General features: G+C 73.3%; 404 protein-coding genes, 3 tRNA genes and 5 pseudogenes (1 of these 412 cut by a window edge). 219 read left to right on the plus strand and 193 right to left on the minus strand.

The window, feature by feature from the left end; translation table 11 throughout:
* From HWY08_RS05980 to HWY08_RS05995, 4 genes are all read right to left on the minus strand, one after another.
* The coding region (locus HWY08_RS05980; RefSeq protein ID WP_176063962.1) for a DUF222 domain-containing protein at positions 1-540 on the minus strand (540 nt) is incomplete at its 3' end.
* A 209-nt stretch (positions 541-749) separates the two neighbouring features.
* Positions 750-1190, minus strand: a complete 441-nt coding sequence (locus HWY08_RS05985) for a SixA phosphatase family protein (protein WP_176063963.1) — start codon at positions 1188-1190, stop codon at positions 750-752.
* Entirely contained in the window at positions 1187-4228 is a 3042-nt protein-coding gene (gene treY / locus HWY08_RS05990) for a malto-oligosyltrehalose synthase (protein WP_176063964.1), read from the minus strand. Before treY ends, HWY08_RS05985 begins: the two co-directional genes overlap by 4 nt.
* 3 nt (positions 4229-4231) lie before the next feature.
* Positions 4232-5788, minus strand: a complete 1557-nt coding sequence (locus HWY08_RS05995; RefSeq protein WP_176063965.1) for a 4-alpha-glucanotransferase — start codon at positions 5786-5788, stop codon at positions 4232-4234.
* Positions 5789-5840: 52 nt separating this feature from the next.
* Here HWY08_RS05995 and gluQRS point away from each other — a divergent pair, with 52 nt between their 5' ends.
* The 6 genes from gluQRS (at position 5841) to HWY08_RS06020 (ending at position 10262) form a co-directional block, all read left to right on the plus strand.
* Positions 5841-6827: a tRNA glutamyl-Q(34) synthetase GluQRS gene (gluQRS, locus tag HWY08_RS06000; RefSeq protein WP_176063966.1), complete on the plus strand. Its 987-nt coding sequence runs from the start codon at positions 5841-5843 to the stop codon at positions 6825-6827.
* 564 nt (positions 6828-7391) lie between these two features.
* Positions 7392-7841, plus strand: coding sequence for a DUF222 domain-containing protein (locus tag HWY08_RS22120; RefSeq protein ID WP_308469066.1), 450 nt, complete (start codon positions 7392-7394; stop codon positions 7839-7841).
* Between the two features lie 80 nt (positions 7842-7921).
* Positions 7922-8392 carry an HNH endonuclease gene (locus HWY08_RS22125; RefSeq protein WP_308469067.1) on the plus strand — a complete coding sequence of 157 codons (471 nt, stop codon included), beginning with the start codon at positions 7922-7924 and terminating at the stop codon, positions 8390-8392.
* Between the two features lie 191 nt (positions 8393-8583).
* Entirely contained in the window at positions 8584-9153 is a 570-nt protein-coding gene (miaE, locus tag HWY08_RS06010; RefSeq protein WP_176063967.1) for a tRNA isopentenyl-2-thiomethyl-A-37 hydroxylase MiaE, read from the plus strand.
* 195 nt (positions 9154-9348) lie between these two features.
* Positions 9349-9657 (plus strand): hypothetical protein, encoded by a 309-nt coding sequence (locus HWY08_RS06015; protein WP_176063968.1) that lies wholly within the window; start codon positions 9349-9351, stop codon positions 9655-9657.
* A gap of 296 nt (positions 9658-9953) precedes the next feature.
* Positions 9954-10262 (plus strand): hypothetical protein, encoded by a 309-nt coding sequence (locus HWY08_RS06020; protein WP_176063969.1) that lies wholly within the window; start codon positions 9954-9956, stop codon positions 10260-10262.
* Positions 10263-10381: 119 nt separating this feature from the next.
* On the opposite strand, the gene HWY08_RS06025 is transcribed toward HWY08_RS06020, so the two are convergent.
* The 3 genes from HWY08_RS06025 to HWY08_RS06035 all read right to left on the minus strand — a co-directional run bounded on the left by HWY08_RS06025 (position 10382) and on the right by HWY08_RS06035 (position 14518).
* Positions 10382-11494, minus strand: coding sequence for an arginase family protein (locus HWY08_RS06025; protein ID WP_176063970.1), 1113 nt, complete (start codon positions 11492-11494; stop codon positions 10382-10384).
* A 9-nt stretch (positions 11495-11503) separates the two neighbouring features.
* Positions 11504-13096: a leucyl aminopeptidase gene (locus tag HWY08_RS06030; RefSeq protein WP_176063971.1), complete on the minus strand. Its 1593-nt coding sequence runs from the start codon at positions 13094-13096 to the stop codon at positions 11504-11506.
* Positions 13097-13171: 75 nt separating this feature from the next.
* Positions 13172-14518 carry a hypothetical protein gene (locus HWY08_RS06035; RefSeq protein WP_176063972.1) on the minus strand — a complete coding sequence of 449 codons (1347 nt, stop codon included), beginning with the start codon at positions 14516-14518 and terminating at the stop codon, positions 13172-13174.
* Between the two features lie 155 nt (positions 14519-14673).
* On the opposite strand from HWY08_RS06035, the gene HWY08_RS06040 reads away from it, so the two are divergent.
* Together HWY08_RS06040 and HWY08_RS06045 are read left to right on the plus strand one after the other, a co-directional pair.
* Complete coding sequence (locus tag HWY08_RS06040; protein ID WP_176063973.1) at positions 14674-15462, plus strand: metallophosphoesterase family protein; 789 nt, start codon at positions 14674-14676, stop codon at positions 15460-15462.
* 114 nt (positions 15463-15576) lie between these two features.
* Positions 15577-16779, plus strand: coding sequence for a glycosyltransferase (locus HWY08_RS06045; RefSeq protein WP_176063974.1), 1203 nt, complete (start codon positions 15577-15579; stop codon positions 16777-16779).
* Between the two features lie 31 nt (positions 16780-16810).
* Here HWY08_RS06045 and HWY08_RS06050 read toward each other — a convergent pair whose 3' ends face one another.
* Complete coding sequence (locus tag HWY08_RS06050) at positions 16811-18583, minus strand: serine/threonine-protein kinase (protein ID WP_176063975.1); 1773 nt, start codon at positions 18581-18583, stop codon at positions 16811-16813.
* A 168-nt stretch (positions 18584-18751) separates the two neighbouring features.
* Between HWY08_RS06050 and HWY08_RS06055 the strand changes: the two genes are divergently transcribed.
* Positions 18752-19972, plus strand: a complete 1221-nt coding sequence (locus HWY08_RS06055) for a glycosyltransferase family 4 protein (RefSeq protein ID WP_235969490.1) — start codon at positions 18752-18754, stop codon at positions 19970-19972.
* A gap of 155 nt (positions 19973-20127) precedes the next feature.
* Positions 20128-20535, plus strand: coding sequence for a hypothetical protein (locus tag HWY08_RS06060; protein WP_176063976.1), 408 nt, complete (start codon positions 20128-20130; stop codon positions 20533-20535).
* Between the two features lie 5 nt (positions 20536-20540).
* On the opposite strand, the gene HWY08_RS06065 is transcribed toward HWY08_RS06060, so the two are convergent.
* The 5 genes from HWY08_RS06065 to HWY08_RS06085 are packed head-to-tail and all read right to left on the minus strand — an operon-like array spanning position 20541 to position 24138.
* Positions 20541-21632: an ABC transporter ATP-binding protein gene (locus HWY08_RS06065; protein WP_176063977.1), complete on the minus strand. Its 1092-nt coding sequence runs from the start codon at positions 21630-21632 to the stop codon at positions 20541-20543.
* Positions 21629-22297 carry a molybdate ABC transporter permease subunit gene (gene modB / locus HWY08_RS06070; RefSeq protein ID WP_176063978.1) on the minus strand — a complete coding sequence of 223 codons (669 nt, stop codon included), beginning with the start codon at positions 22295-22297 and terminating at the stop codon, positions 21629-21631. Before modB ends, HWY08_RS06065 begins: the two co-directional genes overlap by 4 nt.
* A gap of 2 nt (positions 22298-22299) precedes the next feature.
* Positions 22300-23061, minus strand: coding sequence for a molybdate ABC transporter substrate-binding protein (gene modA / locus HWY08_RS06075; protein ID WP_235969491.1), 762 nt, complete (start codon positions 23059-23061; stop codon positions 22300-22302).
* A 16-nt stretch (positions 23062-23077) separates the two neighbouring features.
* Positions 23078-23767 (minus strand): LrgB family protein, encoded by a 690-nt coding sequence (locus tag HWY08_RS06080; RefSeq protein WP_176063979.1) that lies wholly within the window; start codon positions 23765-23767, stop codon positions 23078-23080.
* Positions 23764-24138, minus strand: coding sequence for a CidA/LrgA family protein (locus HWY08_RS06085; protein ID WP_176063980.1), 375 nt, complete (start codon positions 24136-24138; stop codon positions 23764-23766). Before HWY08_RS06085 ends, HWY08_RS06080 begins: the two co-directional genes overlap by 4 nt.
* A gap of 83 nt (positions 24139-24221) precedes the next feature.
* Between HWY08_RS06085 and HWY08_RS06090 the strand changes: the two genes are divergently transcribed.
* On the plus strand, positions 24222-25142 hold the full coding sequence (locus tag HWY08_RS06090) for a LysR substrate-binding domain-containing protein (RefSeq protein ID WP_176063981.1): 921 nt from the start codon (positions 24222-24224) through the stop codon (positions 25140-25142).
* 9 nt (positions 25143-25151) lie between these two features.
* Positions 25152-26627: an MFS transporter gene (locus HWY08_RS06095; protein ID WP_176063982.1), complete on the plus strand. Its 1476-nt coding sequence runs from the start codon at positions 25152-25154 to the stop codon at positions 26625-26627.
* Positions 26628-26667: 40 nt separating this feature from the next.
* On the opposite strand, the gene HWY08_RS06100 is transcribed toward HWY08_RS06095, so the two are convergent.
* The 4 genes from HWY08_RS06100 to HWY08_RS06115 all read right to left on the minus strand — a co-directional run bounded on the left by HWY08_RS06100 (position 26668) and on the right by HWY08_RS06115 (position 29143).
* A complete protein-coding gene (locus HWY08_RS06100; protein WP_176063983.1) occupies positions 26668-27132 on the minus strand; it encodes a Rieske (2Fe-2S) protein in 465 nt (154 codons plus the stop codon).
* Positions 27129-27674, minus strand: coding sequence for a YceI family protein (locus HWY08_RS06105; protein ID WP_176063984.1), 546 nt, complete (start codon positions 27672-27674; stop codon positions 27129-27131). Before HWY08_RS06105 ends, HWY08_RS06100 begins: the two co-directional genes overlap by 4 nt.
* 8 nt (positions 27675-27682) lie before the next feature.
* On the minus strand, positions 27683-28351 hold the full coding sequence (locus tag HWY08_RS06110; protein WP_176063985.1) for a hypothetical protein: 669 nt from the start codon (positions 28349-28351) through the stop codon (positions 27683-27685).
* A gap of 99 nt (positions 28352-28450) precedes the next feature.
* Positions 28451-29143, minus strand: coding sequence for an RNA polymerase sigma factor (locus HWY08_RS06115; RefSeq protein ID WP_176063986.1), 693 nt, complete (start codon positions 29141-29143; stop codon positions 28451-28453).
* Between the two features lie 115 nt (positions 29144-29258).
* Between HWY08_RS06115 and HWY08_RS06120 the strand changes: the two genes are divergently transcribed.
* From HWY08_RS06120 to HWY08_RS06155, 8 genes are all read left to right on the plus strand, one after another.
* Positions 29259-29684: a DoxX family membrane protein gene (locus tag HWY08_RS06120; protein WP_235969492.1), complete on the plus strand. Its 426-nt coding sequence runs from the start codon at positions 29259-29261 to the stop codon at positions 29682-29684.
* 205 nt (positions 29685-29889) lie between these two features.
* The gene (locus HWY08_RS06125; RefSeq protein ID WP_176063988.1) at positions 29890-30393 is read left to right on the plus strand and encodes an RNA polymerase sigma factor; all 504 of its coding nucleotides are present in this window, start codon (positions 29890-29892) and stop codon (positions 30391-30393) included.
* Positions 30390-31121, plus strand: a complete 732-nt coding sequence (locus tag HWY08_RS06130; protein WP_176063989.1) for a DUF4384 domain-containing protein — start codon at positions 30390-30392, stop codon at positions 31119-31121. Before HWY08_RS06125 ends, HWY08_RS06130 begins: the two co-directional genes overlap by 4 nt.
* Entirely contained in the window at positions 31118-32635 is a 1518-nt protein-coding gene (locus HWY08_RS06135; protein WP_176063990.1) for a caspase family protein, read from the plus strand. Before HWY08_RS06130 ends, HWY08_RS06135 begins: the two co-directional genes overlap by 4 nt.
* Before the next feature lie 9 nt (positions 32636-32644).
* Positions 32645-34036 carry an RCC1 domain-containing protein gene (locus HWY08_RS06140; RefSeq protein ID WP_176063991.1) on the plus strand — a complete coding sequence of 464 codons (1392 nt, stop codon included), beginning with the start codon at positions 32645-32647 and terminating at the stop codon, positions 34034-34036.
* Positions 34037-34225: 189 nt separating this feature from the next.
* Positions 34226-35950, plus strand: a complete 1725-nt coding sequence (locus tag HWY08_RS06145) for an acyl-CoA carboxylase subunit beta (RefSeq protein WP_176063992.1) — start codon at positions 34226-34228, stop codon at positions 35948-35950.
* A 52-nt stretch (positions 35951-36002) separates the two neighbouring features.
* Entirely contained in the window at positions 36003-38978 is a 2976-nt protein-coding gene (locus HWY08_RS06150; protein WP_176063993.1) for an ATP-binding protein, read from the plus strand.
* Positions 38979-39085: 107 nt separating this feature from the next.
* On the plus strand, positions 39086-41017 hold the full coding sequence (locus HWY08_RS06155; RefSeq protein WP_235969493.1) for an L-lactate MFS transporter: 1932 nt from the start codon (positions 39086-39088) through the stop codon (positions 41015-41017).
* Between the two features lie 16 nt (positions 41018-41033).
* On the opposite strand, the gene HWY08_RS06160 is transcribed toward HWY08_RS06155, so the two are convergent.
* On the minus strand, positions 41034-41414 hold the full coding sequence (locus HWY08_RS06160) for a response regulator (protein WP_176063994.1): 381 nt from the start codon (positions 41412-41414) through the stop codon (positions 41034-41036).
* 177 nt (positions 41415-41591) lie between these two features.
* On the opposite strand from HWY08_RS06160, the gene HWY08_RS06165 reads away from it, so the two are divergent.
* From HWY08_RS06165 to HWY08_RS06190, 6 genes are all read left to right on the plus strand, one after another.
* A complete protein-coding gene (locus HWY08_RS06165) occupies positions 41592-42023 on the plus strand; it encodes an acyl-CoA thioesterase (protein ID WP_176063995.1) in 432 nt (143 codons plus the stop codon).
* A 115-nt stretch (positions 42024-42138) separates the two neighbouring features.
* On the plus strand, positions 42139-43290 hold the full coding sequence (locus HWY08_RS06170) for an ABC transporter substrate-binding protein (RefSeq protein ID WP_176063996.1): 1152 nt from the start codon (positions 42139-42141) through the stop codon (positions 43288-43290).
* Between the two features lie 80 nt (positions 43291-43370).
* Positions 43371-44264: a branched-chain amino acid ABC transporter permease gene (locus HWY08_RS06175; RefSeq protein ID WP_176063997.1), complete on the plus strand. Its 894-nt coding sequence runs from the start codon at positions 43371-43373 to the stop codon at positions 44262-44264.
* Between the two features lie 7 nt (positions 44265-44271).
* Complete coding sequence (locus HWY08_RS06180; protein ID WP_176063998.1) at positions 44272-45336, plus strand: branched-chain amino acid ABC transporter permease; 1065 nt, start codon at positions 44272-44274, stop codon at positions 45334-45336.
* On the plus strand, positions 45323-46084 hold the full coding sequence (locus HWY08_RS06185) for an ABC transporter ATP-binding protein (protein WP_176063999.1): 762 nt from the start codon (positions 45323-45325) through the stop codon (positions 46082-46084). Before HWY08_RS06180 ends, HWY08_RS06185 begins: the two co-directional genes overlap by 14 nt.
* Positions 46084-46803, plus strand: a complete 720-nt coding sequence (locus HWY08_RS06190) for an ABC transporter ATP-binding protein (protein WP_176064000.1) — start codon at positions 46084-46086, stop codon at positions 46801-46803. The genes HWY08_RS06185 and HWY08_RS06190 overlap by 1 nt, the downstream gene beginning before the upstream one ends.
* Before the next feature lie 16 nt (positions 46804-46819).
* Here HWY08_RS06190 and HWY08_RS06195 read toward each other — a convergent pair whose 3' ends face one another.
* Together HWY08_RS06195 and HWY08_RS06200 are read right to left on the minus strand one after the other, a co-directional pair.
* The gene (locus HWY08_RS06195) at positions 46820-47989 is read right to left on the minus strand and encodes an ABC transporter substrate-binding protein (RefSeq protein ID WP_176064001.1); all 1170 of its coding nucleotides are present in this window, start codon (positions 47987-47989) and stop codon (positions 46820-46822) included.
* Between the two features lie 195 nt (positions 47990-48184).
* Positions 48185-48388: a cold-shock protein gene (locus HWY08_RS06200; protein WP_176064002.1), complete on the minus strand. Its 204-nt coding sequence runs from the start codon at positions 48386-48388 to the stop codon at positions 48185-48187.
* 330 nt (positions 48389-48718) lie between these two features.
* Here HWY08_RS06200 and HWY08_RS06205 point away from each other — a divergent pair, with 330 nt between their 5' ends.
* From HWY08_RS06205 to HWY08_RS06220, 4 genes are all read left to right on the plus strand, one after another.
* Entirely contained in the window at positions 48719-49717 is a 999-nt protein-coding gene (locus HWY08_RS06205; RefSeq protein WP_176064003.1) for a hypothetical protein, read from the plus strand.
* Complete coding sequence (locus HWY08_RS06210; protein ID WP_176064004.1) at positions 49714-49932, plus strand: hypothetical protein; 219 nt, start codon at positions 49714-49716, stop codon at positions 49930-49932. The genes HWY08_RS06205 and HWY08_RS06210 overlap by 4 nt, the downstream gene beginning before the upstream one ends.
* Before the next feature lie 67 nt (positions 49933-49999).
* A complete protein-coding gene (locus HWY08_RS06215; RefSeq protein ID WP_176064005.1) occupies positions 50000-51118 on the plus strand; it encodes a fatty acid desaturase family protein in 1119 nt (372 codons plus the stop codon).
* An 81-nt stretch (positions 51119-51199) separates the two neighbouring features.
* The gene (locus HWY08_RS06220; protein ID WP_176064006.1) at positions 51200-51394 is read left to right on the plus strand and encodes a hypothetical protein; all 195 of its coding nucleotides are present in this window, start codon (positions 51200-51202) and stop codon (positions 51392-51394) included.
* 40 nt (positions 51395-51434) lie between these two features.
* On the opposite strand, the pseudogene HWY08_RS21805 reads toward HWY08_RS06220, so the two are convergent.
* Together HWY08_RS21805 and HWY08_RS06230 are read right to left on the minus strand one after the other, a co-directional pair.
* Positions 51435-51668, minus strand: a pseudogene (locus HWY08_RS21805) (GIY-YIG nuclease family protein); the annotation flags it as partial.
* 28 nt (positions 51669-51696) lie between these two features.
* Positions 51697-52107 carry an OsmC family protein gene (locus HWY08_RS06230; RefSeq protein WP_176064007.1) on the minus strand — a complete coding sequence of 137 codons (411 nt, stop codon included), beginning with the start codon at positions 52105-52107 and terminating at the stop codon, positions 51697-51699.
* Positions 52108-52161: 54 nt separating this feature from the next.
* Here HWY08_RS06230 and HWY08_RS06235 point away from each other — a divergent pair, with 54 nt between their 5' ends.
* Complete coding sequence (locus HWY08_RS06235) at positions 52162-52794, plus strand: HDIG domain-containing metalloprotein (RefSeq protein WP_176064008.1); 633 nt, start codon at positions 52162-52164, stop codon at positions 52792-52794.
* A 16-nt stretch (positions 52795-52810) separates the two neighbouring features.
* Here the strand turns inward: HWY08_RS06235 and HWY08_RS06240 are convergent, their stop codons facing one another.
* The gene (locus HWY08_RS06240) at positions 52811-53470 is read right to left on the minus strand and encodes a DJ-1/PfpI family protein (protein ID WP_176064009.1); all 660 of its coding nucleotides are present in this window, start codon (positions 53468-53470) and stop codon (positions 52811-52813) included.
* Positions 53471-53577: 107 nt separating this feature from the next.
* On the opposite strand from HWY08_RS06240, the gene HWY08_RS06245 reads away from it, so the two are divergent.
* From HWY08_RS06245 to ettA, 4 genes are all read left to right on the plus strand, one after another.
* Positions 53578-54465: an ATP-binding protein gene (locus HWY08_RS06245; RefSeq protein WP_176064010.1), complete on the plus strand. Its 888-nt coding sequence runs from the start codon at positions 53578-53580 to the stop codon at positions 54463-54465.
* Positions 54466-54585: 120 nt separating this feature from the next.
* Complete coding sequence (locus tag HWY08_RS06250) at positions 54586-55914, plus strand: hypothetical protein (protein ID WP_176064011.1); 1329 nt, start codon at positions 54586-54588, stop codon at positions 55912-55914.
* Between the two features lie 67 nt (positions 55915-55981).
* Complete coding sequence (locus HWY08_RS06255; RefSeq protein WP_176064012.1) at positions 55982-56356, plus strand: cupin domain-containing protein; 375 nt, start codon at positions 55982-55984, stop codon at positions 56354-56356.
* A gap of 147 nt (positions 56357-56503) precedes the next feature.
* Positions 56504-58168: an energy-dependent translational throttle protein EttA gene (gene ettA / locus HWY08_RS06260; RefSeq protein ID WP_176064013.1), complete on the plus strand. Its 1665-nt coding sequence runs from the start codon at positions 56504-56506 to the stop codon at positions 58166-58168.
* A gap of 42 nt (positions 58169-58210) precedes the next feature.
* On the opposite strand, the gene HWY08_RS06265 is transcribed toward ettA, so the two are convergent.
* Complete coding sequence (locus HWY08_RS06265) at positions 58211-60511, minus strand: aldolase/citrate lyase/malate synthase family protein (RefSeq protein ID WP_176064014.1); 2301 nt, start codon at positions 60509-60511, stop codon at positions 58211-58213.
* A 79-nt stretch (positions 60512-60590) separates the two neighbouring features.
* Positions 60591-61394, minus strand: coding sequence for a hypothetical protein (locus HWY08_RS06270; RefSeq protein WP_235969494.1), 804 nt, complete (start codon positions 61392-61394; stop codon positions 60591-60593).
* Positions 61395-61780: 386 nt separating this feature from the next.
* Here HWY08_RS06270 and HWY08_RS06275 point away from each other — a divergent pair, with 386 nt between their 5' ends.
* From HWY08_RS06275 to HWY08_RS06325, 11 genes are all read left to right on the plus strand, one after another.
* Positions 61781-64285, plus strand: coding sequence for a multiheme c-type cytochrome (locus tag HWY08_RS06275; RefSeq protein WP_176064015.1), 2505 nt, complete (start codon positions 61781-61783; stop codon positions 64283-64285).
* Complete coding sequence (locus tag HWY08_RS06280; RefSeq protein WP_176064016.1) at positions 64282-65475, plus strand: ethylbenzene dehydrogenase-related protein; 1194 nt, start codon at positions 64282-64284, stop codon at positions 65473-65475. The genes HWY08_RS06275 and HWY08_RS06280 overlap by 4 nt, the downstream gene beginning before the upstream one ends.
* A complete protein-coding gene (locus HWY08_RS06285) occupies positions 65472-65903 on the plus strand; it encodes a hypothetical protein (protein ID WP_176064017.1) in 432 nt (143 codons plus the stop codon). The genes HWY08_RS06280 and HWY08_RS06285 overlap by 4 nt, the downstream gene beginning before the upstream one ends.
* Positions 65896-67038: a hypothetical protein gene (locus tag HWY08_RS06290; protein WP_176064018.1), complete on the plus strand. Its 1143-nt coding sequence runs from the start codon at positions 65896-65898 to the stop codon at positions 67036-67038. The genes HWY08_RS06285 and HWY08_RS06290 overlap by 8 nt, the downstream gene beginning before the upstream one ends.
* On the plus strand, positions 67038-67382 hold the full coding sequence (locus tag HWY08_RS06295) for a hypothetical protein (RefSeq protein ID WP_176064019.1): 345 nt from the start codon (positions 67038-67040) through the stop codon (positions 67380-67382). The genes HWY08_RS06290 and HWY08_RS06295 overlap by 1 nt, the downstream gene beginning before the upstream one ends.
* Before the next feature lie 13 nt (positions 67383-67395).
* Positions 67396-69288, plus strand: coding sequence for a PP2C family protein-serine/threonine phosphatase (locus HWY08_RS06300; RefSeq protein ID WP_235969495.1), 1893 nt, complete (start codon positions 67396-67398; stop codon positions 69286-69288).
* Positions 69275-69802, plus strand: coding sequence for an ATP-binding protein (locus HWY08_RS06305; protein ID WP_176064020.1), 528 nt, complete (start codon positions 69275-69277; stop codon positions 69800-69802). The genes HWY08_RS06300 and HWY08_RS06305 overlap by 14 nt, the downstream gene beginning before the upstream one ends.
* Positions 69795-70202 (plus strand): STAS domain-containing protein, encoded by a 408-nt coding sequence (locus tag HWY08_RS06310; protein ID WP_176064021.1) that lies wholly within the window; start codon positions 69795-69797, stop codon positions 70200-70202. Before HWY08_RS06305 ends, HWY08_RS06310 begins: the two co-directional genes overlap by 8 nt.
* On the plus strand, positions 70199-70444 hold the full coding sequence (locus HWY08_RS06315; protein ID WP_176064022.1) for a hypothetical protein: 246 nt from the start codon (positions 70199-70201) through the stop codon (positions 70442-70444). The genes HWY08_RS06310 and HWY08_RS06315 overlap by 4 nt, the downstream gene beginning before the upstream one ends.
* Positions 70445-70501: 57 nt before the next feature.
* Positions 70502-71668: an NAD(P)/FAD-dependent oxidoreductase gene (locus tag HWY08_RS06320; RefSeq protein WP_176064023.1), complete on the plus strand. Its 1167-nt coding sequence runs from the start codon at positions 70502-70504 to the stop codon at positions 71666-71668.
* 191 nt (positions 71669-71859) lie between these two features.
* Positions 71860-72273: a hypothetical protein gene (locus tag HWY08_RS06325; protein WP_176064024.1), complete on the plus strand. Its 414-nt coding sequence runs from the start codon at positions 71860-71862 to the stop codon at positions 72271-72273.
* An 81-nt stretch (positions 72274-72354) separates the two neighbouring features.
* On the opposite strand, the gene HWY08_RS06330 is transcribed toward HWY08_RS06325, so the two are convergent.
* Positions 72355-73068 carry a translation initiation factor 2 gene (locus HWY08_RS06330; protein WP_235969530.1) on the minus strand — a complete coding sequence of 238 codons (714 nt, stop codon included), beginning with the start codon at positions 73066-73068 and terminating at the stop codon, positions 72355-72357.
* A gap of 316 nt (positions 73069-73384) precedes the next feature.
* On the opposite strand from HWY08_RS06330, the gene HWY08_RS06335 reads away from it, so the two are divergent.
* The 3 genes from HWY08_RS06335 to HWY08_RS06345 are packed head-to-tail and all read left to right on the plus strand — an operon-like array spanning position 73385 to position 76643.
* Positions 73385-74278, plus strand: a complete 894-nt coding sequence (locus tag HWY08_RS06335) for a hydrogenase small subunit (RefSeq protein ID WP_176064025.1) — start codon at positions 73385-73387, stop codon at positions 74276-74278.
* A gap of 20 nt (positions 74279-74298) precedes the next feature.
* Positions 74299-75744 carry a nickel-dependent hydrogenase large subunit gene (locus HWY08_RS06340; protein ID WP_176064026.1) on the plus strand — a complete coding sequence of 482 codons (1446 nt, stop codon included), beginning with the start codon at positions 74299-74301 and terminating at the stop codon, positions 75742-75744.
* Between the two features lie 38 nt (positions 75745-75782).
* Complete coding sequence (locus HWY08_RS06345) at positions 75783-76643, plus strand: C-GCAxxG-C-C family protein (protein ID WP_176064027.1); 861 nt, start codon at positions 75783-75785, stop codon at positions 76641-76643.
* Between the two features lie 179 nt (positions 76644-76822).
* Here the strand turns inward: HWY08_RS06345 and HWY08_RS06350 are convergent, their stop codons facing one another.
* Genes HWY08_RS06350 through HWY08_RS06365 form a run of 4 tightly spaced genes read right to left on the minus strand, consistent with a single transcriptional unit; the run spans position 76823 to position 79665 of the window.
* Positions 76823-77023 carry a hypothetical protein gene (locus HWY08_RS06350; protein WP_176064028.1) on the minus strand — a complete coding sequence of 67 codons (201 nt, stop codon included), beginning with the start codon at positions 77021-77023 and terminating at the stop codon, positions 76823-76825.
* 3 nt (positions 77024-77026) lie between these two features.
* Positions 77027-78229 carry a cache domain-containing protein gene (locus tag HWY08_RS06355; protein WP_176064029.1) on the minus strand — a complete coding sequence of 401 codons (1203 nt, stop codon included), beginning with the start codon at positions 78227-78229 and terminating at the stop codon, positions 77027-77029.
* Between the two features lie 52 nt (positions 78230-78281).
* Complete coding sequence (locus HWY08_RS21810; protein ID WP_176064030.1) at positions 78282-78893, minus strand: roadblock/LC7 domain-containing protein; 612 nt, start codon at positions 78891-78893, stop codon at positions 78282-78284.
* 34 nt (positions 78894-78927) lie between these two features.
* Entirely contained in the window at positions 78928-79665 is a 738-nt protein-coding gene (locus HWY08_RS06365; protein WP_176064031.1) for a DUF4388 domain-containing protein, read from the minus strand.
* Between the two features lie 361 nt (positions 79666-80026).
* Here HWY08_RS06365 and HWY08_RS06370 point away from each other — a divergent pair, with 361 nt between their 5' ends.
* The 5 genes from HWY08_RS06370 to HWY08_RS06390 are packed head-to-tail and all read left to right on the plus strand — an operon-like array spanning position 80027 to position 83305.
* Positions 80027-80254, plus strand: coding sequence for a sulfurtransferase TusA family protein (locus HWY08_RS06370; RefSeq protein WP_176064032.1), 228 nt, complete (start codon positions 80027-80029; stop codon positions 80252-80254).
* Positions 80254-80859 (plus strand): YeeE/YedE thiosulfate transporter family protein, encoded by a 606-nt coding sequence (locus HWY08_RS06375; RefSeq protein WP_176064033.1) that lies wholly within the window; start codon positions 80254-80256, stop codon positions 80857-80859. The genes HWY08_RS06370 and HWY08_RS06375 overlap by 1 nt, the downstream gene beginning before the upstream one ends.
* A gap of 11 nt (positions 80860-80870) precedes the next feature.
* Positions 80871-81584: a YeeE/YedE thiosulfate transporter family protein gene (locus HWY08_RS06380; RefSeq protein ID WP_176064034.1), complete on the plus strand. Its 714-nt coding sequence runs from the start codon at positions 80871-80873 to the stop codon at positions 81582-81584.
* An 18-nt stretch (positions 81585-81602) separates the two neighbouring features.
* Complete coding sequence (locus HWY08_RS06385; RefSeq protein WP_176064035.1) at positions 81603-82610, plus strand: NAD(P)/FAD-dependent oxidoreductase; 1008 nt, start codon at positions 81603-81605, stop codon at positions 82608-82610.
* The gene (locus HWY08_RS06390; protein WP_176064036.1) at positions 82604-83305 is read left to right on the plus strand and encodes a hypothetical protein; all 702 of its coding nucleotides are present in this window, start codon (positions 82604-82606) and stop codon (positions 83303-83305) included. Before HWY08_RS06385 ends, HWY08_RS06390 begins: the two co-directional genes overlap by 7 nt.
* A 24-nt stretch (positions 83306-83329) precedes the next feature.
* On the opposite strand, the gene HWY08_RS06395 is transcribed toward HWY08_RS06390, so the two are convergent.
* The 3 genes from HWY08_RS06395 to HWY08_RS06405 form a co-directional block, all read right to left on the minus strand.
* Complete coding sequence (locus HWY08_RS06395; protein ID WP_176064037.1) at positions 83330-83986, minus strand: alpha-ketoglutarate-dependent dioxygenase AlkB; 657 nt, start codon at positions 83984-83986, stop codon at positions 83330-83332.
* Positions 83987-84053: 67 nt separating this feature from the next.
* A complete protein-coding gene (locus HWY08_RS06400) occupies positions 84054-85574 on the minus strand; it encodes a type IV pilus twitching motility protein PilT (RefSeq protein ID WP_176064038.1) in 1521 nt (506 codons plus the stop codon).
* A gap of 1 nt (position 85575) precedes the next feature.
* Positions 85576-86058 carry a hypothetical protein gene (locus tag HWY08_RS06405; RefSeq protein WP_176064039.1) on the minus strand — a complete coding sequence of 161 codons (483 nt, stop codon included), beginning with the start codon at positions 86056-86058 and terminating at the stop codon, positions 85576-85578.
* Between the two features lie 170 nt (positions 86059-86228).
* Here HWY08_RS06405 and HWY08_RS06410 point away from each other — a divergent pair, with 170 nt between their 5' ends.
* Both HWY08_RS06410 and HWY08_RS06415 read left to right on the plus strand, forming a co-directional pair.
* A complete protein-coding gene (locus tag HWY08_RS06410) occupies positions 86229-87236 on the plus strand; it encodes a lactate/malate family dehydrogenase (protein ID WP_209005127.1) in 1008 nt (335 codons plus the stop codon).
* Between the two features lie 32 nt (positions 87237-87268).
* Positions 87269-87928 (plus strand): tetratricopeptide repeat protein, encoded by a 660-nt coding sequence (locus tag HWY08_RS06415; RefSeq protein WP_176064040.1) that lies wholly within the window; start codon positions 87269-87271, stop codon positions 87926-87928.
* Between the two features lie 11 nt (positions 87929-87939).
* Here HWY08_RS06415 and HWY08_RS06420 read toward each other — a convergent pair whose 3' ends face one another.
* On the minus strand, positions 87940-89178 hold the full coding sequence (locus HWY08_RS06420) for a zinc ribbon domain-containing protein (protein ID WP_176064041.1): 1239 nt from the start codon (positions 89176-89178) through the stop codon (positions 87940-87942).
* A gap of 66 nt (positions 89179-89244) precedes the next feature.
* A complete protein-coding gene (locus HWY08_RS06425) occupies positions 89245-91110 on the minus strand; it encodes a mechanosensitive ion channel family protein (protein ID WP_176064042.1) in 1866 nt (621 codons plus the stop codon).
* Positions 91111-91331: 221 nt separating this feature from the next.
* On the opposite strand from HWY08_RS06425, the gene HWY08_RS06430 reads away from it, so the two are divergent.
* Positions 91332-91805, plus strand: a complete 474-nt coding sequence (locus tag HWY08_RS06430) for a periplasmic heavy metal sensor (RefSeq protein WP_176064043.1) — start codon at positions 91332-91334, stop codon at positions 91803-91805.
* A 53-nt stretch (positions 91806-91858) separates the two neighbouring features.
* Here HWY08_RS06430 and HWY08_RS06435 read toward each other — a convergent pair whose 3' ends face one another.
* Complete coding sequence (locus HWY08_RS06435) at positions 91859-92620, minus strand: Mut7-C RNAse domain-containing protein (RefSeq protein ID WP_176064044.1); 762 nt, start codon at positions 92618-92620, stop codon at positions 91859-91861.
* On the minus strand, positions 92620-92874 hold the full coding sequence (locus HWY08_RS06440) for a CBS domain-containing protein (RefSeq protein WP_176064045.1): 255 nt from the start codon (positions 92872-92874) through the stop codon (positions 92620-92622). The genes HWY08_RS06435 and HWY08_RS06440 overlap by 1 nt, the downstream gene beginning before the upstream one ends.
* A 489-nt stretch (positions 92875-93363) precedes the next feature.
* On the opposite strand from HWY08_RS06440, the gene HWY08_RS06445 reads away from it, so the two are divergent.
* Both HWY08_RS06445 and HWY08_RS06450 read left to right on the plus strand, forming a co-directional pair.
* On the plus strand, positions 93364-93576 hold the full coding sequence (locus HWY08_RS06445) for a hypothetical protein (protein WP_176064046.1): 213 nt from the start codon (positions 93364-93366) through the stop codon (positions 93574-93576).
* Between the two features lie 45 nt (positions 93577-93621).
* Positions 93622-94263, plus strand: coding sequence for a pyridoxamine 5'-phosphate oxidase family protein (locus HWY08_RS06450; RefSeq protein WP_176064047.1), 642 nt, complete (start codon positions 93622-93624; stop codon positions 94261-94263).
* Here the strand turns inward: HWY08_RS06450 and HWY08_RS06455 are convergent.
* Positions 94223-95341: a metallophosphoesterase family protein gene (locus tag HWY08_RS06455; RefSeq protein WP_176064048.1), complete on the minus strand. Its 1119-nt coding sequence runs from the start codon at positions 95339-95341 to the stop codon at positions 94223-94225. The two genes, HWY08_RS06450 and HWY08_RS06455, sit on opposite strands and share 41 nt — an antisense overlap.
* A gap of 168 nt (positions 95342-95509) precedes the next feature.
* Here HWY08_RS06455 and HWY08_RS06460 point away from each other — a divergent pair, with 168 nt between their 5' ends.
* Positions 95510-96202: a hypothetical protein gene (locus HWY08_RS06460; protein ID WP_176064049.1), complete on the plus strand. Its 693-nt coding sequence runs from the start codon at positions 95510-95512 to the stop codon at positions 96200-96202.
* A gap of 21 nt (positions 96203-96223) precedes the next feature.
* On the opposite strand, the gene HWY08_RS06465 is transcribed toward HWY08_RS06460, so the two are convergent.
* From HWY08_RS06465 to HWY08_RS06475, 3 genes are all read right to left on the minus strand, one after another.
* Positions 96224-97552 carry an NTP/NDP exchange transporter gene (locus HWY08_RS06465; RefSeq protein WP_235969496.1) on the minus strand — a complete coding sequence of 443 codons (1329 nt, stop codon included), beginning with the start codon at positions 97550-97552 and terminating at the stop codon, positions 96224-96226.
* The gene (locus HWY08_RS06470) at positions 97549-98601 is read right to left on the minus strand and encodes an NADP-dependent oxidoreductase (RefSeq protein ID WP_176064050.1); all 1053 of its coding nucleotides are present in this window, start codon (positions 98599-98601) and stop codon (positions 97549-97551) included. Before HWY08_RS06470 ends, HWY08_RS06465 begins: the two co-directional genes overlap by 4 nt.
* Positions 98602-98740: 139 nt before the next feature.
* On the minus strand, positions 98741-100129 hold the full coding sequence (locus tag HWY08_RS06475) for a sigma-54 interaction domain-containing protein (protein ID WP_176064051.1): 1389 nt from the start codon (positions 100127-100129) through the stop codon (positions 98741-98743).
* A gap of 141 nt (positions 100130-100270) precedes the next feature.
* On the opposite strand from HWY08_RS06475, the gene HWY08_RS06480 reads away from it, so the two are divergent.
* Genes HWY08_RS06480 through HWY08_RS06495 form a run of 4 tightly spaced genes read left to right on the plus strand, consistent with a single transcriptional unit; the run spans position 100271 to position 105205 of the window.
* Positions 100271-102535 carry a 2-oxoacid:acceptor oxidoreductase family protein gene (locus HWY08_RS06480; protein ID WP_176064052.1) on the plus strand — a complete coding sequence of 755 codons (2265 nt, stop codon included), beginning with the start codon at positions 100271-100273 and terminating at the stop codon, positions 102533-102535.
* Between the two features lie 2 nt (positions 102536-102537).
* A complete protein-coding gene (locus HWY08_RS06485) occupies positions 102538-103701 on the plus strand; it encodes a pyruvate ferredoxin oxidoreductase (protein ID WP_176064053.1) in 1164 nt (387 codons plus the stop codon).
* Positions 103698-104624, plus strand: coding sequence for a thiamine pyrophosphate-dependent enzyme (locus tag HWY08_RS06490; protein ID WP_176064054.1), 927 nt, complete (start codon positions 103698-103700; stop codon positions 104622-104624). Before HWY08_RS06485 ends, HWY08_RS06490 begins: the two co-directional genes overlap by 4 nt.
* Positions 104625-104641: 17 nt before the next feature.
* Positions 104642-105205, plus strand: a complete 564-nt coding sequence (locus HWY08_RS06495; RefSeq protein WP_176064055.1) for a helix-turn-helix domain-containing protein — start codon at positions 104642-104644, stop codon at positions 105203-105205.
* Between the two features lie 25 nt (positions 105206-105230).
* On the opposite strand, the gene HWY08_RS06500 is transcribed toward HWY08_RS06495, so the two are convergent.
* Positions 105231-105926 carry a YkgJ family cysteine cluster protein gene (locus HWY08_RS06500; protein ID WP_176064056.1) on the minus strand — a complete coding sequence of 232 codons (696 nt, stop codon included), beginning with the start codon at positions 105924-105926 and terminating at the stop codon, positions 105231-105233.
* 153 nt (positions 105927-106079) lie between these two features.
* On the opposite strand from HWY08_RS06500, the gene HWY08_RS06505 reads away from it, so the two are divergent.
* Positions 106080-106856 carry a VOC family protein gene (locus HWY08_RS06505; RefSeq protein WP_176064057.1) on the plus strand — a complete coding sequence of 259 codons (777 nt, stop codon included), beginning with the start codon at positions 106080-106082 and terminating at the stop codon, positions 106854-106856.
* 189 nt (positions 106857-107045) lie between these two features.
* Positions 107046-107708, plus strand: a complete 663-nt coding sequence (locus HWY08_RS06510; protein ID WP_176064058.1) for a hypothetical protein — start codon at positions 107046-107048, stop codon at positions 107706-107708.
* A gap of 51 nt (positions 107709-107759) precedes the next feature.
* Here the strand turns inward: HWY08_RS06510 and HWY08_RS06515 are convergent, their stop codons facing one another.
* Positions 107760-109208, minus strand: a complete 1449-nt coding sequence (locus HWY08_RS06515) for a glucoamylase family protein (protein WP_176064059.1) — start codon at positions 109206-109208, stop codon at positions 107760-107762.
* Between the two features lie 234 nt (positions 109209-109442).
* Here HWY08_RS06515 and HWY08_RS06520 point away from each other — a divergent pair, with 234 nt between their 5' ends.
* The 5 genes from HWY08_RS06520 (at position 109443) to HWY08_RS06540 (ending at position 118219) form a co-directional block, all read left to right on the plus strand.
* Complete coding sequence (locus HWY08_RS06520; protein WP_255499560.1) at positions 109443-111098, plus strand: OpgD/OpgG family glucan biosynthesis protein; 1656 nt, start codon at positions 109443-109445, stop codon at positions 111096-111098.
* Positions 111083-113338, plus strand: a complete 2256-nt coding sequence (gene mdoH / locus HWY08_RS06525; protein ID WP_263858065.1) for a glucans biosynthesis glucosyltransferase MdoH — start codon at positions 111083-111085, stop codon at positions 113336-113338. Before HWY08_RS06520 ends, mdoH begins: the two co-directional genes overlap by 16 nt.
* Before the next feature lie 81 nt (positions 113339-113419).
* Positions 113420-115165 carry a transporter substrate-binding domain-containing protein gene (locus HWY08_RS06530; protein ID WP_235969497.1) on the plus strand — a complete coding sequence of 582 codons (1746 nt, stop codon included), beginning with the start codon at positions 113420-113422 and terminating at the stop codon, positions 115163-115165.
* Positions 115162-116586, plus strand: coding sequence for a sigma-54-dependent transcriptional regulator (locus tag HWY08_RS06535; RefSeq protein ID WP_176064062.1), 1425 nt, complete (start codon positions 115162-115164; stop codon positions 116584-116586). The genes HWY08_RS06530 and HWY08_RS06535 overlap by 4 nt, the downstream gene beginning before the upstream one ends.
* 319 nt (positions 116587-116905) lie before the next feature.
* Positions 116906-118219, plus strand: a complete 1314-nt coding sequence (locus tag HWY08_RS06540; RefSeq protein ID WP_176064063.1) for a dicarboxylate/amino acid:cation symporter — start codon at positions 116906-116908, stop codon at positions 118217-118219.
* A gap of 116 nt (positions 118220-118335) precedes the next feature.
* Here the strand turns inward: HWY08_RS06540 and HWY08_RS06545 are convergent, their stop codons facing one another.
* From HWY08_RS06545 to HWY08_RS06570, 6 genes are all read right to left on the minus strand, one after another.
* Positions 118336-120846, minus strand: coding sequence for a peptidase U32 family protein (locus tag HWY08_RS06545; protein WP_176064064.1), 2511 nt, complete (start codon positions 120844-120846; stop codon positions 118336-118338).
* A gap of 80 nt (positions 120847-120926) precedes the next feature.
* Complete coding sequence (locus HWY08_RS06550) at positions 120927-122477, minus strand: HPr family phosphocarrier protein (protein WP_176064065.1); 1551 nt, start codon at positions 122475-122477, stop codon at positions 120927-120929.
* Positions 122474-123445 carry an NADPH:quinone reductase gene (locus HWY08_RS06555; RefSeq protein WP_176064066.1) on the minus strand — a complete coding sequence of 324 codons (972 nt, stop codon included), beginning with the start codon at positions 123443-123445 and terminating at the stop codon, positions 122474-122476. The genes HWY08_RS06550 and HWY08_RS06555 overlap by 4 nt, the downstream gene beginning before the upstream one ends.
* Positions 123446-123611: 166 nt before the next feature.
* On the minus strand, positions 123612-124658 hold the full coding sequence (locus HWY08_RS21815; RefSeq protein WP_176064067.1) for a J domain-containing protein: 1047 nt from the start codon (positions 124656-124658) through the stop codon (positions 123612-123614).
* 98 nt (positions 124659-124756) lie between these two features.
* On the minus strand, positions 124757-125539 hold the full coding sequence (locus HWY08_RS06565) for an aldo/keto reductase (protein ID WP_176064068.1): 783 nt from the start codon (positions 125537-125539) through the stop codon (positions 124757-124759).
* A 135-nt stretch (positions 125540-125674) separates the two neighbouring features.
* Positions 125675-127594, minus strand: coding sequence for a hypothetical protein (locus tag HWY08_RS06570; protein ID WP_176064069.1), 1920 nt, complete (start codon positions 127592-127594; stop codon positions 125675-125677).
* Between the two features lie 296 nt (positions 127595-127890).
* Here HWY08_RS06570 and HWY08_RS06575 point away from each other — a divergent pair, with 296 nt between their 5' ends.
* On the plus strand, positions 127891-129801 hold the full coding sequence (locus HWY08_RS06575; RefSeq protein ID WP_176064070.1) for a hypothetical protein: 1911 nt from the start codon (positions 127891-127893) through the stop codon (positions 129799-129801).
* Positions 129802-129858: 57 nt separating this feature from the next.
* On the opposite strand, the gene HWY08_RS06580 is transcribed toward HWY08_RS06575, so the two are convergent.
* Genes HWY08_RS06580 through HWY08_RS06590 form a run of 3 tightly spaced genes read right to left on the minus strand, consistent with a single transcriptional unit; the run spans position 129859 to position 131435 of the window.
* Complete coding sequence (locus HWY08_RS06580) at positions 129859-130251, minus strand: type II toxin-antitoxin system VapC family toxin (RefSeq protein WP_176064071.1); 393 nt, start codon at positions 130249-130251, stop codon at positions 129859-129861.
* Complete coding sequence (locus HWY08_RS06585) at positions 130248-130478, minus strand: FitA-like ribbon-helix-helix domain-containing protein (RefSeq protein WP_176064072.1); 231 nt, start codon at positions 130476-130478, stop codon at positions 130248-130250. Before HWY08_RS06585 ends, HWY08_RS06580 begins: the two co-directional genes overlap by 4 nt.
* 60 nt (positions 130479-130538) lie before the next feature.
* Positions 130539-131435, minus strand: a complete 897-nt coding sequence (locus HWY08_RS06590; protein WP_176064073.1) for a DMT family transporter — start codon at positions 131433-131435, stop codon at positions 130539-130541.
* A gap of 85 nt (positions 131436-131520) precedes the next feature.
* On the opposite strand from HWY08_RS06590, the gene HWY08_RS06595 reads away from it, so the two are divergent.
* Complete coding sequence (locus HWY08_RS06595; RefSeq protein WP_176064074.1) at positions 131521-132168, plus strand: dihydrofolate reductase family protein; 648 nt, start codon at positions 131521-131523, stop codon at positions 132166-132168.
* Positions 132169-132186: 18 nt separating this feature from the next.
* On the opposite strand, the gene HWY08_RS21820 is transcribed toward HWY08_RS06595, so the two are convergent.
* Positions 132187-133023 carry an SEC-C metal-binding domain-containing protein gene (locus tag HWY08_RS21820; protein WP_235969498.1) on the minus strand — a complete coding sequence of 279 codons (837 nt, stop codon included), beginning with the start codon at positions 133021-133023 and terminating at the stop codon, positions 132187-132189.
* 200 nt (positions 133024-133223) lie between these two features.
* Positions 133224-133772, minus strand: coding sequence for a dihydrofolate reductase family protein (locus HWY08_RS06605; RefSeq protein ID WP_176064075.1), 549 nt, complete (start codon positions 133770-133772; stop codon positions 133224-133226).
* 186 nt (positions 133773-133958) lie between these two features.
* On the opposite strand from HWY08_RS06605, the gene HWY08_RS06610 reads away from it, so the two are divergent.
* On the plus strand, positions 133959-135836 hold the full coding sequence (locus tag HWY08_RS06610; protein WP_176064076.1) for an alpha-amylase family glycosyl hydrolase: 1878 nt from the start codon (positions 133959-133961) through the stop codon (positions 135834-135836).
* A 200-nt stretch (positions 135837-136036) separates the two neighbouring features.
* Positions 136037-136660: a hypothetical protein gene (locus HWY08_RS06615; RefSeq protein WP_176064077.1), complete on the plus strand. Its 624-nt coding sequence runs from the start codon at positions 136037-136039 to the stop codon at positions 136658-136660.
* A 25-nt stretch (positions 136661-136685) separates the two neighbouring features.
* On the opposite strand, the gene HWY08_RS06620 is transcribed toward HWY08_RS06615, so the two are convergent.
* From HWY08_RS06620 to HWY08_RS06655, 8 genes are all read right to left on the minus strand, one after another.
* Positions 136686-138215, minus strand: a complete 1530-nt coding sequence (locus HWY08_RS06620; RefSeq protein ID WP_176064078.1) for a sensor histidine kinase — start codon at positions 138213-138215, stop codon at positions 136686-136688.
* Between the two features lie 221 nt (positions 138216-138436).
* Positions 138437-141805, minus strand: coding sequence for a patatin-like phospholipase family protein (locus tag HWY08_RS06625; RefSeq protein ID WP_308469068.1), 3369 nt, complete (start codon positions 141803-141805; stop codon positions 138437-138439).
* The gene (locus HWY08_RS06630; protein WP_176064080.1) at positions 141712-142374 is read right to left on the minus strand and encodes a hypothetical protein; all 663 of its coding nucleotides are present in this window, start codon (positions 142372-142374) and stop codon (positions 141712-141714) included. The genes HWY08_RS06625 and HWY08_RS06630 overlap by 94 nt, the downstream gene beginning before the upstream one ends.
* Positions 142361-146020 (minus strand): efflux RND transporter permease subunit, encoded by a 3660-nt coding sequence (locus tag HWY08_RS06635; RefSeq protein ID WP_176064081.1) that lies wholly within the window; start codon positions 146018-146020, stop codon positions 142361-142363. Before HWY08_RS06635 ends, HWY08_RS06630 begins: the two co-directional genes overlap by 14 nt.
* Positions 146017-147141 (minus strand): efflux RND transporter periplasmic adaptor subunit, encoded by a 1125-nt coding sequence (locus HWY08_RS06640; RefSeq protein WP_176064082.1) that lies wholly within the window; start codon positions 147139-147141, stop codon positions 146017-146019. The genes HWY08_RS06635 and HWY08_RS06640 overlap by 4 nt, the downstream gene beginning before the upstream one ends.
* Positions 147128-148438, minus strand: coding sequence for a TolC family protein (locus HWY08_RS06645; RefSeq protein WP_176064083.1), 1311 nt, complete (start codon positions 148436-148438; stop codon positions 147128-147130). Before HWY08_RS06645 ends, HWY08_RS06640 begins: the two co-directional genes overlap by 14 nt.
* A gap of 296 nt (positions 148439-148734) precedes the next feature.
* Positions 148735-150078: a sigma-54-dependent transcriptional regulator gene (locus tag HWY08_RS06650; protein WP_176064084.1), complete on the minus strand. Its 1344-nt coding sequence runs from the start codon at positions 150076-150078 to the stop codon at positions 148735-148737.
* Entirely contained in the window at positions 150053-151252 is a 1200-nt protein-coding gene (locus HWY08_RS06655) for a two-component system sensor histidine kinase NtrB (protein ID WP_235969499.1), read from the minus strand. The genes HWY08_RS06650 and HWY08_RS06655 overlap by 26 nt, the downstream gene beginning before the upstream one ends.
* Before the next feature lie 365 nt (positions 151253-151617).
* Here HWY08_RS06655 and HWY08_RS06660 point away from each other — a divergent pair, with 365 nt between their 5' ends.
* Together HWY08_RS06660 and HWY08_RS06665 are read left to right on the plus strand one after the other, a co-directional pair.
* Positions 151618-152007 carry a response regulator gene (locus tag HWY08_RS06660; protein ID WP_176064085.1) on the plus strand — a complete coding sequence of 130 codons (390 nt, stop codon included), beginning with the start codon at positions 151618-151620 and terminating at the stop codon, positions 152005-152007.
* Positions 151977-152843 carry a hypothetical protein gene (locus tag HWY08_RS06665; RefSeq protein ID WP_176064086.1) on the plus strand — a complete coding sequence of 289 codons (867 nt, stop codon included), beginning with the start codon at positions 151977-151979 and terminating at the stop codon, positions 152841-152843. The genes HWY08_RS06660 and HWY08_RS06665 overlap by 31 nt, the downstream gene beginning before the upstream one ends.
* A 78-nt stretch (positions 152844-152921) precedes the next feature.
* Here HWY08_RS06665 and HWY08_RS06670 read toward each other — a convergent pair whose 3' ends face one another.
* A complete protein-coding gene (locus HWY08_RS06670) occupies positions 152922-153353 on the minus strand; it encodes a response regulator (protein WP_176064087.1) in 432 nt (143 codons plus the stop codon).
* Between the two features lie 367 nt (positions 153354-153720).
* On the opposite strand from HWY08_RS06670, the gene ppk2 reads away from it, so the two are divergent.
* Entirely contained in the window at positions 153721-154542 is an 822-nt protein-coding gene (ppk2, locus tag HWY08_RS06675) for a polyphosphate kinase 2 (protein ID WP_176064088.1), read from the plus strand.
* 58 nt (positions 154543-154600) lie between these two features.
* Here the strand turns inward: ppk2 and HWY08_RS06680 are convergent, their stop codons facing one another.
* The 4 genes from HWY08_RS06680 to HWY08_RS06695 form a co-directional block, all read right to left on the minus strand.
* A complete protein-coding gene (locus HWY08_RS06680; protein WP_176064089.1) occupies positions 154601-157171 on the minus strand; it encodes a BamA/TamA family outer membrane protein in 2571 nt (856 codons plus the stop codon).
* Between the two features lie 34 nt (positions 157172-157205).
* On the minus strand, positions 157206-158222 hold the full coding sequence (locus HWY08_RS06685; RefSeq protein WP_176064090.1) for a metallophosphoesterase: 1017 nt from the start codon (positions 158220-158222) through the stop codon (positions 157206-157208).
* The gene (locus HWY08_RS06690) at positions 158219-159418 is read right to left on the minus strand and encodes a Pycsar system effector family protein (RefSeq protein ID WP_176064091.1); all 1200 of its coding nucleotides are present in this window, start codon (positions 159416-159418) and stop codon (positions 158219-158221) included. The genes HWY08_RS06685 and HWY08_RS06690 overlap by 4 nt, the downstream gene beginning before the upstream one ends.
* Before the next feature lie 200 nt (positions 159419-159618).
* Entirely contained in the window at positions 159619-160449 is an 831-nt protein-coding gene (locus HWY08_RS06695) for a phosphatase PAP2 family protein (protein WP_176064092.1), read from the minus strand.
* Between the two features lie 51 nt (positions 160450-160500).
* Between HWY08_RS06695 and HWY08_RS06700 the strand changes: the two genes are divergently transcribed.
* Positions 160501-162402, plus strand: coding sequence for an ATP-dependent nuclease (locus HWY08_RS06700; RefSeq protein ID WP_176064093.1), 1902 nt, complete (start codon positions 160501-160503; stop codon positions 162400-162402).
* 37 nt (positions 162403-162439) lie between these two features.
* On the opposite strand, the gene HWY08_RS06705 is transcribed toward HWY08_RS06700, so the two are convergent.
* The gene (locus HWY08_RS06705) at positions 162440-163363 is read right to left on the minus strand and encodes a hypothetical protein (RefSeq protein ID WP_209005129.1); all 924 of its coding nucleotides are present in this window, start codon (positions 163361-163363) and stop codon (positions 162440-162442) included.
* A gap of 83 nt (positions 163364-163446) precedes the next feature.
* Between HWY08_RS06705 and ppnP the strand changes: the two genes are divergently transcribed.
* Together ppnP and HWY08_RS06715 are read left to right on the plus strand one after the other, a co-directional pair.
* Positions 163447-163728, plus strand: coding sequence for a pyrimidine/purine nucleoside phosphorylase (gene ppnP / locus HWY08_RS06710; RefSeq protein ID WP_176064094.1), 282 nt, complete (start codon positions 163447-163449; stop codon positions 163726-163728).
* A gap of 201 nt (positions 163729-163929) precedes the next feature.
* A complete protein-coding gene (locus HWY08_RS06715) occupies positions 163930-164463 on the plus strand; it encodes an O-acetyl-ADP-ribose deacetylase (RefSeq protein WP_176064095.1) in 534 nt (177 codons plus the stop codon).
* A gap of 123 nt (positions 164464-164586) precedes the next feature.
* Here the strand turns inward: HWY08_RS06715 and HWY08_RS06720 are convergent, their stop codons facing one another.
* Positions 164587-164919 carry a DUF2779 domain-containing protein gene (locus tag HWY08_RS06720; protein WP_176064096.1) on the minus strand — a complete coding sequence of 111 codons (333 nt, stop codon included), beginning with the start codon at positions 164917-164919 and terminating at the stop codon, positions 164587-164589.
* 467 nt (positions 164920-165386) lie between these two features.
* Here HWY08_RS06720 and HWY08_RS22015 point away from each other — a divergent pair, with 467 nt between their 5' ends.
* Complete coding sequence (locus tag HWY08_RS22015) at positions 165387-165521, plus strand: hypothetical protein (protein ID WP_255499570.1); 135 nt, start codon at positions 165387-165389, stop codon at positions 165519-165521.
* 268 nt (positions 165522-165789) lie between these two features.
* Here HWY08_RS22015 and HWY08_RS06725 read toward each other — a convergent pair whose 3' ends face one another.
* The gene (locus tag HWY08_RS06725) at positions 165790-166509 is read right to left on the minus strand and encodes a hypothetical protein (protein ID WP_176064097.1); all 720 of its coding nucleotides are present in this window, start codon (positions 166507-166509) and stop codon (positions 165790-165792) included.
* 169 nt (positions 166510-166678) lie between these two features.
* Between HWY08_RS06725 and HWY08_RS06730 the strand changes: the two genes are divergently transcribed.
* The 3 genes from HWY08_RS06730 (at position 166679) to HWY08_RS06740 (ending at position 169472) form a co-directional block, all read left to right on the plus strand.
* On the plus strand, positions 166679-167251 hold the full coding sequence (locus HWY08_RS06730; RefSeq protein ID WP_176064098.1) for a TetR/AcrR family transcriptional regulator: 573 nt from the start codon (positions 166679-166681) through the stop codon (positions 167249-167251).
* Between the two features lie 53 nt (positions 167252-167304).
* Positions 167305-168219, plus strand: coding sequence for an oxidoreductase (locus HWY08_RS06735; RefSeq protein ID WP_176064099.1), 915 nt, complete (start codon positions 167305-167307; stop codon positions 168217-168219).
* Between the two features lie 71 nt (positions 168220-168290).
* Positions 168291-169472: an MBL fold metallo-hydrolase gene (locus tag HWY08_RS06740; protein WP_176064100.1), complete on the plus strand. Its 1182-nt coding sequence runs from the start codon at positions 168291-168293 to the stop codon at positions 169470-169472.
* 2 nt (positions 169473-169474) lie between these two features.
* Here the strand turns inward: HWY08_RS06740 and HWY08_RS06745 are convergent, their stop codons facing one another.
* Positions 169475-169939, minus strand: coding sequence for a DUF8821 family protein (locus HWY08_RS06745; RefSeq protein WP_176064101.1), 465 nt, complete (start codon positions 169937-169939; stop codon positions 169475-169477).
* A 152-nt stretch (positions 169940-170091) separates the two neighbouring features.
* Here HWY08_RS06745 and HWY08_RS06750 point away from each other — a divergent pair, with 152 nt between their 5' ends.
* From HWY08_RS06750 to HWY08_RS06775, 6 genes are all read left to right on the plus strand, one after another.
* A complete protein-coding gene (locus tag HWY08_RS06750) occupies positions 170092-171600 on the plus strand; it encodes an RNB domain-containing ribonuclease (protein WP_176064102.1) in 1509 nt (502 codons plus the stop codon).
* A gap of 11 nt (positions 171601-171611) precedes the next feature.
* Positions 171612-172427 carry an LOG family protein gene (locus tag HWY08_RS06755; RefSeq protein WP_176064103.1) on the plus strand — a complete coding sequence of 272 codons (816 nt, stop codon included), beginning with the start codon at positions 171612-171614 and terminating at the stop codon, positions 172425-172427.
* 252 nt (positions 172428-172679) lie between these two features.
* The gene (locus HWY08_RS22020; RefSeq protein ID WP_176064104.1) at positions 172680-172889 is read left to right on the plus strand and encodes a helix-turn-helix domain-containing protein; all 210 of its coding nucleotides are present in this window, start codon (positions 172680-172682) and stop codon (positions 172887-172889) included.
* An 88-nt stretch (positions 172890-172977) separates the two neighbouring features.
* Entirely contained in the window at positions 172978-173469 is a 492-nt protein-coding gene (locus HWY08_RS06765; RefSeq protein WP_176064105.1) for a hypothetical protein, read from the plus strand.
* 71 nt (positions 173470-173540) lie between these two features.
* The gene (locus HWY08_RS06770) at positions 173541-174170 is read left to right on the plus strand and encodes a hypothetical protein (RefSeq protein ID WP_176064106.1); all 630 of its coding nucleotides are present in this window, start codon (positions 173541-173543) and stop codon (positions 174168-174170) included.
* Positions 174171-174410: 240 nt separating this feature from the next.
* Complete coding sequence (locus HWY08_RS06775) at positions 174411-175277, plus strand: phage exclusion protein Lit family protein (protein ID WP_176064107.1); 867 nt, start codon at positions 174411-174413, stop codon at positions 175275-175277.
* A gap of 143 nt (positions 175278-175420) precedes the next feature.
* Here HWY08_RS06775 and HWY08_RS06780 read toward each other — a convergent pair whose 3' ends face one another.
* Both HWY08_RS06780 and HWY08_RS06785 read right to left on the minus strand, forming a co-directional pair.
* Positions 175421-175609, minus strand: coding sequence for a hypothetical protein (locus HWY08_RS06780; protein ID WP_176064108.1), 189 nt, complete (start codon positions 175607-175609; stop codon positions 175421-175423).
* A 38-nt stretch (positions 175610-175647) separates the two neighbouring features.
* A complete protein-coding gene (locus HWY08_RS06785; protein ID WP_176064109.1) occupies positions 175648-176142 on the minus strand; it encodes an HNH endonuclease in 495 nt (164 codons plus the stop codon).
* Between the two features lie 79 nt (positions 176143-176221).
* Between HWY08_RS06785 and HWY08_RS06790 the strand changes: the two genes are divergently transcribed.
* Positions 176222-176824, plus strand: coding sequence for a hypothetical protein (locus HWY08_RS06790; protein WP_176064110.1), 603 nt, complete (start codon positions 176222-176224; stop codon positions 176822-176824).
* Here the strand turns inward: HWY08_RS06790 and HWY08_RS06795 are convergent.
* Complete coding sequence (locus tag HWY08_RS06795; protein WP_176064111.1) at positions 176821-177219, minus strand: hypothetical protein; 399 nt, start codon at positions 177217-177219, stop codon at positions 176821-176823. The genes HWY08_RS06790 and HWY08_RS06795 overlap by 4 nt on opposite strands.
* A 316-nt stretch (positions 177220-177535) precedes the next feature.
* On the opposite strand from HWY08_RS06795, the gene HWY08_RS06800 reads away from it, so the two are divergent.
* The gene (locus HWY08_RS06800) at positions 177536-178387 is read left to right on the plus strand and encodes a HamA C-terminal domain-containing protein (RefSeq protein WP_176064112.1); all 852 of its coding nucleotides are present in this window, start codon (positions 177536-177538) and stop codon (positions 178385-178387) included.
* A gap of 14 nt (positions 178388-178401) precedes the next feature.
* Entirely contained in the window at positions 178402-180930 is a 2529-nt protein-coding gene (locus HWY08_RS06805) for a DEAD/DEAH box helicase (protein WP_176064113.1), read from the plus strand.
* A gap of 313 nt (positions 180931-181243) precedes the next feature.
* Here the strand turns inward: HWY08_RS06805 and HWY08_RS06810 are convergent, their stop codons facing one another.
* The 5 genes from HWY08_RS06810 to HWY08_RS06830 form a co-directional block, all read right to left on the minus strand.
* Positions 181244-182026 carry a hypothetical protein gene (locus HWY08_RS06810; protein WP_176064114.1) on the minus strand — a complete coding sequence of 261 codons (783 nt, stop codon included), beginning with the start codon at positions 182024-182026 and terminating at the stop codon, positions 181244-181246.
* A gap of 167 nt (positions 182027-182193) precedes the next feature.
* Entirely contained in the window at positions 182194-182748 is a 555-nt protein-coding gene (locus HWY08_RS06815) for a hypothetical protein (protein ID WP_176064115.1), read from the minus strand.
* 331 nt (positions 182749-183079) lie between these two features.
* Positions 183080-183808 carry a GIY-YIG domain-containing protein gene (locus tag HWY08_RS06820; RefSeq protein ID WP_176064116.1) on the minus strand — a complete coding sequence of 243 codons (729 nt, stop codon included), beginning with the start codon at positions 183806-183808 and terminating at the stop codon, positions 183080-183082.
* Positions 183805-184284, minus strand: coding sequence for a DUF6884 domain-containing protein (locus tag HWY08_RS22165; protein WP_176064117.1), 480 nt, complete (start codon positions 184282-184284; stop codon positions 183805-183807). The genes HWY08_RS06820 and HWY08_RS22165 overlap by 4 nt, the downstream gene beginning before the upstream one ends.
* Before the next feature lie 829 nt (positions 184285-185113).
* Complete coding sequence (locus HWY08_RS06830) at positions 185114-185509, minus strand: DUF6979 family protein (protein WP_176064118.1); 396 nt, start codon at positions 185507-185509, stop codon at positions 185114-185116.
* Positions 185510-185875: 366 nt separating this feature from the next.
* On the opposite strand from HWY08_RS06830, the gene HWY08_RS06835 reads away from it, so the two are divergent.
* The 3 genes from HWY08_RS06835 to HWY08_RS06845 all read left to right on the plus strand — a co-directional run bounded on the left by HWY08_RS06835 (position 185876) and on the right by HWY08_RS06845 (position 188789).
* A complete protein-coding gene (locus tag HWY08_RS06835; RefSeq protein ID WP_235969528.1) occupies positions 185876-186640 on the plus strand; it encodes an Nmad3 family putative nucleotide modification protein in 765 nt (254 codons plus the stop codon).
* Positions 186637-187347, plus strand: coding sequence for an Nmad2 family putative nucleotide modification protein (locus HWY08_RS06840; protein WP_176064120.1), 711 nt, complete (start codon positions 186637-186639; stop codon positions 187345-187347). Before HWY08_RS06835 ends, HWY08_RS06840 begins: the two co-directional genes overlap by 4 nt.
* Before the next feature lie 266 nt (positions 187348-187613).
* Complete coding sequence (locus HWY08_RS06845; RefSeq protein ID WP_176064121.1) at positions 187614-188789, plus strand: sensor histidine kinase; 1176 nt, start codon at positions 187614-187616, stop codon at positions 188787-188789.
* 514 nt (positions 188790-189303) lie between these two features.
* Here HWY08_RS06845 and HWY08_RS06850 read toward each other — a convergent pair.
* Positions 189304-189678: pseudogene (locus HWY08_RS06850) on the minus strand (IS66 family transposase); the annotation flags it as partial.
* A gap of 15 nt (positions 189679-189693) precedes the next feature.
* Positions 189694-190020 (minus strand): DUF8220 family protein, encoded by a 327-nt coding sequence (locus HWY08_RS06855; protein WP_176064122.1) that lies wholly within the window; start codon positions 190018-190020, stop codon positions 189694-189696.
* 156 nt (positions 190021-190176) lie between these two features.
* Between HWY08_RS06855 and HWY08_RS06860 the strand changes: the two genes are divergently transcribed.
* Positions 190177-191175, plus strand: a complete 999-nt coding sequence (locus HWY08_RS06860; protein WP_176064123.1) for an IS630 family transposase — start codon at positions 190177-190179, stop codon at positions 191173-191175.
* Between the two features lie 78 nt (positions 191176-191253).
* Here the strand turns inward: HWY08_RS06860 and HWY08_RS06865 are convergent, their stop codons facing one another.
* The 4 genes and pseudogenes from HWY08_RS06865 to tnpA form a co-directional block, all read right to left on the minus strand.
* A complete protein-coding gene (locus tag HWY08_RS06865; RefSeq protein ID WP_176064124.1) occupies positions 191254-192546 on the minus strand; it encodes an IS4 family transposase in 1293 nt (430 codons plus the stop codon).
* 137 nt (positions 192547-192683) lie between these two features.
* A pseudogene (gene tnpC / locus HWY08_RS06870) lies at positions 192684-193856 on the minus strand (IS66 family transposase); the annotation flags it as partial.
* A gap of 14 nt (positions 193857-193870) precedes the next feature.
* A complete protein-coding gene (gene tnpB, locus HWY08_RS06875; RefSeq protein ID WP_176064125.1) occupies positions 193871-194272 on the minus strand; it encodes an IS66 family insertion sequence element accessory protein TnpB in 402 nt (133 codons plus the stop codon).
* A 6-nt stretch (positions 194273-194278) separates the two neighbouring features.
* Positions 194279-194662, minus strand: a complete 384-nt coding sequence (gene tnpA, locus HWY08_RS06880; protein ID WP_176064126.1) for an IS66 family insertion sequence element accessory protein TnpA — start codon at positions 194660-194662, stop codon at positions 194279-194281.
* Between the two features lie 450 nt (positions 194663-195112).
* Between tnpA and HWY08_RS06885 the strand changes: the two genes are divergently transcribed.
* The 4 genes from HWY08_RS06885 (at position 195113) to HWY08_RS06900 (ending at position 198533) form a co-directional block, all read left to right on the plus strand.
* Positions 195113-195451 (plus strand): hypothetical protein, encoded by a 339-nt coding sequence (locus tag HWY08_RS06885; RefSeq protein ID WP_176064127.1) that lies wholly within the window; start codon positions 195113-195115, stop codon positions 195449-195451.
* Between the two features lie 11 nt (positions 195452-195462).
* Positions 195463-196197 carry a P-loop NTPase family protein gene (locus HWY08_RS06890; protein ID WP_209005131.1) on the plus strand — a complete coding sequence of 245 codons (735 nt, stop codon included), beginning with the start codon at positions 195463-195465 and terminating at the stop codon, positions 196195-196197.
* Positions 196198-196202: 5 nt separating this feature from the next.
* The gene (traM, locus tag HWY08_RS06895) at positions 196203-196622 is read left to right on the plus strand and encodes a conjugal transfer transcriptional regulator TraM (protein WP_176064128.1); all 420 of its coding nucleotides are present in this window, start codon (positions 196203-196205) and stop codon (positions 196620-196622) included.
* Between the two features lie 687 nt (positions 196623-197309).
* Entirely contained in the window at positions 197310-198533 is a 1224-nt protein-coding gene (locus tag HWY08_RS06900) for a hypothetical protein (protein WP_176064129.1), read from the plus strand.
* A gap of 304 nt (positions 198534-198837) precedes the next feature.
* Here HWY08_RS06900 and HWY08_RS06905 read toward each other — a convergent pair whose 3' ends face one another.
* The 8 genes from HWY08_RS06905 to HWY08_RS06940 form a co-directional block, all read right to left on the minus strand.
* Complete coding sequence (locus tag HWY08_RS06905) at positions 198838-199191, minus strand: hypothetical protein (RefSeq protein WP_176064130.1); 354 nt, start codon at positions 199189-199191, stop codon at positions 198838-198840.
* Positions 199192-200054: 863 nt separating this feature from the next.
* Complete coding sequence (locus HWY08_RS06910) at positions 200055-200552, minus strand: hypothetical protein (protein WP_176064131.1); 498 nt, start codon at positions 200550-200552, stop codon at positions 200055-200057.
* Positions 200553-200554: 2 nt separating this feature from the next.
* Positions 200555-200725 (minus strand): hypothetical protein, encoded by a 171-nt coding sequence (locus tag HWY08_RS06915; protein ID WP_176064132.1) that lies wholly within the window; start codon positions 200723-200725, stop codon positions 200555-200557.
* A 237-nt stretch (positions 200726-200962) separates the two neighbouring features.
* The gene (locus HWY08_RS06920; protein WP_176064133.1) at positions 200963-202255 is read right to left on the minus strand and encodes a vWA domain-containing protein; all 1293 of its coding nucleotides are present in this window, start codon (positions 202253-202255) and stop codon (positions 200963-200965) included.
* Entirely contained in the window at positions 202255-203421 is a 1167-nt protein-coding gene (locus tag HWY08_RS06925) for an AAA family ATPase (RefSeq protein ID WP_176064134.1), read from the minus strand. The genes HWY08_RS06920 and HWY08_RS06925 overlap by 1 nt, the downstream gene beginning before the upstream one ends.
* Before the next feature lie 18 nt (positions 203422-203439).
* Positions 203440-204258, minus strand: coding sequence for a DUF6744 family protein (locus HWY08_RS06930; protein ID WP_235969501.1), 819 nt, complete (start codon positions 204256-204258; stop codon positions 203440-203442).
* Positions 204259-204404: 146 nt separating this feature from the next.
* Positions 204405-205076 (minus strand): RadC family protein, encoded by a 672-nt coding sequence (gene radC / locus HWY08_RS06935; protein ID WP_176064136.1) that lies wholly within the window; start codon positions 205074-205076, stop codon positions 204405-204407.
* A gap of 163 nt (positions 205077-205239) precedes the next feature.
* On the minus strand, positions 205240-207255 hold the full coding sequence (locus HWY08_RS06940; RefSeq protein WP_176064137.1) for a ParB/RepB/Spo0J family partition protein: 2016 nt from the start codon (positions 207253-207255) through the stop codon (positions 205240-205242).
* Between HWY08_RS06940 and HWY08_RS06945 the strand changes: the two genes are divergently transcribed.
* Complete coding sequence (locus tag HWY08_RS06945; RefSeq protein WP_255499579.1) at positions 207254-207649, plus strand: Spy/CpxP family protein refolding chaperone; 396 nt, start codon at positions 207254-207256, stop codon at positions 207647-207649. The genes HWY08_RS06940 and HWY08_RS06945 overlap by 2 nt on opposite strands.
* 46 nt (positions 207650-207695) lie before the next feature.
* Here the strand turns inward: HWY08_RS06945 and HWY08_RS06950 are convergent, their stop codons facing one another.
* Positions 207696-207884 carry a hypothetical protein gene (locus HWY08_RS06950; protein ID WP_176064139.1) on the minus strand — a complete coding sequence of 63 codons (189 nt, stop codon included), beginning with the start codon at positions 207882-207884 and terminating at the stop codon, positions 207696-207698.
* A 500-nt stretch (positions 207885-208384) separates the two neighbouring features.
* Between HWY08_RS06950 and HWY08_RS06955 the strand changes: the two genes are divergently transcribed.
* The 8 genes from HWY08_RS06955 to HWY08_RS06990 all read left to right on the plus strand — a co-directional run bounded on the left by HWY08_RS06955 (position 208385) and on the right by HWY08_RS06990 (position 216381).
* A complete protein-coding gene (locus HWY08_RS06955; protein WP_176064140.1) occupies positions 208385-209203 on the plus strand; it encodes a DNA adenine methylase in 819 nt (272 codons plus the stop codon).
* The gene (locus HWY08_RS06960; RefSeq protein WP_176064141.1) at positions 209200-209736 is read left to right on the plus strand and encodes a hypothetical protein; all 537 of its coding nucleotides are present in this window, start codon (positions 209200-209202) and stop codon (positions 209734-209736) included. Before HWY08_RS06955 ends, HWY08_RS06960 begins: the two co-directional genes overlap by 4 nt.
* 62 nt (positions 209737-209798) lie before the next feature.
* Entirely contained in the window at positions 209799-211829 is a 2031-nt protein-coding gene (locus HWY08_RS06965; protein WP_176064142.1) for a DEAD/DEAH box helicase family protein, read from the plus strand.
* Positions 211807-212010: a hypothetical protein gene (locus HWY08_RS06970; RefSeq protein WP_176064143.1), complete on the plus strand. Its 204-nt coding sequence runs from the start codon at positions 211807-211809 to the stop codon at positions 212008-212010. Before HWY08_RS06965 ends, HWY08_RS06970 begins: the two co-directional genes overlap by 23 nt.
* The gene (locus HWY08_RS06975) at positions 212010-213944 is read left to right on the plus strand and encodes an AAA family ATPase (protein WP_176064144.1); all 1935 of its coding nucleotides are present in this window, start codon (positions 212010-212012) and stop codon (positions 213942-213944) included. The genes HWY08_RS06970 and HWY08_RS06975 overlap by 1 nt, the downstream gene beginning before the upstream one ends.
* A gap of 3 nt (positions 213945-213947) precedes the next feature.
* A complete protein-coding gene (locus HWY08_RS06980) occupies positions 213948-214292 on the plus strand; it encodes a hypothetical protein (protein ID WP_176064145.1) in 345 nt (114 codons plus the stop codon).
* 168 nt (positions 214293-214460) lie between these two features.
* On the plus strand, positions 214461-215423 hold the full coding sequence (locus HWY08_RS06985) for a hypothetical protein (protein ID WP_176064146.1): 963 nt from the start codon (positions 214461-214463) through the stop codon (positions 215421-215423).
* A gap of 475 nt (positions 215424-215898) precedes the next feature.
* Positions 215899-216381 carry a hypothetical protein gene (locus tag HWY08_RS06990; RefSeq protein WP_176064147.1) on the plus strand — a complete coding sequence of 161 codons (483 nt, stop codon included), beginning with the start codon at positions 215899-215901 and terminating at the stop codon, positions 216379-216381.
* Positions 216382-216688: 307 nt separating this feature from the next.
* On the opposite strand, the gene HWY08_RS06995 is transcribed toward HWY08_RS06990, so the two are convergent.
* On the minus strand, positions 216689-217150 hold the full coding sequence (locus HWY08_RS06995) for a toll/interleukin-1 receptor domain-containing protein (protein WP_235969502.1): 462 nt from the start codon (positions 217148-217150) through the stop codon (positions 216689-216691).
* A 1018-nt stretch (positions 217151-218168) separates the two neighbouring features.
* Here HWY08_RS06995 and trbB point away from each other — a divergent pair.
* The 11 genes from trbB (at position 218169) to HWY08_RS07045 (ending at position 229709) form a co-directional block, all read left to right on the plus strand.
* The gene (gene trbB, locus HWY08_RS07000) at positions 218169-219113 is read left to right on the plus strand and encodes a P-type conjugative transfer ATPase TrbB (RefSeq protein WP_235969503.1); all 945 of its coding nucleotides are present in this window, start codon (positions 218169-218171) and stop codon (positions 219111-219113) included.
* A 33-nt stretch (positions 219114-219146) separates the two neighbouring features.
* Positions 219147-219485, plus strand: coding sequence for a TrbC/VirB2 family protein (locus tag HWY08_RS07005; protein WP_176064149.1), 339 nt, complete (start codon positions 219147-219149; stop codon positions 219483-219485).
* Positions 219482-219772, plus strand: coding sequence for a conjugal transfer protein TrbD (gene trbD / locus HWY08_RS07010; RefSeq protein ID WP_209005132.1), 291 nt, complete (start codon positions 219482-219484; stop codon positions 219770-219772). Before HWY08_RS07005 ends, trbD begins: the two co-directional genes overlap by 4 nt.
* 10 nt (positions 219773-219782) lie before the next feature.
* On the plus strand, positions 219783-222248 hold the full coding sequence (locus tag HWY08_RS07015; RefSeq protein WP_176064150.1) for a VirB4 family type IV secretion/conjugal transfer ATPase: 2466 nt from the start codon (positions 219783-219785) through the stop codon (positions 222246-222248).
* 13 nt (positions 222249-222261) lie between these two features.
* Positions 222262-222954 carry a P-type conjugative transfer protein TrbJ gene (gene trbJ / locus HWY08_RS07020; RefSeq protein ID WP_176064151.1) on the plus strand — a complete coding sequence of 231 codons (693 nt, stop codon included), beginning with the start codon at positions 222262-222264 and terminating at the stop codon, positions 222952-222954.
* A 44-nt stretch (positions 222955-222998) separates the two neighbouring features.
* Positions 222999-224228 (plus strand): P-type conjugative transfer protein TrbL, encoded by a 1230-nt coding sequence (gene trbL, locus HWY08_RS07025; protein ID WP_176064152.1) that lies wholly within the window; start codon positions 222999-223001, stop codon positions 224226-224228.
* Positions 224229-224285: 57 nt separating this feature from the next.
* Positions 224286-224984 (plus strand): VirB8/TrbF family protein, encoded by a 699-nt coding sequence (locus HWY08_RS07030; protein WP_255499582.1) that lies wholly within the window; start codon positions 224286-224288, stop codon positions 224982-224984.
* Positions 224985-224994: 10 nt separating this feature from the next.
* Positions 224995-226074: a P-type conjugative transfer protein TrbG gene (trbG, locus tag HWY08_RS07035; protein WP_176064154.1), complete on the plus strand. Its 1080-nt coding sequence runs from the start codon at positions 224995-224997 to the stop codon at positions 226072-226074.
* Between the two features lie 5 nt (positions 226075-226079).
* Positions 226080-226493: a conjugal transfer lipoprotein TrbH gene (locus HWY08_RS21625; protein WP_503826542.1), complete on the plus strand. Its 414-nt coding sequence runs from the start codon at positions 226080-226082 to the stop codon at positions 226491-226493.
* Positions 226490-227671: a TrbI/VirB10 family protein gene (locus HWY08_RS21630; protein WP_209005134.1), complete on the plus strand. Its 1182-nt coding sequence runs from the start codon at positions 226490-226492 to the stop codon at positions 227669-227671. Before HWY08_RS21625 ends, HWY08_RS21630 begins: the two co-directional genes overlap by 4 nt.
* A gap of 637 nt (positions 227672-228308) precedes the next feature.
* A complete protein-coding gene (locus HWY08_RS07045) occupies positions 228309-229709 on the plus strand; it encodes an anti-phage END nuclease (protein ID WP_176064155.1) in 1401 nt (466 codons plus the stop codon).
* Between the two features lie 104 nt (positions 229710-229813).
* Here HWY08_RS07045 and HWY08_RS07050 read toward each other — a convergent pair whose 3' ends face one another.
* From HWY08_RS07050 to HWY08_RS07085, 8 genes are all read right to left on the minus strand, one after another.
* Entirely contained in the window at positions 229814-230815 is a 1002-nt protein-coding gene (locus HWY08_RS07050) for a hypothetical protein (protein ID WP_176064156.1), read from the minus strand.
* 127 nt (positions 230816-230942) lie between these two features.
* Complete coding sequence (locus tag HWY08_RS07055; RefSeq protein ID WP_176064157.1) at positions 230943-231458, minus strand: hypothetical protein; 516 nt, start codon at positions 231456-231458, stop codon at positions 230943-230945.
* Between the two features lie 243 nt (positions 231459-231701).
* Positions 231702-232301, minus strand: a complete 600-nt coding sequence (locus HWY08_RS07060) for a VRR-NUC domain-containing protein (RefSeq protein ID WP_176064158.1) — start codon at positions 232299-232301, stop codon at positions 231702-231704.
* A gap of 1724 nt (positions 232302-234025) precedes the next feature.
* A complete protein-coding gene (locus HWY08_RS07065; RefSeq protein WP_176064159.1) occupies positions 234026-234514 on the minus strand; it encodes a lytic transglycosylase domain-containing protein in 489 nt (162 codons plus the stop codon).
* A complete protein-coding gene (traF, locus tag HWY08_RS07070) occupies positions 234511-235035 on the minus strand; it encodes a conjugative transfer signal peptidase TraF (RefSeq protein WP_176064160.1) in 525 nt (174 codons plus the stop codon). Before traF ends, HWY08_RS07065 begins: the two co-directional genes overlap by 4 nt.
* Positions 235032-236894, minus strand: coding sequence for a type IV secretory system conjugative DNA transfer family protein (locus HWY08_RS07075; protein ID WP_209005135.1), 1863 nt, complete (start codon positions 236892-236894; stop codon positions 235032-235034). Before HWY08_RS07075 ends, traF begins: the two co-directional genes overlap by 4 nt.
* Positions 236895-236981: 87 nt before the next feature.
* Positions 236982-238694: a TraI/MobA(P) family conjugative relaxase gene (traI, locus tag HWY08_RS07080; protein ID WP_176064161.1), complete on the minus strand. Its 1713-nt coding sequence runs from the start codon at positions 238692-238694 to the stop codon at positions 236982-236984.
* On the minus strand, positions 238691-239023 hold the full coding sequence (locus HWY08_RS07085) for a plasmid mobilization protein (protein WP_209005141.1): 333 nt from the start codon (positions 239021-239023) through the stop codon (positions 238691-238693). Before HWY08_RS07085 ends, traI begins: the two co-directional genes overlap by 4 nt.
* A gap of 909 nt (positions 239024-239932) precedes the next feature.
* Between HWY08_RS07085 and HWY08_RS07090 the strand changes: the two genes are divergently transcribed.
* Positions 239933-240379 (plus strand): PEGA domain-containing protein, encoded by a 447-nt coding sequence (locus tag HWY08_RS07090; RefSeq protein ID WP_209005136.1) that lies wholly within the window; start codon positions 239933-239935, stop codon positions 240377-240379.
* A gap of 104 nt (positions 240380-240483) precedes the next feature.
* On the opposite strand, the gene HWY08_RS07095 is transcribed toward HWY08_RS07090, so the two are convergent.
* The 3 genes from HWY08_RS07095 to HWY08_RS07105 form a co-directional block, all read right to left on the minus strand.
* On the minus strand, positions 240484-241245 hold the full coding sequence (locus HWY08_RS07095; protein WP_176064163.1) for a hypothetical protein: 762 nt from the start codon (positions 241243-241245) through the stop codon (positions 240484-240486).
* 392 nt (positions 241246-241637) lie between these two features.
* On the minus strand, positions 241638-242330 hold the full coding sequence (locus tag HWY08_RS07100) for an HNH endonuclease (RefSeq protein ID WP_176064164.1): 693 nt from the start codon (positions 242328-242330) through the stop codon (positions 241638-241640).
* A 371-nt stretch (positions 242331-242701) separates the two neighbouring features.
* On the minus strand, positions 242702-243562 hold the full coding sequence (locus HWY08_RS07105; RefSeq protein WP_235969529.1) for a hypothetical protein: 861 nt from the start codon (positions 243560-243562) through the stop codon (positions 242702-242704).
* An 8-nt stretch (positions 243563-243570) separates the two neighbouring features.
* Between HWY08_RS07105 and HWY08_RS07110 the strand changes: the two genes are divergently transcribed.
* Positions 243571-244113: a hypothetical protein gene (locus tag HWY08_RS07110; protein WP_176064165.1), complete on the plus strand. Its 543-nt coding sequence runs from the start codon at positions 243571-243573 to the stop codon at positions 244111-244113.
* Positions 244114-244219: 106 nt separating this feature from the next.
* Complete coding sequence (locus tag HWY08_RS07115; RefSeq protein ID WP_176064166.1) at positions 244220-245455, plus strand: TIGR02391 family protein; 1236 nt, start codon at positions 244220-244222, stop codon at positions 245453-245455.
* Positions 245456-245512: 57 nt separating this feature from the next.
* On the opposite strand, the pseudogene HWY08_RS07120 reads toward HWY08_RS07115, so the two are convergent.
* Positions 245513-246343, minus strand: a pseudogene (locus HWY08_RS07120) (IS3 family transposase); the annotation flags it as partial.
* Positions 246344-246531: 188 nt separating this feature from the next.
* Between HWY08_RS07120 and HWY08_RS21830 the strand changes: the two are divergent.
* On the plus strand, positions 246532-246756 hold the full coding sequence (locus HWY08_RS21830) for a helix-turn-helix domain-containing protein (RefSeq protein WP_235969504.1): 225 nt from the start codon (positions 246532-246534) through the stop codon (positions 246754-246756).
* 515 nt (positions 246757-247271) lie between these two features.
* A pseudogene (locus tag HWY08_RS22170) lies at positions 247272-248039 on the plus strand (tyrosine-type recombinase/integrase); the annotation flags it as partial.
* 208 nt (positions 248040-248247) lie between these two features.
* Here the strand turns inward: HWY08_RS22170 and HWY08_RS07135 are convergent.
* From HWY08_RS07135 to HWY08_RS07145, 3 genes are all read right to left on the minus strand, one after another.
* Positions 248248-248324 (minus strand) — tRNA-Arg (locus HWY08_RS07135).
* A gap of 93 nt (positions 248325-248417) precedes the next feature.
* Positions 248418-248509, minus strand: a tRNA-Ser gene (locus HWY08_RS07140).
* A gap of 24 nt (positions 248510-248533) precedes the next feature.
* A tRNA-Ser gene (locus tag HWY08_RS07145) sits at positions 248534-248623 on the minus strand.
* 350 nt (positions 248624-248973) lie between these two features.
* Here HWY08_RS07145 and HWY08_RS07150 point away from each other — a divergent pair.
* From HWY08_RS07150 to HWY08_RS07160, 3 genes are read left to right on the plus strand one after another with little or no spacing between them, the layout of a single operon-like run.
* The gene (locus tag HWY08_RS07150; protein WP_176064167.1) at positions 248974-250209 is read left to right on the plus strand and encodes a TolC family protein; all 1236 of its coding nucleotides are present in this window, start codon (positions 248974-248976) and stop codon (positions 250207-250209) included.
* Complete coding sequence (locus HWY08_RS07155; protein ID WP_176064168.1) at positions 250206-251396, plus strand: efflux RND transporter periplasmic adaptor subunit; 1191 nt, start codon at positions 250206-250208, stop codon at positions 251394-251396. Before HWY08_RS07150 ends, HWY08_RS07155 begins: the two co-directional genes overlap by 4 nt.
* Complete coding sequence (locus HWY08_RS07160; RefSeq protein WP_176064169.1) at positions 251393-254509, plus strand: efflux RND transporter permease subunit; 3117 nt, start codon at positions 251393-251395, stop codon at positions 254507-254509. Before HWY08_RS07155 ends, HWY08_RS07160 begins: the two co-directional genes overlap by 4 nt.
* Positions 254510-254518: 9 nt before the next feature.
* On the opposite strand, the gene serS is transcribed toward HWY08_RS07160, so the two are convergent.
* On the minus strand, positions 254519-255826 hold the full coding sequence (gene serS / locus HWY08_RS07165) for a serine--tRNA ligase (RefSeq protein WP_176064462.1): 1308 nt from the start codon (positions 255824-255826) through the stop codon (positions 254519-254521).
* Between the two features lie 145 nt (positions 255827-255971).
* Here serS and HWY08_RS07170 point away from each other — a divergent pair, with 145 nt between their 5' ends.
* Both HWY08_RS07170 and HWY08_RS07175 read left to right on the plus strand, forming a co-directional pair.
* Positions 255972-256688, plus strand: a complete 717-nt coding sequence (locus HWY08_RS07170; RefSeq protein WP_176064170.1) for a hypothetical protein — start codon at positions 255972-255974, stop codon at positions 256686-256688.
* 60 nt (positions 256689-256748) lie between these two features.
* Positions 256749-257564: a hypothetical protein gene (locus HWY08_RS07175; RefSeq protein WP_176064171.1), complete on the plus strand. Its 816-nt coding sequence runs from the start codon at positions 256749-256751 to the stop codon at positions 257562-257564.
* 69 nt (positions 257565-257633) lie between these two features.
* Here HWY08_RS07175 and HWY08_RS07180 read toward each other — a convergent pair whose 3' ends face one another.
* Together HWY08_RS07180 and HWY08_RS07185 are read right to left on the minus strand one after the other, a co-directional pair.
* Positions 257634-258509: a DUF7151 family protein gene (locus HWY08_RS07180; RefSeq protein WP_176064172.1), complete on the minus strand. Its 876-nt coding sequence runs from the start codon at positions 258507-258509 to the stop codon at positions 257634-257636.
* A 401-nt stretch (positions 258510-258910) separates the two neighbouring features.
* Positions 258911-259708 carry an alpha/beta fold hydrolase gene (locus HWY08_RS07185; protein WP_176064173.1) on the minus strand — a complete coding sequence of 266 codons (798 nt, stop codon included), beginning with the start codon at positions 259706-259708 and terminating at the stop codon, positions 258911-258913.
* Between the two features lie 63 nt (positions 259709-259771).
* Here HWY08_RS07185 and HWY08_RS07190 point away from each other — a divergent pair, with 63 nt between their 5' ends.
* The 4 genes from HWY08_RS07190 to HWY08_RS07205 all read left to right on the plus strand — a co-directional run bounded on the left by HWY08_RS07190 (position 259772) and on the right by HWY08_RS07205 (position 269857).
* Positions 259772-261199 carry a TldD/PmbA family protein gene (locus HWY08_RS07190; protein WP_176064174.1) on the plus strand — a complete coding sequence of 476 codons (1428 nt, stop codon included), beginning with the start codon at positions 259772-259774 and terminating at the stop codon, positions 261197-261199.
* Complete coding sequence (locus tag HWY08_RS07195) at positions 261192-262517, plus strand: TldD/PmbA family protein (RefSeq protein ID WP_176064175.1); 1326 nt, start codon at positions 261192-261194, stop codon at positions 262515-262517. Before HWY08_RS07190 ends, HWY08_RS07195 begins: the two co-directional genes overlap by 8 nt.
* Positions 262518-262959: 442 nt before the next feature.
* Positions 262960-268755: a choice-of-anchor D domain-containing protein gene (locus HWY08_RS07200; protein WP_176064176.1), complete on the plus strand. Its 5796-nt coding sequence runs from the start codon at positions 262960-262962 to the stop codon at positions 268753-268755.
* Between the two features lie 85 nt (positions 268756-268840).
* The gene (locus tag HWY08_RS07205; protein ID WP_176064177.1) at positions 268841-269857 is read left to right on the plus strand and encodes an Ig-like domain-containing protein; all 1017 of its coding nucleotides are present in this window, start codon (positions 268841-268843) and stop codon (positions 269855-269857) included.
* Positions 269858-269951: 94 nt separating this feature from the next.
* Here the strand turns inward: HWY08_RS07205 and HWY08_RS07210 are convergent, their stop codons facing one another.
* From HWY08_RS07210 to HWY08_RS07230, 5 genes are read right to left on the minus strand one after another with little or no spacing between them, the layout of a single operon-like run.
* A complete protein-coding gene (locus HWY08_RS07210; RefSeq protein WP_176064178.1) occupies positions 269952-270428 on the minus strand; it encodes a hypothetical protein in 477 nt (158 codons plus the stop codon).
* The gene (locus tag HWY08_RS07215) at positions 270425-271057 is read right to left on the minus strand and encodes an alpha/beta hydrolase (RefSeq protein ID WP_176064179.1); all 633 of its coding nucleotides are present in this window, start codon (positions 271055-271057) and stop codon (positions 270425-270427) included. Before HWY08_RS07215 ends, HWY08_RS07210 begins: the two co-directional genes overlap by 4 nt.
* 7 nt (positions 271058-271064) lie before the next feature.
* Entirely contained in the window at positions 271065-271730 is a 666-nt protein-coding gene (gene purQ / locus HWY08_RS07220) for a phosphoribosylformylglycinamidine synthase subunit PurQ (protein WP_176064180.1), read from the minus strand.
* A complete protein-coding gene (gene purS, locus HWY08_RS07225; RefSeq protein ID WP_176064181.1) occupies positions 271727-271990 on the minus strand; it encodes a phosphoribosylformylglycinamidine synthase subunit PurS in 264 nt (87 codons plus the stop codon). The genes purQ and purS overlap by 4 nt, the downstream gene beginning before the upstream one ends.
* Before the next feature lie 42 nt (positions 271991-272032).
* Entirely contained in the window at positions 272033-273313 is a 1281-nt protein-coding gene (locus tag HWY08_RS07230) for a calcium:cation antiporter family protein (protein WP_176064182.1), read from the minus strand.
* A gap of 86 nt (positions 273314-273399) precedes the next feature.
* Between HWY08_RS07230 and HWY08_RS07235 the strand changes: the two genes are divergently transcribed.
* The 12 genes from HWY08_RS07235 (at position 273400) to HWY08_RS07290 (ending at position 287229) form a co-directional block, all read left to right on the plus strand.
* A complete protein-coding gene (locus HWY08_RS07235) occupies positions 273400-274704 on the plus strand; it encodes a hemolysin family protein (RefSeq protein WP_176064183.1) in 1305 nt (434 codons plus the stop codon).
* 64 nt (positions 274705-274768) lie between these two features.
* The gene (locus tag HWY08_RS07240; RefSeq protein ID WP_176064184.1) at positions 274769-275125 is read left to right on the plus strand and encodes a PRC-barrel domain-containing protein; all 357 of its coding nucleotides are present in this window, start codon (positions 274769-274771) and stop codon (positions 275123-275125) included.
* Between the two features lie 74 nt (positions 275126-275199).
* Positions 275200-276012 (plus strand): YsnF/AvaK domain-containing protein, encoded by an 813-nt coding sequence (locus HWY08_RS07245; protein ID WP_176064185.1) that lies wholly within the window; start codon positions 275200-275202, stop codon positions 276010-276012.
* 151 nt (positions 276013-276163) lie between these two features.
* The gene (locus HWY08_RS07250; RefSeq protein ID WP_176064186.1) at positions 276164-277465 is read left to right on the plus strand and encodes an MFS transporter; all 1302 of its coding nucleotides are present in this window, start codon (positions 276164-276166) and stop codon (positions 277463-277465) included.
* A gap of 155 nt (positions 277466-277620) precedes the next feature.
* On the plus strand, positions 277621-279390 hold the full coding sequence (locus HWY08_RS07255; RefSeq protein WP_235969505.1) for a HEAT repeat domain-containing protein: 1770 nt from the start codon (positions 277621-277623) through the stop codon (positions 279388-279390).
* A 10-nt stretch (positions 279391-279400) separates the two neighbouring features.
* Positions 279401-280354, plus strand: a complete 954-nt coding sequence (locus HWY08_RS07260) for a ParA family protein (protein WP_176064188.1) — start codon at positions 279401-279403, stop codon at positions 280352-280354.
* Positions 280351-281370: a hypothetical protein gene (locus HWY08_RS07265; RefSeq protein ID WP_176064189.1), complete on the plus strand. Its 1020-nt coding sequence runs from the start codon at positions 280351-280353 to the stop codon at positions 281368-281370. The genes HWY08_RS07260 and HWY08_RS07265 overlap by 4 nt, the downstream gene beginning before the upstream one ends.
* A 244-nt stretch (positions 281371-281614) precedes the next feature.
* Entirely contained in the window at positions 281615-283555 is a 1941-nt protein-coding gene (locus HWY08_RS07270; protein ID WP_176064190.1) for a DUF4388 domain-containing protein, read from the plus strand.
* Between the two features lie 9 nt (positions 283556-283564).
* Positions 283565-284896 (plus strand): serine/threonine-protein kinase, encoded by a 1332-nt coding sequence (locus tag HWY08_RS07275; protein WP_176064191.1) that lies wholly within the window; start codon positions 283565-283567, stop codon positions 284894-284896.
* 1 nt (position 284897) lies between these two features.
* Entirely contained in the window at positions 284898-285638 is a 741-nt protein-coding gene (locus HWY08_RS07280) for a DUF8082 domain-containing protein (RefSeq protein ID WP_176064192.1), read from the plus strand.
* Between the two features lie 27 nt (positions 285639-285665).
* Positions 285666-286583, plus strand: a complete 918-nt coding sequence (locus HWY08_RS07285) for a HAMP domain-containing protein (protein ID WP_176064193.1) — start codon at positions 285666-285668, stop codon at positions 286581-286583.
* A gap of 13 nt (positions 286584-286596) precedes the next feature.
* Positions 286597-287229, plus strand: coding sequence for a chemotaxis protein (locus HWY08_RS07290; protein WP_176064194.1), 633 nt, complete (start codon positions 286597-286599; stop codon positions 287227-287229).
* A gap of 2 nt (positions 287230-287231) precedes the next feature.
* Here the strand turns inward: HWY08_RS07290 and sthA are convergent, their stop codons facing one another.
* On the minus strand, positions 287232-288680 hold the full coding sequence (gene sthA / locus HWY08_RS07295; RefSeq protein WP_176064195.1) for a Si-specific NAD(P)(+) transhydrogenase: 1449 nt from the start codon (positions 288678-288680) through the stop codon (positions 287232-287234).
* A gap of 50 nt (positions 288681-288730) precedes the next feature.
* Here sthA and dapC point away from each other — a divergent pair, with 50 nt between their 5' ends.
* The 3 genes from dapC to dapE are packed head-to-tail and all read left to right on the plus strand — an operon-like array spanning position 288731 to position 291854.
* On the plus strand, positions 288731-289885 hold the full coding sequence (gene dapC, locus HWY08_RS07300) for a succinyldiaminopimelate transaminase (RefSeq protein ID WP_235969506.1): 1155 nt from the start codon (positions 288731-288733) through the stop codon (positions 289883-289885).
* Entirely contained in the window at positions 289882-290706 is an 825-nt protein-coding gene (locus tag HWY08_RS07305) for a 2,3,4,5-tetrahydropyridine-2,6-dicarboxylate N-succinyltransferase (RefSeq protein ID WP_176064196.1), read from the plus strand. The genes dapC and HWY08_RS07305 overlap by 4 nt, the downstream gene beginning before the upstream one ends.
* Positions 290703-291854 (plus strand): succinyl-diaminopimelate desuccinylase, encoded by a 1152-nt coding sequence (dapE, locus tag HWY08_RS07310; RefSeq protein ID WP_176064464.1) that lies wholly within the window; start codon positions 290703-290705, stop codon positions 291852-291854. The genes HWY08_RS07305 and dapE overlap by 4 nt, the downstream gene beginning before the upstream one ends.
* A 3-nt stretch (positions 291855-291857) precedes the next feature.
* Here the strand turns inward: dapE and HWY08_RS07315 are convergent, their stop codons facing one another.
* Positions 291858-292367 carry a TlpA family protein disulfide reductase gene (locus HWY08_RS07315; protein WP_176064197.1) on the minus strand — a complete coding sequence of 170 codons (510 nt, stop codon included), beginning with the start codon at positions 292365-292367 and terminating at the stop codon, positions 291858-291860.
* A 118-nt stretch (positions 292368-292485) separates the two neighbouring features.
* Here HWY08_RS07315 and HWY08_RS07320 point away from each other — a divergent pair, with 118 nt between their 5' ends.
* Complete coding sequence (locus HWY08_RS07320; RefSeq protein ID WP_176064198.1) at positions 292486-293121, plus strand: YceI family protein; 636 nt, start codon at positions 292486-292488, stop codon at positions 293119-293121.
* Positions 293122-293248: 127 nt separating this feature from the next.
* Positions 293249-293932, plus strand: coding sequence for a RadC family protein (radC, locus tag HWY08_RS07325; protein WP_176064199.1), 684 nt, complete (start codon positions 293249-293251; stop codon positions 293930-293932).
* A 22-nt stretch (positions 293933-293954) separates the two neighbouring features.
* Here the strand turns inward: radC (HWY08_RS07325) and HWY08_RS07330 are convergent, their stop codons facing one another.
* The 6 genes from HWY08_RS07330 to HWY08_RS07355 form a co-directional block, all read right to left on the minus strand.
* Positions 293955-294680, minus strand: a complete 726-nt coding sequence (locus tag HWY08_RS07330; protein WP_176064200.1) for an NAD-dependent epimerase/dehydratase family protein — start codon at positions 294678-294680, stop codon at positions 293955-293957.
* Positions 294681-294721: 41 nt separating this feature from the next.
* The gene (gene ftsH / locus HWY08_RS07335) at positions 294722-296572 is read right to left on the minus strand and encodes an ATP-dependent zinc metalloprotease FtsH (RefSeq protein WP_176064201.1); all 1851 of its coding nucleotides are present in this window, start codon (positions 296570-296572) and stop codon (positions 294722-294724) included.
* Between the two features lie 95 nt (positions 296573-296667).
* On the minus strand, positions 296668-299427 hold the full coding sequence (locus tag HWY08_RS07340) for a tetratricopeptide repeat protein (RefSeq protein WP_176064202.1): 2760 nt from the start codon (positions 299425-299427) through the stop codon (positions 296668-296670).
* A 124-nt stretch (positions 299428-299551) separates the two neighbouring features.
* Entirely contained in the window at positions 299552-300598 is a 1047-nt protein-coding gene (locus HWY08_RS07345) for a pentapeptide repeat-containing protein (RefSeq protein WP_209005137.1), read from the minus strand.
* 200 nt (positions 300599-300798) lie between these two features.
* Positions 300799-301263, minus strand: a complete 465-nt coding sequence (locus tag HWY08_RS07350; RefSeq protein WP_176064203.1) for a single-stranded DNA-binding protein — start codon at positions 301261-301263, stop codon at positions 300799-300801.
* A gap of 87 nt (positions 301264-301350) precedes the next feature.
* Positions 301351-301998, minus strand: coding sequence for a TetR/AcrR family transcriptional regulator (locus HWY08_RS07355; RefSeq protein WP_176064204.1), 648 nt, complete (start codon positions 301996-301998; stop codon positions 301351-301353).
* Positions 301999-302128: 130 nt separating this feature from the next.
* Here HWY08_RS07355 and HWY08_RS07360 point away from each other — a divergent pair, with 130 nt between their 5' ends.
* Genes HWY08_RS07360 through HWY08_RS07375 form a run of 4 tightly spaced genes read left to right on the plus strand, consistent with a single transcriptional unit; the run spans position 302129 to position 308325 of the window.
* Complete coding sequence (locus HWY08_RS07360; protein WP_176064205.1) at positions 302129-303415, plus strand: TolC family protein; 1287 nt, start codon at positions 302129-302131, stop codon at positions 303413-303415.
* Between the two features lie 17 nt (positions 303416-303432).
* On the plus strand, positions 303433-304659 hold the full coding sequence (locus HWY08_RS07365) for an efflux RND transporter periplasmic adaptor subunit (protein ID WP_176064206.1): 1227 nt from the start codon (positions 303433-303435) through the stop codon (positions 304657-304659).
* 16 nt (positions 304660-304675) lie between these two features.
* Positions 304676-307867 carry an efflux RND transporter permease subunit gene (locus HWY08_RS07370; RefSeq protein WP_176064207.1) on the plus strand — a complete coding sequence of 1064 codons (3192 nt, stop codon included), beginning with the start codon at positions 304676-304678 and terminating at the stop codon, positions 307865-307867.
* Positions 307864-308325: a universal stress protein gene (locus tag HWY08_RS07375; protein ID WP_176064208.1), complete on the plus strand. Its 462-nt coding sequence runs from the start codon at positions 307864-307866 to the stop codon at positions 308323-308325. Before HWY08_RS07370 ends, HWY08_RS07375 begins: the two co-directional genes overlap by 4 nt.
* 21 nt (positions 308326-308346) lie before the next feature.
* Here the strand turns inward: HWY08_RS07375 and HWY08_RS07380 are convergent, their stop codons facing one another.
* Together HWY08_RS07380 and dacB are read right to left on the minus strand one after the other, a co-directional pair.
* Entirely contained in the window at positions 308347-309477 is a 1131-nt protein-coding gene (locus tag HWY08_RS07380) for a ketoacyl-ACP synthase III (RefSeq protein ID WP_176064209.1), read from the minus strand.
* Between the two features lie 27 nt (positions 309478-309504).
* Positions 309505-311766, minus strand: a complete 2262-nt coding sequence (gene dacB / locus HWY08_RS07385) for a D-alanyl-D-alanine carboxypeptidase/D-alanyl-D-alanine endopeptidase (protein WP_176064210.1) — start codon at positions 311764-311766, stop codon at positions 309505-309507.
* 123 nt (positions 311767-311889) lie between these two features.
* On the opposite strand from dacB, the gene HWY08_RS07390 reads away from it, so the two are divergent.
* From HWY08_RS07390 to HWY08_RS07405, 4 genes are all read left to right on the plus strand, one after another.
* Positions 311890-312393: a Fur family transcriptional regulator gene (locus tag HWY08_RS07390; protein ID WP_176064211.1), complete on the plus strand. Its 504-nt coding sequence runs from the start codon at positions 311890-311892 to the stop codon at positions 312391-312393.
* Positions 312394-312416: 23 nt separating this feature from the next.
* Positions 312417-312611: a hypothetical protein gene (locus HWY08_RS07395; protein WP_176063961.1), complete on the plus strand. Its 195-nt coding sequence runs from the start codon at positions 312417-312419 to the stop codon at positions 312609-312611.
* A 43-nt stretch (positions 312612-312654) separates the two neighbouring features.
* Entirely contained in the window at positions 312655-313185 is a 531-nt protein-coding gene (locus tag HWY08_RS07400; RefSeq protein ID WP_176064212.1) for a hypothetical protein, read from the plus strand.
* 224 nt (positions 313186-313409) lie between these two features.
* Complete coding sequence (locus tag HWY08_RS07405) at positions 313410-314117, plus strand: pirin family protein (protein ID WP_176064213.1); 708 nt, start codon at positions 313410-313412, stop codon at positions 314115-314117.
* Between the two features lie 11 nt (positions 314118-314128).
* Here HWY08_RS07405 and HWY08_RS07410 read toward each other — a convergent pair whose 3' ends face one another.
* Complete coding sequence (locus tag HWY08_RS07410; RefSeq protein ID WP_176064214.1) at positions 314129-315982, minus strand: type VI secretion system protein; 1854 nt, start codon at positions 315980-315982, stop codon at positions 314129-314131.
* Positions 315979-316284: an SPW repeat domain-containing protein gene (locus HWY08_RS07415; protein ID WP_235969508.1), complete on the minus strand. Its 306-nt coding sequence runs from the start codon at positions 316282-316284 to the stop codon at positions 315979-315981. Before HWY08_RS07415 ends, HWY08_RS07410 begins: the two co-directional genes overlap by 4 nt.
* 300 nt (positions 316285-316584) lie before the next feature.
* On the opposite strand from HWY08_RS07415, the gene HWY08_RS07420 reads away from it, so the two are divergent.
* The gene (locus HWY08_RS07420) at positions 316585-316851 is read left to right on the plus strand and encodes a hypothetical protein (protein ID WP_235969509.1); all 267 of its coding nucleotides are present in this window, start codon (positions 316585-316587) and stop codon (positions 316849-316851) included.
* A gap of 34 nt (positions 316852-316885) precedes the next feature.
* Here the strand turns inward: HWY08_RS07420 and HWY08_RS07425 are convergent, their stop codons facing one another.
* The 5 genes from HWY08_RS07425 to HWY08_RS07445 form a co-directional block, all read right to left on the minus strand.
* Complete coding sequence (locus tag HWY08_RS07425; protein ID WP_176064217.1) at positions 316886-317167, minus strand: polyhydroxyalkanoic acid system family protein; 282 nt, start codon at positions 317165-317167, stop codon at positions 316886-316888.
* A 19-nt stretch (positions 317168-317186) separates the two neighbouring features.
* Positions 317187-317888, minus strand: coding sequence for a 7-cyano-7-deazaguanine synthase QueC (queC, locus tag HWY08_RS07430; protein ID WP_176064218.1), 702 nt, complete (start codon positions 317886-317888; stop codon positions 317187-317189).
* Positions 317889-317929: 41 nt separating this feature from the next.
* Positions 317930-318445 carry a hypothetical protein gene (locus tag HWY08_RS07435; protein WP_176064219.1) on the minus strand — a complete coding sequence of 172 codons (516 nt, stop codon included), beginning with the start codon at positions 318443-318445 and terminating at the stop codon, positions 317930-317932.
* Positions 318442-321210, minus strand: a complete 2769-nt coding sequence (locus HWY08_RS07440) for a hypothetical protein (RefSeq protein WP_176064220.1) — start codon at positions 321208-321210, stop codon at positions 318442-318444. Before HWY08_RS07440 ends, HWY08_RS07435 begins: the two co-directional genes overlap by 4 nt.
* Positions 321211-321276: 66 nt before the next feature.
* Positions 321277-324528, minus strand: coding sequence for an MXAN_5808 family serine peptidase (locus tag HWY08_RS07445; protein ID WP_176064221.1), 3252 nt, complete (start codon positions 324526-324528; stop codon positions 321277-321279).
* 119 nt (positions 324529-324647) lie between these two features.
* Here HWY08_RS07445 and HWY08_RS07450 point away from each other — a divergent pair, with 119 nt between their 5' ends.
* Positions 324648-326036 carry a glutamate--cysteine ligase gene (locus HWY08_RS07450; protein ID WP_235969510.1) on the plus strand — a complete coding sequence of 463 codons (1389 nt, stop codon included), beginning with the start codon at positions 324648-324650 and terminating at the stop codon, positions 326034-326036.
* Positions 326037-326061: 25 nt separating this feature from the next.
* On the opposite strand, the gene HWY08_RS07455 is transcribed toward HWY08_RS07450, so the two are convergent.
* Genes HWY08_RS07455 through dusB form a run of 3 tightly spaced genes read right to left on the minus strand, consistent with a single transcriptional unit; the run spans position 326062 to position 328414 of the window.
* Positions 326062-326892 (minus strand): ZIP family metal transporter, encoded by an 831-nt coding sequence (locus HWY08_RS07455; protein ID WP_176064222.1) that lies wholly within the window; start codon positions 326890-326892, stop codon positions 326062-326064.
* Entirely contained in the window at positions 326889-327269 is a 381-nt protein-coding gene (locus HWY08_RS07460) for a helix-turn-helix domain-containing protein (protein WP_176064223.1), read from the minus strand. Before HWY08_RS07460 ends, HWY08_RS07455 begins: the two co-directional genes overlap by 4 nt.
* The gene (gene dusB / locus HWY08_RS07465; protein ID WP_235969511.1) at positions 327269-328414 is read right to left on the minus strand and encodes a tRNA dihydrouridine synthase DusB; all 1146 of its coding nucleotides are present in this window, start codon (positions 328412-328414) and stop codon (positions 327269-327271) included. The genes HWY08_RS07460 and dusB overlap by 1 nt, the downstream gene beginning before the upstream one ends.
* Here dusB and HWY08_RS07470 point away from each other — a divergent pair.
* From HWY08_RS07470 to HWY08_RS07480, 3 genes are all read left to right on the plus strand, one after another.
* Positions 328413-329930, plus strand: coding sequence for a cytochrome c family protein (locus tag HWY08_RS07470; RefSeq protein ID WP_176064224.1), 1518 nt, complete (start codon positions 328413-328415; stop codon positions 329928-329930). The two genes, dusB and HWY08_RS07470, sit on opposite strands and share 2 nt — an antisense overlap.
* Before the next feature lie 134 nt (positions 329931-330064).
* Entirely contained in the window at positions 330065-331870 is a 1806-nt protein-coding gene (locus HWY08_RS07475) for a lytic transglycosylase domain-containing protein (protein ID WP_176064225.1), read from the plus strand.
* 201 nt (positions 331871-332071) lie between these two features.
* Positions 332072-332335: a c-type cytochrome gene (locus tag HWY08_RS07480; RefSeq protein WP_176064226.1), complete on the plus strand. Its 264-nt coding sequence runs from the start codon at positions 332072-332074 to the stop codon at positions 332333-332335.
* A gap of 246 nt (positions 332336-332581) precedes the next feature.
* Here the strand turns inward: HWY08_RS07480 and HWY08_RS07485 are convergent, their stop codons facing one another.
* The 4 genes from HWY08_RS07485 to HWY08_RS07500 all read right to left on the minus strand — a co-directional run bounded on the left by HWY08_RS07485 (position 332582) and on the right by HWY08_RS07500 (position 337882).
* A complete protein-coding gene (locus HWY08_RS07485; RefSeq protein WP_176064227.1) occupies positions 332582-333820 on the minus strand; it encodes an HNH endonuclease in 1239 nt (412 codons plus the stop codon).
* 509 nt (positions 333821-334329) lie between these two features.
* On the minus strand, positions 334330-335616 hold the full coding sequence (locus HWY08_RS07490) for an FtsX-like permease family protein (RefSeq protein ID WP_176064228.1): 1287 nt from the start codon (positions 335614-335616) through the stop codon (positions 334330-334332).
* Positions 335613-336290 carry an ABC transporter ATP-binding protein gene (locus tag HWY08_RS07495; protein ID WP_176064229.1) on the minus strand — a complete coding sequence of 226 codons (678 nt, stop codon included), beginning with the start codon at positions 336288-336290 and terminating at the stop codon, positions 335613-335615. The genes HWY08_RS07490 and HWY08_RS07495 overlap by 4 nt, the downstream gene beginning before the upstream one ends.
* Positions 336287-337882, minus strand: coding sequence for a hypothetical protein (locus HWY08_RS07500; protein ID WP_176064230.1), 1596 nt, complete (start codon positions 337880-337882; stop codon positions 336287-336289). Before HWY08_RS07500 ends, HWY08_RS07495 begins: the two co-directional genes overlap by 4 nt.
* Positions 337883-337913: 31 nt before the next feature.
* Here HWY08_RS07500 and trmB point away from each other — a divergent pair, with 31 nt between their 5' ends.
* The 6 genes from trmB to HWY08_RS07530 all read left to right on the plus strand — a co-directional run bounded on the left by trmB (position 337914) and on the right by HWY08_RS07530 (position 344996).
* On the plus strand, positions 337914-338558 hold the full coding sequence (gene trmB / locus HWY08_RS07505; RefSeq protein WP_176064231.1) for a tRNA (guanine(46)-N(7))-methyltransferase TrmB: 645 nt from the start codon (positions 337914-337916) through the stop codon (positions 338556-338558).
* Positions 338555-338965, plus strand: a complete 411-nt coding sequence (locus HWY08_RS07510) for a hypothetical protein (protein WP_176064232.1) — start codon at positions 338555-338557, stop codon at positions 338963-338965. The genes trmB and HWY08_RS07510 overlap by 4 nt, the downstream gene beginning before the upstream one ends.
* A gap of 71 nt (positions 338966-339036) precedes the next feature.
* Positions 339037-341712: an alanine--tRNA ligase gene (alaS, locus tag HWY08_RS07515; RefSeq protein ID WP_176064233.1), complete on the plus strand. Its 2676-nt coding sequence runs from the start codon at positions 339037-339039 to the stop codon at positions 341710-341712.
* A gap of 146 nt (positions 341713-341858) precedes the next feature.
* Entirely contained in the window at positions 341859-342194 is a 336-nt protein-coding gene (locus tag HWY08_RS07520; RefSeq protein WP_235969512.1) for a hypothetical protein, read from the plus strand.
* 143 nt (positions 342195-342337) lie between these two features.
* On the plus strand, positions 342338-343576 hold the full coding sequence (locus tag HWY08_RS07525) for an NADH-quinone oxidoreductase subunit B family protein (RefSeq protein WP_176064234.1): 1239 nt from the start codon (positions 342338-342340) through the stop codon (positions 343574-343576).
* Positions 343577-343580: 4 nt separating this feature from the next.
* Entirely contained in the window at positions 343581-344996 is a 1416-nt protein-coding gene (locus HWY08_RS07530; protein ID WP_176064235.1) for a Ni/Fe hydrogenase subunit alpha, read from the plus strand.
* A 29-nt stretch (positions 344997-345025) separates the two neighbouring features.
* Here HWY08_RS07530 and HWY08_RS07535 read toward each other — a convergent pair whose 3' ends face one another.
* Positions 345026-346366, minus strand: coding sequence for a ferredoxin reductase family protein (locus tag HWY08_RS07535; RefSeq protein WP_176064236.1), 1341 nt, complete (start codon positions 346364-346366; stop codon positions 345026-345028).
* A gap of 251 nt (positions 346367-346617) precedes the next feature.
* Here HWY08_RS07535 and HWY08_RS07540 point away from each other — a divergent pair, with 251 nt between their 5' ends.
* On the plus strand, positions 346618-347040 hold the full coding sequence (locus HWY08_RS07540) for a CBS domain-containing protein (RefSeq protein WP_176064237.1): 423 nt from the start codon (positions 346618-346620) through the stop codon (positions 347038-347040).
* A gap of 76 nt (positions 347041-347116) precedes the next feature.
* The gene (locus HWY08_RS07545; protein ID WP_176064238.1) at positions 347117-347845 is read left to right on the plus strand and encodes a phosphatase PAP2 family protein; all 729 of its coding nucleotides are present in this window, start codon (positions 347117-347119) and stop codon (positions 347843-347845) included.
* A 70-nt stretch (positions 347846-347915) separates the two neighbouring features.
* Here the strand turns inward: HWY08_RS07545 and HWY08_RS07550 are convergent, their stop codons facing one another.
* The 4 genes from HWY08_RS07550 to HWY08_RS07565 all read right to left on the minus strand — a co-directional run bounded on the left by HWY08_RS07550 (position 347916) and on the right by HWY08_RS07565 (position 352333).
* Complete coding sequence (locus tag HWY08_RS07550; RefSeq protein ID WP_176064239.1) at positions 347916-348755, minus strand: c-type cytochrome; 840 nt, start codon at positions 348753-348755, stop codon at positions 347916-347918.
* Between the two features lie 150 nt (positions 348756-348905).
* A complete protein-coding gene (ftsZ, locus tag HWY08_RS07555) occupies positions 348906-350183 on the minus strand; it encodes a cell division protein FtsZ (protein ID WP_176064469.1) in 1278 nt (425 codons plus the stop codon).
* Positions 350184-350210: 27 nt separating this feature from the next.
* Positions 350211-351440: a cell division protein FtsA gene (gene ftsA, locus HWY08_RS07560; protein WP_176064240.1), complete on the minus strand. Its 1230-nt coding sequence runs from the start codon at positions 351438-351440 to the stop codon at positions 350211-350213.
* Between the two features lie 44 nt (positions 351441-351484).
* The gene (locus tag HWY08_RS07565) at positions 351485-352333 is read right to left on the minus strand and encodes a cell division protein FtsQ/DivIB (RefSeq protein ID WP_235969513.1); all 849 of its coding nucleotides are present in this window, start codon (positions 352331-352333) and stop codon (positions 351485-351487) included.
* Positions 352334-352632: 299 nt separating this feature from the next.
* Here HWY08_RS07565 and HWY08_RS07570 point away from each other — a divergent pair, with 299 nt between their 5' ends.
* The 4 genes from HWY08_RS07570 (at position 352633) to HWY08_RS07585 (ending at position 355954) form a co-directional block, all read left to right on the plus strand.
* On the plus strand, positions 352633-352956 hold the full coding sequence (locus tag HWY08_RS07570) for a cytochrome c3 family protein (RefSeq protein WP_176064241.1): 324 nt from the start codon (positions 352633-352635) through the stop codon (positions 352954-352956).
* 210 nt (positions 352957-353166) lie between these two features.
* A complete protein-coding gene (locus HWY08_RS07575; protein WP_176064242.1) occupies positions 353167-354297 on the plus strand; it encodes a cytochrome c3 family protein in 1131 nt (376 codons plus the stop codon).
* Positions 354298-354305: 8 nt separating this feature from the next.
* Positions 354306-355145, plus strand: a complete 840-nt coding sequence (locus tag HWY08_RS07580; RefSeq protein ID WP_176064243.1) for a thioredoxin domain-containing protein — start codon at positions 354306-354308, stop codon at positions 355143-355145.
* Between the two features lie 74 nt (positions 355146-355219).
* A complete protein-coding gene (locus HWY08_RS07585) occupies positions 355220-355954 on the plus strand; it encodes a thioredoxin domain-containing protein (protein WP_176064244.1) in 735 nt (244 codons plus the stop codon).
* 101 nt (positions 355955-356055) lie between these two features.
* Here the strand turns inward: HWY08_RS07585 and HWY08_RS07590 are convergent, their stop codons facing one another.
* The 14 genes from HWY08_RS07590 to HWY08_RS07655 all read right to left on the minus strand — a co-directional run bounded on the left by HWY08_RS07590 (position 356056) and on the right by HWY08_RS07655 (position 371434).
* Positions 356056-356982, minus strand: a complete 927-nt coding sequence (locus HWY08_RS07590) for a D-alanine--D-alanine ligase (RefSeq protein ID WP_176064245.1) — start codon at positions 356980-356982, stop codon at positions 356056-356058.
* 13 nt (positions 356983-356995) lie between these two features.
* Positions 356996-357913, minus strand: a complete 918-nt coding sequence (gene murB, locus HWY08_RS07595) for a UDP-N-acetylmuramate dehydrogenase (RefSeq protein WP_235969514.1) — start codon at positions 357911-357913, stop codon at positions 356996-356998.
* 95 nt (positions 357914-358008) lie between these two features.
* Positions 358009-359385 (minus strand): UDP-N-acetylmuramate--L-alanine ligase, encoded by a 1377-nt coding sequence (murC, locus tag HWY08_RS07600; protein ID WP_176064247.1) that lies wholly within the window; start codon positions 359383-359385, stop codon positions 358009-358011.
* The gene (murG, locus tag HWY08_RS07605) at positions 359382-360569 is read right to left on the minus strand and encodes an undecaprenyldiphospho-muramoylpentapeptide beta-N-acetylglucosaminyltransferase (protein WP_176064248.1); all 1188 of its coding nucleotides are present in this window, start codon (positions 360567-360569) and stop codon (positions 359382-359384) included. Before murG ends, murC begins: the two co-directional genes overlap by 4 nt.
* Positions 360570-361751: a putative lipid II flippase FtsW gene (gene ftsW, locus HWY08_RS07610; protein ID WP_176064471.1), complete on the minus strand. Its 1182-nt coding sequence runs from the start codon at positions 361749-361751 to the stop codon at positions 360570-360572. It lies immediately after the preceding gene.
* Complete coding sequence (gene murD, locus HWY08_RS07615) at positions 361751-363124, minus strand: UDP-N-acetylmuramoyl-L-alanine--D-glutamate ligase (RefSeq protein WP_176064249.1); 1374 nt, start codon at positions 363122-363124, stop codon at positions 361751-361753. Before murD ends, ftsW begins: the two co-directional genes overlap by 1 nt.
* Before the next feature lie 2 nt (positions 363125-363126).
* Positions 363127-364269, minus strand: a complete 1143-nt coding sequence (gene mraY / locus HWY08_RS07620) for a phospho-N-acetylmuramoyl-pentapeptide-transferase (RefSeq protein ID WP_176064250.1) — start codon at positions 364267-364269, stop codon at positions 363127-363129.
* Positions 364269-365693, minus strand: a complete 1425-nt coding sequence (locus HWY08_RS07625; RefSeq protein WP_176064251.1) for a UDP-N-acetylmuramoyl-tripeptide--D-alanyl-D-alanine ligase — start codon at positions 365691-365693, stop codon at positions 364269-364271. The genes mraY and HWY08_RS07625 overlap by 1 nt, the downstream gene beginning before the upstream one ends.
* Positions 365690-367189 carry a UDP-N-acetylmuramoyl-L-alanyl-D-glutamate--2,6-diaminopimelate ligase gene (locus tag HWY08_RS07630; RefSeq protein WP_176064252.1) on the minus strand — a complete coding sequence of 500 codons (1500 nt, stop codon included), beginning with the start codon at positions 367187-367189 and terminating at the stop codon, positions 365690-365692. The genes HWY08_RS07625 and HWY08_RS07630 overlap by 4 nt, the downstream gene beginning before the upstream one ends.
* Before the next feature lie 91 nt (positions 367190-367280).
* A complete protein-coding gene (locus HWY08_RS07635; protein ID WP_176064253.1) occupies positions 367281-369302 on the minus strand; it encodes a PASTA domain-containing penicillin-binding protein in 2022 nt (673 codons plus the stop codon).
* A 15-nt stretch (positions 369303-369317) separates the two neighbouring features.
* Entirely contained in the window at positions 369318-369758 is a 441-nt protein-coding gene (locus HWY08_RS22025) for an FtsB/FtsL family cell division protein (protein ID WP_176064254.1), read from the minus strand.
* Complete coding sequence (rsmH, locus tag HWY08_RS07645; protein WP_176064255.1) at positions 369755-370687, minus strand: 16S rRNA (cytosine(1402)-N(4))-methyltransferase RsmH; 933 nt, start codon at positions 370685-370687, stop codon at positions 369755-369757. Before rsmH ends, HWY08_RS22025 begins: the two co-directional genes overlap by 4 nt.
* A complete protein-coding gene (locus tag HWY08_RS07650; protein ID WP_176064256.1) occupies positions 370684-370986 on the minus strand; it encodes an STAS domain-containing protein in 303 nt (100 codons plus the stop codon). The genes rsmH and HWY08_RS07650 overlap by 4 nt, the downstream gene beginning before the upstream one ends.
* Positions 370987-370996: 10 nt before the next feature.
* Entirely contained in the window at positions 370997-371434 is a 438-nt protein-coding gene (locus HWY08_RS07655) for a division/cell wall cluster transcriptional repressor MraZ (protein ID WP_176064257.1), read from the minus strand.
* 218 nt (positions 371435-371652) lie between these two features.
* Between HWY08_RS07655 and HWY08_RS07660 the strand changes: the two genes are divergently transcribed.
* Positions 371653-372489 carry an SDR family oxidoreductase gene (locus HWY08_RS07660; RefSeq protein ID WP_176064258.1) on the plus strand — a complete coding sequence of 279 codons (837 nt, stop codon included), beginning with the start codon at positions 371653-371655 and terminating at the stop codon, positions 372487-372489.
* Positions 372490-372561: 72 nt separating this feature from the next.
* Here HWY08_RS07660 and HWY08_RS07665 read toward each other — a convergent pair whose 3' ends face one another.
* Positions 372562-373230: a TonB-dependent receptor gene (locus tag HWY08_RS07665; RefSeq protein ID WP_176064259.1), complete on the minus strand. Its 669-nt coding sequence runs from the start codon at positions 373228-373230 to the stop codon at positions 372562-372564.
* Positions 373231-373254: 24 nt separating this feature from the next.
* Positions 373255-373995 carry an SCO family protein gene (locus HWY08_RS07670; protein ID WP_235969515.1) on the minus strand — a complete coding sequence of 247 codons (741 nt, stop codon included), beginning with the start codon at positions 373993-373995 and terminating at the stop codon, positions 373255-373257.
* Between the two features lie 87 nt (positions 373996-374082).
* Between HWY08_RS07670 and HWY08_RS07675 the strand changes: the two genes are divergently transcribed.
* From HWY08_RS07675 to HWY08_RS07725, 11 genes are all read left to right on the plus strand, one after another.
* A complete protein-coding gene (locus tag HWY08_RS07675; protein WP_176064260.1) occupies positions 374083-374703 on the plus strand; it encodes a cytochrome c oxidase subunit 3 in 621 nt (206 codons plus the stop codon).
* 8 nt (positions 374704-374711) lie between these two features.
* Complete coding sequence (locus tag HWY08_RS07680; RefSeq protein WP_176064261.1) at positions 374712-375026, plus strand: cytochrome C oxidase subunit IV family protein; 315 nt, start codon at positions 374712-374714, stop codon at positions 375024-375026.
* Complete coding sequence (locus tag HWY08_RS07685) at positions 375023-375208, plus strand: hypothetical protein (RefSeq protein WP_176064262.1); 186 nt, start codon at positions 375023-375025, stop codon at positions 375206-375208. The genes HWY08_RS07680 and HWY08_RS07685 overlap by 4 nt, the downstream gene beginning before the upstream one ends.
* Positions 375205-376029 carry a cytochrome c oxidase subunit II gene (gene coxB, locus HWY08_RS07690; protein ID WP_176064263.1) on the plus strand — a complete coding sequence of 275 codons (825 nt, stop codon included), beginning with the start codon at positions 375205-375207 and terminating at the stop codon, positions 376027-376029. Before HWY08_RS07685 ends, coxB begins: the two co-directional genes overlap by 4 nt.
* 2 nt (positions 376030-376031) lie before the next feature.
* Positions 376032-377822, plus strand: coding sequence for a cytochrome c oxidase subunit I (locus tag HWY08_RS07695; protein WP_176064264.1), 1791 nt, complete (start codon positions 376032-376034; stop codon positions 377820-377822).
* Positions 377823-378452 (plus strand): cytochrome c oxidase subunit 3, encoded by a 630-nt coding sequence (locus HWY08_RS07700; protein WP_176064265.1) that lies wholly within the window; start codon positions 377823-377825, stop codon positions 378450-378452.
* A gap of 14 nt (positions 378453-378466) precedes the next feature.
* On the plus strand, positions 378467-379387 hold the full coding sequence (locus tag HWY08_RS07705; RefSeq protein WP_235969516.1) for a c-type cytochrome: 921 nt from the start codon (positions 378467-378469) through the stop codon (positions 379385-379387).
* Positions 379388-379425: 38 nt separating this feature from the next.
* Complete coding sequence (locus HWY08_RS07710; RefSeq protein ID WP_176064266.1) at positions 379426-380787, plus strand: hypothetical protein; 1362 nt, start codon at positions 379426-379428, stop codon at positions 380785-380787.
* Between the two features lie 9 nt (positions 380788-380796).
* On the plus strand, positions 380797-381519 hold the full coding sequence (locus HWY08_RS07715) for a c-type cytochrome (RefSeq protein WP_176064267.1): 723 nt from the start codon (positions 380797-380799) through the stop codon (positions 381517-381519).
* A gap of 79 nt (positions 381520-381598) precedes the next feature.
* Positions 381599-381841, plus strand: a complete 243-nt coding sequence (locus HWY08_RS07720; RefSeq protein WP_176064268.1) for a hypothetical protein — start codon at positions 381599-381601, stop codon at positions 381839-381841.
* Entirely contained in the window at positions 381842-382252 is a 411-nt protein-coding gene (locus HWY08_RS07725) for an Imm70 family immunity protein (protein ID WP_176064269.1), read from the plus strand.
* Positions 382253-382261: 9 nt separating this feature from the next.
* Here HWY08_RS07725 and HWY08_RS07730 read toward each other — a convergent pair whose 3' ends face one another.
* Genes HWY08_RS07730 through HWY08_RS07750 form a run of 5 tightly spaced genes read right to left on the minus strand, consistent with a single transcriptional unit; the run spans position 382262 to position 386649 of the window.
* A complete protein-coding gene (locus HWY08_RS07730; protein WP_176064270.1) occupies positions 382262-382696 on the minus strand; it encodes a MaoC family dehydratase in 435 nt (144 codons plus the stop codon).
* 1 nt (position 382697) lies between these two features.
* Positions 382698-383492 carry an ABC transporter ATP-binding protein gene (locus HWY08_RS07735; RefSeq protein ID WP_176064271.1) on the minus strand — a complete coding sequence of 265 codons (795 nt, stop codon included), beginning with the start codon at positions 383490-383492 and terminating at the stop codon, positions 382698-382700.
* On the minus strand, positions 383492-384310 hold the full coding sequence (locus tag HWY08_RS07740; RefSeq protein WP_176064272.1) for an ABC transporter permease: 819 nt from the start codon (positions 384308-384310) through the stop codon (positions 383492-383494). The genes HWY08_RS07735 and HWY08_RS07740 overlap by 1 nt, the downstream gene beginning before the upstream one ends.
* Position 384311: 1 nt before the next feature.
* Complete coding sequence (locus HWY08_RS07745; protein WP_176064273.1) at positions 384312-385277, minus strand: ABC transporter substrate-binding protein; 966 nt, start codon at positions 385275-385277, stop codon at positions 384312-384314.
* A gap of 16 nt (positions 385278-385293) precedes the next feature.
* Positions 385294-386649: a TrpB-like pyridoxal phosphate-dependent enzyme gene (locus HWY08_RS07750; protein WP_176064274.1), complete on the minus strand. Its 1356-nt coding sequence runs from the start codon at positions 386647-386649 to the stop codon at positions 385294-385296.
* Between the two features lie 163 nt (positions 386650-386812).
* On the opposite strand from HWY08_RS07750, the gene HWY08_RS07755 reads away from it, so the two are divergent.
* Genes HWY08_RS07755 through HWY08_RS07765 form a run of 3 tightly spaced genes read left to right on the plus strand, consistent with a single transcriptional unit; the run spans position 386813 to position 389883 of the window.
* On the plus strand, positions 386813-388042 hold the full coding sequence (locus HWY08_RS07755; RefSeq protein WP_176064275.1) for a hypothetical protein: 1230 nt from the start codon (positions 386813-386815) through the stop codon (positions 388040-388042).
* A gap of 10 nt (positions 388043-388052) precedes the next feature.
* Complete coding sequence (locus tag HWY08_RS07760; RefSeq protein WP_176064276.1) at positions 388053-388775, plus strand: mechanosensitive ion channel family protein; 723 nt, start codon at positions 388053-388055, stop codon at positions 388773-388775.
* A 7-nt stretch (positions 388776-388782) separates the two neighbouring features.
* Positions 388783-389883: a tetratricopeptide repeat protein gene (locus HWY08_RS07765; protein WP_176064277.1), complete on the plus strand. Its 1101-nt coding sequence runs from the start codon at positions 388783-388785 to the stop codon at positions 389881-389883.
* Here HWY08_RS07765 and treS read toward each other — a convergent pair.
* From treS to HWY08_RS07780, 3 genes are all read right to left on the minus strand, one after another.
* Entirely contained in the window at positions 389832-391502 is a 1671-nt protein-coding gene (gene treS / locus HWY08_RS07770) for a maltose alpha-D-glucosyltransferase (protein ID WP_176064278.1), read from the minus strand. The two genes, HWY08_RS07765 and treS, sit on opposite strands and share 52 nt — an antisense overlap.
* Before the next feature lie 152 nt (positions 391503-391654).
* Positions 391655-393217: a GMC family oxidoreductase gene (locus HWY08_RS07775; protein WP_176064279.1), complete on the minus strand. Its 1563-nt coding sequence runs from the start codon at positions 393215-393217 to the stop codon at positions 391655-391657.
* 6 nt (positions 393218-393223) lie between these two features.
* The gene (locus HWY08_RS07780; RefSeq protein ID WP_176064280.1) at positions 393224-393814 is read right to left on the minus strand and encodes a gluconate 2-dehydrogenase subunit 3 family protein; all 591 of its coding nucleotides are present in this window, start codon (positions 393812-393814) and stop codon (positions 393224-393226) included.
* A 611-nt stretch (positions 393815-394425) separates the two neighbouring features.
* On the opposite strand from HWY08_RS07780, the gene HWY08_RS07785 reads away from it, so the two are divergent.
* The gene (locus tag HWY08_RS07785; RefSeq protein WP_176064281.1) at positions 394426-395214 is read left to right on the plus strand and encodes an enoyl-CoA hydratase/isomerase family protein; all 789 of its coding nucleotides are present in this window, start codon (positions 394426-394428) and stop codon (positions 395212-395214) included.
* Here HWY08_RS07785 and HWY08_RS07790 read toward each other — a convergent pair whose 3' ends face one another.
* Positions 395215-396909, minus strand: a complete 1695-nt coding sequence (locus HWY08_RS07790; protein ID WP_176064282.1) for a serine/threonine-protein kinase — start codon at positions 396907-396909, stop codon at positions 395215-395217. It abuts the gene before it with no gap.
* Between the two features lie 93 nt (positions 396910-397002).
* On the opposite strand from HWY08_RS07790, the gene HWY08_RS07795 reads away from it, so the two are divergent.
* Positions 397003-398847: an ArnT family glycosyltransferase gene (locus HWY08_RS07795; protein WP_176064283.1), complete on the plus strand. Its 1845-nt coding sequence runs from the start codon at positions 397003-397005 to the stop codon at positions 398845-398847.
* Between the two features lie 463 nt (positions 398848-399310).
* Here HWY08_RS07795 and HWY08_RS07800 read toward each other — a convergent pair whose 3' ends face one another.
* From HWY08_RS07800 to HWY08_RS07810, 3 genes are all read right to left on the minus strand, one after another.
* Positions 399311-400996: an HNH endonuclease gene (locus HWY08_RS07800; RefSeq protein WP_235969517.1), complete on the minus strand. Its 1686-nt coding sequence runs from the start codon at positions 400994-400996 to the stop codon at positions 399311-399313.
* A gap of 490 nt (positions 400997-401486) precedes the next feature.
* A complete protein-coding gene (locus tag HWY08_RS07805) occupies positions 401487-402305 on the minus strand; it encodes a methyltransferase domain-containing protein (RefSeq protein ID WP_176064285.1) in 819 nt (272 codons plus the stop codon).
* Positions 402302-403108, minus strand: coding sequence for an alpha/beta fold hydrolase (locus HWY08_RS07810; protein ID WP_176064286.1), 807 nt, complete (start codon positions 403106-403108; stop codon positions 402302-402304). The genes HWY08_RS07805 and HWY08_RS07810 overlap by 4 nt, the downstream gene beginning before the upstream one ends.
* 237 nt (positions 403109-403345) lie before the next feature.
* Between HWY08_RS07810 and HWY08_RS07815 the strand changes: the two genes are divergently transcribed.
* From HWY08_RS07815 to ccoS, 9 genes are read left to right on the plus strand one after another with little or no spacing between them, the layout of a single operon-like run.
* A complete protein-coding gene (locus HWY08_RS07815) occupies positions 403346-404779 on the plus strand; it encodes a cbb3-type cytochrome c oxidase subunit I (RefSeq protein ID WP_235969518.1) in 1434 nt (477 codons plus the stop codon).
* Between the two features lie 10 nt (positions 404780-404789).
* Positions 404790-405755, plus strand: coding sequence for a cbb3-type cytochrome c oxidase subunit II (locus HWY08_RS07820; protein ID WP_176064287.1), 966 nt, complete (start codon positions 404790-404792; stop codon positions 405753-405755).
* Positions 405756-405766: 11 nt separating this feature from the next.
* On the plus strand, positions 405767-406057 hold the full coding sequence (locus HWY08_RS07825; RefSeq protein WP_176064288.1) for a hypothetical protein: 291 nt from the start codon (positions 405767-405769) through the stop codon (positions 406055-406057).
* Entirely contained in the window at positions 406058-406198 is a 141-nt protein-coding gene (locus HWY08_RS07830) for a CcoQ/FixQ family Cbb3-type cytochrome c oxidase assembly chaperone (protein WP_176064289.1), read from the plus strand.
* Positions 406188-407429 carry a 4Fe-4S dicluster domain-containing protein gene (locus HWY08_RS07835; RefSeq protein ID WP_176064290.1) on the plus strand — a complete coding sequence of 414 codons (1242 nt, stop codon included), beginning with the start codon at positions 406188-406190 and terminating at the stop codon, positions 407427-407429. The genes HWY08_RS07830 and HWY08_RS07835 overlap by 11 nt, the downstream gene beginning before the upstream one ends.
* On the plus strand, positions 407426-407965 hold the full coding sequence (locus HWY08_RS07840; protein ID WP_176064291.1) for a FixH family protein: 540 nt from the start codon (positions 407426-407428) through the stop codon (positions 407963-407965). The genes HWY08_RS07835 and HWY08_RS07840 overlap by 4 nt, the downstream gene beginning before the upstream one ends.
* Positions 407962-408636 (plus strand): sulfite exporter TauE/SafE family protein, encoded by a 675-nt coding sequence (locus HWY08_RS07845; RefSeq protein WP_176064292.1) that lies wholly within the window; start codon positions 407962-407964, stop codon positions 408634-408636. The genes HWY08_RS07840 and HWY08_RS07845 overlap by 4 nt, the downstream gene beginning before the upstream one ends.
* Positions 408623-411070, plus strand: coding sequence for a heavy metal translocating P-type ATPase (locus HWY08_RS07850; RefSeq protein ID WP_176064293.1), 2448 nt, complete (start codon positions 408623-408625; stop codon positions 411068-411070). The genes HWY08_RS07845 and HWY08_RS07850 overlap by 14 nt, the downstream gene beginning before the upstream one ends.
* Positions 411052-411267 carry a cbb3-type cytochrome oxidase assembly protein CcoS gene (ccoS, locus tag HWY08_RS07855; RefSeq protein WP_176064294.1) on the plus strand — a complete coding sequence of 72 codons (216 nt, stop codon included), beginning with the start codon at positions 411052-411054 and terminating at the stop codon, positions 411265-411267. The genes HWY08_RS07850 and ccoS overlap by 19 nt, the downstream gene beginning before the upstream one ends.
* Here ccoS and HWY08_RS07860 read toward each other — a convergent pair.
* Entirely contained in the window at positions 411236-412864 is a 1629-nt protein-coding gene (locus HWY08_RS07860) for a hypothetical protein (protein ID WP_176064295.1), read from the minus strand. The genes ccoS and HWY08_RS07860 overlap by 32 nt on opposite strands.
* Positions 412865-412915: 51 nt before the next feature.
* On the opposite strand from HWY08_RS07860, the gene epmA reads away from it, so the two are divergent.
* Positions 412916-413929, plus strand: coding sequence for an EF-P lysine aminoacylase EpmA (gene epmA, locus HWY08_RS07865; RefSeq protein ID WP_176064296.1), 1014 nt, complete (start codon positions 412916-412918; stop codon positions 413927-413929).
* A gap of 6 nt (positions 413930-413935) precedes the next feature.
* Here the strand turns inward: epmA and HWY08_RS07870 are convergent, their stop codons facing one another.
* Positions 413936-415102: a class I SAM-dependent rRNA methyltransferase gene (locus HWY08_RS07870; RefSeq protein WP_176064297.1), complete on the minus strand. Its 1167-nt coding sequence runs from the start codon at positions 415100-415102 to the stop codon at positions 413936-413938.
* Positions 415103-415313: 211 nt separating this feature from the next.
* On the opposite strand from HWY08_RS07870, the gene HWY08_RS07875 reads away from it, so the two are divergent.
* The gene (locus HWY08_RS07875; RefSeq protein ID WP_176064298.1) at positions 415314-417707 is read left to right on the plus strand and encodes a nitric-oxide reductase large subunit; all 2394 of its coding nucleotides are present in this window, start codon (positions 415314-415316) and stop codon (positions 417705-417707) included.
* A gap of 112 nt (positions 417708-417819) precedes the next feature.
* Entirely contained in the window at positions 417820-418437 is a 618-nt protein-coding gene (locus tag HWY08_RS07880; RefSeq protein WP_176064299.1) for an outer membrane beta-barrel protein, read from the plus strand.
* A gap of 5 nt (positions 418438-418442) precedes the next feature.
* Here HWY08_RS07880 and HWY08_RS07885 read toward each other — a convergent pair whose 3' ends face one another.
* Entirely contained in the window at positions 418443-419501 is a 1059-nt protein-coding gene (locus HWY08_RS07885; protein ID WP_176064300.1) for an NADH:flavin oxidoreductase/NADH oxidase, read from the minus strand.
* 50 nt (positions 419502-419551) lie between these two features.
* Here HWY08_RS07885 and HWY08_RS07890 point away from each other — a divergent pair, with 50 nt between their 5' ends.
* Entirely contained in the window at positions 419552-420859 is a 1308-nt protein-coding gene (locus HWY08_RS07890) for a flavin monoamine oxidase family protein (protein ID WP_176064301.1), read from the plus strand.
* 79 nt (positions 420860-420938) lie between these two features.
* On the opposite strand, the gene HWY08_RS07895 is transcribed toward HWY08_RS07890, so the two are convergent.
* Together HWY08_RS07895 and HWY08_RS07900 are read right to left on the minus strand one after the other, a co-directional pair.
* Positions 420939-422057, minus strand: coding sequence for an HNH endonuclease (locus HWY08_RS07895; protein WP_176064302.1), 1119 nt, complete (start codon positions 422055-422057; stop codon positions 420939-420941).
* Between the two features lie 592 nt (positions 422058-422649).
* A complete protein-coding gene (locus HWY08_RS07900; RefSeq protein ID WP_371869305.1) occupies positions 422650-424704 on the minus strand; it encodes a hypothetical protein in 2055 nt (684 codons plus the stop codon).
* 86 nt (positions 424705-424790) lie between these two features.
* On the opposite strand from HWY08_RS07900, the gene HWY08_RS07905 reads away from it, so the two are divergent.
* Both HWY08_RS07905 and HWY08_RS07910 read left to right on the plus strand, forming a co-directional pair.
* On the plus strand, positions 424791-426269 hold the full coding sequence (locus tag HWY08_RS07905) for an MDR family MFS transporter (RefSeq protein ID WP_176064303.1): 1479 nt from the start codon (positions 424791-424793) through the stop codon (positions 426267-426269).
* Between the two features lie 4 nt (positions 426270-426273).
* Positions 426274-426465, plus strand: a complete 192-nt coding sequence (locus HWY08_RS07910) for a hypothetical protein (protein WP_176064304.1) — start codon at positions 426274-426276, stop codon at positions 426463-426465.
* A gap of 104 nt (positions 426466-426569) precedes the next feature.
* Here HWY08_RS07910 and HWY08_RS07915 read toward each other — a convergent pair whose 3' ends face one another.
* Entirely contained in the window at positions 426570-427739 is a 1170-nt protein-coding gene (locus HWY08_RS07915) for a cystathionine gamma-synthase (protein WP_176064305.1), read from the minus strand.
* A 7-nt stretch (positions 427740-427746) separates the two neighbouring features.
* On the minus strand, positions 427747-429129 hold the full coding sequence (locus tag HWY08_RS07920) for a pyridoxal-phosphate dependent enzyme (RefSeq protein ID WP_176064306.1): 1383 nt from the start codon (positions 429127-429129) through the stop codon (positions 427747-427749).
* A gap of 38 nt (positions 429130-429167) precedes the next feature.
* Between HWY08_RS07920 and HWY08_RS07925 the strand changes: the two genes are divergently transcribed.
* Positions 429168-430238 carry an aminoglycoside phosphotransferase family protein gene (locus HWY08_RS07925; protein WP_176064307.1) on the plus strand — a complete coding sequence of 357 codons (1071 nt, stop codon included), beginning with the start codon at positions 429168-429170 and terminating at the stop codon, positions 430236-430238.
* Between the two features lie 63 nt (positions 430239-430301).
* Here HWY08_RS07925 and HWY08_RS07930 read toward each other — a convergent pair whose 3' ends face one another.
* Together HWY08_RS07930 and HWY08_RS07935 are read right to left on the minus strand one after the other, a co-directional pair.
* Entirely contained in the window at positions 430302-431888 is a 1587-nt protein-coding gene (locus tag HWY08_RS07930; RefSeq protein WP_176064308.1) for a sodium:solute symporter family transporter, read from the minus strand.
* A 39-nt stretch (positions 431889-431927) separates the two neighbouring features.
* Positions 431928-432272: a DUF485 domain-containing protein gene (locus HWY08_RS07935; protein ID WP_176064309.1), complete on the minus strand. Its 345-nt coding sequence runs from the start codon at positions 432270-432272 to the stop codon at positions 431928-431930.
* Positions 432273-432612: 340 nt separating this feature from the next.
* On the opposite strand from HWY08_RS07935, the gene HWY08_RS07940 reads away from it, so the two are divergent.
* Both HWY08_RS07940 and HWY08_RS07945 read left to right on the plus strand, forming a co-directional pair.
* The gene (locus HWY08_RS07940; RefSeq protein ID WP_176064310.1) at positions 432613-433356 is read left to right on the plus strand and encodes a metallophosphoesterase family protein; all 744 of its coding nucleotides are present in this window, start codon (positions 432613-432615) and stop codon (positions 433354-433356) included.
* A gap of 7 nt (positions 433357-433363) precedes the next feature.
* The gene (locus tag HWY08_RS07945) at positions 433364-434764 is read left to right on the plus strand and encodes a bifunctional serine/threonine-protein kinase/universal stress protein (RefSeq protein ID WP_176064311.1); all 1401 of its coding nucleotides are present in this window, start codon (positions 433364-433366) and stop codon (positions 434762-434764) included.
* Between the two features lie 341 nt (positions 434765-435105).
* Here the strand turns inward: HWY08_RS07945 and HWY08_RS07950 are convergent, their stop codons facing one another.
* Together HWY08_RS07950 and HWY08_RS07955 are read right to left on the minus strand one after the other, a co-directional pair.
* Positions 435106-436791 carry an MFS transporter gene (locus HWY08_RS07950; RefSeq protein WP_176064312.1) on the minus strand — a complete coding sequence of 562 codons (1686 nt, stop codon included), beginning with the start codon at positions 436789-436791 and terminating at the stop codon, positions 435106-435108.
* Between the two features lie 114 nt (positions 436792-436905).
* The gene (locus HWY08_RS07955; protein ID WP_176064313.1) at positions 436906-438066 is read right to left on the minus strand and encodes an MFS transporter; all 1161 of its coding nucleotides are present in this window, start codon (positions 438064-438066) and stop codon (positions 436906-436908) included.
* Between the two features lie 34 nt (positions 438067-438100).
* Here HWY08_RS07955 and HWY08_RS07960 point away from each other — a divergent pair, with 34 nt between their 5' ends.
* On the plus strand, positions 438101-439141 hold the full coding sequence (locus HWY08_RS07960; RefSeq protein WP_176064314.1) for a nucleotidyltransferase family protein: 1041 nt from the start codon (positions 438101-438103) through the stop codon (positions 439139-439141).
* Positions 439142-439203: 62 nt separating this feature from the next.
* The gene (locus tag HWY08_RS07965) at positions 439204-439863 is read left to right on the plus strand and encodes an NADPH-dependent F420 reductase (protein ID WP_176064315.1); all 660 of its coding nucleotides are present in this window, start codon (positions 439204-439206) and stop codon (positions 439861-439863) included.
* Here HWY08_RS07965 and HWY08_RS07970 read toward each other — a convergent pair.
* The 3 genes from HWY08_RS07970 to HWY08_RS07980 all read right to left on the minus strand — a co-directional run bounded on the left by HWY08_RS07970 (position 439860) and on the right by HWY08_RS07980 (position 442601).
* A complete protein-coding gene (locus tag HWY08_RS07970; RefSeq protein WP_176064316.1) occupies positions 439860-440756 on the minus strand; it encodes a DUF4339 domain-containing protein in 897 nt (298 codons plus the stop codon). The genes HWY08_RS07965 and HWY08_RS07970 overlap by 4 nt on opposite strands.
* A 17-nt stretch (positions 440757-440773) precedes the next feature.
* Complete coding sequence (locus HWY08_RS07975; protein WP_176064317.1) at positions 440774-441544, minus strand: protein phosphatase 2C domain-containing protein; 771 nt, start codon at positions 441542-441544, stop codon at positions 440774-440776.
* Positions 441545-441662: 118 nt separating this feature from the next.
* Positions 441663-442601 (minus strand): diacylglycerol/lipid kinase family protein, encoded by a 939-nt coding sequence (locus HWY08_RS07980; RefSeq protein ID WP_176064318.1) that lies wholly within the window; start codon positions 442599-442601, stop codon positions 441663-441665.
* 119 nt (positions 442602-442720) lie between these two features.
* Between HWY08_RS07980 and HWY08_RS07985 the strand changes: the two genes are divergently transcribed.
* From HWY08_RS07985 to rsmA, 4 genes are all read left to right on the plus strand, one after another.
* Positions 442721-444553: a DnaJ domain-containing protein gene (locus tag HWY08_RS07985; protein WP_176064319.1), complete on the plus strand. Its 1833-nt coding sequence runs from the start codon at positions 442721-442723 to the stop codon at positions 444551-444553.
* Between the two features lie 82 nt (positions 444554-444635).
* Entirely contained in the window at positions 444636-446057 is a 1422-nt protein-coding gene (locus HWY08_RS07990) for a DUF4388 domain-containing protein (RefSeq protein WP_176064320.1), read from the plus strand.
* A gap of 5 nt (positions 446058-446062) precedes the next feature.
* Positions 446063-447064 carry a tRNA (adenosine(37)-N6)-threonylcarbamoyltransferase complex transferase subunit TsaD gene (gene tsaD, locus HWY08_RS07995; protein ID WP_176064321.1) on the plus strand — a complete coding sequence of 334 codons (1002 nt, stop codon included), beginning with the start codon at positions 446063-446065 and terminating at the stop codon, positions 447062-447064.
* The gene (gene rsmA / locus HWY08_RS08000; protein ID WP_176064322.1) at positions 447061-447900 is read left to right on the plus strand and encodes a 16S rRNA (adenine(1518)-N(6)/adenine(1519)-N(6))-dimethyltransferase RsmA; all 840 of its coding nucleotides are present in this window, start codon (positions 447061-447063) and stop codon (positions 447898-447900) included. Before tsaD ends, rsmA begins: the two co-directional genes overlap by 4 nt.
* Here rsmA and HWY08_RS08005 read toward each other — a convergent pair.
* The 4 genes in view from HWY08_RS08005 to HWY08_RS08020 are tightly spaced (at most 23 nt apart) and all read right to left on the minus strand, a layout consistent with a single transcriptional unit that may run on beyond the window.
* A complete protein-coding gene (locus tag HWY08_RS08005) occupies positions 447895-449649 on the minus strand; it encodes a hypothetical protein (protein ID WP_176064323.1) in 1755 nt (584 codons plus the stop codon). The two genes, rsmA and HWY08_RS08005, sit on opposite strands and share 6 nt — an antisense overlap.
* A gap of 23 nt (positions 449650-449672) precedes the next feature.
* Complete coding sequence (gene nrfD, locus HWY08_RS08010) at positions 449673-450908, minus strand: NrfD/PsrC family molybdoenzyme membrane anchor subunit (protein ID WP_176064324.1); 1236 nt, start codon at positions 450906-450908, stop codon at positions 449673-449675.
* The gene (locus HWY08_RS08015) at positions 450908-451723 is read right to left on the minus strand and encodes a 4Fe-4S dicluster domain-containing protein (protein WP_176064325.1); all 816 of its coding nucleotides are present in this window, start codon (positions 451721-451723) and stop codon (positions 450908-450910) included. Before HWY08_RS08015 ends, nrfD begins: the two co-directional genes overlap by 1 nt.
* Positions 451724-451739: 16 nt before the next feature.
* On the minus strand, positions 451740-451777 hold the final stretch of the coding sequence (locus tag HWY08_RS08020) for a cytochrome C (protein WP_176064326.1). It continues 427 nt past the right edge of the window; only the last 38 of its 465 coding nucleotides appear in the window; its start codon lies beyond the right edge, outside the window — the gene reads right to left on this strand; it ends in the stop codon at positions 451740-451742.

Consider the following 451777-nt stretch of genomic DNA (forward strand, 5'->3'; position numbering starts at 1 on the left):
CGCCCCGGGCTGTAGGGCGGGGGCTCGTCCCCCGCCGCCGTCGACCTCGACGCAGCCCGCCTCGATCGGCTTCGCGAGCGCGGTCGCCGCCTGCTCCGGCCTCGGCAGCCGCCGCAGCCCCTCCCGCGGCGCTGGCCGTGGCTGCAGCGACGCGACGAGCTGCTCCGTCTCCACCTTCGTCTTGTACGCGGCTCGACCGACGAGCTCCTCCCAGTTCCCTTCCGTGAGCACGGGAGAGAGCACAGCCGCGGTGGACAGGGAGAGGCGCCCGACGCGCAGCGGCTCCGCGAGCCCTGGGAATCGGCGCAGCACGCGCATGGCGGCGATGCGCCGACCGGCGGCGCCCTCGCTCAGGTGGAGGGCGCGGACGCACCACTCCCACAGGGAAGGATATCCGGCCTCGACCCAGGCCCGGCGCTGGTCGAAGACGTCGAGGTGGAGCAGGAACTCGACCTGGGTGTGGCGCTCGTGGCCGGCCAGCTCGGCCAGGCGGTGGAGGAGGGCGACGGTGTCGAGGGAAGCGGGCGCGGCATCGGGCATGGAGACCTCCAGTGCGTGTTCGCTGACGGTAACACGCACTTTTCGAGCCTCCGGGAAGGCCCTGGTCGCCCCTCCTGCCCGCAGTCCGCCGGCCCGCCAAGCCCACCGACGGCCGCTGAGGCGCATGCCCTTCGGAGATGTGACTGATGATGAGCCGCGGAGCGGGGAGAGGGCCGGGGAGAGGGGCCTGTCTTCCCCGCACGGCGGCCTCAGCCCGGAGCCTCGAGCCACACCAGCCGGGCGCCGCGGGCTCCGAGCTCCACCGCCGCGATGGTCCCGGGCTTCACCTTCTGCTCCTCGCCGGCGGCGAGCGCGACCGCCTGGGCGAGCTCGGGGTTGTGGCCCACGAGCGCCGTGCCGGCGCCGGCGCGGCGGGCGAGCTCGAGCAGGGCGCGGCCGTCCGACGCGCCCGAGGCGAGCGCCGCCTCCTCGGCGACCGGCGCGCCGGTCACGCGCGCCAGGAGCTCCGCCGTCTGGCGGGCGCGCCGCAGCGGGCTCGTCGCCACCCGCGCCACGTTCATGCGGCCGGCGAGCGACGCCGCGAGCGCCTCGAACCGGGCGCGGCCCTCCGCGGTGAGGGCGCGGGCGGCGTCGCCGCCGCGGGCCGCGTGCTCCTCCGCCTTGCCGTGGCGCACCAGGTAGACGATCACCGGCGACCTCCCTCGACCCGGGCCAGGAGCGCCACCGGGAAGCCTGCGAACAGCTCGGAGAGCGCCAGGGTCTCCCCCGCGTGCCGGGCGCCGGTCACGATGTCCACGAGCGGCCCGGGGAAGCCGGCGGGCAGGACCAGCCGCCCGTCCCACCGGGGCGCGGCCGCGCCGGCGCCGTCGAGGAGCCCCAGCACCAGCCGGGGCGCCACGCACACGAGCGCCTCGCCGCGGCGCCGGCGCGCGAACGCCACCACCCGGTCCGCGTGCGGACCCTCCGCCGCGAGCGGCTGGTAGCTGCCCTCCAGGAAGAGCGCCGGGCGCTCGCGCCGCAGGAGGAGCCCCTCCCGCAGCAGCAGCAGCTTGGCGCGCCCGTCGCGCAGCGCCTCCGGCTGCGACACCTCGCGCGCCAGCGCCGCGCGCGCCGCCGGCCCCTCGCCGGCCCGGCGCGCCAGCTCCTCGACGAGCCGCGCGCGCAGGGTGAAGTCGATCGGGCGCCGGTTGTCCGGATCGACGAGCGACAGGTCCCACAGCTCGCACCCCTGGTACACGTCGCAGGGGCCGGGCGAGCCGAGCTTCAGCGCCACCTGCGACAGCGACGAGAGCCGCCCCGCCGCCGCCACCCGCCGCGCGAAGGGGAGGAAGCTCTCCAGGAACTCGCCCGACGCCAGCACGCCCTCCACGAAGCGCGTCACCGCCTGCTCGTACCCGACGTCCACGTGGGTCCAGCTGGTGCGGACCTTGGCCTCGCGCATCGCCTTCTGCATGTAGGCGGTCACGCGGGCGAGGTAGCACCGCGCCTCGCCGCACCCGGCGCGCGGCGGCGGGTCGGGGTAGCTCCCGAGGAGGGTCTGGTAGAGCAGGTACTCGTCGTTGCGGTCGGGGGCCGGCTCGCCCTCCACGTCCGTCTTGAACTGCCGGTTCTGCCGGTGCCAGCGGGCCGTGAGCGCCCGCCACTCGCGGGGCACCTCGGAGAGCGCCGCCACCCGGACTCGCACGTCCTCGCTGCGCTTGGTGTCGTGGGTGGAGGTGGCGGCGAGCGAGCCCGGCCAGCGCTCGCGCCGGCTGGCGTTGAGCTCGTGGAAGGCCTGCGGCGGGGTGCCGAACTCGCGCGGCTCGCCGCCCACCTCGTTGAGCGAGACCAGCCGATCGTAGATGTAGAAGGCGGTGTCCTCGAGCGCCTTGGCGGTCACCGGCCCGGTGACCTGCTGCAGCTTCAGGGTGAACTCGAGCCACTCGGCCCGCTCGGCCGGGGAGAGGGCCTCGGGGTAGCGCAGGAGGAGCACGTCGCGCAGGAACTCGTAGATGGACGGATCCGTCACCGGGCTGCGCCGGCGGGCCCGCTGCAGGGTGGCCTCGACGTACTGCCGGTCGCGCTCGTCCACCTCGCCCTCGGGCGTGACGTAGGTGCGGTAGATGGGGAAGTTCGACACGAACTCGACCAGCGCCCGCCGCAGCTCGTTGAGGGTGAAGTCGCGGGTCCGGCGGTTCGTCTCGCTGATCCGGTTGAGCCGCTGGGCGAGCATGTTGATCTCGCTCGCCATGGAGGAGGAGGTGATGAGGCGCTTCTTCCGGTAGGCGAGGTCGCCGAAGTCCTCGCGCAGCCCGATGAAGCGGGCGTAGCCCTCGGTCACGCTCTCCTCGGCCGCCCCATCCACGAAGAGCCCGCTCACCGCGGCCAGGAACTCGTAGCCGGTGGTGCCGTCGATGGCCCAGCTCTCCGGCATCCGCTCGCGGCCGGAGAGGATCTTCTCCGCGAGCACGAAGAGCGGGCGCGGCGGCAGCTCGCCCTCGGCCAGGCCCGCCTCGACGCGCGCCCGCAGCGCCGCCTCCTCGGCCGCCTCGAGCCGCGCCCCGCGCCGCTCGGCCAGCGCCCGCGCCTCCGCGAGCAGCGCCGAGGCCTGCAGGCGCCGGAAGTAGGCGGTCGGGTCGTACAGGCCGTCCGGGTGGTCGATGCGGAGTCCGTTCACCTGCCCGCGCCGGAACAGCTCGAGCACCAGCCGGTGCGCCTCGTCGAAGACGCGCGGATCCTCCATCCGGATGGCCGCCAGCCCGTTCACGTCGAAGAAGCGGCGGTAGTTGATCTCCTCGCCGGCCACCCGCCAGAAGGCGAGCCGGTAGGCCTGCGTGTCGAGCAGCCGGTCGAGCAGGTCGAAGCTGCGCGGATCGCCCACCCGCCCGTTGAAGAGGGCGACGTTGGCGTCGAGGTGCTCGCGGACCGCCGGGGAGGTCTCGCAGAGCGCGGCCAGCCGGCGCTTCGCCACCTCCTTCTCGCGCGCCCGCTCCGCCACCTTCTGCGGGTCGGTCTCCGAGCGCGGCGCGAGCTTCACGAGCGAGGTGCAGATGCTCTCCAGCTCCCACACGCTCGGCTCCTCCGAGCCGAGCTTCTCGCGCAGCTCCTCCAGCCGGTGCGCCAGCACCTGCGGGACCTGCCGGGGCGCCACCGGGAAGCGGTGGTCGAAGTAGGTGATGAAGAAGCTGCCGCCCTCCCGCACCAGGCGCAGCTCGCCCCGCTCGAGCACCACGCCGTACTGGTCGCCCAGGATGGGCACGAGGACCTTGTTCTCCAGCTCGGCCTTGAGGGGCCGCCAGTCCACGTCGAAGAAGTGCGCGTAGCGCGAGCTGGGGCCGTTCTCCAGCACCTCCATCCACCAGGCGTTCTGCGGGCCGACGCCCATGTGGTTGGGCACGAAGTCCACCAGCTGCCCGAGCCCGTGCCGCGCGAGCGCCTCGCACAGCCGCGCGTAGCCTGCGTCGCCGCCCAGCTCGCGCGAGATGCGGCCGTGGTCCACCACGTCGTAGCCATGGGTGGAGCCGGGGGCGGCCTCGAGGATGGGCGAGAGGTACACGTCCGTCACGCCGAGCGCGTGCAGGTACGGCGCCACCTCCGCCGCGCGGTCGAAGGTGAAGTCCTTCGTGAGCTGCAGGCGGTAGGTGGAGGCGGGCCGGCGCGAGGCGCAGCCTCCGTCCTTGGCCGCGGCCCGGAGCTCGCCGTAGAGGGCGTCGGAGGAGAGGGGGGGCTCGCCGGGGCTCGCGCTCATCGCTCACCCGCCGAGGCGCCTCGACCGCGCCGCGAGCCGCCGCAGCCGCTCGGTCGCGGCGCGGTCGGCGGCGAGCGCGGTGACCTCGAGCGGCATGCGGTACGACCAGTTCGCGTCGGTGACGGTGCCCGGCACGTTGACCCGCTCGCGCGCGCCGAACGCGTCCTGGAACGGGAGGAGGAGGAGGTCGCTGCCCGAGCCGTAGACGACGTCGAGCAGGAGGTCGCGCACCTGCGTGTCGAAGCGGTGCGGGCCCCGCGCCCGGAGCGGGCCCAGCGCGGGCAGGGCGAGCAGCGCGCGCCGCTCCGCCTCGCCCATGCCGTCGTACCAGTCGGCGAGCGCGTCGGTGTCGTGGGTGCCGGTGGTGCCCACCGACAGCGCGGGCCAGGCGGCGGGATCCTTGAAGGGCTGGCCGGGCTGCTTCCACTCCCGCTCCCAGCGCAGGATCCGGTAGCCCGGGACCCCGCAGCGGGTGAGCGAGGCGCGCACGAAGTCGGGCACGGTGCCGAGGTCCTCGGCGATGACGCGGGCGCCCTCGGCGAAGATGGCGAGCATGCGCTCGCCGTTGGCGGTCTGCTCCGGCTCGGCGGCGGGGGTGAAGGCGGCGGGCCCGCCGTCGTTCGGCCGGTAGTAGGTGCGGTAGAGCCCGACCACGTGGTCGACGCGGTAGAGCCCGTACAGCTCGGCCGAGCGGCGCGCCCGCGCGGTCATCCAGGCGTGGCCGTGCTCCGCCATGGCCTCCCAGCGGTAGACCGGCAGCCCCCAGTCCTGGCCCGTGTCGCTGAAGGCGTCCGGCGGCACGCCCACCCGCGCGTCGAGGTCGAAGTCGAACGGGCGCGACCAGACGTCGGCGGAGTCGGTGGCGACCATGAAGGGCAGGTCGCCCATGAGCTCCACCCCGGCGGCGTTCGCCTCGCGCCGGGCGGCGTGCCACTGGAGGTCGAGCTGCCACTGCAGCCACCCGTGGTAGAGGACGCGCTCGGAGAGCTCGGCGCGCGCGGCCGAGAGCGCGCCCTCGGCGCGGTCGCGCAGCGGTGCGTCCCACGCCATCCACGGCCGCCCGCCGAAGCGGTCGTCGTGCAGCGCGACGAACAGCGCGTACGGCTCGAGCCAGCCGGCGTGCTCGCGCTGGAACGCCTCCAGCTCCGCCGCGCGCGGCGTGCGCCGGCGCCACTCGACCTCGAGGAAGCTGCGGAAGGCGAGGTCGAGCGCCCGGGCCTTGAGCGCCCGCACCCGGGGCCAGGGCACGGCCGGCACGGCGCGCAGCGCGGCGAGCTCCTCCTGCTCGGCGGGCGTGAGCGCGTCGCGCCCGCCGGCGGCGGCGAAGTCCGGGAGGGCGTCCACGCCCGCGTAGACCGGGTCGAGCGCGAAGGCGGAGAGCGCCGCGTAGGGGCTCGACTGGCCGCGCGAGGCCTCGTGCGTCGGGAGCAGCTGCACCACCGAGAAGCCGGCGCGCGCGGCCCAGCGGGCGAACGGCACGATGTCGGGGATCTCGCCCAGGCCCCAGCCGGATGCGCTGCGGATCGAGAACAGCGGGATGAGGCAGCCGGCCTGTCGCATGTGCGGAGAGACTGTGGCCCCCGACGCGCCGAGACAAGGCTATTTTGCAGACATGAGGGACCCGCCGGCTCCGCCTGGCGCTCGCGGCCGCTTCGCGCCCAGCCCGACCGGGCCGCTCCACCTCGGGAACGCCCGGACGGCGCTCCTCGCCTGGCTGGCGGCGCGCTCGCGCGGCGCGGCGCTGGTGCTGAGGGTGGAGGACCTGGACGGCCCGCGCGTGCGGCCGGGGCTCGAGGCGCGCCTCCTCGAGGAGCTGCGGTGGCTCGGGCTCGACTGGGACGAGGGGCCCGACCGCGGGGGCCCGCGCGCGCCCTACCGCCAGTCGGAGCGGCTCGGCCGCTACCGCGACGCGCTCGACCAGCTCCGCGCCTCCGGCGCGCTGTACCCCTGCTTCTGCTCGCGCGCGGAGATCGCCGCCGCGTCGCAGGCGCCGCACGGTCCCTCCGACGAGGGGCCGCGCTACCCCGGCACCTGCCGGGCGCTCTCCCCGGCGGAGGTCGCGGCGCGGAGCGCGCGGCGCGCCCCCGCCTGGCGCCTGCGCGTCGCGCCCGGGGCGATCGCGTTCGACGACGGCGTCCACGGCCGGCGCGCCTTCGACGTGGCGGCCGAGACGGGGGACTTCGTGGTGGCGCGCGCCGATGGGGTCCCCGCCTACCAGCTGGCGGTGGTGGTGGACGACGCGGCGATGGGCATCGAGGAGGTCGTCCGCGGCGACGATCTCCTGCCTTCGACCGCGCGCCAGCTCCTCGTCTACCGCGCCCTCGGCCTCGCGCCGCCCCGGTTCGCGCACGTGCCGCTCGTCCTGGGCGAGGACGGCGCGCGGCTCGCCAAGCGCCACGGGGCGCTCTCGCTGGGCGAGCTGCGCGAGCGCGGCGCCGACCCGCGCGCGGTGGTGGGGCTGCTCGCCTCGCTGTCGGGCCTCGCCCCGGCCGGCGCCCAGGTCTCGCCCGCGGAGCTCGTCCCGGGCTTCGCGCTCGGGCGCCTCGGGACGGCGCCGGTGGTGCTGCGAGCGTCGGCGCTCGACGCGCTGGCGCCCTGACCCGAGGGGGCACCCCTCTCCAGCACGGCTCGAGACTCGCCGAGCGGATCGTCCCCTTCTCCCCGGCGGGGGAGAGGGCCGGGGCTCATCATTCATCACGTCTCGACGAGGGCATGCGTCTCAGCGGCCGTCGGTGGGCTTGGCGGGCCGGCGGACTGCGGGCAGAGAGGGGCGCGGCAGGATGAGAGGACGGGCCCGCGCTGGCGGCCCGGCCTCGGACGGCAGGCGCTCCACGCGCGGCGGAGCCGCGCGTCCGAGACGGTTGCGCGTGCCCGGCTCACGACGGTGCTCTGAGGGTGAACCATGGTGCGGCCGGCAGCGCACGCCCCAACGGTGAAATGCTTTCGCGCTTGACCGAGTCACAGCTGAATCACGCGCGCGGCCCGGCAACGCAACAGGATCGCCCTCCAGCGCGCCGCGTCCTGGGCCTGCGAGGTGCTCGGCGCCGTCGAGGGCGAAGTCGGCGGGCACCTCACGAAGACGCGCGGGCGCGGCGACCAGGGCCTTCCCGGAGGCTCGAAGAGTGCGTGTTACCGTCAGCGAACACGCACCGGAGGTCTCTCCATGCCCGACGCCGCGCCGGCTTCCCTCGACACCGTCGCCCTCCTCCACCGCCTGGCCGAGCTGGCCGGCCACGAGCGCCACACCCAGGTCGAGTTCCTGCTCCACCTCGACGTCTTCGACCAGCGCCGCGCTTGGGCCGAGGCCGGCTACCCCTCGCTGTGGGAGTGGTGCGTCCGCGCCCTCCACCTCAGCGAGGGGGCGGCGGGCCGGCGCATCGGCGCCATGCGCGTGCTGCGGCGGTTCCCAGGGCTCGCAGAGCCCCTGCGCGACGGGCGCCTCTCCCTGTCCACCGCCGCGGCGCTCGCGCCGGTGCTCACGGAGGGGAACTGGGAGGAGCTCGTCGGGCGAGCGGCGTACAAGACGAAGGCGGAGACGGAGCGCGCCGGGCCACGCTCGAGCCGGTCGATGTCGACAGCTACTCGCTGCGGGTCACCGTCGATGCCGAGCTGAAGAAGGACCTCGACCAGCTGAAGTCGCTCCTGGCCCACAAGGTCCGGAACGGCGACCTCGGCGCGCTCCTCCGGGAGGCGGTGAAGTGCGCGCTCGAGAAGCACGGCAAGCGCCGCGGAGCGGTGGAGCCCTCGCGGGCGCGGAAGAGCCCCGCGCCGGCGGAGAAGGCAGCTGCCGCCTGCGGCCAGCGCGAGCCCATCCCGGCCGCGGTGCAGCGCGAGGTCTGGAAGCGGGACGGTGGGCGCTGCGCCTGGTGCTCGGCGGACGGCCGCCGCTGCGAGAGTACCTGGATGCTGGAGCTCGACCACATCCAGCCTGTGGCGCTCGGCGGGCGCAGCACCGCCGACAACCTGAGACTGGTGTGCCGCACTCACAATTCGCTGCACGCCCAGCAGGTCTTCGGCAGGGAGCACATGGACCAGTTTTGGAATGATGCGGACCGGAGCGCTCCACCCACCGCCGCTGGCGGAAGCACTTTAGGGGCGTGCGGCGAGGGCGCGCAGATCGCTGGCCAGACGCCGACGCCGGGCCGGCGAGGTACCGGATCGTGAGCCGATCTCGCGGGAGGCGCCGCGGCCGTGGGGTGACGCCTCGCCGGCGCCGCTCGCCGGACAGTGCCCTCGCTCGACGGCGCGGCGGCCGCAAGACGCACGCACCTCTCTGCCGGCTGGGAGGGGCCACGGGGAAGACTTGTGGCCAATCGTGAGCGGACCGGGCGAGGCGGCGGCGTTACGAGAGTCGGGTGTCGATCCTCCGCTCCCCCACCGACCCACGCTGGCCCGCCGTCGCCGCGGCCGACCTCGACCGCACCCTCGGCGACCACGCCCACTGCGAGAAGAAGGCGGCCGCCTCGGCGCTCAAGCTGGTGGCGGACCACGCCGATCGACCCGGGCTCGTGCGCCCGCTGGCGCGCCTCGCCCAGGAGGAGCAGCAGCACCTCATGGCGGTCCTGGTGGAGCTCTCCCGGCGCGGCGCGCCGCTCTTGCCCGACGAGGGCGACCCCTATGCGCAGGCGCTCCTGGCGCGGGTGCGCGGGGGCGGACCACGGCTCCTCGATCGGCTCCTGGTGTGCGCGCTCATCGAGGCGCGTTCCTGCGAGCGGCTGGCCCTCCTCGGCGAGGCGCTCCCCCCGGGGCGGCTCCGCGACCTGTACCGGCGGCTGGCGCAGTCCGAGGCGGGGCACGAGCGGCTCTTCGTGGAGCTCGCCGAGGCCGAGGCGGGTGCGACCGAAGCGCGCACCCGCCTGGCGGCGCTGGCGGAGGAGGAGGCGCACCTCGTCGCCGCCCTGCCGCTCCTCCCGCGGATCCACTGAACCAAGCCACTCCCGGGGGCGACGGATCGCCGCGCCCTGCGGCGGCTGTCGGGCGGGGCGGCGCGGGCGTCGGCACTTTCCGACAACGCATGGTGTAACTGCGCGTAAGATGGTGCCCGCCCTGTTGGCCGAGGACGTGCACTCTCCGGCATCGTCCGAGGCGCACGAAGCGCCCGGGAAACGAAGGAGGCCGCCATGACCCGCAAGACCCCTACCCTCATCGGCGCCGGCGTCGGGCTGGCTCTCTTCCTCGCCGTCGGGCTGCTCCCCGCGCTGCTCTACGGCGGCTACGCCGGCGTCCTGCTGGCCGGCGGCATCGTCGGGACGCCGGTCAAGGCGACCCTGCTCGTCCGGGCCCTCATCGTCTTCGGGATGGTGCTCGGCGTCACCTCGCTCGCCTCGCTCTTCGCGGTGGCCGGCGCGGCCGCCGGCGCGGCGGTCTCGATCCTGGTCGGCGGCAAGGCGGCGAAGCCGGCCGAGGCGAAGCTCGCCGCGAAGTCGTAGCGCGCCCCATCGCTGCGAGGCCCGAGCGGCCCCGGTTCACGCCGGGGCCGCTTTCGTTTCGGGCGCGCTCGGCAGGACCCCGAGCGCCGCGGTTGCCTTGACGTGAACCAAGCCCTTGTCGCCCGCCGCCGCCACCGCGTCGGAGCTTCCCGACAAGCGACCGCGCAACCCCGCGAAACCTCGTCGCAGCGCGCTGGCAAGCCACGTGCAATCTCCTGGCGACGGGTGGCCGACGCGACGAAGGCCACGGAACAGCAGGCCACCAGCACTTTCGAAGCTCAACCCCAGGAGAAGCCATGAACCGCAAGTCCTACACGCTCATCGGTGCCGCCGTCGGTCTCGCCCTCTTCCTCGCCCTCGCGCTGCTGCCCTCGCTGCTGTACGGCGGCTACGCCGGCGTGCTCCTCGCGGGCGGCATCGTCGGGACGCCGGTCAAGGCGACCCTGCTCGTCCGCGGGCTCATCGTGTTCGGGATGGTGCTCGGCGTCGTCAGCGTGGCCGCCCTGTTCGCGGTCGGCGGCGCGGTGGCCGGGGCCGCGGTCTCGATCCTCGCCGGCGCGAAGCCGGAGCACGAGACGACGCCGGTGGCGGTGAAGGCGAACTGATCGCGGTGGGAGTGAACGGCGGCCCGGGGCGACCTCGCCTCGGGCCGCTGCGCTTCTCCGCGTCCAGCTCGCGATCGCGGTGAGGTCGAGGTCGCGGTCGTGGTCGTGGTCGAGGTCGACTAGATCTCCCGCCCCAGCGCCGCGGCGGCGGTCTCGCGCAGGTAGCGCACCGCGAGGGCCAGGGTCCGCTCCGGCTCCCCCTCGCCGCGCGCGAGCGGCGGCGCGACCTCCATCACGTCGCCGCCGGCCAGGCGGAACTCGCGGCCGAGGCGCCGGACCAGCATCACCACCGCCTCGGCCGTGAGGCCGTCCGGCTCCGGGGTGCCGGTGGCGCCCGCCGCAGCCGCGTCGGTGCCGTCGATGTCGTTCGAGAAGTAGACGTCGGTCACGCCCGCCTGGCGGAGCAGGGCCACCACCCGCTCCACCGCGGCGGCCGGATCGCGGCGCACCTCCTCCGCCCAGAGCTGGCGCACCCCGCAGCGCGCCTCCCAGTGGCCGCGGTCGCGCCGCGAGGCGCGCACGCCCACCTGCACCATCCGCCCCGAACCGCCCAGCAGCGCGTTGGCGTGGAAGGACCAGGTGCCGAAGCAGTACTTCACGCCCAGCCGCTCCTCCAGGAGGTCGGTGTGCGCGTCCACCTGCACGATCCCGAGCCCCGGCCGGCGCCCCGCCAGCACCTTCGCCGCCGGCCAGGCGCAGGAGTGGTCGCCGCCGAGGAGGAGCACCCGCGCGTCGCGGGCGAGGTCGAGCAGGAGCTCGAGCGCGCGCTCCGCCATCGAGAGCGGCGAGACCGGGAGCCGGGCCCGCTCCGCCGGCGGCACCCCCGGGAAGAGCGCGGCGCGGCTGGCCGCCTTCTGGCCCTCCGACAGCATCTCGTCGTGGAGGAGCTGCGGGACCGTGAAGACGTCGCCCACGTCCACGAGCCCCGCGGCGCGGGCGCGCTCGAAGAAGCCGGGGTCCTCCTCGACCAGGCGCGAGCGGATGGCCTGCGGCCCGAGGTTCGCGCCGCGCAGGAAGCCCGCCCCGACGTCGGAGGGGATCCCGAGGAGGAGGGCGCGCGCGCCGCGCACGCCGGAGAGCGCCGCCCGCCAGCGGGCCGCCACGTCGTTCTCGCTCGCGCCGCCGTAGATGCGGCGCTGCACCGCGAGCTGCTCCTCCTTCCCCGTCGAGACGACGTAGAGGCCGCCCGCGGCGGGGCGGAGGAGGAGCTCGAGCTCGGCCTGCGGGTCCACCCGCGTGGCCTAACCGCGCGCCCGCGCCGGCGCCTCGGCCCGGCGGCGGCTGGCCGGCTTGGCCGGCTTGCCCGCGCGCGCCGGCGGCTCCCAGGCGCGGACCAGCTCGACCAGCGTCCGCACGCCCATGCCGGTCCCCCCCTTGCCGATGTAGCCGCGCTCCTTCGAGGCGTGCGCCGGCCCCGCGATGTCGAGGTGCGCCCAGGGCGTCTCGCCCACGAAGGCGCGCAGGAAGTGGGCGGCCGCGATGGCCCCGCCCCAGCGCTCGCCCGTGTTCTTCATGTCCGCCACGTCGGACTTGAGGCTCTCCTTGAGCGCCGGGACGAGCGGCATCCGCCAGACGTCCTCGCCCGCGCGCCCCGCCGCCGCCAGGACCGCGTCGATGACCGGGCCGTCCGGGCCGAACGCGCCGGCGGTGTGGTGGCCGAGCGCCACCATGCAGGCGCCGGTCAGGGTGGCGAGGTCCACCACCGCGGCCGGGGCGAGCGTGCCGACCGCCCAGGCGAGCACGTCGCCCAGCACCAGCCGCCCCTCGGCGTCGGTGTTGGTGATCTCGACCGTCTGGCCGTCGTAGGCGGTGAGCACGTCCGAGGGCTTGTAGGCGCGGCCGCCCGGCATGTTCTCGCAGGCGCCGAGGAGCGCGTGGACCGGGAACGGCGGGGCGAGCTCGGCCACCACCCGCATGGCGGCGAGCACCGCCGCGCTGCCGGCCATGTCGCCGTTCATGGTGACCATGCTGTCGGTCGGCTTGAGCGAGAGCCCGCCGGAGTCGAAGGTGATGGCCTTGCCGACCAGCACCAGCGGCGGCGCGCCGGCGCCCGGCCCGCGCGGCACGTAGGAGAGCTTCACGAGCCGCGGCTCCTCGGCCGAGCCGCGCGTCACCCCGAGGAACATGCCCATGCGCAGGGCGGCGATCTCCTTCGGGCCCCGCACCTCGCAGCGCAGGCGCCCGGCCTTCGCCACCTCGCGCGCGGCGCGCGCCAGCCGCTCCGGCGTGCAGTCGGCGGGCGACTCGTTCACGAGGTCGCGCGCCCAGCCCACCGCCGCCGCCACCTGCTCGCCGAGCCGCACCGCCTCCGCCAGCTCCTCGCCGGCCGCGGCCTCCGCCGCGAGCGCCAGCGTGAGCTTCTTCAGCGCCGCGCGGGGCGCGTCGTCCTTCTTGCGGTAGCGGTCGAAGCGGTAGGCGCCGAGGAGCGCCCCCTCCACCGCCGCCCGCGCCGCCCCGGGCGCCGCGAGCGGCCCCGGGAGCGCCACCGCCAGCCGCGACGCGCCCGCCTTCTGCCCGGCGCGCGCCACCTGGCCGAGCGCCAGGCGCAGCCCCTCGAACCCGGACCGCTCCGCCTCGGCGCGGCGCCCCAGGCCGGCCAGCGCCAGCCGCGGCGCGCCGAGCCGGCCGAGCGTGTGGAGCAGCAGCAGCTGGTCGGCCTTGCCGCGGAAGCGCTCCGCCTCGGCGGCGCGGGCGAGGTGCCCGTCGAGCAGGCTGTCGAGCTCGGCCAGCAGCCCCTGCGGCCGCCGCGCCAGGTCCTCCTCGAACACCGGCACCGCCAGCACGTCCGCCTCGAGCTCGACCGGCGACGCCTCGGAGATCTCGACCGCTGCCATCGCGTCCTCCCAGCGAAAAGAGTGTGGGGGGCACGGTGTAGCACGCGGCCTGGCGCGCCGCCACGGCGGCTGGCGTCAGCCGCCGCGGGCGGGCGCGGCCTCGTCCGGCCCGGGCGGCGCCCCGGCGGCGCCGAGCGGCGCGCCCACCAGCTCGAGGATGCGGTAGAGCCCGAACTTGGGGAGCCGGGTGTAGCCGGCCCAGGCGGCGGCGGCGAGCGCCCCGTCGTCCAGCATGTCGGCCAGCCACTCGCCGGCGAAGCGCGGGTCGCGCTGCTTCACGCCTGCGCCGCTCTCGCGCACCCACCGGCGGTTCACGCGCTCGTGGACGCCGACCGGCGCGCCGAGCACGAGCGGCAGCCCGAGCGCTGCGTAGAAGCTCAGCTCCGACGGCTTCGTCCACAGCACGTCGGTCCCGGCGAGGAGCGCGTCCATCTGCGCGAGGTAGGCGTCCATCCCGGGCGTGAAGAGGAGCTCCACCCCGCGCCCGAGCGCCCCCGCCAGCCCGGCGCGGCGCAGCGCGTCCTCGAACACCTCCCGCACCGCGGGCCGCGTCCCGGCGACGAGGGCCAGCCGCAGCCGGCCGCCCTCGACGAGCGGGCGCAGCGAGGGCAGGAAGGCGCGCGCCAGCCCCGCCTGCGCGCCGGCGCCGCCCACCGCGTAGGTGAGGAGCGGCGGCCGCCCCTCCTCCCAGGCCGGGAGCGGCCCCAGGAAGTGCGCCAGCTCCTCGGGGTGCTCGCGCCGGAAGGCGCGCGACGGGTCGAGCCGGACCAGCCGGGCGGCGAGGTTGCGGCGCAGGGCGCTCATGCCCGGGCCGCCCACCAGCCCGTGCGGGAGCGGGAAGCCGGTGCAGGTCACGCGCTCCGCCGGGACACCGTACTGCTGGAGGCGCCGCGCCGCCCGCGGGGCGGGGACGAGGTAGCGGATGCGGGTGCGCTCCGCGTGGAGGGGGGCCCAGATGCGGTTCACGTCGGTGTCGGTGACGACGCACCAGACCTCGCCCGGTCCGGCGCGGTCGGCCACGATCGCCGGCGAGTAGAAGGTGGTGAGGAGCGGGCGGCCGGTCCGGCGCAGCTCCTCCAGGAGGCCGCGCCCGAGGTCTCGCCGCAGGAGCCGCTGGAGCCCGTGCACGGCGCGGGTGGGCGCCGAGAGATCGCGGAACGGGTGCAGGTGCGGGATGGCGGTGGCCTCGTCGAGCGCCCAGCGCAGCGGCGCCCCCAGGACCGGGAGCTGGGACAGGCGCGAGGTGGTCTCGTAGACCGCGCGGGCGCGCCGCCACAGCCGCTGCTCGCCCTCGCCGGCCAGGGGAGGGCGGTCGGCGTACAGCACCGGCTCGCCGAGCGCGTCGGCGAGCGAGCGCGCCGCGCGCAGGTGGCCGTAGCCCATCTCGACGGCGGCGACGATCGGACGGAGGGGGGTCTCCACGGCGCGCGAGCGTGCCCGGCGGCGGTGACGGGGGCGCGGCGGTCCGGTGACGTCGCGGCGAAGGCGCGCCCCGGGGCTTTCACCGAAAGGTCGGGCGGGCGCCTCCGCCCCGTCACGGGCGGCGGGTCTGATGCGGACCGCGGTGGGAGGGCGGCGTGAGCGAGACCCTGGCGCACATCTCGGACCTGCACCTCGGGCGCGACGCCGCGGCCGACGCCGCCGCCGAGGCGCTCCGCGACGCGCTCCTGGCGGCGGACGTCGAGGCCGTGCTCCTCACCGGCGACGTCACCCACCGCGGCCGCCGGGCCGAGCTCGCCACCTTCGAGCGGCTCTTCGCGCCGCTGGCGGCGCGCCTGGTGGTGGTCCCCGGAAACCACGACCGCCTGGGCGACGACGCGGGCGCGGCGCTCATGGCGGGCCCGCGCGTGCAGGCCTCGCGGCGCGGCGGGCTGTGGGTGGTGCGCGTCGACTCCACCAGCCACCACAACCGGTCGCTCCTCGCGAGCCACGGCACCCTCGACGCGGACGACCTGGCGGCCCTCGACGCCGCGCTGGCGGCGGCCCCGCCGCGGACGCTGGCGGTGGTGATGCTGCACCACCACCTGCTGCCGCTGCCGGAGGAGAGCCTGGGGGAGCACCTGGCCTCGCTCCTGGGCTGGCCGCACGCGGACGCGGTGGCGGGGGGCGGCGAGGTGGTGGACGCGCTGCGCGGGCGCTGCGACCTCGTGCTGCACGGTCACCGGCACCGCGCCGCGGAGGTGGCGATCTCGGCGCGCGCTGGCCGGGCGCTGCGCGTCCTCAACGCCGGCGCGACCTCCGAGCTGGGCCGGGCCCGGCTCGTCACGCACGAGGCGGGGCGGGTGGTGGCGGAGCGCTGGCTCACCTTCGCCGCCGGGCGCCGGGCGGCGCCGGCCGCCCCCGCCCGGGCGCGCGCCGCCGCCTGACGCGAACCCGCTCCCGCCGCGTCGCAGGGTCGTCACCCCGGGTCCATCGCCGAGCCACGCCGCGCCTGCACGCTCGGAGGCGGGGCGCCGTCCCGGCGTCCGCCGGAGGAGCGCATGGCCCACCACCTCGCCGTCTTCCTCTTCGCGCTGGCCGCCGCCGGGCTGGCCCTCGTCGCCGCGCAGGGCGTGTCCCTGCGGCGCCACCGGGCGCGGCCGGTCCCGCCGCCGGTCCGGGCGCCGCCCATCTCGATCCTGAAGCCGCTCTGCGGCGTGGACGACGGCCTGTGGGCGAACCTCGCGCGCTTCGCCGCGCTCGACTACCCGGAGTACGAGGTGGTGCTGGGGGTGAAGAGCGCCCGCGATCCGGTCTGGGAGCTCGCCTGCGCCGCCGCGCGCCGCTGGCCGGAGCGCTTCCGGGTGGTCCGGCAGCGCGGCGAGCCGGGCCTCAACCCCAAGGTGAACCAGCTCCTCGGGCTGGCGCGCGCGGCGCGGCACGACCTGCTGGTGGTCTCCGACTCGAACGTGCGGGTGGCGCCCGGCTACCTGGCCGAGATCGCCGCGCTCCTCGAGGACGAGCGGGTGGGCCTCGTCACGCACCCGGTGGTGGGCGAGGGGGCGGCGCGGCTCGGGTCGCTCCTCGACCACCTCCACCTGGCGGGCGCGGTGGCGCCGGGGGTGGTGGCGGCGAAGCGGCTCTGCGGCCGGGACGTGGTGGTGGGCAAGTCGATGGCGCTGCGCCGCCGCGACCTCGAGGCGATGGGCGGCTTCGAGGCGGTGAAGGACGTGCTGGCCGAGGACTACGTGATGGGCCTGCTCGTGCCCGCGCGGCTCGGCAAGCGCGTCGCGCTCGCCCCGAGCGCGGTGGTGAACGTGAGCGAGCGCCAGACCGTGGCCGCCTTCTCGGCGCGCTACCGCCGCTGGGCGGTGCTGCAGCGCCAGCTGGTGGGCCCCGGCCTCTACGCCGCCCAGGCGCTCCTCAACCCCGTGCTGCTGGCGGCGGCGGCGCTCGCCTGCGAGCGGAGCGCGCTGGCCGCGGCCGGCTTCGCCGGCACCTGCGCCGCCAAGAGCGCCCTCGACGGCGCCGCGGCGCGCGCGCTCCGGCCGGGGGGCTTCCCGGCCTGGCAGCTCGCGCTCGTTCCGCTGAAGGACCTCCTCTTCGGCGGCGCCTGGGCCTACGGCCTCGTGCACCGCGAGGTGGACTGGCGCGGCACGAAGCTCCGGGTGGGGCCCGGCTCGCGCGTGCTGGCGCCGGCCGCCGACGCGTCCCTCGCCGTTCAGGGTGAGGCGGCGGCGCCCACGCCCTCCCTCACCGTCTGACCCGGTCCCCGCGAGCCGCGAGGCGGGGCCTTCAGCGCCGCGCGGTCAGCTTGCGGGCCGCCGCCTCCGCCTCGGGCGCGCCGCACGTCGGCACCTCCTGCGGCAGGCCGAAGAGCCCCTTGATGCGTCGCTTCTCGCGGGCGAGCTCGTGCAGCCTGGGCAGCGCGGCCGGGTTGCCGAGCTCGCCCAGGCGGCGGACGGCGGCGCGGCGGACGTCGCAGTCGGGGTCGGAGAGCAGGGCGCCGTAGACCGCCACGCGGTCGAGCCGGTCCTCGAGCCCCATGTCGCGCGCGAGCTCCAGCACGCGCAGGCGGGCGTTGCCGCGCGTCTGCTCCACCGCCTCCAGCACGTAGGGGGCGGCCGGCGGGCCCACCCGGGCGAGCAGCTTGGCCGAGCGCTCCGCGACCTTGCGCTCGGCCTGGAGATCCTGGCCGAGGTCGGAGAGCGCGGTGGCGTCGAGCGCGCGCGGGTCGAGGTCGAGCGCGGCGGTGTACGCGTCCATGGCGGCCATGGTCTGGCCGCGGATCCGGTGCAGCGCCTGCCCGTGCAGCACGCGCAGCCGCGCGTCGCTCGGGCGGCGCAGCACGGCCGGCGCGATGGCGTCGCGGGCGGCCTCCGGCCGGTCGGCGGCGAGCAGCGCGCGGGCGCGCGCGGCCGGGCGCTCCTCCATCCAGCGCGCGAACGACATCGAGGTGGGCAGGAGCACCGCGGCGGCCAGCACCAGCCCCAGCGCCAGCCGGTGGGCGCGCCCGAAGCGGAGCACCCGCACCGGCAGCGGGGTGGCGATGGGCGTCCCCGCGTCGAGGGTCATCGTCGCCTGGACGGTGGGGGCCGCCGCCGCGGGGAGCGGGCCCGAGCTGGGGCTCGGCGGCGTCCAGGCGCGCGTCCGCGAGCGGCTCTCCGAGGGGCGGGCCGGCACCGGCAGCTCGAGCGTGCCGAGGCAGGACTCGAGCTCCGCGCCCAGCTCGGCGACGCTGGGGTGGCGCTCGCGCGCGTCCTTGGCGCAGGCGCGCCCGATGGCGGTCACCAGCACCGGCCAGGCGGTGAGGTCGGGGCGCGCCTCGACGATGGAGGGCACCGGCTGCGTGGCCTGCATCATGAGCAGGCCGCGCGCGTCGTCCGCGCGGAAGGGGTGGTGGCCGGCCAGCATGCGCCAGCCGATGAGCCCGACCGCGTACACGTCGGCCCGGCCGTCCACCGCGCTGCCGGTGGCCTGCTCCGGCGACAGGTACTCCGGCGTGCCCACCACCATCCCGGCCTGCGTGTCGCTCGCGATCTGCGGGTCGGTGAGCTTGGCGATGCCGAAGTCGAGGATCTTGATGAGCCCGGCCGGGCGCGCGGTGAGGAAGATGTTCTCCGGCTTGAGGTCGCGGTGGACCACCCCGCGCGCGTGGGCGGCCTCGAGCCCGCGGCACATCTGCACCAGCACGCTCACCGACTCCTGCGGCGAGAGCGGGCCGGCGCGGCGGAGCCGGTCGAACAGGCTCTCGCCCTCGAGGAGCTCCATGGCGAGGAAGAGCCAGCCCTCCGGGCTGCGCCCGAAGTCGGTGACGCGGACGATGTTGTCGTGCTCGAGCGAGGCGGCGATCTCGGCCTCGCGCCGGAAGCGCTCCGCGATGTCGGGCAGCGAGGAGAGGTCCGGCCGGAGCACCTTGATGGCCAGCTCCTTGCGCATGTAGACGTGCTCGGCGCGGAAGATGGCGCCCATCCCGCCGCTCGCGATGTGGGCGACCAGCCGGTACCGGCCGTCGAGGGTCGTCCCCACGAGCGACTCGGGGCGGAAGGTGGAGGGGGTCGGGAGCACGGTCGCGTCGAACCAGAAAAGGAATTGTACCTCTCCCACCCCGGTGGTCGAGCAGCCAGCCGAGCGCGTCGGTCTGCCGCCGGACGGCTGGATCCGCAAGGGCGGCCGCGGCTCACGGACGGGCCCTGCGGGGATGTCCCCCGCGAGCCTACTTTGTGCACGAGCGAGATGCCCCTGCGAATCCTGTACATCAACTATGGTTCCCAGTCGGGCGTGACCGCGGCCGTGCTGGAGCGGCTCAGGCGGGCTGGGCACGAGGTCCAGGTCTTCGACCCCGTGGACGGTTTTCTCTACAAGCGGCGGCTCGGCCCGGTCCAGATCCCGAACCTCCGGCCCGGGCCGGTGCTCGCCACCGCCGCGGCCATGGCGCGGTTCCGGCGGCACTGGAAGCCCTGGTACGTCCACACCACGGTGGCCTTCGACCTCCTCACCGCCCGCTGCGAGCGGGCGGTGGCAGCCGCCGCCCCGGACGTCGTGCTCCAGGCGGGCGTGCTGTTCGCGCCGGTGAGGGACCCGCTGCGCCGTCCCCACCCGCCCTACTACCTGTACTGCGACCACACCCGCGCCCTGAACGAGCGGTATGACCCGGTGCCGGGGCTCGACCCGCCCATCCCGTTCGAGGGCGGCTGGCGCCGGCGGGAGACGGAGGTCTACCGCGGGGCCGCCGCCCTCTTCGTGATGAGCGAGCACGTGCGCCGCTCGCTCGCGGCGGACTACGGGGTCTCGCCAGACCGGGTGCACGTCATCGGCGCGGGCGCGAACGTCGCCCCGGCGGGGCCGCCGCCGGCCGGGCCGCGCGAGCAGGCCCTTCTGTTCGTGGGGCGCCACTTCGCCGCCAAGGGCGGGCCGGAGACGCTGGCCGCCTTCGAGGCGGTGCGCGCGCGCCACCCGCGCGCCGAGCTGTGGATGGTGGGCGGGCGGCAGCCGGAGCGATCGCCAGCGGGCGTGCGCCTGCTCGGGCCGCGGCCGCCGGCCGAGGTGGGGGCGCTCTACGCCCGCGCGTCGGCCTTCGTGCTGCCGACCCTGCGCGAGGCGTTCGGCCTCTCGTTCCTGGAGGCGATGAGCTACGGCCTGCCGTGCGTGGGGACGCGCATCGAGGCCATCCCCGAGATCGTGGCCGACGGGGCGACCGGGCTGCTCGTGCCGCCGCGCGACCCGGCCGCGCTCGCCGCCGCCATGCTGCGGCTGCTCGACGACCCGGCGCGCGCGCGGGCCATGGGCGAGGCGGGGCGGTGGCGCGCGGCCGAGCGCTTCGGCTGGGACCGCGCCGTGCGGCTCCTCCTGCAGGTGATCGAGCGGGGCGTCGCCGGGCGCGCTCCTCTCGCCGGCAGCGCGCCGGACGCCGCGGCCGCGGCGGCGCCGATTGATGGGCGTCAGGGCCTCGGGTAGCCAGCGGGGCGCGACCGAGGGTCGAGGGCGCGGCCACTGGGGTGCTTTGCTGCCGGTGCGCCCCGGAGAGGGAATTGGAGCGGTGCGTCAGACGGTGCACACTCGAATTCTCCTGTTTCCAACGCAAGCACCGCGAGCCTTCGCGAGGTCCAGCCATGTCGCCGTCCCACAGCGCCGCTTCGCAGCCCACCCCGATCTCCACGCCCGCCGCCGAGCCCGGCGCCTCCCGCGTCGAGGTGACCGACCGCGCGCGGCAGCGCGTGGCGCACCTCCTCGCCTCCGGCAGCGCCGGCCTGCGGTCGTTCGATCGTCGCCTGGCGGCCCTGGCGGCGCGGGACTGGAGCGTCTCGGCGCTGGCCAAGGAGCTCGAGGGGGCCGCCCACGAGGCGACCACCCAGCTGGAGAAGCGCGCCCGCAAGCGGCTGCGCCAGCTCGACCACCTGCCGGTCGACGCCGCGGCGGCGACGCTCGGACGCTCGCGCTCGGCGGTCCACGCCATCACGACCGCGCTGCAGCGCGCCGCGAAGAAGGTCGGCGGCCACGAAGGCGCGACCGCGCCGTAGCATCGTCAGCGAGGGCGCAGGACGAGCCGGATCGCCTGCGCCTTCACCAGCGCCGCCAGCTGGCGGCCCGGGGCGGCGCCCAGCCGCTCGGCGCTGTCGCGCGTGACGAGCGCCACCAGCCGGAAGCCACAGTCGAGCGTGACGCGCACGAGCGGCCCCTCGGCCGACGTCGCCACGACGACGCCCGCGAGCTCGTTGCGCGCGCTCGTCGCCGCGGCGGGCGAGCTCTCCAGCACCACGTCCTCGGCGCGCAGGCACGCGTACGCCTCCGCCTCCTCCAGTCGCCCGGGGTCGAGCGCCCACACGAGCGCGCGGCCCACCGCCACGCGGGCCAGGCCGTCGCGCCGCTCGACGACCCGCGCCGGCAGGACGTTCTCGGTCCCCACCACCCGCGCCACCTCCAGGTCGGCGGGCGCGCTGAACACCTCGTGGACGGGGCCCACCTGCCGGACGCCGCCGCCGGCCAGCACCGCCAGGCGATCGCCCAGCGCCATGGCCTCGGCCCGGTCGTGGGTGACCACGATCGACGGCAGCCCGGCGCGCTCCAGCGTCGCCCGCAGCTCGCCGCGCAGTGCCTCGCGCGCCGGCGCGTCGAGGGCCGAGAGCGGCTCGTCGAGGAGCAGGAGGCGCGGCCGGGCCGCCAGGGCCCGGGCGAGGGCGACCCGCTGGCGCTCGCCGCCCGAGAGCTGGCCGGGGCGGCGCGCGAGGAGCGCCTCGACCCCGAGCCGCGCCGCCACCTCGGCCACCCGCCGCGCGCGCTCGGCGCGGTCGACCCCGCGCACGCCGTAGCCGACGTTCGCGGCCACCGTGAGGTGCGGGAAGAGCGCGTGGTCCTGGAAGAGCAGCCCCACCCCGCGCCGCGCCGGCGGGAGGTCCACCCCGGCCGCGGCGTCGAACCAGGTCTCGCCGCGGAAGCGGATCGCGCCGGCGTCCGGCCGCTCGAGGCCCGCCAGGCAGCGCAGCACGGTGGTCTTCCCGGCGCCCGAGGGGCCGAAGAGCACGGTCACCGGCCCCTCGCCGCCCGGCAGGTCGAGGCGCGCCGCCACGGTGGGGCCGCCCCGGTACCGCCGCACGACCTCGAGCTCGAGCTCGTTCACGGGCGCGCCGAGGGGGGCCGCCGCTGGAGCGCGTGGGTCGCGACCAGGGCGGCGAAGGAGAGCGCGAGCAGGACGAGCGAGGTGCGGTGCGCGGCGGCCCAGTCGAGCTGCTCGACGGCGTCGAAGAGCGCGATGGAGAGGGTGCGGGTCTGCCCCGGCACGTTGCCGCCCACCATGAGCACCACCCCGAACTCGCCCACCGTGTGGGCGAAGGCGAGCACGGCGCCGGCGACGACGCCGGGGCGCGCCAGCGGGAGCGAGACCCGCAGGAAGGTCTCGACCCGCCCGGCGCCGAGCGCGTACGAGGCCTCGACGAGCCGGACGTCGACGCGCGCCAGCGCCGCCGCGAAGGGCTGCACGGCGAAGGGCAGGCTGTAGAGGATGGAGGCGAGGAGCAGCCCCTCGAAGCTGAAGGCGAGCGGGTGGCCGAGCAGCGCGGCGAAGCCGCGGCCGAGCGGCGCGCGCGGGGCGAAGGCGACGAGCAGGTAGAAGCCGAGCACCGTCGGCGGCAGCACGAGCGGCAGCGCCACCACCGCCTCCACCACCGGGCGGGCGCGGCTGCGCGAGGTGGCGAGCCACTGCGCCAGCGGCAGCCCGAGCGCGAGCAGCGCCGCGGTGGTGAGCGTGGCGAGGGCGAGGCTGAGGCGCAGGGCGGCCGGATCCAACGTCACCTCGGCGGCGCGCGGTAGCCGTGACGCGCCAGGACGGCCCGCCCCTCGTCCGAGAGGAGGAAGGCCGCGAAGGCGCGCGCTTGGGCGGGGTCGCGGGCGGCCTTCAGCACCGCGCCCGCCTGGAGGATGGGGGCGTGGCTGGAGGCCGGCACCGGCCAGCTCCGCCCAGCCTGGGCGAGGGGCGGGGCGCCGGCGAGCGAGCGCGGCAGGAACGCCGCCTGCGCGTTGCCGCTCGCGGCGAAGCTGGCCGCCTGCGCCACGCTCTGGCCGAGCACGAGCCGCGGGCGCAGGCCGTCCCACAGCCCCGCCGCCGCGAGCGCCTCGCGCGCCGCGCGGCCGTAGGGCGCGGTCTCCGGGTTCGGCAGGGCGATGCGCTCGACGCGCGGGTCGGAGAGGGCCGCGAGCCCGCGCCGCTCGAGCTCGATGGGCGCGCCCGCCGGGACCCACACCACCAGCTCGCCCACCGCGTAGGTGAAGGGGGCGTCGGCGAGCCCGCGGGCGGCGAGCTCGGCCGGGTAGGCGGCGTCGGCCGAGAGGAACAGGTCGAAGGGCGCGCCGCTCGCGATCTGGGTGACGAGCAGGCCGGAGCCGCCGTAGGTGGCGCGCACCGCGCCGCCCGGGTGGCGCGCCTGGAAGGCGGCGGCGAGCTCCTCGAGGGCGGGGCGGAGGTTGGCGGCGGCGGCGACCGCGAGCGCCGGCGCGCCGCCGGCGGGCGCGGCGGCGAGGAGGGCGAGCAGGGCGGCGGCCGGGGCGAGCACGGCCCGAGAGATTAGGCTACCAGGGCGCGAAGTGCAGCAACCAGCGCAGGCCCGGCGCGGCGAGGAGGAGCAGGAGCCCGGCGCAGATCATGGTGAGCGCCGCGGCGGTACCCTCCACCGCCCCGAGCTCCATGGCGCGGGCGGCCCCGGCGCCGTGCGCACCCATGCCGAGCAGCGCGCCCCTGGAGGTGGCGCTGCGCAGCGGGAGCCAGGCGGCCAGCGCCGGGCCCACGACCAGCCCCACCAGCGCGGTCAGGATGACGCACACGGCCGCCAGCGCCGGCGCGCCGCCCAGCTCGCGCGCCACCAGCATCGCGAAGGGCGTGGTGATGGAGCGCGGCGCCAGGCTGCGCGCGACCTCGGGGTCGAGCCCGAGCGCGCGCGCCAGGACGAGCGAGCTCGCCACCGCCACCACCGAGCCGGTCAGGACGGCCGCGCCGAGCTCCGCGGCCTGCTCGCGGAGGAGGGCGCGGTGGCGGTGGAGCGGCAGCGCGAACGCGACGGTGGTGGGCCCGAGCAGCGCGAGCAGCCAGCGCCCCCCGCGCAGGTAGGCGTCGTAGCCGGCGTGCCCGGCCGCGAGCGCGGCCACCAGCGCCGCCGGCGCGACGAGGAGCGGGGAGGCGAGCGGCGTCCGCAGCCGCGCGTGCGCGCGCCGCGCCGCCAGGTAGAGCGCGACGGTCGCGAGGAGCCAGCCCGCCCCGCTCATCGGCGCGCGCTCCGGCGGCGCGCGACGGCCTCGGCGGCCGCGCCGGTCGCGACCATGACCGCCACCGTGCTCACCGCCACCACCGCCAGGATGCGCAGCCCCTCGCCCCCGAGGAGCGCCGGGTAGGCGACCACCCCGACCGCCGCCGGCACGAAGAAGAGCAGCATGTGGCGGATGAGCCAGCTCGCGCCCTCCTCGAACCAGGCGGGCCGCACCAGCCCGAGCTGGAGCGCGGCGAGCAGCAGGCCGAGCCCGAGCACCGGGCCGGGGACGGGCAGGTGGAGGGCCGCCGCCAGCGCGGCGCCCGCCGCCCAGAACGGGAGCAGCGCCGCGATCTGCAGGAGCGGCCGCAGCCGCGGGGCGAGCGTCATGGCGCGAACGTAACCGCTCGCGAGCCATGGCAAAAATGAATAGATTTCATGCTGATCATGCCGGAATGGCATGGAGGAAAACCATGGACGTCCGATCGCTGAGGGCCTTCGCGGCGGTGGTGCGGCAGGGCGGGTTCACCCGCGCCGGCGCCGCGCTGCACCTCACCCAGCCGGCGGTGAGCAAGCTCGTGAAGGGCCTGGAGGAGGAGCTCGGGGTGCCGCTCCTGCTCCGCGCGGGCCGCCGGGTGGAGCTCACCGACGCCGGGCGCGCGGTGGCGGAGCGCGCGCAGGCGGTCCTCGACGCGCTGCGCTCGGTGGAGGAGGCGGTGGGCGACGTGGCGGCGGTCCGGCGCGGCCGGCTGCGCGTCGGGCTGCCGCCCATGGTGGGCGCCTCGCTCTTCCCCGGGGTGATCGCCGGCTACCGGCGCGCGCACCCGGGGGTCGAGCTGGCGGTGCGCGAGGAGGGCGCGCGCCGGGTCGAGGAGCTGGTACTGGCCGGCGACCTCGACCTCGGCGTGACGCTGCTCCCGACCTCGGCCGCGCTCGAGGTCCTGCCGCTCCACCGCGACGTGCTGCGCGCGGTGCTCCACCCGCGGCACCCGCTGGCGCGCCGCCGTCGGCTCGCCCTGCGCGACCTCGCCGCGACCCCGCTCGTCCTCTACCGCCCCGACTTCGTCCTCCACGGGCGCATCCTCGAGGCGTGCCGCGCCGCCGGGTTCACGCCCCAGGTGGCCGCCGAGAGCGCGCAGTGGGACTTCATCGCGGGGCTCGCCGCGGCGGGCGTGGGCGCGGCGCTCCTCCCCGGCACGCTCTGCCGCGCCCTGCCGGCGTCGCGGCTCGCCGCCGTCCCGCTGGCGGACCCGGTCATCGCCTGGGACCTGGCGCTCGCCTGGCGCCGCGGCGCCTGGCTGCCCGCCGCGGCGCGCGCCTGGGTGGAGCTGACGAGCCGCAGCCTGGCGCGGCCGCTCCCGCCGCCGCTCGTGCGGCTGGGCGGCCGTGGCTAGCGTGAGGGGATGGCCGCCGGGGCGCGCGCACGGGGGAGCTGGCTCCACTCCGACGTCCCGGGGCGGCTCGACCGGTTGCCGTGGTCGCGCTGGCACCTGCGGCTCGTGGTGGCGCTCGGCATCACCTGGGTGCTCGACGGGCTCGAGGTCACCCTGGTGGGCGCGGTGGCGGGCGTCCTGGCCGAGCCGGCCACGCTCCACCTGTCCGAGCGCCAGCTCGGGCTCGCCGCGAGCGGCTACCTGCTCGGCGCCATCCTGGGCGCGCTCCTGTTCGGCCGCCTGACCGACGCCCTGGGCCGCAAGCGGCTCTTCCTCGTCACGCTGGGCGTCTACACCGCCGCGACCCTGCTCACCGCGCTCGCCTGGGGCTTCGGGTCGTTCGTGCTCTTCCGCGCCCTCACCGGCGCCGGCATCGGCGGCGAGTACGCGGCCATCAACTCCGCCATCGACGAGCTCATGCCGGCCCGGCTGCGCGGCCGGGCCGACCTCGCCATCAACAGCACCTACTGGCTCGGGACCGCGCTCGGCTCCGCCGCGACGCTCCTCCTGCTCGACCCGCACGTCCTCCCGCCGGCGCTCGGCTGGCGCGCCTGCTTCGCCATCGGCGGCGCGCTGGGGCTCGCGGTGCTGGGCGTGCGCCGCCACGTCCCGGAGAGCCCGCGCTGGCTGCTCCTCCACGGCCGGGAGCACGACGCCGAGCGCGTCATCGCCGCCATCGAGTCGGAGGTGACGCGCTCGATCCAGCGCCCGCTCGCCGCGCCCGCCCCGCCGCGGCCGTTCCAGGTGAAGGGGGCGGTGGGCTTCGGGGTCATCGCCCGGGTGCTGCTCCGGCAGCACCTGCGCCGGACCGTGCTCGGCCTCGCGCTCATGGTGGCGCAGGCGTTCGCCTACAACGCCATCTTCTTCACCTACGCCCTCATCCTGGGGCGCTTCTACGGCGTCCCGAGCGACCGCGTCGGCCTCTACCTGCTGCCCTTCGCGGCCGGCAACCTGCTCGGCCCGCTGGCGCTCGGGAAGCTCTTCGACACCGTCGGCCGCCGGGCGATGATCGCGCTCACCTACGGCCTCTCCGGCGTGCTCCTCGCGGGCACCGGCTGGGCGTTCGCGCAGGGCTGGCTCACCGCGGCGACGCAGACGGCGCTCTGGTGCGCCGTCTTCTTCGTGGCGTCGGCGGCGGCCAGCTCCGCCTACCTCACCGTGAGCGAGCTCTTCCCGGTCGAGCTGCGCGGCCTCGCCATCGCGCTCTTCTTCGCGGTCGGGACCGCCGCCGGCGGCCTCGTCGCCCCCGCGCTCTTCGGCGCGCTCATCCAGAGCGGGAGCCGGACCCAGGTCATGCACGGCTACCTCGCCGGCGCGGCGCTCATGCTCGCCGCCGCCGCCGTGGCGGCCGTGCTGGGCGTGGCGGCGGAGGGGAGGTCGCTCGAGGCGCTGGCCGAGGCGGGCGCGCCGGGGGCGGCGGTCCGGCCACCGGAGGCGGCGCCGTAGCGGCGGATGTCACCTCCGTGCACGGGGGGGTCCCCGCCTCTCACGGGCCGGCCGCGGCCGTGAGCTCGACGGTGAGCACCCCGGTGGCGGGATCGTAGCTCGCCGGGAAGGTGGGGAGCGGCAGGAGCGCGGGCGGGTTCGTCACGTGGCCGGCCTGGTCGAAGCGCGAGGCGTGGCAGGGACAGACGATCTCGAACCCCTCCGTGCCGAGCGGGCAGGCCTTGTGCGTGCAGACGCTCGACAGCGCTGCGAAGCCGCCGGCGGGCGTGCGGACGAGGAGGATGGGCGGCTCGATGCCCGGCCCGTGCGCCCGCACCGCGCCGTCGGGGCGGTCGAGCTGCGGGTAGCTCGCGACCGCGAGCGTGAGCCGGCCCCCCGCGGCGGCCGGAACCTCCACCAGCGGCGCGGGGTCGATCCCGGGGGCGCAGCCGCCGAGCGCCGCCGCGGCGGCCGCCACCCCGCCGCCCGCCGCGCAGCGCAGGAACGCCCTCCGCGTGCAGCTCACGGCTCGGCCCCGAGCAGGAGCGCGGCGTCGATCTCGACCCGATCGTCCACCTTCACGAACATGAGCGAGGGGCGCTCCACCTGGTGCTCCTCCAGGCTCACCGGGAACGTGCTCTTCACCGAGGCGCGCTCGGCCGACTCGAAGCGGACCCGCGCCGGGAGCTCCACCGGGCGCGCGGTCTTGAGCGTGAGCTCGCCCCGCAGCGCCACCGCCTCCTCGGCGGGGTAGCGCTCCGGCGGCGGCGCCCGGCCCACCGCCTTGAGCGCGACGTACGGGTTCGTGCCCGCCGCCGTCGCCTCGCGCATGTGGGCGTCGCGGTTCGAGTTGCCCGAGTCGAACGAGTCGAGCGGCGCCCGCACCATCACCTGCACGGTGCCGTCCGGCATGAGGCGCGCCTTGCCCTCCACCGCCCGCGAGACGCCGGTCACGGTGTGGAACTTGTGCACGAGCCGGTAGGTGATGGTGCTGCCCGGCAGCACGTCGAACGTGCGCGGCGCGGCGGCCGGCGCGGCGAGGAGGAGGGCGGCGAGGAGGGCCGGCATCGAGGACCTCAGAAGAGGAGCACCACCACGCCGACGGTCATGGCCCCGAGGGTGCCGTAGCCGACGATCTGGTGGGCGGTGGCGAGGTGGCGCTCGGAGACGCTGCCCGCCTGGCCGCGCGCGGCCATCCCGAGCACGATCTGCGCCACCATCCCCGCCGCGGCGGTCCCCATGGCGATCTTGTGGAGGAGCGCCGTGTCGAGGCGGAGCGGGGTGGGGTAGGGCTTGGGCGCGAGCAGGGCCAGCAGGCCCGTGCCGAGGAAGAGGGCGCTCGTGCCGTAGGCGAGCCCGGTGTGCCAGGCGTGGTACTTGCCGGTGTCGCCTCCCCCGCGGAACCGGTCGTTGAAGTCGAGCTGCCCGACCACCACCGTGGCGGCGAGGGCCGCCCAGGTGGCGAGCCCCGCGCCCTGGTGCAGCTCGAGCAGGTGGCGCCGCGCCTTCACCTGCCGCTCCAGGTCGGGGTTGCCCTGCTCCTTGGGCGGCGGGAGGAGGTCGAAGTCGAGCGCCGGCGGGCGCGGCTCGCGCGGCGCGAGCGAGGGCTGCTCCTTCGACGGAGGCTGGGGCGGCGGCTCCTCCTTGGCCGGGGCGGGCGCGCCGGGCGCCTCGTCGCCGGACGCGGCGGGGACGGCGGCGGGCGCCAGCGCGACGGCGAGGGTGAGGGCGAGAGCGAGCGGCATGCGGGTCCTCCGGGCCGTCAGCACGTTCACCCCGGCCGCGCGCTCCGCGGGACCCGTCCAGTTGGGGAGGCCCCGCGCGACCGGAGCGCGCGGCGGGCGTCAGCCCGGCGGCAGCTCGGCCATGACCCGGGACACCACCCGGTCGCAGCGGGGCGCGAAGAAGGGGAACGCCAGCGCGGCGCCCCGCGCCACGTCGGCGGCGATGCCGCGGCGCAGCGCCAGCCGCGCGCGGTGCAGCCGGACGCGCACCGTCTCCTCGGTCACGTCCAGCGCCTCGGCGGCCTCGGCGGTGGTGAGCTGATCCACGTCGCGCAGCATCACGACCGCGCGGTAGAGGGGGGGCAGGCGGTCGAGGCAGCGCTCGAGGTACCGCGCCGCCTCCCGCGAGGCGGCGTGCTCTTCGGGCGACTCGGGGGGCGGTGTCACGGTGTCCTCCGGCAGGTCCAGGTCCCCGATCGGCACGAGGTGCGTGGGGCGGCGCACGCGCCCGAGCGCCTCGTGCAGCGCGATGCGCGTGAGCCAGGTGGTGAACGAGGACGCCCCGGCGAAGTCCGCCAGGTGGGCGTAGGCGAGGAGGTACGTCTGCTGCATCGCGTCCTCCACCTCGGCCTCGTCGCGCAGGATGCCGCGGATGGCGTGGTAGACGCGCGGGTTGTGCCGCCGCATGAGCACCTCGAAGAGCGCGCGGTCGCCCGCCACCACCCTCCTCACCAGCTCGTCGTCCGCGAGCGCGCCCGCCCCCGCGGCTCGCCCCGCCTCGGCTCGGCCCACCCCGTGCGTCGCACCGTCCATGTGGCCTCCTCCCCCTTGGATGCGGCGGCGCCCGCCCCGTTTCACCCGTCACGCGGGGCGGGGCCCCGCCATCCGACGGGGCGGAAGGGAGAACTCGATGCAAGAGGAGAACGTCATGGAAGAGCGACACACCGCTTCGGCGTACTGGGCGCTGCGCGTCGCGCTCGGGGTCGTGCCCATCGTGGCCGGGCTCGACAAGTTCACCAACCTGCTCACCGACTGGGCGCAGTACCTGAGCCCGCTCGCGCAGCGGCTCCTGCCCATCAGCCCGGGCGCCTTCATGCGCGCCGCGGGCGTCGTCGAGATCGTCGTCGGCGCCGCCATCCTGGCGGGCAAGGCCAGGTACTTCGGCTTCGTCGCGGCGGCGTGGCTCGCCGCCATCACCATCGACCTGCTCACCACCGGACACTTCCTCGACATCGCCGCGCGCGACGCCGTCCTGGCGGTGGCCGCCTTCGCGCTGGGCCGGCTGGCCCAGGTGCACGAGCGGGCGCACGCGGCCGCGCCGCTCTCCGCCCACCGGCCCGCCACGGTGCCGTGAGGTGGCGGTGCCTGGGCGGGGCGGGCACCCGCAGCCCGTCCCGCCCGGCGGGCGCGCGCCGCCCGGCCCGGGGCTGTCCCATCGCCCGAGGCCGGGGTGTGGAAGCGGTGTGGAGGCCGTGGGACGACCCGCCTGGACGCGCGCCCGCCCGGCGCGGACCGTAAGTAGATCCGCAGGACCCACGGGAGAGGTCGCCGGACCGGGGATGCCAGGCGCGCGCGCGTCCAGCCACGAGGAGCGGGTGGTGCTCCTGTACCGGGAGTACGGGCCGGCCGTGTACCGCCGCTGCCTGCGGCTCTTGCGCGATCGCGAGGCCGCTCGCGACGCGACGCAGGAGGTCTTCGTGAAGCTCTTGCGCGACATGGGGAAGCTGGCCGCCCGCGACACGGCGCTGCCCTGGATCTACCGCGTCGCGACGAACCACTGCCTGAACCTGCGGCGCGACGTGCGGCGCCGCGGCGAGCAGGGGGAGGATGCGCTCGACCTGGCGCCGGCCGCGGCGGCGCCGTACCCCGCGGGGCGGCTGGCGCGCGAGGTGCTGGCGCGGTTCGACGCCCAGACGCAGGCGGTGGCGGTGGGCGTGCTCGTGGACGGCCTGGAGCACGAGGAGCTGGCGAGCGCGCTCGGCATCTCGCGCCGGACCGTCCACCGCAAGCTGGCGCGCTTCCTCGAGGGCGCGCGGCAGCTCCTCGCGGGAGGCGAGCCGTGAGCCGCTGCCCGTCGGAGCTCGAGCTGGAGCAGCACCTCCTCGGCCCGGACGCCGAGGTCGAGGCGCACCTCGCGGGCTGCCCGCGCTGCCGGGCACGGCTCGCGGAGCTGGAGCAGGAGGGCGAGACCTTCCGGCGGGAGGTGTTCCCCGCCACCGTCGCGGCGGTGGTCGAGCGCTCCCGGCCGCGGGCCGTGGCCCGCCCCGGGCGCTGGCGGCTGCTGGTCGCGCCCCTCGCGGCGGCGGCGGCGGCGGCGGTCTTCCTGTGGGCGCGGCCGCCGCGCGACTACGTGGGCGCGAAGGGCGGCGCGCTCGAGCTCGCCGTATGGGTGCAGACGCCGGGGGGCGCGCGGGCGGCCCAGGACGGGGCGGCGGTGCCGGCGGCCGCCGACGTGCGCTTCCAGGTTCGCCCGCCGCGGGCCTGCCGGCTCTGGCTCGTCTCGGTGGACGCCGCGGGCCAGGTGTCGTGCCTCTTCCCGGCGGGCGGCGGCGCGGCGGCCGAGCTCCGCGCGCCGGCCACGCTCCCCGGCGGCGCCCACCTCGATGGGCGGGGCGGCCCGGAGCGCCTCTACGCGGTCTGCTCGCCCCGGCCGCTCCCCTACGGCGAGGTCGAGCGCGCGGTCCTCGCCGCCGCCGGCGGCGGGGAGGCGGCGGTGCGCGCGGCGGGCGCGCTCCCCGGGTTGCCCGAGGAGACGGCGCAGGCGACGCTGCTGCTCGAGAAGCGCCCGTGAACCGGCTCGCCGCCGCCGCCGCGCTCGCGCTGGCGCTCCTCGCGCCGGCCGCCGCGCGCGGCGCGCCGGCGCGGTACGCGGTGCTGGTGGGCTCGAACGCCGGCACCGCCGGCCGGCCGCGGCTCTGGTTCGCGGAGAAGGACGCGGAGCACTTCCGCGAGGCGCTCGTCGAGCTGGGCGACTTCCCCGCCGACCAGGTCGTGTTCCTGCGCGGCCCCCGCGCCGGCGAGCTGCGGGCGGCGCTGCGCGCGACGGAGGCGCGCCTCGCCGAGGCGCGGCGCACCGGGCAGCACACGCTGCTCGTCTTCTACTACTCCGGCCACGCGGGCGCGGGTGGGCTGGAGCTGGGGGACGAGCGCGTTTCCTTCGACGAGCTGCGCGCGCTCGTCGGCGGCGCCTCCGCCGACGCGAAGGTCGCCATCGTCGACGCCTGCGAGGCGGGCCTCCTGACCCAGGTGAAGGGCGCCACCGCCGCGCCCGCCCTCGACTTCCCGCTCCCGTCGGGCGAGAGCGTGCGCGGCACCGCCTTCGTGGCCTCGACCGCGGTCGGGGAGGCGGCGCAGGAGTCGGCCGCCATCGGGGGCAGCTTCTTCACCCACCACCTCGAGGTGGCGCTGCGCGGCGCCGGGGACGCCGACGGTGACGGGCTCGTCACGCTGGCGGAGGCGTTCCGCTACACGGCCGCCCAGACGCTGGCCGGCACGCTCACCACGGCCGGCGGCGCCCAGCACGCCACCTACGAGATGAAGATGTCGGGGCGGGGCGACGTGGTGCTCTCCGACCTGCGCCGCGCCGACGCGCGGCTCACCCTCCCGCGCGACCCGGGCGCCGGCTACGTGGTGCGCGGGCCCATGTCGATCCTGGCCGAGGTGGCGGGCGGCGAGCGCCCGGTCACGCTCGCCCTGCCGGCCGGGAGCTACCGCGTCGAGCGCCGCGCGCCCGAGGGCCGGGCCGGCGCCGATCTCGTCCTCGAGCGCGGCGCGACGCTGCGCTTGCCGCCCCTGTCGCCCACGCGCTACGAGCTGGCCCGCGCGAAGGGCGGCCCGAAGCCCGGCCTGCTCTTCGCGGGCGCCGGCGTGAAGACGCTCGCGCTCTCCGGCTTCGGGCTCGCGCCGTCGTTCGAGGTGGGCGCCCGGAAGGAGCTCGGGCCCTTCGGCCTGCGCGTCCGCCTCGACTACCTCGGCAAGAGCGCGGACGACGCCGGGCTGCGCTACGACGCGTGGTACGTCGGGGCCGCGGTGGCGGGGCTCTACCCGCTCAACACCGGGCGCGTGTTGGTGGAGGCGGGGCCGGAGCTGGGGTTCGGCTACGCCTGGCAGCGGCTGGCGGTGAGCCGGAAGAGCTTCGACTCGGGCGTGCTCTCCCTCGGGGCGGCGGGCCTCATCACCGCGCCGCTCGGCCCCCTCCGCGTCGGCCTCGATCTCGGCCTCGGCGCCCAGGCGCTGCGGGTGAACGAGCGCCTCACGGCGCGCCCGGCCGCGTCGGTGGCGCTCCTCGCGCTGTGGGGCTTCTAGGAGCCGGTCATGACCTTCGCCCGCCGCGCCGCCCTCCTCGCCCTCGCCGCCGCCGCAGCCGCGTGGGCGCCGGCGTGCAGCGACACGCTCGTCGAGCACGGCGCCTCCCCCTCGCTCATCGCCTCGGCCTGCGGCGCCGGGCAGGTGAGCTGCGGCGGCGCCTGCGCCCCGGAGGACGCCGCGCACTGCGGGGGCGCCTGCGCGAGCTGCCCCGCCGCCGCGGACCCGCACGCGATCCCCGCCTGCCTCGCCCACGCCTGCGCGGTCGCCTGCGCCCCCGGCTGGCTGCGGAGCGGCGAGGCGTGCCGGCGCGCCACCGCCGTCGCCGCCGGGTTCGCGCACACCTGCGCGCTCCTCGAGGACGGCGCGGTCCGGTGCTGGGGCGCGAACGAGCACGGTCAGCTCGGCGACGGGACGGCCCAGGGCAGCGCCGTGCCGGTGGCGGTCGCGCTGCCCGGCCCGGCCTCCGCCCTGGCGGCCGGCTTCGTCCACGGCTGCGCGGTGCTGGCCCAGGACGGCGCGGTCTACTGCTGGGGCGACAACACCACCGGCGCGCTCGGCGACGGCACCCGCGTGCAGCGGCCGGCGCCGGTGCGGGTGCAGGGCCTGCCCGGGCCCGCGTCGCTGGTCGCGGCCGGAGGCGGCGAGACCGCGGCCCCCCCCTCGGCCACGTACTACGGCCACACCTGCGCCGCGGCGGGCGGGGGCGTGTGGTGCTGGGGGAGCGACGACTCCGGCCAGCTCGGGGACGGCGCCCAGGCCGACCGCGCCGTCCCCGCGCCGGCCTCCGGGCTGGCGGCCGCCCCGTCGGCGCTCGCGGCCGGCGACCGGCACACCTGCGCGCTGGTGGGGGGCGGCGTCCTCTGCTGGGGCGCCGGAGGTTCCTTTCAGCTCGGCGACGGCGGGTCCTCCGACCAGCCGCGCCCGGTCGGGGTGGCGGGGCTGCCGCAAGGCACCACCGCGCTGGCGGCCGGGGCGGCCCACACCTGCGCGGTGGCGGCCGGCGCGCTCTACTGCTGGGGGGCGAACGCGTCCGGGCAGGTGAGCGGCGGCGACAGCGCGCTCGTGAGCGTCCCGCGTCCCGCCCCGGTCGCCTTGCCCGGGGTCGCGCCGGCGGCGGTCGCGGCGGGCGACCGGCACACCTGCGCGGTGGGCGCGGCCGGCGAGGTGGTGTGCTTCGGGGCCAACGACCAGTCGCAGCTCGCGGCGGCGCCCACGCCGCGCGGGCTCGTCACCGCGCCGGTGGCGCCGGCCCGCGCCGTGGCGGCGGGCTTCGATCACACCTGCGCGCTGCTCCAGGACGGCGGCGTCGCGTGCTGGGGCGCCGGGGACCGGGGCCAGCTCGGGGCGGGCGCGGCCGGCGGGGCGGTCGCCGCGCCGGCGCTCGTCTCCGGCGATTGATCGCGCGCAGTTGCCGCGCTGCGTCCGAGCGAAAGCACGCCAAGGGCCTTGCCCATCCGCCCCGTCATTTGTCAGTATTTCACGATCCGTTTTCGCCCGACCCCTCGAACGGCCCGCCCCCCCGCGGACCGGGGCGATTCGCTCGCTCTGCACCAGGGACCGCCACCGTCCCTCCGGAGGAACGCGTCGATGTCCACCAAAGTGCTGAAGCCCATCCTGACGAACCCCCTCGATCCGCCGGAGAAGGTGGAGTTCAACATCCCGGGCGAGATCGCGCGCGCCACCGGCGCGTACGAGGAGGTGATGAAGGAGGGGCACGACCTCATCCACCGGCCGGTGCGCTCGGTCAGCATCGAGCAGATCGAGAAGCAGCACGCCAAGAAGCGGATGACGGTCTGGGAGCGCATCCGGGTGCTGACGGACGAGGAGCCGAACGTCCTCTACCAGAACTGGGGCAAGAACCTCGACGGCGCCTCGCTCGTCACCGCCATCCTCCGGATCCGCGGGCGCGACGTCGCCTGCTACGGCCACGACTTCACCGTCCGCGCCGGCTCCATGGACGCCACCAACGGCAACAAGCTGGCGCGGCTGTTCCGGCTGGCGGGCGAGAAGGGCATCCCGCTCATCGGCATGAACGACTCGGCCGGCGCCTTCGTGCCGGCGGGCGTGGGCGGGCTCGACGGCTACGCCGAGGCCTTCACCGCGCTGCGCAAGATCAGCGGCGTGGTCCCCTCGATCATGTGCATGTTCGGCTTCAACGCCGGCGGCGGCTCGTACCTGCCGCGGCAGGGCAGCTTCGTGATCCAGCCCGCCGACACCTTCTTCGGGCTGACCGGCCCGGGCGTGGTGAAGTCGGTGCTGGGCGAGGACATCACCCCCGAGGAGCTGGGCGGCCCCAAGGTCCACGGCGCGACCGGCGTGGCCGACCTCACCGTGGCGGACGAGCTGGCAGCGCTGCGCCAGGCGGTGCGCGTGCTCGGCTACATCCCCGACAACAACTCCGTCGCGCCCCCCTTCCAGCCCACGACCGATCCCATCGACCGCAAGACCTGGGAGATCAACACCCTGCTCAAGAAGGCGTTCAACTCGTCGACCGGCTTCAACACGCCGTTCGACGTGTCGATCATCATCCAGCAGGTGTGCGACTACGGCGACTTCTTCGAGATGCAGCCGGAGCGCGCCAAGGAGGTGGTGACCGCCTTCGGCCGGCTGGGCGGGCACGTGGTCGGCTTCGTCGCCAACAACAGCGCCGTCGCCTCCGGCCAGATCGACTGCGACTCGGCCACGAAGATCGCGAGGTTCGTCCGCTTCTGCAACCTCTACAACACCCCCATCATCTTCATGGAGGACACCACCGGCTTCCTGCCCGGCCGCGAGCAGGAGAGCCGCGGGATCGTGCAGGCGGGCCGCTCGATGCTCGACGCCATCGTCGACGTGCGCACGCCGCGCATCCTGCTCATCCTGCGCAACGCGTTCGGCGGCGCCTACGCCTCCTACAACAACTACCCCACCGGCGCCGACCTGGTGCTGGCGCTCCCCACCACCCGCCTCGCCGTGATGGGACCGGCCGGCAAGGAGTTCGTCTACAAGGACGAGCTCCGCAAGCTGCGCAGCGCGATGGCCGAGCGGGTGAAGAAGGGCACCGAGCAGCGCGTGGCGGCCGGCGTCGAGCCGCCCGAGGCGAAGCGCGGGGCGGAGAAGGACGCCGCCGAGTGGCTGAAGCAGGAGGAGGCCGCGCTCTCCCGCCGCTACGAGCGCGAGCTCATGAACCCGAAGGAGGGCCTCTCCCTCGGCTCCATCTCCTCGCTCGTCATGCCCACCGACCTGCGCAAGGAGCTCGGCACGAACCTCGCCTTCCTGCTCCGGCACTACAAGCCCTCGCCGATGAGCGGCCCGCAGCGCGAGTTCCACTAGCGGCCGCCAGGCGCGACCCCCCTCGAACGTCATGACCGGAGAACCGATCCCGATGCCCACCCCGATCGACTGGTACAACGGCAACCCGCTCACCCACCGCGACCGCCGGCTGGCGCGGAGCCCCTCCGCCTGGGCGCGCTCCTTCGCCTGCGAGGACCTGAAGCCGCTCATCGTCTGCCGCGGCCCGATCCGCAAGGAGGCGATGGACGTGTTCGAGGAGATGGGGATCACCCACTACGGGATCCTGCTCTCCGAGAAGGACTCGATCGTCTACGCCAACGCGCTCGCGCCCGAGCTGCGCCAGCTCTCGGACACCCGCCGCGTCCACCGCGTGCCCGACTACACCGGCGCGAGCAAGGAGGAGCGCGTCGAGCGGATGCACCAGATCGTGCAGATCGCGAAGGACAACGGCTACGACTCGGTCTTCGCGGGCTATGGCTTCATGGCCGAAGACGGCGAGTTCGTGGCCACCGTCGAGCAGGCCGGCCTCACCTTCATCGGCCCCAACTCGAGCGTCCAGGACCGCGCCGGCAAGAAGGACGAGGCGAAGCGCACCGCGCTCGAGGTGGGCGTCTCGGTGACGCCGGGCGTGAACAACGTCGCGGCGCGGGCGCTGCTCAAGAAGTTCGACACCCGCAAGAAGCTCCAGCTCGTGGACGAGGCGCGCGAGTTCCACATCGACCCGAAGATCCTGGAGGAGGCGCCGCTCGAGGAGCTGGCCGAGCACGTGCTGGCGGGCTCGTACGCGAAGGGGATGGACCTCTTCTCCATCGACGAGCTCGGGGCCGAGGTGCAGCACGAGGTGACGGAGATGTTCCGGAAGTACCCGGGCAGCCGGATCCGCCTCAAGGCCATCGGCGGCGGCGGCGGCAAGGGCCAGCGCATCCTGGGGGCGAAGCTGCTCGGCGCCCGCAGCCCCGACGATCAGCTGATCGAGGAGGCGGCGAGCGAGGCCCCGGCGCTGGTGCGCGAGGTGCTCTCCGAGGTCAAGGCCACCGGCGTCGGGGACAACAAGAACGTCCTCATCGAGCTCAACATCGAGCAGACGCGCCACAACGAGATCCAGCTCCTCGGCAACGGCCGCTGGTGCGTGTCGCTGGGCGGCCGCGACTGCTCGCTGCAGATGCACGAGCAGAAGCTGCTCGAGGTCTCGGTGACGCAGGAGGGCCTCGCCGCCTCCATCGCCGCCGCCGAGGAGGCGGGCCGCGCCGAGGAGGCGCGGGCGCTCCGCACCGACCTCGACATCCTGAAGCGGATGGAGGAGGACGCCGCGCGCTTCGGCGAGGCGGTCGGCCTCGACTCCGCCTCGACCTTCGAGTGCATCGTCGACCGCGACCGGTACTACTTCATGGAGGTCAACACCCGCATCCAGGTCGAGCACCGGGTCACCGAGCTCTGCTACGGGCTGGAGTTCGAGAACCCGGACGATCCGTCCGACCGGTTCGTGGTGGAGTCGCTGGTGGAGGCGATGGCGCTCCTCGCCCGCCACGGCGAGCGGCTGCCGAAGCCGCGGCGCCTGCCGCGCTTCCGCGCCTCGGTGGAGGCGCGCCTCAACGCCACCGACGCCTCGCTCTCGCCGCACGCCGGCGGGCTCATCCGCCACTGGTCGCCGCCGATCGAGGGCGAGATCCGCGACGACCAGGGCATCAGCCTGCCCAACCCCGACACCGGCCTGTTCATGCGCTACAAGGTGGCGGGCGCCTACGACTCCAACCTGGCGCTGCTCCTCACCACCGGCGACGACCGGCTGGCGAGCTACCGGCACCTCTCGCACGTGATGGGTCGGATGAAGGTACGCGGGGTGAACCTCGCGACCAACCTCGAGTTCCACTACGGGCTCGTCAACTGGTTCATCGGCCAGAACGTGCTGGCGAAGCCCACCACCCGCTTCGTCGTCCCGTACCTCACGCTGGCCGGCCGGCTGAAGGAGGAGGGGAACAAGGTCGACCTCGGGTTCGCCTTCGCCGAGCTGAAGAAGCACTACGCGAAGGAGGTCGCCGCGGCCGCCGGCGGCGACGCCGCCGTCGCCCGGGCCATGGCCGAGGTGCTGGACCGCAAGGCCACCCTGCTCCTGCGGCCCATGGAGCGGCTGCTCGACGATCCGCACCTGCTCTCGGGGTGGCTCTCGCTCAACCGGAAGCTCTACCAGCTGCAGGACGGCCGGATCCTCTGGCTCCGCAACCCGCTCGGCGTGCTGCACGACACCTACCAGTACCTCAACATGGCGTACGACCCGGAGAAGCCGGCCTCCGAGGTCATCTGGCACCACGACCACGAGCTGCTCCAGAAGTCGCTCCGCTTCTACGCGGCGCTGCGGGGGACGTTCGGGCTCGAGCGGACGGAGTTCTACAAGCTCAACGACATCCTGAAGAGCGAGACGCCGCAGGGCGGCTACGACGCCGACACCTGGCAGCAGATCCGCGCCGCGCACCTCGGCTACGAGGCCGGGAACGAGCTGCTCGGGATGCTCTTCATGATCGCGGAGAAGGTGCGCTTCTACGAGTTCCGCGTCGAGGAGGACCTCGAGGTCACCATCCCCTCGCACCTCAGCGACCCGGAGCTGCAGGCGCGCATGAAGAAGGTGCTGGTGCCGCCGCCCGCCACCAAGGCCGACGAGATCGTGGCCGCCTGCGGCGGCATGTACTACGGGCAGGAGGCGCCCGGGAAGCCGCCCTTCGTCCACGAGGGGATGCACTTCCAGAAGGGCCAGCCGCTCTACATCGTCGAGGTCATGAAGATGTTCAACACGATGCGGGCGCCCTTCTCCGGCCGCGTCGACAAGGTCCTCATGCAGGGCGCCGACGGCACGGTGGTGCAGAAGGGCCAGCCGCTCTTCAAGATCACGCCCGACGAGAAGTTCGTGCACCGCGATCCGAAGGAGATCGAGCGCGAGCGGCGCACCACCACCACCGAGCACCTGCGCGGCGTCCTCATGACGCTGGACGAGAAGTTCTCCGAGGTCGATCCGATGGAGGTGGAGCACGCCCGCCGCGGGCGGAGCGGCCGCCTCAAGGCGGTGCCGCGGTAGCGGTTCCCAGCGCTGCCGGCCTGACCGTGATCACGCCGCCTCCGCCGTTCGGGGGCGGCGTTTTCACGCATGGCCTTCTTTGTCGCATGTGACAGGTTGTCGCTGACTTGCCTGAGCTCAGCGACATTCACGCCCGCGTCCTGCGCTGGGTCCTGGAGCGGCTGCCCGCCTCCGCGAAGGGGGATGTGTGCTGGTGCCGCACCGCCTCCGGCGAGCGGCCCGTGGTGGTCTGCCCGCTCGAGCCGGCCGGCACCGGGCACGCGCTCTTCACGCTGGGCGAAGGCCGCCGGGTCCTCGTCACCCTGACCGACGCGGACCCCACCGCGGTGGCGCTGCTCCTGGCGCGGCTCGAGGCGGAGGACTTCGGCGGGGAGGCGCTCGAGGCGGCGGGCCCGCTCGAGGACCCCACGCTCCGCGCCGCCGGCCGGGCCGGGGTGGCGCTGCTCCCGCCCAGCGCCACCCGCTTCCTCAAGGGCCTGCGCGACCGGGTGCGCGTCGACGCGCTCGCCTTCCCGGTGTCGGTGGTCCATTTCCTCGATCCGGCCGAGCTGGCGGTGGCGCAGGCGCACGGCGTCGCGGCGCTGCGCGACCAGTTCGCCGGCTGCGGGCGGAACCTGCTCCGCTTCGCCAGCGCGCACCGGCCTGCAGGCGCCGAGCCCGCCCCGGCCCCCGCGCCGGGCCCGCGCCGCGCCCGCGGAGCTTTCCCCTCACGCGCTCCCCCGCCCCACCGGGCGGACGCGCTCACCCCCCGGAGAATGTCCATGAAGAGTCGCGGATGGCTCGTGACGCTGGCCGGCACCGGCCTCAACCTCGCGCTCGGGATCCTGTACGCGTGGAGCGTCTTCTCGAAGCAGCTCGTCGAGCCGGTGTCGCGCGGCGGCTTCGGCTGGACCAAGACGCAGGCGACGCTCCCGTACACCGTCGCCATCGCCTTCTTCGCGCTCATGATGATCCCGGCCGGGCGCCTCCAGGACCGCCTCGGCCCGCGCGTCATCGCCTCGGCGGGCGGCGTCCTGACCGGCCTCGGCCTCATCGTCGCCAGCTTCGCCGGACCGGGGTCGGTGCTGCCGGCACTCCTCGGCTTCGGCGTGCTGGGCGGCACCGGCTTCGGCCTCGGCTACGCGGCCGCCACCCCGGCCGCCGTGAAGTGGTTCCCGCCCGAGAAGAAGGGCCTCATCACCGGGCTGGTCGTGGCGGGCTTCGGGCTGGCGCCGGTCTACATCGCCCCGCTGTCGAAGTACCTGCTCGCCGGGAACGGGGTGGGCGGCTCGTTCCGCATCCTCGGGATCGCGTTCCTGGTCACCGCCACCCTGTGCGCGCAGTTCATCACCAACCCGGCCGCGCCGCAGGTCGCGAAGAAGAGCGCCGTCACCTCCGCGCTGGCGGCCGCCCGGCCCGACCGCACCTGGCGCGAGATGATCCGCACCGGCACCTTCTGGTCGCTCTGGCTGCAGTACGCCTGCGCCGCCACCGCCGGCCTCATGATCATCGGCCACATGGCGCGCATCGTGGCGGTGCAGTCCGGCAACACCGTCACCATCGGCTTCGTCTTCGTGGCGCTGCTCGCCTGCTTCAACGCCGGCGGCCGCATCGTGGCGGGCGTGGTCTCGGACTACGTGGGGCGGGTGGTGACCATCGGCCTCGTCTGCGTGCTGCAGGCGCTCGCCATGTTCCTCTTCTCGAGCTTCACCACCGTGGCCGGGTTCGTGGTGGGCGCGGCGGTGGTCGGCTTCAGCTACGGCGCCTGCCTCTCGCTCTTCCCCTCCACCGCGGCGGACAAGTGGGGCACGAAGAACCTGGGGATGAACTACGGCATCCTCTTCACCGCCTGGGGGGTCGGGGGCGTGGTGGGCCCGATGCTGGCGGGCAAGATCGCCGACGCGACCGGGTCGTACGCCGCGGCCTACAACGTGGCGGGCGCGCTGGTGGCCTTCGCCTTCCTGCTCGCCGCCTTCAGCTACGTGGAGGTGTCGGTCAGGATCCCGGAGCGCGAGATCACGATCCGGGTCGGGAAGAAGGCCGACACCGAGGCCGCCTGAGGCCGCGCCGCGCGCCTCAGCGCGTCCCGGTGGCGCCGGGGTGCCCGCGCAGCTCGGGCACGAAGCGGCGCAGCACGGCGAGGAGGTCGTCGAGCGAGAACGGCTTCTGGAGCGTCGCCTCGACCGCCAGGCGGGGGTCGGGCTGGCCCGACATCACCACCACCGGGATGGAGGCGAGCTGGGGCGACGCGCGCTGCCGCCGGTGGAGCTCGGGCCCGTTCATGCCGGCCAGCGTCAGGTCGAGGAGCACCACCGCCGGCCGCCACGCCGCCATCATCTCGAGCGCCTTCTGGCCCTCGTCGGTGGCGAGCACGCGCACGCCCTCGGCGCGCAGGAGCTCGCTGACCGCGTCGCGGATGTCGGCGTCGTCCTCGACGATCAAGACGGTGGAGGGCATGCCGGGCCTCGGGGCGCGCCGCGCTCGTCCAGCGCGGACGCGGCGTCGAACGCAAGCGGGGTGGGGGAGGCAGGATTGTAAGGCTAGGGGAGCGCGACGCAACCCTGCTTCGCGCCGTGGAAGACCGCCTGGAACCGTGCTCTATTCCCGCTCCGGCACCGGCCGGAAGGGGTCCTCATGGCACGCGTCGAGATCGAGCTCCCCGAGCGCTTCGCCTTCCGGACCGTGCTCCCGGTCCGGGTCACGGACCTGAACTTCGCGGCGCACGTCGGCCACGACCGGCTGCTCTCGCTGGCGCACGAGGCCCGGGCGCAGCTCTTCGCCGCCCACGGCTGGAGCGAGCTCGACGTGGCGGGCGTCGGCATCGTCATCGCCGACGTGGCGGCGGTGTACCTCGCGGAGGCCAGGTACGGCATGACGCTGGTGGTCGAGGTGGCGGTGACGAACCTCCGCACCCGCGCCTGCGACCTCTACTACCGCCTGACGCGCCAGGACACCGGGGCCGAGATCGCCCGCGCCAAGACCGGCATCGTCTTCCTCGACTACCGCACCGGGAAGGTGGCGCACCTGCCCCAGGTCTTCCGCGAGGCCTTCGCCGCGGCCGGGTGAGCCGCGCCCTCGCGGCCCTTGCCCGGAGCAGGTCCGCGTGCCACCCTGCGTCCCGCCCGGGGCGCCGAGGTCCGCCGGACCGTCAGCCGCGGGCGTTTCTTTCCAGGAGAACCTCATGAAGAGATCCGCTGCCGTACTCCCGGTCCTCGTGGCGCTCGCGCTGGTCGGCTGCCGCGGGGGCACGAAGCAGCCCACCACCGTCAAGCTGGGCGTGTTCGAGCCGATGACCGGCGCCAACGCCGCCGGCGGCGCGATGGAGGTGGAGGGCGTCAAGCTCGCGAACGAGCTCTATCCGTCGGTGAAGGTGGGCGACAAGGAGTACAAGATCGACCTGGTCGTGGTGGACAACAAGTCCGACAAGGTCGAGGCGGCCAACGCGGCGCAGCGGCTCGTCGACCAGGACAAGGTGAACGTGGTCCTCGGCTCCTGGGGCTCCTCGCTCTCGATGGCGGCCGGACCGATCGTGAAGGACAAGAAGATCCCCGCGGTGGCCATGTCGGCCACGAACCCCCTCGTCACCAAGGGCAATGACTTCTACTTCCGCGTCTGCTTCATCGACCCGTTCCAGGGCACGGTGATGGCGAACTACGCGGCGAAGGACCTCAAGGCGAAGAAGGCGGTCATCATCCGCGAGGTCTCGAACGACTACTCGGTCGGCCTGGCGCGCTTCTTCGCCGACAGCTTCAAGAAGCTCACCGCCGACCCGGCCGCCATCCTGGCCGAGCTCAACTACAACACCAACGACCAGGACTTCACCGCCCAGCTCACCACCGTGAAGTCGATGAAGCCGGACGTCATCTTCGCGCCGGGCAACTACACGGAGAGCGCGCTCATCATCAAGCAGGCGCGCGAGCTCGGCATCACCGCCCCCTTCCTCGGCGGCGACACCTGGGAGGCCCCCGAGTTCATCGACGTCGGCCGGCAGGCGGTGGAGGGCGCGGTGCTCTCGACCTTCTTCGCCACCGAGGTGCCGATCACGCCCACCAGCAAGGAGTTCCTCGACGCGTACCGCAAGAAGTACCAGAAGGAGCCGGCGGCGGTGACCGCGCTCGGCTTCGACGGCTACCTCGTCGCGCGGGCCGCCATCGAGCGGGCGGGCAGCCTCGACGGCACCAAGATCCGCGACGCGCTGCTCGCCACCCAGAGCTTCCCGGGCGCGGCCGGCCTCATCACCTTCGACCAGGACCGCAACGCGACGAAGAGCGCGGTCATCAAGGTGGTCAAGGACGGCAAGTTCACCTATCTGACGACCGTCCAGCCGCAGTAAGCGACCGGGCGCCAGGCCGTCCGTCGGAGCGGGGGGCGACTGCCCCCCGCTCCCATTTTGAGCTAGGCTCCGGACCCTTCATGACGCCCGCGCTCTTCCTCCAGCACCTGGCGAACGCCCTCGCCCTGGGCAGCCTCTACGCGCTGATCGCCATCGGCTACACGATGGTGTACGGCATCCTCCGGCTCATCAACTTCGCGCACGGCGACGTCTTCATGCTGGGGGCGTACGTCGCCTTCTACGGCGCCGCCCTGTTCCTCCTGCCGTGGTGGGCGAGCTTCGCCATCGCCATCGCGGTGACGGCGCTCCTGGGCGTGCTGCTCGAGCGCGTCGCCTACCGGCCGCTGCGCGACTCGCCCCGCATCTCCGTCATGATCAGCGCCATCGGCGCGTCGTTCCTGATCGAGAACGTCGCGGTGGTGCTGTTCGGCGGGCGGCCGAAGGGCGTCACCGTCCCGGACGTCATGAACGTCCGGCTCCAGCTCGGGCCGGTGGCGGTCATGTCGGTGAGCGTGGTCATCCCGATCTTCACCTTCGCCATCCTCGCGCTGCTGCTGTGGGTGGTCGGGAAGACCAAGACCGGGATGGCGATGCGCGCCGTCTCGACCGACCTCGACGCGGCCCGGCTGCAGGCCATCGACGTGAACCGGATCATCTCCTTCACCTTCGGGTCCGGCTCGCTGCTGGCCGCCTTCGGCGGGATCCTCTGGTCCTACAAGTACCCGCAGCTGAACCCGCTCATGGGCGTCATGCCGGGCCTGAAGTGCTTCATCGCGGCGGTGGTGGGCGGCATCGGCAACATCCAGGGGGCGGTGCTGGGCGGGTTCATGCTGGGCATCATCGAGCTCATGGCCATCGCCTTCTTGCCCACCCTCACCGGCTACCGCGACGCGTTCGCCTTCGTGCTGCTCATCGTGGTCCTCCTCGTGAAGCCGTCGGGGCTGCTCGGCACCGGCCACGCCGAGAAGGTGTGAGGCGCCCATGATCGTGCACCGCAGGCACCTCCTCTACTCGCTCGCGGCCGGCGCCGTCCTCGCCGCCTTCCTGTTCGTGGCGGACACCTGGTTCGACGCCTTCACGCTGCGCGTCCTCAACCTGTGCGCCATCTACGTGGTGCTGGCGCTCTCGCTCAACCTCGTGAACGGGTTCACCGGCCTCTTCTCGCTCGGCCACGCCGGCTTCATGGCGGTGGGCGCTTACACCAGCGCCCTCCTCACCATGACCCCCGAGCAGAAGGAGGTGAACTTCTTCCTCGAGCCCATCGCGCCCTGGCTGGCGCACCTCCACCTGCCGTTCCTGCCCGCGCTGGTGGCGGCAGGGCTGGTGGCGGCGCTGCTCGGGTTCCTCCTCGGCGCCCCGGTGCTGCGGCTCAAGGACGACTACCTCGCCATCGCCACCCTCGGCTTCGCCGAGATCATCCGGGTGGTCCTCACCAACACCCAGAACATCACCAACGGCGCGCTCGGGCTGAAGGGCCTGCCGGCGTTCGCCTCGACCTGGGTGGTGTGGGGGTGCGCCGCGCTCTCCGCCGCATTCATGGCCTTCCTGGTCCGCTCCAGCTACGGGCGGGCCCTGAAGGCGGTGCGCGACGACGAGATCGCGGCCGGCGCGATGGGCATCGACGTGTTCCGGGTGAAGGTGGTGAGCTTCACCGCCTCGAGCTTCATGGCCGGGGTGGGCGGCGCGCTGCTCGGGCACGTCCTCACCACCATCGACCCCAAGATGTTCACCTTCATGCTCACCTTCAGCATCCTGCTGATCGTGGTGCTGGGCGGGATCGGCTCCATCACCGGGTCGATCGCCGGCGCCATCGGCGTCACCATCCTCATGGAGCTGCTCCGCTTCCTCGACGGCCCCATCGACCTCGGCGTGGTGCAGCTCGAGGCGCGGCCGGGGCTGCGGATGGTGGTGTTCTCCATCCTGCTCATGGCGGTGGTGCTCTTCCGCCAGCGCGGGCTCATGGGCAACCGCGAGTTCTCGTGGAGCCTCTTCTCGCGAGCCGGGCTCTGGCCGCGCTCGGGCCGGGGGAAGCATGGCCTTGCTTGAGACCCAGCGCGTCACGATGAAGTTCGGCGGCCTGACCGCCGTCTCAGACCTCAACCTCGCCATCCAGAAGAACGAGATCGTCGGGCTCATCGGCCCGAACGGCGCCGGGAAGACCACCGTCTTCAACGTGATCACCGGCATGAACGCGCCCACCTCGGGGCGCGTCCTCTACGGCGGCGAGGACATCACCGGCCTGCAGCGCCACGAGGTGACGCGGCGCGGGCTGGCGCGGACCTTCCAGAACATCCGCCTCTTCAAGGAGCTGACGGTCCTCGAGAACGTGCTCGTCGGCTGCCACCTGCACATGCAGGCCGGCCTGTTCTCCGCGACGCTGCACCTGCCGGGCTACCGGCGCCGCGACCGCGAGCAGCGCGAGCACGCGCAGCGGCTCCTCGCCGAGGTGGGCCTCGAGGCGGACGCGGGCGCGCCGGCGACGAGCCTCCCCTACGGCAAGCAGCGCCGGCTCGAGATCGCGCGCGCGCTCGCCACCCGGCCCTCGCTGCTGCTCCTCGACGAGCCGGCCGCCGGGATGAACCCGCAGGAGTCGGTCGAGCTCATGCACTTCATCCGGAGGATCCGGGACGAGTTCGACCTCACCATCCTGCTCATCGAGCACCACATGCAGCTCGTCATGGGCATCTGCCAGCGCATGTACGTGCTCGACTACGGGGTCACCATCGCCCAGGGCGATCCGGCGGCGATCCAGAACGACCCGAAGGTCATCGAGGCGTACCTGGGGGTGGGCTGATGCTGAAGGTGGAAGACCTCTCGGTGCACTACGGCGGCATCCACGCGCTGCAGGGCATCGGCCTCGAGGTGAAGGACGGCAGCATCGTGAGCCTCATCGGCGCCAACGGCGCCGGGAAGAGCACCACGCTGCGCGCCATCGTGGGCCTGGTGAAGCCGTCCGGCGGGCGGGTGAGCTGGAACGGCGAGCCGCTCGGCGGCCTCCCCACCAAGGACATCGTCTCGCGGGGCGTCTGCCTCGTCCCCGAGGGGCGGCACGTCTTCCCGAACCTCACCGTGGACGAGAACCTGACGCTCGGCGCCTACGCCCGCTCCGACAAGCCCGGCATCGCGGCCGACCGGAAGAAGGTGTTCGGCTTCTTCCCGCGGCTCGAGCAGCGCGCCACCCAGAAGGCGGGGACGCTCTCCGGCGGCGAGCAGCAGATGCTGGCGGTGGGGCGGGCGCTCATGACGCGCCCGAAGCTCCTCATGATGGACGAGCCGTCGCTCGGCCTCGCTCCGCTGATCGTCAAGATGATCTTCGACATCGTGCGGCAGATCAACCGCGAGGGCGTGACGGTCCTGCTCATCGAGCAGAACGCCAAGGCCGCGCTGGAAATCGCCGACGACGCCTACGTGCTCGAGACCGGCCGCATCACGCTCCACGGGCCCGGGCGGGCGCTCCTGCAGGACGACGCGGTGCGCAGGGCGTACCTGGGCGAGGGCGCGGCCGGCCCTTGAGGCGGGTCCGCGGCGGCTAGCGGCTCGGCGCCGGCGCGACCTTGCCGTCGTGGAGGACGCCCCACACCACCGCCGCCGGCGTCACCGCCTCGTGGTCGTCGGCGCTCCAGGGCTGGAAGTACTCGGCGGTTGCGCCGTCGTAGGTGTCCTTCAGGTTTTCGAGGGCGGCCTTGACCTTGTCGGGCGCGGTCGTCCCCGCCTGCTTCAGGGCGCGCGCGAGCAGGTGCACCGCGTCGTAGCTCTGCGCCGCGCCCGGCGCCGGCTCGACGGCCGCCGTCGCGTAGGTCTTGCGGTAGCTCTCGAAGAACTTCACCTGCACCGGCTGGGTCGCGCCCGCCTCGATGACGGTCTGGGGCAGCGAGGTGCCCTCGCCGAACGGGCCGGCGGCCTTGGTGAAGTCGGAGCTCGACAGGCTGGAGGTGCCGATGACCTCGGCCTTCCAGCCGAGCTTCTCGAGCCCGCGGGTCACCGCCGCGCCCTCGCGCGCGAGCGCGAAGAGCAGGATCACGTCGGCGCCGGCCGCCCGCGCCGCCTGCACCTGCGCCGTCGCCTCCTGCTCCCCGGCCTTGACGCCGCCCTGGTAGACCGGGGCGAGCTGCCGCTCCTTCAGCAGCGCCTCGAGCTTGGCCCGGCCCCCGTTCCCGTGCGCCGTCTCGTCGTGGAGGATGGCGGGCTTGCGGCGGCCGCGCGCGGCGCACGCCTCGGTCACCATCATCTGCGCCTGCAGCGCCTCGCTGGCCGCCAGCCGGAAGACGTAGTTCGGCGGCGCCTCCTGGAACAGCTCGTTCACCTTGTTGCCGACGGCGTTCGACACGACGATCGGCACGCGCCGGTCGTTGGCCGCCTTGGCGACGGCGGCGGCGACGCCGGTGTTGGCGGGCCCGATCAGCGCGACGGCGCCCTCCTTGTCGAGCAGGTCCTTCACCGCCTGCGCCCCCTGCTCCGGCTTCGAGGCGTCGTCGGCGTCGACCACCACCAGCTTCTTCCCGAGCACGCCCCCGGCGGCGTTGATCTCGTCCGCCGCGAGGTGCGCGCCGTTGCGCATGGCGACGCCGGTGGCGGCGTAGCTGCCGGTGAGCGGGTAGATGCCCCCCAGCTTGACGGCGGCGGGGTCGGCGGCGCTCGCGAGGAGCGCCAGGCAGGCGTGGAGGGCGATCATGGTGTGGACCTCGGTCGGGGGCCCCACGGGGGGCGCCGCAGTGTCCCGGGTCCCGGGAGGCGCCGCAAGTAGCGCGAGGTAGGCGCGCGTGGGGCCGCAGGCGCCGTGCGCGCACACGCACGGCCGGAGCCGCGCGGACCGAGCGCGCGCGCTCCTGGGCCAGAAACGCAGAAGCCCGGCCTCGAGGAGAGGCCGGGCTCCGGACGCTTCAGGTGAAGCGGATCAGACCGGACGGACGTTCGCCGCCTGGAGGCCCTTCGGCCCCTTGGTCACGTCGAACTCCACCTTCTGGCCCTCGGCCAGCGTGCGGAAGCCCTCGGCCTGGATGGCGGTGTGGTGGCAGAAGACGTCCTCGCCGCCGTTGTCCTGGGTGATGAAGCCGAAGCCCTTCGCGTCGTTGAACCACTTCACGGTACCGGTAGCCATGTAGCTCTGAACTCGTTTCTTCTCGTGTTCGCGAGCGGAGGAACGCCGCTCGGTCCCGTCCCGGAGTGGGATGGGGAGGGGCATGACTACCCTGCCTTCCACCAGAAGTCGAGTCCGCTCCCCGAATGAGCAGCCGGCCGGGCGCTCGGGGCACCTCCTATCAAAGGCGCGCCGCAGGGCGTACAAGGGTGGGCGTCCTGGTCCGCTTTCTGCGGATGCGCTGCCCGGGCGCTATGCTTCAGCCGTACCGCCGGCAACGTTCTCTTCACCCACCATCGCTTCCGTTCGCGTCGCTCGGGCGGTCGCTTCAGCCAGGAGAGGCGCGTCCCCATGCACGAGCTCGCGAAGGGAAAGCTGGTCCAGCACGCCTCGCTGGGGATCGGCAAGATCGTCGCGCTGGAGGCGAACGCGGTCCACGTCTTCTTCCCCGACAGCGACAAGCGATTCGCGGCCAAGCTCCGGCTGCCGGCGGCGCAGGCGCTGCTCCGGACGGACGGCCTCGAGCAGAACAGCTGGCTCGAGGGGCTCTCCGCCTTCGCGCTCGACCCCAAGACCGGGCGTTACGGGCTCGCCGCCAGCTGGCTCAGCCACGACGAGGCCCTCGCGCAGTTCCTGAGCGCGTTCCCGGAGGGGTTCACCGCGGCCGCCGCGCCGGCGCGCGGGGGGCCCGGCGAGAGCGCCACCCGCTGGCGCGCCGCGCAAGCCGCCTTCGCCAAGGGGCTCGGCGACGGGAAGGGCGAGCGCCTCGCCGCCGGCGACGACGTGGAGGGGCTCGTCGAGCGCGCGCTGGCGATCGACAAGCTCCTGGCGCCGCTCCATTCGCCCGCCGACGTGGGGGCGGTGAAGAAGGCGTTCGCCGAGGAGGGGCCCACGGCCGCCTACTTCGGGGCGCTGTTCGAGCTGCTCTCCGGTCCGGCGCAGGGCCGGGCGCCCTGGGAGAAGCTGTTCGCGGCGGCCGGGAACCTCCCGGTCGCGCCCGCCCAGCAGTGGCTCGTCGCCACCCTGTTCCCGTTCCTCGCCTCGCCGCGGGAGCACGTGCTCCTCCGGCCGCGCGTCACCTGCGAGGCGGCCGAGCGGCTGGGCAGCGACCTGCGCTTCCAGACCACGCCGAACTGGGTCACCTACCGCGCCGCGCGCTCCCTCGCGACGCGCTTGCTCCAGGAGCTGCAGGCCAGCGGCGCGCAGGACTTCGTCGACGTGGAGATCTTCCTGCAGGTCACGGCGTCGGCCAAGCGGACGCTCGAGCGGGCCGGCCGCGCCGCCGCCACCCCCAAACGCTCGGGCGCCCGCGAGGCGCGCCCGCGCGCTGCGAAACGGAGCACGCCATGAACGACAACTTCCGGGAGCTCAAGGAGCGCGTCCGCAAGCTCGACGCGCTGCTCCAGTCGAGCGGCAGCACCTCGAACCTCCCCTTCGCGCAGGCGCTGAGCCGCGTGCGCCGGGCGGTCAAGCACGGCGATCGGACGCGCGATCCTTCGCCCGAGCTGCGCGGGCTGCTCGAGACCGCCGAGAGCCTCGGTCGCAACGTCGGCGAGGGCGGGTAGCGCGCGCCTGGCGGGGGGTGCGCGAGGCGATGACGCCGCGGTGACGCACCCGGCGCACCCTTCGACGGTGAGCCCGACTCCTCCCCGCGTCCGCTTCCAGCCCGATCCCGGCTTCCACGCCGACCTGAAGCGCCGGGTGGAGGCGCACTTCGCCGCCTGCGGCCGCGCGCCGACCGGGGGCCCGGCGATGGTCTTCAAGACGGCCGTCATCCTCGCCTGGTTCGGCGGCTCGTACGCCGCGCTCCTGGCGTGGGGCGGCGCCTCGCCGGGGCTCGCCGCCGCCCTGACCCTCTCCGTCGCGCTGGCGACGGCAGGGATCGGCTTCTCCGTCATGCACGACGGGAACCACGGCGCCTACGCCCGCTCATCCCGGGTGAGCCGGGCGTTCGGCTTCGCGCTCGATCTCGTCGGCGCGAGCTCGTACCTGTGGCGCTTCAAGCACAACGTCCAGCACCACACCTACGCCAACGTCGACGGGATGGACGCCGACGTCGACGCCAGCCCCTTCCTGCGACTGGCGCCGTCGCAGCCGCTGCGGCGGCACCACCGCGCCCAGCACCTCTACGCCTGGCCCATGTACGGCGTGCTGGCGGTGAAGTGGTGGTTCGTGGACGACCTGGCCGACCTCCTCCGCGGCCGGATCGGGCGCCTGCCCTTCCCGCGGCCGCGCGGCGGGGAGCTCCTGGCGCTGGTGGCCGGGAAGGCGGTGTTCCTGGGCTGGGCGGTGGTCGTCCCGGCGCTCGTCTTCCGCAGCGCCTGGGTCGCCGCGTTCTTCCTGCTCGGCGCGAGCGCGCTCGGCGCGGTGCTCGCGACGGTGTTCCAGCTCGCCCACGCCGTCCCGGAGGCCGCCTTCCACGCGGTGACGGCCGGCGAGCGGCGCCTGCCGACCGGCTGGGCCGAGCACCAGGTGCGCGCCACCGTCGACTTCGCGCGCGGGAACCGGGTCCTCGGCTGGTACGTGGGCGGGCTCAACTTCCAGGTCGAGCACCACCTCTTCCCGCAGGTGTGCCACCTCCACTACCCGGCGCTCGCGCCCATCGTCGAGGCCGCCTGCGCCGACCACGGGGTGCCCTACCGCGCGCACGCGACCCTGCGCGCGGCGCTCGCGGCGCACCACCGCTTCCTCCGCGCGCTGGGCCGCGCCGCGCCCGCGGCGGCCATGAAGGGCGTGTGCGCAGCCGGGTGAATGAGCACATTGCCGGGGCGGGGCCTCGCCCAGAGCGCGACCGCTCACCCGCCAGGCGCACGCTCGGAAGAGGATACCCAAATGGAAGACCGGATCTCGCCGCCGTCGATCATCCACAGCTACGATCCCGAGCGCCGGCGCGTGCTCTGCGGCGTCCCGGAGCAGACGCACTCGACGAAGCACGCCGCGGCCGTCACCTGCGAGCGCTGCCGCCAGCTGCTCCACGCGGCGCGCGACGCGGCGGCCGAGCTCGCGAGCGCGGCGCGCGGCCCCTGAGGCGCGCTCCGTCCGGAGTCTTCGCCCCGGAGGGACCGCCCCGCGCCACCAGCGCCAGCTTCTCGGCCCGGGTGAGCCGCTTCAGCGCCGCCTCGGCGCTGAGCGCCGCGCCGCGGCCCCGGGCAGGCCGGCTCCACACGAGCGCCACCGGCAGGCGCGAGCGCGTGTAGCGCGCGCCCCGGCCCGCGGCGTGCCGCGCGAGGCGGGCCGCCAGGTCGTTGGTGGCGCCGGCGTAGAGGGTGCCATCGGCGCAGCGCAGGAGGTAGACGTGCCACCGGGCCCCGCGCGCGCCCGGCGCGCGGTCAGCGGCCGTAGCGGAACTCGATGGGCACCTGCACGGCGGGGTGGAGGCTGCGCATCACCGGGCAGGTGCGCGCCACCTCCTCCAGGCGGGCGCGGTCGGTGGGGCGGACCTCGCGCGGCATGTCGACGACGAGGACGAGCTCGCCGATCCGGCGCGGCGGCGGCGTCATGCGCTTCTCCACCGAGGCGCGGGCGTCGCCGAAGGCGATCCCCTCGCGCTGCGCCACCAGCGCCATGGTGGTGAGCGCGCAGGAGGCGAGCGCCGCGCCGACGAGGTCGGTGGGGGAGAAGCAGGCGCCGGTGCCGCCGTTGTCGAGGGGCGGCTGCGTCTCGATGCGGGCGCCGCTGGGCCCGTGGGTGAGGGTGCCGCCGAGCCCGCGCAGCTCGATCGTCATCGGGACGCCTGCCATGTGCCACCTCCGGAAAGCCGAGCTTACGACATGGCGCGGATTTATGGTGCGCGCATGCCCGACCCGACCCGCGCCCCTGCCTGGGCGCTCCTGTGCGAGTTCACGAAGACGCAGCCCCTCCGGCGCCACGCGCTCTCGGTCGAGGCCTCCATGCGCGCGCTCGCCCGGCGCGCCGGGGTGGCCGATCCCGCCGAGGTCGAGGCCTGGGGCGTGGTGGGCATGATCCACGACTTCGACTACGAGCGCTTCCCGACCGCGCAGGACCACGTGTTCCGCGGGATGGAGATCCTGCGCGAGCGCGGCTGGCCGGAGCGCATCGTCCGCGCCGTCGGGGCGCACGCGAACTACTCCGGGATCGCGCCCGAGTCGCCGCTCGAGCGCGCCATCGTGGCCGCGGACGAGCTCTCCGGCTTCGTCGGCGCGTGCGCGCTGGTGCGGCCGTCGAAGAGCGTGCGCGACCTGCCCGCGGAGTCGGTGGTGAAGAAGATGAAGGACAAGACGTTCGCGCGCTCCGTCGATCGGGGCGAGATCCGGCGCGGCGCCGAGCTGGTCGGGCTGCAGCTCGCGGAGCTGATCGCGCTCGTCATCGCGGCGCAGCTGCCGCTGGCCGACGCGCTGGGGGTGGGCGGCGCGGCCGCGCCCGACCTGCCCGACGCGCCGGTGCCGCCCGAGCCGCCGGCGGCGTGAGCAGGCCCGTGCCGCCTCAGCGCGCCTCGACGCGATCGTCCCGGTACAGCGCGTAGGCGCCCGAGTACTCCATCACGCGCGCGACCTCCGCCACGAACGCCTCGTCGTGCCCGGCGCGGCGCAGGAGGTGAAAGCCCATCTCCATCCCCGAGGTGATCCCGCCCGCGGTGAGGATGCGGCCCGCGTCGACGACGCGCGCGCGGCTCGGCTTGCACGCCGGCGCGAGCTGCGCGAGCCGGTCGAGCGGGACCATGCCCGGGGGCTTCGCCTCGGTGCGGTCCGGCTCCTTGCGGTTCGTGGCGGCGAGCCCGTCGAGCAGGCCCATGACGGCGTAGATCCACGATCCGGTGCAGACCGAGACGAGCAGCGTCTCCTGGGGCAGCGATCGCACGAACGCGTGCAGCCGCCCGTTGTGCATCTCCTGCCGGGTCCCGTAGCCGCCCGGGATGAGGAAGGCGTCCATGGCGGGCGCGTCGGTGAAGGCGTAGTTCGGCAGCACCGTGAAGCCGGCTTGCGTCTGGACCGGGCGCATGGCGTCCGCGACGAGGAAGGCGTCGAGCTCGGGGTCGAAGCGGCGGGCCACCGAGAAGACGCCGTGCGGGGCGGCGAAGTCCACGATCTCGGCGTCCTTGAAGACGTAGATGCCGAGCCTGAAGCCGGGGTGGGCGATGGGCATGTCGGGCCTCCTTCGTTCGTCCTCTCGTGTGATGCGCGAGCGTGGTCCGCCGTGACCTTCGGGGTCACGCTCGCCGTGAGGACGGCGCCGGTGCTACCGTTCCGCGCATGTCGCTCGATCAGGACCTGCAGGACCGCCTTCGCCGGGTGCTCACCTCGCTCGAGATGCTGCTGCCGAAGCCGGTCGAGCGGATGGACTGGGCGCGCTGCCACGCCGCGAACTGGCGGCGCCACTCCTTCGGCGGCCACCTCGAGCCGGTCTCGACGGTGGAGGGCATCCAGCTCTCGGACCTGCTCGGGATCGAGGAGCAGAAGCGGGTGGTGGAGCAGAACACCCGCCAGTTCCTCGCCGGGTACCCGGCCAACAACGTCCTGCTGTGGGGCACCCGCGGCACCGGGAAGTCCTCGCTGGTGCGCGCGCTGCTCCGCGCCCACGCGGACGAGGGGCTGCGCATCATCCAGGTGGACAAGGACGACCTCGTCAGCCTCCCGGCCATCGTGGACGAGCTCCGCGGCGAGCGGTACCGGTTCATCCTCTTCTCGGACGACGTCTCGTTCGAGGTGGGGGAGTCGAGCTACAAGATGCTGAAGAGCGCGCTCGACGGCTCTGTCTACGCGCCGCCAGAGAACGTCGTCATCTACGTGACCTCGAACCGGCGCCACCTCGTCCCGGAGTTCGAGACCGACAACCTCGGCGTGATGCGCGTGAACAACGAGATCCACCAGGGGGAGGCGCTCGAGGAGAAGATCTCGCTCTCGGGCCGGTTCGGCCTCTGGGTCGGCTTCCACGCCTTCTCCCAGGACGAGTATGTCGCGGTGGCCCGCCAGTGGGTCGCCCGCCTGACCGAGAAGGCCGGGGCGACCCCGGAGTGGACGCGCGAGGCGGAGGACGCCGCCGTCGCCTGGTCGCACAAGAAGGGCGATCGCAGCGGCCGCATCGCCTATCAGTTCGCGACGCACTGGGTCGGCGAGCGCCTGCTTCGCTCCCGGGGCTGAGACCCGGCCCCGTTCGATGGCGCGCGGGCGCCGCGCGTGACGGCGTGCCCGCCGGCGAAACGCGCCCCGCGCCCCCGACTCTGATCTCCCGACCGCGCGGAGCGCGGCAGGGAGGCGACCATGGTGAATCAGGCACTCGGTGGACTTCTGGCGGTGCTGGCGGCGGGCGCCAGCGTGGCGGTGGGGAGCGCGGCGGGCGGGCGGCCCGTGGAGGCGCATCAGGAGGCGCATCAGGAGACGCATCCGGAGCGCCGCGGCGGCGCCGAGCAGGAGCGGACGATCGCGGAGGGGCGGCGCACCTTCCGGTTCGACACCTTCGGCGACGAGGCGTACTGGAGCGGGGTCCTGCGCCTGCACGAGCCGCTCGCGACCGTCTCGCCGCGCGCCGCGCTCGGCGTGGGGCTCAAGGTGGACCTCGACGCGCTCGCGCCGGAGACCGTGCAGGCGCTCGCGGCCGGGCAGGTGAACCTCGACGACCCCGCCGTCACCGCGCAGCTGCTGGCGCGCGACGCGGTGGTCGGCGTGAAGGGCAGGGTGGAGGGCGGCGCGCTCAGGTCGGTCGGGATCACCTGCGCGCTCTGCCACTCGACCGTGGACGACGCGCTGGCGCCCGGCGTCGGCCACCGGCTCGACGGGTGGCCCAACCGCGACCTGAACGTGGGCGCGATCGTCAGCCTCTCCCCGAACCTCGAGCCGGTGGCGCAGCTGCTCGGCGTGGACGTGCCGGCCCTGAAGGCGGTCCTCGCCGCCTGGGGGCCGGGCAAGTTCGACGCCGAGGTGTTCATGGACGGCAAGGCGACCCGCCCCGACGGCACGACCGCGGCGACGCTCATCCCTCCGGCCTTCGGTCTGGCCGGCGTGAACCTCCACACCTTCACCGGCTGGGGGCAGGTCACCTACTGGAACGCCTTCGTGGCGAACCTCGAGATGCACGGCCAGGGCACCTTCTTCGACCCGCGGCTCGACGACGCGAGCAAGTTCCCCATCGCCGCGAAGAACGGCTTCGGGCACGTGCGCCCGCCCGAGGGGCAGCCGGACCTCATCACGGCGAAGCTCCCGGCGCTGCACGATTACCAGCTATCGCTCGCGGCGCCCCGGCCTCCGGCGGGCAGCTTCGACCCCGCGTCGGCGGCGCGCGGGAAGGACCTGTTCGCCGGCGCGGCGAAGTGCGCCACCTGCCACGTCCCGCCGGTCTTCAGCGAGCCGGGCTGGAACCTGCACACGGCCCAGGAGCTCGGGATCGACGACTTCCAGGCCCAGCGCAGCCCGGACGGCCGCTACCGGACGACGCCGCTCGGGGGCCTCTTCGCCCACGCCAAGGGCGGCTACTACCACGACGGACGCTTCGCCACGCTCGGCGACGTGGTCGAGCACTACGATCAGCACCTCGGGCTCGGGCTCTCGGCCTCGCAGAAGTCAGATCTCGTCGAGTACCTCAAGTCGCTCTGACGGAGGCGGCGCGGCGTGCTAGACGGAGGAGCGGGGCGGCGCGCGGCGCGCCCGGCGAGGAGACCGCATGGCGAGGCTCATCCCCACCCCCACCGTCATCGCGGCCGTGGGCACGAAGCCGAAGGTGATCGAGGAGCTGGTCGGACGCGTCAACACGGGCACGGCGGAGCTGAGCATCGCCCGGATGCGCAGCCCGCCGGGTTGGGCGGAACCCGGCCAGACCCCGGAGTTCGACGAGTACACGGTGGTGTTGCGGGGTGTGCTGCGGGTCGAGACGCGTGAGGGCGTGCTCGAAGTGCCCGCCGGGCAGGCGGTGCACGCCCCGCGCGGCGCGTGGGTCCGCTACAGCACGCCCGGCCCGGATGGCGCGGAGTACGTCGCGGTCTGCCTGCCCGCCTTTGCGCCCGGCACGGTCCACCGGGACGGCAGCGGGGCGCCTTAGCCCCTCGAGCCCCCGCCGCGGCAGGCGTGGCCCGCGCCGTCCCCCCAGGCGCCGGACGCGCAAGCAGCGCAAGCATGCAGGCCCGCCCACGGGTTTTCGGTTTCGGGTAGTCTCGCGGCCCTTTTCCCGCTATCCGAACGGACCGCCATGCCCCAGTACGTGATGTCGATGCTCCGCGTGAGCAAGATCGTCCCGCCCAAGCGGCAGATCATCAAGGACATCTCCCTCTCGTTCTTCCAGGGCGCCAAGATCGGGCTGCTCGGGCTGAACGGCGCCGGCAAGTCGACGGTGCTCCGCATCATGGCCGGCGTCGACGAGGAGTTCGAGGGGGAGCTGTCTCGCCTGTCCGGCGTCCGCGTCGGCTACCTGCCGCAGGAGCCGAAGCTCGACGGCGAGAAGACCGTGCGCGAGGAGGTCGAGGCGGCGCAGGGCGAGGTGGCGGCCGCGCAGGCGCGGCTCGAGGCGGTCTACGCCGCCTACAGCGAGCCCGACGCCGACATGGAGAAGCTGGCCGAGGAGCAGGCGCGCCTGGAGGCGATCATCGCCAACGCCGGCGCCGACACCGGCAACGCGCTCGAGATCGCCGCCGACGCGCTGCGGCTCCCGCCCTGGGACGCCCAGGTGAAGCACCTCTCCGGCGGCGAGAAGCGCCGGGTGGCGCTCTGCAAGCTGCTCCTTTCGAAGCCCGACATGCTGCTCCTCGACGAGCCCACCAACCACCTCGACGCCGAGTCGGTCGAGTGGCTGGAGCACTTCCTCACCCGCTTCCCGGGCACGGTGGTGGCGGTCACCCACGACCGCTACTTCCTCGACAACGCCGCCGAGTGGATCCTCGAGCTCGACCGCGGCCGCGGCATCCCGTGGAAGGGGAACTACTCCTCCTGGCTCGACCAGAAGGAGCAGCGGCTCGAGGTGGAGGCGAAGCAGGAGAGCGCCCGCATCAAGGCCATGAAGCAGGAGCTGGAGTGGGTGCGCCAGAACCCGAAGGCGCGCCAGGCCAAGTCGAAGGCGCGCCTGGCGCGCTTCGAGGAGCTCTCGAGCGTCGAATACCAGAAGCGCAACGAGACGCAGGAGATCTTCATCCCGGTCGCCGAGCGGCTCGGGGACCAGGTGATCGAGTTCAAGGGCGTGTCGAAGGGGTTCGGCGACCGCCTCCTCATCGACGACCTGTCCTTCATCGTCCCGCCCGGCGCCATCGTCGGCATCATTGGGCCGAACGGCGCCGGCAAGTCGACCCTGTTCAAGATGATCACCGGCGTCGAGCAGCCCGACGCCGGGCAGGTGGCGATCGGCAAGTCGGTGAAGCTCGCCTTCGTCGACCAGAGCCGCGAGAACCTCTCCAGCGACAAGACCGTCTTCGACGAGCTGACCGGCGGCCGCGACCAGATCCAGGTCGGCCGGTACGAGATGCCGAGCCGCGCCTACATCGGGCGCTTCAACTTCAAGGGCGCCGACCAGCAGAAGGTGGTCGGGACGCTCTCCGGCGGCGAGCGCGGGCGGCTCCACCTCGCGAAGACGCTGATGACCGGCGGCAACGTGCTCCTCCTCGACGAGCCGTCGAACGATCTCGACGTGGAGACCTTGCGGGCGCTGGAGGACGCGCTGCTCGAGTACGCCGGCAGCGTGCTCGTCATCTCGCACGACCGCTGGTTCCTCGACCGCATCGCCACGCACATCCTGGCCGCCGAGGGCGACTCCCGGTGGAGCTTCTTCACCGGGAACTACCAGGAGTACGAGGCGGACAAGCGGCGGCGGCTGGGCGAGGAGGGCGCGAAGCCCAAGCGGTTCAAGTACAAGCCGATTGCCAGGTGAGCGGGGCGGCGCCGCGCTGCGCCGCCCCCCCCCCACCGGGCCTCACGCCCCCGCGAACACGTCGTTCACGTAGTCGTGCGCCGCCAGCGCGCCTGCGGGGAGCTGGCCGGCCTTCACCCGCTTCGCCACCTCCGCCCGGTCCAGGTCGAAGACCGCCTCGAGGAGGCCCTTCCGGTCCTGCGGCTTCGCCTCCGCCACCACGAACAGGATGCGCGCGCTGTGCTGGATGTAGCGCGGCGAGAGCAGCTGCTTCCGGAGCAGCTCCATGATCACGTCCGCCTTCGCGCGATCGAAGCGCGCCGGCTCGCCGCGCCGATCCTGCTCGGCGAAGAAGGCCTTGGTCCAGCCGTCGTGGTAGGCCCAGACCTTCTCGAACAGCTCGCGGGTGAAGCGCGCCCCCGCCTTCACCGGCTCGGCGTCGGCGCCGATCACCATGCCGTCCTCGGTGAGCACGTGCTTCTGGAGGTGGCCGTCCTTGGTGATGGCCGCCTGGTGGTGGCAGAGCGCCCACAGCCACGAGACGTTGATGCGGTAGGTGGCGAGGTCGTTCATGAACCGCAGCTTCAGCTCGTAGTCGTCGATGGCCGCCGCGAAGTTGCCGTTGAGGATCTGGAAGCCGTAGTTCGCCGCCATGTAGAACGCGTGCTGCACGTGCTCGATGGTGACGTCGCCCTTCGGCACGGCGTAGATCGCCTCCCACCGCTCGCCGGAGAGGAGCTTCTCCGGGGTGTCGAGCGTCCCGCGCTCGAGCACGAGCGGCGTGATCCGGCCCTGGCCGTCGAGCAGCCCGCGCGACTGCAGCAGGGTCCGCTCGGCGTCGGAGAGGCCGCTCGCCACCGTCGGCACCGGCTTGCCCTTCACGTCCACCGTGGCGCGCGGCGCGTCGAGGATCCCCTGCAGCGCGCCCACGTCCGCCTGCAGCGGCGCGTTGCCGGCCGCGACGTAGTCCGGCTCCGGGCTCGCCACCCAGCTCTGCCGGTAGGCGTCGTAGAGCCGCCCCTTCACCTTCCCGGCGAGGACGTCCGCCAGCGTGGGCGCGGCGCCGCCGAGCGGCGCGTCCGGCACGAACATGAGCCCGAGCAGCCGCTCGCGCAGCTTGTCGATCACCATCGCCCGCAGGGCGAGCGGGTTGTAGCGCGACCGACCGTACGGGTCGCCCGCCTGGTAGATCATCACCGCCGCCATGCCGCCGATGGGCGCGGCGTGGCTGAAGTCGCCATCCTTCAGGCCCGCCATGAGCATGAGCAGCGCGTTGTAGCGCTGGTACGCGATCATGTTGGGGGTGGCCATCCCGATCGACTGCGGGTCGGGGAAGACGCCCCGCGGGTCGTCCCGCCACATCTCGATCAGGCTGCCGAGGTAATCCCAGCGGCCGACGTTCGTCCCTAGCAGCCGGCGCCGCAACGTCCAGACGATGGCCGGGAGCTGCCGGCCGGCGTTCCCCTCCTCGTACAGCATCTTCACCTTGATCGTGCCCGCCGGCACGCCGATGAGCCCCTCCAGCCGCGAGAGCAGCCGCTCGACGAGGAGCGCCTCCTGCGGCGTCTGGAGCTTCGGGATGTAGAAGTAGACGCCGCTGCCGGCGCGGCGGAGCGCGTCGAAGTTGTCGAGCGCCCACAGCGTCGTGACCACCACCAGGCCCGGCGCCGGCGCGCCGTCCACCGTCACGTGCTCGTACTGGATGTGCAGGCTGGGCGGTCGCGCCAGTCGCGTCGGCCACTTCGCCTGCGGCGGGGCGATCCGGTAGGCGCGCTTCTTCCCCTTCTTCGTCACCTCGTACGGGCGGTCGTTCCAGCGCCCCTCGTGGATCTCCTTCGCGTTCTGCAGGGCGGCGAAGATGCCGACCGGCTCGGTGGCGGGCGTGCCGTCGGGCCTGAAGTGCGGCGGCGCCGCGTCCTCGAAGTCCGGCATGTTCATCGGCGCGGGGGAGTTGAGCGCGTTGAACGCCATGTCGAGCGGCGACCACGGCCCGGTGAGCTCGAGCCCGGGGTTGCGGGACGGGTGGACGTGGGCCGGGATGGGCACCTCGTCGTTGAGCCGCCAGCGCAGCGGGGTGTCCTTTCCGAGGAAGTTGTCGACGAGGCCCTGCACGATCTGCCGGAACGTGAAGGGCTTCCCGCTCACCGGGTCCTCGAACGAGGCCTCCCAGGGCCAGGCGTACTTCTCGCGGACCGGCGCCGGCGAGGCGAGCAGCTCGCGGCGGGCGGTGAGCGCGGCCGCGATGGCGGGCCTGAGCTCGCGCGTGAGCGCCGCGATCGTCTCCTCGACGTCCAGCGCGCGGCCGTTCACCTGCTTCTCGCCGAACAGATCGGGGAACTTCTGGAGAATGTCCTGACGGACCATGGCGGGGATCCCTCCTGGGGTAAACGTTCTTATCGCTCGCTCTCCGTCACACCGAAGGACCTCTTGGGGGGCGCCGCGGTCAGTGGCCCTCGTGGCCGTCCTCCGGCGCGGGGGCCTCGCCGCCGGGGCCGAACGTGAGCTGGTACGCGAGGTAAGCTTGCGCGGCCTGCTTGTCGAGGGCGCGCCCGGCCGAGACGAGCACGTGGTGCAGCTCCCCGAAGTCGAGGACGACGCCGACGTTGAAGCGCGTCTCCCCCGAGCCTCCGTCCTGCCGGGCCGTCCCGTGGAAGAGCTCGGCCCCGAGCGCGACCCCTTCACCCAGCCGGCGCTGCGCCTGCCAGCCGAAGTACCACCAGTTGCGGTTTCCCGGCCCCGGGTTGATCCAGTAGCCGCCGCCCCCGTAGCTGGTCCAGGGCCCGAAGCTCTTCTGCAGCCAAAGCGGCAGGAAGAGCTGCGTCTGGCCCGCGCCGAGCCCGCGGGAGGCGTCGCCGGTCGGGAGCTCGAGGAGCGGGAAGACGCCGATCTGGGGGACGCGCTCGCCCTCGTGGACGAAGCGCACCTTCGCGCCGAGCTCGGTGTCGCCGTATCCGAGCGACGTGCCGCCTCCGGGCGCGTGCGCCCAGGCGAGCGGCGCGATCGCGTGGAGCTGCACGTCGGGCAGCGCGCCGTAGTTCACCTCGAGGTGCGGGGCGGTGCCGCTCCAGCCGGCCTCGCGCGACCACTGGTCGACGGTGGCGAGGTAGACCTCCCAGTGGTGGAGCTCGACCGGCTCCGGGTCGTCGGTGGTGTAGGGCGGGCCAGCCCAGGCGAGGGCCGGGGCCAGCAGCGCCGCGAGCGCGAGCCACGCCCTCCGCCCCCGCCCTCCACCCATATCGAGTTTCATCTCGAGCTCCCGGCGGCGCGCGCCGCCCGCGCCGCGGCCGCGGACTCCACGTAGCGGCGAGGCGCGCCGCGGGCAAGGCGTCGCGCGGGCCGTGGCGCGGGTGAGCGCTCCGGGCCCCGCGCCGCCCGATCGGGCGACTTCACCATTCGTCCTGCGCGATCCGGCACAGGTTCCATCGTTCACCCAGGGTCGGGCGGCGGGCCCGGCGCGGCGCCCAGGCGCGCCGCGCCGCTCGGGGGTCCGTCCGAGGCGAACGCACCGTCCGCGAGCAGGCGCGCGCCCGGGGAGCGCCTCGCGCCGGGGGCGCCGCGCGCGCGGCACGGCGGCTGCACCGGGGACGCCGCGGCGGGTGAAGCGCGAACGCAGGCGGAGCGCCGGAGGTGGTGATGGGTCGCACATCCTCGATCGCCGCCGGACTGTGGGTCGCGGTCGCCGCGGCCGCCTGCAGCCAGCCGCGCGTCGGCGCGACCGCCTCGGCCGCGCCGCGCATCGAGATCACCGGGGCCAGCGTCGACGGCGCCCGGCACGTGGTCGTGAGCTTCTCGGTCACGCGGGGCGGCGAGGGCGTGCCCGGCCCCGCCGCCCGCGCCATGGCGCCCTCGTGGACCCTGGCCGGCCTCGCCACCGAGCCGGTGAGCCAGCTGCCCGCGTGGCGGAGCTACCTGCTGGTCGGGGACGAGCTCCTGCAGCAGCTCCCCGTCGCTGGCCCGGGCACGCCGCCCGAGCTGGTCGCGAAGCAGTCGCGGCAGCCCTGGTTCGAGGACGGTGGCACGGTCCAGGAGCTCTCCGTGGGGACGTTCCGCTACACCTTCGCGACCGCGCTGCCGGAGGGCTTCGACCCGGCGGAGACGCTTCGCGTCGGCGTGTGGCTGCGCGAGGTGGTCCCCGGGACACCCGACACCAGCTCGACCTTCGACTTCGTGCCCGCCGGCGGCGCGCCGCGGTCGCGCGAGCTCGTCCTCGACCAGAACTGCAACCACTGCCACGGGCTGCGCCAGGGGCACAACCGCTCGCGCACCGGCTGGAAGCTCTGCGTCACCTGCCACACCTACCAGCACGCCGACGCCGAGACGGTGGACCCGGCGGCGATGGCAGGCGCGACGCCCGCCACGAACCCGAACCCGCTCGAGTTCGGCCGCCTCATCCACCGCGTCCACCGCGGGCGCCAGCTGCCGACGCTCTATCTGTCGAGCAGCACCGCGCCGGCGCCGGCGCTCCCCCCGCCCGCGCCGGCGGTGGCGCTCCCGCTCCCCTTCGCGGCCAACCGCAACAAGTCGCTCCTCGGCCAGAAGTTCTCGGTGGTCGACGATCAGAACGGCGCCGGGGAGATGATCTTCGGCCAGGTCATCTCGCGGACCGACAACAACCAGCCGGCGCGGAACCAGCCCACCGGCCTCGTCTACCTGCCCGCGGGGCAGGACTACCGCAACTGCGACGTCTGCCATGCCGGCGCGGCCCAGCAGGGCGAGGTGGTGACCACCATCGCCCGCCGGACCTGCCAGGGCTGCCACCCCGACCTCTGGTATGGCGACGGCCCGACGGACCCGGTCCACCTCGCCCACCCCGGTGGGCCGCAGGCGGACGACACGCGGTGCGCCGGCTGCCACGTCGACCCCGGCGCGATCGTGCCGCACTCCGAGGCGCACCAGGCCCCCTTCAAGAGCCCATACTACAACACACTCTCCGTCAAGCTGGTGGCGGTGAGCGGCATGGTGGCGGGCGGCTTCCCTACTGTGACCTTCTCGGCCAGAGACCTGAACGGCCCGCTCACGCCGTCGCTGACGGCGCCCGTCCCGTTGGCCGACGCGGGACGGAGCGGCCGGGCGAGCCCGGTTCCGCGCGCGCTCGCCAGCGTCAGCTTCACGCTCATCGGCCCGTCCACCGAGTACCTGAGGACCAGCCCGACCGTCAGCGACTCGACCAGCGCGACTTCGTCTCCTCCCCGCCTGGCCGTGGAGGACCCCGTCGTCAAGGGCCAGTACTCCTACACCTTCACGAAGGCCCTGCCAGCGACCGCCTCCGGCACGTGGACCGTCGTGATCACGGCCAGCCGGAGCGTCAAGACCGCCGTCTACGACAACACCGGCAAGTTCACGTGGCCGTACACGGGCGAGACCCTCGCCGAGACGACCGACAACGACGTCCAGTACGTCGACCTCGCCGCGGGGGTCTGGCCGGGCGGCACGCCCGTGCCGCGGCGGCGGGTGGTGGACACCGCGAAGTGCAACGTGTGCCACCTGCGGCTCCAGATGCACGGGAGCCGCAACCAGGTGCAGTACTGCGTGACCTGCCACACCGCCGACTTCACCGACTTCGGCTCGAGGCCGAAGCGGGCCGACAAGTCAGGCATGGTCAACCTCTCGACGGTCACGACCTCGGCCACCACCGGGCTCCCGGTGGCCGCCACCTACGACGGCATCGAGGAGCGCTCGGTGCACCTCAAGGTGATGCAGCACCGGATCCACACCGGGTACCGGACCGGCAGCGCCTCGCTCGGCCTCGCCAAGCCGTTCGTCATCGTCTTCGGCAGCCCGTACTTCTTCGACGACGTGACCATGCCGAACATGATCCGGAACTGCACGCTGTGTCACGTCGGGAACGCGTTCGAGATCGAGAACATCGATTCGAGGCAGGCCTACACCGTCGCGAACGAGACGCCCAACCTCCAGCACCAGGGAACCCCCGCCGCTCCGGCACCGAGCACCCATTCGCCGAACGAGCCGCACACGCCGCCCATCACCGCCGCGTGCATGGGCTGCCACGACACGCAGGCGGCCCTCACCCACTCGCGGCAGTTCACGACGCTCGACAACGTCGAGCAGTGCCTCCCCTGCCACGGGCGCGACGGCGTGAGCCCGGTGGCGGCCGTCCACGGGGTGAGCCTCCCATGACCTCCCTCTCCGCCTTCGCCCGGCGCCTCGGCGCCGCCGCGCTCCTCGCGACGCTGGCGGGCTGCTCCTCGCCGCGCGTCGAGCGGGCGCCGGCCGACGTGACGTTCAGCGTCGGGATCATCGACGGCAACCCCGGGATCCCGGTCGTGGGCGGCCCGCCCGGGAACGGCGGCGCGCCGCAGACCGCCACCACCGTCCACCTCAAGTTCCTGGGCGGGGCGCCCGGGCCCTTCACCGTGGTGGCGCAGCGCCTGGCGCGGCCGCCGGCCGCCGGCCAGCCGGTGGACTGGACGTCCATCCCGGCCAGCACCGTCCCGCTCGTCCCGGCGGCGGAGGCGGTGGGCCTGTCGAAGGAGGCCTGGAACACCGAGTTCCAGGCCGCGCTCGGCTACCTGCAGGTCTGGGACTACGGCATCTACGACGTGGACATCAAGGCCGCCTACGACGACCAGCGGCTCTACCTGCAGCTCCAGTGGCGCGACTCGACGCAGAGCCTCGCCCACCACGACTGGATCTACCGGGTCGACCCGGCCACCGGGCTCGGCGCGTTCGCGCGCCGGACCACCGACGAGGACGTCGTCTACCTCTCCTTCCTCATCGACCCCGCCGCGGCGGGGCGCGCCGCCTCGGGCTGCACCACCGCCTGCCACGTGAGCGAGCGGCGCGGCGCGACCACCCCCGACGACCTCGCCTACCGGTTCACGATGCACGCCGCCGCGCCGGGCCTGCGCGCGGACTCGTGGGCATGGCACGCCGGCCGGACGAACCCGCTCGGCCTGGCGGACGACGCCTCCTGGGACGAGGCGGGCCTGTACGGCGACTGCCCCGACCCGCCGGCCTGCACGCAGCTGTGCGCCGGCGGCGAGGCGCCGCCGTGCAGCACGCCCCCGTACGCCGGCGACGACGACGCGCCGGCGCCGGCGCCGCTCTTCATGTCGGCGGACGGGATCGACGCCAGCCCCGCCTTCCTCTTCCTCGGCGGTGCCGGCGCGCCCGCAGCGGTGCCCTTCGATCCCGGCGCGGCGGCCTCGGCCGGCGCGACCCTCCCCGGCGCGGCGCTCCAGCGGCCGAGCGCGCACCGCGGCGACGTGAGCGCCCGCGGCACCTGGGCGAACGGCGTCTGGACCCTCGAGCTCTCCCGCGACCTGGTGACGTCAGACCCGAACGACGCGCAGTTCCCCCTCCAATGACCCGCGCCCTCCCAGCCGCCCTCACGCTCACCTTCGCGCTCGCCTGCGGCGGGCCACGCACCGGCGCGGCCGTCCCCGCCGCCGCGCGCGGCCCGGCGGCGACCTACGCCGACGTCTCGGCCGTCTTCGCGATGAGCTGCGCCACCCAGGGGTGCCACACCGGCCACCCGCCCGCCAACACGCCGGACTCGTTCGACCCGCAGTACGCCTACGACGCCCTGGTGGGCCAGCCGGCCCTCCAGGTCCCCTCCCTGCCGCTCGTCGACCCGGGGAACCCGGACCACAGCTACGTGGTCCTGAAGGTCCGCGGGACCGCCTCGGGCGTGGGCGGCGTCGCCACCCGCATGCCGCTCAACGCCCACCCGCTGTCGGACGAGGACCAGGCGGCCCTCGAAAGCTGGATCCTCGCCGGAGCCTCCCATGACTGAACGCCTCCTCCTGCGCGCCGCCGCCGCGGCCCTCCTCGGCCTGGCCCTGCTCGCCGCGGCGCCGGCGGGCGCGCGCTCGACCGTGAACGTGTCGGGCTCCATCTACGTGGACCAGTGGTGGCTCTCGAAGAAGGCCGCCAGCGACCGCACCGTGGGGACCATCACCCCGGACGGCGCCCTCAAGGTGTCGGTGGACGTCCACGACGAGCTCGCCATCTCGGCCAAGGCCTGCTTCAGCTGCCACGGCATCGAGATGGAGCACTTCAGCCTCGACTACACGCCGAAGGCCTACTTCAACGTGTCGGCGGGCCGGGTGGTGGTGCCGTTCGGCGAGTACGCGAACCGCGTCGACCCCTCGAGCCACCGCACGGTGAGCGCGCCGCTCATCTTCGACATGGGCCGGATCCCCTACGGCGACCGGACCGGGTGGAACCTCGGCGTCGTGCCCGCGCCCTACGTCGACACCGGCGTGGTCGTCTACGGCCAGACCTGGATCGGCGAGCGGGTCCAGGTCTGGTACGGCGGCTACGGGGTGGCCGGGCTCCGGGGCTCGAACGACGTGGACTTCGCCTCCATGCGCTCGTCCTACTACGCGGACAACAACCGCGTGCCGAGCGGCGGCGCGCGGCTCGCCCTCACCTGGTCGCAGCAGGATCCCTCCTTCGTGATCGGCGACGTGAGCCTGGGCGGCTCCTTCACCGGCGGCCGCTACGACCAGGCCGGCACGCTCGGCTACAAGGCCTGGGGGGTGGACGCGCAGACGCGGATCGGCCCGTGCGTGGTGCGCGCCGAGTACGCGGCGCGCAGGACCGACGTCGATCGCAGCGCGGCCGGGTACCGCTTCGACGTGATCGACCCGTACTTCGACAAGCGCGGCTGGTACGCCGAGCTGGAGCACCCGCTCGGCAAGTGGGTGGGCGCCGTCTACCGGGTCGAGCGCATGGAGCGCCTCGGGATCCCGGTCCCGGGGACGCTGCCGGTCATCGGCCCGGAGGCGAGCATCAAGCGGTACACCGCCGGGCTCATGATCACGCCGGCCGCCTCCCTCTACCTCAAGGCGAGCTACGAGTACTGGGAGATGACCGGCATCGGCGCCATCCACTCGACCCACGCCGGGATCGGGGGGAGCTTCTGATGCTCGCCGCCACCCTCGGGGCCGCGCTCGCGCTGCAGCTCGCGCTCGGCCAGCAGGCGGACTGGGACCCGCGCGACGACGGCCCGGGGACCATCGACGTGTCCGACTACCCGGAGGCGCAGCAGAAGGAGTACGCGCTCTTCAAGGTGAAGTGCGCGAAGTGCCACCCGGTGTCGCGCCCCATCAACTCCCAGTACGACGCGACCAACTGGAAGCGCTACATGAAGCGCATGATCCGCCGGCCCAACTCCGGCATCAACGAGCAGCAGGCGGTCGCGCTCTACGACTTCCTCAAGTACTACAGCTCCCGGACCGCCCCGAAGGGCGGCGGCGAGCAGCCCTGACCGGACGCCGACGGTGGCCCTCGCCCTCGCCCACGCGCAGAGCTCGCTGCGCTTCCGCCTCTTCGCCGCGACGGTGGTCGTCGTGGGCGCGGCGCTCGCGTTCTCGATGGTCGGATTCGAGCACGTGGCGCGCGGCGTGGTCCTCGACGCCACCCGCTCGCACCTCGCGGCGCGGGCGCGGGAGGTGCTCGAAGCCACCCAGCGCTTCCAGCGCGAGCGCGCGCTCACCACCCGCAGCTGGGCCGAGGCGGACGCGATGCAGCTGTCGCTCGAGTCCGGCGACCCCAAGTTCGCGGAGGACTACCTCCTGCGCTCGATCCAGGACCAGGGCGGCGCGTTCGCCGTGGCGGCCCTGCTCGACGCCCGGGGGCGGGTCGTCTGCGCCGTGCACGCCGCGCCGGAGGGCGAGCGCCACGGCAGGTCGCTCGAGGCGCTGCGCGGGCGGCGCGTGGCGCTGCGGGCGGTGGCGGAGGTCGAGGGCGGCGCGAAGCTGGCGGTGACGGTGGCGACGGCCCAGGCGCTGGGCGCCGCGGCCGAGGAGAGCCCGGCCCTGGTGCTGGCCGCGCCGGTCCGCGACTTCACCGGGGACCTGGTGGGGGTGGTGGTGGGGGTGGTCTCCCGGCCCGCGGTGGGCCGGCTCCTGGCCGAGATCGCCGGCGCGGACCCGGCCTACGTCCCGGTGGTGGCCGACGCCGAGCGGCGGCTCGTCACCACGCTGCCGGGCGTGTCGGCCCCGGCGGTCGAGGCGCTGCTGGCGCCGGGCGAGGACGGCGGCCGCGGCCTCGAGCGCCACGCGGCCGGGGGCGGCCGGTGGCTCGCGATGCGGACCGCGCCCGGCGCCGAGACCCCGGGCTGGAGCGCGCTCATGGCGGTCTCCGAGCAGGAGGCCTACGGGACGCTGCGCCGGCTGCGGCGGCTGCTCATCGGGATCTTCTCGCTGGTGCTCGCCGGGGCGAGCGTCGCCAGCATCGCCGCGCTCCGCCGCGCCGCGCAGCCGCTCGCCGAGGTGGCGGCCTCGATGGTGCGCGTGTCGACGGGCGACCTCACCACCCGCCTGCCCGACGCCTACCGCGACGAGCTGGGGCGGCTGGTCCAGTCGTTCAACACCATGGTCGCCGAGGTGGAGCGCTCGCACGGCGAGCTGAAGCGGACCGAGGCGCTGCGGCGCGAGATGCAGATCGCGCAGTCCATCCAGACCGCGATCCTGCCGCGCGCCCCCGCGCTCCGGGAGTTCGAGCTGGCGGCGCGCATGAAGGCCGCCGAGGACGTCGGCGGCGACCTCTACGACATCCTGGCCTTCCCCGACACCTTCTGGCTCGTCATCGGCGACGTGTCCGGCCACGGCCTCCACGCCGGCCTCATCATGCTGATGGCGCAGGCCGCCGCCCACGCCGCCATCACCAGCGCGCCCCACGGCGCGCCGGCCGAGGTGGTCGCCTGCGTGAACCGGGTGCTGCACGAGAACGTGCGCCGGCGCATGGGCCGGGACGACTACCTCACGCTCATGGTGGCGCGGTACGCCGGGGCCGGCCGCTTCGTCGCGGCCGGGGCGCACCAGCCGGTCCTGGTCGCGAGCCCGGGCGGCCGGGTCGACGCGGTCGAGCCGGCCGGCCCCTGGTGCGGGGTCATGGAGGACGTCCGGCGGCACCTCGTCGAGTACGAGCTCCAGGTCGAGCCGGGGGGCCTCCTCTGCCTCACCACCGACGGGATCGTGGAGGCGCGCGGGGCCGGCGACGCGCTGTACGGCCAGGAGCGGCTCGTCGAGGTCCTCTCCGGGCGCGCGGGCGCGAGCGCGCCCGAGGTGCTGGCGAGCGTCTTCGCGTCGGTGGAGCGCTTCGCGTCCGTCCAGGACGACGACATGACCGCCGTCGTGCTGCGGCGAAGGGAGACCGATGACACCGTCTGAGGGGCCCGCCCGCGGCGCGCCCAAGCCGATCCTGCTCTTCCTCCGGATGTGCCCGGTGTGGGTCTTCGTGGACGAGGTGCGCCACTTCGTCGAGTCGTTCTGCGCCTGCGCCGGGGTGAGCCCCGAGCGCGAGTCACAGCTCGCCCTGGCGACGCACGAGCTGATGCAGAACGCGATCACGCACTCGACCTCCGCCTGCATCGAGCTGCGGCTCGCCATCGACGCCGGGCGGGACGCGGTGGAGGTGAGCCTCACCAACGACTGCAGCCCGGGCGCCCCCGAGGCGCTCCGGTCGCGGCTGGCGGCGCTGCAGGCCGAGCCGCCGCTCGCGAGCTACCTGCACACGATGGCGGCCGACCCCCGCGCGCGGGGCGGGCTGGGGCTGGCCCGCGTCCGGTACGAGGCGCAGCTCGAGCTCGACGTAACGACGGAGGCCGGCCGCCTGACGGTCAAGGCCTTCGGACAACTGAATCCGCCGCCGCTGGCGGCTGCCACAGGAGCATCCCATGGGTGAGTCGACGACCGCCGCCGCGCGAGCCGGGGCGAGCTTTCAGGTGAGCGACCAGAAGTACTCCGCGGCGCTCGCCACCTCGGGCGCCGCGCCGGTGGTGCGCTTCCTCGGCACCGTGAGCACGCCCAACCCCGCGAGCGTCCTGAACCCGTTCGTGGAGGCGGTGCACGAGGAGGTCGGGCGCACCGGCGCGAAGGTCGTGACGGTGGACTTCAGCGAGTTCGAGTTCTGCAACTCGTCGGGGTTCAAGTCCTTCATCTACTGGATCGAGCTCATCCGCCAGCTCCCGGCGGAGCGCCAGTACCGGCTGCGCTTCCTGGTCGCGCCGGGGCGCCGCTGGCAGAAGACGAGCCTGCTCGTGCTCACCTGCTTCGCCACCGAGGCGGTCGAGATCGCCGCATGAGCGCCGCCGGCGCCGGATCCGGAGGCGGCTGCCCGAAGCGCGCCATGTGCGACGCGGTGTTCGCGCACGTGACCTTCGCGCCCAGCGCGGGGGTGGTGCGCGCGCTGTACTGCGAGGCGCGCTTCGAGGCCTGCGAGCGCTTCCGGCTGGCCGCCGCAGGCCGGCCGGTCCCGCCGACGCTGCGGCCGGACGGGACCGAGCGCCGGAGCGCGGGGAGGGCGCGGGGCGCCGGCGGGCGGTGAGCGCGCGCCGGGGGCCACGCTCCCGAGTCCTCCGCGGCTCGGCCGGCTCTCACCCGCATGTCCAAGCACGCACTGGTGGCCGGCGGCGGCTTCGCCGGGCTCGAGGCCGCCATCCAGCTCCGGCGGGCCGGGCTGGACGTCACCCTGGTCTCGAATCGCCCAGCGCTCTGCATCTACCCCATCTCGATCTGGGTCGCGACCGGCGAGCGGCAGCTCGACGACGTCTGCCTCGACCTGGCGGACGCTGCCCGCCGGCACGGGTTCCGCTTCGTGGTCGGTGAGGTCGAGGCGCTCTCCGGCGCGCGCCGCTCGGCCACCGTGAACGGCCTGGAGCTCCAGGCCGATCACCTCGTGGTCGCCGTGGGCGGCGAGAAGCTGCGGCCGAGGGGCGTCGAGCACACCTTCTCGCTCGGCGGAGATCCGGCCGGCGCGCAGCGGCTCGCGGCGGCGCTCTCCGCCCTCATGGCGAAGGGGCGCGGGCGCGTCGCGATGGGGTTCGGGGGAAACCCCAAGGACCCCTCGGCCGCGCGCGGCGGCCCCGCCTTCGAGCTCATGTTCAACGTGGACGCGCTGCTCCGGCGGCGCGGGCTGCGCGACCGCTTCGAGCTGACGTTCTTCGCGCCCATGGCGAGCCCGGGCGAGCGCATGGGCCAGAAGGCCGTCGCGGCCATCCAGAGGATGTTCGGCCGCGTGGGCGTGGCGATGCGCTTCGGGAAGAAGATCGCCGGCTTCGAGCCGGGCGCGGTGCTGTTCGAGGACGGGGCTCGGCTCGCCTCGGACCTCGTGGTGTTCCTGCCCGCGGGCGAGGGCGCCCCGGTGGTGAAGGCCTCCGACCTGCCGAGGAGCGAGGCGGGCTTCGTCGAGACCGACCCGGGCTGCGCGGTGCCGGGCTTCCCGGGCGTGTGGGCGATCGGCGACGCCGCCGCGCTGCAGGGGCCGGAGTGGCGCGCGAAGCAGGGGCATCTGGCGGAGGTGATGGCGCGCGTGGCCGCCCGGAACATCGCGGCCGCCGAGGAGGGCCGCGCGGAGCGGGAGAGCTACCTGCCCCACGTCGGCATCACCTGCCTGCTCGACATGGGCCACGGCGCCGCGTACGTGCACCGCGACGGCCGGGGCGAGCGGATGATCCCGCTGCCGGTGGTGGGCCACTGGCTCAAGAAGGGCTGGGGCGGCTACTACAAGCTCTCGAAGAAGAAGCTCGTGCCGCGGCTGCCGGGGCTGTGAACCGGCCGCCCTGGGCCCCCGCGCTCCCCTGCCGCCCCCGCCCGCGGCGCCCTGCGCGGGCCGCCGCGCGCCTCGGGCGTTCACCCGATGCGGGGCACCGGACTCATACGTCGCACCTTCGGTGATCGGCCCAATTTCGGCGGGGCCGCGGGAGGCGCACACTCTCATCATCGAAGCGAAGGAGGGTGGCCATGGCGAAGACCTACGCAGGCGGGACCCCGGTGAAGAGCGGCTACTACATCGACGCGAGGAGCTTCGCGTTCGCGAACGTGGCGCGGGACGGCGGCGCGCTCCCCGGCGGCGCGGGGAACAAGTTCGCCCGCGTCCCGACGCTGGTCGTCATGGCGGCGGCGCCGGCCCTCGGCGGCCTCTTCGTGGTGGCGCTGCCGTTCATCGGCGTGGGGGTGGTGGTGAAGGCGCTCCTCCGCGCGATGGCGGGCGGCGCGAAGGAGGTCGCGGCCACGGTCGCCACGCCGGCCATGCCGGCGGGCTCGACCGCGCTCACCGGCAAGCCGCCCGAGGAGGGCGCCACCGGCAAGCCGGCCGCGGACGAGAAGGCCGAGGCGCTGGCGAAGGAGATCGCGGCGAAGCGCTCGGAGAAGTGAGCGTCGCCGGAGTCCAGAGCAGGGTGGGGCGGGGGCGCTGGCGAGCACGCCAGCGCCCTCGGCGCGTCCGGCCTCGCGCGGCTAGCGCTTGGGGCCGCCGCCCGGCGGCTTGCCCGCGCCGCCGCCCGGCCGCCGCCCGGCGCCGGGGCGGCCGCGCCCGCCCCCGCGCTCGTTCTTGCGGTCGTCGCGCAGCGAGTCCATGGAGAAGCCACCGGTCGCGGCGCCCGCGCCCTTGCCGCCGCCGCGGTCGCCACCGCCGCCGCGCCCGCCGCCGCGCTTCCCGCCGCGCCCGCGCTCGTCCTTGGGAGACCCGCCGACCTGCCGCATGTGCTGCGGGTGGAAGTCGACCAGGTACTGGTGCTCCCCGATCGCCTTCGCCCCGCTGAGCGGCTCCTCCTTGCCGAAGACCCGGACCAGGCGCACGTCCTCGGTGCGCCGGCCGACGGCCTCGACCGCGGCGCGCAGCATCGTCAGCCGATCGCCGGAGCAGCCGGTGGCCTTGGCGACCGCCTCGTCGAGCGCCGCCTTCACCGCGTCGCTCTCCGGCGCCGGCTCGGGCTTGCCCTGCGGCTTCGCCTCGGGCGCCGCGGCGGCGGGGGTGGCGGCCGGCTCCGGCGCGGCCTGGGCGGCGGCCTCGCCGCCCGCCTCGGGCGCGGCGCCCTCCGCCGGCTGCGCGGGCGCGGCCGCGGGGGCCTCGGAGGGCTTCTCCTCGGCCGGGAGCGAGCGCCTCGCCTCCGCGATGGCGGCCGCAGCCGTGCGAATCAGGGTCCCGCTGAGCTCGGTCAGAGTTTTCACGCGCGTAGCCATACACCACGGGCTGCGCGGCGAAAAGGCCGCGCGGAGCGTCTCCCCCTCCGCCGGCCGGCCGGGCGGGCGCGCCGCCGGGCGGCCGCCAGCCGGTGAGGGGAGGTGGGCTCCGGCCCTGCCCGCTCCGCCGCGCGCGCACACGGACGCATCCGGTGTCCGAGTGACCCTGGGCAACTTGACGCTGTATTCCCAGACACACATCGACAGCTCCACTCGGGGTGTCCTAGCCTCTGGGAAGTTCGACTCTCAGTAATCGAGCGTCGGCCACTGTCGGTGAACGCCTGGCGAGACCGGAGAGGGCGGCATGTTCACGAGACGTGACTTCCTGAAGTGGAGCACCAGCTCGGCGGCGGCGCTCGGGCTGTCGCAGACGGGGCTCTTCCGCCTGCAGCAGGCGCTCGCGGCGGAGAGCTCGCCGCCCCTCATCTGGCTGCACGGCGCCAGCTGCTCGGGGTGCTCCATCGCCGCGCTCAACGCGGTGTCGCCGACCACGGTCGGCGACGTGCTCCTCAACAAGGTCTCGGCCAAGTACGACGCGCTGCTCATGGCGGCGGGCGCGGATCAGGCCATCCGCGCCATGGACCAGGCCGCGGCCGCGGGCCAGTTCATCCTGGTGGTGGAGGGCGGGGTCCCGGTCGCGGCGGGCGGCCGGTACTGCACCATCGGCGATCGCGGCGGCCGGCCCATCACGCTCCTCGACGCGGTCAACGACCTCGCGCCGCGCGCCTCGCGCGTGCTCGCGGTCGGCACCTGCGCCGCCTACAAGGGCGTGGCCGGCACCGGCGCCAACCCCACCGGCGTGACCCCGCTCTCGACCGTGCTGCAGGGCAAGACGGCGAAGCCGGTCATCAACGTGCCGGGCTGCCCGGCGCCGCCCGACCAGCTCTTCAAGATCATCGTGGGCCTGCTGGCCGGCGGCGAGTACGCGCTCGACCTGGACGGCCGTCCGGGCACCTGCTTCCCGCACACCGTCCACTTCACCTGCCCCCGCAAGCACCTGCCCAAGGCGAAGGCCTTCGGCGAGCCGGGCTGCCTCCTCAACCTGGGCTGCCAGGGCAAGGTGACGATGGCGATGTGCCCCAAGCACAAGTGGAACAACGGCAAGAACTGGTGCGCGCAGGCGGGCCACCCCTGCATCGGCTGCGCGGCGCCCGAGTTCCCCGCGTCGCCCCTGACGCCGGCCGGCACCTTCATCTGAGCGGACGAGGGCCAGACACCATGGAGAAGCGAATCACGGTCTCACCGGTGACGCGCATCGAGGGGCACCTCGGCCTCGAGCTCGAGATCAGCGAGCGGGGCACCGTCCTCGCCGCCTACGCCTCCGGGACGCTGTTCCGCGGGTTCGAGAGCATCATGCGCGGCCGGGATCCCCGGGACGCCATCCACCTCACCCAGCGCATCTGCGGGGTGTGCCCGGTCCCGCACGCGCGCACCGCGGTCGAGGTGCTGGAGGCGGCGTTCGGCGTCCAGGTCTCCCGGAACGCCACCCTGCTCCGGAACCTGGTCCAGGGCGCGGGCTCCGTCTCGGATCACATCCTCCACTTCTACCACCTGGCCCTGCTCGACTACGTCCACGGGCCGGCCATGCCGCCGTACACCCCGGCCATCTCGGCCGACCAGCGGTTCTCCGAGGCGGAGGCGGCGGTGTTCGCCGACCACTACCTGCAGGCGCTCGAGATGCGGCGGCGCGCGCAGGAGATGGGCGCGCTCTTCGCCGGGAAGCTCCCGCACGTCATGACCTTCGCGCCGGGGGGCGTCACCCAGCAGCCGACCGCCGCCAGCGTCGCCGACTTCCGGAGCGGCCTCGACCAGCTGATCCCGTTCATCGAGAACGTGTACATCCCCGACGTCATGAAGGTGGCCGAGCGGTACCCCGACTACCTCGAGATCGGGGCCGGGCCCGGCAACCTGCTCTCCTTCGGCGCCTATCCGGACGGCGCCGGCGGCCAGCTCTTCGAGGCGGGGAAGTTCCTGGAGCACGGGCACCCCCGCGGCGAGCACAGCTGGAACTGGGCGGAGCGGCCGGGCGACGAGCACGCGCGCCGCCACGTCTTCCCCCTCACGGCCGGCGACGTCGCCTCCATCGACGAGTCGGTGAAGCACGCCTTCTACGGCGGCCCGCGCCGTCACGGCGGCGACCCCGCCACGCCCAACCCGGACAAGCCCGGCGCCTACTCCTGGGTGAAGGCCCCGCGCCTCGGCGACGAGGTGTTCCAGGTGGGCGCGCTGGCGCGCATGATCGTCAGCGGCAACTACCGCGGCGGGCTCTCGGTCATGGACCGGCTCCTCGCCAACGCCTTCGAGACCGCCAAGGTGGCCGGCGCCATGCGGACCTGGCTCGACGGGCTCGCGCTGGACGGGAGCGGCTACCAGCCGGTCACGACCATGCCCAAGGCCGGCCAGGCGGTCGCCCTGACCGAGGCGCCGCGCGGCGCGCTGGCGCACTGGCTCGAGTACGCGGACGGCAAGGTGACCGGCTACCGGATCATCACGCCGACGTCCTGGAACGCCTCGCCGCGCGACGACCGCGAACGGCCCGGCCCCATCGAGCAGGCGCTGATCGGCGTGCGCGTCGCGGATCGCAGCCAGCCGGTGGAGGTCTACCGGGTGATCCACTCGTTCGACCCGTGCATGGGCTGCGCCGTGCACACCACCATCGTCTGAGCCGCGGAACGCTCGTGCAATCTTCACGGAGGGGAGCCATGTCGAAGCAGGCGAACGGAGTGGTCTCGAGGCGCGCCTTCCTCACCGGCGCGGGCGGCGCCGCGGCTGCGGCCGCGGGCCTGGTCGCGCTGGGGCTGCCGGCGGCGGCGGAGGCGCAGGCGGCGCCGTCGGTCCCGTGGCCGCTGCCGGTGCTGAACCCCGACGTCGCGCGCGACGCCGGGTACTTCGGCTACTGGACGAACGACCCCTGGAAGAACACCAACTACGGCTGCGCCTACGGCGTGGCCTCGGCGCTGCTCGCGTCCATCCGGAGCGCGCTCGGCCCGGGCTCGCCCTGGGACGGGCTGCCGCTCGAGATGTTCAAGTGGGGCAAGACCGGCTGCGTCGAGTCGGGCACGCTCTGCGGCGCGCTGGCCGGCGCGCTGCCCATCTTCTCCCTGGCCGCGCCGGCCTCGGTGGTGGAGATGGGCGGGGACCTCCTCCGCTGGTACCAGGAGACGCCGCTCCCGTCGATGGAGATGGACTGGCTCGACCCCAAGCGGCGCTACCCGCAGCAGGCGCAGAGCGTCTCCGGCTCGCCGCTGTGCCACATCTCGGTGTCGAGCTGGTGCAAGGTCTCCGGCAAGCTGTCCGGGTCCACCGACCGGAAGGCGCGCTGCGGGAAGATCACCGGCGACGTGGCCAAGATGGCGGCCATCATCCTCAACCGCTTCGGGTCGAGCTCGAAGTACGTGCCCATCTATGCGGCGCAGCCGGACCTCTACGCCGAGTGCGTCCACTGCCACATCGACGCGCCCCCGCCGCCCACCCCGGACGGCGTGCGGCTCAACAACAGCCTCGGCATCTCGAACTGCAAGACCTGCCACCCCGACGCGGCGCCGGTGATGAGCAAGAAGTAGCCGGCCCGCCGCTGGCCTTCACCTGGGGGGCGATCCGCGGCCGCGGGTCGCCCCCCGCTTCGTCGGCGCGAGGCGCGCCGCGCCGGCCTCCTCCCGCTGCCCCCGAAAAGCTCGAGCCCGGCGCCCGCGGAGGTTCCGCGGGAGCCGGGCTCGCGTGCAGCGCCGGGGCTGCGCCCCGGTCAGAGGTCGGTGTTGAGCACCGCCTTCACGGCGGCGGCCAGCTTCTCCAGCTTGCCGGCGTCGTCGGGCGTGGCCGGGTTCACGAGCGCGAGCAGGAGCCCGCTCTTGAGCGACAGCGCGCCCTTGATCTCGGACTCCTTGAGGTTCTTCTCGCGGATGATCTGCTCGACCTTCAGCTTCGCGTCATAGAGCTGGCCCATGGCTCACTTCCCCCCCCGGCCCGTGGTGCCCGTGGCCTTGTGTGCCTGCCCGATGAGCTCGACGAACAGCTGCCGGAACTGCTCGAACAGCGTCTCGAAGGCGCCGATCTCGTCGTCGGCCGACGGCACGATCTCGAGGTCGAACTCGCCGCCCACCACCCGCGTCGCCACCTGGATCATGTGCTGGAGCCGCTTGACGATGAGCACCTGGAAGACGAGGACGAAGAGGACGGCCAGGAGGACCATGAGGGCCGCCACCCCGAGCACCGCCTGGCGCTGCCCGGAGCGCATCTCGTCGTAGACCGCGGTGATGTCGCGGAGGACGAAGACCGCGCCCACCTTGGCGCCGGACACGTCGTGGATCGGGAACACGCCCCGGGCCAGCGTCTTGCCGCCCCTCGACAGGATCTCGAGCGGCACGCCCTCGTCCGGGAGGTCGGCGATCTTGCCGTTGTACTGGAAGATCTCGTTGTCGTCGGAGGTGTTGTCGGCGAGGAGGAGGTCGGGCATGTCGGCCCAGTTGTTGCGCTGGCCCGCCGTCGCCCGCAGGGTGGCCCACTTCTTCTCGTCCATCCGGCCCTTCGAGAGCAGGAGGCCGTAGTCGTCGCCGCTCACCTTCTTGATCTGGCCGAGGAAGCCGCCGATCTCCTTGCCGAGCTCGAGGTAGCCGATGGGGCGGCCGCCCTCCTCCACCGGCACCAGCACGCGCAGCACCATCCCGGTGAACCCGAGGTCGAGACCCGTCACCATGCGGCGCTCGCGGGCGACCCGCGCCAGCGTGACGCGCTCCACGAAGTCGCCGTGCATGTCGGGCGTGCCGACGCGGAGGACGTTGCGCAGGCCCTTGGCGTTCATGTCGCCGGCCTGCTCGGGCTCCCAGTAGTTCCAGTGCGTGATGCCGAAGCGGCCGCGCCAGTCGCGGTAGAGCGGCTGCGACAGCGTGAGCAGGCGCGCCGGATCGCGCGAGATCATCCCGGCCCGCACCTCCGGGTCGCGGGTCAGGGCGGAGATCGAGGCGGACATGAGCTCGGTGCTCGTCCGCTCGACCTCGGAGAACGCCACCGCGGCGCTCCGGATCGAGTCCTTGGTCAGGCGCTCGGCGTTCTGGTCGTAGATGCGGTTGAAGTACAGCACCAGCCCGATGGCGCCGAGGCTGAGCCCTCCGATGATCAGGAGGAGGATCTTGAATCTGATGGTCTTGATCATGCGTTCTCCGAAGCGGGGTGGAGCTCCTCTGGGTCAACGGCTGGGCTGGGCGTCAGGGCATCCCTTCCCACCAGCGCAGCCCGGAGGCCGAGGTGGTGGTCTCGTCCTGCTTGGCCTGCGGCTCGGCCGCGCTCGTCGCGGGCGCGGCGGCGCCGCCGGGGCGGGCCGCGGCGCCTCCCTCGGCCAGCCGGCGGCGCAGCTCGTCGAGCCCCTTGGTCGGGGCCGCGACGCGCCGCTTCGCTCCGGGAGCCGCCGCCTCCGGCGCGGGCGCGCTCGCGACCGGCGCCGGCGCAGCCGCCGGCGCGGGGGCGGGCGCGGCCGGGGTGGCCTGCCGGAGCTTGTCGAGCTTGGCGACCGCGGCGCCGAGCGACAGCGTCAGGAACTGCACGTTCGTCGTCTTGGTGCAGAGCACCGCCAGCATCGAGCCGCCGAACGGCTTCGCGAGGAGCCGCGCCTCCTTGAAGCGCACGTCGAGCAGCTCGGCCGTGTCGCTCGTCACCTCCAGGCCGACGGCGCCGTCCGCCAGCGCCCGGGCGGCGTCCTGGAGGGCCGCCACGTCGAAGAGGGGCGGGAAGACGTGGGCCGTGAGCTGGCCGTCGGGATCGCACACCAGGCTGCCGACCACGCCCGGGACCGAGTTGAGCTGCGAGAGGACCGTCTGCATGGGTGACCTCGGGATCGAGCGCCGCGGAGCGCGATCAGTGACCGGACGCGAGCAGCTTGAGGACCTCGGCCTCGACGGCGCCGAGCTCGCTCGTGCCCTCGGCGGTGACGCCCAGGTAGTGGTTCTTGCCGGCGAGCAGGAGCAGGTGCTGCCCCTTGCCGTGCAGCGCCATCGAGCGGATGTCGCCGGCGCCGAGGCTGGCGCCGAGCCGCGAGCCCATGAGCGCGAGGTAGGCCGCGCGGCCGGCGAGGGTGGCGCCCTCGAAGCTGCCGTCCTCGACGCAGGCGCCGTCCTTGCCGAGCAGCACGGCGTAGCTCACGCCGGCCGCGCCCTTCACGCGCTCGACCACGGTGGCGGCCGCCGTCCTGGCCGGCGCGGGCGCGGCCGCGGCCGCGGCCGGCGCGACGGGCGCGGGCGCCGCCGGACGCCCGGCGCGGCGCTCGTCCATGAGGCGGTGCGCCTCCATCAGGATGAACGTCGTGCTCTTCTCGACCGAGTGGCTGGTGGTGGAGACGTTGGGCTCGAGGCTGAAGTGGCCCGACCGCCACTCCATGATGTCGTAGAACGCCTCCTCGCCGAGCTTGCCGCCCTGCTCGGCGTGGATGACCTTCCCCTCGCGGAAGAAGATCCGGCCGGTGCGATCGCCCTGCTGAACGGTGATGCAGCCCGAGAACCCGTTGTTCCCGTTGAGCTGGATGACGTCGGACAGCTCCAGCCCGGTCACGTCCCCTCGAAAGCCCTGGGGCTCGCCTGCCGACTCGATTGGCATCATGGTGCCTTTTCCTGGTGCGGGGAGCCGGGACGCATTGAAGCGAGCGGTCCCTTGGGGACGGTACGTTCGCACCACCGGAGCGGCCGCGCAAGGCGCAATAGAGCGCGCCTGGATTGAAAACTATTGCGATAGCGGATGGTTCCGGCGAACACGCACATTGAGGTGCGCGCGGGTGGTTCTTTGTGCGCCTCCGCGAACTGACGTTTACTGTCTGTCGATGTGAGCGACGCCCCCACGTGCCGATCGTCGCCGGTCACTCACCGTGAATACGTGTCCCTTGGTCGCGGTGGGTGTCGTTGACTTCGGATCCGGCACCCAGCAAACTCGCCCCGACTCGATCGACGCACGCGAGGTGCACACCATGGCGGAGAAGACGCTCGATTGCCTCGGCGAAGCCTGCCCCGTCCCGCTCATCCGGACGCAGCGCGCGCTGGCGGACCTGGCGGTGGGCGACGTGCTGGTGGTGCAGATCGACCACTCCTGCGCGATGAAGAACATCCCGGAGTGGGCCGAGAAGAGCGGCCACGACTACGAGATCCAGGAAGTGGACGACGGGCAGTGGGAGATCGCCATCGAGAAGGCGAGCTGATGGCGCCCCCCGCGGAAGGCCAGGCCGGCGGCGCGTTTCCCCACGCCGTGACCGCCGCAGCGCCGCCGCTCCGGTGGCGCGATCGCGAGACCTACAAGACCCTCTTCGTCCACCCGTGGACCTACACGGCCGGGGCGGTGATCCTGGCGCTGCTCAACATCGCGCTGCTCGCCGCCACCGGGAAGGCCTGGGGCGTCACCACCTCGCTCGCCTACTGGGGGAGCTGGGCCTGGGAGGCGCTCGGGGGCGATCCGCACCGGTGGGCGTACTTCGCGGAGGTGAAGCCGGCCTTCAACGCGCCGGGGTTCAACCTGCTCAAGGACGCCGGCTCCCTCACCAACCTCGGCATCGTCGCCGGGGCGCTGCTCTCCGTCCTGCTCGCCGGGCAGTTCCGGGTGAAGCGCCTCAAGTCGCGGCGGCAGATCGCGGCGGCCGTCCTCGGCGGGCTGGTGATGGGCCTCGGGGCGCGCATCGCGTTCGGCTGCAACATCGGCGACCTGTTCACGGCGGTGCCCTCGATGTCGCTTCACGGCTGGGTGTTCATGGTCTCCATCTTCCTCGGCGCCATGGCCGGCTCGAAGCTCCTCATCAAGTACTTCATCTGACGGAGCGCTCCATGACCGTGGCCGCAGAGCTGCGCAGCGATGACGTCCGCCGCCCTCTCCGGGCTCCCTCGCCGCGGAAGGAGCGGGCGAGCCAGCTGCCCTACGCGGTGGCCCTCGTTGCCGCCGTGGTGGCGGTGGGCTACTGGCTGGGCGGCCCGGCCGGCTCGCCGAGGTCGGGCTTCGTGTGGGCCATCGGGATCGCGCTGGGGCTCACGCTGCAGCGCTCGAGGTTCTGCTTCACCGCCTCCATGCGCGACCCGGTGCTGACCGGCAGCACCAGCCTCACCAAGGCCGTCGTCGCCGGTTTGGCGGTGGGGACGGTCGGCTTCGCGGCCCTGCAGCTCGGGGCCTACTTCAAGGCGGGGCAGCTCGCCGACGCGATGAAGCTCGCCGGCCTCGAGCCGGTCGGGCTGCACACCGTGGTGGGCGGCGTCCTCTTCGGGATCGGCGCGGTGATCGCGGGCGGCTGCGCCTCCGGGACGTTGATGCGCATGGGCGAGGGCTTCCTCCAGCAGTGGCTGGTGTTCCCGTTCTTCGTCCTCGGCTCGGCGCTCGGCGCCGCGACCTGGCCGTTCTGGAAGACCGCCCTCCGCGTGGACGCGAAGGGCGGCGTCTACCTGCCCGCGGCGCTCGGCGGGTTCGTGCCGGCGCTGGTGGTGCAGTTCGGGCTGCTGCTCGGGGTGTGGCTCCTGGCCGACTGGTGGGGACGGCGGAGCGCCAGGTGAAGCTGGGGTAAGGACGCCATGGCGCTCGAGAAGGAACGGCAGGATTACGAGGTGGTGGTCGTCGGCGGAGGCCCGGCCGGGCTGACCGCCGCGCTCTACGCGGCCCGCGCCCGGCGCAAGACGCTGCTCCTGGAGAAGGGCCTGCTCGGCGGGCTCGCCACCTCCACCAGCGAGGTCTGCAACTATCCGGGGTTCCCGGAGGACATCAGCGGGCTCGAGCTGATGAAGCGGTTCGAGGCCCAGGCGCGGCGCTTCGGGGTGGAGATCAAGAACGCGCCGGTGAAGAAGCTCAACCTGGCCGGCGCGGACAAGGTCGTCGAGACCTTCCGCACCGCGTACCACGCGCGGGCGGTCGTGCTCGCCACCGGCGGCAAGCCGCGCCTGCTGGGCGTCCCGGGCGAGGAGGCGTTCCTCTACGACAAGGGGATCTCCTTCTGCGCCACCTGCGACGCCGCCCAGTGCACCGGCAAGACCGTGCTGGTGGTCGGCTCGGGCGACGCGGCCCTGGAGGAGGGGAGCTTCCTCACCCGCTACGCGCGCAAGGTGATCGTCTCCGTCCGGCACGAGGAGGGGCGCGTCCGGGCTCAGCCCGCCGCGCGCGAGGAGGCGCTCGGGAACCCGAAGATGGAGTTCCGCTGGAACACCGTCGTGGACCACTTCGAGGGCGACGGGCGGCTCGAGACCGCCGTGCTCCGGGACACGCGCAACGGGGCGCTCGTGCCGCTCGCCGTGGACCGCTGCTTCTACTTCATCGGCCACCTGCCGGCGACCGCCCTCTTCGCCGGGCAGGTGGCGCTCTCCGAGCAAGGGTACGTCCGCACCGACGCGCGGATGCGGACGAGCCTGGAGGGGGTCTTCGCCGCCGGCGACGTCCGCGACACGAGCCTGCGGCAGATCGCGACCGCGGTGGGCGACGGCGCCGTCGCCGGCTCGGAAGCCCAGCGCTACCTCACCGACCGTGATAGCCTCCCGGCGCGCGCTGCTCCGCTACCCCGCGCGTCTCTCGAGGAGGAACTGCCATGCTGACGTACCTCGCCGCCGGCCTCGCGCTGGCCGTCGCCGCGGGCGGTGACGCCCCGTCCGTCCAGCTCGGCAAGGCCGCGGCCGCCGCGCGGGCCGCCCGGGCCGAGGGCGACCTGTGCGTCGCCGCCTGCCCGCCCATGCCCGCCGCGCCCACCTCCGACTGGCTCCGCTCGCCGGAGGGGCGCAAGGTCAACGCCTGCCCGATGAGCTGCCGGATGGACCTCGCGGCGTCGGCGCTCTTCCGCAGCCTCGCCGACCTGGCGACGAGCCCGAAGCCGGACCCCGAGGCGCCGGTCATCAAGGCGGCCGGGAAGGACGGCCCGGAGCTCCTGAAGCGCCTGCGGCTCGCGCTGCGCGAGGCGGAGGGCCAGCGGCTCGGGCCGCTCTGCGCCAGGGCCCGCGCCTCCGTGCGCCCTCCCGACGAGGTGGTCTTCGTCGAGTGCACGGGACGCGCCGCCCCCGCGACGGCGGGTGAGGGGCTCACGCCCCCGGACGCAGGCCGCGCCCCGCGCTGCGCCGCCGCCTTCGCGGAGCGCGAGCTCGCGTGGCTGAAGCGCTGCGGCAGCGCCGAGGCGAGGACCGACCTCGACGCGTGCGTCGAGCAGGCGGTCGCCGCGCGCCGGGTGTCGGCCGCCGCCGCCCGGGAGAAGTGCGAGAACGACGCGGTGGAGCGGCTCGCCGCGCACGGCCACTCCTAGGCGAGGCCGTCCCGGGCCGCGCCGTCACCGGGGGGCGGGCGGCGCGGTCCGCTTCCCGGCGTAGGCGCGCGGGTCGAGCGCGTAGCGGAAGGCGATGCTGATGCGCGGCCCGGCGCGCGCGACCTTGGGCACCGCGTGGTCCCAGGCGCGGTGCGTGGCGCCGCCGGTGACGAGCAGGTCGCCGCGCCCGAGGTACAACGCGCGCGAGCGGCCGCCGCCCTTCGGTCGGAGCAGGAACTTGCGCGGCTCTCCCAGCGAGACGAGCGGGATGATCGGCTCGGCGACCTCCGCCCGGATCCGGTCGCCGTGCCAGGCGACGCTGTCCTGGCCGTCGCGGTAGAGGTTGAAGCCCGCCGAGTCGAACGTGACGCCGTAGCGCGCCCCGAGGCAGCGGCGCATCGCCTCCACCAGCGCGGGCTCGAGCGGCCGGCCCGAGGCGAGGCTCCAGGGCGAGGTGAGGCGGGGCTCCCGGACGCGGCGGTCGTACATCCAGCGCGTCCGCTCGCCCCAGGAGCGCGCCGCCAGCACCTCGGCGAAGAGGCGATCCGACCCGCTCACCCAGCCCGGCAGGTAGTCGAGCCAGCTCGCCTCGTCGAGCTGGAGGCGGACGAGGCCGCCGAAGCCGGGGTCGAACGCCGGCGCGGCGGCGTCGAAGAGCGTGGGCTGGAAGGGGAGCTCCACCGCCCTCCCATAACGGCGCGCGCGCCACGCCGGCGCGGGCGGGCCGGCGGCCGGGCGCTCCCCCGCGTCACGCCAGCGGGAACCCCGCCCGCTCGAGCAGCCCCTTCAGCTCGGCCTTGGCGACCGCCTTGCGGTACGCCTCGGCCGGCTCGACCACCTTGCGCTTCACGAGGTCGAGCAGGCCGTCGTTGAGGGTGGCCATCCCCTGGCCACGCCCCGTCTGCATGACCGAGGCGATCTGGAAGGTCTTCCCCTCGCGGATGAGGTTCGACACGCTCGGCGGGCAGAGCAGGATCTCCTGCGCGGCCGCGCGGCCCCCACCGATCTTCTTGCAGAGCGTCTGCGAGATGACGCCCTTGAGCGACTCGGACAGCATCATCCGGATCTGCTCCTGCCGGTCGGCGGGGAACTGGTCGATGATCCGGTCGACGGTGGAGGGGGCGGTGTTGGTGTGCAGGGTGCCGAAGACGAGGTGCCCGGTCTCGGCGGTCTCGATGGCGATGGCGATGGTCTCGAGGTCGCGCAGCTCGCCCACCAGGATGATGTCGGGATCCTCCCGCAGCGCCGCGCGCAGCGCGCGCTTGAACGACTGCGTGTGCGTCCCCACCTCGCGCTGGTTCACGATGCAGCGCTTGTTCGGGTGGACGAACTCGATGGGGTCCTCGATGGTGATGATGTGGTCGTCGCGGTTGCGGTTGACGTGGTCGATGAGCGCCGCCAGCGTGGTCGACTTGCCCGAGCCGGTGGGGCCGGTCACGAGCACGAGCCCCTTCGACAGGTGGCACAGCTCGAGGACGGCGGGCGGGACGCCGAGCGCCTCCGCCGAGGGGATCTCGTGCGGGATGAGCCGGAACACCGCCCCGAGGCCGTTCCGGTCGGCGAAGACGTTGGCGCGGAAGCGCCCCGCCGCCGTCTGGTGGGCGAAGTCGGTGTCGTGGACCTGCTCCCACTCCTCGCGGTTCTTGGCCGGCGCGATCGACCAGACGAGCTCGGCGAGGCGCGCCGCCGGGAGCGGCCCGTAGTCGGCGAGCGGGACCACGTCGCCGTCGAGCCGCAGGCAGGGGACTCCGTCCGAGCTCAGGTGCAGGTCGGAGGCGCCGCGCGCCGGGAGCGCGGCCAGGAGCGCCTCGAGGGCGGCCCGCGGGTCGGCGGGGCGCTCGATGGGGGTGGGCGGCGCCGCCGGCGCGGGGGCGGGCACGGGCGTGAGCGCCGGTCCTGCCTGCGCCGTGGGGACCTCCGCCGGAGACGCTGCCGGGAGCTCCGCCGCCGCCGGGGCGGGCCGCGGCTCCCGGGCGAGCTCGAGCGAGGCCCGCAGCGCGTCGTCGTGCACCTCGACGCGGACGTCCACCAGGCCCGCCGGCGCCGCGTAGGTGAAGTCGAAGGGCCGGGCGGCGCCCAGGCTGGCCCGCAGCGCCGGCGGGACCACCTCCTGCAGCGCGCTCACGATCTGCCGGGTGGTGAGCGCCTGGTGGACGAGCCGCTGCGCGCCGCTCGAGGTCTCGAGCCGGACGCCGCCGCCCGTCTCCAGCACGAGCTGCGCCCCCGGGATCGCGGCCATCCGGTCGATGAGGACGTCGAGCCTCGCCATCTCAGCGCTCCAGGAGATCGATGCGGCGGACGTGCCGCTTGTGGACGAAGCGGATGATCGCCCCGTCGCTCGCGTGCACCGGCAGGAACTGGCCGACGCCGTTGAGGAAGTCGATGGGCCGGGCGCGTTCGGGCGGGAGCACGTAGCTCAGGTGCCCACACAGGCGCTGCCCGTCCACGAGCGTGATCTCGACCGCGACCTCGGTCGGAAAGCCGAGGTCGTCGAGGGCCGCGCCCTCGGCGTCGGCGTCGGCTGCCGCCTCGGCCACCACCACCGCCGCGCGGCTGATGAAGGCGACCGCCCCGCTCTCCAGCTCGACGGCGGGCAGGAAGGTGCCCTCCTCCTCGAGCAGCTCGCCCAGCCGCTCGTCGCCGGAGCGCCCGGGACCCGCGTCGGTCAGGAACAGGCCGACCCGGACGGCCCCACCGCCCGCGAGCGTGAGCGAGACCGGCACGCGCCGCTTTGGCACCTTGAGCTCGTCCACGCTCGCGCCACGAGAGCAGGGCGCGTGCCAACCTCCCTCCGGCCGGAACCGGCCGCGCCCCGGGCCTCCCCGCGCGCGGTGACGCCGGACCGCGTGGCTCGGCGCCGACCCACGGGTGAGCGCGGCGCCGCGGCCGCGCCCCGCCGCGCCGGCTGCCCGCCGGTGATCCGGTGCCCATCTTCCCGGTGTGCGGCGCGCTGCCCGGGTCGCCGGGGGAGGGGCACATGAAGGTCGGGGTGGTCGGCGCGGGGGCGGTCGGCTCGGCCTGTGCCTTCGCGCTGACGCTGCGCGGCGTCGCGCGCGAGATCGTACTCGTGGACCGCACCCGCAAGCGCGCCCGCGCGGTGGCGGCCGACCTCTCCTACGGCGCGCCGCTGACCGGGCGCGTGGTGCTCCGCGACGGCGACTACCCCGATCTGGCCGGCGCCGAGGTGGTGCTCATCACGGTGGGCGTGAACGAGAAGACGGGGGGCGCCACCGATCGCTCCGACCCGCAGGGGCGCCTCCGGCTGCTCGACACGAACGCCGGGATCTACCGCGAGCTGGTCCCGAAGGTGGCGGCCGCGGCGCGCGGGGCGGTGCTCCTCGTGGTCACCGACCCGCCCGATCCGCTGGCCGACCTGGCGCGCCTCGCCGCGGGCCACCACCGCGTCCTCAGCACCGGCACCTTCCTCGACAGCCTGCGGTTCCGCGTTCACCTCGCGGCGGCGCTCGACGTCGATCCGGCCGCGGTGGAGGCGCAGATCCTGGGCGAGCACGGCACCTCGGAGGTGTTCGTCTGGTCCGGCGTGCGCGTCGCCGGCGTGCCGCTCGCGGACGTGCTCTCGGCGCGCGGCCTCTCGCGCGCGGCGTGCGTCGAGGCGGTGGAGCGGGAGGTGCGCTACGCGAACATCGCCATCATCGAGGGGAACCAGGCGAGCCAGTACGGGATCGGCGTCGTCTCGGCCCGGCTCTCCGAGATGATCCTGCGCGACGAGCACGGGGTGGTCCCGGTGGGCGCCTACAGCGAGCGGTTCGGCGTGACGCTCTCGCTGCCGTCCATCCTGGGCCGGCAGGGCGTGAAGGAGGTGCTCCACCCACCGCTCACCGCCGAGGAGGAGCAGGGCCTGGAGCGGAGCGCGGCGACGCTCCGGGAGGCGGGGGCGCGGATCGGGGTGGGAGCGGCCGCGCCGGGCTGACCGCCGCGCCTCCGAGGCGCTAACATCGGGCCGTGCCGTTCTGGAGACGCCGCCCGAAGACGCGCGCCGAGGTGATCGGCGCCGGCGATCGCGCCCGGGCCCGGGGCCGCCTGGAGGCGGCGGCGGCCGCCTACCAGCAGGCGCTCGCGGAGCACGGCCCCGACCCGCGCGTCCACGGGAAGCTCGCGCCGGTGCTCATGCTCCTCAAGGACCGCGCCGGCGCGGCGGCGAGCTTCCGCAGCGCGGCCGAGGGCCACCTGGCGGCCGGCTTCCTGGATCGGGCGCTCGCCGTGTACGTGCAGGCGCGCCAGGCGCTCCCCCTGGAGCCGGAGTTCCACAGCGAGGCCGCCCGCATCCACCTCCTGCGCGGCCGGCGCATCGACGCCGCCGCCGCGCTCGCGCGCGGAGGCCGGACCCTGGCCAGGAGCGATCCCCCGGCCGCCGCCGAGATGCTCCGCGGCGCGCTCGCGCTCCAGCCGGCGAACCTGGACGCGGTGCTGGCGCTCGCGCCGCTGCTGCGCCGGGAGCGCCGGGAGAAGGAGGCGCTGGCGCTGCTCGCGCAGGTCGAGCCGGGCGCGCGCGGGCCGGCGCTCCGGCGCGTCCGCTGGGCGGTCTTCCGGCTGGCGCCGGGCGCCCGCACCGGCTGGCGCCTCCTGGCGGCGTGCGTCGCGCCGGGCGCGGCCGGCCGCTGAGGGCTGCGGCCTCAGGCGAGCCCGGGGTCGCCCGCGGGCGCCGCGGCGGGGCGCTCCCGGCCGCACTCCCGGCAGTACCTCGCCTCGACGTGCGCGAGGCCGCCGCACCCGGCGCAGGCCGTGAACTGCGCGGCGCCGCAGCAGACGCACGCCCTCGCCCCCGGCGGCAGGGCCTTCCCGCAGGCCTGGCACTGCCCCTTCGCGATCCGCCGCTCGAGGAGCCGCTCCCGTGAGAAGACCTTGCGCTGCACCACGTGGACCGCCAGCAGGGCGACGGCCACCGCGAGCGCGATCACGAGGTAGTGCCAGATCGCGACCAGGTTCCAGGCTTCGAGCAGCTCGAAGATGGCCTGGAGCAGCCGCTTCGGGATGACCTCGTAGGCCGCCTCGAAGAGCTCGATCAGGATCGGGATGGAGACCACGGCCAGCAGGTGCGCCGACACGAGCGTCTGGACCCCGCGCCGGCGCCGCAGGCTGACGGCGTTCCAGGCGTAGAACGCCGCGAAGAGCGGCAGCAGGAACGCGAGCTGCATCGCGAGCCGCCGCACCGGGAACCAGGCGACGAGCCGCCGCAGATCGGACGAGAGCCGGTCCCGCTCCGCGGGGCCGACGCCGTCGAGCCGGCTCCACAGCGCCGCGACGCGCGGTGAGCCGTCCAGCGCCGTGTCGGCCGTCGCGAGCCGGGCCCGGGCCCCTTCCAGCGCGGCCGTCTTCCGCCGCAGCTCCAGGCGCAGGGCCGCCACGTCCGGGCCGCCCTCCTCCTTCGCGACCTTCGCGAGGAGCGCGGTGTCGTAAGCCGCCTTCGGCCCGGCGAGCGCGAGCTCGAGGTCGCGGCTCTCGCCGCGCAGCTGACGGTGGAGCTCGAGCAGCCGGCGGAGCTCCGGGTCGCGCTGGATCGCCTCCAGCGGCTCCAGGACGGCCGCGCAGAGCGGGTGGAGGGCCTTGCGGCGCTCCGCCGGTCGCAGGTCGCTCGCCGCGTCGCGGTGTGCGCCGTCGGCGAGCCGATCGAGCCGGGTCGCCGGGGTCCAGCTCCTCTCGAGGACGAGGTCCCGGCAGGCCGACGGGACGCGGTCCCACGGCGAGGCGAGCTGGCGCGTGTGCGCGTCGAGCCCGTCGAGGACCGAGACCAAGATGAACGCGTCGAGGAGGAGGAGGACGACCAGCGCGGCCCGGTGCAGCGGCTGCCCATCGCCGACCTGGGCGAGGCTCCTGCGGATCGCGCGGACCTTCGAGCGGAGCGTCGAGAGCATGGCGGGAGGCTCTCACGCGCCGTCGGCGCGGGCAACGTGGTCCGCGTGAGCTCGCGATCCGCGGACTCAGGCGGCGTCCGCTCCCCGGCCGGGCTTGCCGTGCAGGAGCGCCACCACCTCGCGGTAGAGCCGGCGGCGCGCCTCGTGCCGCTCGGGGGCGCGGGTGACGTACCGGACGTTGATCTCGATCCCGCTGGCGGTGGGGACCATCGTGAACCCCGGGACCGCCGAGAAGGTCTTCACCCGGTAACCGGAGGCCGTGCGCCACTCCTGCTCGGCGAGCTTCGCGTTGGCGGCGGTCTCGCGCTCCACCAGCTTCTGGACGCCGTCGAGGACCGGGTAGGGGTCCTGGCCGAGCGGCACGAGGACCCGCAGCTCGTCCCACATCCACTGGCCCGAGCTGGAGAAGTTGAAGTAGTGGCCCTCGATCGCGAAGCTGTTCACGAACGAGACGCGCCGGCCGGTCGGGTGGCCGGCGTCGACCCAGGCCCCGGTCTCGAGCAGCACCGTGTGGAAGAGGCCGATCTCGACCACCTCGCCGCCGACGCCCTTGATCTCCACCCAGTCGCCGACGCGGATGCCGTTCTTCCTCATCAGCACGAACCAGCCGAAGAAGGCGACGATGAAGTCCTTCATCGCCACGGTGAGGCCGGCGCCGGCGAGGCCGAGGATGGTGGTGACCTGCCCCGGGACGCCGATGACGACGAACAGGATCACGAGCGCGCCCACCACCTGGACCGCGAACTTCACCACCGTCCGCAGCGTCCCCACCCGAGCCTGCTCGCGCGCGACCCCCTCGTAGAAGCGGTCGACGAGGCGGAGCGCGAGGAAGGTCGCGAGGAGCACCAGCGCGATGGCGAGCAGGCCCTCGAGGAGGCGGTGGAGCGCCTTCCGGGCGTAGCCGTCGCCCAGCGCCCCCCAGCTCGCGTAGACCTGCGCCAGCGCCTCCTGGTCCTGGATGCGCCGGCCGATGGTGGTGAGCCGCCGCTCGCCGTCGGCGAGCTGCTTCAGCGACTGGATCGCGGCCTGCGCCTCCTCGGACGAGGCGCCGCCCGCCGCGGCGGCGCGCTGCGCGAAGCTCGCCGCCGCGCGCTTCGCCGCGGCGCGCGCCTGCTCGGCCTCCTGGAGCTGCTGCGCGATGATCGCGCGCCGCTTCGTCTGGCGCTGCACCCGGTCCCGGGCGTCGCGCTCCGCCTCCGCGAGCTGCCCCCGCTTGGCGCGGAGCGCGCTCCAGGCGCGCCAGCGCCCCACCAGGCTCTCGCTGGAGGGGGCGGCGCCCGCTGCCGCCGCCCCCGCCGCCGGCGGCGCAGCCGCCGGGTGGACCTCCTTCTGCGCCGCGTCGTGGATGGCCTTGAGCCGCTTGATCTGCGCCTGCGGGTCGCCGCCGGCCCGCTCCAGCGCCTCCGACGCCAGGTCGAGCTCGTCCTGGTCGAGCTCCTGCTGCGCCTTCGCCACCTCGACGAGATCCGCGAGGCGCCCGTCCGCGTCGCCCCGGGCGGCCTGCTCCGTGAGCCGCTGGATGCGCGCCGCGCCCGCCGCCACCGCCGCCTGCGCCTTCTGCTTGGCCTCGGCCAGCGCCTTCAGCGCCGGGGTCTGCTCGGGCTTCTCGTCCGCCGCCTGCCGGAACGCGTCCGCGAACGCGAGGTCCACCGCGTGGTCGGCCAGGCTCTCCGCCTGGTGCGCCAGCTCCTGCTCCTCGGGCGTGACCGCCAGGGCGGCCAGCCGGTGCGCGGTGAGGAGCGGCCCGGTGTCCACCCGCCGCCAGCGGCGCGCGGGCGGGGCCGCCCCCGGGCGCGCCGGCTGGGCGGGCTGGGCGGCGGGCGTGGCGTCCGCGGCGGGGGGTGGCAGATCGCGCGTCTGGACGAGGCCGGCCACCGCCGCCAGCACCAGCGCGACGAACAGCAGCCCGGGGAGCCATCGGCGGAGTTTCATGGGCGCAGCACACCACGAAAGCGGCGCGCGTCCCAGGGGCAGCTCGGGAGGCCTCCCCGCCGCCGGCCACCGCGCCGCGCCCGCTGGCCTGCTCGGGCGTCGCGGCAGACTTCCGTGCGCCGGGTGCGCATTCGCAGTATCCTCGAGGCTGCGCGAGGCATGGTGCCCGCGCGTTTCACGTCCCGCCGGGAGCGACCAGCCCTGGCGAAAGGAGAGCAGCGATGTTCCCACACATGATGGGTGGGTGGTGGCACGCCCACAGGCGCAGCTGCGGTGAAGGCTTCCCCGGCGGCCACGGGCGCGGGTTCGGCATGCACGGCGGAGGAGGCCACCACGGCCACGGCGACGACGGAGGTCCGTTCGGCGTGCGCCGCCCGCTCCGCTACCTCGCCCACCACCTCGGGCTGGACGAGCAGCAGACGGCCGAGCTGGCCCGCGTCCTCGACGAGCTCAAGACGGAGCGCGCCCAGGTCACGGTCGACGAGCGGCGGGCGGTCTCTGCGTTCGCGGACGCGCTCGCGGCGGACGCGCTCGACGCTGCGAAGCTCGGGGAGGCGGCGTCGTCGCGCGTGCGCAGCGCCGAGCGGCTCCGCGACGCCGTGGTGACGGCGCTGGGGCGCATCCACGCGCTCCTCGACGCCGAGCAGCGGAAGCAGCTCGCCTTCCTGGTCCGGACCGGCGCCGTCCAGTTCTGATCGCCCCGCAGCTTGGTCACGGCCCTCGCGGCGCGCCTCGCGCCGCGAGGGCCTCAAGGCCCGGCCAGCGCCGGCGCGCCGCGCAGGATCTCCCGCACGAGCTGCTCCATCCGCCGGTGGTGCGAGCCCGCCCAGTACACCCGCCCGCACGACGCGCAGCGGTGGAAGTCCTCGTGCTGCTCACGGACCCCCGGCGGGAGCTCCGCGGCGACCTCCTCCTTCCTGACCGCCGCGAGGCGGCCGTTGCAGCAGAGGCAGCGGCTGAACGGAGCGGCCGAGCGGGCGAGGTCGAGCCGCCCGGCCACCTCGGCCAGCTGCCGCTGGGGGTCGACCTCACGGACCCGATGCCCGTGCGTGACGATCCGCCGCTTCAGCAGACCGGCGTCGCGGGTGAGGAGGATCCGGTGCTCGGCGGCCGAGACGCGCGCGAGCTCCTCGTCGCCGGCCTCGCGATCCCAGCGCGCGTCGAACCCGAGCATCCTCAGGTAGCGCGCCAGGCGCCCGAGGTGCACGTCGAGCACGAACCGGAGCTCGCGCAACGGCGCCGGCCGGACGCGCGTGACCGGCGCGATGTCGATGGCCTCGAACACGGGGTAGACGCTCACCCGCGCGCCGTCGCGGACGATCCAGGAGAAGTCGACCGACGCTCCGTCGGCCAGGATGAGGTCGATCGCGGTGTGAGGGACGCCGAGCGACTCGACGACGTCCTTCACCGACGGCCCGCCCTGGAAGGCGTGGCGGAGCTCGACCCCTCGCCGCCCGGGAGGCAGGAAGTCGCCGAGCTCCGCGTAGAACCGGAACCAGGCGTGGCGCATCAGTGCATCGGCGCCTGATCGCTCTTCACCTCGGTGAGCGTCCGGCCGGTCGTCTCCTCGCTCTCCGCCTGCGCGAGATCCTGCAGGCTGATCACGCCCTTCAGCTTGCCCTGGTCGTCGCACACCATGACCCGCGAGACGCGGCCCTCGCGCATGAGGCGCTCGGCGTCCGAGACGTCGTCCCCGACCCGACAGCTGATGATGTCGCGGGTGACGAACCCCTCAACCGTGCGGTCCGCCGGCGCCGGACGCAAGAGAGGCGGCGGCGAGGGCGGCCCGCTCCCGCCACCCGCCCGCGGCGGGAAGCTGCCTGGGAACGCCCGCTCGCGAGGTCGGCCGCCGATCCGATCCTGAGCGAGTCTTGAGCGAGGTGCTCGAAGCCCTGCTCAACCGCTGCGCGGGGAGGTCTGCCCTCGCCGCTGGAGGTGGAGCCCGCGCCGAGCGGGCCGGGCTGGCGCGCCAGCTGCAACGGTCCGGCAGCGGAGGAACACCATGGGAAAGACCGGCGTGGCGACCGCGCGCGTGCGGAGCGAGATGTACCGGGAGAGGCAGCACGGAGAGGCGCCGCCGCCGAGCGCGTCGCCGAGGGTGTCGCACGAGGGGGAGGGCGGGGCCGATCGCAGGACCCCCGAGGACGAGGCTGCCGAGCGGCGCCGCGAGTCCTGAGGAGGCGCGGGCACGTCCCCGCCCTTGCGCCGCGCCGGCCGCGAGGGCCTGTCAGAGGGGGCTGGTAAGCTCGGAAGATGAGTGGCGACACGCGTTCGAAGCCTGCAGCGAGCAGCACCAGCACCGTCGGCACCGTCGAGGCGCCCGCCGATCGCCGGGACGTCACGAAGAAGAAGGTGATCGAGCGGCTGAAGGCGCTCGCGCCGTCGCTCCTGGCGTCGGGCGCGCTCCTCGACGCGCGGCCCTCTTCGCTCGAGCCGCCGCTGCCGCGCGACGCGCGCAAGAAGTAGACGGCGGGCTTCCGCGCGGGTGGGCGGTAGGGCACGCTGAGGGGCATGAGGCACGAGCACCACTTCCGCATGTCGCCCGAGGACGCGCTCGCCCTGCTGGCGCGCGCCCCCCTGGTCCACCTCGCCACCACCACCCCCGCCGGCGCCCCGGTGCTGCGCGCGCTCGACTTCGCGCTGGTGGACGGCGCGGTGACCTTCCACGGCGCGCGCACCGGCGAGAAGGCCGCCTGCGTCGGGCGCCCGGCGGTGGTCGCCGCCGAGGAGCTCGTGGCGCGGCTGCCGTCGTACTTCGTGGATCCCGAGCGCGCCTGCCCCGCGAGCACGCTCTACCGCAGCGTCCAGGTCCACGGGAGGCTGGAAGAGGTGACCGATCCCGTCGAGCAGGCGCGGGCGCTCACGGCGCTCATGGCCCGCTGGCAACCCGAGGGCGGGTTCCGGCCCATCGACCCGCGGGATCCGCACTACGCGAGCGCGCTGCGCGGGGTGATGGTCCTGCGCCTGCGGGTCGAGCGCGTCGACGGGAAGGCCAAGCTCGGGCAGAACCGCACGCCGGAGCAGCGGCGCGCCCTCGTGGAGGGCCTGCGGCGGCGAGGCGCGCCCGGCGACGCCGAGGCGATCGAGGCGATCCTGGCGGCCTGCGGCGAGCTCAGCTCGGCCGCACCGTCCCCGCCTCGTCCACGCACATGAGCGCGACGGCGGGCGCGCCCGCGGCGTCTGCCTCCACCTCGAGGAAGGTCACCGGCAGGCCGTCATCCGGGTAGAACGACCCCGCGTTGAACACCTCGAGGCCGTGGCGCCGCGTCCGGCCCCTTCCCTGCCGGTGGGTGTGCCCGAACACGAACCAGCGCGGGATGGGGTCGCAGCCGCAGAACCGCTCCAGGTACCACTCGACGTTCTCGAGCTGATGCGGAGTGATGGCCTTCCCGCGCAGCGAGGCCTCGCGCCGGAAGAACAGCCGGGTGAGCCACCCGCCGAGCGTGCTGGCCACCTTGCGGAGCTTGTTCGCCCACCCGCCGGGGCCGACCAGCACGCTGATGAGCCGGCTCGTGCCGCGCGTGAACGACACGGCGTTCGCGACCGTCTGGTACTGCGCCGTCTCGATGACGATGCGGCGCACCGTGCGCTGCAGCTCGGCGGGATCGGTCACGCCGCGCAGCTGCTCCGAGAGGTCGTTCCCGCGGGTCTGCGAGGGGTCGAGGTAGTGGCCGTGCGTGAAGAGCATGGTCCCGTGCGGCCCGAACGACACCTCGTGGTTGGGGTAGGTGACGTGGACGCGGTCCTTCACGCCGAACGACGCGAACACCCCCGCCAGGAAGGACGCGTCCCCCGGCCACGCGTGCTTCAGCAGCGGAGTCTGCACCGAGCCCATCCGGTCGCCGCGGGCGAGGACCTCCTGGCAGGCGACCTGGGTCGCGAGCAGGTCCCAGATCTTGTAGTCGTGGTTGCCGGGCACGTAGACCCAGCGCGCCGCCAGGTCGGCGAGGCCGCGCGGCGACCCCAGCTCCCGCATCGCCCGATCGAGCATCGCGAGGAAGTCCCGGAACCCGAGCAGCGGCGCGCGCAGATCGCGCCACGCGCCGCCCTCGAGGGCCTGCGTCAGCGTGGAGAGGTTCACGTCGAGGAGGTCGCCGGTGAGGACGATCTCCTCGTAGGGCGCGCGCGTGGCCAGGTGGCGGGCGAGCGCCTGGCTCGTGCGCGGATCGTTGATCGAGCTCTCGGGCGTCCCGAAGTGCACGTCGCTGAGCACGAGGTACCGAGCGGCCATGGCACGGCATCCTACCCGCGCGGTCCGACGGGCGGAGAAGACGCAGCTTCACACTTCGACACGGCCCCTTCACGCCAGCTTCTTTGACGGGCGGTAAGCGAGGACGCAGCGCTCGTCCACCTGGCGCGGTGACGCGCCGGGCCTTATCGCCTCGGAGCCGGAGTCCTCATGCGCCGCCTCGTCCTCGCACTCCTCCTCGCCGCCGCGCCCGCGCTGGGCCTGACCCAGCCGGCGGATCCCGGCGCGCCGCCGCCTGCTCCTGCTCCCGCTCCGCCCGAGGGGGCGCCGCCGGCGGCCCAGCCGGCCACGCCGCAGCCTCCGGCGCCTCCGCCGCCCCCGGCGCAGGTGACCTCGCCTCCCGAGGTCGCGCCGCCCCCCGCGGCCGCGCCGCAGCCGGCCGCCGGGCCCCCCGGCCAGTGGGTCTACACGGACCAGTACGGCTGGCTGTGGATGCCCTACGGGCGGGCGTACACGTACATCCCCGGGGACCCGCAGGTGTTCCCCGACGCGTACGTCTATTACCCGGCGTACGGCTGGCGGTGGGTCGTCGCGCCCTGGATCTACGGCTACGGCCCGGCGCCGTACTGGGGCGCGCTCGGGCCTCGCCCCTTCGTCTGGTACTCCCGGCCCTGGTTCCGCGTCGGCGGCTACTGGGGCTGGGGCGGCTACCGCGGCTGGGGGCACTACCGCGGGTGGATCGGCCCCCGGGCCTGGGGTGCGCGCGGGTGGGCCGGCGCGCCGGCGTACTACCGCAGCGGCGTCGGCGGCCCGCACCCGGCCCACGTCTTCCGCGCCGCGCCGGCGCGCCACGGCGGCGAGCACGAGCGGGGCCGCGGCGAGCGGCGCGAGCACGGCCGCTGAGCCGGTCGCCGGCGGCCGGCGCTACCCCGCCGCCCCAGCGCGCCGCCGCTGCTCGCGGCCGAGGTACACCCCGAGCGCGAGCCAGACCAGGCTGAGCGGCACGCTCACCCACGAGGTGCCGGCGACGCCCAGCCCCAGGCCCGCCAGCCCCGCGTAGAGCCAGCCGCTCAGCATGTCGCCGCCGCGGAACACCACCGTGTCGATGAAGTTCTTCGACTTGTAGCGCTCCTCCCGGCTGACGACCGTGAAGAGGAGCTCGCGCGAGGGGCGCAGGATGGCGTACTGGGCCGCGCGCCGGAGCCCCTGGAACGGCGCCAGGACGACCAGCGCCGGCGAGACGCCCAGCACCGCGTACCCGGCGGCGGTGAGGGCCGGCGCGATCCCCAGCCCCACCGCCACGCCGAGCCGCTTCAGCACCTGGCCGGTGACGAGCGTCTGCAGGAGCAGCGTGCAGACGTTGACGACGAGGTCGATGCGGGCGAAGAGCGCGGTCCTGGCGCCGCGGTCGCTCGTCGCCGCCGCCACCAGGTGCGCCTGCTGGAAGTAGAGGAAGGTGTTCGCGACCGTGAGCAGCAGGATGTAGAGCGCGGAGGCGAGCAGGTACGGCGAGGCGAGCACCGGCCGGATGCCGCTCCACACCGTCCCGCCCACCGCCTGCTCGCGGTCGGCGGTCGCGGCGGCGCCGCGCCGGGCCGCGCCGGCCCGCGCCCAGCGCTCGAGCAGGACGACGCAGGCGACCGACACCTCGAGCAGCAGCGCCGAGGCGAGCAGGAGGTTCGCGCCGCCGAGCGGCCTCGCCAGCCAGGAGGTGACGAGCGGGCCGGCGAGCGCGCCGAGCCCGCCACCGGCGGAGATGAAGCCGAAGAGCCGCTTCCCCTGCTCGCTCGTGAACACGTCCGTCATGAAGCTCCAGAAGACGGAGGTGACGAACAGGTTGTAGACGGCGGCCCAGACGTAGAACGCGAACGGCACCCAGCCCTTGCCCAGCTCCAGCTTCCAGAGCGCGCAGAAGAGGACGAGGTCGAGCGCGAAGAAGTGGTAGGCCCAGGTGATGAGCCGGTGCCGCGGCCAGCGCGACGCCAGCCACCCGAAGAGCGGCGAGGCCACCGCCATCGCGACGAAGGTCCCGGTGAAGAGCACCGGCAGCTTGTCGACCCCGCGCGAGATCCCCATCTCGTCGCGGATCGGCCGCAGCACGTAGTACCCGCACAGCAGGGCGAAGAAGTAGGCGAACGAGAGCGCGAGCGCGCCGAGCTCGCCGGCGCGCACGTCGACGGCGCGCCGGAGGAGGCCGGCGCGCGCGGGCGCCCCGGCGGCGTCGCCCTCCGGCGGCACGCGGGCGCCGCTCAAGGGATCACGACGATCGCGATCTTGCCGCGCACCGCGCCGCCGCCGCGCTCCTTGTCCTCGAACGCCTCCCGGACGCGATCGAGCGGGTAGGCGCGGTCGACGTGCGGCGTCACGATGCCGGCCTCGACCAGGCGGGCGAGCGTCTCGAGCGACGCCGTGTCCATCCGGGTGTTCTCGTCCACGGCGGTCACGCCGTAGCGCTCCGGGAGGTCGCTCGGCGGCGGGTGCGTCATCGAGACGAGGATCCCGCCGCGCCGCAGCACCTTGAACGAGCGCGCCCAGGTGTCGCCGCCGACGGTGTCGAAGGCGGCGTCGTACCCGGAGAGCAGCTCGTCGAACCGCTGGCTGCGGTAGTCGATCACCTCGTCCGCCCCGAGCTCCTTCGCGAAGGCGAGGCCGCCGCCGGTCGCGGTGGTGGCGACGTGCGCGCCGGCGTTCTTCGCGATCTGGATCGCGACGCTCCCGATGCCGCCGCCGCCGCCGTGGACGAGGACCTTCTGACCCGGCAGCACCTTCAGGTACTCGACCACCGCCTGGAGCGCGCTCACGCCGACGAGCGGCAGCGAGGCCGCGTCGGTGAAGCCGACGTTCCGCGGCTTCCGCGCGAGGCGCGCGGCGGGCGCGACCGCGTACTCCGCGAAGGCGCCCGAGCCGCCGGTGGTGACGGCCGCCTGCCCGTACACCTCGTCGCCGACCCGCAGGGAGCCGACCCCCGCGCCGAGCCGCTTCACCACCCCGGCCACGTCGTACCCGAGGGTCACCGGCAGGCTGAGCGGGAAGCGCTGCTGCCGCGAGCCCTCGCGGATGTAGGTGTCCACCGGGTTGAGGCTCGACGCGTGCACCTCGAGCAGGACCTGCCCCGGCCCCGGCGCGGGGACGTCCACCTCGGTCACCGCGATGGCGTCGGGGTGCCCGTAGCTCGCGATCCGCGCCGCCTTCATGCGCGCGGGCAGCGCCGGCGCCGCGGCGGGAGCGCCGCCGGGCCGCACGGCCTGCGCCTCGTGCTGACAGCCGGCCGCCGCCGCGGCGAGCAGCGCGACCGCGAGCACCCGCCTCCCACCCCGAAGCAGCGAACCCGGCGCGACCTCCATGCGAACGGCTCCTCCTGCGCGGGGCGCCCGCGCCGGGACGCTGTAAGTGGGCGCCGGCCGCGCCGCCAAGAAAGCGGCCCGTCGCCGCGCGGGCAGGTCAGCCGAGCCGGTGCCGCTTCAGCTTGTAGTAGAGGTTCCGGACGGTGATCCCGAGCGCCCGCGCCGTCGCCTCGCGGTTGCCGCCGTGCCGCGCGAGCTGCGCGCGCAGGAGCTGCCGCTCCCAGGCGGCCCGCAGCTCCGGCAGCCCGCGCGGCCTCCCGGGGGCGGCGTCGCCGTCCTCCGGCCCGGCGCCCAGATCCTCGAGCGCGAGGTCGGCCGCGCAGAGCACGCCGGCGTCGGGCGGCTTGTCGATGAGCCCGCGGCGCAGGACGTTCTCGAGCTCGCGGACGTTCCCTCTCCAGGGCGAGGTGGCGAGCAGGGCGAGGGCGTCCGGCGCCAGCTCCACCGGCGCCACCCGGTACTCGGCGCAGATCCGCGCCAGCAGCGCGCGCGAGAGGGGCAGGAGGTCCTCCCGGCGCTCCCGCAGGCTCGGCACGCGGATGGGCATCACGCTCAGGCGGTAGAAGAGGTCCTGCCGGAACGTCCCCCGGTCGATGGCGGCCTCCAGGTCCGCGTTGGTGGCGGCGATGAGCCGCACGTCCACCCGCACCGGCTTGCTGCTCCCGACCCGCAGGATCTCCCGCTCCTGCAGCGCGCGCAGGAGCTTCGCCTGCAGCGCCAGCGGCGCCTCCGCGATCTCGTCGAGGAACAAGGTGCCGCCGTCCGCCTCCTCGAAGTGCCCCTTCTGCCCGTGGGCGCGCGCGCCGGTGAAGGCGCCGCCCTGGTAGCCGAACAGCGAGGACTCGAGGAGCCCCTCGGGGATGGCCGCGCAGTTCACGCGGACGAGGGGTCCGTCGCGCCGGTCGCTCGCGCCGTGGATGGCGTGGGCGAAGAGCTCCTTGCCCGTCCCGCTCTCGCCGAGCAGGAGCACGGTGGCCGGGGTCGCGGCCGCCCTCCGCGCCAGCTCCTTGGTGCGGGAGATGGCCGGGCCGTCGCCGACGATCTCGTCGAACGAGCGGCGCGGGTCGAGCTTGCGCAAGAGCTGCTTCGCCGAGGCGAGCTCGTCGGAGAGCCGCCGGATCTCGGAGACCTCGTGGATGACGCCCACGCTCCCCCGCAGCTCGCCCCCCACCAGCAGCGGCGCGGCGTTGACGATCACCTCCCGCGCGTGCGGGCCGACCCGGAGGCGCGCCCCCCGGATCGCCTGGCGCGTGCGCAGCACGCGCAGGTGCACGCTCTCGCCCTCGGCGATGTCGGCGGTGACCGGACGGCCGATCACCTGCGCCTCCTCGAGCCCCATGAGCCGCGTGTAGGCCGGGTTCACGAGGATCGTGTTCCCCTGCGCGTCGGCGATGGAGATCGCCTCCTGCGAGCAGCGGATGATCGCCTCGGAGAGCTCGCGGAGCGCCTCGAGCTGCGCCCGCGAGGTGGAAGCGGCGATCGGCATGAGGGGCCTCCGGGAACCGGGACTGAAAGAACTAGCATGAAAGACCTTTCAGCCGCGCCCCCCGGCCGGTCCTCAACCTGCCGCCGTTCCAGGGCGCGGGCCGGGAGGAGCCCGGGCGCGCGACTTGCTCGTCTCGCCGGCATGCAGGAGCGCTCCCCCACGGTCGCCACCGGCGCGCTGGCGCCGCCCATCGAGATCCGGGTGCACGGGCGCGGCGGCCAGGGGGCGGTCACCTGCGCGAAGCTCCTCGCGCGCATGTACGCGGAGCAGGGGCTCCACGTGCAGACCTTCGGCGACTACGGCTCGGAGCGGGCCGGCGCCCCGGTGCGCGCCTTCACCCGCGTGGACACCGCGCCGGTCGCCAACCGCAACAAGGTCTACCACCCGCACCACCTGCTCGTGCTCGACACGGCGCTCCTCGGCGACGACGTCCTGGACGGCGCCGCGCGCGAGGCGGTGCTGCTCGTGAACAGCGCCCGCGGGCTCGGGGCCTTCGGCGAGCGGCACCGCGCCTTCCGCGTCGCCGCCGTGGACGCCACCGCCGTCGCGCGCCGCCACGGCATCGGCTCGGCCGCCCTCGTCATCGTGAACACCACCGTCGCCGGCGCCTACGCGCGCGTGGTCGGCCTGCCGTGGGAGGTGGTGGAGCGGGCGTACCGGGCGCTGGAGCTGGACGGCGATCTCCCCGCCGCGCGCGAGGCGTACGAGGCGGTGGTGGTGCGCGCCCCCGAGCCCGGCGCCGCCGCGCCGGCGCCGCGCGCCCTGGCCGCGCCCGCGCCGCCCGTGATCGGCCTCGCCGAGCTGGCGGAGGACCTGCCCACCCGGCTCCCGACCGGCACCTGGCGGACGCAGCGGCCGCGCTACCGGACGCACCTCGCGCCCTGCAACGCGGCCTGCCCGGCGGGCAACGACGTGGTCGGCTTCGTCGGGGCGCTCCGGACCGGCGGCGTCGAGGCGGCGGCGCGGCTCCTCCTCGCGACCCAGCCCTTGCCGTCCGTCTGCGGACGGGTCTGCCCGGCGCCGTGCATGGCGGCGTGCAACCGCGCCGCCTACGACGGCGCGGTGAACGTCCGCGCGCTGGAGCGCTGGATCGGCGACCACCTCGGCGCGGCGCCGGAGCGTCCGCCGGACGCGGCGCGGCCGCGGCGGTTCGCGGTGGTCGGGAGCGGGCCCGCCGGGCTCTCCGCCGCCTTCGCGCTCCGCACGGCCGGGCACGCGGTCACGATCCTGGAGGCGGCGCCGCGCCTGGGCGGCGTCCTGCGCAACGGGATCCCCGCCTACCGGCTGCCGCACGACGTCCTCGACCGCGACCTGGCCCGCCTGCTGGCGCTGGGCGTGGACGCGCGCTGCGGCTACGCGGTGGACGCGGCGGCGGTGCGGGAGCTCGCCGCCGGCCACGACGCGGTGATCCTGGCCGCGGGCCGGCAGCGCGCGAGCGACCTCGAGGTGCCCGGCCGGTCGCTGCCGGGCGTGGTGGACGGGCTCGGCTTCCTCGACGGGGTGAAGAACGGCGGCGGCCGCGCCCTCGGCGGCCACGTGGTGGTGGTGGGCGGCGGCAACACCGCGGTGGACTGCGCCCGGACGGCGCTCCGCTGCGGCGCGGAGCGGGTGACGCTCGTCTACCGGCGCGGGCGCGCCGAGCTCCCCGCCATCGCGAGCGAGATCGACGAGGCGGCCGCGGAGGGGATCGCGCTGCTCCTCCACCGGCAGCCCGTCGCCTTCACCGGGGACGACCAGGTCGAGGGCGTGGTCCTGGCCGAGGTCGAGGCGGGGGCGCCGGACGCGAGCGGCCGGCGCCGCCCGGTGGTCACCGATCGCACCGCCGTCCTCGCCTGCGACGGCGTGCTCCTCGCGCTCGGCCAGGCCGCCGACCTGGGCCTCCTCCCGGCGGGCTGGGCGGTGCGCGAGGGCCGCGCCTTCGACGGCGACCGGCCGACGAACGTGTGGCTGGCGGGGGACCTCGACACCGGCGAGGGGACGGTGACGCACGCGGTGGGGAACGGCCGGCGCGTCGCCGGGCGCGCGCTCTGCGCCGCGGAGGGCCGCCCGGCGCCGGCCGAGCCCGCGGCGCCGCTCGAGGAGCGGGTCGCGCCGGCGCACGTGCGCTTCAGCCACTTCGAGGTGGCGCCGCCGCGGCTCGAGCGGCACGCCGCCGCGGAGGTGCGCGCGCGGGGGTTCGAGGAGGTGAGCCGCGGGCTCGACGACGCCGCGGAGGCCGAGCGCTGCTTCTCCTGCGGGCGCTGCACGCGCTGCGACACGTGCCTCCTCTCGTGCCCCGAGGGCGTGGTGAGCCGCAGCGGCGACGGCTACGCGGTGGACGAGGCCTTCTGCAAGGGGTGCGGCATGTGCGTGGCGGAGTGCCCGCGGCGGGCGATGGAGATGACGCTCGACCTGGGGGCGGGGTGAACATGGCCGGTCAGCTCCTCAGCGCCAACCACGCCGCCGCCCTCGCCGCCGCGCTCGCCGGGCGGGCCAACCGCGCGGCGCGCGGCTTCTGCAGCGGCGTCTACCCCATCACGCCCTCCACCGAGTGCATGGAGCTCCTCTGCAACCAGGAGATCGAGAAGGGCGAGGTGGTGCGGGTCGAGAGCGAGCACAGCGCCATGGCGGTGTGCATCGGGGCGGCGGCGAGCGGGGCGCGCACGTTCAGCACCTCGTCCTCGAACGGGCTCGCGCTCATGGCGGAGAACGTGGTGGCCGCGGCGCTCCTGCGGCTGCCGGTGGTGATGGTGGCCGCGAACCGCACGCTCGGGCCGCCCTGGAACATCTGGGCGGACCACGGCGACACCCTGCTCCTGCGCGACAGCGGGTGGGTGCAGCTCTACTGCGCGGACAACCAGGAGGTCCTCGACAGCGTGCTGTGCGCCTACCGGCTCGCCGAGGACCGGCGGGTGCTCCTGCCGGTCCTCGTCTGCCAGGAGGGGTTCGTGCTCTCGCACACGATGACCGAGACCGACGTCCCCTCGCAGGAGCGCGTGGACCGGTTCCTGCCGCCGCTCGAGCTGCCCGGCCGGCTCGGCGCGACGCCGCGGGTGATGGGCGGCATCGACGCGCCGCACACCACCGAGGTGCACCGCGCCCAGCACCACGAGGCCATGGGGCGCGTCTTCGAGGTGTACCGCGAGGTGCAGGCGGCCTTCGAGCGCGAGCTCGGGCGACGCCCCGCCGACCCGGTGGTGGCCTACCGCGCCGAGGACGCCGAGGCGCTGATCGTGTCGATGGGCACCATCGCCTCCACCGTCGTGCGCGCCGTGGACGAGGCCCGCGCCCGCGGGGAGCGGCTCGGCGCCGTCCGAGTCCGCATGTTCCGGCCCTTCCCGGCGGACGCGCTCGCGCGGCTCTTCCGGGGCAAGCGGCGCATCGCGGTGATCGACCGGAACCTCAGCCTCGGGTTCGGCGGCGTGCTGTGGGGCGAGGCCCGGGGGCAGGCCGAGCCGGGGGCGATCGTGCAGGGCTACGTCATCGGGATCGGCGGCGGCGACGTCCGGCCCGCGCACGTCGCGGCCATCGCCGCCGATCTCGCGGCGCGCACCGCCGCGGGGGCGCCGGTCCTGCTGGAGGCGGGCACATGAGCGAGCTCACGGCGACCGTCGCCTCCGCCCCGGCGCCGGCGCGCGCCGCGCCGCTCCTGCGCCCGGGCAACAGCAACTGCCCCGGCTGCGGGATGTCGATGGCGCTCCAGATCTTCGCCCGCGGCATCGAGCACCGGCGCGTGCAGCTCGTCGTGCCGGCCTCGTGCGCGGCGGTGATGGCGGGGCCCTTCCCCACCACCTCCCTGGCGGCGCCGGTGGTGCTCTCCACCTTCGGCGCCGGCGCCGCCGTCGCCACCGGGCTGGCGCGCGTGGCGCGGCTCAACGGCGACGGCACGCGCGTCGTGTGCTGGGCCGGCGACGGCGGCACCTACGACATCGGGATGGCGAGCCTCTCCGCCGCGGCCGAGCGCGACGAGGACGTGCTCTACGTCTGCTACGACAACGAGATCTACGGCAACACCGGCGGCCAGCGCTCCTCGGCCACCCCCGCCGGGGCGAGCACCACCAACACCCCCGCCGGCAAGCTGGAGGAGAAGAAGGACATCCTCGCCATCCTGGCGGCGCACCGCGTCCGGTACGCGGCGTCGCTCTCCATCGCCCACCCGCAGGACGCGGTCCGCAAGGTGCGGCGCGCGCTCGACACCTCCGGCTTCCGGTTCCTGCACGTGCTCGCCCCGTGCCCCACCGGCTGGAAGTCGGAGCCCGCGCTCGGGATCGAGCTCGTCCGGCTGGCGGTGCGCTCGGGGCTCTACCCCATCGTGGAGATCGTGGAGGGTCGCAAGCTCGTCATCAACCACGAGCCCGACTTCTCGACGGAGGCGCTGGAGCTGTACCTGTCGCTGCAGCGGCGGTTCCAGCGGTCCGGGCTGTCGGCGGAGCGGTTCGCCGCCGCCATCGCCCAGAACTGGCGCGATCTGCGCGCGCGCAGCGGGCGCATCGTGCCCGCCGACCGCGAGGGGTGAAGGTCCGGGGGGACGGCATGCGAAAGGACATCGGCGAGCGCATCCGAAGGATGCGGGAGACGCAGGAGCTGACGCGGGACGAGGTGAGCCGCCTGGCCGGCCTCGGCGCCGATCGGCTCGCTGCGCTGGAGGAGGGGCGCGAGGTCCCCTCCATCGGCGTCGTCATCAAGCTCTCGCGCGTGCTCGGGTCGAAGCTGGGCGGGCTCCTCCACGGCGGCGCGGTCGCTTCCGAGGCGCTCACCGTCTGCCGCGCCGGGGAGGTCGGCGTGGGGTACGACCAGGGCGACACCGACCAGGGCTACACCTACCGCAGCCTCACGCGCCCCGGCACCCCCGGCCACGGCATGGAGCCGTTCCTGCTCACCTTCGATCCCCGCGCCAACGACGCGAGGCCGCTCGCGCACGACGGCCAGGAGTTCGTCTACGTGCTGGAGGGCGAGATCGAGCTCTTCCACGACGGCCAGCGGCACACGCTACGCCAGGGCGACAGCGCCTACCTCGACGCGACCCGCCCCCACCTCTTCCGCGGTCTGGGCGAGCGGCCGTCGCGGATGCTCGCGGTGGTGTGGTCGGCGGGGTAGGGCGGCCACTCCCGCCGCCCGCCGCTCACTCGAGCGGCACCCGCCCCCCGGCCGCCCAGGCCTCCACCAGGCCGGGGTCGGCCAGGAACGCGCCGGCCATGCCGGACACGTCCCGGCTCCGCGCGTCAAGGCCACGGGCGGAGAGCGCGGCCGCGACGGCCCGGTGCGCCTCGTCGTGGAGCGCCTTCTGGAGCAGGTTCATCCGGACGGCGCCGGCCCCCTCGTCCTCCTCGTCGCCGGCGCGCTCCGCGAGCGCGCGGCGGCACTCCGCCGCGTCCAGGGAGGAGACGCCGCGGCAAGCGAGCGGCCGGACCGGGTGGACGGCGCACGCGCCGTGCGCGTCGAGGAACGGACACGCGAGGCCGCCCCGGATCCGCTCGGCGTCCTCGCACCAGCGGACCCGCTCGTGGAAGGCGAGCAGCGCGGCGGCGCGGCGCGCGACCTCGCCCGGCGCGAGCCGCCGGCGGAGGAAGCCCGCCACCGCGAGGCCCTCCACCGGGAGCGTCGCCACGTTCACGGTGCAACAGGCCGCGCACCCCGGCGCGCAGGCCGGCCGCGGCTCGTCGCGGCCCGCGCTCGACTCCAGCGCGAGCGCGATCCGCCGCTCGAGCGCCGCGCCGAGCGCCAGGAAGCCTTCCTCGTCGCGGCACCCGCCGGCGAGGGCCTGCGCCGTCAGGCGCTCGAGCTCGCGGCCGCACTCCAGGACCGGCGCCTCGTCCATCGCCTCACCCCTGCGCCGATGCTGCCAGGTCCGCGCGGCGGAGGGCACGCCCCGGGCAGGCCGGGCGCGGCGCGCGCTGAGGGGCGCGGCTATGGGGGAGCGCCGTGGCGCGCTTGAAGCGCCACGGGGTGAATCCCTCCAGGAGGATGCACGATGGCCAGCTCGAACCAGGGTCTCTTCGTCTGGTACGAACACCTCACGAAGGACGTCGCGGCGGCGATCGCCTTCTACTCCGACGTCGTCGGGTGGAAGACGCAGCCGTTCGGAGAGGGCGGCCACGACTACACGATGTGGGTGGGCAGCCAGGGGCCGCTGGGCGGGGTGATGGAGCTCCCGGCCGAGGCGGCGAAGATGGGCGCGCGGCCGCACTGGATGGCGCACGTCCAGGTCGACGACGTCGACGCGGCGGCGAAGCTCGCGAAGAAGCTCGGCGGGAAGGTGTGGAAGGAGCCCGAGGACATCCCGACCGTGGGGCGGTTCGCGGTGCTGGCCGATCCGCAGGGGCCGGTCTTCTCCGTCTTCAAGCCGAGCGGCCCGATGTCGCTCCACGACCCCGCCAAGGACGGCGAGTTCTGCTGGAACGAGCTGTTGACGAGCGACAGCGCCGCCGCGGCCAGGTTCTACGGCGAGCTCCTCGGCTGGAAGATCCTGGAAGAGATGGACATGGGGCCGATGGGCACCTACCGGATCTTCGGCGTCGGCGACCGGCGGCTGGGCGGGATGATGACGACGCCGAAGGGCGCGCCGCCGCCGCCCATGTGGCTCTACTACGCGTCGACGAGCGACCTCGACGCGGCGATCGGGCGCGCCACCCGCAAGGGCGGAAAGGTCATGAACGGCCCGATGGACGTGCCCGGCGGCGGGCGCATCGCGCAGCTGATGGACCCGCAGGGCGCGGCGTTCGCGCTGCACCAGGCGCCGAGGAAGTGAGGCCTCGCGCGCACCGCGATATGGGTGCCCGCGCAAGGCTTGCACCGCTGCACCGTCCGTGAGATCCGGCAGGGCAGCGTCAACTCACGGGTTCCACGCCCGGTCGCCCGCTGGCGCGCGGCGTGCAGCCTGCGCGCCGCCGGAAACCTCAGGCTGCCCCTCCTGGTGCGAGCCTGGCGGAGGTCACGCGTGAGAGTGCCGAGCCTGCTGTTCGCCGCCGCCGTGGTCGCGGCCCTCCCCTCGGCCGGGCGCGCCGACGGCCCGGGGGCGTGCCACTGCTACCGCGAGCGGACCTTCGACCTCGAGCGCCCCGGCGCGGCCGATCCCTACATCCTCGCCACCAGCCGCAGCTCCCTCCTCTCGGCGGCGTTCGGACCTCCGAAGCGTGAGCTGGTCGAGGCGGTGATGACCGGGACCTCGCCCGACGACCTCTGGGTCGCGCACTGGGCCGCCTCCAGGATCGGCGCCGACCCCTCGCGGCTGCTCGAGGCCAAGAAGGCCGGTGGCTCGTGGAAGGCGGCGCTCGCGCCGCCCGGCCGCCTCGGCAAGGCGTTCGAGGGCGCGCTGTCGCGCGGCGCGCCGGACGGCGAGCTCGCCGCCCTGGCCGTGGACGACGTCCTCACCTCCCGGCTGCGGGCCGAGCCCGCGGCCGTCGCCGCGCTGCACGAGGCGGGCGCGTCGCCCAGCGAGGCCATCCTGGCCGTCGTCCTCGCGGACCGCCTCCAGACGAAGCCGGCCACCGTCCTCGCGTCGGTGAAGGGCGGCCACGCCACCTGGGGCCAGGTGCTCCAGGGGCTCGGCCTCACCCCCAAGGACGTCGATCCGCTCGTCCGGCAGCTCGAGTCGCGCTGAAGCCGGGACCGACCGTCTCGGTAGGGCGGGGGCTCGTCCCCCGCCGCAGGGTCAGCGGAGCGACAGCGACGCCTGCCGCTCGGGCGCGCCGAGCCAGCCGCCGCTGAACCCCGCGCGCTCGAGCCCGCTCGCGAGGACGGGGCTCTTCCGGAGGAGCTGCCACACGAAGCCGGTGCGGTAGTTCTCCACCATGAGCAGGATCGGCCCCTGGTCGATGCCCAGGTAGGCGTCGTCGAACCACCCCTGCGGCGCCCCGGGATAGGAGAGGTTGAAGGCGTCCTTGAACCCGTACGCACCGTAGAGGCGGTCGCCGAAGCGCTCCTTGAAGCTCACCAGGGTGGGGATGGCCACCTCCGGCGCGAACGCCACCGAGCCGCCCGCGGCGGTGGGCGCGATGGTCCCGTCGTCGGTGGCCGCGTCCGCGCCGCGCGCCCAGTAGGCGCGGAACCGCTCCGCGCCGGGCGGCGGGCGGGCGGAGTCGAGCGGGCCGTCGGAGGCGGTCAGCCCCCACCCGAGCTCGCCGTAGCCCTTCCAGCCGCCGGGGTTGGCGATGCAGTAGGCGCGGTTGGCGTAGGTCGCGCGCACGGAGTTCTGGAAGTAGTCGCTCCCCCGCGCGCGCATGACGCGGTCCTGGATCCCGCGGAAGTCGATCCAGACGTGCGAGTACTGGTGGCCGAAGAGCGGCCCGAAGGCCACGTGCGCCGGCCCGCGGGACCCGTCCCACTGGTACGAGCTGGCCCACGCCTCCCAGGCCCGCGGGTCGACCGGGTGCGTCGGCGACCCGAGCGCCAGGACGTAGAGCAGCATGCCCTCGTTGTAGCCGCTCCAGTCCACGTCGATGAAGCCCGCCTCCGGGCTCCAGCCCATGCTGAGGAGCGGCGCGTGGCGGGGCGAGGTGGCCCAGGCCCAGTCCACCCTCCGGTAGAGGCGATCGGCGAGGCGGCGGATGGCGCGCTCGGTCGCGTCCTCCCGGTCGAAGTACGCCTGTGACGAGAGGACCCCGGCCATGAGCAGCGCGGTGTCGATGGTGGACAGCTCCGAGCGGTTCGCCCGGACGGCGCGGCGGGCGTCGAGGAAGTGGTAGTAGAGGCCGTGGTGGCCGGAGGTGCCCTCGGCTTCGGGGCCCTGCGGCGCGCGCCAGAGCGTCTCGAGCGTGACCAGCGTCCGCGCGGCGGCGTCCGCTCGCGAGACGTAGCCCCGCTCGACGCCCACCAGGTACGACGTCAGCGCGAACCCCACCGCCGCCACGCTCGACACGTCCGACCCCGGCGCGCGGTCGGGGGTGAGCCCGGTCCCGGCGGGGGACGCCTCCCAGAAGAACTTGAAGGTGTCGCGCTGGAGCTGGTCCAGGAACGCCTGCTGCGCTGGCGAAGCGCGGAAGGGCCGAGGCGCGGCGGCGTCACCCTGGGTGACCCCGGCTGCGGCCCTCGCTCCCGCGGGCGAGAAGGCGAAGAGCGCCGCTGCGCCGACAGCGCACAGCGCCGTACGTGTGTGCCTCATGCGCACGTCCAGTCGTCTGCTTTCCATTCGGGGCTGGAACGGTCCGCCCGCGCCGCGAAATTCCTCCGCGCGACCGGCGGCGGAGGGGCGGCCGAGGCGTTGCTCGCTCACTTTGGGTGAATGGCGCGCGGGTCCGCGAGGCGCTCACCGCGCCCGCCCCACGGCGGACGGACGTCTTGGGCTCTGCGGGTGGCCGCGGGCGCGCGTCGGGGCCATCCTGTCCGCGACGACGCGATGGGACGAACTGAAAAAAGCCGCTCGGATGCTGGCTTTTGCGGCAGGCCGTGCGCGGGACGCGGGCAGGGGCGCGGGGGCGGTCCGGCGATCGGGCTGCTGGCCGCGATCGGCCTGGCGCTCCCTGCGCAGGCGCTCGCCGCCCCGCCGCCCGCGGGCCACCCGCCGGAGATCCATCCGATCACCCGGGCGGAGCCGCGCCTGGCGCGCGACGGGCCGTTCGGCCCGGGGACCGTGATCGCGCTCGCTCGGGCGCTCGCCCAGGCGCCGTATGCCCCGCCGCCCGCCACGGTGCCGGACAGCCTGGCGAAGCTCACCTACGACCAGTACCGCGACATCCGGTTCCGGCCCTCGGAGACGATCTGGGCGCACCCGAGCCGCGGCTTCCACCTGCAGCTCCTGCCCCCCGGCTACCTCTTCACCAGCGGCGTCGAGCTGGCGCTGGTGAAGGACGGCCGGGCGAAGCACCTCGCCTACCGCCCGGACCTGTTCACGGCCGGGAAGCTCGTCCCGGCGCCGCTGCCGGCCGAGGACGTCGGCTTCTCGGGCTTCCGGCTGCTGTACCCCTTGAACGACCGGCGGCACTTCGACGAGGTGGCGGTCTTCCAGGGCGCGAGCTACTTCCGCTCGCTCGGCCGCGACCAGGAGTACGGGCTGTCGGCGCGCGGCCTGGCGGTGAAGGTGGGGCACCCGAGCGGCGAGGAGTTCCCCGCCTTCCGGGCCTTCTGGATCGAGGAGCCGAAGCCGCGCAGCGCGGCGGTGACGGTGCACGCGCTCCTCGACAGCCCGAGCGTCGCCGGGGCCTACCGGTTCGAGATCCACCCGGGCCGCGACACGGTCATGCTGGTCGAGGCGGTGCTCTTCCCCCGCGTCGCGCTGGCGGAGGCGGGCCTCGCCCCTGGCACGAGCATGTTCATGTTCGCGCCGAGCGAGCGCGGCGGGGTGGACGACTTCCGCCCCCAGGTCCACGACTCGGACGGGCTCCTCGTGGTGAACGGCCGGGGCGAGCACCTGTGGCGGCCGCTCGCGAACCCCACCCGACTGCAGATCAGCGCCTTCGCGGACCAGGGGCCGCGCGGATTCGGCCTCGTGCAGCGCGACCGCGACCCGGACCACTACCAGGACCTCGAGTCCCGCTTCGAGCGCCGCCCGAGCCTGTGGGTCGAGCCGGCGGGCGACTGGGGCGAGGGCGAGGTGGTCCTGACCGAGATCCCGTCGGACGCCGAGATCCACGACAACGTGGTGGCCTTCTGGCACCCGCGCCGGCCCATCCCCGCGGGCGGCGAGCTCCGCTTCGCCTACCGGCTGGCGTGGGGCGACGAGCCGTCCGCCGAGCGCGAGCTCCTCCGCGTGGTGGGGACCGCCGTCGGCCGCGCGGACGTGAAGGCGCCGACGCCGGTCCGCCGCTTCGTCGTCGACTATGCGCCGGGGCGTCAGGCGTGCGACGGAGCGTGCGCCGCCCCGACCGCCGTGGTGACCGCCTCGGCCGGAAAGGTCCACGACGTGGTCGTGAGTGACAACCCGCTCACGCACGGTTATCGGGTGACCTTCATCCTCGACCCCGAGAAGGCGGAGCTGAGCGAGCTGCGGCTCGAGCTCGAGCTCGGGGGTTCACGTTGCGCGGAGGTCTGGCTCTACCGATGGACGAAGCGTTGAGGCAGCGGGAGGGGGGCGCCCCGGGGTCCGGCCGCGAGGAGCGGGGCATGCCGCCCGAGCGGCCGCGCCCGATGCCGTCGCAGGCGCTCGGGCGGTTCGACGGGGCGAGCCGGCGGAGGCCGCGCGACCCGCGCCGGGCGCGCACGCCGGCGTGGCGGCGGGCGGCGGTGTTCGGGGCGGCCCTGGCGCTGGCCGGCTACGCCATCGAGGAGATGTGGCGCGCGCTGGCGGTCGGCCACCTGACGCCGGTCGCGGTCGCGGTGCTGGCGCTCTTCGCGGTCAACTTCGCCTGGATCAGCCTGCCGCTGGTGACGTCGCTGGTCGGGTTCGCCCGGGTGGTGACGCGCCGCCGCGAGGGCGCGCCCGCCGATCGCCCGCTCCGCACGCGCACCGCGCTCCTCCTGCCCACCTACAACGAGGATCCCGCCCGCGTCGCGGCGGCCCTCGAGGCGATGGGGCGCGACCTCGCCGCCCGGGGCGCGGGGCGCGCCTTCGACCTGTTCCTGCTCAGCGACACCACCCGCGGGGACGTCGCCCTGGCGGAGCTGGAGGCGGTCCGGCTCCTCCGGCGGCGGCTCGAGGGCGCGGTCCGCGTCTTCTACCGGCGCCGCGCGCGGAACGTCGCCCACAAGCCGGGCAACATCCGCGACTTCTGCGAGCGGTGGGGCGGCGCCTACGACCACCTGCTCGTCCTCGACGCCGACAGCCTCATGGACGGCGCCACCCTGGTCGCGCTGGCCCAGCGGATGGAGGACGACCCGGACGCAGGGCTCATCCAGACCCTGCCGCGCCTCCACCGCGGGACGACGCTGCTCGCGCGCGTGCAGCAGTTCGCCGGCAGCGTCTACGGCGCCTTGCTCGGCGACGGGCTCGCGTGGTGGACGGGGAGCGAGGGCAACTTCTGGGGCCACAACGCCATCCTCCGCACCGAGGCCTTCCTCGCCTGCGCCGGGCTCCCGGTGCTGCCGGGCGAGCCGCCCTTCGGCGGCTTCATCCTCAGCCACGACTTCGTGGAGGCGGCGCTCCTCCGGCGCGGCGGCTGGAAGGTGACGATCGCCGCCGACCTGGCGGGCTCCTACGAGGAGGGCCCGTCGTCCATCCTGGACCTGGCCGTCCGCGACCGGCGCTGGTGCCAGGGCAACCTCCAGCACGCGCGGGTCCTCGGGGCGAAGGGCCTGCACTGGCTCTCCCGGCTGCACTTCGTGGCCGGGATCATGTCGTACCTCTCCTCGCCCATCTGGCTCCTGTTCGTGATCTCGGCGCTGGCGCTCGGCGTCCAGTACGAGTCGGCCCGGCAGCAGTACTTCTCGCACGTGCAGACGCTCTTCCCGCTGTGGCCGCGCATCGACCCGGAGCGCGCGGTCCGCCTCTTCGCGCTCACCCTGGGCGTGCTGTTCGGGCCGAAGGTGCTGGGCTTCCTGTCGGTCGTGGTGAGGCCGGGGCGGCGCCGCGCGCACGGCGGGCTCCTCCTCGCGACGCTGGGCTTCGCGCTCGAGGTGGTGGTCTCGGCGCTCATCGCGCCCATCCAGGCGCTCATCCACTGCGGGCTCGTCGCGGACGTCCTGCGCGGCCGGAGCTCCGGCTGGCGGGCGCAGCGCCGGGAGGGCGCGAGCCTCGCCTGGCCGGAGGCGCTGCGCGCGCACCGCTGGCACGCCCTGGTGGGCCTCGCCCTGGCCCTGGTGGCCTGGAGCATCTCCTGGCAGATGGCGGCCTGGCTCGCGCCCGCCGCCCTGGGGCTGGTGCTGGCGGCGCCGCTCTCGAAGCTCGTCGCGTCGGGCGCCGTGGGCCGCGCCGTCCGGCGCGCCGGCCTGCTCCGCACCCCGGAGGAGACGCGGACGCCCCCCATCGCGCGCGCGGTCGAGCTCGTCCTGCCCGCCTACCGCGCCGCGCTCGCGGAGACGCCCGACCTCGCGAGCGTGGTCGAGGACCCGCGGCTCCTGCAGCGCCACCTCGCGCTCACCGACCGGGCGCCGTCCGGCGGGGGCGGCGCCTTCGATCCGGTCGAGGCCGTGGCGGAGAAGAAGATCCGGGAGGCGGGCACGGTGGCGGAGGCGATCGCCGCCCTCACCTTCGAGGAGCGAGGCCGCGTGCAGGCGCGCCCCGCGCTCCTGCGCCTGCTCGCGACGGTGCGCGCGCGGGCCGAGCGGAGGGCCGACGCCGGCGCCAGCGGCGCCGCCTCGTGGTGGGGCCTCCCGCGCCCGCAGCTGGACCTCCCGGTGGACGCCCGCGACCTCGGGTAGTCGGGTAGGGCAGGGAGCGCGGGGCGGGATGCAGGGGAGGCGCAGCCAGCTCGCGGCCGCTTTGGGGTAGCGTGTCGCCTCGTGACGGTCCCGCGACCCCTCCTCGCGCTCGCCTCGGCGGGCGTGCTGGCGCTCACCGCGCCGCCTGCCCGGGCGCAGCCCCTCGACGAGCCCGCCGGCCACGCCATCGTGGTGGGCCTCGACCGCGACTACCCGCCCTACGAGTTCGTCGACGCGGCCGGGCACCCGGCCGGCTTCAACGTCGACCTCACCCGCGCCATCGCCGAGGTGATGGGCATGACGGTCGAGTTCCGCTCCGGGACCTGGGCCGAGATGCGCGCCGGCCTGCTCTCGGGCGAGATCGACGTCCTGCAGGGCCTCACCTATTCGCAGGAGCGGGCCCGGGAGCTCGACTTCGCGCCGCCGCACGCCATCATCCAGCACGCCATCTTCGCCCGCCGCGGCACCCCGCCGGTCGCGTCGCTCGACGAGCTGCGCGGGAAGAAGGTGATCGTGTTCGGCGGCGGGATCATGGACGAGACCCTCACCGGGCGCGGGTTCGGGGCGGACCTCGTGCGCACCGGCACCCCCGCCGACGCGCTGCGGCTCCTCGCCTCGGGCCAGCACGAGTACGTGGCGCTGGCGCTCCTCCCCGGGATCCACATCCTCCGCGAGCTGCACCTCACGAACGTCGTCCCGGTGGCGCGGCGGGTGGCGGTCGAGCGGTACGGCTACGCCGTGAAGAAGGGCCACGGCGAGCTCGTGGCCCGCTTCGACGAGGGGCTCGCCATCCTCAAGCAGACCGGCCGCTACGACGCCATCCAGGAGCGCTGGCTGGGGGTGCTCGAGCCGCGCGGTCCGGGGCTCCGCACCATCCTCGAGTACGTGAGCCTGGCGCTCGTGCCGCTGCTCCTCGTGCTCGGCGGCACGGTGCTGTGGTCGCGCTCGCTGCAGAAGCTCGTGGCGCAGCGGACCGCGTCGCTGGCGCGCGAGGTCGCCGAGCGCAAGCGCTCCGAGGAGGAGCTGCGGCAGCACCAGCAGCAGCTCATCCAGGCGGGCAAGATGGCCGCGCTCGGCGTGCTGGTCTCGGGCGTGGCGCACGAGATCAACAACCCGAACGGCTACATCCTCCTCAACATGCCCATCCTCAAGGCCGCCCTGCTCGACGCCTGCGAGGTGCTCGACGCCCGCCGCCAGGAGCTGGGCGCGCGCTTCGAGCTCGCCGGCCTCCCCTACGACCGGATGCGCGCGGAGCTGCCGCAGATGCTCGACGAGATGCTGGCCGGCGGGCGGCGCATCAAGCGCATCGTCGACGACCTCAAGAACTTCGCGCGCCGCGAGGACGCGCCGGCGCTCGAGCCCATGGACGTGAACGCCGTGGCCGCCGCCGCGGTCCGGCTGGTCGACGTCTCGATCCGGAAGGCGACGCACCGGTTCACCCTGGAGCTGGGGCGGGACCTGCCGCGCGTCCTCGGCAACCCGCAGCGCATCGAGCAGGTCCTCGTGAACCTGCTCCTCAACGCCTGCCAGGCGCTGCCCGGCCCCGAGCGCGCGGTCCGCCTCGCGACGCGCCACGACCCCGCGCGCGGCGAGGTGGTGGTCGAGGTGGCGGACGAGGGCGCCGGCATCGCCCCCGAGGACCTGCCCCGCCTCACCGACCCGTTCTTCACCACCAAGCGCGAGACGGGCGGGACCGGCCTCGGGCTCTCGATCTCCGCCACCATCGTGAAGGAGCACGGCGGCGCGCTCCAGTTCGAGTCCGCGGTCGGCGCCGGCACCACGGTGTCCTTCGCGCTGCGCGCGATCTCGACGGAGGCGGCGGCATGAGCGAGCGGGTCTCCCCGGCCTTCGGGATCCTCCTCGTCGACGACGAGCCGGCCTGGCTGCGCTCGCTCGCCATGACCCTCGAGCGCTCCGCCGGCCTCACCCACCTCATCACCTGCGACGACCCGCGGCGCGTCCTCGAGATCCTCGACGGGGACGACGTGGGCGTGGTGCTGCTCGATCTCACCATGCCGCACCTCTCGGGCGAGGAGCTCCTGGCGCTGATCGCGGCCGACCACCCGGGCGTCTCGGTGATCGTGGTGAGCGGCATGAACCAGATCGAGACGGCGGTCCGGTGCGTGAAGCTCGGCGCGTTCGACTACCACGTGAAGACCGACGAGGAGGATCGCCTGGTGGCGGGCGTGCTGCGCGCCGTCCGCATGCAGGAGCTGCAGCGCGAGAACCTCGAGATGTCGAGCCGGCTGCTGGCCGGCGCGCCGCAGCACCCGGAGGCCTTCTCCGGCATCGTCACCAGCGACCCGACGATGCGCACCCTCTTCTCGTACATCGAGGCGGTGGCGCGGAGCCCGCAGCCGCTGCTCATCACCGGCGAGAGCGGCGTCGGCAAGGAGCTCATCGCCCGCGCGACGCACCAGCTCTCCGGCTGCCGCGGCGCGCTGGTGGCGGTGAACGTCGCCGGGGTGGACGACCCGGTCTTCGCCGACACGCTCTTCGGGCACGTGCGCGGCGCCTTCACCGGCGCCGAGCAGCCGCGCCGGGGCGTGGTGGAGGAGGCGGCGGACGGCACCCTGTTCCTCGACGAGATCGGGGACCTCAGCATCGCCTCCCAGGTGAAGCTGCTCCGGTTCCTGCAGGACGGCGAGTACTTCCCGCTCGGCAGCGATCGCCCGAAGCGCGTCAAGGCGCGCGTCATCGTCGCCACCCACCAGGACCTCACCGCCAAGGAGAAGGCGGGCCTCTTCCGGCGCGACCTCTACTACCGGCTGCGCACGCACCGGGTGCGCGTCCCGCCGCTGCGCGAGCGCAAGGGCGACGTGCCGCTCCTCCTCGAGCACTTCCTCGACGAGGCGGCGCGCTCCCTGGGCAAGAAGAAGCCCACCGCCCCTAGGCAGCTGGCGCAGCTCCTGGCGGCGCACGACTTCCCGGGCAACGTGCGCGAGCTGAAGGCGATGGTCTTCGACGCCGTCAGCGTCCACAAGGAGCGCGTCCTCTCGATGGACTCCTTCCTCGACGCCATCGGCCTCCGGCGCGGCGCGCCGGCCGCGGCGCCGGCGGGCGAGGGCGAGGGGGAGAAGAACCCCTTCGCCGGCCTGGAGCGCCTGCCGGGCTTCGACGAGAGCCTGGAGCTGCTGATCCAGGAGGCGATGTCGCGCGCCGGCGGCAACCAGACGCTGGCGGCGCGGCTGCTCGGGATCTCGCAGCCGGCGCTCTCGAAGCGGCTCAAGTCGTATCGCCGCGGCTAGGCGGGTCGGCGCGAACCCGTATTCCGGCCGGAATGCGCATTCCGTCCGGCATCGCGCCGCGAGCGGCCCGTGGATACGCCGGAAAACGCTCGCTCACGCCGAAGCTCCATTCCAGACGGCATACCCGTTCGCCACGCGCGCGCCGCGCCTCCGGTGCGTGAGACCCCGCGGGGACAGCGCGTTCGCGCGCAGCACACCCTGTCGCACCGGACGGCATCGTCCGTGCTCAGGAGGAGAGCTCCCGGGCTCAGGGGAGCTGGCGACGCGCCGCGTCGTGCAACCCAGCCGACGCGGCCGCCGGCGCCGCAAGGAGGACGACGTGAAGCGCTTCTCCCGTAGCCTCTACCTGCAAGTCATCACGGCCGTGATCATCGGCGCGCTGGTCGGGCACCTCTACCCGGCCGTCGGGACGCAGATGAAGCCGCTCGGCGAGGGCTTCATCAAGCTCGTCAAGATGCTCATCGCCCCGATCGTCTTCTCCACGGTCGTGACCGGCATCGCGAAGATGGGCGATCTGAAGAAGGTCGGCCGCGTGGGCCTCAAGGGCATCATCTACTTCGAGGTCCTCACCACCATCGCCCTCGCCATCGGCCTCCTGGTGGGCAAGGTCCTCGTGCCGGGCGCCGGGATGAACGTGAACCCGGCCACCCTCGACACCAAGGCCATCGCCAGCTACACGGCGCCGTCGGCGCACCTGTCCACGATGGACTTCGTGATGAACATCATCCCGAAGGACGTCGCCGACGCGTTCGCGCGCGGCGAGATCCTCCAGGTGCTGTTCTTCTCCATCCTGTTCGGCGTCGCGCTGGCCGGCATGAAGGGCGACTACGCCAAGGTGGTGCTCCAGTTCATCGACGGCCTCTCCGGCGTCCTCTTCAAGATCGTCGGCATCGTGATGCGGGTCGCGCCCATCGGCGCGTTCGGCGCCATGGCCTTCACCGTGGGGAAGTACGGGGTGAAGACGCTGGTGAGCCTCGCCAAGCTCATCGGCACCTTCTACACGACGAGCGTCCTCTTCGTGTTCCTGGTGCTGGGCCTGGTGATGCTGATCTGCCGGCTCAACATCTTCAAGTTCCTCCGGTACATCAAGGAGGAGATCCTGATCGTCCTCGGGACGAGCTCGTCCGAGTCGGCGCTCCCCCTCATGATGCGCAAGATGGAGAAGCTCGGCTGCGGCAAGCCGGTGGTCGGGCTCGTCGTGCCGATGGGCTACTCCTTCAACCTGGACGGCACCTCCATCTACCTGACGCTCGCCACGCTCTTCATCGCCCAGGCGACGAACACCCACGTCACCATGGGCCAGGAGCTCGAGATCCTGGCCGTGCTCCTGCTCACCTCGAAGGGCGCGGCGGCGGTGACGGGCGGCGGCTTCATCACGCTCGCCGCCACCCTGTCGGCGGTCGGCAACATCCCGGTGGCGGGCCTCACCCTGCTGCTCGGCGTGGACCGCTTCATGTCCGAGGCGCGCGCCATCACGAACCTCATCGGCAACGGCGTGGCCTCGGTGGCGGTGTCGCGCTGGGAGGGCGAGCTCGACGTGGAGCGGGCGCGGGCCATGCTCGACCGCAAGGTCCTGCCCGAGGCGATCGACGAGGCGGAGCCGGAGGCCCTCGGCGTCGCCGCGCAGGCCTGAGGAGCCCCATGAAGACCTTCCTCTCGACCCTGAAGCGCGCGCTCGGCGTCCTGGCCGAGCTGGAGCGCAGGACGTACCTCGGCGAGCGGCCGCGGCCCGACCTGAAGTAGCGGCCGCTACCAGGCCTCGCGGTCGAAGTTCCCGAGGTGGCCCGGCCGGACCACCTGGCCCCGCCGCAGCGCGCGCCAGAGCTCCCGGGCGCGCTCCGGCGCGTAGGGGCGGTGGACGAAGTGCACCCGGAAGCTCCGGGCGCCCGCCTCCCGCAGCGCGGCCAGGCGCGGCGAGAGGTTGTAGGGCGCGTCGTTCAGGGTGAACGCGCGGCAGCGCTCGTTCACCACCAGCGCCTTCCCGCCGTGCGACGAGGTGAGCTCCATCCGCTCGAAGGTGCAGCTGGCCGGCCCGGGGCAGCCGCCGGCGAGGTTGGCGTAGGGGCAGGACTCGGAGATGAAGAGCGGCGAGTCCTCGTACACCACCACCGACGCGGCCGGGCCCAGCTCCGCCAGCAGCGCCGCGAGGTTCTCGCGGACGTCCTCGGTGGAGAGGGTGATCCGGCCCACGCCCAGGTCGCGGAGCTGCCGGGCCGCGGCGCGGTTCACCGCATAGAGGCTCCAGTCGGAGGAGAGGTCGAGGCCCCCGGCGTCGCCGGGCGCGAGGCCGAGGTGCGCCCACGAGGCCGGCCCGGTCAGCTCCCACCGCCGGTACCCCGCCGCGCGCAGCGCCTCGACGCGGGCCCGGAGTGCCCGCTCCTCCCAGCCCCGCACGATGAGCGGGAGCCCGAGCCGCAGCCGCTCCGGCCCGGCCCGCGCCGTGAGGGCGGAGAGCCGCTCGACGAGCCCGCGGAGCGGCAGGAGCCCGAGGTCGACGACGACGTCGTCCGCGCCCTCGAAGTCCTCGGGCTCGAAGGCGTCGAGCGCCTCGAGCCGGTCCACCTTGACGGTGAAGCGCGGTGCGTCGCCCGGGGCGGCGGCTCCAGGTGTGAGAGCGGCCTCGGCGGCGCGGGCCGCTTCGACCTGGCCCCGCGCATGCGCGGTGACCGCCGCGTCCAGCGCCTCCGCCAGCGCCCGCCGCGCCTCGTTGAGCCGCGACACCGGCACGAAGCGGCCGGCCGGGTTGCGCCAGTCGAGCCCGGCCAGCCGGAAGCGGGTGTCGCCCAGCTTCTCGAACGCGGCGCGGGCGCTCGCGGCCATCCCGGCCGGATCGCGCGCCGCCTCGAGCGCGCCGGCGACGGTCACTTCGGCCCGGACAGCGTGCCCCGGCGCGGCCTCGGCGCTCGCCTCCAGCCGGAGCCCAGTCTCCGAGACCTCGGCCGCGACGGACATGGGCCGGCGGGCGCGCTGCGCGAGCTTGGGGCGCTCGAGCTGGTAGCGGAGCTTCACCGCCTGGGACGAGGAGCAGGAGACGGGCGCGCCGCGCGGGACGGTGGGGTAGTCGTCCGGCAGCGGCACCTCCACCAGCGCGCCCGCCGGCGCCTCGAAGACGTCCGCGGCGGCGCCGCGGGTCACGAGCCGCAGGCTGGAGACCCCGAACCCGAACGGACGGTCGAGTCCCGGGACCTCCACCTGGAGCCCGTCGTGGCGCGCCAGGGCGCGCGCGGTGCGGAACCGGATGGCGGCGCCCGCGCCCGACCGCACCACCGCCTCCACCTGGCCGAGCGGCGCGCCGCGGTGGCCCACCAGGTCGCGGTCGGCCACGTCCTTCTCGCGGTGCGAGTCGAGGTAGAGCGTCGTCCAGGGGCGCGCGAAGGTGGCCTTGAGGTCCGCCTCCCGCTCCGGCCGCTCCGCCGCCGGGAGCGTGCCGTCGAGCAGCCGGCGGTAGTAGTCCACCGCGGCCGCGACGTAGGTGGGCCCCTTCTTGCGCCCCTCGATCTTGAGGCAGGCCACGCCCGCGTCGCGCAGCGCGCCCACGTGGTCGGGCAGCGCCAGGTCCTTCATGGAGAAGGCGAAGCCGGAGCGCAGCCGCTCGGGCAGCGGCGGGCCGTCGAGGGAGGTCACCTCCCAGCGGTCGCGGCACGGGTAGGCGCAGGAGCCGCGGTTGCCGCTGCGGCCGAGCACGTGCGAGGAGAAGAGGCAGAGCCCGCTGTAGGCGTAGCAGAGCGCGCCGTGGAGGAAGGCCTCCACCTCCACCCCCGGCACCGCGGCGCAGTCGCGGAGCTCCTCCAGCGTCAGCTCGCGCGCCAGGGTGACCCGCGCGAAGCCCAGGTCGCGCAGCGTCTCCACCCCGGCGCGCGAGTGGGCGGCGAGCTGGGTGCTGGCGTGCAGCTCGAGCTGGGGGAAGTGGCGGCGGGCGAGCCGCGCCACGCCCAGGTCCTGCACGATGAGGGCGTCGGCGCCCAGGTCGGCGAGGTCCCCCAGCGTGTCCACCAGGCCGGGGAGCTCGCGGTCGAGCACCAGCGTGTTCACCGCCACGAAGGCGCGGCGGACGGGAGTGAGCGCGCGGGCGTGCCCGAGGAAGCGGTCCAGCTCGTCGAGCGTGAAGTTCTGCGCGTCGGCGCGGGCGGAGAAGCGCTTCAGCCCCAGGTAGACCGCGTCGGCGCCGTACTGCAGCGCGGCCAGGCCTGCCTCCAGGCCGCCGGCGGGGGCGAGGAGCTCGGGGCGGCGGGGGCCTTCGGCGGTGCTGGATCGGCTCACGGTCCGATGCATATCGCACGGCTCGGGCCGGCGAGAAAAGGCGCCGCCGGGCGCCGGGGCACACTCGCCTGCCGCGTCCGTCAGCGCCGCAGGTACCCGAGCTGCTCCGGCAGGGCGATGTTGTTGCCGTACGCGTCCTCGCCGTAGCCGCTCTCGGCCAGCAGCTCGAGGTCCGCGAGCACGCGGCGATCGCCGCGGAAGGTGGCGGTGACCGTGGCGACGATGTCGATCTTGCCGAGCGCCTGGAGCCGCGCCACGGCGTCGACGATGAAGGCCAGGACCGGCTGCCCGCCGCCGAGCGGGCCCTCGATGGGCGGGAGCGGCTGCTCGTAGAGGATGACCTTGGCCTCTTCGGACAGGCGCACGAGGACGTTGCGCACGGCCCGGACCAGGTCGTCGCCGAGCCGCTCCTCGTCGCCGTTCACGAGCGCGCCGATCTCCTGGGCCAGCCAGCGGCGCTTCCTGGCGTTGATCGCCTCGTTGGCCCGGAAGAGCTCCATCGGCGAGGCCGCGTCGTAGGTCTCGCCGTCGAGCGTCATGGAGACGGCGCTCCCGTAGTGGTACGCCACTCGGGCCACCAGCGTGGAGGGCCGCACGTGGAAGCCGCGGTAGCGCGGGACCGGCACGGTGATCTCGCCCCGCTCGGCGTAGCGCCGGAGGAGCTGCTGGGCGAGGGTCCGGCCGACTTGCAGGTAGCGGGTCACCAGGACCAGCACGACGCGCAGCACCGCGTCGAGCCGCGCCGGCGGGATGCCGCCGGGGTGGTCGCCGAAGAGCGGGAGCCGGTCGCCGCCGGCCGGCGCGTGCACGAGGTGGCGCTCGCGGTAGTGCACGAGCTCGGTCGCCACCTCGAGCAGGTGATAGACGGCGGAGGCGTGCCCGCGGAGCGAGAGCAGCTCCGGGTCGTCGCGCTCGACGTCGGTGCGAGCGACGTGGGTGTCGTAGAGCGCCTGCAGGTTGTGGAAGTCCTCGGCCGCGTCGCGGAGCTCGCCCTCGGTGGGCAGCGCGTCCTGGGACGGGTCACCGCCGGCGGACGCGGCCCTGGGCGCGAGCGAGCGCGCGCCGCCGTCGGCCAGGTTGAGGAACGCGGTGGCGAGCCGCGCGACCGTCTCGCCCGCGTCCTCGACGTGGCGGAGCGGGCAGTCCGGGGGCAGGCGCCCGGGGGGCAGGACCTCCGCGCAGACGTCCGCCGGACGCGGGGAGAGCCCCAGCGACCGCGCTGCCTCGGCGAGCCGCCGGCTGGCCGCGTGCAGCACCTGGGCCGTGAAGCGCCGCGCCTGGAGGAGGCCGGCGTCCAGATCGGCCTCCTCGCAGAGGAGGCGGTACTGGGCCGACGCGTGGAGCAGGTGGACGAGCCCGTAGTGCGCGTGCGCGAAGGTCTTCACCCCCGCCATCACACCTCGGAAGTGCCGCCAGCGCTCGTTCCGGAGCGCGCCGTAGGCGTCCAGCAGCTCCTCGAGCTGGGTGGCCTCGGAGCGGATCATCGCCAGCATCGGCCGGGTCAGGAGCGCGAGCGCGGCGTCGGCGTCGACCGCGCCGAGGCGTCCGGCGACGTCGAGCAGCGAGCGGGCGCGCGCGTCCACCATCGCCGTGAACGCGGCGTCGTCGACGATGGCAGCCGGGTCGTTCATGCCGAGCCGGGGACGAGCACGATCTTCCCGTAGGCGCCGGAGGACATCACCTCGCGGTGCGCCTGCGCCGCCTCCGCCAGCGGGAGCTCCTTGCCGACGATGGGGCGCAGCGTCCCGTTCTCGAGGCCTGCGGCGAGGGCGGCGTGGATCTCGGCGGCCTCGGCGGGCGTCGCGGCCCACAGCGTGAAGCCGCGGATCGAGGCGCGGCGGCTCATGAGCTCGCGGGCGTTGATGGAGGCCTCTCCGCGGTTGCCGATGACGACCACGCGCCCGCCGGGCGCGAGGAGCTTGAGGTCGGCGGCGAGGTTCACGTTCGCCAGCATCTCCAGGATGACGTCGACGCCCTTCCCGCCGGTCGCCTTCAGGATCTCCTCGGTGTAGCCGGCCTTCGAGTGATCGAAGACCTGGTGAGCGCCCTCCCGCCTCGCGAGCTCGAGGCCGCGCGGGGTCCCCGCGGTGCCGAGGACGGTGAGCCCCTGCGCCCGCGCGAGCTGCGCGGCCGCGACGCCGACGCCGCCGCTGGCGCCGTGGATGAGCACGGTCTCCCCGGCGCGCGCCGCGCCGTGGTGGTGGAGCGCCGTGTAGGCGGTTCCGTAGGGGACCCACAGGCCGGCGCCCTGCGCGAAGGAGATCTTCTCCGGCAGCGGGTGGACCTGCGCCTCCTGCGCCAGGGCGAGCTCGGCGTACGCGCCGGAGAGGGTGGCGGCGGTGTAGACGCGGTCGCCGGGCTTCACCCGGGCGACGCCCGGGCCGACCGCCTCGACGGTGCCGGCCGCGTCGGAGCCGGGGGTGTACGGGAGCGGCGGCTTGATGGCGTAGGTGCCGGCGCGCATGTACGTGTCGTACGGGTTCACGCCGGCCGCGCGGACCCGGACGAGCACCTGGCCGGGACCCGGCTTCGGCGCGGCCACTTCGTGGAGGGCGAGGACCTCGGGACCGCCGAACTGGTGAACCTGGATGGCTTTCATGTGGCCTCCTGGGGGGCTGGGAGAGCGGGCCAGGTATGGTAACGCGCGGCGCCGCTCCGCTCACGGCTCGCGACGCGGCCGAGCCTGCCGCCGCGCGCCGGCGGGCGTGCCGGCCGCCGACGGACGCGAACCGGCGAGGTTTCGTCGCCCGGCGAGGGCGGCGCCTCTAGCGCCCCGCGCGCACCCGCTCGTTGTAGGCGGTGATCTTCCCGTTCAGGTCGCGCACGCGGCGCTGGAGGTCCTTCTCCATCCGCCGCGCCCGCTCGAAGCGCGCGTTGTAGGCGGCCTTCGCGCTCGCGAGCGAGGCGGCCCGGCGGGGGTCGGGGGCCGACGCGAGCGCCGCCTCCGCGGCGTCGATCCGGGCGCTCTCGGCGTCCAGCTCGGCGGCCTCGGCGGCGAAGCGGCGCTGGTCCGCCTCCAGCGCCTCGCGCTCGGCGTCGAGCTCGCCGCTCGTGGGGCTGAGCGAGGCGGTCCGGCGATCGCGCGTGGCCGGCCGGGGCGCCGGCTGCGCGTGGGGCCGGGCCGGCGCGCTCCGCGGCGGCCGGGCGGGAGCGGGCGCGCTCGGCGGAGGCGGCGGGGCCTGCGGGGTCGCCGGGACCGGAGGCGCGACGACGACCGCGGCGGCCGCCGGCGGCGCGGCCGCAGGCAGGTTCGCGAAGGCTCGCTTCGCCAGGGGCCACGCCCCCGCGACGCAGGCCGCGACCGCCGCCACACCGACCGCGACCGGCAGCCACCTCGGGGAGGAGCGCGCGGACCGCTGCGCCGCGGAGGGCTCCGGGGGGCGAGGCGCCGCGCCTGGATCGTTCGGCTCCGGCTGGACGCGGTCGCGCAGCTCCCGCTCGAGCGCTCGCGCGACCGAGGCCGGGCAGCCCTCGCCGGCGAGGAACGCGACCACCACCTCCGGCGTCGCGCCGTTCAGGATCATGTCGGACGCGAGGTCGCTCAGGTACTCGAACAGGACCTTCGCCGCGTCGGTGGGCGGCACGCGCGCCGAGCCGTCGGGTCCGGCCGCCGGGCCGGGCTCCGGCGCGCCCGGGAGCGCCGGGTCGGAGAGGGCCCGGTACGCCTCGGACACCGCGCGGAACGCGGCGACGTCGCCGCCGGCGCGGTCCGGGTGGGTGGCGAAGGCGCGCCGCCGGTAGGCGGTGCGGACCTCCTCCGGGGTGGCCTCGGCCGAGAGCTCGAGGGTGGCGTACGCCAGGGCTCGATCCACGGTTCCTCCGCCGCCGGTGCCGCCGCGGCGACGCGCAGGCTCTCATCGCAGGGCTGCGGCCGCAACGCCGACCATGTGCGCCGCGCGCGCACCTGCCGCTAGCCGTGCACGGCGCGCCCGAGCTCCCGCATGAACGTCAGCTCCGCCTCGGAGAGCGGCCCCTTCTCCAGCGCCGCCAGGTTCTCCCGCAGCTCGGCCGCGTTCCGGGGGCCTGTCAGCACCACGTCGACGTGCGGGCTCGAGAGGCAGAAGCGGTAGCAGTCGCCGGCGGTGGCGGCCGGGCCCTTCCAGCCGCGCGGCGGCCGGAGCAGCTTGCGCCAGGAGGTCGCCGTGTACGCGACGACCGCCGGGCGGCGGCTCTGGAGGTGCGGGAAGACGTCGGTCTCGGCGCCGGGGTGCGCGGCGTTGTACCGGATCATGAGCAGGTCGAGGATCGAGCGCTCCGCGAGCTCGCCTGCCCGAGGGCGGTCGTGGATGGACGCGCCGAGCGCGCGGACCTTCCCCTCCTCGCGCAGCCGGGCGAGCTCCTCCTGGACCGGCCCCGTGAACGCGGACATCTTGCCCAGCCAGTAGAGCTGGAGGACGTCGAGGTAGTCGGTGCCGAGCGCCCGCAGCGCGCCCTCGGCCGCCTTCCGCACCGCACCCGGGAAGTAGCCGAGGAGCGGCCCCGCGGAGACCGCGTACCGCTCGCGGTCGCGCCTCAGCGCGTCGCGCAGCGCCGGGGTGAGCGCCTTCATGCGCGGGCTCCAGAACACGTACTGCACGCGCTCGAGCGCCTCGCGGCAGCCCGCCTCGTCGAGGCCGAAGGTACCGGAGAGGCCCAGGCGAAAGAGGCGCTTGCGGAGCGCGGGAACCTCGCGGGCCACGAAGTCGGTCGCCATGCGGGCGATCCTCCCGCCCCGCGGTCGGGGCGGCAAGCGCGTTCGTGGCGCACGCGCCCATGAAGGAAGAGGGTGACCCCCGAGCTCCGGGGATCACCCTCCGAGCGATCGTGCCCTCGGGGTTCTATCGCCGCTCTACTGACAGACCGCCGCCGCGATGCAGAGGCTTCCGCTCTTCACGGTGCCGTCGGGGCACCCCGAGAGCTGGCAGCTGGAGGTGGCCGCGTCGAAGGCGGCTCCGGACGGGCACGGCGCGCCGGAGCAGCTCCCCGGGCCGGCGTCGAGCGCGAAGCCCGCCGGGCACGACCAGGGCCCCACGTACTGGAGCGTCTCGGTATCCCAGGTGAACCCCGGCAGCGCGCTGCCGGAGGTGCAGGCCTGCTCGTAGTGGCCGAAGCCCGAACCCGCCGGGCAGGCGGAGTTCAGCGCGCCGGCGCAGAAGCGACCATCGACGTCGAGGATGAATCCCGGCGGGCACGTGGGGGCGGCGGCGCTGGCGACCGGCGGGAAGTCGCACTTGGCGTTGGAGGGGTTGTAGGTCTGGCCGGCGGCGCAGGCCGCGGAGGCGGTGGCTTCACATTTGGTGGTGTACGCGTTGATGGTCGTCCCCGCCGGGCAGCTGGCGGTCACCATGGGGCCGGCGCAGCTGCCGTTGGAGGTGTTGAGCGCGTAGGCCGGCGGACAGTACCAGGGCCCGACGTACTGACCGGTCTCCGTGTCCCAGCTGAAGCCCGGGAGCGCGGCGCCGGAGGTGCAGGTCTGCTCGTAGTTGCCCCAGGTGCCGCCGAACTGGAGGCAGGCGGAGCTGGCGCCCCCGGCGCAGCGGTTGCTGGCCGCGTCGAACGCGTAGCCGGTGGGGCAGCTGGCGGCCGGCGTCAGGGTGGCCGCGATCTCGCACTTGTTGGTGGACGAGTTGTACGTGTAGCCGCTCGGGCAGGGGCCGAGGTTCGCGGCCTCGCACTTGCCGTTCCAGACGCCGAAGACGCTGCCGGTCGGGCAGACAAGCGTGGTGGCCACGGCGGGAGCAGGGGCTGCACAGGCCGAGGTGGCCGCGTCGTACACCTGGCCCGCCGGGCACGGCGCGCCGGAGCAGCTCCCCGGGCCGGCGTCGAGGGCGAACCCCGCCGGGCACGACCAGGGCCCCACGTACTGGAGCGTCTCGGTATCCCAGCTGAACCCCGGCAGCGCGCTGCCGGAGGTGCAGGCCTGCTCGTAGTGGCCGAAGCCCGAGCCCGCCGGGCAGGCGGAGTTCACCGTACCGGCGCAGGTGTTCACGTCGGCGACCAACGTGTAGCTCGGCGGGCAGACCGACGCGGCCGCGCCGATCAGCGGCGGGAAGTCGCACTTGGCGTTGGAGGGGTTGTAGGTCTGGCCGGCGGCGCAGGCGGCGGAGGCGGTGGCTTCACACTTGGTGGTGTACGCGTTGATGGTCGTCCCCGCCGGGCAGCTGGCGGTCACCATGGGGCCGGCGCAGCTGCCGTTGGAGGTGTTGAGCGCGTAGGCCGGCGGACAGTACCAGGGCCCGACGTACTGACCGGTCTCCGTGTCCCAGTTGAAGCCGGGGAGCGCGGCGCCCGAGGTGCAGGTCTGCTCGTAGTTGCCCCAGGTGCCGCCGAACTGGAGGCAGGCGGAGCTGGCGCCCCCGACGCAGCGGTTGCTGGCCGCGTCGAACGCGTAGCCGGTGGGGCAGCTGGCGGCCGGCGTCAGGGTGGCCGCGATCTCGCACTTGCTGGTGGACGAGTTGTACGTGTAGCCGCTCGGGCAGGGCGCGAGGTTCGCGGCCTCGCACTTGCCGCTCCAGACGCTGAAGCTGCTCCCACCGGGGCACGTCGCCGAGCTCGTCGTGGCGGGCGCGGAGACCTCGCAGCGGTTGGTGGCAGGGTCGTAGGCGTACCCCGGCAGGCAAGCGTTGAAGCTCGCCTGGCACCGACCGGCCGCGGCGCTGTAGGTCGTGCCGGGCGGGCAGGAGCACGAAGCGCTGGCCGCGCCTGGCTGCAGGGCGATGAAGCTGGCCAGCACGAGCGACATACCGGGGAAGACAAGCCGTCCGTTCATGGTTCACTTTCCTGGACTGCGAGGCGCCGCACCGATCGCGGGCGCCGGCTGCGACGCCGTCCTCGGGGCGGCGACCCCCGTCCATGAGACGCGAGGATCTGCCGAGCTTTCGTCGAGTGCTGCCCAGGTGATGCGGCGAGAAAATCACTCCACGTATGACCTCGTCGAGGGGCAACGGCGGCTCGGGGCTGCGGCGAAATGCCGCGATCGGGGTTGCGCCGCGCCGAGCGGCCGTGGTCAACTTCGGCCACCGGCGCCGTCTGGCGTGAAGCCCCGCGGCCGCGCGCGGACCTGACATGATCAAGCTCCTGGCCGTTTGCGCGTCGTTGCTGGCGCTCGCCGCGTGCGAGCACGCTCCGGCGTTCTACCGCGTGGACCATGACTCGCTCGCGCTCGTCCCGCCGACGCGCGCCGACCGGCCCGTCGCGCCTTCGAGCCGGCCGTACGCCCGGCTCGAGTTCATGGCGCTCCCCTCCGCGCGCTCGTTCCTCGATCAGGGCATCGTCACGGTGAAGGTGGTGAGCGGCGCCGTGGAGGTGAACCGGGCGTTCGCCGCCGCGCGCGCGCTCGCGCCCGACGCGAAGGAGCGCTGGTTCGCGAGCGTCGCCGTGCCGGTGTCCGAGACGGGCGCCGTGAAGGTCGCGATGACCGTCAGCCTGGTGAAGGGGGTCAACACCGCGGAGAAGATGACCCGCATCGCCGCGGCGAGCCAGGACCTCCTGGCGATGTTCCCGGTCGCGTACGGGGTCGCCACCACCGCCAAGGGCGCGGTCGAGCTCGCCGCTGCGATGTCCGGCGGGAGCGTCGAGGAGTCGTACGCGCAGACCTTCGACGTCGGCGTGGGGCCGAGCTGCGCCGAGGCGACGGCGGCCTGCCTCGACGCGCGCGGCGACGACACGTTCGTCGTGGTGTGGGGCGCCTCGAGCCCGGAGAAGGCGGCGAGGCTCAAGCTCGACGCCGGGGTGCTGCGCAACCGCGACGCCAGCGCGGCGCAGGAGCCCGGGCTGGCGGTGCGGGTGACCACGCCGTCCTTCCCCGCCGAGGTCTTCAGCCCCGAGGCGCGGGTCAGCCTGGAGGGCGCCGCGCCGCGCGACGGCGGGGCGATCCAGGAGGGCCAGCTCCACGAGGAGCTCGTGGCGCCCGCCCACCGGCCCGCGCTGCGCGAGCTCAGGACCGCCCTCAACGCGGCGCGGGCGAGCGGCGGCCCCGAGGACGCGATCGCGCTGGCGGTCGAGGACCTCGAGGCCTGGACGCAGCGCACCTGCGGGCGGGAGCTCGCGCCCGACGCCCTGCCGTGCACGGCCGCGTCGAGCGTCGTCGCCCGCCACCGGAGCGCCAGCCCGGCGCTGAAGCCGCTCGCCGCCGCCCTGAGGCGCTGGCGGGCCCTGTCGGCGCAGCTCGCCGGGCCGCCGCAGCGCGGCCGGGACGCCTGCCAGGCCCTCGACGACGACCGGAGCGCGTACGTGGCGGTGGACGCCGAGACCGACCACCTGCTCGCCGATCATCCGCAGCTCGCCGCGAAGGCCCCGGGGCTCGGCGCGGCGCGCCGCGAGGCGACGGCTGGCGTGCGCGACCTCGCCGACGCCTGCTTCGCGCTGCGGCTCGGCGTCGCCGGCCAGCAAGATCCGGCGGCGAACCCGGTGCTGGGGTCGATCGCTGCGGCGGACGTGAAGCGGGGCGCGTTCTACATCCCGAACCGCGCGGCGATCGGCGCGCCGGGCCTGGAGCGCATCCGCGAGGCGGTGCGGTCGGCGCGCGCGGCCGTGGCGAAGCTCGCGCCGCCGAAGCTGGAGCTGCCGACCCTCGACTGGTTCGTCACCGTCGCCGAGACGCAGTGCGCGGACGCCGCCGCGGTCGAGCGGATGCTGGAGCGGCGAGGGGACGCCATCGTCACCATCATCAGCTCGTACCTCGACGACGCCGTCGAGGCCGCGAGGCCGCACGCGTGCGAGCAGGACGTGGCCGCGCTGCTCCGGCAGGCGAAGGAGCTGGAGGCGGTGCCGGGCGACAAGGACGCGGTGGCCGACCTGGCGAAGAAGCTCAAGGGCACGCGCGACGCGCTCCTCGCCGCGGTGCGGAAGTCCGAGGAGCTCGAGCGGGCGCAGCCCGGGACCGCGGGCCGGTGCAGCGGCGCGAGCGCGGAGCCCGCGGCGGCGAAGCCGAGCGCGGGAGCGCCGAGCGGCGCGCAGGCCGCCTCTCGGTCGTGAGAACGCGACGAGCGCCCTGGCTCGGAGCGCGGCGCGGCGATCCCGCCGGTTCGCGGTTCAGAGGAGCTCGATCCGCGCGCGATGGCCGTGAGCCCGCGCCAGCTTCGCGTCGCGCGTGACGAGCGGGGCGTCCAGGGCCTCCGCCAGCGCGAGGTACATCGCGTCGTACGCGGTGACGGCGTGGCGCAGCTCCCAGGCGCGGTGCAGGAGGACGGCGTGTCCGTACCGCCTCAGCGGCAGATCGAGGAGGTCCGCCAGCGCGCGCTCTCCCTGGCGCGCCGACAGCTCTCCCGCCGCCGCGTATCGGCGGATGGCCTGGGTCACCTCGACGTCGACGAGGTGCGGCGCATGGAGGGTCTCGGTGGGGTCGAGCAGGCGGGCCGCGGCGCGAGGCGCCGCATCGGTCCCGAGGAGCAGCTCGAGCAGGGCGGAGGCGTCCGCGACGATCACGTGCGGTCGCGCTCCGCCCGGATGGCCGCCGCCGGCGAGACGCGGAGCTTGACCCGCGGTCGGGAGAGGAGCCGGTCACGCAGCTCCTCGAGCGTCGGCTGCTCGGCGACGCGGCGCGCCTCGCGGGCCAGCAGCTCGGACAGCGTGACCCCCTCCTTGGCCGCCTTGATCTTGAGCCTCCGGTGGACCTCGTCGGGGACGTTCCGGATCTGGATCATGCGGGCCATGCGGCTCACCTAGTCGCATGTGACTCGCATGTCAACCGCACCAGGCTGCCGCGGGCGTGCTCAGCCCGGCTCGCCCGCGGGCGCCTTCCCGCGCTCCCCGAAGGCGATCGCGACCAGCACGCCCGAAGCCGTGATGACCGCGCCCACGTAGGTGAGCGGGCTCGCCCGGACGCGGTGCTCGAACAGCGCGTCCACGAGGAGCGCCATGACCGGCTCGACGAGCACGAGCGTCGTCACCGTGGCGAGGCTGACGTGGCGCACGAGGTAGAAGTAGGCGCCGAAGGTGACCACCGATCCGAACACGGCGAGGTAGAGCAGGGCGGCGGTGGGCGCGAGCGGCAGGGGCGACGGGACCGGGCGGCGCTCGACCGCCGCCGCGAGCAGCCACAGGGCCGCCGCGGTCGCCGGGAAGAACACCGCCGTGTTCGCGAGCGAGCTCGAGCCGGAGGCGTGCCGCTTCACGAGGACGGTGAAGGTCGAAGCGCATGCGACCGAGCCGAGGATGAGCCCGACCGCCAGGCCCTGGCCCGCCGAGACGGACATCCTGTCCCTGAAGATGACGGCGATGCCGGCGAGGCCGACGAGCGCGCCGGCGATGGCGCTCGGCCGCAGGCGCTCGGTCCCGGTGACGCGGGCGATGGCGGCGGTCACGAGCGGCATGGTGCCGTACAGGACCGCGGCGATGCCGCCCGGCACCTCCTCCTCGGCGCGGTAGACGAGCGCGTAGCCGGCCGCGTTGAGGAGACCGCTCACCGCGAGCCACCCCACGGCGCGGCGGCGCGGGCGAGGCTGGCCGAGGCCGAGCCCCAGCGCCACCGCGAGGATCCCGGCCGCGACGGTGAAGCGGAGGGCGGCGGAGAGGAAGGTCGGGTAGCCATCCGGACCGATGCAGACCCGGATGGCGTACCAGGTCGTTCCCCAGACGAGGGCGCAGACGGCGTAGGCGAGCGCGGGCACGCGGGGTCCGTCGTATCAGCAGCGCGGGGCCGCGGCCAGGGTCGAGATCGCTGCCGCGCGCGCGGTGCGCGCTTAAAGGCACCTCATGTCCAGGCTCCGCGTGCTGAGCTTCGCCGTCTCGCTCGACGGGTACGGCGCCGGGCCCGATCAGGATCTCCAGCATCCGCTCGGTGTCCGGGGCCCAGAGCTGATGGAGTGGTTCTTCGCCACCCGCGCCTGGCGCGCGATGCACGGGCAGGAGGGGGGAGAGACCGGGGTCGACAACGGAATGGCGGAGAAGGCCTTCGAGGGGATCGGGGCCTGGATCCTCGGCCGCAACATGTTCGGCCCCGTCCGCGGCCCGTGGCCCGACGAGAGCTGGAAGGGGTGGTGGGGGGACGAACCGCCCTATCACACGCCCGTGTTCGTGCTCACCCATCACCCGCGCGCCCCGCTCCGGATGAAGGGCGGAACGGAGTTCCGGTTCGTGACCGAGGGGATCCACGCCGCCCTGAAGCAGGCGACGGAGGCCGCAGGCGGGCGCGACGTGCGCCTCGGCGGCGGCGTCTCCGCCGTCCGGCAGTACCTGAGCGCAGGGCTCATCGACGAACTGCACCTCGCCGTGCGCCCCGTCCTGCTCGGCGCCGGAGAGCACCTCTGGCGCGACCTCGACCTGCATGCGCTCGGCTACGCCTGTGAGAAGGTCGTCGCAGGCGAGCGCGCGACGCACGTCTTCCTGCGCAGGAAGGCGTGAGCGCGTGCGGCGGACGGATCAGCGCCTCGCGCGCTGCTCGTCCGCGGGCAGATGGCAGTTCTTGTACTTCTTGCCGCTCCCGCAGTGGCACGGGGCGTTGCGCCCGGGCCGCGGGTCGCGCCGGGCGGGCGCGGTCACCGGGGCCGCGTCCTCGAACGGAACCCAGAGCCGCTCGGCGCGATCGAGCACCTCCTCCATCCGATCGCGCTGCTCCTCGCCGAGCGACCCGCCGAGGTAGCGGACTGCCCTCGCGATCGCGACGAGGTGCTCGCGGTTGCAGAGGTCGCAGTCGCCCACGGGCGCGGCGAGGAGGCGGTCCATGGCGCTCGAGAGCTGCGCGACGGCGCGCCACTCTCCCCGCTCGGCGAGGAGCCGGGCGGCGGTCGCCGGCTCGTCGTCCAGCAGGCGGAGGAGCGCGGCGCGGATGCGCGCGTCGTCGGACGGGAGGCGCGAGAGCGCCTCGGCGAGGCCCTCCCGCGCACGTCCCTCGGTCGAGCCGCAGCCATCGAGCGCGGCGAGGAGCGCGGCGAGTGAAGCAGCGCCGAAGCGTGGCAAGCCGGTCAGCGCGGCGAGCCGGAGCGGATGGATGCTGGGCAGCGCGAGGCATCGGACCAGCGCGGGGACGACGGGGGTGAGCTTCAGCTCGGCCGCGAGGTAGGCGGCCCGGACCGGATCGCCCGAGCCGGTCGGATGCGAGAGCTCCCGCAAGATGACCGAGCTCAGGACCTCAGCGGCGAGCTCCGCCCCGATCGAACGCGCCTCCTCGACCGCCGCGTCGTCGAGGCCCGAAGCACGGGTCGCGAGCAGGGCACGCAGGCGAGCCGCGCCGTGAGCTGGAATGGTCGGGTCGAGCATGAAAGGTCCTCCCGTCGGTAGGCGTGCGCGGACCGCGGCGCGTACCCAGGTCCGAAGCGCGGACCGGGGTGGAGGCCGAAGTCTCGAGCTGGGATGGGACACCCGCGCACGAGAGGGTGCATCTGCAACCCGCGTGCGCAGCGCAGGGGCGCCGGCGAGGGCGCGGGCGCGCGGCGGCGGAGGACTCTCGGCCCTGGCCGCTAGCGCCGGCGGTAGTGCAGGGCGACGATGCCCGACCGGAGCCGCTTCGCGGCCACGAACTCGAAGTGCAAGGAGGGCTGCAGGCCGGAGAACAAGTACGGACCGTGCCCGGCCACCACCGGGTGGACCACGAAGCGATACTCGTCCACGAGGCCCAGGCGCTGGAGCGCGGCCGAGAGCGTCGGGCTACCCACCAGCACTCCGCGCGGCGTGGCCTTCTTGAGCGCCTTCACCGCCCGGGCGAGGTCTCCGTCGAGGTGATGCGTGTTGTTCCACGGAAAGTCGCGGCGCGTGGTCGAGACCACGTACTTGGGCTTGGCCTCGAGCTTCCTCGCCCAGGTCCGGCTCGCCTTTGCCGCCTTCGGATCCCGCGCCACCTGGGGCCAGGCGTCCTCCATGAGCTCGTAGGTGTTGCGCCCGAAGAGCATCGCCCCCGCCGCGTCCATCACGCGCGTCCAGTAGCGGAGCATCTCGTCGTCGGCGACCCCCTCGCGGTGGTCGCAGCACCCGTCCAGCGTCACGTTGAGCGCGAAGGTCAGGAGGCCCATGGGGCTCTACCTGTCGCGGGGGGCGGGGCGCTTCAAGCAAGCGGATCCGAGGAGAGAGGCGCGGCGCGCCCTCCTCGTGACGGCTCGGGAGGACGCCTGCCCGCTCGGCCTCTCTCCACGCGGGGTGAGCCCGTCACGCCGCGGCCCTCGACCCCCTCAGCCACGAGCGGGGTGGGAGGAACGCGAATGTCCACGCCTGAACTGCGCAGCGCCCGAGACATCGACTTCGCGGACCTGACCCGCGGCGCCGAGCCAGCCCTGTCGTCGCCGAGCGAGGCCCACCGCGGTCGCTTCACGCCCTCGCCCCGCGCCTGGGAGGACCTCGTCTTCTACTTCCTGCTCCCCGACCGCTTCTCCGACGCCAAGGAGACCGACTACCGGGGCAACGACGGCCTCGTGATCCGCGGCGCTGGCACCCCGAAGTACACCCCGGCCTCGAACGGCAACGCGATCGGCACCGAGCAGGAGGCCGCGGCGTGGCGGGAGGCCGGCAAGGGCTGGTGCGGCGGGAACCTGCGCGGCCTCGCGAGCAAGGTCGGCTACCTGGCGCGGATGGGCGTGACGGCGATCTGGGTCGGCCCCGTCTTCAAGCAGGTCGCCGGCCTCGACACGTACCACGGCTACGCCATCCAGAACTTTCTCCAGCTCGACCCCAGGTTCGGGGCGCCCGCCGACCTTCGCGAGCTGGTCGACACGGCGCACGCGCACGGCATCTACGTGGTGCTCGACATCGTGATCAACCACACCGGCAACGTCTTCGCGTACACGGGCGACGCTCCCTATTCGGCCGGGCGGACGTATCCGGTGAAGGGCTTCTACGACCAGCAGCGCGCGGCGGCGCTGCCGTTCAGCGCGCTCCCGGCCGGAGCCTCGATCGAGGCGGCGGTCTGGCCCGCCGAGCTGCAGGCGGGGTCAGCCTTCCACCAGCGGGGCTACATCCAGCACTGGGATGACGACCCCGAGTTCCGCGACGGAGACTTCTTCGAGCTCAAGGACCTCGATCACGGCGCCGGGGACGTCGCGCAGTACAACCCCTCGGCGGCCCTCGACGCGCTCTGCCGTTCGTACTGCTACTGGATCGCCTACGCCGATCTGGACGGGTTCCGCGTCGACACGGTGAAGCACGTCGACGACGGCGCGGCGCGCTACTTCGCGTCGTGGATCCACGAGTTCGCGCAACGCCTCGGGAAGGACGACTTCTACCTCGTCGCCGAGATCACCGGCAGCCGGCAGTTCGCGTTCGACAAGCTGGAGCTGACCGGCCTCGACGCGGCGCTCGGCATCGCGGACGTGCGCGAGGCGATGAGCGCCGTCGCCACGGGCGCCGCTGGACCCGCGGCCTACTTCGACCTGTTCCGCAACTCCAGGGAGCTGGGGAAGGACACGCACGCCTGGTTCCGCGACAAGGTCATCACGATGATCGACGACCACGACAAGGTCGGCCAGGATCCGAAGGCGCGCTTCTGCGCGAGCGGCGACGGGCCCGCGCTCGTGCTCAACGCCCTCGCGCTCAACGTGACGACGCTCGGCATCCCCTGCATCTACTACGGGACCGAGCAGCGCTTCGACGGTCAGGGGAGCGGTGGCTTCGCGGATCGATACATCCGCGAGGCCATGTTCGGCGGGCCGTTCGGCGCGTTCCGGAGCCGCGGCTGCCACTTCTTCGACGAGGAGGCGCCGGTCTACGTCGAGCTGGCGAAGCTCCTGGCGAGGCGCCGGGAGCGGCCGGCCCTGCGGCGTGGGCGGCAATACCTGCGACCCATCTCCGGCGACGGCGTCTCGTTCGGATGGCCCACCCGGCTCGGCGGGCCGATCCGCGCGCTCGTCGCCTGGTCGCGCATCCTCGACGCCACCGAGATCCTGTGCGTCATGAACACCGACCCGGAACATCCGACCACGGCCTGGGTCACCGTGGACGACGGCCTTCATCGCCCGGGCTCCACGCTGAGGTGCTTCTATTCGTCGGACGCCGCGGGGATCGGGCGCACCGTGACCGCGGCCGCCCGGAACGGCTCCGCGGTGCAGCTCGAGGTGCCCGCAGCCGGGTTCGCGATGTACGAGTAGGGTGGCCGCCGGCGACTGTCGGCCCCGCGACACCTGCCGGAAGTGGACACAGTCCCGTCGCCCCGTGGTCGAGCAGTCGCGGCCGGAGGAGGCCGTTTTCGCAGCGGAAACAGCCGTCGCGTCGCCTGGCCTGCCGCGTGCAAAACGAAGTGCGCATCGCTGCTAGCCGAGGGGACGGGACGCCGATGAATGACAAGCTCATGAGGCGCAGTCTGCTGCTCGTAGGTGTTGGCCTGCTCCTGGGCGGCGGTCGCGCACGCGCGCAGGAGCTCGTCGCGACCCCGAGCAACAAGTTCGAGCTGCGCCTGGCCTCCGGGTACGGCCAGGGCCTCGGGCCGGTTGCTGCCGGCGTTCCGACGTTGCAGGAGCTCGGGAGCGCCGGAGGGACGTTGCTCGTCGACCTGGGTTACCGCCTCGACCCGCGCTGGGAGGTCGGCGTGTACGGGGAGTTCGGCCTGTTCGGCGCCGGCAAGCTCCCAGGCGGAGACCAGGCCTTCAGCCTCGGGGCAGGCCTCCAGGGACAGCTCCACCTCGCCCCTGCCGGCCGCTTCGATCCCTGGGTCGGCCTGGGCGTCGGCTGGCGAGGGTACTGGTCGGACCTCCACGGTGGCGCGTATGGCCTCCAGGGGCTCGACCTCGCGCGCTTCCAGGTCGGCCTCGACTACCGCGTCGCGCCCACGTTCGCGGTGGGACCGGTGGCGGGCATCACGCTCACGAAGTTCCTCTCCGCGGAACCCCTGGGGGCCAACGGCTACAACGACACACGCGATCGGAAGGTCAACGCGTTCGTCTTCGGCGGCGTCGGTGGTCGATTCGAGCTGTGAGGCCGGGTCCGGAGCCTTCCTGACGTCACGGGGGGAACGCGGCATCCTGCGCGACCAGCTCACGGCGCGGCAGGCGCACCGCGAAGCTCGTCCCGTCCTCCGCGGTGGAGTGCACGTCGATGTCGCCACCGTGCGCGGCCACGATCTGCTTCACGATGTAGAGCCCGAGGCCGAGCCCGCGCCCGTGCGACGCGCCGCGCCGAAAGGGCTCGAAGAGGACCGAGAACAGCTCGGGCGGGATCGGGGCGCCGGCGTTCCAGACCGTGAGGTGCAGCTGGTCCGCGCCGCCGTCGAGCGACACGCGGACCGGCTCGCCCGGGGAGCCATAGACGATGGCGTTCCCCACGAGGTTCGACACGACCTGCGCCATCCGCGCCGGATCCCACCGGCCTCGCGTATCGCCCTTCACCACGAGCGCGATCTGGCGCGCCGGGTTCGCGGCGAGGATCTCCTCCACCACGCCGCGGGTCACCTCGTGGAGGTCGGTCGGGACCCGCGAGATCGGCAGCGCGCCCTTGAAGCGGGTCTCGCTGAAATCGAGCAAGCTCGCGATCATCTCCAGCATGCGCTTTCCGGACCAATCGATCGCCGCGGCGAGCTCGCGCGTGTCGTCGTCCAGGCCCTCGCGACGCAGGAGCAGGGTCGCCGCGGTCCGCACCGCCGCGACCGGATTGCGCAGATCGTGGCCCAGGATGCCCAGCATGCGGTCGCGGAAGGCCAGCGCGTCGGCCAGCGCCTCCTGCACCCGCTTCTGATCGGTGACGTCGGTCGCGGCGCCGGTGACTCCGGTGACGTCGCCCGATGGGCCGCGTAGCGCCTCCATGTGGACGATGCAGTGGTGCGTGACCCCGTCGAGGGTGAGCCGGACCTCGTCGCGGCTCGGCGCGCCGCTCTCGAGCACCGCCCGCTTCCGCGCCTCGAAGTGCGCGGCCTCGTCGGGCCGGATGACCCCGGGCGAGACCTTGCCGACGAGGTCCTCGGCGCGGAGCCCGTACATGGGGTTGTAGATCCAGCTGTAGCGCAGGTCGCGGTCGGTCTCGAACACCGAGACGTGGGTGTGGGCCAGCGCGACCCGGAAGCGCTGCTCGCTCCGCTTGAGCTCCTGGTGAAGCCGGGCGTTCTCGACGACCGCGGCCGCCCGCTGGGCCAGCTCCTCGCCCAGCGCGAGGTCCTCCTCGGCGTAGCGGCGGCCCGAGTCCGACGTCATCACGAACGTCGACACTCCGACGACGGAGTCATGGACGACGAGCGGGACGATGAGGAGCGATCGCGTGCCGACCTCGCGCGCGAGCGCCCGCAGCGCCGGGGTCCAGCCATGCGCGATGGCCACCTCGTCCGTGTAATCGGCGAGGAGGAGCGACCGGCCCGCGAGCAGCGTCTGCCGCGACGGGTCGCCCGCAGGCGGGGCAGCTCGCCTCACTTGTTCCGCCATCGCGACCCAGATCGGATTGCGGTACGCCACCTCGACGCGGCGCAGGTCACCGCCCTCGACCACATCGACGACGCACCAGTCGGCGAACTCGGGGATGGACAGCCGCGCCACGGCCGCCAGCACCGCGTCATATTCGAGGGTGCCCGCGAGCGCGCCAACCTTCGATAGGAGTGCAATTCGCTTCGCCGAATCACTCACGGGGTGCCACGGGTCGGTGGAGCGCGATGATACAGGCGATGACGCGGGGCCGGCGACCGCCCCACACGGGGCGGCAAGCGGAGCGCTGCCCGATCATTGCGCCCCTTCCGTTCCGGTACCGCGAAGACGCTCATGACCCGAGATCCTCAGCCACCTAGCAGCCAGAAGAACGCCCCGTTCAGATCGGAAACGCCGATCGTGAAGAACAGGTCCCTGCCCCGGGCCGGGAACGCGTCGGTCCCCATCGAGATCGAGAAGCGCTGCTGGAATGCGCTCACGCGAAGCGCCGCGCCCAGGCTCGTCCCCCCGTCGGACCAGCCGACGGATCCTCTCGGCCCCGCGCCGATCGAGAGGCCGGACACGTGCAGCGTCGGCATCAGCGCAAGCGAGGACGAGAGCCGATTGCGGGCCGCCTCGTACGAGATGGGAGTGATCTCGGCCACGAGCGACGCGTGCCGCCCCAGCCAGAGCGCGGGGTCGAGCCAGGAGGCGGACACGCCTCCGCGTGCCACGTCCAGCTCGAGCCGGTAGGGGACGAGGTGAGCGGCGAGTCGCCACCGGTCGAGCGAAGCGGACTGCCCTTTCGCAGGGATCGTGGAGCTGTCGAGCGCCAGCCTCGGGAAGGGCCCCGTGCTGGCGGGGCCACGCAGCCACAGCTCGCCGACGCGGTGCGCGAGCAGGACGGCCGGGGCGAGATCGGCCGAGGCGGGCCGCGCGAGCTCACGCTCGTACGACCGATCGAGGAGCCTTCGCAGCGTCCGCCGGGTCCACGCGTCGGGGTCCTCGACGAGGGCGCGCATCTGGAGGTCGTTCGGCTGGTAATGGCGGGCGCGGAGCGCGGAGAGGAACTCGTCGAACGAGAGCTCCCGGATGCAAGGCGAGGGCGCCTCTGGACCGCAGGCCACGCGCGCGGAGAGCAGGACCTCCGCCACGGTCACGACGGCGTCGTCCGGCGGCCCGTGCGTGGGCGTCGCCACCCACGCCCACGAGGGGTCGCCTTCCATCCCTCGCGCGCCCGCCTCGCCGAGCGACGCCTCGAGCTCGGCCCGCGCCAGCATGCGGACGACGTGGCCGGCGGTCGCGGAGCCGTCGACGTCGAGCTGCCGGAGCACGCGCTCGAGCGCGACGCCCACGCAGCGCTGGGTCTCGGGCGCGTGGACGTCGAGCTCGCTGGAGGCGTTGTCGCGCGCCGCCCTCGGCGCACCGGTGACCGCCTCCTCCTCGCAGAGGGCCAGCGCGATCGCGTGGGAGGCGTCGTAGACGCCGGCGGTGTAGTCGTACTCGCGGAACGGTCGATCCAGGAACGCTCCGAAGTTTCCGAGCTGCGAGCCCGTGATCGGCGCGAACCGCCTCGAAAGCATGAGCGTACGCTCCGTCCGGTTCTGCTGGAGTGCCTCCGCCTCGCGGCCGAGCCGGTTGAGCCGCACGATCTCCGCCTGGAGCGTCGGCGCGACGCGGACGATCTCGCGGAGCATGCGGAGGGCTCCCTCCGCCGCGGGTGCGCGCGCCGCGGCCTGCAGCACCGGGTGGAGCTCGTCCGGAACGAACAGGACGTCGGGGGACGCGAGGATCGTCGCGCTCGCCTGGGCCGCGGCCGCCCCGAGCGTGGGATCGGCCCGGAGCGCGCCGAGCTGCTCGACCGCCGCGGCGTTCGAGAGGTGGGCCACCTCGACGCCCAGCGCGCGGCCCACCTGGATCGTGTCGAGGAGCGCGCCGCGGAACAGCTTCACCCTCGGCTCGGGAAGGGCGCCGCGCGCCACGCGCATCATCTCGTTCGCCAGGAACCTCATCCCCACCGCGCCGATGCGCATCTCCCGCGCGAACATCTCCGGGTCGTGCGCGGATCCCGTGACATGATCCCGGAGCACCTCGCTCCCGGCGTGCCGCATGGCCTCGGCCAGGAGGACCACCTCCTCCTCGCCCGGCGGAGAGCGAACGCCGGGTGGGTCGCGCCCCGCCACGACGTCGGCGAGCTCGCGCGCGCAGCTCCGCACCGAGGCGGGGTCGCGGCGGCGCGTCGCGAAGCAACGGAGCAGCGCGCGGCCGAGGGGGCCGCGTGCCGCCGGGCTCGGCTCGGCGTCGCCCAGCGGCGGCTCGGAGTCGGGCGTGGACCGCCCCAGGGCGACGGCGGCGTCGCGTTCGACGGTCGCGAACGAGAGCAGGGATGAGGCGGTCTCGTAGAGGAGGCGCCGCGTCGTGACGTTCCACGATCCGTTTCGCAGCGTGCGAGACAGGTCCTCGGTCCGGGCGGTGGCGACGAGCTCCGACGCGAGGCGCGCGGCCTCCTCCAGGTTCTGCGCCAGGGCCCGCGTCGGCGTCGGCGTCGATGGCGGCGGGGCGCCGTTCTCGGACGCGACGGGCCGCAGCCGGCGGAGATCCGGGTCGATGTAGACGTACGTCACGGGCTGGAGCGGCTGGGTCGTGGACAGGGACTGCGTCAGGTCCACGCCGAGGCCCACGGGCGTGTTGTCGAAGATGCCGCCGTCCACGTACTGGTGCGGACAGAGCGTGAGGGGCTCGCCCTCCGGCGATCGTGCCGGACAGCTCAGGTGCGTGATGGTCCCCAGCGGTCCCTCGCACGTCCCGGTCTTGACCTGGCTCGAGGGCGGGCAACGCGCCGCGCAGTCGCACAGCTCGCGGGCCCGGAAGGCGAGGGGGAACGCCGACGAGGCGAGCAACCCCTGCATGACCTGGGGCCACGAGAGCGCCGTCCCGAGCTCGCTCCGGTCCCGCCGCGCGATGTCGATCACGTCGGAGCGTGCCTCCGCGTCGGCGAGGCGCTGCGATACGACGTGGGGATCTCCCTCGGCGCCGACCTCGAGGCGCCACGGCAGCGCGAAGCGCTGCGTACGCAGCGTCAATCCTCCGACCTCGTGCTCCGCCGCCCTCGCGCGCGTGACGGTGAGCCCGATCGGGAGGCGGCAGCCGGGCCGGAATCGTCGCCACGCGGCGGCGGCGCCCAGCCTGCGCTCGAACTGGCCGAACGCGTCCAGCAGCGGCCGGCTGGACAGCAGCGCGTCCCCGGGCAGATAGCCCGCGGCGTCGTCGGGGAGCAGCGCGTCGAGCCCGACGCCCATCCACAGGTCGTGCAGCAAGTTGTGATCGACCGCGTCCTCGTCGGAGCCGCCCTCGGAGCACCAGAGGGCCCCGCTCAGGAGCGCGTTGATGCTGCCGGCCGAGGCGCCCGTCACGGCCACGAGGCGAGGAGCACCCCCGGCGGCGAGGGGGCGCGAGCTCGCGTCGCGCGAGAACCGCACGACCGCCCAGCTCAGCCCCGCCTCGTACGACCCGAGGCTCACGCCGCCGCTCAGCACCAGCGCGACGGGTATGTCCGTTCGCCGGAGCTGCTCGGGTGCCGCCGGGGCTGGCGCAGCCTGGGCGAGCACAAACGCGAGGATGGCGGGGGTGACGGAATGCATCGTCAGTGCGTGTGGAAGCCGCTGAACGTGGCAGACACCTCGGGAGCCGAGCCCGGCGAACAGGTCTCGCGCTCGAACGCGTCTCCCTTCCAGCATCCGCGATACGAAACGGAGACGTACAGCTGCTCTTCGTCGCCGACGACATAACGGGCGCCGTGGACCACCCGAGCGTAGCGATGAACCTGGGCCTCACCGGAGTTCCAGTCCTCACCGGATGGGGCGCGCCATCCAGAGCTCCAGTATTCGACCGCTCGGGTTTGCCACCGTGGCATGAACCCGGGCGGCAACGCGGTGACTCCGCTCGGACCAGGAAAGGCGATCGCCTCCTGCCAGCCCTGCGTCTGGGTGGGAAACCATGGAAACGCGAAGACCTCCAGGTCGGTCAGGACGAATGGACCGTGCGCCACGGCGAAGCACGTCCTGTTGGGCGCACCGCGCCCTGGCGAGCAGGGGATCGCGTTCTGGGTCGCGCCGGTGATCGCGCCCGTTTCGGCGTCGTTCGCGTTCCGTGCGTCATCGGGGAGGCCCTGCGCTGCGTCGCGCGTCGTCGCGACGGGTGAGCGATTGCGGGCGCTCGCAGAGTCGGCGGTTCGGCCTGAGCATGCAGCGGCCGCTGCCATCAGCACGGAGATCGCGACGCGGCGGATGGCGCTACCGAGTGTCACGGCCCCTCCCGGTGAGCGCCGGCGGCTGGCCGGGGCCGGTCCCTGTCGGCGCGAGCGCCTCCTGCTCGGGCGCCGCCGCGTGCTCCCACTGGACGATCTTCAGGTCGCGCACGAAGACCGTGTAGAGGAGCGGCACGAGCCCGAGGGTGATGAACGTCGCGATGGTGAGGCCGCCGATCTGCGCGTAGCAGAGCGGCTCCCACAGCGGCCCTCCGTGCGCCGCGAGCGGGATGAGCCCGAGCACGGTCGCGCCCACCGTGATCATCACCGGACGGAGCCGCACGATGCCGGCCTCGATGAGCGCGTCCTCGAGCGCCGCGCCTCGGTGGTGCGCCTCCTCGATGAAGTCGAAGAGGACGATCACGTGGCTCACGATGACACCCACGAGGCTCGCGATCCCGAGGAAGGCCATGAAGCCGAAGCTCTGGCGCATGACCGCGAGCATGACGATCGCGCCGACCGCGCCGTAGGGGATGGCCGCGAACACGAGCAACGGCTTCACCGCGCTGTCGAACTGCAGGAGGAGCGCGAAGTAGATGAGGGCGCAAGACGCGGCCATGAGGACCGCCAGCTCGCCGAACCCCTTCTGCTGCTCGTCGAACTCCCCGCCGACCTGGAGGCGGTAGCCGGTCGGGAGGCGGGCCGTGATGGCGTCTATGGCCGGTCGGGCGGCCGAGAGGACCTCGGACGGCAGCGAGCCGGGGAGCGGGTAGGCGGAGACGGTGATGGTCCGGACCTGGTTGCGGCGGAACATCTTGGACGGCCGCAGCTCGCGCTCGAGCCGGGCCACCTGCCGGATCGGCACGCTGTGCGGGCTCGTGCTGGAGAACGCGTACACGTTCGCCAGGTCGGAGAGGCGGGCCCGGTCCTCGACCCGCAGCCGGGCGACGATGGGGATGAGCCGGTCGCCCTCGCGGAACGAGCCGACTGGGATCCCCGACACCGCCGCCGAGGCGGAGGCGGCCACGTCGAGGCGGCTCACCCCGGAGATGTTGGCGCGGTCGTCGTCGATCGCGAGGTGGGTGAGCAGCCCCGGCGGTCCCCAGTTGTCGCGCACGCGCGCCGACGTGGGCGCCGCGCGGAGCGCGTCGGAGACCTCGCCCGCGATCTTGCGCAGCGTGGCGACGTCCTCGCCGGACACCCGGATCGACACCGGGATTCCGACGGGCTTGCCGGTCTCGAGCTGGCGGATGTCGCAGCGGGCCCCGGGGATCCGGGAGAGCGCCGCCTGGATGGGCGCCACGAGCTCGCGCGTGAAGTGCTTGTCCGTCACCTCGACGAGGATCTGGGCGTAGTTGAGCTGCTGCTGCTCCGGCTCGATCGAGAACCAGAACCGCGGGCCGGCGCCACCCACGAAGGTGGTGAGCGTGCGCAGGACGTCCTCGTGGCCGTGGTGCTTGCCGAACTTCTCCGCCTCCTCGCGGATGACGCGCTCCGCCTCGGCGGCGGCCGCGTTGGTGACCGAGAGCGGCGCGTCCTCGGGCACCCAGACGTCGACGTAGGACAGGTACTGCAGGTCGGTCGGGAAGAACCCGGTCTTCAGACGGGAGAAGACGAACCCTCCCGCCAGGAGGATGACGAGCGAGCCCGCGAGCACGAGCTTCCGGTGGCCGAGCGCGGCCAGGATCGTCCGCGAGTACCACCCCGTGAACCCCGCCCGCCGCCGCTCCTCGATCGGCCGCTCGGCCTTCTTCGGGGCGTGCACGATCCCGAACGCGATCAGCGGGATGAACGTGAACGTGATGATGAGCGCCGCGACGAGGTTGACGGTCATCACGATCGGCAGCGAGTGCAGGAATCTCCCGGTGTCGCCCGAGAGGGCCAGGAACGGCAGGTACGCGACGATGTTCGTGAGCGTGGCGAAGAATATCGCGCGCACGAGCCGCGTCGGGCCGATCCAGGCGGCGGTCTCGCGCGGCGTGCCTTCGGCCAGCTCGCGCTGGATGGCGTCGCCCGCCACGACCGGCATGTCGACGAGGAGCCCGAGCGCGATGATGAGGGTGGCGATCGACACCTGCTGGAGGTCGACGCCCAGGAACAGCATCGCCCCGAAGGACATGGCGATGGTGAGCGGGATCGACGCCGCGATGAGGAGCGCCGTGCGCCAGCTCCAGAAGCCGAGCAGCGAGACGGCCACCACCAGCACGATCGCCTCGTAGAGGCTCACCATGAACAGGTCGATGTTCTCCTTCACCTGCCGGGGCTGATCGCTGGTCCGGGCGATGATGAGGTCGGGCGGGAACTTGCGGCGCAGCTTCTGGAGCGCCTGGTCGACGGCGTCGCCGAACTGGCCGATCTGCTGGCCCGAGCGCATCTGGACGGCGAGGGTGATGGCCCGGTCGCGCTGCCAGTGCCCGTCGCGATCGCGCGCGACCAGGTAGTTGAGGTAACGGGGCGGGCTCTCGTAGCCGCGCGAGAGCGTCGTGAGGTCGCGGAGCCGCAGCGGCGTGCCCCCCGTCGAGCTGCCGAGCATGAGGTCGTCCATGTCGCGGAAGCTCCGGTCACGGACGTTCGGGTCGATGACGACGTGCCGGTCGCCGGTGTCGAACGCGCCACCGGGCACGGTCAGGTTCCGGCCGACGAGCGCGGCCACGAGGTGCGACGGCTGGAGCTTCGCCTCGGCGAGTCGCTGCTGGGCGTAGTCGACGAAGATGCGCTCCGGGAGGACGCCGCTGCGGGTCACCTTGGCGACGATCGGGGTCCTGTCCACGGGCGAGACGAGGACGCTCTGCAGGTTGCGCTCGATCTCGTGCGAGAAGTCGTCGAGCTGTCGGTACGTGTAGAGGTCGCCCGCCACGGCCGCCAGGCGGTCGGGGGCGTGGGCCGGGTCGCGGACGAAGATGGGTCCCCAGGCGTCGGGGTGCATGTCGGTGTTGCCGAGGCGCTCGCGGACGAACGCGCCGGTGTACTCGCGGAGCTGCGCGTCCGTGCGCGCCGTCGCCAGGTCGAGGCCGATGCAGCCGGCCGCGGAGACGGGGCGCGCCTCGGCGGCCACGCCCTCGCGCAGCGCCTGGGCCGCGAAGAGCGACACCGGACGCTCGACCGTCGCCGCCGAGACCGTTGGCGGGAAGCAGTAGAGCGCGGTGACCCGCTCCGAGGCGGGGGCGCCGGCGCGCACCTGCTCGATGGCCCTGCGCAGCGCGAGGCCCCGGATGCGGAGCTCGGCCTCGCCGACCTTCGGGCTCGCCACGGTGAGCATCAGCGCCGCCGTGTCGCCGAAGTCGCTCACCCAGGTCACCGGGCCGGCGCCGTTCGGCAGGTCCGTGAGGTGCGTCACGCGCTGGCCGATGTCCGCGAACTGCTCGACGGTGTCGCTCACGCTCTCGTCGAGGTGCACGAGGAGGACGGCCACGCCGTCGCGGGTGGTGGACTCGATCTTCTCGATCTTCGAGTTGCCGGAGACCGACTGCTCCATCTTGCGCGTGACCAGCTCCTCGACCTTGTCCGCGGCGATGCCCGGCCAGGGGCAGATCGCCAGGCCGACCCGCACCGGGATGTCCGGGTCCTTGCGCTTCGGCATCTTCTGGTACCCGGCGACGCCGGACGCCAGCGTCAACACCAGGAGCGCCCAGGCCACCTGCCGGTGGCGTACGAAGAAGCGGGCGATGTTCGACCGCCCCTGCTCGTTCTGCGGTCCGTGCGTCATGGCGCCTCCGTCGGCAGCACCTCGATGTGCTCGCCATCGACGACCATCGAGGCTCCGGTCGTCACCACCCGCTCGCCGCCGGCGAGGCCGGCCGTGACCGCGACGCGGTTCCCCACCACGTCGCCCACCTCGACCTGCCGCAGCTTCACGCGCTCATCCGGGCCGGCAGTCTCGACCACCATGACCGCGAAGTGATCCCCCCCGCCCGCCCCTGGCACGAAGGCGGTGAGCGGCAGGAGCGCGACGGGATGCTGCCCGGCCGCGCCCGAGAGCTCGACCGAGGCGATCATGCCCGGCTTCCAGACGCGGTCGACGTTCGGGATCTCCACCTCCACGTCGAAGTTGCGCGTGACGGAATCGGCCACCGACGCGATCCGGCTCACCCGCGCCGTGAACGTCCGACCCGGCAGTGCGTCCGTGGTGACCGTGACCGGCAGCCCCGGCTTGACCGCCTGGAGCGCGACGTCCGGCAGGCCGAGGACCACCTTCACGCTGCTGACGTCGCCCACCACGAAGGCCGGGATGCCCGGCCCCATGTAGGAGCCCGGCTCCGCGTTCTTCTTCAGCACCTCGCCGTCCACGGGCACGACGAGCGCCGTGTCCCGCAGGCCGATGCGCGCCTCCTCCAGCGCCGCCTCCGCGGTCGCGAGCTGCGCCCGCGTCGCGTCGCGCTGGGCCGTCGCGGCCTCCATGTCGGTTCGCGCGATGCTCTGGGAGGCGAAGAGGCGGGTCGCCCGCTCGAAGTCCAGCCGCGCCTTCTCCGCCGCCGCCCGCGCCGCGGTGACCTGGCCCGTGGCCTGGCCCACCTTCTCGCGGTACTCGGCGTCACGGAGCCGGGCGACCACGTCGCCGCGCCGGACGCGATCGCCTTCCCCGAGGGCGCGCGACCCCCCGTCGCTCGTCCGGACGGTCATGAGGGTCGTCACGTAGCCGGGCCCTCGGAACGAGAGCGGCACCGTCGCCTTCGGCTGCGCGACCGCCGAGTACACCACCTTGCCGCTCGCGCCGGCCGCGGAGCTGACGACCTCGACCCGGACGGCGGGAATGGGCTTGGACGGCGCCCGCTGCGAGCAGCCCGCGAGCACGCAGGCGCAAGCCAGGAAGTAGCTAATCGTCTTCATTGCCGACGGTCCTCTCGAGTTCAGCGGCCGCCGACCAGTAGCCGGCGAGCGCATCGGTGAAGTCGTGCCGGGCGCCCGACAGCCGGGCCTCGGTGCGGAGGACGTCACGCAGGATGGCGGCGTTCTCCTTGTATCGGTTGCGATCCATGTCGAGGCTCGCGCTGGAGGCGTCCGCCTCGAGGCGGGTCGCCTCGAGCAGCGCAGCGGCGTCCTTCAGCGCCCGCCAGCGCTGGCCCACCTCGACGGCGATCTGCTCCTCCGCCTCCTCGCGGCCCTGGCGCGCCTGCTCTCGCTCGTGCGCGCGCTCGGCCGCCTCGTGGCCCTTGCGTCCCCAGTCGAACGGCTCCCACGAGAAGAGGACCCCGACCGTGGCGACCTCATCCGGCAGCACGCGGGTGTTCTGCAGCCGGGCGTAGGACGCCGTGAGGGAGACGTCGGGGATCCAGCCTGCCCAGGCGAGCTTCCGCGCCGTCTCCGCCTGGACGGTCCGCAGCGCGGCCGCGCGGATCTCGGCGCGCGAGGCGTGGGCGCGCTCCCGGGCCGCGTCGAGGGTGAGCCCGGCCGCGGGGGCGGCGAGCTCCGAAGGGTGCGAGACCCGGAGCGGCGTCGTCACGTCTCGCCCCATGAGCTGGTTGAGGTGCTCGCGCTGTGTCGCCAGGCTGCTCTCCGCCTGCGCGAGCCGCTGGCGCTCGCGGGCGAGCCGCGCCTTCACCTCGAGCGCGTCCGGGCGGAGCACGACCCCCTCCGCGAGGTAGCGATCGGTGACCGCGTCCAATTCCGCGACGGCGCGGACGAGGTCGCGGAGCGCCTCGATCCCCGCCTCCGTCGCCGAGAGCTGGTAGTAGGTCGTCCGCACCCCCGCCGCGACGCGCTGGCGCTCCCGCCGGACGTCCTCCCGGGCGATGCGGCCATCGAGCTGCAGCACCTCCAGGCCGAGGCCGATCCGGTACTGCTGCGTGAGCGGCTGGCTCGCGGTCGCCACCGCGACGAGGGAGTAGTCGCCCGGAACGGACGCCTTCGAGGCCGTGGGCGGGACCGGGCCGAGCTGCGGCAACGTCCCCAGGGAACCGGCCGGGAGGGTGAAGTCGAGCGAGTTCGAGCGTGAACCGAACGCGTCGAGGTGGAGCCCAGGGAGCCGGCGCGTGCGCAGCGCCGCCTCGCGCTCTCCGGCCTTGTCGACCTCGCGAGCGGTGCTCGCGAGGAGGTGGTTCTGACGCTCGGCCGTCGCGATGGCGTCGTCGAGCGTGAGGAGCGGCGCGGGCGCGGCGTCCTGGGCCGCGGCCGGGATTGCGGCCACCAGGACCGCGGCGAGCGCGGCGGAGCGAGGAAGGGAGATCGCGCGGCGTCCCTCCCCGCGGTGATGCCGTCGTAGATCCCGGTCGTGGACTGTCATCGGTTCGGTCACCCTCGAGCTCACCAGTTGGTGTGGCGTTCCGCGCGGACGCTCTGCAGCGGGCGGGCCAGGGCGAGGGCATGCGCCAAATTGCGCTGGATTGCTGACGCGCGGCGGCGGTGCTCACGCGCGCGCACCCGCATGGTGTCGGCGATCGAAGCAGAGATGTCGCGGGGTCCGGCAGTGCCGCGAGCGGCGGGTCAGGCGAGCCCGTACTTCTTCAGCCGGTCGATGAGGGCGCTCCGGCTCAAGCCGAGGTTGCGCGCCGCCTTCGACTGGTTGCCGGCGACCTCCGCGAGCACGCTCGCGATCATGCTCCGCTCGATCGCGTCGAGGTGTTCCCGGAGCGTCAGCGTGCCGGACGGGGGCGCCTCGGTCTCGCCTTCCACCTCCGCCGGGCGAGGGTGCGTGAAGGCGCTCGCCGGGATCTCTCCGCCGCCGGACAGCGCGATCATCCGGGCGACGGCGTTCTCGAGCTCGCGGACGTTGCCGGGCCAGGGCGCGCGCTTCAGCTCCGAGATCAGCTCGGGCGAGAGCCGGACGTCGTGCATGCCGAAGCGCTCGGCGTAGCGCCGCCCGAACTCGGCGGCGAGCGCGGGGATGTCCTCGGGACGGTCCCGGAGCGGGGGGATGACGACCTCGACGACCGCCAGGCGGTAGTAGAGGTCCTCCCGGAACTGGCCGGCGCGCGCGCTCGCGGCGAGGTCGCGGTTCGTGCTGGCCACCACGCGCACGTCGACCCGCTCGACCCGGCCCGCACCCACGGGCTGGATCTCGCCCTCCTGCAGCGCCCTCAGCAGCTTCGCCTGGACGCTCGGCGGCAGCTCGCCGACCTCGTCGAGCACGAGCGTGCCGCCGTCCGCCTGGGCGAAGAACCCACGCCGCGCCTGGGTCGCCCCGGTGAACGCGCCGCGGGAGTGCCCGAAGAGCTCGGCCTCGGCCAGCTCGGGGGGAATCGCCGCGCAGTTGAAGCGCACGAGCGGGCCAGCCGCCCGGCGGCTCTGCGCGTGGAGGAGCGCTGCGACGAGCTCCTTCCCGGTCCCCGTCTCCCCGCGCACGAGGACGGTGATGTCCTTCGGCGCGAGCCGCTCGATGGCGGACAGCACGCCCTTCATCGCCTCCGACTCGCCGATGACGGCGCGCCCGAGGTTCCGCTCGGCGGCGAGCCGGCGGTTGCTCCGGCGGAGCGCCCGGGTCTCGAGGGCGCGCTCGAGCACCGCCCCGAGCTCGTCGACGTCGAACGGCTTCGTGACGTAATCGTAGGCGCCGGCCTTCATCGCGCGCACCGCGGTGCGCTCCGAGCCCTGGGCCGTCAGGAAGATCACCGGGAGCGAGTCGTCGCGGTGGCGGATCGCCTCGAGCAGCTCGAGCCCGTTCATCCCCGGCATGGCGTAGTCGGTGACGACCGCGTCGACCCCCTCGAGGAGCTCGAGCGCCTCGCCGCCGGAGCGCGCCAGGATGGGGTCGTGGCCCAGCGAGCGCGCGAGCTGCTTCAGCGCGACGAGGAGCGCCGGCTCGTCATCCACCAGCAGCAACTTGGACATGGTCGTCACTCCGGGTGCTGGGCGCGGCGCGGAGGGTGGCGATCGCGGTCGTCCCCTTCCCGGGCGCGCTCTCGTAGCGCAACCCGCCTCCGTGCTGGGTGAATATCGCGCGCGCGAGCAGCACGCCCAGCCCCGTGCCCTCCTCGCGCGTCGTGAAGAAGGGGGTGCCGACGCGCTCGAGGACGTCGCCCGGCATGCCCTTCCCCGTGTCGCGGACGGCGATGACGACGGCGTCCCTGTCGCGCGAGAGCGCGACGTCCACGCTGCCCCCGGAAGGGGTGGCCTCGATCGCGTTCGCGACCAGGTTGAGCAGGGCCTCCTTCAGCCGCCGCGGGTCGGCCACGAGGTCGGCGTCCCCGGTCCGCCGCAGCGCGAGTCCGGCTTCCTCGGCCCGCCCCGACATCACTGCGAGGGCCTCGTCGGTCAAGGAGCCGAGCGAGAGCGGCTCGGCCCGGATCTTGTCGAGCGGCCGCGAGAACGAGAGGTACTCGTCGAGGACGTCGCGCATCCGCTCCGCCTCCGCCTCGACGGTCTGGAGGTTCTCGCGCGCCTCGGGATCGGCGGTGGAGCGCGACGAGAGCTGCACGAGCGCCTTGATCGCGGCGAGCGGGTTCTTGAGCTCGTGCGAGAGGCGGGCGCCGAGGTGCTCGAGCTCGCGCGTGCGTGCCAGCGCCTGCTCAGCCACCTGCTCTCGAGCGCGGAGCGCATCCCAGATGCTCTCCTCGACGGTCCTCGACAGGAACACGATGTAATGCGCCGTCATCGTAGCGCTCGTGATGAGCGTGAGCGCGGCGATGGCCGCGAAGGTCGCGGGCGGGAGCGTGGGCCCGAACCAGGCGGCCGGGACGCAGCCCATCATGAACACGGCGACCCAGATGGCGGCGACGTATCCCCGGGTTCCCCGCGCCCAGCCACCCGAGGCGATGCGAGACGGTAGCGCCGTGAGGATCGCCACGAGCAGCGGGCTCCTCAGTCCTCCGAGCACCGCGATCGCGCCGATCATGGACGCGAAGCGAACGTCCTCGACGTGAGCGCGAGGGACCCGCCAGACCGTCTGGGGAGGCCGCAGGAGCACGAGCGACGAGCCGAGATAGCCGAGCAGGAAGCCCGCGGCGAGGACCGCGCGCGGGCGCGAGTAATCCGAGACCCAGACGAGCACGATGATGCCCGCCACGACAGCCGAGAGAACGGCGCCGACCCACGCTCGGCCGGGCCCGCCCCAGCGCGCGTCGGCGGCGGCGAGGTGTTCCCGCAGGGAACGCTCGAACTGGCGTCGGACGCGCACATCGGTCCCCCTTGCGAGAGGGGTGCCGGGCTCGTGCGAGGCTGAAGCCATGGGAATACAGCGTGCCCGGGGCTCCACGACGGGCGCCGGTGACGGAAAGCCGAACACACCTGTATGCCGGTCCGGCGAACCGAGTCGGAGCCCCGAACGGGGCTCGTGGCGAGGGCGCACGCCCAGAGCAGCTTCTTAGAGTGTGGGTGGCAGGGGCCCGCGGTGGCAGGAAGCGTCGCCGCGGTCGCCGAGCAGGTGGGAACATGGATGGACCGGTGCTGCTGCTGGATGACGACGCCGATCTGAGGTTCGTTCTCTCGGAGTTCGTCGAGCTGCAGTGCGGTCGCCGGTGTCTCACGGTCGGTAGCTACCAGGAGCTGGTGGCCGCGGCGGACGCGGTCTCGAGGTGTTCGGTGGCGCTGCTCGACGTCAACCTCGGGGCGGGCCAGCCCACCGGGATCGACGCCTATCGCTGGCTGGTGGGCCAGGCCTTCGGCGGCCGACTGTACTTCTTCACCGGGCACGCTCGGAGCCATCCGCTGCTGGCGGAGATCGAGAAGCTCGGCGGCGTCCAGGTCCTGTCCAAGCCGCTCGACTCCGACAAGCTGATGGAGGTGCTCGCATGCCCGACGCCCCAGGTCTCGTCTCGGTAGGCGGCGGTCCGCACGCTGGCTCGGTTCCGGCTGCGAAGACGCTCTCGGCGCTGGCGGCGCTGGGCTGCGCGGTGGCGGCGGTGAGGTTCCTGTTGCTCGACGACGCCCACCTGCACCGCGTCGGGTTGGGGTGGCTGATCGACGCCGTGGTCTGCGCCGTCGTCTTCGCGTCGCTCGTGCTGCGCCGCGGCTGGAGCGCGCTGCAGGCCGAGGCCGTCTCCTTGCTGCTGATCGGCACCACGCTGGTGGCGCAGGTCCACGCGGACTGGAACAGCGCGCTCTCCTCGGTGCGGTTCGCGCCGTTCGAGGGGTTCAAGATCGTGGCGCTGGTGGTCGCGACGGTGGTGCCCTTCCGCCCGGCGGTGGCCTACGCGCTGGTGGGGATCTGCGCGGTCATGCCGGTGGTGCTGTATGCCCTGATGCCCGCGCAGATGCGGGCGGAGCTGCCCATCGAGGCGCCCTGGACCACGGTGATCTACCCGCTGATCGCCACCGGGATCCTCGTTCACCGCGTGCGGGCCCTGCGGATGGAGCGAGAGATGATGCGCGCGTCGGCGCAGCGGGAGGGCCTGGAGCGGTTCGCCAGGGTGTCGCTGGCCTACCGCGACCTCACCAACTCACCGCTGCAGGTCATCGAGCTGCTGCGCGCCGAGCTGTCCAGGAAGCACCCCGAGTCCAAGGTGCTCCTGGATCACCTGCAGCGGAGCCTCGGGCGGCTGCGGGGCACGGGCGAGATGCTCTCGCACGCCGAGCACCAGGTGATCTGGACCTCGAAGGAGGAGGGGTTCGACGCCGCGCACGTGATCGACGAGTACCACCGCGCCGCGGCACGCTGATCGCCCGCCGCGGGGCTCGGTTACATCCAGCCCTCCCGTCAGGTGGTCGACCTCACCGAGGCCCCTCGCGCCCAGCGATCAGCGGGTACCCGCCGCGCGTCCGCGCGGCGGCTCGCCTGGGACCTCGCGCGCAGGCCAGCTGCGACGCCCGCTCCGCGCTGCGGCGAACGCGCAGGCGATCGCGTCGGTCAGCTGCGCCAGCTCGAAGGGCTTCGCGAGGCACCGGTAGGCGCCTGCGTTCGTGGCGAGCTCGAAGAGGCGCTCCGAGCAGTGCCCCGTCACCAGGATGACCGGCAGCGCGTCGTCGCGCTCACGGATCGCGCCCAGCAGCTCGAGGCCATCCATGCCAGGCATGGAGAAGTCGGTCACGACCACGTCGGCGCGGTCCATCCGCGACAGCGCTTCCGGGCCGGAGCGTGCGAGGAGCGCCTCCCACCCGCGGCTGGAGACTATCTTCGCGAGCAGGCGCAGGATCGTCGGGTCGTCATCCACGAGCAGTACGCGGGACATACCAGCCCTCCAGGAATGGGGCGAGGGCGCGCTGACGCTGCGGGGGGAATTGCGGGCGCGCCCCCGCCCCGAGGACTCACGTGCTGCCTCGTGTGAACCCTCGCTTGGCACTCAAGCGAAAACGGTGCCAATCCGCGGCGGACGCCGGATCGCTCGCATTGGTGCCGAGTCGCTTGCCCGCACGCTGGGCTTTCGCACGTCGTAGGCCCGGCAGGTGTCGCTCGATCCGGCACGTGCCCGGTGGACGAGGGCGCGGCCGTGCCGGCGCTGCGGGGTCGGAAGTCCGCACAGCGCCGTCATTCCCGCGTGGCGCGGTCCCTGGCGCGCACCCTGCATGCGTCCGGCCCGCGCGAACGGAGGTGTACGGATGACGAGGAGCGGCGCTGCCGAGGAGCACGACGAGGCCGGGCCCGGCCGGCTGAGGGCGAAGGAGTACGCGAACGAGCTCCGGCAGCTCCACGTCGAGCTCGTGAAGCTCCAGGAGTGGGTGAAGCAGGAGGGGCTCAAGGTCTGCGTCGTCTTCGAGGGGCGCGACGGCGCGGGCAAGGGCGGGGTGATCAAGGCCATCACCGAGCGCGTCTCGCCGCGCGTGTTCCGGGTGGTCGCGCTACCCGCCCCGACCGACCGCGAGAAGTCGCAGATGCACGCGCAGCGCTACGTCGCCCACTTCCCCGCGGCGGGCGAGATCGTGATCTTCGATCGCAGCTGGTACAACCGCGCCGGCGTCGAGCGGGTGATGGGGTTCTGCACCGACAAGGAGGTACGGCACTTTCTCGAGATGGCGCCCGCCTTCGAGAAGGCGATGGTGGACTCCGGGATCCTCCTCGTGAAGTACTGGCTCGAGGTGAGCGAGGAGGAGCAGACCCGGCGGCTCCAGGAGCGGATCGACGACGGCCGGAAGCTCTGGAAGCTCTCGCCCATGGACCTCCTGTCGTACAGCCGGTGGTACGACTACTCGCGGGCGCGCGACGAGATGTTCGCGGCGACGGACACGGAGTTCGCCCCGTGGTGGGTGGTGCGCTCGGACGACAAGCGCCGCGCGCGGCTCAACTGCATCCGCCACCTGCTCTCGCTGATCCCGTACCAGGACGTCACGCGGCCGGGGACGGTGAAGCTGCCGAAGCGGCAGGAGCCGGGCGGCTACCGCGAGCCGACGCACCCGTTCAGGCTCGTGCCGGAGAAGTACTGAGCGAGCCATCCGTGGACGTGTCGCCCGCCCCGGCGCGAAGCTCGCGGGCGGGCGATGCTCAGAACCCGAACACGCTCGAGAGGTAGAACCCGGTCCCCTCGTCCGAGCGGACGACGGTGAAGCTCATCGTCGTGTCGAGCTGCATGCCCGACGCTCCGGCGTGCAGGGCGAGCCAGGCGCCGCCGCCCGCGGCTGGGTGCCACTTGCGCGAGGTCTCGCCGGACACGAACACGCGGCCGACGTCCCCGAGCGCGAGGAGGCCGTACCTGAGCGGCACGATGGCCGAGTACCAGCCGAGCGGGATGCGCAGGTCGGCGTTGGCGACGATGGAGGCGTCGCCCGCGTACCTGTTCAGCGCGTAGCCGCGCAGCAGGTTACCGGTCGAGCCGCCGGCCAGGTCGAGCGGCGAAGGCAGCCCCGCGCCCCCGATCGACGCCGCCTCGAAGTACGGATGACGCCCCCACACCTTCTCTCCGGCCGCGCGGACGCTGAGGAGCGCGCTCGAGAGGACGGGGGAGCCGAACATCGCCCCCGCCTCGGCGCGCGCCTTCGTGAACCCGGCGGCGTTGTCGAGCCAGGGCGGGTAGTAGCGGGCGCTGACGTCGGCGTGGACGCCGCGCTTGCGCGTCAACGCGCCGGTGCGCGTGTCGAGACCGGCGCCCACCTCCACGCTGCCGAGCGTCATGTCGCCGGAGCCGTAGGCGCCCGTCGCGGGCCCGAGCGCGCTCCTGGCGGTGTTCGAGAAGTGCTCGAACCCGAACCCCGCCCGCGCGCGCAGCGGCCCGAGGAGGCTCGCCGTGACGAGCGGGCGCACGACGAGGCGGTGCTGGTCGACCCGGTAGAAATCGTGCGACGCGAGGGCGGAGTCACGCTGGGTCGCGTTCCCGAAGCCGTAGAAGTTCGCGAAGTCCACGCCGGAGTATCCGACGTACGCGAGCACGCCGAACGGCGACTGCGTCCGCAGGTCGAGCTGGTACTCGAGGCGCGGCTCGCCGAGGCCCGTCGACCACGCGGCGGCGAAGGTCATCTGGTCCGCGAACGGCTCGCGGCCGAAGCCGAAGTGCGTGCGCTGCAGGCGCGCGCCGGCGAAGAGCCCGCGCGTCCCGTCGTACGAGAGCTGCGGGAACACGAGGTGGTCGGTGCCCCAGTCGCGGAAGCGCTCGTACCGGAGGTGCAGCTCGTCCGGCACGGCGGGCGCCGAGTCGCCGGCTTCCTCGGACGGCGGAGCGGCCGCGCCCGTCCCGCGCTCGATCGAGGCCTTCGCGAGCGCGGCGGCGCCAGGGTCGTCGCGCACGACGCGGACGAGGATCGCGTCGTTCCTCTCGCCCGCCTCGACCACCGCGTCCGCGCCGCCGAGCAGGTAGAGGCGGATCTCCGAGGTCTCGCCGGGGCGGAACGAGCGGCGGAAATAGGGCGGTCCGAGCGGCTCGCCCGTCGCGGGGTCGCGCAGGCAGAGCGAGAGGTCGACGCCGCCGTCGCGCGACCGGCGGATCGTGGCCACGTCGGCCTGCACCGTCCCGTACACGTCCACGTCCTCGGCGAGCAGCCGGTAGAAGGCGTGCGAGGCGGCGGGGAGCGCCTCGCGCCGCGCGCGCAACGCCCGCTCGAGCGTGGCGCCGTCCCGCGCGTACAGCTCCGGCGGGAGGTGGCGGACCGCGCCGGAGATCGCCTCGTCCGTGAGACGCGCGACCACGTCCGAGGTGACGTCGCGCCAGTCGGCCTCCTCGAGCGGGACCAGGAAGCGCCGATCGGTGTAGCGCCCGGAGAACGTCAGCTTGTCGATCGCGGGGTACTCGTCCCCGAAGCTCGCGAACTGCTTGATGTAGTACTCGGCGATCGACGGGAAGGCGCCGCCGAACCGGGCGAACGCCTGATCGCGATCGAGGGGCACGGGCCGCCACACGCGGCGGCCGCCCTCCTCGAAGCGCAGCCAGCGCCACTGGCTGGCGTGCCGGTCCCAGTCGCCGATGAAGACGTCCATGAGCCGCGCGCGCAGGTACGCGCGCGCGTCGAGCCGCTCGTCGGTCCGGGTGTCGAGGCGCGCGAACAGCTCGTACGTGTGCAGCGCCTTCTCGGCCCCGGCGAAGCCGCGGCCCGGGCGCTGCTCGATCGCGCCGAGCATGCCCGCGAACTCGCCCCGGAACGTCCCCAGGCGCGGATCGTCCGGCATGACGAACAGCTCGGGGGTCGCGTGCAGGACGCCGGCGGCCTCGAGCAGCGGAGCGACCACCAGCGACGCCGTGGGATGCGCGGTGCTCGTGAGGTCGCGCATGACCTCGGCGAGCTGAGATTTGCGCGTCTCCTCGTCCATCGCCCGGCGCGGATCCTTGTCCACGGAGCGGAAGGACCACGCGTGGCCGTTCGCGCTCTTCAGGTGGAGGCTCGACGTCTGCTGGCCACCTCCCGTGCGCACGGGGCTGAGGCCGCCGTCGAACGTCGAGAGGTCGAGCTTGGGCACCCGGAGCGGCGTCGTCCAGTCGTCTCTCCACGGTCCGCCGAAGAGGAGCCGGAACGGCCAGCTCGCGCGGTACTCCGGGCCTGGCGTGACGACGACGGGCTCCGACGGTCCCTGGTCGGCCGCCGCTGCCGGAGAGCACGTCGCCGCGATGATCGATGCCGACACGGCCATGGAACGGATGAGCACGATGACCACTCCTTCCCGACTAGCGCAGCTCGAGGGCTCGCGTGGCGCCGTCCGGGGTCTCGGCGCGGCAGGCGGGCGCGCCGCCGCGCGCCATCGCGAGGCCGTCCTCGCTCAGGATGTCGCGCACGTCGCAGCGGAGGAGCATCCCCCGTGTCGCCCTCAGCTTGAGCCCGGTGTCGAGCTTGATGAGCCACGCGTCGCGGTTCATCGCGATCGCCCCCGCCGCGCCGAGCGCGTCGGGATCGTGGCCGAAGACGACGCCGTTGAGCCCGAGCTCGCGCAGCTGACGCCTCATCCGCGCGAGGCGCCGCTTGCTTCGCCACCAGCCGTGGTACTCGAGGATCGATCGGGGGTCGAGGAGCTCCGCGAAGGCGTCGCGATCCCGCCTGTGGATCGTCTCGTCCAGGTGGGCGAGCGCCGCGCGCGCGCCCGGCCCGTCGTCGTCGTCGATGTAGCCCGCGTGGGCGAAGAGCCAGCTGCCGACGAACGCAGCGATGGGCAGGGCTCGCAGGTACTCGCCGAACGGCGTCGCCTGGAGGGCCCGCGGCGCGAACCGCTGCGGGAGCCCGAGCTCCGCGCGGTGGAGCGCGGCGCTCGCCATGAGCTCCGGCGTCGCCGACCGCGGATGCGCGAGGAGCTTGGCCTCGTGATTGCCCATGAGCGCGACGACGCGGCTGCCCGCGTCCGCCGCCTCGCGCTGCAACCGCTCGAGCAGGAGCACGACCCCGACGCTGTCCGGTCCGCCGTCGACGAGATCCCCCGCCACGACCAGGAGCATGCGGCCGCGCTGGGCGTTCCAGGCGACCGTCGGCCCTCGGCGGATCGCGAGGCGCGACGCCACGAGCAGGGCCCCGAGCTCCTTCAGCCGGCCGTGGACGTCGCTCACCGCCCACAGGGTGTCGTACCCGGCGGCGAGCTCGGCCGCCGAGATCTTCACCCAGGCGCGCGAGGGCGGCACGGGATCCGCCGGCGCCGCGCCCGCCGGGCTCGCCGACCAGAGCGCGACGGCGGCTGCGAGGGCGCGCGCGGTCCTCATCGCCGGGCCAGCACGATGAGGAAGCCGACGACCGCCAGCGTGATGCCGTAGATGAAGACGTGGTACGTGAGCCGCAGCGTCTGCCCGCGCGCGTTGATGATCTTCCGCGCGAAGTAGAGGTGCTCGATGACGCTGCGCTGGAACTGGGGCGGATCCGCGAGCAGCGCGCCCATCCGCGCGGTGTAGTCGGGGAGCGAGCTGGGCGTCTCGTTGAAGAACGAGATCAGGTTCGAGTCGCGCAGGCGCGCCTCCGCGGCGGGGAGCTTCTCCTTCGCGGCGCGCATCGAGTTGACCGAGAGGAGCACGACCACCAGGTTCACCAGCAGCAGAAAGGCGGCGGGGACCAGCAGATCGCGATCGGCGTGGATCCGGCGCCCCAGCAGCGCCAGCACGACCGAGATCATGATCGCGTTGACGTGGATCATCGTGCTCGTCCGGTGATCCGCGAGCCCGATGAGCCCCAGCTGGATGCGCGTGACCTGGTAGTACAGCGTCTCGGCGCTCTTGCCGATGCGCTTCGCGACGTCGCTCTCGCCGTCGGCGCGCTCGCGCTCGACGTTCCGGAGCTGCTTCCTGAGCTGCCGCTGCAGGCGCGCCAGGTTGACGGCGCGGCCCGGACCCCAGGTGAGCTGGGCGAAGCGCGTGCGATAGGGATGGGCGCCGAAGAAGGCGATGCAGTGCTGGGTCCACTCGACGTCGGAGAACGTCTTCCCCGAGCGGCGATTGAGCTCGAAGCGCAGGAGCTCGATGCGCTCGACGTAGTCACTCGCCGCGAGGACGGCGAGCCGCGCGTCGTGCAGGACGTCCGTGGGCGTCACGGCGTCGACGGGCGCTCCGTCGGCCGGCGCCGGCCGCTCGACGCCGTCGGGGCCGCCGAAGCAGGCGGCAACCTGCTCGCGCGAGGGGTGATGTGCCTGCTGCTGCTCCAGGAACTGGAGACACAGCTCGAGGCTCTTCGCGTGATCGTCGCTGCCCATCGCGTAGCAGGCGTCCTCGAACCAGGCGCACAGGACCGCGACCTGGCGGGCCTCGTCGGCGAGGTGGCTGCCCTTCGCGATCTCCTTGGACGCGTCGACGATCTCGCGGGTCCGCGCGAAGTGATGGTACTCGAGGATGTCGCGCTCGGCCGCGGCCCGGAACAGCGCGAAGACGTGCTCGCGAGCGGCGCGCGCGACGTGGTTGTGTGGCTTGGCCATGAGCCTCCTTCAGAGCCCGAATCCAGCTGCATTGCACTGAATGGGCCAGCCGCATGGCACTCGAGCCAGGCGAGCGACGACGCCGAGATCTCGCGGGGACCGAGCCATCCGACGGCGCCCGTGGCCGCGAAACCGGCGACAGCCTGTCGAGAATCCAACAGGCGCCGCCACGGCTGCATGTGGCAGGCGCCGCGACTCCGTCAGAACGTGCCCGCCACCCCCAGGGGAACCGGCGTCACGATGATCGTCGCGGAGCGCCCGTCCGGCTCGTGCGCCTTGCGGTGGAGGAGGAGGGGGACGCCCAGGCCGATGCCGGCCCCCAGCGCAGCGCCACTGAGGACGTCGGTGAGCCAGTGACGGTCGGCGGCCACGCGCAGGTAGGAGACGGTAGCCGCGCCGGTGAGACCCACGGCGTAGATGAGCGGCCAGCCCGGATAGTCGCGCAGCATCGCCACCGTCCCGAACGCCGCGGCGGCCGCGAAGGTGCCGGAGGCGTGGCCTGACAGGTACGAGTTGTCGTCCCCGAAGGACTTCCGGACGCCGGACGCCCACGCATTCGGACGTCGCCGGGCCACCCCGTACTTGATCCCATCCGTGGCGACGGCGGTCACCGCGATGGCCTCGAGGCCGACCAGCACGTCCTCGCCGAAGCGGCGGGCGTCGCGATCCGCCAGGACGAAGTAGTCCACCGCGATGAGCGACGAGGGGATGCCGACGAGCAGCACGTCCGAGAGGGTGGCCGCGCGCGACGGGTCGCCCCAGCGAAGGTGGAGCCTGGCATTCCGATCGAAGCCGGGTGGATCGCACCAGCGGCAGGTCGCTGGGGTCAGCGTGCTTCCGGCCAGCTCGAGCCCGATGAAGAGGGCCGTGGCGCTGCCGGTCACGGCCCCCGTCGCCCGGAGGTCTACGGAGAGCTCGTCGGCGCGAGGGATCGCCGGGGACAGGAGCACGAGCGAGAGCACGAGCGCGAGCGGCGTCCGCGTCTTCGCAGGGCGGTTCTCCTGGCGGTTGTGGGTGGTGCGTTTCGTCACGAAGGCTCCCCAGCTCGGAGTGGACCGATCGGGCGGAAGCCAGCCTGGCCCATGGCGTGCATCCGTGGCGGGTGGCCCGGCGCCCACCGGGCGCCGGGCCGTTCTTGCACGTCTCGCGCCCATTCCAACCTTCGAAGGAAGACCCCCCATGATCACGTACTGGCAGTCGAGGGTGCCGTGAGATTGAGCCGTGTCCGGATCCGCAACTTCAGGTCCCTCTGGAGCGACGGCAGCGAGTACGCCGTCGATGTCGCCCTCGCGGACGCGGGCAACTACTTCGCCGGACCGAACAACGCCGGGAAGTCCAACGTGTTCCGGGCCCTCGAGCTCGCCCTCGCGACGGATCCCCCTCGGTTCGACGAGGCGAAGGACCGGCCTGACCACGAGGTCGGGTCGAATTGCAGCATCGTCCTCGACTTCGACATGGGCCAGGAGGCCCTGTCGAGCGGCGACCTCGTGGGCACGCTCGCGCGGATGGCGCACGTCTACGAGCGGGCGGTCGGCGCCGGGCCGACGTTCGCCGAGGAGGGCCGGCTCGTCCACCACGTTCAGTTCAGCGCCGCGGGCGCTCGCGCCGAGAAGATCCTGGCGAAGGGCGCGGGAGCCAAGGCGAAGCGCGGCGACAAGCTCGACCAGCTGCTCGCCCAGTTTCATCGAGTCGTCCAGTTCGTGGACGTCAGAAGCGGGGAGAGCCTCGAGAGCATGATGAAGCGGGGCTTCCGGGAGATCCTGGGCAGCGTGCTCAAGGAGAAGTTCGCCTCGGCGCTCGCGAAGGCCGAGGTGAAGCAGAAGGAGTTCCGGGCCGAGCTCTCCGACGGAGTCCTGAAGCCGCTCGCGGAGGACATCAGGGAGAGGGTCGCGCGCTACATCCCCGATCTGAAGGCCGTCGAGCTCGTCCCGGCCGTCGGCACGGTGGACGAGGCAATCGTCGGGTCGAGCTACGAGTTGACCGACGCCGCGAAGACCGCGCTCGAGCAAAAGGGCACCGGCGTCCGAGGCGCGGTCCTGCTCACGCTCATGTCCCTCATTGCCGAGGCCTCGAGGCGAGCTGTCGTCTTCGCGATCGAGGAGCCGGAGAGCTTCCTGCACCCCGGCAGGCACCGGGCGCTCGGTCGGGCGCTGGAACAGTTCACGAAGCGCCCTGACGTCACGCTCCTGGTGACGACGCACTCGCCCTTCATCTTCGCGGCCGATGCGAAGTCACGCGTGTTCTCGGTCAGCAAGACCGACGCTGGGCAGACTCGGATCCAGGCCGGTTCTCCGGACCAGCTCGCCGACCGAGCCCGGCGCCTCCTCATGGAGTCGCCACTGCCGAGCCTGCTCGATCTCGCCGGGTCGATCCCCGCCGATTCCCAGGCCCTGGTCGTCGAAGGCGAATCCGACAGGGCCTACGTCGAGCTCGCAGCGCGGAAGCTGGGCAAGCCGCTCCATGGCATCTCCGTCGTCGCGTGCGCGGGAGCGAGCGACGCGGCGCTCAAGGCGTTGTTGCTCGGGGATCTCATCGGCCGTGAGCGAGTGTTCGCGCTGCTCGACGCGGACGAGGCAGGCAAGAGCGCCAAGGCGATCCTGGTCGAGAAGCTCAAGACGGCAAAGTTCCAGGGGGGCCAGGTGCTTCTGTATTCGGAGACCGTCGGTGAAGACGGCGTCCCGGTCGAGGCGGAGGACCTGTTCCCGGAATCCTTGGTGCAGGGGTTCCTGAAGGTGAACCCTCAATGGATGGTCGAGTACCAGCGCGGCAAGAGGCGCGCCCACATCGGGCTCTCGAAGGAGGGGAAGGCGCCGTTCTGCGCGTGGCTCGAGTCGAACGTCACCGTCGAGCAGCTGGGCCGGTGGAACGAGCTGATCGAGGAGCTGGTCGCGAGGGCCGCGGTCGCGCGCGAGAAGCGCAAGGCGGCCGCAGCGGAGGAGCTGCCGGGCGGAAGGGCACCGGATCGAAGCGGTCGTGGGTCATGACGAGCGCGGCCTGGAAGACCGGCGGCGCGCGGCTTCGCTACGGCGTGGTCACCGGCCCGGCCAGCACGAATTCGAAGTCGCTGCCGCGCAGCTTCTTCAGCGCGTCGAGGTCGCCGTCGTCCCAGCGCGTGTCCGGTGCGCCGGTCACGTACCAGCTGGAGCCGTTGTCCGCCAGGATCATCCCGTAGCGCTGGAGGGCGCGGGCCACCACCCGCGCCTGCGGCATCATCGCCGAGAGGTCCACCGTCGCCTTGAGCCTGGCGCGCGCGCCCATGGGCGGGACGTTCGGGTCGGTGACGTTCGAGGCGGCGTGGCGCGCCGGGTCCACGTAGCCCATCTGCGTGCGAGCCGCGGTGAAGCGCAGGGCGTGGCGGATCTCGCCGGCGGCGGCCTCCTCGTACCGGGCCAGCCCCGGGAAGATGGGGAGGCCCGCGGCGTCGGCGCTGGTCCAGCCGGCCGGGCGCAGCGCGTTCGAGCGCAGGTCGAAGATCGCGCCCGATCCGGCGTGCCAGGCCGAGGCCCCGGGCTGCGCGGCGAAGAGCTCGTAGAGCGTGCAGCTGGCGGTGTCGACGACGATCACGTGCGCGTCGCTCCCCTGCTCGACCGGCACGTCGGGAGGGATGGGGTAGGGGCCGGGGTCGCTCTCGCCGGCGTAGTCGAAGGTGACCGGAAACCTCGGGGTGGACGCGTCGGCCGCGGCGTACGGGATGCCGTACACCGAGCCGAAGTCGGGGTGGAACGCGGCGGCGCTGCCGACGGACGCGACCCAGGCGCCGGAGCGCGGGTCGAGCGGCGCCGCGGAGATGTCCGTGTTCCAGGCGTTGTCCGCCGGGAAGATCGGGCAGGCGCCGCTGATGCTGGGGCTGTGCGCGGGCGGGAGGTGACTGCCGCCGGTGGCGCCCGGCGTCCCGCCGCAGGCGGCGAGCAGCAGCGCGACGAGGAGGACGCTGACGCGGCTCATCCGGCGACTCTAGCGCGCCTCGCGGACTGGCGGCGGAGCGCGCCCTTTTGACGCGCCGCGCCCCCGCGTGCTTCGATGTGGTCATGCTCGCGCACAAGACGTACTTCGAGGGGAAGGTCCAGAGCGTCGGCTTCGAGCGGAACGGGCGCCGCGCGACCGTAGGCGTCGTCGACGCCGGGGAGTTCCACTTCGGCACGGAGGCGGCGGAGCGGATGACGGTCGTCTCGGGCGAGCTCTGGGCGAAGCTGCCCGGGGAGAGCGCCTGGCGCGCGTTCCCGGCCGGCACGACGTTCGAGGTCCCCGCGAAGAGCGGGTTCGACGTGAAGGCCTCGGTGCCCGCCGCTTACCTCTGCGAGTTCCTGTAGCTAGATCGGCTTCGAGCGCTGGGTCAACGACCGGGAGCCGCGCGATCTGGCGGGGCACATCCGCGCGGCGGTAGATGCGCTCCGGACGGTCGTTCGCCTGGATCCTCGGCCGCAACAAGTGACCGCCCGGCGCGGCGGAAGCCGCGGTGGAGCCGCCGGTCCATGGTGGCGACGGTCTCCCAGTCCCGATACGAACGCCCCATGGCGACCTACGCCCGCGCACGGATCGAGACCTGGCTCGGCGACATCACGCAGCTCGAGGTGGACGCCATCGTGAACGCGGCCAACGCCAGCCTGCTGGGCGGGGGCGGCGTGGACGGCGCGATCCACGAGGCCGCAGGCCCGGGGTTGCTCGACGAGTGTCGTGGGCTGGGCGGTGCGCGCCCTGGCGAAGCGAAAGCGACCGGCGGATACGCGCTGCCGGCTCGGTACGTCATCCACACGGTAGGTCCCGTGTGGCACGGAGGCCACCAGGGGGAGGACGAGGTGCTGGCGCGCTGCTACCGCGAGAGCCTCAGGGTCGCATCGGGGCTGCGCCTCCGCTCGATCGCTTTCCCTGCCATCTCCACCGGAGCCTTTCGGTTCCCGCTCGAGCGAGCCACCGGCATCGCACTGACCGAGGCGCAGCGTGGGCTGGCGGCGCACCCGGATCTCCAGCGGATCGTCTTCTGCTGCTTCGGGCGCACCGATCTCGACGTGTACGATGCGGTCGCGCGGTCGCTCTTCGGGGAGTAGCGGGACGTTCTCCAGCGGGACGACGGCGCACTGGAGCGAGTGTGCGGCCGGCCCCGCGCTCCGAGGAGTGACGCGCGCCATCACGTCCCGACCGCCACAGCGACGACGCGGTCGAGCCGGTGGTCACGCGAGCCGCCGCAGCCCGTCCACCACCTCGACCATGGCGAGCGTGTCCTGGGCGCAGTAGGCCAGGAGCTGCTCCCGCAGCCGCGCCAGCTCCGCGCCCGAGGCGGCCTTCGGCCCGCCGAGCAGCAGGCCTTCGAGCACCGCCGAGGCGGTGCCGCCTTCGCCGATGGCGAGCCCGTCGTAGCTGAGGCCCGGCACGAGCGCAGGAGCGACGGCCTTCATGCTGAAGCTGCCACCAAACTTCGGGTGGTAGACGTGGTCGCGGACGATGGGCAGGAGATCGACGAGGCGCCCCGCGATGCGCAGGAGCGCCTTCCGCCGCGCCGGCACGTGCTTCGAGCGCCGCGAGCGCGTCGGCCAGCCCGGGCCCGACGACCGTCCGCCCCGACTTCACCGCGCGCACCTGCCGCGCGGCGATCGCCGGCAGCTCGGCGCCGTCCGGGATGTCGCGGATGAGCTCGACGCCCGCTGCGAGCAGCGCCTCGGCGCGCTTGCCGCCCTTGTAGAGCGTCGAGACGTGGTGCTCGGGCAGCTCGGTCCAGCACCGCGCCAGGAACGGGCACTCGTAGGGCTCGCCGCAGCTCGGGCCGGGGGCGACGTCCGGCAACGGCCCGTCGAGCGCGCGCGTCATCCGGCGCAGGTGCTCCGGGATCTCCGGCAGGAACGCCTCCGCCGCGGCGGTGACGTCCTCGCGCACGAAGAGGTTGGAGAGACCCGGGTGCCGGCAGCCGCGGTCGAGGTGCATCACCTCCGCGCGGTGCACGGCGAGGCCGGCCGCGCGCAGGACGTGGAGCTGGATGGCCACGTCGGGGATGAACTGCTCCTTCACGTCGAGGGTGGACTTCACCTCGACGAGCGCGTGGCCCCCGCGCCGGCGCTCGAGCACGTCCACCGCGACGAAGACGCCGTCCGCGCTGAAGCTCGCCTCGTAGATGGCGCGCGCGCCCGCGCCGAGCGCCGCCGCGGTGTCGGCCACCTTCTTCGCGGTCTCGAAGTACTCGCCGCCGATGAGCACGCCGCCCGGGAACTCGGCCTGAGCGAGCTCGCCCACGCGGTGCCCGCGATCGAAGACCGCCTGGAGCGACGGCGGCGCGGCGAGCTCCGGCGCCTTCGGCTCGTGGACGCGCCACCAGAGCTGCTTCAGGCACTGGAGGCCGTAGCAGAAGCGCGACTTCGAGAGCGGGGTGGGGCCGCGCTGCGTCACGTGCGCCCCGCCTCGACCTCACCACGGTCGATCGAGCGGAGCAGCTTCGCCACGAGCGGCCAGAGCTCGCGGTCGGCCGGATCGACGCGCGCCTCCGGCATCGCGGCGAAGCCGGAGAGCGTGAGGAAGTGGTCGAGGGCGCGCCCCGCCTCGTCCTTCCAGCGCATCGCGCTCGCGGCCAGCGAGCTGGGGCCGAGGTACGCGACGAGGATGGGCGGCGACGCCTGGTCCGGCGCCGGCAGGCTCGCCTTCAGGGTCGCGTACTTGGCCTTCGGCGCCGAGGGACGCGAGCTGACGTACTGGAGGTCCTCCAGCAGGCGGCCCATGCCCCGCTCGCGAGCGACCAGGTACAGCGCCGCCTGGTCCCCGTCGAACGACCTCGCGTCGGTCTTGAGCTCGAGGAACACCCACGCCGGCCCTCCGGTGGCCCGGTCGAGGCGAAGCAGGTAGTCCACGTTGACCGTGAGCGCCCTGCGCTTCTCCTCGGGGAGCGCCGGCTGGACCGGGACCTGGCACTTCTTCGAAGGCCGCAGCGAGGCGAGGAGGGGGAACTCGGGCGCGAGGAGCTTCGCCGTCCCGCCGAGCTGGGCCCCCACGAACGCCTCGAGGAACGGCGTGAGGAAGATGTCGATGCGCCGCTCGAGCTGGTACTTCGGAAAGCCGGACCAGTCGGCGAGCCGCTGCATGATGGCGGTGAGCGAGTGCTCGAGGCTCATGCGCGGAGCGTAGCAAGTCGGACGGGCACCCGGTGTCGCGGGACGCGTGGCGACATGATCCCGCCGGGCAGGCGGAGTTCAAGGTGCGGGCGCAGGCGGTCCGGCGAACTTGCGCCGCCCGGGGCGCCCGCTTATAGTTGAGTACGTACTCACGCACCTCTCCACGCTCATGGCCCGCCCGCTCAGCGACGAAAAGCGAAGCGCCCTCCTCGCGGCAGCGATCGACCTCTTCTCGGAGAACGGGATCGACGCGACGCCGACGGCGGCCATCTCGAAGGCGGCGGGCGTCGCCGAGGGCTCGCTCTTCACCTACTTCAGATCCAAGGACGGCCTCGTCAACGCGCTCTACCTCGAGCTCAAGGCCGAGCTGGCGCAGGTGCTCATGCAGGGCTTTCCGCGCGACGGCTCGATCGCGAAGAAGCTGAAGCACCTGTGGGATCGCCACGTCGCCTGGTGCGCCGCGTCCCCGGAGAAGCTGAAGGCGCTGGACCGGCTGCTCCTCTCGAATCGCCTCGACGCCGCGTCGCGCGCGCAGGGCGCCGAGCCGTTCCGCGAGCTCGACGACGCCGTGCAGCGGGCGGTGGAGGACGGGACGCTGCGCGACCTCTCGCTGCCGTTCCTCCACCAGATCTTCGCGGCCATGGTGACGGCCACGCTGCAGATGATGGCGGCCGATCCGGCCGGGGCCGCGAGGTACCGCCGCGAGGGGTTCGAGATCCTCTGGAACGCCGTGCGGCGGTGAGTTTTGTGCGTAACTCATGAGCGCGTGCTCACGCAACAAACGGAGGTGAGATCATGGAACCCTGGAGCTTCGCCGACATCCCCGATCAGTCCGGCCGCACGGCGCTCGTCACCGGCGCGAACGCCGGCATCGGGCTCGAGACCGCCCGCATGCTCGCGCTGAAGGGCGCGGACGTGGTGCTCGCCTGCCGCAACCTCGAGAAGGGGAGGGCCGCGGTCGAGCGCGTCCAGTCCGCACGCCCCCGCGGCAGCGCGACGCTCGCCGCCCTCGACCTGTCGGATCTCGACTCGGTGGCGGCGTTCGCGGCGAGCTTCGCCGCCTCGCACGAGCGCCTCGACCTCCTCGTCGCGAACGCGGGCGTCATGGTGCCGCCCTTCGGGCGCACGAAGCAGGGGTTCGAGCTGCAGCTCGGCACGAACCACCTCGGCCACTTCGCGCTGGTGGCGCGCCTGCTGCCGCTCGTGCTGCGCACGGCCGGCGCGCGGATCGTCGTGGTCTCGAGCACCGCCCAGAACTTCGGCCGGATCGACCGGGACGACCTGAACTGGGAGCGCCGCCCGTACCGGCCGTGGGCCGCCTACGGCCAGAGCAAGCTCGCGAACCAGCTCTTCGCGCTCGAGCTGCACCGGCGGCTGTCGGCGGCCGGGTCCCAGGTGCGCGTCACCTCCGCCCACCCCGGCTACACGGCCACCGACCTGCAGCGCACCTCGCCCGTCGCGCGCCTGTTCAACCCGATCTTCGGCATGAAGCCGCCGGACGGCGCGCTCCCGACGCTCCGGGCCGCGACCGATCCCGCGGCCGCGAGCGGCAGCTACTGGGGCCCGCGCGGCCTCTTCGAGCTGCGCGGCCCGCCCGCCCCGGCGCGCATCTCGGCGGCCGCGCAGGACCGGGCGACTGCGGCGTGGCTCTGGGGCGAGAGCGAGAAGCTCACGGGCGTGGCGTTCGAGCTCGCGCCGGCCGCGGCGTGACCGAGCCGGCCGTGAACCCCCGCCGCGCGCCGCGGGGCTGGAAGTCGACCCGGTGCTGGTTGGGAGCCCTCATGTCACTCTGTGTCGCAGGATACGCCGTCGACCGCGGCGCCGCCTTCGGCGCCAGCCCGGAGGGCGCGCGGCGCGCCCGGATGGAGCACTCGCCGCAGTGGAAGGGGGGTCGGTTCGAGAACCCACAGCCGCTCCACGACGACCTGTGGGGCGCGCTGCGCGACATCACCTTCCGCGGGAGCGCCCACCGCACGCCGAAGGGACCCGTCCCCGTGGAGGCGCTGGACCCGAAGCGCTTCCTCACCGCGCCGCACGGCGGGCTGCGCGTCACCTGGCTCGGCCACTCGACCCTGCTCGTCGAGCTGGATGGGCGCCGCGTGCTGGTGGACCCGGTCTGGGGCGAGCGGGCCTCCCCGGTCTCGTGGATGGGGCCCAGGCGCTTCTACGCCCCGCTCCTTCCGCTCGATCAGGTGCCGGCGGTGGACGCGGTGGTCATCTCGCACGACCACTACGACCACCTCGACGAGCCGACCATCCGCGCCATGCGCTCCTGGAGCACGGCCTTCGTCGTGCCGCTCGGGGTGGGCGCCCACCTCGCGGCCTGGGGCGTGCCGGAGGCGCGCATCGTGGAGCTCGACTGGTGGGAGTCGGCCCGGCTCGGCGATCTCGAGATCGTCGCGACGCCCGCGCGCCACGCCTCGGGTCGGTCACTCCTCTCGGGCCGGAACGCGACGCTCTGGGCCGGCTTCGCGCTCGTCGGGCCGCGCCACCGCGTCTACTACTCGGGCGACACCGGCTTCTTCCCCGGCTTCGCCGACATCGGGCGCCGCCTCGGGCCCTTCGACCTGGCCATGATCGAGGCGGGCGCCTACGGCCGGTCGTGGCCGGACTGGCACCTGGGCCCGGAGCAGGCCGTGCGAGCGGCGGAGCTCGTGCGGGCGAAGGTGCTCCTCCCGGTGCACTGGGCGCTCTTCAACCTCGCCTACCACGGGTGGACCGAGCCCGCGGAGCGCGTCCTCGCCGCGGCGCGCGGGGCGGAGCTGCGCGTGACCCTCCCGAGACCCGGCCAGAGCGTCGAGCCGGACGCCCTGCCGGCGCTCGCGCGCTGGTGGCCCGAGGCGCCCTGGAAGACGGCCGAGGAGGATCCCATCGTCCCCACCGGGCTGGGCGGCGGCGGCGCGGTCTCGCTCGGCCCTTCATCTTCCGCGGAGCCGGGAGCGCGCCGCGGCGTGGGCCCTTGACCTCAGTACTCGCCTTTGATCACGAAGAACGAGCCGCGGATGGTGCCAGCGAGCTTCGACTTCTGCTTCGCGAATTTGAAGCGCGGCGCGAGCTCGGGCGGGACTTCCATCCCGTCGGAGAGCTTGAAGCCGACGGCGCGCTTCTTCTCGTCGTCGAGCGTGTACATCACGTTGATCGAGAGCCCGCTCTCGTAGAACACGTACGCGAAGCGGATGCCCTCGACCTGAAATTCCGTCGCCTCGAGTGGGCGGGACTGAATGACGAGGTCGCGCTCCTGCTTCAGAATCCGATGCACCCAGCCGATCGTCTTCTGAGCGTTCTCCGCGCGCTCGACCACGAAGACGTGGTCGTACTTGTTCTTGAAGTAGCGGGCCTCGTTGGCACGCAAGCCCGCGAGCGCGACGGCCACCGGTGACGACTCGAGCCCGATGGGGGATACGTTCGTGAAGTCCACCTCGTAGGCCATGTCCGCGATCTACCCTGGGGCGAACCAGAAGGCGAGTGCGTGTCGTTCGAAGTCGCCGCGAAGCGCAGCGCTCGCGTGCTCCGCCACTACCGAGTCAGTACTCCGCGCCGTTCGATGGGTGCGTTGCGGAAGTGCCGTTATCACTCCCGCCCATGGACGATCGCCAGGGCCCCGCCCTCGACCCGCGCTCCAGCCCGGCGCGGGACCCCCGCTCCAACCGCGGCACCCTCCAGTTCATCGCCCGTCAGGCGATGATCGACCACGGCCTCGAGCCGGAGCCCCCGCCAGCCGCGCTGGAGCAGGCGCGCACCGCCGAGCCAGCCCGCGGCGCCGGCGTCGGCGTCCGGGACCTCCGGGGCCTCCTCTGGTCCTCGATCGACAACGACGACTCGATGGACCTGGACCAGATCGAGGTGGCCGAGCGGCTCCCCGGCGGCGCGGTCAAGGTCCTCATCGGCATCGCCGACGTCGACGCGCTGGTGCCGCGCGGCTCCCCGGTCGACCGGCACGCCGAGACCAACACCACCTCGGTGTACGCGGCGGGCCGCGTCTACCCGATGCTGCCCGAGCGGTTCTCCGCCGACCTCACCTCCCTCGGCCCGGACGTCGATCGGCTCGCGGTGGTCAGCGAGCTCACGGTGACGCCCCGGGGCGAGATCACCGGCGCGGCCTTCTACCGGGCGCTGGTCCGCAACCGCTGCAAGCTGGCCTACCGCGCAGTGGCCGCCTGGCTCGACGGGAAGGCGGAGCTGCCGCCCGCCCTGGCGAAGGTCCCGGGCGTCGCCGAGCAGGTGAAGCTCCAGGACCAGGTGGCCGACGCGCTCCGCGCGGTGCGGCGCGATCAGGGCGCGCTGACGCTCCGGACCATCCAGAGCCACGCCGTGTTCGACGGCGACGCGCTGCGGGACCTCGTGGCCGACGACACCGACCAGGCCAAGGCGCTCATCGAGGACTTCATGATCGCCGCCAACGGCGCCGTGGCCCGCTTCCTCGAGGCGAAGGGCTTCGCGACCATGCGGCGGGTGGTCAAGGTGCCGAAGTCCTGGGACCGGCTCGTGGCCCTGGCCGCCGAGCACGGCTTCACGCTCCCGGCCCAGGCCGACCCGCGGCCGCTCAACGCCTTCCTCGCGGAGCAGCAGCGCACCGACCCGCTCCGCTTCCCCGACCTCTCGCTCGCCGTGGTGAAGCTCATCGGGCCCGGGGAGTACGACGTCCACGTCCCCGGGCAGCCGCCCCCTGGCCACTTCGGCCTCGCGGTGCGCGACTACGCCCACTCCACGGCACCCAACCGACGCTATCCCGACATCGTCACCCAGCGGCTGCTCAAGGCGGCCATCGAAGGGCGCCCGTCGCCGTACGCGCTCGACGAGCTGCGCGCGCTGGCCGAGCACTGCACCGCGCAGGAGGACGAGGCCGCCAAGGTGGAGCGCCAGGTGGGCAAGTCGGCGGCGGCCATGCTGCTCCAGGGGCGGACCGGCCAGACGTTCGACGCCATCGTCACCGGCGCCTCGGAGAAGGGGACCTGGGTCCGCATCGCAGCGCCGCCGGTCGAGGGCAAGGTCGTGCGGAACGAACGCGGGCTCCAGGTCGGGCAGCGGGTGCGGGTGCGGCTGGCCCGGGCCGACGTGGCCCGCGGCTTCATCGACTTCGCCCGCGTGTGAGGGGGTACGCGATGGACCCGACCGATCCGACCACTCCGCCCATCCCGCCCGCCGAGCCCGCCCCAGTCCCTTCGCCGCCGCTCGCCTACCTCGATCCGGCCTTCGTGAACGGGGACGACGGCCGCGCGCTCCGCATCCTCGCGGAGTACCTCCAGCCGCTGGAGCGCTTCCGCGAGGCGGGCGTCCAGGACACGGTGGTCTTCTTCGGCTCGGCTCGCCTCGGGCCGGACGGGCCGCTCGGCCGCTACTACCAGGCGGCTCGCGAGCTCGCCATGCTGGTGACCCGCTGGTCGAAGGCGCTTCAGCCGGGCTCCCACCGCTACGTGGTGTGCTCCGGCGGCGGCCCCGGTATCATGGAGGCCGCCAACCGCGGCGCCTCGGAGGCGGGCGGACTCTCCATCGGGCTGAACATCAGCCTGCCCTTCGAGCAGCGCCCCAACCGCTACTCCACGCACCGGCTCAGCCTGGAGTTCCACTACTTCTTCATGCGGAAGCTGTGGTTCGCGCACCTGGCCCGGGCCCTGGTGGCCTTCCCCGGCGGCTTCGGCACGCTGGACGAGCTGTTCGAGATCCTCACCCTGGCGCAGACCCGCAAGCTGGAACGGCGGATCCCGGTCATCCTCTTCGGCCGGTCCTACTGGGAGGAGGTGCTCGACTTCGAGGCGCTGGTGCGGCATGGCACCGTGGCGCGGGAGGACCTGGAGCTGTTCAAGTACGCCGAGGAGCCGGTTGAGGCGCTCAGGCTGATCCAGGAGGGCATTGCGCCGGACGGCGCGGGCCGGGCGCCGTCGATCGCGCGGTCGCGGACCCAGCGTAGGGCACGGTGAGGGGCGGGTGGGGTCCTGCACGCGTGGCCTCAGTGCCTGGGCCCTAAACCAGAGCCAAGTCGAGTGAGGCCTTCGTGTTCTGGCGCGCCCTAGAAGTGTGAACCTCTGGCCTTCGGGTTCGTAGTCCAAACTCTGGCCAATCCGGGGCGTATCAGCCGTTGCCAATCCTTCGCAACCACTCGAAATCTCAAAAGGTGGGGATCCCAGCCGTCACAGCCGTTCACGGGGTTTCGCAGGCAGTTTGTTACACCCTTGTTACAGGGGAAACGGCGGAAAGCCGGCGTCGCGCCGAGGCTTCTCAGCGTTCGTGAGGCTGCGGAGGCCCTCTCTGTCAGTCCCGCAACGGTGTATGCGCTCTGCAAACGAGGAGAAATGCCCCACGTCCGCGTTTCGAACGCGATCCGGATTCCAGCGCTCGTGCTCGAGCGAGTTCGCGCGAAGGCCCGGCCGCTGCGCGATTAGCCCGTGAGGCGGTGCCGACGGCGCGCGGATGCGCGCTCGAGTCTCTGCTCATCTTCCCGCTCGGGACTGGGCGGTGTATGGCTGGCTGATGAAGACGCTCACGGAGCTCAGTGGTTCTGTGATTCGAGTGGCTGCCGCAGCGGTCGCGGAGGCGATGCGCTCGCACCCGACCGGTGAACCGCCAGAGGCGTCGCCGCACTCCGCGGAGGAAGCGACCGGTCAGGGGACCTGCCGAGACGTCGGATGCCGCCGTCGACACCGCCAACGTGACGCGCCCGCCCTCGACGCCCGCGCGGCGGGGGCAGAGCGCCTTGCCAAGGAGGTCATCGAAGCGGCGGTCGCGAAGGCGACTGGTTTATCGGGCGACCGGCTCGCGATGCTCCATGGAGCCGTCGAGGCGGCAGGACTACGGATCGACGACGTGCGCCTCGTTCGCGTGTTCGGGGACGAGGCGCAGGTGCCCGGCGCGACGAAGGCGATTCACGCCTCGATCGCGTCGCGCAGCACGGCGCTCGCGTCCGGCCGCAGGGAGCCGCTCTCGCGATCCGGTTGGCGCCTCCTCGCGGAGCGCTCGATCTGACGCGAACGAGGAGCCGACCGCTCCTACTGTTTCGTCTCGCCCGCGTTCGTCCCCAGTGCTACCGTCACGGCGTGGATTCAGCTGCGGTTCCTGCATGGCTTCAGGTGTTCGTTGCGATCGCGGCCCTGCTGTCCGCGATCGGAACAGTCGCTGCGGGCGGAGCTGCAGTTGTTGCGCTGATCACATGGCAGCATCAGCGGCGCAGTGACCGCCGCAGCGACGTCGCTGTGCGAGCACTGGCGGCGTTGCACACCTGCTGCGAGTTGGTGGAGCGACTCCTGACGGTCTCTGAACTCTACGACTCCGAGGGGCTCGACTACGCGACAAGGCTGCCCAGCGTCATCGAGGAATATGACGCCATGCTCAGGCCCGTTGAGAAGGAACTTGAGCTGAGAGGCGTCGAACTTCGATTGCTCCGCGTGAGCGACGCTGGCGTGCTTATGGCGACGCGTGACTGTTCGCAGGAGGTCTACATCAACCTTCGCCAGTACTGCACGCAGCTCGACGACCTGAAGGACCTGGGGCTCATTCCTGAGCCAGCGCGACGCGATCTCAAGCGCGCGAGAGAACGTGCTGCGAGTTTCGAAGGTCTGCGCGCAAGAGCGGACCACGTCCTTGGCCCGGTTGCCCGGTACGAAGAAACGAGCCCTGTCGTGCTTTGGTGGCGCCGGATGCAAGAGGAGATCAAGAAAGGGCCGTAGTGCGGGAGTTCCTCCCGATCCTCGCCGCGGTTCGCACAGAGCCGCGGGATCACCTCGAAGCGCGCGCAGCCCGCGTCCGGAAAATAATGGATGCCGATGACGCTCGACCTTAAGCGACGCGGCGCGATCGGCTTCTTCCTGTGGGTAAGATGCTCGTGGCTCTTGTCGAGGACGAGATCCTGCGCCCAATAATCAGGTATGCGTATGCGGTGTCACATAGAGGTAGGCGTCTCGCCCGTCTTGGCGCTCGGGAGGGATGTCGCGCGCTCGATCATCCTCGTTGCGCCTGAGCGCGTCGAGCAGGTGCGAGCTCTCGTTCAGGACCTGACCCTGATCATCTCGAACGATGGCGCACCACGCTGTTCGATAGACCCAAAGGGCAAGACCATCACGGTGTCACGCAAAATGCTTGAGCACCTATGGTGTACGGCGCTGGCCTACTGGGTTCTCTACTCGCGCCATCTCGCGGGAAGAACGGTAACGAAGCGCGAGGAGCTGGATCTTACGGCAGATAAGCAGACGTATGCCGCCATGAAGCTGCTAAAATGGTCGATCGATACCGTCATCCGCTCAGTCGATAAGCCATGGCCTGAGGGGCTATATAGGCCCTGCGTTAATCCGGACCACGGATCTGAGGTTCATGTTGCAAACGAGCTGCTCTTTACCGCGGTCGCGTTCTTGCTGCATCACGAGCTGAGTCACTATCGTCTTGCCCATTCGGCCGGAACGGAACGTGTCGATACGATCGACCAAGAGCGCGATGCCGACTACGAAGCGGCCAACTGGATGCTTGGTGCGTGCCGTGGCGAAGTGTTAGTTAAGCGCTCGATCGGGGTCGCTACTGCATTCATGGCGATGGTTGCCCTCGATATTCACGCCCGTCGGTACGAGCCTGCACGGCACCCTCGGTCGATCGAGAGACTGATCAACACTCTCGACAGATATGTCACCGATCCGCACCACGTCGTGTGGGGGCTGACTGTCGGTTCTCTAAAGGTTCACCTTGATTTCATGAATGTGAAGGTCCACAACCGCGCCTTCGAAAGCGCGAGGCAGGCGGCAGAGGAGTACGCTGAGGTGCTCTCCCGTCAGCCGGCGTCGGATTAAGAGCATCTAACAAAACGAGTTTAGCCATCGCGCCGAGAGTAGCGCGCGAGGTCGCCAAACGGCGCTTCCCGAGACGGTCCTCCGGTCCGTGCCGGGCGGCGCGCCCATGGGCACAGGCAGCGGCCGGGAGCCCGTCTCGCGGGCTACTCGCCGTCCCCGAGCTTCCGGAGCGCGGCGAGGAACGCGCCCGCCTCGGCATCGCGGCACGTCGGGCACCCGCCCGCGCCGTAGACCTTCACCTCGTCCAGCCGCTTCGCGAGCAGACGGATGATCTCGAGCACCGTCGCGCGGTCGAGCGCGGGCGGCGCGGCGCGCCGGTCCCAAGGATTCATGGCCGGTATATACTGAACCGATGAGCAGTTGGCAACGCTTACCGCCACCCGCGGTTCGGGAGGAGCCGGTCGGGCACGGCGATCCAGGCCAACGCCCGCTCCTTCGGCGTGGCATTCTGCATCTTCCGCTCCCAAGCGGCGACCCACCGCGGGGGAACGGGCCGGCCGTCGCGGCTTCGCCACTCGAATCGTGTCGGGCGGTGAGCTCGCGCGTGGCAACGGGCGCAGAGCGCCAGCAGGTTGTTCGGATCGAACGGGGCGCCGCCGTGCGAGAGCGGGATCACATGGTGGACCTGCTTGGCGAGCGCGCGGCACTTTCGGTTCTGCGGCAACCGGCCCTCGCACGTGAGTCCGACGCTCGCGAGATACTCGCGACGCACCTTTCGCCACGTCGCGCGCGGAATGGTCTTCTCGCGGATGCGGGACAGTTCCTTCCAACGCTCGTTCAGCCACGCCTCGTACTCTGGGGTCGCGCTAGGGGGCGCGGGGTGGGCCAACTCCCACTCCATGAACTCTGGGGGAAGCACGTTCATGCGACCGAAGGCTACGCGCTCACGGCGACGCCCGGCAATCCTCGATATTCGGCCACCAGTCCCTGATACGATCAGTGCCATGTCCTCCGACGCGATGGCGCCGCTACGCGACCCGACGCTCTCAAGCTACCGCGAGCAGTTGGTGGAGTACGTGTTCCTGTCCGAGCTTCTTCAGGACTGCTGGTTCCGGCGGCGGCAAAAAGTCGACGTGCTCCGCGCCGACGTGGACGGGGCAGGGTACGACCTCGTGCTCGACTGCCAGGGCGTGATCCGCCACGTCCAGCTCAAGAGCATGGTCGAGGGCGGGAAGCGGTCGCATGTCGACATCCAGCTCTCGCTCTGCTCGCAGGCGTCGGGAGCCGTCGTCATGGTCGTGCTCGAATCCGACCCGGCCCGGCTTGTCCGCCTCAGCTACCTCGCGCTGGGTGGCGCGCCGGGGAAGTCGCTCCCGGACATCTCCACGTTCAAGGTGACGAAGCACTCGAAGGGGAACGCCGAGGGCGTGAAGGCGGAGCGGCCGGGGCTGCGTTGCGTCCCGCTCTCCGGGTTCGCGCGCCTCTCTACGATGGCCGACCTCTCCGACTGGCTGTTCGGCCCGCCGAGGGCCGGATACGAGACCGCCCCTAGCGGCGACGAGGCCGAGGGGGCGGCGGAGGACGACGGCGAGGGCGAGGCGGCCTAGCCGACCTTGACGAGCCCGCGGCGGATGTCGCCGTGGAGGTAGCCCGGGTCCGCGTCGCGCCCGCGGCAGGCCTCGCGCCACTCGCCGACCGTCTTGGCGTTGAGGTAGAGCGCCCGCGTCCGGTAGGCGAGCGTGCCCGGGCGGCCGGGGACCTCCTTGAACAACACCGTCAGCTTGGCGTCATCGGGGATGACGTCGCGCTTTGCTTCCTTCGACTTCTTCGCCGCGGGCGCCTTCTTCGCCTCGGACGCGGCGGGGACGGCCGCGAGCTTCGCGGGCGGGGTTGGAGGCTCCCCGAGGAGCGGCGAGGCGGCGCGCGCCTTCACGGCGGCGGCCAGTTTCTCCTGCGTCTCCTTCGAGGACTTCTTGGCGGCCTGGGTCTTGGCGTTCGGCATTTCCACTCCGGTAGAGTGTAGCGTTGACTATTAGTCCGGTACGCACGCTCACCACTCTTAGGTAAAGTCGAAGCTTCTCGTGTCAGGGCCTCGGAAATTCACCAGAGTGCACCGATGCTTACCGTGGCCGAGGACACCGGTGGCGTTCAGGCAGGAACCTCGCGTGCCGCACTCGGCGTGATACATTTCGCAGGCGCATCATGTCGTACGGAGTCCGTGCCTGCGAGGTCGCATCGTGCCTGAGCCACACCCGCTTCTCGGTCTGCCTCGCCATATCCTTGCGTCACGGGAGGCATACGATGCGTGTGTCGCCTCGTTGCCTGAGGTCTTCCCGGTCGGCTCAGCGTCCGCTTCAGCGCAGTTTCACTACCTGAAGCTCGACGGAAACGGCCAGCCGAAGCTCGCCGCACTCGCCGAGTGTCTCGTCGACCACCTTGTCAACTACGCACTATCGGCGAAGCGTACCGCCGCCGCCGATTTCGCGGAGACCCGGGGGGCGCGCCAACGGCAGCACAGCCGGATCAACCGGGAAGCGCGTCGGCTCCTCCGAGAGTACCCGACCAGCGGCGAGAGCGGCGAACTGCTCCTGTACTTGATCCTGGAGGTTGTACTTGGGGCGCCGCAAGCAGTCGCGAAGATGGAGCTTAAGACAAATCCCCGCGTAGAAGTCCATGGGTCAGACGGAATTCATATGCGGTACGACGAGACTCTTGACTGCTTGGACGTGTTCTTCGGTGAATCCAAGCTTGAGCAGACCGTCTCCGGAGCCCTTCGCTCAGCGTTCCAGAGTATCGAGAATTTCCACGATCACGCGATGGCGCAGCACGAGTTTGGCCTCGTGACAAGTAACTTCAAGTACATGGATGAGCCGTTGCGGCAGGCTGTCGTTCGGTATCTCGATGGTCAGCAGTTACAAGCCTGCAGAGTCAATCACGCACTCCTGATCGGATATGACTCGCCCGATTATGCGACGTGCGTGGGTAACAGTTTTCGTGAAGCCGAGCAGGAGTTTCGACGCGTATATGCGGAGAGAGCGCCACGATGCGTCGAGCTGGCGATCGAGAGGCTTCGCGAGTTCAAGTACAGGCACTTGCGGTTCGAGGTATTCTTCATGCCCTTCACTACTGTCGAAGACTTTCGAGCGGCGTTCTATCGGGCCGTTGAATAGAAGGCAGGCAGACGGTGCCCGAGAACGCAGCCATCGTAGAACTGTTTGAGGAGTTGCTCGTTGCCGCTGCTTCGCGCCGACTCCCAGGAGAGGGCCCTGTTGTCGCGCTCCCTGCTCGTGACAAGTGCTCACGCTTGGTCGCGTATGCTTCCGAACTCGCCCTGTCATCGCTGCCGGCAAACCGCACCGCAGCATACGAAATCGCGACACGCCTGGTAGAGTTGCTCGATGACGACGACGTAATTGTCGCCACCGCCGACTTCCTTTTGTCGCGGCTCGGGAATTTCCCGGGGCGGGGCCTGCTGCGGGCCCGACATCCTGATCGGTCTCGGCCCTGGACGATCTCGCTCCTGCTCGAGCAAGTGGCTCGTGAGACGGAGAATTCGGTCGAGACGGGCGGCGGGCAATCAGAACTCGTGACGGACTTCCAGCGCGCCTTCGCCGATGCGCTGCGGGCACGAGCGGCGCTTAGCGTGTCCGCTCCGACGTCTGCGGGTAAGTCGTTCGTCCTCTCAATGGAAATCGTACGCCGCGTCATCGCTGGTGCCGGCAGCGGGCGGCGCGAGGTTGTCGTCTACATCGTTCCGACGCGCGCACTCATTCGCCAGCTCACGCTGAGGCTCGTGAAGCAATTCGCCGCGCACGAGCATCTGTCGATCCCAGTGCGAAATGTGCCGCTGCCTCCATCCGACCCGGAGAGCAGCATCGTATATGTACTGACTCAGGAGCGGCTGCTGACGCTGCTGGAGTCGCCGGAAGGCTGCCCGCCGATCACGATGCTGGTGGTCGATGAAGCTCAGGGTGTTCGAGATGGGGCACGAGGCATTCTGCTGCAGTCATCCATCGAGCAGACACTGAGTCGGTACCCGGAGGCCAGTGTAGTATTTGCGTCGCCGCTCACCTGCAATCCCGAATACCTGTTGGGACTTTTCGGTCGTGGCTCAGGCGCGCGCCTACTTGAAGAGCATTCGCCCGTGTCCCAGAACGTCTACCTCGTGTCTCCGGCGGACGGCGCTCCTGATGAAGTGATCGACGTCTCGCTGCTGCGCGGTTCGAAGCGCCTGCCGGTGGGCAGACGCACGCTCGACTTCCCGTATGGCGGTTCGGGCGTAGTAAAACGTCGCGCGCGATTCGCTGCGGCCGTCACCTCGGAGGCGGAAAGCACTCTCGTCTACTGTAATGGGCCGGCTGAGGCGGAGCGCGTTGCGCAGGAACTTGCAGAACTCCAGACGGCGTCTCGCGCCCTCAGTCCCGCGCTCGAAGAGTTCATCGAATTCATTCAGGATCACGTCCATCCGGAGTACCCGCTGATCCCGGTGTTGAAGCGCCGGGTCGCATTTCACTACGGAGACATGCCTGCTCTCGTGCGGTCTCGCGTTGAAGACCTGTTCGGCGATGGCACTATCCGTTACGTAGCTTGCACGAGCACGCTGCTGCAGGGAGTGAATCTACCGGCTCGGCACGTCGTTCTTGAGTCGCCGAGGCGCGGGTCCAATGAACCGATGGCGCGAGCCGACTTCCTGAACATGGCCGGGCGCGCGGGCAGACTATTCAAGGAATTCCACGGTGAAGTGTGGTGTCTCTCGCCGGAACGGTGGCGCGACCCGTGCTACGAAGGGGCAACGCTGCAGGAGATTCGGTCGGCTTTCGACGATGTGATCGCGTCGCATCCGAACGTCATGCTCGACGCGCTCGAAGGCTCCGCAAAGGGCGACGCGCGTGAGCTCGGCGAGGCCGCCGTGGGAAAGGCTTTCGCAGACTACACCTCACGCGGAGTGCCGATCCCGTTTCGCCTCGACATGGAGCCGCAGACCGTTGACGCGCTTGCCGCGGTTGACCGCAGGCTGTCCACGCTCGGCGTGCGACTCCCGCACAGCGTCATAGCGCGGAACGCCACGGTGATGCCTGACCGTCTACAGGCGTTGTATGACGACCTTGCGTCGCGTGACCTCGATGAGTGTCTGCCGCTCGTGCCTTACGAGGTCGGATGGTACGAGCGTCTCGAGTTCATCTTCACGCTGGTGGACGCAGTCTTGGATCGGCGCGCTGGTGAGCAGTACAAGTACCTAGCGTGGCTGGCAAGCCGATGGATTGTCGGAAAGCCTCTTTCCGATATTCTCGCGTCGCAGGTCGGGCGGAAGCGTAATGAGCCTCGATACAAGGGCAATGTAAGCGCGATCATTCGCGAGGTACTGAAGGACATAGAATACGAGGTGCGGTTCTCCTACGTCAGGAAGGTGAAGGCTTATTGCGATGTGCTGGGTCACGTGTTGGTGGAGAGGCAGCGACCTGCGGATGCCCACTCCATAACGCCGCTTGCGTTGTACTTGGAGTGTGGAACTCACGAGCCGGTCGTGATGGCGCTTCTCTCGGCAGGCTTGTCGCGGACTACGAGCCTGCTCGTGCGTGATGTGATTCGCGTGCCGGAAGACGCCACGACCGAAGACTGCATTCGCGAACTCAGAACGCTTTCGCTCGATCGCACAACGCTGCCTTCGATGTGTGCACGGGAAATCCGCGAGATGCTCGGGATTGACGCATGATGCTTAATTGCGTCCGCAAGCCTGCACGCCCGTATGCGCAGGCGAGCCATGGCGCGGGTCAGCGCTGGCCCGCTATTTGCGCTGTGAACCATCTCACGAGACGGCACTTGCTGAGATGCCAAGGGTGCCATTCCGTCGATTCACGAGCTTGGGTGCGAAGAAGACCTCGTCAGGTGACACTGCGAGGTGACTGGAGGAGTCCGGGGTGCGAAGCTAGCTCGATCTGAACTGTCGACCAGGACGGATCCACATATCTGTAGAGGAGCGTGCGGTTGGCCCAGGTCTGGCCGTAGTTATGCCACGCTGGCCTCGCTCACTCAGGTGGCCAGAGCTTATGTTCGTGCTGCTTCATCAGGTTCATCTGCGTCGTATCGGCGATGACAGCCCGCACCATTCCGCTGACTTCCTGAGCAGCGACTAGTACGGCCGCAAGAACTGCCCATTCAAATCCGACCAGCAGCTTGATCACGAACGGCAGTGCCCAGGCGGCATATCGAAACGCGCCCAGAAAACCTGGCTGCTTGATCCGCACCTCGCTGCGCAGTGTCTCCGCCGTAAGGCGCGGCGCCACGTCGGATTCATGCTTCGGGCGCTCCCCAGCGTGAAAGAAGACCTGCCAAGACTCAACCGAAACCGTTGGATGTTCCCTGTTGCTCCAAAGCAGATGCCACAGAGACGAGTCCGTCCGCTGGAGGTGCCTGATCGCATCCCCACGCGCCACGTCGACGCTGATCGCGTTGGGCGGCTGCCCAGCTTGCGCATTCGACCAGACTTCATCGTACCGTTCTGAATCGAGCCACAGTGTCACGGTGACACTGGGTGGGGCTCCGTCTTCCTTGGTGTGAACTGTTAGTTCACCTGTGCCTTCTGTGCCAGGTAGTGCCCGAATCAGCCGGACTGTGCCCTTTGCACCCTCGAACGTTCCACCGGTCTCCAGATCCGGGCCGCTACCGAGACCGGTCTCGATGAACCACTGGATGCTTGGCAAGAGCCAAGGCTTCGAGGGATCAGCGTCCGTCGACCGCGAGTTCCCGACGATTTTGCCTACGTATGTGCCCACTGTGTTGAAGAAGAACCCAGCGGTCCTGTCGTTCATGCGATCACCTGCTGATTACTGCGCGCATCGACGTCAATCCGGTCTACGCTCCCAGCGGCTGACGACCTAAAGTCGCGAACGCGACGCGCGTGGCCGAGATGGGCTCGGTGAGCGCCTCCCTTCGGCTGCCACGGGCTCGCTCCATAGGATAGAGGCCCACCTGGCGCTCAGATGCGACGCCTCAAAGTCTCTACGAGTGTCTCGCCATTCTTGATTCGGCCCATCGCCTTCCGGATATAGGAGTCATCCACGCCGCGTTCTATGCGGTGTGCAAGCTCCTCCATCTGCAGCGCGGTCTCGACCGAGAGATGCCCGTTGTCGTTCAACAAGCGAACCTCGTCGGCGAGTGCATGATATGCAGCGCCCTTACGTACCCCGTCGTCCGGGCGCAGTGCGACAACCTCGCCATCAGCGGGGTTGAACGACCGTAACTCGGGCCAGAGCGCGGGCGGCTGTAATACTCGTCGCCCGGCCGCAACCGCCGCCCCGTGCAACCATGGCAGCCATTTGCTCAAGGGAAACAGTAGTGCAGCGACGGTGGACCACCAGCGAGTGGCAGAGTTGATCAGAAAGCGTTGCCATGCCCCAAGCGCCTTGAGTCGCCGGGCGGACTCGGCGGCGGTCTCTGCCGCCTCGTCCAACAACGCCTTCTGCCTCGCCGTCTGCCGCAGCTGGTCGATAAGGAGCAGCTGCTCCTGGCTGTATCCCGCGAAGATGTCCACGCTGCCTCCTGTCGGTGTCCACGGCTGGTGGCGGGTCTGGTCATCGGCGGCACGCACCGCCCTCAGCGTCTTCGTCGATTACTCCTACCACGGGTGTCGTGGAAGGCGGGACCGCCGCCCAGGTGGCTTGACTTCCGCACCGCGCTTCAATGGCGGTCGCTGGCCTTCACGCTCAACACGAACGTGGCGGGTACTCCGCCGAGACAGTAGCATTTGCGCTGCAGGTCTGCGTAACCGGAACGGCTCCGTCCGTTGCAACGGAATGGCGATGGCGAATGGTTGCGATTCGTATGGCGATGCGAATCCGGTTAGGCCGGGAACCGAAGGTGCGTCACGGAAGCGACCTACCTGAGCCGACCCGTGCAAGGAGATCGAGAAACGAGGGCTCGTACTGCCCCTCGACGTGGCGGTTGTTCCAGAGGCCCGAACCTCGGACACGCTCGTGACCGCTGTGGTGTCCCAGCCAGCCAGATGATGGCGGGTCCACCGGGTCTTTCGCGAGGTTGCTCAGTAGGGCGATGGCGTTTCGCTCGATCACACTGCGCATGCTCTCTGGTCCGGGTGGGTCATCTACTCGGACGAACAGGAAGGGCATCGCACCGATGATGCCGCTCACGGCGACCTCGGTCGAACGCTCCACCTCGATGACCGTGCCGGGACTCAAATTGCGGGCGCGCGCCACGTCGCGAGGGCTCCCGCCGACGCCCCAGGTTTCGATGTGAGCCTGGTCGCGCCGCAAGAGCGCCTCTCCGACGAGGAGCCGGAAGATCGAGCCGCGATGATTCCCTCCTCCGGACTTCGCTACCCCTCTGTGCTGGGAGAGGCGGTTCCAAAGCGTCCGGGTGGAGGTGGACGTGAGCGCGTGAGTCCCGACTCTGACAACGCGTGGCCCGATCCCCGACGTGCTCCGCTCCTCGCCAGGCTCGAAGAAGAAGTAAACGCCTCTGGTCGGCCAGGTCATGCGCCCGTGGCAGCCTCGCAGGCTGAGCGGCCCCCCGAGGCGGTGCTGCACGTCCGCGAGGACCTCGTAGAGGCGCTGGATGTCCTGGAGCCTGCTCACGGTCGGACCCCGGCGTGGATGTCGAACCAGTGAAGCTGCTTCCCGATGCCGAGGCCCTCCAGCGGCACCTCGACCCGGCAGACCGCGCTCAGGCGCGGGACCAGGAACTCGCGGTAGCGCATGCCGGCGAGCAGGACGATTTGCTGGACGCTTGCCAGGCGGGGCTCGAGCTGCTCCAAGACGCGGCGGGCCCACTCCCGGCGTTGCGCCACCGCCATCGTGTTCAGGGTGCGCTCGTAGGGCTCGACCTCGGCGTCAGGCTCCAGAAGGCCATACTGAGCGGAAAGGATGAACCAGGGCATCCCGGTCCGCTCGATGTATCCGTGTGCTTTCACGAACCAGGGCGAGATGTACAGGTCCCGCGCCTTAGACCGGGCAGACCGCTTCTGCGACACACAGGAGACGAGGAAGACCGAGGACGACTGCGGTGGCCCAGTTCCGGTGGCGTCCTGTCCCGCTCCACCATGCGCCTTCATCGTGACACCCCCGCCTGCTCGCGACTCAGCGAGCGTGGCGCTGAGCAGCGCGCACCATTCGCGAAAGGTCCGTGCGCAGTCGTCCCGGGCAGGCCCGCTCCCCTTGCGGCTGTATGATCACGTGGTCGCGCGCCAGCCACTTCGCGGCGACTGGCTCAAGGTGCCTCGCCAAGTCGTATCCAATGACCCAGACCTGGTTGAGCTTGTGGAAGCGCGACAGGCGAGGTCCGATGAACTGCGTAAACGCGGACCGGACGAGATCGCGGTACCGGCTCCCAGTTACTGCGCGTCCGCCGCCTGGCGCGTAGAGTGCCACGGGCGAAACGTCCAGCAACCAGATACCTCGCTCCTGGAGGCGCGCGAGGGTGTCGATCTTCCAATGGATGCGATCTCGCAAACCGTCGCGGTTGCGTGCCCGGGACCTGCGCGGCTGAACAGCATCAACTGAGCCGTACGCAAGCGCACCGAAGATATCCCAGTATTGGCGAGTGCCGGCGTTGCGTTTAGGGGGAGCGAAACATAGCTCCGGTTCGCCGTATCCGAGGCAGTAGACGAGTCGCACGAATCGATTCGGTAAGGTCACCGGACAAGCGTCATCGACGGCAGGTGGAAGAACTACTCGTGTGGCTGAGTCTCCCGGTTGTTCTGCGACATGGCTCTCGGCCAGAACGACGAACCGGACAGCGGCATCTGGCGGTTTCCACGCCACGCGCCATGCGTTGACCGCCTCAAGGTAGTGGGCCGATTCGGGAACGAGCCCCCAGCCTCGTGCGAAGGCGCGAGCCGCCATGGACGTGATCGCGGGCATTCTCGCTGGTCAGATTGGGGCTCAGCGGCGAATGTGGCCCGCATTCCACAGGCCAAGAACGACATCCATCTGGCCGTTCGGCTGCTTCCACTCGCCGCCCTGCACTTCAAGCCACAGAGTGACCGGAGTTGGAAGGACCGGCGAGGCTCTCCGCCGCAGGATATTCACCGCGGCGACCGCGTACTGCTTGTTCTTGACCGACCTCGTGTAGGTACCGGAAGGCGCGCCGGGCACCCCGACCACGAGGCCCTCCTCACAGAGGCCGAGGAATGCTCCCTGCGGGCATCCCTTCTCCTGGCTCGAGACGCTCTCGAACGTGCGCGCCACCGCTCTGCGCCACGCCTCGGGCGGCGCGAACCTCTCTAGCTTCACCAGATTCACAGCGGCGACGGCCGCCTCGCCGTATCCCCTTGCCATCTCGTCCCCCGATCACTGCCGAAACGACCGATGCGACCCCCGAAGCGAATCACGTCTTGCAGCAGCCGTCGATCCCAAAACCTGGGCAAGCCCCGCCGGCCGTGTGGCTGCGGAGCGTAGCGCGAGGTCGTCGGCCGCCGGCCGGCGTCACCTTGCTCGTCTTGGGAATGCGGCACGTCGAGGGTTGACCCCGATCAGCGCTTCTTTGCTCCCGGTCCTGGTAACGATCATCAGGGGGACGAGATCTGACCCATCACGCTGCCGGGACGCATCGAGCTTCTCGCGTTGGCCCCGAACGCGACATGGGATGAGCCGCGATGACTGGAGCCGCGTCATGACGCGCCTTGAAGCGAGGGCAGCGTGAGCATGCGCGCGGCTTTGGTCCGGGTCGGCATCGACCAAGCCTTCGGGCGCTGGAACGCTCCTGTGGACCCCGCGACGAACGAGTTCGTCTACGTGCCGATCCCCGAGGAGCGAGACTGCGCGAAGGCGTTTGCGACGCCGTACTCGCAGAGCACGGTGGCGCTCCACGCCTTCGCGGCGGCACGTCCGGACCTTGATCCGACGGCGGTCAGTCTGCCGTCACCGCTGACCGGGCGGAACACGCACCTCGACCCTGACTTCCGTCACATGACTTACGGTGACAGCGGCGCTCGGCGCGGGCGAGGGCTGTGCGAGTTCGAGCGGGGAGACCTCGTGGTCTTCTACGCCAGCCTTCGTCCCGTGCGCCCGTGCGAGCATCGCCTCGTCTACGCGATCATCGGGCTCTTCCGCGTCGTGGAGGCCATTCGCTTGCGCGATGTGCCAAAGCACAGGTGGGCCGAGAACGCGCACACGCGACGGTTGGACCGAAAGGACACGGACATCATCGTCCGAGGCGATATCGCAACCAGCGGGAGGCTGCGCCACTGCATCCCTATCGGAGAGTGGCGCGAGCGGTCGTATCGCGTCCGCCGCGATCTCCTGGAGGTCTGGGGCGACATCTCGTGCCGCAACGGCTTCATCCAGCGCAGCGTCGTGCCCCCGACGTTCCGGGCCCCCGAGCGCTTCGTGGCGTGGTTCGACCGGCAGGACGCCGAACTCATCGCAGCGAACAATCCAGAGACCTCCGAGATGGCGAGGGCACGATGAGGTTCTGGCTCTACAAGCTCACGTATGACAATGGCGGAGCGCCGTGCGCCTTCAGGTCCGTCTTGTCGCTCGCGATCTGCAAACCGCGCATCAGGGAGTGGGCGCGGCCCGGAGACTGGATCGTGGGGTTCGGGGGGCGGAGCAGGCCGCAGTTGCGCGGCGAGCGGCTCATCTACATGGCGGAGGTCGCGGAGAGGCTGACTCCTTGCCGCTACTACGAGGACGCCGCCTACGCCGGCAGGCCCGACTGCATCTACGAGAGAAAGGGAGATGGACTCGTCTGGAAGCCCGGCAGCCGCTTCCATCTCTACGGGTCGGGCGTCGCGAGAGACCTCGGACCCGAGCCGCACTACCCCAAGGCGAACGTGCTCCTTAGCACCAACTTCCGCTACCTCGGCGCGGCCGGGACCGAAGACTACAAGGCCAAGCACCCCGCTCTCGCAGCGGCCGTGGAGGCGAAGGGGGTGGGGCAGTCGGCATACGAGCCGGGCTCGACCATCGGCCGCGAGCTTGCCGCGCTTCAGCGCGAACTCTGGCGAGAGCACGCCGACCGCCGCGTTCTCGGCCATTCGACAGAGCCTCCCGAACAGGGCGGCGAGTACGTGGACGCTGGTGCGGAAGGTCAGGTTGCCACGCGGCGCGGCCCGGGCTGCTCAGGGCCCAGAACCATCGTGCGTGAGCACCGACGACGCGGGGCGAGTTGCTGAGACCCTTACAAATGTACGTTAGGACTGCCCACATTCCCCGACTTCCAGCGACTCGCTGAACAGCGCGCAACAGCCCAGAGTTCTGTAACCGCCCGGGAATTGACGGGTGGCAGCGGTAGGCAGCCTGCGTCATCTCCTCCGCGGTCTCATCGCGGAAAGAGCCGCGGACGACGACACAAGCCCACTGTGGACAGGCGACCACAGCGGGCGCCTGTGAGCTGGGTTCGCTACGAGCGAACAGACCTTCACGGCACTACTTTCCGCCCATGAAGCTGAGCGAATTCATACACGTCCATCAGAGTGAGATCGTTCAAGAGTGGGAGGCATTCGCTCAGACGTTGTTGCCCGCCGCCGCAGCCATGAGCAAGGCCGGGTTGCGCGATCACGCGTCCGAGATTCTCGCCGCGATCGAAGAAGACATCGAGACGCCGGAGGGCAGTGACGAGCAAGCGCGGAAGTCCAAGGGCCGGGGGCAGAGCGTACTGATGGGGACGGTCGGAAAGGTGCACGCGGTCCTTCGCATCGAGCATGGCTTCAGCATCGGTCAGCTTGTCGCCGAATACCGAGCCCTCCGTGCGAGCGTCCTCTGGCTGTACGAGCGTTCCGGCGGTCATGACGTGCGCGAGGTGACCCGGTTCAACGAATCGATCGACGCGGCGCTGGCGGAAGCTACTACGCGGTTCATGGTCGTGATGGATCGGACACGCCATCAGTTCCTCGCCGTTCTCGGGCACGACCTACGCGCGCCGCTGAGTGCCGTCCTGATGACGGCCGCCCTGGTGGCCAGGGAAGGCGACAAGGGAGCCAAGGCCGCCGCGCGGATCGTCTCCAGCGTCGAACGGATGACGCGATTGGTAAACGACCTGATCGACTTGACCAGGACGCGACTGGGAAGCGGCATCCCCATCAATCCAGTCCCGGTGGATCTGGAGGTCATCGCCCGAGATGGAGTATCGGAGTTCTGCGCGATCCACCCCGAATGCAACCTACAGTTCCATTCCAAGGGGGACCTCCGAGGCCACTGGGACCCGGACCGCCTCGCTCAAGTCTTGTCGAACCTGATCGGGAATGCGCTGCAACACGGAGAGCCCGGCAGGCCCGTTCGTGTCGCCGCGAGAGGCGATGCCGAACAAGTCGTCCTCGACGTCCACAACGAGGGGGAGCCCATCCTCGATGCGCTTCTGGCGAACATCTTTGAGCCCATGGTGCGCCACGTGCGGGGGGGCGAGAGCGGACAGAAGACGAGCCTGGGTTTGGGGTTGCATATCGTCCGAGAGGTGACGTTGGCGCATGGAGGGACCGTGGCCGTTACGTCCACCGCTGGGCAGGGGACGACGTTTTCGGTTCGGCTTCCGCGCCGCGCCGTCGCAACTCCTCTCTCGCCCGCCTCGGCCGACCGGCCCGACGAGCATGATGCTACCGGAGGGTTCGTTGTCCACTGACCCGGATGCATAGGCCGGCTGTTGCGAGTGTGTCGGCGCGGGTGGCAGCGGAAGGCAGCCTGCGTGATCCTCCGGGCAGCTTGTGGCGAGGAGCGGGCCGAACCCCTTCTTGCACAAGGTGACGACCGGTCAGGCCGGGGCATGCTTCGGCGGTGACGACTCGGTCGGCGAAGGCGGCGTTCTCGGGGCGGTGGCGGCTGTCGTGGACGCGGGTCTGGAGCAAGGATGCACTCGACCTCGTCGAGCCAGCGTTCATCGAGTTCAAGCGGGAGAGCGATGCGGACCTCGGCGCCTTCGCGATGATCGCGTTGACCGGCTGCACTGCTACTACGGGCTGCGCGACGGACTCCCCGCGGTCGAGTTCACCTGGCAAGGCACGGACGAGGGGGACGAGCGTTGTGGCCGGGGCTGGGCAGTTCTCGAGTATGACGGAAAGCTTCGGGGTCACCTCTTCATCCATTGCGGGGACGACTCCGAGTTCGTCGCAGAGCGCGAGCCGCAGCTCGCTCGCGGATCACGACGGGCCGGGACGAAGCGGCGTCCATCGGTGGGGTAACAGCTCGTCGATGCGCGCGGCGGGGTGCGTCTGCACGCGGAGCAGGACGTCGGCGAGGTAGGCGACCGGATTCACCTCGTTCGCCTCGCACGTCGCGATCAGCGAGTAGAGACCGGCCAAGTTATCCCCGGCGTCGTCGTGGCCGACGAAGAGGAAGTTCTTTCGCCCGAGCGCCGCGACGCGGAGCGCCCGCTCCGAGGCGTTGTTGTCGATGGGGAGGTGCGGGTCGGTGAGGAACAGGGTGAGCGCGTTCCACTGCCCGAGCGCGTAGCCGATCGCCTCGCCCATCGGGCTCTTCGGTGGATGCCGTGGGTGCTCGGCGTCTAAATAGGCTGCACTGAACCTGGATCAGATCCGCATGAGCCTGCGCTGCGCTGCGTTGAAGGCTCTTGGATCCATGCCAGCCTCGCGGCGCGTCGGGTACAGCTTCTTCTTGTGGTCGAGGCCGTAGAAGAGCGTGCCGTGGATGCCCTGGGCGGTCTTCTTGTCCACCGGGCGCGTCCACAGCTTCGCGAGAAGCGCGCCCCCGCGACGTTCCCCAAGGCGCTCGGCGATCTCATCCGGGAATGCGATGTCTGTCTTTTCGGGGAAGAGCGCCTCGAAATCCTTCTCGCTGACCGCGAAGAGGCTGTACGTGCAGTTCCGGGCGTCGTCGATCACCTGGATGTTCTTCACCTTAACCTCATCGAGGAGAAGCTGCGCTGGCTGCGGCAGAAAGATCGAGAGAGGGGACCAACTAGGCTACGAGTGAAGTCGCCAAACACCACTCAAGCCCAGGAGATCCCCGCGATGACCATAAGCCTTCGGCTCGACCGAGGGCAACGACGACGGATGCAGCGGCTCCTCAAGAAGACCCGCAGCCGGATCGAGGCGCTCCGCGCCAGGATCCTCCTGCTGCTCGACGAGGGAGTCGTGCCCGGCGTCGTCGCCGAGATGGCGGGCTGCGCTCGCGCCACCGTCTATCGCACGCTCTACCGCTTTGAGGACCTCGGTGAGGACGGGCTCCTCGACCAGCGCCAGCAGCGGCCGCCGAGCAAGGTCACGGCCGAGGTCGAGCAGCGCCTCGTCGGCTACATCGACGGCACGCCGCAGGGCTTCGGGTGGCAGCGAACGACGTGGACGCTGGAGCTGCTCGCGGTGCAGCTCACGCTCGACACCGGTGTACGCCTGAGCCGCAGTCACGTGCGGAACGTGTTGCTGGCCAACCAAGTGCGGCGCGGGCGCCCGCGCGTCGGCTTGCGCATCCCGGTGCGAGGTCGGCGTCGAATCCTGAACGAGATCGACCGCTTGGTGGAGAGAGCAGACGCCGAGGACGAGGTCTTCTATGTGGACGAGGCCGACATCGACCTCAACCCGCGGATCGGCACGACATACATGCGCCGGGGCAAGCAGCTCGTCGTGCTTACGCCCGGCAAGAACGTGAAGCGGTACGTGGCTGGCGGTCTCAACGCTAGGAGCGGCAAGGTCGTCCACGTGGCGGCCGAGCGAAAGAACTCCGAGCTCTTCCTTGCCCTGGTCGATGCGCTTCGCCGCGCCTACCGGCGTGCCAGGCGCATCCACCTCGTCCTCGACAACTTCATCATCCACAAATCGAGGAGGACGCTTCGCCACCTGGCCGGACTCGTCGGGCGCGTCGTGCTCCACTTCTTGCCGCCCTACTCGCCGGAGTCGAACATCATCGAGCGGCTCTGGAAGCAGCTCCACGACCACGTCACCCGCAACCACACGCACCGAGCCATCGAGCCGCTCATGGAGGCCGTGGATGAATTCATCGCGGGAGCCCAACCCTTCCCTGGAACACAGGTCTCGACGCTGGCACATGCGGCCTGAATGTCTCAGGAAAAGTGCAGGCTATTTAGCCACGCCCTGAACTCATCCATCACCGCGCGGCTACGCATGCGTGATCGGTTAGCACGCCCACCCGCGCTTCAGGGTGGCCCTGCCGACATTGGGGTCCAGCGCTTCTCGTGAGAGGAGACGGTGCCATTTCCGGAGCCGCGCCGCGTCGGGGACCTCGCCCAGGAGCGCCGCGACGAGATCGCCGGCGATGGTTGCGAGCGCGTCGGTGACGCGCCGTTCGGAGACGCGGCGCGCGGCGTCGGTGCGGTCGCGCAGGGAGCGCCACACCGAGCGGCTCACCGCGAGGCCGATGAGCGCGGCGTAGACGAGGGCCTCGACCACGGCGCGCTTGGCGGAGGCGAGCTGCGCCATCCGCAAGTGGCTCTTCAGTTCGCGGAAGACGAGCTCGATCTCCCAACGTGCAGCGTAGGTCTTCGCCACCTCGGCCGGCCCGAGGATCGTGATCGGCACGTTGGTGACGTACCAGTGGTGCTTGCGCGCGCCACCGTGGCGGACGCCGACCACGCGGAAGTAGGCGCGCTCGCGGGTCTTGCGGCTGAGGTACGAGCGCCGCTCGAAGTCGACCTGCACGATGAGGTCCACCACCTCGCGCGCGAGCCGGTCCTTCACCTCGCCGAGCCGGTGCCCCCGCAGGCGCCGCGATGCCCCGCGCCAGCGACGGTTCTCGCCGATGATGAGCGGGTTCGCGTCATCGCGCAGCCGACTCACGAAGTAGCCGCCGTTCTTCTTGATGCGCTCGAAGAGGTGCCACTTGAAGTAGCCGAGGTCGAAGAGCAGCAGCCGGCCGCGCACCCACGGGCCGACGGGGAGGCGGCGCCGCTCGTTCACGCGCTCGCCGGTGATGGAGACGCTGCGAGGTCCGGCGCCGACGACGCTCATGACGAGGTGCAGCTTCATCGCGGCGCGGGTGTGGTTCGTGCGGCACGCCTTGTAGGCGCGCTCGAGCGCGTCGCGCAGCCTGATCACCGTCGCATCGGCGACGCAGACGTCCTTGAACCGCGCGAGGTGATCGCGCAGAGGGCCTGCCGGCTCGGCGGTCCGCGCGATGGCTCGCCCGAGCGCAGCGCGCAGGAACCGGACCGTCCGCTCGTTGAACCAGTCGTAGAAGGAGGAGGGTACGAGCGCGACGCCGGTCGCGCCGGCGAAGAACTTCCGCAGCGACGCGATGCTGCGACGGTGACCGGTTCCGAAGCCCAGCACGACCGCCCAGAAGAACGCCGCCGGGTCGACCTTGCGACGGCGCTCGACGAGCCCCGACTCACGTGCGGCGGCGTTCAGCCACCGGGTGGGGAACAGCCGTCGCAGCTCCGCGGGGATGCTGGTACTCTTGCTCGCGGCCATCGTTCCTCCGGATTCGGTTCACGCCTCGCAACGCGAACCAGATCAGAGGCCGGTGGCCGTTTCCACTTTTCGGATCGAAGAACCAGCCCTTACGCGCGTTCAGGCGAGCTCGGACCGCCCGCTAAACCGAACACGCATGCGCGGCTACGCGTTTGCCGCATCGCGAGGTGCTCGGGCGTGCCGAGCAGATCCGCGTCCAGGGCGGTGCGCTCGATCCGGTAGACCTCGAGGATGAAGTCCATCGCCCGCTTCGCCGCGTCCGGCGCGGCAGACTGTGCGTCGAAGAACTTCCTGCGAAGGTGGGCAAGGCAACCGGCGCGCTCGCGGCCACCGGGCAGCGTCACCTTGTTGTAGCCGGAGTAGCCGTCGACGAGCAGCTTGCCGATCGTATCCGCGAGAACGCGCACGGGCGTCGCACCGGAGCGGCTTCGCGAGAAGACGTAGGCGATGATCTCCTTCTCGGCCTCGTCACGCCCGATGAAGCTCCAGAGCCAAGCTGTGCGCGTCTTGCCCTTCTCCTGCACGCGGTGCGTGGTCTCGTCGGCGAGCACGATCTCCTTCTCGGCCACGAGGTGAAGCAGCCGCTCCGAGAGTGGCTTCGTGAGCTCGGCCGTGCGGTGGAAGAGATCACCGAGCGTCGAGTCGTTCACCTGCACTCCGACGCGGCGATATGCCTTCGCCTGGCGATGCAGGGGGAGCGAGTCGGCGCACTTCGAGACCACGACCTGCGCCATGAACATCGGTCCGAAGCGGGCCTTGTCGTAGACCTTCTCGGGCCCGTCGGCGGTTACGATCCCCTCGCCGCAGCGACAGCGGAGCTTCTCCTGGATGTGTAGCTGCCGCTCGATCATCGCCGGCACGAGTTCATACAGCTCGGTCATCGCGCCGGCGCCGAGCGGCGTGAACTCGTGGCCGCCGCACTTCAGGCAGACCCTCTGGTCGTCGCGGACCGTGTGCTCGATCTTGCGCGTGACGAGCTGGCGCTTCTTCTCGGCGTTCTCGCGCCGAGTCTGGAGGGCGGTGAGCCGGTCGGCCTCCGCGCGTGCGGGATCGCGTATCGCCACCGCGACCGGCGGCATCTTCTCGGAGCGCTTGCCGAAGACGTGACGCTGCAGCTTCTCGATGGTCGCCTGCACGGAGGCGAACTGCTCGCTTAGCCTCGAAAGGGAGTCGCCTTGCTGCTGAATGATCTGGGCCTGTTCGGAGATGGTCTGCTGCGCGGTCTCGAGCGAGGTGGTCGCGGCGTCGAGCCGGGCGCCGAGACCCTCGGCCCGGTCGCGCCACTCGCAGCGGTGATCGTCGCTCCCCATCGACGATCGTCAGATCACGTTGGGGGCGGCTTGTCCATGGGGCGACCGGCCTGACGATCCACCTGGGATGGGGGCGTCCAGTGCTCGGGGCGGCGGACGCGGCCGAAGTCGATCCCGTCGAGCAACATCGCGAGCTGCGTCGCGTCGATCTCGACCGCCATCGACGAGGCATCCATGTGCGGAAGCTTGAACTGGCCGCGCTCGAGCCGTTTGTAGATGAGCACGAAGCCGCCCTTGTCCCAGGTGAGGATCTTCACCCGGTCGCAGCGCCGCGAGACGAACACGAAGAGATGGCCCGAGTACGCGTCCTTCTCGAGCTCCTCCTGCACGATGGCCATGAGCCCGTCGATGGACTTCCGCATGTCGATCGGCGTCGAGCCGATGAAGATGCGGACCGACCGCGGGATCGTGATCACGCTGGCCTACAGCGCCGCGGCGAGGGCACGGAGGTAGCTGACGTCCGTGCCGGCCGGGAACCGTACGCGGGCGCCCGACGGCAGCGCGAGCTCGAGGAATTCGTCGCCGGCGGCGACGATCAGCTGCCGCCGCGGCTTCGCCGCGGACGCTACCACGCGCACCGCCACGAGACGCGAGTCCTCGCCGTCGGCGGCGCACGCGGGCACTTGACCAGGCTGCTTTGTGTCATCGGCGACGAGCGGCCGAGACTCCTTGCGCAGCCGGTAGAGCCAGTTGCGCAGGTTGCTGAACGAGATCCCGCGCTCGGTCGCGAACTCGCGCTGCGTCAGGTCGCTCGACTCGAAGTCGGCGACGAGCTTCATCCACCGGGCCCGCTCTTGGTCGTCCATGTCTCTCCTCCGCTTGAGACCGCGGAGGATCACACCGCTAGACGGGCGCTTCTACACGTCGGTCGCCGGGCGGTTACAGAGTTCTGGCGCGTACCTTCTCTCGCGCGAGACGGTCTACATGGGCATCTGGCCGAAGCCGTGGGACACCGTGCACGCACAAGGGCCAAGGACAACCATCGAGCGCGAAGCGCGAGTAAGCGACGGTGTTGTACCGGAACGCGCTCTGCGCGTACCGGTACAACACACATCTTGCCTGCTCTGAGTTGACCAAACTCGACTAATCTCGGTCACGTTTACCGGTAGTGCGGTTGTGTTTGCCGAGTCTGGCCGAAGCGTTGCGGCCGGCTCGCGCTTTGCTTCTGAGCCCGAGGAGTTGCTGCGTTGTTCGCTTGGTCGACTCTAGTCGAGTGTGGCCGCGGTAAGCGTCGAGGTTCTCTTCGGGAGGTGCCCGTGACGAAGCCGAAGGTGAAGTGGGGAGATGCCCGAATCGCATTCAGGATCATCGCGCCGCGTGTTGAGGAGGCGCTGCGATCCGGGCGTACGGTGCGCTCGGTGTACGAAGAAATGAGAGCGCACTTCCCGGCGGGGTACGAGCAGTTCGCGAAGTACGCCAGAGAGTCCGGCGCGCGGACCAGGGTCCGAAGGACGACCGGCGCGCTTTTCGGTCACGTCCCGCCCAGCTGCGGCGACGGGCAGCGGAACAGGGGAGGGCCGCTGGAAATCGTGCTCGGTCCACCGGCACGTTTCAAGCACGACCCACGCCCCGACTCATCGGACGACCTCATCTGAAAGGACCGGACGTGGCGAACAACGTGCACTTCATCTTGCAGGCGAAGGGGGGCGTCGGGAAGTCCTTCATCGCCGCACTCCTCGCGCAGCACTACTGGAGCCGTGGTGGCGAGCCCGCCGTCTGCATCGACACGGATCCCGCCAACCTTACGCTGTCAGGGTACAAGAGGCTCGGAGCTCGCCCGGTCGACATTCTCGAACCTGGGTCGACGTCTCGCGTGAACCCGCGCGCGTTCGACGCGCTGCTGAACAGCATCGCCCAGGAAACATCTGACTTCATCGTGGATTCGGGCGCGAGCTCCTTTCTCACCCTGACCGACTACCTGCTTGAAACGCGGGCCATTGAGGCTCTCGTGGAGATCGGGAAGGAAATCCATCTCCACACCGTCATCACAGGGGGACAGGCGCTCCGCGACACGCTCAAGGGGTTCGACTCCCTCGCCCTCCACGCTCCACCCGAGGCGAAGCTAGTGGTGTGGCTGAACGAGTACTTCGGGCCTGTCGAATCGGACGGAAAGGGGTTCAAGGACATGGCCGTTTACGAACGGCACCGCGACCGCATCGCAGCTCTCGTGTCCATCCCGAAAATGAATCCCTACACCTCGGGCAAGGACCTCGAGATCATGATCGCGCGAAAGCTCACCTTCGCGGAGGCGCTCGCGGGTGACGCTTTCGGTCTCATGGAGAAGCAGCGGATCCGGGAGATCCAGAAGCACCTCTTCGCGCAGCTCGCGCTCATCGCCTAAGCAACGTGGACGCGAAGCTGCTCATAGCTGAAGTCGCAAAGCGGCATGGGATCCTCCTCGATGCGAACGACCCTGTGCTCGTGACGGTGACGCTCAACGAACTCGTCCTGGAGGAGTACCTGCGGCGGTTAAGTGCCGCCGTCGAGCAGGGGGAGCGGCGCGCCGTCGCGGCATCCGAGCGGCAGCTCGCGATGGCGAAGCAAGCGGCCGGCGAGATCGTCACTCGCACGGCGGCGTATGTTGCTGACCAGGTCCGGGCCGCTGCCGCTGAAGCCCGTTCCGAGATCGAACAGAGGGTTGCGGGCGCAGCAACATCCGTACGTGCCGACGCGAGCGCCGCCGCACGGCATCGTAACCTCGCGTTCGTGTTCATGATGGCAAGCGCCCTGGCAAGCGCGCTCGCGCTCAGCGGCGTCGCAATGTAACCGGCCGGCGACGGATGTCTGCCGGAGGTGACCCGACGGCTTCATGCTTCTCCGCTCAGACGCGGAGTGGCGTCGGGCTACACCCTCTCAGCGGGGGCGATGCTGCTCCCTCAACTGTGTCTACCTCGGGGCTCGTTTCGGCGTCGGTAGCCGCCACCGGGCGCCTCGCGTCAGTTCCGCCTGCGCTTCGCCCTTCGTCCGCGCCCCCACTCCTCGCGAGTGCGCAAGCCCTTCGGCGCGTGCCGGTAACTTTCGTCGATGTCTTCCCGCTAGGAGCCCCGGACGCCCATGCCTGGCCCGGTTCTGGGCGTCTCTATGCGGCAGTATCGACGAACGCTGGGACGCCGGCCCACTTCCCGATACGGACAGCTTCTTGCCTCGCATCGGCCGAAACGCTTGCACCAGTGAGATGGACTTGACCCATCGGCCAAGATCCGGCCCCGAAGGCCACTCCATGACGACTCTCGGATAGGAGCCGCTCCGTCTTAACGCCGCAGCAGCTACCGCAAACACGTCGGGCGGCCAGACCGGCGGAGCGTCGGCCAACGCGACTCCCATCTGCTCAAAGCACTCCCGCAGGTGATCGGGATCGGGGGGCACGCCTCAGCATACACGCGGTCCAGTGCCTCTTCTCCGTCTTCGGACAAACGGGAGCGGGGCCGCTGGCGAATTCCGACTTGCCGACACATGCGGCTCGGCCTCAGGATCGCGACCGTTATGAGCTGGGAAACCATCACGCTCGAACGGGAAGCCCTCTTCGCCGAGGTCTGGGCCGAGGCCGCCCAAGGGGTAGCGGCGCGTTACGGAATCTCTGGGCCAGCTCTCGCAAAGATCTGCAGGAAACTCGGAGTTCCTGTCCCACCGCGCGGGTACTGGGCTCAAAAGGCGGCGGGCCAGACGGTTCGCCAACCGGCCTTACCTCCACGAAGGCCGGCCGAAGCTACGTCATACCAGTTGACCGTCAGGCGGGACGATTACGGCCCCGATGGATTCACGCTAGACGCACGCGTCGCCATCGCCAAGGCGCGCGCGACGGCGATCCCGGTAGCAGATGTGCTCGAGTCCGCCCACCCCCTCATCAAGGAGTCTTCGGCGCTTCTCCGCAAGGCGCTCCTGAAGACACGCACCGAGGTCCTACCGAGCAAACGCTGCCTCGACATCGTCGCCTCTCGTGCTCAGATGCCGCGCGCGTTACGCATTGCGGACGCCGCGCTGAAGGCGCTCGAAGCGAACGGGCTTGAGGTCGAGGCAACCGAGCCGAAGCCCGCACCACCTGGCTACCTATCGTCATACGAACGCAGCAGGTATCCTCCGAGCAAGACCGGGATCCACGTGGGTGACGCGTTCTTTGAGTTCACGCTGGAGGAAGAGCTCGACACCGTCAGGCCCGAGGAGCCAAAGCCCTCGCGCGATGCGCCCTACGAGAAGCGGTGGGACTGGGTGAAGCGTCACGGCAGCCCTGGATACGAACGGGTCCCCTCCGGTCGGCTTGCGCTGGGGCTCACCGGTGGGGGCTGGCTAGGGGCGGCGCGCTCATCATGGCGCGACGGGAAGCGCAAGCGGCTTGAGGAACAGCTCAACGACTTCGTTGCTACGGTCCTCGAACTCGGCGAGCGCCATCGGCTCTGGCGCCTCGAGCGCGAAGCGGCCGAACGCCGGTACGCGGAGGCTCAGAGGCGAGCGGAAGAGGAGGAGAGGCTCCGTACACTTGAGGCTGCGCGTGTAAAGGACCTTGATGAACGCCTTCGTGCCTGGTCGGATGCAGCGGGCATCGAGATGCTTGTGACCGAATTCGAGCGCGTCCACGGGTCTGCAGCCGCGCCGGGGTGGGTGGCCTGGGCGCGGAAGCGTGCCGAGACCCTGCGCGCTCGAGCGATCGAACTAACATCTTCCGAGGGCCCTGCCCGGTGAGGACGCATTTCGCCGTTGGATAAGTGCTGTCTCACTCGCAGGTCGTCCAGACCTACTGCACATCGCAATCACCTGCTGCGGAACCGGGCGGCGCAATCGTAATTCAGCTTCTGTGTCGAACGCCGCCGCTCGTGCCTCAGGTGGTCCCCCGGTCGGCCCGGATTCGGTCTGAACGTCGTCTCCGGGATGTTCCGTCGCATCGGGCGTCGGGTTGATCGCTATGTGCCACGAGCACGAGGCGCAGGCGTGGCTTGCGCACGTTCGCAAGCTCGCGGGTCGACGTTATTCGGCGGCTGACGAGTCGCTAGGCCGCCTTCGAGGGCTTCGGCAGCGGCTTGCCCTTCTCGAAGGCGGCGTCCTCGCCGAACTTGGCGACGATCTTCCTCTTGGTGTCGAGCCCGGTCGCCTCGATGACGAACTTGGGCACACGGCGAGCGCGCCTGTCCGCCACCCACTTCGTGAGGTCCGCTCCGCGAGCCCGCGCACGGCGAGGTCCGCGACGCGCTCGGCCGGAGTTGCCGTTCACGTTCAAGTTCTTCTCCAACTCCTGCGCAGCCAGCTCCGCAACGTGTCGCTGGATGGCAGGGCTGATCTTGGCGATGGCCTGCGAAACGGCGGCGACGATGATCTCTTCGATGGTTCCGGTAGGTCGGGGCATGGGCCCTCCTTGAGCACTCGGATTCAACGAACGTCAACGACTCTGTCCGTCGGATATTCCGTCTGCGTAGGCCTGAACCCGGACTCTGCACGCCGGGCACGCCCGTGCTTTCCGATATGTGTTGTCGTTCGCGGGGACCGCGTGTTTGCAGATGAGCACGTCGTACAGCCGTTCGCCTTGGCGCTCGTTCTTTTTGACAATGGTCCGCCAGACTTCCGGGACTGTGTACTTCTTCGTCTTCGACTTAGCTGCAGCCAACCTGTCTCCTGACCCCCGCAAAGGGCGCTGCATGAGATAGCACGAGAGGTGCGGGAAGACTTGCATTTGTGCATCAAGCGCGGTGGTTGTGCCCTTCAGGTGACCGTGCCAACCCAGCTGCGAACGCATCGCATTTAGGCCTGAGTCGGCGCGGACCCTACGAGGCGACGAGCCGACGAGGCGCGGTCAGCCCCATGTGCGATGTCTCCTGATCATGCTAGCGCTCGCCCTCGCCGCACTTCTCCTCGCGAGTCCGCCCTGCGCCGGCGACGGTCACAACCAGCACCGGAGCGCGTCCGCGAAACGTGCCTTTCGCCAAGCGCGGCCGTGCCCCGCAGGGCCCGACCGGGGTTCCGTGCACCACTGCCGCGGGTATGTCATCGACCACATATGTCCCCTCGCGTGTTGCGGCCTCGACGCTCCGCAGAACATGCAATGGCAGACCAAGGCAGAGGCGAAGGCCAAGGACCGCTGGGAACTCGACTGCAGTCGAAGCTGTGGCTGGACGAAGCAGACGGCCTCGCGCCCGGGCGAGAGCCGCTAGAAGGGCCGCGGCAGCACATCCATGGGGCAGTTCTGGCGGCGGCTCGAGGGGACCAGATGCCTCAGCGGCGCTTCCGCACGATTGGCGGCCGCGCCGCAGGCGCTGGGGGCGTGGGGGGCGGCAGCACGACGGAGGCGGGGATGCGCGGCCTCTCCTCGATGGACCACCAGACGCGGAACCGCGGGTCCCAGCGCCACTCGGTCGTCTTGAGCTCAGTCCTGACCTCGATCGGCGGCACGCGATCGAAACTCAGCGCAGTTCGCGCGGCGTATACGCGCGTGTGGGCGGTCACCGGCTTCGGCGCGGACGCGCCATGCCCGGCCGCGAGCAGCTCGCACAGTGAGCGCTCGCAGTTCTCGCAGACCTCCTCGCGCACCGTGGCGTCCCGCGCGAAGAGTGGCACGATCGGCTTTCCCGAGCCGTCCGGCCGCCCCGGCGAGAGCCCGGCGGCGCTACGAAGGCACGCGGGGCACCAGACCGCGTCCTCGGCGCTGTAGCCGAGGACGGCGAATGGCCTGCGCGCAACGATGCCCGCCACGACCTCCTCCGTGGGCGGCATGGCTATGCCTCCTCCGGCTCGGACGAGTCGTACGGGGTGAACGGCTGCAGGTGGATGTCGGGCGGGTGGTAGTCGCCGCAGAGCTCGCACGCGATCAGCTCCAGGTGGACATCGTTGAACATCTGCTCGACGGCTTCGTAGAGATCCGTGAACTGCGCTGGCTTCGTCAGCATGTGACCGTCTCCCTGTTCGGGCGGCGTCGCGCCGCTCTCACCCGAAGTGGAGCGGCCGACGGCGCCCGCGAGCGCGCGGAGGCCGCGCCGGGCCGGGCCACGCCGCAGTCGGCGGCGACCGTGCCAGCGAGCCTTTTGGAGCTGGCGCGGTCGCGCGCGCGTGGCCCGGCGGCTTTCCGGCGCGGCCGGAGCAAGCGGGGGAGACGGTCGCGTGCTCGGGCGGACCAGTTCCCACCCTCACGCGAAGAGCGCGTTCGACACGTTGGGCTCCAGCGTCGCGAGGTCGGTCACTCCGTGCGCCTCGTCGCACCAGGGCGCGAGCGCCGCGCCCGAGATCCCGATGGCCAGGCCGAAGATGCTCACCCCGAGCGCCGCCGCGCGCTCTCGCAGCCCCGGGGCAGCGGCGGCGTCGTCCTCTCCGTCGGAGATGAGGACGAGGTCGGCGCTCCGAAAGCCGCCGCGGGCATCCGCAATGACTTTGAGCCCGCGCTCCACGGCAGCGGCGATGGAGGTCCCTCCGCCGCAGCGCACGAAGAGCGCCTCCTCCGGGAGCGGGGCGCCTGGGGGGACCACATCCAGGTAGAACGGCGCAGCGTTGTAGGCGACGAGCGCAAACACCCGCCGCTCGGCGCGCGCGTGCTCGAGCAGCGCCAGCGCGAGCGCGGTGGCCCAGACGTCCTTCAGGCCGCCGCCCTCGTCCATCGAGGAGCTCTTGTCGAGGAGCACCACGAGCGGGCCGCGGCCGAGGCGCTCGCTCCCGCCGAGCTGGTACTCGAGCAGCTGGCGCTCGGCGAGGCTGCGGAAGAAATCCAGGCGCCGCCGCGGGTCGGTGAGGCGCGCGAGCTCGACCGGCAGCGCCCGGGCGAGGTCCGCGCCCTGCGTGACGTCGGTCAGCTCGTCCGCGCCGTGGCGCACCCGCGCCCGGCGCTTCGAGGCGGCGATCCGCTTCATCCGGCCGGCGAGGAGCGCGATGCGCCGCAGGCGGGAGTCGCCCCGCAGCCGCGCCGCGAGGGGGCGTGCTCGGGCTCCCTCGCCGGCGCCGCCGCGCTGAGTGGACGTCCCGGGCGCGAAGGCGACGCCAGCGAGCCCCTCCGTCGCCTCACGCAACTCCTCGACGGCGCGCGAGGCAGCGGCGCAAGCCGCGACGAGCGGCCGCCGGAGCGGGTCCTTCGCCGAGCCCGGCGCCCCGGCAGGCGCCGGATGCTCGGGCGCGGGGAGCTCGCCCAGCTCGTCGAGGAGGGATTCGAGCGCGGCGGCGGCCGCAGAGGCATCGCCGCGGCACTCCGACGAGAGGCGTCCGAACTGCGGTAGCGCCTCACAGCTCGCGTGGAGGCGCTCGGCCCAGGCGCGCAGCGCCGGGACGGCGTCGCGGTCAGGGAGGCGGTCACATTCGCCCGCGTAGAGTTGTTCGAAGAGCTCGTCTTCGAACCGCCGCGGGGGCGTGTCGTTCGTGGCTGGCAGCGGCAGACCGCGCGCGTCGCGGTGCTGGATGAGGTGCCACTTCGGGACGTCGAAGATGAGGCGGCGCATCAGCGAGCCCCTCCCAAGCCGAGGCCGTGCGTCACGGATCGCGCGAGGTCGGACTGGAGCTGCGCGATCTCCTGGCAGGCATCGGCGAGCGTCGCCTTCGCGCGCGGCCCAGCGCCGCGCGCGAGCTCCGTCAACCGCGACTGCTGCGCCTTGAAGTCGTCGAGCGCCTGCGCCGCGCTGGCGATGTAAGCCTTGCGATCCGAGGACCGGAGCCCCGCGACCTTCGCCGCCGTCTCGCGGGCGGCGTCCAGGATCTCGGCGGCCTTGGCGCTCACCGGATCGGCCAGCTCCCCCACGAGTCGCGCGACCTTGGGGCGCTCCTTCGGTTCGCGCCAGAGCGCGTCCACGAGGACGAGGAGGTCCTCGGGGGTGGTGGCGGTCTCTCCGGAGAGGAATGCGTGCGCCTGCACGACGCGCAGGCTCTTCTTCCAGCGTCGGTCGGAGGCGACGATCCCCTCCGCCGCGCAGGCGTCCCGGGCGGCCATGAGCGCGTCCACGGTGGCGTCCGTGACGGTGACGCTCGCGGCCGCCGCCTGTGCGTCGAGGAGCGTCTGGAACGAGAAGGCGGTCGCGAGGCCGGGCTCGGGGCCCGTCACGACGGCGCGGAAGCTCGCCGGGCGGCGCAGGTACTGCACGTCGAACCGCAGGAGGAAGCGATCGAAGAGCGCCTCCAGCTCCTTCCCGTCCGGCAGCTCGTTCGAGGCGCCGAAGAGCGACACGAGCGGCATCGCGAGCGGCGCGCCGTCGTTGTGGAAGACGCGCTCGTTCATCGCGGTGAGGAGGCTGTTCAGGATGGCCGAGTTCGCCTTGAAGACCTCGTCGACGAAGGCGAACTGCGCCTCGGGCAGCTTGTCCGAGACGACGCGCGCGTAGCGATCCTGCTCGAGCGCCTTGAGGCTGATCGGCCCGAAGAGCTCCTCGGGCGTCGAGAACTTCGTGAGGAGGCGCTCGAAGTAGCGGCCGCCGAACGCTTGCGCGAGCGCGCGGACGAGCGCGCTCTTCGCGGTGCCGGGCGGGCCGAGGAGCAGGACGTGCTCGCCCGAGAGGACGGCGCACAGAGAGCCATCGATGACGTCCCGCCGCTCCGGGAAGCGGGCGTTGAGTTCCTGCCGGAGCTGCTGGATGGTGCTGAGAGGGTTCACTGCCGTGGTCGTGTTCTCGGTCATGGTCGTCTCCGATATCGGTCAGGAAGCCTTCGCCTGGAGGAGCCCCTCCACGTGGCGGGTGAGCTCGTCGAGCCTCGCGTCGAGGTCCGAGACCTGGACCTGGAGGACGGAGTGGTAGAGGTCGGCCTTCGCGCGCAGCTCGTCGAAGGTCGCGAGCCGGCGCGTGAGCGTTGCGGCGCGGTCGGGCGGCTCGTGCAGGAAGGCGTCGATCTCGGCCGTGAGCACGGCGAGGTCGTTCTCGAGCGCCGACCGGGCGGCGGCGCCGAGCGCCTGCGACGCCTCGGGGCTGGCGTGGATGGGCACCACGTCCAACCGGCTGGCGCCAATGCCGGCGACCGCGATCTGCAGGCGCCGGAGCGTCTCCGCGAATGGCGCCGGTACCCAGTAAACGCCGCCGTGCTCCCGCAAGGTGACGGCCGCGCAGGCGGCCAGCGTCTTCACGAGCGCGCGCCGGACGTCGTCCGGCGTGTGCGTGGTGAGGAGGCGCTCGTAGCGCTCGCGCACGGCGCGGACGAGGTCGTGATCGGGCGCGTCGCTCCCGAGGGATGCCGCGACCTGCTTGCGCAGAGCGATGCGAGCCTCCTGGCGATGGTTCACGTTGCCCGCGCCGTCGCGCTGCTCCTCGACGACGGCGAAGACGAGCTCGTGCTCGTCGTCCTTCCCCAGCCGGATGAGGTGCCCCTGCTGTCCCACGGCGGCCTCCCGCACGGCGGCGCGGAGGGCCTTCTCCGGCGTGGGCGGTTCGGGGAGGAGTGCTGGAGAGAGCCCGGCGGCGGTCCAGACCTCCTCCAGGCGCGCCCGGCCGATGCGGGCGTCCTCCAGCGTCCACCACACCATGTCACCAAGGTGGTCGCCGGCGGTTTGGAGATGGCTGCGAATCAGTGCGAGGCTCATCTGTGCGTCTCCCTGTCGAGTGGGCGCGGCACCGCGCCGCGCGCCAGCGCGAGGCGGCGCGGTGCTGCGCTCGTAGGGAGATCGGGGCCTCAGCGGCGCCAGCGGCCCGCCTCAAGGAAGGAGTAGTACCCGCCGGTCGCCACGATGACATGGTCCCTGGCCATCACTCCGATCAGCTCAGAGGCGGCCCTGAGACGCTCGGTGAGCTCATGGTCCTCTGCACTGGGATCGGGCGAGCCGGACGGATGGTTGTGGACGAAGATCACGGAGTGCGCGCCGGCCCGGAGCGGCTCACGCAGCACGTCGCGCGGCGCGACCGGGCACTGCGTGAGGGAACCCTCCGAGACCTTCACCGACTTGATGAGCCGGCACCGCACGTCGAGCAGGACGACGTGGAACTGCTCGCGGTCGGCGTGGGCGACGTCGCGCAGCAGCTCGTAGACCCGCGCTGGGTCTTGCAGCCGCTCCCCACGCTTCGGAGGCGCCCACGCCCCGCGCCGGCCCAGCTCGAAGGCCGCCACGAGCGCCGCCGCGCGGGCGCGACCCAGCCCAGCGACCTGCTGCAGGTCCTCCGGCGAGGCCCACGCGATCTCGGTGAGTGGTTTCTCGTCGAGGAGCCGCAGCGCCGCGTCACGGACGTTGTTCGTGCCCGCCGTCGGTCCGAGAAGCACCGCGACGAGCTCCGCATCCGAGAGCGCGCGCGGCCCGAGCTGCTCGAGGCGCTCGTGCGCGCTCGGCGTGTCGTTCACCTTCCACCGCATGTGCCACCTCCGTGCGAGGCGGCACTGCGCCGCCTTCCGCCGGCGGAGGCGGCGCGTGGCGGTGAGCGAACTTGAGCGGCAGGAGGAGAAATGCCCCCGGGGCAGGAAGCCCCGGGGGCAGCGCGTCGCCGCGACAGGGAGTGCGCGACGCCGCGCAAGAACGTCAGGCGACTGCGGGCTCCGACTTCGCGCGACGTGCCGCACGCTTCGTCGCGAGCTCCTCCGCGACCGCCTTCTCGGTGGACGCGGCGTCGACGCCGTACAGCGCGACCGCGTGCGCGAGATCGCGGGGGAGCGTTTCGCCCGCCATCACGAAGTAGCCACCGCGGGACAGAGACAGCTCGAGGACGAGCGCCCGCAACGCGCCGCCCGTGAGCCGGTCGGCGAGCTGTGCCAGCACGGCGGTGGGCTGCTCGCCCTTGGGCACCTTGCCAAGGCGCCGCTTCACCGTGTCGATGACGGCATTGTGGTAGCCGCCGTGGAGAAACGTCTCGTACACGAGCTTCATGAGGCGGTCGTCGTCTGGCGCGGCTGCCTCCGCGGCGGCGACCACGGCCGCGAGGATGCGCTGGCGCGTGAGGCGCGCCACATCGGCGGCGAAGCGAGCATCGGCGGGATCGCGATGCTGCATCGAATGAGACTCGCCAGGTAGCTCGTCGGTCCCCAGGGAGTCCTCGCCGGAGTCGACGCCGTCCTCCGTCGTGCTCGTGTTCGCGGTGCGCAGAGCACCGAGCTCGATGCCGTTCTTCTCGAGGGCGTCGAGGGCCTCCGCCCGGTTCGCGAGCCGTACCGGTTTCCCGTGGGACGTGAAGGCGAGCGTCTGGGGAGGGCAGAGGTCGCCGAGGAGCTCGCGCCACGAGCGCCGCTCCGGGTGCTTTGAGCAGGGCGCGTCAAGCACGATCCACGGGCTGTTCCACGGCAGCGTCGACCCGCTGTTGAAGATGCGTCGGGACTCCTCCTCGACGAGCACGTTGCCTCCGGCGGCGAAGACCTCGCGCCGCTCGCGGTCGATGAACGCGCCCACCTTCACCCGCCAGCAGGCGACGTCCGTGCACACGTCCTTGCGGTCGGGCTCGGGGAAGAGCTTCGGCTGGTTCGCGCTCCGCTTCGAGCACTTCGTGCACGCGCCGGCGCTCGGGACGAGCTTCGGGTCGTCAGTCGGGAACGGCGCAGTGTCCATGCGGCAGGCGTAGTCGCGCTCGATCACGGCTGAGATGCCGTCTGCGTTGAGGTGGCCTTCGTCGTCGAGCTCCTCGTCGTACGCCTCCTCTTCGGCGTACCGGTTCATCCGCTCCCAGGCCTCGGCCTGGAGCGCCGTCGGGATGCCGCGCGCGATGAGGAACGCGCCCGTCACGGACAGCTCGCCGGCGTAGAAGGCCTTCCGCAGCTCCGGCGCGAGCGCGGTGAGCTTGAGCCGGTGGTAGACGTGCGCCGGCGAGCGCCCGGCAACCTGAGCGATCGAGTCGACGGTGTGGAGCGCGTTCCCCTTCTTGTCGCGTATGGCGAGGAGCCGCTCGTACGCCTCGGCCTCCTCGAGCGCGTGCGGATCCTGGCGCTGCGTATTCTCGAGGACCCTGCGCGCCTGCGCCTCGGCGTCGGTGAGGTCCTCCACGGTCGCGGGGATCTGATCCAGGCCGACCTGCCTCGCGGCGCGCCAGCGGCGCTCGCCGAAGACGATCTCGAAGCGGTCGCCCTTCGGCCGGACCTTGATCGGCATCTGGATGCCGAACGTCCGGACCGACTCGGCGAGCGGAGCGAGGTCGATGTCGGCCTGGCGGTTCTCCGGTGACGGCTCGATCGCGGCGACGTCGAGCATCGCGACGATGAGCGGCTTGGTCGCGGGCCGGCGCTTCGCCGCGCGCGCTGCTCCCCTCTTGACGGTGGCTGGCATGAAGCTCCTTTTGGAATGTGCGGCGGCACCGTGCCGCCGCCCCCGAGCAGGGGCGGCGCGGTGCCGCCGCGGGCCACCAAGGAATGTGAACGGATGATGTACGGGCGGGCGAGCGCGTTGCGCTCTTCGTCGGGCGGCGCTACCGTCCATGGTGCGCGAGGCGTTGTGCCCGCGCGTCACAGTCCCGCCGGGAGCGACCAGCCCTGGCGAAAGGAGAGCAGCAATGTTCCCACACACGATGGGTCGGTGGTGGTTCGCGCACAAGCGCGGCTGCGGGCCGCCGTTCATGCACGGCGGACACGGATCTGGCATGCACGGCGGCGGCGGTGGCGACGATGGTGGCGGCTTCGGCGTCCGCCGGCCGCTCCGGTTCCTCGCCTACCGCCTCTCGCTCGACGACCGCCAGACGGCGGAGGTGGCACGGATCCTGGACGAGCTCAAGACCGAGCGCGCGCAGGTGTCCGTGGACGAGCGGCGGACGGTGTCGGCGTTCGCGGACGTCCTCGAGGCGGAAACCCTCGACGCTGCGAAGCTCGACGAGGCCGCCGCTGCGCGCGTGCGGAGCTCCGAGCGCCTCAAGAACGCAGCCGTGACGGCGCTCAAGGGGATCCACGCGGTGCTCGACCCCGAGCAGCGGAAGCAGTTCGCGTTTCTCATCCGGACGGGCGCCGTCCAGTTGTGAACGCTGAAGGCGGCGGGGGCGGCTTCGCCCCCGCCGCTCGCGGCCGCTACTTGCCGGCGGTGTCGCCGTTCTCGCGCGGCTCCTGGAGGAAGACGGCGAACTCGCCGTCGAGGTGGTGGAGGAAGAGGACGCCGTTCTTCCCGCCCTCGCGGATGAGGAGCTTGCCGATCTCCTGGTAGAACGTCTTCTCGCCCTGCTTCTTCGCCTTCTTCACCGTGTAGGTCGTGTTGGCCATTTCCCGTCTCCCTGTGGTGGGCGCGGCTTCATGCCGCCCTCACCCCGGGTTGGGGCGGCTGAGGCCAGCGACCGTGAGCGCGGAGAACCGGCAGATCGCGCGTCCGACGCTTCTCGGCGCCGCGGCGGAGCCCTCCGAAGGAGCCGTGCCACGGAGGCGGTTCGCGACGTGGCGCGGGCGGGCGCGGAGGACGCGCAGGCTTTCGGCCGGTTCGGAGCGCGGCCACTGGGAGCGGAAGGCAACCACGAATGTGTGAAGAGGGATCGACAGCGGGGCCACGTTCCACAGGAGAGTGTTGCTTGCCGTCGCTCGTGAGCGCAACGCCAACCCTCGAGCGCTGCGTCGTCGAGATCTGCTCGTGCCCGGCGCGCTCCTAAATGGCCTTCGTGGAAGCGCCAGCCATCGCTAGGCCAGTCACCGAGCCGCCACGGACTGCCCGGGATGAGGGTACAGGCGGCCTGTCTGGTGTAAAAGGAGGGGTCGGGTCTTCGGTCTACTGCATGCCATACAAGAGTCGAGTCAACGGCGTTCCGCGCACATCCTACATGTCGGCACAGGGCGACCAGCTCAGGCTTCGGGCGGTGCCCGTCGATGGTCGTCCCGCGCTACGGCCGTTCTTCGGCTACTACGGCGGCAAATGGCGGGATGCGACAAAATACTACCCCGAACCGAAGCACGGTCTCGTCGTCGAACCGTTCGCCGGTTCGGCCGGATACGCGCTTCGCTACGCGCACCTGAAAGTAGTGCTGTGCGAACTGGATCCAGTCGTATTCGCCGTCTGGAAGTACCTCACCAAGGTGAAAGACAGCGAGATCCGAAAGCTTCCGCTCCTTCGCCCCGGGCAGTCGGTCGATGACCTGCATCTTCCGCCCGAACCGAGTTGGCTCATCGGATTCTGGCTGAACCGAGCGACCGCCAGTCCGCGTAAGAACCCCTCGGCGTGGATGCGCTCAGGCGTGCGCCCGGGGTCATTCTGGGGAGAGCGTGTTCGGGACACTATCGCGTCGCAGGTCGAATTCATTCAGCACTGGAAAGTGTACCACCGCAGCTACGAGAACTGTCCGGTGAAGAAGTCCGCGACATGGTTCATTGACCCGCCGTACCAGAGGGCGGGGAAGCACTACAAACTTGGCTCCGAGCAGATCGACTTCCGGCAGCTCGCCGATTGGTGCCGGTCGAGAAAGGGCCAGGTGATCGTCTGCGAGAACCAGGGGGCGGACTGGTTGGACTTTCAGCCGCTCGCGAGTGTGAAGACAACGCGTCGGGGGCGGCGCTCGGTAGAGGTCATCTGGACGAACCAGCCGCGGGTTCGTCCATGACAGCCGTAACCGAGGAACTGCACCGGGCACTTCTTGAGCCCTTGGGAAAGCGAGTCCTGCGCCACTCGGAACTCGGGAACAAGCCCTTGTCCGTCGATCTTGCGCTGCCACTTCCGTCCAGGTTGCGCGTCTACATGTACACGCTCGTGGGCGGCGTCGGGACGAAGCGCGCGCAGGAGCACAAGGCTGTTCTTCGAGTCCCGGGACAGAAGGTGGGGCACTACGCCTCGTTCGACTTCTCGGGCGACCGGTTGGCTCTTCTCGTTGCCTATAACCGGCAGCTCGATGTGTTCGTGCTGTGGGACGCCAGCCTTCATCCACGATTCAAGCACGGTGGCAACATGCAGGTGCACGAGAACACCGTGTTGAAGGCGGCAGCGCTCGGGAGGGCTGAGCAAACCAGAGTCTTGTCCGGTGGCGAGCGTGAGGTGGTCATCGCGTGCCAGTCCTCTACGCTCGCGAAGGCGCTGGAGGACCGCGTCTCGTGGACTGGCGGCGTCCCGGAGGCGAAGTGGGCGGCCTTGCAGAGCTAGGTCTCAAGACCTCGTATCACAAGGGCCGCGATGACATCGCGGAGCAGTTCTACCTTCCGTGCATGCGGAGAGCGGTCGCTCTGGACCGAGCCGTCGGCTTCTTCCGAAGTAGCGTCTACATCATCGCGTGGCCTGCGCTCAGGGACTTCGTGAGGCGCGGAGGACACATCCGGGTCTTGTGTTCTCAGGTGCTGTCCCCGGAAGACCTGGACGCTCTGAAGCAGGGGTATGCCGCCCGTGCGGATGCTGCTCTCGCCGCCCGTTCCCTCGATGATGTTCGGGCACTGCTGAACGACGAAGTTCTGCGCGAGCCCGCCCGCATCTTGGCGGCGCTCGTTGCCGCGGGACACGTTGAGCTCAAGATCGCTCTGTTACGCGGCGGTCAGACTGACGCAAGATCGGACCGCATCTTCCACGACAAGCTGGGGATCTTCAGGGACACCGACGGCAACCACGTCGTCTTCAAGGGCTCGATGAACGAGACCTGGGCCGGGCTTGCCGCCGATGGGAATCTGGAGTCCATCGACGTTGCGGCGAGCTGGCTCGGCGCGCGTGACCTGGATCGCGCACGTGTGGAAGAGGAGTACTTCGAGGATCTCTGGGGCAACCGTTACCCAACGCTTACGGTTCGCCCGTTCCCCGAGGTCGCGCTTGAAGAGTTTCGGAAGGCGGCAGCCGAGGACTGGGAGGCCGACCTCGAGCGAATTCTGAAACCTGCGTGTCCGCCGAAGCCAGGCGATCCTCGCGGACGCAAGCTGAAGGACCACCAGCGAGAAGGCCTGAAGTCCTGGGCTTCAAACGGCAGGCGGGGCATTCTCGCTTTCGCAACCGGCAGCGGAAAGACCTTCACTGCGATAACGGCGATTCGCGAAGCCCTCGGCGAGCGCGGCGAAGTGGCGGTGGTGGTCGTGCCGGACCAGGTCCTCTTCGGTCAGTGGTGCCAGGAGCTCGAAGAGACCACTCAGGACCTTGGCGTACAGATCCTCCGTGCGGGGGCGGGTTACAACAGATGGCGGGACAACCTGCACCTCTGGACTGCTCCGGGGCCGATGCGCCGCCTCGTCTTGGCGACGCTCAAGACGGCCGCATCCGAAGACTTTCGAAGTCGCCTCGCCGGGGGCACCCACCTCTTCCTCGTTGCCGACGAGGTTCACCGCCTCGGCTCGCCGCACCACCGCAAGCTGATGGATGAGCGCCTGTTCGGGCCAAGACTTGGTCTGAGCGCAACCCCGGAGCGCGCTGGCGACGAAGTTGGAACCGCCGCCCTGATCGGATTCTTTAGGGGCGTTCTTGAGCCAAGGTACACGTTGGCCGACGCCGTCAGAGACCGTGTGCTCACGCCGTATTTCTACCGGCCACACACCGTAAGGCTCGCGGATGATGAGGCGGAGGAATGGCGCCGACTCTCAACCGAGATCGCTCAACTGACCGCGCGGATGGCGACCGGAGATACGTCGCCGGGGCTCGATGAACGCATCAAGAGACTGCTCATCCAACGCGCCAAGGTCGTGAAACACGCTGCCGCCAAGGTGCCGCTTGCGGTCGAGGTTCTGAGTACGGAGTACCAGTCCGGTCAGCGTTGGATCGTGTACTGCGATGACCTCTTTCAACTGGAAGCCGTGTGCGACGCTCTGCATGGAGCGGGGCTCCAGGCGATGCCGTTCCATTCACAAGGCGAGAGCGACCGCGCAGCAACCCTTCGTTGGCTTGACCTCCGAGGCGGGATCGTGGTCGCGATCAAGTGCCTGGACGAAGGTGTGGATGTGCCCTCGGTAACGCACGCGCTAATACTGGCGTCGTCGAAGAATCCGCGGGAGTTCGTTCAGCGCCGCGGCCGGGTGTTGCGGCGCGCCGACAACAAGGCTCTCGCGTTCGTACACGACGCCATCGTGGTGCCGCCCAAGGTAGAGGTGCCTGTTGGTGAACGGGCGAAAGATCCCATCACCACCGGCGAGTTGGCCCGAGCCGTTGAGTTCGCGCAGCACGCGGACAATCCCGCTGCTGCGGTAGACCTCCAGAAGATCGCGATCGAAGCGGGGATCGACTGGCGGACCCTCCTGAACAATGGGAGTGAAGAAGATGAAGACGAGTGAACTGAAGGCTCTCCTGAAGACCGTGAAGATCATCGGCACCGAACTTCATCCCGATCTCAGTCCTGACTTCCTGGAAGCGGTGGTCAAGGCCGAGCAGGAGAACCCGGACGACGAACCGGCGGCCCAGCGCGAAATCGAGCAGGCGCTGGAGAAGGTCCTTTCGCGCAAGAGGAGTCGCTAGTGCTTACTCTCAAGCGCCTGGAGATCGAGGGGTTCGGCCCCTTCGCCGAAAAGCAGGTCGTGACCTTTCCGAAGTCGCACGGGGTCACCGTCGTGTACGGCGACAACATGAGGGGCAAGACCTCGCTTCTCAACGCCATCCGGTATGCATTCTTCGGCAAGGTTCTCGGCCGGGGTGCGCGAGAGAGGCGGCTTCACACGATCACGAACCGAGCGCGAGCCGCGGACGGCAAGTTCGGCTTCTCCGTTGCGCTGGCGTTTGACTATGACGAAACCGAGTACGAGCTCATCCGCTCGTGCCGAGCTGCTTCACTGACTCCCGCGAATGATGGGGATTACGTCCAAGAGGTGCTGCTCCGCCGCGGCCGGACTGTCTTGGGGCCCCAGGAGCAGGAGAAGCAGCTCCATCAAATCTTCCCTCACGAGGTCTCGCGGTTCTTCTTGTTCGACGGCGAGCTTCTCCAGGAGTACGAGGAGCTGCTCATCAACGAGAGCGACACGGGCCGAAGCATTTCAGAGGCTATCGAGCGAATCCTCGGGATGCCCATTCTCAAGAAGGGGCGCGCGCATCTTACGAAGCTCATGGAAGATGCCGACAAGCTCGCGGCTAAGGAGGCGAGCAAGAATCAGCAGACGAAGGCCTTGGGGGCGTCTCTCCAAATGGCCGCCGAGCAACGGGAAGCTCACCAGAACGAGATCCGCAGACTCCAGCATGAAATTGAGGAGTACACCGAGCGGAAGTCGGAGCTGGAAGAGCTGATGAAGTCGAATCAGAAGTACCGCGCTCTCCTGGACGAGAAGGAGAGGCTAGAGACAGAACTGGACCAGCTTGAGCGTCAAGAGCGAGCGCGGCGCGGGGACCTTCAGCGCGCCATGGCCGAGGCGTGGAAGAGCGTTCTCTTCGAGACCGTGCGAAGCGCCCGCGCCGAAGCGCAGGTCGAGGCGGAGAAGGACTGGGCGAAGATGGTGCTGATGCTCGGGGCAAAGGCGGCCACGTCCGGGCACTGCGACGTTTGTGGACAAGACGTGGCTGAGGCAGCTCGGGCGAAGCTCAGGGGCAGAACCGCGTCCGTACCACCCGACGGAACCCCCAGTGTCTCGCCAGCTATCACGCGCCTCGCGGATCTGGGGAAGTTCCATGAGGCCGATAACTCCGGCGAGATCCGTGAACTCTGGACGCAAGTGGACGCGATGAGGCTACGCCAAGCTGTAGTGAGGGATCGGCTGGCCGATCTCAGGGGCGGGCTCACGGACTCCGACGAGACAACGCTCAGGCGGTCCGGTGCCGAGTATGCGGAAGTGATCGAGAAGCTGGGGAGCGCCAAGAACGGGCTGAGAGAAGAGAACAAGAAGGTCGAGGAGATCGACCAGAACATCCAGCGCATCCGTAAGCAGCTTGAGCCGCCCGGGAATCCAGAGCGGAAGGCGTGGCAGTTGCGCGCCTCTGTTCTCGGGCAGGCGAGTGCGGTGTTCGCCGCGGCCATCGACCGCTACAAAAGCGAACTGCGCACCCGAGTTGAGGAGACCGCGAGCGAGCTGTTCCTGACGATGACGACCGAGAAGCGGGACTTCGCGAGGCTTTCGATCAACGAGAGCTACGGTCTTCACATCGTGCACAGGGACGGGAGGACGGAGGACTCGCGTTCGGCGGGAGCGGAACACGTCGTTGCGCTGGCTCTTATGGGATCGCTCCAGAGGAACGCACCTCTCCGAGGCCCTATCGTCATGGACTCCCTTTTCGGGAGACTCGACGGCGGGCATCGGAAGAACGTGATCGCGGCGCTTCCCGAAATGGCCGAACAGGTGATCCTGCTCGTCCACGAGGCCGAGGTGTCGAAGCCCCAAGTGCGAGCGTTGCTGGGTGGTCGTCTCCTGAAGGAGTACGAACTGCAGCACGTCTCGGCGCGTCGGACAAATATCGCTGCCGTGAGGTAGCCCATGAACGATCTCGACACCATCGGCCTCACGCCGGACTCGCGGCGGGCACTTACCGAACTGGAGGCGAAGGGCTGGTTTCAAGACGGCCAAGACGCGGCCAGGTTCTGCATGGCTTACGCGATTCGCGCAAAGCTGCCCGAGGGCGTCACCGAAGACCGCACTACGCAGTGGGCGGCCGGCAACTTCGACAAGAGCGGCGAGATCCGCGCACTCCTTGCTGCGCTCTACCCGGACTGCCAGACGCCAGTTCGCCTCATGGAGCACTTCGTGAACCAAGGATTGGTCATGGTCGCCGCCCGTGTGCGTTCCGATGCCGTCGGGCCGGCAGAACTTCTGGCTGACTAGGTTGTGAACCGTCTCCGAAGCTCGCAGGCGCGCCGCGCGCTCGAACGGAAAGCGGCAAACGTGACAAACGGCTCAACCGCCCGGGCAACCACCGCTCGCGGCGGTAGTCCAAGAGCGTCATCCTGCGCCCCCGTACGCGGAGGACCGTCGCGCTTGGATGAAGGCGCAATGATCACGGGCGAGCAGATGGAGACGAGGCGCATCATCCGCTGGTACTTCGAAACCGGGCGGACTGATGGCGTGCCCTTCTACTGCGATCCAGAACGCGTCGGTGCTTTCGCGGTACAGCGCGATGAGCTGGCGGCCGGAAGTGACCGAGCCGTATTCCGTCTCTTCGTCACCCTCTCGATGTATCAGGCGCTGCGCGATGTCGTGATCATGCGCCAGCAGCGCTCCATGCAGCGCAGGTTGATTCGCGTCGTCGCCGACGTGGGGACCGTGAAACGGGCAATCTCGAGCCACGCTTGCCGGGCGCTGGGGTCCGTCGAGGCCTTCGAGGGTTGTGATGTTTCGAAGAACGGTCAGGTCATCGACTGCGGCACATGCCCAGGTATCGCGTGTCATGTGAAGGACGCGACGCGCGTCTTCAAACGCATGGGGGACATGGGCAAGCTGCCGACATCGGCGTGGCTTCGTTGTTGGCGGGGCGGCGGGATGCAAGCGCTGCTTGAAGAGGTTTGTCGCGAGGAGCCGTCGCCGACGAAGAGGGCTGAGCTTCTCGTTCAGCGCTTCGCAGCAGTGCATCGGGTCGGGCGCAAGCTCGCGAGCATGTTCGTGAGCTCGCTCTCGACTCCGGCGCTCGCTCCGGGGCTCACGCCCTGGTTCCCTGAGATAGACGGCAACGAGCTCGTGGTCGTGGACACGAACGTGGCGCGTGCTGTCGATTCTCTTCGTACGCCGGGCGGGCCCCGGACTTACAACGCGCGCGAGCGGTGGGTACGGGAACAAGCTGCTCTGATCGACCTGCGCGTGTTTCACCCGGACCTGCCCGCTTACTCTCCGAGACTCGTGCAGGAGGCGCTGTACGCGTTCTGCTCGAAGTCCAACCGCCTCGCTCGGGGCGACACATGCGCTGGACGGGGCACGCCGTGCGCGGATTGCGCTCCAGCGTTGTGTCCGTTTGGGATGTAGTCGAACCTCGATGTGGAAGCGACGGACGCCGCCTCGCCCCATTACTCCGCGGTGGGGCGGGGCACTCTCTGCGTGCGTGGTGCCGCCTTGACGGGCCCCTTAGCGCCGGAGGCGCGGGCGCATCTGCGTGAGCAGTAGAGCGCCGGACACGCCAGCACGAACCCGGTATCGAAGAGCGGGATCTGCTTTCCGGCTGCGTTCAGCCAAGCCCGCTTATCGCCGAGATCGCACACCCACCCCGCGGGCAGCTGCTCCGGGAAGGTCGGAAGGAGTCCGTCACCCTTCGCGTCGGCTTGAGCGCCGCATCGCGAGCAGGTTAGCGTCCACGAAAACGTGCAGCGGTACACGGGGCGAGCGCGGCGAGCGGTACGCGTGTGCCTTGTCTTCATCGTGTGCCCTTCCTTCCGCAGGAAAGTCGCCTGCGAGTGGGCAGTACGCCGCCTCTGCCGGCGTAGGAGCGGGGCTGTCCGCGTTCGTGCTGAAGGCGCGCGCCCGCCGGTGTGAACTCGTCCGGCGCCGCTACGAACAGCTGTACGCTCCGCTAGACGCGATGTGGCTGACGACCCACCTTGAATCGGCGACGCTCATCATGCACGGGCACCTTCGGCAGCGTCTGCGCCGGGCGGGCCGCAAGCTCAAGGGGGGAAGCGCGAGGGCCGCAGCGGCGGCGCTGTTCGACAAAGGAATGAGCACGTCCGCAGCGCTCCAGTTCGAGGGGGACTTCCCGTTGAAGGAGATGCACCGAGTCCTCAAAGGGAAGGCGTACCTCGCGGATCAGGCGTTGATCGAACTAGTCAGGCGCGCCGACTACTCCCGCTACGAACCCGACGTCGGACCCGACGTCCTCACCGAGGAGGAGTGGGCACTCTTCCTCCACATTCGCTCCCACGTGCGCAGGCTGCGAAAGCAGTTCGAGAAGGTTGGGATTGAGCCGGGCGGCGAGCGAACGACGGAGTAGGGGTGCCCCGGACGTCACGGAGCGGACGCGCGGCGACCTTGGTCAAGCGCCGTGCGGTGGTGCACGGAGCGCCACGGGTGTTCTGGGCACCTTGAAGGCCGTGGCCTGCGGGTCGTGCAGGTAGAGTGACTCGACCCGGTGCGCTGTAACCGCCCAACGATGGACGGCTGGCGTGCGTGATCGCAGCAAGTGATCCTCCGCGTTCTAACGGATGGCGGTGGCCATCATCGACGGCCGAGTCGCGCCGTTCGCCAGCGGCGGGAGCGGGGGCCTGTGCGACGTGGGGCCAGTCAGGCCGGCGATGAGGCTAGAGCGTGACCAGCTCGGCTAGCTTGGCCGCGACGTCTGCCATGGACGCTTCTGCAGTGCTCAGGCCGCTTCGCGAGCCGAGCAGGGGGCTAACTTCGCGGAGAGCTTCATACGTCGTGCCGTGCACGATGGGAACGAGCAGGTCACGCGCTAGGAGTGCCGAAAGCTCTTTGTCGGCGATGCCCTCTCCTCGAACGCGCCCCAACAGCGCAGGGGTCACTAGCACAATACCGACTCGCGACTTCGCTAATCCCTTGTCGATTTCGCGGAGCAACGACGTGCCGAGGGCCACGTCCTTCTCGCTAAACCAGACCGAGACACCTCGCGAAACGAGCAGGTCGTGAAGCTCCTTGGCGGCTCCTCCCCGGTCGTCCCACGCATGGCAGAGAAAGACGTCCCGAGGGTCAGGCAGGGACGCTCGCTTCTCGACGCTGTTGCGGATCGGCGTGAGTGCCCGCACCTCGGCAGGCGAATACACCACGGACGAGCCTGCTCGCGACCAGCGCGGCCTTCCGCTGCTGCCTGACGCGCCGACACTGCTCAGGCTGCCGCCGGTGCTCTGCGACGGGTAGTAGGACGGGGAGGAGTATGACCCGTAGCCTCTGTAGCGGCCACCGCGGCATGCAGGGCACGCCGCTGCAGCGCTCGCTGAGCGATGTCCATTTACTGGTGCTGTGCATCTAGCCATATCGCGGATGATACCGGCTACCAGGTAAGAGCAGCGAGGATCTTTGGCGGGCATCACGCTTGCCAGACGTCCATCGCCGGGCGGTTACGGTGCGCTGGCTGGAAGCGTCTCCTGAATGTCTCCCAACTGCGGGGGCAACAAGGGGGACGGGTGGGCAATACCGGGGCACAGGACTGAACCCGGAACCGGCCGTCTGGACAGGAAAAACGACGAAAAGGCGTCGGTCGTCGCGTGGTTGTCCGAACAGCGCCGGCCGGGTTCGAATCCTGTCTCCCCGAGACTCCAAGCCCTTGTCAGTTCGGGCTTCCCGGGTTGCACGTACGTGGCACGGCAGGTGGCAACGCCGCGGTCGCTTGGATCGACGGGGCGGCTACCTCCCGAAGCGAGAGCCTCGCGACCGAGGTGAGTCCCGACGCTTCCGGAATTCGAGGTTCCTGCTGGCCGGGACGGCTACACGACCCCCTTCACCTTTCGAGCAGCGTTCGAGGAAGTGCCCCGTGGTCCGCGCTGCGGCCCGGTGGTCCGCCGGGCAGCACTAGCCGGCGCATCGTTGACCCGCCGCGGGCCGATCATCAGCGGGATCGCGGCTGGACCGCCGCGTGCAGAGCGACGCCTCATGCACGCCGACGCGAAGCACGGAAGCCCGTGCGAGACGGCACGCCCGACACCGCAGACCCCCGCTGGTCAGCCCGTTGGGCCGGGCTCTCTCGCACCGGGTTCGCAGCCCGTCGATACGCAGCCCGTAGTTACGGTCGGGGAACTCGCGCTCGCAGCCCGGCACAGGCGCGCCGTGGACGAGCGGTCGCGCCGCGTTGGCGAAAAGCTTCGACGGGAACTGGGTGAGGAGGTCTGTAGGGCCCTCGATGACCACCGCGTCATCGAGATCATGCTGAATCCGGATGGAAGGCTTTGGGTCGAGCGCCTCGGGGAGCGGATGAAGCCGTTCGGGACGATGTCCGCGAGCCAGGCCGAATCCCTCCTCGCCACTGTGGCTGCATCCCTCCGCACCGCGGTGACGCGGGAGACGCCCATTCTCGAATGCGAGCTGCCGCTCGATGGGAGCCGGTTCGAGGCGCTCCTGCCGCCAGTGGCGGCGGCGCCGATCTTCACGATCCGCAAGATGGCTTCACGGATCTTCACGCTCGACAACTTCGTAACCCAGGGCGTCATGACATCGACGGAGCGGGCCGCACTGGGTCGAGCAGTGGCGGAGCGAAGGAACGTGCTCGTCGTGGGAGCAACCGGGAGCGGGAAGACGACCTTCGCGAACGGCATCGTCCACGAGATGACGTTGAGCCACCCCGGGCATCGCCTCGTCGTCATCGAGGACACGCCGGAGATCCAATGCTCCGCGCCGAACCACGTCCTGCTTCGAACCACGACCACCGTCGACATGCTGCGACTTCTCAAGGCGACGATGCGGCTCCGCCCTGACCGGATCGTGGTGGGCGAGGTGCGCGGCGCGGAGGCGCTCGCGCTCCTCAAGGCCTGGAACACGGGCCACCCGGGCGGCTGTGCGACCGTGCACGCGAACTCGGCTGAAGCGGGCCTGTGGCGGCTCGAGCAACTCGCATCCGAAGCGAACACGGGGCGGACGGAGCGCCTCATCGCGGAGGCGGTCGACCTCGTGATGTTCGTCGAGAAGCGGGCCGAGAAGCGGTGTGTCTCCGAGATGATGGCCGTCCTCGACTACGACGCGACAACGCAGCGGTACGTGCTCGAGCCGGCAGCCTAGCTGCACTACACCGACAGGAAGGAGCGATACGACATGCGGAAGATGTTCTTCGGCGCGGCCGCGCTCGCGGCCGTGGTGGTCCTCTTCACGCCTGGACTGGCGTGGGCGGCACAGGCGGGGGCGGGCCTCGCCTGGGAAGGGCCGCTGCAGACCCTGACGAGGTCGATCCAGGGGCCGGTCGCGTTCGCGATCTCGCTGCTCGGAGTCGTCGTGTGCGGGGCGATGCTCGTCTTCGGTGGGGAGATCAACGAGTTCGTGCGGAGGGCGATCATGCTCGTCCTCGTGGTGGCGATGATCGCGTTCGCCGCGAACATCCTCACCGGCCTCTTCAACTACGGAGCTCTCGTCCCTGTGGCGGGAGGCCTCCCGTGAGCGAGGTCCTGCTTAGAACCCCCATCTGCCGCGCGCTGCACCGGCCGGCACTCCTCCTCGGCGCCGAGCGGGAGCTGATGCTCCTCACGCTGCTCGCGCTCGGCGGTCTGGCCGTGTCCGCGGCGAATCTCGTCGCCACGGCCGTGTGCTCGATCCTGTGGCTCGGGGTGAGCCACTTCCTGCGGGAGATGGCGAAGGCAGATCCCCGCCTGTCGCGGATCTACCTCCGCCACCTGCGCCACGCTCACTACTACCCGGCGCGTTCGCGGCCGTTCTGCCGCGCCTGAGAGGGTGCCCGTGCTCGCGCTCAAGCTGTTCCGGAGCCATGCCGAGGGATTCTCGGACCTCCTCAACTGGGCGGCGCTCGTCGCGGACGGCGTCGTTCTTGGCAAGGACGGCTCGCTCCTCGCCGGCTTCTTCTACCGGGGGCAGGACCTCGAGAGCGCCACCGCGGGCGAACGGAACTACGTCGCGGAGCGCGTCAACGCCGCGATGACGCGACTCGGGAGCGGGTTCGCGACCTGGCACGACGTGACCCGTCTCGCCGCGGCCGAGTACCCACGGCGGGACGCCTCGCACTTTCCTGACCCGGTGACGCGACTCATCGAGGAGGAGCAGCGGCGTCGGTTCCTGGCAGCTGGACAGCAATTCGCCTGCGAGCACGCGCTCCTCGTCCAGTACACGCCGCCGTCTCGCCAGGGTCGCAAGATCCTCGACCTCGTCTATAGCGGCGAAGGGGAGGGTCCGAGTGCGGCGGACCGAGTCCTCGAGCTCTTCGAGCGCCGACTCGGTGAGGTGGAGGACCTCCTCTCGGCGGTGCTCGCGCTCCGCCGCATGGGCTCGTTCACGGTGACGGACCGGCACGGGCGGCGGCATCGGCAAGACGAGCTCGTGAACTATCTCCAGGGGTGCCTCGCCGGCGAGCCGCGTCCCCTGAATCTCCCGCCTGGCGGGATGTACCTCGACGCCGTGATGGGCGGGCTCGACCTCACCACGGGCGATCACCCGAAGCTCGGCACGAAACACATCGCGTGCGTGGCGATCGAAGGTTTCCCGGCGGAGTCCTACCCAGGGATCCTCGACGTCCTGGACGAGCTCGCGATCCCGTTCCGGTTCTCGTCGCGGTTCATCCATCTCGATCAGCGGGAGGCCGTCCGCGAACTCGAGTCCTACGGGCGGAGGTGGAAGCAGAAGACTCGCGGCTTCTTCGCGCAAGTCTTCCGCACCGACGGGGTTCTCGACGAGGACGCCGTGCTGATGGGTGCGGAGACCGAGCGGGCGACCGCCCAGGCGAACTCGGGACTCGTCGGATTCGGCTACTACACGCCGGTCATCGTCCTCATGCACGAGGAGCTGGGGGCGCTGCTCGAACGCGCGCGCGTCGTGTCCCGCGAGATTCAGAGGGAAGGCTTCGCGACCCGGATCGAGAAGCTCAACACGCTCGAGGCCTACCTCGGGTCGCTGCCGGGTCACGGGGTCCCGAACATCCGCCGGCCGCTCCTGCACACCGGGAACCTCTCTCATCTCTTGCCCCTCGCGAGCGTGTGGGCGGGCCGGGAGAGCTGTCCCTCGCCGCTTTTCCCGCGCGAATCACCCCCGCTCCTCCACGCCCGGAGCACCGGCGCCACTCCCTTCCGCTTCCACCTCCACGTCGGTGACGTCGGGCACACGCTCATCTTCGGGCCGACGGGCTCGGGAAAATCAGTCCTTCTCGCCACCATCGCGGCGCAGTTCCGCCGGTACGCGGGGGCGACTATCTGGGCCTTCGACAAGGGCCGCAGCCTCCTCCCGCTCGCTTCCGCCTGTGGCGGCCGGCACTACGACATCGCCGGGGATGGCAGCTCCGTCGCCTTCTGCCCGCTCGGCGAGCTCACGGCCGACTCGGATGCGGCCTGGGCCGAGGAGTGGATCGCGTCCGCGTACGAGCTCCGGGCGCAGAGGCGCCCGACACCGCAGCAGGCGCAGGAGGTCCACCGCGCTGTCCGGCTCATGCGTGAAAGCCCGCACCGGTCGCTCACGGACTTCGTGACCACGGTCCAGGACGAGGACCTCCGGGCTGCGCTCGCGCACTACACGGTGGATGGCGCGCTGGGGCACCTCCTCGACAGCCGCGAGGACGGCCTCGTGGACGGCTCGTTCCAGGTCTGCGAGGTGGAAGAGCTCATGGGCATGGGGGAAGCCGCGGTGCTTCCCGTGCTGCTCTACCTCTTCCGCCGCTTCGAGCGGCTCCTCCACAGGAACGCCGGTGCCCCGTCGCTCCTCATCGTCGACGAGGCCTGGCTCGTCCTCGGGCACCCGGTCTTCCGCGCCAAGCTCGTCGAGTGGCTGAAGGTGCTCCGGAAGGCGAACTGCGCGGTCGTCCTCGCCACGCAGAGCCTCTCCGACGCGACGAGGAGCGGCCTCGTCGACGTCCTGCAGGAGGCCTGTCCCACGAAGATCTTCCTGCCGAACGAGGAGGCGAACCGAGCGGGAGGGGAGGGCTACGCTGGCCCGGGCGACCTCTACCGGAGCTTCGGGCTCAACGAGACACAGATCGAGATCGTCCGGACCGCCTCCAAGAAGCGCCAGTACTACGTCGTCTCGCCGGAAGGGCGGCGGATCATCGAACTCGGGCTCGGGCCCGTCGCGCTCGCCTTCGTGGCGGCGAGCGACAAGGAGAGGCTCGCCCGGATCGCGCGGCTCCGCTCGGAACACGGAGACGCCTGGCCGTTCAAGTGGCTCGAGGAGAACGGGGTGGCCTATGAGCACCTTCAGGTGGAGTAGGGCCGCCGTCCTCGTGGCGGCCGTCGCAGCACCTGTGTGCGCCGCCGCGAGCATCGTCACCGGTGACGCTACCGAAGCGACCCAACTGCTCAACCTCGCGCAGCTCCTCGCGCAGGCGCAGACGCTCGGGGAACAGCTCCGAGCCGTCACGGAGACGCTCGACATCGCGCGTCGAAACGTCGCGAAGCTGAGATCGGGCTGGTCCGGCACGGGTCAGGAGCTCGCCCGCCTCCAGGCTCTCGTGAGTCAGGGCGAGCACCTCGCCTACACGGCGCGGGATCTCGACTCCGCCTTCGCGGAAAAGTACCCGGGGTACGCCCAGTACGTCACGCAGCGGCTCGGGTCGGGTGCCATGGCGGCGAAGTACGACCAGTGGTCGCGCGAGACGAGAGACAGCGCCAGAGCGGCGCTCAGGGTGGCGGGGGCCCACTCCGAGGAGCTCGCGACCGAGGCGGGCACGATACGGTCCCTCGAGAGGGCTGGCTCGACGGTCGAAGGACAGCTGCAGGCGATCCAGGTCGGTCAGCAGATCGCGCTGGAGCAGGTCCGCCAGACGCAGAAGCTCCGGCAGCTCATCATGATGCAGATGCAGCTCGAGGCGGACTTCCGGGCGGCGGAGCAGGACCGCGCCGATCTTCAGCGCGGGGCCATGCGCGACTTCACGAACGCCTCACCGCCACCGCCGGACGACGGCGAGCGCTTCTAGGACCCATGCGCGCGAAGATTTCGCCTGGTGCGTACCTCGTCGGGATGGCCGCTCTCCTCGTGCTGATGCTGCCGGGAGACGCGCTCGCGCAAACCGCGCCGCTCAACAACCACCTCGATGCGATCGTGCGGGTGTACCGCGATCACGCTCGCGGGTGGACGAGGGTGCTCACCACGTACGCCGTCCGGCTCTTCTGGCTGCTCGCCGGCGTCGAGTTCACGTTCGCGGCGTTCGGGCTCGCCTTCAAGGGAGCGGACCTCGGCGAATGGGCGTCGACGATCGTGAATCAAATCCTCTTCATCGGGTTCTTCTACACCCTCCTCACGCATAGTGCGGAGTGGTCGGGAGCCATCGTCGAGAGCTTCCGGACCGCGGCGAACGGCGCGACAGCCGCCGCGGGGGGCACCGCAGGGGTGAGCCCGTCCAACGTGTTCGAGACCGGCGTCTCGCTCGCGGCGCGGCTCATGTCGAAGGCCTCCTTCCTCCACCCAGGCGACTCCCTCGGCTTTCTCATCTCCGCGCTCGTCGTCGTGATCTGCTTCGCGCTCATCGCCGCCTCGCTCGTGGTGGCGCTCGTCGAGATGTACGTCGTCACCTCGGCCGGGGTCCTCTTCATGGGCTTCGGAGGCTCGCGGTTCACGAAGGAGATCGCGCTGCGGATGCTCGTCTACGCGGTGAGCGTCGGGGCGAAGCTCTTCGTCATCTCGCTGGTGGTCGGGCTGGGCGAGTCGATGATCATGGGGTTCCTCACCCAGTTCGGCACCTCGGACGTGGACCTCTTCCTTATGGTCGGGGCCGCGATCGTCTTCCTCGCGCTCGTGCACGCGATCCCGCAGCTCGTGCAGTCGCTCGTCGCCGGAACATCGCTCGCAGGCGGGGCCGGGGTGATGTTGTCGGCGGGCGCCGGAGTCGCCGCCGGCGCGGGGGCGGTGATTGCGGGGGGAGCGTCCATGGGGCTCGCGGCGCGTGGGGCGTACCAGCTCGCGAAGGAGCAGCTCGCGTCGGCGACGACGGCAGGTTCCGCGCCGCCAGCGGGGATGGGACGCGTGGGGAGAATGGCCGGGCTCATGGCGGGGAACCTCGGGCGTGCGGCGCTGGCGGACGTGGGGAACCGCCTCGGCGGACGCCCCGGGGCGCACCACGGGAACGCCTTCGGGCGCATGGGCCTCGCCATGAGCGACGAGGCGAAGCTGCTCGAGAACCGGAACAAGAAGCCAGCACCCGCCGGCGGGAGCTCAGCCCCACAGCCCGGCACGAAGCCGCCGAACGCGTAGCTCGGAAGACGAACGGGGAGACCGCTCGGGGCGGATGGCGCCGGGGACGGGGGTGTCATGTCGAAATTCGGTCGGGAATGCTCCGACGAGTGTGCGCTCGGGTCGAACTCGGAGCGGAACGTCTATCTCGACGCGCGCCGGGAGTGGAACGAACGCTACGGTAGCCATGTGGCGTGGGCGAGGGCGCTCTTCGTGCTCGCGCTCGCGGCCGTGTTCGTGGCGGGCGGCGCCGTCGTCGCGCTGTACGCCGTCGCGCGCCAGAACCGGGTCGTCCCGTACGTCGTCGAGGTGGACAAGCTCGGCGCGCCTCTCGCGGTGAAGAGAGCTGACGAGGCGGCTCCGGCAGATCGCCGCGTGATCCGGGCCCACCTTGCCCGGCTGGTGGAGTGCGTCCGCACGGTCCTGCAGGACCCGTATGCCGAGCGGGCTCTCATCGAGGAGGCGTACGGCGCCATCAACCGCAACAGCGCCGCGCGCGGCACGCTGAACGACTACTTCCGCGAGCGGTCGCCCTTCCGGAGGCTCGAGACGGAGCTCGTCTCGGTGGTGGTGCGCTCGGTGCTGCCGCTCACCGGCGAGACCTGGCGTGTGGAGTGGGACGAGACCGTGCGCTCCCGCGACGGCCGCGTCCTCGCCGCGGAGACGTGGCAGGGGACCTTCACCGTCGTCGTGAGCCCGCCGACCGACGAGGCGACCGTGCTCAAGAACCCCCTCGGCATCTACGTGTCGAGCTTCGCCTGGGCGAAGCGCCTGTGAGGAGATCACCATGAACGCGCTCACCATGGGCTTCCTTGCCTTCACGCTCCTCGCTCCGCTCGTCGCAAGTGCCGATCCGGGACCGCCGGCGCCGGCCAAGCGCGCCGTCCCGGCGCTCAATGCGGAGGGAACGGAAGTCGACGAGCTCGCTCCATCGCGCCTACCGCTCGAGAGAACGCGCCTGCGTGGCGGCGACGAGAAGCGAAGCCTTGCCGCCCCCGTGGCACGACCGAAGGGCGTTTCAGCGCGGACGAAGAGCCCGCCCCGCCGATCCGAGGAGGAACCCTGGCTGCACGGGGGGACGAGCCTTCCCAGACAGCTCCATCCCAAGGAGCGCGCGGCGCTCCGGGTGTCGACAGAATGGGTGGACGGGGCGGAGTCGCCGGCGCGAGGAGAGGCGGGCGCGGTCGTCTACACGTACGGGACCTCGCTACCGAGCGTCATCTGTACGCCCCTCCACGTCTGTGACCTGACGCTCGAGCCGAGTGAGCGCGTCGCCGAGGTCCACGTCGGCGATCCCGTGCGCTGGAAGGTCACCCTCGGCACAGGCGGACCCGGCGGCGCGATCACTCACGTGCTCGTCAAGCCCGCCGAGCCGGACGTCGAGACGGATCTGCTCGTCCTCACGGACCGCCGGACGTACGTCGTACGGCTCGTGGCCCACCCACGCGAGTGGATGCCCCGGGTCGCGTTCTCCTACCCGGAGGAAGCGCGGCAGGTCTTTCTCTTCACGCAGCAGAAGGAAGAGGAGCGGCGGAAAGCGACGACGCTCCCGGGCGTCGGCAGCATGAGCGCGCTCGACTTCCACTATGAGATGACCGGCGACGAGCCCGGCTGGCGGCCGCTGCGCGTCTACACGGACGGGGTGAAGACGTACATCGAGTTCCCCGAATCGATGCGAAGCGGCGAGGCGCCGGCGCTCGTCACGGTGGGGAAGGGTGACGAGAGGGGCCTCGTGAACTACCGCCAGCAAGGAACCAAGTACGTCGTGGACAAGGTCCTCCAGCGCGCGCTGCTCGTATCCGGGCTGGGCCGTGAGGAGGAGCGCGTCGAAATCCTCCACGACTCCGTGCGCGTGAAGGAGAGGTGACGACGATGCGCACCTTAGTGGCGGCACTCACCGCTTCCGCCCTCTCCTGCACGCACTGGGCGAAGCTCGTGACGGTTCCGATCGATTCTGCCGACGCTTCCGTCCTCGTGGACGACGCGTTCGAGTTCCTGTCGAGTGAGCTGCCGCCCGCGACGAGCGTGATCGTCTTCCCCCGCGACTCCGACACGGAACCGCTGAACGGCGGCTTGCGGAGGACGTGCGTGCGCAGCGGGTACGCCCTCGGCCCTGCGTACGGTCCAAACGCAGCGCGGAGGGTCTGGGCCTCGTTCCGCCGGGCGGGCGGCGGGTATCTCCTCGAACTAGACCTCACCGGTGTCGCCATGACGAGGTGGTACATGCGGACGCGAGCGGGGAAGCTCGTCGCTGCGGGTCCGCGTATGGTGCGGAGGGCGTCGTGATCCGAGACGACGACGGGCCGGAGAGATCTCCGATCCTCCTCGCGCCCCCGGCGGCTGGGCGGCGCCTCAATCGCGTCCCGCTCGCCATCGCGATGGCGTTCCTCACCGCGGTCATGGGTGTGATCGGCTACACCGTGCACGCGCGCGCGGAAGCAGCGCAGAGGCGCGCCGAATCACGAGAGCGGGGCGAGACCGAAGCCGCCGAGGCGGCCAGTGCGGAGGACGCGCTACGCGACATCCCGGACAACGTGCGGGCCGTCCTCGATCAGAAGAGCGCGGGTGCCACGCGCCCCCAGTCGAGAGTCATCGTTCCGGATCTACCGCTCGTCGAGACGGAAGAGCGGGCCTTGCCACGAGAGGACGCGACGGCGCGCGACGAGCGGCTTCGACGCGAGACGGCGAGGCAGTCTGCGCTCGAGGCGGCCCTGAATGCCCCAACCACGATCCCGATCGGGCCGGCCCATGAGCGCCGGCTCTCGGCGCGCGACGAAGCGGCGTCCACCGAATACGCGGCGGAGAGGGTCGCGCGCGCGTCTGCAGCGCGTCCGAGAGTCGAAGAGCGGCGGGACCCGTATCTGGCAGCTACGCGCGAGAGGGCCGTCTCCCCGTACGAACTCAAAGAGGGCGCCGTCATCCCGGCGGTCATGATCGGAGGGGTGAACTCCGATCTCCCCGGACAACTCCTCGCCCAGGTCCGGGAGAACGTCTGGGACACCGCGACCGGCGCCCATCTCCTCGTGCCTCAGGGCGCGAAGCTCGTTGGCAGCTACGACAGCCGGGTCGCGGTCGGGCAGGAGCGGGTACTCGTGACCTGGCACCGTCTCGTCTTCCCCGACGGCTCGACGCTCGCGCTGGGACGCATGCCCGGCGCCGATGGTGAGGGCTACGCCGGGTTCCACGATCAAGTGAACAACCACTACCTGAAGGCGTTCGGGGGAGCGCTCCTCTTGAGCGTATTCGGGGCGGGAGCTCAGCTCAGCCAGCCTCGTCCATCTCCGGGCGAAGTCATCACACCGGGGCAGATCGCGGCAGCCCAGCTCGGGCAGCAGTTCTCGGCCCTCGGAACGGAGCTCGCCCGCCGCAACCTCCAGGTCCAGCCCACGCTCGAGATCCGGCCGGGCTACCGCTTTAACGTGTTCGTCACGAAAGACATCGTCCTCGAGCCATGGACGGAGTGACCGCGGGCCGGCGGGTACGCCATCGCCCGTCAGGCGCGCCCGCCGCCGCGGAGAGTACGGACGCGACGAATACGAACAAGCGGGCAGACGCCCCGTCGCGACCGGGAAACGCGGTCGTCCGTGCACCGTATGCTGGACCATGGCTGAGGTCGGTATCGAGCCACGCGGGGCCCTGTCTCGAGCATGCGACGAGAGGAAGCGCAGGTGAGCCCACGCGTCCGTCTCGTCGCGGCGAGAGCGCCGAGGACCTGGGGCGAATCTCGGACGAATCGAGCCGCGTCGAACTGGAACGCGGGGTAGCCGATGCGCCGCACTTGTGGGCATCAGCGCCACCACGGCAGCGAGACGCCGCTGCGGCGCTCCGAGGTGAGCAGGATCTGCGAAGTGGCGTAACCGGCCGGTTGGGGCCGAGAGCCACCTGACCGTGCGCCTCGAGTCGGCATCGAAGCGCCGGCCGGCAAAGGCGTTCGGCGAAGACGTTGCAAGGTCGGCCTGATACGCTCCGACCCTGTGGCGGAGCTCCGAAGACTACTCATCCCCGGGATCGCTCGGCGATGCCGCTGCTCGCCGAATGCCGTCCCCCGACGCTGCGTGCAACGAGAGCCGCTATCCGCAAGACTGGAACAGGTAGGGGGACATGAAAGTCATTCTCGGGAAGCTGAACAATGAGCTGCTCGCGAATCTTGCTTTTCAGGCGGCTGCGTTCTGCACCGAGGTTGAAGCTGCGGTCGCTTACGCGCACGGCTCTGATCATCCCCTTCTTCGGGTATGCGAGGAGAAGGGGCCCCGGCTCGTGTTCTACGGCCTCTTGGACGACAGCGGCGCCGTCGGCATCTCGTTCCTAAAGACCCTGCTGGCGTGGGGGCCGTCGCGTGCTCAAGTGCGCTTGGTTAAGGGGAACTACCACCCGAAGGTAATATGGTGGCATGGGTTCGGGGCGTACGTAGGGTCCGCTAACCTGACAGATAAGGCATGGTTCAACAACATCGAGGCGGGCGTGTTCTTTGAGGACGCGGAGCTTGCTGCCAACGGCGTGGGGTCCGAACTTGAAGGGTTGTTCGAGCACCTTGCTGTACGATCCACTCCGGTAACCGATGAACTTATAGCGAAGCTCGAAAAGCTACATGAATCGAGTCGAGCGGTCGATGAAGTGGTGGCCAAGCGCAAAGCCAAGTTCACGGAGCTGTTCAAACACATACCCGATAATTCCGGGTTGATCGCGAAACCGCCGAAAGGAGCCAAGGAGAATAGGGCACTCAAACGCTTTATGGGCGAATGGATGACGACGCTGCAGCTGATGAGAGGACTCGCGAAGGAATTCGCAGCGCTCGGGCTCAGGCCGAAATGGGTGGACGTAGACGCGCATCCAGTGATTCACTTCGACCAGTTCCTTCACGCGTACTACTACGACTACATTAGGGGAGGCGTTGGGGATGAAGACGACGATCTATCGGGAATCGAGAAGGTCGAGGCTTCGTTCAAGAAGCACCGGGCAAATCCTGCTGCTGCCTTGAAGGAGGCGGCGGCGTGGTGGGCAGCGCTGCCGACGAATAGCTACGGTGAAGAAGACTTCATACGGCATATCGCGCCGGACATGCAGAGACGCCTCAGCCAGAGTGCCGTGCAGAAGATGGATCTGCAGTCCTTCACTGAAGCCCTTCGGCACGTCAACGCATTCAGAATGCACGCGCGCCAGGTGAAGAACGTCGAATTCGGGCTCCCCGTCGAGCATCATGAGACCCTCGACCAACGCGTAGACCGTCTATGCGCCTGGCAATGGAATCAGCGGTCGCCGAAGCGTAAGACGGTGCGCGATGTGTTGGAGTTCGTCCTCTGGGCTACAAGCCCAAGCGACATGGAGGAGCGGTTGTGGCTGGGCGTATCGAGCGAGCAGTACCGTATTCCCCACTTCGGTCAGAGTACGTTGGGGGAAGCCGTTGGATGGGCGCGTCCAGACGACTACCCACCGAGGAACAACCGCACCAACAAGGCCCTGCGCTCGCTAGGGCACGACGTGAAACTGTTTTCGAAAACATAGCCGTGCGTAGGGCTTGCGCCTCGACGCTGTGATCTTGGTTTGCTAAAGCGAACGCGGCGTGATCCATGTCAACCGATTCGGCTTTGTCGCCCGTGTGTCAGGCATCACTTCTTGAGGACGCCGCCGCTCGCCGGCTGGTCGCGAATCCAGTGGAGCACCTGGTCGGCGTGCGCATTGGCGAGTTGCTCCGGATCGACGCCCGCCAGGAGCGGAAGCGGAGAGACCATCCACCCCGTCGTGGCGCCTGGAACCTGAAAACAGACTGGGACTGGAAGGCCCTTCGGCGGGACAACGCTGGAGTGCTTGCTGAGCCCAGGAAGCTGCAGGATGAGCGGGCTCGCGACAGCCGCGGGCCACGCCTCTAGCCATAGGCCAGCCCACCACCATCTTTTCGCCTTCGTGATCTGGAAGCCTTCGTAGCCTAGGGTCGAAGAGTTAAACCCCCCGACGTGGATCGATGAATCCCGAGCGAGCGCGTCGTGGAGAGCCTGCGTCGCTCGAAGCGCACCTGCGAACGCCAGCGCTGCTGTTCCGTCACGCAAGAGCGCTTCCTCTGCAGCGGTGAACGGACGCGGTGCAGGGCCAAGCCGATGCTCAATCAGCCGCGCAAAATCCCGAAGGTACGTTCCTAAGTCAGAGCCGGCCCGTGACGCTGACTCGGCCTCGCAGAACGCCGCAACCTGCTCCCAAGTGACGCACTTCGGGGAGCAGCGGTTCCCGACCTGCGCCTTCGCGTCGCGGTGCATCGCTGCGAGCGAACACCGCGGGCCGAGCAGGAGCAGTATCGAATCCGTTCCGTTCGCGGTCGCGTATCGGTCCAGCCATTCAACGTAGGGCAGCAGCTGATCGTCATGCAGCCACGAGGCAAGCTTCGCTTCGAGAACGACCGTGACACTTGGCGCAGTGAAGACGACATCAGGCCGCCCGTTCAGGACAACGAGTTGCGTCTGAACTGCCACACCGGAAGTCTTAACGTCTGCGAATTCAAGCAAGAACCGTTCGGCAAGGTTCCCGTGCCGCAGCAGATGGGAAAGTGCTTCCGTGAAGCGGTCCTCCTCGTTCTCGGCAAGTAGCGCGTGCAGCGGGTTGAACGAGGTTGGCTCCATGTCTCACCTGTGTACGCCAACCGCGCACGGCCGCAAGTCTACGGCGGCCCATCGCGCGCGCGTGCGCCAGCGAGCGAGCTGCGCGCGCCGTGAGCGGGACGATGCTCGCGGCGTGGGTGCTGCTCGCCTACGTCGCAGTGCTTGCGCCGGTATGGGGGTGGATCTTCTCAAGCGCCGCGCGCTCGCGGATCCACTCGTAAATTGCCCTTGCTCGTTGGTCGGTCGCCGCTTCCGATCCGTATCCTCCCGCGAAATTCAGCTGCTGCCCGAACGCTTGGTTCAGCAGGCGGTGTGCGACGCGGCACGCGTACATCTTGTCATCCATCTCGGTGATGCGGCCCGGGAACTTGCTCGCGGGGCGGAACCTTCGGATCGCCTTCCGAAAGGAGCTCGGGTCGATGTCGCACTCGAAGCCGTCTCGCATCCCGGTCGCGGACAGCACGAGGTGGAACGCGATAACCAGCGCCTCGGCCACCGGTACGTCTTGCTGAACGGCGCGCTCCCGCTCCGCGCGCGCGCCCTTCGGTAGCGGCTCGCCGTCGGGGAGCTCGCCTCGGATGGTGAACTGCTCGTCAGCTGCGCACTCGTGCGCCGCCCGCTTGTCGATGAACAGCGAACCGCAACCGGGACACTTCCAGTACATGAGCACTCCGTGGGCGGATGGAGAACCGGGGCAGCTAGTTGACGCGATCCAGGGGAACTGCCGGGACGCGCGGGCCGAGTGCGTTCCGTAAGCGGAGGCAGCGATAGCACATCGTTCGAAGCGTCGCCGAAACGCGTGCGCCATGCTGCGCACAGACGGGCTCGCAGCAGAGGATGCACCTGCCAACCGACGAGCGTTGGTGCCCACGCGTTGAGCAGCTGACGCAAGCGGCGATCGCCTTTCTCACCCACCCTCCACGTGCGCGATGACGCGCTCCCGCCTGATCTCGGCAGTCGTGCCGCTCAGGTCCACCTGGTAGCGCATCGTGAAGCGCCGAGGTCTTCGCCGTTCCTGCAGGAACACCACGTCTGCCGGGCAGCAGAGGTGCTGTCGGATCTGGGCTAGGCACACGAGCTGATTGTCCTTCACCGTGTCCCCCTCCTTCTTCACTTCAAGGAACATGAGCTCGCCGGAAGGCTTGAACAGGAACAGATCGGGCTCGCCGTACCCCTTGCGACCGTCCGGCAGCGCACGTCTCGCGTCACGTAGCTCTCGGAGCATCGGCGCTGGTGCAAGCTGCTCGAGCGTCATCCGCCCGCGGTAGTGTCGCGCGATGTTCGGTTCGACTTCAGGCATGAGCATGTAGTCAGGAAATCCGAGCCACCCCTCTGTACGGTGATAGTGATCCAGGACGAAGGCCTCGCCGAAATGGTAGGCGGGCTGGTTCGTGACGATCGCTCGCTTCTCGATGAACGCGGGCATCAGCGACTTGTCACCCGTCTTCCATGCCATCAGCTGGTCAGCCTCGTACGAGAGCAGCTTCTCCTCGAATACGTGAGTCACGCGTCCTCCGTGTTCGATGTCAGAGGCAACTGGCGGCCTTACTCTTGCAGTCGAGATCCGTGCTGCGGAAAGTAATTGCTGCGAACACCCCTAGCCCCTTCGCGAATACGCCTTCCGCCTGCGCGTACCTGAGGATCGTGATGGTCTCGAGCCCCTTCGGCAGCTGCGCAAACGGCAGGCGAACGCGGCAACGGCGTCCATCTTTCAGCTCTCCTTCGCAACTCGTAACGTCCGACCAGCTCAGGCCCGGTCTCGTCTCGAGCCGCAGCACAACGACCCGGGAAAGGCGCGGGTCGTCCCAGGATACGATGCGGGTTCGAAGCAACTGATGGACAGAAGTCATGACTAATGTCCTCCGGCGAGATGACCTTCAATCCGCGTTCAACGCGCGAAGTTGCAGGCATCGTCGGCTCAGCAGGTAAGTGGCTGAGCAGCCGGTACCGTCCGTTGGGGATTTCGCGATGAACCAGCGGCTTGGAACGGATGTGAGGCGAACGAGTCCCCCTCGTGGCGCTCTGCCACGCTGAGAACGGCTGACGAGTTCGAGGGTCCTCTACCTGAAGGCTAGGGGCGCGGCGGCAACGAGGCCAGCCGTCCGTCTGCGTCGATGCATCGCGGCCTCCGTAGAACCTTCGGTACAAAAAAAGCCGCGGCGGGCCGCGGCTTCACGAACTCTGGGTGCAAAAAAGCCGCGGTCTCCCGCGGCGGCGGCTTCTGGTGGGCTGCTCCTGCCCCTAAGCGTCGATTACGATAGCGAAAGGGCCTACAAATGTCAAGAGGATCCGACGCCGTCGCCTAATGCGGCGCGTGTCGGGCTAAATAGAAGCCGCGAGTTCGGCGGCCGATTCTCTCCGCCCTCAGGCGAGAGCGATTGCTCGATAACCTCTGGTTGCGTGTCGGAGTGTGGCTGCCTCCAGCCGAATCGCGAGCAGTTCCTCCACCGTGCTGGCATTGTTCGCCGTCACCGTGAGGCTCACCAGGGTGCTGGTTGCGCGCAGCGGAAGCCCGACGACGATGACCTGTCGGGTCCGGGCGTTCTCGAACCGCAGCGATACGCACATCCGCGGAATCCACGGCGCTGCAGGACACGGCGCCCCCGTCTGGCGCCGGCTCCTTGTGCCGGCCGACATGACGCCCGCCAAGTTCCACGCCGGCGGCGAGCATCCGTAGGTCCTCAGAGGCCGATGTCCTCGCGAGGGTCCCCGAGAGCCCAGGACCAGAAATCCGCGGGTGCGAGTTCTCCGTCCTCGGCATCCGCCATCGGCGCGAGAACCGCGACGACGGCGCGAGTTCTCGCCGGAGGCAACAGGGCCAATGCGCTTGTGCCGTGGAAACCGCCCTCATTAAGGCGGCGAGCGCTGCCGAGGCGAGGACCAAGCTCGCTCGAGCCGAGAGGGACTGCGGGAGTGGAGAGCAGCTTGTGCTGGCATCGGCCCATGATTCCGACCTCGAGGAGCGGGAGCGGCACCGCGCCGCTCGCTCCGGCAGGCGGCGCGGTGCGGCGAGTACCGGCGCGCGCGAGTCGCTACGTAAGACGCTCCGTCAATGGGCCTGTCTGCACCGCCCGTTCCACTCGGTGTCCGACGCGCGTTGCTCCAGGGACCTGCCCCCCGGACCGAGCCGCGTATGACTGTCAGCGAATGGAGTGATGCGCCGCGCATCCCGGAGGGCGTCGCAAGCTGCTGTCGGAGGCGAACTGGGATGTGGCGACCCGGCGAGAGCCGCTACTTCCGCCGGTGCTTCGCCTTGCCGCGCATGAGGAGGCGGTGCGTCTCCAGGACGCGGCGAACGTAACCGTTCGCAAACCCGCCCCGGGCGTCCCCGGTGTTGTACGCCGAGAGCGCGTCGAGGAGTGCCCGCTGGTCGGGGCCCTGCCGCGCAGCCATCGCCGCGTAGTTCGCGCTGAGGATGGCTGCACCCGCCCAGACGTTGGTGCAAGGATCGAGCGCGTCTTCGATCGAGAGTCCGAGACCGGGAAGGTTTCGGCTGTTCACCTGCATGAGCCCTAGATCGACGGTGTATCCGGCGCGGATGGCCCAGCTTGCGATCCGTGCCGCCTCGCCTCGGTTCGCCGGTCTCGCGATCCACGGGCCATTCACATGAACGGCGTGCGGGACGCCGGCCGATTCGGCCTGGATGATGGCGAGGAGCGTCGTGGGCCCGACGTTGGGCGCGCACAGGGCGACGAGCAGCTCCAGCGCGGGGAGGGTCACCTGTAGCTCCAGACCGGCCGCACGGCGGACTCGAGGTCCGTCACTCGGACGGGACCGTAGTAGCGGCTGTCCCAGCTCAGCCGGTGGTAGGTGGACACGAGCCAGATCTCCCCGTCGTGCACGACGTGTCGCCCCGGCGGATACGGCCGCAGCAGCTCGAGGGGGCGAACTTCGATCGGGCGCGTGTTCGGGAGGAGGCGGCCGTTGACCCGTAACCCCTCGTGTCCGATCTCGACGACGTCACCCGCCACCGCCGCCACCGGCTTGACGAGGCGAGGCAGCCGGCCGGGGCAAAACCCCGAAGGTAGGAAGCCGGCCTCCCGCCCGGCCCTGAACCGCGGCTCATCCGGCGGGCAGAAGGTCACCACCGAACCGCGCCCGATCGGCTCGCTTACCTTCCGCCACAGTCCGGGCGGAACCGACTCGCTCGCCACCCAGAGGAAGCCGAGTTCACGGGCAGCGACAACGGCGAGGACGAGGGCGCCGACCGCGACGCAGACGACCCGAAGAACGACCGTCATGTCCGCGTCTCTTCCCGCGCGGCACCGGACAGGACGAACGGCGCTGGGCGGATGATCCCGCTCGACGGGGCCGGCATCCGCGCCCGGCGCTCGAACACCGGGTCTCGGAAGTACAGGATCTGGGTAGCCGCGATCGGACTGTGTCCGGCCACGAAGACGAGGACCTCGCCGGGGTCCGTGATGCGCCCCGCCGGATCTTTCACCGCTGCTCGCAGGCGCATGCACTCGTCCGGTGTGAGGAGGGGCCGCTTCGACTCGTGGACCGTCCGCGAGACGTGGCCGAGGAGAGCAGCAAACCGCTGCCCCGACATGTTGAAGTCCTCCGTCACCACCGTCGCGGTTCCCGTCATGCGCGAGAGCCACTCGGCGGTGTCGAGCTTGTTCGGCGCGTAGGCGATACGGACGTGGCAGTTCGAGATGATCGACTCCTCGCGCCCGTACGCGCCCCAGAGCTGCGCGAGGTCCTGCATCACGATGTACGCCTTGATGCCGTAGCCACCGAGATAGGCGAGGGCCTCCTGGAAGACCTCGAGCCTCCCAAACGAAGGGAACTCGTCGAGCATGAGGAGCATGCGGTGCTTGTGCGGCGGGACGGGCTCGCCTCCCTCGAAGCGGAGCCCCTCGCGCACCAGTACCCGGACGATCTGGTTCACGACGAGGCGCATGAGCGGCCGCAGCCGGTCCTTGTCGGCCGGGCGGACCACCAGGTAGAGCGACACCGGTCTCTCATGGTCCATGAGGTCCGCGATGCGAAAGTCGCTGTGGCTCGTGTTCCGGGCGACGAGCGGGTCCCGGTAGATGGACAGGTACGACATGGCCGAGGACAGCACGCTCCCGCGCTCCTCGGCGGGGCGGTTCAGCATGTCGCGTGCCGCGGCCGCGATGACCGGGTGCTGCGCGCCGCCCTCGAGATGCTCGTTCGCGAGCATCGCCTGGTAGAGGCGGTCCACCGGCTCCTCGGGATCCGAGAGTGCGAGCGCGAGGTCGGCGAGGGTCGCTGGCCGGCCGCTCGCTCGCGCTTGAAAGGCGAGGTGAAGGACGACGCCCGTGAGGAGGGCGTGGGCCGTCTTCGCCCAGTGATCGACGAGGCCCTTGCCGTCGGGGTCTACGAGGATGGTGACGAGGTTCTGGACGTCGGCGACCTCGTGCAGGCTGCCGAGCCGGATCTCCTCGAGTGGATTGAAGGCGCTGCTGCCGCTCGGAGCCGCCGGGTCGAACTTCACGACCACGTTCCCGCCGCCGCGCGACCGCCAGCCTGCGGTGAGCTCCCACAGCTCGCCCTTGAGGTCGTGGGCGATGACCGAGCCCGGCCAGGAGAGGAGCGTTGGCACGACGAGCCCGACCCCCTTTCCGCTCCGGGTCGGGGCGATGGCGACGATGTGCTCGGGCCCGTCGTGCCTCAGGTACCTGAGGGTGCCGTCCTCTTCTCTCCAGGCGCCGACGTACACGCCGGCTCTGGGCCCGCGACACGGCGCGAGGAGGCCAGTCGCCTCGATCTCCCGTCGCGAGGCGAAGTGCGCCGTCCCGTGGCGGCCGGCGTGCCGGGCCGTGCTGCGCACCGAGAGGCCGTAGAAGAGCGCATGCGCGAGCCCCGCCAGCAGGACGAAGGCGACGAAGACGACCTGGACGGACGCAAAGAGCTTCGGGGCCGCACGGTCGTGGTCGAACGCCCACGAGACCCATCCCCACGGCGCGTACACGTGGCCGAACCAGGGTCTCCCCAGCGCCGGATGGTAACGGAACCGATGCGCGACGTACGCCGTGATCGCCGCGCTCGCGGCGAGCACGGCCATGATGCAGGCGAACAGCCCGACCGTCGCGACGACGAGTGCTCTCGGGTGCCGGCTCCTCGGTGTCACAAACGTGCCGAGATGCGCGCCGCATGCCAGAGCGCGCATCAAGGCGCGACGCGCAGGCGCGGATGCTGCCGAGGCGAACCCGAACGTTCAGGAACGGCCGGGTTGGTGTGGGGCCGCTACCCCACGCGCTTCCTCCCGCGCATCAGTCGGTGAGCCGTGATCCTCGGCTGAGTTGCGCTCCGAGACGACGGTCCCGCGTGCGAGAGGGGCACCGCGCTCGTTGGAGCCATCCGCAAAGATGAGTCGCGGCGCGAGTTCCCGGGCGATGGCGAGGACGTCGCGGCAGGATTCCGGGCTCCCGCGGACCTCGACCGGCGCGTCGCCGAACCTCGCCGAGGCAATCGCCACCGCCGTACGAATGGCTTCCGGCGTCCGGTGCGCCACCTCCACGCCCGCGGAGGAGTCCACCACGCGGCCTCCGTCGGGAAGCGAGTAGACGATGGATCCGTCCTCTCGGACCTCACTCGCGATGCCGAGGAGGAGAGGGGAGGCGTGGGCGGCGGCATCCGGTCCGGTGAGAAACGGACCCTCGACCGCCGGAGACGCGCTCGCCGCCTCGGTCCGTCTCCGGGTCGACTTGGCACGCAGGATTTCGAGCGCAGCGACATCGCCCTCCTCCGCGCACACGACGAGAAACGCATTCCAGGTGGGGAGCGGGTGGTTTGCGGAGATGGCGTTGCGCGTCGACCGCCGTCGCGCCCGCGCCGCAGCGAGGTCACTCTGTCGCTCGCGGGCGAGCTCCATGTACGCGATGCGCTTCTCGGTACGGGAGAGGGTCGTCGCCTGCCGGATGAGGGTGCGGCGCTCCGCATACCAGGCGCGGAGCTGCTCGGTGAGACGGTGCTCCTCGCGACGCGCCGTATCACGCGCGTCCTCTCGTTGGGCCAAGATGCCGGAACGGGCCTGCTGATACGCTTCGAAGAGTCGGGCCGACGCCGCTGAGCCGTGGAGCGGCAAAGGGCGATACGAGCTGACCGGAACGACGTCCGTCACGCCCGGCCCAGCAGGCACGTAGGGCCCGAGCCGCTTCTGAAGGGCGCGAAACGAGAGATCGCGCGCGAGGTCGCTCGGGCGCGCGGTGGCTCGTGCGTGTCGTGCCTTCACCACGAACCCAGCCCCGCGCGGCCGTAGCTCGAGATCGAAGCGGGCGAGCGCCGCGTGAAAAGCCTCCCAGGTCGGGCCGCTCGTCGCGAGGACCTCCCGCAGCGCAGGCAGGACGTTCGCCCGCGTCCACCGGAGGAATGACTCTGCCCGGACGGAGCCATCGACCATTCCCGCGCCCGCAGAGCGGGGGGTGCGCCGGTCACCACGCTCCGTACGGGAGCGGAGGCGCTCGAGCCCGTGTCGCACCTCGAGCTCGCGGCACACTTTCTGGAGCGCGAGCTTGTCGTAGTACGGCTCGACGTTCCGGAACGTCACGGGATGGATCTTGTTGACCGCGACGTGAAGGTGAACGTGCGACGTGTCGATGTGAACGGCCGAGATCCGCTGGTGTTCGGCGAGCCCGATGGCCTCGACGAGCGTGTGCTCGACGTCGCGGAGCTGCTCTGGCGAGGGCCTCTCGCCTGCGGGGAACGAGACGACGAGGTGATAGCTCCGGTCCGCCCTGGCGCGGGTGTTCTTGGCCTGGGTCGCCGTGATGACCGCGATGGGGAGGTCGAACCCGTCCTCGGGTGCCGAATCGACGTTCGTCGCGCGCGCGAGCTCGACCTTGGCACCCTCGTGCTTCGCGTCGAGGATGTACCGGGCGAGCCGCTCGAAGCTCGACCCCTTCTCGCGTGGGATCCGCTTCGCGATCACGGCCTTCGATGGACCCTGTTGATGGCCTCGAGGAGCTTGGCCTGGGTTGCCTGGAGGTGGCGCAGGAGGTCCGAGAAGTCGCTCGACCCACCTTCTCCTTGCGACAACGACAGCTTGAGAAGCCCGCCGAGCCGTCCCTGGTCGGCGTGGATGCGGGCGAGCGCGAGGACGGCGTCAGCATCGAACGCGCTCGCGGGCTCGTAGCCGAGCCCGACGGTCCTCAGGTAGGCAGACTGCGACAGGCCGGTGGCACGAGCGAGCCGCTGGATCTCGGCGCGCTCGTCCGCAGTGGCCCACACGCAGATTGGTTTTCCTCGTGGTCTCGTCATCGCAGCGATCGTTGTGCCTGGAAGCGCGCGGCTCTCCACCCGGGCTCCGCTTCTCGTAGGTCGCGCGCCCGGACGTGTCGGTCCTTGCAGTTGTCGGGCCCTTCCCGCGAGGTTGCGAACCGATGTCTCCGCGCCGCTAAGGACCCGTCCGTGCGCCTCGTCCCGTCCACGAAACGGACCTGCGGTGCAGGTCGCGGACCTCTGCGGCGTGGGCCGCCAGCGGTTCCGGCGAAGCGAGCAGCTTGTGAGCCGGACCCGCGGCACCAGATCGACGGGGGCAGAGCCGTCCCGGCCACAACGAAAGACGGTCAGGACACCTGATCGGTCGCGGCCCGCGGCGGCCGCCACGAAGAAAGCCCCGACGTCAGCGCTGCAGCCGGCCGGTCACGACATCGTGTCGGTCGGCGGAAGTCAGGGGCATCCTCGCTGCGCGCCCGCAACCCGGGGGCCGTCCGCGCGGCGACCGTGCCGGCCGCGCGGCGGCCCTCGGATCCGGGCTTCTCCTGTTCCGCTGCCGGCGCCAGTTCGGCCGTCACTACCCAGCGTACGCATCCATCGGTTCAACATCGCGACGCCGGCACAGGACGCGAGCGCCGGCAACCCGCGCGCCTTGTACGAGCGCGCTACGACTCGCGCGCGCCAGAATCGTCGAGAACGCGCTTGAGCCACGCCAGGGAGGCGTGGGCCTCGCCCTCGTGGCCGCAAGGGCACGGTCCGAAGGCACTTACCGCGTCGCGTCGCTCCCTGGCATTGACTCACCGTCATCATAGGAATCATGTTCGCGGCGGCGGCACCCTCCTTGCAACCGTGGAGCGGGGAACGCGCCGGCCAGTGCCATCATCCGGCCGTTGTTGAGCTCACGCAGCAAGTTCACCTGCTACCGGCATGCTGTTCCGCCAAGGAGGCAACGTGCGTCTCTTCAAGAAAGTGGTCGGCGTGGTTGTCGCGGCCGCGCTTATCGTGAACGTCACTGGATGTGCCGCGATGTTCCACGGCACCTCGCAGCAGGTCGCGATCAGGAGCAACCACCCGAAGGCCGACATCTACGTGAACGAGGCGTATCTCGGGAAGGGAAACACCGTCACCTCGTTCAGAAAGAGCCAGAACTACACGATTACCGTCCGAGAGGAAGGCTGCGAGGCATCAACCCTTCCTGTCTCCAAGTCCTTCGACGCCGTGACGCTCCTCGGCGTTCTGCTCGACTTGGGCGTCATCAGCATTCTGGTCGTCGACGGTGCTGCTACCGGGGCGTGGACCCAGTTCGACCAGACCAGTTATGTCCTGGATCCGCGCTGCGTGACAGTGACCCCCGCTGCGGCGAGCTACCAGCCCGCATCGCACCGACCCGGCACATAGCGTATCGGTACGAGTCGCGTCGAGCGGTCCCCGAGGCCCTCAACCTCGCCGGTGAGGGCCACTGCCGCGGCCTCCCAAACGACTGCAGAACGACTGTGGTACCGTCAGTGGACTCGCGTCGCGTCGACGGATTCGTGATCTTCCGTGTTGATCAACTTATCGTCACACACGACGATATCCGTCAGGGGGAGCCAGAGAACAGTCGTGACAGTATCGATCGGGCTGATCTCCCAGGCCGACCCGTCTTCGAGGTTCACGATTTCGCCGTCCGCAGAGACCTCCTCCACCCAATGTCCGGATTCACACGACCCGGTGTAGCCGCCGCGCGCAGTTGGGCGGCCCGGGTTCGAGCGACGGTTCCCGCGTGTCGGTCTCGACGCCCGAGCCGCGTCGGCGGCGTTCCGCTCGGCCGCGCGCACGCGCGTCAGCTCCTCGCTGCTGAGCCAGTCGTGGTTGCAGAGTGTCAGGTACCGTCCGGTGAGGCACGTGTCGAGGTTCACCTGGAGCTCCGCCTTCCGCACGGAAGCGGCCTCAGTGGGCGTGAGCAAGTTGTGTGTGCACAGGGTGGGGTAGCGGCCTGCAAGGCACGTTTCCAGGTTCACACGGCGCTCGGCGTCACGAACTGCTGCTAGCTCTTCCTTCGTGAGTAGGTCGTGTTTGCAGAGCGTGGGATAACGCCCCGCCATGCAGGCGTCGACGTTCGCCCTCCGCTCTGCCTCACGGACGGCGGTCAGCTGATCCTTCGTGAGCAACTTGTGCTTGCAGAGGGTCGGGTATCGCCCGGTGAGGCAGGTTTCGAGGTTGTCTGCTCGGGCCGGAGCCGCGGCAGCGATCAACGTCGCTACCATCAACGAGAAGCGGAGCATGCAGTTCCCTCCGTTGGAACGCTACACCGGTCAACGATGGTTCGGACAGACTTCGCATCGGCAAGCGCCAGACGCTGAATTCGGTCGCGGGGGAACTCTCGCCGGTTCCCCCTGCCCTGGAGTCCCGCCGCTCAGCACCGAAAGTCCACCTCAGAGGCGGCGGGGGGACGGACGAAATGACGACCGGCAAGTCCGCGAGCGCGGGCTTCCGTGCGATGCCTGTGGTCGGCGCCGACGGCCCTGCAGTAGACCAGTAGACCTGAAGAGCAGAAACGCCTTCCCTCGCGCGTAAAGCTGGCGCTGCACCCTGTGGTTTGCGTCAGCCTACTCGCGTCGATCTCTTGGGCGACAGCACGTCGTTGAGCGCGGGGTCCGGCAGACTAGATCAACGCTCAACGCCGAACTGCAGCTTGATCTCGCAGTGCGCCTAGTGTGCCCTGAAGCGGCGTCCACCCGCCCGGCGCCGGCCGCAACCGAGGATCCTCGAGCCCGAGTTGCTGGAGCGTGTAGTCCGTCTTCGCGTAGTTGCACGGCCCGCACGAGGTGACAAGGTTCTCCAAGTTCGTGGCGCCTCCCCTGCTGTGCGGTACGACATGATCAGCGACCGCGGTGAAGCAACGCGCGATGCCGCTGTTGCTGCGATTCGTAGGCCCGCGCGGAAAGTAGTCGTTTCCCATGAGCGCATGAAGAGCCTTTAGCAGCTCCCCCGAGACCACCGGGGTATGGCAGTAGCGGCATCGATACCCGTCACGCACGAAGACGGCCTCCACCATCGCCGCCGGCGGGTCCTTCTTCGCGTCGAGCAAGCCGTTGTACTTGGGGAGTGTCTTGGTGCCGAGAGTTGCCACCCGCAGTTCGCCGGCCCAGAGGCCGTGCTCGTCGCACCAGTCGTGCAGGTCCCGATCCTGAACCAGGCGAAGGCTCGCCTGGGCAACTGGGATCTCGCCGCGCGCAGCCGACAACACCGCTGTCTCGAAATGCTTGAAGGATGCGCTGTGCCATTCCGGGCGGGGCAGTAGCGAGAAGCGGCTCCATTGCGCGGGCGTTTCGCCAAGAGTCGGACAAGGCTGCTGGGTTCGGCACATGTTCGCCTCGGTGCTCGCTAGCCTACCTGACTTGAGCGGCGAGAGGCCTCCGTTTCGGGCCCAAGCGCGCCGCAAGACCGGGACCGCCGAATCCCAAGGCGAGCGTGACACCCGGAGTGGGCTTGTGTCGGTTGGTCGCAGCCCCTGCCGGTGCGGCCGTGCAACACTGTGGGTGATATCCGCGGCGGCGTAGCGGTCGGGGTCAGCCGCCTTCATCTCCTGCAAGATGAGGCTGACGGCACTCAGGAGAGGAATGGTAGTTACCACACCCGACAGGGGCTCGCGTGCTCTGTAAAAGTGGGCCATTAGCGGTGCACGCTACCCGATGCGACAGAACCAATGCGGATGCCGGGTTCGGGACAAAGGCGTCGCTACGGGTCACCTTCTTGCACGCTGCCGCATCGGGTGAGCGGGTCCATCTCGTCAGCGACGGAGCGCGCCCATGTAGCCCAGCGCTGTTGCCCGTCATCGTCTGCTCCGCGTGCCTGGAGCACTGCGGCGGCGTATTCCCGGAGCAGCGATGCCTCGCGCCACGCGCGAGCATCCGTGAGGAGCTCGCCGCGTCTCGCTTCTTCCTGTTCGCGCCGCTCTCGCGCTTCGGCCTCGCGCCGTTCCTGCTCGGCCCAGGCGCGCCTCCGCCGCTCAAGCTCGACCTCGGCGTCTCGGTTCTCTTGAACAAGGCGGCGAAGCAGCGCCGGTACTTCGGCGAGAGCATGCTCCAGTGTCGCGCGCTTGCGCTCCGCGAGCCGGGCACGGTAGCGGTAGCCGACGTTTGGGTCGTAGACTTCGAGCGTGAAGCGGTTCGTCGGGTGATAGTCGGCCTTAGGGACGGAGTGGAAGTGCGGGTGCGCTGCTATCTCCCGTCGTTCTTCAGGCGTGGGGCGGTGCGGGGTCCGCGCGTTCTCTTCCTTGAAGCGGAAACGGAACTTCTCCCCGTCCACTTCGAGCATCGTCTTGTCGTCGACGAAGAAGACGCGTCCAAGCACGTCAGGGCCCTCTATGGTCCGGACGAACATGTCCAGGAGACGGCCCGCGCGTTCCGTGTGGTCGCGCGCGACCGCAATCTGGATGAATCCTCGCGGTGTGCGAAGGAGCTTGTCATCGAGTTCGGGTCGGTACGATAGGCGCGGGTCTGGCTTGAGAGCCCGGAGCGCCTTCCGCACGAGTGGGTGAAGATCGGGAGGTACCACGATACGCATGCCGCTGCTCCTTGATCGGACGTCGATGGGCATCTTCACTGGTGCATCAGAAGAACGTTACGAAAATGGAGTGGCCGATGGCCTGGATGATGGGCATTCAGATGAAGCGACCCCCAGCTCAGGATGTGCCCTCGAAGAACGACCCTTACTTCTGGAAACGACCGCCAGAGCGGCTCGTGTGCGCGACGTGCGGCAAGAAGACGAGAGCGCGTTGGGCGTCGGTACTTCAGGGGTGGTACAGGGGGACTGACGAAAAGCACTACTGCGGGCCCAAGTGTCTGCCCAAGCGAGCCGCCGCAGGAAAGCGACGGGAGAGGCCGATCTACGCTCGGATGACCGCGCCTGAGGGAACGACGGCCGACGACCTGGACAGATGGGCGGCGTGGACGAGGCGAGCGCTCGTCGAGATCATGAGCAAGAAGGATGAGTACAGCGACACCGCAGAACCGGAACTTGGGCACAGTACGCGCCTGCGGGAGAAGGCGGAACGCCTGCGGCGCGATGCGAAGCGCCTCCAGCTCGAAGCTGACCGCCTAGAACGCGAGGCTGACGTGATCGCGACGCCGCGCGAGAGCGTGCGCTAGTTCCTTGTGCTCCTCGGGTTATCGAGCGCGATGAACCCCCGACGCGCGGCGGCTTTGTGTCAGAGCGGTAACCTATGCTGTGCCGCACAAGCGAGGAGGAGCGTGCGTGGGACTAAACCCCTGCATCGGAGAAGAGGAGCAGCGCGTCCTGCGCGCAATCTTTATCGCACCCGAGGACGTGAACGTTCCGCAGTTCCGGGCGAAGCATCCTAAGGATCGGAAGATCGTCGATCGGCTTATCGGGCGGTACATTACGACGCGTTCCGATCATTACCGCCTGACGCTCGCGGGGCTGTACGCATGCGATATGGACGGGGCGCGGCACATAATCGAGATGTTTAACGCGCTCATCCCCGCCCTGCAGAAGCTTTACGTCGCCGACCCTGCAGGTCAAAAGAACATCCCGCTCGTTCTGGAACAAGCACGAGCCAACGGTCTCCCATCCGTAGTCGCCGCCGACGCTACCCGCGCGCTGTCGTATGTCTTGCCGGAACTCAACGTGTGCGGCGGATGGAACTGGGGTTCATCCGGTACCACCATCAGTAGCTTCACGCTTACCGATCTGGTGTATGACCTCGAGCCGCTTCCGATCCGCGTCCTCGCGGACGAGGTGCCTGGGCCGCCTGTCGCGTTCATCACCGTTGAGCGGATCCAAGCCGCAGCCGACGACGTAATACGGTTCATGGCTCACTATCGAACGACGCCACTCGACCCGAACGTTGGGAAGCACGAGTTTTCTGGGCCGACCCTCATGGAATCAGTGGGGATCTCTCCCGGGCTCCTGAACGACGCGGTGATGATGAGCGAGAGTACAGGGTTCGTTACGTCTGTCGCAGACCGTGCTGCTGCGCCATATCGCTTCCGCAGAGTATGGCTGACGGATGATGGAAGGGCGTACGCGAGGGAGCTTCAGGATGGGTGTGCGCGTCGTCAGCCTACGGCTCCGCCCGTTCGCGCGCTGGACATCTCTGCACTGCACGACTCCGTCAAGCGTGTCGCAGAGCGGCTCGCGACCGATGGGCACTTGCGCCAGGCGGTCATGGACACGTACATCGCGCTCGACAACGAGGTCGCCTCGAGGTCGGGCCTCGGTGAGAATGGCGACGCGCTCATGAACAAGGCGTTTGCACCTAGAGTCGGCACTGCCGCCGTTCTGCAACTCTCCACTAACGATGAAGAGCAAACAGGATTCATGTTTCTCTATAAGGGAGCAATGAAGGCCGTTCGAAACCGGTACACGCACCGGTCGGACCTCGCCCCAGGGTCAGCTGAGGAGGCTGCGGAATGGCTCGCGTTCGTCTCACTGCTCTTCCGTGTTCTCGATTCTGCGAAAAGGAACTAAACAGCGGCGCAGATAGAGGGCGCGGTTCAGGGTCCTTCTTCTTCCTCCTCGGGCCGCTTAACCTGCCCCGCATGACCAAACAGTTAGATCTGCCAGTCCTGTCGGACCCCTACCGAACTCCGACGGTGTCAAGTGTGTGTCCAGCGAACCGTGAGGCCGGACCTCGTTGTAGTCGGTCCGGTACGCTTCGATCTTGCGGCGCGCGTCGTCGAGGCTGATGAACCAGTTCTCGTTTGAGGCGCACGTCGCGGAACTTCCCGTTGAAGCTCTCGATGTGCGCGTTCTCGATGGGCTTGCCGGGCCGGATGAACTCGAGCTTGATGGCGCGGTGGTACGCCCAGCTGTCCACGATGCGGCTCGTGAACTCTCGCTGCCGTTGTCGATGCGGATCACCTCCGGGACCCCGTGCGGCTCGACGAGGCACTCGAGGACCCGCACCACGCGCGGACCGGGGAGTGACAGGTCGACCTCGATGGCCAGGCACTCGCGGGTGAACGCGTCGATGACGTTCAGCGTTCAGCGTGCGGAACGTGCGCGGCGTGGCCTCGTCGGCGCTGGAGGGACGACGCGCAGCGCAGACGCCATTCGTTTGCCCTTCATTCACCGGACGGCCAGCCCTTCCGCGCGATAGACGCGGAACACGAGCTTGTGGTTCATGTAGTGCCCTTCGCGCTGCAGAAGGACGTGGACGCGTCGGTACCCCCTCCAGCGCGGCCGCTGGCCAGCGAGAGCCTTCAGCTTCTCGCGCACCTCGACCCGCTCCGGCCGCCGAGCTCGGTACTAGTAGATCGCCGGCGGCGAGCCCGACACGCGGCAGGCCCGCCGCTTCTTCACCGCGAACTCCGCCCGCAGGACCTCGACGGCCAGGCGGAGCGCGGCGGGCGCCAAACGACAGAACTCTTGCTCCACGGTACGCGGCGCGGACGGTGGTCCGCCGGCCGGCCGTAAGCGGCATTTCAGTGGCTGCACCGGCGAACTCTGCACACAGCGAACCGAATGACGACCTGCCCACCGACGTCGTGCTTGTTCCACCGGCACGGTTCACGCAACGGGGCGTTCCTCATCGGAGGAACCGCATGGGATCGAAGGGAGCGGCCGTGCAGAGCAGCCAAGGAGACAACGAGAACGAGCCGCTCTGGGATGCCAGGGACGTCGCCGGATTCCTGAAGGTGTCACGCTCGTGGGTCTACTCCCATACCGAAGATGGGACGCTTCCAAGTGTCCGGATCGGTGGACTGAGGCGCTTCATCCCCGCGCACATCCGTTCTTTCGCGCGACGTGAATCCGTGCCGGCCTCGTGACGTTCGCGGCTCATCCCGCTGAGGGCCGGCCCCAGCTGCTGCACACTTCGCGCTCGCGATCGTGAAACGATGTTGGTGTCACGAGCGTCGAGTCGCGATGATGTCCAAGTCGCCTTGCGGCGAGGGGTGCTGCGCGGCACGTATCGGCAGAGCGGATGAGGTGAATGATGGCTTCCGTCTACTCGCGCGATGACAAGTGGTATCTCCGGTACAAGGACGCGTTCGGCCGCTGGAAGGCGAAGGCGTCCACCGCCGCCACGAAAGCCGAAGCGAAGCGCCTCGCGTTCGAGCTCGAGCGGAAGGCAGAGCGCCAGCGCCTCGGCCTCGAGCCTCTCCCCACGGACTTCACGACGACCCTTACCGAGCTCTGCGGGTGGTGGCTCGTCGAACGGTGCCCGGAGAAGTCGAAGTACGCGGAGCGGAGCCGCCTCTCGACGCACGTCTTCTCGTCGCCGCTCGGCGCGCTCGAGATCCCCCGCGTCACCACGGTGCGGATCGACGAGCACCTCCGGTCCATGCAGCGAGCCGGCCTAGGCGCGGGGTCGGTGAACCGGCTCCGCGCCATCCTGCACTGCGTCTTCAACGCGGCGACGAAGGCAGGGAAGTGGACGGGGCCGAACCCGGTCGCGGCGGCGGAGCGCCGAAGCGTGCCGAAGAAGGCGTACTCGACGCTGCGCGCGGACGAGGTGTCGGTGTTCCTCGCCCACGTCCCGGAGCGCCACCGCGCGCTCTTCGCCGCCGCGATCTGGACCGGCATGCGGAAGGGCGAGCTCATCGGCCTCCGGAAGTCGGACGTCGATCTCGAGCACGGCATCATCTTGGTGGCGAGGAGCTACGACAAGGAGACGACGAAGGGCGGGCACGCGGACGCGATCCCCATCGCGGAGCCGCTCCGACCGTTCCTCGAGGACGCGATCGCGCGCTCGCCGTCCGAGCTCGTCTTCCCGCGGAAGAGCGGCGCGATGGGGAAGGCATGGGAGCCGTTCGAGATCGTGCTGCGCGCGTCGCTGAACCGCGCCGGGCTCGTTCTCGGCTACGACCACACCTGCCGGCGCTGCAAGAGGAACGGGACCCCTCACGTCGAACGTCACCAGGACCCGGTGGAGCGTCACTGCCCGCGTTGCCACATGGCGCTCTGGCCGGTACCGGTGCCGCGTCCGATGCGGTTCCACGACCTGCGGCACACGACCGCGACGCTGCTCCTCCGTGCCGGCGTCGACGTCCACCGCGTCCAGAAGATCCTCCGCCACAAGGACGTGCGGACGACGACGATGATCTACGGGCACCTCGACGTGGAGGACCTGCGGAGCGCGGTGAACCAGCTCATGCCGGGCTGGGAGGCGCCCGTCTTCGAGCAGCGCCCGGTTGTTGAGGTCGACGCTCAGTCCGGATCAGGGGGCCTTGTTACAACCTTGTTACAGGAGGGGTCCGGAGGGCATGAGAAGGCCGGGACCCCCGACGAGAAACCCGTGGAAATCCCGGCCTCTGTGCTGGCGCGCCCTAGAGGATTTGAACCTCTGGCCTTCGGATTCGTAGTCCGACGCTCTATCCAACTGAGCTAAGGGCGCAAAGCTATGTGGTGCTGCGTGCTTCCTCTGCGGCGGGGGACGAGCCCCGCCCTACGGCCGGGGAGCTGTGAGGCCTCCCCTCTACCTGCGAAATGGCGGAAAGGGAGGGATTCGAACCCTCGAACCAGGTTACCCCAGTTACTGGTTTAGCAAACCAGCGCCTTCGGCCTCTCGGCCACCTTTCCAAGCAACCTTGGTCTTCTTCCACCTGGCGGAGGAGGAAGGATTCGAACCTTCGGAGGGCGTGAACCCTCTGCGGTTTTCAAGACCGCCGCCTTAAACCGCTCGGCCACTCCTCCGAACCCGTCGAATCCGTGCCTCAGCCAGAACTTCGAGACGCGTCGATATACGGGAGAAGGGCAGAAGGATCAAGGGGGTATTCCGGTGGGGTGGAGGGGCGGGGATCGGTGAGGTGCGCGGGGGGCGGCCCCCGCTCTCTGGCCCTCTCCCGGTGGGGGGCAGGGATCCGGGAACACGAGGCGGTCCGCCGGCGGGGGACGAGCCCCCGCCCTACGTAGCCGTCGCAGGGCGGGAGGCGACGTGTCTGCCGTCGCAAGGCGGCGACGAGGGGTCGCAAGTCCCTGTTGGGACTACGTTCCAGGGCATTTTGCCGCACGCCTGGAGGGTAGGCGCTGGCTAGGTTCGGGGCGTGCCCGCCATCGGCTCGGTTCTCTTCGCGGCCGCGCTCGCGGCCTCGGCGGACGCGCTCACCTTCGACGAGGCGCTGGGGCTGGCGGAACGGGCCCCCTCGGTCGAGGCTGCGCGCGCCGCCACGTCCGCGCAGCGCGACCTCGCGTCGCGCATCTCCTCCCAGACCTCGAACCCGCTCCTCACGGTCGAGCCTGGCTACCGGATCTCGTCGAGCCCCACCTCGACCACCCGCTTCGAGGGCACCGCCACCCTCAGCCAGTCCTGGAACCTGGCGGGCCTCGCCTCCCGCCGGCGCGAGGCGGCGCGGGGGGAGGGCGACCAGCTCGACGCGGAGGCGCGGGCGACCGCGCTCGCCCGGCGGCTCTCGGCGGCGCAGGCGTGGGTGGACCTCTGGGCGGCGCAGGCGGCGCTGGCCGACGCGCGGCAGGAGGCGGAGCTCGCGGCCGACCTGGCGGCGCGCACGGGCCGGGCGGCCGAGCAGGCGCTCCTCACCCGCGCCGACGCGGCCGACGCGGTCACCTACCGCGCGGAGGCGCGGCTCCTGGCGCTCTCGGTCGAGGGCGAGACCACCGACCTGGGCTTCCGGCTGGCGCGCGAGACGGCGCGGCCGCCGGCGGCGCTGGCGACCGCGGGCGAGCTCCCGTCGCCCACCTTGCCGCCGCCGGGCGAGTGGGCGGGGCTCGTCGCGCGGGCGGGCGCGCTGCCGGAGGTGGCGGCGCGGCGGCTCACCGCGCGCGCGGAGTCGGCCCGGGCGGCGGAGGCGCGGGCGGCGCGCGGCACGGCGCTCACCCTGGGTGCGGCGGTGCAGCGCGACAACCTGGGCGAGTACGTCGTCTTCGGGCAGGTGGGCGTCTCGCTGCCGCTCTTCGACCGCGGCGAGCGCGAGGCTGCGCCCTTCGCGGCGGCGGCGGCGCGGGCGCAGGGCGAGGCGGAGGAGGCGGGGCGCGCGGCGGCGGCGGAGCTGGCGCGGGCCTTTCACGAGGTGGAGCACACGGGCGAGGTGCTCCACGAGCTGGAGCAGGGCTTCCTCCCGGCCTCGGCCGAGGCGGCGCGGCTGCGCGAGGTCACGTTCCGCGCGGGCGACGCGACGGTGCTGGAGGTCCTGGTGTCGAGGCGGAGCGCGGCGGCGGCGCGGGCGAGGCTCAACCGCGCGCGGGCGGCGCACGCGTGGGCGCAGGTGAAGGTGTGGCTGGAGCTCGCGGAGGTGGCGCGGGCGGAGGGTAGAGCGTCATGAACCGAGTCCGCGAACCCCTTTCCCCGCTACGCGGGGCGAGGGGGACGATCTTCCTCGTCACGCTGCTGGCCCTCGCCGCCTGCAGCCAGAAGCCCGCCGCTCCTCGCGCCGACGAGGACGGCGGCACCTCGGGCGTCCCCGCCGCGACCGCCGCCTCGGTGAAGACCCCCTGGGTGAAGGCCAAGAACGCCGAGGACGTCGCCATGCTGGAGGCGCCGGCCACCGTGCTCGCCACCCCGGAGTCGAACGCGGGCGTCTCCCCTCCGTTCCGGGCGCGCATCGTGCGGGTGCGGGTGAAGCCGGGCGAGCAGGTGCACCGGGGCGACGTCGTCGCCGACGTGGTCATGCCGGAGGTGGTGCAGGCGGCCGGCACCTACGCCTCGGCGGCCACCCGCGTCGGCGCCTACGAGCGCCGCGCGGCGCAGCTCGAGTCGCTCAAGCAGGAGGGCATGGTCCGGCTCTCCGAGCTGCTCGACGTCCAGACCAAGCTCGCCGAGGCGCGCGCCGACCAGCAGAGCGCGCTCGCCATGCTGCGGGTGGCGGGCCTCGCCGCCGACGACGCGCAGCGGCTCCTCGCCTCGAAGGGCGGTGAGGTCGCGCTCCGCAGCCCCATCGACGGCGTCGTCACGCAGGTGAAGGCGGCCATCGGCGAGAACCGCGACGCGGCGGGCGAGCCGCTCGTCCGCGTGGCCGGTGAGAGCGAGCCCCGGGTCGAGGCGCGCTGCGCGCGGGTCATGCCGCGCCGGGCCGAGTACGAGCTGTGGCTCGCGACGGGCGAGCGCCACCCGCTCAGGCTCGTGGGGCGCGCGCCGCAGGTCGATCCGCGCGACGGCACCACGCTCGTGTGGCTCGCGCCGGTGGCGGGCACGCGGCTCGTGCAGGGGCAGACCGGCAAGGTGAAGATCCGGCTCGAGGAGGAGGAGGGCGCGGTGGCGGTGCCGGCGCGCGCGGTGGGCCTCGGGCCCAAGGGCCCGTTCGTGGTGGCGAACCGCGCCGGCACGCCGCAGCGCCTCGACGTGGAGGTGGTGGCGGCGAGCGGCGCCGAGGCGCTGGTGCGCGGCAACGCGCTCGTCATCGGCGCCGAGGTGGCGGCCGACGCGGCGCAGACGGACGAGGGCGCCCAGGCCGAGGCGGCCCGGCCGCCGCCGGCCGACCAGGACGCGAAGCGCGAGGGGGACGGCACGTGATCGGCCGCGTCGTCGCCTGGTCGGTGGCGCACCGCCTCTTCATCGTCTGCGCCACCCTCCTCCTCATGATCGCCGGCACCGTCGTCGGCGCCCGGCTCAAGTTCGACGCGCTGCCCGACACCACCAACAACCAGGTGCTGGTGCTGACGCGCGCGCCGGGCCTCACCCCGGAGGAGGTGGAGCGCCTCGTCACGCGCCCCATCGAGGCGGCGCTGGGCGGCATGCCGGGGCTCGAGGAGGAGCGCTCCATCTCGCGCTACGGCATCTCGTCCGTCACCGCCGTCTTCGCCGACGAGGTGGACACCTATCTGGCGCGGCAGATCGTGAAGGAGCGCCTCGACGGGCTCACCGGCTCCTTCCCGCCGGGCGTCACCGCGCCCGAGCTCGGGCCGGTGACGGGCGGGCTGGGCGAGATCTTCCACTTCACGGTGAGCTCGCACCGCCGCACCGCCGCCGAGCTGCTCGACCTCGCCACCCTCCGCATCGCGCCGCTGCTGCGCGCCGTGCCGGGCGTGGTGGAGGTGAACACCTGGGGCGGTCAGCAGCGCACCATCGACGTGAAGGCCGACCCGCTCCGCATGGCGCAGCGCGGCCTCACGCTGGAGGACCTGCGCGTCGGCCTGCAGGACGCGACCGGCACCGCCGCCGGGGCGAGCCTCGCGGCCGGCTCGGCGCAGACGCTGCTGCGCGCCGTCGCGCTGCCGAAGGACGCGTCCGAGCTGGGCCACGCGCTCGTCTTCCGCCGCGGCGACCCGAGCCCGGTGCGGCTCGCCGAGGTGGCGGACCTGGCGCAGGGCGAGCTACCGCGCATCGGCGCCGCCACCTCCGGCGGCCGGGGCGAGACCGTCTACCTCATGGCGCAGATGCTCCGGGGCGACAACGCGCTCGAGGTGATGAAGCGCGTGCACGACCGCATGGACGCGGTCCGGCGCGCGCTGCCGGAGGACGTGCGCATCGAGGTGGTCTACGACCGCTCGCACCTCGTGAACGCCACCCTCCACACCGTCTTCAAGAACCTGGCCGAGGGCGGGCTCCTCGTGGTGGCGGTGCTCTTCTTCATGCTCGGCTCGTTCCGCGCCGGGCTGCTCGTCGCCTCCGCCATCCCGCTCTCCATGCTGGGCGCCACCGCCGCCATGGTGGCGCTGGGCGTGCCGGGCAACCTCATGAGCCTCGGCGCGCTCGACTTCGGCCTCCTCGTGGACGGCGCGGTGGTGATGGTGGAGAGCGTCTTCCACGGGCTCGCCCCGGCCGGCTTCGCGGGCCTGTCGGCGAGCGCCGCGCGCGAGAAGATGCGGGCGCACGTGGCGCGCGTCACGCAGGGCGCCGCGCAGCCGGTCTTCTTCTCGGTGCTCGTCATCCTGCTCGTCTACGTGCCGGTGCTGTCGCTCACCGGGGTGGACGGCAAGATGTTCCGGCCCATGGCGCTCACGGTGGTCTTCGCGCTGGTGGGCGCGCTCGTCCTCACGCTCACCTTCGTGCCGGCGGCGGCGAGCCTGGTGCTCCGGCCGAAGGACGTGCCGGAGCGCGAGCCGTGGCTCGTGCGCGCCATCCACCGCGGCTACGAGCCGCTCCTCGCCGCCACCGTGAGGCGGCCGCGGGCGGTGGCGGCGGGCTCGCTCGCGCTCATCGCGGTGGCGCTCGTGCTCTTCGTCCGCGCCGGCAGCGAATTCGTGCCGCAGCTCGACGAGGGCGACCTGGTGGTGCAGACGACGCGCGCGGCCGACATCTCGCTCGAGTCGGCGGTGCGCGACGCGGGGCGGCTCGAGGCGGCGGTGGTGGCCGCGGTGCCGGAGGTGAAGCAGGTGGTGTCGCGGGTGGGGAGCCCGGCGGTCGCGACCGACATCATGGGCATCGAGCAGGCGGACGTCTTCGTGACCCTGAAGCCGCGCGATCAGTGGCGGCCGGGGCTCACCAAGGAGCAGCTCGTGGCCGAGGTGGACCGGGCCATCGCGTCGCACGCGCCGGGCGGCGAGCCCTCCTTCACCCAGCCCATCCAGATGCGCTTCAACGAGCTCCTCGGCGGCTCGGTGGCCGACGTGACGGTGAGCGTCTACGGCGAGGACCTCCTCGAGCTGCGCCGGGTGGCGGAGCAGGTGGCGGAGGTGGTGGGGAAGCAGGCGGGCGCGGAGGACGCGCGCGTCATCGCGCCCCTGGCGGTGTCGCTGCTCGAGGTGCGGCCGCGGCCGCTCGACGCGTCGCGGGCGGGCTTCACGGTGCGCGAGGTGCTCGACGCGGTGCAGGCGGTGCGCACCGGCATCGAGGTGGGCGCCACGTACGACGGGCCGCTGCGCATCCCCATCCAGCTCCGGCTGGGCGATCCGCCGTCGGCCTTCACCCTCGCCGACCTCTCCATCCCCGCCCCGTCGGGCGGCCTCGTGCCGCTCTCGCGCGTGGCGGAGGTGGTGCGGACGAGCGCGCCGTCGCTCGTGTCGCGGCAGGGCGGCGAGCGGCGGCTGGTGGTGGGGTTCAACGTCCGCGGCGCCGACCTCGGGTCGGTGGTGAAGAGCGCCGAGGCGGCGGTGAACGCGGCGGTGCAGCTCCCGCGCGGCTACCGGCTGGAGTGGGGCGGGCAGTACGAGACCTTGCAGGCGGCGAAGCGGCGGCTCCTCGTGGTCATCCCGGCGGTGCTGGCGCTCATCGTGGGCGTGCTGCTCTTCGCGTTCCGGAAGGTCCGGCCGGCGGCCATCATCTTCCTCAACGTGCCCTTCGCGACCGTGGGCGGGATGATCGCGCTCGGGCTCCGCGGGATGCCGGTGTCCATCTCGTCCGCGGTGGGCTTCATCGCGCTCTCCGGCGTCGCGGTGCTGAACGGCGTGGTGCTCATGTCGCGGCTGCTGGAGCTGGAGCGGGAGGGGCGCTCGCCGTCGGAGGCCGCGGTGGAGGCGGCGCGCGAGCGGGCGCGGCCGGTGCTCATGACGGCGCTGGTGGCGGCGCTCGGGTTCCTGCCCATGGCGGTCGCGACCGGCGTCGGCGCCGAGGTGCAGCGCCCGCTCGCCACGGTGGTGTGCGGGGGGCTCGTGACCTCGACGGTGCTGACGCTCCTCATCCTGCCCACGCTCTACCCGTGGGTGGCGCAGGCGAGGGTGGGGCGAAAGGAGCAGCTTGCGGCTTGAGGCCGCTCTCTACCGCTCGACGCCGCGCGGGAACTCCTGCTTCTCGATCCGCTCCACGCCGCCCATGTACGGCCGGAGCGCCTCGGGCACCAGCACGCTCCCATCCGCCTGCTGGTACTGCTCGAAGATCGCCACCACCGTCCGCCCCACCGCCACCCCCGAGCCGTTCAGGGTGTGCGCGAGCCGGGGCTTCCCCTTCTCGTCTCGGTAGCGGAGCCGCATCCGCCGGGCCTGGAAGTCCTCGCAGTTCGACACCGAGCTGATCTCCCGGAACGCGTCCTGCCCCGGGCACCACACCTCGATGTCGTAGGTCTTCGCGGCGCTGAACCCCATGTCGCCGGCGCAGAGCAGCACCACCCGGTGGTGGAGGCCGAGCCGCCGCAGCACCTCGCTCGCGTCGTCGAGCATCTTCTCCTGCTCCGCGTCGCTCGCCTCCGGCTTCGCGATCTTCACCAGCTCCACCTTGTGGAACTGGTGCTGCCGGATGAGGCCGCGGGTGTCCTTGCCGGCCGAGCCCGCCTCGGCCCGGAAGCAGGGGGTCCACGCACAGTAAGAGACGGGGAGCTGCTCGCCGGGCAGGATCTCGTCGCGGTGCAGGTTCGTGACCGGCACCTCGGCGGTGGGGATGAGGTAGAGCGGGTCCGCGCCCTGCGTCTTGAACAGGTCCTCCTCGAACTTGGGGAGCTGACCGGTGCCGGTCATCGTCTCCCGCGTCACGAGGTAGGGCGGCAGGATCTCGGTGTAGCCGCGCGACGCGTGCACGTCGAGGAAGAAGCTGGCGATGGCGCGCTCCAGGCGCGCCGCCGCGCCCTTGTAGACGGTGAAGCGCGAGCCCGACAGCTTCGCCGCCTGCTGCCACTCGAGGACGCCCAGCGCCTCGCCCAGCTCCCAGTGCGGCTTCGGCTGGAAGTCGAAGCGCGGCTTCTCGCCCCAGCGCCGGACCTCCTGGTTGTCGTGCTCGTCCTTCCCGTCCGGCACGCTCGCCGCGGGCGGGTTCGGCACCACCAGCAGGAGCGCCTCGATCTCGCCCTCCACCGACCGGAGCTGCTCCTCGTTCGCCTTCACCGCGTCGCCGAGCGCCCGCGCCTCGGCGCGCGCCGCCTCGCCGGCCGCCTTGTCGGTGCGCATGAGCTGGCCGACCTTGGCGTTCGCCGCCGACTGCGCCTTCTTCTGGCCCTCCAGCGCCACGTTGAGCTCGCGCCGCCGCGCCGCCAGCGCCTTCACCGGCTCGAGGAGCTGCGCCGCCTCCGGGCTGCGCCGCCCGAGCCGCCGCTGGAAGTCCTCCGGGTCCGCCGCCACCGCCTTCAGGTCCAGCATGTCGTCACCGTCCTCGTCGCCGAAGTCGCAGACGATTATGCTCTCGGGGACCGCCGGGCAAGCGTTCTCGTCGCGGGAGCGCTCGCGCCAGCACGGCGGACCGTCTCCGCCCGGCAGGACCGGCCCACAGCGAAGGACGACCTCCATGCCCACGCGCTCCCTCACCCTCGCCGCCGCGCTCCTCTTGCCGGCGCTCGCGCTTGCCGCGCCGCCGCGGCCGCCACCCGCCGGCGCCGGCGACATCGCCGACCGCGCCGAGCAGGTGAAGCGCCAGCGGCTCACCCGCGCGCTCGGGCTCGCCGAGGCGCTCGATCTCGACGAGGCCGGGGCGCTGAAGCTCCGCGACACGCTCGCGAAGCACGACGAGAAGCGCGCTCCACTGCAGCGGCAGCTCCAGGAGAGCCTGCGCACGCTGCGCGCCGCCGCGCGCGGGGAGGGGAGCCAGGCGGCCCAGGTGGACGGCGCGGTGCAGCGCCTCGCCGAGGTGCGCGCGAAGCTGGCGCAGCTCGACGGGGAGCTCCTCGGCGAGGTGACCCGCGGCGCCACCCCCGCCCGCAAGGCGCGCGCGGCGCTCTTCCTCGCGCGGCCCCCTTCGCGCCCGCCGCCCGGCGCGGGCCCCACCGCCGGCGCCGCCGCCGGCCCGCGCGCCGCCGCGCCGCCCGGCCCCCGCGGCTACCCGCCGCGCCCGCCGCCCTCCTACACGCCCGCCCCGCCCGGGGTGCCTTCGCAGGGCCCGGCGCCGATGGGCCCGCCGGACGAGATCGAGCCGCCCCACGCTCCGCCGCCCGGCGGCGCGCCGGCCGCGCCCGCGCCCGGCGTGGCGGGTCCGGAGGCGGAGGACTGGTTCTCCGACAGCCCGTAGGTCCCGGGCTCCACTCCACCCGGGCGCCCCCGCCGCCCCGCGCGCAAGGTAGAAGACAGCATGGTCCGTCGAACGAGACAGGTGCGCGGCGCGGGCCCGAGCGGGCGCGCCGGCGGGTTGCCGGCCGTCTACGAGGGCCCCGAGGAGCTCTCGGCCCTCCTCGCGCGCGCGGGCTCGCCCCACGACGCGGACGCGGTGGCCGAGCGCTTTCGCGAGGCGCAGCGGCTCGGGCACGAGCGCGCCGACGTCATCCCGGGGCTCTTCGAGGACGAGCCGCGCTTCGCCTCGCCCGAGGACGCGCGGCGCCTCTACGGCAACCTGTTCGCGCTGTGGGACCGGCTCGCGCGCGGGCTCTCCATCTCGCGCGAGGAGCCCGAGGCGCCGCCGCCCCTCGCCCCGCCCGCCGCGGCGCTCCCGGAGCGCGGCGCGTCGCCGGGCACGGTCCTCCCGCCCGCGCTCGTGGACGCCGTATGGAAGCACCTCGACGCGCTCACCGACCGCGAGCGGCAGCGGCTGCGCGACCGCTTCGACGGCGCGCAGCCCAACGTCACCGCCTGGCTCGACGCCCTCACCCTGCCCGAGGCGGCGGCGCTGGCGGTGCACGACCTCGCCTTCGAGGCGTGGGCCATGTTCGACGTGGCGTTCGGCGACCGGGTGGACACGGTGCCGTTCCAGACCCTGCGCGCGACGCACCCCGAACCGGCGACCCTCGAGACCACCCAGCCGGCGCTGGCGGCCTACGTGTCCGAGGCGCTCGACCTCGTGGCGGAGGAGGACGCGAGCTTCGGCGCCGCGACGCGCGCCGAAGCCGAGCGCGTGCTGGCCACGGTGGCGGCGGCGCTGACCGAGGCCGTCGCGGCCGAAGAGGACGCGTGAGGGGCCGCCCTACCGCGCCGCGGTAGGCGCATCCGCGCTTCCCGCGCCGGAGGTGGCGGGGCGACGGCCTCAGCCGTGGTGCCCGTGGCCGTCGTCGCCCTGGCCGCCGTCTCCGTGCGGGTCGTCACCCTGGCCGTGGTCACCGTGCCCGCCGTCGCCGTGCGGGTCGCCGCCCTGGCCGTGCTCTCCGTGTCCGCCATCCCCGTGCTGGTGGTCGCCCTGGTCGCCGCCGTGGCCGCCGTCCGCGTGGTCGCCGTCCCCGCCGCCGTCGTGGCCCGGCGAGGCGTTGCAGATCCACTGAGTGGAGTCGACCACCTCGTCGCCGTCGAGCTTGCCGTCGCCGTTCACGTCGAGGAAGCTCTGGAGCTCCACGCCGCCGTGCTCGCAGCCGTCCGGCGGGGTGCCGCCGGAGGGCGCGGCGGTGGCGAGGTAGACGCGGCTCGGCTGGAAGCAGGTGGTCGTCACCGACCGCGGCTCTTCGCCGTTCCAGACGCCGTTCCCGTCGAGGTCGGTGAAGGCGGTGATCTCGAGGCCGCCGGCGGGGCAGCTCTCCGAGCCGGGCGGCAGCGTGACCACGGAGATGATCGCGTTCGCTCCCGCGGGGCCCTGCGCGCCCGTCGCCCCGGTGGCGCCGGTCGGCCCAGTTTCCCCCGTCGCCCCGGTCGCTCCCGTCGCTCCCGTCGCCCCCGTGACCGTCTGCGCGCCCACCGTCCCGCCGGGGGCGCCGTTGCAGACGTAGGTGGTGGCGGTGACCTCGGAGGCGTCGAGCACGCCGTTCCCGTTCCGGTCCACGCCGGTCGACACCGCCGTGCCGCCGTACGTACAGTGAACCCCCGCCGCCTCGGGCGAGGTCGAGACGAGCGCGCTCGCCCCTCGGTCTCCCTTGTCCCCGCAAGCGATCACGCACGTCGCCAGGGCCAGGCTCCACCACCGCTGCGTCAGCACGAGCGCCACCTTTCGCGGCGCCGGTGAACGGGGCGCCGCCTCAACGGCCCGCGCGGGAGAGCGGAGGCCCGCGTCGCTCACCGGCGTGGGACCGCTCGTCCGCGGCGGGACGAGTCGACTGTGTGGAGGGAGCCCACAGCAACCGCCGCGCCGCTCGGCTGGCCCACGACCGCGTGACGCGCGGGCGCGGGGAGGCGTCCTCCCCGAGAGACGCGCCCCGCCGGCGGGGCGCGCGGGCGTGGCCGCGCGCAACGCGCAGGCAGGACGCGGAGAAATGCGCCGCGCCGGCCCGCGCGCCGGCGCGAGCCGAGACCAGCGCACCGCCGCGCGGGACGGCGCGAGGGCGCCCGCCCGCTTGTCGGAATTACAGGCGCCGATCGGTAAGGCTTACCGCCGCGAGGTCAGGCCTCGGGCGGCAGCGCTGCGAAGAACCCCGACAGCGCCGCGCTGAAGGCGGTCGGGTTCTCGAGGTTGACGAGGTGCCCGGTGGCGGGGATGCGCAGGAGCCGCGCCCCCGGCACGTGCGTCGCCATCCGCTGCGCCTCGCCGAACGGGATCACCTGATCCTCCTCGCCCGCGATGACCAGGGTGGGGCAGGTGATGAGCGGCAGGGTCGGCACCGAGTCCTGCCGCAGCGCCAGCCCGCGCGCCGCCGCCGCCACCCCCTCGGGCGTGCCGCCCTGGATGAGCCCCTTCACCCTGGCCAGCAGCGCCGGGTCCGGGTCGGGCCGCAGCAGCTTCGGCCCGAAGTCGTCCGCGACCCAGCCGAGCCCCTTCGCGAGCGCGTTCCGAGCGTACTGCTCGCGCGCGTCCTTCTGCGCCTGGGTGTCGGGCGTCGCCTTGGTGGCGCACAGCGCGAGCGCGCGGAAGATGCCCGGCGCCTGGCGGTAGAGCTCGAGCGCGGCGTAGCCGCCCATCGACAGCCCGGCCACCGCCACCTTGCGGATCCCGAGCTGCCGGAGCAGCGCCAGCGCGTCCTGCGCGATGCGCGCCATGGTGGTCGGCCCCGCCGCGCCGCCGCTCCGGCCGAGGCCGCGGTCGTCGAACGCGAGCACGCGGAAGCGCGCCGCCAGCGCCGCCAGCTGCGGCTCCCACATCCTGGAGTGGAGCGGGAAGGCGTGGAGGAGCAGCACGACGTCGTTCCCGGAGCCCGCCTCGCGGTAGTGGAGGGTGGCGTCGCCGACGTGGAAGTTGGGCATGGGCGGGAGCTTAGCAGCCGCGGAGCGGCGCGTCCGCGCCGGCCGTGTTACCTCCTCCGGGACATGAGCTCGATCCGTTACTTCGCCCGCTTCGGGGTGACCGAGGCGCTGGTCGCCGACGCGCTCTCGGCGGCGCTGTCCCGCGGCGGCGACTTCGCCGACGTCTTCTTCCAGCACCGCGTCTCGAACGACCTGGCGCTCGAGGACGGGGCGGTGAACCGCGCCTACACCACCGTCGAGCTGGGCGTCGGCGTGCGGGTGGTGAAGGGCGACCAGACCGGCTACGGCTACACCGAGGACCTCTCGCCCGCGGCGCTCCGCGCCTGCGCCGAAACCGCGGCCGCCATCGCCAGCGGCCCGGCCCGCCCGGCGCCGCAGCGCTTCCACGTCCCGTCGCGCCTGCCGGACCGCTACCGCCTGCAGACGCCCTGGGAGGAGGTGCGGCCCGAGGCGAAGCTGCCGCTCCTCGAGGGGGTGAACGCGCGCGTCTTCGCCGCCGACCCGCGGGTGAAGAAGGTGAGCGTCCACTTCCGCGACGAGGCGGGCGCGGTGCTGGTCGCCACCAGCGACGGGCGGCTCGTCGAGGACCTGCAGCCCATGACGCTGCTCTACGTCTCGTGCCTGGCGGAGCAGGGCGGGCGGCGCGAGCAGGGCGGCTACAACGTGGCCGGCCGGGCCGGCTTCGACTTCTACGCGCCCGACCGGGTGGACCGGGTGGTGCGCGAGGCGGTGGCGCGCACCGCCATCCTGTTCGAGGCGGGGCCGGCGCCGGCCGGCGAGCTGCCGGTGGTGCTCGCCGCCGGCTCCTCGGGCATCCTGCTCCACGAGGCGATCGGCCACGGCATGGAGGCCGACTTCAACCGCAAGAACGTCTCCATCTACGCGGACAAGATCGGCAAGGCCATCGCGAAGCCGTTCGTGAACATCGTCGACGACGCCGCCAACGAGGGCGCCCGCGGCGCCATCAACGTGGACGACGAGGGGAACGCGGCGGGGACCACCCGGCTCGTCGAGGACGGCGTGCTCGCCACCTACCTCCACGACGCGATCAGCGCCAAGCACTACGGCGTCGCCCCCACCGGCAACGGCCGCCGCCAGGGCTACGCCTATCCGCCCTTGCCCCGCATGCGCTCGACCTACATGCTGCCCGGCCCGCACAAGCGGGAGGAGATCATCCAGAGCGTGAAGAAGGGCATCTACTGCGAGAACTTCACCAATGGGCAAGTGAACATCGGGGCCGGCGACTTCACCTTCTACGTGAAGAACGGCTGGCTCATCGAGGACGGCAAGCTGACGCGGCCGATCAAGGACGTGAACATCATCGGCAACGGCCCCAAGGTGCTGGAGCAGGTGGACATGGTCTCGGACGACCTCGCCATCGACGAGGGCGGCTGGACCTGCGGCAAGGACGGGCAGAGCGTGCCGGTCTCGCAGGGGCTGCCGACGGTGCGGGTGGCCTCGCTCACCGTGGGGGGGCGCGGGAATGGCTAGCGACCTCCTGAAGGTGGCCGAGGAGACGGTGGCGCTGGCGCTCCGGAAGGGCGCGCGCGAGGCGGCCGGCGGCGCCTACCGCGTGCGCTCGGTCGAGGTGCAGTGGCGCGACGGGCAGCTCGAGAAGGTGACCGAGGCCACCACCCGCGGGCTCGGCCTCGAGCTGTACGTGGACGGCCGCTACAGCGCGGTCTCCACCGCGGACCTCCGGCCGGAGGCGGTGGAGCAGTTCGTCGCGGACGCGATCGCGCTCACCCGCACGCTCACCCCCGACCCCTACCGCGCGCTGCCGGATCCCCGGCTGTACGAGGGCCGCTCGACGCTGGCGCTCGACCTCGAGGACCCGCGCTACGGCGAGCTCGACGCCGCGCGCCGGGTGGACCTGGCGCGGGCGCTGGAGGAGTCGGCGCGGGCGGTGAAGGGCGCCGAGGCCATCCTCTCCGTCACCACCGGCTTCGGCGACACGCTGGGCGAGAGCGCGCGCGTCCACTCCAACGGCTTCAGCGGCGCGCGGCGCGTGACCGACTTCGGCCTCTCGGCGCAGGTCTCGGTGAAGGACCCCGACGGCCGCCGCCCGGAGGACTGGGACGCCGCCGGCGGTCGCCACTTCCGCGCGCTGCCGGCGCCGGAGCGGGTGGGCCGCGCCGCCGCGGAGCGCGCGCTCGCGCGCATCGGCTCCCGCAAGGGCGAGTCGGGTCGCTTCACCGTGGCGGTCGAGAACCGCTCCGCGGCGCGGCTGCTCGGCTTCCTGCTCGGGCCCATGACCGCGGCGGCGCTGCAGCAGAAGCGCAGCTTCCTCGACGGAAAGCTCGGCGCGCAGATCGGGAGCGCCCGGCTCGAGCTCGCCGACGATCCGCTCGTGCCGCGCGGGCTCGGCTCGCGCCTGTGGGACTCGGAGGGGATCGCCGCCCGCCGCTTCCCGCTCTTCGAGGCGGGCGCGCTCCGGAGCTACTTCGTCGACAACTACTACGGCCGGAAGCTCGGGATGGCGCCCACCAGCCGCGGCATGTCGAACCTGGCGTGGAAGCTGGGCGAGCACGGTCAGGACCGGCTCCTCGCCGAGCTGGGCGAGGGGCTCCTCGTCACCGGCTTCCTCGGCGGGAACTCGAACTCCACCACCGGTGACTTCTCGCTCGGCGCGCAGGGCTTCCGCGTCCGCGGCGGCCAGCTGGCCGAGCCGGTGGGCGAGATGAACCTCTCCGGCAACCACCTCGAGCTCTGGCCGCACCTCGCGGGAGTCGGAAACGACCCCTACCCCTGGTCCGCCGCGCGGACCCCCACCCTCGTCTTCGAGGGCGTGCAGGTCGCCGGCACCTGACCGCCGCCCGCGCTCCGGCTGTCCGCCTCCGTCGGCGCTCGCCGACGGCGTCGCGACGCGCTGCGTAAACGGAAGTTCTACCCCCTCGAAGGGAGGGGGCCGTCACGGTCCGTCAGGGATCAAAAGGGGCGTAAATGACTGGTTAACTCCACGACCAGTCTTTGACCACGGTCAACCGTAAGCGCTAGCCCCGCGTCCCGAAAGGTAGTTTCTCCCGTCCGGGAGGCAGATTCCCCTGGAATTTGCCCGCCTGTACGTTGAGAGCGGGACATGCGCCTACCGTCCCCTACCCAAAATATTCCCCAACACACGCCCCCTTGCCCTGCCGCCGAGGTGAGCCTCGAGGTAGCGCAAGTTCGTACGTGTGGGTGCCCAAATGGGTCTATCGAGACCCTGGGCGAGGGAATGGCGCGGCTCGAACGCAGTCCACGGGGACGCAGACATGTTCAACCGGCTCGGAATCCACTGGAAGGGCCTCGCGGCGCTGCTGGCCGCGGGGTGCGTCGCTCTCCCGCTGACCGCGAGGGCGCAGGCGTCCTCGGCGCAGCCCTCGGTGGTCCCCTCGCCCAAGGGCGACGGCTCGACCATGACGCTCATGCGCCGGACGACGCAGGCCGACCGCGCCGGCGCCGCGCTGCGCGCGCTGCAGCGCAAGAAGGCGAACGCGGCCGTCGCGCCCGCGGCGGCGCCGAAGCTCGCCCCGAAGGCCGCGCCCAAGGCCGGCGCCTCCCGCCTGCGGGCGGCGGGCACGGCGAGCCGGGCGGCGACCCTGGCTCCCGCGCTCCCGCCCTACGACCTCTACGCCTCGCCCAACTACGCGACCAGCAAGTACCCGACCGCCACGTGCTCCAACTCGCCGGGCGTGACCTGCCAGAAGGACGCGGACTGCCCGGGCTACCAGCCGCCTTTCCTCATCGGGCCGAACCTCTTCCCGTCCGCCGAGACCTGCACCGGGCCCGTCGTGCCCGGCACCGGCATCCAGAAGTTCGTCGACACGCTGCCGGGCTTCTGCAGCGTGACCGGGCCGAACGACCTCGGCAACTGCCTGCCGATCGCGATGCCTGACACCAGCACCTTCCCCGGCGCCGACTACTACGAGATCGGCCTCCAGGACTACCGGTACCAGTTCCACCGCGACCTGCCGAACAAGACCAAGGTCCGCGGCTACTACCAGAAGAACACCAGCGATCCCTACGCCAGCAAGAACTTCTACCTGGGCCCGTTCATCGTGGCCCGGACGGACCGCCCGGTGCGCGTGAAGTTCACGAACGAGCTCGGCGTCGGCGCGGCGGGCGACTTCTTCATCCCGGTGGACAAGACGCTCTCCGGCACCGACCTCGGGCCGGACGGGACGCCCTACACGCAGAACCGCGCCACCGTCCACCTGCACGGCGGCAACTCCCCGTGGATCAGCGACGGCACGCAGCACCAGTGGACGACGCCGGTGGGCGAGAACACCACCACCCACAAGCGCGGCGTCAACGTGGAGTTCGTGCCGGACATGTGGTTCGACGTGAACGGCAATCCGCTCGCCGCCTGCTCCGGCCAGGTCTCCTGCGCCGTCCCTGGCGCCACCAACGACCCGGGCGACGGCCGGCTCACCTTCTACTGGACGAACCAGCAGAGCGGCCGGCTCATGTTCTTCCACGACCACGCGTACGGCATCACCCGGCTCGGCGTCTACGCCGGCGAGGCGGCGGGTTACCTGCTCGTGAAGCCGGACGACGAGGACCGGCTGGCGGCGGCCACCGTGCCGGGCACCCTGGGCACCAAGTTCTTCGACCCGGCGTCCGCGGTGACGACGGCGACCTCGCCCGACCTCGACCACGTCATCCCGCTCGTCCTCCAGGACAAGACCTTCGTCCCGCCCGCCGCGCAGCTCGCGCAGCAGGACCCGACCTGGGACCCGGCGCTGTGGAGCGGCGAGGACGGCCTCTGGTACCCGCACGTCTACACGCCGAACCAGTGGCCGGGGAACCCCGACCTCTCCAGCACGAACCCCATGGGACGCTGGGACTACGGCCCGTGGTTCTGGCCCATGCAGACCTCCCTCACCGGCGTCACCTGGGATGGCCAGGTCGTGAACCGGCCGCTCACCATCCCGTGCCGCAGCGCGCTGGCGGTGGACCCGCTCACGAACCCGAACGGCGACACCGAGTGCCCGAGCACGCCCTCGCCCTCGATGGTGCCCGAGTCGTTCCTCGACACGCCGGTGGTGAACGGCACCGCCTACCCGACGCTCACCGTCGACCCGGCCGCCTACCGCTTCCAGATCCTGAACGCCGCCAACGAGCGCAACTTCAACCTCAGCCTGTTCGTCGCCGACGCGAGCGGCACCGAGGTGAAGATGGTGGACGCGGTGCCGCACTCGTCCAGCAGCGTGCCGCCGCTCTGCAGCGGAAGCGCGCCGCTCAGCGACGTGACCGGCTCGCCCAACGGCCCGGACCTCGGCCCCGCCACCTGCTGGCCGCGCGACTGGCCGGTCGACGCCCGCCAGGGCGGCGTGCCGGACCCGGCCACCGTCGGCCCGAAGTGGATCCAGATCGGCAGCGAGGCGGGGCTGCTCCCGGCGCCGGCCGTCATCCCGCCGCTGCCCGTCAACTACGAGCTCAACAAGCGCAACATCGTGGTGCTGAACGTCTCGACCAAGGCGCTCTTCATGGGCCCGGCCGAGCGCGCCGACGTGGTGGTGGACTTCTCCGCCTACGCCGGGAAGACGCTCATCCTCTACAACGACTCGCCCGCGCCGGTGCCGGCCGGTGACCCGCGCCAGGACCTGTACACGGGCGCGCCCGACCAGACCACCGTCGGCGGCGCGCCGAGCCCGCTCCCCGGCTACGGCCCGAACAACCGCACCGTCATGCAGATCAAGGTGCGCGCCGCCGCCTCCGCCTCGCAGCCGCCGGTCGATCTGGCGGCCATCACGACGGCGCTCAACCAGGCCTTCGCCGGCTCGCAGCCGCCGCCCATCGTGCCGGAGGCGGTCTACAACCAGGTCTACAACCCGGCGACGCCGTTCGCGAACACCTACCTGCCCATCCAGGCGCTGAGCCTCACCTTCACGCCCATCGGGCAGTCGCAGCCGGTCACCATCCCGTTCGCGAACAAGGCGCTGCACGAGCTCTTCACGACCGACCAGGGCCGGATGAACTCGCTCCTCGGCGTGGAGATCCCGAACACGAACTGGCTCAACCAGACCACCATCCCGTTCGCGAACTTCGACCCGACGACCGAGTTCCTCACCGACGGCGTGCCGCAGATCTGGAAGATCACGCACAACGGCGTCGACACCCACACCATCCACTTCCACCTCTTCAACGCGCAGGTCCTGAACCGCGTCGGCTGGGACGGCCAGATCCGCGCCCCGGACGCGAACGAGCTCGGGTGGAAGGAGGTCGTCCGCATGAACCCGCTCGAGGACGTCCTCATCGCCCTCAAGCCGGTGAAGCAGAACCTGCCCTGGCCGCTGCCCGACAAGATCCGGCCGCTCGACGTCGATCGCCCGCTCGGCACCGCGTCGCAGTTCACGGGCGTGGACGTGAACAACAACCCCATCCAGATCACGAACCAGCTCGTGAACTTCGGCCAGGAGTACATCTGGCACTGCCACCTCCTCGGGCACGAGGAGGAGGACATGATGCGCTCCGAGGTGCTGGTGACCGCGCCCGAGGTGCCGTCGAGCCTGGTCGTGTCGCAGCCGCTGCCGACCGACCAGCCGGTGCTCGTCTGGCGGGACGAGTCGAAGAGCGCGATGACGTTCACCGTCCAGCGCTCGACCGACCCGACCTTCGCGAACGACCTGGTGACCTTCTCGGCGGCGGCGCCGACCGTGCAGCCCGGTCCCGCCAGCGCGACCGACGCCAACGCCCTGGTGGGCGGGCAGGTCTACTACTACCGCGTGCGGGGTGAGAAGGTGCTGACGAGCCCGGCGCTGCCGGGGCAGACCTTCCCGGCCACCTCCAACTGGTCCAACGTCGCCCAGCTCGGGACGGTGGCGCTGGTCACGGTCAGCCCCGACGCCGTCGCGTTCGGCGACCAGCGGGTCGGCACCGCCAGCGCGGCGCGCAGCGTGACGCTCACCGCCGGCGGCATCACCTCGCTCGCCATCTCGGTGGTGGGCGCCCAGGCCGCCGACTTCGCCATCGCGTCGACGAGCACGTGCGGCCCGAGCCTCGGCGCCGGCGCCAGCTGCACGGTCGACCTGGTCTTCAAGCCGGCCGCGCTCGGCGCGCGCGCCGCCACCCTCGAGATCCTGACCTCGGCGAGCGTCGTCCCGCTGTCGGTGGCGCTCACCGGCAACGGCGTCGCCCCGGTGGCGAGCGTCTCGCCGCTGACGCTCTCCTTCGGCAACCAGCTCGTGAACGTGACCAGCGCCGCCCAGGCCGTCACGCTCACCAACACCGGCACCCTGCCGCTCACCGTGACCGGCCTGGCGCTCGCCGGCACGAACCCGGGCGACTTCGCGCAGACCAGCACCTGCCCGGTGGCGCCCGCCACCCTCGCCGCCGGCGCGGCCTGCACCGTCAGCGTGACCTTCAGGCCGTCGGCCCTCGCGGCGCGGGGGGCCCGCCTCACGGTGAGCACGGACGACCCCATCACGCCGGTGGTCACGGTGACCCTCGACGGCACGGGCATCGCCCCGCTCCTCACGGTGAACCCGAACGCGCTCGCCTTCGTGAACCAGCTCGTGACGAACCCGCCGGCGGCCGGCGCGGCGCAGACGGTGACGCTCACGAACGGCGGGACGGCCCCGGTGGCGTCCCTGGCCGCCGGCCTCTCCGGCGGCAACGCGGCCGAGTTCCAGGTGGTGAGCAGCAGCTGCGGCACCACCCTCGCCGCCGGCGGAAGCTGCACCGTCGCCGTGGCGTTCGCCCCGGCCACGTCCGGCGCGAAGGCGGCCTCCCTGGTCATCACCGGCACGGACGGGGTGAACCCCATCCCCGCCCAGGCGGTGGCCCTCACCGGCACGGACGTCGCGCCGGTGGCCGGGCTGGCGCCGAACCCGCTCACGTTCGCCGCCCAGACCCTGAACACGCCCAGCGCGCCCCAGACGCTCACGCTGTCCAACACCGGCACGGCCCCGCTCACGGTGAGCGGCATCACCGCCAGCGGTGACTTCAGCCAGACGAGCAGCTGCGCCACCGTGGCGGCCGGCGCGAGCTGCGCCATCACCGTCACCTTCACGCCCACCGCGACCGGCACCCGGTCCGGCACCGTGACCGTGACCAGCTCCGACCCGGTGAACCCGACCCTCACCGCCGCGGTGAACGGCATGGGCACCGCCATCAGCCTCTCCCCGTCGGTGCTCGCCTTCGGCACCCAGCTCGTCGGCACGACCAGCGCCTCGCGCTCGGTGACGCTCATCAACACCGGCACGACCGCGCTGGCCATCACCAGCGTCGGGGTCAGCGGGGCGAACGCCGCCGACTACGCGGTGACGAACAACTGCGCGGCGAGCCTGTCGGCCGGCCGCTCCTGCACCCTCGGCGTGCGCTTCACGCCGGCGGCGGTCGGGCCCTCCACGGCCACGCTCTCGGTGGTCACCTCCGACCCGGCCGGCCCGGCGACCGTGGCGCTGAGCGGGACGGGCGGCGTCCCGGTCGCCGCGGTGGCGCCCACCTCGCTCGCCTTCACGAGCGCGATGAACGTCACCTCGGCCGCGCAGACGGTCACGGTCACGAACACCGGCACCTCGCCGCTCACCCTGAACGGCACGGCGCTCGGCGGGACCGACCCGAGCCAGTTCGCCCGGACCAGCACCTGCGGCCCGAGCCTGGCGGCCGGGGCGAGCTGCACCATCGACGTGACGTTCACGCCCACCACCTACGGCGGCGTGCTCACCAAGTCGGCGACGCTCACCGTCAACGTGGCCGCCCCGGCGACCTCGCAGACGGTCAGCCTGACCGGCACCATCCTGGTCCCGACCTACACCCTCACCCCGACGGCCCTCACCTTCGCCAAGCAGACGGTGGGGACGACCAGCGCGGCGCAGACGGTGACCCTGGCCAACACCGGCACGGCGCCGCTCGGCATCCGCGGCATCACGCTCGGCGGCAACAACCCCGGCAGCTTCGCCCAGACGAACAGCTGCGGGACGAGCGTGGCCGCCGGCGCGAGCTGCACCATCTCGGTCACGTTCACGCCGACGCGCGTCGGCTCGCGGACCGCGACGCTCAACGTGCGCGTCTCGGCGCCGGCGGTTTCGCAGTCGGTGACGCTGACGGGGTCCGGGCAGTAGGCGGCAGCCCCGGCGAGGACGCTGCTGCCCGCAGCAGGTGCGCGGGCAGCAGCGCGGCCGGGCCACAGGTCTTCGAGGAGAGCACATGACCACCCGAATCGACGAGATCGCCGTGAAGACGAAGGGTCGCCGCGCCGCGCTGGGCCTCGCGCTCATCCTGGCGGCGGGCTGCCAGAGCTCCAGCACCCCGAGCGCCAAGCTGCAGTCGCTGGCCCTCGCGCCCGGCCCCGCCTACCTGGCGGTGGGCGGCTCCCAGCAGCTCACCGCCACCGGCCGCTACTCGGACGGGCGCGTCGCCGCCGTCGCGAGCGGCCTCCAGTGGCGGTCGTCCGACGCCGCCATCGCCACCGTGAGCGACGCCGGCGTCGTGACCGCGGTCGGGAAGGGCAGCGCCACCATCACCGCCACCCACGCGAGCGGGGTCAGCGCGACCGCCGAGCTCGTGTCGCGGGTGATGACCTCGCTCGCCCTGGGCACCGACCTGCCCCGCACCGGCAGCGTGGACACCACCCGCGCCCTCTACCGGGTGACCGGCCTCACGCCGGGCGCGTTCTACCTGGCGGCGCTGACGAAGCTCGACGACGACGTGGACCTGGAGGTGTACTCGGACGCGAGCCTCTCCGAGGGCGCCCTGGCGTGCGCGTCCCAGACCGCGGGCACCGTCCCCGAGTCCTGCACCGCGCCGGCGAGCGCCGCCGGGGAGCTCTACCTGGCGGTGGACGGCTCCTGGACCGAGGACGGCGCGAGCTTCCAGGTCGAGACGGGCCCCGCCGCCCCGCTGACGCACGCCGACCTGGCGTTCCCGGCTCAGCTCCCCGCCGCCGGCACCGTGGATCGGGGCGAGAAGGACTACCGCGTGACCGGGCTCACCCCCGGCGCCTCGTACGTGGTCCGCATCTCGGGGCTCAGCGACGACGCCGACCTCGACGTCTACTCCGACGCGTACCACTACACGACCGCGTGCAGCTCCTACGCCTCCGGCAAGGTGGACGACTTCTGCACCGCGGTCGCCACCGCGGCGGGCGAGCTGTTCGTCGAGGTGGACGGCGAGAGCACCTCGAGCGGCGCGAGCTTCACGCTCAGCGTGACGGCGGCGCGGTAGCCACCGCCTCGCCTCGCGGTGCGGCCCCCTCTCCCTCGGTGGGGGAGAGGGGGGGGCGTCTTCGAGAGGGCTGCCGCCCTCGCCCCGCCGCCCTTCAGCTGACGGTGTCGTCCTCGCCGTGCCGCGACGGCGGCGGGGCGACGCTCGAGAAGACGAGCGCCGTCACGATCGCCTCCGGCGCCGCGCCCGGCTTCCAGAGCTCCCGCAGGCCGAGGCGGCAGCCGCCGACCGCGTCGAGCAGCCACCCGCTCACCTCCGGCGCCGCGTTCACCGACTCGCAGGTGGCGGCGAGCACCTGCTCCACCAGCACCCACTCCGCGTCGAGCTCCGCGGCGTCCACCGTCGTGGGCCAGCGCACCACGCCGCCGAGCCCGCGCCACACCTCCGCCGCCGGCGCGCCGCGCGCCAGGAGCTCGCCGGCGCGCGCGAAGAACTCCGCCACCACCCCGTCGAGGAGGCCCGGGAACACCTCCGGCCGCGCCGTGGCGCGGGCGAGCCGCCAGATGCGGACCAGCTCCTCGCCCTGCTGCGCGAGGAAGAGCGCCACCTGCGCCGGACCGAGCTGGGTCACGGCGCCGCCTCCAGGAGCCACGCCATCGCCTCGCCCGCGGCGCGCTCCAGCGCCGGGAGCGCCTCGGTGAAGAGGTGGGTCGCGCCCTCCACCACCGTGAGCCGGCGCGGGGCGGCCGCGCCCTCCAGGGCGCGCTCGACCTCGGCCGGGAGCGCGAACTCGTCGCGCTCGGCCTGCACCACCGCCACCGGCTTCGCGCAGCCCCGGGCGCGCTCGGCGACCCCCTCGCGCAGCGAGAGCGCGAGGCCTAGGCACAGCACGCCCGGCACCGCCGGGACGGCGCAGCCCGCCTCGAGCGCCATCCAGGCGCCGAACGAGAAGCCGGCCGCCCAGCGGGGCAGCCCGGGGTGCTCCGCCGCGAGCCACGCCAGCGCGGCGCGCACGTCGTCCGCCTCGCCGCGGCCCTGGTCGTACTGACCGGCGGAGCGGCCGACGCCGCGGAAGTTGAAGCGCAGCGTGGCGCCGCCCTGCTCGCGCACGGCGCGCGCCAGCCGGTAGGTGGCGTGGTTGTGGAGGGTGCCGCCGTGGCGCGGGTGCGGGTGGCAGACCACCGCCGCGAAGCGCGGGGCCGCGGGCGCCTCGTACAGCGCCTCCAGCCGCCCGGCGGGTCCGAGGAGGTCGACCTGCACCGGCGCGCTACCCCGCCGCGCCGAGGAGGCTCTCGAAGAGCTTCTTGCCGTCGGCGCTGCCCAGGATGGCCTCGCTCGCGCGCTCGGGGTGGGGCATGAGCCCGACCACGTTCATGCGCGGGCCGGCCGCGACCCCGGCGATGTCGCGGGCGGAGCCGTTGGGCGCGCCGCCCACGTAGCGGAACACCACCTGGCCCTCGCCCTCCAGCCGGTCGAGGGTGGCGTCGTCCGCGAAGAAGTTGCCGTCGCCGTGCGCGACCGGCACGCGCAGCCGCTCGCCGCGCAGGCCGGCGGTGAAGGGCGTCTCGGCGCCCTGCACCTCGATGAGCACGTCCTGGCAGACGAAGTGGAGCGAGGCGTTGCGGAGCAGCGCCCCGGGGAGGAGGCCGGCCTCGCACAGGATCTGGAAGCCGTTGCAGATGCCCACCACCGGGCCGCCGCCCCGGGCGTAGCCGACGACGTCCTCCATGACCGGCGAGAAGCGCGCCAGCGCGCCGCAGCGCAGGTAGTCGCCGTAGCTGAAGCCGCCCGGGAGCATGACCGCGTCGAGCCCGGCCGGCAGCCGGTCCTTGTGCCACACGTACTGCGCGTCGGCCCCGCAGACGTGCTTCACCACGTGGTACAGGTCGTGGTCGCAGTTCGAGCCGGGGAAGCTGACGACGCCGATCTTCATGCCTTCACCGCCGGCGCGTCGTCGAAGCGGTAGTCCTCGATGACGGTGTTGGCGAGCAGCCGCCGGCACATCTCGTCGAGCCGCTTCCGCCCGCCGGCGTCGCTCTCGCCGTCCGCCAGCTCGAGCTCGATGTACTTGCCGAGGCGCACGCCCTGCACCTCGCCGTAGCCGAGCGTCCTGAGCGCCCGCCCGACCGCCGAACCCTGCGGATCGAGCACGCCCCGCTTCAGCGTCACGTAGACCCGGACCGTCTTCGCCATGGCCGGCTATATAACAGATCGTCCCGGCGCGAGCCGCTGCCCTCAGCGCATGGCGGCCACGGCCTCGCGCAGCGCCGCGCCCAGCCGCAGCTGGCGGCCGTGGCGCGCCACCTCGGCCACCGCCAGCGCCACGTAGGCCCAGGCCACGAGCAGGTGCGACTCGATGGGCGGCAGGTCGAAGCCCCCGTGCGCCGGCCCGAGGTGCGGCACGTCGATGGGCCCCTCGTAGAAGAACTGCAGCGCGAAGAGCGCCAGCATGATGACCGCGTTCACCCGCGTGAAGTAGAGCTTCGCGAGGCAGGCCACGCCGTAGAGGGTGGTGGCGAACGACAGGAAGATCTCGGTCCGGTGGAGCGGGTCCATGGGGATGGCGGCCGGCGCCCCCACCGACAGGGAGTAGGCGATGGGGATCATGGCCACCAGCGCCGTGTACTGGTTCACCGTCGAGCTCACCATGTTGAGGAGCGCCATGGGCGCGAGCTTGACCGTGCGCGACCAGTAGACCGCCGTCACCTTCTCCGGGAACTCGGTCAGGAAGGGCGCCACCCACTGCACGAAGGCGAACTGGGAGACGCCCAGCGCCACCGCCACCTCCTTCATGGACTCGAGGAAGGGGTGGGCCACCCCCCACATCACCACCCCGCCCAGCGCGAACAGCCCGAGCAGCGCCGCGCCGCGGAGCAGCCGCGGGCGCAGCTCGACCAGCAGCCGGGGCGGGGCGAGCAGCTCCTCCTTCTCCTCCTCCTCCTCGGACGGCATCCGGGAGAGCACGAACAGGTAGAGGACGAAGGCGCCGCCCAGCACCGCCGAGTCGAGCAGGGTGAGGTGCCCGCGCCACAGCACGACCAGGTACCAGCTCGAGGCGGCGAGGAGCGCCACCACCTCGATCACGTGCTCGGGCCGGAGCCGCAGCGCGTCGAGCGGCCGCCCGTGCTTGCGGCGGTGGAAGAAGTCGGTGACGAAGAAGATGAGCGGCCAGCCGAAGCCGGTGAGGAGGCGGTTCGAGCCCGAGGCGTTCGCGAAGACCAGGTCGACCCGCCCGTCGCGCCCCGCCTGCCAGGCGATGACCGCCTCCACCATGAACTCCGGCACCACCTGCAGGAGCGCGATGAACGCCACCGCCAGCCCCTGCGAGACGAAGAACTGCGCCGCCTCGGCGCCCCAGGAGATGAGGAGCGCCGCCGCGATCACGGCCCCGAAGCAGAGCGCCGCGGTGGGGGTGGGCGTGAGCGGGAAGACGCGGACGAGCCAGGTGGCGGCCGCCGCGAAGATCGCGAGCCCGGCGAGGAGGGACCCGGTGGAGGCGCGCGGGGAGGGGGCCATCGCGGCGGCGTAGCACGCGCGCCGCGGCCCGGCAACGGCGCCGCGCGCGCCGGACGATCGGGCGCCGCCGTGCTAGCCTCGCCGCGATGGCACCGGAGCAGGATCTCGCCCTGGCCGCGGCGGCCGCCCTCGCGCTGCTCCTCGCGCGGGCGGTGGCGGCCGCGCTCGAGGCGGCGCTGGTGGCGGTGGGCCTCCCCCGCGCGCAGGCGCTGGCGCAGGAGGGGGGCGGCTCGCGGCGGGCGCGCGCCCTGGCGGCGCTGCTCGAGGACCGCGAGGCCACCGCGGCGCTCGTCCGCGCGGTCGACGCCCTCCTCGCGCTCGCCGCCGGCGCCGCGGCCGCGCTCGCCGGGTGGCGGGCGGTGCCGCCGGCGCCCGCGGCCGGGGCGGCGCTGGCGCTCGCCCTGGGCGCGTTCCTCTCCATCGTCTTCTCCGCCGCGGCGCGAGCGGTCGGCGCCGCGCACGGCGAGGCGGTGGGGCTCGGGCTGGCGCGGCCGGCGCGGGCGCTGGTCCGCGCCGTCTCGCCGCTCGCCCGCGGCGCGCGCGCCCTGGCCCGCCCGCTGGCGGGGCGGCCCGGCGCCTTCGCCCTGCCGCAGCCGCCGCTGGAGGAGATGGAGCGGGTGCTCTCGGAGTGGGCGCGCTCGCGCGGCACGCCTTCCGACCAGGCGACGAGCGAGCTCATCCAGGCGGTGTTCGAGTTCCGCGACAAGGTCGCGCGCGACGTGATGGTGCCGCGCACCGAGGTGGTGGCCCTCGACGTCGAGACGCCGGTGAAGGAGCTCCTGCGCCTGCTCGCCGAGGAGGGCCACTCGCGCCTGCCGGTCTACCGCGAGAGCCTCGACCAGATCGTCGGCACGCTGCACGCGCGCGACCTGGTCCCGCTCATGGAGCACCCGGAGCTCATCGTGCTGCGCGACCTGGTGCGGCCGCCGCACTTCGTGCCCTGGTCGAAGCCGGTGGACCAGCTCCTGCGCGAGATGCAGAAGCGCCACATCCACATGGCGGTGGTGGTGGACGAGTACGGCGGGGTGATGGGCATCTGCACGCTCGAGGACGTGCTCGAGGAGATCGTCGGGGAGATCGGCGACGAGTTCGAGGTGGAGCAGGGCAAGGGCGTCGAGGCGCACGCCGACGGCACCTACACCGTGCGCGGCGACGTGCCGGTCTCGGAGTTCAACCGCCTGGCCGGCGGCGCGCTCCCCGAGGACGCCCAGTACGAGACGGTGGCCGGGTTCCTGAATGCGCTGGCGGGCGCCATCCCCACCGCCGGCGACCGCTTCTTCCAGCGCGGGTGGCTGTTCACGGTGAGCGAGGCCACCCCCCGGCGCGTGCTCAAGGTGCGCGCCGCGCGCGTGAAGCGGCAGGGCGAGCCGGCGCCCGCGCGGTCGCGCTGACGCCGGGCGCGGGGTCTCCATCCGCGCCGGGCGGCCGCGCGCGCGCGGCCCTATCGTCACGCGCATGGACGAGCGGGTGAAGGTCGGGATGACCGTCGTGGACGAGGACGGCCAGCGGCTCGGGAAGGTCACGCGCCGCGACCCCTGGGGCATCGAGGTCGTGCGCGGCTTCTGGAGCCCGTCGGAGTGGGTGATCCGCTGGGACGAGGTGCTCGAGGTGGAGCGCGGCCGGGTGCGGGTCGCGCGGAGCGAGCGAGCGCTCTTCGAGCTGGCGGAGGGCGGGATGCCGGAGAGCTGGTCCCGCAGGACGCCGCCGCTGGTGGCGCCCTCGCCGCGTCCGCCGGGCGGCTACGCGCCCGCGGGAGCCCCGGCGCCGGGCCTCGGATACGCCTACGCCGGGCAGGGTGAGCCGCAGGGCTAGTCGGCCGGCCAGCGACGCGCGCGCCGGGCCTTCCCGGGTGGACTCCCTATCGTTTCACCCCAGGGAGGTCACACATGATCGAGAGAGGGCTGATCCGCGAAGGGATGACGGTGCACAGCGCCGAGGGCGACAAGCTCGGCAAGGTGATCGCGTGCGACGCGAGCACGTTCGTCATCGAGAAGGGGTTCTTCTTCCCGAAGGACTACGTGGCGCGCTTCGAGGACGTGGCGGACGTGCAGGGCGACGACATCCACCTGCTGCGCGGGCGCGAGGCGCTCGGGGAGGCCGGGACGGCGCGGCGGGAGGGGACCTTCTCCGAGGGGTCCAGCGTGATGGGGCCGGGCGGAGGGATCGAGACCTCCGCGGCGGAGCCCGGGATCCCGGCGGAGCGCGCGCGGTCCACGGCCGGGCGCCAGGAGGAGCTGCGGGTGCCGATCGCGGAGGAGGAGCTCGACGTCGCGAAGCGGGTGAAGGACGCGGGCGAGGTCCGCCTGCGCAAGGACGTCGTCACGGAGACGAAGCACGTGGACGTGCCCGTGACGCGCGAGGAGGTCCACGTCGAGCGCGTGCCCACCGGGGAGGCGCGGGCCGTCGGCCCGGGCGAGGCGTCGTTCCAGGAGCAGACGGTCTCCATGCCCATCCGCGAGGAGGAGCTCGAGGTCCGCAAGCGCCCGGTGGTGAAGGAGGAGGTGCGGCTCCGCAAGGACCGCGTGGTGGAGCAGCGCGCCGCCGACGCCGAGGTGCGGCGCGAGGAGGTGCGGGTGGAGGGCGAGGGCGCGCGAGGCGAGGACGTCCGAAAGCACCTCGACGTCGAGGAGGGCTCGCCCGCCAGCTTCGGCGAGGACTCGGGCGCGCTCGAGCCGACCCGCCGCGAGCCGGAGGAGTAGCCGGGCCGACGCCGGGGCCCCTGGCTTCCGCAGAGGGAGGGGAGCGCAGGGGCCGAGCGGCGAGAAGGAGCGCGAGGGAGGGAACGCGCGGCGGACGTAGCCGCAGCGGGAGGCCGGGCCTGGCCCCGGCCTCTGCTATCGTGCGCCCCTCATGACCGACGCCCCCACGCCCGCCTCGCCGGGCCGCGGCTACCGCTGGCTCGTGCTGCTCGCCTGCAGCGGCGCGATGTTCGGCAACTACTACGTCTTCGACGCGCTCTACCCGGTCACCCCGCTCCTCGAGCAGGCGTTCGGGTTCACCGGCGAGCAGGTGGGGCTCCTCGACACCTCCTACAACGTGGCGGCGCTCCTCACGCTCATCGCCGGGGGCGTCCTCGTGGACCGGCTCGGCACCGCCCGCTCGGCGGTGCTCTTCGGCGCCGTCGGCGCGGCCGGCAGCGCGCTCATCGCCTTCCTGCCGGCGCTCGCCCCCGGGCACGCCGCGCTCGGGATGATGGCGGGCCGCTTCGTGCTCGGCGTCGGCTCGGAGTGCTTCATCGTCGCGGCCACCACCGTGGTCGGCCGCTGGTTCAAGGGGCGCGAGATCTCCTTCGCGCTCGCCCTTCAGCTCCTCATCGCGCGCCTCGGCTCCTACGCCGCCGACTGGTCTCCCAACCTGCGCGCGCTCTTCACCTCCTGGCAGCCGCCGCTCCTCCTCGCGGCGGCGCTCGGGGGCGTCTGGCTCGCCCTGGCGATCGTCTACGCGGCGCTCGAGCTCCACGCGGCGCGCCGCTACGGCACCGCGCGCGCGGGCGCGACCGACAAGCTCGTCCTCGCCGACCTGGTCCGCTTCGACCGCGCGTACTGGTGGGTGGTCGGCCTGTGCGTCGCGTTCTACGCCACCATCTTCCCGTTCCGCACCTTCGCGAACCTGTTCCTCACCGACTACCACGGCGTCTCGAACGAGACCGCCGGCAGCCTGAAGAGCGTCCTGCCGCTGCTCTCCATGATCGGCATGCCCATCTTCGGCTTCGTCGCCGACCGGATCGGGAAGCGCGCGCTGCTCATGGCGGTCGGGTCGGCGCTGCTCGTGCCGCCCTTCCTGCTCATGGCCTACACGCACCTCCCGCTCCAGCTCTCGATGGCGCTGCTCGGGCTGGCCTTCGCGCTGGTGCCGGCGGTGCTGTGGCCGGCCGTGACCTACCTCGTCCCGGACGCGCGGCTCGGCTCGGCCTACGCGCTCATGACCTTCTGCCAGCAGGTGGGCTGGGCGGCCATGAGCTGGGGGCTGGGCCGGGTGAAGGACGCCGGCGGCGCGAGCGCGGCTCACCCGGCGGGCTGGCTGCCGGTGATGTGGATGCTGGCGGCGCTCGCCTGCGCCGGGTTCGCCTTCTCCTTCCTGCTCTGGCGCTCCGAGCGCGGCGGCCGCGGGCACGGCCTCGAGCGCGCGCAGGTGCGCCCCGAAGCGGCCTGAGGGGCAGGCGCCCGTCGCCCGGGCCCTCCCGCGGGCGTTTGCCTTTTCGATCCCGCTTCCGTATGCTGCCGATATCTCAGGCAAGATCTCGGGATCATTCGGCGATCCCGGACGAGGCGCAGGGTCGTGGCGGGGCGTGGGCGCAGGGAGGTCGGGTGAGCGGGAGTCCCGAGGAGCTGCTCAGGAGCGCGCTCGAGAAGGTCATCTTCTTCGAGTGCCGGGTGGCGAGCCTCGAGCATGAGCTCGAGTCGGCGCGCGCCGCGGCGGCGCGCGCCCGGGACGAGGCCGGCGCGGCGCGGCGGCGCGAGGGCGAGCTGGAGGCGCAGCTCGCGCAGCTCAAGGGCGCGCAGGCGGCGGGCGCGGCGCAGAGCGGCGAGCTGGCCGAGCGCGTGCGGCTGCTCGAGGCGGAGCGCGAGCGGTTCCTCTCCGGCATGGTCGAGAGCGCGCGGGTCGCGGGCGCGCCCGCCGGCGAGGACGACGACGCCGGCAGCGCCTCCGAGCTGGCCGGCTTCATCGCGGAGCTGCGGGCGGAGATCGAGGCCCTGCGCGCGTGGAAGCGCGAGGCGGAGGCGCGGGGGTACGCGCCGGGCGAGGCCGCGAGCGCGGATTCGAACGCGACCGCGACCTCGACCTCGACCTCGACCTCGACCTCGACCTCGACCGCGAACGCGAACGCGAACGCGAACGCGGCGCCGCGGACCGGGCAGCCTTCGCCGGCCGGCGCGGGGGCGGGGCGCGGCGCCGTGGCCCTCCCAGCGATGGCGACCGCGTTCGAGCAGTCCGGCCGCATCACCGTCTCCGCCGCCGACGCGCGCGCGCTGCCGCGCTTCTCCACCCGCTCCGAGCGCGCGCTCTACGAGTCCTGCCTCGACGACCTCGGCTCGCGCGAGCCGGGGACCCGCCGCCGCGCCGCGGACGGCCTGCGCGCGCTCGGCTCGCGGGGCGCCGCGCCGCTGGTGGCCGCCGCGCTCGGGCGCGAGGCCGACGCCGAGGTGAAGGCCTCGCTCCTGGCCGCGCTCGGCGCCCTGGCCGAGGCGAGCGCCTCGGACCTCGCGGTCCGCGAGCTCGCCGACCCGCGCCCGGCGGTGCGGGCGGCCGCCCTCGACGCGGTGAGCGCGCTCGCCGGTCCGCAGGCGGTCCCGGCGCTCTCCGGCGCGCTCGCCGACGCGAGCCCGCTCGTGCGGCGCCGCGCGGTGGTGCTGCTCGGCTTCGCGCGCGGCGAGCCGGCCGACGACGCGCTCGCCGGCGCGCTCGCCGACCGCGACGCCGGCGTCGCCCGCGCCGCCGCCTCGGCGCTGGCGGGCCGCCCCAGCGCCCGGGCCCAGGGCGCGCTCGCCCGCGCGCTCGAGCACCGGGAGCCCGCGGTGCGCCGCGCGGCGGCCCTCGCCACCGGCCGCTGGTCGGGCGAGGCGGTCGACCCCGCCGCCCCCGAGGCGGAGCGCCGCCGCGCAGCCCGGCGCATCAGCGAGAAGCTGCTCGAGGTGGACGGCGAGGCGCTGCGGAGCGCGGTGACGAAGGTCGCCGCGGCTGTGGCCCACGCTCCCCGTCCCGCTCCCCCGGTGGGGGAGAGGGAGCCGATCCTCGCTGCGCCGGCTGCCCGCCGCGGTCCGCGCGCTCCATCCGCCTCTCCCGCGCAGGGAGAGCCTCGCGTCCCTGCTCGCGCACCCTCGCAGGGAGAGGGCGTGCGCCATGCGCTCGCCGCGGCGGCCGCGATGAAGTCGGCGGTGGCCGTCGCCGCGCCGGAGGAGCGCGCGCCGCTCGCCGCGGCCGCGCTGGCCGAGGTGCGCGCGGCGCTGCGGGGCCGGACCGCCGAGGAGCTGTCGGCCGCGCTCGGCGCGGAGCGCCTCACGATCGAATCCACCCTGCGCGCGCTCGTGACGCAAGGGCGGCTGGTGGCGCGCGGGCCGCGCTTCTTCATGAGCTAGGAGAGGCGCCATGGAGAACATCCGCTACTCGCAGAAGCGCCTCGCCGAGATCCTCGGCGTCCCCGCCAAGCAGGTCGCCGAGGCGCTCGGCAAGCGCGACGGCTACGGCCCCGCCGAGCTGGCCGACGCGCGGCAGAAGCTCCGCCGCGTCCCGGCCCCCCGCGCGCGCCGGGTCCAGCTCTTCCTCAACTTCAAGGGCGGCACCGGCAAGACCAGCCTCTCCTCCTCCTACGCCTACCGCCTGGCCGAGCGCGGCCACCGCGTGCTCATGATCGACCTCGACAGCCAGGGGCACGCCACGAAGTGCCTCGGCAAGGAGGGGGCGAGCTTCCCGCGCACGCTGCACGACGTGCTCATCCGCAAGGCGCCGGTGGACGAGGTGACCATCGCCACCGGGATGCCCGGGCTCTCGCTCGTCCCGTCGAACCTCGCCATGAGCACCATCGACCTCGCGCTCATGCCGCTCGCCGGGCGCGAGTTCCGGCTGCGCAAGGCGCTGGAGGAGGTGCAGGCGAAGTACGACTTCGTGGTGATGGACGCGCCGCCGTCGTTCGGGCTCCTCAACCTGAACGCGCTCATGGCGGCCGACGACCTCGTCATCCCGGTGCTGGCCGACTTCCTCTCCTACGACGGGCTCCGGCTGCTCTTCGAGACCGTGCAGGGGCTGGAGGACGACCTCTCGCACCAGCTCGAGCACATCTTCATCGTGGTGAACGCCTTCAACCAGACCTTCAAGATCGCGCGCGAGGCGCTCGGCGCGCTCCGCGAGCACTACGCCGACTACGTGCTCGAGAGCGTGGTGCGCCAGTGCACCAAGTTCGCGCAGGCGTCGAGCGAGGGCTGCCCCATCTTCGCCTTCGACGCGGAGTCGAAGGGGGCGACCGACCTGGAGGCGGTCCTGGACGAGATCCAGGCCCGGGTGAGCGCGACGGCCAAGGCCGGCGCGGCGGGAGCGAGCCGATGAGGAAGGCCTTCGACGCGAACGTCCCCAAGTTCCGGCCGCGGCTCAAGACCGCGGTCGCGCCCGCGGGCGAGGCGGGGACCGCGGCCGAGACCGCGGCGCCGGCGGCGGAGGTGACCGCGGCCCCTCTCCCCGGCCCTCTCCCCGCTGCGCGGGGCGAGGGAGACCTCGGCGAGGTCGCTCACCCTTCCTCCACCCGCAAGGGCGAGGGAGACCTCAGCCCTGAAGACCGCACCCCTGAGAATCCCCCCTCTCCCCCCGCGGGGGAGAGGGCCGGGAGAGGGGGCAGCACCACGCGTGAACCCGCGCCCCCCGCGCAACCGGCGCTCGCCTTCTCGGAGCCCCCCGACGTCGAGTCGCGCCGCGAGCGGCTCCTCGCCGTGAAGCGCAAGGTGGCGGCGGCGGTCCGGCCGGCGCCCCCCATGCCGGCGCTGCCGGAGACCCCGGCCCGCGCCGGGGAGAGCGCGCTCCTGCTGGTGAAGGACTTCGAGGCGCAGCTCACCCGCGCCCGCGAGGTGGAGACGGCCCTGCGCGCCGACCTCGACGACGCCCGCGCCGAGCTGGCGCGGGGCGCCAGCGAGGGGCGCCGCGCGGTGGAGCGGCTGGCCGCGGTCGAGCAGCAGCTCGAGGAGAAGCGCTCCGTCCTCGCGGAGATGCTGGACGAGCTGAGCGCGCTGGAGGAGGAGCGCGACGGCGCGGTGGCCCGGGCGCAGGCGCTCTCGGCGCTCGACGAGGAGCGGCAGGCGCTGCTCGACGCCGTCACCGCCCGCGCCGAGCAGGCGGAGCGGGCGCGCGCCGAGGGCGAGGCCGAGCTCGGCCGGCTCGGGGCGGAGCTCGACGAGCGCGCCGCCGACCTGGCGCGCCTGCGCGCGGCGCTGGCGCAGGTGACGCGCGAGCGGGACGACCTCTCGCGCGAGCTGGGCGAGGCGCGCCGCGAGCGCGACGAGCTCGCCGAGGCGCGGCGCGCGCTGGAGCAGGTGCACGAGGCGCTCGCCACCGCGCGGGCGCGGCTGGGGTAGCGTCCACCCGGCAGCGACCTGGATGGCTGAAATTCCGGGCGGTTGAGCGGGGTGCCGCGCCACCCGCCGCGCGCGGGGCGCCGGGCGCTGGATACACTGTAGGTCATCACCGTGCATTGACACTTTGTCGCACGCCTCTCTACGCTGCGTGGAGAGGTTCGCGCATGCGCCAAGTTGCGACGAGGGGACCGACGTACCGCCGCCGACCTGGGTCGGCGCGACCTGCGGCGGAACGGCGCGCCTCATGAGCCGCGCCCCGCTCTTCGAAGGCCTGACCGAGGTGCGGGGCACGCTCGGCGCGGATCTGCGCGGGCAGCTCACCGCGCCGATCACCGGCGACGCCGGGCTGACCCGGGAGCACGCGGGCGCCATGGCCATCGCCCTCGCCGAGCTGGGGGCGCTGGGCGAGACCGCGGGCCTCGGCCAGCTCGAGCTCGTCGTCGCCGGGGCGCCCACGCGGCAGCTCGTGGCGGCGCCCCGCGCCGGCGCGTTCCTGATGGTGGCGGTCGATCCCGCCAAGCCCACCTCGCGGGTGGAGAAGGCGCTGCGGGACGGGTCGCCCGCGCCGGCCTCCGGCCCGGCCTCCTCCGCGCCGCCGCCGCTCCCGGTCGCGCCCGCGCAGCGCGATCCCTGGGCCGCCCTGCGCCTCGCCCTCGCGCGCGGGCAGCTCGCCGAGGCGGCCGCCTGCCAGCGCGACCTGGGCCAGGCGCCGCCGGGGGCCGGCGCCGAGCCGCTCGAGCCGGCCGAGCGCGAGCGCGCGCTGGCCACCCTCCTCGACGCAGTCGCGACCGCCCAGGCGGGCGACGTGGTCGGCTGCGCGCGCAAGCTGCAGGATCTGGCGCGCCCGGCGCAGGCGAACCTCTCCTTGCGCTGGGCCGCCCACCACTGGACCGGGCGCGCCGCGCTGCAGGGCGGCAGCCTCGACGCCGCCCGGACCCACGCCAAGGAGGCGCTGACGCTGTCGCGCCAGCTCGACGGCGCCGCCAAGGCGGTGAGCCAGTGGTTCGCCGGGGAGCTGCTGTCGCGGAGCGCCGACGCGAGCCAGGGGCTGCGCTGGCTGGCCGAGGCGCGGGCCGCGTTCGCGCGGCTGGGCGAGGGCTGGGCCGTCGCGCGCACCTGGCTGGCCGAGGCGCGCATCCACGCCGCGGGCCACGACGAGGCGAGCGCGGCCGGGGCGGCGCGGCGCGCGCTCGAGGCGGACGCCACCTTCGAGGAGCCGGCGCTGTTCCTCGCGCGCCGCGCCCTCGCCCGGGGAGACCTGGCCGCTGCCGAGCTGGAGCTCCCGCCGCAGGGGAGCGTGGCGGCCGGCTGCGCCCGCGCGCTCCTCGACGTCGTGCGCGCGGGCCAGGTCACGCAGGCCGAGGTGACCGAGCTCGTCCACCAGGAGGAGCTCCCGCCTTCGGCCGCCACCCTGCACGCGCTGGAGCGGCTCGCCAACGCAGCCCCCACCTTCGCCCAGGCGCGCGCGGCGCTCGGGTGGGCGCTCCTGCGCAGGGGGAAGTACGCCGAGGCGAGCGTGGTGCTCCGGGTGCTCCTCGGTCAGCAGCTCGCGCCGGCGGTGCGCGCCTCGGTGGAGGCGGCCCTCGCCTGCGCCACCCGCGCCCTGCCCGCCCCCGAGGGCGTGCCGGTGCTGGCGCGGAGCGCCCCGGCCACTCCCGCGCCGGCCCCCACCCCGCGGCCGGGGGCGGTCTTCTCCGGCCAGCTCAGCGTCTTCGCGCTCCCCGACCTGCTCGAGTTCCTCCGCGCCGGGAAGCGCACCGGGCTCCTCACCTTCAGCGGCGCGGCCGGGCTGGGCTCCTTGCGCTTCAACGCCGGCCGGATCACCGGGGCGAGCTCGCCCGCGGCGCCCGGGCTGGGGCAGCTCCTCGTGCAGGAGCGGAAGGTCACCCCGCTCACGCTCCGCGCGGCCGCCTCCGCGCAGGACGACTCCGACGAGGCGCTCGGCGCGCGGCTGGTGCGCGACGGCGCGGTGCCCGTCGCCGCGGTCGAGGACGCGCTCCGGCGCGGCGTCGAGCTCGCGGTGCGCGAGCTGGTCGGGTGGAAGGAGGGCGAGTTCGCCTTCGAGGAGACCGCGCCCGCGCCGCCGGCGCGGCCCGGCGTCGAGCTGGATCCCCAGGGCGTGCTCCTCAACATCTTCAAGGAGCTGGACGAGTCGAGCCGGCCCGCCGCCGCTCGCCAGCCCTGACCGCGACCGATGCCCGACGCCAACGCCCGCGAGCCCTCGGACCTCGCCAAGCTGGTCGGCACCCGGCTCGGGAACTACCGGCTGGAGCGCCTGGTCGGGCGCGGGCGCATGGGCGCGGTGTACCTCGCGCAGGACGAGGCGCTCCTGCGGCCCACCGCCGTGAAGGTCCTCGCCTGGAGCGCCGCCGAGGCGCGCGGCCACGATCCGGTGAAGTGGTTCCTGGCCGAGGCGCGGCTGGTGGCCCGCATCAACCACCCGCGCGTGGTGCAGATCTACGGCGCGGCCCGGCAGGGCGACCGCTGCTACATCGCGATGGAGTACGTCGCCGGCGCCTCCGCGGAGGCGCTGGTGGCCGAGTGCGGGGCGCTCCCGCCCGCCCGCGCGACCGACCTCCTCGTCCAGGCGGCGGCGGCGCTGGAGGCGGCCCACCGCTGCGGCGTGGTCCACCGCGACGTGAAGCCGGCCAACCTCCTCATCGGCCCCGAGGGGTCGGTGAAGCTGGGCGACTTCGGGATGGCGCTCGGCTCGGCCGGCATCCGCACCGCGCACGCGCACCTCAGGGTCGGGACGCCGTACTACACCGCGCCCGAGATCTGGCGGGGCGAGGCGGCCACGCCCGCGTCGGACCTCTACTCGCTCGGCGCGACCTACTTCCAGCTCCTCACCGGCCGGCCGCCGTACCCCGCCCACGACGTGGCGGCGGTGGAGCAGGCGCACCTCGGCGCGGCGGTGCCGGATCCGCGCGAGCTCGTCCCGGGCCTGCCCGCCGCGTGCGCCGCGCTCGCGATGCGCGCCCTGGCCAAGTCGCCGCGCGAGCGCCCGGCGTCGGCCGAGGCGCTCGGCAAGGAGGCGCGGCGGGTGCTGCGGGAGCTCGCGGCCGCGCCGCCCCCGCCGCCCGAGCCGGCGCGGGCCGCCGCGCCGCCGCGGGCCACGGCCGCGCCGGTCCGGACGGCTCCCAGACCTGCCGCGGGGGCGGCCACCGGCCGGACCGGAGGAAGAGGGGAAGGCGTCATGACGCTGCTCGCGACCATCTCGAGCCTGCCGGAGGTGAAGGGCGCCGTGCTCGGCACCTCGGCCGGCGCGTTCGTGGACACCGCCGGGGAGGCGGACGGGGAGGCGGTGGCGGCGGTGATGGGGTTCATGTGGACGGCGCTGAGCGAGGCCGGCGAGCAGCTCGGGCTCGGGGCGCTCGGCCGCATCTCGCTGTCGGGCGCCACCGGCGCCTGCGTGGCCACCGCCGAGCCGGACGGCACCGTGCTGTCCGCGCTGGTCGAGCCGGCCGGGTCGCTCGTCGCCGTCGAGAAGGTCCTCGACGACGCCCTCTCGCGGAACGGAGCGTGACATGGAGACGATCCTCCAGGGCCTGTTGGAGCTGCAGGGCGTGAGCGCGGCGCTGGTCCTCGACGCGGGGGGCCGGGTGACCGCCCACCGCGGCGGGGCCATGCACGACCGCGCGCTGTGCGAGCAGGTGAGCGGCAACCTGATGAAGGCCGTCGAGACCGTCCAGCTCCAGCAGGCGGACTGGGACGCGATCGGGGCGCAGTTCACCGACGGCCGGCTGCTCCTGCGCAACCTCGGGGAGGGCGTGGAGGGCGGGCACGTCCTCGCGGTCATCGCCGACGCGCGGCTCAACGCCTCCTTCGCGACCGTCGCGCTGCGCGTGGCGGCGAACAAGCTGCGCCGGGTGCTGGCGGGCGGGGCGCCGGCGTCGTCCGCCTCCTCGGCGGTGGCCTCGTCGGTCGCGGCGCCGCTCTCCGGCTCGCAGGTCTCGCCGGCCGACTCGAAGGTGCTCTCGAGCGCCACCGGGCTCAGCTGGTCGCGGTCGGGCTCCTCGAGCGCCGCCGTCTCGCGCGTGGCGGCCGCGGACCCCGCCTCGATGGCGTTCCTCACCCGCTGCTCCAAGGAGCTGGCGCGGCACGTGGGGCCGATCGCGAAGGTCTTCGTGCAGGAGGCGGTTCAGCGCGTCTGCCCGGAGGCGCCCTTCTCCCTGCCCCGCGCCGGCGCGCTGGTCGACGACCTGGCGAGCCAGGTCGAGGACCCCGACGACCGGTCGAAGTTCCGCGCCGCGCTCGCCAAGCGCTAGCCCGTCCTACCCCAGAGAGGATCGCCCATGTCCATCGCCCACGCCGTGAGGAGCAGCCTCGGCGCCAAGATGTCGCTGAAGCTGGCCGCGCTGCTGCTGGTGCTGACCACCGTGGCGGCGCTCGTCATCACCTTCCGCCAGACGCGGCAGCTGGAGGAGCTGACGCTGGAGAAGGCGCGCCTGGCCGCGGCGCTCGGCGCCCGCCAGTACGGCGAGGTCCTGGAGGCCGCCGTCGACGACGGGACGCTCACCGTCAGCGACGCGTTCGACCGGAACTACGTCGAGATCAAGGGGTACGACTGGGGGCAGCACCGCAAGTACCACACCCGCTACGACGCGGTGCTCGACCGCGCGGTGCTCGTGTTCCAGGACCGCATGCTCGACCAGGACGACTTCGTGTTCGCGATCGGCGTGGACGAGAACGGCTACCTCCCGGTCCACAACAGCCGGTTCCAGCGCCCGATCACCGGCGACCCGGAGAAGGACCTGGCGGGCAACCGGTCGAAGCGCATCTTCGACGACCCGGTCGGCCTGGCGGCGGCGCGCAACCTCGAGCCGACCCTGGTGCAGGTCTACCGGCGCGACACCGGCGAGACGATGTGGGACGTCTCGGCGCCGGTCCTGGTGAAGGGGAAGCACTGGGGCGCCTTCCGCGTGGCGGTGTCGATGGCCCGCATCGCCGCCCGCCAGCGCGAGCTGTTCTTCACGCTGCTGGCCGGCTTCGCCCTGTTCGCCGTGGTCACCAGCGGCGCCATGTACCTCCTCGTCGGGCAGGCCATGAAGCCGGTCGTCGCGCTCACCGCGACCGCCGACCAGATCAGCCTGGGCGAGGAGCTCGACACGCCCATCAAGTCCGACGCCGTCGACGAGATCGGGCAGCTCACGAAGACCATCGACCGGCTCCGCGTCAGCATGAAGGGCGCGATGAGCCGCCTCGGGCAGTGAAAGGAGCGACGTCATGAAGACCACGATCCGCGGGTACGCCCTCCTGCTGCTCCTCGCCGCCGGCGCCGCGCTCCCCGGGCCGGCCGCCGCGCAGGCGCGGCCGGGCACCTCGGCCGAGCTCCTGACCGCGCAGGACCGGGAGATGCTGGCGCTGGCGAACGAGTTCGCGCGCCGCTGCGGCGAGGTGCTCGAGCGGTGGATCGCGAAGGGCGAGGTGAGCGAGGAGCGGCTCTTCGCCTCGCTCTACTACCCGATCCCGAAGACCGACCCGCCCAAGTTCAGCACCGACTGGGACAAGCTGTCGGACCGCGACGTCCTCCCCATCGAGGAGGCGATCCTCGCCCGGTCGCCGGCCATCTTCTTCACGGTCATGGTCGACCGCCACGGCTACCTGCCCACCCACGACCAGCGCTACTCGCTGCCGCTCACCGGCAACCCGGCGAGCGACCTCGTCAACAACCGGACCAAGCGCATCTTCAACGACCGCACCGGGCTCGCGGCCGCCCGCAACGAGGCGCCCTTCCTCGTCCAGCGCTACCAGCGCGACACCGGCGAGTCGATGGTGGACCTCTCGGTGCCGCTCAACCTCCGCGGCCGCCACTGGGGCGCGGTGCGGATCGGCTACCGGTCGGTGGACGGGCGCTGAGGTCAGGCGGTCTTCGGCACCGCGCTCACCGCCGGCGGCTGGAGCTGCGCGCCGGGCAGGCCCAGCCGCTTCATCTCGGCGCGCGCGTCGTACGCCGCATACTTGTACGCCTCGCCCAGCGTCGGGTAGTTGAACACCGCCTGGGTGAAGTAGTGGATGGTGCCGCCGAGCGCCATCACCGCGCTGCCGAGGTGCACCAGCTCCGAGGCGTGCGGGCCGATGCAGTGCACCCCGAGCAGCTCGCCGTCCTGCGGCGAGGCGACGAGCTTCAGGAACCCCACCGCCTCGCCGATGAGGTTGGCGCGGGCGTTCTCGGTGAGCGGCGTCTTGCCCACCACGTAGGGGATGCCCTTCTGCTTGAGCGCCTCCTCGGTGGCGCCCACCGACGACACCTCGGGGATGGTGTAGATGCCCACCGGCAGGAGCTCGGCCACCTTCTGCTGGTACTTCTTCCCCAGCGCGTGGGTCATCGCGACGCGCCCCTGCTCCATGGAGGTGGAGGCGAGGCCCGGGAAGCCGATGAGGTCGCCCGCCGCGTAGATGTGCGGCACCTTCGTCCGGTAGTGCTCGTCCACCTCGAGGTAGCCCTTGTCGGTGGCGGAGAGCCCGGCCGCGGCCAGGTCGAGCGACTCGACGTTGCCTTGCCGCCCGGCCGCCACCAGCACCTTCTCGGCCACCAGCCGCGAGCCGTCCGAGAGCGTGACGAGCACGTCGCGGTCGCCCACCTCGAGCCGCTGGGCGCGGCGCTCCTGGTGCATGTCGATGCCTGCCAGCGCGAACAGGTCCTGCATGGCGATCGACAGCTCGGCGTCGAGCCAGGGCAGGAGGCGCGGCTTCGAGTCGATGATGGAGACGTGGACGCCCAGCGCCGCGAACATCGAGGCGTACTCGCAGCCCGCCACGCCGCCGCCCAGGATGGCGAGCGAGCGCGGGACGGTGTCGAGCATCAGGATCGAGTCCGAGTCGTAGACGTGCTGGTGGTCGAACGTGTACTGCGGCGGGTGCGAGGGCCGGGTGCCGGTGGCGAGCAGCACCACCTCGGCCTGGATGTCCTGGAAGCTGCCGTCGGCCAGCGTGATGCGGACGGTGTGCGCGTCGGCGAAGCTCGCCACCCCGCGGAACTGCTCCACCCCGGCGGCGTTGAGCCGGTTGCGGATGCGCGAGTGCTCGCGGGCGGTGACGAGCCCGCGGCGGCCCATGAGCTCGGGGATGGTCACCGTCTCGGAGACGCTGAACTCGATGCCGTGCGCGTCGCGCGACCGCGCCTGCTGGATGGCGAGGGCCGTCTCGCGCAGGGCCTTGGAGGGGATGGTGCCGGTGTTGGCGGAGGCGCCGCCGGGCACCGCCTCCTTCTCGATCAGGGCGACCTTCTTCCCGTAGGAGGCCGCCTGCACGGCGCCGTGCTCGCCGGCCGGGCCCGATCCGATGACGACCACGTCGTAGTGGAGCATGCGCCGCTTATAATGTGTTTTTCCCCGCTGGACGATATTCTGCGCGACCCGTGAAGAACGCCCCCCACAACCCCGTCCTCGACGCCCTCCAGAAGAACCTCATGGTGGCGCTCGACGAGCGCAAGCAGGCGCTCCGGGCGCAGGGGAAGCGCCTCTTCGACTTCGGGCTCGGTGACCCGAAGGAGCCGACGCCGCCCTTCCTGCGCGAGGCGCTCCGCGCCGCGGTGCCCGAGGTGTCGCAGTACCCGAGCGCCGCCGGCACGCCCGCGCTGCGCCGCGCCTGCGCCGGCTGGGTCCGCCGCCGCTTCGGGGTGGAGCTCGACCCGGACCGCCAGATCGTGCCCGCCACCGGCGCCAAGGAGACCATCTTCCACCTGCCGCTCGCCTTCGCCGGCGGCGACCCGCGCCGGACGAAGGTCGTCATGCCCGACCCCGGCTACCCCACCTACGAGGTGGGCGCGCGCTTCGCCGGGCTCGAGCCGCTCAAGGTGCCGCTCACCCGCGAGAACCGCTTCCTCGTCGAGCCCGCGGCGCTCGGCCCCGAGGTCCTCTCGCGCACGCTCGTCTTCTGGGTCAGCTACCCGCACAACCCCACCGGCGCGCTCGCGCCGCGCGACTACCTGGAGCGGGTGGGGCGGGCGGCGCTCGAGCACGGCTTCATCGTCGCCTCGGACGAGTGCTACGCCGACCTCTACTTCGGCGCGCCGCCGCCCTCGATGCTCGAGGTGCAGGTGGAGAACGTGGTCGCGATCCACTCGCTCTCCAAGCGGAGCGGCATGACCGGCTACCGCTCCGGCTTCACGGCCGGCGACGCCGACCTGGTCGCCATCCTGAAGCGCGCCCGCTCGCACCCGGGCGTGGCCTCCCCCGACTTCGTGAACGCCGCCGCCTCCGCCGCCTGGGCCGACGACGCGCACCCCGCCGAGCGGCGCGAGATCTTCCGCCAGAAGCGCGACCGCTTCCTGGCCTTCTTCCGCGAGCACGGGCTCGCCTGCGACGGCTCGGAGGCGACGCTCTACCTGTGGGTGCGGGTCCCGGCCGGCCACTCCGCGGCCTCCTACGCGGCGGCGCTGCTGGAGGAGGGGATCGTGGTCGCGCCCGGCACCGCCTTCGGGGCCGGGGAGGGGTACGTGCGGGTGGCGCTGGTGCCGGCGCTCGCGGAGTGCGACGAGGCCATCGCGGCCTGGCGAAAGGTGAGGACATGAACGACTTCTCGCAGCTCCAGCAGCGCGTCGCGGCGGCCTTCGCCGACCGCGCGCTCTTGTCCCAGGCGGCCACGCGCGAGGCGGTGCTGGCCGCCGTGGAGGCGCTCGACCGCGGGCAGATCCGCGTGGCCGAGAAGAAGGACGGTCAGTGGGTCGTGAACGCCTGGGTGATGCAGGCGGTGAACCTCTACTTCGGCGTCACCGGCATGGAGGTGAGCGAGGCCGGCCCCTTCGAGTGGCGCGACAAGATCCCGCTCAAGCAGGGGCTCGAGGCCGCCGGCGTCCGCTCGGTGCCGGGCGCGGTGGCGCGCTACGGCAGCTACGTGTCGCCCGGCGCGGTGCTCATGCCGAGCTTCGTCAACATCGGCGCCCGCGTCGGCGCCGGGACCATGGTGGACACCTGGGCCACCGTCGGCTCGTGCGCCCAGGTGGGCGAGAACGTGCACCTCGCCGGCGGCGTGGGCGTGGGCGGCGTGCTCGAGCCGCCCGGCGCGCGCCCCAACATCATCGAGGACGGCTGCTTCATCGGCAGCCGCTGCATCATCGTGGAGGGGACGCTGGTCGAGGAGGACTGCGTCCTCGGCGCCAACGTGGTCATCACCGGCTCGACGCCCATCATCGACGTCACCGGCCCGACCGAGGTGGTGCACAAGGGCCGCGTCCCGGCGCGCTCGGTGGTGATCCCCGGCACGCGCCCGAAGCAGTATCCGGCCGGCACCTTCTACATCCCGTGCGCCCTGATCGTCGGGAAGCGCACCGCCTCGACCGACAAGAAGGTCTCGCTCAACCAGGCGCTGCGCGACTTCGAGGTCCAGGTCTGACCGGCCCGGGCGCGCTCGGCGAGGCGCTGGCGGCGCGGACCGAGGCGCTCTGCGCGGTCCGCTCCGTCATCGGCGAGGAGCGCGCCCTGTGCGACGCCCTGGAGCGGGAGGCGCGCGCGCGCTTCCCGGCGGTGGAGCGGGTCAAGAACTCGCTGGTGGTCTGGGTCGATGCTCCACCCCCCTCCTCTCCCCCCCCGGGGGAGAGGGCCGGGGAGAGGGGGCGCGCCGCCACGGATCGCCCGCTGGTCCTCCTCTGCGGCCACCTCGACACCGTCCCCATCCACGCCGCCGACGAGGGGCGCTTTCCCCGCCGCGAGGGCGAGCGGCTCGTCGCGCCCGGCGCCTCCGACATGAAGAGCGGGGTGGCGGTGGCGCTCGAGCTCGCGGAGCGCCTCCCCCGCGCCGGGCGCGACCTCGACCTGGGGCTCGTGCTCTACGCGCGGGAAGAAGGGCCCTTCGAGGAGAACGAGCTCGGCGATCTGCTGCGCGACGTGCCCGCGCTGCGCGGCGCCGCGCTCGCCGTCTGCCTCGAGCCGACCGACGGCGCGGTCCAGCTCGGCTGCGTCGGCTCCCTGCACGCCACCGTCACCTTCACCGGCCGCTCGGCGCACTCGGCCCGGCCCTGGCACGGCGAGAACGCGGTGCACAAGGCGGGGGCGCTCCTCGCGCACCTGGCCGGCCGCGCGCCGCGGGAGGCGGTGAGCGGCGGCCTCGTCTTCCGCGAGGTGATCTCCGCCACCCGCATCGAGGGCGGCCGGGCCCGCAACGTCGTCCCCGACCGCTGCACGCTCAACCTCAACTTCCGCTTCGCCCCCGACAAGAGCCTCGAGGCCGCGGCGGAGGAGCTCCGCGCCCTCGCCCGCGACCACGGCGGGGCTGCGGAGGTCACCGATCTCTCGCCCGCGTGCCCGCCCTGGGCCGACCACCCCCTGGTGCGCCGCCTCCTCGCGCGCACCGGGGCCGCCGCCGAGCCGAAGCAGGCGTGGACCGACGTGGCGCGCCTGGCGCAGGCGGGGATCCCGGCCGTGAACTTCGGCCCGGGCGCGACCTCGCAGGCGCACCAGGCCGGCGAGTGGGTGGAGCTCGCCGCGATCGAGCGGTGCTACCGGGCGCTCGAGGCGTTCCTGCGCGCGACCCCGGCGGCCTGAGCGCTACTCCCCCTCGCCCACCAGCCCCTCGGCGTGCCGCAGCATCCGGTCCAGCCGCGGGCCGAGCCCGGGGCTGAGGCCGACCTCGACGCCCACCAGCCGCCCGCGCGCGTCGAGGGCGAGGAAGGTGGGGAAGTCCCGCAGGCCGCGCCGCGCCGCGGCGGCGGGGCCGCCGGGCAAGACGAGCGGCCTGCCGGGCGGCGGCCGCTCGGCGAGGCGCTGCTCGAGCGCGGCGCGGTCCTCGTCCACCGACACCGCGTAGGCGGCGACGCGGGGGTGGCGCGCCAGCACCGCCCGCGCGCGCTCCGCGGCCGGGCCGCAGGGGGCGCACCAGGTGGCCCACACCTCGACGAGCCGCGGCGGGCCGGGCCCACCCACCACCACCCGCTCGCCGTCCAGGGTCAGCGCGACGAACGGGAGCTCCGCGCGCGCTGCCCAGGAGGGGGGCACCGCGCGGTGCGCGCAGGCGCCGGAAGCGGCGAGCGCGGCCAGCGCGAGGAGAGGCCGGGGCACCACCCCTAAGCTCCCCTCTCCGCGGCGGCGGCGCAAGCGCGGAGGGCACGCCCCCTCCATGGCGTTCACCCGCCGCGCGGCGCCGTTAGACCGAACGTCGAAAGGGAGGACCAAGACCATGAGAAGGACGTTCGCGCTGGCGCTGGCCGCCGCGCTGCCCCTGGCGGCCGCCGCCGAGACCACCACCTGGAACATCGACCCCGCCCACTCCGACAGCTCGTTCGCGGTGAAGCACCTCGTCGTCTCGACGGTGCGCGGGCACTTCGGCAAGACCACCGGCACCCTCCACCTCGACGACAAGGACCTGTCGAAGTCGAGCGCCGAGGCGACGGTGGACACGACCACCATCGACACCCGGGTGGCCGACCGCGACGCCGACCTCAAGTCGGCCAACTTCTTCGACGTGGCGAAGTACCCGGAGATGACCTTCAAGTCGACCAAGGTCCAGAAGCAGGGGAAGGGCAAGCTGAAGGTCACGGGCGACCTCACCATCAAGGGCACCACGAAGCCGGTCGTGTTCGACGTCACCTACTCGCAACCGGTGAAGGGGATGAAGGGCGAGGAGCGGCGCGGCTTCAACGGCACCACCCGCATCAACCGGCGCGACTTCGGCCTCACCTGGTCGAAGACCATCGAGGCCGGGCCGGTGGTGGCCGACAACGTCGACATCACCCTCGACCTCGAGGCGGTGAAGGCGCAACCCGCCGAGGAGGCCGCGAAGGCGAAGGCCGCGAACGCCGAGGAGAAGAAGTAGGCCGGGCCCGGCGGGGCGCCGTCCGCGCGGCGTACCCGCCGGCTCGCCCCCGTCCGCCTCCGCGGCGCGCACCTCCGCGAAGGTGCAGCGGCGCCGCGGGGCACGGCGGTTGCTTCACCGCCGCGCCATGACGCGCGACTCCACCGCCGAGGCGGTCCTCCTCGATCTCCCGCGCGAACGGCTGCTCGCGGCCGGCGCGCGCGCCCTCTCCGACGCGGAGCTGGTCGCGCTGGTGCTCGGCACCGGGCGGGCCGGCCTCTCGGCCCGCGCCGCCGCGCTCGGGCTGGTGGAGCGGCAGCCGCTCTCGGCCCTGGCCTGGGCCTCGCCGGAGGAGCTCTCGACGGCCCCGGGGATCGGCCTCGCGCGGGCGGCGGCGCTGGCGGCGGCGTTCGAGCTGGGCCGCCGCGGCGGCTGGTCGCCGCCCCGGCGCGGCGAGCGCTGCCTCGACCCGGGCCGCGTCCACGAGCTGCTCCGCCACGCCGCCCACGCCGAGCGCGAAGGCTTCCACGTGGTGCTGCTCGACGTCCGCGGGCGGCTGCTCAAGGCGGTGCAGGTGGCGGAGGGGTCACTCAGCCAGTGCCCGGTCTCGCCGCGCGACGCGCTCAGGCCGGCGGTGCGGGAGGGGGCGCACGGGGTGGTGTTCGCGCACAACCACCCTTCCGGCGATCCGAGCCCCAGCTCGGAGGACGTGGAGCTCACGGAGCGCCTGCGCGCCGCCGCCGAGCTGGTGGGGGTGCTGGCGCGCGACCACGTCATCGTGGCGGCGGCGGGCTACTACTCCTTCGTCGAGGCGGGGCGCTGGCGGCGGTAGGGCCGCCGCCAGCGCGCGACCGCTACGCGATCCGGAAGCTCGGGTCCCAGCCCAGGTCGCGGACGGCCTTCTGGACGTCGACGGCGCCGTCCGCCTCGGCCACGTTGTAGACGCCGGGGCGCGCCCTCGTGAGCGCGACCACCGCGGCCCTGGCAGCGGCGTCCACGTGCACCGACCCCGGCCCGGCCGGAGCGGCGATGCCCGTCCCCGGCCCGTAGAACATCCCGTAGCGCAGGACGACGCCTTCCAGCGGCGCGTCCAGCACCTGCCGCTCGAGGCGGAGGACGCCGGTCACCGTCCCGCCGTACAGGGGGTGCGTCTCCGGCAGGAGCGGGTCCTCCTCCCGATGCGGCGTGGGTCCCTCCGCGTAGATGAACCCGATGCTCTGGGCGACGAGCCGCCGGGCGCCGGCGCCCACGGCGGCCGCGACGAGGTTGCGCGTGCCCTCGTCCCGCAGGCGCGCGTTGCGCACCAGGGCGTCGGCCATCTTGCTCGCCTCCAGCGCGTAGGGGAGGTCGGTGAGCTGGTGGAGGACGGCCTCGGGCCGGGCGTCGGCCACGGCCCTCCGCAGCGCGGCGGCGTCGAAGACGTCGACGACCACCGGCTCGACGCCCATCGCGCGCAGGAGCGGGGCCTTGTCGGCGGACCGCGTGGTGCCGACCACGCGCCAGCCGTCCGCCACGAGCAGGGGCGCGAGGCGCCGCCCGATCGCGCCCGACGCTCCCGCGAGGAAGATGCACTCGTTCATCGACGTCTCTCCTTGCTGACGTTCACTGCGTGAACGCGAGGTCACGGCCGCCGGACGAGGTGCAGGTCCGGGACCGGAAGCCTGGCGACCCGGCCGAGCACCGCCTCCAGCTCGGCGCCGGCCAGGCTCTCCTTGGCGAGGAGCGTCCGCGCGGCCTCCTCCAGGAGCGCGCGGTTCGCGGTCAGGACCTCGCGCGCCCGCTCGAGCTGGCCCTCGACCAGCCCGCGGACCGCCACGTCGATCTCCCGCGCCGTCGCCTCGGCGTAGAGCCGCTCGCGCCCGAAGGGCTGGCCCAGGTACGTCTGCGGCTCGCGCTCGTAGCTGACCGGCCCGAGCGTCCCGCCCATCCCGAAGCGCGTCACCATGCTGCGGGCGATGTCGGTGGCCTTGGAGAGGTCGTCGGCGGCGCCGGTCGAGAGGTGCCCGTAGACGAGGTCCTCGGCGGCGCGCCCGCCGAGGAGCACCGCCATCTTGCCGTCCAGCTCCTCGCGCGTCATGAGGAACCGGTCCTCGGTCGGGCGCTGGATGGTGTAGCCCAGCGCCCCGATGCCGCGGGGGATGATCGAGATCTTGTGGACGGGATCCGAGCCCGGGAGCGCCGCCGCCACCAGCGCGTGCCCGAGCTCGTGGTGCGCCACGATCTCGCGCTCGCGCGGGTTGAGGAGGCGATTCTTCTTCTCGAGGCCGGCCACGATCCGCTCGACGGCGGTGTTGAAGTCCACCATCGCGATCTCGGCCGCGCCGCGCCGGGTGGCGGCGAGCGCCGCCTCGTTGACGAGGTTCGCGAGGTCCGCCCCGGTGAAGCCCGGGGTGAGCGCCGCCACGTCGTCGAGCTTCACGTCGGGGGCGAGCACCACCTTGCGGGTGTGGACGCGGAGGATCTCGGCGCGGCCGAGCCGGTCCGGCCGATCGACCAGCACCTGCCGGTCGAAGCGCCCGGCGCGGAGGAGCGCGGGATCCAGGATCTCGGGCCGGTTGGTGGCGGCGAGGAGGACGAGCCCGGCGGACGGGTCGAAGCCGTCCATCTCGACGAGCAGCTGGTTCAGCGTCTGCTCCTTCTCGTCGTGGCCGCCGAGCCCCGGCATGGAGGCGCGGGCGCGGCCCAGGGCGTCGAGCTCGTCGATGAAGATGATGCACGGCGCCTTGGCGCGCGCCTGCTCGAACAGATCGCGGACGCGGGCCGCGCCGACGCCGACGAACATCTCCACGAACTCCGACCCGGAGATGGAGAAGAACGGCACGCCCGCCTCGCCCGCCACGGCGCGCGCGAGCAGCGTCTTGCCGGTGCCGGGCGGGCCGACGAGGAGCACGCCCTTCGGCATCCGCGCGCCGAGCCGGCCGTAGTCCTTGGGGGCCGTCAGGAACGAGACGATCTCCTTCAGCTCGGCCTTCGCCTCGTCCACCCCGGCCACGTCGGCGAACGTCACCTTGGTGTCGGTCTCGACGTAGACCTTGGCCTTCGACTTGCCGACCGAGAGCAGCCCACCGCCGGGGCCGCCGAGCTGCTTCGCCATCCGGCGCCCGGCGAAGATCCACAGGGCGGCGAAGAGGCCGATGGGCACGACCCACGACAGCAGCATCGGCAGGAAGTTCGACTCGTACTCGCCGGCGTAGGAGACGCCGTGGGCGTCGAGCTCCTTCGCGATGTCCGCGTCCACCCGGACCGCCACGAACCGCTTCTTCCCCTGGATGGGCTCCTTGAAGTCCCCCGAGAGGCGGTCTTGCCCGACCACCACCTTGGCGATCTTGTCCTCCCGGACGAGCTTCTGGAAGTCGCTGTACGGCAGCGTGACCACCGCCTGCGAGTGGACCCACCAGTCCTGGAGGAACATCACCCCCAGCGCGGCGAGCAGCGCGTAGCCGAGGTTGAAGCCGGTCTGCTTTCGGTTCATCGGGGCACCCCTCCGGCCGGCGGGCCGTGCCGATCACCTAAGCCGGGGCCGGCGGAGCTGCCCTCGCCACGCGGGCCGAGCGAGCGCCCTGCGGCCTAGCGCCGCGGCTTCTTCTTCGCGCCGAGCCCCGCCAGCGCGCGGCGCGCCTCGAGGCCCTCGCGCGACTTCCCGAGCAGCGAGACGGCGCGCCCGAGCTGGCGCCGGGCGGTCGCGGCGTCGCCCTGCGCGGCCGCCGCCTGGCCGTCGGCCAGCGCCGCCGCGCCGCTGCGCGGGTCGAGCTGGACGGCGCGGTCGCCGGCGCGGCGGGCGGCGTCGGCGTGGCCGCTGGCGAGCTCGGCCTGCGAGAGCGCGACGAGCCCCTCGCGGTGATCGGGCTGCTCGGCGAGCGCCGCGCCGAGCTCGCGCACGGCGCCCGGCGCGTCGCCCACCAGGAGGAGCGTCCGGCCCAGCTCGACCCGCGACGGCGCGTGGTGGGGCGAGCGCGCCACCGCCTGCTCGAGGAGCTCGCGCGACTCGGTCAGCCGGTTGCGGGCGCGCAGCACGCGCCCGAGGTCGCAGCGCGCGTCGGCGAGCTCCGGGTCGCGGTCGAGCGCGGCGCGCAGCCCCTGCTCGGCGGCGGCGAGCCGGCCCTCCGACAGGTCGAGGCGCGCCCGGGCCAGCAGGGCGACCGGGTGGGGCGACGGCGCCGCCAGCAGCGCGGAGACGATCGCCGCCGCCTGCTTCTGCCGCCCGCTCGCGAGCTCCGCCAGCGCCATCCAGGCGGCGGCCTCCGGGGTGGTCTTGCCGTCCCGGCGCGTCGCCTCCAGCTCGGTCCGCGCGGCCTCGGGCTCGCCCAGCGCGAGCCGCGCGCGGCCGCGGTCGAGGCGCAGGGCGCGGGTGGGCGCGTCGGCGGTCGAGGCGAGGAGCTGCCGGTACAGCCCGCGCTCGAGCTGCAGCCGCGCCAGGAGCTCGCGGTAGGCGAGCTCGCCGGGGGCGAGCCGCGCCGCGCCCTCGGCCGCGCGCAGGGCGCGGTCGAGCTCGCCGGCGCGCGCCAGCACCTCCGCCTGGGCGGCCGCCACCCGCGGGTCGGCCGGCTCGCGCGCGGCCGCGGCGGTGAGGCGCGTCACGGCGTCGTTGGTGCGCCCCGCCAGCGCGAGCAGCCGCGCCAGGGCGAGGTCGAACCGCAGCCGGTCGGCGAGCGCGGGCGGGCTGTCGCGGTCCGCCTCCACCGCCTCGAGCGAGGCCAGCGCGCGCGGCAGCTCGCGGCCCTGGCGCAGCCGCACCTCGGCCACCCCCAGCGCCGCGCGCGGATGCGTGGCGTGGACGCGCAGGACCGCCTCGTACCGGTCGAGGGCGGCCTCGAGGTCGCCGCGCTGCGCCTCCAGGTCGCCCAGGGCCGCCACCGCCCGCAGCATGGGCGGCTGGGCCAGCGCCGCCTGCTCGAGGAGCGGCCGCGCCCGGTCCGGCGCGCGGCGCGCGAGGAAGAGCTCGCCCGCCAGCGCGGCCGAGAGCGGCGTCGCGCCCGGCGCCGCGGCGGCCTGCAAGAGCGCCTCGGCCGCCGCGCGCTCGTCCCCGCGCTCCGCCACCAGGTACCGCACGGCGGCGGTGCTGGCGCCGGCCCGGCCCGCGCCGAGGAGCTGGCCGGCGCGGGCGCGTGCCTCGGCGTCGCCGAAGTCGTGCGCGAGGAGCCCGTCCACCTCGGCCGCCAGCGCGGCCGCCTCGAGGTCGTCCGGCGCGCGGGTGCGGACGAGCGCCAGCACGCCGCTCGCGGCGCGCAGCGCGCCGGCCGTGTCGCGCGCCAGCCCCTTGCGTGCGTCGCCGGCCGAGGCGCGCGCCTCGGCGGCGCGGCGGTGCGCCCGCACGGTGAGGTAGGTGGCGGCGCCGGCCCCCGCCATGACCGCCAGCGCCGCCGCCACCAGCGCCAGCGCGTGGCGCCGCCAGAAGGAAGGGCGCGCGGCCTGCTCGGCGAGGAGCTTGGCGCGCAGCTCGTGCTCGTAGGTCTGCGCCGCCTCCTCCGCCTCGCGCGCGGCGGCCTCCTCCTGCGCGCTGGACCGGCTGGGCAGGGTGAAGGTGCCCGGCAGGGTGAACGTGCCGGACCGGGTGTCGTCGAGGCGCGGCGCGGGGAGCGGGACGGGCGCGGGGCTCGCCTCCGGCCTGGGCGCCGCGCCCGGCAGGTCGGGGATGAGGGAGAGGAGGGTGCTCGGCTCGGGGGGAGGAGGAGCGCGGCGGAGCGCGGGCGGGCGCGGAGGCGGCACCCGCGGCGGCGGGGTGGCGGCGGTTGCGGGCGGCGCCGGCGTGAGCACCGGCGGGGATCGCGGGCGCTCGCCGGCGCGCGGGCCCGGCTCCGGCTCTGCGGGCTGCGCCGCGCGCTCCGGCTCCACGGCGGGCTCCGCCGCCGGGGCGGGGGTCGGGGCGGTGGGGGGCTCGGGCTCGGCGGGGTGGGGGGTGAAGACCTCCTCGGCCTCGGCGGCGGCGCGCGCCTCCTCGAACCAGCGCCGCAGGCGGGCGTCGCCCGGGTGCAGGGCCGTGGCGCGGTCGAGGAGCGGCAGGGCGCGCGCGCCGAGCCCGGCCTGCACCAGCGCCTCGCCGGCCAGGTCGTACGGGTACGGGCTCGCGGGGTCGGCCGCGACCGCCTGCTCGAAGCGCTCCAGCGCCTCGTCGCCGCGGCCGAGCGCGAGCAGCGCCTTGGCGGCGACCACCCGCGCCTGGACCGAGTCGGGGTGGTGCTCGAGCCCGCGCTCGCACACCTCCAGCGCGCGCCCGGCCTCACCCGCGTCGAGCAGCGCCCGGGCCAGCTCGACGAAGATGCGCGAGCGCGGATCGGCCTGGAGGATGCGCTGGTACTTCTCGATGGCGGGAGGAAGTTCGGAGGCCATGCCGCGGCCGGCGAGCCTATCACGCCGATCCCGGCGTCACCCCCCGATCATGGCACGGCGCCCATGTGCGACGGCGGCGCACGGCTGCAGGGCGCGAAGCTCCTGCTCCCCGAGCCAAACGCCATCACTTGAAGCGGCTCGGCACGCGACCGTCGGGGTCGACGGGGTAGCTGGCGTCACGCCAAGCCTTCCACCGGTCCGCGGCCGGCAGATCGTACCCAGCCTGGGACCAGCGATAGAACTGGTCGAAGTCGTACATCGCCACGGCGTGACAGCGGGTGAGCGCGGCCTCGACGAGCTCGCCGGAGAGACCCTGCCGCACGCCCACGTTGGCGAGCGCGAGGGAGGTCTTCGCGACCGGGGGCCGATCCGGCCTGTTCACGTCCAGTCCCCACGCCCAGGTCAGGTCGGCGTTCCACAGGGTCGCGCCGCAGAGGTCGACGTCCTGCAGGTTCGCGCCTCGGAGATCGGCGCCGTACAGGGCGACGCCCCTGAGATCGAACCCGCGCAGGTTTGCATCGCGCAGGCACTGCTTGCCCGAATGCACCGCTTCGCGCACCGCGTCGATCTGCTGTTCGAGGACCTGATCCGGACGGCCCAGGGTCGCGAAGAGCGGCTGGTGAGGCCGAGCGGCGAGCCGCGCACGGCAGGCTCGCACGGCCGCGTCGGGATCGTCTCCGGTGAGGCAGCCGAAATCTGCGGCAGGCAGAGGCTTCTGCCGGGTCGAATCGCCCAGCATGTGCGCCACGCGCGTCACCACGCCCCAATCGCCTCCCTTTCCGAAGAGGAGCGAGGAGATGTCCGGGTCGCAGCGGTGTCCGTGCCGACGCCAGGCCGTCGAGGCTCCGATGGCGCTGGCGGCTCCGTTCCGGACCGGCTCGGAGTCGCTCAGGAGCAGCGAGGAGACGAGCTCGGCGATGACGTGGTCGTCGCGCGTGGAGTTCTTCCACATCGCGCTGACCGCGGCGATGCCGGTCACCTGCCTGGATGGATTCGAGTCGCTGGCGAGCGTGATGAACTGCTGGAACTGGTCGTTCCACTTCTGACGCTCGTCGGACCAGTAGGCGCCGAGCTCCCGGATCGCCGTGACGAGCGTGACGAGCAGCGCGACGACCGCCGTCGTCCGCGGCCAAGATCTCGACCAAAACGCGCTGTCCTGTTCCGCCGGCACGGCTTCGCCGACAGTCTACTCAGGGTGGAACGGGCGTCGCGTGCTCCCGGAGGGCCTCCGCCAGGCAGGGGATCCCAGGAACGACAGGACGACCGAGAGGGAGGTCTCTCGGCCGTCCTGTGGGCGTCTGCAGTCCGAGCGCCCCGCTCGCCGGCCCTCTCGGCTGGAGCCGGGCGAGGATCGGGGACGGCGAGGCGCCGCTAGAACGGGATGTCGTCCCCGCCGCCGTGGCCGCCACCGCCGCCGTGCGGGCCGGAGTCGGCCGGCTCCTCGAAGCCGGGGGGCGGGCCGCCGACGTCCTCGGAGGGCGCGCGCGACGGGCGACCGGCGCCGCCGCCACCGCCGAGGAACCGCACCGTGTCCGCGACCACCTTCACCTTGGAGCGCTCCTGGCCCGAGGTCTTGTCCTGCCACTTGTCGGTCTTGAGGCGGCCCTCGACGTAGACCTGGCGGCCCTTCGCCAGGTACTCGCCGCACTGCTCGGCCTGCTTGCCCCACACCTCGACGTCGTGCCACTCCGTCTCTTCCTTGCGCTGGCCCGACGCCTTGTCGGTCCAGCTGCGGGAGGTGGCGATGCGCAGGCTCGCGACCGCTTGCCCGCCCGAGGTGTACCGGACCTCGGGATCCTTCCCGAGGTTTCCGACCAGGATGACCTTGTTGACCACGGCGATGCCCCTTTCGTTCGTTTCGCCTGGATCTCTGCGTTCTGGCGACGAACGGGAAGGTAGCAGCCGGGTCCGACAGCGCGCTCGCTAGCGCGGCTGTGGACCGTAGGCGCGGAGGAACGTGCGCACGGCGCCGCGGACCGCCTCCTGGATGCGCTCCGCGGGCGGGTCGCGCACCATCCCGAACTCCACCGGCAGGTAGAGGTCGCCCTGGCAGAGGAGGATGAACTGGTAGGCGGCGAGCTGCGCGTCCTCGAGCCGGAGCGCGCCCGCGCCGGCTTGCGCCTGGAGATAGGCGGCGAGGCGGTGCCGCAGCGCGATCGGGCCCTCCTCGAACAGCACCCGGCCCAGCTCGGGGAACCGGGAGATGTCGGCGAGGATGATGCGCCGGAGCGCGAGCCCATCGCGCGTGGTGAGGAAGCCCATCAGCGTCTCGCCGAAGCGCTGCAGGTCCTGCTCGACGTCGCCGGAGGGGGATCCCAGGAGCGCGGCCAGCGCCTCGTGCTTCACCCGCGTGTGCTCGCGGATGCAGGCGAGGAAGAGCTCCTTCTTGTCGTGGAAGTGGTTGTAGATGGTGGCCTTCGACACCTCGGCGCGCGCCGCGATGTGGTCCATGCAGGCGCGCTCGAACCCCACGTCCAGGAAGACCTGCCGGGCGCCGTCCAGGATCTGCCGTTGCTTGGCTGGCGGGAGGGGCCCCGAAGGGGCGAGCGTTTTCGCAGACTTATCGGTCACCGCCCATCATACTGAACGGTTCAGTCTTGACCGTCAAGCCCGATGGCGTCTATGAACTGTACCGTCTAGTTTTGGTTCCCCTCCGGCCCGCCCACCCTCGGGCCGGCCGCGCAACAAGGACAGGTCGCACATGGTCTCGAGCCGTTCGGCGCTCCGCGCCGGCGCCCTGGCGGCGGCGCTCCTGGCAGCTCCGCGCGCCCAGGCGCTGCAGCCTCTGGCGGAGTTCCTCCAGAGCGCCCGCACCGCCTCCCCGGACAACCGCGAGGCGCGCGCGTCGACCGAGGTGTCGCGCGCCCAGGCCTCGGCGGCCACGAGCCGGCTGCTCCCCGGGATCTCGCTGCGCGGGACCTACGCCCGGAACCAGTACGAGGTCTCGGAGCCCGCCGGCGGCGGGACGCTCACGCTCGCGCCGGCGAACCAGCTCGACGCCTACGCCGTCCTCACCGTGCCGCTCTTCGACGCGGCGAGCTTCGTCCGCGCCCGCGCGGCGAGCGGGAGCGCCCGGGCGGCCGAGGCGTCGCAGCAGGACGCCGCGCTCCAGGTCGAAGGGGCGGTGGCGCAGGCCTACTACCAGGTGATCGCCGACCTCGGCCTGGTGGACTCCTCGCGCCGCGCGCTCGAGGTGGCGCGCGCGAACCTCACCCTCACCGAGCACCAGCGCGCGAGCGGCGCGGTGGCGGGGCTGGACGTCGACCGCGCCCGCGCCGAGGTGGAGCGGCAGGTCCAGCAGCTGGCCTCGGCGGAGCTGGGGCTGCGCCTCGACGCCCGCGCGCTCACCTCGCGGACCGGCCTCGCCCCGGACCTCGCCGCCGCGCCGGCGCTCGAGGACGACCTGCACGAGGAGGCGCCGCTCGAGGCGTTCGTGCCCCCGGACACCGAGCTGCCCGCGCTGGCGGCCGCCGCCGAGGCGCGCCGGGCGCAGGAGCAGCAGGCCAGGGCGCAGCGGCTCACGCTCGTCCCGGCGCTCACAGGCAGCCTCGCCGAGCACGGCACCAACGCCCCCGGCCTCGTCCCCGGGCACACCTGGAGCTACCAGGGGGTGCTCGCGCTGACCTGGTCGTTCGACGGCTCCACCCTGGCCGGCATCCGGGCCGAGGACGCGCGCCTGGCGGTCGCCAGCGCCCGCGAGGAGCGGACCCGCCTCGCGGTCCACGACGCCATCCACCGCGCGTGGAGCACCGTCCAGACCGACCTCGCCCGCAGCCGCTCGGCACGCGCGCAGGCCGAGGTGAGCGCCCGCGCCGCGGGGCTCGCCCGCGACCGCTACCGCGTGGGCGCCAGCACGCAGCTCGACCTCCTGCAGGCGCAGCGCGACGCGTTCGCCGCCGACGTGAACCGCATCCAGGCCGACGCCGATCTCGTCAACGGGCGGGCGCAGCTGCGGCTCGCCGCCGGCCGCTCCCTCCTCGACCGCTGAGCCCGAAGGAAGATCCCATGCCCGTCCGCTCCAAGCTGTACCTCGCCGTGGCCCTCGCCGGCGTCCTCTCCGTCCTGGGCGGCTGCCGTGGCCAGAAGGCGCCCCCGCCGCCGCCCGCGCCGGAGGTCACCGTCGCCCCGGTGGCGCGCCGCGACCTGCCCATCTACGTCGACGCGGTGGCGACGCTCGACGGCTTCGTGAACGCCGAGATCCGCGCCCGCGTGCGCGGCTTCCTCGAGCAGCAGCGCTACCCCGACGGCGCCCCGGTGAAGGAGGGCCAGCTCCTCTTCACCATCGAGCGCAGCGAGTACGAGGCGGCGGTCGCCACCGCCCGCGCCGCGGTGGCGCGGGCCGAGAGCGCGCGGGCGCACGCGCGCCCGCTGCTCGCCCGCAAGCGCGAGCTGGCCAAGGTCGACGGGGTCAGCCAGCAGGAGCTGGAGGACGCCCAGGCGCAGGACAGCGACTCCGAGGCGCAGGTGCAGGCGGCGCGCGCGCAGCTGCGCCAGGCCGAGCTCAACCTCTCCTACACCCAGGTCCGCTCGCCCATCTCAGGCGTGGCCGGGCTGGCGCTGGTGCGCCCGGGCAACCTGGTCGGCGCCGACGGGCCGACCCTGCTCACCACCGTCTCGCAGGTGGACCTCATCCGCGTCACCTTCCCGCTCTCCGAGGGCGACTACCTGCGCGCGCCCGGCCGTCTCCGCCAGCTCCCCGCCCGCGACGCGGCCTGGGTCCGCCAGCAGCTCCCGCGGCTCGACCGCGGCGGCGAGACCGTCGACGGCGACCCGGGCGTGGAGCTGGTCCTCTCCGACGGCACCGTCTACCGGCACCGCGGCGTGGTGGTGGCGGTGAACCGCCAGATCGACCCCACCACCGGCACGCTCCAGCTGCAGGCGCTCTTCCCGAACCCCGAGCGGCTGCTCCGGCCGGGCCAGTACGGGCGGGTGCGGCTGCGTCAGGAGGGCGTCGGCCAGGGCGCGCTGGTGGTCCCCGAGAAGGCGCTCTCGCAGATCCAGGGCCTCTACACGCTGGCGGTGGTCGGCGCGGACGAGAAGGTCCAGCTCCGGCAGGTCAAGGTCGGCCCGGGCGCGGGCGCGCTGCGCATCGTGCTCGACGGCGTGAAGGAGGGCGAGCGGGTGGTGGTGGACGGCCTGCAGGCGGCCCGCGACGGCGTCCGCGTCACCGCGCGCGAGGCGCAGACCGCCGCGCTCACCCCGGCCGCGCCCCCCGTCACCGCGGCGCCCTGAGCGGACGGAGACCGCCATGTCGAGCTTCTTCATCCGCAGGCCCATCGTCGCCATCGTCATCGCGATCGCCACCGTGCTGGTGGGCGCCATCTCGATGCTCGGGCTGCCGATCTCGCAGTTCCCGCAGATCCTCCCGCCGCAGGTGAACCTCTCCGCCGTCTACACCGGCGCGGACGCGCTCACCGTGGAGCAGTCGGTCGCGACGCCCATCGAGCAGCAGATGAACGGCGTGGACCAGATGCTCTACATCAAGTCCACCAATGCCAACGACGGGACGATGCAGCAGCAGGTGACGTTCGACGTCGGCACCAACATCGACATCGACAACGTCCTCGTCCAGAACCGCTTCTCGCAGGCGCAGCCGTTCCTGCCGCAGGACGTGAAGAACTACGGCGTCACCATCAAGAAGTCGCTCAACTTCCCGCTCATGGTGGTGGCGCTCTACTCGCCCGACGGGCGGTACGACGCCAAGTTCCTCGGCAACTACTCGGTCATCAACCTGAACGACGCCCTCCTCCGCGTGAAGGGCGTGGGCGACATCCGGAACCTCGGCGCCGGCGACTACGCCATGCGCGTGTGGCTCAAGCCCGACGTCCTGGCGCGGCTCGGCCTGACCGTGGCCGACGTGCAGAACGCGCTCCGGTCGCAGAACGTGGTGAACCCGGCCGGCCAGGTGGGCGCGGAGCCGGCGCCGCCGGGGCAGCAGTTCTCCTTCACGGTGCGCGCCCAGGGGCGCCTCGACACCCCGGAGCAGTTCGGCGAGGTGGTCGTCCGCCAGAACCCGGACGGCTCGGCCGTGCGCGTCCGCGACGTGGCGCGGGTGGAGCTCGGGACCGCCACCTACTCCATGATGGGCGCGCTCAACGGGAAGCCGGCCGCCATCATCGCCGCCTTCCAGGCGCCGGGCTCGAACGCCCTCGACGTGGCGGCCGGCATCCGCGCCACCATGGAGGAGCTCAAGGGGCGCTTCCCGCCGGGCCTGGCCTACGAGGTCTCGCTCGACACCACCGCCCCGGTGAAGGCCGGCATCCACGAGATCCTGATCACGCTCCTCGAGGCGGTGCTGCTGGTGGTGCTGGTGGTGTTCGTCTTCCTGCAGAGCTGGCGCGCCACCCTCATCCCGCTCCTCACCGTCCCGGTCTCGCTCATCGGCGCGTTCGCCGTGTTCCCGCTGCTCGGGTTCTCCATCAACACCCTCTCGCTCTTCGGCCTGGTGCTCGCCATCGGCCTGGTCGTCGACGACGCCATCGTGGTGGTGGAGGCGGTCGAGCACCACATCGAGCAGGGGATGAAGCCGCGCGAGGCGACGCAGCAGGCCATGCGCGAGGTGCAGGGCCCGGTCGTCGGCATCGCGCTCATCCTGGCGGCGGTGTTCGTCCCGGTCGCCTTCATGAGCGGCATCACCGGTCGGCTCTACCAGCAGTTCGCGCTCACCATCGCCATCTCGGTCCTCATCTCGGCGTTCAACGCGCTGACGCTGAGCCCGGCCCTGGCGGCGCTGCTGCTCAAGCCGAAGAAGGCGCACGCCGGGCCGCTCGGCCGGGCGGGGGCCGCCTTCAACCGCTGGTTCGAGCGGGTCACGCACCGCTACGTGGCCATCAACGCCCGCCTGGTCCGCAAGGTGGCGATCCCGCTCGTGCTGCTCGCCGGCGTGGCGGGGCTCTCCGCCTTCGTCGGCGGGCGGCTGCCGACCGGCTTCGTCCCGCAGGAGGACAACGGCTACGCGGTCGTCGCGATGCAGCTCCCCGACGCCTCCTCGCTGCAGCGCACGGAGGAGGCGTTCAAGAAGGTCGAGGCGGTGCTGGCGAAGACGCCCGGGGTGCAGTTCTACACCACCATCGCCGGCTACTACTCGCTGTCCGGGGCGAGCGCGAGCTACTTCGGGACGGCCTTCCTCGGCTTCGCGCCCTGGGAGGAGCGCTCCACCCCCGAGCTCCAGGCGGGCGCCATCCTGAAGCGCGTCAACGCCGAGCTGTCGAAGATCCCGGACGCGCGCGCCTTCGCCATCGCGCCGTCCGCCATCCCCGGCCTCAGCTCGTCGGGCGGCCTCAGCATCATGCTGCAGGACCGCAGCGGCGGGCCGGTGGAGCTGCTCGCGAAGAACGTGCAGCGGTACCTGGCCGAGGCGCGCAAGCGCCCCGAGCTGCAGAACGTCGTCCCGAACTTCTCCCCGTCGGTGCCGCAGCTCTTCGCCGCGGTCGACAAGGAGAAGGCCATGAAGCAGGGGGTGCCCATCGCCGACGTCTACGCGGCGCTGCAGGCGTTCCTGGGCGGCTCGTACGTGAACGACTTCACCCGCTTCGGGCGGCAGTGGAAGGTGTACGTCCAGGCGGACTCCGAGTACCGGCGCACGCCCGAGGACCTCAAGTCCTTCTACGTGCGGAACGCCGGCGGCCAGATGGTCCCGCTCTCCTCCTTCGTGAACGTCCGCGACACGACCGGGCCGGAGTACACCGTCCGCTTCAACCTGTTCCGCGCCGCCGAGGTGATCGCCTCGCCCGCGCCCGGCTACAGCTCGGGCCAGGCGCTCAAGGCGATGGAGGAGGTGGCGAAGGGGCTGCCGCCGGAGATGGGGTACGCCTGGTACGGGCTCTCCTACCAGGAGAAGACCGCCGAGGGCGGCACCGCCACCGTGCTCGGGCTCTCGCTGGTGTTCGTCTTCCTCATCCTGGCCGCGCTCTACGAGAGCTGGTCGCTGCCGTTCAGCGTGCTGCTCGGCACGCCGATCGCGGTGCTGGGCGCCTACCTCGGCCTCTTCTCCCGGCGCTTCGACAACAACGTCTACGCGCAGATCGGCCTCGTCATGCTGGTCGGGCTCACCGCCAAGAACGCCATCCTGATCGTCGAGTTCGCCAAGGCCGAGCTCGACAAGGGGCGGCCCCTCCTCGAGGCGGCGCTCACCGGGGCGCGCCTCAGGCTCCGGCCCATCCTGATGACCTCCTTCGCCTTCATCTTCGGCTGCCTCCCGCTGTGGGTGGCCGAGGGCGCCGGCGCCGCCTCGCGGCAGGTGATGGGGACGGTGGTGGTGGCGGGCATGCTGGCGGCGACGCTGTTCGGCGTCTTCACCATCCCGTCGCTGTTCGTCTTCGTGGAGCGGCTGTTCGGGGGGAAGAAGCACGCCGCGGCCGTGGAGGAGCTCCACCGGCCGCCCGGCGAGGCGGTCAACGACGCCGTGCCGCCGCGCGCCGCCGGGGATCGCGAGCCGTGAGCGAGGCCCCGGCCGACCCGCGGGTCTTCCGCCGCATCCTCGTCGCCACCGACTTCTCTCCGGCCTCGGCGCCCGCCTTCGAGCGGGCGCTGGGGCTGGCGCGGGCGATGGGGGCGCGCCTCGACGTGCTGCACGCTTACCAGGAGCGGGCCCTGGCGGAGCTCGGCTACGCGCCGGTAGGGAGCTTCGACGCCTGGGATCGCGAGGTGCGCGCGCAGGCGGCGGCCCGGCTCGAGCCGCTGGTGGCGCGGGCGCGCGCGGCCGGGGTCGAGGCCGAGCCGCTCCTCGTGACCGGCTTCCCCGACGAGGCCATCGTCGAGGCGGCGCGGCAGCGCCGGGCCGACCTCGTCGTGGTCGGGACGCACGGCCGGCGCGGCGCCGCCCGCGTCATGCTGGGGAGCGTGGCGGCCCGGGTGGTGGCGAACGCCGGCTGCCCGGTGCTCACCGAGCGCGGCTGACGCGGCGGGCGCACCGCCCGGTCAGGCGCGCGGCGCGAGGAGCGGCGCCGCCTCCTCGATGAAGGGCCGCGCCGCCCCGTGGTAGCGCGCCCGGCGCGCCCGGAGCTCCTCCACCAGCTCGAGCGCGCTGCGGTCGCAGGGGGGCAGCTCCGCGCCCGAGGTCTCGAGCGGCGCCGTGCGGTCGCCCCAGCGCACGACGTGGGCGCACCAGGTGAGCCCGGCGCCGAAGGCGGGCAGGAGCAGCGTGGCGCCCGGCGCGACGCGCCCCTGCTCCAGCGCCTCGACCAGCGCCACCGGGACGGTCGCGGCCGACATGTTGCCGTAGCGGTCCACGTTCACGAAGACCCGCTCGGCGGGGAGCCCGGCCCGCTTCGCCACCGCGTCGATGATGCGCCGGTTCGCCTGGTGCGGCACGCACAGGTCCACGTCGCCGGCGCCGAGGCCGCAGCGCGCCAGCGCCTCGCCGCTCGCCTGCGCCATGCCCACCACCGCCCGCCGGAAGATCTCCTGGCCGTCGAACGCCCAGCGGGTGTACCCGAGCGGCAGGCCGCGGTTGGCGAAGCGGCCGCCGACCCCGCGGATGTCGAGGGTGTCGCGGGCGTCCGCGTAGCAGCCGAGCCGCTCCGCCAGCACCCCCTCCTCGCGCGGGCTCGCCTGCAGCACCACCGCCCCGCAGCCGTCGCCGAACAGCACGGCGGTGTTGCGGTCCTCCCAGTCGAGGAACGCCGTCGGCACCTCGGCCCCGATGACGAGCGCGGTGCGCGCCACGCCGGTGCGGAGGAGCGCGGTGGCGGTGGACAGGCCGTAGAGGAAGCTCGTGCAGGCGGTGTTGAGGTCCATGCAGCCGGCGTTCGCCGCGCCGAGCTGCCGCGCCACGCCCGAGGCGGTGTTCGGCGCCAGCTGGTCGGGCAGCGTGCTGCCGAGCACCACCAGGTCGAGCTCGGCCGCCGGGAGCCCGGCGCAGGCGAGCGCGCGCGCGCCCGCCACCGCGGCCAGGTCGCCGAGCGGCACGTGCGAGACGCGCCGCTCGCGGATGCCGGTCCGGCTCACGATCCACTCGTCGGTGGTGTCGAGGAAGGTGGCGAGGTCGGCGTTGGTGAGGACGGCGGGGGGAAGGCACTTCCCCCAGCCGGTGATGGCGGCATGCGTCATGCGACCTCCAGCGGTGGTGACCGGTCCCTACCCGTCGTCTCGCCCCGGCGCCGGCGCCGGCGGCGGCGCCGGGGTGCCGGGCTTCGCCGCCGGCCCCATGACCGGGGCCGGGCCGGCCTGGAGCACGGCGCGCGCCGCGGCGAGCTGCTCGTCGAGGCGGGGGCCGAGCGCCCGCGCGTAGGCGGCCACCGCGGGGTCGGGATCCGCCTGCGCCCGCCGGATCGCGTCCGGCAGGGGGTGCTGCGCCTCCTGCGCGCGCGCGACGCCGCGGGCGATGGCGGCGAGCGAGGCGCCGGCGGCGGGGTCGGGCGCGGCCTGGAGCGCGCGCACCACCTCGTCCGGCGCGTTGCGGGCCACGTCCTCCCACAGCTCGCCCATGCGGTCCGAGAGCGCCGGGTCGGCGGCGGCCGCGGGCGTGAGCTCGACCAGCCGCGCCAGCGCCTCCTTCTCGCCCTCCGCCGCCAGGTCCGCCAGGGAGCCCAGCACCGGCGCCGGCGACTCGAGCTCGGCGCCGAGCGCGCGCAGGCGCTCGAAGCTGGCGGCGCCCTCGGCGGCCACGCCGTCGAGGAAGGCGCGCCGGCCCGACTCGGAGTCCGGCTCGGAGAGGTAGACCGCCTCGGCGGCTGCGACGCGCAGCGCCGGGTCGCCCTCGGTCTCGAGGGCGGTGCGCAGGAAGGCGACGTTGCGCGGGTCGCCGGAGCGGCCGAGCTGGTAGTAGGTGGCGAGGTGCGCCTTCACGTCGGCGGCGGCCTCGTCGCGCGGGGCCGCGCTGCGCGGGGTGGCCGAGGCGACCGCGGCGCCGAGGTCGGCGGGCTGGCCGCCGGCGGCGGCGAGCGCGCTCCCCACCGCGTCGATGGCGCGGATGGTCAGGTGGGCGCGGCCGGGGAAGTCGTTCACCAGGATCGAGAAGACGAGCCGCTCGCGCGCAGCCGTCTCGACGAAGCCGGAGAGGCTGGTCACGTTCTCGAGCGTGCCGGTCTTGGCCCGCAGCCGGCCGTCGGTCGACTCCATGCGCCAGCGGGTGGTGCCGTCCTTGCCGGCCACCGGCAGCGCCGCCAGGAAGTCGGCCATGATGGGGAAGCGCCGCCACACCTCGCGCAGCAGCGTCACCGTCTGGCGCGCGCTGAAGCGGTTCGAGTCGTTGAGGCCCGAGCCGTTCTTCATGACGTAGCTGCCGCGCGGCAGGCCGGCTTCGGCCAGGAAGTCCTCGACCGCCTCGACGCCCTTGGGCCAGGTGCCGGGGAGGCCCTTCTTCTCCGCGCCCAGCGTCTTGAGGAGCTGCTCCGCCACGAAGTTGTTGGAGGTCTTGTCGAGCTTGCGGACCACCTCGCCGAGCGCCTCCGACTGCGCCACCAGGAGCAGCCGCGCCGAGGGGGGCACGGGCGCGCGCCGCACCTGGCCGGTCACCCGCACCCCTCGCAGCTCGAGCAGCCGCTTGAGGGTGTGGCCGAAGTAGAGCGGCGGGTCGTCGATCTTCCGGTAGAAGACCTGGTCGCGGCTTCCGGCCGGCAGCCGAGCGTCCACGACGATGCGCTGGCGCCCGCTGGGGAGGCGCACCGAGGACGGCGTCACCCGCCGCCGGCCGTTCGAGCGCACCGTCCGCGTGCGGTTCTCGACCTCGAGGTAGTCGCTGGCCGGCTCCAGCTCGACCCGGCCGCGGTCGCCCGCGCGCGCGCCCGGCGCGACGTGGATCGCGACCACGTTGAAGTTGAGCGAGAGCGCGCCCACCGGCGCCAGGTAGGAGCGGTCGCCCCGCTCCTGGTCGTAGCCCGGCCCCTCGCGCTGCCCGTCGAAGAAGGCGTCGTCGACGAGGAGGTCGCCCCGCACCACCTTCACGCCGCGGTGGGCGATGTCGCCGGCGAGCGCCCACAGCCGCTCGGTCACGAAGGTCGGGTCGCCCTTGCCCTTCACCCACAGCGCCTTCACCGCGCCGCCGGACGGCGCGCCGTCGGCGTAGACCTCGGTGTCGAAGCGGTACTCGGGGCCGAGGCGCGCCAGCGCGGCCGCGCTCGTGAAGAGCTTCACGTTCGAGGCGGGGTTGAGCAGCGCGTCCGGGTCGCGCGCGTAGAGCACCTCGCCCGAGTCGAGCGAGGCGACCACGATGCTGGCGCGGGCGGCGCGCAGCGGGGTGCGGGCGACGATCTCGTCGATGGCCTGGTCGAGCGCGCGCTTGCGATCGGCGGGGGCGGCGGCGTGCTCCGGCTCGGCCGGGGCGGGGTGGACCGGCAGGGGCGCGAGCGCGAGGGCGAGCGCCGCCGTGGCGGCGCGGAGAGAGAGCGGGGTGGTCATGAGCGGGGAGCCTGGCGGCCCCGAGTTTAGGGGCAGGGCGGCCACCCGCGAAAACCTCTGCCGCTCCGGCCCTATTTCAGCGGCTTTGACAATCCGCCGGCGGCCGGGTAGCGTCTGCTGAGAATGAGTCTCAGTCTCGATAAGAACGGCGCCGCTCCGGCCGACGCGAGCGGACAGGAGCCGCTGCTCGCGGCGGCGCTCGGCCGCTTCGAGGGCCTGCTGGCCGCCCGCGGCCTCCGGCTCACCGCCGCGCGCCGGGCCATCGTCGAGGCCGTCCTGCGCCGCGCCGGGCATTTCACCGTCGAGGCGCTGGTGGCCGACCTGCGGTCGCGCGGGCTCGCCGCGTCGAAGGCGACCGTCTACCGGGCGCTGCCGCTGCTGACGGAGGCCGGCATCCTGGCCTCGGCCGTGCTCACCGCCGACGAGCGGACCTACGAGCGGGCGGTGGGGCGCGAGCACCACGACCACCTCGTGTGCCAGGGCTGCGGCAAGGTGGTGGAGTTCGAGTACGAGGCGATCGAGGTGCTCCAGCGCGAGCTGGCCGCTCGATACGGGTTCACCCTCGAGGGGCATCTGCATCAGCTGTTCGGCCGCTGCGCCGATTGCCGGAAGGGCGACACGAAATGAGAACGCGTCTCAGGGGAGACGAGGTGGGCGCTTCGCGCCACGCCGCCGACAGCAGCGGCGCGATCCGTTTCAGCGACGAACCGGCGACCCCCTGCTGCCAGGGCGACGAGCTCCGCTGCGGCTGCGGAAGCCTGCTGGCGCGGATCGTGGGGCCGGCCGTCGAGCTGAAGTGCCGCCGCTGCAAGCGCGTCTGGAACATCCCCATCGAGAAGAGCTAGCTGGCGGGCTGCGCGCCTGGCCTCCAGCCGCTACGAGGCCTCCATGCTCGCCTACGTCTTCTGGCACTGGCCGCTCGCCGCCGTCTCCGAAGAGGAGTACCTGCAAGCCCTCGCGGCGTTTCACCAGGCCCTGCAGCGCGCGCCGCCGCCCGGCTTCCGCGGCTCGCGCGTCGTCGCCGTCGAGGGAGCGCCCTGGTGCGGCGCGGAGCGCGCGTTCGAGGACTGGTACCTCGTCGACGACTTCGCGGCGCTGGGCGCGCTCAACGAGGCCGCCATCGCCGGCGCGCGCCGCGCGCCCCACGACGCAGCGGCGCGCCGCGCGGCCGGCGGCGCGGGCGGGGTCTACCGGCGGCTCGCCGAGGGGAAGCGCGCGGACGACCGCGCGACCTGGCTCGCGAAGCCGTCCGGCGTGAGCTACGGCGACTTCCTGGCGCGGCTCCCGCCCGGCACCGAGCTGTGGCAGCGGCAGCTCGTCCTCGGCCCCGCGCCCGAGTTCCACTGGGCCGGCCCGGCGCCGGCCGGCGTGTCAGGGCTCACGCTCGCGGCGCGGGAGCGCTTCACGAGCGCCGTCTGAGGGCCAGGCTCGCTTGGTCGATCCCGTAGGGCGGGGGCTCGTCCCCCGCCGCTGGGCGCACGGCGCGGCCGTCCTTGGTGCCAGCCCGCGCGGAGCCTCTGCCTGAAGTCGGCCGCTCCCGCTTCGCTAGCCCAGCGAGGCGGGGCCACTCCGCCAGGCCACATGGGTGTCTCTTTACACTCCAGGGGTGCTCCTTACGTTCCCGGCACACCCCGGAGGCACACATGATCACCGTCCGCCGCGCCGACGAGCGCGGGCACGCGGAGCACGGCTGGCTCGACAGCCGCCACACCTTCTCCTTCGCCGACTACCACGACCCGGCGCACATGGGGTTCAGCGACCTCCGCGTCATCAACGAGGACCGGGTGGAGCCGGGCCAGGGCTTCGGCACGCACGGGCACCGCGACATGGAGATCATCTCCTACGTGCTCGAGGGCGAGCTCTCGCACCGCGACTCCATGGGCACGGGCTCCGTCATCCGGCCGGGCGAGGTGCAGCGCATGAGCGCCGGCACCGGCGTGCGGCACAGCGAGCAGAACCCGTCGCGCGAGCGCCCCGTGCACTTCCTGCAGATCTGGATCCTGCCCGACCGCGCCGGCCACACGCCGTCCTACGAGCAGAAGGCGTTCCCCGAGGCGGAGCGCCGGGGCCGGCTGCGCCTCGTCGCCTCGCCGGACGGCGCCGAGGGCTCGCTCACCATCCACCAGGACGCCCGCATGTACGCCGGCCTGCTGGCGGAGGGCGAGCAGGCCCGGCTCCCGCTCGCGGAGGGGCGGCAGGCCTGGGTGCAGCTCGCGCGCGGGGAGCTGTCCGTGAACGGGCAGGCGCTCCGGGCCGGGGACGGCGCCGCGCTGACGGGCGAGGCGGCGGTCGAGCTGGCCGGCCGCGGCGCCGCGCCGGCGGAGGTGCTCGTCTTCGACCTCGCGCCGTGAGGCGGGTCGGGCTAGCGCCGGCCGCCCGCGGCCACCGCGGCCCGCACCTGCGCGGCGTGCGCGAGCCGCGCCTCGACCCGCGCCAGGAGCTCGCGCCGGCCGGCCTCCACCTCGCGCGGGGCGAGCCCGAGCGCGTCGCCGACGAGGCCGTCGAGCTCGCGCTGCGCCGGCCGCGCCAGCATCGCGCGGAGGTCGGTCGTGACCGGGTCGCGCGCCAGCGCCGCCCGGCACGCCTCGAGCGCGCCGCGGCGGGCGGCGAGCGCCGCCGGGCGCGGGAACGGCGCCCCGGCCAGCACCCCGCAGTCGACGTCGGCGATGGCCTGCATCCCGGTGAGCTGCCGCGCGGCGCGGTCCACGGCGAGCCGCAGCGGCGTCGACGAGAGCGCCAGCGCGACCAGCCACGGCTCCTGGTCCGGGCCGGGGAAGAGGGCGTGCCACTTCTTGTCCTCCCACAGCCCGCCCTCGTTCAGCACCGCGAAGGCGCGCGCGCCCACCTTGGCTGGGTAGAGCACCGGGGCCGGGGTCCGGCCCGGCGCCACGCGCCACCACGGCGAGCGCCCGGCGCAGGTGGGGCGGGCGGCGACGCCGCGCGCCTCGCCGAGCGCGACGTAGGCGCGCGCCGCGGGGCCGAGCTCGGCCGGGCGGAAGAGCGCGCGCCGCGGCGCGACCTGCTCCGGGGCGGCCGCCTCCCGCAGCGAGGCGAGGATGGGCTGCGCGTCGCCCGGCGCGAGCGCCAGCTCCCCGGCGAGCGCGCTCTCGAAGCGGCCGCCGCCCCGGGGGACGAGGTGGAAGAAGGCGTTGCAGCCCGACTTCATGCCGAAGCGCACCCGGCACGCGTCGCCCAGCGCGCCCGCGCCGGCGGCGGCGGCGCGCGCGGCGCGAAGCGGCCGGAGCCGCGCGCTGCCCGCCCCGCGCGCCAGCGCCGCCAGCTCCTCCGCGCCCAGCGCGGCGAGCGGGACGGAGGCCTCGGCGGCCGCGCGGCCCAGGTGCCCCTCCGACCAGACCGCGAGCGCCGTGTCGACCGAGGCGGCGAAGCTGCCCGCGGCGCGGGAGCGGAGCCGCCAGGCGAACCCGCCGCGCGCCGCGCCGTCCGCCCGCAGCGGCGCCGCGGACCGCGCGGTGTCGAGCGCGCGCGGCCACACGAGCGCCACGTCCGCGGCGTGGCGCAGCGCCAGGGCGGCGAAGTGCGCCGACAGGTCGGCCTGCCGGGAGAGCCCGCTCGCTCGCGCCGCGCGAGCCTTGTCGGCCGCGGCGAGCGCCTCGTGGCGGAGGAAGGGCGGGTTCATGAGGACGAGGTCCGCCGCGGGCCACGCGCGCCGGGTCGCGTCGCCGCAGGCGAGGTCGGCGCGGGCGCCGAGGAGCCGCAGGCGCGCCTCCGCCGCGCCGGCCGCGAGCGGCGCCACGTCGAGGCCGAGGAGGCGCGGCTCGGCCCCGCAGCGGCGCGCGACCTGGAGCGCCGCCACGAGGAGCGCGCCGCCGCCGCAGGCCGGGTCGAGGACGCGCGCGCCGTCGAGGGCGCGCCGGAGCCGCGCGGGCGCGGGCGCCGCGCCGAGCAGCGCCAGCACCGCCTCGTCCTCGGCGCAGCCGCGGCGCGCGGCCACGCGCGCGAGCCCCAGCGCCGCCAGCAGCCGCGCCTCGGCCGCCTCGGTGAACACCGCCCCGCGCGCGCCGTCGAGCGCGCCGCGCGCGATGGCCTCCAGGAGCCGGCCGTCGAGCCGCGCGGGGGCGGGGTCGAGCTCGCTGCCGACGGCGAAGCTCGCCAGGGGACCGCCGGGCCTGCCGGCGAGCCGGCGCGCGGCGGCGCTGAGGCGCGCCTCGGGCGCGAGGGGCAGGAGCGCCGCCAGGGCGCGCGCGACGGACGTCACGCCGCCATCTTAGCGGGATGCCGCGCCTCGGCGACCTTGCCGCTCGGCACCAGCGCGAGCAGCAGCACGGCGACCCCGGAGGCGAGCTCGTTGGCGGTGACCGTGCGCGAGCCGAAGCCCAGCGCGTCGGCCGCCGCGAGCAGCCAGATCGCCGGCGCGGCCAGCGCGAACCGCACCAGCGGCCACTCCAGCGCGGCGAGCGTGCCGACGCTGACGAGGAGGCCCAGCGCGACGTCGTGCAGCACGGCCGCGACGGTGGGGTAGCCGAGGACGAGCGGCGCCAGCATGAGCCAGAGTCCCACCGCGAAGGTAGCCCAGCGTGCGCGCATCACCTCCACGGTGGGCCGGGGCGCGCGCACCGTCAAGGTACGCCGCCCGCCGGCCCCCGCCGGGGCGGTCGCCCGGAGCGCGGCGGAGCGTGCGCGCCCCCCTCCGAGGGCCCCGCCGGGGGGCGCTCCCTGGGGGAGGGCTCTCCCGCGCCTGGCGTCCTGTACGATCGGCCCTCGCTACGGGCCAGGAGTCGAAAACTGGCCCTGTCAGAGGACGTCGCTAGCATGCCCCCATCTGGTCGACCCTCGGCCGCAACGCGACGACGGACGCACATGACGACATCGGACGAGCGAGTCGCGACGGAGATGGGCCGCGCGCTCATGGCCCTCTACCGGGCCGGGATGCAGGTTCGGGTCTGGCCCGACGCCCTCTCGGGGCGCGCCTCGGCCCGCATCGTGGCCGGCCCCAGCGCCCACCGCCGCCGCGCCGCCGCGCCGCGCTCAGCGACTGGCGAAGGCGACTCGCCGCTCTCGGCGCTGTACGCCGCCGTCGAGCGGATGAACACGCGCGCCGGCGCCGTCGTCGTGCAGCTGGATTAGGACGGGCGGGCGGCCCCGCCCCCGTCCAGCGGCGTCACGCGAACAGCCCGTCCAGGCGCCGCTCGATGTCCTCCTGCACCTGCTTCTTCATCGCGCCGGGGACGAGCATGGGGAAGTGCAGGTCGATGGTGACGTGCCCGTCGCCGGCCGCGTAGACGCCGGAGATCCCCATCTTCGAGACCTTGCCGGTCTTCGCGGCGGGGTCGCGGTCGTACTTGAGCCCCATCTTGGCCGTGAGGCGCTCCATCACCTCGTCGACCTTCTCGTAGATCTGCTGGGCGTCCTTGCCCGGGTACTCTCGCTTGATCTGCGGCATTCCTTGGTGACCTCCGACTTCAGACGTACACGGTAGGATCCGGGACTCCCGCCTCGGCAAACCCCTTCCGCCGCAGCTCGCAGGCGTCGCAGCGCCCGCAGGCGCGGCCTCGGACGGGGTCGTAGCACGAGAGGGTCAGCCGGTAGGGCACCCCGAGCGCGGTCCCGAGCCGGACGATCCCGGCCTTCGAGAGCCGCAGGAGGGGGGCGCGGACGTGGAGCGGCCGGCCCTCGACGCCCGCCTTGGTGGCGACGCGCGCCAGCCGCTCGAAGGCGCGGATGAAGGCGGGGCGGCAGTCCGGGTAGCCCGAGTAGTCGATGGCGTTCACGCCGACGTAGATGTCGCTCGCGCCGAGCGTCTCGGCGTGCGCGAGCGCCAGCGCGAGCAGGACGGTGTTGCGCGCCGGCACGTAGGTGACCGGGATGCCCCGCCCCATGGCGCGCGCCGGCCGGTCCTTCGGCACGGCGACGCCGGCGTCGGTGAGCGCCGAGCCCCCGAACGCCGACAGGTCGACCCTGACCACCCGGTGGTCGGCCGCCCCCAGCGCCCGCGCCACCCGGCGCGCCCGGTCGAGCTCGGTGCGGTGGCGCTGCCCGTAGTTCACGGACAGCGCGTGCGCCTCGAAGCCGTCGCGGCGAGCGACGGCGAGGCAGGTGCTCGAGTCGAGGCCTCCGGAGAGGAGGACCACCGCGCGCGGCGCGGCGCGCTTCCGCTTCGCCATGCGGCGCATCCTCCACGAACCGCCCCCCTGCGGCAAGCGGGTCAGGGCGCGCCGGTGACGGTCCAGCGCGCGGTGCAGGGCACCCCGCAGGCGGTCCCGCCGTCCTTCTCGCACCCCGCCGTGCCGCCGTCGGGCGGCGCGAGGTCGTCGGAGAGCTGGCCCGAGAAGCCGGTGACCCCGCCGTCGCTCCGGAGCAGGTCGCCCTCGAGCGTCTCGACCACCGTGAGCGGGCACCCGCAGGCGTCCAGCGTCGCCGGCGCCGGCGGGGCCTTCAGCGTCAGGTGGTCGCCCTCGCGGTCGCCGGCGAGCGGGGCCGACTCCAGGCGGTCGAGGCACAGGTAGGCCTGCGTGTCGGTGTAGGAGAGGGTCCCCGTGAAGGCGAGGCCCCCGTCGACGCTCGGGCAGATCCCGCCGTCGGCCTTGTCGGCCTGGCCGCTGAAGACGAGGGTGGCGACCGGCGCGCCGGGGCAGGCGGGGGGGTGCGCCCGCGCCTCGCAGCCGGCGAGCGCCGCCGCCAGCGCGAGGCCCAGCGCCCTCGCGGCGCGGGGCGCGCTCACGGCCCCTCCGCGCGGAAGTCGAGCCAGACGTCGGTGAGCGCGAACGCGGCGAGGTCGCGCACGTCGCCGTGGGCGAGGGCCTCGGGCCGCGGCCGCTCCCGCAGCGGGCGCTCGCTCTCGACCAGCGCCGCCAGCGCGGCGCCGGGGGCGCCCGCGTGGAGCAGCGCCAGCCGGGAGGCGGTCCGCCGGGCGGCGGCGGCGAGCTGGGGCTGGGGCGTCACCGCCAGCTCGGCCGAGGCCGCCGCGCCGAGCGCCGCCGCCTCGGAGCGGATCGCCGCCGGGACGGTGCGGGTGAGCGCGGCGAGGAGCGCCTCGGCCCGCGCGGCCGGGATCGCGGGCGCGGCCAACGCGCCGCCGGCGAAGCGGCAGGCGAGCTCGCACAGGAGCCCGCGCGCCTCCGGCCCGAGCCGCCCGGCGAGGGCCCAGCCCAGGTCGACGAGCGCGAGCCCCCGGGCGAGGAGGAAGCGCGCCGCCGGGGCCGGCGCCCGCGCGAGCTCGCGGCCGAGCACGAGCGAGGGCGGCTGGGTGTTCTCGAGCTGCACCTCCAGGCCGCCCTCGCCGCGCAGGTACGCGGCGCAGGCGCGGGCGCCGAGGGCGCGGCGGGCGGCGGCGAGCAGCGCCAGCAGCTCGGGGGCGTGCGCCGGGCCGAGCGCGTCGGCCGGCCCCACGCCGCGGTGGGCGAGGCCGGACTGGTAGAGCGGCTCGAGCGCCGGGGCGAGCAGCGCGAGCAGGCGCGGGAGCGCGCCGCGCGAGGAAGGGTGCGCCACCGCGGCGCGCAGCGCGGGCGGGGGCTCGCGGGGGGAGGCGTCCTCGTCGGCGAGCGGGATCCCCTCGGCGAAGGCGCCCAGCGCGGCGGCGGTCCGGGCGAGCAGCTCGAGCCGGCGCCGCTCGGCGGGTGCCCTCCACGGCGCCGCCGAGGCGGCGTGGCGCGCGAGCGGCGCGAGGGCGGCGGGGTCGAGCGGGGCGGCGCGCGCCGCGGCGAGGGCCTCGGAGAGCGCGGGGGGGAGGGGAGCGGCGGCGGGGGCGGGCGGGGTGGGAGAGGCCCCTCCACCCGCTTCGCGGGGCGAGGGAGACGATACCCCGTGCGCGGGGGCGGCTGGGGTGGCGGGCGTCGCGGGAGCTCCAGGGGCGCCGGGCGGTATGACCACCTGTGAATCACCCTCTCCCCCCTCGGGGGAGAGGGCAGGGAGAGGGGGCAGCGCCGCGCGCCGCAAGCGCGCCGCCTCCTCCCGCCGCAGCGCGGCGTTCTCCGGCTGGCCCGCCTTCTCCCAGCTCACCGCGGCCTCTTCCTCCGCCTCCGCCGCGAGCGCGGTCTCGCCCCGGGCGAGCGCCTCGTCGCGGAGCCGGTCCAGCGCCCGCACGGCGCGGAGGTGCTCGCCCGCCTCGTCGCAGGTGCGGGCGAGGGCGCGCAAGGTCTCGGGCGCGCGCGCCAGCCGCGCCGCGTGGTCGAGGTGGAGCCGCGCCGCGGGGAGGTCCGCGGCGAGGAGGCGGCCCAGGCGCGCGTGCGCGGCCGCCTTCTCCTCCGTGTCCGGGGCGTAGGCGGCGAGCCGCCGGCAGGCGCGCAGGAGCGCCTCGCGGTCCTCGCCCCGCTCGCCCAGCGCGACCAGCGCGCGCAGCGCCGCGAGGTGGTCCTTGCGGAGCCCGAGCGCGAGCTCGGCGGCCCTCGCCAGCGCCGCGGGCTCGGCGGCCGGTCCGAGCGCGAGGCACGCCTCGGCGGCGGCGAGCGCCGAGCTCTCCTCGCCGTGGCGGGCGGCGGCCGCGGCGGCGGCGGCGAGCGCCTGCGAGGCGGCGGCGGGCTCGCCCCGCCCGGCGCGGACCTGCGCCAGCGCGGCCAGGGCGCCCGCGTCGTCCGGGCGGCGCGCCACCGCGGCGGTGGCGGCGGCGAGGGCCTCGGCGCCGTGGGAGGGGTCCAGCGCGAGGAGCGAGACCAGCCGGGCGGAGGCGAAGGGGTGGGCGGCCTGGGCGCGGTCGAGGGCGCGGTAGGCAGCGAGCGCGCCGCCGAGATCGCCGGCGGCGAGGAGCCGCTCCGCGTCCGCGAAGACCCGCGCACCCTCGAGCTCGAGGAGGAGGTCGGGGTCGGCCGGCGCGGGGGCCGCGGCGGCGCGATCCCAGACCAGCCGGACGCCGCCGGCCTCGACCTCGGCCCGCGCCAGCCGCGCCGCCGCCGCGCGCGGCAGCTTGAAGCCGCGCCCCGGCAGCGTGCGCCGGAGCAGCGCCGGCAGCGGGTCGAGGCGCAGGGCGCCGCCCTCGGGCTCGCCGTCGGCGAGGCCCCGGAGCGCGCGCGCGACCAGCGCCGGGAGCCGGGCGGCGGGCACGCGAGAGGGCGCGTACAGGCGCGGCGCGTGCAGCCGCAGGAGGAGGCGGGCGCCGCCCTCCTCCGCGAGCAGCGCCGCCTTGAGCGTGAAGGGGGTGCCGTCGGCGAGCGCGCCGGCCGCCTCCAGGAACCCGGCGCGCGGCGCCAGGTCCAGCCGGGCGAGGCCGCTCCCCGGCTCCGCGAGCGGCGCCACCGCCGCCGAGAGCGCCTCCGGCCGCGCCGCGACCTCCGCCCGATCGAGCTCGCAGAGCCGCCCGTGGAACTGCGCGGCGCCGGCGGAGACGTCGAAGGGGAGCCGCACCCCCGGCACCTCCAGCGCGAGCGCGACCAGCTCCAGCCCGGGCGCCAGCGCGCCCGCCGGCAGCGCCACGTACGCCCCGCCGCGCTCGAGCCGCAGCTCGAGCCCGCTGGCGTGCGCCGGCGCGTCGTTCGGGGTGGGCAGCTCCGCCATCGGGCGCACATCCTACCGCCCCCGCGCGCGGGGGCGGAGGCGGGCGTGCCGGCCGCGGCGGGCCCGCTAGCGGGCGGGCCCGCCCGCCTGCTGCTGCGCCATCTCGGCCGTGCCGCGGCGGTAGACGTAGAAGGTGCGCCGGCTCTGGAACTCGTCGTCCTCGCGGGCGAAGACGGTGACCACGTTGTTGCCCGGCTTGAGCGGCACGTCGGTGGCGAAGTCCATGCGGTCGGAGGCGCCCGCCTCCGGGACGACCTTGAAGAACACCTTCTGCTCGTTCGCGAAGACGAAGACGTCGCGCAGCTTGTTCTGCAGCCCCGCGGCGCCCGGCGAGACCGAGGCGGTGCCGGTGAGGTGCAGCCTGTCGCCCGTCACCACCGGCGCACCGCCGCCGGAGGCGGGGGCGAGCGCGATGCGCGGGGGCTCGCGCTGGAACACCTCGGTCGCCGCGGTGGCGGCGCCCGGCCTCGCGCCCGGCGCGGCCTCGACGTCGCGCGCCTGCGCGAAGGCGGCGCGGCCCTTCTGCCACTCCACCCGGTAGAAGTCGCCCACCTTGCCGGTGACGGCCAGGAGCGCGCCCTTCTTCGCGACGGCGATGGGCGGCGCGGAGGCCGCGGCCCCGGCGCGGAGCGCCGCCTGGGCGGTGGTCACGCGGACCGCGCCGCTGGCCGCGACGCGCGCCTTGCCCTCGGCGGCGACCGGGATCTCGAGCCGCTCCGAGACGAACTCGTCGAGCTTCTCGTCCACGATCATGAGCCGGAGCGGCATGGTGTCGGGCTTGAGGCCCTTCTTCACCTCGAGCTGCAGGAGCGCGGTCTTCACCTCGCCCGGCGCGAGCTTCCCCACCACCACCCGGCCCTTCTTGATGAACACCTTCTCGTCGCCCAGGTTCTTGAGCGAGACGTAGGTCTTGTCGCCCGCGGCGCCCTGGCCCTCGTTCCGCACGTCGACGCGCAGCGTGACCTCCTCGCCGCGCTGGACGAGCCCGTCGCCGTTGCCGAGGGCCTCGTCGTCGATCTGGGTCGAGAACGCGAAGGCGGGCTTGGGGTTCTCCACCACGTCGACCGCGGTCAGCGCGTCCGGCGGCGCCCGGCCGCCCTCGTCCTCGAAGTGCAGCTTCACCTCGTCGTGGCGGCTGTCGAGGCCGGCCGGCAGCTTCACCGGCACGGTCCAGGTCCGCTTCTCGCCCGGCTTCACCAGCCCGAAGACGAACTCGCGCCGGTCGAGCAGCGGCCACTTGTCGACCAGGGTCCAGGCGCGCAGCCGCCGGAGCGGGCCATCGCCCTTGTTCTCCACCGTGACCGTCCAGGGCAGCGTCTCGCCGGCGGCGATGGTCTTGCCGGGCGGCGGCGACACCGAGACCACCGGGCGCGCGGCGCCGGGCGCGGCGCCGGCGGTCCAGTCGACGCCCAGGGCGCCGAGCTTCTGGACCAGGCGCCCGTCCTCCTCGGCGCGCCGCTCGGCCACGAAGCCCTTGGCGGCGGCGAGCAGCCGCGGCCGGTCGGCGAAGGGGGCGCGCGCCAGCAGGTCGCGGGCGAAGCGGATCTGGTAGTCCTCCTTCACCTCGTCCGGGTTCGCGTCGAGGTCCTCGTCCTCCTGCTGCTCGGGGGTGAGCTCCTCGGCGCCCGCCGCCTCGCCGTGGGCGCGCGCGGCCGCCTCCCGCTTCTCGTCGGCCTTCATCGCCTTGGCGAGCAGGTCCTCCTTCTCGTCGAGCAGGTAGCGGAGCTCGAGCGCCGACTTCTCGGCGCTGGCGCGCCGCTCCTCCGCCCGCTTCTGCGCCTCGGCCTGGGAGGCGGTGGCGTCGGAGGGGTTCGCGAAGTGCTTGTCGAGGTCCACCTCGCCCATCGAGCGCGCCGGCGCGAAGTAGTTGATCGCGTCCTTGAGCGCCCGGCCGGGCAGGAGGAGCACGTCCGGCGAGACCCCGACCTCCTGGATGGAGAGGTCGCCCGGGGTGAGGTACTGCGCGATGGTGAGCTTGAGCGCCGACTCCTCGGTCGGCCGGGCCGGATCGGAGAAGTCGTACAGGACCTGCACCGAGCCCTTGCCGAAGGTCTGGCGGCCGATGACCAGCGCGCGGTTGTTGTTCTTGAGCGCGCCCGCCACGATCTCGCTGGCCGAGGCGGAGCTGTTGTTCACGATGACGACCAGCGGCAGCCCGGTCATGTCGTCGCGGTCGGCGTGCGCCTCCTTCACCTCGTGCATCCGCATGCCGTCGCCGACCGTCTTCACGATGACGCCCTCGGAGAGGAAGACGTCGGAGACGCTGATGGCCTGCTCGAGCAGGCCGCCGGGGTTGCCGCGCAGGTCGAGCACGAGCCCCTTGAGCGCGCCGCCCGCCTGCGCCCGCTGCTGCGCGATGGCGGCCTGCAGGTCGCGGGTGGTGTTGGCCGAGAACTGCGACAGCTTCACGTAGCCGACGCCGCCGGCGAGGAGCTTCGCCTGCGGCACGGTCTCGACGCTGATCACCTCGCGCGACAGGTCGAGGCGGTGCGCCTCGGGCCAGGCGCTGCGCTGCACGGTGATGGCGACCCGGCTCGCGGGCTTGCCGCGCAGCCGGTCGACGGCGTCCTGCAGGTCCATGTTGACGGTGGACTGCTCGCCGATCTTGGTGATGACGTCCTTCGGCTTGATCCCCGCCTTCTGTGCCGGCGTGTTCTTGAGGACGCGCACCACGGTGAGGTTCCCGTCGCGCATGGCGATGACGAACCCGAGGCCGCCGAACTCGCCCTTCGTCTGCAGCCGCATCTCCCGGAACATCTTCGGCTCGAGCAGAACCGAGTGCGGGTCGAGCGTGGAGAGCATGCCGTTCGTGGCGGCGTACTCGATCTCGCGCAGGTTCTTGTGGGCGACGAGGTGCTGCTGGATGAAGGTGACCGCCTCGCCCATGACGGCCCGCACCTTGTAGATGCTGTCGACGCCGCCGAGGTCGAGCGGCCGGCTGGCGCCGCCCACGGTGAGGGTGAGCTTCCCCTGCTTGGCGTCGCCCTCGACCATGACCTCGGCCACGGTCTTCTCGACCATGTCGAGCGCCCCGACCACCATCGCCTTCGGGTCGACGCGCTTCGGGTCGACGTAGTTCTCGGCCACGTAGTGGATGGCGCGCGAGAAGACCGGCAGCTGATCGAGGGGGTAGTCGGGGTCCTCGTCCGCGCTGGCGCCCGTGCGCGCCAGGGCCGCCGCCTGGTGCGGATCCCGCGCCGCCACGCGCACCGGCCCGCGGGGCTCGGCGCTCGCCCGGCTGTAGGCGAAGTAGGCGATCCCGCCGCTCGCGGCGGCCGCGACGGCGAGGGACGCCAGCAGGCGGGTGAGGCGGTTCATGGAGGACCGTGGGCTTTCTGCTGCGTGGCTGAGTTCTTGAATGACGGACCCGGACCGATCGAGCATAGGGTGGGGAGGGGGGCGGCGCAAGGTGAGGCGCCGCCCGTATGGCGCCGGGCGTGACGCGGCGATACAAGGCCGCCATGTCGCTCGACCCGCGCATCTCCGACAGCCCCCTGGTGCGCGGTGTAGGCGATCTCACGAGCTGGTTCCGCGACCGCGAGCGGCCGGCCTCCGAGTGGAAGGTGGGCCTCGAGCAGGAGAAGGTCGGCCTCGTGGCCGGCACGCTCGACCCGGTGCCCTACGACGGCCCCCGCGGGATCGCCGCCCTCCTGCGCGGGTTCGAGCGGTACGACTACGCGCCGGTCGAGGACGAGGGGCACGTCATCGCCGCCCAGAAGGACGGGCTCACCATCTCCATCGAGCCGGGCGGCCAGCTCGAGCTGTCGGGGCGGCCCTTCCAGGACGTCCACGTGGTCGCGGCCGAGCTCGACCGCCATCTCGCCAAGTGCCGGGTGCTGGGCGAGGAGCTCGGGATCGAGCTGCTGGCGGTGGGGTACCGGCCCTGGGGCACGCCCGCCACCGCGCCGTGGATGCCGAAGTCGCGCTACCTCGTCATGCGGCCGTTCCTCGCGGCGCGGGGCCGCCGCGGCGAGGACATGATGGCCATGACCGCCTCGGTGCAGGCCTCCTACGACTTCGGCTCCGAGCGCGACATGGCCGAGAAGCTGCGCGTGGCGCTGGCGGTCCAGCCGGCGGTGGTGGCGCTCTACGCGAACGCGCCCTTCGTCGACGGGGCGCCGTGCGGCTGGAAGAGCTTCCGGGCGGCGGTGTGGGAGGACGTGGACCGCGCCCGCTCCGGGCTGCTCCCGTTCGCGTTCGAGCCGGGCTTCCTGGAGGACCCCTACCGGCGGTACGTGGAGTGGGCGCTCGACGTCCCGATGATCTTCCTCAGGCGCGACGGCCGCTACCTCGACCCGGGCGGCCAGACCTTCCGCGCCTTCCTGGCGGGCGGCCTGCACGGCACGCGCCCCACCCTCGCCGACTGGGAGGATCACCTCAGCACGCTCTTCCCCGAGGTGCGGGTGAAGGGGGTGGTGGAGGTGCGCGGCGCCGACGCCTGCGACGCCGCCATGACGAAGGGCCTCACCGCCTTCTGGAAGGGCCTCCTCTACGACCGGACCGCGCGCGCCGACGCGTTCGCGCTGGTGAGCGGCCTCTCCCTCGACGAGCGCCGCTCGCTGACCCTCGCGGCCGGTCGCGAGGGGCTCGAGGCGCGCCTGCCCGACGGGCGGACGCTGGCGCGGCTGGCGGGCGAGCTGGTCGAGCTCTCCGCGGCCGGCCTGTGCCGCCAGAAGTGCTGCGGGCAGCAGGGGCAGGACGAGCGCGTCTTCCTCGACCCCCTGCGGGCGCGCGCCGCGTCCGGCCGCTCGCCGGCGGACGACGCGCTGGCCGCTTTCGCGGGCGGCGGCGCTCGCGCGCTGGCGGCGCACCTCCGCGTGGCGTGACCGCCGGGGCCGGCGCGCCGCGCGCTCAGTGCTCGTGGGTCACGAACCGCAGCGCCCACATGAGCACCACGCCCGTGAGCAGCGCGGCGGAGAGCTTCAGCTTGGACTCGCCGCGCCGGTGCAGGTCGGGGAGGATGTCCGAGAGCGCGAGGTGGAGGAAGGTGCCCGAGCTCGCGGCGAGCGCGAAGGCCGTGAAGCGCTCGGTGTGGAGCAGATCGCGCAGCGCGAGGTAGAGCGCGGCCCCGAGCGGCACGGTGAGCGAGAAGGCGGCGTTCATCGCCAGCGCCCGGCGCCGGGAGTACCCCTCGGCGCGGAGGATGGCGGAGAGCGAGAACGACGACGGCACCTTGTGCGCCAGGATGGCGAGGAACACCAGGAAGCCGAGCGCGCGCTCGGTGGAGGCCGCGCCCAGCGCGAAGCCGTCGATCATGGTGTGCAGGGACAGCCCGACGAAGGCGGCCAGGCCGACCGTGTGCACGGCGCAGCCGGTCCCCTCGCACGGCTCGCCGTGGCCGTGGACGTGCGGGTGAGGGTGCGGCGGCGGCGCGGCGGCCTCGCTCGCCAGCACCTCGAGGGCGGCCGGCCCGGGCTCGGCGCACACGTGCACCAGCACGAAGCGCTCGAGCAGGAACAGGAACAGGAACCCGAGCAGCACGAACGGGACCGACGCCATCCCGGCGCTCTCCACCGCCTCCGGCAGCATGTGGAAGAAGGCGGCGCCCAGCATGACGCCGGCGGAGAAGGAGAGGAACGCGTCGTTGCGCCGGGCGTTGCCGAGGAGCGGCAGCGCCCCGCCGGCCAGCGCCGCCACCAGGATCGCCCCGGCGTAGAAGGCGAGCAGCACCGGCTGTGTCATCGGAGCCTCAGGGCGCGGAGGCGGCGGGCGAGCGTGCCGCGGTCGATGCCGAGCACCCGCGCCGCGTCGGCGCGCACGCCGGCGGCGCGCGCCAGCGCGGCGGCGAGCAGCGGCCGCTCCACCTCGCGCAGCACCGCCTGGTAGAGGCCGGTGGCGCGGTGCCCCTGCAGCTGCGCGTAGAAGACGTCGACCCGCCGGCGGATCTCCCACTCGAGCGGGAGCGGCTGCGCGAGTCGCCCGTCCACCAGATCGAAGGCCGCCCGCGTCAGGAGCGCGAGCCCCTCGGCCGGGGAGGCGGCGCGCGTCACCTCGGCGCCGGCGGCGGCGCAGGCGCGCTCGAGCGCCGCCGGCGCGTCCGGGAGGAGGAGCGCCCGCACTAGTGGAGCTCCTCGCCGGCCGCGCCCTCGGCGGCCGCCGCGGGCGCGAACGCCTCGCCGTCGTCGGGGAAGTGGAGGTCGATGAGGCGCCGCACGTCGTCCGCGGTCTCGAGCCGGTCGGCGTCGCGCCGGAAGTGCAGGCCGCCGCGCCGGCCGCGCGTGTACCAGAGGAGGTGCTTGCGGAGCTCGCGCAGCGCGTGGCGCTCCGCGGCGTCGGCCGCCTCCGCCGGGAGCTGCCGGCGGCGGTGCTCGATCTGGAGCGCCACGTGGCGCAGCACCACCTCCGCCCACGCGCCGCGGGTGGGCGGGGGCGGCGGCGCCTCGCCGCGCTCGGCGGCCCGGAGCTCGCTGAAGATCCAGGGGTTCCCGCAGGCGCCGCGCGCCACCAGCACCGCGTCGCAGCCGGTCTCGGCGCGCATGCGCAACGCGTCCGCGGCGGTCCACACGTCGCCCGACCCCAGCACCGGGATGGAGACGGCCCGCTTCACCGCCGCCACGAACTCCCAGCGCGCCTGGCCGGCGTAGCCCTGGGCGCGGGTGCGGCCGTGGAGCGCCACGGCGCTCGCGCCGCCGGCCTCGGCCGCGCGCGCCACCTCGACGCAGTTGAGGTTCGCGTCGTCCCAGCCGGCGCGGATCTTGACCGAGACCGGCACCCCGCCCGCCTCGCGCACCGCGCGGACGGCCGCCTCCACCGCGGCGGGGTCGCGGGCGAGCGACGCGCCGGCGCCCGTGCCGCAGACCTTCTTCACCGGGCAGGCCATGTTGATGTCGACGAGCCCTGCGCCGTGGCGGACCGCCGCCTCGGCGCCGCGGGCGAGCGCGTCCGGCTCGGCGGCGAAGATCTGCACGGCGAACGGGACCTCCTCCGGGTCGCGGTCGAGGTAGGAGAGCGTCTGGCGCGTCTCGTGGAGGAGCCCGTGCGCCGAGACCATCTCGGTGTAGGCGAAGGCCGCCCCCATGTCGCGGCAGATCTTGCGGAACGGCCGGTCGGAGACGCCGGCGAGCGGCGCCAGGAAGAATCGCCCGGCGAAGCGGTGGGGGCCGATGTGCACGTGGTTCCTCTCGCGCCCGTCCGCCTGGGGCGGCGGCAGCTCGCGGGCGCGCCGCACCCCGGGCCGGTTCGTGTTAAGCCGTCGCGAGAGCATGCGCAAGCTCGGCGCGAGGTGGGCGGCGGTGGCGCTCCTGTGGCTGGCGGCCCCGGGCCCGGCCGGCGCCGCCGCGCGTGCGTACCCCGATCACGTCACCCTCGTCTACACCGCCGATCTGTTCGGCACCCTGGAGCCGTGCGGCTGCAGCCAGGACCAGCGGGGCGGGCTCGCCCGCATGGCGGCCGCCCTCGCGCGCATCCGGGCGGAGGGGCAGCCGGTCTTCTTCGTCGCCGGCGGCGACCTGCTCTTCGAGGGGCGGCCCGCGGGCGACCTCGCCGTCCAGCAGGAGCTCGCCGCCCGGACGGCGGCCCGCGCGCTGGCCGCGATGCGCCTCGACGCGTTCGCGCCGGGCGAGCGCGACCTGGTCCTCGGGCCCGCCTTCCTCCGCGGGCTGGCGCTGCCCGCGGGCGACCGGTTCACGCTCCGCGCCGGCGGCCGGCCGCTCGTCGCGCTCGGCCCACCCGGCGCGGTGCCGGCGGCGCCGGTGCGGATCGGCCTCGTCCACGAGGGCGGCACGCGCGCCGCCGCGGCGCGGGCGGAGGAGGCCCGGCGCGAGGGGCTCGCGCTGCTCCTCGCCTCCCACCGCGGCGAGGTCCTCGAGGACGACGTGAACCGCGCGGCGCTCGAGGGTCCGGTGCCGGTGGTGCAGGTGCAGGGGCGGGGGCAGTCGCTGGCGCGCGTCGACCTCTACCTGCGCGGCGACCTCGCCCGGGGCTTCACCGCGCTGCCGGACGCGGCCGCTCGCGACGAGGAGCTCGAGCTGCTCGAGCTCCGGACCGCCGACTACGCCCGCCGCCGGGCGGGCGCCCTCGCCTCCGGCGCGGCCGAGCTGGCCCGCGCCCTCGACGGGAAGCTGGCCGAGCTCGCGGCGCGCGCGCGGGAGGTGCGGGCGCGCCCCGTCCCGGAGCCCCCGCGCGATCGCCCCTCGCTGGTGGTGAGCTTCGTCGCGCTCGGCGAGCGCCTGCCGCAGGATCCCCGCGTCCGCGCGATCCTCGACCGGCACCACGCCGAGGTGGCGCGCCAGAACCTCGCCCGGGCCCGCGCCGCGCCGCGGCCGTGCCCGGCGCCCGCGGCCGGGGCGGCGGCCTACGTCGGCACCGACGAGGCGCCGCGCGGCGCGGTCTCCTCGTGCAAGGGGTGCCACCCGGAGGCGGTCGCGCAGTGGGAGACCACGCGCCACGCGCGCGCCTGGGCGACGCTGGTGCGGGTGGGCCGGGAGCACGACCTCGCCTGCGTGGGGTGCCACGTCACGGGCTGGCGGGAGCCCGGGGGCGCGTGCGACATCGCCGCGGTCGAGGGCCGGCGCGACGTGCAGTGCGAGGCGTGCCACGGGCCGGCCAGCCTCCACGCGCTGGATCCGCCCGGGCACCTGGTGCGGCGTCCGGGTGAGGCGGTCTGCCGGGGTTGCCACACACCCGAGCACTCGACGAGGTTCGAGCTGCGGAGCTACCTCCAGGGCGTGATCGGCGCCGGGCACGGGGACGGGCTCCGCGGCCGAGATGGGCCTCCCTGATCCGTGGGACAGGGTGCGACGCGAGCAGGCAGGCGACCTGACGGGTGATTTCCCTTCGGCTGCCCTTGCCGGTACCATGATCCCCAACGAGGCCACTGGCTGGCCGAGGCCTCGATACGCAGCCAAGGAAGCGCATGATCCGAATGAAGCCGCTGGTGTTTTGCGCGCTCGTCGCCCTCGCGGGCGGCGCAGCCCTCGCCGCCGAGAGCCTGCCCGCGACGGGGCCGACCGACGGCACCGGATCCGCCGCCGCGCTTCCGCCCTCGCCCGGGCCCGCCCTCGCCGCCGCCGTGGCCCAGCCGGAGGTCGCCGCGGCGAAGCCGGCCGGAGACGAGGACCCGGCCGACGAGGCTGACGCCTCCGCCCCGGACGAGCCGGTCATCGACCAGGAGGTCCAGGCCGAGTCCGCCGAGCTCGAGCAGGTGCGCGCGGCCGAGGAGAAGGCGCGCGTCTCCGAGCAGGTGCCGCCCGAGGACGCCGCCGCGCGCGCCGCGGCGCGGCTCGGGCTCGAGTCGCCGCTGCGGCAGCGCCTGCGCGAGGCCTTCGGCCGCGAGAGCGGCGCCGGGCCCGAGTCGAACGGGCGCATCGCCGGGCTGCCCGAGATCGACCACGACCTGCGGCACCTCCAGGCCGAGTACGACATCCCGATCGAGGTGAACGAGCAGGTCCTCGCCTACGTCCGGTTCTTCCAGGCGCCGCTCGTCCGCAAGCACTTCGTGAAGTGGCTCGGGCGGTCGTACCGGTACATCCCGGCGTTCCGGAAGATCCTGCGCGACGAGGGGCTGCCCGAGGACACCGTGTTCCTCGCCATGATCGAGAGCGGCTTCGGCAACCTCGCCACCAGCCGCGCCAAGGCGGTGGGGCCGTGGCAGTTCATCCCCGCCACCGGCAAGCGCATGGGGCTCAAGCAGGACTTCTGGGTGGACGAGCGGCGCGACCCGGAGAAGGCCGCCCGCGCCGCCGCGAAGTACCTGAAGGAGCTGTACAAGCAGACCGGCGACTGGCGCCTGGCGTGGGCCGGCTACAACGCCGGGGTCGGCAAGATCTTCAAGGCGCGCGCGAAGGGGCAGACCGACTTCTGGTCCATGACGCGCGGCCGCGTGCTCAAGGCGGAGACGAAGGGCTACGTGCCGAAGCTCATGGCCGCGGCCATCGTCACCAAGCACCACGAGGCGTTCGGCTTCTCGAAGGAGGAGATCGAGGCCGAGGCGTGGCAGGACTACGACGAGGTGTCGATCCCCACCGCCACGCCGCTGGCGGCGGTGGCGCAAGCGGCGGAGCTGCCGGAGAAGGCGCTGCTCGAGCTCAACCCCGAGCTGCGCCGCACCTGCACCCCGCCGCGCGCGTACACGCTCAAGCTCCCGCGCGGCCAGAAGGAGGCGTTCGCCAGGAACTGGCCGGGCGTCTCCGAGACCGTGGGCAAGCTGGCCTTCGCCCAGCACCGCGTCGGCCGCGGCGAGTCGCTCCGGGCGATCGCGAGGACGTACCGCGTCGACGAGGTCGCCATCGCGCGCGTCAACGGGCTGCGGCCCGCGCGGCACGTGAAGGCCGGGACCGAGCTCGTCATCCCGCTCAACGCGCTCGCCCGCAACCAGGGCGTGGCGTTCGCGTCGGCCGAGCGCGCCTCGCAGGCGGCGGAGCCGCGGGCGCGGCGCACCGCGGGCCGCAAGGTCGTGGCGGCCGCCGGCACCTCGGCGCGGCAGGCGGACGCCGGCTCGGCCGGCCGCCAGCGCGCGACGGTGCAGGTGCGCTCGGGCGACACGCTCTGGAGCCTGGCGCGCCGGTTCGGCGTGGCGGTGGAGGAGCTCTGCCGCTGGAACGGCATCCGCAACCCGCGCAGCTTCAAGCTGCAGGCGGGGCGCGCGCTGGTGGTGTACCCGCCGGCGCGCCCGAGCCGGTCCGCCGAGGCGGCCCCCATCCGCGCCGCCGCGGCGGGGTAGACCGCTCACCCGCAGTCATGCCGCGCTGCGCCGGACCCGCGGTACGCCCTGCTACGGGCGTCTGGACCGGTCGTGGGGAATGTAGTACGAACGGCGACCGGTCGAGCCACCCCCCTGGCTTTCGTAGCGGCTCGACTGAATAGACCGCGCTCGCCCCGCGTCTGGGCGGTGAGGTCACCTTCTCAAGAGAAAGGGTCCACCATGAAGCGCATCGTCACTGCCCTCTTCGCCGTCGCGTTCGCCACCACCGCCCTCGCCGCCGACGGGGCCGCGCTGTACGCCTCGAAGTGCAAGGCCTGCCACGGCGCCGCCGGCGAGGGCGCCAAGATGGCTCCCAACGCCATCGCGGGCATGCCGGCCGATCAGGTGAAGAAGGCGATCACCGAGGGCAAGGGCAAGATGAAGCCGGTCAAGGTCGACGACGCCGACGCCGTCGCCGCGTACGTGGCCGGCCTGAAGAAGTAAGGTCGCGCGAGACGCTGCATGGAAGGGCCGCGGGGCAACCCGCGGCCCTTTTTTGCATGGGCTCCGGTTCCCTCTCCCCGCCGGCGCCTCATGATTGGGCACAAGTCTCCCCCTCGGCGCGTCGCAGCCAGCCGAGAGGTGCGTGGCCGTTCTGCGGTCGCCGCTTCGATGTACCAGGGCACCGTCCGGCGAGCGGCGCCGGCGAGGCGTAACCTCCGCGTACGCGGCGCCGTCCGCGAGATCGGCTCACGATCCGGTGCCGTGCCGGCCCGGCGTCGACGTCGAGCCAGCGGTCTGCGCGCGCTCGCCGCAAGCCCCAGAAGTGCTTCCGCCAGCGATAGCTGGAGCGCTCCGGTCCGCATCCTTCCGGAACTGCTCCATGTGCTCCCGCCCGAAGACGTGCTCCGCGTGCAGGGAATTGTGATTGCGGCAAACCAGTCTCAGGTTCCCGGCGGTGCTGCGACCGCCGAGCGCCACGGGCTCGATGTGGTCGAGCTCCAGCATCCAGGTACTCCCGCAGCGGCGGCCATCGGGTGAGCACCAGGCGCAGCGCCCGCCGTCCCTCTTCCAGACCTCCCGACGCACCGCGGCCGGGATGGGCTCGCGCGTGCCTGGAACGGGCACAGGCGCCTTCTCCGCCGGCTCGGGGCTCTTCCGCTGGCGCGAGGGCTCAACCGCGCCGCGGCGCTTGCCGTGCTTTTCGATCGCGCACTTCACCGCTTCGCGAAGAAGTGCGCCGAGCTCGCCGTTCCGGACCTTGTGGGCGAGGAGCGTCTTCAGCTGGTCGAGGTCCTTCTTCAGCTCGGCGTCGACGGTGACCCGCAGCGAGTAAGTCTGGGCGTCGACGGGCTCGAGCTTGGCGCGGCACGCAGGCCGCGGCGCCTGAAGCTGCGGCGGGCGCGCCTGCGCCACGGTCGATTCGAGACTCAGGTCATCCACCGGGATCTCCCCGGGCTGTAGGGCGGGGGCTCGTCCCCCGCCGCGGTCGAGCTCGAGGCACCCCGCTTCGATCGGCTTCGAGAGCGCAACGGGCGCCTGTTCCGCCCTCGGCAGCCGCCGCAGCCCCTCCCGCGGAGCCAGCCGCGGCTGCAGCGACGCGACGAGCTGCTCGGTCTCCACCTTGGTCTTGTACGCGGCTCGCTGGACGAGATTCTCCCAGTTCGCCTCGGTGAGCACAGGTCCGAGCACTGCCGCGGTGGACAGCGAGAGCCGCCCGTCGCGCAGCGGCTCCGCGAGCCCCGGGAGCCGGCGCAGCACGCGCATGGCGTTGATGCGCCGGCCCGCGGCGCCCTCGCTGAGGTGGAGGGCGCGGACGCACCACTCCCAGAGAGACGGATACCCGGCCTCAGCCCAGGCCCGGCGCTGGTCGAAGACGTCGAGGTAGAGGAGGAACTCGACCTGCGTGTGGCGCTCATGTCCGGCCAGCTCGGCCAGGCGAAGCGAGAGCGCGGCGGTGTCGAGGCAGGCGGGAACGGCGTCGGTCATGGAGACCTCCCAGTGCGTGTCCGACGGTAACACGCAGTTTTCGGGCGTCCGGGAAGGCCCCTGGCCGCTGTGCCTGCGCGTTTTCGCAGGTGCTCCGCCGAGCTCTCCTTCGGCAGCGCCGAGCGCCCCCGCACGCCCAGGGCACGGCGCAGTGGCGGGCGGTTCTGAAGAGGCGTCAGGGCGCGAGCGCTCTCTGCCGTGAAAGCGGTCAAGCACGAATCGCACTCACAGTCGGGGCGTGTGCAGCGGGCGAAACATCGTTCACCCTCGGAGAACCATCGTAAGCCGGGCACGCGGCATCGCCTCGTACGCGCGCCACCGCCTCGCGTGCGACGCCCGACCCACAGCGGCGCCCGCCAGCGCGGCACCGCCCGCCCACCTGCCGCGCCCCGTCTCAGCCCAAATCCGCCGGCCGGCGCATGCCGCTCCACCCTGCTGGGCCGCATGCCCTCTTGAAGATGTGAGGGAGCTGAGCCGCTGCGCGGGGCGAGGGGAGCAGGCCCCGCCCTTCAGCTCAGCGCCCGCGCCGGCTCGATGCGGGCGGCGGCGGCGGCGGGGGCGAGGGCGCCCAGCGCGGCGGCGAGCGTCGCCACCGCCACGCCGGCGAGGGACATCCAGGGCGCGAACGCGAAGAGGGTGTCGGGGCGGAACGGGAAGTCCGGCAGGGCCCGGGCCAGCGCCGCGTCGGCGGCGAGCGCGAGGAGGCGGGCCGCGAGCGCGCCCAGCACGCCGCCGGCGAAGCCCACCAGGCCGGCCTCCGCCACCAAGAGCGCGCGGACGTCGCCCGGCCGCGCCCCCACCGCGAGCAGCACGGCGAGGTCCTTCGCCCGCGCCCGGACGCTCGCGAAGAGCGACTGCGCGATGGCGAGCGCCGCCAGGGCGCAGAGCACGAGCGCGAGGAACGCCAGGCCGCCGGTCGCGAGCGCCACCGCCGCGCCGACCCGCTCGGCGGAGGCGCGCTCCCCCTCGTCCACCGCCAGGCCCATGCGCCGCACCGCCCGCGCCACCCCCGGCACGTCCTGCGGGGCGGCGGCGAGGAGCGTCACCGCGGTGTAGCCCTGGTCGGGCTTGCCGTACTCGCGGTGCAGGCGGCGCACCGCCTCGAGGGGCAGCGCGGCGGCGTAGAGCGGCACGCGGTCGGAGAGGCCGGCCAGCAGGAGCCGCCCGTCGTAGACGCGATCCTCGGTCTTCTGCGGCACCATCGAGAAGCCCACCCGCACCGGGAGCTGCAGGCCGACGAGCGCCGGGCCGGCCGGGAGCCGCCGCACGTTCCAGGCGGGCGCGATGGTGCGGTTGTAGACCTCGATCAGCCGGCGCGAGAGGACCACCGGGATGGCGCCGCCCGGCCCCGGGTCGTCGAAGGGTGCGCCGGGCGGCAGGTCCTGGGCGACGAGCCCGCGCGGCACGCCCAGCGCCGGGATCTGGATCACGAGCGAGGGCGGCCAGTTCACCGCCAGCCCCTCCGGCGCGCGGGTGGCCGCGAGCGGGACCCGCAGCGCGAGCTTGGGCCAGGCGTCGGCCACGCCCGGGAGCGCGCGGAGCCGCGCCAGCGTCGCGTCGTCGAGCCGCCCCCCGCCGAGCACGCCGGAGAGCGAGACCGCCGGCGGCACCACCTCGACCAGGCGCGCGTCGCTCGGGAAGACCCGCCGGGCGGCCTGCGTCACGCCCGCCCCGAGCGCGAGGAAGAAGACCAGCGCCGCCGCGCCGACCGCGACGGCGCCGCCGTTGAGCAGCGCCCCGCGCCGGTCGGCGGCGAGGTCCTGGCGCGCCAGGTGGAGGAGCCCGCGCAGCCTCATGCCGGCCGGAGCCTCCCGCGCTCCAGGAGCAGCGCGCGATCGGCCGCGGCCGTGACGCGCTCCTCGTGCGTCGCGACCAGCACGGTGAGCCCCTCGGCGGCGAGCGCGCGGAAGAGGGCGATGACCCCGGCGCCGGTCACGGCGTCGAGGTTGCCGGTCGGCTCGTCGGCGAGGAGCAGGCGGGGCCCGGCGAAGAGCGCGCGCGCCACCGCCACCCGCTGCCGCTCGCCGCCCGAGAGCCGCGCCGGGCGCTGCTCCGCCTTCTCCGCCAGGCCCACGCGCGCCAGCGCCGCCCGCCCGGCGGCGGCGAGCGCGCGCGGCGCCGGGGCCGGTCCGGCTGGCCGGAACCAGGCTGGCAGGCAGACGTTCTCCAGCGCGGAGAGCCCGGGCAGGAGGTTGAAGGCCTGGAAGACGAACCCCACGGTGGCGTTGCGGAAGCGCGCCCGCCCGGCGGGGGTGAGCGCGCGCAGCTCCTCGCCCGCGACCCGCGCCTCGCCCTCGAACGCGGCGTCGAGCGCGCCCACGATGTGGAGCAGGGTGGACTTCCCCGAGCCGGAGGCGCCCTGCAGCGCCACCAGCTCGCCCGGCGCGACGTCGAGGTCCAGGCCGTCGAGCACCGTCAGCGAGGCCGGACCGTCCTGGAAGCGCTTGACCAGGCCGCGGACGCGGATCACGGCGCCGCCTCCGGCGGCCGCGCCTCGACCACCAGCTCGAGCCGGGCGGCCTCCGCCGTCACCTCGGCCCGCGCCGAGGCGGCGAGGAGCCGCGCGGCGGGATCGACGAGGCGGTCCGCCAGCGAGCGCATCACGAAGGCGTCCGGCCCGGAGCCGTACGCGGCGGCGGGCAGGGCGCGGAAGGCGGCGACGAGCTGGCCGAAGTCGATCACCGCGCCGCTCGCGCCGGGGGCGAGGGCGCGGCGGGCGTCGGCCGTCGGAGCCGCGTCCCCGCGGGCGCCGCCGCCGAGGAGCTGCTCGAGCCGGCCCGGGCCGCCCGCGACGAGGAGCCGCCGCCCGTCCAGGGCGACGTCGAGGGCGAGCGGCCCGCGCGCGAAGCGCCAGCCGGCGCCGCCGGGGCCGCGCGCCGCGGCGGTGAACCCGAGCGCCGGGGCGGCCGCGGCCAGGCGCGCGAGCGCCGCCCGGGCCCGCGCCTCGTCCTGCACCGCCAGCGCCGCCGTGAGGTGGGCGAGGCGGAACGGATCGCCCGTCACGGCGCCCTCCGCCCCGCGCGAGACCGCCGCCACGTCGAAGGTGGGCGCCAGCGCCAGCGCCGCCGTCGCGCCGGGGGCGAGCAGGCCGAGGAGGTCGCGCTCGGGGTCGAGGCCGGCGCGCGCGAGCGCGGCCTGGACGCCCGGCGCCGCCCAGAGCGCGCGGCGCAGGAGCGGGGCGGGGTCGCCGGCGAGCCGCCCGGCGAGGAACGCGTCGGGCGGCCGACCCGGCAGCTCGACGGCGGCGGCGCCGGAAGGCGGCGCGAGCGCGGCGCCCCAGAGCTGGCGCCGCTCCTGGCCGAGCAGGAGCACCGCGTCCACCTGGAGCCGGGTCGCCGCCGCGGACAGGGCGGCCGCCGCGCCCTCGCGCAGCGCGGGCCAGCGCGCCACGGCGGGCGAGCCGGGCGGCGCGAAGAGCAGCGCCGTCCGCTCTCCGCCGAGCGCGGCGCGCGCCCGGGCGAAGGGGGCGCTGCGCTCGAGCGGGGCGGACCTGGCCGCGGCGGCCAGCGCCGCCAGGCGGTCCGGCGCGCCGGGCCCGGCGGCGAGGAGCGCGTGGCCGCCCGCCACGAGCAGCGCCAGCGCCACCGGCTGGCCGGCGGCCCGGAAGGCCGTCACCTCGAACCCGCCCGCGCGGGTCGGCTCGCGCCGGCCGGCGCCGAGCCGGTCCTGGGCGAGGCGCCCGACGGTGTCCGCGAGCTTCGCCGCGTCGGCGACGGGCAGGACGAGCACGAGCTCCCCGGTCGCGGTGCGCGCGGCGGCGAGCCCGCGCTCCGGGTCGAGCCCGGCCGCCGCCAGCGCCAGCGGGTCGAGGGGGTCGAGCCCGAGCTGCGCCTTGGCGGCGGCGAGGGCGTCGGCGAGGTCGGCCGCGGCAGGGAAGGTGAGGACCGTCCGGAGCAGGGCGACCGCCTGCTCCTGGGCGGCGCGCAGCCGCGGCACCACCACCACCAGCGGGACGTCGGCCGGGAGGAGCCGCTCCGGCGGGGCCGCCGCGGGCCCGCCGCAGCGGCCGCAGCCGCTGGCGGCCAGGAGGAGCAGGGCCGCCAGCGCCGGACGGTTGCGCATGCGGGATCTCTACCATGTATAAAGCGCGCCCATGATCTTCTCGGCCGCCGACGACGGCGCCCTCGCCCTCGATCTCCTGCCCGACTGGCGCGCGCTCCTGGGGGAGCGCGCGGACCGGCTCGAGCTCGAGATCGGCTCGGGGCACGGGGGGTTCGCGCTCGGCTTCGCCCGCGCGCAGCCAGACCGGGCGCTCGTCGCCATCGAGCAGCGGCGCAAGTTCGCCGACGAGCTGCGCGACCGGGCGGCGCAGCGCGGCCACGCCAACCTGGTCGTCATCACCGGCGACGGCCGGCTCCTGGCGCCGCGGCTGTTCCGCGCCGGGTCGCTCGCCGCCGTGCACGTCCACTTCCCCGACCCGTGGTGGAAGCGGCGCCACCACCGGCGGCGGCTGGTGGACGACGGGATGTCCCAGCTCCTCTTCGGCCTGCTCGCGCCGGGCGGGCTGTGCGACTTCCGCACCGACGTGGAGCGGTACGCGCTGGAGGCGGTGGAGCGCCTCGAGGCGATCGGCTTCGAGAACGAGGCGGGCCCCGGCGGCTTCTCGGACCGGCCGGAGGGCGAGATCCCCTCCACCCGCGAGAAGCGCTACCTCGCCACGGGGCACCCGGTCTGGCGGCTGCGCCTGCGAAAGCCCGCGGCCGGCGCGCCCGCGCCGCGGCATACTGGAGCGCCATGACGGCCCGCCTCCGCCTCGCCCCGCTCCTCGCCGGGGCCCTCCTCGCCGCCGCGGCCTGCGCGCAGCGCGAGGGCTCGCCCGAGGCCGCCTACCGCGCCTTCGTCCGGGCGGTGGCGGACCGCGACGGCGACCGCGCCTGGGCGCTCCTCTCCGGCGACACGCAGGCGTGGCTCGACGCGCGCGCCCGCGAGGCGGCGGCGCACGCGCCGGGGGTCGTCCCGCCGAGCGGCCGCGACCTGCTCCTCGGGGACGCGGCGCGCGCCTCGCGGCGGGTGGCCGAGGTGGTCGTCCGGCGCGAGTCGCGCGATCGCGCGCTGCTCGAGGTCCGGGAGGAGGGCGGCCCGGCGCGCGAGGTGGAGCTCGTGCGCGAGCGGGGCTGGAAGGTGCGGCTCCCGCCGCCCTCGTAGCGCGCGAGGGCGGTGGACCGGAGCGGGCCCGGGTGTTAAGAAAGCTCCCTTCTTTCGAGGCCCTGCCCACGATGACCGCCCTCTCCGCCGCCCAGATCCGCGACGCCTTCCTGCGCTTCTTCGAGGAGCGCGGGCACCGGCGCGTCCCATCGAGCTCGCTCGTCCCGCACAACGACCCGACGCTGCTCTTCGCGAACGCCGGGATGAACCAGTTCAAGGACGTGTTCACCGGACGCGAGACGCGCGACTACAAGCGCGCCACCACCGCCCAGAAGTGCGTCCGGGCCGGGGGCAAGCACAACGACCTCGAGAACGTGGGCTTCACCGCCCGTCACCACACGTTCTTCGAGATGATGGGCAACTTCTCCTTCGGCGACTACTTCAAGCAGGACGCGATCGCCTTCGCCTGGGAGCTCGTGACGAGCCCGAGGTGGCTCGGCATCGACCGGTCGCGGCTCGCCGCCACCGTCTTCTCCGGGGAGGGCGGCATCCCGTGGGACGAGGAGGCGTACGGGCTGTGGAAGGCTCAGGGCGTCCCCGAGGCGCGGATCTTCAAGCTCGGCGCCAAGGACAACTTCTGGGCCATGGGCGAGACCGGCCCCTGCGGCCCCTGCTCCGAGCTCCACTACTTCCAGGGCGACGACATCCCGTGCGCCGAGGAGAAGGAGGGCCGGAAGTGCCAGGGCGTCGCGTGCGACTGCGATCGCTGGCTCGAGATCTGGAACCTCGTCTTCATGCAGTTCGAGCGGAGCGCCGAGGGCGGGCTCACCCCGCTCCCCAAGCCCTCCATCGACACCGGCGCCGGCCTGGAGCGGCTGGCGGCGGTGGTGCAGGGGAAGCGCTCGAACTACGACACCGACCTCTTCCAGAACATCATCCGCGCCATCGAGCGGGTGGCGGGCAAGGCGTACCGGGCGGAGACCGACGACGGCGTCTCGATGCGCGTCATCGCCGACCACGCCCGCGCCACCACCTTCCTGGTGGGCGACGGCGTGCTGCCGTCGAACGAGGGGCGCGGCTACGTGCTCCGGCGCATCATGCGGCGCGCCATCCGCCACGGGAAGCGGCTCGGGCTGGAGCGGCCGTTCCTGGCGGAGATCTGCGGCGCGGTGATCGACGAGATGGGCGCGGCGTACCCCGAGACGCGCGAGAACCGCGCGTTCATCGAGAAGGTGGCGCTCTCCGAGGAGGAGTCGTTCCGGCGCACGCTCGACAAGGGCCTCGCCATCCTCGAGGTCGAGATGGCGCGGCTGGCCGAGGCGAAGGAGCGGATCATCCCGGGCCAGGTGGCCTTCCAGCTCTACGACACCTTCGGCTTCCCGATGGACCTCACCCGCACCATCGCCGCCGAGCGCGGGCTCACGGTGGACGAGCCGGGCTTCGACAAGCACATGGCCGAGCAGCGGGCGCGCTCGGAGTGGAAGGGCTCCGGCGAGGAGGCGGTGGGCGACCTGCACAAGCGCATCGCCGCCGAGCTGGGCGAGACGAAGTTCCTCGGGTACGACACCACCACCGCGCGGGCGGAGGTGAAGGCGCTGGTCGTGAACGGGGCGCGCGCGGCGCAGGCCGTGGCGGGCGACCGGGTCGAGGTGGTCACCGACGCGACGCCCTTCTACGGCGAGTCGGGCGGCCAGGTGGGCGACGTCGGCACCCTGGCCGGGCCGGGCGGCCGGATGGCGGTGACCGACGCGCAGCGGCCGGTCCCCGGGCTCATCGTCCACCTCGGGAAGCTGGAGGAGGGGCGGCTCGCGGTGGGCGACCTGGTCGAGCTCACGGTGGACGACGCGCGGCGCGACCTCGTGCGCGCCAACCACTCCGCGACGCACCTCCTGCACCACGCGCTGCGGCAGCGGCTGGGTGAGCACGTCAAGCAGGCGGGCTCGGTGGTCTCGCCCGACTACCTGCGCTTCGACTTCTCGCACTTCCAGCCGCTCGAGCCGGACGAGCTGCGCGACGTGGAGCGGACGGTGAACGAGCTCGTCCGCCGGAACGAGGCGGCCGACACGGCGGTGCTGGAGCTCGAGAAGGCGCGCGAGACCGGCGCCATGATGATCTTCGGCGAGAAGTACGGCGACCGCGTGCGGGTGGTGCGGCTCGGCCCCTCCAAGGAGCTGTGCGGCGGCACGCACGTGCGCCGCACCGGCGACATCGCGTTCTTCAAGATCGCGAGCGAGGAGTCGATCGCGGCCGGCGTGCGCCGCATCGTCGCCTGCACCGGCCCGCGGGCGGTCGAGCTGGCGCAGCGCACCGACGAGGAGCTCCACCACGCCGCGCGCCTGCTCAAGGCGGGCGCGTTCGAGGTGGCGCAGAAGATCGAGCAGGCGCAGAAGCGCGTGCGCGAGCTCGAGCAGGCGCTGGCCGACGCGCGCGGGCAGATGGCGGCGGCGCGCTCCGGCGACCTGGCCGGCCAGGCGCGCGAGGTGAACGGCGTGAAGGTGCTCGCCGCGCGCGTGGAGGGCGACGGGAACGCGCTGCGCGACCTCGCCGACAAGCTGCGCGACAAGCTCGGGCAGGGCGTGGTGGCCCTCGGCAGCGAGCAGGACGGCAAGGCGGTGCTGCTCGTGGCGGTGACGAAGGGGCTCACGAACCGGGTCAAGGCGGGCGACCTCGTCCGCGAGGCGGCCAAGCTCGTCGGCGGCAAGGGCGGCGGCAAGCCCGACCTCGCCCAGGCGGGTGGCCCCGACGCGGCCGGCCTCGACCAGGCGCTGGCGCGCGTCGAGGAGCTGGTGCGCGCCGCCGTCGCCTGACCGAAGACGCCGGAGGAGTCAAGGCGCGGCGCGCGACGTCCCTCGCCAGGGTCATTTGACCCCGGCGCGGGACGGGCCCTACCATCCTCGGGACGGAGGGACGCCGCACGCCGCGCAGCGCGCCGAGATCGGGGAGAGCGTCCGCGGTGGTCGATCTGGCCGCCGCCCGCGACGATCGTCGCCTGCGCGACTACCGCTCCCGCCTCGGCACGGTCCAGGAGACCAACCGGAAGGCGCTGGCGCGCCTGTTCCAGAGCGGCGTCATCTTCAGCCGCGCCGGCGCGCGGCTCGGGCGCGACCTCCTGCTGGCGCACCAGCACCTCACGAAGGTGGCCGATCTGCTCGGCCGCCTCGCCGACCTGGACCGCGGGCTCGGCCGCGACAGCGAGGCGGAGGCGCTCTACGCCCAGGTGCAGTCGCTGCTGGCGCGCACGAGCGAGCTGTCGGCGCGGTCGGACGGGCTCCTCGCGCGCGAGCGGTAGGACCGCCCAGCTCACGTGCCCGTGCTCCGCCGCCCGGGCGACGGGCGCCAGCCCTGATCCGCGCGCCCCGCAGGAGCCCGGGCGTGCCCCGCCCGGTCGCGCCGTGCGCGCGTAGAATCGCCTCGCAGCGGGGGAGCGAACCGGTGATTCACTTCGTCCTCGACGGCAGGACGGTCGTGACCGACGAGGGCCACACCGTCCTCGCCGCCTGCCGGGAGCACGGGATCTCCCTGCCGACGCTGTGCCACCTCGAGGGGCTCTCGACGGTCGCGTCGTGCCGGCTCTGCCTGGTGGAGGTGGACTCGCTCCCGCGGCCGGTCCCCGCCTGCGCCACCGCGGTCTGGGAGGGCATGCGCGTCACCACTCGCTCGGCGCGGCTCGCGCAGCACCGGCGGTCGGTGGTCGCCCTGCTCTTCGCGAACGGCGACCACGTCTGCGCCGCGTGCCCGGCCAGCGGGTGCTGCGAGCTGCAGGACCTCGCCCAGCTCCTGGGCGTCGACCACGTCGACCTGGAGCTCCCGCGCCGCGCGCGACCGGTCGACGCGAGCCGCTCCCGGTTCCTGCTCGACCCGGGGCGCTGCGTCCTGTGCACGAGGTGCGTGCGCGCCTGCGCCGAGATCGAAGGAGCGCGGACGCTCGGCCTGGCCGGGCGCGGCGCGCGCACGCGGCTCGTCACGGACGGCGGGGAGCGCTGGGGTGACAGCCCGACCTGCACCGACTGCGGGCGCTGCGCCGCGGTCTGCCCGACCGGCGCGCTGCTCGAGACCGCCACCGCCGCCCAGGGCCTCGCGGCGCGCAGCCGACCCCGCCGCACGCCGGCGCGGGCTCAGCCGGCGCCGCCGCCGCTCGCGGCGGGTGAGCCCGGCGACCGGGCGCGGCTCGCCACCGTCTGGCTCGGCGGCTGCTCCGGCTGCCACATGTCGCTCCTCGACCTCGACGAGGCGCTGCTCGCGCTCGCCTCACGGGTCGACCTGGTGTACTCGCCGCTCACCGACGCGCCGGAGCTCCCGCCCGAGGTCGACGTGTGCCTGGTGGAGGGCGCGGTGGCGACGGCGGGCGACGAGGCGGAGCTCCGCGGGGCCCGCGAGCGCGCGCGGGTCCTCGTCGCGCTCGGGGACTGCGCCTGCTTCGGGAACGTGACCGCCATGCGCGACGCCGTCGGCGGCGCCCCCGCCGTGCTGCGGCGGGCGTGGCGCGCGCCGGCCGGCGTGGACGCGGAGCTCCCCGCGCTCCTCGACCGCGTGCGGCCGGTGGCGGAGCTGGTCCCGATCGACCTCTTCCTGCCGGGTTGCCCGCCGGGCCCCGGCCTCATCCGCGCCGCCCTCGAGGAGCTGGCGGCCGGGCGGCTCCCCGCGCTCGCCGGCCAGGCTCACTTCGGGTGAGGTCGTGGGGCGCCGCGTCGTCATCGATCCCGTCACGCGCATCGAGGGGCGCTCCCGTGCCGTCATCGAGCTCGACGAGGCGGGTCGGGTCCGCGACGCCCGCGTCGAGGTGACGGCGCTGCGCGGGTTCGAGGCCGTGTGCGCCGGGCGGCCCCTGCGCGAGCTGCCGGCCCTCACGGCGCGCATCTGCGGCATCTGCCCGACGGCGCATGCGCTGGCGGCGGCCAAGGCGGGCGACGTCCTCCTGGGCGCCGCCCCACCACCCGCAGCGCGCAGGTTGCGGCGGCTGGCGATGCTGGCGCAGTTGGTCCAGTCCCACGCGCTCGCCTTCTTCTATCTGTCCGCCCCCGACTTCGTGCTCGGGTATGACGCCGAGCCTGCCCGCCGCAACTTCCTCGTCGCCGCCGAGGTCGCGCCCGGGCTCCTCCGCGACGGCGTCCTGCTGCGGCGCGTCGGGCAGGAGGTCCTCGCGCGCCTCGGGGGGCGGCGCGTGCACGCACCGTACATCGTCGCGGGCGGCGTGGCGGCGCCGCTCACGCCGTCCGATCGCGACGCGATCGCCGCCGGTTTGCCCGAGGCGCTCGCCGCGGCGGAGCGGACCCTGGCCTGGTGGGCGGCCACGCTCCCCGCACGCGCCGACGAGGCGGCCAGCTGCGGCGCGTTCGAGACCCCCTTCCTGGCGCTGGTCGGGGCGAAGGGCGAGCTCGACCCGTGCGAGGGCGCGCTCCGGCTCGTCTCCGCGGCGGGGGCGATCCTCGAGGACGGCCTCGATCCGGCGCGGTACCAGGAGCTCATCGGGGAGCGGACCGTCACGTGGAGCCGGCTCAAGCACCCCTACTGGCGATCGCTCGGGTTCCCGGCGGGAGCCTACCGGGTCGGGCCGCTGGCGCGGCTCAACGCGGTGGCGCGCTGCGGGACCCCGCGCGCCGACCGGGCGCTGCGCGAGTTCCGCGCGCTCGGGCGGGGGGCCGTGCTGTCCACGTTCCACGCCCACGGTGCCCGGCTGGTCGAGATCCTGTTCGCGCTCGAACGCATGGACGAGCTGCTCCGCGACCCGCATCTGCTCGGGCGCGAGGTCCTCGCGCCCGCGGGCGAGGCGTGCGGGGAGGCGGTCGGGGCGTGCGAGGCGCCGCGCGGCACGCTCTTCCACCACTATCGCGTGGACGCGGGGGGGCTCGTCACCTGGGCCAACCTGCTCGTCGCCACCGGTCAGAACGCCACCGCGATGGACCGCGCCGTCCGCCAGGTGGCGGCGCGCTGGGTCGACGGGCCCCGGATCACCGAGGCGCTGCGAAGTCGCGTCTCGGCGGCGATCCGCGCCTTCGACCCCTGCCTCTCCTGCTCGACCCACGCGGTGCGCGGCCCCGAGGCCGAGCTGCGCCTGGTGGGCGCCTCCGGAGAGCTCCTCGACGAGATCTGAGGCGGGGACGGCCAGCCCACCCGCGGGCGTCAGACGAGATCGAACCGCTCCGAGTGGATGTCGCCCACCGGCACCCCGAGCCGCACCAGCGCCCGCTCCACCACGTCCATCATGCCCGGCGGCCCGCACACGAAGCAGGTGACGCGCAGGTCGCGCAGGAGGTGGCGGCCGAGGACCTCCTCCGTCACCAGGCCGCGCTCGCCGCGCCAGCCCTCCGGCGGGTGCTCGAGCACGTGCACCACCTCGAGCCGCAGCCGGCCGGCGAGCTCCCGCAGGGTCTCCCGGAACGGCGTCGCCTCCCACCGGCCGGTGCCGTACACGAGGACGTGGCGCCGCCGGTCCCCGCGGTCGGCCAGCGTGCGCAGGATCGAGAGGCAGGGCGCGATGCCGGCGCCGCCGGCCACGAGCAGGTAGCCCTCGGCGTCGGGGAAGCCGTCGAGCGTCATGCTCCCGAACGGCCCGTCGACGTAGGCGCGCGCGCCGGGGCGGAGCTCGGCGGCCACCCGGCGGGTGAAGTCGCCCGCCTCCTTCACCGTCAGCTCGAGCCGCGGCGCCCCCTGCGAGCTGCTGGAGATGGAGAAGGGGTGCTCGCGCGCGCCGAAGGGCGAGCCGAAGAGGGTGAGCCAGACGAACTGCCCTGCGCGGAACCGGACGCCGGGGTGGCCGTCCGGCTCGAGCGCGAGCGTCGTCACCCGTCCGCCCTCCGGCCGCACCTCGCGCACCACCCACGGCCGGCGGAGCAGGACGAGCGGCTTCGCGAGGCGCACCCGCACGATGAGGAGCCCCCAGGCGAGCGTCCAGGCGAGCCAGGCGACGCGCTCCACCGGGCGCGCGAGGAGCCGGTCCGCCCGCAGCGCGTGGAGCGCGCCGAGCGCCAGGGCCGCCACCGCGAGCAGGCCGTGGCCGGCGCGCCACGGCTCGTAGGGGAGCCGCAGCCCGCGGCGGAAGAGGCTGGTGACGAGCAGCGCCGCCAGCGCGTAGAGGGCGAGCACACCGGCCGCGATGGCCGGGGGAGCGCCGGCGACCGTCAGCCACCCGAGCGCCGCGGGCGCGTCGCGGCCGAGCAGCGCCAGCGGGTGGAGCACCGCCAGCCCTAGCGAGACCCAGGTCATCGCGCGGTGGAAGGCGTAGACGAGGTCCGTCCCGAACGGCGGCGCCAGCCACTGGAAGCGGGCCGTGAGGGCGAACTGCATGGTCATGGTGGAGAGGGCGAGGAAGCCGAGCGCCGAGGAGAGCTCGCGCCCGAAGCCGCCCCGCCCCTCCGACGGGGCCGCGAGCAGGACGAGGATGGGCTGGAAGGCCAGGAGGGCGTACAGCGCCACCCACAGCGCCGAGCGCGCGACGTCGCGGGGCGCGGCCCGGGGCGCCACCTCACCGGCTCCGCGCCAGCGCGAACACGACCGCCGCGGCGAGGAGGAGGAGCCCCGTCGCCGCCGCCGCCCAGCTGGCGAGCCGCTGCCGCACGCCCTCCCTTGTACCCGATGCCGCCGGCCGAGGGAGGGGGCGCGCGCGGCGGGTCGGCTTGCCCCGGCCCGCGGCCTGGTCTACAACTGCGATGTCCGCTCTGACGGACAGAGGGCTGCGTCTCCGTCAAAACGGATACCGGCCGAAGGAGCCCCGCGTGCCGACCGTCCGCGACGTCCTGGCCCAGAAGAACAGCGCCGTGGTCTACACCTGCGCGCCGGGCGTCACGCTCGCGGAGGCGAGCCGGCTCCTGTGCGACCGCGGGGTGGGGTGCCTCGTGGTGGCGGACGACGACGGCGCGGTGCAGGGCGTCCTGTCGGACCGGGACGTGGTGCGCGCCGTCGCCGCCGGGCGCGATCCGGCCCGGACGCCGGTCGCCCAGGCCATGTCCACCTCCGCCGCCGCGGTCGAGCTGGAGGCGCCGCTGGAGGAGGTGGCGCGCCTGCTCCGCCGCCGCCGCGTGCGCCACCTCCCGGTGGTGGGCCGGCGCGGCCTGCTCGGCGTGGTGTCGCTGGGCGACCTGGCGCGGTTCTACACGCTGCGCGAGCGCGCCTCCGCCGAGGCCGCCGCCCTGCAGTGACCGCGCGCGCCTGACCCGGGGGCTGGCGCGGCGCGCGCGCTTGGCGGCCGGCGCCGCGGCGCGCATCATGCCGCGCATGCGCCTCCTCGCCCTCGCCTCCGCCGCAGCGCTCCTCGCCGGCTGCGCCGCCCCCCCGGCGCAGCGCCCGCCCCCGGGCGCCGCGGCGCGCGGGGCGCCGGTTCCGGCGGAGGTCGTGACCGCCGCCGGCGCCGCCGCGGGCGTGGACGTTTGGGCCATCACCGGCCCCTGCCCGGCGGCGGGCACCCCGTCCTGGCGCGACGACCTGGCGGTCCTGCTGTGGGTCCAGGAGGCGCGCACGCCCGAGGAGGTGCAGCGCGCCGCCGCCGAGGTCGAGCTCGGCCCCGAGGCGCTGGCGGACGGGGCGGGCGGGCCCCTCGACGCGGCGCACCGCCCGCTCACCTGGGCGCTGCTCGCCGCCGCCGAGCGCGACGCGCGCAAGGTCTACGGGCCGCTCAAGGCGCACTGCGGTCGGCCGCGCCCGTACGCGGCCGACCCGCGCGTGGTCCCCGCGGTCCAGCGGGAGCCGAGCCCCGCCTTCCCGAGCGGCCACGCCACGCGCGGCGCCCTCTACGCGCGACTCCTCGCCGAGCTCGCGCCGTCGCGGGCACCGGCGCTCCTGGAGCGCGGCCGCCAGATCGGGTTCGACCGCGTCCGCGCCGGCGTGCACTGGCCGAGCGACGTCGAGGCGGGGCGCAAGCTCGGGACGGCGCTCGCCGAGGCCTGGCTGGCGCGCCCCGAGTTCCGGGCCAGGCTGGAGGAGGCGCGGCGCGCGGAGTGGCGATAGCGATAGGGCAGGCACCGCGGAGGGGCCTGCACCGCCCGGCGCGGAGCGTGGGGGGAGCGACGCCGCGCGATCACTTCCTGCGCGGCCACGTCGGCGCCCGGTCCACCTCGTCCGCCACGCTCGAGTTGTAGACGCCGGTGCGGTCGCCCGCCGGCAGGTGGTCCCTCAGGACGAAGTCCGGACGCGGCTGCGAGTTCACGTAGGCCGCGACGTCCACCGCGTCGGCGTCGCTCGCCAGCGGCGCGTCCGGCGGCATGGTCGCCCGGAGCCACCCGGCGAGCTTCGGCACGGCGGCGAGGCCCGCGCCGGCGTTGTACGAGCGCGGCCCCCACACCGGCGGGTCGCCTTGCCCGTCCTCGCCGTGGCACGGGGCGCAGCGCTCGCCGTACAGCTTCCGCCCGCGCTCGACGCTCACCTTCGAAGGAACGAAGGCCGGCTTCGCGAACGAATGGGGACCCAGCGGCGCCTCGGCGTTGAGCCGAACCGGCATCCCGGTGGACAACCACGTGATGTAGGCCGTGAGGGCGATCGACGGCTTGCTCCCCACGGGCGGCCGGGTGCCGTTCAGGCTCCGCATGAAGCAGTTGAGGACGCGGTCCTCCAGCGTGAGCACCGCCTGCTCGCGCGGCCCCCAGGCAGGGTACGCGGTCGCGGCGCCGAGCAAGGTGGAAGCCGTGGGATGGGCTCCAGAGTCGGGATGGCACGACGCGCACGAGAGCGCGTTCCCGACGAACGCCCGGGTGAGGGGGTGCGTCCCGGTCTCGTCGAAGAGCTTCTTCCCGAGCTTCACCGCCTCGCCCAGCTCGTCCGGCGGCAAGGCTGCGTCGGCCGGCTTGGCAGGGGGGCTCCGTGAGCCGGAGGCGTTCAGGGTGAGTGCCAGGGAGAGCGCGAGCAGGGAGGGGAGCGCCATGGCGCCTCGAGCGGTGGGGATGTGCCGTCGTTGGAGCGCGTCCGCGGCGATTGGGTTCGGCAGCCGGCTCGCGCCCGAGACGAGAGCTCCCTCTCCCCCGGGGTCGGGGAGAGGGAGCGGTGCACCTTCAGCGCGTGGGGCCGAGCTCCCCTACTCCGGCAGCCCGGTCTGCCCGCCGCGCAGCCGCAGGAAGGCGGGGATGTCGTACTGGTCGTCGTCGCTGGGCTTGAAGCCGTCGGGCGACATGGCGGGGCGGGTGCGCGAGGGGATGGGGGGCGGGCGGGGCGGGGCGGCGGCGCCGCTCGCGACCTTCACCGGCTCGCGGCGGGGCGCCTCGGCGGGCGCGACGGCGCGGGCGGCGGTGGCGAGGACCGCGGCCGGGGAGGCGGCGGCGACGGGGGCCGGGGTCGCGCGCGGGGCCGCCATCGGCATCGCGATCTGCGCCTTCTGCACGAGGCGGATGGGCGCCTCCTTCTGCGCGAAGCCGGTGGCGATGACGGTGATCTTGACCTCGTCGCCCATGCGCTCGTCGATGACCGAGCCGAAGATGATGTTCGCCTCCGGGTCGGCCGCCGTCTGCGCCATCGTGACCGCCTCGTTCACCTCGTAGAGGGTGAGCGACGGGCCGCCGGTGATGTTGACGAGGAGGCCCGTCGCGCCGTCGAGCGAGACGTCCTCCAGCAGCGGCGAGCTGATGGCGGCCTGCATCGCCTCGATGGCGCGCCGGTCGCCGGCCGCGCGGCCGGTGCCCATGAGCGCCATGCCCTGCTCGCACATGATGGTGCGCACGTCGGCGAAGTCGACGTTGACGAGCCCGTGCACGGTGATGATGTCGCTGATGCCCTGCACGGCGTGCAGGAGCACCTCGTCCGCGCGCTTGAAGGCGTCCGCCAGGCAGACGTTCTCGCCCGCCACCGAGATGAGCCGCTGGTTCGGGATGACGATGAGGGTGTCGACCGCCGCCTTGAGCTCGGCCAGGCCCTGCTCGGCCTGCTTCCGGCGCTTGTTGCCCTCGAACAGGAAGGGCTTCGTCACGACGCCCACCGTGAGCGCGCCCGACTGCTTCGCCACGTCCGCCACGATGGGCGCGCCGCCGGTGCCGGTGCCGCCGCCCATGCCGGCGGTGACGAACACCATGTCGGCGCCCGCCAGCGCGTCGGCGACGGCGTCGCGCGCCTCCAGCGCCGCCTCGCGGCCGCGATCCGGGTTGGCGCCCGCCCCGAGGCCGCGGCTGGACGCCTTGCCGAGCTGGATCTTCACCCCGGCCTTGTTGGCCGCGAGCGCCTGCACGTCGGTGTTGGCGGCGATGAACTCCACCCCCTCCAGCCGCCCGGCCACCATGGTGTTGATGGCGTTGCCGCCGCCGCCGCCGACGCCGATCACCTTGATGCGCGCGCCGGGCTCGTTCCTGTCCGAGAGCTCGATCATGTCCTGGTCCCTTTCGTGCTCGCGCACCTAGAAGATCTCCCCGAGCCACTTCTGCATGCGGTTGCGCACCTTCCGGTAGACGTTCTCGTCCCGGATCTTGAAGTGGGGGCTCGCCTCCACCTGGCGCGCGCCGTACTTCACCAGCCCCACCGCGGTGGCGAACTGCGGGCCCTTCACCACGTCCACCAGGCCGCCGATGTTGCGCGGGAGCCCGCGCCGCACCGGCATCCCGAGCACCTCCTCGGCCATCTCGGGCATGCCGTGGAGGAGCGTCGAGCCGCCGGTGATGACGACCCCGGAGGCGAGCAGCTCCTCCATCCCGCACTTCTGGATCTCGTGCTGGACCAGCATGAAGATCTCCTCCACCCGCGGCTCGATGATCTCGGCCAGGATGTGGCGGGAGAGGACGCGCGGCTGCCCGCCGCCGACGCTCGGCACCTCGATGGTCTCCTCCTTGTCCACCATCGACGCCATGGCGCAGCCGTACTGCTTCTTGATCCGCTCCGCCTCGTGGGTGGGCGTGCGCAGCCCCACCGCCACGTCGTTGGTGAGGTGGTTGCCGCCCAGCGACAGCACCGCGGTGTGCACGATGGCGCCGTTCGAGAAGATCGCGATGTCGGTGGTGCCGCCGCCGACGTCCACCAGGCAGACCCCGAGCTCCTTCTCGTCGTCGGAGAGCACGGCCAGCGACGAGGCCAGCGGCTGCAGCACGATGTCGGCCACGTTGAGGCCGGTCCGCTGCGAGCACTTGATGATGTTCTGCGCCGACGAGACGGCGCCGGTGACGATGAGCGCCTTGGCCTCGAGGCGCACGCCGCTCATGCCGACCGGCTCCTTGATGCCGTCCTGGTCGTCGACGATGAACTCCTGCGGCAGGACGTGGATGACCTCCCGGTCGAGCGGGATGGCGACCGCCTTCGCCTGGTCGATGACGCGGTCCACGTCCGTCTGCCGGACCTCCTTGTCCTTCACCGCCACCACGCCGTGGGAGCTGAAGGCCTTGATGTGGCCGCCCGCGATCCCGGTGTAGACGGTCGAGATCTCGCAGCCGCCCATGTGCTCCGCCTCCTCGATCGCCCGCTTGATCGAGGCGACGGTGGCGTCGATGTTGACCACCACCCCCTTGCGCAGCCCCTTCGACGGGTGCGTGCCGATCCCGATGATGTCGATGCCCTCGTCGGTCATCTCGCCGACGATGGCGCAGATCTTGGTCGTCCCGATGTCGAGGCCGACCAGGATGTCTCCGCTCTTCGCCATGACCCACCTCCGGACGAGTTGGCGCAGTCGCGCTTCGTCCTGTCCTAGAGCCCTCTCGGGCTCGCTACCTTCAGCTGATCGAGATGGGGGGGCGCAATGCTGCGCCCCCCCATGCCCCCCGCTCGCTCCGGGCCAGGCTCATTCGCCTGCCCCTGCGCTCGCAGGAGATCCACCTTCGCCAGCCGGACCGTCACCCAGGACGGGTGGAGCCGGTTGTCGAGGTGGAGCACCTCCGCCTTCCTTCCCTCGGCGCGGAGCGCCGAGAGCACCTGCTCGAGGCGGCCGAGCTTCGCCTCCAGGTCGCCCGTTCCGAGCCGGACCTGGACGCCCTCGTCGCCCACGTAGATCGTCGTGCCGTCTCCGGGATCGAGGTGGATCTCGGAGAGCCGGGCCGCCGCGTCGCGGCCGCCCTCGCGCCAGGCGCGCGCCAGCGCCAGCGCGCCCCGCAGCCGCGGCGCGACGGCGTCGCGGCGCTGCACGTAGTCCGCTCGCGACAGCCCGGTCACGACCGGCAGATCGAGCCCGTCGCCGGCGGCGGCCCGCTTGAACGGCTCGCCCGCCTCGTCGACCAGGTACAGGCCCGAGAGATCGACCAGCGCCGCCGCGTGGCGCTCCACCACCCGCACCGTCAGCGCGGGGGGCCAGCTCCGGTGCACCTCCACCCGGGCCACCCAGGGGTGGCGCGCCAGCGCCTGCTCGAGGCCGTCGACGTCGGCGGTGAGGAGGTGGTCGCCGGGGTGGACCGGGGAGAGCGCCAGCAGCTCGTCGGCGGTAGCGCGCTCCAGGCCCTCGAAGCGGAGGGTGCGGATGCGCAGCGACTCGGCGGAGCGGAGCAGGGCGGCCCCGCGCGGCGCGGCCGCCGCGGCGGCGCCGAGCCCGGCGATCGCGGTCACCAGGGCGAGCGCGCGGCGCCAGCGCCGCGTCCCGCGGGGCGCGGCGCTGCTCCCGTCGTCACGCCTGCGGTTCCGCCCGCGCCCCACACGCCGCTCCACGCCCCGCCACCCACGTCTGACCACCCGCCCGCTTCCGGCCGCTATCGCCCCAGCGCCAGCATGCCCGATCGATCCCACTTTGCAAGTTCTCGACTCACATCCGCCGGCTGGCTGCGACGGCTTGCCGTCACACCTCGCTTGGGCTGCGCCCCGACCTGTGCGAACCTGCGGCGCCACTCGCTGCCCGGAGCGTCGACGCGATGCCGGTCCTCACCCCACTCCTCGTCCTGATCGCGCTCGCCGCGGACGGCAGCGCGCGCGCGCCGAACCGCCTCGCGCCGCTGCCCGCCGGGCAGTGGATCTCGACGCACGGGCCGTACGAGATGGGCGCCTGCAACGCCTGCCACGACCCGAGCGATCCGAACGCCCCGCCGGGCCGGCTGCGCAAGAAGTCGAACGCGCTCTGCTTCGACTGCCACGACGACTACCAGCGGCCGATGAAGGGGCACCCCTCACCGGAGGACGAGTGTGTCGTCTGCCACTCGCCGCACAATGCAAAGAAGAAGAAGCTGCTGTTGAAATGACATTGCACCACATTTGCGCACAGGGGTCGGTACGCCAATCGACGGCATCACACAGTGTCCGGCGTGCAGGGGACTTGGACCATTTCGATGACGCCGATCAAGGAAACCTGGATTGATCGTGTCCGATCATCGGCTGCAGATGGGCAGGCATCGCGCGTGGCTGACGGAACTAAGGCTCTGCTTCAGGGGCCTCCTTGCGGAGTGGATCGCATGAGCTCGAGGAAGAGGTTCACCGTCGCCGTAGCTCTCGCCGCGCTCCTCGGCCCCGCCGCCGCCGCGGCCGCCCCCGCGCCAGCGGGCCCGGCCGTGCCCCTGCCGCCCGGCGTACCCGCCGAGCTCGCGGGCCGCCAGTTCAAGTACCCCATTGTACGGAAGGTGAACAACAAGCCGCTGCCCGACGGGGTCAAGGGCGCGAGCACGATGGCGCCCTTCGCCGCCGGCGACTGCGGGTTCTGCCACCAGCGGAACGACAAGAAGGATCCCGGGCCGGTGAAGAAGTCCGGCAACGCGCTCTGCTACTCGTGCCACGAGGAGTTCGGCGAGATCATGGCGCGGCCCTACAAGCACGTGCCCGCGCAGGCGCTCTGCACGAACTGCCACAACCCGCACAACTCGCTCGAGAAGAAGCTGCTGCACGAGGAGCAGACGGCGCAGTGCTTCGACTGCCACAAGAACATCCGCAACCTCACCGAGACCGTCCGGGTGAAGCACGGCGCCGTGACCACCAAGCGCAAGTGCGCCAACTGCCATAACCCGCACGGCGCGAACATCGAGAAGATGCTCACCGCGCTGCCGTTCGATCAGTGCGTCGGCTGCCACTCCACCGACGACATGAAGGACTGGAACGGCGTCACGCTGACGAACTTCCCCAAGCTGCTCCAGGAGAACCCGGTCTGGCACAAGCCGGTGGCCGCCAAGGACTGCTCCGCGTGCCACAAGACCCACGGCGGCGACAACTTCCGCCTGCTGGTCGCCGAGTACCCGCCCCAGTTCTACGCACCGTACGACCTCAAGACCTACGCGCTCTGCTACCGCTGCCACAACGACAAGGTCGTGAGCGCCGAGCAGACGACCACGCTCACCAACTTCCGCGACGGCTCGAAGAACCTGCACTACGTCCACGTGCACAACCTGGAGCGCGGCCGCACCTGCCGCGCCTGCCACGAGGTCCACGCCGCCAAGCAGCCCCACCGCATCCGCGAGGGCGTGCCGTACGGCTCGGCCGGCTGGGTCCTCAAGATCAACTACACCAAGACGCCGACCGGCGGGACCTGCGCCAAGACCTGCCACGAGACCAAGACGTACGTGAACAAGACGGTCTCCACGGCGAGCAAGAAGTAGAGGACACCATGCCCGGACTCCGCTCGCTCCCGTGGGTGCTCGCCGCGCTCGTCTCGTGCGCCCTCCTCCCCGCCGACGCGCTGGCGTTCACCAACGTGGCGGTGGGGGATACGCTCGAGAACGTCGAGCTGCCCACCCTGGCCGGCGGGCGCGAGGCGCTGCTCTCCCCGCAGGCGCAGGCCAACGTCTTCATCTTCTTCCGGCCGCAGCAGGAGAACTCGCAGCTCGCCCTCAAGGCCATCTCCGACTGCGAGCGTCAGCTCGCCGGCAAGCCCGTCCACTGGGTGGCGGTGGTCTCCTCCAGCTGGAGCGCCCAGGAGGTGAAGGCCTCGGTGGCCGCCGCGGGCGCACGCATCCCGGTGCTGATCGATCAGGGCGACGTGCTCTACGGCCGGCTGGGCGTGCGGCTCCACCCCGCCATCGGGGTCGCGAACGGGAAGCTCCAGCTCGTCGCCTACGAGCCGTTCCAGGCCATCAACTACTGCGATCGGATCCGCGGCACCGTGCGCTACGCGCTGGGCGAGATCTCGAAGGCCGAGCTGGCCCAGGCCGACGCGCCGGCGAAGGCGCTCATGCCCAACGAGATGAAGGGCGCGGTGTCGAACCGCCACGTGCGCATGGGCGAGATGTACCTGGGCATGCAGCAGCCCGACAAGGCCGCCGCCGAGGCGCGCCTCATCCTCGAGCAGGACCCGCGCTTCGCGCCCGCCCACGTCCTCCTCGGCGACGCGCTCTCGTCGCAGGGCAAGTGCGAGGAGGCGAAGCTCGCCTACCAGGCCGCGGTGAAGCTCTCCCCGCAGCTCCTCGCCGCCGTGCAGCAGAAGAAGTCCCCCTGCGCCGGGCAGTGAGGGAGCCCCGCGCCACGATGCCGCTCACCCCGTCCACCCAGCTCGCGCCGGCACTCGACCTCAGGAGGTCCCCCTTGCGCCTCATCACCATCGGCCTCGCGCTGCTCTCGCTGGCGGCCGCGCCCTCCGCGAGGGCGCGGGTGGTGGAGGGCGAGACGCTGGAGTCCGCCGAGCTCGCAACCCTCGGCGGCGGCGCCGAGCCGCTGCTCGCCAGGACCGCCACCGTCAACGTGATCCTGTTCTGGCGCCCGGGGCAGGACGCCTCGCTCGACACGCTGAAGCAGCTGGCGGCGTGCGAGAAGGCGTTCCAGGGCAAGCCCATCCACATGGTGGCGGTGGTCTCGGGCGCCTACCCGGCCGCCGAGGTCCGGGCGGCGGTGAGCGGGGCCGGCCTCCACGTGCCGGTGCTCGTGGACGCCGGGGACGCGCTCTACGGGAAGCTCGAGATCCGGCAGCACCCGATGGTGGTGGTGACGGACGCGCGCGGGAAGGTGACGCTCGCGCAGCCCTACGTGCGCCTGCGGTACTGCGACATCGTCCACGCCCACGTCCGCTACCTCCTGAAGGAGATCGACGCGGCGCAGCTCCAGGCGGTGCTGAACCCGCCCGCCGCCAGCATGCCCTCCGACGACAAGGGCGCGGTGGCGCGGCGCTGGATCAACATGGGCCGGCGCGAGGCCGAGGCGGGCATGTGCGAGCGCGCGGTGGTCTCGTTCAAGAAGGCGCTCGAGATCGCCCCCGGCAACGCCGACGCCCAGGCCGGGCTGGCCGGCTGCGCCGGGACGAAGCCGGCGGCGCTGGCGCAGTAGGGCAACGCGCGAACCCCCTCGTCCGCGTCCGAGCGGGTTCGTGGGGCAGAGGGTTCCTGCTGCGATGAGCGGGTCTCGCGCGGCTTGCGCCGCGCTCGACGTCAAGCCTTGAGCGCGGCGCCGTCGAGCAGCCGCTCGCACAGCTCCGCGAAGGTGATGCCGAGGCCGGCCGCGATCTTCGGGACGAGCGAGGTCGCCGTCATGCCGGGGAGGGTGTTCACCTCCAGGATGTAGGGCACGCCGTCGGCGCTGACGATGAAGTCGGCGCGCGTCACCCCGGCGCAGCCCAGCACGAGGTGCGCCTGCTCCGCCGCCTCGCAGGTGCGCCGGGCGTGCTCCTCCGGGAGGCGCGCCGGGTAGAAGTACTGCGTCGCGCCGGGCGTGTACTTGGCCGTGTAGTCGTAGAACTCGCGCGAGGGGACAATCTCGATCGCGCCGAGCGCCTTGCCGTCGAGGACGGCCACGTCCACCTCCGTCCCCTTCACGTACCGCTCCACGATGAGCTCGCCCTTGTAGCGGGCGGCGTCGCGGCAGGCCGCCTGCAGCGCCTGCGCGTCGCGCACGATGTGGACGCCCACCGACGAGCCCTCGCCGGCCGGCTTCACCACCGCCGGCAGCCCGAACGGCAGGTCGGCCACGGTGATGCGCTCGGCCTGCTCGCGCGGGAAGACGCGGTACTCGATCACCTTGAGCCCGTGCTCCCGGAACAGCAGCTTCGAGAAGACCTTGTCCATGCCGAGCGCGGAGGCGAGCACCCCCGAGCCGGTGTAGGGGATGCCCATCGACTCGAGGAGCCCCTGGATCGAGCCGTCCTCGCCCCAGCGGCCGTGCAGGGCCACGAAGGCCACGTCGGCGCGCGCGGCGCGCAGCCGCGCCGCCACCTCCAGGTCGACGTCGATGAGCGTCACGTCGTGGCCGCGCTCGCGCAGGGCGTCGGCGCACCCCTGGCCCGTGCGCAGCGACACGTCGCGCTCGCTCGAGCGCCCGCCGTACAGGACCGCCACCTTCTTGCCTGACCAGGTTCCCATGGGTTCTCCAGTATCAGATCGTCTCGCCGGGTGGAAAATCCCCCGCCAGGCGCACCTCGGGCTCGAGCTCCACGCCGAAGCGGTCGCGGACGCGGCCGCGCGCCAGCCGGATGAGCGCGAGCACGTCGCGCGCGGTGGCGCCGCCCAGGTTCACGATGAAGTTCGCGTGGACCTCCGACCAGGCCGCGCCGCCGGCGCGGTGGCCCTTGAGGCCCACCGCCTCCATCAGCCGCCCGGCGTAGTCGCCCGGCGGGTTGCGGAAGGTGGAGCCGAAGGTGGGCCGGTCCAGCGGCTGGGTGGCCCGCCGGCGCGCCACGTCCGCGTCCATGGCCGCGCGGCTGGCCGCGACGTCGCCCGGCGCGAGCTCCACCTCGACGCGCGTCACGACGGCGCCGGGCGGGAGCCGGCAGGTGCGATAGGCGAAGCCCAGCGCCGCCGCCTCGACCCAGCCGGCGCCGTCGGCGGTGGCGAGCTCCACCCGCCGCACCACGTCCTTCATCTCGCCCGCGCGCGTGCCGGCGTTCATGGCCACGAGCCCGCCCAGCGTCCCGGGGATGGCGGCGGCGAACTCGCACCCGACGAGGCCCAGCTTGCCGGCCCGGGCGGTCAGCCGCGAGGAGGGCGCGCCCGCCGAGAGGACGAGGCGGGCCCCGTCCGACCGCTCCTCGCCGAAGCCGGGGGGCAGCTTCACCACCAGCCCGCGCACGCCGGCGTCGGCCACCAGCAGGTTGGCGCCGCCGCCGAGCGCGAGCACCGGCACGCCCACGCCGGCCGCGGCGCGGAGCACCGCCGCCAGGTCGTCCGGATCGGCGGGGCGCACCAGCAGATCGGCGGGCCCACCCACGCGGACCGCCGTGCGCGGCGCGAGCGGCGCGTCGCACAGCGCCTCGCCGCGGGTGACCTCCACGATCTTGCGGCGCCAGTCGCTCAAGACGTTCCGGGCCCTTCTAGAGTTCGCAGGGCGGGGGTTCATCCCCGCCACAGCCACACTGGCGGGGGACGAGCCCCCGCCCTACGGCTCGCGGGTCATCCGGCCAGCATCGCCAGCAGCTCTGGGCCCACGGCCGTGACGTCGCCCGCGCCGAGCGTGATGACGAGGTCGCCCGGGCGGAGCCGCTCGCGGGCCGCCGCGGCCAGGCGCGCCCGCTCCACGTAGGTCACGTCGCGGTGCCCGTGGGCGCGTACGGCGGCCGCCAGGTGCTCGCCCGAGACCCCGGGGATGGGCTCCTCGCCCGCCGCGTAGACGTCGGAGAGGAGGACCACGTCGGCGTCGTTGAAGGCGGTGGTGAACTCGGCGAGCAGGTCGCGGGTGCGGCTGTAGCGGTGGGGCTGGAACACGCAGACCACGCGGCGGCCGAACGCCTCGCGCGCGCCGGAGAGCACCGCCTTCACCTCCGCCGGGTGGTGGCCGTAGTCGTCCACCACCGTCACCCCGCCCGCCTCGCCGCGCACGGTGAAGCGCCGCTGCACGCCGTTGAAGCTCGCCAGGGCGGCGCGGGTGACGTCGTGGGCGAGGCCCATCTCGTCCCCGAGCGCCACCACCGCCAGCGCGTTGAGCGCGTTGTGGCGGCCCACCATCCCCACCTCGAACCGCCCCAGCGGCTCCTCGCGCCGGAAGGCGTCGAAGGCGACCCGGTGCTGCCGCACCTCGATGCGCGCGGCGCGGTAGTCGGCCTGCGGCCCCTCGCCGTAGGTGACGAACCGCTTCTCCACCTCCGGGATGAGCGACTGGACCGTGGGGTGGTCGATGCAGAGGATCGCGAGCCCGTAGAAGGGCACGCGGTTCACGAAGTCGAGGAACCCCTGGCGGAGCGCCGCCGGCGTCTTCCAGTGGTCGAGGTGCTCCGGGTCGATGTTGGTGACGACCGCGATGGTGGGCGGCAGCCGGAGGAACGAGCCGTCCGACTCGTCCGCCTCCACCACCATGTACTCGCCGGCGCCGAGCTTCGCGTTCGAGCCGAAGGCGTTGACCTTCCCGCCCACCACCGCGGTGGGGTCGAGCCCGGCGTGGGCGAAGAGGTGCGCCGCCATGGAGGTGGTGGTGGTCTTGCCGTGCGAGCCGGCGATGGCGACGCCGTACTTGAGCCGCATGAGCTCGGCCAGCATCTCCGCCCGGGGGATGACCGGGATCTTGCGCGCCCGCGCCTCGACCACCTCGGGGTTGTCCCGGCGCACCGCGGACGAGATGACCACCACGTCGACGTCGGTGACGTGGGCGGCGGCGTGGCCGCGCTGGACGACGCCCCCCAGCTCGCGCAGGCGCCGGGTGGTGTCGGACTCCTTGAGGTCGGAGCCGGAGACGCGGTAGCCGAGGTTGAGCAGCACCTCGGCGATGCCGCTCATGCCGATGCCGCCGATGCCGACGAAGTGGATCTTGGCGGGCCTGGAGCGGAAGAGGGTCATGGGGTGGGCGGCGCCTCGGGCGCGTCCTCGGGGGCCTGGGCGGGGAGGGCCGGCCGGACGGGCGCGAACCCGGGGCCGCGGTCCTGCCCGCGCGGCGAGCCCCAGCGCCGGCGCACGAGCTCGGTGCAGACGTCGGCGATCTCGCGCGCGGCCTGCGGCGCGCCGAGCCGCCCGGCGGCGCGCGACATCTGCGCCCGCCGCGCCGGCTGGCCGAGGATGGCCCGGAGCTCGCGCGCCAGGACCTCGCCGTTGAGGTCGCGCTCCTCGATCATGACCGCGGCGCCGGCGTCGACCAGGCTCTTCGCGTTCATGACCTGGTGGTTGTCGGCCGCGGCCGGGAACGGGACCAGGATCGACGGCTTCTTGCAGACGGTCAGCTCGGCGAGGGTGGTGGCGCCGGCGCGGCAGAGCACGAGGTCGGCGCGGGCGTAGGCCTCGCTCATGTCCTCGATGAACTCGCGGACGTCCACCCGGAAGCCGCAGGCGGCGTAGCCCTGCTCCACCTGCTGCCGGTCGCGGGCGCCGGTCTGGTGCGTGATCTCGAGCCGGTCCTTCAGGTCCGCGAGGTGCGGCAGCGCCTCGATGACGCGCATGTTGAGCGCGTGAGCGCCCTGCGAGCCGCCGAAGACGAGCAGCCGCAGCTGCTCGTGCTCCTGCACCGGGCGCATGTAGTTGTCCATGAGCTCGCGGCGGATGGGGTTCCCGAGCTGGTGGACCTTGCGCTCCGCGAAGTAGCGGCCCGCCTCGGGGAAGGCGGTGAAGGCGGCCTGGACGAACCACCCGAGCACCCGGTTCGTGAAGCCGGCGACCGCGTTCTGCTCCTGGACGGCGGTCGGGATGCGGAGGAGCGCCGCCGCCAGCACCACCGGCCCGGACGCGTACCCGCCCACCCCCACCACCACGTCGGGCCGCCAGCGGCGCAGGATGCGCCAGCACTGCACGAAGGCGCGCGGGAGGAGCAGGAGGTTCGCGAGCAGCCCGAGGAGGCCCTTCCCCTTCAGCCCCTTCACCTCGATGAGCTCGATGGGGAAGCCGGCCGCCGGCACGACCCGTGCCTCCAGGCCGCGCGCGGTCCCCGCGAAGACGACGTCGTTCTGCGGGTGGCGCGTCACCACCTCCTCCGCCAGCGCCACGCCAGGGAAGACGTGGCCGCCGGTGCCGCCGCCTGCCACGAGCATGCGCACCTAGGCGCCCTCCCCGGTGGCGGCGCCCACGCGGACGGCCTGGCTGGCGGGCTTGAGGAACCCGCCCCGCGAGGCCGAGACGCTGAGCAGGAGGCCGCTCGCCGCGAGGAGCGTGAGCAGCGAGCTGCCGCCGTACGAGACGAAGGGCAGGGTGAGCCCCTTGGTGGGCAGGAGCACCGTCACCACCCCCAGGTTCACGAGCGCCTGCACGCCGACGAGCGTGGTGATCCCGAGCGCGAGGTAGCAGCCGAACGCGTCGGCCGCGCGGAAGGAGGCGCGCAGCCCGCGCCACACGAACAGGGCGTAGAGCAGGATGAGGAGCCCGAGGCCGACGAGGCCCGCCTCCTCGGCGATGACGGCGCCGATGAAGTCCGTGTGCGCCTCCGGCAGGTAGAAGAGCTTCGAGCGCCCTTGCCCGAGCCCCTGCCCGAACCACCCTCCGCTGCCGATCCCGACCATCGACTCCCACATCTGATATCCCGCGTCGCGCCGGTGCTCGAACGGCCGGAGCCACGCCTCGAACCGGATCCGCCGGTAGGGCGTCCCCATCACCGCGTTGTAGACGAGCGGGAGCGAGGCGAGGAGCGCGCCCAGAAGATAGCTCACCTTGGCGCCGGCGGCGAAGAGCATCACGAACAGGACGAGGGCCATCACGACGCAGGTGCCGAGGTCCTTCTCGGCCAGGCACAGCGCCATCAGCGCGCCCGCCACGAGCAGGTGCGGCAGGAAGCCGATCGAGAAGAGCCGCATCTTGTCGCGCTTCCGGGCCAGCGAGTGCGCCAGGTACAGGACGAGCGCCAGCTTGGCCGCCTCGGCGGGCTGGAAGTGGAGCACGCCGAGGTCGATCCAGCGCCGGGCCCCGCCCGCGGTGTGGCCGATGAAGGGGAGCAGCACCGCCACCAGCGCCACCACCGTCGCGGCGAGGACGGGGTAGGCGAGCCGCTCGGCCCGCCCGTACCCCGCGGCGAGCCCCGCCACCAGCAGCGCGAGCCCGAGGCCGACCGCGACGAGCTGCCGGTCGAGGAAGTGGAAGCTGTCGTGGAACCGCGTCGCGGCGGTCACCGCGCTGGCCGAGTAGACCGCCACCGCGCCGATGCCGACGAGCAGCACGATCGTGCCGAGGAGGAGCCGGTCGACGCCCTCGGCGGCCGGCGCGCGGGCGGTGGTGGCCTGGGCGCGCATCACGGCAGGGCCTCGACGAGCTGGCGGAAGCACTCGCCGCGGTGCTCGTAGCTCCGGAACTGGTCGAAGCTGGCGCAGGCGGGCGAGAGCAGCACCACGTCCCCGGGCGCGCCGAGGGCGGCCGCCCGCTCCACCGCCGCGGCCAGCGTGCCGACCGCCTCCAGGGGCGCGGCGCCGTCGAGCTCGCGCGCCAGCGCCGGCGCGTCCTCGCCGATGGTGAGCACCACCTTCACCCGCCCCGGGAAGAGCGGGCGGAGCGGCGCGTAGGGCGCGCGCTTGCCGCGCCCGCCCAGGATGAGCACGACGCGCGGCTGGCCGGCCGGGAACGCCGCCAGCCCGACCGCGGTCGAGTCGACGTTGGTGGCCTTCGAGTCGTTCACCCACTCCACCCCGTCGCGCTCGCGGACGAGCTCGAGCCGGTGCGGCAGCCCCTGGAACGCGTCGAGGCCCGCCTGCACCTCGCGCCCGGGGGCGCCCAGCAGCCGGGCGCACAGCGCCGCCGCCATCGCGTTCTCGACGTTGTGGCGGCCGCGCAGCGCGCGCGAGCGCAGGACGTACCGCTCCGGCGGGCCGTCGCCGCAGGCCAGCGCGAGCTCGCCGCCCGCCTCGGGCGCGCGCGCCGCCCGCGGGGCCGGGGGCCCGAAGCCGAAGGTGGCGAGCCGGCCCCGGCCGCTCCCGGCCAGCGCCACCGCCCGCGGATCGCCCGCGTTCGCGACCGCCCAGTCGCCGGGCTGCTGGTTCGCGAAGAGGCGCGCCTTGGCGAGCGCGTAGCCCTCGAGGTCGCGGTGCCGCTCCAGGTGGTCGGGCGTGATGTTGAGGAGCGCGGCCACGGTGGGCCGGAACCGCTCGATGCCCTCGAGCTGGTAGGAGGAGAGCTCCAGCACCACCGCGTCGACCTGGCGCCCGGAGAGGACGAGCTCGGCGAGCGGGGTGCCGAGGTTCCCGCCCACGAACACGCGGCGGTCGCGCGCGAGCAGCTCGCCCGCCAGCGCGGTGGTGGTGCTCTTCCCGTTCGTGCCGGTGATGCCGACGATGGGCCAGGGCGGCAGGAGCCGGGCCGAGAGCTCCACCTCGGCCAGCACCGGGACGCCCTGCCGGCGCGCCTCCTGGAGCTCGGGCAGGGTGAGCGGCACGCCGGGCGAGACCACCACCAGGTCGGCGCCGGTGAAGTCGGCCGGGTCGTGCCCGCCGAGCGCCAGCTCCACCCCGTCGCCCAGCTCCCCCAGCGCCGGGGCGAGCTCGGTGGCCGCGCGGCGGTCGGTCACGGTGACGCGCGCGCCGCGGGCGCGCGCCAGCCGGGCGGCGGCGGCGCCGGAGCGGGCGAGGCCCACCACGAGGACGCGCTGCCCGGCGAGGCGGAGGGATCCTTCCATGCCTACCTCAGCTTGAGCGACGCCAGCGCCACGAGCGCCAGCATGATGGCGATGATCCAGAAGCGGACGATGATCTTCGGCTCGGCCCAGCCCTTGAGCTCGAAGTGGTGGTGGATGGGCGCCATCTTGAAGACCCTCCGCCCGGTGTACTTGTAGCTCGCCACCTGGATCATGACCGAGAGCGTCTCGGCCAGGAAGACGCCGTGCAGGATGGCGCTCGCGACCTCGTTCTTGGTGAGCACCGCCAGCGAGCCGAGGGCGCCGCCCAGCGCCAGCGAGCCGACGTCCCCCATGAACACCGACGCCGGGTAGGTGTTGTACCAGAGGAAGGCGATGCCGGCGCCGATGAGCGCGGCGCAGAACACCCCCAGCTCCGCCGCGCCGGGGATGACCGGGATGCGCAGGTAGACGGCGATGGAGAAGCCGCCGATGGTCGTGCCGGCCACGTAGGCGAGGATGAGGAAGGTGGAGGCCGAGACGATGGTCGGGCCGACCGCGAGGCCGTCCAGGCCGTCGGTCAGGTTGACCGCGTGGCTCGTCCCCAGCACCACCAGCACCATGAACGGCAGGTAGAGCCAGCCGAGCGACGGGTTGAACCAGCGGGTCGGCACGAAGGGCAGGGTGACGTGCAGGTCCTGGAAGCTGCCCACCCGGAGCCAGGGGAAGGCGTGCGCGACCGTGAAGTGCAGGTCGGAGAGGAAGAGGTAGTAGACCGCGACCACGATGAGGGTCTGCCAGAGGAGCTTCTTCTTCCCGGCCAGCCCCTTCGAGTTGCGCTTCGAGATCTTGAGGTAGTCGTCCCAGAAGCCGATGGCGCCGAAGCTGAGCGTGATGGTGAGCGCGGCCCAGACGTAGCGGTTGGTCAGGTTCGCGAAGAGGAGGGTCGCGGTCCCCATCGAGAAGAGGATCAGCGCGCCGCCCATGGACGGGGTGCCGGTCTTCTTCTTGTGCGACTCGGGGGTGTCCTCCCGCACGTTGGAGCTGCCGTACTGGATGACGCGCATGCGCTCGATGAAGACCGGGCCGAGGAGCAGGCCCAGCACGAGCGCGGTGAACCCCGCCGCCAGGATGCGGAAGGAGGGATAGCGCAGGACGTTGAAGAGCGCGAAGCGCCCCGCGAGCGGGTAGAGCAGGTGGTAGAGCATTAGTGGGCGTCGCCGGGCTGGGTGGGGGTCGAGCCGAGCGCGGCCACGAGCCGCTCCAGCTGGTTGGCCCGGCTCCCCTTCACCAGGAGCACGTCGCCGGGCGCGAGCCGCTCCTTCACCTGGGCCACGAGCTCCGGCAGGTCGGTGGTGTGGGTGACGTCGGCGAGGCCGGCGGCGCGGGCGGCCTCGGCGGTGTGGCGCGAGCGCGGGCCGAACGCGTGCAGCCGCGCCACCGCATGGGCCGCCTGCTCGCCCAGGACGCGGTGCATCGCCTCCTCCGTGGCGCCGAGCTCGAGCATGTCGCCCAGCACCGCCACCGCGCGCCGGCCCGGGCCGGCCACCGCCCCGAGCGTCGCGAGCGCGGCGGTCATCGAGGCGGGGTTCGCGTTGTAGCAGTCGTCGACGAGGGTCACGCCGGAGGGGAGGTCCTCGATGCGCAGGCGGCGGCCGACCGGCTGCACCTGGGCCAGGCCCTGCGCGATCTCCTTGTCCCCGTAGCCGAGCGCCATGGCGGCGGCGGCGGCGGCGGCCGCGTTGGCGGCGTTGTGCAGCCCCACCAGCGGCAGCGCGACCAGGACCTCCTTCTGCCCGAGGCCGAGCGTGAAGCGCAGGCCGGCCGGCCCGTGCTCGAGGACCTCGAGCACCACCACGTCGCCGCGGTGGCCCCGGCCGGCGGCGAAGGTGATGAGGGAGCGGCCGGAGGCCTGCGCCCGCTTCAGCATGCGCGGGTCGTCGGCGTTGGCGACCGCCACGCCCCCGCGCGGCAGCGCGAAGTAGAGCTCGGCCTTGGCGTCGGCGACCCCCTCGACGTCCCCGCCGAAGTGCTCCACGTGCGCGGCGCCGGCCATGGTGACGACGCCCACCTGCGGCTCGGCCATGGCGGCCAGGCGCGCCACCTCGCCGGGGTGGTTCATCCCCATCTCGATCACCGCCCGCTGGTGCTCCGGCGCGAGGCCGAGCAGCGTGAGCGGCACGCCGATCTCGTTGTTGAGGTTGCCCTCCGTCTTGAGGGCCGGGCCGCGGGTGCGCAGCACGAGCCCGATCATCTCGCGGGTGGTGGTCTTCCCGTTCGAGCCGGTGACGCCCACCACCGGGATGGCGAAGCGGCGGCGGTGGTAGCGGGCGAGGAGCGCCAGCGCCTCCAGCGAGTCGCGGACGGCGAGCAGCGGGAGCGCCAGCGCCGCGGCGGGCAGGGAGGCGAGGCGGCCCTCCTCGACCACGGCGCAGGCGGCCCCGGCGGCGCGCGCCTGCGGGAGGAAGTCGTGCCCGTCGAAGCGCTCGCCCCGGAGCGCGACGAAGCAGGCGCCCGGCCCGAGCTGGCGCGTGTCGGTGGTGACGCCCTGGACTTCCGGCGGAGGCGGCCCGACGAAGCGGCCGCCCGCGGCGGAGGCGAGCTCGTAGCGGGTGAAGCGTGGTCCGTTCATGGCGTGGCGCCGAGCCCCCGGCGCGCCTCCTCGCGATCGTCGAAGTGGCGGCGCTCGCCGCCGATGAGCTGGTAGTCCTCGTGGCCCTTGCCGGCGATGAGCACGGCGTCGCCGGGCCGGGCGGCGGCGAGCGCGAGCGCGATCGCCTCCCGGCGGTCGGGGACGACGAGGTAACCGCGCGCCCCGGCCGCCGCCTCGGCGCCGGTGAGGCGGCGCGCCCCGGCCCGCTCCAGCCCCGGCACGATCTCGGCCAGGATGTCCTCGGGCCGCTCGCCGCGCGGGTTGTCGCTCGTCGCGACCGCGAGCTCGGCGCCGCGGCCGGCCACCTCGCCCATGAGCGGGCGCTTGCCGCGGTCGCGGTCGCCGCCGCAGCCGAACACCACCACGAGGCGCCGGGGCGCGAGCGCCCGCAGCGCGGCGATCGCGCGCGCCAGGGCGTCGTCGGTGTGGGCGTAGTCGACGAAGGCGTGCACGCCCCGGCCGCTGACGCGCTCGAGCCGGCCGGGCGCGCCGGGGCAGGCGGCGAGGCCGCGGCCCACCGCCTCGAGCGGCAGCCCGGCCGCGAGGGCGAGGCCGGCGGCGCACAGGAGGTTCTCGAGGTTGTGCGCGCCGACGAGCGGGGAGGCGAGGTCGAGCTCGCCGGCGGGGGTCGCGAGCCGCGCCGAGAGGCCCCCGAGGCCGAAGCGCGCCCCGGCCGCGCCGAGCTCGGCGCCGGGCGCGCCGTAGCGCCAGACGCGGGCGGTCCCGCCGCGCGCGAGCTCGCTCGCGAGCCGCTGGCCGTAGGCGTCCGCGCCGTTCAGCACCGCCGTCCCGCCCGGCGCGAGGTGCTCGGTGAAGAGCCGGCGCTTGGCCTGGAAGTACCCCTCCATGTCGCCGTGGTAGTCGAGGTGGTCGCGGGTGAGGTTCGTGAAGCCGGCCGCGCGGAAGGTGAGGCCCGCGGCGCGCTCCTGGGCGAGCGCGTGCGACGAGACCTCCAGGAGCGCGAGGCGCGCCCCGGCGTCGCGGGCGGTGGCGAGCGTCTCGGCCACCTCGGTCGACTCCGGGGTGGTGTGGCTGGCGGGGCGCTCCCCGCCCGGCCAGCGGTGCGTCACGGTGCCGAGCACCGCGCTCGGGACGCCGGCCGCCCGGGCGCACGCCTCCACCAGGTAGGTGACGGTGGTCTTCCCGTTCGTGCCGGTGACGCCGACGAGCTCGAGCGCCTCCCCGGGCCGGCCGAAGAAGTTCATGGCCGCGAGGGCCATGGCGCGGCGGGTGCTGGGGACGAGCAGGAGCCGCGCCGGCGCGCAGGCGACCTCGCGCTCGGCCACCACCGCCGCCGCGCCCCGGCGCGCCGCCTCGGCGGCGAAGTCGTGCCCGTCGGCCGCGACCCCGCGCAGGGCGAAGAAGAGCGCCCCCGGCCGGACCGCGCGCGAGTCGCCCGTCACGAGCGCGATCGGCGGATCGCCCTCGAGCGCCCCCCGCGCTCCCGTCCCCTCGATCACCTTGGAAAGGCGCATCTCGCTCCGGCCCGGCGCGATTCTACGGCGAGCCGCCCCGGGCAGAAAGGTTTGAGGATACGGGATCGGAGCCGGGGCCAGGGACCGCCCGTCAGCTCCGCGGCGGGGCGAGGACGAGGCGCACCCGTGCCCCCCGGTCGACGACCTGCCCGGGCCGGGGGGACTGGCCGGTGACGCGCCCCGAGCCGGTCACCTCGCCGGTGAGCTCGGCCTCCTCCAGCCGCCGCAGGGCGACGCGGGCCGGCAGCCCGGCCAGCGCGGGGACCGCCACGCCCCCCTCGCCGTCCGCGCGCGCGGCCGTCTCCTCGATGGCCGCGCCCGGGGAGGGCTCGTCCGCCGGGGTGGACCGCCGCGCCGGGGCCGGGTCGGGCGCCGCCGGGGCCCCGGCCGCCGCGAGCTCGTCCGCCTCCCCGGAGGGCGGCACCCCCATCGACTTGAGCGCGTGCTCGACCACCTCGCGGAAGACCGGGGCGGCCACCTCGCCGCCGTAGACGTCCCCGCGCGGCTCGTCCACGAAGACGCCCACCGCCAGGCGCGGCGCCTCGGCGGGCGCGAAGCCCACGAACGAGCTGAAGCGCTTGTCGACCGAGTAGCGGTGGGTGAGGGGGTCGGCCTTCTGCGCCGTGCCGGTCTTGCCCGCCACCCGCCACCCGGGGATGCGCGCCCGCTTGCCGGTGCCGTCCGCGTCGCTCACCACGCCCTCGAGCCAGCGCGAGAGCTGGAGGGCGGTCTCGCGGGAGACCGCGCGGCGGATGGGGGTGGGGTCGTTGCGGGAGAGCACCGCGCCGGTCCCGGCGTCGACCACCCGCCGCACCAGGATCGGCTTCATGAGCGTGCCGCCGTTCGCGACCGCCGCCACCGCGGCGGTGATCTGGAGCGGCGTGGCGGCGACGCCCTGCCCGAAGCTCATGGTGGCGAGCGTGATCTCCGCCTTCGGGAAGGGCACCGCGCCGCGCGGCTCGCCGGGGATCTCGGTGCCGGTCCGCTCGCCGAAGCCGAAGGCGAGCAGGGTCTGCCGGAGCCGCTCCCGGCCCAGCCGCGCGCCGATCTTGGCCGCCCCGACGTTGGAGCTGGCGGCGAGGATGCGGGCGGCGCTGGCGCGGCCGAGGCCCTTGTGGTCGTGGATGACGTGGCCGCCGATGCGGTAGGCGCCCTGCTCGCAGTCGATGGTGTCGGTGGGCATGAGCACGCCCGACTCGAGCGCGCCCGCCACGGTGAAGATCTTGAAGGTCGAGCCGGGCTCGAAGGTGTCGAGCACCGCCTTGTTGCGGAGCAGGCCGCCCTTGCGCGGGAGGTTCGGGTTGAAGCCGGGCGCCTGGGCCAGCGCCAGCACCTCGCCGGTGCGCGGGTCGATCGCCACCAGGATCCCGGAGGCGGCGCGCGCCTGCGCCACCGCCTTGCCGAGCGCCTGCTCGGCCACGAGCTGCAGGCCGCCGTCGAGGGCGAGCTCGACCTGCGCCCCGGCCAGGAGCGCCTCGGGCGCGGGCGCCTCCGTCAGCACCGAGCGGCCGCGCGCGTCGCGCACCGAGGCCACGCGCGCACCGTCGCCCTGCAGCGCCTCGTCGTAGGCCTTCTCGATCCCCTCCAGCCCCTCGCCGTCGTCGCCGACGAAGCCGACCAGCTGCGCCGCCAGCGTCTTCGCCGGGTAGTACCGGCGCGGCTCCTGGAAGAGGGCCACCGCGTCGAGGCCGAGCGCCTGCACCGCCTTCGCCTCGTCCGGGCCGATGCGCCGCTTCAGCCACACGAACTTCGAGCCGCGCTGCGCCCGGCGGCGGAGCTGCTCCAGGTCCATCCCGAGCGCGCGCGCGAGCCGCGCCTGGTCGCCGGGCTCGAGGCGCTGCAGCGCGGCCGGGCTGGCGCCCACCGACGGCGCGTCGGCGCTGGCGGCGAGGAGCTCGCCGTTGCGGGCGGTGATCGCCCCCCGGCGCGGCGGCAGCTCGACGAAGCGTCGCCACTGGTCCTCGCCGTGGCCGCGGAGCTTGTCCGCCTGCAGGACCTGGAGGCGCACCGCCTGCGCCGCCACAGCGGCGAAGCCGCCCACGAAGAGGAGCGCCACCGCGGCGATGCGCGCGGCGATCCAGCGGACCTGCGCCGCCTCGCCCCCGGTCCGCATCCGTCGTCCCCTCCGCTACTCCGGCTGGTGCCGGGCCATCGCCTCGCCGAACGCCACCGCCTCGCGGCGCGCCTGCGCCACCCTCCGTACAGCTGGCTCCGCCGGCGCGGGGCGAAGGCTTTCCTCGCCCACCGCCCTGCCCGTCCCACCCGCCGCCACCGCCACCGCCCGACCCGCCACCACCGCCCCCGGCGCCGGCGGAGCCATCCCCAGGCGCTCGCGGGCGAGGCTCGAGAGCCTCCCCGGAGCGCGCAACGTCGCGACCTCGATCTCGAGCCGGTTCCGCTCGGCGCGCAGCGCCTCGCGCGCGCGCCGCAGCTCATCCAGCCGGTAGCCCTCGTTCGTCACCCGCGTGTGCGACCACACGTGGAACACGCCCACCCCGGCCAGCGCGGCGGCGCAGAGCGCCGCGCGCAGGACGAGCAGGACCGCGCCGCCGCGGCGCCCGGCGCTCATCGCAGCCGCTCCACGGCGCGCAGCCGCGCGCTCCGGGCCCGCGGGTTCTCGGCGATCTCCTCCTCGGAGGCCTTGATCGCGCCGCGGGTCACCGGCGCGAAGCCGGCCTTCGCGCCGCAGCCGCAGACCGGCAGGTCGGGCGGGCAGACGCAGGCGTGGGTGAGGGCGCGGAAGCGCTCCTTCACCATCCGGTCCTCGAGCGAGTGGAAGGCGATGGCCGCCGCGCGCCCGCCCGGGTTCAACAGCCCCGGCAGGCTGCCGAGCCACTGCGCCAGCGCGCCCAGCTCGTCGTTGACCGCGATGCGGAGCGCCTGGAAGGTGCGGGTGGCGGGGTGGATGCGCTTCGGCCACGCCTTGCGCGGGATGGCGCCGGCCACCACCTCGGCCAGCCGGGCCGTGTCGAGCTCCTCCCCGTCGGCCACAGCGCGCTTGATGGCGCGCGCCACCGGCCGCGCGAAGGGCTCCTCGCCGTACTCCTCGAGGATCCGCGCCAGCTCGCGCTCGTCGACGCGGGCGAGCAGCTCCGCCACCGTCTCGCCCTCCTCGCCCATGCGCATGTCGAGCGGGCCGGCCTCGCGGAAGGAGAAGCCGCGGGCGGGGTCGTCGAGCTGCGGCGAGGAGACGCCCAGGTCCACCAGCGCGCCGTCCACCCCGGACAGCCCGAGCGCCGAGAGCACGTCCTTGGCGTCGCGGAAGTCGGCCCGCACCGCGCGGAAGGCCTCGCCGTAGCGCGCGAGGCGGGCGCTGGCCGCGGCCAGGGCGCGCGGGTCCTTGTCGATGCCGATCACGCGCGCGCCCTCCGCCAGGAGGAGCTCGGTGTGCCCGCCGCCGCCCAGCGTCCCGTCGAGCAGGAGCTTGCCGGGCGCGGGCTGCAGGACGCGGACGACCTCGCGGGCCAGGACGGACGCATGGTGGAATCCGGCGCTCACGCGGCGCGCACGGCCTCCTCGACGTCGGGGTAGAGCTCCACGTACCCGGCGGCGCCGCCGGCGTGGACGAGGTCGCGCACGTAGCGCGACGCGCCCGCCGCGCGCAGCCCCGGGATGGCCTTGAGCAGCGCCGCGCCGGCGTAGTGGAGGTGGGTGACGCGCTTCAGGTCCACCACCACCATCCGCCCCTCGTGCCGGGCGCGCGCCGCGATCGCCGCGATGGCGGCCAGCTCGGCCCGGCCGAGCTCGCCCACCCCTCGCACGATGGTGACGCCGTCCTGGTCGCGCGCCTCGTACATGACCGCCTCCCTACACGCCCTTGAAGAAGTCGATGACGTCGCCTTCCGCCATCTCCTCCGCCTGCTGCTCCTCGAAGCGCGCCCTGTCCCAGAGGCAGACGTCGCGCCCCATCCCCGTCCACACCACGTCCTTCTGCAGCCCGGCGTACGCGCGGAGCTGGGCCGGGACGAGCACGCGGCCGTGCTCGTCGAGGTCGATCTCCTGCGCGCTCGAGACGAAGCGCAGGATGTTCTTCTGCGCCTTGAGGTCGAACGGGCTCGCCTGCAGCACCTTCTCCTCGAGCTTCTTCCACTCCGAGTGAGGCAGGGCCCGGAGCGCCTTCATCCCCGGCGCCTGGATCAGGAAGACCTTCGGCTCGCCCGCCGCGGCGAGCGACTCGCGGAACTTGGCCGGGAGGCTGGTGCGCCCCTTGGCGTCGATCGCGTGGTGGAAGGTCCCGTAGAACACTGCTTGGCTCTCTGTCCCGCCCTGATCCGCTGTTTGCCACTATTTCCCACTCGACGCCACGGATCTACGGGCTTCGGTCGCGACTGTCAACGGACCCCAGAGATGTCGCGGGGTTGGATCTGCTAGGGCGTTCAGGCACGGAAAGGTGCGCCGGCTCGGTTGGGGTGGCGCGCGCGCCGGAGTTGGCGCCGCCCCGGCGGGCGGCGATGCTCGGCGGCATGCCCACCTTGAAGGGAAAGACGATCTTCATCACCGGCGCGAGCCGCGGGATCGGGAAGGCCATCGGCGTGCGGGCGGCGCGCGACGGCGCGAACGTGGTCGTGGCCGCGAAGTCGAAGGTCGCAAACCCCAAGCTGCCCGGGACCATCTACTCGGCGGCGGAGGAGATCGAGCAGGCCGGGGGCAAGGCGCTGGCGGTGCCCTGCGACATCCGCTCCGACGAGGAGGTGGCCCGGGCGGTGGCGCAGGCGGTGGAGCGCTTCGGCGGGATCGACGTGCTCGTCAACAACGCGAGCGCCATCTTCCTCGCCGACACCGCCTCGACCCCGATGAAGCGGTACGACCTCATGCAGGGCGTGAACGCGCGCGGGACGTTCCTCTGCACCCAGACCTGCCTGCCCCACCTGCTGAAGGCGGAGAACCCGCACGTCCTCATGCTCTCGCCGCCGCTCTCCCTCCGGCCGCGCTGGTTCGCGCCGCACGTCGCCTACACGATGGCGAAGTACGGCATGAGCATGTGCGTGCTCGGCATGGCCGAGGAGCTGAGGGAGCGCGGCGTGGCCGTGAACGCGCTCTGGCCGCGCACGGTCATCGCCACCGCCGCCCTGAACCTGCTCGGCGGCGACGAGACCGCCCAGCACGGGCGCACCGCCGAGATCGTCGCCGACGCCGCCTGGGCGGTGCTGACGCGCCCGGCGCGGCAGTGCACCGGCAACTTCTTCATCGACGAGGACGTGCTGCGCGCCGAGGGGATGCAGGACTTCGAGCGCTACGCGGTGAAGCCGGGCGAGCCGCTCATGCGCGACCTCTTCGTCGACGAGGCGCGGGAGGGGTGAGCCGGCCGCGCGCCGCCGGCGCCGGCGCGCGCCCGCCGGAGCGGGGTGCCGGCGCCGGCCCGCGCCCGGGAGCTACTTGCCGTACGTGAAGCTGGCGGCCGCGTCGCCGCTCGCCGGCACCGTGACCTGCTGCGACTTCTCGCCGAGCTTCTCGTGCCAGGCGGTCACCGTGTAGGTGCCCGGCGGCACGTCCTTGATCGTGTAGGAGCCGTCGTCGCCCACCTTCGCGTAGGGCGTGTCGGAGACCACGATCCAGCCGTTCATCCACTCGTGCACGTCGCACTTCACGTGGACGACGCCGGGCTTCGAGAGCACGCGCGGGATCTTCTGGCCCTTGATCGGCATGGCGATGTTGAAGACGGTGGTCGTCCCCAGGTAGCCGTGGATGTTGTGGAGCATGGGGTCGCTGTTCACGATCTCGACCGTCGCCCCCGGGCCGGTCGCCTGGACGTGCGGCTTGTAGTGGCACTTCTCCTGGTCGAGCACGATCTTCTCCGGCGGCGGCTTGGGGAGGCCGCTCCCCTTCACCATCACCACCACGTTCTCGAGGTGGCCGCCCGCCACCTCGATCGACTGGTCGGGGACGGTGGCCCCGCAGACGTTCTGGTTCTTCGTCACCTTGAGCGGTGCGAGCTGCGGCGGGGCGCCGGTGAAGCTCACCGTGCCCTTGATCTCGCCCGCGCCCGCCGGCGCGGCCACCGCCGCGAGCACGAGCACCATCGTCCCCAGGACTGCTTTCACGTTCGACCTCCTTGTGGGGAGCGCTCAGCTCCCACGGTTGACCAGCAAGGCTGCGTCCCGGACCACCCGCGTCACCGCGTCCGCGTCCCCCGAGTCGTAGTAGCCGCGGATCCGGCCGCGCGCGTCGACCAGGACGAGGTGGGTGTCGTGGAAGATGGCGGGCTCGGCGCCGGGCGGGGCGTCGTTCCCCATCGCCGCGTGCAGCCCGGAGACGACGGCGCGCTGCACCGCGTCGGCGGGGCCGGTGAGGAAGGTCCAGAGTCGGGGGCTCGCCCGGTAGCCGCGTGCGTAGGCGGCGAGCCGCGCCGGCGTGTCGTGCTCCGGGTCGACGGTGAAGGAGACGAGGTGGAGCGCGGGCTCGAGGTTGCGGGCGCGCGACTGCACGCGCGCCATCGTGCTCGTGATGGCGGGGCAGATCGTGTCGCAGCGCGTGAAGACGAAGCTCGCGATCCAGACGTGACCCTCGAGCTCGGGCGAGCCGAAGGCGCGGCCTTGCTCGCTCGTGAGCTCGAAGCGAGGGACCTCCCCGAGGACTGGCAGCGGCGGCGGGAGGGGCGTGCGCAGCGCCCAGACGAGCGGCCACGCCGCGGGGAGGGCGAGCGCGAGCAGCCAGAAGGTTGGGCGTGCCACCATGCGGGCCAGCAGCGAGGCCGGCGGCGCGGGCGGGGGGGCGGTCGGGCTCGGGGTCATCTCGGCGCTCTCCTTCCCCGGCGGACGCGCTGCGTCATGCGGCGGGTCGCCGGCGCGGGCGACCATCTTGGGCATGGGCGGGGCGGCTCCTTGCGCCGGGCTATCGACTGACAGTAATTGATGTGCATCAAGTCGTCGAGCGCGTCGAGAGCAGAGGCCCGCATGAGCCAAGGCATCGCGCACCACGCGCCGGCAGCTGCCTGGCCGCCGGACGCGCAGTACGGAGCCGCCACCCCCGGCAAGATCGGGATGTGGATCTTCCTCGTCTCCGACGCGTTCTCGTTCGGCGGGCTCCTGCTCGCCTACGGGATCCTGCGGACCTCGGCGCACGCGTGGCGCGCGCCGGGCGAGCCCGCGCTCGGCCTCTCGTTCACGGCCGGCCTCACCATCCTCCTCATCGCGACCAGCGTGACGAACGTCTTCGCGCACGCCGCGGCGGTGGAGGGGCGGCGGCGCGCGGCCGCGCTGCTCCTGGGGGTGACGGCGCTGGGGGGCGCGCTCTTCCTCCTCGGCCAGTACCAGGAGTGGTTCGGGCTGTGGGGGCACGGGCTCGTGCGCGAGGGGCTCGTCTTCGGCCACTCCGCGCGGGCGAGCACCTTCTACATCATCACCGGCTACCACGGGCTGCACGTGCTCGTCGGCGTCGTCTACATGCTGGCCGTCCTCGGCCGGTACGTGCGCGGCGAGGCCGGCGCGCACGACGTCGAGATCCTCGGGCTGTACTGGTGCTTCGTCGACTTCGTCTGGGTGTTCGTCTTCTCGTTCCTCTACCTCTTCCCGTGAGGTTCGGGATGGAGCTCTCGAGCCAAGCCGCTGCCCCCCGCGCGCGCACGAGCCGCCGCGAGATCCTGGCCGTCTTCGCCGGGCTGGTGGTGATGACCCTCGCCGAGGTGGCGGTGGCGAGCGCCTCCGGCGTGGCGCGCGGGCCGCGCATGGTGGCGCTCATCCTCCTCGCCGTCGCCAAGGCGGTGCTGGTCGGCCTCTTCTTCATGCACCTGCGGTACGAGACGCGCATCCTGCGCCTCACCGTCTTCGGCCCGCTCGTCGCGCCCGCCGCCTACGCGCTGGCGCTCGTGGCGGAGGCCGCCTGGGGGATCTCGCGATGAAGCGGCTCGCCTCCGCCCTGGCCCTCGCCGCCGCGCCGGCCCTGGCCGCGGCCTGTCCCGCCTGCGCGCGGGACGGCGCGCCCCACGCCTGGCTGCTGGTGGCGGCGCTCGTCGGCTTCCCGTACGCCGTCGCGGCGGTGGTGCTCCGCGCCGTCCGCCGCGGCGAGGAGGATCGCCCGTGAGGTCCCCGCGCCCCCTCGCCGCGGCCGCCGCCGCGGCCGCAGCGCTCGCCACCCGCGCCGCCGCCGCGCCCGCGCCGGAGCGCGGCTACGGCCTGCCGCGCGACGTCTCGCTCGACGGCGCGCGCGTGGACGAGCTCCTCCACTTCACGCTCCTCGCCACCGTCACGATCTTCGTCGTGGTGCTGGGCGCCATGGCCTTCTCCTTCCTGCGCCACGGCCGGGCGCACCCCGCCCGCTACACGCACGGCTCGCGCCGCTCGGTCGGCGTGCTGGTGGCGACGGTGGCGGTGATCGCGTTCGGGGTGGACGTGACGATGTTCGTCCGGACGCTCCTCGACCTCAACGGCCACTTCTGGAACTTCGCTCGGGCCGAGGAGCAGCCCGGGGCGGTGCGCATCGAGGTCAACGCGCACCAGTGGGCCTGGGCGGTGCGCTACCCGTCCGCACAGGGCGAGTTCAACTCCGCCGACGACGTGGTGACCTTGAACGACGTGCGGGTCCCCGCCGGCGTCCCGGTGGTCATCCAGCTCGCCTCGACGGACGTCATCCACAGCTTCTACCTGCCGAACTTCCGGGTGAAGCGCGACGCGGTGCCGGGGATGATCAACTCGATCACCTTCCAGGGCCGGGAGCCCGGCGAGTACGAGATCGCCTGCGCCCAGCACTGCGGGCCGAACCACTACAAGATGCGCGGGATCCTCACCGTGCTCGCGCCCGAGGACTACCGGCGCTGGCTCGAGACCGCCCGGGCCGACGCGCGCCGCGGGTACGACGCGACCGACAGCGAGGCGCACTGGGGCTGGGCCTGGAGGAAGGAGTAGCCATGGCGACGCCCGCGCAGGCGCTGTGGGAAGCGGCGCAGCCGATCCACCCGCAGCCGACGGCCTTCTGGCGCCGGTACGTCTTCTCCATCGACCACAAGGTCATCGGGAAGCAGTTCCTCTGGGCCGGGCTCCTCTTCATGCTGGTCGGCGGCGGGATGGCGATGCTCATCCGCTGGCAGTGGGCGTTCCCGTATCGCCCGGTGCCGGTGGTCGGCCGCCTCCTCTTCCCGGCCAGCGGCGGCGTCATCGGCCCCGCCACGTACCAGACGCTCTTCACCACCCACGGCCTCATCATGATCTTCTTCGCCGTGACGCCGGTGCTCATCGGCGCCTTCGGCAACTTCCTCATCCCGCTCATGATCGGCGCGCGGGACATGGCCTTCCCGCGCCTCAACATGTACTCGTTCTGGAGCTTCCTCCTGTCGCAGTTGCTCGTGCTCGCCTCGTTCGCGACCGACCTCGGCACCGCGGGCGCCGGGTGGACGACCTACGCGCCACTCTCGACCAACGTCGGCACCCCGGGGCTCGGCCAGACGCTGGTCATCCTCGCCATCTTCGTCACCGGCGTGTCGAGCACCATGGGCGCGGTCAACTACGTGACCACCGTCATCCGGCTGCGGGCGCCGGGCATGACCTGGATGCGGCTGCCGCTCACGATCTGGGGGCTGTGGCTCACGGCCGTGCTGAACGCGCTCTTCATCCCGGTGCTCGGCTCGGCGGCGCTGCTGCTCCTGTTCGACCGCAACTTCGGGACGCAGTTCTTCGTGGCGGGCGCCTCGAGCGTGGCGGGGGGCGGCGACCCCATCATCTACCAGCACCTGTTCTGGATCTTCGGGCACCCCGAGGTCTACATCATGATCCTCCCGGCCTGGGGGATCCTGGGCGACGTGCTGGCGGTCTTCTCGCGCAAGCCGCACCACTGGTACCGCGGGACGGTGGGCGCGCTGGTGGCGGTGACCGTCCTCTCCGCCCTGGTGTACGGGCACCACATGTTCCTCACCGGGATGAGCCCGCTCCTCGGCGAGGGGTTCATGCTGTTCACGCTCGTCATCAGCGTGCCCTCGATGATCGTGGTGCTGAACTGGCTCTTCACGATCTGGGGCGGGTCGCTGCGCTTCGACACGCCGATGCTGTTCGCGCTCGGGACGATGGTGCTCTTCGGCGTGGGCGGGCTGACCGGGCTGTTCCTGGGCGACATCTCGATGGACCTCTACCTCCACGACACGCTCTTCGTGGTGGGCCACTTCCACTTCACGATGGCCGCCGGGTCGTTCATGGGGGCCATGACCGGCCTCTACTTCTGGTTCCCCAAGATGTTCGGGCGGCGCCTCGACGAGCGGCTCGGCAAGGCCCACTTCTGGTTCTCGTTCCTGGGCCTCGCCCTCGTCTTCGGCGGGCAGCTCCTCGCCGGCTGGGCCGGCCAGCAGCGGCGGCTCTTCGACCCCTTCCAGTACACGTTCATCCAGGGGCTCCGCGGCCTCAACCGCTGGACGAGCTACTTCGCCTTCGCGCTCTTCGCCGGCCAGCTCGCCTTCGTCGTGAACTTCTTCAAGACGGTCTTCGGCCGCGGGCAGCAGCAGGCCGGCGACAACCCCTGGCAGGCCACCACGCTCGAGTGGACCGCGACCCGCTCGCCGCCGCCCTTCCACAACTTCGACCACATCCCGCTCGTCGTGCGCGGGCCCTACGAGCTGTCGAGCCCGGAGGTGCAGCGGCTCACCGGGCGCGACTTCGCGGGGCAGGCCGAGGAGCTGCCCGTGAGGCCGGACGCCGCGGCGGGAGGGGCCTGAGTGCCTCCGGCCGCGCGCGCCATGACGAGCCCGCTCGACCGCGAGCCGGAGGTGGCGGACCTCGCGCGGCGGCGCCAGCGCCCCTCGCGCGAGGAGCAGACCGCCCATCTCGGGACGGTGGTGTTCCTCGGCTCCTGGGCCATGCTCTTCGCGAGCCTCTTCTTCGCGTACGGGCTCGTCCGCCTGCGCGCCCCGAGCTGGCCGCCGGCGGGTCAGCCCGAGCTGCCCCTCCTCCTGCCGGGGGTGAACACCCTCCTCGCCCTCGGCGCCAGCGTCGCCGTGGCCGCGGCCGTGCGCGCCTGGGGCTCGCGCGGAAGCCGGGTCGCGGCCGCGCTCGCGGCGGCCGCGGCGCTCGGGGCCGGGTTCCTGGCGGTGCAGGCGGCGGTGTGGACCCGCCTCCTCCGCGGCGGGCTCGCCCCCTCCGACGGCCCGTACGCCTCGGTGTTCTACGCCTTCACCGGCTTCCACGGGCTGCACGTGGCGGTGGGGGTGGTGGCGCTCGCCGCGCTCGCGGTCCGCGCGCTGCGGCCGGGCGGGGTGGGGCGCGCCGCCGTGCGCCTGTGGGCGCTCTACTGGCACTTCGTCGGCGTCGTGTGGGCCGTGCTCTACGTGACCGTCTTCGTGCTGTGACCCGGGAGGCCGCCGTGAACCATGCGCTCGCCGTCGTGTCCGCCCTCGCCGTGCTCGGCGCGGGGGGGTGCAAGGGGTACCGGACGCAGGGCTTCCGCCAGCCGCAGACCCTGGGGGGGAAGACGATCCCGGCCTCGCTCCTCACCGAAGGCGAGCACGACTACGTCCTCTATTGCCGCGCCTGCCACGGGGACAAGGGCGACGGCAAGGGCCCGGCGTCGGCCGGGTTGCGCCCGCCGCCGCGCGACTTCACGCTCGGCACCTTCAAGTTCGCCGCGGTGGCGGGCGGCGCCCTCCCCAACGACGACGACCTGGTGCGGATCGTCCGCAGCGGCCTGCACGGCACCGCCATGCTGGCCTGGGACGGCGTGCCGGACCGGAACCTCCAGGCCATCATCCAGTACCTGAAGACCTTCTCGCCGCGCTGGAAGGAGGAGGCGCCGGGAGAGCCCATCCAGCCGACGCCCGACCCCTGGCGGGGGCGCGAGCGCGACGGCGTCGCGTTCGGCAAGAAGGTCTACCACGGCCTCGCGCAGTGCATCGGCTGCCACCCCGCCTACGCCTCCAGGAGCTACATCTACGAGGCGTCGAAGGAGCTGACCGGCAACCCGACCACCGACTTCCGCGACGACCTGTACGGCTCGCAGCTCAAGGAGTCGGACTACGGCGTGAAGCTCCTGCCGCCCGACTTCACCCGCTCGGAGCTGCGCTCGATCCGCGATGACCACCGCCTCGAGGATCTGTACCGCGTCGTCGCCTCGGGCGTGGGCGGCACCGCCATGCCCACCTGGCGCGGCTCGCTCCCGGAGGAGGACCTCTGGGCGCTCGCCCACTACGTCGACTCGCTGGTCGCGCTGAAGGGGAGCGACGCCCCCCGCCAGCTCCTGCAGGCGAACGAGGCCGCCGACGCCAGCTGGCGGCCGCCCGCGCAGTGATTCACCTCCAAGCTCACCGGAAAGAGAGAGGGGCTCTCATGAGGGTACGAATCCGCGTCCTGGTCGCGCTCACGGTCGCCTTCGCCGCCGCGCGCGCCGAGGCGATCCCCGCCTTCGCGCGCAAGTACGGCATGTCCTGCACCGCCTGCCACGTCGCCTGGCCCATCCTCAACCAGCAGGGCCAGAACTTCCGCGACAACGGCTACCGGTTCAAGCTCGGCAAGGACGACCCGGTCACCGTCTCGCCGGCGTACGTGCCGCTCTCGCTCCGCACCACCGCCGCCTACCAGTACACGCGCACCACCAACCAACCCTCCGACCAGGGCCCGATCACGACCCAGTCCGGCGGCGTGCCGCTGCCGCCCGGGGTCGACCTCCTGAGCGCTGGCACGATCTCGGACGACGTCTCGTACCTCGTCGTGGTGACCGGCTTCAGCCCCTCGGACAACGCGGCCTTCGTCGAGTCGGCCTGGGCCAGGCTGGACGACCTGGGGGGGACCGGGTGGCTCAACGCCAAGATCGGCAAGTTCGAGCTCGATCAGCCCGCCTCCTCGCACCGCGGCATCACGTTGACCTCCGGCTACGCCGTCTACGGCGCCCACCCGGCGGGCAGCCTGGTCGGGTTCGACCTCGGGGAGAACCAGGTCGGCGTCGAGCTCGACGGCCACGACGCCCGGAGCCTCACGCGCTACTCCATTAGCCTCGTCTCGGCCAACGGCGCCGAGAGCGGCTCCACCTTCGCCTCGCGGAACGCCTGGTCGGCGCCGCTCCTCTATGCGCACGTGCAGAAGGCGTTCGAGCTCGACAGCGCCGTCCTGCCCTGGGTCCGGCTGGGGGCGCTCGGGGCGGTGGGCTGGTGGCCGACCTCGTTCTCGACGCTCACGCCGTCGCCGCCGCCGGGGGAGACCGTGCCCGAGCAGCCGCAGATCGTCCCCGGGACCGGCGCCGACCACAAGCGGTACTACCGCGCCGGCGCCGAGCTGTCCTGGATGCTGGGGTACCCGTCCACCCCGGCCTTCTTCACGGTCTCCTACATCAACGGGAGGGAGGAGGCGGGGCTCGCCCCCTCCGACCAGGGGAGCGGCGACGCCAACCACTTCAACGGAGGGTTCGCGGAGGTGGACTGGGTGCCGTTCACGAGCTCCTCCTACGACGCCACGCCCTGGGTGTTCTTCGCCCGCTACGACCTGGTGCGCTACGCGCGCGGGCCCGGCGACCTCGACGGCGGCACCTTCGGGATCCGCCGCTACCTCGCGCTCGGCCCGCGCGCCTCGGCGGCCGTCCACGCGGAGTTCCACGTCGACCGGGTGCGGGGCGTCGGCTGGGTCGACCCCGCCACGAACCAGGCCCTCGACGTCGTGACGCAGGCGGCGATGCTCGGCCTCGACTTCGACTTCTAGGGGGAAGCCATGCACACGAGACTCCTCGCCGCCGCCACCCTCCTCGCCGCCGTCGCGAGCGCCTCCGCCACCCCGCCCGATCCGGCCCGCGCCGGGCGCGGGCGGCACGCCTACGACCGGTACTGCATCTCCTGCCACGGGGTCGACGGCGACGGCCGCGGCCCGAGCGCCGACTGGATCGACCCGCAGCCGCGCGACTTCACGAGCGGCACCTTCAAGTTCCGCTCCACGCCGAGCGGCACCCTCCCCACGGACGCCGACCTCTACCGCACGATCACGAACGGGCTCCATCGGACCTTCATGCCGCGCTGGGAGCCCATCACGGAGCTGGAGCGGCGCGACCTCGTGCAGGTGGTGAAGGCCTTCTCGCCGAAGTTCACGAGCGAGCCGCAGGGGACGCCCATCACCATCCCGCCGCGCCCCGCCTTCACGCCCGAGCTGGTCCAGAAGGGGAAGGGGGTGTGGGACAAGGTGCAGTGCGCCGCCTGTCACGGGGACACCGGCAAGGGCAACGGCCCCTCCGCCTCGACGCTGCGCGACGACTGGGGGCGACCCATCGAGCCGCGCGACTTCACCCGCGGCTCGCTCAAGGTGGGCGACACGCCCGAGGACCTGTACCGGACCTTCATGACCGGCCTCAACGGCACGCCCATGCCCTCCTTCGCGGAGTCCATCAACGAGGAGGACGCCTGGGCGCTCGTCGCCTACGTGAAGTCGCTGCGGCGGGACTGACCACCGGCCGCGCCGCCCGGACGCCGACCGGCCACGCGCGGCGGCGCGCGGTCCGGCCGGTCCGGGGTAGACTCGGCGCATGAACTCCTCCGACGCGCCCGGCCGTCGCTTCCGGGCGGACGCCGAGACCCCCGAGGCGCTCGTGCTGGTGAAGTACGCGGCCGCCCTCCACGCCACGCGCCAGATCCTGACGCTGGCCGAGCGCGCGGAGGCGAGCGGGAAGAGGCTCGTGCTGCTCGTGCCGCGCGGCTTCCGGCCGGCGAGCACGCTGCGGCTCTTCATGGCGAACCACCCCGACCTCGTCCGCCTGGAGGCGCGCTAGATGGGCCTCTACCTGTGCGTGTTCCGGGACGACGAGGAGCTGTTCGGGATCGACGTCGGCAGCTACGACGACTGGGAGCGCTTCCGGGGCGAGGCGCGCGCCCGCGACGGCCGGATCTTCCGCCGCTACGGGGCGCTGCGCGTCCACGTGAGCCCGACCACCCACTGGAGCCCGCGCGACGCGGCGCGGCTCGCCGGGGAGCTGGCCCACCTGCGCGAGGCGCTGCGGCGCGAGCCGCCGCGGCCGCTCCCCCCGGGCAGCTGGCAGGCCGAGCTCGCGGCCGAGCGCGGCCTCGCGCCGGCCACGCTCGCCGACTGCTTCTTCGACGTGGACGGCGTCCCGCTCTTCGACGGCCTCGCCGAGCTGTGCCGGCTGGCGGTGGAGACCCGGCAGCCCATCCTCTTCCAGTGAGGCGGGCCGCTAGCCGAGGTCGCCGCGGGCGAGCACCCGGCCGGCGCCGGTGACGAGCACCGTCCCGTCGCGGGCGTCCTCGATGGCCCCGGCGAGCGTGACGACGTCGCCGCGCAGCCGCTCGGAGCGCTCGACGGCGGTGACCTCCCAGCGCAGCCGGACCGGGGTGCCGGCGAGCGCGGCGCGGCGCAGCTCGTAGGAGAAGCCGAGCCCGACGCCCGGGCCGTAGCCGGTGGTGAAGGCGGCGCAGAAGCTGGTGAGGAGGCCGAGGAGGTGGCCGCCCGAGGCGATGAGGCCGCCGAAGCGGCTGGCGCGCGCCACCGCCTCGTCGTGGTGGAGCGGGTTCGGGTCGCCGAGCTCCGTGGCGAGCCGCACCACCTCGGCGCGATCGAGGACGAGCTCCTTCTCGGCGCGGTCGCCGACGCGCAGGGGCCGGGCCGCCATCTCAGTCCGCCGTCGCGGCCCGCTCCGCCTGCTCGTGGCGCGCCTGCTCCTCCATGACGAGCTGCGCCACCTCGCGCTTCAGGGCGTTGAACTCGGGGCTGGCGGTGTCGCGCGGCCGCGGCAGCGCGACCGGCACCACGCGCTTCACCCGCCCCGGCCGGTAGGTCATCACCACCACCCGGTCGGCCAGGTAGATGGCCTCCTCGATGCCGTGGGTGACGAAGACGATGGTCTTCCCGAGCGCCGCCCACAGGCGCAAGAGCTCGTCCTGGAGGTTGCGGCGCGTCAGCGCGTCGAGCGCGCCGAAGGGCTCGTCCATGAGCAGCATGGGTGGGTCGATGGCGAGCACGCGCGCGATGGCGACGCGCTGGCGCATGCCGCCGGAGAGGTCCTTGGGGAAGCGGTCCTTGAACTCCCACAGGCCGAGCTGGCGCAGGAGCTCCTCGACCCGCCGCGCCACGGCGGCGCGCGGCTCCCCCTTGAGCTCGAGCCCGAAGGCGACGTTCGCCTCCACCGTCATCCAGGGAAAGAGGGCGTACTCCTGGAAGACCATCCCGCGGTCCGGCCCCGGCCCCGCCACCGCCCGGCCGTTGGCGGTGAGCGTCCCGGCGGTGGGCGGCGCGAACCCGGCGATGGCGTTGAGGAGGGTGGACTTCCCGCACCCGGAGGGCCCCAGCAGGCAGACGAGCTCGCCGGGCGAGATGGTGAGGTCGATCCCGTCGAGCGCGAGGATCTCGCGGCCACCGGCCCGGAACGCCTTCTTCACGCCCTCGATGCGGACCGCCGGCTCGCTCATCAGCTCTCCATCCCGCGGTGCCAGCGGAGCAGCCAGCGGTTGAGCCGGTTCATGAACACGTCGATCCCGAGGCCGCAGCAGCCGATCGTGATCATGCCGGCGATGATCTTGTCCGACCACATGAACTCGCGCGCCTCGAGGATCCGGTAGCCGAGCCCCTCGTTCACCGCCGTCATCTCCGCCACGATGACGACGATGAACGCCACCCCGATCCCGACGCGCACGCCGGTCAGGATGTAGGGCATGGCGGCGGGGAGGATGACGCGGCGGAAGAGCACGCCCTCGGTCGCCCCCAGGTTCTGCGCGGCGCGGATGTAGATGGCGTCGACGTTGCGCACGCCCGCCACCGTGTTCACCAGCACCGGGAAGAAGGCGCCCAGGGCGATGAGGAACAGGGCGGGCGGGTTCCCGAGCCCGAACCAGAGGATCGAGAGCGGGATGAAGGCGATGGGCGGGATGGGCCGGACGAGCTCCAGCGCCGGGGCGAGCAGGTCGTGGACGAGCGGCCGGCGGCCCATGAGGAGCCCGAGCGGCAGCGCCAGGCCGCCCCCGAGGAGGAAGCCCGCCACCACGCGGTAGAGGCTCCCCACCGCGTCGTGCGGCAGCTCGCCCGAGACGAGCCAGGCGAGGCGGCCGCCCTGCGCCGGGTCGTAGGGCGCCGTGGGCAGGAGGTACTGGAACCACCGCACGGCCACCGCCGAAGGCGCCGGCAGGATGGCGGCCGAGAAGGCGCCGGCCCGCGAGAGCCCCTCCCACGCCGCCAGCACCAGCACCGGGACGGCGAGGGACTTCGCCAGCTGGCCGAGGCCGAGGCGCATGCTAGCGGACGCCCAGCGCGGCCTTCGCCTTCTGGAGGAGCTCGAGCTTCACCCAGTCGGCGGCGCGGGGCGGCCGCTGCAGCTTGCCCACGCCGTACTTCACCATGAGGTCGGTCGTGACCTGGATGTGCTCGGCGGTGAGGTCGTAGGTGAAGGCCGCGTTCGACATCGCGTCCTTGTACTCCTGCGCCGAGAGCTGCCCCTTGAACAGCTGCTCGCGCACGTACCGCTCCGCCAGCGCCGGGTCGTCGAGGAACTTCTTGGTCGCCTCGACGAAGCACTCGAGCACGCGCAGCGCGACCTCCGGCTTCTCCCGGATCAGCTTCTCGGTCATGACCATGACCCGCACCGGCTCGCCCATGGGCGTGTCGTACGGCTTCACGATCTCGGTGCCGATGCCCTTCGCGATGGCCTGGGTCGACTGCGGCTCGGACTGGCACATGGCGTCGATCTGCCGCTGCAGCAGCGCCTGGTTCAGGTCGGCGTAGGCGAGGTAGACGACGAGCACGTCCTTGCCCGGGTGGTCGCTCCAGGTCAGGCCGGCCTTGGCGAGCTCGGCGAAGAGCGCCAGCTCCTGGGCGCCGCCGCGCGGGACGCCGACCTTCTTCCCCTTGAGCTGGGCCACGCTGGTGAGCCCGAGGTCCTTGCGCCCCACGATGCGGACGCCGCCCTTGGCGAAGCCGGCCACCGCCACCACCGGCGCCCCGGCCGCCCGCCCGGCGATGGCCGCGTCGGCGGCGCTGGCGGCGATGTCGATCTCGCCCGCCACGATGGCGGGGATGATGTCGAGGCCCTTCGGGAAGACGCGCTCCTCGACGCGCAGCCCGTACTTGGGGCCGAGCTCCTTCATGTAGGAGACCGCGCCGTAGTGGGCGAACTTGAGGTTGCCGAGGCGGATCACGTCCTCCGCCGCCGCCGGGCCGGCGACGAGGAGCGCCAGGGCGAGCGCCGAGCCGAATCGCTTCATGCCATCCTCCACGCGTCTAGAGGGAGATCTTGGGGAGCCGCTCCAGCGAGGCGCGGAGCTTCTCCTCGGGGTAATGGAAGTCGTCGAGCCGGCCCGAGAGATAGGCGTCGTAGGCGGCCATGTCGAGCTGTCCGTGCCCGGAGAGCCCGAAGAGGATGACGCGCTCGCGACCCTCCTCCCTGGCCCGCTCCGCCTCCTCGATGGCGCCGCGGATGGCGTGCGAGGACTCCGGCGCCGGCACGATGCCCTCGGTGCGCGCGAAGGTGACCGCCGCCTCGAAGCAGGGCCGCTGCGGGAACGCGCGCGCCTCGAGCTGCCCGGCCGCGAGGAGCTGGGACACGAGCGGCGACGCGCCGTGGTAGCGCAGCCCGCCGGCGTGGATGCCGGGGGGCATGAAGTCGTGACCCAGCGTGTACATCTTGACGATGGGCGCCATCCTGGCGGTGTCGCCGTAGTCGAAGGCGTAGACGCCCTTCGTCAGGGTCGGGCAGCTCGACGGCTCGCAGGCGACGAGGCGCACCTGCCGGCCCGCGGCCCGGTCGGCCACGAAGGGCAGCGCCAGGCCGCCGAAGTTGGAGCCGCCGCCGTGGCAGGCGAGCACGACGTCGGGGTAGTCGCCGGCGGCGCGCAGTTGCTCCTTCGCCTCCAGGCCGACCACCGTCTGGTGCAGCAGCACGTGGTTCAGCACCGAGCCGAGCGCGTAGTGGGTGTCCTCGTGGGCCAGCGCGTCCTCGACCGCCTCCGAGATGGCGAGGCCGAGCGAGCCGGGGTTGCCGGGGTCCGCCGCCAGGGCGGCGCGGCCGGCCTCGGTCTCGGCCGAGGGGGAGGCGAAGACCTGGGCGCCCCACAGCTGCATCATGCTCTTCCGGTAGGGCTTCTGCTGGTACGAGACCTTCACCATGTAGACGGTGCAGGCGAGCCCGAACATCTGGCAGGCGAGGGCGAGCGAGCTGCCCCACTGGCCGGCGCCGGTCTCGGTGGCCAGCCGCCGGATGCCGGCCAGCTTGTTGTAGTAGGCCTGCGGGACGGCGCTGTTGGGCTTGTGCGAGCCCGCCGGCGAGACCCCCTCGTACTTGTAGTAGATCCGGGCCGGGGTCCCGAGCGCCTGCTCCAGCCGGCGCGCGCGGTAGAGCGGCGTCGGGCGCCACAGCCGGTAGATCTCGCGCACCGGCTCCGGGATCGGGATCCAGCGCTCGGTCGACATCTCCTGCTCGACGAGCGGCGCCGGGAAGAGCGGCGCCAGGTCCTGCGGGGTGAGCGGCTTCAAGGTCCCCGGGTGGAGCACCGGCGCGAGCGGCCCAGGCAGGTCCGGGATGACGTTGTACCAGTGGGTCGGGATCTGCTTCTCGCCGAGCAGCACCTTCGTGTCCATCCGCGCCTCTCGCCTGGGGGGAGGTTCGATGGAACCAAGCGGCGGCGGGCGCGTCAAGCGCGAGAGCGCCCGGCCGCCAGCCCGGACCACGGGCGCCCGCCTCCGCGGCGCCTCGCGAAGGACGCGCCAGCGCCCGGCGGTCGGTCCTAGGTTGTGACCCGAGGTGCTCGCGCCCGCCGAACAGCTGCCCCCCGCCCTGGCGGAGCCTCGCCGCGCGGAGCTCGTCGTCGCGGTCCACGGCGGACCGGCGATCGACGCGGGCGACGCCATGCGGGCGGGGCATCGGGTCGGCCACGACCTGGGCGTCACGTACCCGGGGCGGCGGGCGGTGGTCCTGCTGCTCTCCGAGGCCGAGCGCGCCCCCCTCGTCCCCGCGGACCCGCGCCTCCCGCCGCCGGAGGTGCCGCTCCTCCCGTGGAGCCACCCCGGCCAGAGCGCGCTCGAGGCCACCCTGCGAGCGGGGGAGCTGTTCGACGCCGCCGCGGTGGCGCTGGTCGTCGCCGGCGGCGAGGAGGAGCTCGGCGGCGGCGCGCGCCACCTCCTCGGGCCGGTCGTCGCGGACGGCTTCGACCTCGCCTGCCCGTGCTACGCGACCCAGCGCTACGAGGGCGTCCTCGCCACCGGGCTCGTCTACCCGTTCACCCGGGCGCTGTTCGGCCGCCGGCTGCGCCAGCCGCTCGGGTACGAGCTGGCGCTGTCGCGCCGGGCGGTGAGCCACCTGCTCGGGGAGGCGTGGCAGGCCGATCCGGCGCACGCCGGCGAGCGCCTCTGGCTGGTGAGCGCCCTGCTGTCGGGCGACTTCCGGGTGGCCCAGGCCTGCCTCGCCGTGCGCCCGCCGCGCCTCGGGGAGGCGGGCGCCGATCTGGCCGCCTCGCTGGCGCAGGTGGTGGGGTTGCTCTTCCACGAGGCGCGCCTCCACGCCGCCACCTGGCAGCGGGTGAAGGGTTCGCGCCCGGTGAAGACCTACGGCGAGCCGGCGCTGCCGTCGGGCGAGGCGGGGCCGCCCCAGCTCGAGCCCATGCGCTCCGCCTTCCAGCTCGGCCACCAGGAGCTGCAGCGGGTGTGGAGCGCGGTCCTGCCCCCGCAGACCATGCTGGCGCTGAAGCGGCTCGCGCGCGAGCCCGAGGAGCGGTTCGCGGTGGACGACGCGCTCTGGGCTCGCGTCGTCTACGACTTCGCGGTCGGCTACCACCTCGCCCTCATGGACCGGGCGCTCCTCCTGCGCTCGATGACGCCGCTCTACCTCGGCTGGGCGGCGGGGTTCGTGCGCGAGCTGTCGGCGCTCCCGCCCGAGGCGGTCGATCCGCGGGTCGAGCGCCTGGCCCATGCCTTCGAGCTGGCGAAGCCCTACCTCATCTCGCGCTGGCGCTGGCCGGACCGCTTCACCCCCTAGGAGAGCGACCATGTGGACCGACGTGGAGCTGGCGTTCCAGGACGGGCTGCACCGGGTCGCGCTGGCGGTGGCCGGCTTCCTGCCCGGCGTGCTCACCATGCTGCTCGTCCTCGCCTTCGCGCTCGGCCTGGCGTACCTCATCCGCTTCGGGCTGCGCCGCTCGCTGGCGGGCATCGACTTCGACCGGCGGGTGCACCGCTGGGGCCTCACCAGCACCGGCGAGTGGATGCCGCGCAACGCGCCCACCGAGGTGGCGGCGCACGCCGGCTTCTGGTTCGTCCTCCTGGTCGGCTTCCTGGCCGGGCTGCGCGTGCTCGGGACTTCCGTCACCGACGCGCTCTCGGCGCGGATCCTCGACTACATCCCGAACCTGCTCGCGGCCGGGCTCATCTTCGCGGTCGGCCTGGCCGCGGCGCGCTTCCTGGAGCGCGCGACCCTCGTCAACGCGGTCAACATGCAGCTCCGCTCGGCGCGCCTGGTCAGCCTGGGGGTGAAGTGGCTGGTGGTGGTGTTCACGGTGGCGCTGGCGCTGCAGGAGCTGCGCGTCGGGGGCCCCATCCTGACCGTCTCCTTCGTGGTCGTCTTCGCCGGCATGGTGCTGGCGGTGGCGCTGGCGGTGGGGCTCGGCGCGCGCTCCGCCGCGCGGCCCGTCGAGGGGCGGGCCGATGAAGACGACGACGACCTGGGCGCCGCCCCGGCCGACACCGGCGAGCAGCCGGTGCAGCACATGTGAGGGCGCGGTGCGGCGCGGCGCCGGCCTGGCGGTGGGGGTGGCGCTCCTGGGCGCGGCGGCCCTCGCCGGCTGCGGCGCGTCCCGCAAGCTGGCCTACCGCCCGGACGAGCTGCGCGCGCTGGTGAGCGCGCGCGCCCCCGACCTCGCGCCCGGAGACGTCACGGTGCCGTTCGAGCTCGGCCCGGAGCGCGCCGCCTGGGCGCGCCGCCTGGTGCGGGACGCGCAGTCCGACGCGGAGGAGGTGGAGCGCCTGGCGGGGGCGATGCTCGACCCGGCCCAGCTCGGCCTGCGCTACGTGTCGTCGGTCACCACCGGCGCGGAGGAGACGCTGCGCCGGTCGGAGGGCAACTGCCTGGCGCTCGCCTCGGTGTTCATCGGGCTCGCCCGCGCCGCCGGGCTGCAGGCGTACTACATCGACGCGTCCATCCGCGTGCACGCGACGCGGGTCGCGGACGACGGCACGGCCGTCAACGAGGGGCACGTCTCGGCGCTGGTGAAGACCGCCTCCGGCAACTTCGGCCTCGACTTCACCCGCCTCGGCACCATCGAGTGGTACCGCGTGCTCGACGACGTGGAGGCGCTGGCGAACTACTACAACAACCGCGGCTTCGAGATGATGGACCGCGCCGAGGTGGAGCGCGCCCCGGTGGACTGGCCGGCGGTCGAGCGCGAGTTCCGGCTGGCGGTGAAGGTGCTGCCCTCGTTCGCCAGGGCCTGGAACAACCTGGGCGTGGCCGCCGCCCGCCAGGGGCGCCTGGCGGAGGCGGCGGCGAGCTACCGCGCCGCCGCCGCGCACGACCCGAAGCTGGCCGCGCCCCACAACAACCTGGGGGAGCTCCACCTGGCCGGCGGCGAGCTCGCCGACGCGGTGCGGGAGCTGGAGACCGCCGCCGCGCTCGACCCCGCCGCGCCGCACGTGCAGTACCACCTCGCGCTGGCGCGGCTGCGCGGCGGCGACCGCGACGGCGCGCGGCGGGCGCTGCGCCGCGCGCTCGAGCTGCGCGCCGGCTACCCGGAGGCGCGGGCGCTCCTGGAGGAGCTCGGGCCGCGCGCCCGTCAGGGGAGCTCGGGCGGCACGTCGGCGGGCTCCGTCAGCTCGAACCAGTAGAAGCCGTAGGCGGAGAGGGTGAGGGGGTAGTCGGCCTCGCCCACCCGCGGGAACTCGGTGTAGCCGAACATCTCGATGGGCGTGTAGCCGCGGAAGCGCTGCAGGGGGAGCTGGGCCGGCTGGGCGAAGCGCGAGAAGTTCGCGACGCACAGGATGACGTCGCCCTGGTACCGGCGCAGGTAGGCGAGCACGGCGCGGTTCTGGACCGGCAGGAACTCGATCGCGCCGCGCCCGAACACCTTGAACAGCTTCCGCAGCCCGATCATGTTCCGCATCCACATGAGGAGCGAGGACGGGTTCTCGAGCTGCGCCTCGACGTTCACCGTCTGGTACCCGTAGACCGGGTCCATGATGGGCGGGCTGTAGAGCGCGGCCGGGTTCGCGCGCGAGAAGCCGCCGTTGCGATCGGCGCTCCATTGCATGGGCGTGCGCACGCCGTTGCGGTCGCCCAGGAAGACGTTGTCCCCCATCCCGATCTCGTCGCCGTAGTACAGGATGGGCGTGCCCGGGAAGCTGAAGAGCAGGCTGTTGAGGAGCTCGATGCGCCGGCGCGAGTTCTCCATGAGCGGCGCCAGCCGCCGCCGGATGCCGAGGTTGAGCCGCATGCGCGGGTCGGCGCTGTAGGCGAGGTACATGTAGTCGCGCTCGTCGTGGGTCACCATCTCGAGCGTCAGCTCGTCGTGGTTGCGCAGGAACAGCCCCCACTGGCACGACTCGGGGATGGCCGGCGTCTGCGCCATGATGTCGAGGATCGGCTTCGTGTCCTCCAGCCGGAGCGCCATGAAGATGCGAGGCATGAGCGGGAAGTGGAACGCCATGTGGCACTCGTCGCCCTCGCCGAAGTAGGGGCGGACGTCGGCCGGCCACTGGTTCGCCTCGGCGAGCAGCATGCAGCCCGGGAAGTCGCGCTGCAGCTCGGCGCGCACCCGCTTGATCACGGCGTGCGTCTCGGGGAGGTTCTCGCAGTTCGTCCCGTCGCGCTCCACCAGGTAGGGGATGGCGTCGAGCCGGAACCCGTCCACCTGCATCCCGGCCCAGAACCGCATCACGTCGAGCATCTCGGCGAGCGCGCGGGGGTTGTCGAAGTTGAGGTCGGGCTGGTGGTGGAAGAAGCGGTGCCAGTAGTACGCCTTCGCCTCGTCGTCCCAGGTCCAGTTCGACTTCTCGGTGTCGGTGAAGATGATGCGCGCGTCCTGGTACCTCTGGTTGGTCTCGCTCCAGACGTACATGTCGCGCTCGGGCGTCCCCGGGGGCGCCCGGCGCGCGGCCTGGAACCAGGGGTGCTGGTCGGAGGTGTGGTTCACCACCAGCTCCACCAGCACGCGGATCCCCCGCTCGTGCGCGGCCGCCAGCAGCCGCCGGAAGTCGTCGAGCGTGCCGTACTGTGGGTTCACGCCGCGGTAGTCGGCGATGTCGTACCCGTCGTCGCGGCCGGGGGAGGGGAAGAAGGGGAGGAGCCAGAGGCAGGTGATGCCGAGCTCCTGGAGGTAGTCGAGCTTGTCGATGAGCCCCGGGAAGTCACCCACCCCGTCGTTGTTCTTGTCGGCGAAGGCGCGGACGTGCGTCTCGTAGACGATGGCGTCCTTGAACCAGAGGGGGTCGCTCGGGCGGCGGGCCATGGCGAGGTCCGGCCGCGCGCGGCCGGAGGCACGCGCTCAAGGTAGCCGGCGCCGGAGCGCGCGCAACGCGCGGCGGCCGCCCGCCCCGCGAGGGCTCCACCGCCCGGCGGCCCGGGGGGCCTTCGGGCCGGGCGCACCCCCGCCGGCGCGCGCTAGCCGGGGCGGATCGCGCTCGCGACGTGGTCGGCGGCCCAGTGCGCCAGCGCGAAGATGGTGAGCTGCGGGTTCACGCCGAGCGAGGTGGGCAGGACCGAGCCGTCCACCACGAAGGCGTTCTCGTGCGCCTCGAGCCGGAGCTCCGGCGTGGTGACGGCGTTCTCCGGATCGCGGCTCATCCGGCAGCCGCCCATCTGGTGGGCGGTGAAGAGCTGCACCCGGCCGGCCTCCCAGGGCGCCCGGTCCAGCTTCGCGACGTCGAGCTCGCCGCGGATCTCGACCGGCTCGTCGTGCAGCGAGTAGACCACCTCGGCCCCGGCCGCGAGGTGGATACGCGCCAGCGCCTTGCACCCCTCGCGCAGCGCCTCCCAGATCTCGGGGCGGAGCGGGTAGTCGAGCCGCACGCGGCCGTCGGAGCGGAGCGACACCGTCCCGCCCTCCTCGCCGGGGAGGAAGCCGTCGATGCTGAGCGCGATGAGCGCCGAGGCGTGCGGCAGGGCCGCCATGAGCTCCTCGTGCCGGGCGCCGAAGCCGCCGAGGGCGGTGGCCGCCAGCATGGGGTGGACCGGCGCTGCCTCGAGGAAGAAGCCCACCTTGCCCGCCCCGCGGTCCGCGAAGTGGTGGGACGAGACGGACTGCGGCGCGCCGTAGTAGCCCTCCACCAGGCCGGGGTGGCGCCCGAACATGGCGGCCACCGGGTGGAGGAAGGTGCGCGTCCCCACCTTGCCCGCGAGGTCGATGCCGCTGCGCAGGAGGAGCGCCGGCGTGTTGATGGCGCCGCCGGCCAGGACCACCAGCTTGGGCCGGACGCGCAGCCACTTGCCGGTGGGTCGGTCGGTCTCGGGGTCGAGCACCTCCGCCACCACCTCGGTGAAGCGGCGGCGCTCGCGGACGAGCTGCACGGCGCGGGCGTTCGCGTACAGGCGCGCGCCGCGGGCGAGCGCGTCCTTCACGTAGCTCTGGTCGGCCGAGAGGCGCGCGCCCAGCGGGCAGCCGAAGCCGCAGTAGCCGAGGTTCTGGCAGCCGTCGACGTTGCGCCGCGTGCGCGCCCGCTCCCACCCGAGCCGCTCGGCGCCGTCGTAGAGCACGCGGTTGTTCGCGTTCACCTCGTCGGCCGGCTGCTCGTGGACGTTGAGCCGCGCCTCCACCGCCTCGAAGTGCGGGGCGAGGGCGGCGGGGGTGAGCGCGCCGAGCCCGTAGGCGCTCCGCCAGTGGGCGAGGACGCGCTCGGGGGTGCGGAAGCTCGTGGTCCAGTTCACCGCCGTGGACCCGCCCACCATGCGCCCCTGCAGCACGGTGATGGCGAGGTCGGCGGTGGCCCGCTGCCCGTGCTCCTGGTACAGGCGCGGGTAGACGACGGCCTCGGAGAGCGGGAGCGAGCCGGGGGGATGGAAGCCCCCCTCCTCCAGGATGACGACGCGGGCGCCGCGCTCGGCGAGCCGCGCCGCCACGACCGACCCGCCGGCCCCGGAGCCGATCACGCACACGTCCGCGGTCAGCTCGAGGTCGCTCGTCACGTCGCGGCCGGTGAAGATCCGGCCCGCCTCGCGGTCGGCCATGTCAGGTCACCTCGCGCGCTCGCCGGCGAGCCCGGCGCGGATGGGAGGGCCGGGATAGCCCACCGCGGCCCAGGTCTCGGGGGAGGCGTAGTAGCTGGCGTGGACCAGGCGCTTCAGCGCGTGGAACCCGGTGCGGCGCAGCGCGAAGCGGCTCTTCGCCCAGGCGTCGAGGCGGAGGTCCTGCTCGGCGGCGCTGGACGCGGTGAAGGTCCGCGGCTGCCGGTCGAGGAGCAGGCCGGCCGCCGCGCTCTCGAAGAGGCGCACGAGGCGCTTCAGCTCCAGCTGCGTGGCGGGGTGGGCCATCGCCACCACGGCGTCCATCCGGGCGGCGAGACCGAGCGCGCGCGGCCGCGGGAAGCCGGGCCGCTCGGGGACGAGCCGGTCCGCGACCGCGAGCAGCACCGACGCCTCCTCGGGCGAGAGCACCTCGAGCCCGCTCGTCCCCTCGGCGGCGAGCCGGGTCTTGCGCGTGGCGAAGAAGCCGGCGCTGCCGAGGGCGAGCAGCGCGGCGCCGAACAGGCCGCGCCGGAGAAAGCTGCGCCGGCTCTGCGGCTCGCCGGGCAGGGCGAGAGAGGGAGGCGGGCGGCGCCGGGACATGAGGGGCGGAGCGTACCGCAAACCGCGGGAGCCGTCCGCACCTGTACCCGCCGATACGCCGGTACCCGCCGGTACGAATGAAGGGTCCGCCGAGGCGGACCCTTCGTCGAGCGCGGGGCCTGCGCTGCTTGCCCCATCTGCCAGCGGAAAGCCGGCACGCTTGCTGACCGCGATTAAGAACCTCGCCGCGGGCGAACGCAAGACCGGGCAGGCTGACGCCTCAACAGGGAGCGCACCCCACCACGGCGGGGGCCCCGGCCGTGAATTCATGCGGCCGGGGCGAGCCCACGAACGGAAGCGGCCCGCTGCGCGGCCCGCGTTACTGCGGGGGCTCGTGCGCCGAGGGGCGGAGGGGTGGCCTCACGCGCCTCCGCGGCGCGGCACGTTGCGGTGCAAGCCGGCGAGCGTTTCTGCACCGGCCGCCGTGGCAATCCGGCAGGTCGTCGGCCGAGCACCGCCGGAGGGCCCCCCCCCGCAGCCCCTCGGCGCATGGCGTTCCTCCTGCGCTGCTCTCATTGCCCGGCTCGCGAGGGGCGGGGTAGTTTCGCCCGAACGGAGGATCGGATGGCGAACGCACGCGGCGCTGCGGGGCATTGTGACGGGAGCTGCGCGTGAGCGCCCGCCGGCTCTCCACCGAAGACCGCGGGGCGATCCGCGTCCTCACCCTCTCGAACCCGGACAAGCGCAACGCGCTCGACTTCGCGAGCCTGGTCGAGCTCGAGGAGGCCTGCGCGGCGGCGGCGCGGGATGGGGTGCGCTGCCTCGTCTTCCGCGGCGCGGGCGACAAGGCGTTCTGCTCGGGGTTCGACATCGCGGCCATCCCGACGGGCCCACAGGAGGGCGACCGGCCGGACCTGGCGGTGGAGCGCGCCATGGAGGCGGTGGAGGCGGTGCCGTGTCCGACCATCGCCTTCCTGAACGGCGGCGCGTTCGGGGCGGGGGCGGAGCTGGCGGCGACCTGCGACCTGCGGGTGGCACGGCCGGGGGTGCAGCTCGGGATGCCGCCGGCCAAGCTGGGCGTGGTCTACGCGCCGGCGGGGCTGCGGCGCTTCCTCCACCTGGTCGGCCCCGCGCGGGTGCGCGAGCTCTTCTTCACCGGCCGGCCGGTGGAGGCGGAGGAGGCGCTGGCGATGGGCCTCATCGACCGCCTGGTGCCGGGCGACGGCGCCGCGCCGGCCGCGCTGGCGCTGGCCGAGGAGATCGCCCGCAACGCGCCGCTGGCGGTGCAAGGGATGAAGCGGACGCTGCGCCTGCTCGAGGCCGCCGCCGAGCGCGGCTTCACCGACGCCGAGCGGACCGAGATCGCCGAGCTGCGCCGGCGCGCCTTCGAGAGCGACGACGTGCGCGAGGGGCGGGCGGCCTTCCTGGAGAAGCGGCCGCCGCGCTTCGGCGGCCGCTGATCAGGGCCGGCCGCGGCGCTCCGGCGCGAGCGTGCGGAAGAACCGCTGCCCGTCCTGCTCCGGAAGCACCACGAACTGGTCGAGCTCGTGGCCGGGCAAGGAGAGGTCCAGCCGGTGGCGCTCGTCGAGCCGGACCTTCTCGATGGTGACCGGCGTGACGCCGACCACCCGGTCGTCGAGCAGGACGCGCGCCCCCGACGGCGCGCTCTCCACCACCACCGCGCCGAGCGCGGCGCGGAGCTCCGCGTGCACGCGCCGCACGAGCTGGCGCGGCGCGGGCGCGAGCGCGTAGCTGGCGGTCTTGCGGTCGGGCGCGGACACCACCACCGTCACCGGCGCGGTGGGCCGCAGGCCCTCGACCACCGCGGGGGTGCCGCCCGGCACGGGCTCGCCGTCGACGGTCACCTGCGCGCCCGGGGGATCGGAGGTCACCACCACCAGGCCGGGCTGGAGCCAGAGCGCGAGCGACCAGGCGCCGGCGGCGGCGAGCCCGGCCGCGAGGAGGCCGAGCACGGCGGCGCGGCCGCGGTCGACCAGCCGGCGCACCGGGCGCGGCGGGCGGGCGGCGGCGCGCGCGGCGACCGGCTGCACCACGGTGGGATCGCGCAGGTCGTCGTCGTCGAAGGCGGGCAGCTGCGGCTCCTCCACCTCGCCGCCGGCCTGGCGCTGCTCGAGCACGTGCTGCAGCACCTTCATGACGAGCGCGTCGTGGGCGCGGGCGGCGCGCTGGCGCGCGATGCGGTCCGAGAAGACCTGCCGCATCTGCTGCCCGAGCAGCTCCTGGACCGCGCTCTGGGGCGTGGGGAAGAGCACGTCCACCAGCGCGTCGGCGAAGGCGTGCGCGCTCGGGTAGCGATCCTCCGGGTCGTAGGCGAGCGCGCGCGCCACGATGGCGTCGAGCTCCTTCGGGATGCGCTCGTCCAGCGCGGAGGGCGGGATGGCCTGCACCTTGCGCGAGGCGATGAGCGACTCGACGTCGGTGGCGCGCGGGAACGGCTTCTGCTTCGTGAGCAGCTCGTACAGGATGATGCCGGCGGCGAAGACGTCGACCCGGTGGTCCCAGGTCTTCTCGATCGAGGCCTGCTCGGGCGCGACGTACCCGAGCTTCCCCATCAGCATCCCCTCCTTGTAGTTGGAGAGGCCGGTGGCGGCGCGGGCGATGCCGAAGTCGAGGAGCTTCACCTCGCCTTCCCACGAGACGAGGGCGTTGTCGGGCGAGACGTCGCAGTGGACGATGTGGAGCGGCTCGCCGTCGGCGCCGGTCTTGCGGTGGGCGTAGTCGAGGCCGTGCAGGAGCTGCAGCACGACGAAGATGGCCTGCTCGGGGGTGAGGTTGACGTTGGCCCGCGCGAAGGCGGCCATCATGTCCTTCATCGACACGCCGTGGACCAGCTCCATGGCGATGAAGTAGGCGCCCTCCACCGCGCCGCACTCGTGGATCTGGGCGATGTTCGAGTGGGTGAGCTGGGCGGTCAGCTTCGCCTCGTTCACCAGCATCTTGATGAAGCCCTTGTCCTTCGCCCGCGAGGCGAGGACGCGCTTCAGCGCCAGCTCCTTCTCGAAGCCGGCCGCGCCCATGATCTTGGCGCGGTAGATCTCGGCCATCCCCCCCACGGCGAGCCGCTGGAGGACGAAGAACTTGCCGAACAGGTGGGGCTTGAAGTCCGGCTGCGCTGCGCGAGCGGGCTCGACCACGCGCGGACTGTACCGTGCCCGGGCGGGGCAGGCCAACCTGCGCCCGCGGCGCTCGCTGGCGCGCTCGCCCACCTCGGCGTAACTTCCCCCACCATGTCGCCTGCCCCGCGCGCCGCCGCGCTCCTCGACCGGTGGCGCGCGCTGCCCGAGGAGCCGCGCGGGGTGGCGCTCGCCGCGGCGCTGGCGGCGCTGGTGTTCCTGCCCTGGCTGGGCGCGGCCGGCCTGTGGGATCCCTGGGAGCCGCACTACGCCGAGGTGGCGCGGCAGATGATCGTCCGCGACGACTTCGTCCATCCCTACTGGGAGAGCGCCTACTTCTTCTCGAAGCCGGTGCTGCTCATGTGGCTCTCCGCCCTCGGCCTCCTGGCCGTGGGCGCGCAGGGGCACGCGCTCCCGCCCGGCGCCGACCCCACGCCGCCCACGCCGAGCGGGCTCTCCGCCTTCACCGAGTGGGCGGTGCGGCTGCCGGTGGCGCTGCTGGCCGTCGTCGCCTGCGCCCTGGTCTTCGTGGCGGTGAAGCGGCTCGTCTCGCGGCGGGCCGGCTACCTCGCCGCCGGCGTGCTCGCCACCTCGCCCTTCTACTTCCTGATGGCGCGGCAGGCGATCACGGACATGCCGTTCGTGGCGCTCCTGACCTCCGGCGCGATGTGCTTCGCCGTCGCGCTGTGGGACGAGGGCGCCCACCGCAGCGCCTGGGCCTACGCCGGGTACGCGTTCCTCGCCTTCGCCACCCTGGCGAAGGGGCTGCTCGGGTTCGGGCTGGCCGGGGCGGCCTTCCTGGCCTGGTTCGCGCTCACCGGCGAGTGGCGGCTCCTCGCCCGGGTCCGCCTGTGGGAGCGCGTGCGCGGGGTCCCCTTGCCGCTCGGGCCCGCCCTCTTCCTCGCCATCGCCGCGCCCTGGTACGTCGCGCTCTCGCTCTTCGCCGGGGTGGACGACGAGGGGAAGGGCTTCGCCTACCGCTTCTTCATCCACGATCACCTGAAGCGGCTCGGCGAGGGCGTGCACACCACCACCCCCGGCGGCACCTTCGACTACTTCGTCCAGGAGCTGGGGTTCGGCCTCTTCCCCTGGGTGGCCGCGCTGCCCGGCGCCCTGGGCGAGCTCGCGCGGGTGCGGCTGCGTAGGCGGACGCGCCGCGACGACCTGGTGCTGTTCGCGGGCCTGTGGGCGGTGCTCGCCTACGTGCTCATGAGCCTCTCCGCGACCAAGTTCCACCACTACATCTTCCCGGCCGTGCCGGCGCTCGCCATCCTGTGCGCGGTCTTCCTCGATCGCCTGCTGGACGAGGGGCTGGAGGCGCACCTCGGCGCGCTCGTGCTCGGGCTGGCCGCGTTCGCGGTGGTCGGCCACAGCCTCTGGGAGACGCCCAAGGCGCTGCCCGACCTCTACGTCTACAACTATGACCGGCCCTACCCCGAGGCGGAGCTGGCGGCGCTCCACCCCGGCCACCGGTTCGGGCCCTTCCTGTTCTCGCTCGGCCCGCGCCCCGTGTTCTCGGCGCTCTTCGCCGCCGGAGGCGTCTTCCTGGCGGCGGCCTGGCTCTGGCGCTCGCGCCGCGCGGCGGTCGCGGCGCTCTCGGGCGTCGCGCTCGCCTTCGCGCTCTACGTCTCCTGGTACCACTGGCGCGAGCTCTCGCCGCACTGGACGCAGCGGCAGATCTTCCGCACCTACCTCGCCGGCCGCGGCTCGCCGGACGAGCCGATCGTCGCCTACTTCATGAACTGGCGCGGCGAGACGTTCTACTCGCGCAACCTGGTCCGCCAGGTCGCGAACGACGTCCGCATGAAGGAGGTCGCGGCCCGGCCTGGCCGGAAGTGGGTGATCGTGGAGCGCGCCCGCTACGGCGCGCTCGAGAAGGCGGTGGGGCCCGGCGCCCGGTTGCGCATCGCGGATCGCTCGAGCGACAAGTTCTTCCTGGTGTCGCTCGAGGGGAGCTGACGGCGGCGTGGGACCGCCGGGCCCTGCGAAGCGCTGGCAGCGGTTCCGCGCGGGCGGCGGGGTGGCCCTCCTGCGTCGCTCCGGACGACCTACCGGGTTGGTACGGCGGCCGGAGCAGAAACGCTGGCGGCGGTTCCGAGCGGGCGGAGGGGTGGCCCTCCTGCGTCGCTCCGGACGACCTACCGGATAGGTACGGCGGCCGGAGCAGAAACGCGCGAACGCCGGGCAACGCAACGTGCCGCGCCGACACGGCGCACGAGGTCCGCGCGCCGGCGCGGCACCGGCGTTGCTGGCGGCAGTAGGGCGAGCGCGGTCTCACGCAGGTCGACCTCCGCTCCTTCGGAGGGCCACCCCGCCGCCCGCTGGCGTGCGTTGCCGTCCGCAGGTCGGGGTCGCGGCCGCGGTCGAGGTCGCAGTCGCGGTCGAGGTCGAGGCCGGGCCCTGCTCGCCTCGCCCCGCGGACTCACGCCGCCGAAATCTCCACGCCCCCGCCGGACCGCCTCGCGGGCTCCGGCCCGCTCCACGCCTTCCCGCCGAGGAACCACCGCAGCGCCTCAGGCGCCCGGCCCACCACGCGCAGGTGGCCGGCGTGGATGCACCGGAGGTGGTGGAACGCGCAGAGGCCGAGCTGGTTGTCGAGCTCGTCCCCGCCGCCGTGCGAGCGGAAGAGGACGTGGTGGGCGTGGGTCGCGCGGCGGCTGCAGCCGGGGACCTGGCAATGCCCCGCGTCCCGGTCCCGCACCTTCCGCGAGCGGCTCCGGGCGCGCTTCCCGCCCTTCCAGGTGTCGAGGAAGTGCTGCGCGAGCACGGCGAGGCAGGTCCCGAGCGGCAGCGGCCTCCCGGTCCGGTCGCGGACGGCTTGCACCGCGGCGGCGAGCACCGCCGCCATCCGGAGCGCCAGCGGGACGGCCAGCTTCCCCTGCGCACGCATCCGCCGCTCGGCCTCGGCCTCGAGCTCGCGCCGGAGCGCGACGCAGGTGAGGCCCTTCGCCCGCGGGGTCCAGCGGGCGATCTCCGTCTCGGGCAGCTTCGCGAGGAGCCGCAGCTTCTCGAACGCCAGCCCCTCGCGCTTCGCCTCCTGGAGCGCCGGCGAGGCCCAGCGCCGCTCCTCGACCTTGGCCCGCTCCTCGACCGAGCGCGCGGAGAGCCCCAGCCGCTCCTCGCAGTACTGGCGGAAGCTCGCGAACCCGAGGAGCCGGTACAGCTGGCTCTTCCGGACCGCCAGGGCGCAGTAGCCGACGAGGTCCTCCCACTCCGCCCGCAGGGCGGCGAGCTCCCGCAGTCGGCCGTCCACCTCCTGGGCGGTGGCGGTCTCGTAGAAGCGGACGTCCGGGGCCGCGATGTCCGGCAGGGCGCGAAGCGCGGCCCAGCGCTCCGTCTCCTCCTCGAGCGCTGCGGCGCGCGCGTCCCCGGTGCGCGCACCGGACGGCCGGACCGCGGCGCCGAGCACGCGCGCCGCGTCCGGGTCTCCCTCGCCCGCGTACTCGCCCGCGAACTCCTGGGCGATCGCCTCGAGCCGCTCGGCGCGCGTCGCGCTGGGCATGAGCTCGCCCGCGAGCGCCAGCGCTTCGTCGAGCACCTCGCGCTCCTCCGGCTCGAGGCGCGCGCCGAGGCGCAGCCACGGCTCCTCCTCGTCGCCCGGCGCCGTCCGCGCCCGGCGGACCTCGGCCTCGAGCGCGCGGACGGTCATCCGCGCCGCGCGCTCCACCCAGGCCGCCTCGTCCTCGCCCACCGCCACCTTCAGCACCGTCTGCGCCGCACGGAGCTTCACCCGACCCGAGGTGAGCGCCTCGCGCAGGAGCGGACGCGTCCGCAGCTCCCGGCCGAGCAGGGCCAGCCCCTCGGCGGCGCGCTTGCCGAGGTCGAGCACCTCCCGCGCGTAGTCGTCGAGGTGGCACGCGAGCTCGGCCAGCCGATCGCCCCGCCGGAGCGCGTCGAGCCCCTCCGCGATGGCCACGTCGAGCGCGCCCCGCGCCCTGGCCGCCCAGGTGAGCAGCGCCTCGCACGCGTCGGCCTCCGGCTCTCCGCCGCGGAACCAGGCGTCGAGCTCGCGCCCGGTGAGCGGCGCGGGCTCGACGGCCGGCGGCGCGAAGCGCGTCCTCCAGGCCTCGGAGGGCGAGCGCGCAGCGAGGTCGGGTGCCGCGTCCATGGGAGAGATCATCGCACGGAGGTCTGACACGGATAGTCAACGGCACCCCACGCGCGGTAGACCCGATCGCGGGCAGCGCACCGAGGCCCATCAGCTCCGTCGCCGCCGCCTGCCCGCACCCGCGCCCCTTCGTCCCCGTGAGCCGGGCAACGCCTTGTCGTCGCGGACGCGCAGGCACGCCCCGCGCTCGACGCCCCGGCTTCGGCGGCGCTCGCCACCGCGGCGCCGCCTGCCCGCCTGCCGCGCCCCCTCTTTGCCCGAAGTCCGCCGACGTCGCGGAGGCAGTCGCTCCATGCTGCGAGGCCGATCGGTGTCTGGCGGCCCCTCTCCCCGGCCCTCTCCCCGCTCCGCGGGCGAGGGAGATGAGAACACGGTGCTGCGACTTCGCGGGGCGAGGGGATGAGATCAGGGTGCGGCTCCCCGGCTCGCGGCGCGAGGGGATGGGATCACCGAGCCGCCGGCCACCGCGCCGCGGCCATGAAGGATGAGTTCACGGCTCCCGCAGACTCGCCCGCGCCACCGTGTACAGCACGTCCCACGTGGCCGGCACGCCGCCGGCGCTCCCGTGGCGCGCCTCGTAATGCCTCGCCATCCGCGCGAGCGCCCCGCGCGCGGCGAGCCCCCCGCTGCGGTCCGGCGCGGCGTTGCCGGCGCCGATCCGCCGCAGCGCGCGCACGAGCTCCAGCGGGTCCGCGTGCCGCTCCACCCGCCGCTCCGAGGTGAGCACCTCCGGCACGAGGCCGGCCTCCTCGAGGGCGGCCGCCAGCTCGGCCTCGCCGTGGAACCGGTGAGTCCGGTCGGGCGCGCCGGCCGGCAGCGCCGCGCGCCAAGCCTCACGCAGCTCGTGCAGCGTCTCGCCGCCGAAGAAGGCCACCGCCACCGCGCCCCCCGGCGCGAGCACCCGCCGCATCTCCGCCAGCGCCGGCCCGAGCCGCGGGAGCCACTGCAGGGCCGAGCTGGAGAGGACCAGGTCGAACCGCCCGGCCCGGAACGGGAGCGCCTCGGCGTCGCCGGCCACCGCGGGCGCGCCGCGCTCCCGGGCGGCGAGCGCCATCCCGTGCGCCAGGTCCGTCGCCACGCCCAGCGCGCCCGGCGCGCGGGCCCGCAGCGCGGCCAGGAGCGCCCCCGTCCCGGCGCCGACGTCGAGGACGCGCCTCGGCGCCGGCGCGGCGCCGAGCGCCAGCGCGAGCAGCCGGGCGCGCACCTCCTCCTGCACCGGGGTGTGCGCGTCGTAGGCGCCGGCGGCGCGGCCGAAGGCGCGGCGCACCCGCAGCTTGTCCACCGCGTTCGCGGCGCCGGGCCGCGTCACGCGAGCTCCGCCAGGTGCCGCGCCAGGAGCTCCGCCACCAGCGCCGGCCGCGAGAGCTGCGGCGCGTGGCCGACGCCCGGCAGGAGCCAGCGGCGCGCGCCCGGGATCGCCTCGGCCGCGAAGGCGGAGGCGGCGGGGAGGCAGATGGGGTCGCGCTCGCCGTGGACGAGCAGCGCCGGGACGCGCACGCCGGCGAGCCGCGGGCGCTGGTCGGCGGCGAGGAGGTCGTCGAGCTCCTCCAGCGCGGTCGCGGGCGCGAAAGGCGCCGCCAGGACCGCCGCCGCCAGCGCCTCGCGCTCCGCGTCCGGCAGCTCGTCGGGCGCGAACATCCCGTCGAAGAAGCGGCGCAGCGCGGCGGCGGGGCGGTGGCGCACCCGGGCGGCCAGCGCCTGGACGCTCGTGGCCGGCGTGCCGTGCGGCCAGTCCTCGCGGGCCGCGAAGCAGGGGGTGGCGGAGAGGAGCGCCAGCCCGGCGACGCGGCCGCCGAGGGCGGGCAGCGCCTCGAGCGCCACCTGCGCTCCCATCGACCAGCCGACGAGGAGCGCACCCTCGAGGCCGCGAGCGTCGAAGAGCGCCACCAGGTCGCGCGCGTGGCCGGCGACGCCGTGGCCCGGCGGCGCCGGCGGCGCCTCGCCGTGGCCGCGCAGGTCGAGCGCGAGCACGCGCCCGGCGCGGGCGAGCGGCGCCACCAGTGGGTCGAGCGCCCGGGCCGAGAACGCCCACCCGTGCACGAGCACCACCGGGCGGCCAGTCCCCTCCTCGCGCCAGACGGCGGGCAGGGCGGCGGAGTCGGGGGAGGGCATGCGCGGGCGAGCCTAGCAGCGCCCCGGCCATCGTCAACCGTGCCGGGAGACGCGGTTGACAATGGGTGGTTCCCCAGCGGATTCGGTCGCCTCGGAGCCGAGCCGGAATGGCGCATTTTGCCGCGCCCCAAAAATCGACCGAACCGGGTCAGTACCCTCGCCCGGGGGGCCACACATCGGCTATCCTCCCGCGCCGATCAGCCGGCGGCGAGCGCCGCGGCGACGCGCGAGGCTTCCATGGTGAACGACTACCGCTACGACGATCGGACCGTGCTCGGGTTCATCCTGTCGTCGATGTTCTGGGGCGTGGTGGGCATCCTCATCGGCCTGCTCATCGCCACCCAGATGTTCGCGCCGGGGCTGAACTTCGCGCCCTACCTGACCTTCGGGCGGCTCAGGCCGGTGCACACGAACGGCCTCGCCTTCGGCCTGGGCGTCGGGGCCATCTTCGGCCTCAGCTACTACATCGTGATGCGGCTCTGCCGCCGGCCGCTCGTCTTCCCGCGGCTGGCGCGGCTGCAGCTGTGGCTCTTCAACCTGGGCATCGCCGCGGCGGCGGTGACGCTCATGATGGGCTACACGCAGTCGCTCGAGTACGCCGAGCTGGAGTGGCCCCTCGACATCGCCATCGTGGTGCTGTGGGTGATGTTCGCGGTGAACGTCTTCGCGACGGTGGTGAAGCGGCGCGAGGAGGAGATGTACGTCGCGCTCTGGTACGTGCTCGCGACCGTGCTCGCCATCGCGGTGCTCTACATCGTGAACAACCTGTCGATCCCGGCCGGCGCCTGGAAGAGCTACCACCTGTTCGCGGGCGTGAACTCCGCCAACGTCGAGTGGTGGTACGGGCACAACGCGGTGGGCTTCGTCTTCACGACGCCCATCCTGGCCATGTTCTACTACTTCCTCCCCAAGACCACCGGGCTCCCCATCTTCAGCCACCGGCTGTCGATCGTGGCCTTCTGGTCGCTCGTGTTCGGCTACCTGTGGACCGGCGCGCACCACCTCGTCTACACGCCGCTCCCCACCTGGCTGCAGACGCTCGGCATCTGCTTCACGCTCTTCCTCATCGCGCCGTCGTGGGGCTCGGTGGTGAACGGCTACTACACGGTCGGCCAGGACTGGGACCGGATGCGGACGAACTACCTGACCAAGTTCTTCGTCCTCGGCATCACCTTCTACGGCCTGCAGACGGTGCAGGGGCCGACGCAGTCGCTGCGCGCCGTGTCCCAGCTCATCCACTACACCGACTGGGTCCCGGGCCACGTGCACATGGGCACCATGGGATGGGTGACGATGACCATCGCCGCCTCGATCTACTACGTGGTGCCGAAGATCTACGGGACGGCGATCTACAGCGAGAAGCTCGCGAACGTGCACTTCTGGCTGGTGCTGGTCGGGCAGCTCATCTTCTCGGTGACGATGTGGATCACCGGCATCCAGCAGGGCGCGATGTGGAAGGCGATGGAGCACGGGAAGCTCAAGTACACCTTCGTCGAGGGGCTCGCCCGTAACTATCCGTACTACCACCTGCGCGCGCTGGGCGGGGTCGTGTTCACCGCCGGCATGCTGTGCTTCGTCTGGAACGTGCTCAAGACCATCCAGCAGGGCCGCGCCCTCGAGGCGTCCGCCGCCACCCCGGAGCCGAAGCCGCTGACGGCGGCGCAGGCGTAGGGAGGATCCCATGGCCGGAACCATCTACCGCAAGCCGATCCTGTTCTCGGTGGTGGCGCTCGTCGTCATCCTGGCGGGCACCGTCGCGACCATGTTCTACCCGATGCTCCGCAAGGACATGCACCCGCGGCTCGAGGCGCTGCGCGCCTACACGCCGCTCGAGCTGGCGGGCCGCGACGTCTACCAGCGCGAGGGGTGCATGGGCTGCCACACGCAGACCGTGCGGCCGCTCGCGAGCGAGGTGGCGCGCTACGGCGACTACTCGAAGGCGGGCGAGTTCGCCTACGACCGCCCGCACCTGTGGGGCTCGAAGCGGACCGGTCCGGACCTGGCGCGCGAGGGGGGCCTGCGGCCCGACGACTGGCACGTGCGCCACTTCCGCCACCCGCAGGCGCTGGTGCCGCGCTCGAACATGCCGGCCTACGCCTTCCTGGAGCAGGCGAAGCTCGACCCCGGGAGCGTGAAGGCGCACTACCGCGCGCTCGCGAGCCTGTACGCGCCGGCCGAGTTCGCGGCCCAGGACGGCGACTTCGCCGCGCTCGCGGACAAGACCGAGCTGGACGCGCTCGTCGCGTACATGCAGTGGCTCGGCCACGCCGTCCCGCGAGAGTGCCAGGTGGGCGACCTCGCCGCGGTGAACCCGCTCGCCGGCCGCCGCGAGGCGGTGCAGCGCGGCATGGCGGTGTACGCGAACAACTGCGCGCAGTGCCACGGCGACCACGGCGAGGGCATGGCGGGCGCGGTCCCGAGCCTCATCGACGAGGAGTTCCTGGCGCAGCAGGGCGACGTGCCCGACGGCACGTACTTCGGCCTCATCTCCTGCGGCAGCGACGCCAAGAAGAAGATCGGCCGCCCCGGCGATCCGGGCGGCGGCATGACCGCCTTCGGCGGGCAGCTCGCCGACGAGGACATCTGGTCCGTCATCAGCTTCATCCGCTCGCAGCAGGAGCACGAGCGCACCGAGTCGCACCACTGAGGAGCCGAGCCATGGCCAACCCGATCGAGCTGGACGACGGCGTGGAGCAGCTCCAGGCGAAGGAGACCGCGCACGCGGTGCCGGTGGGCATCTGGGCGCTCTTCGGCGGCCTCGTCGCCTGGGGCGTCTACTACTTCATCGCGTTCATCGGCTGGGACCAGACGGGCGAGCTGTCGGGGCAGTCCACCGCGCTCGGCACCAACGTCGCCCACACGGTCGCGTACACCGCCATCCCGGCGGCGGCCATCGTGGCGCTGGCGGTGGGGATGGCGCGCCGGAGCGCCCGCGGCAAGAGGAAGTAGATGAACACCGGCGAGCTCGGGTACCTGGCGTTCGGGGCGGCGCTGGTGGCGCTCTTCGGCGCCATCGTCCGCCACTACTACGCGCGGGGCCGGCGGGCGAAGGTGGAGCGCGCGAAGTACAAGATGCTCGATGAGGATTAGGTGGGATCGCCTGCGGACCTGGCGCCGCCTCGCCGAGGTGGTCCAGGCCGCGGCCGTGCTCGGCCTGCCGTTCGTGAGGATCCGGGGGGAGAGCGCGCTGCGCCTCGACGTCCCGAGCCTGACCCTGCTCGCCTTCGGCGCCCGGATCGGGCTCGACGAGCTCCTGGTGGTGCTGGCGGCCGCGCTGTTCCTGCTCTTCGGCTTCCTCCTCGCGACGCTGCTCTTCGGCCGCCTCTGGTGCGGCTGGGCCTGCCCGCAGACGGCGCTGCTCGACCTCACCGGGCTCCTCGACCGCGCCCGGCGGCGGGGCGGCTGGCGCGCCGTCGCGGCGCTCCTCGCCCTCGCCGCCGCGTCCGCGCTGGTGGGCGCGAACCTGCTCTGGTACTTCGTCCCGCCGGGCGACTTCCTGGCGCGGCTCGGCGCCTTCGCCCTGGGGCCGGTGCTCGGCCCGGCCTGGCTCGTGCTCTCCGGCGTCGTGTTCGCGGACCTCGCGCTCTGGCGGCACGGGTTCTGCGCCACCACCTGCCCCTACGCCAAGCTGCAGGGCGCGCTGCTCGACCGCCACTCGCTCGCCATCGCCTACGACCGCCGCCGCGCCGCCGACTGCGTGGACTGCGGGGCCTGCGTCCGCGTCTGCCCGGTCGGCATCGACATCCGCGACGGCCTCCAGGCGGCCTGCGTCGCGTGCGGGGCCTGCGTCGACGCCTGCGCCCCCATCATGAAGAAGCTCGGGCGCCCGGCGCGGCTCGTCGGGCACTTCTTCGGCGTGCCCGGGACCGGAGCCCGGCCCCTCCGCCCGGCGGCGGTCGCGCTCGGGGTGCTCACCGCCGGCGCCCTGGCCTTCACGGCGGCGGTGGCGGCCGAGCGGAGCCCGCTCGAGGTGACCGTCACGGGCGGCGGCGAGCGCGCGCCGCGCCGCGAGGCGACCGGCGAGCTGACGAGCGGCTTCACGCTGGCGCTCGAGAACCGGGGCCGCGCGCCGCTCGCGCTGCGGCTCGCCGCGACAGCGCCCGGCGTCGAGCTGGCGCTCCGGCCCGAGGCCGTGCAGCTCGCGCCGGGGGAGCACCAGCGGGTGCGGGTGCGGGTCGTCGCGCGCGGGCTCGGGCCCGAGGCGCGGCAGCTCCGCGCCGAGCTGTCGGTGTCGCCGGCGGTTGGGCCGGGCGGCGCGGAGGCGCACGCGCCGCCCGTCACCCGGGCGCTCCTCGTGGACGTCCCCGGGGCGCGGCGATGAGGGCGCTCCTGGCGGTGGGCGCGCTGGCCGCCCTGCTGGCGGTGGGGGCGGTGGTCGCGGCGATCGTCCTCGGCCACCGCACCGCCGAGCCGACGGTGGTGGCGGATCCCTACGAGGCGGGGCTGCACTACGACGAGGCGCACCACCAGCACGACGCCGCCGCGGTCGGCCCGCGCGCCGCCCCGCGCTGCGACCCCGCCCGCGCGCCCTGCGCGCAGCGGGTGGCCGGCGCGACGGTCGCGCTCGCCGTGGCCCCCGCCCCGGTCCTCATGAAGGACCTCGCCTTCACGGTGGAGGTGACGCCGCCTGCCGCCGCCGGCGCCGGCGCGGGGCGCCTCGCGCTCTCGATGCCGGGCATGTACATGGGCGAGCACCCGGTGGCGCTCGCGGCGGACGGGCCGGGCCGCTGGCGCGGGACCGGGGTGCTCGTGCGCTGCCCGAGCGGGCGGCGCGGCTGGGCGGCGGACGTGGAGGTCCCTTCCGCCGGCGGCGCGCCGCTGCGCGCCACCTTCACCTTCGAGGCGGCCGAGCGATGAGGGAGGCGCTCCTCCTCGCCGCCACCACCGGGCTCCTCGGCGGCCTCGGCCACTGCACCGCCATGTGCGGGCCGCTCGTCGCCTCGCTCGGCCTCGCCGCGCCGGAGGCCGGCCTGCGGCGCGCGCTCGCCGGCCAGGCGCTCTACCACGCGGGCCGCGTCACCACCTACGCGTGCATCGGCGCGGCCATGGGGCTCACCGGCTCCTTCGTCAACACCGCCGGCCGGCTGGCGGGGCTGCAGGACGCGGTGGCGGTCGGGGCGGGCCTCCTCATGGTGCTCATGGGGTTGGGGGCGGCCGGGGTCCTGCCAGCCGCCCGGCGCACCGAGGAGCGGCTCGCCGGGAAGGTGTTCCGGGCGGTGCGGGCGGTGGTGGAGGGCGGCGGGCCAGGCCGCACCTACGCGCTCGGCCTCACCCTGGGCTTCCTCCCCTGCGGCCTGTCGTACTCCGCGTTCGTGGGGGCCGCCGCCACCGGCGGGCTGCCGCAGGGGCTGCTCTTCGCGCTCGTCTTCGCGCTCGGGACGGTCCCGGCGCTCCTCGCCGTGGGCGGCGCGGCGGCGGCGCTCTCGCCCCGCCTGCGCGGGGCGCTGCGTCGGGCCGGCGGCGTCGCGGTGGCCGCGGCGGGCGTGCTCTTCGCGCTGCGCGGGCTCGGGATCCATGCTCCGCTGTGACCACTGCCTGCTCGCGTTCCCCGAGCGCGAGGCGGTGCGGGCGGAGGTGGGCGGCGCCGCGCGCGTGTTCTGCTGCACCGGCTGCCGCGGCGTGGCGGAGCTCATCGCCGCCGAGGGGCTGTCCGGGTTCTACGCCGGGCGGCGCTGGGACGAGCCGGGCCTCTTCGCCGATCCGGAGCGGCCGGTGGACGCGGGCGCGTTCCGCGACGCGGTCCGCCGGGCGGACGGGCTCGCCGAGCTCGACGTCTACATCGACGGCATCCGCTGCGCCTCCTGCGTGTGGCTCAACGAGCGGCTCCTCGCCAGGCTCCCCGGCGTCGCCTCGGCGCGGGTGAACTACGCCACCCACCGGGCGCGGGTGCGGTGGGATCCGGCGGTCGCCTCGCTGGAGGGGGTGCTGGGGCGGATCCGGGCCGCCGGCTACGAGCCCAAGCCCTACACCGAGAGCGAGCGGCAGCGGGCGCAGGACGCCGAGACGAAGGACCTGCTCATCCGGCTCGGCACCGCCTTCTTCCTCTCCACCCAGCTCATGATCTACGCGGCCGCCCTCTACGCCGGGTACTTCCAGGGGATGGAGCCCGGCCTGCGCCGGCTGATGGAGGTCATCGCCCTCGGCCTCACCCTGCCGGTGTTCCTCTACTCCGGGGCGCCCTTCCTGCGCTCCGCCTGGCGCGGCCTCCGCGCCGGCCGCTTCAACATGGACGTGCTCATCGCGCTCGGGTCGGGCGCGGCGCTCGCCTACAGCGTCTACCAGATGGCGCGCGGCGGGGAGGTGTACTTCGACACCGCCGCCATGATCGTCACGCTCGTGCTGGCGGGGCGGTACGTCGAGGCGCGGGCGCGCGGGCGCGCCTCGGAGGCGGTGGCCCGGCTGTCGCGGCTCCTGCCCCGGGAGGCGCGGCTGGCGGGGCGCGGGCTGGTCCCGCTCGCGGCGGTGGCGGTGGGCGACCTCGTCGAGGTGGTGCCGGGCGAGCGGGTGCCGCTCGACGGTCAGGTGGTGGAGGGGGCCTCGGAGGTGGACGAGGCGCTCCTCACCGGCGAGGCGCGCCCGGTCCCCAAGGCGCCCGGCGCCGCGGTCATCGGCGGCACGGTCAACCAGCACGGAGCGTTCACGTTCCGGGTCACGCGGGTCGGCGAGGACACCGTGCTGTCCGGGATCGCCAGGGCCGTGGAGTCGGCCCAGGCGGAGAAGCCGCGGCTGCAGGCGCTGGCCGACCGGGTGACGGGCTGGTTCGTCCCGGCGGTGCTGGTGCTGGCGGTGGCCACGGTGGCGCTGGACCTCGCGCGCGGCGGGCCGGCGCACCAGGCGCTCATGACCGGGGTCGCGGTGCTCGTCATCGCCTGCCCGTGCAGCCTCGGGCTCGCCACCCCCATCGCCGTGCTGCTCGCCAGCGGCGAGGCGAGCCGGCGGGGGCTCCTCGCGCGCAACGGCGACGTCCTGGAGCGCGCCGCCGGCGCCACCGTGGTCGTGCTCGACAAGACCGGCACGCTCACCCGCGGCCGGCCGGTGCTGCGCGAGGTGGTGCTCCTCGGCCGGAACCCGGCCGGCTCGCGCGACGCCCTGGTGCGGGTCGTCGCCGCCGTCGAGCGCCGCTCCGAGCACAGCCTCGGCCGCGCCGTGGTGGAGGCGGCCCGGGCGCTCCCGGGGCCGGAGCCGAAGGTGGAGGGCTTCCGCGCCGTCCCGGGGCGCGGGGTGGCGGGCGTGGTGGTGGACCCCGGCGCGGCGACCGGCGCGGGGCTCCGGGTCGAGGTCGGCAACCGCGCGTTCCTGAGCGAGGCCGGCGTCGCGCTGCCCGCGGAGGCGGACCGCGCGGCGGAGCCGCACGCCGCCGCCGGCGAGACGGTGCTGTGGGTCGCGGTGGACGGCGCCCTGGCCGCCCTGCTGGTCGTCTCCGACGTGCTGCGCGAGGAGGCGCCGGAGGCGCTGCGGGAGCTGCGCGCGCTCGGGCTCGAGATCGCCATCGTGAGCGGGGACGCCGCGGGGACGACGCGCGCGGTGGCGGCCCGGGCCGGGATCGACCGGGTCCTCGCCGAGGCGAGCCCGCTCGACAAGGAGCGGGAGCTGGCGCGCCTGCAGGCCGCGGGGGCCCGGGTCCTCATGGCCGGCGACGGCGTCAACGACGCGCCGGCGCTCACGCGCGCGGACGTCGGGGTGGCCATGGGCCGGGGCACCGACGTGACCCTGGAGAGCGCCGACGCGGTGCTGGTGCGGGACGACCTGCGGCTGCTCCCGGCGCTGGTGCGCCTCGGGCGCCGCACCACCCGCGTCATCCGCCAGAACGTGTTCTGGGCCTTCTTCTACAACGTGGTGGCGATCCCGCTCGCGATCGCGGGGACCCTCCACCCCATCGTGGCCGCCGCGGCGATGGCGGCCTCCTCGCTGTTCGTGGTGGGCAACTCGCTCAGGGTGCGGACGTGGACCTCGGCTTCCTAATCGGCCTCTCGCTCGCGCTCGGGCTGGCGGCCTGGCTCTTCTTCCTCTGGTCCGTGAAGAGCGGGCAGTACGAGGATCCCGAGGGGCCGAAGTACCGCATGCTGGAGGACGATCCCGAGGAGGCGCCGGGGCGGGCGAAGCAGGACGCCGAGTCCTCGGAGAGGGCTAGCGGACCGCCGCCGCGCGCTCGGCGCTGACGGCCGCGAGGGCGGCGCCGTCGAGCGCCTCGGCGCCGAGCGCGCGCGAGAGCTCCGAGGGCTCGAGCCGGGAGCCGTCGGCGAACGCGGCGGCGAGCACCCGGCCGGCCTCCGCCGACCGCCACCAGGCCGCACCGGCGCGCGCGGCCAGGTGCCGCTCGGCCTGGGCCGCCAGGAGGACCGCCCGCAGCGCGTCGGCGGACTCGAGCAGGGGGTCGCGTTCGGCCAGGAAGAGGTCGAGCTCGTCGGCCTCGACCGGCCTCGCCATCGCGCGCTCCAGCACGGCCCGGCCGGCCTCGCGCGCGCCGGCCGGGTCGCGCTGCCGGGCGAGCTCGCCGAGGAGCCGCGCCGCGAGCACGCGGGCCAGGTGCAGGCGGCGGGCGGCGGCGGCCCGCACGACCGGCGCGAGGTGGCCCGCGGCGACCCCGGTCCGCTCCGCCAGCCAGGCCGGGTCGCCGTGGAGCGCCTCGAACAGATACCCCCAGGCCTCGGCGGTGACGGAGCCGAGCCGCCGGAACTCCAGCACCGGCGACCGCACGCGGGCGTAGAACGTGGCCGCGCCCAGCTCGTGCAGCAGCGCGCGCAGCTCGCTCGCGCCGGCCGCCGGGGCGTACGAGACGCGCACGTCCGCGGGCACCTCCACCGGCAGCACCAGCGCCCGCGGGTCCTTGCCCGCGCGCGCCTCGGCGTCGACGATGAGCGCCGGTGGCCCCTCGGCGGCCAGCCCCGCCGACGCGAACGGCGCGGCGGCATCGGGGCCGAGCCGCGCGGCCGGGAAGGTGCGCCCGTCCTCGCCCGCCCGGAAGAGCCGCGGCAGGTCGCGCCCGCGGAGCTCGGCGAGGCTCTTGCCCATCTCCACCCGGCCGAGCGTGGCGAGGAGCGTCCGGTAGGTCCCGTCGGTGGTGGTGAGCACGTCCTCCGCCAGGGCGGCCAGCGCCTCCGCCGGCGCGCCGCGAAGGTCGGCCGCGAGCGCCAGCAAGGACCCGTAGCCGAGGCTCTTCGCCGCGTCCGCGAGCGCCTTCCAGCGCGCCTCGGCCCGGGGCGCCTCGCGCCGCTCCGCCGCGGCCCAGGCGTGCTCCAGGGCGGCGCGGCGGGCGGGGTCGGGCTCCGCGGCGAGCAGCGAGCGCACCCGGCTCGACGGGTAGGCCCGCCCGTCCCAGGTGACGACCGGCGCAGGCGCGGGCAGGTTCGCCGGCAGGGCGCGGGCGAGCTGTTCACCGAGCACGTAGGCGCGCAGGAGGGTCAGCGCGCGCCGCTCGTCGCCCTCGGCCGCCGCGCGCGCCTCCGCCAGGAAGCCGAGCGCGTCCGGCGCGAACAGGGCCGAGCAGCTCCCGGCGCTCGCGTCCAGCTCGGGGGTGCCGCCCTTCGTCCACGCGGCCCAGAGCGCCCGGGCCTGCGAGGTGAGGAGCGCGTCCACCTGGGAGCGGAGGAGCGCGAGCCGCTCGGCGCGGCTCGGCGGCTCCGGCGCGGCCGGAGCGTCGCCGCGCGGCGCCGGGGCGACCGGGCCGCCGGCGGGCGTCGCCGGCGCGGGCGCGTGCGCGCAGCCGGAGGCGAGGGCGAGCAGGGCGAGGGCGGCGGCGGCGCGGACGTGGGTCACGTGGGGCGCATGTTAGCCCATGGAAGGCGTCCAGCCGTTAAGCTCTCCCCCATGGATCGACGCGAGGTGGCGCGGGCGCGGGCGCGCATGCAGGCGGCGGTGCGCGAGTTCCTCACCCGGCGCGAGTTCGACGAGGTGGAGACCCCGTGCCTCGTGCCCGAGCCGGCCATGGAGCCGCACATCGACGCCTTCCGCGCGCCCTTCGTGCCGGAGGGGGGCGGCGCGGCGCGCCCGCTGTGGCTCCACTCGAGCCCCGAGTACGCGATGAAGCGGCTCCTGGCGGAGGGGTTCCCGCGCATCTTCCAGCTGGCGCGGGTCTTCCGGAACGGCGAGGTCTCGGACACGCACAACCCCGAGTTCACGCTGCTGGAGATGTACCGGGCGCACACGGACTACCGGGGCATCATGGAGGACCTTGAGGAGACGGTGGCGGCGTGCGCGCGCGCGGTGACCGGGGGGACGCGGATCTCCGTCGGGGGCCGCCCGCTGGAGCTCGCGCCGCCGTTCGAGCGCCTCACCGCCCAGGAGGCCTTCCAGACGCGCGCCGGCGTGGATCTCGCCGCGTGCGACGGCCGCGCGGACCGGCTCCGCGCGGCGCTCCGGGAGCGGGGCCTCGGGGTCGCCGGCGACGGAGACTCGTTCGACGACCTCTACTTCCGCGTCTTCCTCGAGGTCGTCGAGCCGACCCTCGGGCTCGGGCGGCCGACCTACCTCGTCGACTGGCCCGCGCCGATGGCGGCCCTCTCGCGGCTCAAGCCCGGCGATCCGCGCGTGGCGGAGCGCTTCGAGCTCTACGCCGGCGGCCTCGAGCTCGCGAACGGGTTCTCGGAGCTGACCGACGCGGCGGAGCAGCGCCGGCGGCTCATGGAGGAGCAGGGGCTGCGGGCGCGGCTCGGGCGCCCGGTGTACCCGCTCGACGAGCGGTTCCTGGCCGCGCTGCCGCGCATGCCGGAGGCCGGGGGGGTCGCGCTCGGCCTCGACCGGCTGCTCATGCTGCTCGTGGGCGCGCGGACGATCGACGAGGTGCTGCTCTTCCCGGCGCGGGAATTCCTCGCGCCGCGGTGAGCGCCGTCAGGGCAGCCGGACCACGAAGCACTTGAGGTAGTGCGTCTCCGGCACGCCCATGAGCACGGGGTGGTCGCGCCCGGCCCCGCGCTTCTCGAGGAGCTGCGCCGGGCGGCCGGCGTCGCGCGCGGCGTCGAGGACGACCTCCTCCAGCAGCGCCTCCGACATGTGGTAGCTGCACGAGGCCGTGACGAGGATCCCGCCGGGCTTCAGGATCTGCATCGCGCGGAGGTTGATCTCCTTGTAGCCGCGCCGGGCCGCCGGGAGCGCGTCCTTGTTCTTGGCGAACGCGGGCGGGTCGAGCACGACCAGGTCGTACTCCGGCTCGCGCTCCGAGGCGTCGCGCAGGAAGTCGAAGGCGTTGGCCTCGGCCACCTCCACGTTCTGGAGGCCGTTCAGGGCCACGTTGTCGCGGAGCTGCGCCGCCGCGGGCGCCTGCAGCTCGACGGCCGTGACGTGCTCGGCGCGGCCCGCGAGCTGCAGCGCGAAGGCCCCGGCGTAGCTGAAGCAGTCCAGGCACTTGCCGCGCGCGTAGGCGCCGGCCCGAAGGCGGTTCTCGCGCTGGTCGAGGAAGGCGCCGGTCTTCTGGCCCCCCAGCACGTCGAGGCGCATCCGCGCCGCGCCCTCGCGGTACTCGAGCGCCCCCGGCTCCTCGCCGCGCAGGACGCCCTTCACCTGCGGCAGCCCCTCGAGCTCCCGGACGCGGACGTCGTTGCGCTCGACGACCGAGCGGAGCCGCAGCCGGTCCCAGAGGAGATCGACCAGCAGCTGCTTGCGCGTCTCGGTGCCCGGCACCAGGGTCTGGAGCACCGCGACGTCGCCGAAGCGATCGATCACCAGCCCGGGGAGGAGGTCGGCCTCGCCGTGGACGAGGCGCACCGAGGGCTCGCCCGGGAAGGCCGCCTCGCGGAGCGCCACCGCGGAGGCGAGCCGCTCCGCGAAGAACTCCTCGTCGACCGGCACGTCCTCGCGGGTGAGGGTGCGGAGCGCGATCTTCGACCGCGCGGACCAGAAGGCCTTGCCGAGGAACCGGCCGCGGCCGTCCTTCATCGCGACCACTTCCCCCCCTCGCAGCCCGGCGGGCGCGCGATCGACGTCGCCCCGGTAGATCCAGGGGTGCCCGGCGGCGAGGCGATCGGCGCCGCGCCGGGTGATGGTGACGGTGGGTTCCATGGGAGCAGGGCCTGGGGGCGAAGGGTCGGAGACCTGCGGAACCTAGACCAGCGGCGCGCAGGCACGCAACCGACCCGTGCCCGGGGAGGCGGACGCCCGGGCGCCGGGAGGGGAGGCGGCGCGCGGCGAGCGGTCGTGTCGTCCCCCGGTGTGCGCGCCGGAGGAGGCACCCTAGATTTGCACCGCCGCCCACCCGACCCGGGAGAAGCGCATGCTCCACGCCTATCGAGCTCACTGGATCGCCCTGCTCGCGGTCACCGCCGGCGGGCTGGCCGTGATCGCCGCCTACGCGCCGCGGATCGAGGCGACCGCGCCGCCGATCCCGGAGCAGGTGGTCGGCCCGCGCGGCGAGGTGGTGCTCGACGGCGCGGCCATCCGGCGCGGGCAGAACGCCTGGCAGTCGATCGGCGGGGAGGAGGTGGGGTCGGTCTGGGGGCACGGCGCCTACGTCGCGCCCGACTGGAGCGCCGACTGGCTGCACCGCGAGAGCGTCTTCGTCCTCGACGGCTGGGCGCGGGCGGCGGGGGCGAAGAGCTACGAGGCGCTGGCGCCCGAGCGGCGCGCGGCGCTGCGCGAGCGCCTGCGGGAGCAGATGCGGACGAACACCTACGACGCGAGCACGGGGAAGGTGACGCTCGGCGCCGAGCGGGCGGAGGCCTTCTCCGCCAACGCCGCGCACTACGCGCGGGTGTTCCGCGACGGCCAGGACGCCTACGCGATCCCGCGGGGCGCCCTCTCGGACCCGGGCAAGCTGCGGGATCTCGCCGCGTTCTTCTGGTGGACGAGCTGGGCGGCGGGGACCCAGCGCCCGGGCGAGGAGGTGACCTACACCCAGAACTGGCCGCACGAGCCGCTCATCGGGAACCGGCCCACGGGCGAGGCGCTGGTGTGGAGCGTGGTGTCGTTCGTGCTGCTGCTGGCCGGGATCGGCGCGCTCGTCTGGTACCAGGGCGGGCGGGAGGAGCACGGCCAGCTGGCCAGCGCGCTGCCCGAGCGCGATCCGCTCTTCGGGCTCGAGCCGACGCCCTCGCAGCGCGCGACCGTGAAGTACTTCTGGGTGGTGGCGGCGCTGTTCGTGGTGCAGATCGCGCTCGGCGCGGTGACCGCCCACTACGGGGTGGAAGGGGCGGGGTTCTACGGCTTCCCGCTCGCGGACGTTCTCCCGTACTCGGTCGCGCGGACCTGGCACACCCAGCTCGGGATCTTCTGGATCGCGACCGCGTGGCTGGCGACGGGCCTCTACGTCGGCCCGGCCGTGAGCGGGTTCGAGCCCAAGGGGCAGCGCGCGCTGGTCAACGTGCTGTTCGCGTGCCTGCTCGTCATCGTCGTCGGATCGCTCGCGGGGGAGTGGCTCTCGGTGAAGCAGCGGCTCGGCGGCGACTCCTGGTACTGGTTCGGACACCAGGGCTACGAGTACGTGGACCTCGGCCGGTTCTGGCAGATCTTCCTCTTCGCGGGCCTGTTCATCTGGCTCTTCCTCATGGCGCGGGCGCTGTGGCCGGTGCTGCGGCGGGGCGCGGACTCGATGGACTCGGACCAGGCCGCCCCCGCCGCGGCGGTGGCCCGCGCGCCGCTGGGGCCCGGCGCCGACACCCGGCCGCTGCTCGGCCTCTTCCTCCTGTCGGCGGTCGCCATCGCGCTGTTCTACGGGGCCGGGCTCATGTACGGGCAGCACAGCCACCTGGCCATGGTCGAGTACTGGCGCTGGTGGGTGGTGCACCTGTGGGTCGAGGGGTTCTTCGAGGTCTTCGCGACGGTCGTGATCGCGTTCCTGTTCGTGCGGCTCAAGCTGCTCGAGGTGCACAAGGCCACCACCGCCGTCTTCTTCTCGACCGCCATCTTCCTCGCCGGCGGCATCATCGGGACCTTCCACCACCTGTACTTCTCCGGGACGCCCTCCGGCGTGCTGGCGCTGGGCGCCGTCTTCAGCGCGTTCGAGGTGGTCCCGCTCGTGCTGGTGGGCCTCGAGGTGTGGCAGAACGTGCGGCTGGCGCGCGCCAAGGACTGGCTGGCCGCATACCGCTGGCCCATCTACTACTTCGTCGCCGTCGCCTTCTGGAACCTGGTCGGCGCCGGGCTGTTCGGCTTCTTCATCAACCCGCCCATCGCGCTCTATTACATGCAGGGGCTCAACACGACCCCCGTGCACGGGCACACCGCGCTCTTCGGCGTGTACGGCATGCTCGGCATCGGGCTCATGCTCTTCTGCCTGCGCGCGCTGCGCCCCGGGGCGGCCTGGAAGAGCTGGCCGCTGGCGCTCTCGTTCTGGCTCATCAACGGCGGCCTGGCGCTGATGGTGCTGCTGTCGGTGCTGCCGGTCGGGCTCATGCAGGCGTGGGCCTCGGTCGAGGTCGGGACCTGGTGGGCGCGGTCGGCCGAGTTCATGAAGACCCCGCTCATGGACACGCTCCGCTGGCTGCGCGTGCCGGGCGACACGATCTTCGCGGTGGGCGCGCTCGTCCTCGGCTGGTTCGTGCTGGGCCTCGCCACCGGCTGGTCGCTGGAGCGCGGCGGGTCCGTCGAGGCCGGCTCGACCGAGGTGAAGCTCGGCGGTGGCTCGGTGCCGGGCGCGGCGCGCGCGGCGCCGGAGGACGGGCGCCGTTAGCGGCCCCGCAAAAGGAGCAGCCGGCGGACGCCCCGTCCGGGTATGATGCGCGCCGCGCCGCCCAGGCGAGCGCTGCGGCGACAGGCTCGCGCCGCACACCACGGGGAACCGCATGCGAAACCTCTCGAAGGCCCTCGTCGCGCTCGCGCTCGCGCTCGGCGCGGCAGGCGCGCAGGCCCAGGTGCAGTCGCCGACGTCCCACCGGCACGACGGCTTCTACCTAAGGCTCGACCTGGGCCTCGGCTACATGCACCAGAAGGAGCCTCAGACCGGCGGAGACCTCGAGATCTCCGGTGCGGCGGGCGAGTTCGGCGTGGCCGTCGGCGGGGCGCTCCAGGACAACCTCATCCTGGCCGGTCACCTGTTCGGCATGTCCATCAGCGACCCGAAGGTCTCGGTGGGCGGCGTCCAGCAGGCGTCCAGCCTGTCGAGCTCGACGCTCGTCGGGATCGGCCCCCAGCTCACCTACTACTTCATGCCGGCCAACGTGTACGTGTCCGGCACGCTCGCCTTGACCCGCCTCTCGACGCGCAACAGCGGCGTCGACGGCAACTCGGAGTGGGGCGGCGGGCTGCAGCTCGCGGTCGGCAAGGAGTGGTGGGTGAGCGACGACTGGGGCCTCGGCGTCGCGGCCCAGCTCTTCGGGTCGTCGAACAAGGACCAGGGCACGAACGCCCCGACCATCTCGACCTGGGGCGCCGCGGTCGCCTTCTCGGCCACCTACAACTAGCGCTCCTACTTCGCGCGCTCGTACTGGACCGGCCACGCCGGCTGCGCCCGCAGGCGCGGCGCGGCGTGGAGCGGCCAGTACGGGTCGCGCAGGAGCTCGCGGGCGAGCAGCACCAGATCGGCCTGACCGGTGCGCAGCACGTGCTCCGCCTGCTCCGGGGCGGTGATCATCCCGACCGCCCCGGTGGCCACGCCCGCCTCCCGCCGGATCTTCTCCGCGAACTGCGCCTGGTAGCCGGGGCCGGCCGGCACCTGGGCGGTCGCGACCAGGCCGCCGGAGGAGGTGTCGACGAGGTCCACCCCGAGCTCCTTCACGGCGCGCGCCAGGCCCACCGTCTCGTCGGGGCTCCAGCCGCCCTCGGCCCAGTCGGTGGCGGAGACGCGGAGGAGGAGCGGCAGCCGCTCCGGCCAGACCCGACGCACGGCGGTCACCAGCTCGCGGGTGAGGCGGGTCCGGTGCTCGAACGAGCCGCCCCACCGGTCCTCCCGCCGGTTCGAGAGCGGCGAGAGGAACTGGTGGGCCAGGTAGCCGTGCGCCGCGTGCAGCTCGAGGGCGCGGAACCCGGCCTCGCGCGCGCGGCGCGCGGCCGCCGCGAACGCCTCGACGACGCCGGCGATGCCCGCCTCGTCGAGCGCCCGCGGCACGGCGTACCCCGGCGCGAAGGGCAGCGCGCTCGGCGCGACCACCTCCCAGCCGCCCTGGCCCACCGGGAGCGGCGCGCCGCCCGCCTCCCAGGGCGGCCGCACGCTCGCCTTGCGCCCGGCGTGGGCGAGCTGCAGGCACGCCACCGCGCCGTGCTGCTCGACGAAGCGGACGATCCGGGCGAGCGGCGCGATCTGCTCGTCGTTCCACAGGCCCAGGTCGCCCGGCGAGATGCGCCCGCGCGCCTCGACCGCCGTCGCCTCGAAGATCACCAGCCCCGCGCCGCCGACGGCCCGGCTCCCCAGGTGGACGAGGTGCCAGTCGTTCGCCACGCCCTCCTGCGCCGAGTACTGGCACATGGGAGAGACTGCGATGCGGTTCCTGAGCGTGACGTCGCGGAGGGCGAGCGGGTCGAAGAGCATCCCCCGATCTGACGGCTGCCCCGGCCCGCGCGCAAGCACAAGTTGTCCGCATGCGCTCCTCCTCGCGCGCCGTCCTCGTGCTGGGCGCCGGCGCGGCCGGGCTCGCGGCGGGGCGGGCGCTCGCCCGCGCCGGGCTGCGCGTCACCGTGGTCGAGGCGCGCCCGCGCTGGGGCGGGCGCGTCGACACCCGGCGCGACGCCCGCCTCGGCGTGGCCGTGGAGGGCGGGGCGGAGTTCGTACACGGCCGGCCGCGGCCGATCGCGCGGCTGGCGCGCGAGGGGCGGGTCGCCCTGCGCGAGATCGACGGGCGGGTGGTGGCGCTCGACCGCGGGCGGCTCCGCCCCGCGGACCGCGCCTTCGCGCGGATGGAGCGGCTGCTCGAGCTGGGCGACGGGGAGGGGCCGTTCTCGGAGGTGCTGGCCCGGCCGGAGGCGCGGCGCGCCCCGCGGCTCGTGCGCGAGCTCGCCCGCGGCTTCGTGACCGGCTACTACCTCGCCGATCCGCGGCGCCAGAGCCGGGCCGCGCTGCGCGCCATGACCGCCGCCGAGGAGGCGATCGAGGCCGATCGCGCGTTCCGCGCCGTGGAGGGGCAGGCCGCGCTGCTGGCCCCGCTGGCGCGCGCGGTCGAGCGCGGCGCCGAGCTGCGCCTCGCCACGCGCGCGGTCGAGGTGCGCTGGCGCCCGGGCGCGGTCGAGCTCCGCGCGCGCGGCCCGGCGGGTGCGCCGGTGGCGCTCCGCGCCGAGCGCCTCGTCTGCACCCTGCCGGCGGGGCTCCTCGCCGCCGGCGCGGTCCGGTTCCTCCCCGACCTGCGCGCCGCTCGCCGCGCGGCGGCGCGGCTCGAGATGGGGCCGGTGGTGAAGATCCTGCTGCGGTTCCGCCGCCGGTTCTGGGCGGAGCGGGGCGGCGCCACGCCTCCCTGGCCCGACCTCGCCTTCGCGCTCGGCCCGTCCCTCCCGGTGCAGACCTTCTGGACGCTCCAGCCGCTCGAGGCGCCGGTGCTCGTCGGCTGGGCGGGAGGGCCGAACGCGGCGCGGCTCACCGGGCGCCCGGCGCGGGCGATCCTCGGCGCCGCGCTCGCCTCGCTGGCGCGCGGCTTCGGCCGGCCGCGGGCGGCGCTCGAGGACCTGCTCGACGGCGCCGAGGTCGTCGACTGGCCCCAGGACCCGCTCGCCGGGGGCGGCTACGCCGTCTTCCCACCCGGCACGAGCGCGGTGCCGGAGGAGCTCGCGCGCCCGATCGACGGCACGATCTTCCTGGCCGGCGAGGCGACGGTGCTCGGCGCGGCGGGCACCGTCCACGGCGCGATCGAGAGCGGCGAGCGCGCGGCGCGGCAGGTGCTCGCGACGTTCGTGGGGTGAGGGCGGCCGGGCGCCCCGAGGACGGCCGCGGTGCGATCCCCCGCCTCGGGTTCACGCTTAGCGGACCCAGCGCTCATCCTCAGGCCGAGTCGCCGGCCTCGCGACCCCCACCGCCGCCGGCGCAGGCCGGCGCCGAGGCGTGAGGAGGCGCCTTCGCAGCGAACCGCGCCATCCGGGCGACTCCGAAGAACTCGCGCGCCGCGAGCTGGTTGTGAACCCGGCAAACGACCCGAAGGTTCTCGACCGTCGACTCCCCGCCGCGCGCGACCGGCAGGACGTGGTCGAGCTCGAGCCGCGTCGTCGAGCCGCAAACCCCGCCCGATGCGACGGGCCACTGGCAGCAACCGCCGTCGCGCGCCCATACCGCGCGCTTCACCGCGGCCGGGGTGTGCCGCGGACGGGAGGAGAGGCGCGGGGCCGTCTCCCGCGGCTTTGCCACGAGCCCCTTCCGCTTCGCCTTCGCGGCGAGGAGGAGGTCGAGGCCCGCCTCCAGCACCGCCTCGGTGCTCGCCCCCGGGTGGCTGTGTGAGAGGGCGTCGCGCGCCGCGGCGAGCTTTGCGAGGAAGCGCTTCGAGACGGTGAAGTGGAGGCGGCGCAGCTCGGCGGTGAGCGGTTCGATCTCGTCGGGCGACGGCGCGGCGACCCGTTCGGGTTGGTTTTCCGGATGAACTGCTTGAGCGAAATCAACGGCCTTGGCCTGCGGAGCCGCCGGCGCGGAGGCGGGCGCCGCCACCGCCGCCGAGACCAGCTCCGGAGCGGCCCGCGCCGCCGAGCAGCGCACCGCCGTCACGACCTCCCGCCGCGGCGCGACCTCGGCCGGGCGCAGCTCCGCCGCCACCTCCTTCGCCTCCTGCTTCGAGGCGTGGAAGAAGCGCGGCACGACCTCGGCCCGGTTCTCCGGCGTGATGACCTTCGCCAGCTCGGCCACGTTCGAGAGACACAGCCGGCCATCGCGGAGGGGCTCGATGAGCTCCGGGTAGCTCTGGAGCAGTTCGGCTGCGGTCTTGCGGTAGAACGCGGCGCCCTTGGAGAGCCCCAGCTCGCGGTGGAGGAAGTAGAAGCAGCTCGTGTACCCGAGCTCGAGCCACCGCCGCTCGCGGTCAAACGCCGAGAGGGCGACGAGGAAGTCGGCCAGGGCGTGCTGCTCGCGGCGGAGAAGGTCGGCGAGGAGGCGGGAGAGGTCTTTCGCGTCGGTCATACCGACAGTGTCTCACGCGTCTTCGCGACCTCCCCAGGCGCACGCGGTAGCGCCGTGGCGCGGGGAAGTGGTGGTCGGGTCGAGAACGGGTTCATCGGGCGCGTGCGTGGCTGGGTGGGCGCCTGGCGCTGCGAGAGAGGCCTTCGCGCGAGGGGCGCGCCCGCGGAGCGCGCCGAGCGCGCATTCGCGTCAAGCGCGGCTTATCGTGAACCCCAACTGGTAGTCACGCTTAGTGCGTTTGCGTTGCGTCCGGGACGCCTCGCCCACCACCGTGCGCCGCGAGTCCCCGTAAGCCGGACCACGCCCCGCCGTCTCGCACGCGCGGCCCCGCCTCGCGTGCGACGCCCCAACTTCCAGGAGCGCCAGTCCACCGCGGCCCCGCCCGCCCACCTGCCGCGCCCCTCTCTGCCGAACACCGACTGCCCGCGCGCAACCGCTCCGAACATCGGACGGGGTTGCGCGGGCCCCCAGCCCTCTCCCCGCTGCGCGGGGCGAGGGAGGATGTCCGCGAACATCGAACGGGGTTGCGCAGCCCCCCGGCCGTCTCCCCGCGACGAGGGAGAAGAGAGGAGACCCGCGGGAGGCGGCGCCCTCAGCTCTTGTCCGGCCCGAGCGCCCGCGCGGCGGCGCCGAGCAGGGCTGCCGTGCCCACCGGCTTCCCGGTGGCGTGCACCATCCACAGGTCGGGCGTGACCGAGCCGAAGCTCGCCATGCGCTCGAACTCGGGGCCGAGCGCCTTCGCGCCGGCGAGGTGCTCCTCGATCTGCGCCGCGATGAGGTGGCCGATCGGATAGTCGGGCAGGTAGAGGAAGCTCGAGATCATGTGCGAGTAGATCGCGAGCAGCGGCACGTCGCGCACCCCGAACACCGGCGCGTACCAGCGATTCCACAGGTCCTTGGCGAGCCCGAGCGTGGCCTCGCGCAGCTCGGCGGGCGTCGTCTGGGGGTGGGCGTACATCCAGCGCCAGACGGCGGTGTCGAGGAGCGCCACGCCGGCGATCTCGTAGGTCATCCACAGGTCGTTCACCGCCAGCAGCCGCCGCGCCTCGGCGTCGGGGGGCGGCAGGCCCAGCACCTCGAGGTCGCGCGCCTGGAAGACGAAGGCGAGCGCCTCGGTGAAGGCGGTGTTCGGCACGCCCTGGAGCAGCGTGTGGTCGACCTCGTACAGGGAGAACACCTGCTCCACGTTGTGGCCGAGCTCGTGGACGGCGATGTTGAAGCCCTTGTAGTCCATCCCGTCTTTGCCCACCCGGGTGCGCAGGTGCGGGAGGTCGTTCCGCTTGGCCGCGCCGAGCGCGTGCCCGGAGCCGCGGGCCGGCTCCACCACCACGTGCTCCGCCAGGAAGCGCGCCTTGTCGGGCGCGAAGCCGAGCTTCGCCAGGATGGCCGGCAGGTCCTGCTGGAACGCCGCCACCGTCGGGTAGCGCTGCTTCGTCATCCGGTCGAGCTCCGCCTCGCTGAAGCGCGCCCGCGGCCGGAAGCCGTCGTACCAGACGTCGAACGGCTCGAGCTTGCGCCCGAGGCGCTGCTCGACGAGCTTCGCCGCGCGCGGCACGAGCGGCGAGGAGAGCACCTCCTCCAGCAGCGCCGTGACGCGCGCCTCGGGGAGCTCGCGCTCCAGCTCGAACTTGCGCGCGATGTGGGTGGGGGCGATGGGCGAGTACGGGTCGGCCGCCCGGGCTGCCCGGAAGGTCTCGAGCAGCCGCGCGTAGCGCGTGTCGGGCTCGCGGCCGGCGGCGGCGGTGGCCGGCGGGGCCGCGCCGGTCTCGATGGTGTCGCGCGGGGCGGGCGCGACCGCGTTGGTGTACGGGTCCCAGTCGAGGAGCGGCGAGTTCACCACCGCCGCCGGGATGGTCTGGGTGACGATGCGCTCCATCACCTTCTGGATCGCGCGCTGCCGCGCCAGCCCGTCCTGCGTGGCGTAGTCGGCCTTGATCTGGTCGCGCAGGTTCCAATGGCTGAGGAGGCGCATGCCCTTCGGGAAGAGGCGCTTCCCCCCCACCAGCACGTGGTGCATGTAGACGTTGTCGTCCGCGATGTAGATCTCGGCGTCGGCCGAGGCCTGGGCGAGCTGCTGGTTCACCGCCGCCGGCACCCGCCGCGCGAAGCGGCCGGCGAGGCGCACCTCGGCCCACTCCCGGCGGCTCCAGCGCGCGCCGTCGCGGAGGCGCTCGTCGAGCGTGGTGAGCGGGAAGTTGAGGAGCGCCACGAAGGCGAGCTTCGCGTCGAAGAGGTCGTCCACGAGGTGCGCGCCGGCGTCGAACGCCTGCAGGAGGGGATCGACCCGCTGCATCGGCCCGACGTCGAGGACCGCCCAGCGCGAGAGGGTCCGGTTCTGCTCCACGAAGCCGCCGTCGAGCGCCTCGAGCGACTGCTCGAAGCGGGCGAGGAGCGCCTCGAGCGCCGCCGGCTCGGAGACGAACTGCGCCTCCAGGAACGCCTGCAGGGCGGCGGCGTCGCCGTCGGACGGCCGCCAGGCCGCGAGCACCTGGGCCACGCCGCGCTCGACGCGGGCGCGCTGCCCGGGGCCGTGCCTCGCGACGAGCGCCGCGGTGGCCTGGGCGGCCGCCTTGGCGGCGGCGGGATCGGCCGGGGTCATGGGAGCGGGGGCAGCGGCGAGCGTGAGCGCGACGAGGGCGGTGAGCATGCGGCCCTGAACTCTAATGCGCCGGACCGGGCCTGTCGCGAGGCTTGACGCCGGGGCGGCGCGCGCGCCATGAGGACGCCCGCCCCATGAAGACCACCCACCGCCGCCTCACGGTCGTCGCGCTCCTGCTCGGCATGTTCCTCGCCGCCATGGAGATGACGGTGGTCTCGACGGCCATGCCGACCGCCATCGGCGATCTGGGCGGCCTGCACCTCTACGCCTGGGCCTTCGCCGCCTACATGCTCACCGCCACGGTGACGGTGCCCATCTACGGCAAGCTGGCCGATCTGCGGGGCCGCAAGCCCGTCATGCTGGTGGGCCTGGCGCTCTTCCTCGCCGGCTCCCTGGCGTGCGGCCAGGCGCGGTCGATGGAGCTCCTCATCGCCTTCCGCGCGGTGCAGGGCCTCGGCGCCGGCGCCATCCAGCCCATCGGCCTCACCATCGTCGGCGACCTCTTCACGGTCCGCGAGCGCGCCCGCTGGCAGGGCATCTTCGGGGCGGTGTGGGGGCTGGCCGGCCTGCTCGGCCCGCTCCTCGGCGGCGCGCTCGTGCACTACCTGTCCTGGCGCTGGGTCTTCTACGTGAACCTGCCGCTCGGGCTCGCCAGCGCCGCCGTGCTGACCGTCGCCTACCACGAGCGGGTCGAGCGCCACGAGCACCGGCTCGACCTGGCCGGCGCGGCGCTCCTCACCGCCGCCGTGCTGGGGGCGCTCGCCGCGGCGCGCTCGCGCGAGGCCGCCCTGGTGGCGGTCCCGTCGGCGGCCGTGGCGCTCGGGCTCTTCCTCTTCGTGGAGCGGCGCGCGAAGGAGCCGCTCCTCCCGCTCGACCTCTTCGCCGAGCGCATCCTGGCGGTCGCGTCGGCGAGCGGCGCGCTGGTGGGGGCGGCCATGATCGCGATGGTCACCTACGTGCCGCTCTACGTGCAGAGCGTGCTCGGGGCCTCCCCCACCGCCGCCGGCAGCGCCATCGCCCCCATGGCCATCGGCTGGCCCATCGCCTCGGCGCTCTCCGGGCGCCTCCTGCCGCGCCTCGGCTACCGGGTCCTCATCCGCGGCGGGCTCCTGCTCACCGCGCTCTCCGCGACCGCCCTGGCGCTCCTCCTCCGGCCGGGGGCGGAGGTCGGCGCGCTGCGGGCCGTCACCGCCGCCTACGGGCTCGGGCTCGGCTTCGCCAACACGCCGCTCGTCATCGCGGTCCAGTCGAGCGTGCCCTGGAACCGGCGCGGCGTCGCGACCGCCAGCACGATGTTCTTCCGCACCATCGGCGGGACCCTGGCGGTGGGGCTGCTCGGCGGGGTGCTGGCGGCGACGCTGGCCCGCAGCGGCGCGCCGGCGGCCGAGGTCGAGCGGCTCCTCGGCCCCGAGCGGGCGGTGCTGGATCCGGCGCTGGCGCGCGGCCTCGCCGCCGCGCTGCAGGCGGGGATGGGGCACATCTTCTGGACCATCTGCGCGGTCGCCTTCGCCGCCTTCGGGGTCAGCCTGGCGTTCCCCGGCCTGCGGCTCCAGCCGGCCGAGCCCTCCACCTCCAACGAAAGTGCCGCCGCGGGCCGACCTCGGTTATCCTGAAGCGATGCCACCTCGGAATCCAGGCTCGCTCAAGCGACAGAAGGAGCTGGCTCGCCAGCAGAAGCAGCGCGAGAAGCGCGACGAGCGCAACGCGCGCAAGGACGCTGCGAAGGACCGGCCCAAGCCGCCGCCCGGCGTCGACCCCGACATCGCGGATATCATCCCCGGCCCGCAGCCGAAGCTGGACGAGGAGTAGCGCGCCGCCCTCCGGGAGCCCACGCGCAGCCGGAGAAGACGGCGCCCGCCGCGCATCCTGGGATGCGGGCGGGCGCGCCGTTTCGTGCGTCCGGGATCGCCGGTTCAGCCGCGCCGGGCCGCCGCGAACCCGCGTTCGAGGTCGGCGATCAGATCGTCGACGTGCTCGATCCCGCAGGAGACGCGGATGAACCCGTCGGCGATGCCGAGCTGCTCGCGCGCCTCCTTGGGGACCGAGGCGTGGGTCATGATGGCGGGGTGCTCGATGAGGCTCTCCACGCCTCCGAGCGACTCGGCGAGCGCGAAGAGCTTCAGGCTGGACAGGAAGGCCCGTGCCGCGGGGAGCCCGCCGCGGATGACGAACGTCAGCATCCCGCCGGAGCCCTTCATCTGCCGCGCCGCCAGCGCGTGCTGCGGGTGCGACGGGAGCCCGGGGTAGGTGACCTTCTCCACCTGCGGGTGCTGCTCGAGGAAGCGCGCCAGCGCGAGCGCGTTCTGGGCGTGGCGCTCCATGCGCACGTGCAGGGTCTTGAGGCCGCGCAGCACGAGGAAGCTGTCGAACGGCCCGGGCACCGCGCCGACCGCGTTCTGCAGGAACTTGAGCCGGTCGTGGAGCGCCTCGTCGCTCGTCATGATCGCGCCGCCCACCACGTCGGAGTGGCCGTTCAGGTACTTGGTGGTGGAGTGGGTGACGAGGTCGATGCCGAGCTCGAGCGGGCGCTGGAAGAAGGGGGTGGCGAAGGTGTTGTCGACCACCGTCCAGGCGCCGTGCGCGCGGGCGAGGGTCGCCACCGCGCGCAGGTCGACGATCTTGAGCATGGGGTTGGTCGGGCTCTCGATCCAGACCAGGCGCGTGTTCTTGCGCAGCCCGCGCTCCACGTTGCGCGGGTCGCTCATGTCGACCTGGGTGAGCTCGATCCCGTGCCGCTTCCAGACCTTGTCCAGGCTGCGGAAGGTGCCGCCGTAGACGTCGTCCGAGGCGAGGACGTGGTCGCCCGCCTGGAGCAGGTGGAGCAGGGCGTCGGTGGCCGCCAGCCCGGAGGCGAAGGCGAGCGCGTGCCGGGCGCCCTCGAGCGCCGCCAGGCACCCCTGCAGCGCGTCGCGGGTGGGGTTCTGCGTGCGCGAGTACTCGTACCCCTGGTGCTCGCCCGGCGCGCGCTGCGCGTAGGTCGAGGTGAGGTAGACCGGCGTCATCACCGCGCCGGTGGTGGGGTCGGGCCGCTGCCCGGCGTGGATGGCCAGCGTCTCGAACCCGAGCTTGCGATCGTCGGTCATGGGGCCTCTACCGGAGCTTCTCGCCGAGGAACTCGATGAGGTCGATCTTGGTGACGATGCCGGTCACCCGATCGCCCTCCTTCACCACCGCCACGTGGTCGTCGTTGAAGATGTCGCGCAGCCGGCCGACCGCGGTGTCCGGGCCGACCACGCCCTCGAGCGGCTGCACCAGGGGCTCGACCACCTCGGAGAGCCGGTGCTTGCCCTCGATGAGGAAGTTGAGCAGGTCGTACTCGTGGATCATCCCGATGCAGCGGCCCTCGGGGTCGACCACCGGCATCTGGGAGATGTCGTGGTCCTTCATCTTCTTCACCACCGCCTCGACCTTGTCGGTCTTGCGCGCGCTGATGACCTCGCCGCGGCGGCCGCCCAGCACGTCGCGCACGGTGGCGGTGCCGACCCCCTCGCCGCCGTTCCCGACCGGGAAGCCGTTGTCGCGCATCCACTCGTCCGAGTAGAACTTGGAGATGTAGGCGCGCCCGCCGTCCGGCAGCGGCACCACGATCACCTTGCCCTTGCCGAGCTCGCGCGCCAGCTGCAGCGCCACGTGCACCGCCGCGCCGGAGCTGCCGCCCGCGAAGAGCCCCTCCTCGCGCGCCAGCCGCCGGGCCATGGCGAAGGCCTGCCGGTCGTCGAACTGGCGGACGTCGTCCATGACGGCGAGATCCATCGCGCCGCACATCATGTCCTCGCCGACCCCCTCCACCTTGTAGCCGTGGGGCTCGGAGAGCTTGCCGGTCTTGAACATGGAGTAGTAGACGGAGCCCACCGGGTCGGCGCCCACGTTCAGGATCTTGGGGTTCTGCTCCTTGAAGAAGCGGCCGCAGCCGCTCATCGTGCCGCCGGTGCCGATGCCGGCCACGAAGGCGTCGAACCGCCCGCCCGTCTGCTCCCAGATCTCCGGGCCGGTGAGCCGGTAGTGCGCCTCGACGTTGTCCCGGTTGTGGTACTGGTTCAGGTAGAAGCTGTTGGGCGTCTCGGCGGCGATGCGCTTCGCGACCGAGTAGTAGCTCTCCGGCGAGTCGGCCGGGACGCTCGTGGGCGTGACCACCACCTGCGCGCCGAACGCCTTGAGGGTGTCCTGCTTCTCCTTCGACATCTTGTCCGGCATGGTGAAGATGCAGCGGTACCCCTTCACCGCCGCCGCCAGCGCCACCCCCACCCCGGTGTTGCCGCTCGTGTTCTCGACGATGGTGCTGCCCTTCTTGAGCAACCCCTCGCGCTCGGCCTTCTCGATGATGTGGACCGCCATCCGGTCCTTGATGGAGCCGCCCGGGTTCAGGTACTCGAGCTTGACCAGCACGGTCGCGTCGTCGGGGCCGACCACCTTGTTGAGGCGGACGAGCGGGGTGTGGCCGATCGCGGAGAGGACGTTCTCGTGGTAGGGCATGCGCCGTCCGTATAGGCGTGCGCGGAACGGAGTGTCAAATGAACGATCCGGTCATCGAGGAACGCGTCCGGCGGGCGGTCTCCCGCGCCACCGGCGAGGACGTGGCCGCGGCCCCGGTGCGGCGCCTGGCGGGGCACGCCTCCGCCCGCAGCTACTGGCGCGTGGGCGCGTACGCGCCCGGCGGGGGGCGGCCGGCGTCGCACGTCGTCATGGTGATGCCGCCCGACGCCAGGCCGGAGGAGGTGACGGAGGGCGGCCGGCCGGCGGTCGAGCCGTTCGTGGACGTGCAGCGGTACCTCGCCGGCCTGGGCGTGCGGGTGCCCGCCGTCGTGGCGTTCTACGAGGACGACCCGCGCGGCGGCCTCATGGTGCTCGAGGACCTCGGGGACGAGATGCTCGAGACGCGGCTCCTCGCCGGGGACGCCCCGCGCCCCCTGTACGAGGCCGCCATCGACCAGCTGGCCCGCCTGCGCGCCGCCGCCGAGCGCGCCCCGGGCGGCTCGGTCGCGTTCACCCGCGGCTTCGAGCAGGACCTCTACCGCTGGGAGCTGGACCACTTCCGCGAGTGGCTGCTCGAGGCCTGGAAGGGGGCGCGGCTCTCCCCCGCCGAGCGGGAGCTCGTCGACCGCGAGTTCGACCGGATCTCCGCGGCCCTGGCGGCGGAGCCGAAGGGCTTCACCCACCGCGACTACCAGTCCCGGAACCTCATGGTGCTGCCCGGCGGCGCGCAGGCGGTCATCGACTTCCAGGACGCGCTGCTCGGCCCCCGCCAGTACGACCTGGTGGCGCTGCTCCGCGACAGCTACGTCGAGCTGCCGGACGCGCTGGTGGAGGCGATGCTGCGCCGCTACCTCGACCAGCTCGCCGCCCACGGCGGCCCGCGCCTCGCGTACGGTCCGTTCCGCGAGGTCTTCGACCTCCTCACCGTGCAGCGCAAGCTCAAGGACGCGGGGCGCTTCGTCTTCATCGACCGCGTGAAGAAGAACCCCGGGTTCCTGGTCTCCATCCCCGCCTCGCTGCGCTACGTGCGGGACGCCTTCGCGCGCCGCCCCGACCTGGCGCCGCTGCAGGAGGTGCTGGCGCGCCACGTGCCGGAGCTCGCCCCCTGAAAAGGACCGCGGGGAGGCGGGGCGCGCGGCCCCACCTCCCCGCGGGAGACCTCGTGCGGAGGGCTACTCGGCGCCGACGCCGAGGTAGGTCCGCAGCTTCTCGTCCTCGAACTTGGCCTGGGCCAGCGGGTCCGGGGAGAGGAGCGAGACGACGATGCCCACGATGAACGAGGCGGTCATCGAGATGACGCACGGGTTCTTGAGCGGGATGATCGCCGAGGCGTTGTGGAAGACGTCGACCCACACCGTCGGGCTGAGCAGGATCATGCCGACCGAGAGGAACGCGCCGGTCAGCATGGCCGCCACCGCGCCCTGGGTGGAGAAGCGCTTCCACACGATCGACATGAAGAGCGCCGGGAAGTTGGCGCTGGCCGCGATCGAGAAGGCGAGGCCCACCATGAACGCGACGTTCTGGCCCTTGAAGAGGATGCCGAGGCCCACCGCGAAGATGCCGAAGACGATGGTGGCACGCTTGGCGGCGTGCATCTGCTCCTCCTCCGTCGCCTTGCCCTTCTTGATCACGTTCACGTAGATGTCGTGCGAGTAGGCGGACGCGCCGGCGAGCGTGAGGCCGGCGACCACGGCCAGGATGGTGGCGAACGCGACCGCGGCGATGAAGCCGAGGAAGGGCGTGCCGCCGAGCGTGAGGGCCAGCACCGGCGCCGCCATGTTGCCGCCGGCGTCGATGGCCTTGATGGCGGCCTGGCCGCCCGGGATCAGCACCGCCGCGCCGAAGCCGACGATCGGGATGATGATGTAGAAGTAGCCGATGAGGCCGGTCGCGTAGAGCACGCTCTTCCGGGCCGCCTTCGCGTCCGGCACCGTGTAGAAGCGCATCAGGATGTGCGGCAGGCCGAGGAGGCCCAGCATGAGGGCGAGGCCGAGCGAGACCGCCTCCAGCGGGTTCTTCGCCAGCGCGCCCGGCTCCAGCATCTTCTGGCCGTACTCGTGCGCCACCTTGGCGTAGAGGTCGGTCGGGGCGCCCACCTTCACCAGCACCAGCACGGTGAGGAGGCTGACGCCGAAGAGGAGGAGGCAGGCCTTGATGATCTGCACCCAGGTGGTGGCGAGCATGCCGCCGAAGAGCACGTAGGCGAGCATGACCACGCCGACGATGATCTCGGCCCACAGGTACGGGATGCCGAACATGAGCTTGATGAGGTTACCGGAGCCGACCATCTGGGCGATCGTGTAGAAGAGCACGGTCAGGATGCCGCCGATGGCGGAGGCGATGCGCACCGGCGTCTGGCGGAGGCGGAACGCCACCACGTCGGCGAAGGTGAACTTGCCGAGGTTCCGGAGCGGCTCGGCGACGAGGAACATGAGCGCGGGCCAGCCGACGAGCCAGCCGGTGGCGTACACCATGCCGTCGTAGCCCTTCATCGCCACCATGCCGGAGATGCCGAGGAAGCTGGCGGCGGACATGTAGTCGCCGGCCAGGGCGAGGCCGTTCTGCGCCGCGGACACGCTGCGGCCGGCCGCGTAGAACTCGCTCGAGGTCTTGGTCTTCTTGGCGGCCCAGTAGGTGATGACGAGGGTGATGGCGACGATGATGAAGAAGAAGAGGAGGGCGGTGTTGTTGCGCTCGCCGAGCTTGTAGTCGGCGGCCTGGGCGGCGAGATCGAGGAGCTGCCGTGCGGAAGTCAGCATCGTGGGAGACCTCTCTAGGTACGAGGGGGTGAGCGGTGACTACTTCCGGAGGGTGTTCTTGAGCCGCTCGACCTCGGGGTCGTAGCTCTTGTTGGCCCAGCCGACGTAGAAGGCGGTGAGGACGAAGGCGACGACGATGACCCCGACGCCGATCGGGATCGCGGCGGTGGTCACCTCGCCGATCTTGGTCGTCATGAACTCGGGCGCGTACGGGATGAGCAGGATGTACCCGTAGTACGTGACGAACAGCAGGGCGAGCAGCACCATGCTGACCGTCCAGCGCAGCGAGACCAGCCGCTTGAAGTCGGCCGACTCGATCACCTGGGTCGCCGACTGGTTGATCTTGGGCTCGGCCCTCGAGATGTTGGATGCCGTGTACGCCATGCCTCGTCTCCTCCGGTCTGGAGCGGCCCCTGGGCCGCTCGGAAGCGCTGAATGGACCTACTTGACTGCAGGCCTCGCTGCTGGTCCGGCTGCGGACACCACCCGCTTGCCTAAGATCTTGATTTGACGTTGATCAAGACGCATTTGCTGTGGGTGAGACACTCATGCCATGGCTGCGGCATTCCGTCATGACGCGGCGAGTCGAAACGCAATATTTGTCGTCTCGATCGCGCAAATTGCGGCGCGGCGCGCAGGGGGTTGCGCAAGAACGTCCTCGCGGCTGCGTGGCCGGCGACGCAGCGGCGAGCGGCTCCCCCACCTCGCGCCGCGGTCCGCGCTCATGAGGCTCGCGCTCCTCGCCGATCTGCACGCGAACCTCGCCGCGGTGGAGGCGTGCCTGGCGCACGCCGCGGCCCGCGGGGCCGAGGGGCACGCGTTCCTGGGGGACCTCGTCGGCTACGGGCCGGAGCCGGCGGAGGTGCTCGAGCTCGTCGCCGCCCACGCGGCGCGCGGCGCGGTGGTGGTGGGCGGCAACCACGACGCGGCGGTGGTGGACGGTCGGACGGAGACGATGGATCCCGCCGCCGCCGAGGCGGTGGCGTGGACGCGCGCGCGGCTGCCCGAGCCCGCGCGCCGGTTCCTCGCCGAGCTGCCGCTCGTGGCGCGGCGCGAGGGCGCGCTGTTCGTGCACGCCAGCGCGGACGCCCCGCGGGCCTGGACCTACGTCTCCGATCCCCTCCGCGCCGCCCAGAGCCTGGCCGCCGCCGAGGCGACCTGGGTCTTCTGCGGCCACGTGCACGTGCCGGCGCTCTACCACCTCACCGCCGCCGGCCGGGCGGCGCACTTCGCGCCGGTGCCGGGCGTCGCGGTCCCGGTCCCGCCGCACCGGCGCTGGCTGGCCGTGGTCGGGTCGGCGGGCCAGCCGCGCGACGGCAACCCCGCCGCGTGCTACGCCTTGTTCGACGCGGCGGCCGGCACGCTCACCTTCCACCGGGTGCCGTACGACGTCCGCGGCGCGGCGGCCCGGGTGCGCGCCGCGGGCCTCCCGGAGCGGCTGGCGCGCCGCCTCGAGCACGGAAAGTGAGCGGCGCATGAGCGAGCTGCCGGAGCCGGGCGACGTGCTGGACGGGTTCCGGATCGACGCGCGGCTGCACGCCGGCGGGATGGGCGTCGTCTACGCCGTGAGCGGCCGCGAGACCGGGTTCCCGCTCGTCATGAAGGTGCCGCGGCTCGGGCACGGCGAGCCGGGCGAGGCGGTGGTCACCTACGAGGTGGAGCAGACGGTGCTCGGCGCGCTGCGCGGTCCGCACGTGCCGCGCCTGGTGGCCGCTGGCGACGTCACGCGGCAGCCCTACCTCGTCATGGAGCGGGTGGAGGGCGAGCCGCTCAAGGCGTGGGCGGAGCGGGCGCCGCTCCCCGCCGCCGAGGTGGCGCGGCTCGGCGCGGCGGTCGCGACGGCGCTGCACGCGCTCCACCAGCAGGAGGCGATCCACCTCGACCTCAAGCCCTCCAACGTCCTCATCCGCCCCTCCGGCCAGGCGGTGCTCATCGACCTCGGGCTCGCCGCCCACGCCCACTACCCGGACCTCCTGGCGGAGGAGCTGCGGCGGCCCATCGGCTCGGGGCCGTACATCTCCCCGGAGCAGGTGCTGCGCGTCCGCAGCGACCCGCGCTCGGACCTGTTCGCGCTGGGCGTCATCCTCTACGAGCTCGCCACCGGCCGCCTGCCCTTCGGCGCCCCCACCACCCCGGCCGGCCTGCGCAAGCGGCTCTTCCGCGATCCGATCCCGCCCCGCGCCCTCGAGCCCTCGGTGCCGCCGTGGCTGCAGGAGATCGTGCTGCGCTGCCTCGAGCCCGACGCCCGCCAGCGCCACGCGTCCGCGGCGCAGGTCGCGTTCGACCTCACCCACCCGGACCAGGTCGCGCTCGGCGAGCGGGCGGCGCGCCTGCGCCGCCGCGCCGGGCTGCGGGCCCTGCTCCGCTGGCTCCGCGCCGCCGGGCTGGAGCCTGCGCCCCCCGCCCGCCCCAGCGCCCAGCTCTCGACCGCCCCCATCGTCGTGGCCGCCGTCGCCACCAGCCACGGCAACGAGGCGCAGTTCGAGGCGCTGCGCGAGGTGGTGGCGCGCCTCCTCGCGCCCCGCGGCGAGACGCGCCTCGCCTGCGTCACCGTCGTCCGCCCCGCGCCGGAGCTGGGGGGCGCGACGCCCGACGACGCCGCCAGCCGGCAGCGCATCAAGCACCTCGTGCTCCTGCGGCACTGGGCCGAGCCGCTCCACCTCCCGCCCGGCCGCGTCTCCTTCCACGTGCTCGAGTCCGCCGACCCCGCCGCGGCGCTCGTCGACTACGCCCGCGTGAACCAGGTCGACCACGTGGTCCTGGGCGCCCCGCCGCCGGACCTGCCGTTCAAGGGGCTGCTCGGGACCATCCCGACGCGGGTGGCCCTCGAGGCGCCCTGCACCGTGAGCATCGTGCGCCCGCGCGCGGAGCGGTGAAGTCCGCTCTCGGGCAGGGGTTCCGGGCGGGGCGGAGGGGTGGCCCTCCGCCGGAGCGCAGGCCGACCTGCGGAAGTTTGCCGTCCGCTGAACGGTGCGCTGCACCGCCGGTGCCGCGCCGGCGCGTGAGCCACGAGCGCCTCCGCGGCGCGGCACGTTGCGGTGCAAGCCGCGGAGCGTTTCTGCACCGCCCGCCGTAGCAACCCGGCAGGTCGTTTGCCGAGCACCGCCGGAGGGCTACCCCGCAGCCCCGCCCGGAACCCCACCTGCGTGAACCCCGCCTGCGTGAAGCCGACCCGCGCGGAGGGGGACCCGGAGCCCCCTCCGCGCTCCCATCGGCTCTACGCGTGGTGGATCTCGCGGTCCTTCGTCTCCGGCAGGAACAAGGTCCCGATCACCGCCGTCATGACCGCGATGACGATCGGGTACCAGAGCCCGTAGTAGATGTCGCCGGTGGCGGCCACCATGGCGAAGGCGATGGTCGGCAGGAACCCGCCGAACCAACCGTTGCCGATGTGGTACGGCAGCGACATCGAGGTGTAGCGGATGCGCGCCGGGAAGAGCTCGACCAGCCAGGCCGCGATGGGCGCGTAGACGAGCGTCACGTAGATGGCGAGCAGCCAGAGCAGGAAGATCACCATCGGCCGGTTGATCTTGTTCGGGTCGGCCTTGGTCGGGTACCCGGCGGCGTTCACCGCGTCGGTCATCTGCTTCTGGAACGCGGCGTTCTGCGTCTTGAACTCGGCCGGCGCGAGCTGCCGCCCCGGGAAGCTCGAGATGGTGGCGCCGCCGCCGATCTTGGCGCTCGCGATCGTCCCCGCGGGCGCCTCCTCGTTCGTGTAGGGGATGGCCCGCTTGGCGAGGAAGCTCTTCACGAGGTCACAGGAGGTCGTGAACTGAGTCTTGCCGATGGGGTCGAACTGGACGCTGCAGTCCTTCGGGTCGGCGACCACGGTGACCGGGTGCGCGGCCTCCGCGGCGGCGATGTCGGGGTTGGCGGCGCGGGTGAGCGCCTTGAACACGGGGAAGTAGGTGAGGGCCGCGATCACGCAGCCCGCCATGATGATCCGCTTCCGGCCGATCTTGTCCGAGAGCGCCCCGAACACGATGAAGAACGGCGTGGCCAGCACGAGCGCGATGGCGACCAGGATGTTGGCGGTGGAGGGGTCGACCTTGAGCGTCTGCTGCAGGAAGAACAGCTCGTAGAACATGCCGGTGTACCAGACGACGCCCTGCCCAGCCGTCCCGCCGAACAGGATGAGGAGCACGACCTTGAGGTTGCCCCAGCGCAGGAAGGACTCGGTGAGCGGCGCCTTGGAGGCCTTGCCCTCCTCCTTCATGCGCTTGAAGACCGGCGACTCGCTCAGCTTGAGGCGGATGTAGACCGAGATGGCGAGCAGCAGCGCGGAGAGGACGAACGGGATGCGCCAGCCCCACGTGTCGAACGCGGGCCCGAGCAGGTTGCGGCAGCCGAGGATGACGAGCAGCGACAGGAACAGGCCGATGGTGGCCGTGGTCTGGATGAAGCTCGTGAAGAAGCCGCGCTTGCCCGGCGGCGCGTGCTCCGCCACGTAGGTGGCCGCGCCGCCGTACTCGCCGCCGAGCGCGAGCCCCTGCAGCAGGCGCAGGCCGATGAGGATGATGGGGGCCGCCACGCCGATGGTGGCGTAGGAGGGCAGCAGGCCGACGATGAACGTCGACAGGCCCATGATGAGGATGGTGACGAGGAACGTGTACTTCCGGCCGATCATGTCGCCCAGCCGGCCGAAGACGATGGCGCCGAACGGCCGCACCGCGAAGCCCGCGGCGAAGGCGAGCAGGGCGAAGATGAACGCGCTCGTCTCGTTCAGCGCGGAGAAGAATTGCTTGCCGATGATCGCGGCCAGCGAGCCGTAGAGATAGAAGTCGTACCACTCGAACACGGTGCCGAGCGACGACGCGAAGATGACGAGCTGCTCCTCCTTCGTGATGCCGCCGATGCTCCCGGCCGGCGGCGGGGGTTTGGGCGGGGCGAGGGTCGTGGCCATGCTGTTCTCCGTCCGTGAAAAGGGTGTGCGCGGTCGAGCCGTGACGATGACCGCGCAAGTCCCCATAGGCGGCGCCGAGCCGTGCGCGAAAGGGAGACACCCAATTGACCGGCGTCAGGAGCGGGGCCGGCCCGGCGAAGCGAGCGCGGCGGAGAGCGCGAGCGGGAGGAGCTCGGCGACGGCGGCCCAGCCGAAGAGGGGGCCGACCCCGCCGAACCGGTCGTAGCCCCACCCCGCCAGCTGGTACCCGAGCGCGTTCCCGGCCCCGAACACCACCGCCGCGTAGAGGGCCTGCCCGGTCGCCCGCAGCGGGCCCGGCACGAGCGCCGCCATCGCCTGCATGCTCGCTCCCCAGAAGAGGCCGAAGGTGAGGGCGTGCAGGAGCTGCAGGAGCACCAGCGCCGCGGCGCCCTCGACCCGGGCGAGGAGCGCCCAGCGGAGCGCGGTCCCGGCGAAGGCGACGGCGAAGAGCGCGCGCGCCCCGAAGCGGCGCGCCAGCCGGGGGTAGGCGAGCAGCGCCAGCACCTCGGCGCCCACCCCCGCCGCCATGGCGAGCCCGGTGACGCTGGCGGACAGCCGGAGGTCGCGCACGAACACGCCGAAGAGCAGGTGGAACGGCGCGCAGGCGCCCCAATGCACGGCGCAGGCGAGGAGCAGCGCCAGCAGCCGCCGGTCGCCCAGGAGCGCCAACGCGTCGCGCGCGCGCGGCCGCGGCCCGGCCGAGCCGGGGACGTCGAGCCGGCGCGCCGCGAGCGCGTACCCGGCGACGCAGAGCGCCACCGCCACCGGGACCAGCCGATCGCCCGGGCGATCGCCGCGCAGGGCGAGGAGGAGCCCCAGCCCCTGCGCCAGCGCGATGAAGCCGAGCGAGCCGAAGAGGCGGATGCGCGTGTAGGCGGCGCCCGCGCCGCGGCGGACCCACTCCAGCGTGACCGCGTCGGCGAGCGGCACCACCGCGCGCTCGCCCAGCGCCTGGGCGAGGACCACCGCCCCGAGCGCCAGCGGGGTCCGCGCCCAGGGCAGGAAGGCGGCCGCCGCCAGCGACCCGCCGGCGGCGAGCGCGAGCGCCCGCCCCGGCGCGCCGAGCCGGTCCGCCACCGCGCCCCAGGCCAGCGCCACCGGCGCGGCGAGCAGGGGGCCGATCATCTGCACCGAGCCGATCTGCTCGCCGGTGAAGCCGAGGCCCCGCAGGTACGGCGCGAAGTAGGGCAGGTTGGCGCCCACCGCGCCGTAGTACGCGAAGTAAAAGAGGCGCAGGCGCGAGGCGGTCGACATGGCGCGGGGGGCTCGTCTACATTCGCGCTCTACCATGGAACCCGTCGTCGGGATGGTCCTCTGTGCCGGGCTGGGCACGCGCCTGCGGCCGCTCACGGCGCGGCTCCCCAAGCCGGCGGTGCCGGTGTGCGGCCTCCCGCTGGTGCGCTACGCGCTCGCGCTGCTCGCCGGCGCCGGCGCCCGCCGCGCGGCCGTGAACGCGCACCACCTCCCGGACGCCATGGCCGCGGCGGCGCGGGCGTCGGCGGCCGCGCTCGGCCTGGAGCTGGCGGTGTCGCGCGAGCCGGTCATCGCCGGCACGGGCGGTGCGCTGCGCGAGGCCCGGGCGCTGCTCGGCGGCGCGGCGGCGGTGGTGGTGGTGAACGGCGACGTGCTGTTCGACGTCGACCTCGCGGCGGCCGTGCGCGCCCACCAAGCCTCCGGTGCGCTCGCCACCATGGTCCTCACGCGCATGCCGGAGGGGGCGGGCTACGCCGCGGTCGAGACCGACGGCGCGGGCGCGGTGCGGCGCATCGCGGGCCGGTTCGGTCCGGGCGGCGAGGGCCTCGCGCCCTGGCACTTCACCGGCGTGCACGTCCTCTCCCCCGAGCTGCTGGCCCGGGTGCCGGCGGCGCCCTTCGAGCTCGACGTGAACCGGCACGTCTACCCGCCGCTCATGGCGGCGGGCCTGGTGCGCGGCCACGTGGTGACGGGCGCCTGGGACGACCTCGGGACGCCCGCCCGCTACCTGGCCGCCAACGAGGACGTGCTCTCCGGGCGCTTCCCGCTGGGGCGCTTCCACGGCGCGAGCCCGTTCGCGGGGCACGAGCCGTTCGGGCACCCGGGCGTGTGGCTCGGTCCGGGCGCCCACGTCGACCCGGGCGCGGCGCTGCACGCCCCGGCGCTGATCGGTCCAGGCGCCCGCGTCGAGGCGGGCGCGACCGTCGGGCCGTCGGCGGTGGTGGGCGCGGGGGCGCGCGTGGGCGCCGGCGCGCGCGTCGCCCACGCGGTGGTGTGGGAGGGCACGCACGTCCGGCCGGGGGAGGAGCTCCTGCGCGCCGTGGCGGCGGGCGAGGAGCGGGTCGCGGCGGGCTGAAGCGCCCTTGCCCGCCGCGGCGGAGGTGACGACCTTCCAAGCCGTCGCGGGAGGGGGACGTCATGCGGGTAGGGATCATCGGCTCCGGGCACATCGGCGGGACCGCGGCCAGGCTCTTCGCCGAGGCCGGGCACGAGGTGGCGCTCAGCCACGCGGGGCCGCCGGACGCGCTGAGGGACGCGGTGGCGAAGCTCGGCCCGAACGCCCACGCCGCGACGGTGGAAGAGGCCGCGCGCTTCGGCGACGTCGTGCTGCTGGCGCTGCCCTGGCGCAGCCGCGGCGCGCTGCCGGCGCGGGCGCTCGACGGCAAGGTGGTGGTGGACGCGACCAACCCCTACGGCGCGGACGGGAAGGTGGAGGACCTGGGCGACGCCACCTCGAGCGAGGAGGTCCTGAAGGTCATCCCGCGCTCCCGGCTGGTGAAGGCCATGAACACCCTCTTCGCGCAGGACCTCGCGAGCCGGGGCCGCAAGGACCTCCCGCTGCCCGAGCGGACGGTGCTCCTCATGGCGGGCGACGACGAGGACGCGAAGCAGGTCGTGGCGGAGCTCATCCGCGACATCGGCTACGCCGCCGTCGACCTCGGCGAGCTGCGCGAGGGCGGGAAGCTGCAGCAGCCCGGGTCGCCGCTGTACGCGAAGACGCTGCGCGCGAGCGAGGTACCGGCGGCGCTGGGGATGGAGGGCGGGGAGGGCGACGAGCCGCAGCCGGGGCCGCGCTAGCCCGGCTCCACGGCGCGGCCGCACCGGTCGCAGAAACGCGCTGGCGGGGCGAGGGCGTTCCCGCAGCCGGCGCAGGTCTTCCCGCCGGGCGCGGCGACGAGGCCGGGGACGAGCGGCGCCACGGCCGGCGCGGGCGGCGGCGCGGCCCGCCGCGCGCGGAGCGCGTCGCCGAGCGCGCGGTGGTCGTCGAACAGCTTCACCGCCTCCACCGCGAGGAGCACGAGCCCCACCACGAACCACCAGGTGAGGAGCCCGCAGATGAAGAGCGCCTTGTGGGTGGCGTCGGAGGTGAGGACCGGCGCGACGGCGTGGCGCCTCACCACGTCGGCGCGGAGCGCGAGCAGCTCGAACAGGGTGAGGACGGTGAAGGCCACCGCCGCCAGGTGCGCCGTGAAGCCGGGGAACCCGCCCAGCGCGTGCAGCGGCCCGCCGGCGACGCCGAGCCCGATCGCCAGCCAGAACCAGGTGGTGAAGCGGGAGGGGCGGCCCGCCAGCTCCCGGTAGGCGGAGCCCGCCTGGTAGAACTTCACCACGGGGTAGATGCCGAGCGTCACCGCCCCCAGGCCGAGCAGCGCGCCGGTGGAGACCGGCTCCATCCCCTCCGGCAGCGCGGCCGGACCCGCGGGCGCGGGCGCGGTCGCGGCCGAGGTCGAGGTCGAGGGGCCGGGCGGCGGGAACGTCGGCTCGGCCTGCTCGCTCGCGGGGGCGGACGTCGGCAGCGCCATCGCCACCTCCGGCACGTTCCGGAGCGCCTCCCACCCGCGCATGCCCGAGCGCCAGATCCGCGACTCGGCGCCGAGCCGGCCGGCGCGGACCAGCTCCACCAGCGCGCCGTGCTCGACGGGGCCGGCCTGCCGCCCTTCCCACTCGTACCACCAGATCGCGTCCGCCATCCCCGTCCCCGTCCGCGTCAGCGGTGGACCTGCGCCAGCACGCAGGTGATGTTGTCGATGCCGCCCGCCTCGTTGGCGGCGGCGATGAGCCCCTGCACCGCGCGCGGCAGGTCCGCCCGGGCGCCGCGCAGGATCTCGGCGATGCGCGCGTCCGGCACCATCCCCGACAGCCCGTCGCAGCAGAGGAGGACCTCGTCGCCCTCCTCCAGCGGGACCCGCAGCAGGTCCACCTCCAGGTCGTCGCGCATGCCGAGCGCCCGCACGATGACGTTCTTGTGCGGGAACGCGTCGATCTCCGCCGCGCTGGGCCGGTGCACCCGGATGAAGTCGTTGAGGAGCGAGTGGTCCTCGGTGAGCTGGGCGAGCACGCCCCGCCGGTAGAGGTAGGCGCGGCTGTCGCCCACGTGGGCCACCAGCGCCTCGGGCGCGCGGTCGGAGAACCAGGCGGTGACGAGCGTCGTGCCCATCCCGCGCAGCCGCTCGTCCGCCCGGGCGCGCTGGCGGATGCGCTGGTTCGCGAGCTTCACCCCGGCGATGAGCCGGTTCTCGTGCTCGCCGCGGCGGGGATCCTCCGGGAAGGGCCAGGTGGCCTCCTCGTCGCGCCCGGTGAGGCTGAAGAACTCCGCCATCTCCTCGACCGCCACGCGCGCGGCCACCTCGCCGGAGGCGTGGCCGCCCATCCCGTCCGCGACGCACAGGAGCCGCTCCTCGAGCAGGAGGAGGAACGCGTCCTCGTTGTGAGCGCGGCGGAGCCCGACATGGCTGTCGCCGGCGGCAGTGAGGCGCATGGGGGCCGGTCCAGGGAGGGCGGGAATCTACCCGCCGCCCACCGGGCTGGTCAACGCAAGGTGAGCGGAGAGGGGGGGTCGCGGGGAGGCCAGCCGCCCGGCCTCGCCGGCGAGAGGGTCACGGCAGGACCAGCCGGACCGGCGGCCCGGTCCGGACGCGCGTCTCCCGCTCCGCCTGGTCGAGGTCGCCGTCGACCGTGAAGCGCAGCGGCCCCTCGAGGAGGAAGTCGCGGGTGACGGCGTCGACGGCGAGGCTCCGGCGCCAGGGGCGGCCCGCCCAGATCTGCGGCAGCCGCGCCGCCACCTGGAGCGTCGAGCCGGTCACCCCCACCGCGTGGAAGAAGCCCGGCTGCTCGTCGCAGCGCGAGAACGGGGTGAAGCCGAACCCGAGCTCCGGGACCGCCCCCGCCAGGACCGCCAGGTACGGGCCGTCCGGCCAGTCCTCGCCGTCGGCCCGGATGCGCATGGGCTCGCGGGCGGTCAGCGCGGCGGCGAAGCGGCCGCCCACGAGCGAGGAGCCGACCGCCCGGACCAGCAGCGCGGCGGCGGTGCCGGGCGCCGGGTGGCCGGTGCCGTAGTAGGCGTCGAGGAAGGTGACGACCGCGCCGGTCCCGAACAGGAACCCGAACTGGGGCGGCGCGCCGTCCGCCTCGATCGCCAGGAGGTCGCGCTCCACCACCCGCCACGGCTGGCCTGCCCGCCGGCGCTCGAGCAGCGCCTTCAGGATGGACTCGGGGCTGCCGCGCAGCTGGTGGGCGTCGGCGACGGTGTTCATCGCGCCGCCGCGCAGGAGCGCCACCGCCGGCAGCGGCGCGGCGCCGTAGGCGCGCGCGAAGGCGGTCAGCACGACGTGGCCCGTGCCGTCCCCGCCGTTCACCCCCAGGAGCTCGATGCCCTGGGTCCGGAAGCGCTCCACGGCCCGGGCGAGCTCGTCGAGGGTGGAGGCCTCCGCGAGCTCGCCGTCGCCGCCGAGGAGCGCCCGGAGCCGCGCGGCCGTGCCGGGCGAGCGGAGGTTGCGCCGCGACCGAGGGTTGTGGATGACGCCGATCCCGCCCATCTCCGCCGATCCCGCCTCCTTCCCGGCGACTCTGGGGGCGGCCCCGCTCCGGTCCAAGCGAAAAAACGGGCTGCGGGCGTGGTCGCGCCCGGGTTCCCTCGCGGTACACTGGGCCGCCGATGTCCTTCCTCGACGAGCCGGGCGACCTCGCCCAGGTGCCGCTGGCGGCGGTCCTCCTCGAGGCGCTCAACCGGCGCGTCACCGGCGTCCTCACCGTCGAGCACGGCGGCGGCGCCTCGCGCGTCTACCTCCGCCACGGCGTCCCGGCCGGCGCGCAGTCGTTCGGCGGCTTCAGGCCGCTCGGCCAGGCGCTCCTCGCGGCCGGCCTCATCGACGTCGACGCGCTCGGGCGCAGCCTGGCCGAGATGGCGGCCACGGGTCGGCCCCAGGGCGAGGTCCTGGTCGCGATGGGGGTGGTGACCCGGGAGCAGGTCGACCAGGCGCTGTCGGACCAGCAGGGCGCCTACCTGCGCGAGATCGCGGCCCTCGCGGCCGGCCGCTTCTCGTTCGACGGCGCCGCGCCGGTGCCGGCCTGGACGGAGAGCATCCGCATCGCGCCGCTGCAGGCGATCGTCGAGGCGCTGCAGGAGCCGCAGGCGGGCTCGCTCGTCATGGCGGCGCTGCAGCCGGTCGCGGCGGGGCCGATCGCGCTCGCGCCGGGGTACGGCCAGCTGCAGGCCGCCTTCGGTTGGAGCGCCGCCGAGGCGGCGCTGGTGGAGCGGCTGCGCTCGCTCACCACGCTCGAGGCCTTCTTCGCCGACCCGGGCGTCGGGCCGGAGCGCGCCCGCGCCATCCTGGCGGCGATGCTCCTGCTCGGCCTCGCCTCCGGGCACGGCGGGCGCGAGGCCGCCGTCGAGACGGTGCCGGGCCTGGTGGTCGAGCTGGCGGATCTGGCGGGGATGGCGGTGGAGCCCGTCGAGCCCCCCGAGCCCGCCGCGGCCGCGCCTCGCCCGGAGCCCGCCCCGGCCCCGCCGCCGTTCGCCGCCGCGCCCCCTCCCGGGCTGGAGCGCGCGCCCGCCCCGCCCGCGCCGGCCGCCCAGCCCGCCCCGCCCCCGCCCCCGCCCGCGCCGGCCGCGCCCGCGGGGCGCCGCAGCGATCCGGAGGAGGCGCGCCGCCGGCGGCAGCGCCTCCTCCAGCGGGCGATGCAGAACATGGGCGTCGGGCCGCTCTCCGGGCACGCCCAGCCGGCGCGCGAGGGCGCTCCGGCCGCGCGCGCCGCCCGCCCGGCGCCCACGGCGGCCGACGAGGAGCTGCGCCGGGCGCTCGAGGCCGCCGCGCCGCGGGCGCGCTCAGCCGACCTCTTCGAGCGGCTGGGGATCGGCCGCGGGGCGACGCGCGAGCAGGTCAAGACGGCCTACTTCCAGCTCGCCAAGCAGCTCCACCCCGATCGCTTCGCCTCGCCCGCCCTGGCCGACCTGGCGCCCCAGGTGAAGGACCTGTTCGCCGCCCTCAACGAGGCGTACGAGGTGCTCTCCGACGACCGCCGGCGCGCCGACTACCTGGCGCGCCTCGCCGGCGACGCGGGCGCCGCCGCGCCCGCCGGGGATCCGGCCCGGGCCCGCGTGGACTTCGAGAAGGCGGAGGCGTGCGCCCGGACCCGCGACTACGCGCGCGCCCGCGGCTTCTACGAGGCGGCCCTGCGGGCCGATCCGCGCGCCGAGTACCAGGTCGCGTACGCGGGGGTGCTCCTCCAGGACCCGCGCGGCGACCGCGCCCGGGCGCGCGCGCTGGCCGAGGCGGCGCTCCGCGATCCCGCCTGCCTCGACCGCGCGGCGCTGGTGGCCGCCCTCCTGGCCCGGGACGAGGGCGACGACGAGGGCGCCGAGCGCCTGCTCCGCCGCGCGCTGGCGGCGAATCCCCGCAACGCCGAGGCCGAGCGGGAGCTGCGGGCCCTGGAGGCGCGCCGCGGGGCGCGCCCCTCCCGGCTCTCCACGCTGTTCCGCAAGAAGTGAGGCGCTATCACACAGAGGCCGCGCCTTGACGCCCCGGCGTGTTCAAGGGGACGATCCGGAGCCGAGCGGGGAAGGGAACTTCTTGGACCACCGGCGGGGGCAGGAGCCCCTCGACACGCGCGACGCGCGCGCCATCTTCTCGGGCGACCTCTCCGAGGTGGCGCTGGTGGACCTCGTCCAGACGCTCGAGCTGGGGCGGCGCACCGGCGTGGTGCACCTCACCGGCCCGGCAGGCCGCGCCGCCACCCTGTGGCTGCGCGACGGGCGGCCGGTCGACTGCGAGCTGGGGGCGATCCAGGGCGAGGCCGCCTTCCACCGGCTCCTGCGCTGGACCGAGGGCGGGTTCGCGGTGGAGTTCGAGCCGGTGACCCGCCCGGCGCGCATCGCGGCGTCGACCCAGGCGCTCGTGCTGGAGGGGCTGCGCCGCGCCGAGGCCTGGCGGGCGGCGGCGGCCCGGCTCCCCGACCTCGGGGCGCCGGTCGAGATCGACTACCGGCTGCTCTCGGATCGGCTGGCCGAGATCCCGGACGACGTGAACGCGCTGCTCCGGACCGTCGACGGGCGCCGCACGGTGGAGCAGGTCATCGACGACGCGGGCCTCGACGAGCTCGCCGCTGCCGCCATGGTCGAGCGCCTGTTCGCGGAGCAGATCCTGCGGCTCGCGCCCCCGCGCGCCGCCCCCGCGGCCCCGGCCCGCGCGGCGACCCCCGACCCGGAGCGCGTCACCTGGTTCGCGGGGCCCTCCGAGCGGGAGCCGGCCCCCACCGCTCCCGCCGCCCAGGCCGCCCCGGCCGCCAGGCCGCGGCCCGCGCCGGCCGCCGCCGCCCCCGCGCGCCCGCGCGCCGCCCCGCCCGACCCTGCCCCGCAGCCGGAGGGCCGCCCGGGCGAGCCGCGCCCGCCCCGCATCGTGCGCTTCCCTCCGCGGGAGAAGGTGCCCGCGCCGACGCCGCGGCCGGGCGACCCCGGGACGCCCCCGCCCGCGGCTCCGGAGCCTGCCGCGCGGCGCGCGCCGGCGCGCCCGCCGGCCGCCCGGCGCGCCCCGGCGTCCGGGAGCCGCGCCCTCCGCGTCGGCCTCGCGCTGGCGATGGTCGCGCTCGCCGCGGCGGTCGCCTGGGGGCGCTGGCGCGGCGGGGGCCGGGCGAGCGCGTCCGTGGCGTACGAGGCCGAGGTGGCCGAGGCGCGCCGGCTCCAGCAGGCGGGCCGCCTCGAGGAGGCGATCGCCGGCTACCGGCGGGCGCTCGCGGGGCACGACACGAGCGACGGCGAGGCGGAGCTCGGGCGCATGCTCGCCCAGGCCGCGCAGCCGGCGGCCGCGATCGCGGCCCTCCAGCGCGCGGTGGAGCTGGACGGCGCCAACGCCGGGGCCTATATCGCGCTCGGCGAGGCGCTCCTCGGCGAGCAGCGGGCCGCCGAGGCGCGGGGCGCCTTCGAGCGCTACCTGGCGCTCGAGCCGCAGGGCGGCCGCGCCGAAGAGGTCCGCGCGGCGCTGGAACGGATGAAGTAAACAAAGTGAAAATTCTAGGAATCGAAACGAGCTGCGACGAGACCGCGGCCGCCGTCGTCGAGGACGGCCGGCGGGCGCTCTCGGACGTGGTGGCGACGCAGATCGAGCTGCACCGGCGCTGGGGCGGGGTGGTGCCCGAGCTGGCGAGCCGCAACCACGTCATGCAGGTCCTGCCGGTCGTGGACGAGGCGCTCACCCGCGCCGGGGTCTCGCCGGCGGAGCTCGACGGCCTCGCGGTCACGAGCGGCCCGGGGCTCATCGGCGCCCTCCTGGTGGGCGTGCAGGTGGCGAAGGCGCTCGCCGCCGCCTGGGAGAAGCCTCTCGCGCGCGTGAACCACCTCGAGGGCCACCTCGTGGCGAGCTTCCTCGCCGAGCGGCCGCCGGAGTTCCCGTTCCTGGGACTGGTCGTGTCGGGCGGGCACACCTCCCTCTACGCGGCCGAGGGGTTCGGCCGGTACCGGCTGCTCGGCGCCACCCGGGACGACGCCGCCGGCGAGGCGTTCGACAAGGGGGCGAAGCTGCTCGGGCTGCCGTACCCGGGCGGCATCGCCATCGACCGGCTGGCGAAGGAGGGCGACGCGGCGGCGGTGCGCTTCCCGCGCGCGATCGTGCGCGGCAGCGAGCTCGACTTCAGCTTCTCGGGCCTCAAGACGGCGCTCCTCCACCACGTCCGGCGCCACGGCGTCCCCGAGGGGAAGGGGCTCGCCGACCTGTGCGCGAGCTACCAGGAGGCGATCGTGGGGGCGCTCGTCCACAAGCTCTTCCGCGCCGCGCGCACCTACCAGTTCCGGCGGGTGGTCCTGTCGGGCGGGGTGGCCGCCAACAGCCGCCTGCGGGCGGCGGTGGCCGCCCGCGCCGCCGAGTACGAGGACCTCGAGGTGTTCCTGCCGGCCCCGCGGCTCTGCACCGACAACGCGGCCATGATCGCGGTCGCCGGCACGCACGCGCTCGAGCGCGGCGAGCGCGAGGGCCCGGGCCTCCATGCCGACGCCGGGTGGCGCCTGTGAGCGCGGGGTACCCGTCGCCGGCCGCGCTCCTCCACAAGTACGGGCTGCGGGCGAAGAAGAGCTGGGGCCAGAACTTCCTCGGCGACGAGGCCATCCTCGACGACATCGCGCGGCTGGCGGTCGAGGCGCCCGGCGAGCGGGTGGTGGAGCTGGGGGCCGGGCTCGGTCACCTGACGGCCCGGCTGCTGGCCCGGGGTGCCGAGGTCATCGCGGTGGAGCGCGACCGCGACATGGCCGCGGTGCTGCGGGGCGAGCTCGGCGAGCGCATCCGGCTCCTGGAGGCGGACGCGGTGAAGCTCGATTACCGCGCGCTCCACGGGGGCGGGAAGCTGGCGGTGGTCGGCAACCTGCCCTACCACCTCACGAGCCCCATCCTCTTCGCGCTGCTCGACCAGCCGGAGGCGGTGTCGCGGGCGGTGTTCCTCGTCCAGCGCGAGGTGGCCGAGCGGCTCGCGGCCGGGCCCGGGGGGAAGCAGTGGGGCCTCCTCTCGGTCCTCCTGCAGCACCGCGCGGCGGTGACGCTGGAGCGCCGGGTGCCGCGGGGCGCGTTCCTGCCGCCGCCGGAGGTGGAGAGCGCGGTGGTGCGGATCGCCTTCGGGCCGCCGCGCGCGCCGGTGACCGATCCGGCGCGGTTCCGGCGGCTCGTGAAGGCGGGCTTCGCGCAGCGCCGCAAGGTGCTCGCGAACGCGCTCGCCTCGGCCCGCCTCGCGCCGCCCGACGCGCTCGCGGCCGCGCTCGCTGGCGCCGGGATCGACGGGCGGCGGCGCGGCGAGACGCTCACCGTCGAGGAGTGGGCCGCGCTCGAGCGCGCGCTCGGTCCGGCCGGCGCCTCATGACGGGCCGCCCGCCGCGGACGGCGCCGCCCGCGCGGGCGGAGCGGGGCGGCGCAGCCTCGGCGAGAGGATGAGCGCGACCCCGAACAGCGCGAGGTCGACGAAGAGCGACGCCGGGCGGCCCCGCGCCAGGTTCTCCAGGAGGAGCTTCAGCCCGACCAGCCCCAGGAGCGGGTAGGCGAGCCAGCCGGCCTCGCGCCAGGGCTCGAGGCGGCCGGCCCAGGCGAGCAGCAGCACGCCCCCCACCAGCACCGCCGTCCGCAGCGCCGCCGCCAGCGGCGCGTTCACCCCCGGCCCCGGCGCGCCGGCGAGGAGCGGCACCAGCCAGCCCACGGCGAGCCCGGCGGCGCTGGCGGCCAGCGCGGCGAGCAGGACCGCGCGCGGCGCCCGCTGCCGCGGCGCGAGCGGCGCGGCGGCGGCGCTCCCGGTGAGCCAGGCGGAGAGCGCCATGGCCGCGACCACCAGCGCCAGCGCCGGGGGGGCGCCGGGCCAGCGCGCCGCCGGCGAGGCGAGCAGCGTGGTGGCGGCGTGGGGCAGCGCCCCGGCCTGCAGGCAGGCGGCGAGCGCGAACACGCACCCGTGGACGGCCAGCGTGAGGCGCCGGGTGGCCCGGGCCAGCGCCGACGCCAGGAGCGCCAGCGCGGCCCACCCGGCGGCCAGCGCGCCGCCCGAGAGGAGCTGGCCGGTGCCCGCCAGCAGGAAGACCAGCCCGGACCACGCGTAGAAGTAGAAGTTCGCGCGGCCGCGCTGCCGGCGCTCGACGAAGGCGAACGCCACCGCGTACACGGCCGCGCCGAAGGCCGCGCTGAGGGCGCCGACCACGCCCTCGCCCAGCTTCGCTGCGGCGGTCACCCAGGCGGCGCCGCCCACGCCCACCGCGAGCAGGAGGGCCGTCTGCACCACCTCGAAGTCGACCACCGGCCGCTGCAGGTGGAGCGTGCGCACCGCGATGCTCCCCAGGTAGAGCGCGGTCAGCGCGGCCTGCACCAGCAGCGCGGCGCGCGGGCCCTCCGCGGCCGCGGGCGCCACGGCGCGCAGGGCGAGCAGGGCCACCGCCGCGTCGGTCACCAGCGCCACCGGCCAGCGGAGCCGGGTCCAGCCGAGCACGTAGCCGAGCCAGAGCGCCGCCACGCCGAGGAGCGTGAGGTAGAGCGCCGGTGGCGCCAGGCGGCCGGTGGCGAGCATGAGCGCGACCGCGGTGGCGACGCCGCCCGCCTCGGCCAGCCAGGCGAGCGCGGGCGCGCGGCGCCGGGCCGCGACGCCGAGCGCCGCCGCGGTGAAGACCGCCAGCGCCGCCGCGCCGGCGGCCGGGGCGAGGAGGTGCAGGCGCGCGGTGACCTCGAAGAGCAGCGGGCAGGCGATGAGCAGGGCGGCGCCGCCGTGGAAGGTCGCGCTCCAGGGCTCCGCGCCCCCGGCGCGCCAGGCCAGGGCCAGCCAGGTGCCGGCGTATGCGAGGCCGAGCCCCGCCCCGGCCCAGGCCGGGATCGAGCCCGCCTCGGTGAGGGCGCGCAGCAGGAAGGCGCCGGCGAGCGCGAGGGACGTCCGCCCGGCCAGCGCCAGGTAGCGGGTGGCCGCGGCCGCCTCGCGCGCGAGGTCCGGGGCGGGGATCGCCGCGGCGCTGGCCGGCCGGGCGCGCGGGGCGGCGGGGGCCGCCGCGCCGCGCTCGAGCCGTGCCAGGCGCCGCTCGAGCTCGCGGTGCGCCTCGGCCAGCGCCGCGAGCCGTCCCTCCAGCTCCGAGATGCGATCCGGCACGGCGGCCTCCTCGCGGGAGCGCGCTACGCGGCGTGGACCCCGCCCCCGGCGGCGGCGGCCGGGCGTCGCTCCTCCGGCGCGCCGCTGCCGCTGCCGGCCTCGGGCTCGCGCTCCTCGATCCCGAGCACGCGGTCGAAGACCCAGAGGATGACGAACGGCGCCGCCACCAGCGCGATCGCCATGAGGACGCCCTCGCGGCCGAACAGCTCGGGCTCGTAGGGGGAGCGGAGCCCGCGCAGCGACTTCGACATGAGCTGCCCGCCGACCACGATGTTCCAGCGCATCGAGAACACCTGCAGGAGGCACAGGAGCGCCGCCACGGTGGAGAGCGTGTTCCGCACCCGCTCGTGCAGGTAGCGGTTCATGAGCACCACCACCGCCAGCAGGATGAGGGGGATGAGCCCGCCCACGATCATCTGCATGGTCACGTAGGAGAACTGGAGCCGGGTGGTGAGGAGCTCGGAGATGATGAGCCACGACTCGGAGCGCTCGTACGCCATGACGATGATCTCGAGGAGCTCGAGCGTGAGCGTGAGGATGAGGAAGAACCAGAGCCAGCGCGCCAGCGCCGAGACGCAGGGCTGGTCGGGCGAGCGCCCCTGGAGCCGCGAGACCACCTGGTACAGGACCACCAGCAGCGCGATGCCGGAGACCGCCGCCGAGACGAGGAAGATGACCGGCATGAGCGGCGTCGACCACCAGGGGTTCGCCTTGATGGCGCCGAAGATGAAGCCGACATAGCCGTGCAGCATGCAGGCGCCGGGGAGGCCCAGGCCCGCCAAGAGGGTGATGGCGCGGTGGTCGACCTCCAGCGCCTGCGGCCCGGTGTCGTAGGTGCCGAGCGCGAGGGCCGCGTAGAAGGCGCGCCGGAGCCCCCGGCTGCGCCGTGCCCGCAGGATGATCTCCGGGCGCCAGACGAACCACACCTCGAGCACCAGGATGGCGAGGTAGCCGCTGTAGAGGATGCCGAACCCCGCCATCGCCGAGGTGAAGTGCGGCGTCACCATGACCTGGACCCCGCGCTCGGGGTGGCCGAGGTGGAGCTGGAGCGGCAGGGAGGCGACGAGCAGGAAGGCGAAGGAGGTGGCCATCGCCAGCCGCGCCACCGGCTTGAACTCGGTGCGCCCGAACAGGTGGTAGAGCGAGGTGACGATGAAGGCGCCGGCCACGAAGCCCGTGATGTACGGGTACATCACGATCATGAGGCTCCACCACACGTGGACGTCGTTCGGGAAGGAGAAGCCGCTGATCTCCGGCATCACCGGACCTCCTTGTCGAGGTGCAGGTAGTAGCACTGGGGCTCGGTGAGGAGGTGCCCCTGCAGCACCTCGACCCGGTCCTGCGCGATGGCGCGGCGCACCGGGTCGTCCTCGCGCTTGAGGTCGCCGAACTGGCGCGCGCCGGTCGGGCAGACCTCGACGCAGGCCGGCCGGAGTCCCTTCGTGACGCGGTGGTAGCACCAGGTGCACTTCTCGGCGGTGTGCGTGACCGGCGAGATGAAGCGGCTGCCGAACGGGCAGGCCTGCACGCAGTAGGCGCAGCCGATGCACCGCTCGCCGTCGACCATCACCACGCCGTCCTTCGTGCGGTAGGAGGCGCCCACCGGGCAGACCTGGACGCAGGGGGTGGCGCGGCAGTGGTTGCACATCTTCGGCACGAAGAACGACTTGGTGGCGGTGAAGCCGACCTGGATCGGGCCGAAGCCGTCCTTGCCGCCGTTCGGCGACTCGACGTGGGTCTGCTCCATGCCGACGACGTAGCGCTCGATCCAGGTGCGGTAGAAGCCGTCCGGCACCTGGTTCTCGGCGGCGCAGGCGCGCACGCAGGAGCCGCAGCCGATGCACTTCGTGGTGTCGATGAGGTAGGCGTAGAGATGCTCGTCCCAGCGGTAGGCCTCGGGGTGCGGGGCCTGCACCGCCGCGAGCGCCTCCGCGGCCGAGCCGCCGGCGAGGAGCACCAGCGCGCCGCCCGACAGGCGCAGGGCGTCGGCGAGGAACCGGCGCCGCCCGACGCCGGGGGAGGGGCGCGCCGGGTCGGACTGGAGCACCGGGAGCGCGTTCGACTTGGGGGCCATGTCCTGGTCGCCTCCGCTAGAGCTTCGGGGAGTGAGGGTCGTGGCAGCCGAGGC

It is taken from the genome of Anaeromyxobacter diazotrophicus (assembly GCF_013340205.1).
Classification (GTDB): domain Bacteria; phylum Myxococcota; class Myxococcia; order Myxococcales; family Anaeromyxobacteraceae; genus Anaeromyxobacter_A; species Anaeromyxobacter_A diazotrophicus.

Coding starts and splice junctions, on each gene's coding strand:
- HWY08_RS06355 (WP_176064029.1), bottom strand. CDS start 78,229: ATGATCAAGACCATCAGATTCAAGATCCTCCTCCTGATCATCGGAGGG.
- HWY08_RS06535 (WP_176064062.1), top strand. CDS start 115,162: ATGAGCGAGCGGGTCTCCCCGGCCTTCGGGATCCTCCTCGTCGACGAC.
- HWY08_RS21625 (WP_503826542.1), top strand. CDS start 226,080: ATGCGCACCTTAGTGGCGGCACTCACCGCTTCCGCCCTCTCCTGCACG.
- HWY08_RS07965 (WP_176064315.1), top strand. CDS start 439,204: ATGCGGGTAGGGATCATCGGCTCCGGGCACATCGGCGGGACCGCGGCC.
- HWY08_RS07870 (WP_176064297.1), bottom strand. CDS start 415,102: ATGGAACCCACCGTCACCATCACCCGGCGCGGCGCCGATCGCCTCGCC.
- HWY08_RS06210 (WP_176064004.1), top strand. CDS start 49,714: ATGAACGACAACTTCCGGGAGCTCAAGGAGCGCGTCCGCAAGCTCGAC.
- HWY08_RS06555 (WP_176064066.1), bottom strand. CDS start 123,445: ATGAAAGCCATCCAGGTTCACCAGTTCGGCGGTCCCGAGGTCCTCGCC.
- traF (WP_176064160.1), bottom strand. CDS start 235,035: ATGACGGTCGTTCTTCGGGTCGTCTGCGTCGCGGTCGGCGCCCTCGTC.
- HWY08_RS06860 (WP_176064123.1), top strand. CDS start 190,177: ATGCAGCGGCTCCTCAAGAAGACCCGCAGCCGGATCGAGGCGCTCCGC.
- HWY08_RS06965 (WP_176064142.1), top strand. CDS start 209,799: ATGCGGAGAGCGGTCGCTCTGGACCGAGCCGTCGGCTTCTTCCGAAGT.
- HWY08_RS06325 (WP_176064024.1), top strand. CDS start 71,860: ATGGCGAAGACCTACGCAGGCGGGACCCCGGTGAAGAGCGGCTACTAC.
- HWY08_RS07030 (WP_255499582.1), top strand. CDS start 224,286: ATGTCGAAATTCGGTCGGGAATGCTCCGACGAGTGTGCGCTCGGGTCG.
- HWY08_RS07650 (WP_176064256.1), bottom strand. CDS start 370,986: ATGTACGAGGCGCGCGACCAGGACGGCGTCACCATCGTGCGAGGGGTG.
- HWY08_RS06930 (WP_235969501.1), bottom strand. CDS start 204,258: ATGGTGTGGTGGACGCTGGAGGACGCCCGCATCGGCCGGGCGCGCCTG.
- HWY08_RS06940 (WP_176064137.1), bottom strand. CDS start 207,255: ATGAACGGCGGCCCGCAGCCGCGCTTGTGCGCGAACCACCACCGACCC.
- HWY08_RS06610 (WP_176064076.1), top strand. CDS start 133,959: ATGTCCACGCCTGAACTGCGCAGCGCCCGAGACATCGACTTCGCGGAC.
- HWY08_RS06190 (WP_176064000.1), top strand. CDS start 46,084: ATGCTGAAGGTGGAAGACCTCTCGGTGCACTACGGCGGCATCCACGCG.
- tnpA (WP_176064126.1), bottom strand. CDS start 194,662: ATGGACGACCAAGAGCGGGCCCGGTGGATGAAGCTCGTCGCCGACTTC.
- HWY08_RS07550 (WP_176064239.1), bottom strand. CDS start 348,755: ATGGCGCTCCCCTCCCTGCTCGCGCTCTCCCTGGCACTCACCCTGAAC.
- HWY08_RS07915 (WP_176064305.1), bottom strand. CDS start 427,739: ATGACCGACGATCGCAAGCTCGGGTTCGAGACGCTGGCCATCCACGCC.
- HWY08_RS07695 (WP_176064264.1), top strand. CDS start 376,032: ATGGCGACGCCCGCGCAGGCGCTGTGGGAAGCGGCGCAGCCGATCCAC.
- HWY08_RS06320 (WP_176064023.1), top strand. CDS start 70,502: ATGTCCAAGCACGCACTGGTGGCCGGCGGCGGCTTCGCCGGGCTCGAG.
- HWY08_RS06765 (WP_176064105.1), top strand. CDS start 172,978: ATGAAGACGCTCACGGAGCTCAGTGGTTCTGTGATTCGAGTGGCTGCC.
- HWY08_RS07825 (WP_176064288.1), top strand. CDS start 405,767: ATGGCCAACCCGATCGAGCTGGACGACGGCGTGGAGCAGCTCCAGGCG.
- epmA (WP_176064296.1), top strand. CDS start 412,916: ATGGATCGACGCGAGGTGGCGCGGGCGCGGGCGCGCATGCAGGCGGCG.
- HWY08_RS06390 (WP_176064036.1), top strand. CDS start 82,604: ATGCTGACGTACCTCGCCGCCGGCCTCGCGCTGGCCGTCGCCGCGGGC.
- HWY08_RS21830 (WP_235969504.1), top strand. CDS start 246,532: ATGGGATCGAAGGGAGCGGCCGTGCAGAGCAGCCAAGGAGACAACGAG.
- HWY08_RS06015 (WP_176063968.1), top strand. CDS start 9,349: ATGACCCGCAAGACCCCTACCCTCATCGGCGCCGGCGTCGGGCTGGCT.
- HWY08_RS06140 (WP_176063991.1), top strand. CDS start 32,645: ATGACCTTCGCCCGCCGCGCCGCCCTCCTCGCCCTCGCCGCCGCCGCA.
- HWY08_RS07260 (WP_176064188.1), top strand. CDS start 279,401: ATGGAGAACATCCGCTACTCGCAGAAGCGCCTCGCCGAGATCCTCGGC.
- HWY08_RS06505 (WP_176064057.1), top strand. CDS start 106,080: ATGGCCAGCTCGAACCAGGGTCTCTTCGTCTGGTACGAACACCTCACG.
- HWY08_RS07680 (WP_176064261.1), top strand. CDS start 374,712: ATGGAGCTCTCGAGCCAAGCCGCTGCCCCCCGCGCGCGCACGAGCCGC.
- HWY08_RS06595 (WP_176064074.1), top strand. CDS start 131,521: ATGTCCAGGCTCCGCGTGCTGAGCTTCGCCGTCTCGCTCGACGGGTAC.
- HWY08_RS06115 (WP_176063986.1), bottom strand. CDS start 29,143: ATGGACGGTGCGACGCACGGGGTGGGCCGAGCCGAGGCGGGGCGAGCC.
- HWY08_RS07095 (WP_176064163.1), bottom strand. CDS start 241,245: ATGCTCCGCTTCTCGTTGATGGTAGCGACGTTGATCGCTGCCGCGGCT.
- HWY08_RS07575 (WP_176064242.1), top strand. CDS start 353,167: ATGAGCTCGAGGAAGAGGTTCACCGTCGCCGTAGCTCTCGCCGCGCTC.
- HWY08_RS06985 (WP_176064146.1), top strand. CDS start 214,461: ATGATCACGGGCGAGCAGATGGAGACGAGGCGCATCATCCGCTGGTAC.
- HWY08_RS07820 (WP_176064287.1), top strand. CDS start 404,790: ATGGCCGGAACCATCTACCGCAAGCCGATCCTGTTCTCGGTGGTGGCG.
- HWY08_RS07935 (WP_176064309.1), bottom strand. CDS start 432,272: ATGGCGTACACGGCATCCAACATCTCGAGGGCCGAGCCCAAGATCAAC.
- HWY08_RS07155 (WP_176064168.1), top strand. CDS start 250,206: ATGAACCGAGTCCGCGAACCCCTTTCCCCGCTACGCGGGGCGAGGGGG.
- HWY08_RS06235 (WP_176064008.1), top strand. CDS start 52,162: ATGCCCGACCCGACCCGCGCCCCTGCCTGGGCGCTCCTGTGCGAGTTC.
- trbG (WP_176064154.1), top strand. CDS start 224,995: ATGAACGCGCTCACCATGGGCTTCCTTGCCTTCACGCTCCTCGCTCCG.
- HWY08_RS07750 (WP_176064274.1), bottom strand. CDS start 386,649: ATGGACACGAAGGTGCTGCTCGGCGAGAAGCAGATCCCGACCCACTGG.
- HWY08_RS07970 (WP_176064316.1), bottom strand. CDS start 440,756: ATGGCGGACGCGATCTGGTGGTACGAGTGGGAAGGGCGGCAGGCCGGC.
- HWY08_RS06725 (WP_176064097.1), bottom strand. CDS start 166,509: ATGAGCCTCGAGCACTCGCTCACCGCCATCATGCAGCGGCTCGCCGAC.
- HWY08_RS06680 (WP_176064089.1), bottom strand. CDS start 157,171: ATGGCCGTGTCGGCATCGATCATCGCGGCGACGTGCTCTCCGGCAGCG.
- HWY08_RS07895 (WP_176064302.1), bottom strand. CDS start 422,057: ATGACCGACGCGAAAGACCTCTCCCGCCTCCTCGCCGACCTTCTCCGC.
- purQ (WP_176064180.1), bottom strand. CDS start 271,730: ATGAAGATCGGCGTCGTCAGCTTCCCCGGCTCGAACTGCGACCACGAC.
- HWY08_RS07845 (WP_176064292.1), top strand. CDS start 407,962: ATGAGGGAGGCGCTCCTCCTCGCCGCCACCACCGGGCTCCTCGGCGGC.
- HWY08_RS07740 (WP_176064272.1), bottom strand. CDS start 384,310: ATGCGCCTCGGCCTCGGCCAGCTGGCGAAGTCCCTCGCCGTCCCGGTG.
- HWY08_RS06640 (WP_176064082.1), bottom strand. CDS start 147,141: ATGAAGACGATTAGCTACTTCCTGGCTTGCGCCTGCGTGCTCGCGGGC.
- HWY08_RS07245 (WP_176064185.1), top strand. CDS start 275,200: ATGATCGAGAGAGGGCTGATCCGCGAAGGGATGACGGTGCACAGCGCC.
- HWY08_RS07320 (WP_176064198.1), top strand. CDS start 292,486: ATGAGAAGGACGTTCGCGCTGGCGCTGGCCGCCGCGCTGCCCCTGGCG.
- HWY08_RS07975 (WP_176064317.1), bottom strand. CDS start 441,544: ATGCGCCTCACTGCCGCCGGCGACAGCCATGTCGGGCTCCGCCGCGCT.
- HWY08_RS06280 (WP_176064016.1), top strand. CDS start 64,282: ATGACCTCCCTCTCCGCCTTCGCCCGGCGCCTCGGCGCCGCCGCGCTC.
- HWY08_RS06840 (WP_176064120.1), top strand. CDS start 186,637: ATGAGGTTCTGGCTCTACAAGCTCACGTATGACAATGGCGGAGCGCCG.
- HWY08_RS08015 (WP_176064325.1), bottom strand. CDS start 451,723: ATGGCCCCCAAGTCGAACGCGCTCCCGGTGCTCCAGTCCGACCCGGCG.
- HWY08_RS06450 (WP_176064047.1), top strand. CDS start 93,622: ATGAGGCACGAGCACCACTTCCGCATGTCGCCCGAGGACGCGCTCGCC.
- HWY08_RS07475 (WP_176064225.1), top strand. CDS start 330,065: ATGATCCGAATGAAGCCGCTGGTGTTTTGCGCGCTCGTCGCCCTCGCG.
- HWY08_RS06460 (WP_176064049.1), top strand. CDS start 95,510: ATGCGCCGCCTCGTCCTCGCACTCCTCCTCGCCGCCGCGCCCGCGCTG.
- HWY08_RS06160 (WP_176063994.1), bottom strand. CDS start 41,414: ATGCCCTCCACCGTCTTGATCGTCGAGGACGACGCCGACATCCGCGAC.
- HWY08_RS07885 (WP_176064300.1), bottom strand. CDS start 419,501: ATGCTCTTCGACCCGCTCGCCCTCCGCGACGTCACGCTCAGGAACCGC.
- HWY08_RS07285 (WP_176064193.1), top strand. CDS start 285,666: ATGTCCATCGCCCACGCCGTGAGGAGCAGCCTCGGCGCCAAGATGTCG.
- HWY08_RS06810 (WP_176064114.1), bottom strand. CDS start 182,026: ATGAACGACAGGACCGCTGGGTTCTTCTTCAACACAGTGGGCACATAC.
- HWY08_RS07105 (WP_235969529.1), bottom strand. CDS start 243,562: ATGCCCATCGACGTCCGATCAAGGAGCAGCGGCATGCGTATCGTGGTA.
- HWY08_RS06045 (WP_176063974.1), top strand. CDS start 15,577: ATGGCCCACCACCTCGCCGTCTTCCTCTTCGCGCTGGCCGCCGCCGGG.
- HWY08_RS07730 (WP_176064270.1), bottom strand. CDS start 382,696: ATGGCGGCCCGGCCCCTGCGCGTCGGCGACCGCGCCGAGAAGGAGCTC.
- HWY08_RS07660 (WP_176064258.1), top strand. CDS start 371,653: ATGCCCACCTTGAAGGGAAAGACGATCTTCATCACCGGCGCGAGCCGC.
- HWY08_RS06255 (WP_176064012.1), top strand. CDS start 55,982: ATGGCGAGGCTCATCCCCACCCCCACCGTCATCGCGGCCGTGGGCACG.
- HWY08_RS07420 (WP_235969509.1), top strand. CDS start 316,585: ATGACGACATCGGACGAGCGAGTCGCGACGGAGATGGGCCGCGCGCTC.
- HWY08_RS06425 (WP_176064042.1), bottom strand. CDS start 91,110: ATGAAACTCCGCCGATGGCTCCCCGGGCTGCTGTTCGTCGCGCTGGTG.
- HWY08_RS07390 (WP_176064211.1), top strand. CDS start 311,890: ATGAGTCTCAGTCTCGATAAGAACGGCGCCGCTCCGGCCGACGCGAGC.
- HWY08_RS07735 (WP_176064271.1), bottom strand. CDS start 383,492: ATGAGCGAGCCGGCGGTCCGCATCGAGGGCGTGAAGAAGGCGTTCCGG.
- HWY08_RS06830 (WP_176064118.1), bottom strand. CDS start 185,509: ATGGCAAGGGGATACGGCGAGGCGGCCGTCGCCGCTGTGAATCTGGTG.
- HWY08_RS06385 (WP_176064035.1), top strand. CDS start 81,603: ATGGCGCTCGAGAAGGAACGGCAGGATTACGAGGTGGTGGTCGTCGGC.
- HWY08_RS06480 (WP_176064052.1), top strand. CDS start 100,271: ATGCAGGAGCGCTCCCCCACGGTCGCCACCGGCGCGCTGGCGCCGCCC.
- HWY08_RS07930 (WP_176064308.1), bottom strand. CDS start 431,888: ATGCTGACTTCCGCACGGCAGCTCCTCGATCTCGCCGCCCAGGCCGCC.
- HWY08_RS06310 (WP_176064021.1), top strand. CDS start 69,795: ATGGGTGAGTCGACGACCGCCGCCGCGCGAGCCGGGGCGAGCTTTCAG.
- HWY08_RS06500 (WP_176064056.1), bottom strand. CDS start 105,926: ATGGACGAGGCGCCGGTCCTGGAGTGCGGCCGCGAGCTCGAGCGCCTG.
- HWY08_RS06605 (WP_176064075.1), bottom strand. CDS start 133,772: ATGGGCCTCCTGACCTTCGCGCTCAACGTGACGCTGGACGGGTGCTGC.
- HWY08_RS06180 (WP_176063998.1), top strand. CDS start 44,272: ATGATCGTGCACCGCAGGCACCTCCTCTACTCGCTCGCGGCCGGCGCC.
- ftsH (WP_176064201.1), bottom strand. CDS start 296,572: ATGAACCGAAAGCAGACCGGCTTCAACCTCGGCTACGCGCTGCTCGCC.
- HWY08_RS06270 (WP_235969494.1), bottom strand. CDS start 61,394: ATGAAACTCGATATGGGTGGAGGGCGGGGGCGGAGGGCGTGGCTCGCG.
- HWY08_RS07840 (WP_176064291.1), top strand. CDS start 407,426: ATGAGGGCGCTCCTGGCGGTGGGCGCGCTGGCCGCCCTGCTGGCGGTG.
- HWY08_RS06575 (WP_176064070.1), top strand. CDS start 127,891: ATGATCAAGCTCCTGGCCGTTTGCGCGTCGTTGCTGGCGCTCGCCGCG.
- HWY08_RS06205 (WP_176064003.1), top strand. CDS start 48,719: ATGCACGAGCTCGCGAAGGGAAAGCTGGTCCAGCACGCCTCGCTGGGG.
- HWY08_RS07240 (WP_176064184.1), top strand. CDS start 274,769: ATGGACGAGCGGGTGAAGGTCGGGATGACCGTCGTGGACGAGGACGGC.
- HWY08_RS06715 (WP_176064095.1), top strand. CDS start 163,930: ATGGCGACCTACGCCCGCGCACGGATCGAGACCTGGCTCGGCGACATC.
- radC (WP_176064199.1), top strand. CDS start 293,249: ATGACGCGCGACTCCACCGCCGAGGCGGTCCTCCTCGATCTCCCGCGC.
- HWY08_RS07445 (WP_176064221.1), bottom strand. CDS start 324,528: ATGAACCGCCTCACCCGCCTGCTGGCGTCCCTCGCCGTCGCGGCCGCC.
- HWY08_RS06445 (WP_176064046.1), top strand. CDS start 93,364: ATGAGTGGCGACACGCGTTCGAAGCCTGCAGCGAGCAGCACCAGCACC.
- HWY08_RS06845 (WP_176064121.1), top strand. CDS start 187,614: ATGAAGCTGAGCGAATTCATACACGTCCATCAGAGTGAGATCGTTCAA.
- HWY08_RS07370 (WP_176064207.1), top strand. CDS start 304,676: ATGTCGAGCTTCTTCATCCGCAGGCCCATCGTCGCCATCGTCATCGCG.
- HWY08_RS06625 (WP_308469068.1), bottom strand. CDS start 141,805: ATGCTGGAAGGGAGACGCGTTCGAGCGCGAGACCTGTTCGCCGGGCTC.
- HWY08_RS06335 (WP_176064025.1), top strand. CDS start 73,385: ATGTTCACGAGACGTGACTTCCTGAAGTGGAGCACCAGCTCGGCGGCG.
- HWY08_RS06960 (WP_176064141.1), top strand. CDS start 209,200: ATGACAGCCGTAACCGAGGAACTGCACCGGGCACTTCTTGAGCCCTTG.
- HWY08_RS06285 (WP_176064017.1), top strand. CDS start 65,472: ATGACCCGCGCCCTCCCAGCCGCCCTCACGCTCACCTTCGCGCTCGCC.
- HWY08_RS06020 (WP_176063969.1), top strand. CDS start 9,954: ATGAACCGCAAGTCCTACACGCTCATCGGTGCCGCCGTCGGTCTCGCC.
- HWY08_RS21810 (WP_176064030.1), bottom strand. CDS start 78,893: ATGCAGACGGTCCTCTCGCAGCTCAACTCGGTCCCGGGCGTGGTCGGC.
- HWY08_RS07270 (WP_176064190.1), top strand. CDS start 281,615: ATGAGCCGCGCCCCGCTCTTCGAAGGCCTGACCGAGGTGCGGGGCACG.
- HWY08_RS06980 (WP_176064145.1), top strand. CDS start 213,948: ATGAACGATCTCGACACCATCGGCCTCACGCCGGACTCGCGGCGGGCA.
- HWY08_RS07235 (WP_176064183.1), top strand. CDS start 273,400: ATGGCACCGGAGCAGGATCTCGCCCTGGCCGCGGCGGCCGCCCTCGCG.
- HWY08_RS07050 (WP_176064156.1), bottom strand. CDS start 230,815: ATGGAGCCAACCTCGTTCAACCCGCTGCACGCGCTACTTGCCGAGAAC.
- HWY08_RS06495 (WP_176064055.1), top strand. CDS start 104,642: ATGCGAAAGGACATCGGCGAGCGCATCCGAAGGATGCGGGAGACGCAG.
- HWY08_RS06165 (WP_176063995.1), top strand. CDS start 41,592: ATGGCACGCGTCGAGATCGAGCTCCCCGAGCGCTTCGCCTTCCGGACC.
- HWY08_RS07670 (WP_235969515.1), bottom strand. CDS start 373,995: ATGCCCAAGATGGTCGCCCGCGCCGGCGACCCGCCGCATGACGCAGCG.
- HWY08_RS06110 (WP_176063985.1), bottom strand. CDS start 28,351: ATGCCGCTCGCTCTCGCCCTCACCCTCGCCGTCGCGCTGGCGCCCGCC.
- HWY08_RS22165 (WP_176064117.1), bottom strand. CDS start 184,284: ATGAAGGCGCATGGTGGAGCGGGACAGGACGCCACCGGAACTGGGCCA.
- HWY08_RS06665 (WP_176064086.1), top strand. CDS start 151,977: ATGCCCGACGCCCCAGGTCTCGTCTCGGTAGGCGGCGGTCCGCACGCT.
- radC (WP_176064136.1), bottom strand. CDS start 205,076: ATGCGGTGGAAGGTGAACGACACGCCGAGCGCGCACGAGCGCCTCGAG.
- HWY08_RS07085 (WP_209005141.1), bottom strand. CDS start 239,023: ATGACGAGACCACGAGGAAAACCAATCTGCGTGTGGGCCACTGCGGAC.
- HWY08_RS07265 (WP_176064189.1), top strand. CDS start 280,351: ATGAGGAAGGCCTTCGACGCGAACGTCCCCAAGTTCCGGCCGCGGCTC.
- HWY08_RS07455 (WP_176064222.1), bottom strand. CDS start 326,892: ATGACACAGCCGGTGCTGCTCGCCTTCTACGCCGGGGCGATCCTGGTG.
- HWY08_RS07200 (WP_176064176.1), top strand. CDS start 262,960: ATGTTCAACCGGCTCGGAATCCACTGGAAGGGCCTCGCGGCGCTGCTG.
- HWY08_RS06435 (WP_176064044.1), bottom strand. CDS start 92,620: ATGCGCCACGCCTGGTTCCGGTTCTACGCGGAGCTCGGCGACTTCCTG.
- HWY08_RS06250 (WP_176064011.1), top strand. CDS start 54,586: ATGGTGAATCAGGCACTCGGTGGACTTCTGGCGGTGCTGGCGGCGGGC.
- HWY08_RS06060 (WP_176063976.1), top strand. CDS start 20,128: ATGTCGCCGTCCCACAGCGCCGCTTCGCAGCCCACCCCGATCTCCACG.
- HWY08_RS07510 (WP_176064232.1), top strand. CDS start 338,555: ATGACGGCCCGCCTCCGCCTCGCCCCGCTCCTCGCCGGGGCCCTCCTC.
- HWY08_RS07590 (WP_176064245.1), bottom strand. CDS start 356,982: ATGGGAACCTGGTCAGGCAAGAAGGTGGCGGTCCTGTACGGCGGGCGC.
- HWY08_RS06615 (WP_176064077.1), top strand. CDS start 136,037: ATGAGGCGCAGTCTGCTGCTCGTAGGTGTTGGCCTGCTCCTGGGCGGC.
- HWY08_RS07045 (WP_176064155.1), top strand. CDS start 228,309: ATGAAAGTCATTCTCGGGAAGCTGAACAATGAGCTGCTCGCGAATCTT.
- gluQRS (WP_176063966.1), top strand. CDS start 5,841: ATGAGGGACCCGCCGGCTCCGCCTGGCGCTCGCGGCCGCTTCGCGCCC.
- HWY08_RS06175 (WP_176063997.1), top strand. CDS start 43,371: ATGACGCCCGCGCTCTTCCTCCAGCACCTGGCGAACGCCCTCGCCCTG.
- HWY08_RS06095 (WP_176063982.1), top strand. CDS start 25,152: ATGGCCGCCGGGGCGCGCGCACGGGGGAGCTGGCTCCACTCCGACGTC.
- HWY08_RS06030 (WP_176063971.1), bottom strand. CDS start 13,096: ATGGCAGCGGTCGAGATCTCCGAGGCGTCGCCGGTCGAGCTCGAGGCG.
- HWY08_RS06900 (WP_176064129.1), top strand. CDS start 197,310: ATGCGGCTCGGCCTCAGGATCGCGACCGTTATGAGCTGGGAAACCATC.
- HWY08_RS07100 (WP_176064164.1), bottom strand. CDS start 242,330: ATGTGCCGAACCCAGCAGCCTTGTCCGACTCTTGGCGAAACGCCCGCG.
- HWY08_RS07570 (WP_176064241.1), top strand. CDS start 352,633: ATGCCGGTCCTCACCCCACTCCTCGTCCTGATCGCGCTCGCCGCGGAC.
- HWY08_RS07815 (WP_235969518.1), top strand. CDS start 403,346: ATGGTGAACGACTACCGCTACGACGATCGGACCGTGCTCGGGTTCATC.
- murC (WP_176064247.1), bottom strand. CDS start 359,385: ATGACCCTCTTCCGCTCCAGGCCCGCCAAGATCCACTTCGTCGGCATC.
- HWY08_RS06700 (WP_176064093.1), top strand. CDS start 160,501: ATGGCGTGCATCCGTGGCGGGTGGCCCGGCGCCCACCGGGCGCCGGGC.
- HWY08_RS07795 (WP_176064283.1), top strand. CDS start 397,003: ATGTCGCCTGCCCCGCGCGCCGCCGCGCTCCTCGACCGGTGGCGCGCG.
- HWY08_RS06230 (WP_176064007.1), bottom strand. CDS start 52,107: ATGGCAGGCGTCCCGATGACGATCGAGCTGCGCGGGCTCGGCGGCACC.
- HWY08_RS06745 (WP_176064101.1), bottom strand. CDS start 169,939: ATGGCCTACGAGGTGGACTTCACGAACGTATCCCCCATCGGGCTCGAG.
- HWY08_RS06795 (WP_176064111.1), bottom strand. CDS start 177,219: ATGCCGAACGCCAAGACCCAGGCCGCCAAGAAGTCCTCGAAGGAGACG.
- HWY08_RS07830 (WP_176064289.1), top strand. CDS start 406,058: ATGAACACCGGCGAGCTCGGGTACCTGGCGTTCGGGGCGGCGCTGGTG.
- mraY (WP_176064250.1), bottom strand. CDS start 364,269: ATGCTCTACCACCTGCTCTACCCGCTCGCGGGGCGCTTCGCGCTCTTC.
- HWY08_RS06910 (WP_176064131.1), bottom strand. CDS start 200,552: ATGCCGCCCACGGAGGAGGTCGTGGCGGGCATCGTTGCGCGCAGGCCA.
- HWY08_RS07850 (WP_176064293.1), top strand. CDS start 408,623: ATGCTCCGCTGTGACCACTGCCTGCTCGCGTTCCCCGAGCGCGAGGCG.
- HWY08_RS07360 (WP_176064205.1), top strand. CDS start 302,129: ATGGTCTCGAGCCGTTCGGCGCTCCGCGCCGGCGCCCTGGCGGCGGCG.
- ettA (WP_176064013.1), top strand. CDS start 56,504: ATGCCCCAGTACGTGATGTCGATGCTCCGCGTGAGCAAGATCGTCCCG.
- HWY08_RS07185 (WP_176064173.1), bottom strand. CDS start 259,708: ATGCCCAACTTCCACGTCGGCGACGCCACCCTCCACTACCGCGAGGCG.
- nrfD (WP_176064324.1), bottom strand. CDS start 450,908: ATGCCGGAGATCAGCGGCTTCTCCTTCCCGAACGACGTCCACGTGTGG.
- HWY08_RS06920 (WP_176064133.1), bottom strand. CDS start 202,255: ATGCGCCGCCTCATCTTCGACGTCCCGAAGTGGCACCTCATCCAGCAC.
- HWY08_RS06740 (WP_176064100.1), top strand. CDS start 168,291: ATGTCACTCTGTGTCGCAGGATACGCCGTCGACCGCGGCGCCGCCTTC.
- HWY08_RS07005 (WP_176064149.1), top strand. CDS start 219,147: ATGCGGAAGATGTTCTTCGGCGCGGCCGCGCTCGCGGCCGTGGTGGTC.
- HWY08_RS06865 (WP_176064124.1), bottom strand. CDS start 192,546: ATGGCCGCGAGCAAGAGTACCAGCATCCCCGCGGAGCTGCGACGGCTG.
- HWY08_RS06955 (WP_176064140.1), top strand. CDS start 208,385: ATGCCATACAAGAGTCGAGTCAACGGCGTTCCGCGCACATCCTACATG.
- HWY08_RS06475 (WP_176064051.1), bottom strand. CDS start 100,129: ATGCCGATCGCCGCTTCCACCTCGCGGGCGCAGCTCGAGGCGCTCCGC.
- HWY08_RS06265 (WP_176064014.1), bottom strand. CDS start 60,511: ATGGTCCGTCAGGACATTCTCCAGAAGTTCCCCGATCTGTTCGGCGAG.
- HWY08_RS22120 (WP_308469066.1), top strand. CDS start 7,392: ATGCCCGACGCCGCGCCGGCTTCCCTCGACACCGTCGCCCTCCTCCAC.
- HWY08_RS07725 (WP_176064269.1), top strand. CDS start 381,842: ATGGGCCTCTACCTGTGCGTGTTCCGGGACGACGAGGAGCTGTTCGGG.
- HWY08_RS06380 (WP_176064034.1), top strand. CDS start 80,871: ATGACCGTGGCCGCAGAGCTGCGCAGCGATGACGTCCGCCGCCCTCTC.
- HWY08_RS07480 (WP_176064226.1), top strand. CDS start 332,072: ATGAAGCGCATCGTCACTGCCCTCTTCGCCGTCGCGTTCGCCACCACC.
- HWY08_RS06305 (WP_176064020.1), top strand. CDS start 69,275: ATGACACCGTCTGAGGGGCCCGCCCGCGGCGCGCCCAAGCCGATCCTG.
- ppnP (WP_176064094.1), top strand. CDS start 163,447: ATGCTCGCGCACAAGACGTACTTCGAGGGGAAGGTCCAGAGCGTCGGC.
- HWY08_RS07305 (WP_176064196.1), top strand. CDS start 289,882: ATGAACGACTTCTCGCAGCTCCAGCAGCGCGTCGCGGCGGCCTTCGCC.
- HWY08_RS07940 (WP_176064310.1), top strand. CDS start 432,613: ATGAGGCTCGCGCTCCTCGCCGATCTGCACGCGAACCTCGCCGCGGTG.
- HWY08_RS07715 (WP_176064267.1), top strand. CDS start 380,797: ATGCACACGAGACTCCTCGCCGCCGCCACCCTCCTCGCCGCCGTCGCG.
- treY (WP_176063964.1), bottom strand. CDS start 4,228: ATGAGCGCGAGCCCCGGCGAGCCCCCCCTCTCCTCCGACGCCCTCTAC.
- ftsA (WP_176064240.1), bottom strand. CDS start 351,440: ATGGCGAAGAGCGGAGACATCCTGGTCGGCCTCGACATCGGGACGACC.
- HWY08_RS07875 (WP_176064298.1), top strand. CDS start 415,314: ATGCTCCACGCCTATCGAGCTCACTGGATCGCCCTGCTCGCGGTCACC.
- HWY08_RS07890 (WP_176064301.1), top strand. CDS start 419,552: ATGCGCTCCTCCTCGCGCGCCGTCCTCGTGCTGGGCGCCGGCGCGGCC.
- HWY08_RS07330 (WP_176064200.1), bottom strand. CDS start 294,680: ATGAACGAGTGCATCTTCCTCGCGGGAGCGTCGGGCGCGATCGGGCGG.
- treS (WP_176064278.1), bottom strand. CDS start 391,502: ATGGCCCGCCGCCCGAGCGACCCCCTCTGGTTCAAGGACGCCATCGTC.
- HWY08_RS06635 (WP_176064081.1), bottom strand. CDS start 146,020: ATGACGCACGGACCGCAGAACGAGCAGGGGCGGTCGAACATCGCCCGC.
- serS (WP_176064462.1), bottom strand. CDS start 255,826: ATGCTGGACCTGAAGGCGGTGGCGGCGGACCCGGAGGACTTCCAGCGG.
- HWY08_RS06200 (WP_176064002.1), bottom strand. CDS start 48,388: ATGGCTACCGGTACCGTGAAGTGGTTCAACGACGCGAAGGGCTTCGGC.
- HWY08_RS07275 (WP_176064191.1), top strand. CDS start 283,565: ATGCCCGACGCCAACGCCCGCGAGCCCTCGGACCTCGCCAAGCTGGTC.
- HWY08_RS07545 (WP_176064238.1), top strand. CDS start 347,117: ATGCGCCTCCTCGCCCTCGCCTCCGCCGCAGCGCTCCTCGCCGGCTGC.
- HWY08_RS06290 (WP_176064018.1), top strand. CDS start 65,896: ATGACTGAACGCCTCCTCCTGCGCGCCGCCGCCGCGGCCCTCCTCGGC.
- HWY08_RS07950 (WP_176064312.1), bottom strand. CDS start 436,791: ATGGCCACGACCCTCGCCCCGCCCAAACCCCCGCCGCCGGCCGGGAGC.
- HWY08_RS06490 (WP_176064054.1), top strand. CDS start 103,698: ATGAGCGAGCTCACGGCGACCGTCGCCTCCGCCCCGGCGCCGGCGCGC.
- HWY08_RS07810 (WP_176064286.1), bottom strand. CDS start 403,108: ATGCCCTCCCCCGACTCCGCCGCCCTGCCCGCCGTCTGGCGCGAGGAG.
- ppk2 (WP_176064088.1), top strand. CDS start 153,721: ATGACGAGGAGCGGCGCTGCCGAGGAGCACGACGAGGCCGGGCCCGGC.
- HWY08_RS22025 (WP_176064254.1), bottom strand. CDS start 369,758: ATGAGCGCCGGGCGCCGCGGCGGCGCGGTCCTGCTCGTCCTGCGCGCG.
- HWY08_RS06370 (WP_176064032.1), top strand. CDS start 80,027: ATGGCGGAGAAGACGCTCGATTGCCTCGGCGAAGCCTGCCCCGTCCCG.
- HWY08_RS07380 (WP_176064209.1), bottom strand. CDS start 309,477: ATGACGCATGCCGCCATCACCGGCTGGGGGAAGTGCCTTCCCCCCGCC.
- HWY08_RS07905 (WP_176064303.1), top strand. CDS start 424,791: ATGAAGACCACCCACCGCCGCCTCACGGTCGTCGCGCTCCTGCTCGGC.
- HWY08_RS06905 (WP_176064130.1), bottom strand. CDS start 199,191: ATGCCCCGACCTACCGGAACCATCGAAGAGATCATCGTCGCCGCCGTT.
- HWY08_RS06295 (WP_176064019.1), top strand. CDS start 67,038: ATGCTCGCCGCCACCCTCGGGGCCGCGCTCGCGCTGCAGCTCGCGCTC.
- HWY08_RS06650 (WP_176064084.1), bottom strand. CDS start 150,078: ATGTCCAAGTTGCTGCTGGTGGATGACGAGCCGGCGCTCCTCGTCGCG.
- HWY08_RS07910 (WP_176064304.1), top strand. CDS start 426,274: ATGCCACCTCGGAATCCAGGCTCGCTCAAGCGACAGAAGGAGCTGGCT.
- HWY08_RS07985 (WP_176064319.1), top strand. CDS start 442,721: ATGTCCTTCCTCGACGAGCCGGGCGACCTCGCCCAGGTGCCGCTGGCG.
- HWY08_RS07340 (WP_176064202.1), bottom strand. CDS start 299,427: ATGGCCTCCGAACTTCCTCCCGCCATCGAGAAGTACCAGCGCATCCTC.
- HWY08_RS06780 (WP_176064108.1), bottom strand. CDS start 175,609: ATGAATCCTTGGGACCGGCGCGCCGCGCCGCCCGCGCTCGACCGCGCG.
- HWY08_RS06105 (WP_176063984.1), bottom strand. CDS start 27,674: ATGCCGGCCCTCCTCGCCGCCCTCCTCCTCGCCGCGCCGGCCGCCGCG.
- HWY08_RS07400 (WP_176064212.1), top strand. CDS start 312,655: ATGCTCGCCTACGTCTTCTGGCACTGGCCGCTCGCCGCCGTCTCCGAA.
- HWY08_RS06730 (WP_176064098.1), top strand. CDS start 166,679: ATGGCCCGCCCGCTCAGCGACGAAAAGCGAAGCGCCCTCCTCGCGGCA.
- dusB (WP_235969511.1), bottom strand. CDS start 328,414: ATGCTCTCGCGACGGCTTAACACGAACCGGCCCGGGGTGCGGCGCGCC.
- ftsW (WP_176064471.1), bottom strand. CDS start 361,751: ATGCGCGCCCAGGCCACCACCGCCCGCGCGCCGGCCGCCGAGGGCGTC.
- HWY08_RS07365 (WP_176064206.1), top strand. CDS start 303,433: ATGCCCGTCCGCTCCAAGCTGTACCTCGCCGTGGCCCTCGCCGGCGTC.
- HWY08_RS07440 (WP_176064220.1), bottom strand. CDS start 321,210: ATGGCGGAGCTGCCCACCCCGAACGACGCGCCGGCGCACGCCAGCGGG.
- HWY08_RS05995 (WP_176063965.1), bottom strand. CDS start 5,788: ATGCGACAGGCCGGCTGCCTCATCCCGCTGTTCTCGATCCGCAGCGCA.
- HWY08_RS06170 (WP_176063996.1), top strand. CDS start 42,139: ATGAAGAGATCCGCTGCCGTACTCCCGGTCCTCGTGGCGCTCGCGCTG.
- sthA (WP_176064195.1), bottom strand. CDS start 288,680: ATGCTCCACTACGACGTGGTCGTCATCGGATCGGGCCCGGCCGGCGAG.
- HWY08_RS07775 (WP_176064279.1), bottom strand. CDS start 393,217: ATGGCCGACCGCGAGGCGGGCCGGATCTTCACCGGCCGCGACGTGACG.
- HWY08_RS06275 (WP_176064015.1), top strand. CDS start 61,781: ATGGGTCGCACATCCTCGATCGCCGCCGGACTGTGGGTCGCGGTCGCC.
- HWY08_RS06365 (WP_176064031.1), bottom strand. CDS start 79,665: ATGATGCCAATCGAGTCGGCAGGCGAGCCCCAGGGCTTTCGAGGGGAC.
- HWY08_RS06785 (WP_176064109.1), bottom strand. CDS start 176,142: ATGAACGTGCTTCCCCCAGAGTTCATGGAGTGGGAGTTGGCCCACCCC.
- HWY08_RS07960 (WP_176064314.1), top strand. CDS start 438,101: ATGGAACCCGTCGTCGGGATGGTCCTCTGTGCCGGGCTGGGCACGCGC.
- HWY08_RS06945 (WP_255499579.1), top strand. CDS start 207,254: ATGCACGGCGGACACGGATCTGGCATGCACGGCGGCGGCGGTGGCGAC.
- HWY08_RS07955 (WP_176064313.1), bottom strand. CDS start 438,066: ATGTCGACCGCCTCGCGCCTGCGCCTCTTTTACTTCGCGTACTACGGC.
- purS (WP_176064181.1), bottom strand. CDS start 271,990: ATGGCGAAGACGGTCCGGGTCTACGTGACGCTGAAGCGGGGCGTGCTC.
- HWY08_RS07490 (WP_176064228.1), bottom strand. CDS start 335,616: ATGAGGCTGCGCGGGCTCCTCCACCTGGCGCGCCAGGACCTCGCCGCC.
- HWY08_RS07170 (WP_176064170.1), top strand. CDS start 255,972: ATGCCCACGCGCTCCCTCACCCTCGCCGCCGCGCTCCTCTTGCCGGCG.
- HWY08_RS06515 (WP_176064059.1), bottom strand. CDS start 109,208: ATGAGGCACACACGTACGGCGCTGTGCGCTGTCGGCGCAGCGGCGCTC.
- HWY08_RS06660 (WP_176064085.1), top strand. CDS start 151,618: ATGGATGGACCGGTGCTGCTGCTGGATGACGACGCCGATCTGAGGTTC.
- HWY08_RS07710 (WP_176064266.1), top strand. CDS start 379,426: ATGAGGGTACGAATCCGCGTCCTGGTCGCGCTCACGGTCGCCTTCGCC.
- HWY08_RS06375 (WP_176064033.1), top strand. CDS start 80,254: ATGGCGCCCCCCGCGGAAGGCCAGGCCGGCGGCGCGTTTCCCCACGCC.
- HWY08_RS06350 (WP_176064028.1), bottom strand. CDS start 77,023: ATGGGCCAGCTCTATGACGCGAAGCTGAAGGTCGAGCAGATCATCCGC.
- HWY08_RS07580 (WP_176064243.1), top strand. CDS start 354,306: ATGCCCGGACTCCGCTCGCTCCCGTGGGTGCTCGCCGCGCTCGTCTCG.
- HWY08_RS06090 (WP_176063981.1), top strand. CDS start 24,222: ATGGACGTCCGATCGCTGAGGGCCTTCGCGGCGGTGGTGCGGCAGGGC.
- HWY08_RS06690 (WP_176064091.1), bottom strand. CDS start 159,418: ATGGCCAAGCCACACAACCACGTCGCGCGCGCCGCTCGCGAGCACGTC.
- HWY08_RS07685 (WP_176064262.1), top strand. CDS start 375,023: ATGAAGCGGCTCGCCTCCGCCCTGGCCCTCGCCGCCGCGCCGGCCCTG.
- murD (WP_176064249.1), bottom strand. CDS start 363,124: ATGGAAGGATCCCTCCGCCTCGCCGGGCAGCGCGTCCTCGTGGTGGGC.
- HWY08_RS06145 (WP_176063992.1), top strand. CDS start 34,226: ATGTCCACCAAAGTGCTGAAGCCCATCCTGACGAACCCCCTCGATCCG.
- queC (WP_176064218.1), bottom strand. CDS start 317,888: ATGGCGAAGCGGAAGCGCGCCGCGCCGCGCGCGGTGGTCCTCCTCTCC.
- HWY08_RS06245 (WP_176064010.1), top strand. CDS start 53,578: ATGTCGCTCGATCAGGACCTGCAGGACCGCCTTCGCCGGGTGCTCACC.
- HWY08_RS06400 (WP_176064038.1), bottom strand. CDS start 85,574: ATGGCGAGGCTCGACGTCCTCATCGACCGGATGGCCGCGATCCCGGGG.
- HWY08_RS06705 (WP_209005129.1), bottom strand. CDS start 163,363: ATGAGCCGCGTCAGCGTCCTCCTCGTCGCGCTGCTGCTCGCCGCCTGC.
- HWY08_RS07290 (WP_176064194.1), top strand. CDS start 286,597: ATGAAGACCACGATCCGCGGGTACGCCCTCCTGCTGCTCCTCGCCGCC.
- HWY08_RS07920 (WP_176064306.1), bottom strand. CDS start 429,129: ATGCCCTACCACGAGAACGTCCTCTCCGCGATCGGCCACACCCCGCTC.
- HWY08_RS06085 (WP_176063980.1), bottom strand. CDS start 24,138: ATGACGCTCGCCCCGCGGCTGCGGCCGCTCCTGCAGATCGCGGCGCTG.
- HWY08_RS07625 (WP_176064251.1), bottom strand. CDS start 365,693: ATGAACGGACCACGCTTCACCCGCTACGAGCTCGCCTCCGCCGCGGGC.
- HWY08_RS07405 (WP_176064213.1), top strand. CDS start 313,410: ATGATCACCGTCCGCCGCGCCGACGAGCGCGGGCACGCGGAGCACGGC.
- HWY08_RS07425 (WP_176064217.1), bottom strand. CDS start 317,167: ATGCCGCAGATCAAGCGAGAGTACCCGGGCAAGGACGCCCAGCAGATC.
- HWY08_RS07835 (WP_176064290.1), top strand. CDS start 406,188: ATGAGGATTAGGTGGGATCGCCTGCGGACCTGGCGCCGCCTCGCCGAG.
- HWY08_RS22015 (WP_255499570.1), top strand. CDS start 165,387: ATGGCCACGTCGGGGATGAACTGCTCCTTCACGTCGAGGGTGGACTTC.
- mdoH (WP_263858065.1), top strand. CDS start 111,083: ATGGACGAAGCGTTGAGGCAGCGGGAGGGGGGCGCCCCGGGGTCCGGC.
- HWY08_RS07945 (WP_176064311.1), top strand. CDS start 433,364: ATGAGCGAGCTGCCGGAGCCGGGCGACGTGCTGGACGGGTTCCGGATC.
- HWY08_RS07675 (WP_176064260.1), top strand. CDS start 374,083: ATGAGCCAAGGCATCGCGCACCACGCGCCGGCAGCTGCCTGGCCGCCG.
- HWY08_RS07980 (WP_176064318.1), bottom strand. CDS start 442,601: ATGGGCGGGATCGGCGTCATCCACAACCCTCGGTCGCGGCGCAACCTC.
- HWY08_RS06125 (WP_176063988.1), top strand. CDS start 29,890: ATGCCAGGCGCGCGCGCGTCCAGCCACGAGGAGCGGGTGGTGCTCCTG.
- HWY08_RS07760 (WP_176064276.1), top strand. CDS start 388,053: ATGTGGACCGACGTGGAGCTGGCGTTCCAGGACGGGCTGCACCGGGTC.
- HWY08_RS07925 (WP_176064307.1), top strand. CDS start 429,168: ATGAACGATCCGGTCATCGAGGAACGCGTCCGGCGGGCGGTCTCCCGC.
- HWY08_RS07720 (WP_176064268.1), top strand. CDS start 381,599: ATGAACTCCTCCGACGCGCCCGGCCGTCGCTTCCGGGCGGACGCCGAG.
- HWY08_RS07230 (WP_176064182.1), bottom strand. CDS start 273,313: ATGGCCCCCTCCCCGCGCGCCTCCACCGGGTCCCTCCTCGCCGGGCTC.
- HWY08_RS21820 (WP_235969498.1), bottom strand. CDS start 133,023: ATGCTCGACCCGACCATTCCAGCTCACGGCGCGGCTCGCCTGCGTGCC.
- HWY08_RS06670 (WP_176064087.1), bottom strand. CDS start 153,353: ATGTCCCGCGTACTGCTCGTGGATGACGACCCGACGATCCTGCGCCTG.
- HWY08_RS06790 (WP_176064110.1), top strand. CDS start 176,222: ATGTCCTCCGACGCGATGGCGCCGCTACGCGACCCGACGCTCTCAAGC.
- HWY08_RS06120 (WP_235969492.1), top strand. CDS start 29,259: ATGGAAGAGCGACACACCGCTTCGGCGTACTGGGCGCTGCGCGTCGCG.
- HWY08_RS07055 (WP_176064157.1), bottom strand. CDS start 231,458: ATGTACTGGAAGTGTCCCGGTTGCGGTTCGCTGTTCATCGACAAGCGG.
- HWY08_RS07470 (WP_176064224.1), top strand. CDS start 328,413: ATGCGCAAGCTCGGCGCGAGGTGGGCGGCGGTGGCGCTCCTGTGGCTG.
- HWY08_RS06080 (WP_176063979.1), bottom strand. CDS start 23,767: ATGAGCGGGGCGGGCTGGCTCCTCGCGACCGTCGCGCTCTACCTGGCG.
- HWY08_RS06185 (WP_176063999.1), top strand. CDS start 45,323: ATGGCCTTGCTTGAGACCCAGCGCGTCACGATGAAGTTCGGCGGCCTG.
- alaS (WP_176064233.1), top strand. CDS start 339,037: ATGACCGCCCTCTCCGCCGCCCAGATCCGCGACGCCTTCCTGCGCTTC.
- HWY08_RS06220 (WP_176064006.1), top strand. CDS start 51,200: ATGGAAGACCGGATCTCGCCGCCGTCGATCATCCACAGCTACGATCCC.
- HWY08_RS07205 (WP_176064177.1), top strand. CDS start 268,841: ATGACCACCCGAATCGACGAGATCGCCGTGAAGACGAAGGGTCGCCGC.
- trmB (WP_176064231.1), top strand. CDS start 337,914: ATGATCTTCTCGGCCGCCGACGACGGCGCCCTCGCCCTCGATCTCCTG.
- HWY08_RS06685 (WP_176064090.1), bottom strand. CDS start 158,222: ATGAGGACCGCGCGCGCCCTCGCAGCCGCCGTCGCGCTCTGGTCGGCG.
- HWY08_RS07800 (WP_235969517.1), bottom strand. CDS start 400,996: ATGGACGCGGCACCCGACCTCGCTGCGCGCTCGCCCTCCGAGGCCTGG.
- HWY08_RS06345 (WP_176064027.1), top strand. CDS start 75,783: ATGTCGAAGCAGGCGAACGGAGTGGTCTCGAGGCGCGCCTTCCTCACC.
- HWY08_RS06750 (WP_176064102.1), top strand. CDS start 170,092: ATGGACGATCGCCAGGGCCCCGCCCTCGACCCGCGCTCCAGCCCGGCG.
- HWY08_RS07880 (WP_176064299.1), top strand. CDS start 417,820: ATGCGAAACCTCTCGAAGGCCCTCGTCGCGCTCGCGCTCGCGCTCGGC.
- HWY08_RS06315 (WP_176064022.1), top strand. CDS start 70,199: ATGAGCGCCGCCGGCGCCGGATCCGGAGGCGGCTGCCCGAAGCGCGCC.
- HWY08_RS07635 (WP_176064253.1), bottom strand. CDS start 369,302: ATGCGGACCGGGGGCGAGGCGGCGCAGGTCCGCTGGATCGCCGCGCGC.
- HWY08_RS07780 (WP_176064280.1), bottom strand. CDS start 393,814: ATGTCCCGGCGCCGCCCGCCTCCCTCTCTCGCCCTGCCCGGCGAGCCG.
- HWY08_RS06735 (WP_176064099.1), top strand. CDS start 167,305: ATGGAACCCTGGAGCTTCGCCGACATCCCCGATCAGTCCGGCCGCACG.
- trbL (WP_176064152.1), top strand. CDS start 222,999: ATGGCCGCTCTCCTCGTGCTGATGCTGCCGGGAGACGCGCTCGCGCAA.
- HWY08_RS06420 (WP_176064041.1), bottom strand. CDS start 89,178: ATGCTCTCGACGCTCCGCTCGAAGGTCCGCGCGATCCGCAGGAGCCTC.
- HWY08_RS06950 (WP_176064139.1), bottom strand. CDS start 207,884: ATGGCCAACACGACCTACACGGTGAAGAAGGCGAAGAAGCAGGGCGAG.
- HWY08_RS07175 (WP_176064171.1), top strand. CDS start 256,749: ATGGTCCGTCGAACGAGACAGGTGCGCGGCGCGGGCCCGAGCGGGCGC.
- HWY08_RS06550 (WP_176064065.1), bottom strand. CDS start 122,477: ATGAACGACCCGGCTGCCATCGTCGACGACGCCGCGTTCACGGCGATG.
- HWY08_RS07630 (WP_176064252.1), bottom strand. CDS start 367,189: ATGCGCCTTTCCAAGGTGATCGAGGGGACGGGAGCGCGGGGGGCGCTC.
- dacB (WP_176064210.1), bottom strand. CDS start 311,766: ATGACCACCCCGCTCTCTCTCCGCGCCGCCACGGCGGCGCTCGCCCTC.
- HWY08_RS07250 (WP_176064186.1), top strand. CDS start 276,164: ATGACCGACGCCCCCACGCCCGCCTCGCCGGGCCGCGGCTACCGCTGG.
- HWY08_RS06925 (WP_176064134.1), bottom strand. CDS start 203,421: ATGACCGAGAACACGACCACGGCAGTGAACCCTCTCAGCACCATCCAG.
- HWY08_RS06150 (WP_176063993.1), top strand. CDS start 36,003: ATGCCCACCCCGATCGACTGGTACAACGGCAACCCGCTCACCCACCGC.
- HWY08_RS06240 (WP_176064009.1), bottom strand. CDS start 53,470: ATGCCCATCGCCCACCCCGGCTTCAGGCTCGGCATCTACGTCTTCAAG.
- HWY08_RS06565 (WP_176064068.1), bottom strand. CDS start 125,539: ATGGCGACCGACTTCGTGGCCCGCGAGGTTCCCGCGCTCCGCAAGCGC.
- HWY08_RS07280 (WP_176064192.1), top strand. CDS start 284,898: ATGGAGACGATCCTCCAGGGCCTGTTGGAGCTGCAGGGCGTGAGCGCG.
- HWY08_RS06430 (WP_176064043.1), top strand. CDS start 91,332: ATGTTCCCACACATGATGGGTGGGTGGTGGCACGCCCACAGGCGCAGC.
- HWY08_RS07195 (WP_176064175.1), top strand. CDS start 261,192: ATGGCTAGCGACCTCCTGAAGGTGGCCGAGGAGACGGTGGCGCTGGCG.
- HWY08_RS06915 (WP_176064132.1), bottom strand. CDS start 200,725: ATGCTGACGAAGCCAGCGCAGTTCACGGATCTCTACGAAGCCGTCGAG.
- HWY08_RS07190 (WP_176064174.1), top strand. CDS start 259,772: ATGAGCTCGATCCGTTACTTCGCCCGCTTCGGGGTGACCGAGGCGCTG.
- HWY08_RS07500 (WP_176064230.1), bottom strand. CDS start 337,882: ATGCGCAACCGTCCGGCGCTGGCGGCCCTGCTCCTCCTGGCCGCCAGC.
- HWY08_RS06485 (WP_176064053.1), top strand. CDS start 102,538: ATGGCCGGTCAGCTCCTCAGCGCCAACCACGCCGCCGCCCTCGCCGCC.
- HWY08_RS07900 (WP_371869305.1), bottom strand. CDS start 424,704: ATGCTCACCGCCCTCGTCGCGCTCACGCTCGCCGCTGCCCCCGCTCCC.
- HWY08_RS07485 (WP_176064227.1), bottom strand. CDS start 333,820: ATGACCGACGCCGTTCCCGCCTGCCTCGACACCGCCGCGCTCTCGCTT.
- HWY08_RS06340 (WP_176064026.1), top strand. CDS start 74,299: ATGGAGAAGCGAATCACGGTCTCACCGGTGACGCGCATCGAGGGGCAC.
- HWY08_RS06520 (WP_255499560.1), top strand. CDS start 109,443: ATGGGACGAACTGAAAAAAGCCGCTCGGATGCTGGCTTTTGCGGCAGG.
- HWY08_RS06455 (WP_176064048.1), bottom strand. CDS start 95,341: ATGGCCGCTCGGTACCTCGTGCTCAGCGACGTGCACTTCGGGACGCCC.
- HWY08_RS06585 (WP_176064072.1), bottom strand. CDS start 130,478: ATGGCCCGCATGATCCAGATCCGGAACGTCCCCGACGAGGTCCACCGG.
- HWY08_RS06570 (WP_176064069.1), bottom strand. CDS start 127,594: ATGAACGGACGGCTTGTCTTCCCCGGTATGTCGCTCGTGCTGGCCAGC.
- HWY08_RS06755 (WP_176064103.1), top strand. CDS start 171,612: ATGGACCCGACCGATCCGACCACTCCGCCCATCCCGCCCGCCGAGCCC.
- ftsZ (WP_176064469.1), bottom strand. CDS start 350,183: ATGATCGAGCTCTCGGACAGGAACGAGCCCGGCGCGCGCATCAAGGTG.
- HWY08_RS07745 (WP_176064273.1), bottom strand. CDS start 385,277: ATGAAGCGATTCGGCTCGGCGCTCGCCCTGGCGCTCCTCGTCGCCGGC.
- HWY08_RS06835 (WP_235969528.1), top strand. CDS start 185,876: ATGCGCGCGGCTTTGGTCCGGGTCGGCATCGACCAAGCCTTCGGGCGC.
- HWY08_RS06055 (WP_235969490.1), top strand. CDS start 18,752: ATGCCCCTGCGAATCCTGTACATCAACTATGGTTCCCAGTCGGGCGTG.